We start from the raw sequence: 461373 nt of genomic DNA on the forward strand, positions 1-461373 counted from the left end.
GAAACGCGTGGTGCTAGTTCGTAATAATTCTATTTTCTGTAAAATCAAAAAAGCCTAAATTATAAATAAAGACGGTCAATTCAATTTTTAACCAAAAGCCTACCACTGACCGCGTGAGATTTTTTTCGATTCCATAATCTTCAACTAGGATCGAGAAACGGGATTCGATCGTGCGCCGGAGATCTTTCAAAGCCGGAACATTGTGCTGTTTGGCTCCTTTCATGTTTGAACGGTAAGGTGTCCAGAGCTCATAACCTAGCTCGCCAAAATCTTCTTGTAAGGGCTGTCCCACATAACCGACATCCGCTAAAACAAAGGGACACGGACAGCCTGCGATCAAAGTTGACGCCGCTTGGGTGTCATGTTTAGAGGCCTCGGTGACAGTGTAATTTAAGATATAACCGCTGAGCGAGGTCTCAAAATGAGTCTTAAACCCGTAAAAATACATGTCTTTGGTCGCATTGTAGCCTAGGTCAGCTATGCCGCGGAAAACCTTGGCCCGCTTATTTCTAACTTTTTGGCATAAAGGGTTAGGCAAACTATCAATGATCGCAAACTGTCCTGTTTGCGCATAGTCGCGAGTCAACCCCTGCCGCATGGCCATGACCACTGGGAGAAGACGTTGTGCTCGTCGGTTAAAACGGGAGCGCTCAATGTTCAATTGATGTGGGATGAAGGTCTGTGCCCAGGCAAAGAATTTACGCTGGGAGTGCATCTGTGTAATGACCTGTAAACACAGTAAGGCTAAGATCTGCACATCAGAAACACGAGACTTAGTGGTGTTACGGCGTTGCGAAATATAGCGCGGGCAGTATTTTTGATAAAGCTCAGCACAAAGAACTTTAAGTTGAGCTAAATTGACTTGTAAATTATGTCGTTTTTGTTTAAACTTTAAGTGGTCCAACAAGATCAGGTCTCCTTTGTTTAAGTCACTTAAGAGTCTAACCTTGTTGGGCTTTTTTTGTAAAATTTTGTACTAAATAGTTGAATGTTACGAACTAGCACCACGCGTTTATTTTGAAATATTTTTGTAAAAATGCCACTTTTTGTTTAGAATTTGTCTAAATATACAGGGATTACATTGCTATACATAACATTATTTTCATTAGATAACATTTATTTAACTCTAATTATTAGTCGTTTCTAATGCTGTATCAAACGCCAAATTTATATGTTGTGAAATTCATATCAGAATGGTTTATTTATAATATAATTATGTTTTATCATAGACCACTATAAGCACGACCAAAAAGTAGCAAGCACTTCAACGAGTACTTGCTACTTTTTCACTAATGAACTAAATTTTTCCATAAGATGACGTGGCCGGCTTTTAAGGAAGCTTGGACATCAATGATCCTTTGGTTGGAACTACCTCTAAACTGCAAGGTCAAGTCTTTTTGCGGTTCCAAAAAACGCCCATCAACTAAAATATCGATTTTTGACAACATTTCTAACTTATCGCTCGACTCTTTTTGCAACTCATCCCATGTATACCCAGTCCACGACCAGATGTCTTTACTTGAGCCATACTCTTTTCTTAAACGATCGATCAAAGACAAGCAAACCTGTGTATTTAAGAAAGGTTCTCCGCCTAACAAGGTTAGCCCTTGGCAAAAGCTTTGACCAATATCAGCTACGATCTGATCTTCCAATTTTTTAGAATATGCTTTACCGTAACTAAATTGTTGCGCAACTTTGTTATAGCAACCGGGACAAGAAAACATACACCCGCTGACATATAAACTGCAACGAACTCCTTCCCCGTCAACAAAGTTAAAGGGTTTATAATCTGCAATATACCCTTGGGAAAGGTCTTTTGCTAACCATTCTTGCGGACGAGGGTTTTTGGGAGTGCGACGTCTTTTCCTTTTTTTCTCAGGCCTTTTTTTGGCTTTAGTGGTATCAGTACGCGCCAAACTTGACTTATCAACAAAGTCGGTGTCACCATTGACTGTGATCCGGATCTGCTCTCCCATTTATTTCATCTCACTTGATTTGTTTTTCTTGCGGGATGAGATCTCAACATGTCTGCCATGGACCATCGGCCGTTGCAATGGGTTACCTAAATAGCCACAGGTCCTCTTAACACAGTCACATGTTTTAGGATCATGATTCCCGCAATCTGGGCATTCAAAGCCACGTGCCGTCGCTTTAAATTCACCTTGAAAACCACATTTATAGCAGTGATCGATCGGGGTGTTAGTCCCTAAATAACCGATCTTATCGTAAGCCCAATCCCAAACAGCCTCCAGCGCTTTCGGATTTTGCCTGAGATTTGGATATTCGCAATAATGAATAAAACCACCAGCTGCGAAAGGGGGATAATCTTTTTCAAAATTCAATTTTTCAAAAGGAGTTGGGTGTTTACGAACATCATAATGGAAACTATTAGTATAATATTCCTTAGCAGTAATATCTTTCAACTTACCAAATTTTTCTAGGTCTAATCTGCAAAAACGATCAGTCAAAGACTCACTTGGTGTCGAATAAACGCTATAGTGATAACCTGTTTCTTTTGACCACTTCTTACAATGAGCATCCAAAGCCCGAACGATCGAAACAGTAAAATCATGAGCCTCTTTATTGTTTTCCCAGTCTGGGCCAAAGAACACAGTTCCTACTTCATACAAGCCGATATACCCTAGAGAAACAGTCGCACGCTCATGGTCAAACATGACTGAGACATCATCATCTGGTTTCAAACGTTTACCAAATGCTCCATACTGATACAAGATCGGCGCATTTTCAGGTGTTGCGTCCAAAACACGGTTAACTTTAAAGTCTAAAGCAGTCTTCGCAACGTTCATTCTTTCTTCAAAAATTTGCCAAAACAATTTAAAATCTCCTTGAGATTCCAAGGCGATCCGCGGCAAGTTAACTGTTACAACGCCAAGATTCATCCGTCCGGAATTGACCTCATCACCATTTTCATCCTGCCATCCTTGTAAAAAGGAACGACAACCCATCGGGACTTTAAAGCTACCCGTGATCTCTTTGATCCTGTCATACATCAAAACATCAGGATACATCCTCTTCGTTGCACACTCAATGGCTAACTCTTTCACATCGTAATTAGGATCTCCAGGAGCAAAGTTGACCCCCTTTTTGATCGTGAAAACAAGTTTAGGGAAAATGGCTGTTCTTTTCTCCTTACCTAGTCCGGTGATCCTGATCCTTAGGATCGACTTTTGGATCTCGCGACTGATCCATGAAGTGCCCAGACCAAATCCCAAGGTCGTAAATGGAGTTTGTCCTTGAGATGAAAATAAAGTATTGATCTCATATTCCAGGGCCTGCATTGCATCATAAATATCTTTTTTGGTCCTTTTTTTGGCAAACTGCTTGAGCTTCGAACTGTCCTCAATAAATTCTGCACCTTCAGTCAAATGCTTGTGGTAATTCTTAAAAGCAAATGGCTCTAATAGTTCGTCCACGCGGTCCGCAGAACAACCACCGTATTGGCTCGAAGCAACATTAGCGATGATCTGCGACATTTGGGCAGTAGCCGTCTGAATAGAGTGCGGACTTTCGACCTCAGCATTACCGATTTTAAAACCGTTAGTCAACATTTCTTTAAAGTCGATCAGACAACAATTAGTCATCGGGCTCCATGGGGTATAATCAAGGTCATGATAATGGATATCACCACGGAGATGTGCCTTTGCAATATGTTCGGGCATCAACTTCAAGCCTAAGGTTTTTCCGACAGTACCTGCGGTCAGATCACGCTGTGTATTAAAAACATTACTATCCTTATTGGCATTTTCATGTACTAACTCCGGATCTTGTGAAAGTAATCTTTCTAGTCGCGTACTCGGATCTGTCTGTTCTTTCCAAGTTTGTTCTTCCTTTTGCCGGTAAGCCTGATACTCTTGAGCCTCATTTTGATAGCCAAAATAGTTGAGCACTTCCACCATTTTTTGCGCCAATTCTTGCGCAGTAACGGAGCTACGACCGTTAAATGAACTTAACAAGGAATTTAACAAAGCAGCCATATCTGTTTGCAAAGATAATTTTTCGAGCACATTTTCCAATTTATACAGCTCAAACGTCACTGGATAACCATCACGTTTTACTACTTCTTTTGGTAAATTAACTTTTATTTTTAAATGCTTCTTAACGTCCATCAATACGATTATCCCCCTTCTTGCATCATGTAAGACGATCTCGCACTATTGATTCACAAGATATTGTCTTTCAACAGTCAGTATCATACTATATATAGATATCCAATACAAATTTCACACGATATAATCTTTGGCGCATAAAAAAAGGCATGTCCTTCAAACGGACATGCCCTTCGTTAAAATTTTTTCAAGTCCTCTTATTAAAACGAGATAACTGACCCTTAAATTCTTCGTGATAGTTTGAAACATCATGGAAATGCGAATCGATCTGGTAATCAGCTTTTTCTCCGTGTAAACTAACATCCAACCCAACATTTTCGTCTGCCTGAGAAACTCGCATCTGAACGAATTTCTTTAAGGCCATAATAATTATTGTTACCAAGATAGCAGTAAAGGCGATACTGATCACGGTTCCCAGTAACTGGATCCCAATTAATTTAAATCCACCACCGTAGAAAAAACCATTATCGACAACAACTGAATTGACCTTATGTGTGGCAAAAGCTCCGACCAAGACCGAACCAATGATACCGGAAACACCATGACAGCCAAATGCATCCAACGGATCATCGAATTTTAAACGCGGCTTGACAGAATTTACAAAGAAATAACTGCCGACAGCACACAAAGCGCCGATAAAAAACGCGCCCGTATTAGTTACATAACCCGTACCGGGGGTAATTCCGACCAAGCCACACAAAGCACCGGTACACACACCTACTAGAGTTGGTCTCCCCTTTAAAAAGACTTCTAATAAGAGCCAAGTTAACATTGCTACAGCCGTAGCAACAGTAGTCGTTAAAAATGCATTCAACGCAACATTATCCACCCAAAAAGCCGATCCAGCATTAAAACCATACCATCCGATCCATAAGATCGCAGTACCTAACAAAACCCACGATAAATTATAATGTTCATCATTCTTTTTCAAACGCGGCCCGAGAAATAGTGAAAGTAGTAATGCAGTTACACCAGCATTGATATGAACAACAGTCCCGCCAGCGAAATCCAAAACTCCTAATGATGCCAGTAAACCATTTGGTGTCCAAACCATATGTACCATAGGATAATAAACAAATAAGCTCCAAAAAATAACAAAGATCATCAAGAAGTTAAAGTGCATCCGTCCCACGATAGAGCCAACAAATAAAGCAGGTGTAATGATCGCAAACATCATCTCAAATGCCAGAAAAATTGCATGGGTCAATCCCATTTGTGGATCTTTGACAGCATTGAGGTCGAAGCCGCTCAAAAAGAAATGAGATACGTGCCCGATCACTCCACCGATGTCAGCTCCAAATGAAAGCTCATAACCAACCGCAATAAATAAGACTACAGACAGACCACAAAGTACAAATACTGATAACATGGTATTTACTACGTTATTTTTTGAAACCAATCCCCCATAAAAGAAAGCCAGCCCTGGTGTCATGCTAAAAACCAAGATTGTTGCAAGTATTAAAAAAGTTGTGTTCACTGCGTTCATATGCATCCTCCTCAAATGTATGTTATAAATTCTAACATATTACGAGCGGTATGCAATACTTTAGTCAATTTTTTTGTTGGTACAGTCTTATTTAAGGAGATTTGTGTTACATCTTTTTACATTTGGTATACTTCTATTTCAATTTACATTGGCTCACAGTACACTGGTTGATCAAAGAGAAACACTGTTTACATTTTGTCGCAGAGCGTCGAGCTTAGCTCGTGGAAAATCACACTTATCTTCCAAAAAAATCACCTCAACCTAATTTATGAGGTAATTATATAATTTTCAATACTCCTATAAAATCCGTCCGATTGAACACGGCTTACCAAACACCACTTACCAACTCAAGGTCATTTAATCTTTTGGATAGTTTTTCTGGATAAAAAAAAACGCCTATTTCTAGACGTTTACTACTGATAGATATATATAAATACCGGTGATCGGGGTCGAACCGATACTCCCTCAACGGGAACTGGATTTTGAGTCCAGCGCGTCTGCCAATTCCGCCACACCGGCATAACAACAAAACTAATTATACTATACGTTAGCGCCTAAAGCAACCAAAGGCGGTAACCGGATTTGAACCGGTGATAAAGGTTTTGCAGACCTCTGCCTTACCACTTGGCTATACCGCCATTTTATAGGATCAAACCCTTATTGGGATAGCTGGATTCGAACCAGCGCATGTGGGAGTCAAAGTCCCATGCCTTACCACTTGGCTATACCCCAATAATAAGGGCGGTAGGTGGGGGTCGAACCCACGCGTGCCGGAGCCACAATCCGGTGTGTTAACCACTTCACCACTACCGCCATAAATGGCAGGGATAGCAGGAATCGAACCCGCATCGACGGTTTTGGAGACCGTTGTTCTGCCCTTGAACTATATCCCTATAAAATTGATGGAAGGGAGTGGATTCGAACCACCGAACCCGAAGGAGCGGATTTACAGTCCGCCGCGTTTAGCCAGACTTCGCTACCCTTCCATAATGGCGCGGGACGGAATCGAACCGCCGACACACGGAGCTTCAATCCGTTGCTCTACCGACTGAGCTACCGCGCCATTGACATCAATCATATATTGAATAAGAATGAACCTTATTCTAACGGTCCTAACCGGATTTGAACCGGTGATCTCCTGCGTGACAGGCAGGCGTGATAAACCCCTACACCATAGGACCAAATACTTATTAAATGGAGGATACAGGGCTCGAACCTGTGACCCTCTGCTTGTAAGGCAGACGCTCTCCCAACTGAGCTAATCCTCCAATATGACCCGTACGGGATTTGAACCCATGTTACCGCCGTGAAAGGGCGGTGTCTTTACCACTTGACCAACGGGTCATTTATTTACGGAGAGTAAGGGATTCGAACCCTTGAAGGAGGGCATCCCCCCTTACATGATTTCCAATCATGCTCCTTAAGCCACTCGGACAACTCTCCATCAACAAAACTCCGGCAGGCGGACTCGAACCGTCGACACCCTGATTAACAGTCAGATGCTCTACCAACTGAGCTATGCCGGAATAAAACAAGCGCGGCAGCTACCTACCCTCACAGGGGGCGATCCCCCAACTACTCTCGGCGTGACGAAGCTTAACTGCTGTGTTCGGCATGGGAACAGGTGTAGCCTTCGTGCCCGCACCACCGCACTCGTATTTCTTTCTTTGAGAGATCCGCTCCCTCAAAACTGACTAACATTCATCCTTGCTCGCTGCTTTCACCGAGTCCTGCGCCACTCTGTGGTCAAGTCCTCGACCGATTAGTAATGGTCCGCTCCATGCCTCGCGGCACTTCCACTGCCATCCTATCTACCTGATCATCTCTCAGGGGTCTTACTTCCAGAAAGGAATGGGAAATCTGATCTTGAGGTGAGTTTCGCACTTAGATGCTTTCAGCGTTTATCTCGACCACACTTAGCTACCCAGCGCTGCCTTGGGCAAGACAACTGGTACACCAGCGGTGTGTCCATCCCGGTCCTCTCGTACTAAGGACAGATCCTCGCAAATTTCCTACGCCCGCGACGGATAGGGACCGAACTGTCTCACGACGTTCTGAACCCAGCTCGCGTACCGCTTTAATGGGCGAACAGCCCAACCCTTGGGACCGACTACAGCCCCAGGATGCGATGAGCCGACATCGAGGTGCCAAACCTCCCCGTCGATGTGGACTCTTGGGGGAGATAAGCCTGTTATCCCCAGGGTAGCTTTTATCCGTTGAGCGATGGCCCTTCCATGCGGGACCACCGGATCACTAAGCCCGACTTTCGTCCCTGCTCGACTTGTCAGTCTCACAGTCAAGCTCCCTTCTGCCTTTACACTCTGCGAATGATTTCCAACCATTCTGAGGGAACCTTTGGGCGCCTCCGTTACCTTTTGGGAGGCGACCGCCCCAGTCAAACTGCCTACCAGACACTGTCTCCCGCCGGGATCAACCGGCGCGGGTTAGAGTGTTCATACAACGAGGGTAGTATCCCACCACTGCCTCCCACGAGACTAGCGTCTCGTGTTCTACGGCTCCTACCTATCCTGTACAAGTTGCACCAACACCCAATATCAAGCTACAGTAAAGCTCCATGGGGTCTTTCCGTCCTGTCGCGGGTAACCCGCATCTTCACGGGTATTATAATTTCACCGAGTCTCTCGTTGAGACAGTGCCCAGATCGTTACGCCTTTCGTGCGGGTCGGAACTTACCCGACAAGGAATTTCGCTACCTTAGGACCGTTATAGTTACGGCCGCCGTTTACTGGGGCTTCGATTCTGAGCTTCGCTCACGCTGACTCATCCTCTTAACCTTCCAGCACCGGGCAGGCGTCAGCCCCTATACATCATCTTACGATTTTGCAGAAACCTGTGTTTTTGATAAACAGTCGCCTGGGCCTATTCACTGCGGCTGGTCGTCAGACCAGCACCCCTTCTCCCGAAGTTACGGGGTCATTTTGCCGAGTTCCTTAACGAGAGTTCACTCGCTCACCTGAGGATACTCTCCTCGACTACCTGTGTCGGTTTGCGGTACGGGTGGACCGATCTTTGCTAGGAGCTTTTCTCGGCAGTGTGACCTGACTTCCTTCGCTACTTAAATTTCGCTCCCCATCACAGCTCATCTTCCGCCAGGACAAGCATTTGACTCGTCCTGCAACTCGCTGCTTGGACGTGTACTTCCAGCTGCACGCTCCGTTAGCCTCCTGCGTCCCTCCATCGCTCAAACAGACCGGTCCAGTACAGGAATCTCCACCTGTTGCCCATCGCCTACGCCTTGCGGCCTCGGCTTAGGTCCCGACTGACCCTGGGAGGACGAGCCTTCCCCAGGAAACCTTAGTCTTACGGTGGGTCAGATTCTCACTGACCTTGCGCTACTCATACCGGCATTCTCACTTCTAAGCGCTCCACCGGTCCTCACGGTCCGGCTTCGTCGCCCTTAGAACGCTCTCCTATCACCCGACCTGACGGTCGGATCCACAATTTCGGTAATGTGTTTAGCCCCGTTACATTTTCGGCGCAGGATCACTCGACTAGTGAGCTATTACGCACTCTTTGAATGGTGGCTGCTTCTGAGCCAACATCCTAGTTGTCTGTGCGATCCCACATCCTTTTCCACTTAACACATATTTAGGGACCTTGATTGGTGGTCTGGGCTGTTTCCCTTTCGACTACGGATCTTATCACTCGCAGTCTGACTCCCGGGACAAGATCAGTGGCATTCGGAGTTTATCTGAATTCAGTAACCCCAGACGGGCCCCTAGTCCAAACAGTGCTCTACCTCCACGATCCTTAACTCCCGAGGCTAGCCCTAAAGCTATTTCGGAGAGAACCAGCTATCTCCAAGTTCGTTTGGAATTTCACCGCTACCCACACCTCATCCCAGCATTTTTCAACATACACGGGTTCGGTCCTCCGGTGCGTTTTACCGCACTTTCAACCTGGACATGGGTAGGTCACTTGGTTTCGGGTCTACGTCAACGTACTCAGTCGCCCTGTTCAGACTCGCTTTCGCTGCGGCTCCGGTCTTTCCACCTTAACCTGGCACGTTAACGTAACTCGCCGGTTCATTCTACAAAAGGCACGCCATCACCCCTTAACGGGCTCTGACTAATTGTAGGCACATGGTTTCAGGAACTGTTTCACTCCCCTCCCGGGGTACTTTTCACCTTTCCCTCACGGTACTGGTCCACTATCGGTCACTAGGCAGTATTTAGCCTTGGGAGATGGTCCTCCCGGATTCCGACGGAGTTTCACGTGCTCCGCCGTACTCAGGATCCTGGACTGAGGAAGGACTGTTTCGCTTACGGGGCTGTCACCCTGTTTCGCCGGCTTTCCCAAGCCGTTCAGCTACAGTGCTTCTTGCTAACTCAAATGTCCAGTCCTACAACCCCAAGAAGCAAGCTTCTTGGTTTGGGCTGTCCCCCGTTCGCTCGCCGCTACTGAGGGGATCGATCTTTCTTTCTGTTCCTGCAGGTACTTAGATGTTTCAGTTCCCTGCGTCTGTCCTCGCCTGACCTATGTATTCAGCCAGCGATCAAGACTCGTTACAGTCATCGGGTTGCCCCATTCGGAGATCTCCGGGTCATTGCTTACTTACAGCTTCCCGAAGCATATCGCAGTTAGTCACGTCCTTCATCGACTCCTAGTGCCAAGGCATCCACCATGCGCCCTTCCTAACTTGACCTGACATTTATCGTAGATAAATGGGTCATGAGTTTGCGTTTACTACTTCATTTTTGAATTCTTGTTTGAAACTCTTTCAAACGCGGTGTTCTCGGTTTAATAAAATTATTGATCAAGAAATAAATGTTATTCAGTTTTCAAAGAACGGACCCATGATGGCTGTTGCCATCAATGGAGGTTAGCGGGATCGAACCGCTGACCTCCTGCTTGCAAAGCAGGTGCTCTCCCAGCTGAGCTAAACCCCCGTTTTGAGAGTAGACCTCTCAAAACCAAACAAAGTTTCTGTACAAATCGTGTGAGTTTCCGTAATTTTTCCTTAGAAAGGAGGTGATCCAGCCGCAGGTTCTCCTACGGCTACCTTGTTACGACTTCACCCCAATCATCTGTCCCACCTTAGACGGCTGGCTCCAACTGGTTACCGCACCGGCTTTGGGTGTTACAAACTCTCATGGTGTGACGGGCGGTGTGTACAAGGCCCGGGAACGTATTCACCGCGGCATGCTGATCCGCGATTACTAGCGATTCCGACTTCACGTAGGCGAGTTGCAGCCTACGATCCGAACTGAGAACGACTTTCAGAGATTAGCTGAACCTCGCGGTCTCGCGACTCGTTGTATCGTCCATTGTAGCACGTGTGTAGCCCAGGTCATAAGGGGCATGATGACTTGACGTCATCCCCACCTTCCTCCGGTTTGTCACCGGCAGTCTCGCCAGAGTGCCCAACTGAATGCTGGCAACTGACAATAAGGGTTGCGCTCGTTGCGGGACTTAACCCAACATCTCACGACACGAGCTGACGACAGCCATGCACCACCTGTCATTTTGTCCCCGAAGGGAAATGCTGATCTCTCAGATGGTCAAAAGATGTCAAGACCTGGTAAGGTTCTTCGCGTTGCTTCGAATTAAACCACATGCTCCACCGTTTGTGCGGGCCCCCGTCAATTCCTTTGAGTTTCAATCTTGCGATCGTACTCCCCAGGCGGAATGCTTAGTGCGTTAGCTGCGGCACCGAAGGGCGGAAACCCTCCAACACCTAGCATTCAGCGTTTACAGCGTGGACTACCAGGGTATCTAATCCTGTTCGCTCCCCACGCTTTCGAACCTCAGCGTCAGTTACAGACCAGAGAGCCGCTTTCGCCACTGGTGTTCTTCCATATATCTACGCATTTCACCGCTACACATGGAGTTCCACTCTCCTCTTCTGCACTCAAGTCTCCCAGTTTCCAATGCACTTCTCCGGTTAAGCCGAAGGCTTTCACATCAGACTTAAAAGACCGCCTGCGTTCCCTTTACGCCCAATAAATCCGGACAACGCTTGCCACCTACGTATTACCGCGGCTGCTGGCACGTAGTTAGCCGTGACTTGCTGGTCAGATACCGTCAGCGGGACAACAGTTACTTTATCCCGTGTTCTTCTCTGACAACAGTATTTTACGATCCGAAGACCTTCTTCATACACGCGGCGTTGCTCCATCAGACTTGCGTCCATTGTGGAAGATTCCCTACTGCTGCCTCCCGTAGGAGTTTGGGCCGTGTCTCAGTCCCAATGTGGCCGATCAACCTCTCAGTTCGGCTACGTATCATCACCTTGGTAAGCCGTTACCTTACCAACTAGTTAATACGCCGCGGGCTCATCCAAAAGCGACAGCTAAAAGCCGTCTTTACCCGGCCGACCATGCGGTCAGCCGGTCGATGCGGTATTAGCACCTGTTTCCAAGTGTTATCCCCCACTTTTGGGCAGATTGCCCACGTGTTACTCACCCGTTCGCCACTCGCCCTGCCAACGCTGAATGCAAGCATTCAGTGTCGACAGTTTGCGTTCGACTTGCATGTATTAGGCACGCCGCCAGCGTTCGTCCTGAGCCAGGATCAAACTCTCATTTTAAAGTTTGTGACTCATAAATTTTACTAGCGAATTGACTTCGCAAATGTTGTTTGCACTTATCACTAGGATAAGCGACCTCACACATTTGATTTGTCGAAACTTTGTTCAGTTTTCAAAGATCTACTTGCTAATTCACAACAAAAGATATCTTACCATCGTCTAACAGGATTGTCAAACGATTATTTCAATCTTTATTCTGTAAATAATGTCTAACTCTTTACACAATTACTAAGATATCAATAATACCCTAGAAAAATAAAATACACAACTGCAAAAGTATACTATGTCATTTAGTAGACTGTCAACTATAAATTGTGATAAAAAACAATTTGTTGCACTGCCTTAGCGACAAATACTATCTTAGCAACATTTTTAAACTACGTCAACAACTTTTTTGTTTTTCGGGATTTAAATTTATTGATGTTAACAAAAAGCTTAAAAAATAATATAATGTTTGTGTTTATCTCAAATTATGTCTTTTCTCCGCTATAAAAGTTCTCATTTATCAAAATTAACTTTTCAAGTATGTATCTGAAAAATTAAATAATCGATATTCACTTGATCACGATCCAATGAGCGGATAATTCCGATCCAACTCATACCTTTATTAAACACACCCACAACGAAAGATTCAGCCATTAACAAAAATTCTGCCTTACTCACTTGGCCAATATAAACCAACAATAACATGACGCATCCAGCTTTCAGAAAATACATTTCCAAAGAATAAAAAATAGTTTAGAAATCAAAAAGCGATCTCTAAACTAAATTCTTTATCAAAAGCAAGGTTCGGCTTAACTTTAAGGCAACTATTTATTATCATCATCTTTTAATTCAGGAGCATCAGTATTATATAGGTCTTGAGTGGATTTACCACCATTCTGCTCGATCAAGCTGGTTTTCTTTTCACGCTGGGCCTTTTTCAAAGCCTTAACACCATCGGAGTATTTATATTTGTACTGCGACTTATCTACTTTATTAAAGTCTTGCGGAGTATAGAAACGCAACAGATCTCCCGTGGTTATCTTATCAGACGTGGACAAAATCTTATCCGTATGCTCTTGTTGTTCCTTCAAGATCTGTTTTTGTTGGGCAGTAAGTTTTTTTGTATCCACTTTTCTACCCTGATTATCGTAAACCTTACTACCGATCTTACTTAGATCAGGTGAAACAAAATCCCCATTCCGAAAAGCAACTGTTTGATTTCTATTGGTCGACAACAAGTCATTACCTAACTGAATAGTATCATCATTTTTAATGCCAAGCAGATCCATTAAAGTTGGCATAACATCGATTTCTCCTCCATAAGTGTGGTTGACTTCACCTTTCATATCCTTGGAGTGGATCATAAATGGTACTTTCTCTAACATTGCCAAGTCATACTTTGAAACAGACTTCTTGCCTAAAAGTTTAGCCAAAGCCTTCGGATGATTATTTGAGATCCCATAATGGTCACCATAAGCAACGATAACGGACTTGTCATATAGGCCAGACTTTTTAAGATAACTGATAAATTCACCAAATGCTTGGTCTAAATAACGCGCAGTTTGAACATAGCCATCAACAGTCTTATCACCCGTTTTTGTTTTATCTATGTCTTGGTTTTGCTTATCAAGATCATACGGGTAGTGATTTGTAACAGTGATCAGCTTAGCATAAAACGGCTGCGGCAACTGTTCAAGATATTTAGCAGACTGCTTTAAGAAGATCTTATCTTTCATCCCATAACCATTATTATAGTCATCCTTATCATCAAAATAAGCAGAATCAAAGAAATATTGGTAACCCCATGACTTGTACGTATTGTCACGATTCCAAAAACTACCAACATCTCCGTGCATAGAAGCTGTGGAGTATCCCTTCTGATCTAAAAAGGCTGGCAAAGCTTGGTAAGTATTAGAAGAACCATAAGACGTCATACTAGAACCCGAGGGTAGACCAAACAGAGAATTTTCCAACATCGTTTCAGCGTCAGATGTTTTTCCTTGTCCGACCTGATTAAAGAAGTTATCAAATGACATTGTATGTTGATCTTTATAAAAGCGATTGATGTTTGGAGTTACCTCTTCTCCATCTGACTTATAATTGATCAAAAATTGTTGAAAACTTTCTAAATGTAGGATAAAAACATTCTTCCCCTTCTCTTTACCATAATATGAAACATTAGGCTGAGAACGATTCTTATTGACAAAATCCAAAACTTTATCTACGTCACTACTGCTGGCATTTTTTCTAGTGGAAGTCTGTTGGTGAGTTTGGTAAGCGGAATACCCTGCAAAAAAGTCGATCCCCAGGTACTTGACAATATAGTTATTATCAAACGTTCGTGTCAATAATTGAGAACGATCACTTTCTGCCAGGCTCAAATTGGCACCAAATAAAACAATAGCTAAAACAGAGGTAATAACACCATAACGTCTCTTGGCCTTAGACATATCTGGCTGAATCACTTTAAATGACATCAGAAGTATCAAGAGCACAACATCCAAAAATACTAAGAAATCGGCTGGATGGATGATCTCTAAAATACTAGAACCTAAGTTATTTGAAACTGAACTTGAGGATTTAATAATACCGAATGATAAAAAATCTGAAAACTCACGGTAATATAAGGTATTTGCAAACAACCAGATAGATTGGAGCAAGCTAACAATGATCTCGATCCAGTATGTCTTTTTACCACGAAAATATAAACCAATACCTAACAAAAGCAACCCGAAAGGTATCGGATTCAAAAACAGCAAAAACTGCTGCATTGAATTATTGACACCTAAAGTAAAGTTATTTTGATAGCTAAGGTATGTTTTAAACCAGAATAAAAAAAGGACTAGCCAGAAAAAACCTGCTCTGGAACTTAAAACCTGTCGTGTTTTCTTAAAAAACGAATTCATTTTACAAAATTCCTCCAAATTAAAAACTTGCCTGATAACAAGTATAAGGTCTCAATAAAAAAAGAAAAACTGAAAACACTATATCTTCAGTTTAACTTAATAATCGATGATCAATAATCAAGCAGGTCGTAAATTTCAATTGCTGCAAGATCAATGTTATCGAATTGAAATTTTTGTTTTGTACCGATCTCTTCTAATTCAAAGGCGTTTGCTTTTGGGTCATAAGTAACCACACCACGTTCTTCCCCTTCTTTTTCAAAACGCCTTGAAACTACTTCATCATCAGCACTTTTGATCATTGCATCTAACCGTGAAATGATCGCAACTAGTTGTGAATTTTCCATGACAAACCCCTTTTCTGCTCTCTAAAGCTATTACTAAGCATCAAGCCTCATAATTCATCAATACTTAATATATCTGTTACATACAAAAACGATAATAACATTTTTTCAGGCAAAATAAAATTGAAATCCTTAAATTAAGTTGTTTTACGCATAGTTTTTAACGATACTTAAAAAGTAACAACTAAACATAAAAGCGTCCAAACAAAAAAGGCTTGGAAAAACCAAACCTTCAGAAGTTTACTTTTTTATTTTATGGGGTTTAACAGACATGCCTCCCATACCTAAGAACATCCCCATATAATACGTGATCAACCGCCATAAAATCATCGCTAAAACTACTTTGCCATTTTGGCTTAAAAAGGTTGAGAAAATAACAGAAAAACTAAACTCTGCACCACCTAAACCGCCAGGCAAAGGGAAAAGCGAAATGATCATTACGATCAAGATATGCATTCCTACTACGGTCACTGGATCAATGTTGGTCACTTTTAACGAAAGTAAAATAAAATACGGGATGACATAGTAAAAGAAAAGCTGACCTAAAGTTAACAAACTAACTTTGACCAGAGTTCTTGGATCATCACGGAGACTTAAACTTTCATAGTAAAAATTATCGATTTTTTCCTCGAAGTAGTCTGTGTAACGCAGGTAAGTTTCTGGTTTCGCCCACCACTTAACGGGTTTTAAAAGGAATTGAATCAACTTTTTCGTCAGCGAATGCCAATACATCACCATTAAAAGGCCGGCGATAACGAGAAAATGAATCAAAAAACCGAAAACCACAAAAACTGAAAGTGCATGCAGCTTCGCCGCTAAATAATGAAACTGGAAAACTAAACTGATCAAAAAACAAACAACGATCATCGATTGATAAACCACAAATTTCATCAACATTTTAGATGCAGCCCTACCAGCATCGATCCCTGACTGTAATAATGCAAACAGCTGAGCGGGTTGTCCTCCGCTTTGAAAAGGAGTGATACCGTTAAACAATTGTTCGATCAACGGCACACGAAAAGCATCCCCAAAACGGAAATCGGGATACTGTTTCCGAAGTAAAACATAAACTATCAAACCTTCAAACAAAAGTGAGACCAGCATATTAAGCACTGCCAAAATTAACCATTGCCACTTTAGATCGGTGATCTCATCTTTAATAATATTAAAAGGAACATCCTTCATAGAATAAACAAAGATCCCTACACCAACTAGAATGACAACAACGAGACTCAATTTATTTTTCCAATTCATTAGCAGCCCAACTTTGCTTGTCTTTCATAGTATTCACGCCAAATTTCAGCCAGATGATCTTCATTGTAGTAAGCTGAAGCGCGAACTGCCTTTTCCCTTAAATCATCGAGCGCTTGTCTGTCAGTCTTCAAATTGACGATCTTATCCTTCATTTGCTTTACATCCTCTGCCGGCTCATAGTAGCCAGTCAAAATCGAATGATATAAGTCTAAATCACGCAATAAGACCGGCACTTCACAACTAAAAGCTTCCAAAACGCTCATCGGAAATAGTTCGTTATAAGACGGTAACAAAAATAAGTCGGCCATATTATAATATTCGTTCATTTCGTGCCGAGCTACTATACCAGGAAAATCTAAATTAGCCGGTGGATCATCGACAACTTTCTTTAATTCATTATATCCATCTGTCATCTTACCAAAAGAAAAGCCGCCGACCCAAATGAACTGAACGTTAGGCAAACTTTGCGCTAGTTTGATAAAGTCAACGATACCTTTACGTTCCTGGATCTGACCAACTCCGATCACGGTAAACTTATTAGGATCTACCCTATGTTGTGTACGCAGTTGCTGTTTTTGCTCCACTTTAAGCGGATGAAACTCTTTTTTAGAAACAAAGTTAGGGATATAAGTGATTTTATCTTCGGAGATCCCATAGCCGACTAACTTTGGGATGAAAGAAGGATTGACCACTACTAAAGCATCCATTCTCTTGTAAAAAGAAATCATATAAGAATTAAAGATCCTGAGCATCCACCGCGGCATCTGTAAACTGCCCTTGATCGTTTCCGGCAAAAAGTGGACATAACCGATCTTACGCCCACTCTTACTAGAAAATGTCGATAAATAAAACTGCGGGTCGATCGTATGGTAATGACTAAGATCAGCACTACCGAAACGATTGACTATCAGATTAAGACTTGTCGGATAATGTTTTTCCAACAAGTTGATCAATTCAGAGTACGCACTGCCAACTCCTTGACCATCGACCTTAGCGGCAGACGAATACATTCGTATTGTTAACATCTTTATCGCTCCTACACAAAATTTTAGATGCTTTCTCGCGAACGACTTGCTTGAGTCTCGGCGAAAAATGCAAAACTGTCTTGGTAAAACTGCATGATCTGTTCTCCAAAATGCTCGGCTGAGATGCTGGCAATTTTTTCATCGCGCATTCTTTGGTCATTATATTTAGTTGGTTCATTTAAATATGCAACAACGTCTTGCACAAATTGAACAGGAGTTTCAAAAGTAGTCCCGACATTCAGATCATCTAAAAGATCGTCAGTGTACGGTCCACTCGCAGCGACAACCTTCAATCCCGCAGCGATCGCTTCGATAAAAGTCAACCCCTGTGACTCCGAAATAGAAGTAGAAACGAACAGGTCCGCAATATGATAATAGGCCGGCACCTCATCATGATCGATCTCACCCGTGAAAATTATCTTATCAGTTAAACCCATATGCGAGACTTGTTCACACAGCTGTTCCCTAGCCGGGCCATCACCACAGATCATAAGCTTTACGTCTGGTATGCGTTTTTGGATCTCAGGAAAAGCGTCTATCAAACGATCGATATCTTTTTCGAAAGCCACACGACTTACTGTCAGCATCAATGGCGTTTCAGGTTCGATATGATACTTTTGCCGTAATTTCTTGTTTTTTTGCCCCGCAAACTTTCTAACGTCTACTCCTGTTGGAATAACTGAGATAGGCTCCTTGACACCATAACTTGTCAAAGTATCCAAGACACGTGTACTAGGAGCGACTATCCCTGCCATGTGCTCACAATAAGTTTTACTGAGCTGTTTAACATGTGAAGGTCGCAAAACCTTGCCTTTCATAACATAATGCAAGTAATCCTCATACATTGTATGGTAAGTGTGTACACAAGGGATCTTTAAATTTTTAGCAACGAACTTACCGATCATCCCCATCGAAAACTCCGTCTGTGTATGCACCAAATCTAAGTTAAGCTCCTTGGCGATCTCATACGCTTGAAATAGTCCCCGGACTGCGATCCTGCGATCTGTAAATGAAATGAAAGGAACGCTTGTAAAACGAAAAACGTTTCTTTCAAAAACGTTTTTATCTACCTTAGGGTCCGTTGTTGTAAAAATATACACATTATTCCCTAGACTTTCTAGTTGCTCACGCAATGTTTTGATCGACGTCGCAACACCGCTGACCTGTGGATAATATGTATCTGTAAATATACCTATGTTCACGGTGATCCCCCTTAGTCTGAATAATAGTCATGTATCATTATATTGTTTTCGACCACTATAAGCAACTAAATGCCCATTAACAGAATCATTTTTTAAACAATTCAACTTTAAAATAACAAAGCTGATTATACAGTCTTACAGCAACATGTCAAACCGTCCACCACAAAAAAGCTCGAATAAGCCCACTAAAAGTGCGTTATTCGAGCAACAATTTTATCTAAAACTAGTCAGTGTACTTGTGTACCAAATCGACGACTTCTTCAGTTGTCTCACATTCAGTCACAGCCTGATCAGCTAATGCTTTCATCTTGTTAGTATCAAGTTTCTTCAATAAGCTACGAGTCTTCAAGATCGAAGTAGCACTCATTGAGTATTCATCTAACCCTAAACCTGCAAGCAGCGGAACAGCGACTTGATCGCCGGCCATTTCACCACACATGCCAGTCCATTTGCCTTCCTTATGGGAAGCATCGATGATGTTCTTGATCAAGCGTAACAATGAAGGATTATATGGCTGATACAAGTATGAAACGCGTTCATTTCCCCGATCAGCAGCCATTGAATACTGGATCAGGTCGTTAGTACCAATGCTAAAGAAATCAGCATACTTAGCCAATTTGTCAGCGATCATAGCGGCGGCAGGGATCTCCATCATCATACCGACTTCGATATCATCGGAAACCTTAACACCGTCAGCTACTAACTTAGCCTTTTCTTCTTCAAAAATCGCCTTAGCATCCTTGAATTCTTTGACCGTAGCGATCATTGGGAACATGATCGCCAAACGGCCATAAGCTGAAGCGCGCAACAAAGCACGTAACTGTGTCCGGAAAATATCTTGGCGATCCAAGGAGATCCGGATAGCACGATAACCCAAGAAAGGATTTTGTTCGTCAGGCAATGGCAAATAAGATAATTCCTTATCGCCACCAATATCCATTGTCCGCACAACAACCTGCTTGTTGTTCATACCTTCAACTGCTTGCTTATATGCTTCAAACTGATCATCTTCAGATGGCAATTCAGAAGCATCCATGTACAAAAATTCAGACCTAAACAAGCCAACTGCTTCAGCACCATTGTCGTTAGCGCCAGCAACGTCTTTTGGTGTACCAATATTTGCACCAAGAGTGACCTGCTTGCCATCAGCAGTTACGGACTGTTCGTCTTTTAACTGAGCCCATTGTGCTTTCTGCTGAGCAAAATCTTTAGCTTTCTTGTCATATTCTTTTAATTCATCATCACTTGGGTCAACCAAAGCATCACCATTGATACCATCGATGATCACTGTTTGATCAGCCTTGATATCATCAGTAGCTGTACCTGAACCGACGATCGCAGGGATCTCTAATGTCCGTGACATGATCGCAGAATGCGATGTCCGTCCACCGATATCAGTGATAAATCCCTTAACATATTTACGATCTAACTGGGCAGTATCAGATGGTGTCAGATCATGAGCCACAATGACAACTTCCTCGTTGATCAAAGCTGGACTAGGCAAAGTTACACCAAGCAAATGAGCTAATAAACGCTTAGTAACATCGCGCACATCTCCGGCACGTTCCTGCATATAAGCATTATCAGTCATGCCTTCAAACATTTCGATAAACATGTCTGTGACACTTTTGACTGCAGCTTCTGCATTAACCTTTTCATTCTTGATCTTATCACTGATCTGACCCAACATTTCTGGATCAGAAAGAATGGTCAAATGTGCCTCGAAAACTTCAGCCTCATCAGCACCCAAATTTTCAGCAGCCTTATCTTTAATGACCTCAAGTTCTTTTTTAGAAGCTGCAACAGCATCATTTAAACGGGCAACCTCAGCTTCAGGGTCATCAATTTTTGTTTCGGAAAATGATAAATCGGGTTGCACAAGCATGTAAGCTTTAGCTGCGGCAATACCATCACTGGCTGCTATCCCCTTCAACATTTTCGTCATTATTCAGCAAGTCCTTCCTTTTTCATTGTCTCAGCAACTGCTGTAATAGCGTCTGCTTCATCTGCACCTTCAGCAGAGATAGTTACGTCTGAACCTTGGCCAACACCCAAAGACATAACACCCATGATGGATTTCAAGTTAACTGATTTGTCATTGAATGCCAATGTGATATCAGAATTAAATTTGCTTGCTGCTTGTACCAACAAAGTAGCAGGACGAGCGTGAATACCTGTTTCTGCAATTACGTGAAAGTCTTTCTTTTCCATTTTAAACCATTCTCCTTTGAGTATATAAATTGTTGAGTTTGACCAGTGAAAAGTTAGACAAATTTTTCGAACACGTTTACATTTAAAAATGTCCCCAAAATGCTACTTTATGGTAAAACTCGCTAAAAAAATAATACCATGTATCATGTGATAAAACAAGTTTGTTTTAACGTCTAACGAAAAGCAGAGGCTTTTTAAAATACCAAATTGACAACCTGAAGAGAAAGTGGGTGCCTTAAAAATATCATGGGGCACAATTCTTGATTTTCATAGTTTTCATTCTTTTAAAATCGGTTTGTGCAATATTTATTTTTAAGAGGATCTTTGCTGCGCGATGTCTTTTGTTACTCGTGCTCAGACGCATGATCATAACGGTAGACTGCGCCACCACCCCTTTTTGCTGTCCCAACTACTTTTTTACGGTGTGAATATTCCATTAATGCTTTTTGAAAATCCATAAATTCATCAGTAGCGACCGCAAATTCTTCTATATCTCCCGCACGTAATTGCTCCAAAATTTGATGATAGTCCTTCGTCATATCTCGCTCTTCCTCCTTATAGAACTCGAATGTAATTATAGCATGAAAAACTAATATTTTTCTAAGCGTATAGCTTGAAGTTTTTTCAGAACTTTGTATAATAAAACTATGAAAGGTCAAAGAAGGTCAAAACACTTTTTGGCTTTCGACTAACCTGGATCTTACGAAAGGTCGTGAACAAATTATATGTTATGTCAAAATTGTCATCAAAATCCAGCTACTATCCATTTGACAACTAGTATCAACGGTCGACAAACTTCCATCGATCTTTGCCAAAGTTGTTACAAGAAGTTAAAGGACCAAGCTGGTAATAATGGCCGTTCCAGTTCAATGATGCAAGACCCATTCGGTTTTGGTAATTTGGACGACTTATTCCGGTCAATGTCTAGTGACCAACAAGGACCGCAAAGACAGGGACAAGTTCCGCCAACCCAAGCTGCTGGCGGTAATGGTCGGAATAATGGCGGCAATACGATCCTTGGGCAATATGGTCTTGACCTCACGGAAGAAGCACAAAATGGTCGTATCGACCCAGTGATCGGCAGAGATAAAGAAATCGAGCGCGTGATCGAGATCTTAAACCGGCGGACAAAAAATAACCCTGTTTTGATCGGGGAAGCCGGTGTTGGTAAAACAGCCGTTGTTGAAGGCTTAGCCCAAAAGATCGTCGACAACGATGTACCACAAAAATTACAAAACAAAAAAGTAGTTCGTTTAGATGTTGTTTCACTTGTTCAGGGTACGGGTATCCGTGGCCAATTCGAAGAGCGGATGAAACAATTGATGGAAGAGTTGAAAAAAGAGAAAAATACTATCCTCTTCATCGATGAGATCCACGAAATTGTAGGTGCAGGTAACGCTGAGGGCGGTATGGATGCCGGTAATGTTTTGAAACCAGCTTTAGCCCGCGGCGACCTCCAGTTAGTCGGTGCTACAACATTAAATGAGTACCGTACGATCGAAAAAGACGCCGCCCTAGCTCGTCGTTTACAACCTATCCAAGTTGACGAACCTTCAGTTGAAGAAACGATCAAGATCTTGCAAGGGATCAGCGGTAAATATGAATCTTATCATCACGTTAAGTTTTCTGAAAAAGCCTTAGAAGCCGCAGCTACCTTGTCAGACCGGTATATTCAAGACCGCTTCTTGCCTGATAAAGCGATCGACCTTTTGGATGAGGCCGGCTCAAAGAAGAATTTGACGATCCATACCGTCGACCCGGCAGTCATGGATGATAAAATCAACAAAGCGGAAGAAGAAAAACAAGCTGCTTTGAAAGATGAAGACTATGAAAAAGCCGCCTATTACCGTGATCAAGTCTCTAAGTTCAATAAGATGAAGGACAATTCGTCTTCAGACGAAGCAACTCCTGAGATCACTGAAAAAGACATGGAGAAGATCGTTGAAGAAAAGACTGATATTCCTGTTGGTGAATTGAAGGCTAAGGAACAATCACAATTGAAGAACTTGGCTAATTCACTTGAACAACATGTTATTGGTCAAGATAAAGCCGTTACTAAAGTTGCTCGTGCAATTCGTCGTAATCGTGTCGGCTTCAACAAGTCGGGACGCCCTATTGGTTCGTTCCTATTTGTCGGACCAACCGGTGTCGGTAAAACTGAAACTGCTAAGCAGTTGGCTCGTGAGCTATTTGGAACGGAAGACGCAATGATTCGGTTTGACATGAGTGAATATATGGAGAAATTCTCAGTGTCGAAATTGATCGGTTCACCGCCGGGCTATGTAGGCTATGAAGAAGCTGGTCAGTTAACTGAACAAGTTCGGCGTCACCCATATAGTCTGATCTTGCTAGATGAAGTTGAAAAAGCTCATCCCGATGTTTTGCACACATTCTTGCAGATCCTTGACGATGGTCGGTTGACGGACTCACAAGGTCGGACGGTTTCCTTTAAGGATACTATCATCATCATGACATCTAATGCTGGTAGCGGCGACTCAGTCTCCTCAGTTGGCTTTGGTGCTGAAGCCTCGGGTGAAACTCATTTGATCATGAACAACTTATCTCAGTATTTCAAGCCTGAGTTCCTGAACCGTTTCGACGGCATCGTAGAGTTCAACGCTTTGTCTAAGGAAAATCTTCATCATATCGTTTCCTTGATGTTAGATGAAGTTAACGAAATGTTGGCAGCTAAAGGGATCGAACTACACGTTACTGGGCCTGTTTCTGATAAATTAGTTGACCTTGGTTATGACCCGAAGATGGGTGCACGTCCATTACGTCGTGTTATCCAAGAGCAGCTTGAAGATAAGATCGCTGATTATTATCTTGACAATCCGGGTAATCAAAACTTATCTGCTCGGCTTGAAGACGGCGAGATCAAGATCACTAAAAATGATGGATCTGAACAAAAGTCTAACGAAGATAATAGTTCACAAAAAGACGATCAATAATTAGTATTGACACAACTACCCGTTTTTTGGGTGGTTGTGTTTTTTATTTAACGGTCTATTTGGCTCTCATTCTTCTTTAAAAAACTCTTTATTTTGGGTACTTAAAGTTTTTTCATTGGTAAATTTTAATATATAATATATTCAAAGAGATATACTGGGAGGGTTTTAAAATGATGAATTTAATTGATGTTACAAACAGTTATGCACGTGAGATCGATAAAGAATTAAGGACTTCACCTGCTCATTTTATTAAAGTATATACGCTGGGAAATTCGATCGTCGTTCACAAGAAAAAAGAAGGTTTCGATGAGATCGTGATCTCCAATAAGTTACGTTCCATCACAGACAGTGAACTAGATTTTGTTTTAGACCACCTTTTAGGCCAAGCTAAAGAGGAAGCCACGATCTCAAAGGCAGGTAAAGTTATCGAGATTCAAACTGGATTTAAATAAAACATTGGTCAGAGTGATCAAACTATCATTGCAGCAAGCAAAATACGCTACCTTCAACTTTGGACCATTGGTTCGGACTGTAGTTTGTTTTGCTTTTTTGTTTATCATTTTATGCTTTGCAAAATTCGTATTTAAAAAAAAACACTAACTACGGTATAATAGATAAGTAAGAAATCAATCAAGTGGAAGAGGTGAGGTATATGTCAAGGTTTGGCCCATTTAACGTGATCAAACGAGGGTTGAAAGTGCTCCGCAAAGAATTTTCAACTAAAAAAAATGACGAATCATCTTCCACACCTGACCGTGTACAAGTGAATATTCTGCGTGAAAATACTAGTCCTACCGTTTCATCGCAGCTTAAATTACACTCTGGCAAAGAAAAAAAACAAACAGAGCAATTTTCAGCTGAAAATGCTAAATCACAATTGAGTCAAACAATTGCACGTCCAATACCCGCTACCATTTTGGTCTTATTTCTAGACGAAAAGCAGAATTATCTGGCAAAAGCTCAAGTTTTACATGGCTATCGCGGTCAGGAAGTCGACTTTAAAATCAAACGTTTTTCTGGTTATTATATCAGTCATATCGAGGGTTATACTTCTAATTTTACCGATAAATATGGTGTGATCAAAATTCACTACCAGCGACATCAAGCTGCTGCGGTCTGGTTATTAGCCAAAGATATCGACCAGCAAAACTTGCTGACAAAACCCGAATTCATCCATGGCAAGTTACATGCACCCTATTCTTTAGTGGCACCAAGTTTTGCTAACTATCGTTTATTAGAAGCCCGAGGACCAGTGAACGGTCATTTTTCAAAGCGACAACAATTCGTGATCTATTTGTATCGTCAAAAGTTATGGCAAAACGTCGACGAGAAGATGCGTCTAATACAAACGACTGACTTCGTCAAATGTGTCAGCGAGCCTCAAGGTAAAGAATTAAAAATGACGCTTGCCAAAAATACATTCTGGCAAATTTTCAAAACTGTTCAAACAAGTGATGGTCAATTATGGTACTGCCTCGGAGGAAATACGTGGGTCAAAGCCACCGAAAATACCAAGCTAGTTGATAAGGACAAATATTTAACTGGCAAGACACGAGCAGATCCAGTCTCGAAAAGTTATGCTGTTCCACTACATGTGTCAGCCAAGATCGATTTTATTCCCGGCAAAAGAGTAAATTTATATGATTTACCCTGTGGTAAAAAAACTGCTCAATTAGAAGATGGCCAAACGGTAAAGCTCAACGCACAAAAATTTATCAACGGCATGCAGTGGTATCATGTTACTAATGTTGGTTGGTTGTTAGCTGAGTATTTAAATTTTAAACACTAAAGCAACTTAATAAAAAAGGTGTACTGCAGTCGGTAAAAGTCATAACCGCAAAGGCAAAAGGTTAGAAGTCAGTGGCAGGTTTAACCGCAAAATAATTAGCGAAAACATAAAAAAAGGTGGTGGAACAATCGTGTCTGATTGCTCCACCACCTTTTTTATCGAACTAACAAAACCTCATTTGGCCACCTTATCTTAAAGCAGTGAAAATAACTTAACGTTTGGATATTTATCTGCAAACCAGCGTTCAGCAAATTCATTTTCAAATAAGAATAGTGGCTGTTCATTCCGATCCTTAACTAACATATTTCTGGAACTGGCCATATTTTCATCTAGTTGATCAGGATCTATCCAGCGGGCGATCTTGTGACCTAGTGGTGTCATCACAACTTCCGAATGATATTCATTCGACATCCGAAATTGGAAAACTTCAAATTGAAGTTGGCCCACAGCTCCCAAAATGTAATCACCAGTCGAATAACTCTGATACAGCTGGATCGCACCTTCTTGGACCAACTGCTGGATCCCTTTATGGAAAGACTTTTGTTTCATAACATTTTTGGCAGTGACCCGCATAAATAATTCCGGCGTAAATTGCGGGAGTTTTGGATATTCGATCGCATTTTTTCCCGTATAGATCGTATCACCAATTTGAAAATTACCGGTATCATATAAACCAATAATATCGCCCGCTACAGCATTTTCAACGGTTTCTCGGCTATCGGCCATAAACTGAGTGGAATTGGACAGACGCATTTTTTTAGAAGTCCGCTTTAAGTTAACATCCATTCCACGTTCAAACTCTCCGGAACAGATCCGAACAAAAGCGATCCGATCACGGTGTTGTGAGTTCATGTTAGCTTGGATCTTAAAGACAAAACCGGAAAACTCTTCTGAATCTGGTTGAACCTCCGTCTTTGCAACAGTTTGATGGGCTGCAGGTGCGGGTGCAAACTGTAAATAGGCATCTAAGAAAGTTTTGACCCCAAAATTGGTCAGTGCTGAGCCAAAGAAAACCGGAGTAAGTTCACCACGAGCGATCTTAGTTGCATCAAAATCATTGCCAGCATCTTTTACTAATTCCACATCTTCCAAAACTTGCTGATAAATACTATCCCCAGCTAATTCATTATCGACAGCTAAAGTCCCATCTTCGTTAAGGGGTAAAAAGTCCTGACCTTTAGCTTCTGAATGGTACAACTCAACGCGATTATTATAGATGTCATATAGGCCTCTAAGGTCTTTGCCCATCCCGATCGGCCAGTTCATTGCATATGCATCGATCCCCAAAACATCTTCTAATTCACCGATCAGATCTAAGGGTTCTCTACTGTCACGATCAAGCTTGTTCATAAATGTGAAGATCGGGATACCACGCATCTTACAGATCTGAAAGAGCTTTTTCGTCTGCGGTTCGATACCTTTAGCGGCGTCGATCACCATCACAGCAGAGTCAACAGCCATTAAAGTCCGATATGTATCTTCAGAAAAATCTTCGTGTCCGGGTGTATCCAAAATGTTGATCCGTTTGCCCGCATAATCAAACTGCATCACTGAACTAGTGACAGAGATCCCACGTTTCTTTTCAATTTCCATCCAGTCTGACTTAGCAAAGTTCCCACTCTTTTTAGCCTTAACGGTCCCTGCTGAACGCAAAACTCCCCCAAAAAGCAACAGTTGCTCAGTGATCGTAGTTTTCCCAGCGTCAGGGTGTGAGATGATAGCAAAAGTTCGCCGTTTACCGACTTCACTATTTAATTCTTTTTTTTTCATTTTCCTCACTATTCCTTATTTCTCATATTTACTACTTTCAAAAAAAGGACCGGTTTTAAAATTGCTAACAAACCAGTCCAGTTGTTACTATCAGATTTTTGATCTACTAAATTCCAATTAACGATTCATTTCAAGTTTGGCTTGAGCTTTCTTCTTCGACTTCTCTCGCTCGACTCGATAATCCACGGCAGCGTGAGACAACTCTACTTCCAACTCTAACAAACGATCGTCTTCCATTTTATGAACTACGATGTTTGAACCATCGTCTAAGGTGACTGTATCAACGTCAGACTCTTGCGGGATATAACCAAGTTGAGTAATTACATAACCTGCAATGGTATCAACATCCGGCGCCTGGATATATTGACCAAATTCCTCGTTAAAATCGTCTAACGTCATTTTACCTTGAACAATAAAATCCGCTGGAGTAAGTGAGACCATCATTTGATCTGGCTCATCAGATTCGTCTTCGATCTCACCAACGATCTCTTCGATCAGATCTTCTAAAGTAACGACTCCAACGACTCCCCCGTATTCATCCAACAAGATAGCCATTTGATTTTGTTCGTTCTTCATTTCATAGATCAACTGGTCGATCATAATAGTTTCCGGAACAAAAAAAGGTTCCCGCATCACCTGACGGATCATTGTATGTTCAAAGCCAAACCGCCGTGCTGTTTTTACCAAGTTTTTAATATGGACAACACCAATGATATTATCCTTATCTTCATGATAGACTGGAACACGCGAATAATTCATTTGGAGGATATCGTCAATGCTGCGGTCATTATCATTAGTAATATCGATCATAAACGCATCGATACGTGGGACCATTACCTCACGTGCCATTTTCTCATGCAAGGACAAGATCCCCTCGATCATTTCATACTCATCATTGTCGATCTCACCATTGCTACGTCCCTCTTCGATCAAATCGACAATATTTTGCCAAGACATTCCTTGCCTCGGTGTAGTCAAGGTCGGCTCGTCTTTTCCCAGTAGTTTGTTGAACCAGCTGCTAATAATAACAAGCGGCATAAATAACACAAGGAACCAATGTCCAAAACGATAACCTTTAAAAGCAACTTGAACTGGATCGTGGACAGCAAGTTTCAGCGGCCACTTAACAAACAAAGCCTCACCTAATACGCAAGCCAATATACCAAGCAAGAGCCCGCTTACAAGTACACTTATCAAATCCTCGTCTACTGCCAAAAAAACAGCCGCTACCAGAAATATTAAGCCCAAAAGACAGGTAGTTAAACGGGCAACATGGGCAGTTTGATGTTCGTTTGAGAGACTTTTAACCAAGCCAGCCACTTTTTTTTGTCTTCTAGCGGATAAGGATCCACTAGCCTTCTCAAGCACTTGCGGCGTTGTATTTCTTAAAGATTGCTCATATATAGCAAAGCAAAAACTGAGTCCGATCAATACTAAAGCTAGGACCAACAAACCCCACTGCTGTCCAGGATCAGCATCCATAATTTTCCACCACTCCAATAATAAAGATTACAATGATTAAATTATACTATATTTCGAGCACTTTAAACAAATTATTTTGGAACCTTGACTGTATCTCCGGCGGTCAAGTTCACGTCTCCACCCATATCATTTAAGTCCTGTATCTTAGAAACACTTGTTTGATATTTCTGTGCTAACTCTCCGATAGTTTCACCATCAGAAACATTAACTGTCTGAGTTTCTTCTTTCGATGAAGAACTAGCAGAACTCGAATCTTTTTTGGAACTAGCCTTTTTTTGTGAAGAAGCTTTAGCGGAACTAGCTTTCTTCTCACTAGCCTGTTTCTTGGCCTTAGTCGAAGTCTTAGTATCAGACTCTTTTTTAGCCGCCGCCAGTGAACTAGAATCAGCCTGCTGTCTCTTTTCCATCTTCGATGATTCTGTGGCCTGGTTGCCGTTCAAATTGAATTGCTGACTTTCAGTAAGCCACCAACCTCCACCAAACAACAAGATGACCGCTACAGTCACGATCCAACCAAGCTTACCAGACTTATTTGTTTTAGTAGTATCAGATTCGCTAGTCATTTCAGCAGAATTATCAGGCTTGTGGGTCTGGCCGACTGGATCAGAGCCGCGTTCAACAAAAAACGCCTTGCGCATACGAGGTTCATCTTTACGAGTATAACCCTGCTTAAATTGCTCACCCTTGAACTCGTCGTACAAGCGATCGATGTCAAAGTCGACTTGTTCTTGTTGTTTTTTAGCCAAATAATCGTTTTGTTCTGGCAAACTTAGGCTATAGTAATAGTCAATAAAGTATTGATATTGCTGCATCACATCGCGTGATGGACCAAAATCTTGCTGTTCACCAAATTGTAACCAAATTGTCCGTTCACAAAAAGCTTCGACATTTAAACCACGTGAATCACTAATAAAAAATGAAACTCCCAGATCCTTCAAACGTTGGATCCGTGCCGCCGTTTTCTGGAAGAAATCTTGATCTAATAAGAAAAATACATCATCGATCAAAACCAGTTCTGGTTGAATGTACAAGGCGATCCCCAAACTCAAACGCGCGCGCATCCCAACAGAATATTCTGAAACCGGACGGTACAACCACTGTCCTAATTCACAAAAATTGACGACACCGTTTGTCAGATGATCGCCTTTGAAACTATCGATCTCGGCTTCGCTGATCTTGGTTCGAATATTTTCCAAACCAGTCTGCTCTGTATCCAATCCATGTGTAGCAGAAGCAAGGTTGATCTTACTGGCACACGTGATAAAACCGGTTGTCTGTTGCGTTATACCAGCTATGACCTGTAACAAGGTTGATTTTCCCGAGCCGTTCATCCCAACTAAACCAACAGCCTCACCATCATTAACGTTTAACGAGATCCCACGCAATTGCCAAAAACGATCATTCTCGGCAGTTTGCACCACACCTTTGTTACGTTCTTTTTTATCGATCAACAAAGAACTTTCTTTTGTTATATATTTTAATTCAATTTTAGCCATCTTAATCTCCCTGAAATTTTAAATTCGGATATGTTAAATACTAAAGAAATGGGCAGTAACTGTCAATTGTTGCACGATTAATTAAAGAGAATGAAATAATTGTCCACTATCAATTAATAAAGCCTCAACCATGAACAACTCAAGTTTGTTTCCATGATCGAGGCCATTTAAGGTCCTTAGTTATTTTTACTTTTTCTCACTAACATTAAAAGTTGAAGCAGTTTCTTCAGACTTTCCTTCACGTGTCATCAAACCACCTACTTCTTCTTTAATGTCCGCATCTCGGTACAAAACATTATAGATCGCAGTAGTGATCGGCATATCGATCTGCTTTTGTTGCGAAAGCTCATAAGCTGCCTGGGTAGTGTTGATCCCTTCAATGACCATTCCCATGTCAGCAATGACATCTGGTAATTTTTTACCAGAACCCAATTGGTCTCCGGCACGCCAATTACGCGAATGAACACTGGTACAAGTTACTATCAGGTCTCCTACCCCTGAAAGTCCAATAAAGGTCAAAGGATCTGCGCCAAAGGCCACGCCTAAGCGACTGATCTCAGCTAAGCCACGCGTCATCAATGCAGCTTTAGCATCATCCCCAAACCCTAGGCCGTGTAATGCACCGGCGCCCAAAGCGATAATATTTTTGAAAGCAGCTCCCAATTCAACTCCAAGTAAATCAGGATTAGTATAGATCCGCAAGTACTCATTCATAAACAAAGATTGGACCTTCTTGGCACTTTCTATATCTTCACTAGCTGCGGTGATCAAAGTCAAGTCATGGTGTGCAACCTCTTCAGCATGACTAGGACCGGATAATGCTACGATCCCTTGTCGATAACCGGACGGGATCTCTTCATCAATGATCTCAGAGATCCGTTTATAAGTATTTAATTCCAAGCCCTTGCTTGCATGAACGATCAAAGGAGCATTATTAGTCGAACGTAAGACGTCACAAACTTGAACTGCAACCTCACGGATCGCCTTAGTCGGTACGACAAACAAAACAACGTCCGCATCAGCCAAAGCCTCGTTCATATCTGTTGTTGCATGCAATTTGTCAGGAAGATGATAATCCTTGATGTATTTATTATTTGTATGCTGTGAATTGATCTCTTCAGCTTGGGAAGCTTTATAAGTCCACAATTCAACCTGGTTGCCGTTCTCGATCAAAACATTTGCAAGAACGCTGCCCCAAGACCCTGCGCCTAAAACAGCAACTTTCTTTTTCATGATCAACGTTTCATCCCAATCTTATTTATTTAAAAATAACGAACTACTTACCTGAGTAACAATACCATATTTATCATTTCCAAGCAATAAAGCGCATAACTATGGGAGGTGAGCCCAAAATGAATACTCAGTCCAAATCTAAAACCAGGTCACAAAAATGAGCAGCATATACTATGCTACCAAAAGACATTTTGCTCCATGTAAACTTAATTCGAGCGAAGACGCAAAAAGTTCAACTACGCGCAACATCTCGTTGTTATCGTTGAACTTCTCATTGTTATAAACACCGGTCTTAATTTACTGTCGTTTGGATAACTCCAAATAACGATTGTACCAGATCTCGACGTACTCTTGAGAAAAGGGGCCTTTTTTATGATCGATCCAGTCCACCAAAGTACGCACATTGTGCTTTAAGATTTTGTCTGTCTCTGCTGAATAGTGCCAGCGTGAGCCAAACTCCTGATATTCATCGACATCTAAGAGTCGTTTTTCCCCGTTCGGAAAGACCTTCACATCCAAGTCATAATCAATGTACTTCAATGCCTCCTTGTCCAAAACTGCGGGTGAAGCCAAATTGCAGTAATAGGAGATCCCATTATCACGGATCATGGTTACAATATTAAACCAGTAGTTGGCGTGAAAATAAACTAATGCCGGCTCCCGGGTGAGCCACCTTCGCCCATCGGATTCTGTGACCAAAGTATGGTCGTTACATCCGATCAAAGCATTTTCACTAGTTTTTAAAACCATCGTATCGCGCCATGTGCGGTGTAAACTACCATCGTGTTTATAACTCTTCAAAGTAATGAACTCACCTTCCTTGGGTCCACTGAAATGTCGCATAAACTTCCCTGCTTTCCATAAACACAGGTGTAAATACACCGAATTCAAATTAATTATAGCAAAACAAGCCGAAATGCACAAAGCAATTCCCACCCTTTTGTGCATTTCAGCTTAGAATTTTATCTTTTTTTCAAATTTAGTTTCACAATTGCTTCACTGCGGGCTGTTTGCGGAAACATATCTATCGGTTGAATGTATCTGACATCATACCCTCGAGTAAGTTGAACCAAATCAGCAGCCAGTGTCGATGGATTACAGGAAACATAAACAAACTTCGCCGGACGGTATTTTAAGATCGTAGCTATTAGTCTATCATCCAAACCGGTCCGAGGTGGATCGACCACTAAAGCATTGGCAGTGAGACCTTGACGAGTCCACTTGGCAAAAAGATCCTCGGCTGTTCCAGCTTCATAATGGGTATTAGTTAATCCTGCTTGCTTCGCATTTTGCTGGGCATCTGAAATAGCTTCAGGAGTAACGTCCATACCGTAAACACCACGCGCTTCTTGAGCAAGATAGATCCCGATAGTACCTGCTCCGCAATACGCATCGACTAACAGGTCACTTTTTTTAAGTGCCAAAGCCGACTTGACCTCAGCGTATAACTTCTCCGTTTGAACAGTATTCAGCTGAAAAAAAGCGCTGGCTGAAAGATGATATTCAACATCGCCAATTTTTTCTACTAATTGTTCTTGTCCGTAAAGACGCACCGTTTTATCGCCCCAGACTAGCGAAGTTTTATTTGGGTTAATATTTTGCATGACTGAAACGACAGCCGGCTCTTCAGCAACTAGGTCAGTGATCAAATTATTGATCTGCGTGATCTTTTTTGTCCGACTAACAAAGACCACTTGTAGTTCATGGTTAGCAAAAGACTCATGTACGACCACCGTTTTGATGACACCTGCGTCGTGCTGCTCATCATAGGGTTGGATCTTCCATTTGGCCAGTAATCTACAAATCAAACGAACGGTCTTCATCGACAAGTCAGTTTGAGTAGAAAAAGTCGGCAGGTCAACTAGCTCGTGGCTGTTAGGACGGTATAAACCGGCCAAGACCTTTCCATGATCACCAGCACGAATCTGAAATTGCAGTTTATTGCGATAGTGATACGGCTCTTGCATCCCTATCGTCTGCCTGATCTCGTAGTTACCAAAATCAGCAGGGCGATATTTTTTTAACGACTGCTTGATCACGTCACGCTTAAATTTGAGTTGAGCAGGATATGCCAAATGTTCCAGCTCAATGCCGCCAACATCATAATGATCAACAGGTTTGACGCGGTCTTTACTTTTCTTTTTGACTCGGACCAACTCGCCTTCCAAATATTTCTGCTTTTCAATAGTGACCCGTGTTAAAACATCCTCATGCGGCAACGCACCTGGAACAAAAATGATCTTACGTTTGTAATAGCCGATCCCTTCCCCATTGATCCCCAAACGTTTGATCGTGACCAAAATTACCTTGCCTTGTAAACCATCACGTTTCGTTTGATGCTTATTTTGATCGTTATACGTGTACTTTCGCTTATTTTTCATTACTTTTCCTCTCATACAAGCAGTTAAATTGTTTCCTGTTTGTTTATCGTTTTTGATTATAACATGCTGGTCATGGAAAAAGACCACTTTTACTATTATAATGTTTGTAACAATTAAAAAATTCAGAACTAAGGAGCAGATTATTTTGACAAAAACGATCACTCTGATCAAAACACAAAAACGTAAAGGACGCTACAACATATATTTGGACGGTAAATATGCTTTTCCTGTCGGTGAAGATGTTTTGATCCGTTTCGCGCTAAGCAAAGGCCGCGAGTTGACCACTGAGGATATTGAAAACATTCAGGAAGCTGACAATACGTCAAAAGCTTATCAAAAAGCTTTAAATTACTTGGCACATCAATTGCGCACAAAAAAAGAAGTCCATGATCATCTTCGTCAAAACGGGATCTCAGACAAAGACATCGAACAAACTATATCAAAATTAACAGAAATGGACTTGATAGACGATCTTCAATATGCACGAAGCTATGTTCGCACAATGGCTAAAACTGCCGATAAAGGACCGACCGTCATTATCAACAAGCTTAAACAAAAAGGTGTCCAAGCTACTAACATAGAAGAAGCCTTGACCGAATTTCCAGAAGAACAACAAGTGTTAAACGGTGTGAATGCAGCAAAAAAAAGCGTTCGTCACTTTCATGGTGAATCTTTTCGCACCAAAAATAATAAAATAAGACAACAATTACTGCAAAAGGGGTTTTCAGGTGATGTCGTCAATTTGATCATGGAAGAATTAAATCTACAACCTGATGAACAAGAGGAAGAAGTTGCGCTGCAAGAGCAAGGCGATAAACTTTGGCGTAAAAACCAGCGCTATGAGCAAAAACAACGATCACAAAAAGTACGTCAAGGCCTTTACCGTAAGGGCTTTTCCGGCGATCTGATCACACACTATCTTGATGCAAAAAACATGGAATAAGTAGCTCGTCTGTACTTTAATTTTTTTGTTCCTAGTATATATTGTCATTTTGCGCCGTTGATATGCTGAGGTTATGGTTTATTTTGCAGATTTAAGCCATTTCTTTCAGTTATCAATGGCTCTCTTTGGTGTTTTGCGCCGTTGATTGCCTCGACTTTTAGCTCACTTTAAGGTTTTGAGCCACTTATATGCCGAAGTTATGGCTCACTACGGCGTTTTGAGCCATTTCTTCCACCAATCAATGGCTCTCTTCACCATTTTGAGCCGTTAGTATGGCTGAGTTTTGGCTCACTTGACTGTTTCCAGCCATTAATCTTGCTCACTTTGACGTTTTTTGTCCCTTTGCACAGTTTCTCTCACTGATGTGCCATCGTTGCTCCTGACCTAACACAGTAACAAAATTACACAAGAAAAAATAACTTTCAATTTAAGCTCAAGATTCAAAAATACCTCGTTATTTAGATCTTTACATCTAAACAACGGGGCACCTTGGAATTATTTTATTTTGCAGACTTATCTTTTTTAGAATTCTTTTTTTTGGCCATGCCTACCCGATCGTACAACCGTTTGATCGCAGTCTTTTTGGGTTGGATCTTACCGTAATGATACTTTTCGAGAGTCGAATTTACTAGGGCACCTAATAAAATTACCCAACTTGAGAAATTCAACCAGAATAACAGCACGATAAAAGTACCGATCGTTCCGTAACTTAAGACTGATTTTGCAAAATATTTCAAATAAATTGAAAAACCTTGTGTCAAAAGCATCCAACCAATTGCCGCAAATAAAGCACCTGGCCAAACGTAACGCAAATGAGTTTTGGCATTAGTCAATGTCATATATAGAAATAACATCACCAAAAAGATGATCACAAAGGTTACTAGAAACTTATATTTAGAAAAAGCATCCAACCAACCCAAGGATAAATGGAAAATTGGAGCCAAATATTCAAGAACTATCTGACCAAAACTATTAATAACAAAGGCCGCAATAACGATGATCGAGAACAACAAAATCATCAAGAAAGAAAAGATCCGGCTCGTGATCGCATTATCATAATCTTCGACACCGTATACCTGATTGATTGCCATTTTTAAGGCATTGACCCCACGACTTGCCGACCAGATCGTCAAGATCCCTGTGACCGATGCCAAACCGCCAGAACTATTAGTCAAAAAATCCATAACGATCGGCTTGATGGTGCTATAAATTGCCGACGGAAAAGCCGTTTGAAGATAAGGCAAAATGGTATCTGCCTTTAAACCCAGCATAGGTAACAAGTTAGTCACGAAGATCAACATCGGGAATATCGCTAACAGTGAATAATAGGCGGTCACTATTGCGGTGTTTCCCAGGTTCACTTCTCCAAATTGTTTAATTGCCAAATCTGCAAATTTTTTGACAGGCTGTAATTTTTTTCCGAGATCCATTCAGTTGATTCACATCCTACTTTAGTTTTACTGACCAGTGTCGTTTGCTGAATTATCGGTGGAAGTATTGCTATGAGCTGGGACCTTAAGATGAACACCAGCTGAAATATCACGACTATCTAAGTTATTCAACTCAATTAATTTGTCGACTGTCGTGTTGTACTCATCCGCTACCGTGGACAAATATTGTCCTTCCTTAACTGTAATGTAAACATATTTGTCGGCACCAGGAGTTTTTTTATTAGAACTACCCTTCCTACTTTCAGTGGCAGGTTTTTGCTGGCCAGACTTTTTACCAACCACACTAGTACTTTCACCATATTTTTTCTTGGCGAGCGCACGTTGCTCATTATACTCCCTCTTCTGATAAGAAGCATTGTTTCCAAAAGATGCCTGGACACGGCTTTGTACTAAAGTAGTTCTCCATGCCCAAGATCCTGCGGCAAAAAGTACGATGATTGCTAAAATTGTCCAACTAGTCTTTTTTAAAGCCCTTTTCCGTTCTGAATGAACGTGTTTCTTATGTTTCCGCATGACACTTCTCCCTTATTCATTATTAAAGATGTTCTGAAATGTTCTTATGTAAAATACACAAATATTCCAATTTCTATTTTACACTAAAAATTATCCAAATAGTAGCACCAAGGAACGCAAACACGCCCAGTATAACATACTCATCTTCAAAACCCGAAGCAAACGCCAAAAAAAGAGCCTTGAATTTTTATCAAAACTCTCTTTAAATTTATTTCAATTTTTTGCTTAAGTCTTTAATGTATGAAACTAACTCATCTTTGACTTCAGGATGACGCAAACCAAATTCGATCGAGGTCTTCAAGTAACCAAACTTGTAGCCAACATCGAAACGGTTGCCCTTAAACTCATGGGCAAATACACGTTGGATCTTGTTCAAACGATCAATTGCATCAGTAAGTTGGATCTCATTTCCTGCACCTGGTTTCTGGGTTTCTAGCATTGAAAAGATCTCTGGTGTTAGTAAGTAACGTCCAATAATTGCCAAATCAGACGGTGCTTTGTCAACATCGGGTTTTTCAACGAAGCGTTTGACGTCATACAACCCCGGCTTCGTTTGTGTTGTTGGATCGATCACTCCATATTTATTAACTTCTTGGTATGGGACCTTCATAACAGCTAATGTTGAGGCATGCGTATCATCGTAACGTTCCATCAATTGTTTAGTCAGTGGAACTTTGTCTTCCATGATGTCGTCACCGAGCATTACAACAAAAGGTTCGTCACCGACAAAGTCCTTCGCCATCAATACCGCATCCCCTAAACCACGGGGATGAGATTGTCTAATGAAGTAAAGGTTGATATCCGTAGTCTGTTCGACTAGCTGTAAAAGTTCAGTTTTTCCTTTGTCTTTCAAATTTTGTTCCAATTCAGGCACCGAGTCAAAGTGATCTTCTATTGGACGTTTTCCCTTCCCAGTCACAACTAAAATATCTTCGATCCCAGATTTTTTAGCTTCCTCAACGATATATTGGATCGTTGGTTTATCAATGATCGGCAACATTTCCTTGGCCAATGCTTTAGTCGCTGGCAAAAAACGTGTACCTAGCCCAGCGGCTGGAATAACAGCTTTTCTTACTTTCATTTGATTGCTCCTCTTGAATAGTCGATAAATATCACTAACGATACAACAATAACAGGCTTATTTCGCAAGTAGTATTATTATACCAACTAAATTATTATTAGTAAATGTACGCCTTTACATATAAAAAATTCTATTATAAAGCATATTATACTTATCTAAAATTTTAAAGCAAATATTTCGCATCAAACTCATGATCCTGAGAAGTTAAGATCTTTGGACCATCATTTGTAATTGCAATCGAATGTTCATACTGACAACACAAGCTACCATCTTGAGTACGAGCAGTCCAGCCATTTGGATCATCCATCACTGCTTGCCAACCACCCATGGTGATCATTGGTTCGATAGTGATCGTCATTCCGGGCCGTAAACGCAGCCCTTTACCAGCCTCGCCATAATGAGGCACATTTGGGCTTTCGTGCATCGTCGGTCCAATGCCGTGTCCAATAAATTCGCGAACATCACCATAACCATTTTCATCTTCTGTGTAGTGTTGGATCGCAGCACCAATATCACCGATCCGGTTGCCAACTTGAGCCTGGTCTATCCCTAGATACAAAGCTTTTTTAGTGACATCCATCAAACGGTCGATCTCAGGCGTGGATCTACCGACTACATAGCTCCAGCATGAATCGCTCATAGCTCCGTGGTAATTAACTACAGTATCGACCTTGACCAAGTCACCGTCTTTTAAAGTCAGATCTTTGCGTGGAAAACCGTGACAGATCTCATCATTAACGCTAATGCAAGTTGCATACTTGTATCCTTCAAAACCTATTTGTTCAGGAATTGCATCGTGGTCTTTAATGTACTTCAATGCAAATTCTTCAATATCCCAACTTGACATGCCGGGTTTGATCAGGTCACGGATCCCGATATGCATTCCTGCTAAAATTGCACCGGACTCCGCCATTTCTTTGATCTCACGGTCAGATTTCAAAGTTATCATTTATAAGTTCCCTCCATTGATTTCGAATATTTGAATAATACTTTGTTCCGTTATTCAACGATCACTAAGCATCTCGTGCCCCCTTGTCATGGTCGAAACGCTCAGTTACTTTTCTATTATAGCCTATTTAGGAAATAATGTTTAATTTTCCCAAACTAGGGGATAAATTTCTCACATAATCTGCTATAATAGCTGTGATATAAATATTGAAAGAAGGATCAAGAATGCCAACGGCAAAAGTTGTTTTCGCCACTATTACAGGAAATAATGAAGATATAGCAGATATCGTGTCAGACAATTTGGAAGATCAAGGGTTCGAGATCGAACAGATCGAGATCTCCCAAGCTGAGATCGAAGACTTCGAAGAAGCAGATATTTGCGTGATCTGCCCTTATACTTACGATGAAGGTGCTTTACCTGATGAAGGTTTAGACTTCTATGATGACCTTAAAGAAGAGGCCGATCTTAGCGGTAAGGTTTATGGAGTCGCCGGTTCTGGTGATACTTTTTACGAGGGCTTTTATTGCACTGCAGTCGATGATTTCAGCAACGCTATGAAAGGCGCACATGCGATCCAGGGTGCTCCAGATATCAAGATCAACCTTGCGCCAGACTCCGATGAAGACTTGGCGGCACTTGATGACTTCAGCAAAAAACTCGTAGAAACATATAATGAACAAAAGGTGTAAACGACGCCGTCATTATGTTTCTAGGGTTTCCGTCTCGAAGATCGATAAAAATTTAACAAAAATGCTCGACCTGGTAGTTGTTGTTTTGATAAACTACTTCTTCAGTAAATCCTTGATTTTTAAAAACGGCAATCAATAAGCGGCTTTTTGACCAGAAACACATTTCTAAATTAGAAAAAACAATTAAAAAACTCCAATTCAATATTGCTCAGCCTCTTTTTAGGTTACAATATTAAAGAATGAATTGGAGGTTTTTTTGTTGCATTTTTCAGCCAAACATCATCAAATAAAACACTTATACCGCGATTACACGATCATCTTTTTGCTCGTTTCTATTTGCATGTTCGGTACATACCTATTGACTGGACATTCACTGATCTGGCGACTGGACGGTGCAAACCAACATTTGCCTTTACTGGAAAATTTCAGGCAAGGGTTAGGAAACCTACTTAGCGGCAAAATCACCTCACTGCCCCAATGGTCTTATCAAATGGGCCTCGGAGGAGATAATTTTTCGGTCTATTCATATTATCTGATCGGTGACATTTTTGCTTATTTGACCCTGTTGTTTCCTGCCACTAAGGTCGTAGTGGTGTATCAGTGGTTGATCGTCTTGCGGTTATATTGTGCGGGGCTCTCCTTTGTTTTTTTGGCCTCACATTTTAAATTCACTAAAAGTGTGATCAACACTGGTGCTTTGGTTTACTTATTCAACGCTTTTTTGTTGTATTCTGCTGAGGCACAGCCTTTTTTTACCACTCCTTTTATTATTTTTCCGTTCCTAATTTTAGGGATCGAAAAAATCTTGCAAGAAAAATCACCCTGGATGTTAACAGGGACTTTCATTTGGATGCTGATCAGTAATTATTATTTCGCATTTGTGCTCGGTTTAGGCGCGGTCATCTACTTGCTCTTACGAGTAGTTATCTACTATTTGCATGACTTAAATTACCTGAAGGCTCTAGGTAAATTAGCTTTTGCTACGATCACCAGCCTCTTGGTATCGTCATTTATGCTGTTACCGGAAATTTTTGCAGTCATGAATTCAACTCGTGCAGGTGCAACTTTTGCCAATGGTTTAAAAATCTATCCGCTCTACTATTACTTGGCCTTACCCTCACAGTTCATCAATGGTGATAACCGTGACTTTTATTTCTGGTCGGCACTGGGATTTGCCAGCATCGCTTTTTTCGCGGTCGTTTTTGTTTTGGTCCATTACAAAAAATATCCACTCTTGGCGACTACTTTTATTTTAAGTTTTATAATGTTACTATTCCCGGTTTTTGGTGCGCTCTTTAACGGCGGAATGGGACCATCTAACCGGTGGACACTGTTATTATGTTTGCCGATCGCCCTGGCATCTTGCATACTCGTTCAAAAATCAGTGGCCTTATCTGACCGGTTATTTAAATATTTTTCATATACTCTATTGATTTATGCTGTCGTCATCGGAATTACTTACTATTTTGAAAGTGACGAAAAATTATTCGTACCTTTTGTTTTCTTGTTTATCAGCTTAGCCGCCCTGATGTTCGTACACTCCCAAAAACCGCAACACCCTTACCGTTTCTTAATGCTGGTAGTCCTGACAAATGTCTCGCTGAATTCTATCTACTATGCAGCTCCTTATAATGGCGGGTATTCAAATGAAATGTTACCAATTGATGCATATCATAATTTAAAAGATAACTTCTATTCCGGCTTAGATAAAAACTTATCTCCTATTGACCAAAAGGGCTACAGAACTTCCACTACGAGTGATAATTTTGATCTTGGCGGAGGTTATCATTTGTACAATAGTTTGCCGAAAAACACGACGTCTTTAACATCTTATTATTCTGTCCAAAACAAATACATCGGCCAATTTTCACAAGACATGAAAAACATCCAGTATGATGCCAATGTCCCCTTGCGCCAAATGGACGACCGAACGATATTGAATAATTTTTTGGGCGTCCGTTATATTTTCAACTGGCTCAACCAGGATAACTACAAAAAGATCCCAGCTGGTTACTATCTGGATAAAACTTCGCAGATGATAACTGACCCAAACAATGACAGTGACAAAGACCAGCAAACTCGGCGTTATAGGTCAAACAATGCCTTTCCACTGTTTTACTGGCAAGACCAAGTCTTTACCAAAAAGCAACAACGCAATTATACTGCCAGCCAAAAGGAGCGAGCCTTAGCAAGCGGAGTCAAAGTTAGCGAAAAAGCTGCTAAAGGATTGAAGAAAGCGACGATCAAGAATGAAACTGTAGAAGTTCCTTATCGTTTGATCTCCAGTCGTGGCAACGAGATCAACAGCCACCATCTGGAAAAAATGGACAAAGATGAAACATACCAAATCATCTTGCCACGACCTGAGAATAAGGAAGAGGATGATTACTATCCGGATTCAGAGCTTCATTTGGAATTTACGAACATTGAATATCATCCTTATTCTTTGAAAGAACAGATCAAGATCGAGCAACTACACCAAAGTTCGCAAGGAATGGCTGGCTTACTTTCCCAAAATAACCGGTATAATTATTACAAATATTTGCGTTACCATGTCTTGCAAGGCTCACCAGACACCAGCTTCAAGTTAAACGTAGACTCTTCTTTAGGCACGGAAACGATCGAGCAGCCAAAGCAAGATGCATTGTCGTTTTACAAGAACGTCACTGGTGGGACAATAAATGTTGGTCATTTCAATAATTCTTTGCCGGAATCATTAACTCTGACTCCTTCAAAATTAGGGAATTATAGTTTTGATTTAAAAGTCGTAGCGATCCCACTGGACAAAAATAATAACTATCAAAAACAAGTCGCTCAGATCAAGCGAAATAAGTTGCAAGATGTGAAAATGTCGCAGGACAAAATTTCCGGTCAGATCACGACTCACCGTAGTGGTATCTTAACGTCATCAGTCCCGTATTCAGACGGCTGGCGGGTCAAAGTCGATGGTAAAAAGCGGCAAGTCTTGCGTACTAATACAGCTTTTCTTGGTGTCAAGTTACCTCGCGGACATCACCAGATCACATTTACCTACGAGTTGCCCGGAGCTAAATTGGGTACGAGGCTTTCCTTAGCTGGGAGCTTAATAACACTGATCAGCGGAATTATTTCACTAGTCTACTATCGGCGCCATAATACAAAATAAATAAATTAAAAAGGATGCAGCTTCAGATTTTTGCTGCATCCTTTTGCTATCTATCAGCCAGTTACGGCTCAATTTTTAACAGATTTAGTCTTAGCCATTAAAAGAGGCGATCTTTTGAGGGTCCAGATCCCGCAAAATTTCTACCGCTAGCTGAACGGCATGTTGGTAATCATCGAGTGAAGTCCAATTATAGGCTGTATGCTCATACCGCACAGGAATACCCACTACGATCGTTGGGGCCCCATTCCAATATTCAATAGCAGCTCCATTCACACCGCCGCCTGTCCGAACTGAACGAGTATGTGGGATCTCGTTTTTGAGCGCGATTTGGTCGGCATATTCTTCAAACAACGGGTTAGCGATAAAGGAAGTGTCCATATCACGTAACATTGGCCCTTTCTTCAATCCCGTCTGGATCAACCAATCAGGTTCAAAAGTATCATCACACGGACAACCTTCAAAAACGATCGCTAAGTCGGGAGAGATCTTGTTGGCTGTAACTTTTGCACCCCTAGTCCCTACTTCTTCTTGAGTCGAAAGAGCCGTTGCAACATCAACTGCTAAATCTTGGCCATGTAACTGATCTAAAACATTTACTAAAGCTGCAGAGCCTACTCGATTATCAAAATCTTTTCCGAAAAACAACCTGGTTTGCGGGTAATATTCACAATCCACATCTGGAAAGATAGGACAACCTGTAGCGATCTTAAAATCATTTAACGTTTCTTCACGACTAGTCGAACCAACATCGATCGACATTTCCGCGATCTGTGGCACTTTTTTCTTTTCTTCAGCAGTCATGAAATGCGGCGGCTTACTTGCAACGACACCTTTAATATATTGACCATCTTTATTGCGCACTCTCACTTTAGTTGCCGGTACATTAGTTGGTGCCCAGCCCCCTAAAGTTACAAATTTTATTAAACCATTTGGCCGGATCGCCTGAGTAATAAAACCGACCGAATCCGCGTGTGCATCAAGTTGAACTATTGGCCTGTGTCCTTTATTTTCAAAACGGTCAACATAACTATTGAAAATCCCATCACGGCTAACTTTACCGTATGCGGTCGTTCTTTTTTCAAAATAATGAGCTACTTCTGTTTCAAACCCTGGAGCTCCATTTAAATTAGAAAAATCCTGGATCAGTTTGATCTGCTCTTGTTCTTGCACGAATTGATCTCTCCCTTATATAACACATATTCAGCATCCACCAGCTATTTTTGCAAATAGGCCTTCTTAAAACTATAGTGCCCATTGATCCTATTATAACTGACCCCCTTTAGTTTAGGGTTTACCAAGTCTTCATTATTATTTTGGTAGACTGGCGTTACTCCTTGATCTTTCATCAAGATCTTATTGGCTTTGACCAGGTCTGCCCAGCGTTTTTGTTTATTACCAGCATTTCTGTTCAAAGAATCATCAATTGCCTGATCATATTCTTTGTTTGACCAGCCAGTGTGATTCTGAGCACTGTCGGTAGGGAAGATCTGCAAGAAAGTATAAGGATCCGCAAAATCAGCTGACCAGCCCTGGAAGGACATATCAAAATCACCTTTGTTTACTGAGGAGATCCGACTATTTTGCGGTACTTTACGTAGTGAGATCTGCAGGTGAGGAAGATTTGTTTCTAATTGACTTTGTAAGAAATCCGCCACTTGTTTGGAAGTATCTGTATCAGCTGTGATCAACTTCAACTTAAGCTGTTTTTTATTTAGTTCTTTTAGCCCTTGCTTAAACAACTTTTTTGCTATTTTTGGCTGATGTTCAGCCGTGTTTTTGACTTTTGTTTCTGCATAAAAATCTTTGTTCGTTTTTGAATCAGCAGCTACTTTTCGCGGAACGAAATTCTGAGCTGGTTTAGCTCCATTCTTTAATATCCGTTTAGATATCTGTTTTCTATTGATCGAAAGAGAAATTGCCTGTCTGATCTTTTTATTCTCTAAACCGGATTTGTTTTTCAAATTATACTGTAAATAAGACGTTGCTGCTAACGGACGTTTCACTAGGTCCTTGTGATCGGCTAATTGTTGCGCCTGTTCTCCAATTAAAGTGATTTGGTCCAGCTTCTTTGTTTGGTATAGGTTATACGCCGTCGAAGGTTCCTTGATAACCGAATAGTTGATGCGGGAAAGTTTAACGTGTTTCTTATCCCAATAATGAGGATTCTTTTTTAACTTCCAACGTAAATTAGTCCCTTTCCAACCTGAACTAACAAATGGACCATTATACAAAGTCTTTTTAGATGACGTTCCATATTCTTTACCTTGCTTTTCAACAAATTTCTGGTTCAATGGGTAAAGTGTCTCACGAGCAAGTATCATCTTAAAATATTCCTGCGGTTTTGTAAGCCTAACGCGCAGTTGATACTTGCCAGTGGCCTTAACACCTAGAGAGTTAGGTGACTGCTTGCCTTTTTCAATTGCTTTGGCGTTTTTTATGTTGTCGAAAAGATAAGCATATTCACTGGCAGTTTTAGGATCAACTGCCCGTCGCCAAGAATAAACAAAGTCTTTCGCTGTCACAGTCGCACCGTTACTCCACTTAGTATTTTTTCGTATATTGATCAAATAAGTGCGTTTGTCCTTAGAAATCTTAACTTTCTTAGCCAAAGCCTTTTTTGGCTGACCATTTTTGTCATAAGTATATAGACCTTCACCCACATTATCCAATTGCGTGAAAGCATTAGTTTCGGTAGCACGTGATGGATCCAAAGATGAGATCTCCGTATTAGAATATAAGCTGATTTGTTGAGTGCTCTTAGCTTGAACTTGCTCACTAGTCAGCCACACACCGCCAATAAAAACTGTTGTTGCTAAAAATGCTTTTAGACCTAAATACTGCGTTTTCATTATGAATGCCTCCTTTCTATTTATCCAAAACTCGATAATCAGCTATCTATCATGATTTTTACCATCTTTTAATAATAATTAAAAAAAGATTATAAAAGTTTCATTTAGTCGAGTATATCTGAATGAACATGTTTTATCAATGGTATTTATTCAGATAAATTTTAAATAATACGAATTGCAAAGGAAAATAATATTAAAAACTTATTTTATACAGTCACCTTTTATCATTTTATACAGTAAAAAACACAAAAAAACGTCGGGCTGTTAGTAGTCCAACGTTTGGATAAATCTTTTAATTAAAATCTTGAGGGCGCTGTTCTCGCTTTCCAAAGTGGTATTTGATAGCAGACAAGATCCTATCAGCGGCGTGACCATCGCCATATGGATTGTCAGCCTCTGCCATTTCTTGATAGTTATCTTTGTTATCGAGCAAGTTCAACATTTCTTTTTTGACTTGGTCATGGTCAGTACCGACTAATTTAAGCGTCCCGGCAGCGACCCCTTCTGGCCGTTCGGTCGTATCACGCAAGACCAGTACAGGTTTGCCTAAAGATGGTGCTTCTTCTTGTACACCACCTGAATCTGTCATAATAAAAAAACTACGCGCTGACAAGTTATGAAAATCGATCACATCTTGCGGCTCGATCAAATGAACACGTTTAACACCGTCGAAAACTTCGTGGGCAATTTTCCGTACCATTGGACTCAAGTGAACCGGATAAACAAGCTCAACATCCGGTCGTTCATCTAAAACTTCCTTCATGGCAGTAAAGACCTGGCGCATTGGCTCACCTTGATTTTCCCGTCGATGCATGGTAACTAAGATCATGCGGTTCCCGGCAGTTACTTCATCTAAAGCCGAATGATGGTAGTCATTTTGCACGGTCTCGTTTAAAGCATCGATCGCAGTATTGCCAGTCACAAAGATCTGTTCTTCCGGATGATTTTCTTGCAACAGGTTTTGCTTACTTTGTGTTGTTGGTGCAAAATAGAGATCACTTAAAACATCTGTCATTTGTCGGTTCATTTCTTCAGGATACGGTGAATATTTATCCCAAGTTCGCAGCCCTGCTTCAACGTGGCCCAGAGTTTTTTGGCGGTAAAAAGCGGCCATACTGGCAGCAAAAGTCGTCGTGGTGTCGCCATGAACTAAAATAATGTCCGGATCAGCCTCGATAATGACCCGGTCTAGCTTTTGCAACACATCAGTCGTGATCTCGTTTAATGTCTGGCCTTGATGCATGATATTTAGATCATAATCGGGTTTGATTTGAAAAATCTCCAAGACTTGGTCTAACATCTCACGGTGCTGAGCCGTTACAACTGTCACTGTTTCAAACTCAGTAAAACACTGCTGCATCGCCTTGATCAGTGGTGCCATTTTTATTGCCTCAGGCCGTGTACCAAACACCGTCATGATTTTGAGCTTATCCATTTTCTCCACTCCATTGCCGTATTTTCTCATTCATAATTTATCTTTCAAATGTGTGCTAGATGAAGAGCGCCAAATTTGAACTATTGCCGGTGTTACTTTGACTAACTTGCTTCTGCATTTCCGTTTGCCGGTGTTACTTTGGCCGACTGACTCCCGCATTTTCGCTTGTCGGGGCTACTTGGCAAATCTAACTAGGTATGTACTACTATCGTTATTTTCTTAAAAAAAAAGCATGCCTGCTCCCTGCAGTCATGCCGTTCATTTTTCTATGCGCTTGATCGGAATTGAACCGATGACCTACCGCTTAGGAGGCGGTTGCTCTATCCTGCTGAGCTACAAGCGCATGCAACAACCAGCCTCTATTAGTATAGCGGTTAAAAAGTCATAAAGTCAATAGTATCACTTATTTTTAATAGCCGATCTCCAACTGTTTTAAAACTTTTCTAAAATTACTAGCAAGCAAACGACCAAACAAAACACTATTTACCTTGTTTTTTAGTCCAACTAAGAGGTTTTTAGCTTTTATTTTTTGAGTATAAGTGACTTCGACCTGGTCTTTAGCCAACTTTTTCAAATCATAAGCTTTAGAAGTTATTTCATCTTTTGTTTCTATCTGATAATGATAGCTCACAACAGGTTTTAACTTCGTGATCTTAACTTTGCAAGGTTCACCAGTGTTACTTGTTGAAGGGTACACAAAACCCGTTAAATCTTCGTCACCAGTCATCCAACGACCGGTAGCTTCAAAAATATCGTAGATACGTGAATCTACTAAGCGCTCAAAGATATACTGGGCCGAAACATTTAGTTTAATTGAAGTCTTCATTAAGACCACCTCGTTTGATCAGCATTTGTCTACCTCACTATCATAAGCCATTAATGCTGCGATTGAAAGAAGTTTACACCGTTTGACGTTTGACAATGATAGTTTTCTCAGCAAATAGCTTGTTTTTACTCGATCTACCGTTTTTTTGCTTTAGGCTTTCCTTTATTTTTTCGATCGCGTTTCCGATTTTTTTTATGTTTAACATTTTGTTTCTTTTCTTCCACACGATTCTGTTGGCTATCAGCCTTAGTCTTTTTTTTCTTTTTTTTCGGCTTGCTTTGCTGCTTATTTTCTGCCCGGGCGGCTTCAAGATCTGTAACCAATTGATTTTGGTAAATGTATCCCGTTTGCAGGTCATACCCTTCTTGACCAACAAGCTGTTTGAATTGTCTCAGATCATGTTCATTACCCAAGTTGATCACAGTACCCGCAACACCCATTCGTCCTGTCCGACCGCTACGATGAATGTAGGTCGTTAAATCACGTGGGATATCAAAGTTAACTACAGCTGGCAGCTCAACAATATCTAAACCGCGCGCAGCGACATCTGTAGTTAATAACAGCCTGATTTTTCGTTTGCGGAGATCATTCAAGGCTTGCTTACGTTTTTGGGAACTTTGACTTGAGCTTAGCTCCTCCACAGCGACGTGCTGAAAGGTCAATTTTTCAGCAACATCTTTAACCTGAGTAGTTGAATCAAAAAAGACCAAGCCGGCAAAATCATCCAAATTCGCAAGTTTGCGTAACATCTCAACTCGTTTACGTACGGGGCTTTCAATCAAATAATGGATCACATATCCTTGAGTATTATCGTCTTGCCGCACATCGATCACCTTAGGCTCTATCCCAAACCAGTGGTGTACATCAGACAAATTAGCGGAATCAGTTGCAGAAAAGAATGATAATTGAATGTCAGCATGTGCATGGCTTATGATCTCACGACACAAATCTAAAGAGGTTTCATCAGATAACATCTGGTCAGCTTCATCGATCACGCAAGTAGTCAGCTTATGCATCTTTAACTTACGTTCGTCGATCACATCCGAGATCCTCCCAGGAGTACCAACTACCACTTCTGGATGCTTTTTTAGCTTTTCGTATTGTCGTTTAACATTCGCGCCACCGATCACAGCGATCGACTTCATCCCTAATAGAGAAGCAAAACTCCCCATAACATTATTGACTTGCACAGCTAATTCCTGTGATGGCACAAGCACTAACAATTGAGTGCCGTCTTTGGGCAACAGTGTTTCAAGCAAAGGCATCGCGTAAGCTAACGTCTTACCAGAACCGGTCGGAGCATAGCCGATCACATTTTCACCAGCAGACAATGGTTCATAAACAGCCTCTTGGATCGGGCTTAAAGCTGCAAACTTCTCTTTTTCAAATTCTTCAACAAACTTAGGATTCATTATTTTCCTCTTCTACTTCTTCGGCTATACTATCAGCCTTGAATTTAATATTGGCACTTTGCCGCAACTGGTACAATACTTTATTGACCTGCACAGCATAAGCGAGCCAGTCTTCTTCTAATTGTTTAGCATCATTTGATTTCTTATCGTTTAGTACATCAGCGAATTCGTTAGCTTCAGCAACCATCGGATTATCTTTTTGATCAACAGACAGTGCTTTTTGATGTCCATTTCCATCATCTAAGCTCACTTTGTTCAAATCACCTGAGTGATCCATCCGGATCGTTTCCTTTAAACCATAAATTTCACCTGGCAGATATGAATTGACATTCTTAGCCAAATTAAGTGTCACATCAAATCCAGGGTAGTGTAAGATCGCAACACCTTTACCATCAACACCTGTTGGCAGCATCGTTGCATGGTAATAGACAGAACTTGGCATTCCAAACCACACGATTGCATCATAGACCAAGTAAACTCCTAAATCCTGAACACAGCCGCCGGAAAAGTCAGGTGAAAAAATATTAGGTTCTTTACCTGCTAACACAGCGTCATAACGTGACGAATACTTGGCATAAGTCAAAGTAGCACCCTGGACTACATTCAAGGATTCGACTGCCTGACTAACTGCCTTAAAATTAGGTTCATGAATATGACGTGCAGCTTCGAACAAAAACGTTTCCGGATGCTCACGCAAGAGCTTGATCAACTGCTTCATTTCGTATGGGTTAGAACAAGCAGGTTTTTCCACAACAATATCTTTACCCGCCAAAATTGCTTGTTTACATTGTTCATAATGCAAGCTATTTGGTGAGGCAATATAAACAGTATCAAAGCTCCCTTTTTCAAAGAAATCATCAAGATCATCAAAAAATTCAGAAGTACTAGCGAATTTGTCACCAAACTGATGAGCTTTGTCAAGAGTTCGTGAGTAAACGGAAGTCAACTGCCACTTTTTTGTTTCATGCGCAGCGTTAACAAATTGTTCAGTAATCCAATTAGTGCCTATGATACCAAGATTTAACATGAAATAACCTCCTCTAAAAACAGAGCGCAGCAAGCCGCTTAAGCCTCGAGCATTATCGGAGTCAGGTACTATAGCGCGTTGCTCAGCGTTGTAGTGCCTGACTTGGATAAGCGGAGAAGCTTGGCTTGCGTAGCTCGACCATAAATCACAGGGCAAAGAAACTCGAGAGACAATGAGCATTATCGGACTTAGGCCTTATTGTGCGATTTTGGCACTGAGAGGCCTAAGCTGGATAAGCGGAGTTGTCTGAGTTTCGCAGTTCGACTATAAATCACAGGGCGAAGTGTGGCCGCTTAGAAGGCGAGCACTAGCAGATCTCTGAGCCATATTGTGTTTTTGACAATGTGGTGAAGAAGTTAGCTAAGCGCAACCTTCTGCCACAGGTAGCCGACTAATAAAACAACGAGAAAAACTCAACCCTCTATTTAATCTCAATTCTCGCCTGCTTCTATTCTACCAGAAACCACACCTGACGTATAACAACATAACATTTTTCTGTTAGGGTTTTTAACTGAAGGCGAACTAAAAAAGCCCACCAAAAAGTATTATGGCAGGATCTTCTAGTTGCTTTTCCATTAACTGTTATAAATTTTTTCCAGCGCTTGTAGATCCTCATTTGACAATGAAGTTCGTCCTTGATCAATAGGGAACATAATAGAATTGTGATCATTACGGTGATCTAATCCTAGTGCATGACCGATCTCATGTATGGCTACAGATAGATGTGGCGGGTACTTACTATTAAGCTTAGCCTGACCACTATTCATATCTGAACCTTCTATACCCATTGTCGGATAGATTCGCGGTCCACCAACACCCAACTCTCTGAGACCGGCTTGACTATAATTTTGTTGTTCCTTTTGATAAACACCCAAGGTTAATTCATTATCTTTTCCACTGCCTCTACCAGGGATCAACTTAACGATCCCCGTTTGGTCGTACACGTTGAGTGCACGTTTAAAGGTTCTTTGAAAATTGGCAGGAACATTATCGGCAAAATGATAGTAATATTTGTTAGATAACTTCCGATCTACTACAATATTTTCAATGCCATCTTGGTCAGTTTTTCGGTCTTCTTTTTGAACTGCAGTATCGGAAAAGTTCTTCGTTACCTTCTGTTCAACTATCGACCCAAAATTATGTGTTTGATCAGCCAACTTATCACCCAAATTTGGCGTCAAAAATATGTTGAATGTCAACACTACCACAACAGCTGAGATGACTCGACGAAGCCATTTCATAATAATTCCTCCTAAAAATACAGAGCGGAGACAAGCGAGAAGAAGCTCGATAGACGGAACTTCTTGCTTGTTGTAGCTCGACTATAAACACACAGCAGAGAAACTCGCACAGAAAACGCGCACTAGCAGATCTCTCCGCCATATTGCGTTTTGGCAATGTGGTAAAGAAATTAGCTAGGCGGAACCTTCTGCCACAAGTAACCCGACTAAATCACAGAGCAAAATAAAACAAGAGAAAGTAAGCACTATCATAGTCTAATCATATAACGTGGTTTTGACACTGTGTGACTACACTGGGATAGCCGGAGCTTTCTGCTTCAAGTAGCTCAACTACTAAAACGGTCCACCAGATCTCACAGCTTAACACCATCATTACGATCAACTTTAACGATCGACTGAGCAATCGTTGAATCATCATATTGTTGCTGGATCCAGTTAGACGAAGTCGCTAAAAATAAACTCAAGACTACGAAAATCATTACATACTGTACTGCCACGCCGGCAAAGAGGCCCAAAATAGAATTTCCGGCGTGCAATATAGGCAGCTTGGTCAATTTGTTCAAACTGCGCCAAATTCCTTGAAAAACTCCACTTACAATTAAAAACAAGATAAAAAACACAACAATATTAGTAAAGTACCGTTCAGGTACTGAAAATTGCATGTTTGCATATTTAGTTAATATAGATGTCAGCCAATTTGTAACCGACTGGCCGTAAAACATGGCGAAAACCACACCTAAAACTAAGGAAAGCAAACCACCTAATTGTAAAATAAAACCTCTTTTATAACCTGTGATCGCTCCAAAAATCAATACAATAATGATAATTGCTGATAAAATCATAAACCCATTCCTTTTATCACTTGCGCTATACGAAAACCTTACTTAACAATTCTAGCGCAACATGTTGTCCTTTAGCCACCAATTTACCTTCTTTTATCATCATATTAAAATATTTTAACAATTCTTACTAATTTACCACACTAAAAGCAAAAAATTATCTCACCTTTGGGCAATGAGATAATTCCTTGCAAGTATTTAATTTCCAGGATATCTATTTATCTTTGACTTGGCCATTTGGATCCATCGTGACTTTCATATTATGCACGCTATAGTAACCCAATTTAGAAACTAGACCCTTTTGAACATCTTTTGATAAAACATAATCGATCAACTTTTTAGCAGTCCCTTTTGCTTTACCTTTAGTATACATGTGTTCATATGACCAGATCTTCCATTTATTGGTAGAAACATTGCTGTAATTTGGTTTGACATTATCGATCGAAAGCTCTTGCAGATCTTTATTAACATACGAGAAGGCCAGATAACTCACCGCACCAGGGGTCTGTCCGACGATCTTTTGCACTGTGCCGTTAGAATCTTGTTCCTGTGCATTGACTGCTTTATCACCCTTTTGTAAAACTGCATTTTCAAATGTTGCACGCGTACCAGAACCCTTGGCCCGGTTGATGACGGAGATCTTTTGATCCTTGCCGCCAACCTGTTTCCAGTTCGTTATCTTTCCAGTAAAGATCTGACGTAACTGATCCATGGAAACATTTTTGACACCGGCATCTTTATTTACAACTGGCGCCATTCCAACAACAGCCACTTTATGATCAGTCAATTTGTCGGGATGGATCCCTTCTTGCTGTTCAGCAAAAATATCTGAATTACCTATCTGGACAGCACCTGATTGGACTTGACTCAAGCCTGTACCTGAGCCGCCGCCTTGAACAGTAACATTAGCTCCTGGAACGTTATTTTGGAATTGTGAGGAAGCTTTTTCTATCAAAGGTTGCAAAGCTGTTGATCCGACGACGGTGATTTTTTCTTTACTAGAAGATTGGTCTTTACTCCCAGAATCAGAAGAACTGCACCCGCCAAGTACGATACCCAATAAACTTAAAGTCATTACTGCCAGAGTCGCAAATTTTGTTTTTTTCATCGATAGCCCTTCTTTGCATTTATTATTTTTGACTATCTACAGCATAAACTCTTTCGGTAAAGCCTTAATGTCGTTCGTGTAAAGGATAGGTAAATTTACATTTGAAACATAAATTCGCGTTTAAATTAAAATAATTTTATGTAAAAAGATATTCTTTTGCAATATTTTATTATAAAAACGCTTTATAAATACAAAATCATTTCAAAATTGCGTAATTGTTGCAAATACTTCTATTTCCGTTTAAATCAAGGTTCTTTTCTGTTTTTATCCATTAAATGGTGTTATATTTAGATTATGATAAATATTGTTAAGAATGAGAAAGAGGGAGCAAAAATGGGATCGACGCGCTTCGGAAAACGAAGGCCACATTTGAATAGAGATTTTTTTGCAAAGCTGATCTGGCCAGGCAAACAAAAGAAGCAACCACGTGAAACTGCGGCCCACGTCTTTTCTGGTAACTGGAAGTTCATTGATGAAAATAACTCGCGTGTCCACCACTTACACATTAACCCAGACCTTTCAATTTCATTAGACGGGCGTTCACTTCCGGGTTCAGTCTTGAATTTGAGCGAAAATGAACTAGTTTTTTTAGATACTTATGGCTATCATTTACGAGTCGATGCTATCGACCAACACCCGATCAGCGTTTACGATGAAGCAGATGATCGTGTTTACCAGTTAACTCCTTGTGATTGCAATAACTCATAACTTAACAAATAATAAGTTAACGTTGAACCTTGCTGATATGCAAGGTATTTTTTTGCACAAATATAGTGGCGCAAAGTTTGGATGATCTTTCTCACTTACTTATTAGTCAACTATGTTTAAACTGGGCGTTTCTTTGCTAGATTTTGGTCCAGTGTAACTCCGACTGGACCCTTCTTCGTCAAACCTGAGGCCGGTCAGTCAGCGACCGGATATTTATCTGCCAAACTTTTGTCCGATCCAAACAACAAAAAAAGAGCTGCCACAAAACCAGCCCTTTCATAACAATGGCCTCTTGCACCAACTCAGTTAAATTTCTTATCCAATTATTTTGCAAAAAATTCCTGCACGGCAGTTTCACAGATCGCCTGATCTTCGCTAGTTGCACCACCGCTGACTCCGATCGCACCTTTGATCACTCCGTCGACTACTAAAGGGATCCCACCGGCAAATGAAACTAAACGTCCATCGAGCATCGTTTCCATTTGATACAAAGAAGCACCAGGTTGAATATCTTTACTGATATCTTTAGTTGGTTCCTTCATTGCGATCGCTGACCAAGCCTTTTTAGGAGCTAAAGTCGAGCTGACTAAATTAGCATTCGGCATATGATAGATCATCTGTGGTGTGTTAGTGATATCCATCAAGCAGATCGTTACACCTGTTCCAAGCTCACTGGCTTTTGCGACTGCTGCGTCAATTACTCGTTCCATTTTCTTGATTTCAAAAAGATTTTCATTCATGATAATTTTCCTCCATTGCTTTGTGATATTTTTCTACTACTTGATCCACTATTTTATTGATCCTATCTTCATAGTCCTCATCTCTGGCAACGATATAGAAGAAATCAGAAAGTCTGTTAACATACCGTTCGATTTCTGGCCTGACCTCATTTTCACCCATATAAGTGAGCAATAATCTTTCTGCGCGGCGACAAACTGTCCGACAAACGTGCAGTTGTGCTCCCGCAACACTAGCCCCAGGCAAAATAAAGGAGGTTACTTGTGGTAATTTTTCAGTGTATTTATCGATAACATTTTCCAAATATTTCACATCTTTGTCAGTAATAACTTGACTATGCTGGTAGTATTTTTCCGGTGTCCCCGAGGCCAGTTCACCTTGCAATAAAAACATTAAATGTTCAACACGCTGCAAATATTCAACATTTTGCTCAGAAACACAGAATTTATCTGCCAAACTAACATGCGAATTTAGTTCATCAAAAGTGCCATAGGTTTCAACTTGGACAGAATTTTTCGCAACACGTTGCCCGTCATAGAGGCTAGTCTGTCCTTTGTCTCCGCCTTTCGTGTAGATTTTCAACTTAGCTGCCTCCCATCACAGAACTTGCTTATTATCTTTAAACGGAACTCCTTTGACCAAACGAGCGGCATTATTACCCAGCCGTCGTAGAGCAGCCTGGCCATCTCTCCTATTTGTTATGAATAACGGTTGTTGCTCATCCAAATCCTTGTAATGGACAACCACTTTTTCCTGGTCAAATGCAAGACCTACACTCAAACGAGAAGATCCCGCTGCATCATATGCGCGTTGTATCGTATCATTTTCTGTGATCTCAATTGACTCGCAGGGGATCTGTTCTTCTTCTATCCCATATAAAACTTCTTGCAAATCAATAGGTATATCATCTTTTCTCGTTGTATCAACGCCATACAAGATTGCTGGCTTTTCTGAATCAACTTTCATCTTTTTGTACGCCTTCTTCTGCATGTCTCAAGATCAAGCCCGTCGCCACTGCATTTCTGGGTCCTTCAATTCCCCGGACATTTCCGCGTCCCGCCACGATATTATATTGAGACAAACTATCCGTGACTAGCTGCGGGATCTCAAAATCTAAAGCTGACCCGCCGACGATCACAACAAAAGGAATGTCTCGAATATTGCCGGTCGGGCTGACATAACGGAGCGCACGCAAGGCATTCGTTACAAACACCCTTTTTTTCGCGGATTGGCGAACAGCTTTGATCTTTTCGATATTTAACTTGCTTGGTAACGGTTCGTATCCCGTTGGTTTGATCACGACCACTTTAGCGAAAAGCTCAGATGAAACTGGCTTTTCAAAAAACTGGACTGAACCATCCTCATGTCTGAGCTGAAACAAATTTTCGACCTTAGCCAAAGGATACTTTTTGATATCTTCAGCCAAATACGAATCGTCCAAACCAAGCTCAGAATCAATGATCATAGTCACCATGTCGCCGGCTCCTGCCAGATGAATAGCGACTTCAGAGCCGTTTTGGTCAAGGATCGAAGCATCAGTCGAACCTGCACCCAAGTCTAACAATGCCAACGGCTTATCGCTTCCAGGAGTGGTCAAAGCTCCTCTGATCGCTGATTGAGCTTCCGCACCACCGATCGAAACTGGAACATTTACCTTATCTTGCAAGGACCTTGCGATCAGTTCCATTTGCAAATGGTCGGATTTGACCATCGAGGCGATCCCAACTGCTTCTTCCATTGAAAATTCATTGGCCATCCCGCCGCGGACCTTGATCGGGACGGACGTATCAACTGCCAACAGATCTTGGATATAGATCTCTTCGATCTTTCTGTCCGTCAACTTAGCCATCGTTTGCCGCACATTTTCTAACATGCCGCCCACATTTGTCCCAGACTCACCTTGAATATCCTGAACATCCTTGATCTGACTGACTTTTTTCATGATCGCATCCGCACCGCTACCAACATCGACCTGGACTTTTTGCCCATCGCCTTGGACGGTGATCGCTCCAGCTGGTATCGTTCTCGCCTTTACATCGCCAGTCGGTGTTTTAATGACTACGGCTGACCTGTTACCGATCAATGCACGTGCGATCGGCACAATATTCTTTGTTTGGTCAGCGGATAGTTCAAACAACGTAGCGATCCCATACGGATTCGACAGTTGTGTGACAACTCGTCCCTGTGCCGCCACTTCTACCGCTGCTTGCATGTGCAAAGGGACTTTGTTGATCAAAGCTACCTCATCAACGATTGGGATCTTCTTTTCCAAACGATTGTCCACTAAGACTGCATCATCATTTTGCAGGACAGCTGCCGAGATCTGCACCCCATTTTGACTAGCCTGGTTGAATTTCTTGGCTACATCCGCAAAGTCTGCCTCTTTGGGGACCAAAACAATATATTGTTTATCATGATCTTCTTGTGTTTCTAGCTCGTCTAAAGTGATCGTATAACCAGTTCCAGTCCCAACACCTCCAGGGGTTTCCGGATTATGGCCGATCATTGTTGATTCGGTGATCACCGTTTCCGTGATGGTTTCCATCGCAACGTCGCCAATCACAGGGGTGGCTTCATTGATAGTGATCAAATCGACATCATTCAAACTTGAATCCGTTTTTTCAAGTACATCGGTGATCGATTTTTGGATCCCGCGCAAATTCTGCTTGGTCCCCTTGATCCCCGTCGTTTCTGAGATCCCAGAACCGACAAATGATACTTGATCTTGGTCACCCACATCTGCCAACGCTACTTCTGTCGATGAATTACCAATATCGACACCTAATATTCGTTTCATCAAAAATCATCCCTTATTTTCTTACACCTAATTTTGCCGTGTCTGTTAAATCTTAATTATCGCCCTTGAGCTTCTTGGCTTGTTCGTAGTTTTCCGCCGCTTCTTTGAACCAATTTGCACAGATCGGTGCCTCATATTTATTTTGTAATTCGGCCGCGATGTCAAGCAACTCTTGCTTGGTTGACCGATAAGGACGCAAAGCGTTATACATTTCCAACAATCGATCATCTGGAACAGTTGTCAACTCAGCGGCACGTTGCAGATTATTTTGAATCGCCGGACGCCCAGCATTTTTTGCGATTTCGCCTTGCATCTCAAGAGTTTTTGGCGTGATCCGAAAATCCTGCGGTGTCACTTTGCGGTCCAAAACATTTTTTAGATTGATATCGGCTAACGTTTTGCCAGTCGGCGAGCTAACTTTTTCCGGGTGCTTTTTATACAAAGGATAATCTGTCGCGTCCAGCTCTGTCTTCTTCTCTTCCGGCTCGCTTTGACCTTCTTGAGCTTTTAGCGCCTTAATGACCCGGGCCGTTATTTCTTGAACTTCTTCGTCTGTGATACTCATTTCTTCCACTCCTAAACCGTGAACTTTATCAAATTACGTCTGAACTTTAGTCTAGCTTTAACGAGATCTCTTCAGCTTCTTTGCCAGGTTGCACCCTGCGTGTTTCTTGAATATGCATTAATCCCGACAAAGGTTGATATTGCACCCGAGCCATCATGTCATTCACTGTTGGCACAGGGTCAGGCGACATTTCCTTAGCGTAGCGGGCTGCGTTTCGTCCGATCGCACGGTAGGTCTCTAATGTCAGTACAGGAGCCTGCGGGAATAATTCCAGATTATCCAAAGGTTCCTGGTCTTTTTGATGGATGATCGTCGTCCCCTTAGACTGAATGGCAATGCTGATCCCTGAACCAGAGATCTTATCGGCTTCAGCGGCGCAAAATGAAACATCTGAAGTTCGGTAGATCTTCACCACTCGATACTTCAACCCTTCTTCTTCGATGCCCGCCGTCAATTGCCGTAAAACATCCCAGTGCGATAAGCCTGTCAAAGTTTTCCTAAAAACTTCGGCAAAAGCCGGTGAGACGGCAATAACTACTTCTTTTCTGTCATGTCCTGGTTTGACAGTGCCAACATGTTGGAACCAGTCAAGTTGTTTAAAATTTGGATCGTTTTCTGGCGTGAAAGTTTTCACTTGTGGCGCACTATTAGTCGCTTGCTTTTTATCAGACTCTGACGTTGGCTTCTTTTCAAATAAAATCTCCTGGTCAGTTTCGCTGGTGTTTTTCACCACGCTTTTTACTATCCGATCGACCAAGGACATATCAATTTTTTGACTCATCTTAATGTCCACCCCTGTTTTAATTCATATAGTCTTTCATATTTTGCGGATCGACCGCCCATGAAATATCTTTGATCTTGTCCCACTTTTCTGTGTCTTGCCACAAACGATAACCAGTTCCTGGCCCTTCATAGTCATTGTTATCATTAATAGCGGAAATACAATTCCAATCTTGTCCAAAGATAGCAGAAGTTTGCAAGTAGTCGCCAGTCACTTTCTGTTCGGCTAAATGTAAAACAGAATCGGCAACATCCGACATACCGTCGTTATTCAGAGCTTCGATAATATCGACGACTGTCGTTCCGCGGTCAAGCATATCTTGTGCACCCTTCATGTCTTGGACCATGTCTCGTTTAGGCAGATCATCTGAAGAGCTGGCATAAGTGGCGGCTTCGACCTCTTCATCGGTGATCTCTGGCAAACCTAACCCCTTAAAAACAGCTTGGATCGCACGGGCACCTTTATTACGCGCCTTGATAGCTTTTTCCTCGCTTAGCGGCATGATCCCGCCATTAACTGCCAAGTCACGTTCCATAGCCAAGTAGTCATCGTAATCCAGAGCGTCCATGTTGGAACCTGCAAAGGTATTGTCCTTGTTTTCCTCAGCAGCATAGCCGGAAGAAATGTAATCTGTCCCAGCAATAAACTGTCCTAACATTCTTTCGGTCCGCCGAATATCGGAATGGGAAAATGCTTGATCATTTCCGGATGCACATTCTAGGTCGAGCATCATGCACAACAAGTTTTCACCCATGACTTCTCTGATCCCACCTGGTACAGACCCCGGGATCCCAATGCATGCAACACCACCGTTTTGCAAGCCCTGGACACCGGTAGCCTTGGTCAAAAAGATACATCTTGCTTCAAGATACAGCATCGATTTACCTTCGGTGTTACCCATCAAAGCTTCTGAACCTGCGCCAGATGTAAAACGCATCTTGGCACCCCGTGACGCATAACATGAGGCTAAAAATCCCTTGGACCATGGTGTATCATCGCCGTCGGTAAAGACTTGGTCTGTACCGTAAACGGAGATGGTTTCAGCGTAAGACGTAAAGCCTTTCATCGACAAACTTAATTCTTCAGCCTCTTCAACTGAACACTGTGTCAAAACTCCTGGACGTGCGGTTTGCGAGCCGACCAAGATCGAGATCGCATTTAGCGGCGCATAACGTGCGATCGCCGGCGTTGTTTCTTGTTCCGCGAAACCTCTGGCAGCTGCTTCAGCTGCATCGGCCGCTAATTCGACCGGGTTATCTAAAGTATTAGTGATGTGGCATTGATTCATGGGTGTTCTTCTAGGACGCATTTTTTGAGTAGCCATGATCATCTCGGCAAAATTCATCTCGCTGATCACCGCTTCAGCCTTAGCAGGGGTCAGACCATTAGCGACCTGCACCAATTGTTTGCGCGGAACATTAGGATCACACAACATATTGGCAATTTTGACCGCACTCATTGCCATCGTCTTAGGGGCTTGCTTAGCATCGATCCCATATTCCACGATGTATTTGTCAATCAAATCAAAATCTGCTTCCTGTTTGCCATCTAATTCAGTGATCTTACCATTTTCAACTTTAATACTTGGAGCCGGATCGTTTTTACTATTCATTGCAACGAAGCCTTCATCATCCCATTCTTGAACTAAGCCGTCTAAATGAACGGGCCGTTGCTCCAACTTTTCAAATCTGTTTTGTCTTTTCATCTTCTAGATCCTCTTTTATTACATTTATGTCTATAAGTTGTACGCTAACTATCATCAGAAAAAACAAGAGGACTAAAAACTAAAACAAATCAGTTTTCAGTCCTCTTTGAGTTTAATAGCTAAAATGAGAAGTCCAAATTACCATCATAGGCAGCTTGGAAGATCTTCACGATATCTTCTTTTGTCCCAACACGTGGGTTAGAAGCTGCATTCCCATCTTTCAAAGCATTTTCAGCCATCAACTCGAAGTCCTTCGGGTCAGCACCAATGTCTTTGATCGTTTCTGGGATACCAACATCGTCAGACATCTGCTTCATACCTTTAATTGACAATTCAGCAGCATCACGAGTCGATAAACCACTAGTATTTTCGCCCATGAACTCAGCTAACTCTGCAAACCTTTGTGGGTCAGCGATCAAGTTGTATTTTTCAACGTATGGCAACAACAAGGCACAGCAAACACCATGCGGTGCGTCATACTGACCACCCAATTGATGAGCCATCGCATGCACATAACCTAGATTAGCGTTATTGAAAGCCATACCGGCTAACATCTCAGCTTCTACCATCTTTGTTCTAGCATCCAAGTTGTGACCGTTAGCTACCGCCTCACGCAAAGAAGTTTCGATGAGCTTGATGGCTTCGATACACTGAGAATCAGTGATCGGATTATGGTCGACTGAAACATAAGGTTCGATCGATTGTACGAATGCATCCATCCCCGTAGCAGCTGTTAAACCCTTTGGAACGTCCAACATCAAACTTGGGTCGTTGAATGAAACCAATGGGATGTTACGCCATGAAACGACAACGAACTTCAAGTGCGTTTCTTCGTTGGTGATCACAGCGTGCCGCGTCAATTCAGAACCAGTACCGGCTGTAGTATTAACAGCGATCAATGGCGGTAAGGCATTATCCAAAGTCTCGATCCCAGCTAACTCAGTAATGTCATCACCATTAGTCAAAATGATCCCGGCACCCTTACCTGTATCATGGGCAGAACCACCACCAACTGTAATGATGGAATCAGCATTTTCTTTCTCAAATAAAGCTTTAACTTCTTTAATGTTACGGATCTTCGGATTAGGTTCAACGCCGTTGTAAATTACGTAATCAACACCAGCTTCATCTAAGGAAGCAAGTGTCTGCTTCACGGCACCGCCCTCCAAGTTTTCCAGGAACCTATCAGTGATGATGACTGGTTTTTTCATTCCCAGCATTTTTGCTCTTTCACCGATCTTTGAAATTACACCCGAGCCAAAAAAGTTAACGCTCGGCATTAAGAAATCATAACTACGTTCTGCCATAAATAAAAACCTCCTGTTTATATTTGATTGAGAACTACTGCACAGCGCTTGGTGGTAAACGGAAATGATGAAACATCCTTGACAAAAAAGTGTCCTTTTTATCAAATATTTGTAAATATTTTCACTTTGATTTTAAAAAGAACACCTTAATACTACAGCGCATTTAGTTTTCAAATATGATTCACCGCTATTTTAACGCGAGTTTTTTCACATGTAAAGATTTAGGCTTATCGGTCTATATTTAAATGAGATTTACTTCACATAAATTTGACAAATGAAAATTAAATGGTAATCTAAATAGCGTAATTTTTAAATATGTTAGAGAAAATGAAGGAGAGACTTTGCATGACTTTTAAAAGAAGACATTTTTTAATTTTGATAGTTTTGGTAGCTATTACATTGGTAGCGGGTTGTTCTCAAGCCACTAAAAAGCCCGCACCTACTGATCAGATCCAGGTCACTTATCAATTACAAAATGACGGCGATCAAATCGCTAAAAAGAATGTTCATGTAAAGAAAAACGCCACGGTCTTAACAGGCCTGAAGAAAGCTTGGTCAGTAAAACTTCAAAAAGGAATGGTCACGCAGATCGGTAAGCACAAACAAGACGCTAACAAAGATATCTATTGGACGTATAAGATCAACGGTAAAACTGCCAAAAAAGGTGTCCAGCAGCAAAAAGTCAAAAATAAGGACAAAGTCACATTTAATTTAAGTCAATATAAGGAAGAATAACGATGGGACAAGCGCACGATTCCATTCGGAAAATAACGATGATAGGTCTGTTAGCGGCCATTTGCACCGTTTTGCGGATCGTTAAGGTCCCGATCCCAAATGTCCAACCGGTGACAGATATAATTATGATCGTTACCTTGGTCAATGGTGGTAGCAATGGTTTGGTCTTGGCGACCTTGACCATGTTGGTCTCCAACTTGTATTTAGGTTTTGGTATTTGGACCATTCCGCAAATAGTTGCATACATTGTTTGTGTGCTGACAGTCTTGCTTTTCAAAAAACTTTTCTTTTTACACAGGTTCTGGTGGCTGCAGTTAGCAGTTGCGACTTTTCTAGGTTTGGAATATGGCCTAGTAGTTAGCTTATGTATGGTCGTAGTCGGTCAAGCACCGGCTTTTATCGCATATTACACCAGCGGCTTTTTATTTGACATCTATCATGCAGCCGGGAACTTAATCTTTTATCCTTTGATTTACTGGCCGTTAAAGAAAGTCTTAGAAAATTATGCGAAGGACTGAATTATTGTCCGACATCGATATTCCAAGTTCAAACAGCTGAAATCTATGCAAGTAAGCGGTATACTGAGTGCAAGTAGATATCTCTAATATCTGCATAATTTTCAAGGAGGCTGATATCATGACTGAAGAAATGGATCCACATACAGCACAACGACTTGGAATTCCAAAACCAACGACTATCAAGTTGATCAACGGTGAGATCATCAAGGGTACATTGAAGATGGTCAAGCCAAAACGGATCGTTGTTGATTGCGACGATGGACGCACATTAAAGATTTTCAAGCATTCTATTTTGTACTATGAAGACTAAATATTAACATAATAAATAGCACAAGGAGTGGCGACATTATCCGTGTGCTATTTTTATGCATTACATTTTCAACTTTGGATTCAATCTACTGTTCAATGCTGTTCATGGCCTCGTTCAGCGGCTCTGAATCCGTTTTTGAGCCGTTAATTAACCTGAGTTGTGGCTCACTTTGCTATTTTGAGCCACTCATCACCCTGTTCAACGGCTCTAATACTGCTTTTGAGCCATTACCTGCCTCGAATTGTGGCTCACTTTACAATTTTGAGCCACTCATCATCTTGATCAATGGCTCTAATTTGAACTTCATATATTCTACATAATACAAAAGCTCAATATTACCACCCTTCCTTCCACCTCAAAAAAAGACCCTATCCTTTTATTCAGATAGGATTTAATTCACTCACTAACATCATTTTACAAGCTTATTTCTTTATATAAGCCTCTTTCCAGTCAAATTGCTGTCCAGCTGAATTAACTACAACGTTCTTGACATTTGGTCGGGTTAAAGTAGCCTGATTAGGTTGATACAAAATTGCTAGACCAACATCTTTATTCATGACATCGGCAGCTTGAACCATGTCTTGCCAGCGTTTGGCGGGGTCATTAGAATCCTTGGTTTTGGCCTGTTTAACCAAGTCATCATATTTTTTGTTATTCCACTTGCCAAAGTTATACGGCGAAGATGAAACAAAAGTATCCAACATACTGATCGGATCCGTAAAATCTGCACCCCATGTTCCGATCGCCATATCAAAATCTCCTGAAGCAGAACGCGACAATCTTGTTTTAAACGGAACACTATCAATTTTGACAGAAATGCCTAAATTATCTTCCAGTTGACTTTGGATAAACTCTGCATTCTTTTTAGACTGATCGGTGTCATCACTCAGTAATTGAAGGGACAATTTCTTTTCACCAAGTTCTGCCACCCCTTCTTTTAAGAGCTTTCTGGCATTAGCTTTATCAAATTGGCCAACATGTTTTTTGTCGACGTACTTGGTAAAATCTTTGTTTTTATAAGAAGCTAGGTCCTTAGGAACGATACTATTAGACACTATACTTCCATCGACGATCACCTTTTTGACCAATTTCTCTCGGTCAATACCTTCAGAAATTGCTTGGCGGATCTTCAAATTTTTCAAAGCTTTTTTCTTTTGGTTAAATTCTAAGTATCGCGTGTTGGAACCCGGAAGTACTTTGTAACCAGAGTTATTCTTTAAATTTTTAGCCTGTTCACTATCCAGGGTCAACATATCGAGTTTCTTTGTTTGGTAAAGATTATAGGCTGTTGTATTGGTCTTGTTGATCTTGAAATTTATCTGGCTTAGTTTGACTGCATCTTTATCCCAATAACGCGAATTTTTCTTTAAATTCCAACTTAAGTTAGACCCAGTCCACTTCTTCATCTCAAATGGCCCACTGTAAACCATGTATTTCGACTTAGTACCATATTTTGAACCATACTTTTCAACTGCTTGTTGGTTTTGTGGGAAGAAGATCGGGAAGCTCAATAATAGTTTGAAATATGGGATCTTTTTGTCCAAAGTGATAGTCAGCTGATGGTTACCAGTTGCCTTTATGCCCAAAGTTTTCTTGTCCTTTTTACCTGCGATGATGTCATTTGCATTATGCACACCATCAAATAAGTAAGAATACTGTGCCCCTGTCTTCGGATCGACTGTCCTTCTCCAAGAATAAACGAAGTCTTTCGCTGTGAGTGGTTTGTTATTAGACCACTTCGCGTTCTTCCTCAAAGAAACTACGTATTTTTGCCCACCATCTTCAACTTTCATTGACTTAGCTAAACCCCGCTGCGGCTTAGAATCTTTCCCCAGTCGATAAAGCCCCTCCTGCGAATTACCGATCATGTCAAAACTTACTGAGTCACTGGCTTTAGATGGGTCGATTGTCGCCAGTTCAGCAGTTTCATTCCAATTCAAGACCTGCTTAGCGGCTAAATTATCCTTACCAGCTGCGGCGTCCTTTTTCTGGCAGCCAGCCAAGACAACTACCCCGCATAACAAAGTTAAACCTGATTTGATCACTGTTGTACCTTTCATCATAAACACCCCTTGTTTTAAAATAAGTGTGCTACTTTACCTGCCAACGGTAACCTTCGATCTTTTCACCGTCTTCATTAGTAGTTGTGTATTTGACAGCTTGAAAATTTTTACCAAAAATATCCTGTTTAGGAATGACCGTCTTACCAGTCATCATATCTTGAAATTTCTCTTCTCCATTTTTGCCTAGTCGTTCTCGAATAAATGCCACCCAATCTTCAACTTTAGGGTCAGGGCGTTTAACAAATTTCAAAACGAAATCGTCCAAACTTCCTTGTCCGGCCGATCTAAGTTCTTGGTCCACATTTCCAAGATAAACCATCCCTCTCCCATAAGGTACAGGTTGTGCGCGCCGGTCTTGCCATTGGATCTGCGGGATCTCATCGGCAGGCATATTCCGATAAACATTTTTATAATAGCGTTCTTGCGTCGTTTCGTTGATCTGTTCTACCGTAAACTCCGGCGAAACCAGACCTCCTCTAGCAGGGAGAACTGTGCAATAATATTCCGTACATCCTTCTTCAAACCACGTCCCAGATCCAACTTGAGTGTCATCCATCGCCGGCCACGTGTGCGTTATTTCGTGGATCAAGACTTTGATCCACTCATTTAATTCGATCGGTTTTTGTGTACTATAACCGGAGATAAAGGCATACTTGCAAGCAGAGCCACCTCCGCTGTGTTCAAAAGGATCTCGTCGTAAAAAGACCCGAAAAACACTGTCGTTATCATCAAAGTAACGTTTCATGTAGTCGAAAACTTGGCTTAACTTATTAAAAGCGTAATCAACGTCTGTTTCCAACTCCCCAAACCAATATATCCCGAAAGAATCATTCTCTCGACTATTCATCACGCCGACATTGAAAAGTGAAAAAGCTACTTCATAGGGTGTCAATGTTTTTGTAACGTTCCCCTCACCATATGACCATAAGGCGCGAGCGTTTGCCGGCATTTCAGACATTTGCCACCGCAGATCGACCTCAAATTTTTCTTCGGTGTTGGGCATAATAAAAGCGAAGAGTCCACAGCCGTTCAGTCCAAAAGGTTCATTTCTGAAATCATAGTAAGGACTGCTACGATAACCTGCTGGTAAAATACGTGGGGTCAAGTAATATGACCACTTCAAACTGCCTTGTATCTCTCTATCCAAATAGATCCCCTGGTAGATCATATCAGTACTGCGTGAATCGGCTTGCCTGACTTTAAAAGAAATTTCTCCCAAGTCATCAAAGAGCTGCAAATCATGATAGTCTGCAAATGGTACCGCTCCACCATATGCTTGATCCGGATAATGCAAGGCAGGTTGATCTTTTTTTACAGCTAAGGCCGAGACTTCGATCATTATTGAAAGGCGATCAATTGTATCTTCAGACCAATGTGGTTTCAAGTGAATTTTCATTTCATCCAAATTATCTCTCCTCATCACTACTTCGGTTCGTTTATGCCATCAAATTATAATGTTCTGAACATACCAATTAGTACTTTTAATTTGTCTTTAATAGTATTGCCATATCAACTTTTTGTCAATAAGATTATTGCTGTTTTTGCCCATTATTTGTTTGTAATTGACATTACTCTCATCAAAGCCTAATATTTAGGAGAAGGCAACTGTCTAATTATAGATAGAGGAGTATAGAAATGACAACAGCCGAAAAAATATATCGCTCACTTAAGAAAAACATCATTCAAGGAGAAATCTCTCCGACAACGATCATTACTGAACGAGAACTTGCCAATTTTTTTCAGGTCAGCAAATCACCAGTGAGAGAGGCCCTGCGTCGCTTAGTTGCTGAGAGTTTTTTGGTATCCTATCCCCGCAAAGGCTACGTACAAAATATCCTGACCGAAAAAGACTACCGCCAAATCCAAGAAGTCCGCTTACCTTTGGAAGAATTAGTGATCAAATTAGTAGCGGCTAAGGCAAAGAAAAAAGAGCTCACCAAGCTCCTTCAAAAAAGTACAACAAATGAACAGGATCCATATAAGTCTGCAAATACTAAATTTCACCTTCAGTTAGCTAAACTCAGCGGCAATAAGTATTTGTATGGGAGCTTAGAAAATCTGTTAGCATCAGCCTCAAGAGCTTTTATTTTAAAGGCCAACAAAAGTGACTTGACCGGAACAGGTCAACACAAAGAGATCATTGAACAACTACTTAAAGGTGACCTAAAACAAGCACTAGTAGCGCTCAGAAAAGACATCTTACAAGATCTGTATTAAAGAATATGAGTTCAGGAGGTACTTTATGACTAATTATTTTGACCAGGTTGTTGACCGCACAGGCATTGGTAATATGAAACAAGCAATGACATCGCGGTTATATAACCTCAGCGGTACCGAATTTGACTTTCCGACAGCGCCCATCATTAGCGAAGCAATTACTGAGCTTGCGCAAAATGGACTTTTTGGTTACACGATTCGTGATCAGCAATATGAGCAAACCGTCATAAACTGGTACAAAGAACAGCACGACTTAAAAATCCCAAAGGAATGGTTAGTTGTCACTGCAGGCACGATCCATTCGCTAGCGAGTTGTATTGAACTTTTTGTTCGGCCAAACGAACGCATCATTACTCTAACTCCCGGCTATAACCGTTACAATCAAGCAGCTAGTAGATTGTGTCGCGACGTAGTTTCTGTCCCACTACACGAGGACCCACAAACACGATCATATTCTATCGACCAGGACAAACTAACCCAAGCTTTTAAGTCCCCAGCAAACAAGTTATTTGTCTTGTGTAACCCACATAGCCCGACCGGTCAAGTTTGGACGACATCTGAACTTAAAAAAATTGCTGAACTTTCACGTAAATACGGTGTCTACGTTTTTAGTGATGAAATATATTCTGAAAATATCTATGGGAATACGCAATTTGAAAGCTACCTCAAGGCTGGCCCCGCGCCGGAATATACAATCGTTGCAAACTCGCTGGGAAAATGCTTCAGTTTGACAGGCTTAAATCACGCTAATGTCCTTATCCCGAGTGAAAAATTACGCGAACAATTTATCTCGAGAAGAGACGCCAAACATTTTGGCAGCATCGAACCTTTAGCCTATGCGGCAGTCACTCACGGTTACAGTGCTGCGGGGGCACGGTGGATACATGAAATGAATACTTATGTTGCAAAGAGTATGGAAGCCACATGTTGCCAACTTGAACAAATTTCACCCGACATTATCATTTATGGCGGTCAAGGCGGCTTTTATCTCTGGGTAGATTGGACTCAAGCACTCCCACCGGAAATGACGATTGATCAGGTCTTGGCTCAAGCATCGGTTGCACTAGATCTTGGCGATGAATATGGTGATAGCTATTCTAATTACACCCGGATCAATCTCGCAACACCTCATAGCTATTTGTTAGCTGCTCTCGAAGCTATTCAAAAAGCATTTGCTAAACTCTCGTGAAAGCACATCAATATATAAAAACCGCAACAAACTGTTTTCTGCAAAACATCTTTGTTACGGTTTTTATTTGGACTCGGTTCTGTTTTGAGCCATTACATGTCTCTAGTTGCGGCTCACTTTGCTATTTTGAGCCACTCATCGCCCTGACTAACGGCTCTAATGCACCTTTTGCGCCATTACTTGCCCTAAGTTATGGCTCGCTTTGCAGTTTTGCGCCATTACTTGCCTCGAATTGTGGCTCACTTTACAATTTTGAGCCACTCGTCGACTTGTTTAACGGCTCTGAATACGTCTTTGAGCCGTTACTTCGCTCCGAATCATGGCTCTCACCAAATTCAGCGAACTACATACCACCACAAAAAATGCCAGTCCCCAGCCTGAAATACTCACAGTCTGAAAACTGGTATTTTTTCTTATTTTAACAAAGGAACCACTGACCCGATCAAATTTGCATCATTATAAAAACTTGCAGCAACTAATTCAGGAAGTTTGATCGTCTTTTGCGTTAACGGCACGGCTTGTTGATAAACCAACAACTCTTCGGAAAGCTTGGTGATAAGTAAAGGCTGCTGACTGATACCACCGCCGATCACGATCCGCTCCAGATCAAGCAAGGTTTGCATATTGAAAATGATCGTTGCGACCGCATGGCAAAATGAAGTAAATTCACGTTTGGCAAAAGGCTCTTCTTGAATAATTTGTTGGAAGACAGCTTCGCCATCGCTCTGGTCATCCATTCCAAGATGACGCGCTATTTTATTCAACATCGTTGGCACTGACAAGTAGGCAGCAGTTTGCCGGTCATCATCTTGACTTTCATTCAATACCATAAAACTCGGTTCAGCCGCCACAAAATGTGTGCCTTGAAGCAAGTTTTTTTCTAAGAAAAGCGCCCCACCAACTCCAGTTCCCAAAACAAGCAGTGCTCCGTTAGCGATTCCCTTGAGATTGCCAAATTTTTGCTCAGCTAATGCCGCACAGTTCCCATCGTTTTCAATGACCACAGGCAGCTGATACTGCTGACTCAAAACTGCAACAAAATTGCTTCCTTCAATAAATGGGAAAGTTGCTGACGAAACAACAACTTGCCGGTCGACATCGATCACCCCAGGAAAACTGATCCCAACACCAACGATCTGATGACGCTTCTTTGCAATAACTTTGTTCAAAAATCGCAAGAAACTTGATTCATCAGTTAGTTCATTAGGTTCTTTCCACTTTTCAAGCACTACTCCCTGCTCGTCAATAAGACCATATTTTAAAAAGGTCCCTCCAAAGTCAAGTGCTAGCAAATTCATTTTCTCTTCTCACCTCAGTGCTTATTTTGAGACCGAAACACCTTTGTAATTATGAGCAGGTCCAGCAGAGTTTTCGATCAAACCGTGAATATCCTGGTTGCGCAAGTAGGAGTATGCCTTTTGGAAAAGCGGGATCGTTGCTTGATCATCCATCAGCATTTTTTCTGCTTTGACCATGTTGTCCCAGCGAGTTTGCTGATCGTTACCAGGGTTACTATTGATTTGGTCGATCAACTTATTGTATTGCTTATTATCATAGTCACCGGCGTCTCCTGAATTCCCCATTTGGTAAAGGTTCAAGAAAGTAATTGGGTCAGAGAAGTCAGCGCCCCAGCCTGAGATCGTCACGTCAAAATCACGATTCTCTGAACGGGTGATCCGAATGTTTTTCGGAACGTTATTGACCGAAACTTTCAAACCTGGAAGGTTGTTTTCCCAGGAACTTTGGACAAATTCAGCGGTCTGTTTGTTAGTATCATCATCGTCATTCAATAACTTCAACGATAAACTCTTCTCGCCGATTTCTTTCAAGCCTTTCTTCCAGTAACTTTGGGCTAATTTCTTATCATACGCAACGCCTTCTTTGACATAAGCTTCTTTAGCAAAATCCTCACTTGTTTGAGGATTTTTAGCCAAAGATGTTGTGACAAACCCTTGTGCTGGATCTGAACCGTCAGTCAAAACCTTATCTGTCAAGGACTTACGATTCAAAGAAAGCGACAAGGCCTTACGAATATTACGGTTAGCAAACGCCTTCTTCAAAGTAGCCGACGATGGTGAACTACGGTTAAATTGCAGGTAGATCGACGTGGCCGTTTTAACTTTAACGTAATCTTTGGAACTCTTTTTATTCGCAACTTGGTTACCGATCAACATCGTTTGGTCCAGCTTATTCGTTTGATATAAGTTCAAACCTGTGGACGGTGATTTCACAACTTGAAATTTGATCGAATCCAAATGAACATTCTTCTTGTCCCAGTAGTGCGGGTTCTTAACTAATCTCCAGGTCGAGTTAGTTCCCTTCCAACCACTGATCTTAAATGGTCCATTAACGACCGTGCGTGCTGCGTTAGTCCCGTATTCCTTGCCATATTTTTCGACCACTTTTTGGTTTTGCGGGTAAAAAACAGGCATGGCTAGCAGTAATTTAAAATAGGCGATCGGGTTATCAAGTTTCACTTGGACTTTATATTTACCCAAAGCCTTGATCCCCAAACTTTCTGGTGCTTTTTTCTTATTCATGATGTCATCGGCATTCACGATCCCCGAATAAAGATAGGCATACGTCGAAGCCGTTTTAGGATCAACAGTCCGCCGCCAGCCGTAAACGAAATCTTTAGCGGTCACGGGCGTGCCATTACTCCATTTGCCGTCTTTCCTAAGGGTAAACGTGTATGTTTTACCGTCTTTAGAAACATCGATCTTTTGTGCTAGTTCTTTTTCGATCTTATTATTCTTGCCGATCTGTAAGAATCCCTCACCGGTATTTTCCAGCATCTGCATACTTGTCGTATCTGACGCTAATGACTGGTCCATTGAGGCAATATCACTATTGACAGAAAAGTTAAGTGTTTGTTTATTACTTGTTTTATCAGCTGACTTACTACACGCAGTCAAACTAAGAAACGTACAAACGGTTACTACAGATAACGCCCAAAGCTTCATTTTTTTCATTTTCATCCACCCCGTGGTTTTAACTTATGCGACTACAACAAAATCTGTATCAAATAAAAATTAAGTACTATATTTCCTGGGCTAATCGCTGCATAGTCCAGTAATCAATGTTGATCATTTTTTGCCAGTCAGACACTTTCAACCACTCATTTTCTTTATGAGCGATGCCGCGCTGACCGGGAAACGACGGCCCAAAAGCGACGATATTCGGTAACGACCGTGCATATGTGACACCTGTCGTTGTGACAGGTGTTCCGTCTGTACCAGTTACTTGCTCATAAACTTCTTGCATGACCTTGATCATGGGCAAATTTGTGTCGACCACCAACGGTTCGATCTCATTCAAGACTTCTAATTGAGCCTGCTCTGGTACGTTATTAGCTAGCTTTTTTAATAATTGCTCTCTTGTCAAAGTTATCGGATAACGGATAGTAAATTGAACCAATATGGCTGTGTCCGTCAATTCCAATCCCCACAAACTGAACTGGAGGTCACCAGACTCATCATGATAAGCAACACCAAAATTTTTACCAGTTGTGTCCTCCGAAACATGACTCAACCATTGAAAATATTGGCCTAAAAGACCAGGGTACAGCCTTCCATCCAGCGCGATTTGCCGGATCACGTTCGTACCTAACTCGGGGGCATTACTAGGCGCCTTCTTGCCGTGATATTTTTTTACAGTGCCATCTTGCAAATAAACAGTTGCTTCATCCGGGATATAACTGGAATTAAAATCGCCGGTGATCTTTTGTAAAAACTGACCGCTTTTATCTAATGGCAATTCGATTTGACAACGCATCAGGCCTCGTTCCGCGTAGACAACTGGATATTTGCCATCCGGAGTGAAGCCGGCTAACGGTGCCTTTTCGTGCTCCAAATAAGCCGGAATGTCGTGGCTGCCAGACTCTTCATCGGTGCCAAAAATAACTCGGATACTTCTTTTTAAAGCAATTCCTTGTTCTTTTAACAAGGCTAAAGCAAACAACGCACCCATGATCGGTCCCTTATTATCCAACACACCGCGCCCATACATCAGGTCACTTTGTACCACCAATTGGTATGGTGGAGTTTTCCATTTGTCACCGGCATCCACTACATCCAAATGCCCCAACACTGCGATATGATCGTCTGTTTCACCACTTAATTGTGCCCAGCCGACTTGGTTATCGACTTTGCCTGTTTCCAAACCTAAATCAGCCGCGATCTTTAAAGCTTGATCCAACACGGCTTTTGGTTCCTTGCCAAACGGTGCTTCTGTGGTTGCCACTCCCTTAACACTAGGGACCGCAATAACCTGGCCCAATAACTGTTGATACTGAGGAATATTTTGTGCTATTAATTCCGCGATTGGATCCATTAGTTCACTTCCTACACCACATTTTTACTGCTTGATCCTTGCATAATAATCTTTGATCCACTGCGTTGATGCCTGGGTGATCTTGACTTCACGCTGTAACTGTGGCTCAGCCAAGTAGAGTTTGGGGTTTTCTTTTTCAGTGGCGACCGCAAATTGAAAGTCAACATTAGTTGCACAAGCAAAATTTCCATCTTTATCCAGCGCAATGTATGAAAACTCCCCCACCTGACCATTGCGTGCTTGTAATAGATCGACAAAATTATAGACAGCTTTGTTCAATGCATCCTGCACAGAATACCCCGCTTGCATTAGTTGCAAAGTTTCAAAACAGATCGGCCGTTTCATCATATCTTCACCTAAACCAGTGGCGGCAACACCACCAAGCTCACTATCAGCGTAAAAGCCGTTGCCCGCTTGCGGTGAATCACCAACACGACCAGGATGCTTCATAAATAATCCTGAAGTTGAAGTCCCTACTGCCAAACTCTTTTGTTGATCGACCGCGATCACACAGACTGTGTCATGCCCGTCATAAGGCGTCAACCGCCCAGTCTTAGCAACTTCTTGTTTCCGTTGTTCCCAACGACTCGCTGCTCTTTTGGTCAACATCTTTTTCGGTGTAAAACCTTGTTCTTGAGCATACTTTTCGGCACCAGCAGCAACCAAAAAATTATTAACTCGCTCTTCACTCAAACAACGACTGACCTTGATCGGGTTAGCGATATCTTTTACTCCAGCAACCGCACCAATTTGAAAGTTGTCACCATCCATAAAGGCGCTATCCATTTCAAGCTCCCCGGCTGAATTAGGCAAACCACCATAACCGACTGACTTAAAATACGGATAGTCTTCGATGGCAGAGACAGCCTCTTCGACCGCATCCCCACAATTATCACCATTTTCTAATAGCTCAGCTGCTTTTTTGACCCCCAGTGTTGCCATAGACCAGGTTCCGATCACTCCGTACACTTGCGACACCTCCCCTCTTTATGTCTATTATAATTTATTAAAATAAAATGATAAAGTCAAGATATATTGTTAATAATATAAACGCGCGGGGCTAGTTCGTAATAATTTCATTTTCGTCAAAATCGAAAAAGACGAGATTATAAACAAAAACTGTCAGTTCAATTTTTAACCAAAAGCCGATAACTGACCGTGCTAAATTATGTTCAATACCGTAATTATCTACTAAAACTGCAAAACGGGCTTCGATCGTGCGGCGTAATCTTTTTAAAGCAACACTATTATGCTGCTTAGCACCTTTCATATTAGCACGATAAGGTGTCCAGAGCCGATAGCCTAATTTAGTAAATTCATCTTTGAGACTTTGGCCAACATAGCCGACGTCAGCTAAGATAAACGGACAAGGACAGCCTGCAATTAATGTCGTAGCTGCCTGAGTATCATGCACTGAGGCTTTAGTTACGTCATAGTTTAAAATAAAAATCCACCAGTAGAACTGGTGGTTTTTTGGTATGCCCTAAAAGGGCTTGACCTGGGGCATAGCCTCTGAAAGAGGCCCAGAAAATTCCTGCCAACCGCCAATGCTTTTATGCTACCTTACTTATACTTTTTATTTTTTCTATATTTATTTACCTCGTCTTTAAATGGGTCTAAATATTCTCTTTTCGTCATTTTATCCTCTAGACGATCTTCTGATTCTTGTTCACGTATATACTTTTGAATTGTTTTTTGATTAAGACCAACTGTACTGACATAGTATCCTCTCTTATTACCGTATTTGTAGACTAAATTGGCGTGACGCTCATGAATCAATACCGCACTTCTTCCTTTTAAATATCCCATAAACGATGAAACACTTAATTTTGGTGGGATCCTGACCAACATATGAATATGATCTGGCATTGCATGAGCCTCAATAATTTCGACATCTTTATTTTCACATAACCGTCGCAGTATTTGTCCTATATCTTTCCTAATTTCATTATAAATAACTTTTCTACGATATTTTGGTGTGAATACTAAATGATATTTACAATTCCACCTCGTATGTGCTAAGCTACTATCGTCTTTAGACACTTTAAGATCTCCCTTCGTTCTTTAGTTAGCGGTTGGTAGCCACTAACTATTTTAGCTGAAGGAAGGTCTTTTTTGCTAGAAGCTTCTCGAGTCGCACACGTATAACGTGTGGTTTATTAGCATCGTACTAATGTAACCATTGGTCGTCACGACCAAATGAGCCTTTAGGCCATAAAAATACATTGTTTTTGTGGCGTTATATCCCATGTTGGTTACTTCGGAAAGGATCCTAACCCGCTTATTTCTAACTTTATGGCATAAGGGATCGGGTAAACTATCAATAATTGCGATTTGCCCCGTTTGTGCGTCTGCCCGTGTTAGTCCTTGACGCATCGCCATTACAACGGGTAAAAACTGATGTGCTCGGCGGTTAAACCGCGTGCGGTCTAGTGTGATCTGGTTAGGGATAAACAGTTTAGCCAAGGCAAAGAATTTCCGTTGCGATTGCATGTTGAGCATCATCTGTAGACAAAGTAAAGCTAAGATTTGCACGTCAAAGACACGCGTTTGCTTGACATTACGCCGATTGTAAACAAAAACAGGACAAGATTTATGGTACAGACCTGCTTTAATTGTCCTAAATCAGCTTGTAAATTATGCCGTTTTTGGTTAAACTTTAAGTGGTCCAATATGGATATACTTCTTTTTGTTTGATTACTTAAAAGTCTAACTATATTGGGCTTTTTTTGTAAAATTTTGTCCCAAATTTTCTAATGTTACGAACTAGCACCACACGCTTATTATATAATCTTTTAGTAAGTCCAGTTAACAATACCCACCACCTACAGCGGCTTATAGACAACAACATTTCATACTAAAAGACATGTCTAGTTCTCACTGTTTCGTAATGGCAATCTTTCGATACCTCTAATAACCATTATCCCAACCACGATTTGGATCGGATACATAATCAGCTCCTTAGGAAGTCTAACACTTAATAATGGCAATAGAGGCGCTTGGTATAACAAGTGGATCCAAAGTGTTGTGAATAACACGTTGGTCACTAACAGTTGCACAAATTCATAAACGGCAATACGTTGCCAAGTGATCTCTTGTTTATACAAAAAGGCACCAGCTATCATTCCAGAAAGAAATGCGCTGAAAGTAAATCCGATAAAGAAACTTGAACCGGTATTTAATAAAGTGTTACCGATAAGATCTCCTACGATCATTGCGACCCCGCCGGCCCACGGCCCCAAAAAATAACCTATCAGCATCGTACCCAAAAAACCAAAACCAAACTTGACCAAATTAGCACTACCAATCGATATCTTACCTAAAATAATGCTTAAAGCGATCAAAAATGCAGCTAAGGTAATTACATGTGTTGTTAATTTAGGACTCTTCCAAGTTAGTTTCATTTTGTTCCTTCTTTCAAATTAATTTTTTTTATTAACTTTTTGCTGTCTGTTAAACCAGTCAAAAAACGGCGAACTGTTGAAATAAAATATAAAGAACCAGTTATCACTAATATCTCGTCTTTGTTTTGCACTTTTACAGTGTCAAGAATAGCTTTTTGCCAATCTGTTTGAACCTTAATGTTCGCTTCTTTGAAGTATAATTGTTCTGGTTCAAGCACTGTTCTCTTGCCAGGTCCAGAAAAGGTCGTTAAGATGATACAACTATCGGGAATTTTTTCCAGCTGGTCGATCATCTTTAGATACTGTTTATCCGCCAAAATCGACACAATAAAAGTAATTTTTCTTTGAGGAAAATGCTCCGCAATCGTCTTGCCTAACTCTTTGACAGCCGGTTCATTATGCGCCCCATCCAAGATAACAAGTGGCGAAAAACTAAGAGGCTCAAACCGACCAGGCCAAGTAGTTTTGCTCAGAGCATGAATTATTTTTCTATGATCAAAATTTTTTCCTTGTTGGGCTAAAAAAAGTTGACAAGTTGCCAGCGCCACAGCAGCATTATTGACCTGATAATGACCGATTAAAGATAGTTGAACCAGATCTGCAGCTTGTTCACCAAATGTGTAAACAAAATTTTCATGCCAAGAATGATCATCCGGTAAAGGCGTAGCTTGAAATTCAAATTCCAACCTGTATAGAGGGCTTTCCATCATCCTGGCACTTTTTTTTACAGCTTTCATTGCCTCATCATTTAACTGACCGATAACAACAGGCACGTTTTTTCGCATGATGCCAGCTTTTTGATATGCGATAGCTGTTAAATTATCTCCGAGCAAATTCATATGATCCATACCGATCGAAACTATGACAGAAACCACTGGTTTGATGATATTAGTTGAATCAAGTGAACCGCCAACCCCGACTTCCACCACAGCAACATCAACTTTTTGCTGGGCAAAATACAACCACATCAATGCTGTATCTATTTCAAATTCAGTAGGTCCACCAGTTGGCAATTCTTGATCTAAATGTGCAACAACCGGTTCAACTATTTGTACTAATTTAACTAACTCGTCATCAGGCACAGGCTGCCCATTGACGCTGATTCTTTCATTAAAGCGGGTCAAAAAAGGTGAAGTAAAAGTACCTACCTTGTGATAACCAGCTGCCATTAACATTTGCCGTAAAAATGCAACAGTCGAACCTTTTCCATTGGTTCCAGCTACGTGAATACTTTGCACAGTGTCTTGCGGGTCCCCTAACAGGGCCAAAAATTTTGCCATCCGACTTAGAGTTGGGATTTTTTTGTGCTTTGTTCTGCCATGGATAAAATTTAATGCATCTTCATATGTCTTGATCAACCTTTAATTCCTCTTTTTTTCTTAAAATATGTTCATTAGCCGAACACTAAATTATTAAAATAGTTTTGCAACATTCAAAGCTTAACACCTGTTTTAAAACTCGGTAAAATTCTTAACTGAATACTTTCCCGTCTTTAAAAAGACCATTTTCAGTAACCACGACATCGGCTTGGACGTCGTTTTCTTCTAGCGGGATCTTATCAACTTGCAACTGCGCTAAACACGGCAGATAAGAAAGCAAGTGCTCTCCAGCTGTACTCAAAAACCAATCGTAATAACCGCCGCCATAGCCTAAGCGATCCCCTTTAAGATTACAAGTGACACACGGCAAAATAGTTAAATCAATGGAACTTGTTTCGATCAAAGGACTAGTTGCTGCCGGCTCTAAAATGTGCAGCTTACTCATTGTTAGTTCCTCAAAAGACTTAAAACGGTGAACCTTCATAACTTTACCAGGATAAACTCGCGGAACAACCACCACTTTGCCTTTTTTCACAGCATCGGTGATCAATTTTCTAGTATCAATTTCTCCTTTTTACCAATAAAAGTAAAAATTGTGGAACTCTTTTGGTAATCATAAGAATCAATAATATTTTGAATGATTTTCTCATTGGCAATTTTTTGGTAGCTTGAATTTAACTTCGTTCTCCTCTGTAAGATTTGTTTTCGCAGCTCTTGTTTTTTATTAACTTCCGTTTTATTCATATTCATCCCGCTTTCTTTTCAAAAATTAAAAACGCATCCCTTCAGAGCAAAATAGGATGCGTTTCGCTAGCAATTTCAAAGGGCCAGTTTTTATTTGATTATCTGAGTAACTTTGCGCGGTATTTCTATCAAGAATTGACTGAACTAAAATCCTGTGTTGTTTTTCTATAAAAATACTCTGCTGACTGAACTACTCTTTGAGCCAATAACGAGGTGGTAATGGACCCAACTCCACCAGGGACCGGGTTGATGTATGCTGCCTTGGGAGCAACCTCAGCATATAATACATCACCTGTCACTTTTCCCGCTGAATCATAGTTAGTTCCAACATCAATGACTATTACCCCTGATTTGACCATTTCAGCAGTTAGCAAACCCGTTTTACCAACTGCAGCGATCACCAGATCAGCATTCTTAGTAAATTCGCTATTATCTGGTGTATAGGCATTGCAAACGGCAACTGTTGCATTCCGTGCTAGCATCATGTTGGCTAATGGTCGACCAACTACCAAACTATGCCCAATAATAGTAACCTTTTTCCCTTCTATTGGAATTTCATAATAATCAAGCATCGCTAGCACGGCCCCTGGAGTTAGCGGCACAAAATCATCTTTTTGCGGACCTAAACTCTTACCAAGATTGATTGGATTCATTCCATCAATATCTTTATGCGGATCGATGGCTCTTTGAATTTTTTCAGTATCAAGTTGCTTCGATAATGGCCGCAGTAACAATATACCTTGGACGTCTTTTCGTGCGTTGATTTGTGCAAATTGTTTTTCAAAATCAGTCATTGAGATATTTTCATTATACTCAGCAATCTCCACTTCAATTCCCACCTGCGCCATAATTTTTTGAGCAGCCTTTTGATATCCCAAAGAACCTTTATCATTTCCGACCCTGACGATTGCGAGCTTAGGAAAAATATTTTCTTTTTGTAAAGCCTGCACTTTGTTTTTTGTGTCTGAGCGCATCTTACGAGCTACATCGCGACCACGCATTTTAACAGTCATCAGTTTCATCCCTTTACGCTTGCTTCAACTTCGCCATACAGTTGCTGGGCTATTTGCCTTCCCTGTCTGGCTAGTTTTTCTGCTTGTTGGTTGAATCTTCTCGCTTGTTCCTTGTCTTTCATTAACTTGGTGTTAACATAAACGTTCAAAATCGCCGCATTCAAAGCTCCCATCGAGAGTGCCGCACCGCAACCAATGTCACTTAACAAAGACTTGGAAGAAAATTCTTTCATTTCTTGCATGATCTTTAATTCCAGCACAATTGCCTGTTCAATGTTTAACGGTACTTGAGCAGCTGTAACTAGATCTTTAGCTAATCGTTCTTGCCGTGCCTGTTTTTGTTGGACTGTATCTTTGGGCATTTTTAATGTTTTTGATAGTGACCCAAATTCCGCTGCATCATTATCTACCAATTGAAGTAACTGAGTGCGCACATCTTCCATCTTTTTTAAAGTCTCGCTCAATTCATGTGCCGGATGCTTCTCTTCTTTGATATGACCAACCATGGACCCCAGGCAACTCCCAAGTGCGGCTACCAAAGCACATGCAGCTCCTCCACCGGGAGTCGGTGTTTCAGAGGACAGGCTCGAAATAAATTCACCTATCGTCACAGTTTTCATAAGATCACCTATTTAAAACAAACCAGTAATTTTTCCATCAGCGGTCACATCGATCTTTTCAGCAGCTGGTGCTTTAGGCAACCCTGGCATAGTCATCACTGAGCCAGTCGAAACTACAATAAATCCTGCTCCAGCACTGACCTTAACTTCTTTGACCGGTACTTTAAATCCTTTTGGCGCTCCTAAAGAGTTTTTGTTAGCTGAAAATGAAAACTGTGTTTTAGCAATGCAGATCGGTAATTTTCCATAACCGAGCTGCTCAAGTTTCTTGATACTCTTTTTCGCAGGACCTCTCACTGTAATACCATCCGCACCATAGATTTTAGTCGCAACTTTTTCAATTTTATCTTGGATCGGATCTTCCTTATCATAAATTTCTGTAAATTCTGCTGGCGTATCAGCTAATTTAACAACTTCCTGGGCAAGCTCAGTGGCACCTGCTCCGCCTTGTTCCCAGACATCGGTTTCAATGGCATCGATCCCTAAACGTTGGCATTCTTCTCGCACTAAGTCTAACTCTGCTTGAGTATCAGTCGGAAACTTATTAATAGCCACTACTGTCGGCAAGCCATAGACTTCATGTATATTATAAACATGCCGTAACAAGTTAGGCAGTCCATTTTTTAGCACATCCAAATTTTCTTCATTTAATTCTTTCTTGTTCAAGCCGCCATGCATCTTGAGCGCACGAACGGTAGCCACTAACACAACTGCATCTGGTATTTTACCCAAACGAGGAGCAACAATATCTAAGAATTTTTCAGCTCCAAGATCAGCACCAAAACCAGCCTCAGTAACTGCATAATCTCCTAACTTCAACGCCAGATCTGTACCGATCAGTGAACTGCAACCATGAGCAATATTTGCAAATGGACCACCATGAACAAAAGCCGGATTATGCGCCAAAGTCTGCACGATATTTGGTTTCATGGCATCTTTTAGCACTACTGCCATCGCGCCTTCAGCCTTTAATTGACCAGCAGTGACTGGTTCACCCTTCCTACTATAACCAATAACGATCTTAGACAATTTTTCTTTTAAATCTAGCAAGTCTGTTGCCAAGCAAAGGGTAGCCATTATTTCTGAAGCTGCCGTAATATCAAAACCATCTTCGCGTGGTACACCACTGGCATGATTACCTAATCCACCAACAAAAGACCTTAACTGGCGATCATTCATATCGATCGAACGTTTCCAAGTAATATTTTTAACATCGATATCTAGTTCATTTCCTTGATAAATATGGTCATCGATCAGGGCAGCCAGTAAGTTGTTCGCAATTCCAATCGCGTGCATATCTCCAGTAAAATGAAGATTGATGTCTTCCATTGGGATAACTTGAGAATGTCCACCACCCGCAGCGCCGCCTTTAATTCCGAAAACAGGTCCTAAAGAAGGTTCACGTATCGCAACTATCGACTTTTTGCCAATTAAATTAAGTGCATCGTCCAAGCCAATTCCCACAGTTGTTTTTCCTTCTCCAGCAGGAGTGGGTGTGATAGCAGTAACTAAAATCAACTTGCCTTTTTGCGGCAGATGATTAAACTTATGCGGAGCTATTTTGGCTTTATCTGTGCCGTAGACTTCCAATCGATCTTTGCTTACTCCTATTTTAGCAGCTATATCTTGAATTTTTTCTGGTTGAACACTTTGAGCAATTTCAATATCTGAAGCCATCTATAAAACTTCCTTCCACAAATTATTTTTTTAGATACAAGATAAACAACGTGTAACGAAATTCTATCCTACGTACAATTATAATTGTGAGCGCTTACCATATAATCAGGTAGTACCATTCAGTCAAAAAAATTTTTCTGTTTTTTAGCAAAGTGCACTATATATTGAAACTTTTAAATGACACCTGAAAATGAAATTCAAGAAAAAGCCATTACTTATTGTTTATAATAATAGCCAAAATTTATCTACTATTCTGTTCCGCATCTTCCAAAACAGCTTCCAAAACTGTTCAATTACCATGTGCATCTGCAAGAACTGCAATTTTTTCTGTTCAAATTTATCAAGTGTCTTTTTAAATTAAATATCTGTATGTGTTTGATGTGCAAACCATTGTTTTAAATTATCTAGAACTATCATCCCTAAAACAGTTACAAATACAACAATTAGCAGACTCGACCATTGAACTTGAGGATCAAAATACTAATCAAAGCTAAAATAGGTGTTAAAATAATATTTCCGCTTAAAACTGTTCCAACTAACCGACTTATTTTAGTAGTCCACCAGTAGTGCGAAGTTCTAGTCATCAAAAACATTGTCATGGCTGAATAGATCAAGAAGGCAAACATTAAACTAGAAACTTGCGCTACCCCAATCCCGCCATGTAGGAACCACAAATATTGTCCTAATCCGAAAATAATCAAAATTATAGTAAAAATACTTGCAATTCCCGCCAAACGGGAATATTCCAATGTTCCGGTTCTTTTATAGTAGGTGTCCGATCAGTCCCCAATGTCAGAGCAACCAGATCATTTAAAACAATATTATTTAAACTAATTGGAAAATGGCCACTAATTATAAATCTAAATGTTAGTAACGCCGTCAACTCAGCAATTCGAGTTAATTTCGTGATCGTCCATGCTAACATTCTACGATAGGTTCGGTGTCTACTTTCAACAACATCTAAAATGTCACTCAAACCATTTGAACTTAAAACAACATCAGCTGCTCCTTTAGCAGCGTCAGTTGCAGTGTCTACCGTGATCCCTTGCGTCTGCTTGACGTAATGCAGTAGCGTCGTTAATTCCACCACCAACCATGCCAACGATCTTGCCTTCTTCTTGTAGTTTCTTTACAATTAAAAATTTATCTTGCGGTAAAATTTCTGTAAACCCGCTATACTTATCCAAATTATCAGTAATATTTTGTTTCTGTCCTAAGGGTTTATTCAAGCACACTGTTTGGTCAACATTTTTCGTAACCAATTCAAAAACACAATAGCCTTCAAATCCTCAATATTCTTATTAAGTACTTTTCTATTCTAATCAAAATTAACAATTCAAAATTTCTCACAAATCTTCTAAAAAAGAACCCTACCACAAAGATAGAGTTCTAAGAACCATCAGCACTATTTAATAAAGGTCCAAAAATCTTGGAATGCCAGGACTTTTTTGTATTAGCTAACTTTCAACCTTAAAATTTTAAGGCTATTTTCTCCACAGATTCCAAATTTAAAAATTTCTTCATTTTACTCCAACTTTAGCAGTCCGATTATCTTCTTGATCTTGTGAAACAAAAGGATAATAGCTTACTTTGGCACGAATCTTTTTCTGTTTATGTCCAGGGTATCCCCAAAGGACCTTAAGTTCTTTTCCCATTTTCGCATATTTTCCATCAACAAAGGCTAGTGATACCATTCTTCTATAGTAAGGACTCATAGTACGCATCGTACTTATTCCTATTTCTATATCATCACCTGAAAAAACTTTATCAGCATGATAAACATAACCTCCATGTGGTGCGTTAAAATACGAGTCTACCGGCCGATCATCAATTGGATCATAATTTTCAACATTTCGTCCTTGTAACCAAGACTTGTATACATCAGCGATATCATCTGCATTCCACTCTAATGTAACAACATGCCTCTGCTTTTCCGGATGCTTGTCTAACTCTTGTAAAACTTTTTTTCCTGGAAATTCATGAGTAAATTTAATTAACTTTCCCCATCCTGTATCATACGGTGTAACAAATCTAACACCCAAGTCGTCACCAACGCTACCCAAAAGATCCCTATTATAGTTAAAAATAGCCATCTGTGTTGCTTTTTCTTTAAGAAATTCCGAGAATCCTTGATATACACCATTTTCGCTTTCAAACCACGGCAACGGATAATGATCTACCAAATTCGGCATACCACCTGGCGTATGGCTCATCAAATAAGTCTGCATGCCGATTTTACGCATTCCTTTAGGTTTCCCCACACTCCAAATTGTATCGTAAACTGGTGCACCATCTTCCATACAACTGTGGACCTCATAAGCCAAATTACCCGTCATTCCTAAACGAAGAATTCTCACATTTTTACCAGCAATTTTAAATATTGCATGATGAGCGAATTTCAATTCATCCAATTTTTTATCATGTCCCACTGCTTCTGAAATAATATTGTAAGATTCCGGTCCCGCAATTTGAAAGAAAGTTTCAGTCCCAGAAATATCTTGTCCCTTAATAGAATAATTTTGCCCATATTTTTCAACTAGGAATGAAATACAGGGAACTAAACCATAACATCTAAGTGTATCTTCCTTAATTTTCATGATTACACCATCAGCCATGATATGACCTTTTTCGTTACATAATATTCCGTGACGAATACCACCGACTTTTAACTTATTAAACTTATTTACAAAAAAATTGTTGAAAAATTTAGTTACATCTGGGCCGCTAACATCATACACGGGCCAAGTATCCATCAAACTTGTTCCCAAATAAGCTGTTTTTTCTGCAGCTTGTGCCTCGTCTCGCCAACCCGTGTATTCAAATGGAATGGTTGCAATTCCATTACTCAATTGTAAATAAGCACCATCATAAATACTAGCCTGTAATTCTTTATTACTAGACATATTTATCCCTCCAAAAAAATATTGTTAACCATAGCCATTGACCTTGTTATTATCAAAACAGTGCCGCAAGCTATATGATACAGTAACTTAAAACGCCTTTATTGTAAGCGATTTTTTAAATAGAAAAAATGACCTTTTCTCCAAAAAAAGACCTACTCTTTTTAACAATTTGCATAGTATATTGTAATTTTTTAATGGGCTGAGTCGTCATCTTTTTAAAAAAAGCACAGTATTTAGAAGCGGCAAAAGTAACTGCGGTTTTTCAATGTTGAGGTTCGTGATTGTCTTTATCTTTTTCAAACGATATCTCACTGTATTACGATTAACAAATAACTCCTCTGCAGTTAAACTAATATTATGATGATATTTAAGGTAAATCAATAATGTAGTTACTAATTCTTGCCCATGCTTACTGTCATAATCCTTTAATCGGAGTAATCCGGGCAGTTGCAAAGTATCAAGATTAATGGGGGAATTAGTAAACACTTGTAGTAGATAATTTGTATATACTTCAGAAAAAAATTTGCTTTTTTTATCTTGTTTACCTTCCTGAATCAATATGCTTAAAGAAAATGATGCTTGCTGGTATGCGGTTTCAATTTTCTGAAGCTTGTATTGTTCAAACGATGCACCACACATCAAGTTGTGTCTCTTTAAAAAAAGAGTGAGCTGCTTAATTTTTTCTTCGTTCGATTTTACATTCTTAATAACTGGAACAAGTGCAATAATGTTTTTAGAGTCTACGAACACTACTGAATTATCAAAATTCTCCACGATTTTTTGCCGATAGTAAAACTTTAGTGAAGAATGTTCTTTCGCAACTGCTGGTGGAAAAACAATGACGTAATACGGTATGTCCGGTTTCCAATTATAGCTACTTACTCTATTCAACAATTCAGATGTGTTTTTCAATTTACCATGAATAGCATTATGCCAAAATCCTTGATCATTTAAGGTCACGGATGAACTGTTTCCATTCTTGACGTATTGTGTCAAAAAGTCTTGGACAACTTGCATAAAATAGATTTGTTCAGGACCTACCTCAGCGGTAATGTTTGTTGAGCTTACATGTAAAGCTAAAGAAGAATCCATATAAATGTTGGCATTAAGCATCGTTACTCCTACATCTTCAAGCCTATGAGTATAAACTTTTTCCTTGTCTGCTTTCTTAGCAAATGAATAATCTTTTCCCAAAAGGGTATACTTTTCAATAGGAACGAACTTTTTTTTCAACACATCAGACCAAATATACTGATTTTCTAATAGGATGCCTTTGTCATTATATGCAATCAAAGACCATTGAGCATCTAGCAACGCAGTGGGATTCTTTAAAACTTCAGTACAAATTTTAAAAAAATCTTGTATGTTTCTTTTTTGGACGATTGCATTCAACACATGTTTTTCCCACTCGTTATACTTATCTATTATTTTGCTCAATAAAGACGCAATTTGCAACGAGGAAATACCATCTTTAAATTCAATAAGAGCATATTTCTTACTTCGCAAAGATTTTCCTTGGTAGGGTAAAACTCCAATTTGTCCTGGGAAAAGTTGTTCAAGATTTTTATAATCTTGCATAATCACTAAACTATTTTTACGAGCATTAGGTACAAATGAAATGCCGCTGACTATAAAGTCTGATAGTTCAGTATGGTAAGCTATTTTTGAATGCAGTTTTTTTAGTATGGTATTTACCGGTATTTGCATCTTGATTCTGCCTCCATTCTTTTCATGAGAGTATACAGTAATTTATGGAATATTGAATGAATAACTGATTTTTGACTAATTTCTTGGTCCAAAAAAATTCTTTACATTTTACAATGGACCTGGATTATTCATACTTTTCGGCTAAGTTAGAATTTGATGTTAAAAAAACCACTAGTAGAACTGGTGGTTTTTGGTATGCCCTAAAAGGGCCTGACCTGTGGTATAGCCTCTGAAAGAGGCCCAGAAAAATCCTGCCAACCGACAATGCTTTTATGCTACCCTACTTATACTTTTTATTTTATCTATATTTATTTACCTCGTCTTTAAATGGGTCTAAATATTCTCTTTTTATCATTTTATCCTCTAAACGATCTTCTGACTCTTGTTTGCGTATATACTTTTGGATCGTTTTTTGATTAAGACCAACTGTACTGACATAGTATCCCCTAGGCAAAACGGCTTATTACCGTATTTGTAGACTAAATTGGCGTGACGTTCATGAATCAATACTGCGCTTCTTTCTTTTAAATATCCCATAAACGATGAAACACTTAATTTTGCTGGGGGTCCTGACCAACATACGACTATGATCTGGCATTGCATGAGCCTCAATAATTTCGACCATCTTTATTTTCACATAAACGTCGCAGTATTTGTCCTATATCTTTCCTAATTTCATTATAAATAACTTTTCTACGCTATTTTGGTGTGAATACTAAATGATATTTGCAATTCCACCTCGTATGTGCTACGTTACTATCGTTTTTTGACACTTTAAGATCCCCCCTTCATTCTTTAGTTAGCGGTTGGTAGCCACAGACTATTTTAGCTGAAGGAAGGTCTTTTTTGCTAGAAGCTTCCCAAGTCGCACATGTATAACGTGTGGTTTATTAGCTTCGTACTAATAAAAAAGCTGGCAAACGTCTGACCACAACAAAAGCAACTCTTAGGGAAAAACTATGAATAATTCAGGATTATTATTGTTTCTTTTACTTAACTAATTATAATATTTTTCACAGCCCCGTTCCAACAACTTTACAGCTGCTTTGCCCGCTAGTCGACCTGAATTCCAAGCAAAAGCACAACTAACACCTTCAAGTGTTGGATAGGAAGTATCGTACATTCCCGTTGCATTATTTCCGACCGCAAATGCCCCTGGAATTGGTTTTCTATCCTTTCTCATAACTTCAAGATCATCATTTACAGAGATACCGCCAATTGTTCCCAAGGTAGTCGACTGAGCTTTAATGGCGTAATATGGCCCCTTTCCAAACGGAAATGCCAAGAATTTAGGATCTTTATTAAAATCAAGATCACTGTTTTCATTGATCAATTGATTATAGCGCGCAACTGTTACTTGCAGGTTACCCAGCGAAAGATTAAGTTTATTTGCTAGTTTTTCTATACTATCTGCCTTCCAAGCCAAGTTATTCTTGATCGCATCATCCAAATCATCAGCAATACTTGGAAAAGGACCAACCTCATGCGTTACAGGCTCGTGAGACAAGCTAGTAAATGTTCTTTCAAAAGAATGAGTCCATGCTAGTTTGTTCTCTTGCAAAAATTTGACTTGTTCTTGATTCAACAAGAAATAGTAAAAGCCACCTTGGATATAGGTAATATTTCCCCATAATGCAAAGTCATAACAAATATCTTCGTTAACAAAACGTTTGCCTTCACCATTCACCCATAAGAAAGGCAAATTAGTCAATTTAAAAATCGTATCATTGTGCCATTTAGGATCAGTGGGAGAAACGGCAGACGCAGCGTGATTTTCAAAAACACCCAGACTAGAAGTATCGGCACCCAACTTAGCTAGCATCGAAATGCCATCGCCTGTTGCTTTTCTTTCTCCCATATTATACAAGTTATCCGCACCGATTTGTAGATTTTCTTCAATCAGCTTTTTGTTACCAACATACCCTCCATCAGCTACTATTACAACTTTCGTTTCAATTAAATGACGCTGGCCCGCATGTTCAACCTGAACACCAGTGATCTGATCATCATTTGTTTGTAAAACAACTGCTGCAGCTTCGGTGAGGATTTCTCCGCCATTAGCCGTGAACTGATCCAGCAACCTTTGAAAACCGGCAAACTTATCAACGTATTGATGGTAAACGCGTGGATGTCCTTGATGAACTTCTTGCGTATTATCAACTAATTCTGTTTTTAACCCATTATTGGCCAACCAAGCAATCGTGCTAGCGGATTCTTGCAACACTTTTCTAGTCAAAGTCAAGTTAGAACGATAATGAGTGTAATCAATCAACTCTTTATAGGCATCTTGAAGCTTATAATTTCTATCTGAAATCTCAGAACTCTCCTGCTGAGCTTTACTTTCAACTGCAAACAAGCCTTGAGCCCCGAACATCCCCGCGCCGCCTGGTTTATTGCCCTTTTCTAGTAAAGCAACTTTTTTTCCAGCTTGCGCTAATGTTAAGGCAGATCCAATACCCGAGGCACCTGCACCAATTACGACAACATCTGCTTGACCCAACATTGAATTTAAGCTCCCTTCTTATTCTGAACTAACTTTAATTATCTTTCGAATGCCGTTCGCCGATTTGAAACTGATCTTGATGTTCGAACATATAACGGACAGAAATCGGCTCTGCACCAGTTAACTTTTTAAAATCATCAGTATAAACATCCATCTTTCCTTCACGGATCGCCTGAGCGAATGTCACCATTCCATCTGAAGAAAATGGTGCTTCAGAATCCTTCTTAAATTTACCGCTTGTTGTCCGTGGAACGCCCATTGCGTCAAAGATTTGATAATTTTCTTCATCAGTAATTTGATGATATTTGATTGAATTTCCTGTTACCTCATTCGCAATTGCAACAAACTCGGCTATAGTCATTAAATCTTTTCCATTAATATTTAAGATCTGGTGATGCAAGTCCTCAGCCAATAAGGCATAGGCGACAGCTTTTGCACAATCTTTGCGTGAAATATAAGCCATCTTCCCGTTACCTTGCGAATTAGACAAATCTTGTCCTTGCTTGACAAAAGTAAAGTAGTTCGTGATCATCGCTTCAGCGTACTGTGAATTGCGCAAGAAGATATAGTCTAAGCCACTTTCTTTAATATAATCTTCCGTGTAAGCATGGTCGATTTTTTCAACACTTGGATTACTTGGATCACCAGCGTTTACTAAGGAAGTATAGATAATTTTGGAAACGCCCGCTTTTTTAGCAGCATCAACGACATTTTTGTGTGCATTCTGCCGCTTCTCACCTACGAAAGGCATTGAAATCAATTCTAAAACATCACCACCAACAAACTTGTCAGCCAAACCTTCACTTGAATTAAAATCGGCTTGGCGGGTGACAACTCCTTTTTTAGCAAAGTCAGCTAAAACTTGTCCATTATAACCGCAAAAAATCAGGTCTTTCTTATCAGCAAGATTCAATAGTTCTTTAGCAGCCTGTCCGCCTAAATTTCCATCAACACCCGTTAAAATTAATTTACCCATTGTTTTTTCCTCCATTTCGTTTACACCATACATTTTATGTGACTTTATTAACAATATCAAACAGAAAAAAAGAATAGCTTAGAGTTTTTTCCTATAGCCTAATGGAACGAATCGTTTTTATTACCCGAGATAATAACGATCTATCAAAGTCTTTTCGGTAAGCAAAGACTATTTTAAATTTGTGATTAGTATCTTTAATTGGCAATAATTTTAATTCTGTGTGTGAAGTTGGCAGCGGATAATTGTCTGGGAAAAAGCCTACTAGCTGTTGTGTCCGCAATAAAAAGACTTCTGTTTCTATATCATCAGTCGTCTTTTTGATTTCTGGGACAAAACCGTCTTCTTGTGCATGTTTCAACATAAGATGATAAGATTTTCCAATGGTTTCAGGAGACAGCATCACCAAGGGGTACTGATAAAGTTCACTGGATGAAATACTGTCTTTTTTATACAATGGATGATTCTTCCCCACCAAGGCAGAATATGTTCCCTGATATAAGGGTAAGGTCTGCAATAACTTTTCGTCTTCAAACTCTGAATCAAAACTGATTGCTAAATCATACAAACCATCTTTTAAGCCTGCAGAAACATCTTTTAACTGAACCTTTTCGAGATCAAAAGTCAACTCAGTTTTATTCTTTAATTCTTCCGTCAACTGTATCAAAAAATTAAGGTCAATGATTGATGTATACTCGATCCTGATTTTCTTTTGACCAGTTTTATAATCATTCATTTTTTCTTCAAGTAAAGAATATTGCTGCAAAACTTTTAAAGCTTCCTTATATAGCAATTTGCCAGCAACAGTTGGCTCAATTGGTGTCACATTTCGGTCGATCAACTTGATGTCAAAGTAATTTTCTAAAGAACGGATCTGCTGACTAACACTAGTTTGTGCAATGTGGTTCTTTAAACCAGTCTTAGTAAAACTGCTAGTATTGACTAAATCGACAAAGTACTTCAACTTTTCTAAATTCATCTGTTTGATTCCTTCCACTGTCTCGTAAGAACTTATCTGAACTAATTATATCAAATACGAGGCAGACAAAGCATAATTCTTATTTCTGAGTTTAAGTGACTTTTAAGGTTCATACCAAGGATAATTTGAATAACATACGCTTGTTCGTCTTTTTATGGTATGCTTATTCCAAAATCATTGGAGGAGGATCACGATGAAAAAATAGTCGTATTTCTAAACTTCTTGCTTAAACTGCTTTTGCTAGGAAAACTATGGAAAAGCAAGACCAGAAAAACACCCTCATTGAACAGCTACAGCACTATGATTCTGCCGTTGCGGACCAAGAGAAAGAAAGTTAAGCCATGCAGTGGTAACATGATCGATCCGGAATTAAGAGGGCTCAGTGAATTCTATCGCACTGTGCATTCTCACATTACTCCAGGAAAAATGAAATTCTCTATCAATGTTTTAGCCAATTTGACAGGAATCGGGACTAAGTTGCTAAACTACGATCAGCATTACATTCCCCGCTTTGACGGAACAATGTTACAGAGCTGTGTCTATTATCCAAAATACCGCAGGAAAATGTGCCAGGTATCCTGTGGCTGCACGGTGACGGTTATGCCATGTCAGTCCCCGAACTTGAAGTACCCATGATCAAAAAAATGGTCGACGCTAGCGGAGCCGTAGTTGTAGTGCCGGAATATCGTCTGTCAACCGAGCTTCCCTATCCGGCAGCTTTAAATGATAGATATCTAGCATTAGAATGGCTCGCTTCACATGGACACGAATACGGCATACGAGACGATCAGATCATGGCCAACGGTTCCGATCTGACTGCCGCATTGACATTGTGTGCACGTAATCGTGGTGAAATCAACATTGCTTTTCAGATGCCGCTGTATCCAATGTTAGATGACCATCTGATAGGATCATCAACTGACAACGACGCACCATTTTGGAATACAGAATCAAATAAACTAGGCTGGCAACTATAAACTATATTAAGAGCTCGTTACGGCACAGATGACATTCCGTCATACGCAGTACCAGCTCGGGCAAACTACTTTTCTAACTTGCCGCCGACCGTAACATTGTGGGCAGTGTGGAGCATTTCCGTGATGAAACGATCTCTTACATCAAACGTTTGAAAGAAAGCGACGTTGAAAATTTCTTCAACGAATATCATGGGCTTTCCGTGCTTTTAACCTCTTCGTGCCTAATGCACAGGTATCAAAATGAACTACCGGCTTTTTACTGGAAACCTTCAACTAAGCATTTAAAAACTATTTCGCAAAACAACCAAAATAACTAAAAAAGCAAGCCGTCAGTGCAAAATAATGAGCAACTGACAGCTCGTTTCTTCACCTAAAATTATTTTTACCTGTCTCATCTAATTGCAAAGGGATAAATTCAAGACTATTTATAACTAAAAGGACCTAGTTCTTTATTTCGAATACGCTAGTCCACGTCTAAACCTCTTCCAAAAACTAGTGTCTTCCGTCTGCAACATTAAACCACCATAGATATGACCGACATAAGCTGCCATTAAAATGACCGCAAGGATCAGCAGCAACAACGAAATACTAATTTCAACCCCCGAGGCAGAATGATCAATGATACGCATTGGCATAAAGAAACTTGAGAAGAATGGAACGTACGACAAAACTTTAACTAACAAAGCACTGGCATTATCTTGAAATGGTATGGTCAAAAAGAAAGCCAGCATACTCATATAAACGGTTGGCTGTGCCGCTTTAGAAGCATCTTCGACTTTGGCGACGAGCGCTCCACTAAATGCTGCGAGAATAGTATAAATAATCACGCCGAATAAAAGAAAAGCCAGATTGATATTTAAGAGATCAGCAACAACTTCCTTGATCAATGAACCGCTTGAGGTCAAGAAATCATTAACAACTTTAAGATGTTTAACTCCCAAAAAGATGGCCCAGCCACCCACAAGGTAGACTGCGATCTGTGTGAGAATTACACCAACTACCCCCAAAAGCTTGCCGTAAAAATAATTGGCAGGAGTTGTACTAGAAAAAATGATCTCCATAATTTTTGTACCTTTTTCAGAGGCAATTTCATTAGCGGTAACAGAAGCATAATTGATCAAGATCATATACATCATGAAAACCATGATCCAAAAAGAAATTATTCCAGCGGTTTTTTTAGTTGAATTTTCATTGTCCTTGATCTTTTGCGCAAAGTTTGGTTGCTTTGCGAGGATCTGTGCTTGATTTGGATTTAGTTTTGCTTGCCGATAATTAAGACCTTGCTGCAGCGAATTTAAGAAAGTAAGAGTTTTGTTTTTCAACGAGCTATCCATTGCTTCCGTCCCATGATATGTAGCTATAACCTGCTGGTCTTGAGTCGTTAAATTTAAATAACCCTCGATTTTATTATCCGATAGAGCCTGACGGGCCCCTTTTTTTGTCGTGATTTTCGGTTTAACGTCTGATTTATTTTGCTTAATGTAGCTCGTGCGCAAAGACTTTTCCTTTGAAATAACAGCGATTTGACCTGTTGACTCTGAGTCTGCTACCTTCCCAGAAAAATACCCCACACCTCCAGAGATCCCGATCAGCAAAAAAGGTGACAGAATAAACAATAAGAAACTCCAAGTTTTAACTTGGTTAGCGTATGTTTGGCTAATAACAGTCCATAATTTATTCATTGACTTCACCCGCTTTCATTCGGAATATCTCGTCCAGTGTGGGTGGCTGCTGACTAAATTCTGTGATATATTTTCCACCCGTTAACGTCGCAAAAATTTGTTTACCTGCAGACGGATCGTCCAAGTGAAGCAAGTAGCGCTGAGCCTGATGTAACGGCTTTACGTCAGTAACGTGAGGTAAATGTTGCAGTTTTTCAAATGGCCATTCAGACGTGACGTACAGCTCCGTCCGACCAAATTGTTCCCTGACATCATTGAGGGTCCCATTTAATACCGAACGCCCTTTACGTAACATCACCAGCCGATCACAAACTGCCTCAACGTTCGACATGTCATGACTGGAAAAGATTATGGCAGCACCTTGGTCTTTCAGTTCCAAGATCGCATTTTTAAGCAGATCAGCGTTAACAGGATCTAGCCCACTGAATGGTTCATCCAAAATAACCAGTTTTGGCTGGTGGATCAAGGTACAGATCAACTGCACTTTTTGCTGATTACCCTTAGAAAGACTTTTGACCAGGTCTTTTCTGCCACCTTTGACTTGGAATTTGGTCAGCCAATCATCGATCAATGGCTTGATTTCTCGCCCTCGTTTGCCTTTAAGCTTTGCCAAATATAGAATATGTTGTTCAATCGTCATTTTTTGCAACAAACTGCGTTCCTCTGGTAAATAGCCGATCTCATCTAAAGTGTTTTCCTTAATTGGCTGGTCGTTCCATAGAATTTTACCAGAGTAGTTTAAAAAATTAAGTATACTATGAAAAGCAGTTGTTTTACCGGCACCGTTTTGACCGATCAAACCAGTAATTTGTCCGGGGTAAACATTAAACGAGAGATCTGCGACCGCTTGAGTCTCTCCAAATCTTTTTGACAAATTTTTAATAGTAAGCATACATTCTCCCTTCACTGGATCATTTTAAATTTAAGAATAGCCTATAAAACTCGATGCGTAAACAATAAAGTTTATTTTAACCTTAATATTCCAAGAATATTTTGGAATTGTAGTTTCTTACCATTACTTGTTCGAACGATTAAACTAGCCTAATATTTCTGGCCTTAATATTCTAGGTAGGCTTCTTGTACTGTTCTCTTAATACAGGATCCTGATTCTTCTCAATATTTGAGCATGCTGGTCGACTTCGAGATTCAAGAAATACAGTTCAGCTAAAAAGAATGGCAAAAATTATTCAACAATGAAGTGCCCCATAATTGTTAGACATAGAAACTAACAATTATGGGGTGTTTTGCCTTTAGTTACTTCTCCACGTAAAAAATAAGCAAGCCTGTTAATTTCAGTTATTTTCAACCGTCTTCACCTTAGATTGCCGGTTTAACAGCAAATTCAACGCGATTGCTGTCAGTGCGGCAACCGTGATCGGTGAACCTAGCAGATATTGCAGCAATTGAGGTGCAGCATTCATTACCTTATCGGGTAAAAAGATCAGCGCCATTGTCAACACGATCGGGATCCCGATCACATAACCCCGGTTGCCAGTCATATTTAAGTCACCGATCACATTTAACCCGCTGAGCATGATAATGACTACGATCACTGCAAAAACTCCGCCAATAACTGGCGCCGGTATCGCAGCTAACAAAGCTGATAGCTTGCCAAAGAAGCCTAATAATATAAACCATAGCCCGGCTGAAATGAAAACTCGCTTACTTGCAACACCTGTGATCGAAACTACGCCCGCATTGGTTGAATAACCTGTCATAGGTGTGCTTCCTAATAAAGCTGCCACCAAACAACTCAGGCCTTCACCAATGATCCCCTGATTCCACTGTTTTTGTGTGATCTTTTCTTCCGTGACGGCTGACATGGCAAACCATGTGCCTGTCGTTTCTGTTGTCAAAACAAAGTAGATGATCACAAAAGTCAAGATCGCTGACCAATTAAAGCTGATACCATAATGGAGGACTGTAAATTCAGGAAAGCTAAACCAAGCGGCGTTTTGAATTGACTGCCAGTCCATTCTTCCCATTGCAGTTGCCGCTATTGACCCAACGACTAACGCTAAAACGATCGAACTGATCTTAAAGAAACGACGAAAACGGCGTGGCAAATATGTGCCCAATGCAATGGCGACCACTAAGGCTGTCATGGTTAGAGCGGCTAATTCAATATTTTGAAAAACATCGCCCTCTGCCTCAAAAATATTATCATTTAAAGCTGACGGGATCAGTGAGAGCCCCACACACGTAATAATAGTTCCACCAACGATCGTCGGAACCAAAGTATTAACGACCTTTTCATAAAAGCCGGACAATCCTAACAAGATCAGCAAAACTGCCCCAACAAATGAAGAACCTAGAACAACGGCCATCCCACCATTGGCAGCACCATTTGCAAGATAAACTCCCACTACGGCACCGACTGGAACATAGGATGGTCCCTGTGACATTGGCATCTTCATGCATAAAGCAGTCTGGATGATCGTTCCGATCCCGCAAGCCAGAAAAGCAACTTGTAAAAAGCCGGTCGTTTGGATTGCTGACATCGACAATAATCCAGCCATTATTAACGGCGGCACGTAAACATCCATTGCCAATACATGCTGCAGACCTAATAATCCAGCTGTCATCGTTGGAACTTTGTCGTTGGGCTTTAATAGCAAGCCGCTCTTTTCTTTTGCCATTACTTAACTCCTCCCTTAACGCACTGGCCCTGAGTTAATACCGTGTCGATCTCAGCGGCAGTCGTTTGGTACAATAATTTTTCAAAAACATCTTGTGGTCGTTGTGGTGTAAATGCTGGGTATTTAGTGTGTACGATCTGTAGGTCTGCCCAATAACCTTCTTTGATCTGTCCAGTTTTCAAGTGCAGACTCTCCGCTCCTCCAACAGTCGCTAAGTAAAAAGCATTTTGTGCAGTCAGCGGTGCAGACCTTTTACCCCTGTCCTCAGGCGAGAGGCGATTATCAACACCGTCGTTTAGCATTCGTGCAGACATTAGAGCCTGCCGAATATTTTGGTAAATGCTCGGATCAAAGCCGCCTGAAATATCGGTGCCAAGCCCAGCCTTGACTTCTGTGTTCAAAACTTCTTTCACCGGCAACACTGCATTTCCAAAATAAACGTTAGAGATCGGGCAATGTGCGATCCCTACTCCACGTTGTTTGAATAACTGCAAGTCTTGGTCATTGAGCATCGTACCATGGGCCATGACTGCTCTATCTGTCAACAAGCCAAAACCATCTAAGACTTCGGCGTCTCGTTTACCATGAGTTACCAAAGCATAACCATCTTCCCAGTCACTTTCGCTGCAATGCGACTGAACCGGTAGCTCGTACTCGGCAGCTAAACGTCCTAAACCAGTCAAGACTTCATCACTACAAGAAGGTAAAAAGCGCGGTGTGATCACTGGTGTGACCTTGATCTGACTGTCAGCGCTTAGTTTTTGAGTTGCTTGAATAAAATCTTTCGTAGCTTGCAAGGCTGCAGCAGGTGAAGGGTCACGATAATAATCTGGTGTCTGTTCTGGATCATCCATAACGACCTTGCCGACAAAACCACGTTGCTTATACTTCAAACAAGCTTTGACTAACTCAATGTTTCCTTCATTAGCAACTGAACCAAAGTAAAGCGCGGTAGTAGTCCCGTTAGCAAGCAATGTTTTTACCAAATTAGCGTAAATTTTAGCGGCAAGGTCCGCATCAGCAAACTTCGCTTCCAATGGAAAAGTATATGTATCCAGCCATTCGTTTAAAGGCCGGTCTAAAGCGACACCTGCATTAGGCCATTGTGGAGCATGAATATGCAGGTCGATAAAACCAGGCAAGATATACTGATCATCTGCCAATTCACACAGAATGTCCTGGTTCCTAGCTTCTGCTAGTGTGGAGTCATAACCTTCTTGTCCTGGTGCTATTACGGCCGCTAAATAACCAGCTCCATCAATACACAATAAACTATCTTTCTGATAATCGACCTGATCAACGTCCTTGGCAGTAAAATATGAACCTTTGAGTACTAATTTCGTTGCGATCTCACTCACCCCTATATTAAAACGAACTTTTTAGCAGGTTTTATATTTATAGTTCGTATATTTTATAAAACAAGTATAACAAAATAGAGCATTTTGTCTACCCATCAAATTGTTATATGAAGGTAACTTTCATACAAAATATTATTCATCAATTTGTGCCTGATATCTATAGTTCGTCTATAGAAGACAAGTATATTTGAAACTTCATTTTGCTATTTTCTTGCATTTTTATTGAATTCCGGTAAAATGTCTATCAGTGTATTTTTTTCAATTTGCCATTCTAACGCTTAATTTTACTATACAGTCCATTATTTTGGTAAATTTTTTCATAGCCCAAGGAGGGAAGCGCATGAAAAACGAAGAATTTGGTCACATCGAAGCGATCGAGAAGAAACACCGTCACCAAACGTACTGGGACATGTTTGCCACATGGGTCGGAGCCAACGCCAATAACGGCACATGGTATGTCGGTGGTGTGATTGCCGCGTGTGGTTTTGTTACCGCATCAACCACATTGATCATTGTAGGATTGGCATCTTATGCCTTATTGGCTCTGGCTGGTTATATGGGTTACAAGACAGGTATCCCAGCAATGGGCTTAACTCGTGCTTCTTTTGGATTACGAGGTAGTTTTTTGCCATCGCTCATCAACTTAGTTCAGTTTATCGGTTGGGCCGCCGTCAACACCTTTATTGCCGCAACTTCTATTAGTTACATACTCCACGATCTACTTGGCTGGCCTGTTTATGGCAAACCTGGCGGTGCAAAAGGCTTAGTCCTTGGCATCCTTGTCATGAGCGTCTTGCATCTGCTAAGCACATCAATGGGAGAACGTTCTGTTCAAATTATTGAACGTTTGGGGATCATCCTAGTCTTTGTCTTAGTCATCTGGGAATCGATCATTGTTTTTCAGCAAGTGTCTTTGTCAGATATTATTGCTTGGAGACCACCATCCTCCGCTAAAATGAGTGCTGGTGCTGCAGTTGATGTCTTAGCTGCTTTTAATTTAGCCTGGGTAACTGCCGCTAGTGACTTTACTCGTTTCACAAAGAAAAAGTCTAGTTCGACTTGGGCTCCCTTTCTCGGTGCCAATCTCGGCTTGATCTGGTTTGCCTTGATCGGGATCATCGCCACGATCGCCACCGCTATTACGCTGGGACATTTCGATCCAAACAACTCTGACCCCTCAACGATCGCCAGCAAACTCGGGCTTGGCATATTAGCGATGCTGGTCATCATCATTACCAGCACCACCGCCAATGCAGTTAATTTGATGTCAGCGGGTTCAGCTTTAACGAATATGACCAGGAAATTCAGTCTGCGAGCAAGTTTGATAATCGTGACTATCGTATCGGTCTTCGTCACTTTTATCCCATTATTTTATTCGACTTTCCTCGATGTTTTTACAGCTTTCTTAGACGGCATCGGGATGGTACTTGGACCTGAAATTGCGATCTTTTTAGTCGACTTTTATTTTGTTCAGCATCAAAATTACCTGAGTGATCAATTTACTCGCAAAAATGGTCCTTACTGGTATTCCAATGGGATCAATTGGTGCGCCATTATTTCTTGGGCACTCGCTGTTTGCGGTTATTGGATCATCAAGCAACTACCCGTTCTAGCCGATTCAGTCGGTGCTACTCCTTTGGCAATGTTGCTGGCGGCAGTAATTTATATCTGCCTGTCCAAAGCTAGTAAAACATAACATTTTGCCAGCTAAGTAAGCTGCACAAAAAACCATGTACCCTTCTATCTGAAGGAAGTACATGGTTTATTTTTCTATTGCTTTTGTACATTTGAATTTCGGATCAACGTTGTTTACTACCAGCAGAGATCTCTTCAACTTTTTTCATATCATTCAAAACTTCTTCAGCAACAATATCTTGCTTGATCAGTTTAAAGGTTTCATCATCTCGAGCGGCCCACTGCGCAACTTGTTTGGACTTTTCATTTGTATCTGTCGTAATGTGTAGTTCTGCCAAATTAGTTGGCAAACCAATTCCCCGATAGAATGGCAGCAGTTTTTCAATTTCTGCCTGGTCATCAGTTTGAGCCAACTGAACCAAGATGCCATACGCAACCTTTGAGCCGTGCAATATCTCATGCGTTTCTTCGATATACGAAAGACCATTATGCACCGCATGCGCACCTGCCATCCGGCCATCAGTCACACCGAAACCGCCGACCTCGCTGGCAAGTCCGATGATGCAGTCGACAACATCAGTAAAAGCAGGTGAAACACTTCCATTTTCAAGGTCAGTCAAAGCTGTTTGAGATTGGTCGACTAAGGTATTTTTGATCACTTGCGCAGTTTGATAAGACAAACGCGTAAATACAGGCAGATCATTGATCCGGCCGCGCGTGATCCCTTCCATTTCGTACCACTTTGCTAAAGTATCACCGATCCCAGCAACAAAGAAATCGTGTGGAGTTGTCAGCATGATATTGTAATCAACGATCGTAACTGTGGGAGCTTTTTTGAAATATTCCACATATTTGAAAGTATGACCAACTGGATGATACATTGCCCCTATCGGCGTAAAGGGTGCGCAATTTGAAGCCAAGGTCGGGATACTGATGAAATCGGCATTTAAAGCTTGTGCTGCCACCTTTGATGTATCAAGCGCACGGCCACCGCCAATACCAATTACAACATCAGTCTGTGCTGGTGCCTGTTGAGCAATGGCAAGCCCATCCTCATCACTGGCCGAACCATCATAGCGAAATACAGGGCATGTGAGCTGGCCGGTATAATTTTCCTGAAAAACAGCATATGATTTTTCTCCAGTCACAACTATTGCTTGCTGGTAATCCATTAAAATATCGTCAAGATCACTGACAGCCCCCTGGCGGTTTATGTAACGATTGGCCCCTGGACGAATTTCTTCAACTAATTTCATAGAATATTTATCCCCTATCTGACTTTAAGTCGCAAATTTTACTTAGATAACAACAAAAAACACCCCACAAAGCGCTTAAGCTTCATAGGGCGTTTCCACGGTACCACCTATTTTTTCTATCACCAACTAACATTGATAATAGACTTACATAGAATCTATGCTCTCATTTAATGGTGAGAAACCAGTAAAAACTACTTATTCATTTCTACCGCTCCAAGGTGAGTGGTCCTGACCACCAATGCTTGCTTCCACCAACCGCAAGCTCTCTGAAAATGTCCTGGTCACAACGATCCTTGTCATTGCGTTTTTCATTGTTATCTAATTGTGTTTTAATTTAACGCAAATGCAGGTCGAGGTCAATAGATTTTTGAAATAAATTTACATTGAATTTTTCCCGTGTATTTCTAAAAGTTAGCTGTTTCCCTAACAAAACTGCCAGAATAGAAACATTCCAACAGCTTATTCCTTAATGTTTTATTGTGTCGTATAGCCGCCATCGACCGTAAACTGCGCACCTGTGGCGAATTTAGATTCATCGGAAGCAAGATAAACACAAATATATGCGATATCATTTGGTTCGCCGATATGTCCCATCGGAGTCTTGGTACGATCAGCCATAGCTTCCATCTTGCCAGGCTGAGCCTTGACTAACGGTGTTTCGATATATCCTGGATGCACAGTGTTGACTCTAACGCCATAATCTTTAAGCGCTGAATCGAGTGCAGCAGATTTAGTTAGCAACATTGTGCCACCTTTAGAAGCATTGTACGCTGCCAAGTCTGGGTCACCGATCAATGCTTCGATCGATGCCATATTGATGATCGAAGCTCCACTAGGCAAATTTTTCATCCGACGGATACCTTCACGTGTCCCGTAAAATACCCCGTCCAAATTAACCCCTAAGACTTTGTGCCATTCATCATCAGTGGTTTCTTCAATACTGTGTGTTGCTCCAATACCAGCATTATTGACCACTGTAGTAACGGTACCAAAATTCTCCTTCGCAAAATCAAAAACTTCTGGCCAGGAGCTTGAATCACTAACATCTTGCTTAAAGAACTTAAGCGAGTTGCCCTTATTTAAAGCCGTTACATTTTCTTTCGCACCTTCATCAATATCTGTCACTACTACCTTTGCACCTTCATCGGTAAACTTATCAGCAATTGCCAAACCGATCCCTTTGGCACCGCCTGTAACTATGGCAACTTTACCTTTTAAACGCTCAGACATAGTAATTCCTCCTATATTGTATTTTAATTAACAAGTATAATTTAGCATATTGCTAGTTTTTAGTCAACTAAATAGGTTATTATATCGCAGTTTTGTGATTTATTTATCATAATATAAGGGAGATATTTCATTGTGATCATACTCTTATAACATAGGCTTTTACACGTTTGGAAACAAAAAAGCAAATCACATTTAAGCCCGAAAGTTTTATTTCTTTCATTTGACCGCACATATTTCGCTTTTGCGCCGTTGATTCGCTGGGGTTGTGACTCACTTTAACGTTTTAAGCCACTGATCGCCTTCATCAATGGCTCTGATTCCACTTTTGCGCCGTTACTCGCTTTGACTTACGGCTCACTTTACCGTTTTGAGCCATTGATCGCCTTCATCAACGGCTCTGATTCCGTTTTTGCGCCGTTACTCGTCTTGACTTACGGCTCACTTTACCATTTTGAGCCACCAATTGTCTTCATCAACGGCTCTGTCACATCCAAATCCTATTAATAAAGGCCACCGTTGATCCGAACACTCTAAAAAGTATTGAATCAACGGTGGCTTTTAGCAAATTCTAATTAGTTAATTCCGTTCCAACACCGCAATAGTTTCGACATGTGTTGTTTGAGGAAATTGGTCGAATGGTTCAAGTGGATGTTTGACAGAGTAGCCCTGCTCGCCAAAACGTTCGATGTCACGAACTAAGGTTGCCGGGTTGCAGCTGACATACACCACTTTTTGCGGAGCCGTTTTAGCGGCTGCTTCGATGAAATCGACTGACAAGCCCTTGCGAGGTGGATCGACCACTATCACATCAGGGTTGATACCATCGTTTGCCCACTTTTGCATCATTTCTTCTGCATTACCTACTTCAAAATGTAAGTTATCCAGCTTGTTCAAACGTGCATTTTCCTTGGCATCTTCAATAGCCTGGGGTACGATCTCCACACCATAAACTTCTTTAGCTGCTTTTGCCAAACTCAATGAGATCGTGCCGATCCCACAATAGGCATCGACTATGATTTCATCACCGTGCAAATCGGCTAATTCAACTGCCCGCGCGTAAAGCTTCTCTGTTTGCACAGGGTTGACCTGGTAGAATGATTGGGCGGAAATGTTAAAGGTCAAACCATTCAATTGGTCCTGAATGTAATTTCGTCCACGCATAATTTTAGTAGTTGTGCCCAAAATAACATTTGTCGTATTGGGATTGATATTTTGTAAGACGCTGACTACATCAGGACATTCCTCTTGGATCTTAGCCGAAATTTCCGCAGCACCCTTTAACTTCTTGGTCCGTGTGACCAAAACGACCATCACTTCACCGCTATAATGGCCACGGCGGACCATCACATTACGGATCACTCCAGTATGTTTTTCTTCATCGTAAGCTGGCACGTTGAATTCACGCAAAATATCACGAACAGTCAATATCACTTCATCGATCCGCGGATCTTGGATCTCATAGTCTTCAAGCGGAATAAATCTATGGCTGCCACGGCGGAAAAAGCCAGTCGTCAGTTGTCCCTGATATTCACGCGCTGGGACCTGGGCTTTATTTCGATAGTGGCGTGGTTCATCCATCCCAACAGTGTCGGCTACTTCTATTTCTGACAAATGAGCTTTTTGTAAGAGGTCCATTACTAATTTGCGTTTGTATTTTAATTGCGCCGGATACGCCCAATGTTGTAGGGGTGCGATCCCTGTTTGGACTAATTCTTTTTTTCCGGCAGCGACTCGATCCGGGCTAGTAGTCAAGTACTCGATCGCCTTGGCAAAACCATATTTTTTATCGACTTTTAAGACGTGCAATTTTAGCTGCTCGCCTGGCAACGCGCCTGCAACAAACAACGGGTAGCCATCAACTTTTGCGACCCCCATCCCTTGGTAGGTCAGGTCCGTGATCGTGGTCGTCAATTCGTCATTTTTAGTGACAGGTGTTTTTTTCTTCATTTTATACTCCTCGTATTACAATTTTTCTATTATACTTTGTCGACCTTATTACAGACGAAGGTTTTTAACAAAATTCGCAAACTCTCAGCGACAAATTTACACTTCAGTTTAACATTTATCCGCAGCAAAAAGTTTGACAAGCTCACATGTAAAAAGCGGCCGCAACAAAGACTTGTTACGACCACCTTACTAACTATTTTTCATTAACAGCCTCATCGACAGAGTCTCCCTCATCTGGCAATTGTTCCATCTCATGGACGAAATGATCACGGGCATCTTGTGCTAATGCCTTTTCTGCCGTGATAGCAGAACCTGGGATCTGATCAATGTTAGCACACATTTCGATGTGTTGTTTGTGATCAACAAAAGTCATCGGGGCATCCCCGCCGTACTCGCCATCGACATTGATCATCATACGTGCATCCGGCGATGATGCTTCGATCTTGGCAGTCTTTACGTAAACGATCCGTGAGTCATCCACGTGCTTACCACCATTAAATACTTTGCGGATCAAATGCAAGATCTCGACCAAGTTGCTGGTCTTAACAATGATCAAAGTAAATTTGCCATCATCTAGCGAAGCATCCGGCACGATCTGCTCGAAACCGCCGACTGAATTAGTCAAAGCTACGAAAAACATCGAAGCTTTGCCGTCAAACTCCCCATCGTCATACTTGATTTTCATGTTTACCGGCTTGATCCGTGGCAATAATTCGGCACCCTTAGCTAAATAAGCTAGGTAACCGAACTGTGACTTTAGCTCAGACGGTACGGAGTACGTGATCTCTGATAACAAACCACCGGCGGCAATATTCACGAAATAATTCTCATCGGCCTGACCAATATCCATCTTGACCGTTTCACCATTGGCGATCACCTTAGCCGCCGCTAAAGGATCTTCACGCGGTATTTTCAAAGCACGCGCGTAATCATTAGTCGTTCCAGCAGGAATTATCCCCATCTTAGGACGTTTTTTCAGCGGTGCGATCCCATTCACGACCTCATTGATCGTTCCATCACCACCAGCAGCGATCAACAATTCGAAACCATCTCTTGCAGCTCGTCTTGCTTCATTTTGCGCAGAGTTTTTCTCCGCTGTGGTTGCAAAGGCACTTGTTTCATAACCTGCATTTTCCATGATATTCAAAATACCGATCAGGTCTTTTTTCATCGCTTCTCTGCCGGAAGTGGGATTATAAATTACACGACAACGTTTTTTCATAATTCTCTCGTTTCCTAGGAAGTTGTGCTCCCTTACCTTTCCTTCAAACTAGCCATCAAAAGCTGGTTAACAACTTTAGGGTTGGCCTTACCACGAGTTTGTTTCATGATATTGCCGACCAAGAAACCAACGGCACGATCCTTACCGTTCTTGAAGTCTTCGATCGACTTGGTATTATTATCCAAGACATCATCAATGATCGGCTGCAAGCTAGCAGGGTCAGACAATTGGACCATCCCTTTTTCTTCGACCCATGCTTTAGGATCCGTATCATTGGCAACAATTTGTTTGAAGACTTTCTTAGCGATCTTGCTGGAGATCGTTTCGTCTTGGATCAAGCTGATCATCTGTGCTAAATGTTCTGGTGTCAAAGCCAAGTCAGCTAATTCGACCTTTTTATCATTCATGTAGGCACTAACATCACCCATCAACCAATTAGCGGCCAGCTTTGGATCAGCTCCTGCAGCGACCGTTGCTTCGAAAAAGTCGGACATTTCCATCGTTTGTGTCAAAACGTCAGCATCATATTCAGTCACGCCCCACTCATTGACATAACGTTTGCGCCTATCTTCCGGCATTTCAGGGATCGAATCTTTGACTTCCTTGATCCAATCATCTGAAATGTGGATCGGCGGCAGGTCTGGTTCTGGGAAGTAACGGTAGTCGCTCTTTCCTTCCTTGACACGCATCAAGACTGTTTCACCAGTGTTTACGTCAAAACGACGCGTTTCCTGTTGGATACTACCGCCCGCTCTAATAACATTTTCCTGGCGTTTTTCTTCAAACTTCAACCCTGAACGAACGTGTTCAAATGAATTCAAGTTTTTCATTTCGGTTTTTGTTCCATACCGCTCAGACCCGATCGGACGAACAGAAATGTTAACATCGGCTCGCATGGACCCTTCTTCCATTTTTACGTCAGAAACGCCAGTAAATTGGATGATCTGGCGCAGCTTCTTTAGGTATGCATATGCTTCATCGGCCGAAGCAATGTCAGGCTTTGACACGATCTCGATCAATGGTGTTCCCTGCCGGTTCAAGTCGACATAGGAATAGCCGTCTGGATCATGGGTGTTTTTCCCAGCGTCTTCTTCAACATGCATTTCTTCGATCCCGATCTGCTTGGTTGAACCATCTTCTTGTTCAATTTCCAAAAAACCATCATGGGCGATCGGCGTTTCAGCCTGAGTGATCTGATAAGCTTTTGGATTATCTGGATAAAAGTAATTTTTCCGATCAAAGTGAATATCTTTAGTAATGTGGCAGTTCAAAGCCAGTGCGGCGCGCATGCCGTATTCCAAAGCACCCTTGTTGACTTCTGGCAAAACGCCCGGATAGCCCCAGTCGATCACGTTAGTATTGGTATTCGGTTCTTGTCCATATTTAACTGGTGCCGGAGAAAATGCTTTAGAATTAGTTTTCATTTCAACGTGGACTTCAAGTCCGATTGTTGTAGTAAAGTTCATTAATTTTCCCCTCCGATCGTTGGTACTTCTTTATGAAAATCTGTTGCTTGTTCAAAGGCATAACCAGCACGATATATCGTTTCTTCGCCAAACTGCGGTGCGATCAACTGCATACCGATCGGCAGGCCATTTGAAAAGCCTGCTGGTAATGACATTCCGGGCAAACCAGCCAAGTTAACTGGAATAGTCAAAATGTCATTCATGTACATAGTTACAGGATCATTGATCTCCTCACCGATGCCAAAAGCAGTCGAAGTTGTCGTTGGTGCTAAAATCAAATCATAATTAGCAAACACATTGGCAAAGTCCTGGCAGATCAATGTCCGCACTTGGGCAGCTTTCTTGAAGTATGCATCGTATGTTCCTGCGGAAAGAGAGAATGTCCCCAACATTATCCGCCGTTTGACTTCATCGCCAAAGCCTTCGGAACGTGAACGAACATAGACATCCTCCAAATTCTTAACATCATCTGCGCGGAAACCGTAGCGGATCCCATCGTAACGCTGCAAGTTAGAAGAAGCCTCTGAAGAAGCAATGATATAATAGACTGGCACACCGTATTTGCTGTAAGGTAAGGAAACTTCTTCGACTGTGGCACCCATTTTTTCAAAGGTTTGAGCTGCGTTTTGAACAGCGGCACGAACATCATCATCCACACCTTGATCCATGAATTCTTTAGGCAAACCAATGCGCATTCCCTTAACATCACCATCGAGTTTGGCAGTGAAGTCAGGAACTTTGCGCTCAGATGAAGTAAAGTCGTGTTTGTCATAACCAGAAATGGCACTCAACATCAAGGCATTGTCCTTGACCGACCGTGTCATTGGTCCAACTTGATCCAAACTAGAACCAAAGGCAATGACGCCGTAACGTGAAACACGACCGTAAGTCGGCTTGACACCAACGATGCCGTTAAAGGCGGCCGGCTGGCGGATCGAACCCCCGGTATCAGTTCCCAAGGCAGCCAACAACTGACCAGAAGCCACAGCGGCTGCAGGGCCACCGGAAGAACCACCAGGGACTTTAGTCTGATTCCAAGCATTTTTGGTGATCTTAAAGGCTGAGTTTTCAGTAGATCCACCCATGGCGAATTCATCTAAGTTCAATTTACCCACATCGATCATGCGAGCAGCAGCCAATTTGTCAGCAACCGTTGCATTATAGATCGGTTCAAAGTTGCCCAAGATCTTGCTGGCAGCGGTTGTTTTCAAACCCTTGGTCACGATATTATCTTTGATGCCAACGGGGATCCCGGCTAATTTATCAGCATCCGTGATCCCAGATTCATCGACCTTTTGTGCAGCAGATAAAGCCTGGTCTTCGTTTAAAGTCAAAAAGGCTGCGATCTTAGGATCAATAGCTTTGATCTTTTTGAAAGTTTCAGTCGTTAATTCTTGCGAGCTGAACTCCTTGTTAAGTAAACCTGCATGCAACGATGACAGGTCATTTTTAAAGTAATCCATTGCTTAACCTTCCTCACTTTCATCGATAATTGCGGGAACTTTAACAAAGCCCTTGTCTTTTTGAGGAACATTATGCATCAACTTGTCACGATCAGTCCCTTTAACTGCCTCGTCTTCACGCATAACATTTTTAGCTTCAGCAACAGTAGATGTTACTGGAACACCTTCCGTATCAACTTCGCCGAGTTGCTGAACCATTTTAATGATGTCATCCATCTGGCCAGCAAACATTTGCAACTCATCATCAGTGAATTCGAGTTTAGCTAATTTAGCGACATGCTTCACTTCATCGGCTGTGATTGCCATTTTGTTTCCCTCTTTCTTTTTTTGTTTTCATTTAATTGTCTTATACCATAAGTCTACGAAATATTACAAACTAACACTAAATATTCTAGCATATTTTCAGAAAAGTTTGGCACTATTATAGCCAAAAACTGGACATGCCTTTAAGAGCCTTTAAGACACATCACAGTTTTTATAATTTATAAGTTTGAACAAACGAAAGGCAGTTGTAGTTAAAACTGCGGTTGAGTTTTAACTGCTTTGGCGTTTGCGATTATTACTTTCATATAGTTTTAGCCACATTGGCATTTGCGGTTAAAACCCCGGTTGAGTTTTAACTGCTTTAACGTTTGCGGTTATTGCTCTCATGTAGTTCTAGCCGCTCTGAAGTTTGCAGTTATTACTTCAACACAATTTTAACCGCAAATCTAGTTGCCGGAGCTACTTTATCTAACTTACACCAGCTTTTCAATTTGCTGGAGTTATTTTACACGACCTACGTCAGCTTTTTTCCTACCAGAGTCCAAACTCATCTTCAATCAAATTTATCCGCGCCTCACAGCCATTAATAACTGCTAAAAACGTGGGTATAGAAATCGCCGTTATTATCCTGACGTGATAAGAAGGCTTGGACTGTTCCATCGGCACCCTTGATCGTGATATCGATCGGGATCCCCATTGGTAAGTAAGTCCGCGCTGCTTGTGCCACGTACTGAGTAAAACTGGTGATCTCCGTTTGACTGTAGAACTGAGTCGTAATATTGACTTTCATACCTTGCAAAGTCTTATTTTTATATTGGCCTTGAGCTGTCACACCATCCAAGTTCGGGAAGAAGTTCTTGATCTTGTTTTGGAAGCCTTCAAATGATGTTTCATCATTGTCATTTGGCACCGACTTAGTTGCTGTGGACGGGAAAGTATAACTGGATAAATGGGTATCTTTCCAATTACCGATCTCATTGCCGCTCTTGCTGACAGTTGTTGAGTAAAATGAGCCGCCGACCAAGCTGTCATTTGGCGCCTGTTCAAACATAGCGATCATGATCGGAGTATCGTTTGAAACTCTTTTTTCCTTTCGGAGACGTGACAAAACTTTGGCCGCAGCGATCCGTCCTTGTTTAGTCATTTCTTCCTTCGAAATGCTAGAGGAATAAGTTGCACCATATTGTTCCTTTTGGTAGTAATCTTTACGGTTCATCCCGATACCGATCGTGATGCCTCCTAAACTTAACTTACCATCATCCTCGTTCATATAATCTTGTTCTTCGATCTGCTGGATGTACTTTGGATTCCTAGTTTTTGCGTCTTTTTTGCCGTTATCTTTTGGATTTAATCCTGTAGGATTACTTCCTGATTGCCGGTCCAGCCAGTTCTCAACGGTAGAACGTGAAAGGATCTGACCTTCTTGAAAAACGTATCTTTTAGGCGGAAATTGTGATTTTGATAGTGAAGTTAAACCTGATTCGAAACTCTGCAAATTTAACATGTTATCAGCATCTTGTGTAATGCCGACTCCACGCGCCCGACTAGTCCGGTATTTGCCGTTTTTGATCACGCCTTGGTAATCAGAGTCGTCCGTTTTACCCGTAGTCTGATAACCCTTCTTAGAGGTCGTTTTATTCGTGCGCGCCGTATTCCCCCCCGAATCACCGCCGTTACTATTCGTATTCGAACATGCACTGATCAGCAACACCGACATCAGTAAGCTGATAACAATCGCTGCCCTCTTTTTCATCCTTGCTCCTCCATTTTCTTGATAAACTGTTCCTCATCCATGATCTGCGTACCTAAATCTTGTGCCTTAGTCAATTTGCTGCCGGCATCATGACCCGCGATCAAAAGTGATGTGTTTTTAGACACGCTTCCTGTTACTTTGGCACCATGCTCTTCTAGCCATTTTTTGGCATCCGCACGGGTAATAGTATCTAACGTTCCGGTCAAAACGACCGTTTGTTGATTAAATTCACTTTCTTGAGCTTGTTCTTCGATCTGACCAGCTGTTTTGCCAAGATAATCCATGTTGACCTTTTGTTTCTTCAGTTCTGTAATCAACTCAGCTACTTCATCGGTCGCAAAATATTTGACGATACTTTCAGCGATAACTCCGCCCATCGAATTTATTTCCTCGATATCTTCCGTGGATGCCTGGCTGATCTTATCCAAGCTGCCAAAATGTTGCGCTAAGATCCGCGCCGCTTTAGCACCCACATGACGGATACCTAAACCAAACAACAAGTGTTCCACTGAATTTTTACGACTGGAATCGATCGCCTCTAACAAATTATTCGCTGACTTATCTTTGACCTTATCTAATTTTAATAAGTCATCTTTAGTCAGTTTATACAGGTCGGCCACATCTGTTATCAGGTCCAAATCAAACATTTGCTGGATGATCCGTTTGCCTAAACCACGAATATTCATCGCATTTCTGGATACAAAGTGGATCACACTTTCTTTCAAAAGTGACGGACATTTAGGATTGACGCAACGTAACGCTACTTCGTCATCCAAATGAACTAACTCAGCACCACATTCCGGACAATGCGTTGGCACTTCATAATCACTGGAATCAGCGGGACGTTTGTCAAACACGACCTCGGAGATCTCGGGAATAATATCGCCTGCCTTATGCAACTTCACGGTATCTAAGATCCGGATCCCTTTTTCTGCCAAATAGTCTGGGTTGTGTAATGACGCGCGACTGACCGTAGTACCCGCTAAGCGTACAGGGTCCATGACTGCCGTCGGTGTCACGACACCTGTCCGTCCAACAGTCCACTCGATATCTCGCACCACAGTTTCTTGTTCATCCGGCGGGAACTTGTAGGCGATCGCCCAACGAGGGACCTTGACTGTATTTCCTAATTCCTGTTGGACTGTAAATGGATCAGCCTTCAAAACGATCCCATCAATATCATACTCGAGTTCAGTTCGTCTATTTTGATAATCATCGATGTAGTCGTCGACCTCATCCATATTGGTTGCCAAACGTGAGTCCGTGTTAGTCTTAAAGCCCCATTCACGCATTTTTTTCAAGGCCTGACTTTGGGATTTAACTCCGTATTTTTCTGGTTCCATTAAATAGTAAATAAAGGTACTCAAGTTACGCGCCGCAGTGATTTTAGAATTTAACTGCCGCAACGAGCCAGCTGCCGCATTTCTCGGATTGGCAAAAACTGGGAGGCCTTGCTCTTCACGATACTCATTCAGGTAAACAAATGAACTCTTGGGCATATAACACTCCCCGCGAACTTCGACCGAAACCGGCTCACTCAAGCGCAGCGGGATCGCGTTGATCGTTTTCAGGTTTTGAGTGATATCTTCGCCGACTGTTCCGTTGCCACGAGTCGAGCCTTTGACAAAGACACCATCTTCATACGTCAATGAGATCGCCAGTCCATCGATCTTTAACTCGCAATTAAAGGAGACATTTTCAACAACGTTTGAATGCAAACGGTCGATGAAAGCTCGCAATTCATCTTTCGAAAAAACATCGCCTAAAGAAAGCATCGGCGTCTCATGAGTCACTTTTTCAAAACCGGACAGGATATGCCCACCGACTCGCTGAGTGGGTGAATCCGTAGTAATGACCTCGGGATGCTGTTTTTCTAGATCTTGCAACTGGCGGTATGTCTGATCGTAAACTGAATCTTCGACTGTCGGTTGATCCAAGACATAATACTCCCGGCCCCATTGGTTTAGTTTTTGCCGTAAGTCTTGCGCTTGCTTAGCAATATTTTCCTGATCTGCGGCCATCGTTTTTCCTCCTCCAACTACTATGAAAATTTGGGATCTTGTTGTAAGAGCTGACAAATTTTCGATTCTTTTTTATTTTATTTCTCTAACAACTATTGAGTAAGCTTTAACGTAAAATTTTACCAAACCTTATACGACTAGCGCTTGCTGATCGGTGCAAAAGAAGCCAACAAACGTTTAATACCTTGGGAAGCAAAGGCAATATCAAGTTCTGTATTTTCACCTTCACCATTAACTTTAACAACAGTGCCTTCACCCCAAGCTTTGTGGAAGATCTTATCGCCCACGTTCCAAGCCTTCTTTTCTGCCCCAGTGGTTGTCGGTTTAGTGACGGTCCCTGGTTTCATTTGTGCTTGCTTATATGGATCGATCTGACGGGCAGTTTTCGGTTTGGCAAAACCTGTGCTTTGTACTTCATTTTCTGATTGTAAGAGGTCATCATCGATCTCTTCAACAAAACGAGAAGTTGGGTTGTTTTGCTTACGTCCGTATAACATTCGCGAAAAAGCGTTAGTCAAAAATAATTCTTGCTGTGCGCGAGTGATCCCGACATATGCCAAACGACGTTCTTCTTCCAGTTCATCTTCATCGGTCATTGCACGTGATAACGGGAATATCCCCTCTTCCATCCCGATCAAAAAGACAACTGGAAATTCTAGGCCTTTAGCGGCATGCAACGTCATCATCGTGATCTCATTTTGTTCTTCATCAACGCTGTCTTGATCAGAAACCAACGAAAGTTCGGCTAAGAAATCAACGAATGGATCTTCATGCTCTTCATCTTCTTGCCAAGTTGAATCAAATTGCTGTGTGACCGTCAAAAATTCGTCCAAGTTTTCCAAACGACTTTCATTTTCCAATGACTGTGTCTTCTTTAAAGCCTGACGATAACCGGCACGGTCTAAGATAGTATCAGTCAACTCCGTCACTGTTGCACTCTTTTCCATGTCATGTAAATCACGCATTAGCTTAGCAAAGCTCTCTAACTGTTTAGCTGCTTTGCCTGTAACGTTAGTCATCATCACGTTTTCAGCAGCTTCCAACATGCTCAAACCATTCATGGCGGCAAAGTCGGTGAGTTTGTCAAGACTAGCCTGACCGATCCCGCGCTTAGGTTCATTGACCACTCGGTTGAAACTCATCGAGTCTTGCGGATTAGTAGCCAAACGTAAATAAGCCAAGATATCCAAAATTTCTTTCCGGTCATAAAAACGATGGGCGCCCACGATCTTATAAGGGATATTAGTCTTAACAAAAGTTTCTTCCATCACACGTGACTGAGCATTGGTTCTGTACAACACTGCAAAGTCGCTGTACTTTCTACCTTCCTCACGGATCTTTTGCTGGATATTTTTCACCACGAAATAAGCTTCATCATTGGCATTCATACCACGATAGTAATGTATCTTAGAACCGGAATTATTTTCCGTCCAGAGAGTCTTAACTTTCCGGTTCACGTTATTTTTGATCACTGAATTTGCAGCATCTAAGATCGTTTTAGTGGAACGATAATTTTGCTCCAATTTGACGACCGTCGCATCCGGGTAATCTTTTTCAAAGTTCATGATATTTTCCATGTTAGCTCCACGCCAACCATAAATACTCTGGTCAGCATCACCTACGACACAGACGTTACGAGAGCCGGCTGCCAACATGCCTACCAAACGATACTGGGCTTCATTAGTGTCTTGGTATTCATCAACATGGATATACTGAAATTTACGCTGATAATACTCTAAAGTTTCCCGGTCTTCGGTGAACAATCTGATCGTTTGCATGATCAGATCGTCAAAATCCATGGCAGAATCTTTATGGAGTTCAGCTTGGTATTTCTCATAAGCCTGGGCCGTGACCTCTTCCACTGGGCTTGCAACATTTTTCTGGTAGTCGTCGACAGTTAATAAGTCATTTTTTGCATTTGAAATATTACTCAAAACCATGCGTGGATCGTAGCGTTTGGTATCTACATTTAAATCAGCTAAAATATGTTTCATCAATGTCCGCTGTTCGCTAGGACTAGCGATCGTAAACGAACGGTTAAAACCTATTTTTTCAGCTTCACGCCGTAAGATCCGGACACATAAAGCATGAAAAGTCGACACCCAAATATCTGAGGCACTTTCACCTAATAATTTATCGACACGTTCACGCATTTCACGAGCAGCTTTATTTGTAAAAGTGATCGCTAAAACATGCCATGGTAAAACATTTTTTTCTTGGATCAAATATGCGACCCGATGTGTTAAAACACGTGTCTTACCACTACCTGCTCCGGCCATGATCAAAAGCGGTCCCTCTGTACAGCGAACCGCCTGCGCTTGTTTATCATTCATTTTGTCTAGTAGGTTATTTTGACCCAAATCATTCAATCCTCTCTAATCTTCAGTCTGTATTATTATAGCACAGGACACCCCTTCTTGGGCACAGCCTATGCCTGTGGAAAGGTATCCATTTTAGGAAGATATATGTATGCGGAATAGAGAGGACTCCGTTATTTTATGCAAGCTTTTGACAAACTATTTCCTAGCTTGATCTAATTCTAACTTGATAGAGTTCTTTTCATTAATACTTCCGTAGATCGAGGCATGACCGGACGCTCATCTATCTGACTTTGTGCCAGTCGCTCTCTGACTAGACGTTCATTTGCCAAACTTCAGGCCGGTCGTCTCTTGACCGGACATTCATCTGCTAAACTTCAGGCCGGTCGCTCTCCGACTGGACGCAACTTAGTTTGTCATATATGTCCAGCTTACATATACCTACTTCTCTTGCATACAAAAAGAGACCCTCATGCTCGCGGGCCCCTTTCCTAATTTATTCTTTTTTATCTTCTTCTGATCGTCCTTCATCCCAGATACCGGTCCGATCAAGCTGTTCTTTGGCCTTGTATCCATCCTTACCGGCCGTGTAAACAAAGCCACTCTTGGATTGCGGTAGCATTGAAGTTGGATAACGGAAGAAGGTGTAGAACCAACTTTCCTTTAAGACCCATTGTGTCTTGATGGCATTGAGATCTTTTTCCTGGAAAAAGCCCAGGGCACCTTTTTGTATTATCTTTGGTAAAACTATTGGCATATTTATAGAAGCACGTATCTGCTCCTCTTCCAAGGAAACATTGCTAATATAGCGGTAAATATCTCCAGATTCATGGATCGCAGGCACGATCCGTTTGACGTATATAGCCTGTGTTTGTGTAACAAAGAAACCGATCTCAATCACGCCCACGTAATTCAAGTTGTCCCCGATCAAAGTAGCAATGTTTTTAATTTCATCCCAAATCGGCTTCGCAACCGCAGCTGGCCCCACGACCTGATTCAAATGATGTTCTTCATAGTATGTTTCCAAAGGTGCCAGATATGTTAGTGTCCCATTTTGATCACGAACCAGAAAAACTGAGATCTCATGCTCATAAGGGACCCAGGACTCGAGAACAAAAGTCCCTTGCTCAACTAATTCTGCACATTTGGCAATATCCGATTGTTTGCGCAAGATAAACTGCGGATTACGCATCAAGCCTTTTTGGATCGGTTTTAAGACACAAGGAAAACCGATCGAAGAGATCGCCTGGTAAATATCATCTAAACTGACAATAGTCGCATAGGGTGCAATATTGACATTGATCTGTTCAAAAAATGCTCGTTCCAATAAACGATCTTGCATTAACTCAAGCGCTTCATTGCCCTGAGGAACACTAGTAAATTTTTGGATGTATTTAATTGACTCCGAACTGACCTGCTCAGACTCATAAATCACCAGATCACACCGTTCCGCAAATCTTTGCAGCTGCAACTGATCATTGCCTCGTCCCACTATCGGCAGATCTGCTTCCCTTAAAGTCGGGCTTTCCGCGTTGGAACCATACGCTGCCGTTTTAAAGCCCATTTGCTTGGCCTTACGGACTAAATCGATCCCATTCGGGCTGCTGCCGATCACACCGATCGTATTATTAGGAAATAAGACTTCTTCTGCCACTTTAAATTCACTACTTTCCTTGACTTCGAGTATTACTTTCCAAATAGAATCATAACATAGTTTTTCTTGAATAGTCGTGGTTTACTACTTTTTTAGTAAAAATATATAATCTTTTTAAATTAATCTAAAAAGCCGCTCACTTAAAGAAAGCAGCCAAGCTGATCAACATAAAGTTAAAATCTACTCACCAACGAAATGAACTTTATCGTCTTCAAAAGAAGAGATCCGAGCTAATGATTCTAAACGAATTCCTTGGTCGCGCAAAAGCTGTCCCCCACTTTGGAAAGCTTTTTCGACTACGATCCCGACTCCTTCGACATGAGCATCCGCTTGCTTACAGATCTCGACTAGACCCGAAATCGCCTGTCCATTTGCCAAGAAATCATCAATGATCAAAACATTGTCCGTTTGGAGTAAAAATTTTTGATCGACTGAAATTTTATTAGTGACTTTTTTGGTGTAAGAATATACATCTGCGGTAAATAACGAAGTATTCATAGTAGAGCTTTTAGTCTTACGGGCAAACAAAACCGGAACATGTAATGCTAAACCAGACATGATAGCCGGTGCGATCCCTGAAGATTCAACCGTCAAGATCCGCGTGATATTGTTATCCCGGAACAAATGAGCAAACTCTTGTCCAATGGTATTCATCAATTCTGGGTCGATCTGATGGTTCAAGAAAGAATTGACCTTCAAAACATTACCTGGTAAAACCAGACCATCTTCTCTGATCCGTTTCTCTAATAATTTCACTACAACTTTCCTCCTATAAAATAGCAGGGTCACATATGGTATACAGAAGACAACAATAACAAACTATCAGCTAAAGACTTAAAGTCCGTGACTTATTGTGATAATTGGTTAAGTAAAATCTTTTGCCCTGCGCGCCTGACTGAATTCTGCCTATCTCATGTGACTGCATAACTACGGTCTTTATTACTTCAAGAATAGCACACCAAAAGACAAGCGACAATATCAACAAATAAAAGTCCAACATTTGGCCCATCACTTACAAATCATAACGATCCAAGTGATATTCTTTGATCAGGTCGATCAGCTTTTGCGCATAATCAGGGTCAGTAGCATAACCCTTAGACTGCAAAGCACGCGCTGCTTCTTGATAACTTTTAGCATTGATGACCGCTTGATAATGTCTCGCATCCCAACCAGTACCATCAACGAATAGCTGTGTATGAGCGCTGATCGATTCGTCGTAACTATTATAGGATGCAAAGCGATCCTTGACCGTGATCCATTTGCCATTAACATACTCTTTTGTCGTCAATAACGGACTATTAGGATCTGAGCTCTTGATCCCGAACAAATTATTATATTTGCGTGCTAATTCACTCGTGCCCCAATCCGATTCCAAACTAGCCTGTGCTAAAGTGATGCTGGCAAACACATGATTTTGACGCTGCTGTTTTTGAGCACTTGGAACTAGTTCTTTAATAAACGCCTTTCTACTTTTAGTCTGACTAGTCTGTTCCACTTTAGGCCCCTTATTGTCATAGAGGTCGATCCACTTGATAGTCTGGACCGAGATCAAAGTCACCAAAAGCACAGCTAACAGCAAGTCTGGCCATCTAAAAGTGACCTTTTTTGACTTGCGTTTAGCAGTGGGATGACGCTTTTTAGTTTGCTTCGTCTTTTTATTACTTTGTTTTTTCTTTTGTGCCAATCAGCTTCATCCTTTTCGTACTCGGCTTAGCAATGGTTTAGCGATCAGCGGTGCCGCAACTGCAGCAATTATCGCTTCCGGCAAACCATTTGTCGCTACGACCCCCAACAAATACGGCATTAACGCCTGAGTATCTATTTGATAAAGTGCCTGGGAATGTCCGTTATAAAATACATAGATCTGTGACAGTACTAAAACTGTATTAGTTAAAGAGCCTATTAACCCAGCGATCCCTAACACTAAATACTGCTGTTTCATTTTTTGTGATAACCAGCGGAATGTATAACCCGCTACGACCCCGATCAAGATCCGGGGTAAAACTGAGACCAAAGGATTCACAAAAACTATGGCTGCCAATGGACTAGTTGGCCAAACGAAGGCCCGCACAAATGTGATGCCTCCCCAGATCCCACCAACAACCGCACCGCCGCTTGGTCCTAAAGTCAAAGCAGCTATGACCACCGTCACGTGAATGATCGTTAAATTCAACGGACCGAGGGGAATATAACCCAAAAATGGGACAAAATTTTGTACAATAATAATTGCGGTAAACAATGCATATAAAACTCTACGGTAAGTCTGGTTGTTTTTAACCACTTTTTTTTTCCTCCATGACAAACATTTTGTTCAAGGATCAGATTATTGACTATCATTATAGCATATTTGGCAAATTTACCTGTTTAATGTTTTAAAAATATTCATTTAAAAAAACGGCTGCTAACTTGCAGTCGTCTTCCACTATTTTTAAGTTATAAGCAACGATATTTTCACAGTTCTTCGTGCACGATATCGACCGTTTGACCAAGCACGCGCTTGAAAATTGCAAAGTCACGCGGTTCGATCTCGTCTTCCAATCGTTGCTGTAATGTTTCCCAAAATTCTTCATTAGTTTTAAAACTATCTGAATATTTTTCTGTGGTGGTCAGGTGTGTGACCCGATGATCAGATGGATCGATCCTTTTTTCGATCAAGCCCATATTGATCAACTTTTTGATGTGATAGTTTGTATTTGGAGTCGACTGACTTAATAAGCGCGAAATTTTACCGATCGTCGGTTGTTTCAGCTGATAAATAGCCTCCAAATAATAAACATCGATCGCCCCCAGTTTTGAAGATTCTTCATCCTCATACTGTTGACTTGTTAACTGCAAGATCTGTGTCAGATCTGACATAAGTTTCTGTAGCGAACTCATACTTCAACCCCCATTGTTTAACTTTTCCCCTAGAAATTTATATCTATTAGTTTCAATCATAAAAATACTTGAGATATCCACTTCTAAATATATACATATTATATTGTACGACATTCACGAAGGAACGCAAGAAAGTTATCTTAATTTTTTCAAATTAAATTTTTAACACAGAATGTGAAAGGCGTCAAGTACAGTTTCAATATAAGAATTTCATAATTTTATCTAATACTTGCCAGTAATTTTTCTATGAAACGTAGGCCACGCTCTTAAATAAATAATAAAATAATTTAGCTTTATAATTTTCTGTTAGCGAATTCTTCATTGCCTTTAAAAAACATCCCCTGATCCTACTCTCAATTCTTTTTTCTTTTAAATTTAATTAACTGCCTTTACTAATTCTTATAAGCTTTAGGATATTCAAACCACTTACAACGTGCTATAATTAATAGCACTGAATGGAGATTTCTAGTAGTTCTCAAGTAAGTTAGCTAGCAAATCAAATTATTGGAACTATTGTCTAGTATTCGTTGACTCCATTTTGAGGAGGGATCCTATTGTCGCAAAGCGTTATTAAATTATTCTGGTTCATACTGACCATAGTTGCATTTACTTTAGGAGTGGTCGGTTTAGCTTTACCAGTAATACCACAATTGCCCTTTTTGATCACTGGGTTTTTCGGCCTATCTAAGCTGTCGCCACGTTTCCATCGCTGGGTGACCAACAGCAGGCTCTACCGGATGCTTCTTGGCAGTCTAAGCGAGCATTGTAAGCAAAAAAAAGCAGAGTTTGAAAAACGTGGGATGAAATGGTACGAGTCGCTTTATTTCAAAATGATGGCTGTTATTTTAGTCCAGGATTAATTAAACCTTGAGTCAGTCGTGCAGTCGCACGTTTGGCCCATGATATACATAAAAAAAGTAGACACTCTTTTTAAGGAGTAGCTGCTTTTTTATTTGCAAAATTTCTTTGCGACCTTGCTGCTTACTTACCCTCTTGCATTGCCCTTTTCAAGGCCGCTGCTAAGGGACTTTCTGCTGGCTCATCATCTTGATTGACCTTTTTGATCAAACGTTTTTCTTCATGCTTAGTCATTTTTTTGTTCTTTTGCTTCTTGCCGGTCGGTTTTTCTGTAGTGCCATCGTACTTGCAACGGAAATAAGTCCCATTCTTCCCTTCGACTAACAACATCTTCCTGTGACACTGTGGACAGCGGTGATTGGTAACCTTAGCCTCTGCACGCCGATGATAATCACAATCTGGGTTAGTACAAACTAAGATCTTACCATTACGAGTATTCTTCTCTTTTAATAAAGATCCACACTTCGGACATTTCTTGGATGTTAATGAATGATCGCGATATTTTTGCTGGCTGTTTTTGATCTCAGTTACGAGTTTCTTCGTTTCCTTTTCGATCTCTAAGATAAATGCTTGGCTATTGTACTTACCACGGGCGATCTGTTCCAGTTGTTCTTCCCATTTGGCAGTCAGTTCAGGTGTGACCAAGGCTGGGTTTACAAGCTGGAGCAGCTGCTTGCCTTTTGGAGTGACCTGCAAGATTTTGCCCGAACGCTCCATCAAATCGCTTTTTACCAATTTCTCAATGATCTCAGCCCGCGTAGCCGGAGTTCCCAAGCCATACTTTTCCATCCTCGCCAGTAAACTACCTTCATTTAAAGGAGCTGGCGGTGTCGTTTGTTCTGCCGAGATCTTAAACTTGGGAGCGATCTTTTCGTTCATTTGCCAGTTTCGTTGCTTACCTTCCGGCGTTTTGTCTGCCCGCCAGCCAGCATTGACTAATTTTTCCTGTGTAAAGACAAAATCGTCTTGTCCAAACCGAACGGTAACCTTTTGTTGCTTTGTTTGGTATGGCTGCGCAAATAAACCGGCAAATCGCTTAACGATCATGGTATAGATCCGGTGCTCGTCTTGCGACAATTTATCATAACGGGGTTTTTGTTCTGTTGGGATCAATGCATGATGATCAGTGACCTTTTTGTCGTTAAAAACCTTCTTTAAGACGACTTGACTGCCGTTTGCCAAATATTCTTTCACTTCAGGAACGAGGTTGTTAATGGCCTGCAAGCGTTCCTTCATAGTTGACTTGAGATCGGAACTCAAATATTTGCTGTCAGTCCGCGGGTAAGAAACGATCTTGTGGACCTCATACAGGCTTTGCACTAATGATAAGGTCTTTTTGGCAGAATAACCATAAGCTTGATTGGCCTCACGCTGCAATTCTGTCAGGTCATAAGGCAACGGGGCTTGCTGTGACTTATCCTTCTGGCTGATATCGATAACTTGCCCCGTCCTTTTTTCATGTTCAGTGACAATTTTTTGCGCTGACTGCAGATCCTTAAGCTCAAATTTATCTTTTTGTTGCCGTTGAGCCTTTTGACCATTAACATCAAGGCTGATCGTATAATATTTCTGTGGTTTAAATTGATTGATCTTTTGAGCCTGTTGGTCAACTTGTGCTAAAGTCGGAGTTTGGACGCGACCAGCTGACAAATTATCATCATATTTGACGGTCAAAGCACGAGTCACATTCAACCCAACTAGCCAATCTGCTTTAGCTCGGGCCAAAGCTGAATAATAGAGAGCATCATATTCTTTGGCTGGCTTCAATGAATTAAACCCTTCTTTAACAGCTTTATTTGTCTGCGATGAGACCCATAATCGTTTGACGGGCTTGTTAAAGCGAATATACTGTAAGATCCACCGCGCAACCAACTCTCCTTCACGCCCTGCATCGGTCGCGATCACAGCTTCCTTAATGTCTTTTCGTTTGGCCAGGCTAGAGATTGTTTTCAACTGACCTTGAGTCTTAGGCAGAGGCTTGATACCGATTTTTTTAGGTAACATCGGCAAAGTTTCCATTTGCCACTTACCCCAATTTTTGTTGAGGTCTTCCGGCATCTGTAACCCTAACAAATGGCCTAATGCCCAAGTCACAATGACCTTGTCTCCTTCAAAATAATTTTTATGTTTCTGACTTGCTCCCAAAATCTTGCTCAGATCACGTGCCACACTTGGCTTTTCCGCCAAAATCAATTGTTTCATTCAAATAACTTTCCTTTCAAAAATACGTCCACTTTATTGAGTGTAGCACACTTTTTCGCTCAAAACGACTTCAGTATCTTTGGCCGTAGCATTATTTAAGCTGGTCCGTCATTAGTTAAATAACGTGAAGTAGCTATTCATAGATTGCGGGAATTACTTTGACTAAGTTGCGCCTACTTTCTCATTTGCCAGTCTTACTTCGATAAACTTACGCCTGCATTTAGAGTTACCGGAGTCACTTTACCAAACTTTTGACCGCATTTTTACTTATACTTATTACTTCAACCAATTTTTAACTGCAACACTCACTCCTACTGTCAAAACCCTCATAAAAGAAAAAAAGACATCTCTCAAAAAGAGAGATGCCATAACGTTCAAAAGAATGATTATTTAAGGTTAACTGAAGCGCCAACTTCGTCAAGCTTAGCTTGGATGTCGTCAACTTCTTCTTTAGAAACGCCTTCCTTGATAACTGAAGGGAGGTTGTCAACCAAGCCCTTAGCATCTTTCAAGCCAACACCTGTGATATCCTTAACAGCTTTGATAGTCTTAACCTTAGCTGTACCTTCACTTGTCAATTCAACGTCGAATTCTGTTTGTTCCGCAGCAGCATCGCCACCAGCAGCACCTGCAGCTGCAACTGGAGCAGCAGCTGAAACGCCGAATTCTTCTTCAATAGCTGAAACTAAATCGTTTAATTCAAGAATGCTGGCTTCTTTAAGGTCAGCAATGATTTTTTCTGTATCTAATGCCATTTTATTTTCCTCCAAATTTTTAATCAAATATATTTAAAATACAACCTTAAGCTGCATCTTCGTCTTTGCTGTCAGCAACTGCTTTAACAGCATAAGCAACATTGCGCACTGGTGCTTGCAATACTGAAAGCAACATTGACAATAAGCCGTCGCGGTCTGGCAACTTGGAAAGTGCATTGATATCTTCGACAGAAGAAACCTTTCCTTCGATCATACCACCCTTGATGCTTAATGCTTCATGATCTTCAGCAAATTTTGCGATCACACGTGCAGGGGCAGCAACATCTTCGCTACCAAAAGCAATTGCAGTAGGTCCTGCAAATACTTCCTCTAAGCCTTCAAAACCTGCTTTGTCAGCTGCACGTTTCAAGTACGTGTTTTTAACGACACGCATCTCAACGCCTTCTTCACGTAGTTGTTGACGTAGATCAGTAACTTCTTCAACCGTCAAACCACGATAATCGGCAACTACGATCGATGATGCGTCGTTGAATTTTTCAACAATAGCATCAACAATTTGCGCTTTTTTGGCAATAATTTCCTTACTCACTTGATTCACCTCCCAGTCATTGTGTAGAACTTTTCTAAATAAAAAAGCTCCGTATCCACCAAGACACAGAGAGAGAATAATACATTACTCCTCGGCAGGATATTAAGGCTTGCACCACCTGAGTCTTAGGTAGAATCATAAAAAATTGACCTCTATTAGAGTACCATGTACGCCAATAGAAGTCAACGATCATTCCTAATTTAATTTATTAAATTAAAGAGATGAAACATCAAGTGAAACACTTGGCCCAAATGTCGAAGCCAGTGAAACGTGTTGCACATAAATACCCCTTACAGATGATGGACGAGCCTTTGTGATCACGTCATTGATCGTCTTAAAGTTACCCTTGATAGCATCTTCGCTAAACGAAACTTTACCTAACGGAACATGAACGTTACCGTCTCGGTCAGTTCTATAAGTAACCTTACCAGCTTTGGATTCTGTAACAGCCTTATTTACATCCATTGTTACAGTACCTGTCTTAGGGTTAGGCATCAAGCCTTTAGGTCCAAGGACACGACCCAAACGTCCTACTTGAGCCATCATATCTGGTGTAGCAATAGCTACATCAAAGTCCAACCAACCATCTTGGATACGTCCGACCAAGTCATCGTCACCGACAACATCGGCACCAGCATCCTTAGCTTCTTGTGCTTTAGGTCCCTTAGCAAAAACAACAACTGTTTGGTCTTTACCAGTACCATTAGGAAGCACAACAGCGCCCCGTAATTGTTGGTCTGCTTGTTTTGTATCAACGTTTAATTTGAAAGCTGCTTCGATACCTGCATCGAAGTTAGCAAAGTCGATCTTCTTAACCAAACTAACTGCTTCATTAAGATCGTAGTCTTTGTTTGCTTCGATTTGCTTAGCAGCTTCTAAATATTTTTTGCTTTTCTTAGCCATTAGTAAATTTTTCCTCCTTGCAATTTGTGGTCTATCGGATAAACCTCCCACTTGATACATTCACTTTCGCGAAGTATCCGACTGGAAAGCATGGTAATTAGTCTTCGACTGTGAAGCCCATGCTTCGTGCAGTTCCTTCAATCATGCGCGTAGCAGCGTCAACGTCTGCTGCGTTTAGATCTTGCATTTTTGTTTCGGCAATTTCTCTAACTTGGTCTTTAGTTACGCTAGCGACCTTCTTTGTGTTAGGTTCGCCGGACCCATGATCAACACCCGCAGCCTTTTTAAGCAAAATAGGTGCCGGTGGAGTCTTAGTAACGAAATCGAATGAACGATCTTCATAGACACTGATCTCAACAGGGATGATCATGCCTTCTTGGTCAGCAGTCCGGGCATTAAATTCTTTAGTGAAGCCCATGATATTGATACCTGCTTGACCCAATGCAGGACCAACTGGCGGTGCAGGAGTTGCTTTACCAGCAGGGATCTGCAATTTAACAACGTTTGTTACTTTTTTTGCCACGGTGTATTCCTCCTTATAATCCGTGTGTGGTACGGATGGCCATGAAATTTGGCCTCCCACTAGTACGCTATAAGCATACTTATAAAATATAGCATGACCTCTAGCTCTTTGCAAGCTGTTTTCACAAATTTGCAAAAACTAACCACCACGGGCAAATAACATCCTTAATTTTGCAACTCTTTAAGCTAATTTATCGACCTGCTCAAAATTCAATTCAGTCGCAGTTTCACGGCCAAACATTTCAATGTCGACACGTAATTTCATCTTTTCGTTATCGATCTCAGTGATCTTGCCGACCATCCCAGAAAAGGCACCATCGACGATAGTTACAGAGTCGCCAACTTCAGCGTCAAATTTCTCATGGCGAGCACTCAAGCCTAACTGATGCAAGATCCCATCGATCTCTTCATCAAGCAAAGGAGCAGGCTTACTACCAGCACCGTGTGAACCAACAAAGCCAGTCACACCAGGTGTGTTACGAACAACATACCAAGATTGGTCTGACATGACCATTTCAACTAACACATAGCCGGGGAAAGTCTTGAGCTTCTCAACTTTTTCTTTACCAGTCTTAGTAGTTTCACGTTTTTCTTCTTCTGGCACAACAACTCTAAAGATGTTGTTTTCCATCCCCATGGATTGGGCACGTGATTCCAAGTTAGTCTTTACCTTGTTTTCATAACCCGAATAAGTATGTAAAACATACCATTTCTTTTCCATATTTTCGGCCATTTAATTTCTATTCTCCTTTTCAAACTTCGATCATCATTACACTAATATTTACCCAAAATAAAAAAACCTCGACCACGCGAAGTTTCCTTACAAACGAAATTATACCAAATTACCTAACAAATTGCTAGTCTCTTCGACCGACTAACTAGACAAATAAACTGATCACCAATTGGACCAAATAGTCAACAATTGCGAAGAAAATTGCAAATCCAATTGCCATGAGAACAACAGTGGTCGTATCTTTGCGGTTCTCACGCGCTGTTGGCCAAGTCGTATCTTTCATTGTTTGTTTTACGTCTTTTAAAAATTTCATTAATTAAGCCTCCATAGATCCACGGATCAAACAACTTTATTTTGTTTCCCTGTGCAGCGTATGCTTACCGCAGTACTTACAAAATTTCTTTACTTCAAGGCGAGAAACCCTTGCGGGATTTTCCACCAAAGTGTAATTACGTGAACCACATTCTGAACATGCTAAGGCTATTTTTCTTTTTCCTGCCATCTTCAGTTCTCCTTAAATTATAACATTGTAACTTTATCACGGACATTAAAGCAAGTCAATACAAAGACAGTAATGCTCCCTTAGTGCGAGCTCTGTCTAACCGAGTATATCTAAACGAATCGTCCATTTAAAGTCCTTGATGGCAACAAGGAAGCATTAGGTTCGCAATCCTTAATGAATCTGCTATTAAACTTGATCAACGTCAGACTTTGTAAGTTTACAGTTTGTCACTTGGACAAGTGATCAAGCAGTCGTTTTAATTCCATTAGTTGTTCTTCAGTCCACGGATTGCCACGGACGGAATGTTCGTCTTGATAGAGCCTTGCTCTTTGTTTAACTTCTTTTTGCGCACGTTTGATATCCTGGGCTAATTCCCATGCTGGCTTTCGTAAAGCTCCCTGTGAGAAAATCGTCCACTGCTCGGCCTGATCACTAGTTGCCACTGTCACTTGAGTTAGCGGATTCATTAATTGACCTGCCAAAGACTCGATATAACTATCCGCTGTCTGACCTTCGTCCGTCCAAATCACCTGTAAAGTGTATTGACTGTAACTTTTAGACAGACCCGGCACATACATGGCATCAAACACCACTATGATCTCATAGCCACTTTGCTTATGATAATCAGAAAGGATACGCAACAACTCATCACGAGCTTCTTCTAATTGGTCATTTTTCTTAAGCTTATTTAATTTTGGCCAGTTGCCGATCATATTATATGCATCGACGATCAGAATATTTTTCTTCATTACTTACTTACTTTCCTCTGCTTGTATAAACTTGATAGATCAATAAACTAGCCGCAACACTAGCGTTCAAACTCTGCACATGTCCACTCATTGGGATCGAGACCATACCATCGCAGTTTTTCTTCAATAATGGGGATATCCCTTTTCCTTCATTGCCGATCACCAAAGCAGTTGGTGCCGCTCCATTGAACTGTCGGAAATCTTGTCCTTCCATATCGGTACCAAAGACCCAAACACCACGGTTTTTCAGTTCTTTGACAACATTTGTTAAATTACTAGCCCGCATAACAGGCACATATTCAACAGCTCCTGTTGAAGTTTTAGTGACTGTCGTTGTCAACTGAACGGCCCGCCGTTTGGGAATGATCACCCCATGTACACCAGCGGCGTCAGCTGTCCGAATGATCGAACCCAAGTTATGGGGGTCTTCGATCTCATCTAAGATCAAGAAAAACGGTGGTTCCCCAGCAGCATCAGCTTTCGCAAATAAATCATCGAGTTGCGCGTATTGAAATGGAGCCACTGAAACTGCCACTCCTTGGTGGTTCCCATGATCACTTAACATGTCCAACTTAGCTTTTGGAACCCGCGAAACAACGATCGATTTCTTGCGAGCCAGCGTGACTAACTCGTGGAGGGCATCGGAATTTAACTTTTCTTGGACATAGACTTTATTGACCGGTTGCTTTCCCTTTAGTGCAGACATCGCAGCGTGACGCCCGATCACTAACCCTTGTTCGTCAGACGTTTTATTTTTGTTCATTCTTCATTCTTTCCTTTACTTGACCTGCTTATCGTTATTTACCTCGACTGTCTCAATACACCATTTAGCCAATTCTTTCAAACGATCATCTTGTTCACTTGTATAGAGATAACCAAATAATGATTCAAAACCTGTTGAGATCCGATAGGTCATCACCGCCGTATTTTTGGCAGAAGTATGACTTTTGGCATTGCGTCCTTTTTTGAAAAAAGTCCATTCTTCTTCAGTCAATTTGTCCTCTTGCTCCATTTGTTCGATCAAAAATGCCTGGGCCTTAGCGGAAACATAGTGAGTGGCTGTCTTTTGCAGCCTATTGGGCTTGGTCAACCCCAACTCCAATAAATGTTCCCGGATGAACACTTCCCAAACCGCATCACCAATATAGGCTAGCGCGATCCCATTGATCTGTTGATAATTTGCTCTTGTCATATAACTTTATTCTCTCTTCCACCGGGTCCCTTGTGGAGTATCTTCCAAAATGATCCCCTGTTCTTTTAATTCATCCCTGATCTGATCACTTAAAGCAAAGTCCTTGTCTTTCCGAGCAGCATTGCGCTGTTTGATTTTTGCTTCGATCTCATCATCCAAAAAGCCTGCTTGTTTGACCTCAATGCCAAATACAGCTACGATCTTCTCAAAACCATCAAGTAAATATTGTAAAGTCGTTGCATTCACTTGGGCTTGAGCTGCGTAGATATTGAGTTGTTTGACCAGCTCGTAAACAACGGCGATCCCGTTTTGCGCGTTAAAATCATCATCCATGGCCGTTTCGAATTCGTCTTCATGTAATTGGAATTCTTTTTGTACTGCCAGATCCAGTTCACCTTGTTCGGCATCTTGCAAACGATAAGAAACGTTTGTAACTGCAGTTTGAATGCGGTCAAGGTTAGTTTTTGCTTCTGCCAAATTAGCCGAAGTGTAACGGATCGGACGTCTGTACTGCGTCGTAGCCATAAAGAAACGAACCACTTGCGGATCGACCTCATTTAACAGGTCATGGACAGTGATAAAGTTTCCCAACGATTTACTCATCTTTTCATCTTCTTCACCGATCGTAACAAAACCGTTATGCATCCAGTAGTTCGCAAATTTGTGACCAGTTTTCGCTTCACTTTGCGCGATCTCATTTTCATGATGAGGAAATTCAAGGTCCTGACCACCGCCGTGAATATCAATGGTATCCCCCAGAAATTTGGTAGACATTACTGAGCATTCAATGTGCCAACCGGGTCGTCCTTTACCAAAAGGCGAATCCCAAGCGATCTCACCTGTTTTGGCAGACTTCCAAACAGCAAAATCCAATGGATCTTCCTTTTTGGCTTGATCTTCTGCACTTAATCGTGCGCTGGCGCCTTGCTCCAGGTCGTTGATCGACTGCCCAGATAACAGGCCATACTTATTAAACTTGCGAGCTCGGTAATAAACATCCCCGTCAGACTCATAAGCATATCCTTTGTCGACCAGCACCTGAACGAAATCAATGATATCTTCCATATTATCCATCACGCGCGGATTGAGATCTGCTCGTTTGACATTCAAAGCGTCCGTATCAGCATAGAAAGCTTTGATAAATTTTTCAGTAACTTCCGGCACTGTCAGTCCCATCTCCTGGCTGGCTTTGATGATCTTATCATCAACATCAGTAAAATTAGAAACATACTTGACTTGGTAACCCCGATACTCTAGGTAACGGCGGACCGTATCAAAAGCTATCGCACTGCGCGCATTACCGATGTGAATATAATTATAAACAGTCGGACCACAGACATACATCCTGACCTTGCCCGGCTGCATCGGCACAAATTCCTCTTTTTTCTTAGTTAAAGTGTTATATAGCTGGATCATTTAAAAGCCTCCCTTACGAACTACTGATTTACCTCTCACTTTATATATACTGCAATAATACAATATTTTTGCTTTTTTTCTGAAATTTTATTTGCAAAACCAGGACTAATAAGCGCTTCCCTGTCAGTTTTGGTTATTACTTTGATAAAGTTTCGTTTGTGGTTACTACTTTGGGAGAGTTCTAACCGCAGTTTCGTTTGTGGTTACTATTTTAGTAAAGCTCTAACCGCAAATTCAATTACAGTTACTACTTTGGCAAACTTATAACTGCAATTCCAGTTGCAGCTACTCTTTCAATAGCCTTGTAGCCACAAACTTTCACTTGCGGGACCTACTTCGCCTATGTTGCCCCCACATTCGCACTTGCTGGTCTTACTTTAGCAAACTTGCTCTTGCATTCGCATTTGCTGGACCTACTTTAACAAACTTAGACCCGCAACCGACTAACAACTGCTCAAAGTACTCATTCATTAGCCGAACTTAACAAAAAAGCTCGGTGACAAAACAAATCTAGTTTTGTTGCCGAACTTTTCCCTTATCAGTCTTTAAAACTAAATACCCAATTCCGCAAAAGTCTTATCGATGTGTGACAACACCTTTTCGCGACCGATCAATTCGATCGAGGGAGCAAGGTCTGGTCCGTGCATTTCACGAGTTGTAGCGATCCGGATCGGCATATACAACTTCCGACCACGGATACCCTTTTCCTTTTGGATCTGCATGATCACTGATTGGATCTCGAACGCATCAAAGACTGGCAGGTCCTTGATCTTGGCCTTAAATTCCTGCAAAACTACCGGAGCTGTTTCCTGTGACAGTTCTTTCAAAGCATCCTCACTTAGAGACTCAGGGTCTTCGAAAAATACAGATGAAAGGTCGATCATTTCAGCCGCATAAGACATCTGTTGCTTATACAGGTTTGTCAACTGTCGTGCCCATTCGATCTTTTCTTTCGACGGATTTTCTGGCAAACGGCCTGCCTTGATCAATTGCTTGATCGCTAATGAAGTGATCTGATCGGCATGGCCGGCCTTAACATATTGGTTGTTTACCCATTCCAACTTCTTATTATCAAATGAAGCCGGTGATTTGCTCAAACGTTTGGGATCAAACATCTTGATAAATTGCTTCTTAGTAAAGATCTCGGATTCTCCGACCGGTGACCACCCTAACAAGGTAATGAAGTTAAACATTGCGTTTGGCAAATAGCCCAATGAACGGTACTGTTCAATAAATTGTAAGATCGTCTCATCACGCTTACTCAATTTCTTACCAGTAGCGGTGTTAATGATCAACGACATATGACCAAAAACAGGTGGTTCCCAGCCAAAAGCGTCATAAACGGCCAACTGCTTAGGAGTGTTGGCAACATGATCGTCTCCACGGAGTACATGAGTGATCGCCATCAAATGATCATCAACAACGACCGCAAAGTTGTATGTTGGCATCCCATCGCGTTTAGCAATGACAAAATCGCCACCGATCGTATCGGACTTGAAGCTAACTTTGCCCTTTACAATGTCATCCCATTCATATAAATGATCATGCGCTACACGCAAACGAATAACCGGTCTGATCCCCTTAGCCTTGGCAGCTTCTTGAGCCGACTTGATCTCGTCGTCACTCATACCTTCGTATTCATAAACATAACGCGGTGCCTCACCATTAGCACGTTGCTCATCACGCTGCGCTGCAAGTTCATCCTCCGTCATATATGATTCATAAGCAAGGTCTTTGTCTATCAGTTCTTGGATCAATGGTTGATAAATGTCACGTCTTTCAGACTGACGGTAAGGACCATATTCACCTGGCTTGTCGGGACCCTCATCCCAGTCAATACCTAACCATTCCAAGTTATCCATCTGGCTTTTCTCGCCATCTTTAACGTTTCTTTTTGTGTCAGTATCCTCGATACGCAAAACAAATGTGCCATTGTTATGCCGTGCAAATAAGTAATTGAATAACGCTGTCCGAGCGTTTCCGATATGCAGGTGTCCTGTTGGGCTTGGAGCATAGCGTACCCGAATTTTATCACTAGCCATTAAAAATTACGCCTCTTTCATTGAGATTCCTCTTTTTGACTGTCAAAACAGCCACACCATTAAATTGTACTATGCTTATTACCAAAAATAAATACTCTTTAATAAACTAATTTTAGTTTTTCTCTTTGATGCCGCGTGAGGAATGAACTGGTTTAGCGAAGATCATCCGGCCCGCGTCTGTTTGGATCGCACTTGTGACCTCAACTTCGATCTTTTTATTCATATAATAATGGCCATCTTCAACAACGATCATCGTACCGTCATCCAAGTAAGCAACACCTTGTTGCCGCTCCGTTCCGTTTTTGATGATCATGACTTTCAAATTTTCGCCAGGAATGACACGCGGTTTAAGCGACTTAGCCAAGGCGTTGACATTTAACACCTGAACGTTTTGAAATTCAGCTACCTTGTTTAAATTGTAGTCATTTGTTACCACAACAGCATCGATCATTTTAGCTAACCGCAATAGTTTACTGTCCACTTCTTGAATATCATCAAAATCCCCATCGTACATTTGAACCGGCATGATCTTTTCTTCTTGGAGTTTGTTCAAAATATCTAAGCCACGTCGTCCGCGCACACGTTTGACGCTATCTGCTGAATCAGCAATATATTGCAGCTCATACAAGACAAAGTTGGGGACTACCAAGATGCCTTCCAAAAAACCGGTCTTAGCGAGATCATAGATCCTTCCATCGATCAAGATGTTCGTATCTAACAACTTATACTTCCGAAAGTTATCACCAGCCTTACGTTCTAAGATATCGCTCGAATTTGCATCATCTTCTAAGCCCGTTTTCTTACGCCTAACAAAAATTTTACGAATATCGTTAAAACGTGAACGCCCTAAAATAAAACCAAGGTATGAAAACAAGATCAACAGTATAATGGGTAAGATCGTACTTAAGAAAAATAATTGCGAATTCGAGAATAATAAAGAGATCAAAACTGCGATCAATAACCCAATAATCGTCGAAACAACTTCAGTAACAACCAATTCCGGTTTCTCATTAGTTAAAAACTTTTCAATTTTTTGGACTAGTTTTTCGACCGGGTCGATCAAAATAATGCCTAAAACGACAAAAACTAATAATCCGATAACCATATCTATGAAAATATTGTTGAGCCAGCGATTTTGCACGCCAAACATTGTCCACACCATTGGCATGAATGAATAGCCCGCACCTATCCCTAAAAGTGCGAAAATTAGCTGGATCATTTTTTTTCGCATTCTTACCACTTCACTTTCTCTTTTTTGCTCCTTTTACAGAACATTTGCCTATTCGTAAAATATTTTACCAAAAATAATTTGGTTTTTCGCGCTTTTTCACTTAATCAAAAGCGAAATGTAATGCCTGATTTAATGTTTTAACTCCACGAACCTCAATATTGTCGGGCAAGTGGGCCTCAGATAAATTATTTTGTGGAATAATGATCCTTTTAAAACCAAGCTTTTGTGCTTCCCGAACACGGGTCTCGATATCAGACACACGTCTGATCTCCCCAGTAAGCCCTACTTCACCGATGAAACAGTCAGTAGCGACTGTTTCTTTTTCACGGTAACTTGAAGCAATACTAATAGCTAACGCCAAGTCAATAGCAGGCTCATCTAACTTAACACCGCCTGCCGCCTTGAGATACGCGTCTTGATTTTGCAACATCAGCCCGGCCCGTTTTTCCAAAACCGCCATGATCAGTGAGACCCGATTTTGGCTAAGCCCGGACGTGGTCCTTTTAGCATTACCAAAAGCTGTGGGTGTCACCAAAGCTTGGATCTCGACCATTATCGGCCGCGTCCCTTCCAGCGAAACGACTACGGCTGACCCAGTTGCACCTTGCAAACGTTCTTCCAAGAAGATCTGCGATGGATTACTGACCTCTTGTAAACCGCCCTCACGCATTTCAAATACACCGATCTCATTAGTCGAACCAAAACGGTTTTTAACAGCCCGTAAGATCCGGTATGAGTGATGAAGGTCACCTTCAAAATACAAGACAGTATCCACCATATGCTCCAAGATCTTAGGACCAGCGATCGCGCCTCCTTTAGTCACGTGGCCAACGACAAAGATCGTGATCCCTTGTCCCTTAGCCAACCGCATCAAATCAGCGGTCACTTCACGAATTTGCGATACACTGCCAACTGCGGATGACATCTCTGGTTCTTGCATAGTCTGCACGGAGTCAATAACTACATAATCTGGTTTTAAATTATCGATATTAGCACGGATCGCGCCCATATCTGTTTCCGGATACAGGTAAAAATCATCACTGGAAACCGCCAAACGGTCGGCACGCATTTTGATCTGATTAGCACTTTCTTCTCCAGACACATAAAGAACTTTCCCACCTGTTTGTGCCAGCTGTCCAGAAACCTGCAATAACAGCGTGGATTTCCCGATACCGGGATCACCGCCGATCAACACTAATGAACCTGGTACGATCCCACCACCTAAAACACGGTTCAACTCAGCGATCTGTGTCTGTACACGAGGTGTTTGTTTCAAAGAAACATCTTTTAACAACTGGGGTTTAGTGCTGGTCGCCGTCCCACCGGAAAATGAAGAGGCACCCGCCTTGGGTTCTTTTTGTTCTACCTCTTCGACTAGCGTGTTCCACTGACCACAGTTCGGGCATCTACCCAAATAGCGCGGAGAAGAATAACCGCAATTCTGGCAGACATATTTAATTTTTGTTTTTGCCAATTGGCTGCCTCTTTTCTACATAAAAAGAATAATTTTGTTTATTGTTACTTTGCTTGCTAAACGGACACCTAATAAGGGAGGGAGCAGGCCAGCGTGTTTTTATAGTCAGGTTTCGTGAAACAAAAGCTTCCGCCTATCCAACCTGCCACTATATTGCAAAGTATGCAATATCGCGGACAAGCTCCGATATGCTCACCTTCTGAGCATTTCACTCCACCTTGTTTTTATGATTCCTTGAAACAAAAGCTTCCGCCTATCCAACCTAACCACTATATTGCAAAGTACGCAATATCGCGACCAAGCTCGATATGCTCACCTTCTGAGCGTTTCACTCCAGCTTGTTTTATATGTTTTACAGTCCAGATGAACCGAAACCGCCTGATCTTTTAGCCTGCGGTTTTTCTTCGCCATCGGCTGTCAAATACGGCATAAAAATTCCCTGGCCGATCTTCTCCCCTTGCTTGATCGTCTGGTCGAAAAGTGAAAAATTCAGTAGCTGAAAGAAGATCTCTCCTTCGTTACTGTCGTTATTATAATAATCTGCGTCAATGATCCCTACACCATTTGGTAAGACCAAGCCGCGCTTTAAAGGTGCACTTGAACGATCTGCCAACAGTAAATATTCATTGTCCGCCATATAAGCTTTAATACCAGTTGGAACTAAGTATGGCTTAAGAACTTTTTGTGCCTTTGTTGATTCATCATTATTTATAACTTGGCCTTTTCTAAGAGCGGCCAAAACCTTGATAAAGTTTTTCTTCCAAATGCTTGGCAAAATAAAATCCTTTGCTGCAAAAAAATCATAACCGGCGGCATTTTGAGTTGCTCTTTGCGGTAATTTAACAACCTGTGCAGGATAAGTGCTAACTTTTTCGAATCCTCTTTTCAATTTTGACCCTCTTTTTCGTATAAATTTTCATACATTTTCATGATAACATATTTCAATATCTGAATGACCTATCAGAACCTTTTTTTAATAAACTAAACGGTATGCTATAATGTGAGTGCAAAAAAAATCAAGCTTAGCAATATTTTCCGCCGTTTGCCGGTCAAAAACTTTGTCTAAACTTAAAAAAGAGCACGAGGAGGAGACAGCTCGTTATGAAACAGGATGAATTAAAAAAATTAGTTGGTGAAAAGTCTGTTGAATGGGTCAAAGACGGCATGACCGTTGGTTTAGGGACAGGTTCGACTGTCAAGTTTATGGTTGATGCACTCGGGCGTCGTGTCAAAACGGAAGGTTTGAATATTACCGGAGTTACTACTTCCAAAGCTACCGCTAAACAAGCCGAAGAGTTGGGGATCACTATCAAATCGGTCGATGCCGTCGATCACATCGACTTGACCATCGATGGTGCAGATGAGATCAGCGATGATTTTCAAGGCATCAAAGGTGGCGGCGCAGCACTGTTGTTTGAAAAAATCGTTGCAACTAATTCGAACAAGATCATGTGGATCGTTGACGAAAGCAAAATGGTCAAAAACCTTGGTGCTTTCCCGCTGCCTGTTGAAGTCATTCCATACGGAAGCCAGAAAGTTTTCGAACGTTTCGAGAAAAAGGGATACGAGCCGACTTTCCGCAAGGATCCTGACGGTAACAGCCTACTTTTGACCGATTCAGAGAACTACATCATCGATTTGCACCTCCACGATATTTTAGATCCGGAAAAACTAGCAGACGAATTGATCAAAGAAGTAGGTGTTGTCGAACACGGGTTATTCTTAAACATGGTCAACACAGTGATCGTCGGACGTTCTGACGGACCAGAAGTTTTAGATGCTGACCGTTAAATTTAAATGTTTTTTGGAGCAGGTAGACAGCGCTAGTCCACCTGCTTTTTAGTGTGTCACAGCAAACAAACGCTAGTGCATTATATTTTGCCAAACATGATCAAGCTAATTGTATTTACTATTATTAAAAAAAGACGTAATATATGAGTAGACTGTTAAAGGAGGGTGACTTTTTAATGACCAAAGCTATCACTGCTGATCAATTAAAAAATTATCAACAAGATCTTGATACGCACGAAGGAGCACAAGTTGCTGAACGTGCTGTAACAAAAAATGGTATTTTAGCTACAAGTATCGACTACCGTTCACAAATCAATATGAACCCTGTTTTCTCGATCGACTTGGACACAGGCGATGTAGCCAACCAAAAACAATCTGGTCGTTGCTGGATGTTTGCCGCACTAAACACGATGCGCCATGATATTCGTGATAACTTCAAGGTTGCGGACGACTTCGAATTATCTCAAAGCTACACAAACTTCTGGGATAAGTTAGAAAAGGCAAATTTCTTCTATGAAAATGTCTTAAAAACTGCTGATCTTCCAACTAGTGACCGTAAAGTCAGCTGGTTAATGACAACTCCACAACAAGATGGTGGACAATGGGACATGGTCGTTGCTTTGATCCAGAAATACGGTGTAGTCCCACAAGCCGTAATGCCTGAAACAAAGAGTTCTTCTGCTTCTAACGAATTCAACAGCACATTGAACCTTAAATTGCGTAAAGATGCCGTTGAATTACGTGAATTAGTCGCAAACAATGCTAGTGAAGAAGACATTGCTAGTCGTAAGGACAAGATGCTGAACGAAGTATATCGGATGTGTGCTTATAGTTACGGTGAGCCCACACAAACATTTGACTTCGAATACCGTGACAAAGATAACAACTATCATATTGACCAAAACATTACACCAAAGCAATTCTTTGATAAATATGTTGGCTGGGACCTTGATGATTATGTATCGATCATCAACGGACCAACTGATGACAAGCCTTACAACCACATGTACACAGTTGAAATGCTGGGCAACGTTGTCGATGGTCGTCAGATCCGTCATTTGAACGTTGACATGGACACATTCCGCGATGTCGCTGTTAAACAGTTGAAATCCGGTGAAAGTGTTTGGTTTGGTTGCGATGTTGGCCAATCATCTGACCGTCAACAAGGTATCATGGATACCCAGCTTTACAGCAAAGATGAATTGTTTGATGTTGATCTTTCAATGTCCAAGGCTGAACGTTTGGATTACGGCGAAAGCTTGATGACCCACGCCATGGTATTAACAGGTGTTGATTTGGTAAATGACAAACCAACAAAATGGAAAGTTGAAAACTCATGGGGTGACAAAGTCGGTACAAAAGGTTTCTTCGTAATGAGCGATAGCTGGATGGATGAATATTGCTACCAAGTTGTTGTTAACAAGAAATTCTTACCAGAAGAGCTACAGAAAACTTTGCAAGCAGAACCAAAAGTTCTTGCACCATGGGATCCGATGGGTTCATTAGCTTAATTTAATAAAATACTTCCAAAACACCATATGCTCGCTCGTAAGTAGCACGTGGTGTTTTTGTGTGTAGCTCGAATTTAGCCTTTAAAGCTTGCCAAACGCCGCACTACTTTGTTTTTCCACAACATTGGTAGTTGTAGTTAGCACTTTGGTTGAATTTTAACTGCTTTTTCAGTTTCGGCTATTACTTTGGGTATGTTTTAACTGTACCTCCGATTGTGGCTATTACCTCTGCTATGTTTTAACCGCTTTTCAATTTCACCGGAGCTACATTGCCTGACTTGCTCCCGCATTCTCTTTTGCTGGACCTACACTCGCATTTTCCAAATTGAACGACATATTATTAAAACAATACAAAAAAGCTCCTCAGCTCTTAATGGCCAAGAAGCGACACTACCCAAAAATTATTCAGTGATAATTTGTTTATCCTTTAAATTTAATTTGTCATCGAAAGTATACATGATCGGCTCTCCGTTGGCTACTTCGACGCCATCGATGTCCTTGTCGCTGATCTGCTCAATAAACTTGATCATTGCACGAACTGTACTGCCATGAGCCACAACTAATTGGTTTTTGTGATCCAATAATTTGGGGACGATCGAATCCACCCAATATGGGACGATCCGTGCTGTCGCCATTTCTAAACTTTCAGCTAAAGGCAAAGAGCTTTCTGGTAAATCGGCATACCGCCGGTCGCGGTCAGGAAATTCTAATTTAGGCGGAACTGCATAGTAAGAACGCCGCCACAAAGCCACCTGCTCAACACCAAAAATTTTACGAGTGTCATCCTTGTTCCATCCTCGCAGTGAACCATAATGTCGCTCATTCAAACGCCAAGTTTTATGGATCGGAACATATGACTGGTGTAATTCGTCTAAAACAATATTAGCCGACTTAATTGCTCGAACCAAAACTGAAGTGTGTATGTCGGAAAAATCCAATCGCTGTTTAAGCAATAATTTTCCTGATTCATGGGCCTGTTTGACCCCATATTCAGTCAGCGGAGAATCTGACCAGCCGGTATATTCGTTAACTTTGTTTGCCACGCTTTGACCATGTCGTAAAAGCACTAATTTTGACATTAGAGTTCACCCTCTCTACTCTCTTCGCCATTCATCATAGCAAATTTCAGCTACAAAAAACAGCCCCCCAGCAATTAACGACTCTTTTCTAGTCAATAACTTAGCTCAAGAAAAAGTAAATCTTGCCGCAGTAGTAAGCAAACTCAACTAAAATTTATTCATATCAAAAAAGAGCACCTCTAAGAGGATACTCTTTTCTCATATTTATTATTATGGATGGATATAAGCCATTGCGGCACCGGCTGAAAGTGTTTGAGTGTTTGGACCCATAGGGTTAGAAAAACCTGTTCCACCTTGTGTGATAGTTACAGAGCCACCATTTACACTTTGTACAAGTGCAACGTGTCCGTAGCCCGGTGCAGCAGTCCAACCACCGACGTTTGCCCCACCTGCATAAACAGCAACTGAACCTGCTGACGGTGTATGATCAACGCGGAATCCTGCAGCAGCTGCCGAAGCGGCCCATTGCTGACCATTACCCCAGTGTCCGCCGACCCACGGAGCAGCCATCTTAACGTAGTATGTGCATTGACCTGCAGGATAGCCGTTTGGTCCGCCACCCTTGCCGTGCTTGCTGCTGCTACTTAAATTGACTTGTTCGACTTTAGCTTTTGGTGTGTTGTTATCACTATTACTGCTATGTTTACTAATGCTATTACTACTATTGTTACTATTAGTTTTATTATTCATTTGAACAGTGATATTATCATTTGTGTTGCCGTTTTGACTAACGGCGTCATTTTGCTTATCACGATTCTTTTGAGCAGCATCTGCATTAGCGGCGTTATGTGCTTTATCAGCTTCACGGCCAGCCGTTTCTAGATCCTTAGCCGCCTTAACTTTTTTAGCTGCCTTTGCTGCTGCTTTAGCATTAGCCTGAGCAGTTGCATCTTCTTTGTTCTTCTTAGCAGTTAATTCCGCTTGCTTGGCGTCAAGGTTTGCTTTCATTTTCAAAAGATTCATATTCTCAGTTTTTTGACTCTTAACTGACTTAGTCAAAGCTGCTTGCTCTGTCTCAACTTGAGCCTTATCATTTTTTTGTTGTTCCATTGTTTGATTATTAGCATGAACAACACGAGCTACAGCAACTCCGCGGCCAATAGCATCCGAAAAGCTATCAGAATCAGTGACAAACTTCAACATTGAACCTGAATTGTTCAACTGCGCTGACTGAGCCTGTTTTTTCAACTGCTCGTCGCGCTTGCCGATCTGGATCTTCAAGTCAGAAATTTTTTGAGACTTTTTCATCTGAAGTGCCGTTGCTGCATCGATCTTCTTTTGTGAAGCAGAGATCTTTGCCTTCGTAGTAGTGATCTCAGTATTCACATTAGCTAGATCAGATTTAGTATTAGCTGAAACGCTTGGTGCAAGCACGCTTAAAGTTGTAACTGTTGCTAAAGCAACGGCACATTGACTAAAAAAATTTTTCTTCATGAATATGTTCTCCTATGTAAAAATGTAATTTAATAATTAATTTTTATTCGTTTGATCTCACGATTTCTATATTATCATTATTACAATAGGATAACCATTACATTATATTTACAAAAACTGATATTATGCGCGCAAAACGTCCCCTTATATTACAAAAATATTTCATCAAATAAAAACAACAAAATTTGCTCAAAAATAAACACAACAAATGGCAAGTTTTATGCTAACGATTTTCTTTCTGTCTTTTTCACTATTTATGATTTTTTGTTGTAATAATTCCATCCATTTCACTACTTCAGTAATACACAAAAAAGCCCTTGACCACCCAATCACAGACGATTGATGTCCAAAGGCTATTAACTACAAATTCTGTGTGCAAACCATTAAGATCGGTACCACTATCAATGACAGAAAAGTCGTTTCGGTGACCATCGCTGAAGCGTAATCTGCGTCAGCACCATATAGACGTGCCACAACCGGGGCATTAGTCATTACCGGCATAGCAGACTGTAAAATGAAGACTTGCTTCATCAAAACTGGGAAGTTTGTCGGTGCGACCAAAAGCGCCATCAAAACCGGTGCTAATATAAATCGACCTACTAAGATCAAAAGATTATCCTTCTTCAAAGATAACTGCTTTAAACCAGCATTATAAACACAGATACCGATAAAGATCATGGACAATGGTGTTGTTAAATTTCCAAGGTAACTTAGATCTTTTTCAACGAATAGCGGTAATTTGATCTTCAATAATACCAGCAAAATCCCAACTATAAAGCCTAGCAATGGCGGTGAAAACACCTTTTTAACCGTAGTTTTAAAATCGAAGGTCGCACCACTTGAGCCGTCCCTTTGGATGAAATATGTGCCGATCGTCCAAAAAATCGTAGTATTGGCCATATAATATATCAAAACGAAGGGAATACTCTTATCGCCAAACAGTGCTTGGTTGATCGGTAGCCCTACAAAAACCGTGTTTGAATTAAAAAACATTGACGAAAATAATCCACGGTGAAACGGTGCGATCTTAAAGAAACGTGCAAAGCAAAGCGCGATGACCATCAAGATCAACATTGATAAGACTGGAAACACCAAGTCAGGAACGATCCCTACCAGTTGATGTGCAGTGAATTGGCTGGTAATAGTATCTACCATATAACATGGCAAACCGATCTGTGTAACTAGCTTAGCGATCAATTTGTCGATCGACCCTGGGAACCAGCCTCTAGCAGCTAGGACATAACCTACGATGATCAAAACCAAAATAATAATGACACCAGAAGTACTTTGTAAAAAAACATCCACTATAAATTCTTCTCTCTAGCTTTACATTACATAATTTATCTTACCAACGAGTATACACGTTTTTTATTTTCATGAAAAGCGAAGTAAGAAGTAGTAATATTTTCTATATTTTTCATTTGCCAGACAACTAAACTTTACTTTCTAATAGACAAATGTTTAATTTTCATAAAAAGCTTAACATCTTATTCCCAAAAAAAATGTTGAAGTGTATAATTCACTTATGTTTGAGAACACGCAAAGGAGTCGTACATGGCTAATAAAAATAACAATGAAGAGGAGCATTATGAAGCTCCCCTACGCCGCAAATATAATAATGGCAACTCACACCAGTTCAAAAAAAAGCACAGATGGCGTAAAAGGATCTGTGCTGTCCTTTTAGTCGTCGGATTGGCTGTAATATATGGTGGGACCGCATATGGCTATCATATGTTGCATTCAGCAAAAAACACTCTCAATGACACTTATACCGAATCAAACGTCAAGAAAATGCGTAACGTTTCCAGTGTTATCAAAAATAAAGAACCTTTCTCAATGTTGATACTGGGAACTGACACAGGTGATCTAGGGCGCTCAGATAAAGGACGAACAGATACGATCATTGTTGCGACAGTTAATCCGGAAAAGGAACATGTTACTTTGACCAGTATCCCACGTGATACTGAAGTCAAGATCGCTGGTTCGGACAATTCTTATGATAAGATCAATACTGCTTACACTATCGGCGGTGTTTCGACCGCAATCAAAACTGTCCAAAACACTCTACATGTCCCGATCGACTACTACTTGCTGGTAAATATGGGAGGCTTACGTAAGATAGTTGATGCTTTAGGCGGTGTGACCGTTAACCCAACTTTGACTTTCAAATATAGTGATGCTGATGTTACTAAAGGTAAAAAAGTCAAACTGAATGGTAAACAAGCACTTGCATACTCCCGGATGCGTTATGACGACCCAGAGGGTGATTATGGCCGCCAGAAACGGCAAAAACAAGTTATTACTGCGATCATAGATCAAGCCATTAGTGTTTCATCCATCACACGTTTCCAAGATCTACTGAAATCGATCCAGACAAATATGAAGACTGATCTCAGTTATGAGGATATGATGACGATCGAAAGTAATTATAAGAGTGCTGGGAAGAAAGTTGATTCTTACACCTTACGTGGTGATAATGCAATGCTTGGCGGAGCATCTTATCAAATCGCTTCTTCTTCAGAAAAGAAGAAGGCTTCCAATAAGATCCGCAAACAACTTGATCTGCAACCAAGTTCAGAAAAATTCAGTAACCCTGTTGAAAGTGATGGTACAACGTCAGATCCCTCGGCTGGTTCAAGACAAAGCAGCCAGGGACGATCATATGGTGGTGGACAAAACTACTCCGGTCAACAATCAAACTACGGCGGCGGATACCAAAATAACGGCGGCACTGAAAATTACGGTTATTAAAAGAATAAATGAAAATATCCTGACATTGCTAACCACAGTGTCAGGATATATTTTTGCTATTTTTTATTTAGCTCGCAACCGGAAAAATCCAACAATAAACTGCCGTATGCTAATCCTGCGCCAAAGCCACTCAACAGAGTCAGTCCCAAATTATCCCTGGTGCTCAATTCTTCAGCTAAAACAGACGGGATCCCGACTGAAGAAGTATTACCATGATCCGCCACATTAACAGCAAAACGATCCATTGGCAAACCCAGATAAGCTGCGACCTTTTCGATCAAACGTAAATTAGCTTGATGCAATACGACCAAATCAAGTTTCCTTGCTGGTAAGTTTTGTTCTCTTAAAAAATCAGCGATGTGTTTAGTCACCGTTTCAGTTACAAAATCAAACACAGCGTGTCCGTCCTGATAAAAAGCATCCACTTTAGGGTAATTATCCGCAGAGATCTCGTTTAGTGGCGCGATCCTGCCGCTATGGATGACCTGAGCATTTCCACTAGTACATAACTTCTCCGCAACAAACATCTCCTCTAGCGGCTGGGTGGTCGCACTTAATATCATCCCTGCTGCTCCATCGGCAAAAAAGACCGCCGAAGTACGATCCTTAAAATCTTGCATCTTTGAATTATTTTCTGCACTGATCACCATCACGTGATTATAGGCACCGCTTCGAATAAATTTTTCAGCGGTACTTAGTGAAAATATAAAACCTGCACAAGCTGCCGAAATGTCGTAAGCAAATGCATTTTTCGCACCGAGTTCAGCCTGGACCAAGGCCGCTGTTGATGGTGTCAAAGAATCGGGTGTGATCGTAGAAACGATGATCATATCTATTTGGTCAGCACTAAGGTTGGCGCGCGTTAGCAACCGGGAACCGACTTTGCTCGCCATTTCAGAAGTATTTTCATTGAGTGCAATGTGACGTTTCTCGATACCCGTATGAGCTTTTATCCACTCATCTGAAGTATCCATAAAAGTACTCAATTCATTGTTATCCACAACTCGCGGCGGAAAGTACTCTGCCCAAGCCCTGGCTGTTACATATGTCATAATTTGCACCTCAAATTCATTTGTCAATTATCCCTAGCATAATGATTTCTTCATAGTTCATAACTAAAAATATAAAACTTCGTCAGTAGTAAATAAGACACCTTCCCTTAACCGAAAAAACCGCAGGAAACTTTTCAGTTTCCCACGGCCTAACTATGCGGGTAAATGGATTCGAACCATCACGAGCGCAATGCTCACCAGATCCTTAGTCTGACGCGTCTGCCAATTCCGCCATACCCGCGACAACAGATATAATTATAGCAAAGCTTGATTGATACTGCAATAGTTTTTTGTAGCTACTCTTTTACACAGCCAAGCAGCCTTTAACATTCACGCACATTTATTTCGGAGACGAAGTTTGTTTCACTAACTGTAAATGCCCCTGACAGCGTGAACAAACAAAACGTTGGGTATTGATACGTCGTACTCGTGAGTATGTCTGACCACAAGAAACACACTGGTACAAGTACTTTCGTTCCTTGCGCTTAAATGGTTTTGAACGTGGCGCATACCGAGATCCACCTACTGTTTGGAGCAAACGTTTGAAGTCCGGATCGCGATGATTATAACCAGCGTGGACCAAATGCAGATGGTAGTGGCATAACTCGTGTTTGATAACTCCGACCAAAGTCTGGTAGTCGTGTTCTGTGAACATTTTAGGGTTGATCTCAATATTATGTGTCTGCAACTGATATCTACCCCCGGTCGTTCTTAAACGTTTGTTAAAAAAAGCCCTATGCCGAAACGGTTGCTTAAACAACGTTTCCGAGATTTCTTCCACTAAATTTTGCAAATCATCATCTGTCATTTTTTCATCTCCTTTTTGAAAAAGCAGCTCACTTTCAAAGGCATTTTTAATTCAAACCTAAAAATATTAGCGATAAAATGCTAAAATTTAAAGTAAGGTTTTTTAGAAAGGAGCTTTCCTTTGACTCCACAAGTTATATTAGAAAAATACTACGGCTATACTGAATTTCGACCTGGCCAAAAACAAATCATCGACCAGGTCTTAAACAAACAAAATACACTAGCGATCATGCCGACTGGCGGTGGAAAGTCGCTGTGTTACCAAGTTCCAGCACTGTTATTAGATGGCTTGACCTTGGTGGTCTCGCCTTTGATCTCATTGATGAAAGACCAAGTCGATTCCTTGCAAGATAGCGGGATACAGGCCGGTTTTATCAATAGTGCCCAAAATTGGAACGAAACTCAGCAGATCTTGGCAGCGGCTTCTAATGGCCAGCTAAAACTCTTATACGTAGCGCCAGAACGACTAGAGCAACCTGGCTTCATGAAACGACTTTCGCACTTAAACGTAGCCTTGGCAGCCATCGACGAAGCTCATTGTATCTCTCAGTGGGGCCACGATTTTCGAAAAAGCTACTTATCGTTAAGCTCTATCTTACCTCAGATCGAATCGCAGCCCACGATCATCGCTTTAACTGCCACAGCAACGACCCAAGTTGCACAAGATATTATGACGCGGCTAAATATCCCTGCCGAAAATGAGGTCAAAACCGGATTTGCTCGGCCAAACTTAGCCTTTAAAGTAGTTAAAGGACAAAACAAAAATAACTTCATTTTAAAATACGCCAAGGCTAACAAAAGTTCAGCGGGGATCATCTATGCTGCGACTCGCAAAAAGGCTGAACAGATCAGTGCCATGCTGCAAAAAGCTGGGATCAAAGCCGCAGTCTATCACGCAGGTCTCCCAGAAGAAATCAAACAAAAAAATCAAGAGGACTTTTTGTTTGACCGCTTATCTGTCATAGTCGCAACTAACGCGTTTGGCATGGGGATCGATAAAAGCAACGTTCATTACATCATACACGCGCAAGCCCCCGGCAGTCTGGAAGCTTATTATCAAGAAGCCGGGCGGGCGGGACGTGACGGTTCCGACGCGGAAGCGATCTTGCTTTATGCTGCACAAGATATGCAGATCCAGCGGTTGTTTGCTGAAAATTCGGACGCGGATGAGAAACATAAGGAAGTCATCTACCATAATATCCAGAGCATGGTGAATTACGTCAATACCCAAACTTGTCTCCAAAAATTTATCGTCAACTATTTTGGACAAGACATGAAAGCGTGCGGGACTTGTTCTAACTGTACTGATGAACGACAAGAAACAGATATTACGACTACGACCCAAAAGATCTTGTCTTGTGTGATGCGTATGCACCAGGGCTATGGACGTAAACTAGTAGCACAAGTTTTGGCCGGCTCTAAAGCCAAACGAATACGTGAACTCCATTTAGAAAGCTTGTCGACATATGGCATTATGAAAGATACTAAGGCCAGCGAGATCGAAGATTTGATCGATTATCTGACTGCCAGTGGTTACTTGACACTGCCCGACCCCCAGTATCCTACTCTACATCTCACGCAATTAGGAGCACAGATCTTGCGGGGACAAGGAACAGTTACTCGTAAGGTAGCTATTATCCATCGGAACAGTGCGAACCCTGAAGACTCTGCATTATTTGAACAACTACGTGCTTTACGCTATGGTCTGGCGGAAAAACAAAGGGTACCTCCTTATGTCATCTTTTCTGATCAAACTTTGCACGAAATGTGCAGTCAGTTACCGGCAGACTTTGACAGCATGCTAGCCATCAAAGGTGTGGGCCAACAAAAGATAGCGAAATATGGTGAACAATTCCTAGCGGTGATCGCTAGGAATCGTGACAGCCAAATGGTCGACCCAGCCTGAATAAAAAAAACATTTTCTCAAAACGAGAAGATGCTTTTTTGTATATTTTTAGTTTAGCCGACCTTTTGCATGATCCGCCCAATATGGGCGTTGACGTGGTCCATTGCATCAGATTGACCTTGCTCAGCTTCTTTGAAAGCTGCACCATCGATCATTTGTGACGCATAATCAATACTTGCATGCATTTTCTCACAGCCGGCAACAAAATCACGGTATGCTCTAACTAGCTGCTTATGCGGTCCAATGATCGTCACTGGCACGCCAACTTTTTCCAGTTTGCTCATATTTTGTTTATAAACTTCGATCCCCTGAGTGAAACTTTCCTGGATCTGTGCATATTGGTCAGCACTTAATCCTTGCTGGTCAGTCACGACACCGTTTGCTAGATCAAAATACGGATCTAGATCACCGCCCATATCCTCAGTCGATTGCAAAATATCAGTGATCGTTTGTAAATAATGACCAAGATCAGCTTTTTTCTTCAAAGTTCTTCCTCCTCTAATTCCATTTTCGTTTAGTATACCATGTTATTTAATGACACCAAAAAGGGAAGGAGTGCTCCCTTCCCCTATTGCTTTACTTCCAAAAATCATCGTAAACATTGATCGGTAAGTGACGTTTATGTTGTGTCTTTAAATACCAATCTTCTATTTTTTCTGCAGCACTGTCATCGATATCCTTTCCTTCGAGATAATCATCGATCTGTTGATAAGTTACTCCCAAGGCTACCTCATCCGGCAAAGCTGGCCGATCTTCCTCTAAATCAGCAGTCGGGATTTTTTCATACAAGTGCTTTGGAGCATTTAGATATGTCAGCAAAGCCTTACCTTGCCGTTTATCCAAACGCCAAAGAGGCGTAATATCGGCGCCACCATCACCAAATTTAGTATAAAAGCCCGTAACTGCCTCCGCAGCATGATCTGTACCAACAACAGCACCTGACTTCTCGCCAGCCACTGCATACTGAGCGATCATCCTAGCCCGTGCCTTGATATTTCCTTTGTTGAAGTCACTGACGGTTAGTCCATTCTCCTCAACAGCGGCGACCATAGCATCGGAACTGCCCTTGATATCAACACGGACTGTTTGATCAGCTTGCATGAACTCGATCGCATCCAGGGCATCCTGTTCATCAGCTTGAGAACCGTATGGCAAACGAACTGCGACAAATTGATAATCTTGCTCGCCAGTTTCTTGGCGCAACTCACGGGCTGCTTTTTCACATAAAGCACCGGCCAAAGTTGAGTCCTGCCCGCCTGAGATCCCCAAAACTAATGTCTTTAAAAATGAATGTTTCTTCAAATAACTCTTCAAAAAATTGACTGACCGCAAGATCTCTTCTTCTGGGTCGATCTGCGGAAGTACTCGTAGTTCAGAAATAATTTGTTTTTGCAACGGACGCATGCATATTCCTCCTCGTATTATTAGACGGGCAAAATTCGCTCCTCTTCTGCAAAAATGACATCAAACACGTTTTACTATAGCTCATGTCACATTTTCTACCACACGATTTATTTTACTCTTTTTAAGCTAATTGTACACTAATATCATCATTACTTTAACGATTTTTTGTACTATGTTTCATGTCATTTTATAATAGAAATGCTCTTAGTCTCTAGGGAAAACGAGAAATAACTGTGTAAAATGTAGCATTTTTAATAAGATTCGATCCTGTTCCTTTTTTTAGTTCAAAATTTGATATAATGATAACAACTTCTAAGGAGTAAAGACTAGGTGGAATTAATATGAACCAGAAATTTACAGAGGTCTCCGTGCTCGGAGTTAACTTTATTCACGCAAATGTCCACCAATTTTTAAATCAAGTTTATCAAGACAGTCTTGACCAGCAAAATCGTTTTATTGTCACAGCCAATCCCGAAATAGTCTTGGCGGCTAGAAAAAATCGTAAATTTGCAAAAACCATCGCCAATGCGGATTACACGGTAGCTGACGGGATCGGTATCATTAAAGGTGCCAAAATACTTGGGACTCCTTTACCAGAAAGGATCACTGGTTATGACAGTATGATTGCCTTATTACAATGGGCCGCGAAACATCACAAACGCGTATTTTTATTAGGAGCTAAAGCCGAAGTGATCGCAGCCACAGTGGCTAAAGTTCAAGAGAATTTTCCTGGTATTAAGATCTGTGGTTGGCAAAACGGCTTTTTCACAGACGAAAATGCAGTTGCTGAGCAAATAAAAGCTGCTCACCCGGATTTTGTGTTCGCAGCATTGGGCTTTCCAAAACAGGAATATTTCATTGCTAAGTACCGCTACAACGCAGATGCCATTTGGATGGGCGTAGGAGGCAGTTTCGATGTCCTAGCGGGTTTTGCCCAAAGAGCTCCCCAAAAATGGCAGGACCATCACACAGAATGGCTATATCGTTTGCTAAAAGAACCGACTCGGGTAGGACGTATGCTAGCACTTCCCTTGTACTTGGCTCTTGTATTCAGACAAAAGCTGACTCATAAGACCTAGGATAATTAAAAATTGCATTAAGTACTACTGCAAAATTTGAATAATGAAATACCCTCTGAACGTTAGGCTTTCTTTAATTGATGATCAGAGGGTATTTTTTGACTAATTGTAAGTGTAGGCTTTATGTTTCTCATAGTTTGTCCACTGAGATCTTATTCGGTGATTTTGCAAAAAGGCCAGAGATAGCTTTGGCATACTTCCATCCGGCCTCCTCTGACCAGGAGAACTTCCACTGACTTTTATCCAGTTGGCCCCTGACTGCTGAGAAATTTGATACATTTCTATCCAGTTTGAACCGGACAAGATAGAACTGCGACCTACCTACCCAGCGTCACTCGGATCAAATTCATCTGAAAGTCTGACTTTACTTTGAAACGTAGAGAATTTTCCAATAAAATAAAAAACACTTCCCACCAAATGGAAAGTGTTTGATAATAAACGCTAGATAAATTAACGTTTTGAGAATTGTGGAGCCTTACGAGCTTTCTTCAAACCTGGCTTACGACGTTCCTTCATACGAGGGTCACGAGTCAAGAGACCAGCACGTTTCAAAACACCACGAAATTCTGGGTCGACTTGCAACAAAGCACGAGCAACACCATGACGAGTTGCGCCGGCTTGGCCTGCATAGCCACCACCATCAACGTTTACCAAAACGTCATATTGGTCTGCGGTTTCTGTAACACCAAATGGTTGCTTGATAACTTCGATCAAGTTAGCAAATGGAACATATTCTTCAACTGATTTGCCGTTCATCGTGATCTTACCTGTACCGGGTACTAAACGAACACGAGCAACGGAGTTCTTACGACGGCCTGTGCCACTATATTGTACTTGAGCCAATTTCGAATTCCTCCTAGATTAAAGTGTTGATATCCAAAACTTCTGGATTTTGTGCTGCATGCTTGTGATCTGCACCGCGATATACATGTAACTTCTTAAGCTGTTGACGGCCAAGAGTTCCCTTTGGAAGCATGCCTCCAATAGAAAGGTCAAGCAATTTCTCAGGATCTTTTTCACGATAATCCCCAGCAGTCCGTTCCTTTAAACCACCTGGATGTAATGTATGATGATAATAGATCTTTCTTGAAGCTTTCTTGCCTGTTAAAGCGATCTTGTCAGCGTTGATGACGATAACAAAGTCACCTGTGTCAACGTTTGGTGTATAAGTTGGCTTATTTTTACCGCGTAAGATAGTCGCAACTGCACTTGACAAACGACCCAAAGGGACATCTGTAGCGTCAACGACATACCACTTACGATCTACTTCGCCTGTTTTTGCTAAATATGTTGTACGCACGTTTATTTCCTCCATTTATGATGCTTGTTTGACATACAATAAGTTAACGGGGCCTACTGTGGGGCAAACAATACCATATATTATGGTACGATTTTTTTGCCCACTAGTCAAATAAAATCGAGTAAAAAGACAATTTTTTTCACTATGAGACTACCGAAATTAAGGTTTACTTTAAAGGTTTAAATTCCTTTTTTCAAGTGTCCATTTTTTCAAGTTGCTTGACCTGCTCACCGTAATAGACTTCCTTTAAGTATAAGCCACTAGCCGGAGCGGTTTCTCTCGCCTGCTCACGATCTTTAACATCATATAAACGTAAAAAATCATGAACTGGGCGCCGTTTATTACCGATCTCCAATAATGTTGCAACCATGATCCGGACCTGATTGTACAAAAATCCATTTCCACAAAATTCAAAAACCATTTCATTATTTTTTTGATCCTCACAAACTGTTGCCTCATAGATCGTGCGGACATGGGACCTAGTTTGACTGCCCGAAGCAACAAAGCTGCTAAAATCATGGGTGCCAACGACATCCGGCATAGCCTGTTTGATCCTGCCAACTTCTAATGGATACTTATAGTGGCCTGTATAAAGGCGTTTGAAAGGATCAATGAACCAGGAACGTGAGACGCGATACATATACCTTTTTGCATGCGCCTCATACCGTGCATGGAAAGTCTGCGGCACGACCTTGCAACCGACGATCTCAATATCTAAGGGTAACATGCTATTGAGCCCACGTAACATTGCGTCGGCGGGCAAATCATGTGGAAAGTCAAAGTGAGCGACTTGCCCCAATGCATGCACACCTGAATCGGTCCTGCCAGAACCAAAAATAATAATATACTCGTCAACCTTACTCATTTTATTTACAGCTTGCTCCAAAACAGATTGAACCGTCCGTTGGTTTGGTTGACTTTGAAAACCAGCGAAATTTGTGCCATCATATGCCATTGTTATTTTGTAACGTCTTGTCATTGTTTGTTCCTTTATTAATTAAAATTACATGGTGCCAAGCAATAAAATTTTGCCTAACAAACTTAGAACGCCATAATACGAAGAAGGAGCTATAAATCCTAAGTCTTTGCTAAGGCCCATTTGCTTCATCATATCTTCTTATCCGGGCGCCTTGAAACAGAAAACTCCCCTTATTGCGCTTCATTTTACCTTGTGTTTTTAGTCGGGTCCCGCAAGCCTGGACTTTCCGCCTAACCAGCGCTGCTATCACGGAGCGAAAAAACCACGCCATAATTGCGGGCCTCATTAGTGCTCGAGTCCACCCAACTTGCTTCTCCCTGTGTTTGTCGGGTTCCCCATGGCAAAGCCTTGGTCCACCCTGTCACTTTCTGAGTACCACCAACGCTACCGTCAATAATACAAATAAAATAACGGCGCTGGTGTCTTTTCTTTTCCATTCTTGTTTACGATACTTCGTTCTTCCCTCGCCCCCGTGATAACCACGAGCTTCCATCGCAGTTGCCAGATCTTCGGCGCGGTTGAATGAACTTACGAACAATGGGATCAACAGTGGGATCACTGACTTGATTTGCTTGATCAAATTACCTTCGCTAAAGTTAACACCACGTGCACGTTGTGCGTTCATGATCTTTGTCGTTTCATCCATCAGTGTTGGGACAAAACGCAAAGCAATCGAAAGCATCAAGGCGATCTCGTAAACCGGAACTTTGATTTTCGTCAGTGGCTTTAATAACGATTCGAGACCATCTGAGATCTCGATCGGCGTGGTGGTCAAAGTCAGTAAGGTCGACATGAAAATGATCAAAACAAAACGACAAAAGACAAAAACACCGTTAATTATGCCGCTATCAGTGATCGTAAATGGACCCCACTGCCAGAAAATATGACCACCGGTAGAAAAGAAGATCTGCAAGAGAACTGTAAATAAAATCAGCCAAATTAACGGTCGAACACCTTTGACAAAAAATCCTAGCGAGATATCTGATAGTTTGACGAACAACATGACCATCGCCGCCATCAGTACATAAGTTTGCCAGTTGTTACACAAAAACACGATCACAATAAAGTAAAAACTAAGGAATAGCTTCCCCCTAGGATCCATCTTGTGAATCATAGAATCGCCATTAATATAGCGGCCAAGCAGCATTTTATCCATGACGCTCACCCCCGTCATTGACCATTAACTTTGCCAGTTGTTGGGCAAGTTGTTCTTCAGTTAGCGGTAAAGTCGTAAATGGGATCCCGCCATCTGCCAGTTTAGCGGCAAAGCGTGTCGTTTGCGGTAAACCTAAATGGTGTTCTCTTAGCCAGCTTGGATCACTAAACACTTCTTGAGGTGTGCTATCTTTGACCACTCGGCCTTGTTCCATCACAAGCACATGGTCAGCGTAGTTAGCAACATCATTCATCTGATGAGTCACTAAAATGATCGTTAAATTTTGTTGTTTGTGCAAGTGGTCAAACATGTCCATCATTTCCAAGCGACCTTTGGGATCTAAGCCGGCTGTGGGTTCATCCAAGACCAGGATCTGGGGTTCCATTGCCAAGACACCAGCGATCGCAACACGCCTCATCTGACCACCCGATAACTCAAACGGCGAATTTTGCAGTATTTCTTGCGGCAAACCAACTAAGTTAGCCATTTTTGTGGCGATCCTTTGTGCCTCTTCATCACTTTTACCAAAATTTTTCGGTGCAAAAGCGATATCTTTCAACACAGTTTCTTCAAACAACTGTGCCTCAGGAAATTGAAAAACAAAACCAACGTGTCTTCTTAAATCATTTAATTCCTTGTTTTTCGTTTCAGCTGTGATCTTATTTCCAGCTACTACCAACGAACCAGCAGTCGGTTTGAGCAAACCATTAAGATGTTGCAGCAAAGTAGATTTACCACTCCCAGTATGGCCAATGATCGCAGTATAACTACCATCTGCGATATCAAGCGAAACATCGGTCAAGGCACGGTGAGAAAATGGTGTACCACTTTGATAGACATAATTTAGTTTTTCAATATGGATCGACATACCCACTTCACCATACTTTCTTCATCCATGTACTCTGCTGGCACTTGAATACCACGCTTCCTTAGTGCAAGTTTTAGTCGCTGCGGGTACGGTACATCTAAACCGATGTCGATCAGCTGCTCGCCTTTTTGAAAAAGTTCTCGCGGCAAACTATCATCAATGATCTGCCCATCGTCGATCACAACGACTCTGTCAGCCATTGAAGCTTCATCAATATCATGCGTGATAGAGATGACAGTAAATCCCTCTTCTTGATTCATTTGCCGGATCAACGAAATGATCTGCATCCGACCTTCAGGATCCAACATACTTGTTGACTCGTCAAAAATAACGATTTTTGGACGAATGGCCAATACACCAGCGATCGCCACACGTTGTTTTTGACCACCAGAGAGACGAACTGGTTCATGTTGAGCATAGTCTTGCATATTGACGATCTCCAAGGCATGCTTGACTCTGGCATGCATTTCTTGGCGTTCAACACCCTGGTTTTCGAGACCAAAGGCCACATCACCTTCAACATCTGCGCCAACAAACTGGTTATCTGGGTTTTGAAAGACCATCCCGATCTTCTTTCTGATTTTCCATAAACTTTCGTCAGTTAGTTTCTCCCCGTCTACAAATATCTCACCAGACTCTGGTTCGATCAGACCATCGATCGCTTTAGCCAATGTACTTTTCCCACTACCGTTATGACCAATGATCGCCAACCATTCACCTTTATTGACATGTAGATCGATATGGGAAAGGTCTAATTTTTCATTCTCTTGTGTATAACGAAAACACAGATCTTTAATGTCAATTATTCCGTTCATTTTGCCTTCCCTTTCAACTTTATTTTACGAGTTTAATCATACCATAATGCCAGAGCCGAAAAAATACAAATTGAACGTAATGACTATCCGCAAGTTGACGACTATTATGTAAAAACGACTCACGAAATCATCCGCAAGCCGTTTTGAAAATTCAAAAATTATACCAAACAAAAAATCACTTTTTACGACAAAATTTTCACAGGGGACTGCTACTTAAGGCTAGACTCGGTATGACCCATCATCGTAACGCCTATCTATTGCCATAAAAGTGACACTTGTTAATTTATTTTTAAATGCATGTAAAAATTAATCAACCAATTCCAAAACAACCATTTGGGCTGCATCTCCGCGACGTTGATCCATCTTTAAGATCCGAGTGTAACCACCGTTACGCTCTGCATAGCGTGGAGCTACCTCGTCAAATAATTTTTGCAAAGCAGTTTGGATAACAACTTTATCTTCGTCTTCTTTGACATCAGCAACAACATCCATCATAAATGCAGCAGCGCGACGACGAGCAGCTAGATCACCCTTTTTACCCAAAGTGATCATTTTTTCAACAAACTTACGTGCTTCTTTAGCGCGTGGTTCAGTTGTAACAACTTTACCATTAACGATCACGTCAGTTGTCAGGTTGCGCAACATTGCTTTACGATGAGCACTGTCACGTCCTAATTTACGGTATGCCATGAACAGATTCCCTCCCTTGTTAGTTAGTTGATATTACTAGTCATCATGACGCAATGACAAATCCAAATCGGCCAATTTTGCCTTAACTTCTTCCAATGATTTACGACCCAAATTACGGACCTTCATCATGTCTGCTTCTGACTTATTAGTCAATTCTTGCACGGTATTGATACCGGCACGCTTCAAGCAGTTGTATGAACGAACAGACAAATCGAGTTCTTCGATCGTCATTTCGAGCATTTTTTCTTTGTGAGTTTCTTCTTTTTCGACCATGATCTCGGCATTTTTAGCCTCGTCGGTCAAATCAACAAACAAAGTTAAATGTTCTGTCAAGATCTTAGCTGACAGACTGATCGCTTCACTCGGAGAAATTGATCCATTAGTCCAAACATCAAGCGTCAATTTGTCAAAATCACTCTTTTGACCAACACGTGTTTTTTCTACTTGGTAGTTGACACGTTCGATTGGGGTATAAATCGAGTCGATTGCCAATACACCGATAGGCATATCTTCAGTTTTAGCCTTATTTTCATTAGCTGAAACATAGCCACGACCCTTGTTAGCAGTCATCCGCGCATGGAAAGAAGCCCCATCAGCAACTGTACAAATATACAAGTCTGGGTTGAGTACTTCAACTTCACTGCTTCCTTGAATGTCGCCTGCAGTTACTTCCATTGGGCCGGTAACATCTATTTCCAATGTTTGAACATCTTCGGAATTTAACTTCAATGCAACTTTTTTCAGATTCAAAATAATTGTGGTTACGTCTTCCAAGACACCCTCAACTGATGAGAATTCATGCAAAACACCATCAATTTGAACATCGGTGATAGCAGCACCTGGCAATGAAGAAAGAAGAATACGACGTAAAGAGTTGCCGAGAGTCGTCCCGTAACCGCGTTCTAACGGTTCAACAACAAATTTACCATAGTTTTCGCTTTCTTCAACTTTTTGAATTTTTGGTTTTTCAAATTCGATCATTCTTACCTTTACCCCTTTCAAAACGTAACGTGTAATCTGGAGACAACATCATGAAGATATCCTTCAAAATGAATGCATGTCCAAATTAAACACGACGGCGCTTTGGAGGACGGCATCCATTATGAGGTACTGGAGTAACATCCTTGATAGATGTAACTTCAAGCCCTGTTGTTTGAAGTGCACGAATTGCAGCTTCACGACCAGAACCTGGTCCTTTAACAGTAACACCGACTGTCTTCATGCCATAATCCATTGCACCTTTTGCAGCTGCTTCAGATGCCATCTGAGCTGCGAATGGTGTTGACTTACGTGAGCCTTTGAAGCCCAATGAGCCAGCTGAAGACCAAGCAACAGCATTACCATGGACATCTGTGATCATAACAAGTGTATTATTAAAAGTAGAATGAATATGAGCGACGCCGCTTTCTATATTCTTTTTGGCACGACGCTTACGAGATTTATTGACTGCCATTAATTAGCTGACCTCCTTTTTTAGATTATTTCTTCTTGCCGGCAATTGAAATTGCTGGGCCTTTGCGTGTACGCGCATTGTTCTTCGTGTGTTGTCCACGAACGGGCAAATTACGACGATGACGCATGCCACGGTATGAACCAATTTCTGACAAACGCTTAATGTTCAAAGCAACTTCACGACGAAGGTCACCTTCAACCATATAATTATCAACAACAGCACGGATCTTATCCTCTTGGTCAGAAGCGAGGTCACGAACACGAACGTCTTCAGAAACACCTGCTTCGCTCAAAATCTTTTGAGCTGTTGATTTACCGATTCCGTAAATATAAGTTAAACCGATCACGATCCGCTTGTCACGCGGTAGATCGACACCTGCTATACGAGCCATTACAATTACACCTCCTATTTATTTATTATCCTTGTCTTTGCTTGTGCTTTGGATTTGAGCAAATAACCATAACGCGTCCTTTGCGTTTGATCACTTTGCAATTTTCGCACATTGACTTAACTGATGGTCTTACTTTCATGAATTATACCTCCTGCATAAGATTGAAGTACAATCTATCTGTAACGATAGGTGATGCGACCCTTACTTAAGTCGTATGGAGACATCTCAACCGTCACCTTATCACCCGGCAAAATACGAATATAATGCATCCGGATCTTACCTGATACATGAGCCAAAATCTCATGCCCATTTTCGAGCTCTACTTTGAACATCGCATTCGGCAAGGTTTCCTTGATCGTACCCTCAATTTCAATCACATCATCTTTCGCCACGCTAAAAGTACCTCCTTAAATTGGTTTTAAAACTTTACACTTAAAAACGTGAGAAGCTTTGTTGGAGTCCCACCTTTTTTCCGTCAGGCTTCATTCATTATCCCTAATTTTGGGCGAACTTGACCTATTGAAAAGATAAACCTAAATTATCATAGCACAGCGCCCCTTGACATGCAAGGAAAAATTAACGAGAACGTCAATTACTTTTCAAAGATTGCTTGCACTGGCGTAAATGCTAAAAATTGGGTCGCCAACAAAGCTTCTACTTACTAGACTATTATTTTAAACCGTTCAAAATACTCTCAATATCGGAATAAACATCCGTGATCTCTTGATTACCTTCAACATTATGCAACAGATTTTTTTGTTGATAAAAATCTAACAACGGAGTGTTCATCTTAATATTAACATCCAGACGATTTTTGACAGTTTCAGGCTTGTCATCATCGCGTTGGTAAAAGTCATGGCCGCCACAACGATCGCAAGTTCCTTCAACTTTGGTAGGGTTGAAGATCTTATGGTAAGTTGCTCCACAATTTCGACAGATATACCGTCCTGTCAAACGTTCCATTAAGGAATCTGGATCAACATCGATATTGATCACACCACTCAACGGCCGCCCAAGCTCTTCTCCGATCTCTTCTAAGGCATGTGCTTGTGCCATGTTGCGTGGGTATCCATCAAGCAAATAGCCATTTTTGACATCATCTTCACTCAAACGTTCTTTTACAATGCCATTCGTCACTTCATCCGGAACTAATTCGCCCTTGTCGATATATTTCTTTGCTTCTGTTCCCATCGGAGTTTCATTTTTCATTGCTTCACGAAAAATATCGCCAGTAGAAATGTGCACGACCTTATATTCATCAACGATACGTTCTGCCTGTGTCCCTTTACCAGCACCGGGCAAACCCATCAGCATCAAATTCAATGCCATTATCGACCCCTCCTTGTTTTTCAAAGAATAACTAAAATACAAACTGTTCTTTAAGTACCAGGGAAACTAGATTTAAATAAATAAACAAAGTCTCCCTCACAAAAAATTGGGTGAGTCCAACTAAATGAACACTACCCAATTTTACTATTCACGAATGAAGCCAACATACTCGCGTTTCATCATCATACCTTCTAACTGCTTGATCGTTTCCAGTGCAACACCGACAACGATCAAAAGACTAGTGCCACCTAATCCGATAGACTCATCCAACCCAAAATAGGATGAACCGATCAATGGGATCAATGAGACTAAGCCTAAGAAAAGTGAGCCGACTGTACTCAATCTCATCAAAAGAGCAGAGACATAACGCTCAGTTTCTTTGCCAGGCCAAACAGATGGAATATAACTACCCTGCTTTTGCAAATTCTCAGAAAGTTTTTCCGGGTTGACCTGAACGAAAGCATAGAAGAATGTAAATACAACGATCAATACCGTATACAAGATCATTCCTGGTGTTGATTGCATACTAAAGATACTTGACATCACTTGATACCAGGTATCTTGCGAGTGATTCTGTGCAAATGCCATTAAAATAGTTTGTGGTGTCGCGATAAACGAACTGGCAAAAATAACTGGAATAACACCTGCTACGTTGACCTTCAACGGTAAATATGAATTATTACCAGCTCCAGCCAAACGTCTTGTATACTGGATCGATATTTTATAGTTAGCCTGTTGGACGTAGGTTACAAAAGTAACGATCACTAGCAAAACTACCAAAAGGATAACCACATATAAGACCGGCTGCCAAACTTGGCTCATAGTTACACCCGTGAATTGTTCTTGTACAAGTTGTTGAATACCAACAGGCATTCGAGCAATGATCCCAGCCATAATAATCATCGAGATCCCGTTACCTAAGCCACGGTCTGTGATCATATCACCGAGCCAGGTCGTAAACATGGTACCACCAGTCAGAATAATACCGATACTAATATAGGTTTGTACACTCGGATTTTGCACAAGGCTCAAACTACTCAAGGTGTTAAACCCAGCAGTGATCCCAACTGACTGTATGAACGCCAGCACGATTGCCAAGTATCTCGTAACTTGATTAAGTTTACGCCGACCAACCTCACCTTGCTTACTCCATTCAACAAAACGCGGTACAATGTCCATTTGCAGAAGTTGTACAACGATTTGAGCAGTAATGTAAGGTGAGACCCCCATCGCAAGGATGGAGTAGTTAGTCAATCCGCCACCTGAAAAAGTATTCAAGATACTAATTAACCCTGAAGATGCAACACCGTTTAATGCTTTAGCGTCGATCCCAGGGACGGTAATATAAGTGCCGAGACGAAATACAACCAAGACACCAAGTGTAAAAAAGATTTTTTGGCGGATCTCTTTGACAGCAAAGGCATCTTTCAGTGTCTTCAGCATTTATTAAATCACCTCAGTTTGACCGCCTGCTGCTTCGATCGCAGCTTTTGCAGATGCAGAGAATTTGTTAGCTTTAACAGTTAACTTCTTGCTAAGTTCACCATTGCCCAAGATCTTAACGCCGTTTTTTTCATTCTTAACGACACCAGATTCAACGAGGATAACTGGAGTTACTTCTGCACCATCTTCGAATTTATTGAGAGTTTCAACATTTACGATCGCATAGTTTTTACGATTAATGTTGTTAAAACCGCGTTTTGGCATCCGGCGGAACAAAGGCATTTGTCCACCTTCAAAGCCCATACGCACTTTACTACGAGCCTTTTGACCTTTTTGGCCACGACCCGAAGTCTTACCATTACCAGCTGAAGTTCCACGACCGACACGATTACGTACCTTGCGTGAGCCTTCACTTGCTTGTAATTCATGTAATTTCATTACGTTTGGCACCTCCTTGTCTACTAAATAATAATTATTCAGCTTCTTGTACGTCCACTAAATGGTTGATCTTACGAATTGCCCCACGCATTGCAGCGTTATTAGGAACAATGGCAGAACTGTGAAGTCTGTTAAGGCCTAAACCTTTAACAATATCACGCTGATTTTGGGGACGACCGATAACTGAGCGAATCAAAGTAACTTTAATATTAGCCATTATTTGCGTCCTCCTTATTCAGCAAAGTGGGAAACAGATACACCACGACGTGATGCTGTTTCTTCTGCACTACGCATATTTTCTAAACCGTTAATAGTTGCACGTACGACATTAACAGAAGTGTTTGAGCCAAGCGATTTACTTGTAACATCATCAACACCTGCAAGTTCCATGACGGCACGAACAGCACCGCCGGCAGCAACTCCGGCACCTGCTTCAGCTGGTTTAAGTAAAACTTTGCTACCACTGTGTTGGCCAACAACTTCATGAGGAAGAGTTGTTCCAGCAACTGGAACTTCAATTAAGTTCTTACGAGCAGCATCAACGGCTTTACGAATAGCTTCAGGAACTTCCTGAGCTTTACCAGAACCGAATCCTACGTGACCATTATGGTCGCCGACAATCACTAGAGCGGCAAAACGCAAACGACGTCCACCTTTTACAACTTTAGTAATACGGTTGATCGCTACAACACGATCTTCCAAATCTAATTGAGCTGGGTCAATAAAAGCCATAAACGTTAATTCCTCCTTCTTTTAAAAGTCTAAGCCATTTTCGCGAGCAGCATCAGCCAATGCCAACACACGACCATGGTACAAGTAACCGCCACGATCAAAGACAACTTCTTTGATGTTCTTATCTGCAGCACGTTTTGCTACCAATGCACCAACACCAGAAGCTTGTTCTGTTTTGGTACCTGCAGCAATTTCACTATCTAAAGTAGAGGCACTAGCCAGCGTCACACCCGCTACGTCATCAATAACTTGAGCGTAGATGTTTTTGTTTGAACGATAAACATTTAAGCGTGGGCACTCAGCAGTACCAGAGATCTTGTTACGGACACGAATATGACGCTTTTGACGTGTCTTGTTTTTATCTGGTTTCGAAATCACTATTTTCACCTCTTGAATTTATTTAACAGCTATTATGCTGCTTATTATTTACCAGTCTTACCTTCCTTATGAGCAACAAATTCGTCGACATAACGAATACCCTTGCCCTTGTAAGGTTCTGGTGCACGTGTAGCACGGATCCGGGCTGCAGCATCACCAACAAGTTCCTTGTCGATACCAGAAACAGTAATTTCTGTATTAGAAGGAACTTCAACAGTTATTCCTTCTTCTTCAGCAATTTCAACTGGATTGGAATAACCAACGTTTAAAACCAGTGTTTTGCCTTTCATTTGTGCACGGTAACCAACACCACGAAGTTCAAGATTTTTCTTGAAACCCTCTGTGACACCTTCTACCATGTTGTTAAAGTTAGCACGGGTCGTACCATGCAAAGCTTTAGTTTTGAAATTATCATCAGGACGCTCGAAGGAAACTTCATTACCTTCGACTTTCATTGAGATCAAGTCAGAAAACTCACGAGTTAATTCCCCTTTAGGGCCCTTAACAGTAACAAAGTTGCCATCTTTCTTAATATCAACGCCTTCTGGAATTGTAACAATTTTATAACCAATACGACTCACGAGATGTACACCTCCTTACTTCTATTTAATATTACCAAACGTAAGCGAGAACTTCGCCACCAATGTTCTTTGAACGAGCTGCTTTATCAGTAACAACACCTTCAGATGTCGAGATCAAAGCAATACCTAAGCCGTTTAAAACTTTAGGAACTGCATCGGCTTTAACATAAGAACGTAAGCCAGGCTTCGAGATCCGACGTAAACCGGAGATAACACGTTCGTTGTTTTTATCATATTTTAAGAATACGCGGATGACACCTTGTTTGTCATCATCGATGTATTCAACATCACGGACAAAGCCTTCATTCTTAAGAATTTCAGCCATGCCGTTTTTGATTTTTGAAGCAGGGATCTCAACTGATTCATGCTTTGCCATGTTAGCATTGCGAATGCGAGTTAAAAAATCTGCAATTGGATCGGTCATTGCCATGTTGTTTGCCTCCTTTGACTGTATATTATGGTTTACCAACTAGCCTTTTTCATGCCAGGGATCTGACCTTTATGAGCAAGTTCGCGTAGGCAAACACGGCATAATTTAAATTTGCGATAAACAGAATGTGGACGTCCACAACGTTCGCAACGTGTATATTCACGCGATGAGAACTTAGCAGGACGCTGATTTCTTGCAATTTGTGACTTCTTTGCCAAGTTTGTAACCTCCTTATTTAGCGAATGGCATTCCAAGTTGTGACAACAGTTCCTTGGATTCCTCGTCTGTTTCAGCAGTTGTAACGATAACGATATCCATTCCACGAACCTTGTTGACATTATCAAAATCAATTTCAGGGAAAATCAATTGTTCACGGACACCAAGAGTATAGTTACCACGGCCATCAAAGGCACGCTTACTAACACCATGGAAGTCACGCACACGTGGCAATGATACAGAGATCAACTTGTCTAAAAAGTCGTACATCCGTGTACCACGTAATGTAACTTTAGCGCCAATCGGCATTCCTTCACGTAAACGGAAACCAGCGATCGACTTCTTAGCCTTTGTGACAACTGGCTTTTGACCAGAGATCAAAGTCAATTCCTCAACGGCTTCGTCAAGGCTTTTAGCGTTGCTGACTGCATCACCCACACCCATGTTGACCACGATCTTCTCAATTTTTGGTGCTTGCATGATCGACGAATAATTAAACTTATCGATCATTGATGGAACGATTTCGTTTGTGTATTTTTCTTTTAAACGGTTAACCATGAAAAAGTGTTCCTCCTTCCTTCTTTAGGTTTAGATAATTTCACCAGTTTTTTTCGAAACACGGACTTTTTTGCCATCTTCTACCTTGAAGCCAACACGAGTTGCTTCATTGTTAGAAGGATCGATCAACATGACATTAGAAACATGGATCGGAGCTTCAACCTCAACGATACCGCCACTTGGGTTATCATTGGTTGGCTTTTGGTGTTTCTTAACGACATTGATCCCTTTCACGACCACATGGTCTTTGGCAGGAATAGCTTGAAGGACTTCCCCTTCTTTGCCCTTGTCTTTGCCGGCAATTACTTTAACTTTATCATTTCTCTTAATGAACATTATTACTTGTGCACCTCCTTGTCGGATAGACGGTTGTTTTACAGAACTTCAGGTGCGAGGGAAACGATCTTCATATAGTTTCCTCGACGTAGTTCGCGGGCAACCGGTCCAAAGATACGGGTGCCTTTTGGTGATTTATCATCGCCGATAATAACAGCTGCATTTTCATCAAACTTAATGTATGAACCATCATTGCGATGTGTACCATACTTAGTACGAACGATGACTGCTTTGACAACGTCACCTTTTTTGACAACGCCACCTGGTGTTGCTTGTTTAACAGTAGCAACTACGATGTCACCGACACTTGCAGTTTTAACACGAGAGCCACCTAAAATTTTAATAACTAAAAGCTGACGTGCTCCGGAATTATCAGCAACATGTAAACGACTTTCTTGTTGGATCACAGTTATGTGACCTCCTTTCGTTATTAGATCAGAATACGAATCAGTTTATTAATTGTCTAAAATTTAGTAATTATAGAACAACTGCTTTTTCAACGATTTCTAATAAACGGAAACGTTTTGTAGCTGACAATGGCCGGGTTTCCATGATTCTTACGATGTCGCCCGTTTTTGCTTCATTGTTTTCATCATGAGCCTTGTATTTCTTAGAATACTTAACACGTTTGCCATATACAGGATGAAACTTATATGTTTCAACAACGACAGTGATCGTCTTGTCCATTTTATCAGAAACAACACGGCCACGGTAAACTTTACGGTAGTTACGACCTTCACTCATGCGCGATTAGCCTCCTCTTCGTATTCTTTATTTTGTAGCTTCGCTTTGACGCAGCAAAGTCTTGATGCGAGCAATTGCTTTCCGAACTGTTTGCAAGCGAGCGGTATTTTCAAGCTGACCAGTTGCAGACTGAAAACGCAGATTGAACAATTCCTCTTTATATTGCTTTTCTTTAGCAAGTAATTCGTCAGTGGTCAATTTGTTGAGTTCATCTTTGAATTCTTTAGTTTTCATCAGATTCGCCACCTACTTCCTCACGAGAAACGACTTTAGTTCTAACAGGGAGCTTGTGTGAAGCCAAACGCAATGCTTCTTGCGCAACTTCTTTGGAAACTCCACCTACTTCAAACATGATCTTACCACGTTTTACAGGTGCTACCCAGCCTTCTGGTGCACCTTTCCCGTTACCCATACGAGTACCGATACCTTTTGAAGTATACGATTTATGAGGGAAAATTTTGATCCAAACTTTCCCACCACGCTTCATGTAACGGGTCATAGCGATACGAGCAGCTTCGATCTGACGGTTTGAGATCCAATGTGAATCAAGTGCTTGTAAACCGTATTCGCCGAAAGCAACTGTCTTACCACCTTTAGCTTCCCCGCGCATCTTGCCACGAAATTCGCGACGATGCTTAACACGCTTTGGTACTAACATAGACTATTCCCCTCCTTTACTTTGATCTTTCTTTTCAGGTAGGACTTCACCACGGAAGATCCAAACCTTAACACCGATCTGACCATATTGAGTATTTGCTTCTACCCAAGCATAGTCAATATCAGCACGAAGTGTGTGCAAAGGAACTGTGCCTTGTGCGAAGTGCTCCACACGTGACATATCGGCACCATTCAAACGTCCGGAAACCTGAACTTTGATACCCTTTGCACCTGCACGCATTGTACGTTGCATTGGTTGTTTCATAGCACGACGGAATGCCACACGTCCTTCTAATTGTTGAGCAATGTTTTCGCCAACTAATTTAGCATCCAAATCAGGTTTTTTGACTTCGATGATATTGATGTGTACACGTCTGCCGGTCAAGTTGTTTAATTCCTTACGTAATTTTTCAACTTCAGAACCGCCCTTACCGATAACCATACCTGGTTTTGCAGTATGGATAGAAATGTTAACGCGCTTTGCGGCACGTTCGATCTCAACGGTAGAGACAGATGCGTCGGCTAATTTCTTTTGAATGTATTCACGGATACGGATATCTTCGTGAAGGTATGAAGCAAATTCCTTTTCTGCATACCATTTGGAATCCCAATCACGAATGATACCAACACGTAATCCAGTAGGATTTATTTTGTGACCCACGCTTATCCCTCCTTATTTTACAGATACCACGACAGTAATGTGACTGGTACGCTTGTTGATTGGAGAAGCAGAACCCTTAGCACGAGGACGGAACCGTTTCAAAGTTGGTCCCTCGTTGACAAAAGCTTCGCTTACAAACAAATCTTCAGCTTCCAAGTCAAAATTATTTTCTGCGTTGGCGATTGCGGATTTTAATACTTTTTCAATCAGATAAGCACCTGATCTTGGAGTGAACTTCAAGATACCAAGTGCTTCGGCAACACTCTTCCCACGGATAAGATCGATCACAAGACGCGCCTTACGCGCAGGGATGCGAACTACGCGAGCAGTTGCTTTTGCTGATGTTACTTGTTCAGCCATTTTATTTCCTCCCTTAGATTATCTTGCGCCGGTCTTTTTATCGTCAGTGCCATGACCATGGAATGTCCGTGTTGGTACGAATTCGCCTAACTTATGACCAACCATGTCTTCTTGGATATAAACTGGAACTTGTTTGCGACCATCATGAACTGCGATCGTATATCCAACAAAGCTAGGGTAGATCGTTGAACGACGTGACCAAGTTTTAATAACGGATTTCTTTTCACTATCAGCTTGTGCTGCAACCTTTTTTAGCAGATGTTCATCAGCAAAAGGTCCCTTTTTCAAACTACGACTCAAGAGTTATCCTCCTTTCGGATAGAACCACCGTAATTGTAACGATGATTATTTCTTCTTGCGACCACGTACAATAAATTTATTTGAACGTGCCTTCTTAGAACGTGTCTTCTTACCAGTAGTCTTCTTACCCCATGGAGATAATGGGCTTGGCATCCCAACAGGAGCCTTACCTTCACCACCACCATGCGGGTGATCGTTAGGGTTCATTACAGAACCACGAGACTGTGGACGAACGCCCATCCAACGCTTACGACCAGCTTTACCAAGCTTGATCAATTCATGTTGTGCATTACCAACTGAACCGATCGTTGCACGACAAGTGCCCAAGATCTGACGAACTTCACCAGAAGCCAGACGAACGGTGACATACTTGTCTTCTTTACCAAGCAATTGAGCTGATGTACCAGCAGAACGGACCAGCTGTGCACCCTGGCCAGGTTTTAATTCAATATTATGAATAGTAGTACCAGTTGGCATGTTCATTAACGGTAATGAGTTACCAACTTTGATATCAGCTTCTGCACCAGATTCAACACTTTGGCCAACCTTAAGACCTTTAGGTGCGAGAATATATGATTTAACACCATCAGCGTAAACGATCAAAGCGATGTTAGCTGAACGGTTAGGATCATATTCGATCGTTTTGACAGTTGCGGGAACGTCGTCTTTGATGCGCTTGAAATCTATCAAACGATATTGACGTTTGTGACCGCCGCCACGGTGACGAACAGTTTTATGACCGTAAACGTTACGACCAGCAGTTTTGCTTTGAGAAGAAAGCAAAGACTTTTCAGGAGTCGTGCTTGTAATTTCTTCAAAGTCAGATGTAGTCATATTACGACGACCATTTGAGGTCGGTTTGTATACTCTGATCCCCACTATTTTTCCCTCCTATGTTAATTATTCTTCTTCGAAAATTTGAATTTCTTTTGATTCAGGAGTTAAAGTAACGATTGCCTTACGACGCTTCTTTGTGTAGCCTTCGTAACGACCCATACGTTTCTTTTTACCTTTTAAGTTCATGACATTAACATTGGCAACTTTAACATCAAAGATCTCTTCGATAGCATCTTTGATCTGCAACTTGCTTGCCTTAGTATTAACATCAAATGTGTAGCGCTTGTCATCCATGCCAGCCATTGATGCTTCAGTGACTACCGGACGTAAGATCACATCACGTGCTTCCATTATGCTAGACCCTCCTCTACTTGAGAAAGAGCTCCTTTTGTGATGACAACCTTGTCACTGTCGATAACGTTCAATACATTCAAACCTTTAGCAGGAAGAACTGTAACATTATCAAGGTTACGTGCTGAACGAGCAGCGTTTTTGTTATCATCTTCAAGAACTACTAATACTTTTGAGTTAACATTCAAACTCTTAAGAGATGCTGCAAAGTCCTTAGTCTTTGGTTGTTCAAATTCAAATGAATCAACAACTACTAAGCTTTCATCAATCACTTTTTGTGAAAGAACAGATTTCAAAGCCAAGCGACTAACTTTACGTGGAAGTTTGTAGGCGTATGACCGTGGTGTTGGTCCGAAGATCGTACCACCGCCGACCCAAAGTGGTGAGCGTGTGGAACCAGCACGGGCACGGCCAGTACCTTTTTGACGCCATGGCTTCTTACCACCGCCGCGTACGGCAGTCCTGTTTTTAACAGCATGTGTTCCTTGGCGAAGCGATGCGCGTTGCATCAATACTGCGTCATGAACTACGTTGTTGTTTGGTTCGATACCAAAAATCGTGTTGTTTAATTCAACTTCTCCATTTTTGCTACCATCTTGATTAAATAATGCAACTGTAGGCATGTTTGTATTTCCTCCCTTCCCTTATTTTATTTCACTGTACTTTTTACAGTAACGAATGACTTATTTGCGCCAGGTACGTTACCCTTGATGAAAAGTACACCATTGTCTGTATCAGCTTTAACGATCTTTAAGTTTTGAATCGTTACCTTCTTGCCACCCATACGTCCTGGAAGTACCTTGCCAGGAAATACACGGTTGATAATGGCACCCATTGAACCTGGGCGACGATGATAACGAGAACCGTGTGCCATCGGACCACGAGCTTGATTCCAACGCTTAATGTTACCTTGGAAACCTTTACCCTTTGATGTTCCTGTTACATCCACGCTGTCTCCTTCTGCAAAGACGTCAGCATGAATTTCGTCACCGACTTTGTAATCTCCCAGCTCAACATCGCGGATTTCACGAACGAAGCGCTTAGGAGCAGTATTTGCTTTTGCTGCATGACCTTTAGCAGGTTTGTTAGCCTTGATCGCACGAACGTCATCGTAGCCCAATTGGACTGCTTCGTAGCCGTCGTTTTCAACGGTTTTGACTTGCATTACGACGTTAGCATCAACTTTCACAACTGTGACAGGGATCAAATCATCGTCTTGGGTGAAAATCTGTGTCATACCTACTTTTTTTCCTAAGATTCCTTTTGTGGTCATGAGTACACCTCCAATTAAATTGATTTAAAATAAAAAATGAATTAAAGTTTGATCTCAATGTCAACGCCAGAAGGCAAGTCGAGCTTCATTAATGAATCAACTGTCTTTGGTGTTGGGTTAACGATGTCGATCAAACGTTTATGTGTCCGCATTTCAAATTGTTCACGAGCATCTTTATGCTTATGTGGTGATGAAAGAACTGTGTACAATGTACGTTCTGTAGGCAACGGGATCGGGCCTGAGATCTCAGCACCTGTTCTCTTTGCTGTTTCAACGATCTTGTCCGCAGACTGATCTAAAATACGGTGTTCGTATGCCTTAAGGCGAATACGAATTTTTTGTTTTGCCATTTTGTTCCCTCCTTCGTCCATTTTATAAATAAGACTCGCTCCGTGAAAATTACCGCCGCACCTGTGGCAAAGCATCCGGGTGTGTCGCAACCTTCCACATCAAAGCTCGAAATATCCGTTTGGCGGCATACCAAACGACGCACTCGTTCAAACGGGTACCTAACTATACTATTACAATTAAGCTGAGTTAGCAAGGATTTTCTGAAACTTTTTTAAAAAAACTGTCTTTTTCAAAAACTTTAGCATTATGCAGTCCAAACATCGTTTGCTTAGCTCTTTTCACCGCTTAGAACACCTCTCCCAAAATAACACAAAGGCAATACTTTCGTGCAAAAATTGAGTATAATCGATATGAGCGTCCCATTAGGCGCTCATAATTGAATCTTCAGCTCGATATAGGTAGAATACCTATAAGTAGCTTCATCATAATATCAAATCAAAGGAGTTTTATCTATGCCAAGCAAAAAAGCGTTACTAGTGATCGACTATACGAATGACTTCGTTGCTGAAAAAGGCGCTCTAAATTGCGGTGAGCCGGGTCGTGTTATAGAAGACGATTTATTGCAACATGTTAAAGACTTTGACCAAAATAACGACTACATCATTTTACCGACAGACCTTCATTTCAAAGATGACCCCTTTCATCCTGAAACAGCTATTTTTCCCCCGCATAATATCGTGGGCACACCCGGCCAACAGCTGTACGGCAAATTGGCGGACTGGTACGAGGAACATCAAAACCAAGGCAACGTCTACAAATACAACAAAAACCGTTATTCTAGTTTTCAAAATACTAACCTCGATAACTATTTACGCAGCCGTGATATCAAAGACCTTTATTTATCGGGGGTTTGTACAGACATTTGTGTATTGCACACTGCCATTGCGGCATACAATCTAGACTATCACATCAACATTTATGCAGATAGTGTCGCTAGTTTTGATCAGGCGGGCCACACCTGGGCTCTTGGTCATTTTAAAAATGCATTGGGTGCTAACGTGATCACTGCCAACAACTAACTTCATCAATATGTAAAAAGAACTGCTCGAGTCGGACTCGAACAGTTCTTTTTATTTTACTCAAGCTTAATTAGCGTCTCCACCATTTTTCTTGATGATATCCTCTTGGATCGACTTCGGTACTGGTTCGTAATGGTCAAATGTCATTGTGAAGGTACCACGTCCCTGGGTTGACGAACGCAAGGTCGTAGCATAACCAAACATTTCTGACAATGGAACGAATGAATGAACTAACTCAGCGTTCCCGCGAGCTTCCATACCATCCACACGCCCACGACGAGCAGTAACGTGGCCCATAACATCACCTAAGTTATCTTCAGGGGCAACAATATCGACCTTCATGATCGGCTCGAGGATCACAGCACCACCGCCTTTTGCGGCGTTACGCAAAGCAATCGATGCAGCAACTTTAAAGGCAGCTTCACTAGAATCGACATCATGGTATGAACCATCGTATAACTTAGCCTTAACATCGATCAAAGGATAACCGGCAAGTATGCCATTAGCCATTGATTCCTTTAAGCCTTGTTCTACAGCTGGGATATATTCACGAGGAACAACACCACCAACGATAGCATTTTCAAATGAGAATCCTTCGCCTTCTTCAGCAGGTGTAAATTCGATCCAAACATCACCATATTGACCTTTACCACCAGACTGACGAATAAACTTACCTTGAGCAGAAACTTGCTTGGTAAATGTTTCCCGGTAAGCAACTTGTGGTTCACCAACTTTGGCTTCAACGTGAAATTCACGTTTCATACGATCAACAATGATATCCAGGTGAAGTTCACCCATACCAGAGATCAATGTTTCACCAGTTTCCTGATTTGTTTCAGCCTTAAATGTTGGATCTTCTTCAGCAAGTTTTTGCAAAGCAACATCCATCTTATCCTGGTCGGCTTTTGTATTAGGTTCGATCGAAACCTGGATAACTGGATCTGGGAATTCCATCGATTCAAGGATCAATGGACGATCTGTAGATGTCAATGAGTCACCTGTTGTAGTATTCTTCAAACCGATGGCAGCACCGATATCACCAGAGAATACTTCTGGGATCTCTTTACGGTGGTTAGAATGCATCTGCAATAAACGACCTACACGTTCACGCTTGTCCTTAGTAGCGTTCAAAACATATGAACCGGCTTCAAGGGTGCCAGTATAAACACGGAAGAAAGTCAACCGACCAACGAATGGGTCAGTAGCGATCTTAAATGCTAAACCAGCAAATGGTGCATCGTCATCAGCATGTAACTCTACGTCCTCTTCTGTACTAGGATCAGTAGCTTTGTATGGACGGACATCAAGTGGTGATGGCAAGTAGTCGTTAACACCATCAAGCATCATCTGAACACCCTTGTTCTTGAAGGCAGAACCACAGAATACTGGATAAATATCCAAGTTCAAAGTAGCCTTACGAATAGCTTTCTTGATCTCATCAGCCGGAATATCTTCACCATCAAGATATTTCTCCATAATATCATCGTCAAGATCAGCCAATTGTTCAAGCATTTCATCACGATGTTTTTGAGCTTCTTCTTTATATTCATCAGGAATATCAACTGTATCCCATGCTGAACCAAGTTCGTCTTCATCATACAAGTCAGCTTTCATGTCGATCAAATCGATCACGCCTTGGAAATTATCTTCGGCACCGATAGGCATTTGAACGGCAACGGCATTGGCTTGCAAACGATCATGGATCGTTTGAACTGAGTAGTTAAAATCAGCACCAAGCTTATCCATCTTATTAACAAATACGATACGAGGAACACTATAAGTCGTAGCTTGACGCCAAACATTTTCAGTTTGAGGTTCAACACCAGATTGACCATCCAAGACAACTACCGCGCCATCAAGAACACGCAAAGAACGTTCAACTTCAACTGTAAAGTCAACGTGTCCAGGGGTGTCGATGATATTAATGCGATGATCTTTCCATTCAGCAGTCGTAGCAGCAGAGGTGATAGTGATACCACGTTCTTGTTCTTGGTCCATCCAGTCCATTTGAGATGCACCATCATGAGTTTCACCGATCTTATGAATACGGCCAGTATAATAAAGGATACGTTCGGTCGTAGTCGTTTTACCAGCATCGATATGGGCAACGATCCCGATGTTCCGGGTTTTTTCCAATGGAAATTCACGTTTATTAGCCATTGAGAATTTATCTCCTTCCAAAATCATTAGTTAACTGACCCAGCAAATAGCAGGCCAGAGACACCTGGCGAGTGTCTAACATTATTATACAATCTAAAAAACGGCCATTATAGGATTTCTTGAAATCATATAACAGCCATTTTCAAAAAATTACCAGCGGTAATGTGCAAATGCACGGTTAGCATCTGCCATCCTATGTGTGTCTTCACGTTTCTTAACGGATGCACCGGTATTATTAGCTGCATCCATGATTTCTCTTGCTAAGCGTTCTGACATTGTGTGTTCCCCACGTAAGCGTGAGTAGTTTACAAGCCAACGCAAACCAAGTGTTGATCTTCTTTCAGGACGAACCTCGATCGGGACCTGATAGTTAGACCCACCGACACGGCGAGCTTTAACTTCCAATACGGGCATGATGTTCTTCATTGCTTCTTCGAAAACATCAAGTGGTTCATTCCCTGTTTTAGATTTAATCATATCAAATGCATCATATAAAATTCTTGAAGCTGTCCCGCGTTTACCATCGACCATCAAACGGTTGATCAAACGTGTAACCAATTTAGAATTATAAATTGGATCTGGGAGTACTTCGCGTTTTGCAACGGCACCTTTTCTTGGCATCGTAGATAACCTCCTCAAATTCTAGAAAAATATGTTTATTTGTAACTACTTGACTAAGTAGTCAGCTATTATTTCTTAGCTCTCTTTGCACCGTACTTGGAACGGCTTTGCATCCGGCCTTCGACACCGGCAGTATCCAAAGCACCACGAACAACGTGATAACGAACACCAGGCAGGTCCTTAACACGACCACCACGAACCAAAACAACACTATGTTCCTGTAAGTTGTGACCAATGCCAGGGATGTAAGCTGTAACTTCGATCAAGTTGGACAAACGAACACGCGCATATTTACGCAAAGCTGAGTTAGGCTTCTTAGGTGTCATTGTGCCGACACGAGTTGCAACACCACGTTTTTGTGGAGCAGCATTTTTTGTAGTTACTTTTCTATAACTGTTATACCCATAATTTAAAGCTGGGGAATCAGACATTGAAGAATTAGATTTACGACCTTTACGAATTAACTGGTTAATTGTTGGCATCTAAAACTTCCTCCTTCCTTGTTCTCGATAATTTTAAGTCCACACATCCAGGAGTTTCATTTTTGTCTATAAAAATAAACGTCCTACGACGTAGTGTCATACATGCGCTAACTTGTTCACAGCCAGCACGATCTTGGCAGCCCAAGAGAACTGTTCACATAAAGCACCTTTAATAGGTTACCACCATTTTCTATTACTTGTCAAACAAATTTTGCATTTTTTTGCGTATATTTAATGAGGTGATCAACTTGTTAAATTGCTTACTTTTTATGTACGGTGCTAGCCTGGCATCCTTCGCCGTTTGCACCGCATTTCGTTTTAAAAGTGAACTTTCATTACTCAAACCACGTTCATTTTGCGACCACTGCTTGCATCAGTTAAAGTGGTGGCAACTGCTGCCTGTGTTTGGCTGGCTTTTCCAAAAGGGGCACTGTATCTTTTGCGGCCATAAGATAGCGCCACTCAGTGCTACACTTGAATCAGTTTACGGTCTTTTATTTGTTTGCATGAATCATAGCCTACAAAATTGGCCCTTTTTCCTCTTAGAAAGCTACTTACAGCTGTGGTTATTGATCCTAGCGCTTGAAGATCATTATACCATGAATGTATCTAGCCGTTTACTTTATCTCGGTTCTTTACCTGCTTTGTTACTTGCTTGGCCACAAGTTTATCTAACTATTGCTGATTTTTGGCTGCAATTACTGCTATTTTACTTATTATGCTATACCTTTGAAAAAATGAATAAGTTAGGCCATGCTGACACTATTTGTTTGCTAGTCTTAATGTTACTTTATGGTTTGAAAGATGGCTGTTACTTACTTTTGACATCCACGTCGTTATTTTTATTATTCCATTTTCAGCAAGAGCGCAAAAAGCCACATGCTTTCCTGCCATTTTTAACTGCAAGTTTCTTCCTATTTAAAATGCTGAACGCTTTTTAGCCAAAAAAAGAGTTCTAAACCAAAATGTTTAGAACTCTTTTCTACAACCTGGTCGATAAATGACTGGCCTTTATTGTTTATCCTTTGGCAACTCACTATTTTCTTCGATATTTAACTTTTTAGCAACATCCGAGATCGAATAAACGCTATCCGAAACATTACTTTTTTCTTCAGGTTGAATGCTGCGATATCTAGGCATACCAGTTCCGGCAGGAATGATCTTACCAATGATAACATTTTCTTTCAAACCTACCAGTGGGTCATTCTTACCGCGAATAGCAGCATCCGTCAAGACACGCGTTGTTTCCTGGAAGGAAGCAGCCGACAAGAAACTATTTGTTTCCAGAGCAGCTTTCGTGATACCAAGTAAAACAGGACGTGAAGTAGCTGGAACACCGCCACTGACCAAGGTCTTGACGTTACGATCAGAGAAATCTTTGATATCCATCAAGTTACCTGGCAATAAGTCAGTATCACCTGGATCCATAATACGGACCTTCTGCAACATCTGACGTGTCATAACTTCGATATGCTTATCGGAGATATCAACACCTTGCATACGGTAAACTTTTTGAACTTCTGCCAAGATATAATTCTCAGTAGACAAAACATCACGGACTTTGATCAGTTCTTTAGGGTCGATCGAACCAACAGTCAATGGATCGCCCCGATGGATCTGATCGCCTTCAGACACACGCAATACTGCAGTATATGGCAAACTGTACGTCCTAGTATCTGTTTCACCCTTAACGGTAACTTCTTTTGTCCGGTCAGCAGGATTTTCCTCGATCGAATCGATCGTACCAGTAACTTCGGTGATCACAGCACGTCCTTTAGGATTCCGTGACTCAAATAATTCTTGCACACGAGGAAGTCCTTGAGTAATATCACCGCCGGCAACACCACCGGTATGGAAGGTACGCATCGTCAACTGAGTACCTGGTTCACCAATAGACTGTGCAGCAACTGTACCAACAGCTTCCCCAACTTCAACTGGGTCACCTGTTGCCAAGTTACGGCCATAACATTTACGACAAACACCATGACGGGTGTTACATGTAAATGCTGTTCTGATCGTAACCATCTCTATACCAGCATCAACAACTTTTTGAGCTAGCTCTTCAGTGATAAAGGTATCACTAGGAACAATAGCTTCACCAGTTTGCGGATCATATACGCTCTTCATAGTAAAGCGGCCTAAGATCCGGTCATACAAAGGTTCGATCAACTCGTTACCTTCACGGATAGCCGTAACATCTAAACCACGCTCAGTTCCGCAATCATCTTCACGAACGATAACATCCTGAGCAACATCGACCAAACGACGTGTCAAGTAACCAGAGTTAGCAGTCTTCAAAGCCGTATCAGTCATACCCTTACGAGCACCGTGAGAAGAAATAAACATTTCCAAAACAGAAAGGCCTTCACGGAAGTTTGAAATAACTGGCAATTCCATCGCTTTACCAGAAGGAGAAGCCATCAAACCACGCATCCCGGCTAACTGAGTAAAGTTAGAAATGTTACCACGCGCACCAGAATCACTCATCATTTGAATAGGGTTAGATGGATCCATGTTAGCAACAAGCTTTTCTTGGATAACATCTTTTGCTTTATTCCAAATAGAGATGACACGGTTATAACGTTCGTCATCAGTTATCAAACCACGACGAAACTGTTTAGCAACAGTAGCAACGTCTTTATGCGCCTGCTCAATAATGGCAGGCTTTTCAGCCAAGTCAGTAACATCAGAAACACCAACAGTCAAACCAGATTTGGTAGATTCTGCATAGCCAAGATCCTTCATCCGGTCAAGCAATTCAGAAGTTTCAGTCACCTTGTAGTCCTGGTAGACTTGAGCAATGATATCTGATAAGAAGCCAGACTTGAATGGCTTGACCAATTCAGCATCTTTTAAAAACTCGTGGATATCTTGACCTGGTTCCAAGAAGTATTTGTCCGGTGTCTGGTGGATCAAGTTATCTTCTGTTGGTTCATTTAAATAAATGAAGTCAGCAGGCAAGATCTCATTAAAGAATGCTTTACCAACACTGGTGATTAAGATACGTTCTTTTTGCCAGTCAGTAAATGGTGTGCCATTTTCAGCTAAGGATGATGCTTGTAAACCGATCCGTGTATGCAAATGAATATAATTATTCTGATATGCAGTCCGAACTTCGTTAATATCTTTGAAGATCATGCCTTCACCTTCACGGTCGGAATCTTCGATCGTGATGTAATAGTTACCGATCGTCATATCTTGTGATGGTGAAATGATAGGCTTACCATCTTTTGGCGCTAAGATATGTTGAGCAGCAAGCATTAACAAACGAGCTTCAGCCTGTGCCTCGTCTGACAACGGAACATGGATGGCCATTTGGTCACCATCAAAGTCGGCATTGTAAGCTTCACAAGCTAAGGGATGCAACCGCATTGCCTTGCCATCTACTAAGACCGGCTCAAAAGCTTGGATCCCCAAACGGTGCAGTGTAGGAGCCCGGTTCAGCAAAACTGGGTGTTCTTTGATAACATCTTCCAAAACATCCCAGATGTCTTCATCACGCCGGTCGATCTTACGTTTAGCGTTCTTGATGTTCGAAGCCATCTCACGTTTGACCAATTCTTTCATCATAAACGGCTTGAACAATTCTAAAGCCATTTCATGTGGGATACCCATTTGGTTCAAGCGTAACTTAGGTCCAACATCGATAACGGAACGGCCAGAATAGTCGACACGCTTACCTAACAAGTTCTGACGGAAACGTCCTTGCTTACCTTTCAGCATATGTGAAAGTGACTTTAATGGACGATTACCAGGACCGGCAACTGGACGACCACGGCGACCATTATCGATCAAAGCATCAACCGCTTCTTGCAACATCCGCTTTTCGTTTTGAACGATAATGCCGGGAGCATTTAAGTCCAATAAACGTTTCAAACGGTTGTTACGGTTGATCACACGACGATAAAGATCGTTTAGGTCGGAAGTGGCGAAACGGCCACCTTCCAATTGGACCATTGGGCGAAGATCCGGTGGGATGACAGGGATTGCTTCCATGACCATCCATTCCGGTTCATTTCCAGAGTTCAAGAAAGCTTCCAAGATATCCAAACGACGTACGGCACGAGTCCTTTTTTGACCAGTTGCCTCACGCAGTTCTTCTTTCAAGTCATTACATTCTTTCTCAAGGTCAACATCTTTTAACAGTGTCCGAATTGCTTCGGCACCTATGTCAGCCTTAAAGCCGCCTTGGTATTCTTCGCGTTTTTCGCGATACTCACGTTCGGTCATCAACTGTTTCTTTTCCAGTGGAGTGTCACCAGGCTCAGTAACAACATACGAAGCAAAATAGATGATCTCTTCCAAAGCACGCGGGCTCATGTCCAAGACAAGTCCCATGCGGCTAGGTATCCCTTTAAAGTACCAAATGTGAGTCACAGGGGCAGCAAGCTCGATGTGTCCCATCCGTTCACGCCGTACTTTAGAACGAGTAACTTCGACGCCGCAACGATCACAAACGATCCCCTTATAACGGATCCGTTTATATTTCCCACAAGCACATTCCCAGTCTTTTGTGGGTCCAAAAATACGTTCATCAAACAAACCGTCTTTTTCAGGTTTCAGAGTTCGATAGTTGATAGTTTCAGGTTTTTTAACTTCACCGTACGACCAGCTCCTGATCTTATCGGATGAAGCCAAACCGATCTGCATACTATCGAATTTGTTGACATCGATCAAAGAACCGACCTCCCTTTTTTAATGTTGAATTTATTGTTCTTTAGATCTTTCTTCAGTATCTGACTCATTATCAGCTTGTGTCTCTTCAGCCTTTTTATCGGCTTGTTCTTTGGCATACTTGCTTAGAGCATCTACGTTGACAACTTCATCATCATCGTCGTCCATTTCACGTAGTTCGATCTCTTGCTTATCGTTATCGAGTACTTTCATATCTAAGCCAAGAGCCTGCAGTTCCTTAACAAGTACGCGGAAGGATTCTGGGACACCTGGTTGAGGGATCGGTTCACCTTTGACGATAGCTTCATAAGTCCGCACACGTCCAGTAACGTCATCAGACTTGTAAGTCAGGATCTCTTGGAGCGTATAGGCAGCCCCGTAAGCTTCCAAAGCCCAAACTTCCATTTCACCGAAACGCTGGCCACCAAACTGTGCTTTGCCACCTAATGGTTGTTGGGTAACTAATGAGTACGGTCCAATTGAACGAGCATGGATCTTATCATCGACCATGTGGGCTAATTTCATATAGTACATAACACCAACAGCGATACGGTTATCAAACGGTTCACCAGTCCGCCCATCATAAACGACACTCTTGCCATCATTAGGCAAGCCGGCTTCTTTCAAAGCAGCCCAAATGTCATCGTCAGTTGCACCATCAAAAACAGGTGAAGCAACGTGAATCCCTAACTTCCGAGCAGCCATACCTAAGTGCAAGTCCAAAACCTGCCCAATATTCATCCGTGAAGGCACACCCATTGGTGACAACATAATGTCGATCGGAGTACCATCAGGCATAAACGGCATATCTTCTTCTGGGATAACCACAGAAACGGTACCTTTGTTACCATGACGTCCGGCCATCTTATCACCGACTTGAAGTTTACGCTTCTGAGCGATATAAACACGGACCATTTGGTTAACACCAGGTGAAAGTTCATCACCATTTTGGCGAGTAAAGATCTTAACATCTTGAACGATACCACCGCCACCATGAGGGACATGCAAGGAAGTATCACGGACTTCACGTGCTTTTTCACCAAAGATAGCATGCAATAAACGTTCTTCAGCTGATAATTCAGTCACACCTTTAGGAGTCACTTTACCAACTAAGATATCTCCGTCATGCACTTCAGCACCGATACGAACGATACCGAATTCATCGAGATCTCTCAGTGCATCTTCCCCAACATTAGGGATCTCACGTGTGATCTCTTCGGGTCCAAGTTTGGTATCTCGCGCTTCTGATTCATGTTCTTCAATATGGATCGAAGTATAGACATCATCTTTGACTAAGCGTTCACTAATAGCGACCGCATCTTCAAAGTTGTAACCATCCCAAGTCATGAAGGCGATCAATGGGTTTTGTCCCAATGCTAATTCGCCTTGTTCCATCGAAGGGCCATCAGCTAAAACAGAATCTGTCTTAACTTCTTCTCCGACATGAACGATCGGTGTTTGGTTATAGTTTTTGCCACCATTTGAACGGCGAAACTTCATTAACTTATATTTATCAAGGGAGCCATCTTCTAAACGAACACGGATCTCTTTAGAATCGACATACTCGACCACACCATCATGATCAGCGATCAAAGCATCGCCAGAATCATGGGCAGCTTTGTATTCGATACCTGTGCCGACTAATGGAGCATGTGGTTGCAGCAACGGCACAGCCTGACGCTGCATGTTAGCACCCATTAAAGCACGGTTGGAGTCATCATTTTCCAAGAATGGAATACATGCTGTAGCAACAGCAACAACTTGCTTAGGAGAAACGTCCATGTAATCAACTTTATCGATGCCGATCTCCATGTTTTCTTCTTCTTTACGAGCCATTACGATGTTATTAACGAATGATCCATCGTCATTCAATGGAGTATTAGCCTGAGCAACAACATATGGGTCTTCTTCGTCGGCAGCCAAATAGTCGATCTTTTGGGTAACTTTATGTGTATCCCAAGAAACACGACGGTAAGGAGTTTCGACAAAGCCATACTTATTAACACGGGCATACGATGCTAAACTGTTGATCAGTCCGATGTTAGGTCCTTCAGGAGTTTCGATCGGACACATCCGGCCGTAATGAGTATAGTGAACATCACGAACTTCATAACCGGCACGGTCCCGAGTCAAGCCGCCAGGTCCCAAGGCAGATAAACGACGCTTATGCGTTAATTCGCCCAATGGGTTGGTTTGGTCCATGAACTGTGATAACTGCGAACTGCCGAAGAATTCTTTGATAGAAGCAACAACAGGACGAATATTGATCAACTGTTGTGGTGTAACTGTCGAAATATCCTGGATAGACATTCTTTCACGAACGACACGTTCCATCCGTGACAAACCGATCCGGAATTGATTTTGCAACAATTCACCAACGGAACGGATCCGCCGGTTACCCAAGTGGTCGATATCATCAGTTGAACCAAAGCCTTCTTGTAAATTAAAGAAGTAGTTCATCGATGCAATGATATCAGCTGGTGTAATATGCTTATACTTCAGATCAACATTACCATTACCGATCAAATTAACGACACGTTCTGGATCATTCTTAGAATAAACCTTGATGACCTGTAATTTCATTGGTTCTTGAACTACACCATCATCAGAAGGTTGGAAGGTGACCATCTTGAAGTCGTCACGTTTCAAATAGTCAGCTAACTTATCCATCACACGTTTGTCGATCGTTTCGTCTTTGTTAACGATGATCTCGCCTGTATCAGGATCAGCCAAAGTTTCAGCGACCACTGAGTTCAGTAAACGAGTTCTTAAGTCTAACTTCTTATTGATCTTGTAACGACCAACAGCAGCTAGGTCATAACGCTTTGGATCAAAGAAACGAGCAGTTAACAAACTTCTAGAAGAATCAGCTGTCTTTGGTTCACCAGGACGTAGGCGCTCATAGATATCCTTCAAGGATTCTTCAACACGGGAATCTTCTGGATTTTTATGCACATCTTTTTCTAAGGTGAACATTAAACTATCTGTTTCGCCCATCATGTCCAAGATCTCACTGTCAGATCCATAGCCCAAGGCACGGATCAATTCAGTCATCGGGATCTTACGTGTCCGGTCGATCCGCACATATGAGATATTTTTAGCGTCTGTTTCATACTCCAACCAAGCACCACGGTTAGGAATAACCGTCGTACCATAGTTAGTCCGGCCGTTTTTATCCAGCTCAGAATTAAAGTACACACCCGGGGAACGAACTAACTGTGAAACAATAACACGTTCTGCCCCGTTAATGATAAATGTTCCTTCTTTGGTCATTAATGGAAAATCACCGAAGAACACATCTTGTGACTTGATCACGTCTGTTTCATGGTTGATCAAACGTAATGTAACGTGCAACGGTGCAGAATAATTAGCATCATGTTCACGTGCTTCATCAACGGTATACTTTGGTTCTAAAAGTTGATAATCGACAAATTCCAAAGAAAGTTTGCCCTGAAAATCATCGATAGGCATCAGGTCTTCAAACATCTCGCGTAAACCTTCATCTAAGAACCATTGATAAGAATCTGTTTGGATCTCAACTAGGTTAGGCAGATCGAGAACTTCCTTAATGCGAGAATAACTTCTACGCACGCGGTTTTTGCCGTATTTTACCAAGTGTCCTGCCAAATTGTTCACCTCTCAAAATATTTCTGTGAATTCAGTATCTGACTAAACTGAAAAGACTAATGTTACATTTAGCTTACAAATTCAATTAACGCAAAAAAATTTCGTGATTTTAGGCAAAAAAAAGCAAAAACAGATCGTCTCAAAAAATTCGACTTCACTATTTTTGCTATTTCTCTACCAACCATGGACAATATATCACAGCCGATAGCTAAATTCACAGTTTTGCAATTATTAATTATAACAAGTATTTCAAGCTTGTCAAGTTTGAATGCTCTAAAACAACCGAAACATCTAAACTTATATTCGTACAGCTATCTGGCCTGTGTGACAGCTTTTTTTACCTCAGGTTCTTTGACTTTCAAAGTGATCTTACCCTTCTGAGCACCGATCGTAACTGTTGACCCTGGAGTGATATTACCCTCAAGTAATGACTCACTCAAACGGTCTTCGATCTCACTTTGAACAGCACGCCTGATCGGCCGCGCACCATATTCAGGATCAAAACCTGCCTGAGCGACCACATCGATCGCTGCCGGCGTGATCTTAAGGTTGATGCCTTGTTCTTTGATCCGCGAGATAACTTCACGCGTCATCAACTTAACGATCTCATGCAATTGTTGCTTATCCAAGGAATGGAAAATAACAACTTCATCGATCCGATTCAAAAATTCAGGTCTAAAGGATTGTTTCAGGCGATCCTTGATCTTAGAAGACATTGCTTGATATTCATCGGTAGCTGCCTCGGCACCAAAACCGACTTCCTTTTTATCACGGATATCAGTGGCACCCAAATTAGATGTCATGATAATGATCGTGTTTCTAAAATCAACTTTACGACCCTTAGAATCCGTTAAGAAACCATCGTCTAAAACTTGCAGTAAGATATTGAAGACATCAGGATGGGCCTTTTCAACTTCATCCAACAAAACGACTGAATAAGGTTTATTTCTTACCTTTTCAGAAAGTTGACCGCCCTCATCATAGCCAACATAGCCAGGAGGCGCACCGATCAAACGACTAGTTGAATATTTCTCCATATATTCACTCATGTCGATCCGGACCATGTTATCTTCGTCACCAAACATTGCTTCAGCCAATGCCTTTGCAAGTTCAGTCTTACCAACACCAGTAGGCCCGAGAAACATAAATGAACCGATTGGACGAGTCGGGTCGCCTAGGCCACTCCGAGCACGTCTGATCGCCTTCGAAACGCCTGCGATAGCTTCATTTTGTCCGATAACCCGTTTATGCAAGATCTTTTCCAAATTGACTAAGCGTTCACTTTCACTCTTCGTTAATTGAGTTACTGGAACACCTGTCCATTCAGAAACCACATTAGCAACATCTTCTTCACCAACTTCTTTGGAATAATTACCATCTTGGACTTCCTGTTGGTCTTCTAATTGAGCTAACTTATCTTTCCACTTCAATTCTTGCTTGCGGTATTTAGCAGCATCTTCAAACTCCTCATCTACTAAGGCATTTTCCTTAGCAGCCTTGGCGTCTTTAACTTTATGCGCTGCTTTAGCCACTTTTTGCTGGTCGCCAGAAGAAGCAATATGAACACGTGCAGCTGATTCATCCATCAGGTCGATCGCTTTATCAGGTAAGAAACGGTTGGTAATATATCTATCACTCATTTTAACTGCAGCAACCAACGCCTCATCAGACAGCCTCAGTTGATGGTGCTTTTCATATTTAGGACGCAAGCCCTTTAAAATATCGATCGTTTCTTCAGCAGTAGGCTCCTCAACAATGATCGTTGCGAAACGTCTTTCCAAAGCGGCATCAGTTTCAACATATTTCTGATATTCATCTAAAGTAGTTGCACCGATAACTTGAACTTCACCACGGGCCAAGGCCGGCTTCAAAATATTTGAAGCATCGATCGCACCTTCAGCACCGCCAGCACCAATCAAAGTATGCATTTCATCAATGAATAAAATAACATTACCATCCTGATAAACTTCATCTAGGATCTTTTTGAGCCGGTCTTCAAATTCACCACGGTACTTAGTCCCGGCGACTAATGAACCCATGTCCAGCATCATAACACGTTTGCTAGCAAGTTCTACCGGCACATTGTCATTGATGATCTCCTGGGCAAAGCCTTCTGCGATCGCTGTTTTACCAACACCTGGCTCACCAAGTAAAACGGGATTGTTCTTCGTACGCCGACTTAGGATCTGGACGACTCGAGTGACCTCTTTTTGCCGTCCAACGACTGGGTCGATCTGGCCATTTTCAGCCATTTCATTCAAGTTACGTGCCAAGCCATCCAACGTTGGCGTTCCTTCGACTTTGTCTTTTTTCTTTGCATTTCTGCGAACTTGGGTTTGACTGATCCCCAGTTGTCTAAAGATAGTCTGGCGGATCCGCTTAATATCAATATTTAAGCTATCTAAGATCCGAGACGACAAAATATCATCATCTTCAAGCAAAGCCAATAAAATGTGCTCAGTGCCGATCTTTTCAGAATTCAATAATTCAGCTTGAGCACCAGCACGTGTCAAGATCCCCTTCGCCTTTGGTGAATATGGCAAGTAATTATCCGGTGCTTGCCTTTTCAACGTACCATACCCTGTCAAACGCTCAATTTCTTCTTTAACATCAGTCGGCGTGATCACAAATTGTGCTAAAACTTTATGTGCGATCCCTTGCTCTTCAGAAACAAGAGCCAACAATAAGTGTTCCGTACCAATAGCTTGATGCCTAAAGCCATTAGCATTGACTTGTGCGAGTTCTAAAACTCTCTTAGCACTAGGAGTATATGATTCATTCATTTCAAGTCCCCCTCATATAAATCAGGTCTTTCAAAGTAAAATTCTCTTTCCTTTTAAAAAGAAGACTCTTTTACTTTCTCTTTTTCTCGCTCACAAATAAAAATCAATCAGCACACCTTAAGCGATTTAAAACACTGACCAAGATCCGCGCACGAACAGCGTTTTCCAAACGTTTGTCGGCAAAATCCAAGGTGGTCCGATCCATTGTCGCCAATACCAGGTTTGCTTCTTTTTGTGTTAACAACTTATCCTCATAAAGACTTTGTATGATCTGCAAAGCTTTACCAGAAGTAATACTTTCTCCGATAAGAGCGATCAATTGGTCCAAAACATCAGTGTCATCGATCAAATTGACCTTAGCGATCCTAATGTAGCCGCCACCACCGCGTTTACTTTCAACTAAATACCCGTTTTGGATCGTAAATCTAGTTTTAATAACATAGTTGATTTGAGAAGGAACAACATCGAACTGTTCCGCGATCTCAGAACGCTTGATCTCGATCTTTTGCGAATCGGCTAAAATACCCTTAAGATACCTCTCAATAATATCGGATATATTGCGATTTTGCATTTAAACCACATTCCTTATTATCCAACTTTGACTAATATTGACTATTATTATATATGGAAACATCGTCAAATTGCAAAGATAATGCCATAATTGTTTAAATTATTTTCGGATCCGGCTGGTTAATTAGAATGCTATGGCAACGCAAGTGCAGCAATTACTTTAATCCTAGTAAGTTCGTTATTATGAAACTTGCTTCAAAAAGATGCAACTAAAACGCTCAGCACATAACTAAAAATCTTTCTTTTGAAGGAAGAAATCTATTATAAAACAAAAAAGACAAACGTCAAAGACGTCTGTCTAAAATTATCGGGAAAACAGGATTCGAACCTGCGACCTCCACGTCCCGAACGTGGCGCTCTACCAAACTGAGCTATTTCCCGTTAAATATATAAAAATAACACAAAAGACAACTTCACTGACAAATTCCAAACAGTCATAAAGTTATCCATAATATACTATAGTGATCGGGAAGACAGGATTCGAACCTGCGACCCCCTGGTCCCAAACCAGGTGCTCTACCAAGCTGAGCTACTTCCCGATAAAAAATGCACCCAGTAGGAGTCGAACCTACAACCTTCTGATTCGTAGTCAGACACTCTATCCAATTGCGCTATGGGTGCATAAATTTATTTATAATGTGCTTCACTGGACTTCCAGCGAAGCGGAAGACGGGATTCGAACCCGCGACCCCCACCATGGCAAGGTGATGTTCTACCACTGAACTACTTCCGCATATGCCGACTAGACGATTCGAACGCCCGACCCTCTGATTACAAATCAGATGCTCTACCAACTGAGCTAAGTCGGCATTAAAATGGTGCGGGTGAAGGGATTCGAACCCCCACGTTAAAAAACACTAGAACCTAAATCTAGCGCGTCTGCCAATTCCGCCACACCCGCAAAAAAAGCAATGAGTCGTGACAGGTTCGAACTGTCGACCCTCTGATTAAAAGTCAGATGCTCTACCAACTGAGCTAACGACTCAAGAAAATGGAGGATACAGGGCTCGAACCTGTGACCCTCTGCTTGTAAGGCAGACGCTCTCCCAACTGAGCTAATCCTCCAAAAAACAAGCGCAGCAGCTACCTACCCTCACAGGGGGCGATCCCCCAACTACTCTCGGCGTGACGAAGCTTAACTGCTGTGTTCGGCATGGGAACAGGTGTAGCCTTCGTGCCCGCACCACCGCACTCGTATTTCTTTCTTTGAGAGATCCGCTCCCTCAAAACTGACTAACATTCATCCTTGCTCGCTGCTTTTACCGAGTCCTGCGCCACTCTGTGGTCAAGTCCTCGACCGATTAGTAATGGTCCGCTCCATGCCTCGCGGCACTTCCACTGCCATCCTATCTACCTGATCATCTCTCAGGGGTCTTACTTCCAGAAAGGAATGGGAAATCTGATCTTGAGGTGAGTTTCGCACTTAGATGCTTTCAGCGTTTATCTCGACCACACTTAGCTACCCAGCGCTGCCTTGGGCAAGACAACTGGTACACCAGCGGTGTGTCCATCCCGGTCCTCTCGTACTAAGGACAGATCCTCGCAAATTTCCTACGCCCGCGACGGATAGGGACCGAACTGTCTCACGACGTTCTGAACCCAGCTCGCGTACCGCTTTAATGGGCGAACAGCCCAACCCTTGGGACCGACTACAGCCCCAGGATGCGATGAGCCGACATCGAGGTGCCAAACCTCCCCGTCGATGTGGACTCTTGGGGGAGATAAGCCTGTTATCCCCAGGGTAGCTTTTATCCGTTGAGCGATGGCCCTTCCATGCGGGACCACCGGATCACTAAGCCCGACTTTCGTCCCTGCTCGACTTGTCAGTCTCACAGTCAAGCTCCCTTCTGCCTTTACACTCTGCGAATGATTTCCAACCATTCTGAGGGAACCTTTGGGCGCCTCCGTTACCTTTTGGGAGGCGACCGCCCCAGTCAAACTGCCTACCAGACACTGTCTCCCGCCGGGATCAACCGGCGCGGGTTAGAGTGTTCATACAACGAGGGTAGTATCCCACCACTGCCTCCCACGAGACTAGCGTCCCGTGTTCTACGGCTCCTACCTATCCTGTACAAGTTGCACCAACACCCAATATCAAGCTACAGTAAAGCTCCATGGGGTCTTTCCGTCCTGTCGCGGGTAACCCGCATCTTCACGGGTATTATAATTTCACCGAGTCTCTCGTTGAGACAGTGCCCAGATCGTTACGCCTTTCGTGCGGGTCGGAACTTACCCGACAAGGAATTTCGCTACCTTAGGACCGTTATAGTTACGGCCGCCGTTTACTGGGGCTTCGATTCTGAGCTTCGCTCACGCTGACTCATCCTCTTAACCTTCCAGCACCGGGCAGGCGTCAGCCCCTATACATCATCTTACGATTTTGCAGAAACCTGTGTTTTTGATAAACAGTCGCCTGGGCCTATTCACTGCGGCTGGTCGTCAGACCAGCACCCCTTCTCCCGAAGTTACGGGGTCATTTTGCCGAGTTCCTTAACGAGAGTTCACTCGCTCACCTGAGGATACTCTCCTCGACTACCTGTGTCGGTTTGCGGTACGGGTGGACCGATCCTTGCTAGGAGCTTTTCTCGGCAGTGTGACCTGACTTCCTTCGCTACTTAAATTTCGCTCCCCATCACAGCTCATCTTCCGCCAGGACAAGCATTTGACTCGTCCTGCAACTCGCTGCTTGGACGTGCACTTCCAGCTGCACGCTCCGTTAGCCTCCTGCGTCCCTCCATCGCTCAAACAGACCGGTCCAGTACAGGAATCTCCACCTGTTGCCCATCGCCTACGCCTTGCGGCCTCGGCTTAGGTCCCGACTGACCCTGGGAGGACGAGCCTTCCCCAGGAAACCTTAGTCTTACGGTGGGTCAGATTCTCACTGACCTTGCGCTACTCATACCGGCATTCTCACTTCTAAGCGCTCCACCGGTCCTCACGGTCCGGCTTCGTCGCCCTTAGAACGCTCTCCTATCACCCGACCTGACGGTCGGATCCACAATTTCGGTAATGTGTTTAGCCCCGTTACATTTTCGGCGCAGGATCACTCGACTAGTGAGCTATTACGCACTCTTTGAATGGTGGCTGCTTCTGAGCCAACATCCTAGTTGTCTGTGCGATCCCACATCCTTTTCCACTTAACACATATTTAGGGACCTTGATTGGTGGTCTGGGCTGTTTCCCTTTCGACTACGGATCTTATCACTCGCAGTCTGACTCCCGGGACAAGATCAGTGGCATTCGGAGTTTATCTGAATTCAGTAACCCCAGACGGGCCCCTAGTCCAAACAGTGCTCTACCTCCACGATCCTTAACTCCCGAGGCTAGCCCTAAAGCTATTTCGGAGAGAACCAGCTATCTCCAAGTTCGTTTGGAATTTCACCGCTACCCACACCTCATCCCAGCATTTTTCAACATACACGGGTTCGGTCCTCCGGTGCGTTTTACCGCACTTTCAACCTGGACATGGGTAGGTCACTTGGTTTCGGGTCTACGTCAACGTACTCACGCGCCCTGTTCAGACTCGCTTTCGCTGCGGCTCCGGTCTTTCCACCTTAACCTGGCACGTTAACGTAACTCGCCGGTTCATTCTACAAAAGGCACGCCATTACCCCTTAACGGGCTCTGACTAATTGTAGGCACATGGTTTCAGGAACTGTTTCACTCCCCTCCCGGGGTGCTTTTCACCTTTCCCTCACGGTACTGGTCCACTATCGGTCACTAGGCAGTATTTAGCCTTGGGAGATGGTCCTCCCGGATTCCGACGGAGTTTCACGTGCTCCGCCGTACTCAGGATCCTGGACTGAGGAAGGACTGTTTCGCTTACGGGGCTGTCACCCTGTTTCGCCGGCTTTCCCAAGCCGTTCAGCTACAGTGCTTCTTGCTAACTCAAATGTCCAGTCCTACAACCCCAAGAAGCAAGCTTCTTGGTTTGGGCTGTCCCCCGTTCGCTCGCCGCTACTAAGGGGATCGATCTTTCTTTCTGTTCCTGCAGGTACTTAGATGTTTCAGTTCCCTGCGTCTGTCCTCGCCTGACCTATGTATTCAGCCAGCGATCATGACTCGTTACAGTCATCGGGTTGCCCCATTCGGAGATCTCCGGGTCATTGCTTACTTACAGCTTCCCGAAGCATATCGCAGTTAGTCACGTCCTTCATCGACTCCTAGTGCCAAGGCATCCACCATGCGCCCTTCCTAACTTGACCTGACATTTATCGTAGATAAATGGGTCATGAGTTTGCGTTTACTACTTCATTTTTGAATTCTTGTTTGAAACTCTTTCAAACGCGGTGTTCTCGGTTTAATAAAATTATTGATCAAGAAATAAATGTTATTCAGTTTTCAAAGAACGGATCCATGATGGCTGCTGCCATCAATGGAGGTTAGCGGGATCGAACCGCTGACCTCCTGCTTGCAAAGCAGGTGCTCTCCCAGCTGAGCTAAACCCCCATCGTAAATGGGCCTAAATGGACTCGAACCATCGACCTCACGCTTATCAGGCGTGCGCTCTAAACCAGCTGAGCTATAGGCCCATAAAAATAATCTATGGATTGAGAAGTAAACCTCTCAAAACCAAACAAAGTTTCTGTGCAAATCGTGTGAGTTTCCGTAATTTTTCCTTAGAAAGGAGGTGATCCAGCCGCAGGTTCTCCTACGGCTACCTTGTTACGACTTCACCCCAATCATCTGTCCCACCTTAGACGGCTGGCTCCAACTGGTTACCGCACCGGCTTTGGGTGTTACAAACTCTCATGGTGTGACGGGCGGTGTGTACAAGGCCCGGGAACGTATTCACCGCGGCATGCTGATCCGCGATTACTAGCGATTCCGACTTCACGTAGGCGAGTTGCAGCCTACGATCCGAACTGAGAACGACTTTCAGAGATTAGCTGAACCTCGCGGTCTCGCGACTCGTTGTATCGTCCATTGTAGCACGTGTGTAGCCCAGGTCATAAGGGGCATGATGACTTGACGTCATCCCCACCTTCCTCCGGTTTGTCACCGGCAGTCTCGCCAGAGTGCCCAACTGAATGCTGGCAACTGACAATAAGGGTTGCGCTCGTTGCGGGACTTAACCCAACATCTCACGACACGAGCTGACGACAGCCATGCACCACCTGTCATTTTGTCCCCGAAGGGAAATGCTGATCTCTCAGATGGTCAAAAGATGTCAAGACCTGGTAAGGTTCTTCGCGTTGCTTCGAATTAAACCACATGCTCCACCGCTTGTGCGGGCCCCCGTCAATTCCTTTGAGTTTCAATCTTGCGATCGTACTCCCCAGGCGGAATGCTTAGTGCGTTAGCTGCGGCACCGAAGGGCGGAAACCCTCCAACACCTAGCATTCAGCGTTTACAGCGTGGACTACCAGGGTATCTAATCCTGTTCGCTCCCCACGCTTTCGAACCTCAGCGTCAGTTACAGACCAGAGAGCCGCTTTCGCCACTGGTGTTCTTCCATATATCTACGCATTTCACCGCTACACATGGAGTTCCACTCTCCTCTTCTGCACTCAAGTCTCCCAGTTTCCAATGCACTTCTCCGGTTAAGCCGAAGGCTTTCACATCAGACTTAAAAGACCGCCTGCGTTCCCTTTACGCCCAATAAATCCGGACAACGCTTGCCACCTACGTATTACCGCGGCTGCTGGCACGTAGTTAGCCGTGACTTGCTGGTCAGATACCGTCAGCGGGACAACAGTTACTTTATCCCGTGTTCTTCTCTGACAACAGTATTTTACGATCCGAAGACCTTCTTCATACACGCGGCGTTGCTCCATCAGACTTGCGTCCATTGTGGAAGATTCCCTACTGCTGCCTCCCGTAGGAGTTTGGGCCGTGTCTCAGTCCCAATGTGGCCGATCAACCTCTCAGTTCGGCTACGTATCATCACCTTGGTAAGCCGTTACCTTACCAACTAGTTAATACGCCGCGGGCTCATCCAAAAGCGACAGCTAAAAGCCGTCTTTACCCGGCCGACCATGCGGTCAGCCGGTCGATGCGGTATTAGCACCTGTTTCCAAGTGTTATCCCCCACTTTTGGGCAGATTGCCCACGTGTTACTCACCCGTTCGCCACTCGCCCTGCCAACGCTGAATGCAAGCATTCAGTGTCGACAGTTTGCGTTCGACTTGCATGTATTAGGCACGCCGCCAGCGTTCGTCCTGAGCCAGGATCAAACTCTCATTTTAAAGTTTGTGACTCATAAATTTTACTAGCGAATTGACTTCGCAAATGTTGTTTGCACTTATCACTAGGATAAGCGACCTCACACATTTGATTTGTCGAAACTTTGTTCAGTTTTCAAAGATCTACTTACTTATTACTTGCTGTGTTGCCACAACGACAACTCTATCAGTCTATCATGCTCAAGAAAAATGTCAAGCCAATTTCCAAATGACTCTTCAGAAATTTAACGCCCCACAGAGAAAATCAAAAGCCTAATATCTAATCAATCAGCATATATAAATATACAAGTTAATTCTTAATACGTCAACTGCAGATTTCAGCACAAAGTAAAACTAGATTCCACTCGAACAAGCAATTTACGAACTTACATACACCAAAAAACATAAAAAATAAGGATTTAACTAAAAATCAATCGTTTTCTTGCACGATACGCTTTCAGAAATCATCAAAAAAACTTTCTAAAAAATTATCCGGCTAAACTAAAAATGCGGAGTCGGAACAACATAAATCAACACAATAATATCTAAGTATAAGACAATCAAGAGCTGGCTCCTTTTTTAATTCTAAATCCTGAGCATCACGTTTTAAAGACACATATTACCCAACTATCGATTTCTTAATAGAACACATCTGCGACTCAAAGTATCATTCTTTAAAAAAGATCTACCTCCGACAAAATAGCCTGTCAAAGGTAGAGTCTTTTATGATTTAAATTCACATGTGTACAGTCTTACTTAACATTGGCCAAGAAATAACGCTTTTTGCCCAGTTTAGCGATCACAAACCGCCCACCAAACATTGCGGAAGGGTCGATCACATAAGAAACATCTCTGATCCGTTCACCATTGATCCGGATCGCCCCATTGTTGACATCCTCACGTGCTTGACGTTTAGATTTTTCAATGCCTGTACCAACTAACCAGTCAACTATATTGGTTGGTTCGCTTGTGCATTCAACAGAAGGCATGTTCTTAAAGCCCTGCTCGATATCATCAGCGGTCAATGTCTTGACATCACCGGAAAACAAAGCCTGCGAAATGCGCTCTGCCTGTTCCACAGCAGCTTTACCATGCACAAATTCCGTAACTTCCTCAGCCAATTTTCGCTGTGCCTCACGTTTCTCTGGCTGCGTCTTGACCTTTTCCTCCAGATCATCAATTTCTGCTCGTGACAAAAATGTAAAGTACTTCAAATATTTCACAACATCACGGTCGTCTTGATTCAACCAAAATTGATAAAACTCATATGGCGTAGTCTTCTTAGGATCCAACCAAATAGCACCACCAGCAGTCTTACCAAATTTAGTCCCATCGGCTTTCACCATCAAAGGAATAGTCAATCCATAAGCCTGTGCTTCTTGACCTTCCATTTTATGGATCAGGTCGATACCACTAGTGATATTACCCCATTGATCAGCGCCACCAATTTGTAATTGAACATCATGTTCTTTCCATAAATGATGGAAATCAACGGACTGCAAGATCTGATAAGTAAACTCAGTAAAAGAGATCCCCGCTTCCAAACGAGTTGCCACTACTTCTTTATTAAGCATCGTATTGAGATTAAATAATTTACCGTAGTCACGTAAAAAACTAAGTAGGTCGATCTTAGACAACCAATCATAATTATTGACTACCGTAATATTATCGGCACCAAAAAGCTTTTTCATTTGTGCCGTCAAAGCTTCCTCGTTATGATGAACAGTTTCCATCGACTGCAAGCTCCGTTCTGAAGTACGACCAGATGGATCACCGATCGAACCTGTTCCTCCACCAATAATGATATGTGCTCGATGCCCTGCCATTTGAAATCTTTTCAGCATCATGAAAGGGATCAAATGACCAATGTGCAAACTATCCCCAGTAGGGTCCGTCCCACAATATAAGCCGATCGACTTGTCGTTAACTAAATTATACAAGCCTTCTTCGTCTGTTACTTGATTGATAGCGCCACGCCATTTTAATTCATCAATAATATTTTGCATACTTGCCTTCCTCTCTCCATCTATAACTTCTCGCCAAACCGAAGTTCAAAACACCTTAAACTTACATTTTACAACTAAATCGTTTGAAACAAAAAAGTCCCCGATGCCATTTAGACATCAGGGACGAATTTTCCGCGTTACCACCCAGATTACTGCTTTAGTGCAGTCACCTTAAACATCTGTAACGGGATCAACCGAATTTGCTCCGTAATGTAATTCAAGTTCTTAGGATAGACTGATTTACAGCAACCATCAGCTCTCTAAACTAGTGCCTAAGTCTCTACTGTGTTACTTCAGTGCATTATTAAATAATCCTATGCTATCACGACTCAAAAGTCAATAGGCATTTAACCCTGTGCTTTTTGCTGTTTAGCCTGACAGTCAGGACAAAGTCCATAAACTTCATACTGACTATTATAGATCTGATAGCCAGTCTCATCTGCAGACTTTTGTTCTAATCGTTTGAAAGAATCGTCAAAAACATCCACGATCTTATTACAAGAAACACAGATCACATGATAGTGAGGTTTGTCCAAATAATCGTAACGCATATGCCCACTATTATCCGAAGCAACTTCAGTGATCAATTTATTAGCTTGCAATAATTCAAGTGTATTATAAACGGTAGCTAAACTTACGCTAAAGCCACTTTGGCGCACGTGCTCATATATCATGTCGATCGATGGGTGCTCGTGTGAGGTCATTAAATATGCCAGAATAACCTGACGCTGCGGCGTATTTTTAATGCCGTGCTCTCTCAAATTTTCAGCAACGGTGACTAACATTTCCTGTTTTCTGAGCATAAATCTCGCCTCCTTCTCACTGTTAAAAGATTTCACATTTGTAATTTTTAAAAATCTACTGCCACATTGTTATTGTAGCACCAGTTAAAAAGAAAAGTCTATCAAAATACATACTTCCGCTTATACAACCTTATTCTCAATTAAGAAAAGGTAAAAATCGATCCACAGAGGACAGCCAAGACTGGACCGTAATCAGATATTTGCCCGCTAACAAATGATCAAGTTGACCGATCCATAGCAGGCGAACTTCAATCAGTAACAAACAGATCACCAAGCCAAGAACTAAGTATTCACCCAAACTACCAGTTTTGTAAAAGAGAAGTTGTTGGTTGCCGTGTTTAACTTTCCTTTGTTTAGGCCACAACCAATTGACACCATCTTTCGAGAAACTATCTTCGATCAAATGGCATAGGTAACCAAAAGTTAACCAAAAAGGAGTAAAACTCCCGCTTGTTGTTAAATAATGTGCTGCAAAGATACTCATCAGCCAATAAACGATCACTAAGGCGACTAAAGAGTGTGTCGCCTTTCGGTGGCCAAAAGCCTTATTTGTCAATCCACTAGCGATCTTATTTCTTTTGCCTAAAAATGACCGCGGGTGATCAATATCAGGCAACAAACTCCCAAGACTAAGCATCCCAATATTCAAGACACCGACTTGTCCTCCGCTTGCCATCAGCGGTAAGCCTAAGACGATCGTCGATACTAAATGCGTTTTATACTCCATAACCGATCCCTTTACACTGATAAAATTCCAACTCATATCACTGTTCAAATTCATGCTCATATTTAATAGAAGAACGTCCATTAGTCGACAAAACATGCAGCTGATCAGGTATTTCAGTCCGCAGTTCAGTTACATGGCTGATAATACCTATCAACCGATTTTCACCTTCGATCGCACGTAAAGCATCCAAAGCAACTTGAAGGCTGTCAGTATCTAGCGAGCCAAAGCCTTCATCGACGAAAAGTGCTTCAACACTGACACCACCCGCTTGCGCTGAAACTACCTCGCCTAAAGCTAAGGCTAAACACAAAGCAGCAATAAAACTTTCACCGCCTGATAAGGTGTGCACCGAACGGACCTTGCCGGCATTATCATCATAGATGTTCAGCTCTAAACCGGTGTTGGAGGCATAGCTCCCCCCATTTTCGTCCAAAGCAAAGCTATATCGTCCACCAGTCAATTCGGCAAAACGCTGGTTGGCAACTTCCAAAACACGCTTGAAATAGCTTTGTAAGACGTATCTTTCAATATTAAGTTTCAATTTACCTTTACCTGAAACAACGTCAGCCAGTTGATCCAACTGCTGGTCTCTGGCCAGATCATTTTGATATTGCTGCCAAATCGAAGCAACTTTTTGGTAAGTTTCCTGATTTTGGTGACACAAATGATCGGCAGAGCTGCGTTTTGTATACAATTCACTTTGTTTGGCGAGCAGTTGTTGGATCTTTTCTTCAGTCTCAGATATTTGGGGACGAGCCTGTCCCGCGATACGTTGCCCTAATTGCTTTCGGGCCGTTTGATTGACGGTGAGCTTTTGCTCATAGTCTCGGATCTGCTCACGAATCGAACTAATATCCCCCAAATGGCCACATAAAGCTTTAAGTTGCTCGATCTTCATTTCCTGACTATAAGCGACACAGGCCTGTTCTAACTGTCGCCGTACTTTAGTATGTTTTTCATTTATTTCAACTTGCTGTTCGGCTCTTTCTTTTAACCCAGATTCGACTCCAGCTAGATCAGAACTGAGCTTAGTTCGTTGTTTTTGAACCCGTTCTTTTCCTTGTTGATGGGTAGAGATCTTTTCTTGCCAAGAAGCCAATTGCTGTTTCAGCTCTTCACTAGACGCATACCCCTGTGGCAACTGAGCCTGTTTTTGCTCATATTCTGTCTGCAGCTTTTCCTTGTCGATCTGCACTTGGTTGAATTCATTTTCTACTGTCTTTTCCTTAGTCTCTAGTTGTGGTTGCTGTTCTTGCAGTCTTGCCAATTGTTGCTTCATTTCGTCATTTTTTGCCTGACGTTTGGCTTGGGTCTGCTGCGCCTCACTTAATTTCTGACGTTTCTCTTCTATTGCATGAATTACATTATCTAAACCTGAATCCGCCGCTAATGCAAGCTTTCCAGCTAACTTTGTTTGCTGTTCCTTAATTTCATTAGTCTGCTGTTCTAAATAGTGACTACGTTCAAAAAGAGTACCTTGCTTAGTATTAGCAGACGCCATTTTTTCTTGAGCAGCTTTTTGTGCAACCTGGACCTGGTGCTTGGTGACAGTTTCCGCAACCGCCACGCCAGATGCAGGATGGGGATGTTCCACCGAACCACACAATGGGCAAGGAGTTCCAGGTTTTAAGCGAGCAGCCAAACTAACGATCTGATCAGCCGCATATCGTGAATCCAAATCCTTATATTTATTCTCAGCAAGCCTTGCTTCTTTCTCTAATTTACCGTGCTCTTTTTTTAATCCTGCGACCTCTCTGTTAGTCTTTTCCTTTTTTTCAATAGACCGCTGCAGTTCTTGCAAATGTTGCTCTAAGTTATTGACACGATCTTTTTGTTCTTGCAAATTAAGTGCTTGTTGATGCAAGTCTTCATAGCTTGCCAGACTTTTATTCAACTGCTGTTGTTGTTTTTTGCTTGCCGCCAAGTCTTTTTGAGCAGTCTGCAGCTTTTGTTGTGCTAAGTTGACCTTTGTTATGAGTTTTCTTTGTCCATGCTGGATCTGTTCAACTTCTCGGTATAGATCGACCTTATCTTTCAGACGTTCAGTTTGACTTTGGAATTCAATGATCTGTGCTTCATTTGCCGTCAGCTCAGCCTGTTTTTGCTCATTTTGCGCGACAGCCTGTTTTAATTGAGCTTGTTTTTGTTTTTCACTGTCCTGTTTTGCCTGCAGCTTTTTTAACTGCTCGGCGGAATCACTAAAATCTTTTAAGGACCCCTGTTGCTTGTCTGCCCACTCTAAATCTTCCAACCGTTGTCTGAGTTGCTTGATCTCAGGACCTCTTTCTTGCAGTTGCTTAGCTTCTTGCTGGTACTGCACTAACTTATTTTGGTCCTCTAGCAAACTTTTTTGTGTTTGATACAAGCGATCTAATTTTGTTTTTTCTCGATCATATTTCTCATTCTCGGCTTGGTATTTTTTTATCTCTACTTTTTGATATTTGATCCGTTCTTCCAGCAGCTCTAACCAATCCATGACCGGTTGTTCAGGATCTACATTTTCTGGTTCGTTGAAATTAGCGCTTTTTTGCAAGTCACGAAGACGTTCAAATTGCTGCTTGGCAGCGTTTCTTCTTTCTTTAGTACGCTCCTTAATATTTTCGACAAAACGCTGATAAAATTCAGTGCCAAATAATTCCCGTAAAACAGTTTCCTTATCATTACTATCAGCCGATAAAAAGTTGCGGAATTGTCCTTGCGGTAACAAAACGATTTGAGAAAATTGCTCAGCTGTTAGGTTCAGCAAATCATTGATAAAACGATTTGCTTGGTTTATCTTATCGATCTCACGTTTTTCACCCGCCGGATCTCGGTAGATCAAAGAGACTTTAGCCGCACGCTCAGTTTGTCCGGTGCCGCGTTTGGAAGCGACCGTTTGTTTGGGTGAACGAGTGATCTGGTAGGTCTTTTGCTGTTCTTCGAAGGTAAAACTGACTTCGGTCGAGTCCTGGTCGCTCGCAAAATCAGACCGCATTTCCTCAGCTCCCCGCTCGCCGCCAGAAGTTCGACCGAATAACGCGAAACACATGGCATCAAAAATCGTTGTTTTTCCTGTCCCTGTTTTTCCACTGATCAAAAAGACTGGCGCATCGAAAAAATCACTAAAATCAACGACTTCATCAACATACGGTCCAAAGTTTTGCATGTGAAGTTTAATTGGTTTCATAAGTATCTCCCTTCTGCAATTCGTCAAAGCTCTCCTGCACGATCTGTTTTTGGAGTTGAGTTGGCTTTTCGTCTGTCATTTTTTCAAAAAAACTCTCAAATAATTTCAGTGGATCTAAGTTGACCTGTGTATCATTATTTTCTTCAGCTACTAAACTTTCACGACCATTGACGCGTGCAAGCGAAATTATGCGTGGATAATAATGTCTTAGTTTGTTCATGACATCATCGATCACTGCCCGATCTGTCAAACGGACTGCTACATAATCATCTTTCGGAATATGCCGGTATAGTTTAGGGGCAGTCAACTCAGCAAAGGATTTCTCTAAAACGTGAATATCGTTGAGCGGTTCTAATGGGAACCAAGTTGCTTGGTAAGGATCGGTATCAACGATCCAAACTCCTTTTTGTGTCTGTGCTTCACTGGTCGAGAATTTGACGGGCGAGCCTGCATAGTGAATGAAGGGATGTTTAATAGCATTTTTATCATGCAAATGGCCTAATGCCACATAGTCAAACTTTTCTAATAAATCAACCGGGACTGGGTTTAGTCCACCTACTTCAAGCATTGTTTCTGAATCAGTATGCGAACTGCCCGCAGCAAAAAAATGAGCGACCAAAACTTGCTTTTTGGCTGGGTCAAATTGCTGCTCCATGTTAGCTACGACTTTTTTCATGATCTCGGATAAATTTTTCAGTGACTCATCTTGAAAATAGTTTCGCGCCATTTGAGGTTGAAAATACGGCAACATAAAAAACTGCGTATCCTGTAAAGTGACAGGTTCAAAAGCATCAGCAAATTTTGTTTTAAGATAAAACTTTGTTGCCTGATACCAGTCACTACCAGTTTCCAACCGGATCGCCGAATCATGATTGCCGCTAATTGCCAGTAAAGGATAATTTTCTTGCAAATTCAACTCTTTTAGCATCTCATTTAACACAGCCACAGAATCCTCACTTGCAATGGCCCGGTCATAAAGATCACCAGCAATAACGATCGCATCAACTTTTTGCTCTGCAGCGATCTGTTTAATTTGACTAAAAGCATCTTTTTGCTCGGCCAGTAAGTCAAAACCGTGCAACTTTTTGCCGATATGCCAGTCTGCTGTATGTAAAAAACGCATTTTGTTTCCCCCAGTCCATTTTCAAACGTTAGTTCGCTTTATTCTATCATAAAAAGAGCATCACTGCTCTTAAAATCTGCTTGAAACGCAGACTATCCTTGATTCAAAATCGCTTCAAGTCCACCATTATACCCATTTTCGATCAGATCCCCATATTCATCAGATTGAATATCGATCAAGCGCTCGTCAAAATTGGGAAAGATCTGCTTGGAAATAAAATCTAACAAGTGGTCATGTAACATATCGATCTCATGAGTATCCTCATCTTTTAAAGTAAAGGAACCATTACTGTCGATCCGCCCCTGGGCATTTGACAAAAGATCCATCGCAGCGTACATCCCGGCATCATGTGCAACTTCTTGAATGCAAGCACTCAGAGGCTGAGGCACGTTTAAATAGTCGATAAAGATCTGTTGTTTTTGTTGAAAAAGATCAAATTGTTTGGATAAAAATTCTTTAAAGCGGGGCTGTTGTGATTGATCATGTTCTACTTTTTTCATCTACGGTTCTCCTAGCATTTAAACTTTATTTTTATTATACATTAAGACTCAACTAAAGGGGTGTTTAAGCAAATTTTCGCGGCAAAATATTTACGCTGAAAGCTGACAAAGCGCTATGTTGCGGCAAATATACCTCAAATAGAACATACAAGCCGATTGCTATACAGCCGATCCCGAGCACGAAAAATATGGCCCGCACTGCAACCGCGTCCTTCTCTTTCATTCCCACGGCACTGATCACCATCAACAAGCCAACTAAACAAAGTAACAGAATAATTAATATTATTGATAACCGCATCTTTTACACCCACCATCTTTTTTACCTTAATTATATGCAAATTTTCTCTAAATGAAACTCCTTCAAGCCTAGACTTAATGGAAACTTGAATTATTCATTGTACAACATTCATTTTATTCCAGAGTGAGACGATTTTAAACTAACAAAAGTCACTTGACGTCGCCGTTAAAGATACAGATAGTATCGATCACTAGGACATGAACGTTTGCCAAACGATCACCACAAAATAATTTTGCCTGTCAATATAGTCCAGGAAACATGCAGCTGTTTTTCCATCGTTTGTCAGGCATACTTGTGAAAGCGAGCCGTTGAGTAGCTTGAGTTGTGGCGCAAAATGGCAAAGTGAGCCGCTCATTAGCTCGATTTATGGCGCAAAACGATAAAATGAGCCATTTATCAGCTAGACTTGTGGCGTAAAATGGCAAAATGAGCTATTCATCGCCCTGATCTACGGCTCAAAAGACCAAACTCGTCTATTTCAAACCGGAACTCAGCAACAAGCCACTAAGAAAGATGTATCAATAATGCTCACCGATTCAACTTTGTTTGGTAAGAACATTTTTTTTCCTTATATCCTTGTTCATTTTAAAGACTTGTGGCAAACTTAAATATGGACGAGTAAGACAAAGAGTCGTTGTGTGTTTGTCTTGCTCACTTAATTATTTAAAGGAGACTAGCATGGCCGAACTCGTATATAAGCAGATCATTGCAGATCTGAAGAAAAAAATTTTTGCAAGGGAATTTCCTTCCATGCGTTTGCCAGACGAACGTTCATTGGCCGAATATTACTCAGTTAGCAGAAGCTCCATTAAACGCGCATTGACAAGGATGGCCAGTGACGGCGTGATTTTTAAAAAAAGAGGCTCTGGTACATTTATTAATCCGCTATACTTAAAAAACGAATCCGTCTTTAATTATGAAGAAAGTTCTAACCTAGGTGTTTCTGACAATTTCGAAATGAATGGTAAAAGTCCTCAGATCAAAGTATTGAACTTTGAAGTCATTCGTCCAACTGAAGAGATCCAGCGTGATCTTTTTTTAAAGCCTGATGACTTTGTGTATAAGATCGACCGTTTGCGACTCTTCGATGACCAACCATTTATGATTGAAACTGGTTACATTCCAATCAAGATCTTGCCTAGCCTTTCTCTCAAAAAAATTGAAGGCTCGATTTTTTCGTATGTTGAACAAGCATTTGGGCAGACTGTTTCTAAGTCATTTCTCTCGATTTTTGCCGAGCCGTCTACAAAATATGACCAGGATCTACTTCACTTACTCCCAAACGAACCAGTCGGAGTAATGGAGGGTATCTTCTTTTTAAACAATGGAACACCATTTGAATTTTCGCGGATGCGTCTCCACTACAAATTCATGAAGTACAATACTTTCGTAACTATTTCTGGTTAAAACTATATTTGCCAAAACCGCTGACTTGTTGTCTAAGCTAAGTTAGCGGCTTTTTTGATTCAAAAAAGGCTGGAAACTCTGCCATTTCCAGCCTTTATATTTTTAATATTTATTTGTTATCAGCATCATAAATATACTGACGAGTCATCGGTGTACCAGTACCACTTGTTCCGTTAATGAGCAAGTATTGCATAACGTCGATATTTCCTGCTTCAAATGATGCAGCACAAGCCTGCAAGTAAAGATCCCACATGCGAGCAAATTTTTGGCCATAACGTCCCCTGACAAGATCATAATTAGCGGCAAAGTTATTTTGCCAATGCTCTAAGGTCTTTTGATAATGACGACGTAATGGTTCCAAGTCAGTCAACTGCAGCTCAGAATCCATCACGTGTTGCAAGTTTTCAGCCACGTTAGGAATATAACCACCTGGGAAGATATACTTGATGATAAATGGATCGACTCCTGCACCTTCATGCTGGCCAGTGATCCCATGGATCAAAGCACGACCATTTGGCTTCAATAATCTTTTGACCGTTTGGAAATACTCAGCTAAGTTTTCTTTACCAACATGTTCAAACATCCCAACAGAAGTTACAAAATCATACTGACCATCCAAGTCACGGTAATCGTCCATGTAAACATCGACTTTATCTTCCAAATGGCGTTTTGCGATCTGTTGTTTAGTATAATTGTATTGTTCCTGGCTGAGAGTTACACCAGTGGCATGAACTCCATACTCTTCAGCCGCGATATATAAGACCGTTCCCCAACCGGAACCAATATCTAACAAACTGCCACCATCAGTAATATCCAATTTATTTAGGATATGATGGACTTTGTTTAACTGAGCCTGTTCCAAAGTATCATCCTCATGCTGAAAATAAGCACAAGAGTAAGTCATTGTCTTATCAAGCCACATGGCATAGAAGTCATTACCAATATCATAATGGCTTTGGATATCTTCTTTTGAGTCCGATTTCGAATGAGACATATTAGGAAGGTGCTTTAGAAACGAATTCTTCTTTAAAAAGCTGCCTGATTGCCGGTAAGCCGAAGCCACCAACTTCTGAATAGCGTGATCGCCTTCGATGAGAAGGTCCCCATTCATATATGCTTCACCCAAAACTAGGGTCGGAGCTGAGGTCAGTTCCTTCAAAGGAAATGCCTGCCGGATCTCAACTTTAATCTCCGGTGTTCCCTGACCGTAATCCTCGGTTTTTCCGCCCCAGTATGTGACTGAAACAGGTATATCAAATGCGTTACTCAAAAGTTTCCTATAAATTGTCTTCTCTAACATGTAAAAATTTCCTCCAAGTCGTTTTTCCTCTTACTGACTATGGTTGAGTCTGTCTATTCTTTCATATTTGAGACTTGAACCATAAGGACGCCAGGCAAATGCTTCAGCCGAAGCAAAAACCTATTCGTATCAAACTGATGACTGATCAGAGCGTCTGATTCTAACACGATCATTTTATCATTGATCGCTAATAAACTAAATGAGGTATCGGTGACCCCTTGTTCTACAAAAAAATCCTTGAGTCGGCTAAGGTTTTGCTCGCCCTCACCAGGCTCGATCTCAATATGCAGCCGCAAACGAACGCTACGCATCAACGAATTGATCAGTGAGTCATCGTGGAAATATTTTTGAACCAAGACGATCAAAATAGTCGCGATAATACTGATCAAGTACATTCCGGAACCTACGGACATGCCGATTGCCGCTGTCGCCCAAACTCCCGCCGCAGTAGTCAAGCCGCTGATCTGAGAACGTCGGACTAAGATCGTCCCGGCACCAATAAAACTGATCCCGCTGACTATCTGGGCAGCGATCCGCGAAGGATCCAAGTCGATGTTGGTAGTGGACAAAATATCATAAAAGCCATATTTTGAAACCAACATGATCAAAGCCGACGCGACTGCGACCACCATATGCGTCCGAATACCCGCACTTTTTCTTAATTTTGACCTTTCAAATCCGATCAATGCCCCACACAATGCTGCTACCAACAGTCTAACAGTCCAATCAACACTTTGCGACATAGATCTAAGATCACCCTCTTATCCTAGATTAATTCAACTATCCGCCACTTTACTAAATAAAAGTTAGTCAAAGTTTTTCCTTAGAAAATAAGTTAAGCATAACACTAAAAATAATATCAGGTAACATTTCTCTGAATTAACTAACAAACTAACTATCAACAAGCAGCCTTTTTTATTTACTAACAAAAAAACCTACGTCATAAGATAAAAGATTGCAAAGTCTTATGTCTAATAATTATTAACTAAATTCTAGTATTATACTATCATACTTTTTCTTTTTTGCGACCACTTAGCATTTCCAACAAACGGACCCACTGTTCAATGATCCGTTCACCACCAAATTCTTGGGAACGTTCCAGTGATGTTTTTCCCCAAAGCTCCCGCTGCTTATGGCTTTTCAATAAAGGTGTTAACGCATCTATGACAGAATCTTTATCAAATTCTGCCAAACGTCCATACCGGCTATCTTGAAGATATTCATCAGTCCCCGTATTAAAAGTAGCTACGATCGGCAAGCCAAATGTCATTGCTTCTCCAACGACAAGAGGCAATCCTTCCCACCGTGAAGTCAACAGAAAAATCGAAGAATCACTATAATGTTTCTGAAGTTGCTCGTCGGTCAAAGAACCGCGTAAAATAACTTTATTCTGCAGTCCCTTATCGTCAATCATTTGCTGGACCTGGCCTTCATCTGCCCCGGTACCGGCCACGTGGATCTGCCAGGGGTCAGGTAATAATTCGCCCACATCTACCATCAGATCTAGTCCCTTATGCGCGATATCCATCCGACAAACCATTGAGATAACTTTTCTATCTAGGTCCGCTGGTTGTTCGGATTCCAAAGTCAAAGGATTATACAAACGGACAGTATTTCGGTTAAACATAACAAACTGGTCAGCATCTGATTGCGTCAAAGCAATGATGGTATCAACGGACTTCAAACCCGACTGAAATTCCGGCTGCATATCCTTATAATATTGATCCATATAGGTTTTGAAATTATTATGCATCCAAGCTAACTGGATCACATCTGGACATGCTTTCCTGATAAATGGTGCAAAACTCGTTAAAGTACCAGCTGTCAAAACAACGGCATCAAAACGATCCTCTTTGATAACTTTGATCAAGTCAGTGATCTGCTGGTCAAAATCAGTCCACGGATCATCGCCACGATAACTTTTACCAGTATCAAACGGGTGCTTTGCGACAAACAAAGGTGCTTCTAATTCAAAATATGACTCGATCGTAGACAATGAATAAAATGAAACATCATAGATTTTTGATAAATAATTACCAACAACAATGGTTGCCCGGTGCGCACCATCCATTTTTAAATTTTCTAAACAGAATAAAATTTTCATGTGGCCACCTCCATAGGTTCACTAGAATAAAACCACTGGTACTCATTTCAGTAATACCAATGCTTCTCTTCCCTGACTTTTAAGCGGTTGAGTTTATTTGCCCTAAGCTCAGCCACTAAGCTAACTCCTACAAAAACCCTGATCCACCCTAGAAAAGACGTGGTGTCCCCCAAAAATTTTTTGAAAAAGGAGGCCCGCTTTCGCTTGCCCCCTGCTTCACCGATCTTCCAAATATATCTTTTGCAAATCTTTTCTTTGTTGCTTTGTGACCCCTAATTCAGTTTCCAAATAGTGAGGTAGATCTCCATACTCACGTTGCATCGTTCCCAATGCGCATTCTAAATATTTCTCGGAAACAGAACTCAATGCACGAATATTTCCAGAATAGATCTCATTTTGCTGCTTGACTGGTACTCGATCAGAGTCAGGCTTAAATGACTTTCGTTCCCTTAAAAATTCGTTAGAGAGCAAGTAATCTGCCCGGATCGTTTCTTGATCAACACCTAATGCTGTCAATGCATAAACAGCTCCCATTCCTGTGCGATCTTTTCCAGCTGAACAATGAAAAATAACCGATTCATTTTCGCCATCATTAGCTAGTAATAAATCAAAAAACTCACGGTACGCCTTTTTCGCATTATCAGACAACACAATGTCATTATAGGCATCCAACATTTGCTTAAAGCCAGCATTGCGTTGTGTCAACAAACGATCATCTTGTTGGCGGTCATCTGATTGACTCTTAGTTTCATCGACGGTAAAAACCGGCGCGAAATGATAAGCTGCTTGGGCGGGTACCCGATCCGGCCGTCTTTCTTTTTCACTCGGTGAGCGAAAATCGATATCATAACGTAGGCCGTAGTCATCTAAGTAGGTCAGATCTCGTTTTGATAAATCATTCAGTGCAGCTGAACGAATCAATTTACGTTTTTTCACAAAACGACCATCCGCAGTTTGATAGCCGCCTAACTCTCTAAAATTAAATCCATTTTCGATTTGTAATTTTTCCGGCATCATAGCTTTATTCTCTCCTTCAATACTATAAAACCTTTAAATCAATACCATTCTTAAAATAAAACAAACATCCACAAGTTAATGCATGTTCCTTATTAATTTACCAGACCTCAAAGCAAATAGCTAGTCAAACGCTCTATATAGACACACTATCATCATTTTTAAAAAATCGCTATAATGTTCATATAAAATATGGAGGGGTCTACATGTCAACATTTTACATTGTCCGGCACGGGCAAAGTATTGCTAATTCGCAAAATATTATGCAAGGAGCTGCAGTCAACACCGCATTGACCGTAAAAGGCCAAGTACAAGCTCAACAAGCAGCTGCTAAACTTAACGACCAAAAATTTGAGCGGGTATTTGCCAGTCCATTGCTGCGAGCTGCTCAAACTGCAGCGATCGTTGCTCCGCAAGCGACTATTACATATGATTGGCGTTTACGCGAATTTGATTATGGCTTGTGGGATGGCAAAAAAACTGAGCAATTGTGGCTGGACTATGCCCAATTCTTCGATGAAAATCACAATCTGCTAGATGGATCGCAAAAATATTCTCACGGTGAAACTCACCCGCAAGCAAAACAACGTCTCCAGAGTTTTTTTGATGAAGTCACAGGTAAACTTCCCAATGATTCACAAATACTACTAGTTAGCCATGGCTACACGATCAAACTGATACTGGCGTTAGTTTTAGGTATAGAAGACCTAACTTCCTTAAATGAACCAATGAACGCCGGTCTGACCCAAATTGAATGGTCAACGCAAACTCACACTTTGAAATACTTCAACAGGTAAAAATGAAATAAATGTTGGCGTTCGAATAGGTATTCAGATCTAGCTATTATTTTAGAGCTTCAAAATAAAAAGCGTGCAATTGGGAATTGCGCGCTTTTTATATTTAAGTATTCGAAAAACCCTTAGTTGCTCATACCTTCATCGTAGATCTTCATCTTACCTTGCACGATATCTTCAACTAGATCCCCATATGGTACACCATCATTTTCAGCTTCTTGGGGCAACAAGGAAAGTGGTGTCATTCCTGGCAAATTATTGCCTTCAATGACCCAAACACCACGATCATTAGTAAAGAAATCGATTCGACCGTAATTTTGCAAAGCTAAAGCGTCCATCGTCTCGACGGCTACTCGCTTCATTTCATCATGAACTTCTGGGTCTAGATCTTCTGGCGGAGTAATGAAATCTGTGTAGCCCTCTTGGAACTTATGCTCAAAATCATACCAGCCGTCATGAACTTTGATCTCAACCGCTGGGAAAGCATAGCCGTTAACAACACCCAAGGAAAATTCACGACCGCCAATAAATTCTTCGATGATCGCACTATTATCAAAGCGGAAAACATCAGCCAAACTTTGTTCCAGCTCGGTATCATCATGAACGATGTGAGTTCCGACAGATGAACCTCCTGAAGTTGGTTTAACAACTACAGGATAGTCAAACGGTAATTGATGCCCTTTTGAACCCTGATCACGTTTGATCTCGACAAAAGCAGCAGTCTGAATATTGTTGTATAACATTAATTCCTTGCTATAAACTTTGTTCATACATATACCACTGGCAGTTGAACCACTCCCAGTAAAACGAATATTATTAAGATCCAAGACAGCCTGCACCTTACCATTTTCTCCATCGCCTCCATGCAATGCCAAGAAAACAATATCTGCAGCCTTACAGATCTCTAAAACATTAGGCCCGAATAACTCGGTCGAACCATCTTCACGCAGGGCATTAATGTCGTCATCAGTGAGGATCGCGTCTGAGATATGCAGGTCCTTGCTCGTATTGGCATCCTCAAAAACTGATCCGGCATCTGCGCCTGCTGGTAGATCGTAACCAAGAAATAGGTCGATAAAAGTTGCTTGCTGGCCTTTCTCACGTAAAGCATTTGTGATCCGATAACCACTTGAAATTGAAACATTCCGCTCGGTACTGCGTCCACCCGCTAAAACGGCAATTTTCATAGGTCGAACACCTCCAGATTTATTTAGAATCTTAAGTATACCACAAAAATCTAAGCTAAACCTACATTTTTTTGAATTCGTTTTCAATTAAGGGAAAAATTACCTTTTTTGCAATATTTTTATTGGAGATAAGTTTCTATGACATCAAGCACCTCATGACTAGTTGCAAATCTCGCTGTCTGTAAATTGATCTTAATCGGACTATCCGTTAATTTTATATTTGCCTGGACCAACAAACGTTTGTATGGAGGCAAACTTGCCAGGTATTCAGTTTCGTTAGTTAATTTCACACTAATAAACGTTTGTCCTCCAGCAAGCCCTTCGCTTAGCGACCCCACATTCGACCACTTGATCAAATTCCCTGCCGAACTCCAGCTGGAATAATCATAAAAGCCTTCTTTCGTAACTTTCAGTAAGACTTTTCCCCTAACAAATCGCCGTAATAAAAACAAAAGCAAACACCCGAAAAGCACCATTCCACTGATACCACTCACTAAATAAACGCTATTAGCCCCCTGCTGTCCAAGATACAACAAGCTTACACTTAAAATTAACAAGACCGTGTCCATAAATAACATCTGAGTCTGCTTTCCTTTCGCTTGGTAAACGATATATGGACTTTTTGTCTGCATTATCTTCACCCTCACTTTCGTATCCCAAATAATTATATCAAAAAGTAAATTACAACCGCACTAAAAATTTCGCTGGCTCTGATTTGCCCAATAACAGCAGCAAGGTAGTACAATTGTATGTCAGTTTATGTCGAGTTGCATACGAGTAGAGCCGTTGATCGTACTGAGTTATGGCTTTCTTTGACTTTTTGAACCACTACTTACACGAATCACTGGCCCATCTTCTCTGTTTGAGCCATTACTCGAGCGAATCAGTGGCTCTCTTTAATGTTTTGAGCCACTACTTACACGAATCACTGGCTCATCTTCTCTGTTTGGGCCATTACTTGACCGAATCAGCGGCTCTCTTTACCGTTTTGAGCCGCTACTTACACGAATCACTGGCTCATCTTCTCTGTCTGAGCCATTACTTGACCGAATCAGTGGCTCTCTTCACTGTTTTGAGCCACTACTTACCCGAACTAACGGCTCACCTTATCTTTTAGTATGCCTCCCTACAGCACATTTTTGGGCAAAAAAATAAAAAACATGCCAGTTTGCTACAACCGAACATGTTTGACCTTAATTTTAATGACTTATAAGTTGTTTTCTTTCAAAAATTTGAACAAGCCTGCGTTAAAGGCTTCGGGCTGCTCGGCCATCACGATATGCCCGCTATCTTTAATGACCTGATACTCTCCTTGTGCTGCCAAACCCGCAACCACTGGAGCAAAGTGATGATCGAAGAAAGGCGACTTTTCTCCAGCCAAAATTAAAAACGGGCATGTAAATTCAGCGATCACATCGCGCCAATCCTGAAAAGCATGGTCTTGTAAAAATGGCAAATTCAACGCTGGGTCATACGGATGCTCCTTTTGAGCTTTCTTATTTGCCGCATAAGTCTCATCACTTAATTTGTGATAAGTTGACTTACCAAATGGTTCCTTTAAAATATCGGGAAAATTATCCCAAGTCACTTGCCCTTTGAATCCGTACTCCCAACCTGGCTCAATGATCATCTTAGGACTTTGATCAACGTCGATGATCGCAGCCACATCTTGCGTACCAAACAACGAAGCATAGGCAAAAATAGTTGAGGCCCCCATAGAATTCCCCATTAAGATCGGTTTTTGAATGTCTAAATCTTCTATGATCTCACACAGATCCATCGCGTGTCGTGAGATCCGCAGTCCCTTTTTTGTATGTTCGGCAGCACCTTGATTTCGAGCATCGATATTGATCACACGGTAACCTGCGTCCACAAGTTTTGACACTTGATCGCGCCAAATCACCCGATTACCGCCAATCCCGCTTAAGATCATAACTGCTGGTCCTTGACCAATATCATCATACTCAAGTCTGACATCATCTTTTGTTTTAAATTGCATCAGCTTACCTCCAAATCTTTATTCGACTAATTCAAATACCTCGCACACACATTTAGATTCTGGAGTAAACGTTGCATTGTAGGAGGCATACTCTTCTGTAAAAAAGTCAACGTGTATTCGGTGCCAGTAATCATAGCTCCGATCGCCTTCACCTTCATGATAAGCATGCTCTTCAGAAATGTATTTAAATGGCACAACTTCGACAACTTTAGTCTTTGTTACACATACCGGTTTATCATGACTGTCCAAAATAATGTTGTACTCACCAACTTTTGGCAAAGGATCTTTGTCAAACGCGTACAATTCAAAGCCAGATGTCGTCGCTGTTTTGACTCCCTGTTTGACCAATTCCGCCAAGGCATCAGCATCCGTGCCAAAGCTCCATGCTTCAGGCTCGATCACGTCTGTCAATCCGTGTTTTGTCGCAAAATCATCCCAAAACCGTTTGATCTTAGTTTCCATTAATTGCCAACCCCTTTACATCTTGCAGCTAACATTAAACTTTATTTCGTGGTCTTTATTATACAAAACTTTTCATATTCCCAATTATAGACATCTTGACCAATAAATTTCAAACTTAAGTATTTTTACTCTTTAGCCCCAAAAGCTTCAAGCCAGATCATCATCCAGCCTGAGGCTTCTCAGTAAACGATTCATTTTTCTTTTGCGTGTTCTCTACTGATCTCAATGACCGCTCGGGCCACCAACTCCATCCCTTCGACCGTCACACATTCATATTTGCCATGGAAATTATGGCCGGCATTGAATAAATTAGGCGTTGGAATGCCTTTATCTGTCAAAAAGTTGCCGTCGGTGCCGCCTCTGAAGGGAACAATGTTTGGAGTCAATCCTAACGTATCGTAAGCCTTCAAAGCTAGGTCAATAATATTCGGATTTTTCTTGATCTCATCGCCGATATTTGCATACTGTTCGTTAAGTTCAAGTTTGACTCTGTCTTGAGCATAACGCACATTGATCTGGCTTGTTAGGTCACGCAATAACTGTTTTTTACCTTCAAATGCCTGCTTATCAAAATCACGAATGATCAATTCCAAATGAGCGTGGTCAGGCGTACTTTCCTGCCTGGTCACCATTGTGAACCCTTGACGTCCCTGGCTATTTTCGGGTACTTGATCCTTAGGTAGTCCGGCTAGGAATTCATGTGCCAACGATGAAGCGTTGACCATCAAATGGTAGGCATCCCCTGGATGGACCGGTGTACCTTCGATCTCGATCGTAGCTGCTGCCGCGTTGAAAGTTTCGTATTCAAGATCCCCGGGTTGACCATTATCCAAAGTATAAGCAAATTTGACAGGAAATTCCGTTTCATCAAAACGTTTAGCTCCTTGACCGATCTCTTCATCCGGACCAAAAGCGACGTACAACGGAGCGTGTTTAATATCAGGTTGGATAGTCAGAGCCTTCAGTGCTGCCAGTAAACCAGCCACCCCGGCTTTATCATCTGCACCTAATAAAGTGGTACCATCGGACGTGATCAAACGTTGTCCTGCTAATTCTTTCAACTCAGGAAATTCTGCAACTCGCAAAATGATTTGTTGTTTCTCATTCAACACCACATCTTTGCCATCATAATCCGGATGGACCTGTGGACGGACATTTTCTGCTGGATAATCTGCGGTATCCAAATGAGCGAAAAATCCCAAAGCTGTGACTTGTGTGTCACTGTTCCCTGGCAGATAACCCAAGGCAAAACCAGTTTGCTCATTATACCAAGCTTTCAAGCCTAATTTTTTTAGATCCTCGACCACCCTTTTAGCTAAGTCAACTTGTCCAGGAGTTGACGGGATCGTCTGACTGTTTGCATCAGAACGCGTATTGTAACGGCAATAATCGATAAATTGCTTTTCAAGATAGCTTGTATCTATTTCTACCATGCATGCTGCCTCCTATTTTTCATTACTGATATAGGCTGTTTTCCAATCATAAGGAACGCCGGCCGGGTTAAAGATGATCCCTTTGACATTTTCACGTAAGAGTTGCGACTTAGCAACTTGATATAAGGGGATCGTGCCTTGGTCGTCCATTAAGATCTTTTCGGCTTGAACTAGATTTTGCCAACGTTTTTCAGGTTGGTTACCATATTCGTTTTCTGATCGATCAAGCAATTTGTCGAATTTTTTGTTTTTGAAACCAGACGTATTGTAGCTTGTATCCGATTCAAAAACATCCAAGAAATTGATCGGGTCCGCGAAAACAGATTGCCAAGTTTTAACAGTCATTTGATAATCTTTGTCACTTTGGCGGGAGATCATTTGGACAAATGGCACCTTAGATACCGTGATATTCACGCCAGGCAAACTTTCCAACTTACTTTGCAGAAATTCAGCGGCTTGTTTGCTGCTATCAGTATCCGAAGTCAATAAATCTATCTTTAATGACTTAATATTTTCTTCTTTATATCCTTCTTTTAACAATGCTCTGGCTTTCTTCAGATCAAAGGAAACTGCCTTTTTAACGTATGCTTCGTCCTCGAAGTGTTGCCCTGTTTGGGGGTTGTCGCCCAATTTGACTAGGGACAAACCCTTTCAGCGGCTCAGAACCATCTTGTAAAACTTTATCGGTCAGCTGTTTACGATCGATCGCTAGTGAAAAAGCCTGTCTGATCTTCTTATTTTTAAAGGCTGGGACCTTGTTTTGGTTTAAATCCAGGCGCGTCGTGGCGGTTGGCAAACGTTTGACAAAATCTTTCTTGTTTTTATTAGCCTTGACCTGTTGCCCGTTCAGCAACGTCTCATCGACCTTTTTAGCACTATACATGTTATAACTTGTTGTCGTGCTTTCAGTCACTAACTCTGTGATCTTGTCCAAATGAACATGCTTTTTATCCCAGTATGAGTTATTTTTAGCTAAAGTCCAGGATTTGCCGGTCCCATCCCACTTTGTTAGTTTAAAAGGTCCGTTAGAAACCAAATACTTTGAGCGAGTTCCATACTTGGAACCATATTTCTCAACAACTTTCTGATTTAAAGGATAAAACAACGGCCAGGCCAATAGTTTGTCAAAATAGCTAACCGGTTTAGCCAAATTAACTTGCAAATGATGGTCGTCAATAGCCTTGATGCCCAATGTCGACTTATCCTTCTTGCCGTTATAAATATCTGTCGCATTTTGTACACCATCAAAGTAAAAGGCATCTTGCGAGGCAGTCTTTGGGTCGACTGTCCGCTGCCAGGAATACACAAAATCTTTAGCAGTCACTGGATCGCCGTTCGACCATTTGACACCCTTACGCAAAGTAAAATCGTAAGTTTTGCCATCGTTAGATTTCTTTGTCTTGATTGCCAAAGCAGGTTGCGGCTTGCCCTTTTTATCTAAGCGATACAAGCCCTCTTGAGTATTCATCAGCGTATTGAAGCCTAATGTATCCGTGGCTTTAGACAAATCAGCAGTTGCTAACGTTGAGGCCTCGGTCCAGTGAAGTTCTTGTTTAGCGGCATATTTACCAGAACCGTCCTTTTGTGAATCGTGATTATTGCCGCAAGCAGTTAACAACAGTGCTGTGGTTGCCACAAATGTTGCAAACAATTTTTTATGCATGTGTGTTCCCCCTTATGTTTTTGTGAGAAAAGAGACGGAGCCGAGTTCGTTGCGCAAAAAAGCGCCCCTCCAGAAAATTCTGAAAGGACGCTTTTAGCGCGGTACCACCTTTTTCATAGCCAGTTCACACTGACTACCTTACTAACTTCTGCTCCAACAAAAGTCGCGAGTGGTAACGGTCCCGTCCCGTGTTGCTGCTTGCACAGCCAACAGACTCTGAGCTCATCTTCACTCGTCCGACCGATACGCGCTTTCACCTGATCGCGTTCTCTTTAGATCGGCTGCTCGAGTTACTCTTCTCTTCAACGCCTTTTAATGATAATTTAATTTTATCAGCTTAATCTTTAATGTAAATGCAATTCTTTAATAAATCTTTCTGTGATCTCTTTTGGCCGAGTGATCGCACCACCAACGACTAAAGCCGTAACACCTAAGTCTTGTACCTGCCGCGCTTGTCGCGGTGTACGGATCTTTCCTTCAGCGATCACATCTAAACCGTGCTCTACCAAACTTTTGATGAGTGAAAAATTAGGACCGTCAAGTTCTGGACTTTCTTCAGTATATCCAGCCATAGTCGTTCCCACAAAGTCAACTCCGGCTTTTGCAGCGTTGATTCCTTCTTCAAGGGTAGAAATATCCGCCATCAATAATTGCTCCGGGTATTTACTTTTTATTTGCTGAATAAAATCGGCAACAGTTTGACCATCATAACGCGGTCTTAAAGTACAATCCAAGGCGATCACTTCCGGCTCAACTGCCATTAATTGATCGACTTCCCTCATAGTGGCAGTAATGTATGGTTTTTCCGGCGGATAATCACGTTTGATGATCCCGATCACCGGCAGATCGACCGTGTTTTTGATCTCAGTAATGTCACGCACAGAATTAGCACGGATCCCCACAGCCCCAGCTTCTTTGGCCGCTAACGCAAGTAAGGGCATTACCCCGCCAGCTTTTGTATATAAAGGTTCCCCCGGCAAGGCCTGACATGAAACGATCAGCCCATTTTTAACTTTGGAAATAAAGGTCGCTTTTTTCATTTTGCTCCTCCTCAACGAAAAATCATTATTTATGCACTAATTTTAACATTCAGGTTTCAAAATTGTTAAAGTTTGCGGTTTGGAAAAATTGACCAGCGGGAGTTACTTAAGATTGATAGTATCATCTTTTACCATTGTATAAGAATACTGCTCGCTGCTATTGCCGAAAGTCACCGAACCTTCTACCTGGTCATTTTTCTTTTTACCAATACGAAAGGTCATCTTAGAACCAGAACCGTAAACACTTACTTGATGCCGCTTCTTATCATACGCAACCTTAGAAGCTCGTTTTTTTGACAAATGTGTTTGTCGCGGAACAAATCCATAAGCCTTGTTGCCATCAAAGTATACATTCACCCTTACTTTTTCAGACCCTTCGTTAATTTCCAAGTTCCAGCCCTGGTCATCCAAATACCGCTTGTCCAAATTGCCGGAAAACACCATCGATCCGACGACGATCACGATCACCATTACACCAAGCAACAAAAACGTCTTAGGATCAGTCAACCAACTATTGACCTTTTTTTCAATACTTTTTTTATTTTTAGCCATACTACACTCCATCTTCTAAATTTACCATCTATAATTATAACCCACTTAACTAGTTAAATGGTGAAAAGTTACGTAATCTCAAATTTTTAAAACATGCAGGAGCAATTGCTGGAGTCCCCTCCATAGACTTGATCTGGCAAATTCAAATGTGGGCTCTTATTTGATCGGCCTTGCCTGGCAATTTGAAATGCTGGTGCTTCTTTGATCAACTTGCGCCAACAAGTTCAAATGCGGGGCTTTCTTTGACCGACTTGCTCAGACATATTCAAATATTGAAGTAATATCGGCCATCAAACTGCCCAATGCTTTAACAACTAACTTACGAAACACCATTTAAAAAGGATGCTACCAGCTGACTGCTAGTAACACCCTTCATCATTCGCTCAATAGTCATCTGAACCTTCGCCATCTCGGTTAACATCCGTCTTAATGCCCGCGTCTCTTTGACTTTCAGCCTGTTGTCTGGTGTGATAATAATGCATACTCATCCAAATACCTGCTCCGGAAGCCTCTGTCAAAACCTGGGTCGGTTGGCCATCAACATCAACTGTCGTAATGTAGTAATAAGTGCCATCGCCCGCGCCTTGATACCACCCACGCAGATTAACGATCTCAACAGGTTGACCATTTTGGCTGATCGGACTCTCACTAAAATTGTTTTTTGAAAAAGCAGCCCACTTATTTTGCTTGTTAGGATCAACTTGTTGACTACCAGGATCTTCCAAGGCTGCTTTATCTTCAGCCGTACGGACTGATGTATCATAGGCAAAAGTAGTCTTTGCGCTTTCTCCTGTCAAAGTCCATTTGTTATCTGCAAATGTGACCGTCTTAATGCTATCGCTGTATTTATCCCAGCCATACCAGGTTCCTTGCATCTGACGCGGGAAAGGCGTTTTCTTAAAGCCTGTATCATCGATCCCAGATTCATTTATACCGGTTGTTTCTTGTTGAGAAGATGAGCTCGCCGAACTACTGCTGTTCATTAAGCTACTGTTGCTAGAACTACTACTCGATGAGCTGCTAGAAGAACTGCTACTCGTGGAATTCGCCGAGCTTGTCTTTTTCTTAGCGACCTTTTCCGACTGCGGTGTACTATCCTTTTTTGGGTCTTGAGTTTTTTTTGAACCAAAACTGACCAACAATACGGCAGCTCCCAAAACCTCCACCAACAACATACCTTTTCTTTGCATTTGATGACCCCCTAATTCATCACTCCGACTGCAAAACTATCTAATTCGATCATAGTTGAATGTCCAAGATAAAACAAGCCCCCTGATGATCACAACGATCATTGTTAAGAGTTTAATACTTTCACAAATGTATGCAAAACTCGCACGGTCCTTCTTTTATTCAACAGTCAGCATTTTTCGAACCGCGCGTTTGATATCCGAATTCTGCGCGATCATTGAGATCACTGATGAGCCAGCAACTCCAGTCTGCGCTACAGCAAACACATTTTCCTCAGTGATCCCACCGATCGCTACTATGGGTCTAGTTGCCAGCTCGTTTAATTTTTTTAATCCACTTAAACCGATCACGGGAGAAGCATCATCTTTGGACCCCGTCGTATAAGCCGGGCCGCAACCATAATATGCAATACCTGGAATATCATTCCCAGCCTTAATTTCTGCTTCATTTGAACATGATAATCCGATAAACATCGAATCGCCTACATCCGCTACCACTTGTCTTATTGCTTCGTCTGATTGGCCCACATGGATCCCGTCCGCTTGGACTGCTTTAGCTAAGCCCAGATCATCATCCACGATGAATGGAACATCATAAGCCGCACACATTTGCCGTAATTTTTTAGCCATTGATAATCGCTGTTGTTCTGACAGCTTAGACCCGCTTCCTTTATCGCGAAATTGATAAGCTGTGATCCCCGCTTTAAGTGCTTCTCCAACTGTCGTTTCCAAAGTTTTGCCCACGAGCAGATCTTGTGTGCCACAAATAAAATAAGCTCGTAAAATACTTGCATCAAACCGTTCCATTATTTTGTTCCTCCTCGTAAGCCCAGTGATTTAGCGGCCCATGTCCGTGTCCGACCTGGATCGTATTTTCGATCGCGGCCTGCAAATAATTTTTAGCCAACCGGACCGTCTCTTTGATCGGAGTACCTTTAGCAAGTTCTGCAGTAATACATGAAGACAAAGTATCTCCTGTGCCATGCGTCCGTTCGGTCTGGATCCGAGGCGAGCTTAACCAGAGATCGGTACCGTCTGCAAATAAGAAATAATCTTCCACGTTGTCTCCGGAGGTATGCCCACCCTTGATAATGACATTTTTGGCACCCATCTGCTGAATATCCCGTGCTGCCCCGGAAAGATCAGTTTTATCATGAAGTTCATAACCAACTATCCTTTGAGCCTCCAGCAAATTAGGTGTCACGACTGTCGCCAACGGCAGCAACTCTTTTTTGACCACGGCGATCGCTGCATCTTCCAAAAGGATCGCACCGCCCTTAGCGATCATCACCGGATCAACCGTTAGTGGACCGAAATCGTATTTGCGCAAATCTTCTGCTACATAATGAACATGCGCAGCATCACCCAGCATTCCCGTCTTGCATGCTTTGATATCGAAGTCCGCCGCCAAAGACTTACACTGTGCATCGATCATATCACGTGAGATCATAAGTGATTGCTGAACCCCTAAAGTATTTTGCGCGGTAACAGCCACTACGACCGCGGTGCCAAATACATGGCGTGCCTGCATAGTTTTCAAATCCGCCATGATCCCAGCACCACCGCCTGAATCCGTACCAGCCAAAGTCAGTGCCTGCGGAAAAGAATTCACCTTATTTTCCATCTTGCTCACATCTCTTCATAATTGGCCAACTGTTCGATTTGTTCCCGTGTAGCCAGCTGGAGCTGATCTAGTAATTTGGTAGCAAAGGTCCCCGGTCCAATTTGGATCGCATCTCCAACTGCCAGTTCACCGATGCAAGCAAAACTCAAAGCAGCGACACGAGCAGCCTCATAGTAATCACCATCACTAATAGCCGCAAAAGCTGCTGTAATACTGGAAAGCATATCACCGGAGCCAACATGTGCGGCAAAAAGCGGTGTTCCGTTATGGACCTTAGTCACACGCTTGCCATCGGTGATCACATCTGTTTCACCGCTAAGTAAGATCACACAATTCAACTTTTGCGCAGCTGTCCGCGCGATCTCAACCGTATCCGCAGCACCATCGCCAGCATCGATCCCTTTTGACACCCAATCAATTCCGGCTAATGCAGCGATCTCGCCAGCATTGCCACGGATCACACTTACTTCTATCTCCTGCAGCAATTCATGTGCTACTTGCAGGCGGTAACTAATAGCTCCGACAGCAACAGGATCTAGCACGACAGGTTTACTATCAGCATTAGCTTCTAAGCCCATTTTGCGAATATGTTTGACCTGTTGCTCACTAAAAGCTCCAAGATTCAAAGCAACGGCATTACTGATACCTACCATTTCTTTAGTCTCAACGATCTCCTCGGACATGATCGGCGACGCCCCGATCGCATTGATCCCGTTAGCCACATCTTGAACCGTGACAAAATTTGAAATGTTGAGTACGACGGGATTTTCCTGTCTTAACGTGTCTAATAAAGATAATTTCATCTAGTTTTCCTCCCATATGTTGAGTAGAGAATTTGAAAGGCTTTTGCGACAAAAAAGGACGCCCCTAAAAGACGTCCAGCGAAATAGTCAATTAAACTTATTTACCGATGACACGTCCCTACGTAAGTACTAACTTACAGGTTCAAAGGGTCCAAAATCAATTTGTCTCAGCCATCATGGCTCCCCTCGCATTATTTGTACACTTCCATCATAACAAACTTATCTCTTTGGCGGTAGCGCTTTTAGTAAATAGTTTTGCTCGGGAGAATAAGAGTGATCCAATCTTTGGCAAATGTATAACTGCAAGTTACATTTCGCGACAGAAACGCGTCTCACTTCCAGGACATTTTGAAGTTTTCCTGATCAAACTCTCATTTCACGAACTTGAGGCCAGTCGGGCTTTGATTGGACTCTTCTTTTGCAGACTTGGGGCCGGTCGGGCTTTGACCGGACACTCTTTTGACAAACTTGCGGCCAGTCTCTAGTCGTAGGCGCTGCAAGTACTTCCTATCGATCAAAAAATAAAGGAGAACTACTTTTTTCAGCAGCTCTCCTTTTATTCGAAGACTATTATTTATCTTTCTTAGGTTTCTTACGCAATTTCATCTGCGGATGCGCTGTGGGCTTAGGATTGCCAGTGTTAGAGTTGACATCCTCGCGCGAAAGGACACTGTCAATGATCTGCAGCATCTTTTCTCCTTCGTCATCCAAGGTCCCCTGTTGTTGTTCTTGTAACAAAACAGTATAAGCTTGCTTCATATTCTCCAACTCTTCAGGTGAAATATTTTGCAAAAATTCGTCACCGAGTTCTCCGTTAGTGAGAGAGTCCAGTCCTTCATCACTCATTTCAGTAGGCCCAGCAGCGTATGCAGCAACTAAACCACAATTTGCAAAATATGCTGCTTTGATCAAAGCGGCACTATTTTTTATATAATGTAAGTCGTGTTCCAAAAAGGCAAAATAGTTCACTAAGATCGGCACTACTTGTCCGATCAAATTAACATCGAATTCCATAAATTGTGGAAAATATGTTTCGATAACATGCTCAGCTGTTTCTGCTGTCCAACGTTTTGGTGTTCGTCCATCGCCCATATAAGCAGTACCAGTAAAAGTGACGATCACAAAATTAACATCATGTGGATCAGCTGTCTTTTCAAACGGTACGCCCAGTGGTGATTTTAAAAATTTGGCACATTTATCCTCTGCCTCGGCTAAAAGCCGTTGTAAAGTTTGTTGGCTCGGCTCTTTCAATATTCCTAACTCCCTTCGATCCCTTTGTCCTTACAATAACAAACCTTAAAGACTTTGTGTACACTAAAAAGTCATTCTAACTACCACAATGATCATACCGCCGTAAAAATTGAGACAGTTTTTTTAAGCCGATCTTTAAGGTCCCTTGTTTGGCACAATAACCTAATCTGACATAACCTGGGAGGTCAAATCTTTCCCCTGGTACCAGCAAAACTCCTGTCTTATCTAACAGCTGGCGACAAAATGGTTCCGTTGCCACAGGCAAATCAAGCTGTACACATGAAACCGACACATACTTAGGCAAAACTAAATCTGCACGAGGTTCCTGGGCGATCCAATCCTTGAGGATCTGCAAATTTTCTATGACTATTTGCCGGTTACGCGCAAATATTTGAGCGGTGTGTTGTAAAACATAAACTGCCAAAACGCGTGGTGCTAGTTCGTAATAATTCTATTTTCTGTAAAATCAAAAAAGCCTAAATTATAAATAAAGACGGTCAATTCAATTTTTAACCAAAAGCCTACCACTGACCGCGTGAGATTTTTTTCGATTCCATAATCTTCAACTAGGATCGAGAAACGGGATTCGATCGTGCGCCGGAGATCTTTCAAAGCCGGAACATTGTGCTGTTTGGCTCCTTTCATGTTTGAACGGTAAGGTGTCCAGAGCTCATAACCTAGCTCGCCAAAATCTTCTTGTAAGGGCTGTCCCACATAACCGACATCCGCTAAAACAAAGGGACACGGACAGCCTGCGATCAAAGTTGACGCCGCTTGGGTGTCATGTTTAGAGGCCTCGGTGACAGTGTAATTTAAGATATAACCGCTGAGCGAGGTCTCAAAATGAGTCTTAAACCCGTAAAAATACATGTCTTTGGTCGCATTGTAGCCTAGGTCAGCTATGCCGCGGAAAACCTTGGCCCGCTTATTTCTAACTTTTTGGCATAAAGGGTTAGGCAAACTATCAATGATCGCAAACTGTCCTGTTTGCGCATAGTCGCGAGTCAACCCCTGCCGCATGGCCATGACCACTGGGAGAAGACGTTGTGCTCGTCGGTTAAAACGGGAGCGCTCAATGTTCAATTGATGTGGGATGAAGGTCTGTGCCCAGGCAAAGAATTTACGCTGGGAGTGCATCTGTGTAATGACCTGTAAACACAGTAAGGCTAAGATCTGCACATCAGAAACACGAGACTTAGTGGTGTTACGGCGTTGCGAAATATAGCGCGGGCAGTATTTTTGATAAAGCTCAGCACAAAGAACTTTAAGTTGAGCTAAATTGACTTGTAAATTATGTCGTTTTTGTTTAAACTTTAAGTGGTCCAACAAGATCAGGTCTCCTTTGTTTAAGTCACTTAAGAGTCTAACCTTGTTGGGCTTTTTTTGTAAAATTTTGTACTAAATAGTTGAATGTTACGAACTAGCACCACGCGTTGCCAAAGTATCATTCAGGACACCTGCGCTGATCATAGTATAGTCACGGTATTTGCGAAAAATATCACTGGTAGCTTCGTTTGCTATGATCCAGCCAACACGTAAGCCAGGAAAGGACCAATTTTTGGAAAGCGAATCAACGGCAATCCCTTTGTCATACAAATCAACGATTGAAACATAGTCATCGTCTTTAGCCAAAGGATGGTAAACCTCATCAACTAAGACATATGCCCCGATCTTATCGGCAATTTCAACTACTTTTTGAAAAAAATCGTGTGACAGCAACGTACCCGTTGGATTGTTGGCATTATTAAGGCAGATCATTTTGGTCTGCGGTTCGACCAAATGTTCCAACTCATGCAGATCCAAAGACCAACCGCCATCTGGATCCAAATGCCAATAATCAACTCGAGCGCCCAATGATACAGGAATATCGTAAATCTGTTGGTATGAAGGGTACTCACTGATAATATGATCACCTGGTTCGACCAGGGAATAAAACGCCAAATGATTGGCGCCTGATGCACCGTTAGTTTGCAATACTTGTTGAGGCGAAACATTTTGATAGAGCTTGGCCACTGCATCTTTAAATTGAGGCGAGCCCTCGATCCAACCATAATCCAAGTTCAAATTACTGATTCGTGCCAAAAAATCGCTAAGATCATCGCCACACAGTTCAAATAATTCATTCAGGTTCATTGAGGAGATCGTACTTTGTGAGATATCATACCTGGCCTTTTTCTCCTGTTCATTCAGCCACATCTCAACTCCGAAGTCCCTAATTTTCAAAATGTCCACCTCCTTATTCACCAGTTTGGCGGCAGAACTTCACTGATAACTTATTTCAAGCCATGTCCTATTGATCTAAGATCACTTAAAAATCGCCAAATCTGCCAAGCCGTGACGTAAGCGTAAAGCATCCCATGGCATATGTTCGGCTAGAGTTAATCCAACAATATCTGCTGTCTTTGATACATCACCTAATAGACGGAAAACTTCATCTAATTTCAACGTTCCGATCGCAGCATCGAAGTTGCGTCGGTCAAGCCCCGGCTCTGCGGGTAAGATCGCATGAAAATCACTTGGTTCTAGGACATCGAGGTCAAAATGGATCACGACTTTAGTAAAGCCCTGTTGTTTGATCCAATTTGTCACTGGCGAGCTTTCCTGGTGTAATCTATCAGGAGTAACATAGCTTAGACCCAATTCAGTGACAGCCGCGTCCATCGTCCTCAACTGGTCATGACGCAATCCTGCCAACAAAATATCCTCAGCCTGATAAGGGTTCTTGATCAATTCATTAAATTCTGGGGCTCCATGGCCGATCAAGTTAGACAAAGCCATTTCATGAAGGTGTTGTGAAGTACTTTCAGTAGCAACATCCGGATGTGCATCCAACCAGATCAAGCCCAGTTTAGAAGGATATTTGCCATGCAAATAATCAAAAGGTGCCTCGGACACGCTGCAATCACCACCCAAAGTTAAGACTTTTAGTGGATCCTTAGCTGCCAAAATATCATAAGTAGCTTGAATTTGCTCTTTTAGAGTCTCACCGGCATCGACTTGCCCGTCGCCTTTTACTTCGGAACTGACAGGACTAAAAATCGTTTCTGTTTCAGCGGAATAACTTGGCGGTACGATGTGTGACAAAAGTCGCGCACCGAAACTATAATTTTCGTTCATACCTCCTTGCCATTGCTCGTTGACTAATCTAACAGTTTTTACAGTCATAATATTAACCTCCAAAAACAAACAGAGCGCAATGAGACGTCTAAGTCCGATAAGCTGGATCTCTTGTCTCGTGAAGCTCGACTATGAACATCGCTCTGCCAAACAAAACACAATTTATTTTCCACATAAACTAATATTTGAATTAGTTTATCCAAATTCGTTGTATCGTTTTCACTCCGATTTTCCAAACAAAAACATAAGGTGGTACTTCAATGGAGTCTGACATGGGCTGGATATCCTCACTTATATTTACAATCTTAACAGGTGCTGTGATCGTTGGCCTGTTCAGCGGTCCGGCCACACGTTTCTTGCCTGCTTCCAACAAAAATCGACTAAACAGCCGGTAAGAAAATTTAGTAAAAAGAGTTAGGGACTCTGTGCTACATAAGTGACGAAAAAAACGGACTGCAGAAATTGATTTTTGATTTCTGCAGTCCATTTTTTATCGAGGCTAGTTTTGTACCAGTCCTTTTCTACATTGCTATTTTTACAAACGTTCTAATCTACAAAAACCGCACTTTCTGTCACTTCAACTTTAGGAGCTAAAGTTTGCATTACCGGACAGTGGCGATTGATCAAGCGCAAACAGCTTTTTGCTTTCTTTTGAAATTCTTCGTCTACCTGTAAGTAAAATGTGATCTCGATCTTGTTGATTGGACGGGCTTGATTGTTAACTTCATCTCTTGTATAAACCACTTGTGCTTTTTGCATCTTAAAGGGCACTCGAGAATGCTCAAGGATATCCTGGTAAACATAGCCACCACAACATGCAGTGGCAGCCGCAACCATTTGAACCGGAGAATATCCCTTATCTGCCTTTAAAATCCAATTTTCAGGTTCGTGAGGTAATTCAAAATTTCCCTGATTGGCTGTAAGTTCTAATTGTTTGACATTATCTGTGCTCATTACTATTCCTCCAACTCAATTAATTTCCAGTTATCTGTCTATTATAGCAAAAATCATGTATTTCCTTTTTTAGCGAACCAAAATTAGTCGCAAATTGTTCTTTCCGGTGTCCATTAACTCCTGACGGATGCGGAAATCCCGTTGCAATTTGACATCGATCCAGTTCCCCATGTTCTCGTAGTTTCAGCAAGACTTCTTCGACAGCCTTGCCTAGTGGGATCATTAAAAGTGGATGATCAAATTCACGCACCTCTTCCAAAAAATAAGTTCGCACATAATCCGTTAACAACTGATCTTTTAATATTTTCGGTCCAGATCCCGAATAATTCTTACCTGCTTTGAAAATAGGGAATTTGATCAATGAAGTTGTATGCAACAAGAAATCTTGGTCGGCAAACAGCTCAGCACTCGATGCCAACCCTAAACACTCATGAACACCTAGCTGATCAAGCATCTCGACCAAATTTCTGCGCATCCCACCAGCAAAACGGCTTGCGCGTTTGCACCTAAGCAAGCGCTGTTTCATGTCCAAATTTAGATTATCGCGATAAGTATGAAAGGCTAACTCTGTTTGCGTCCACCCCGGACAAATACCCACGATCATTATCCGTGCCTGACGTTGAACATATAAATTATGCGGTGCGAAGTAGATCTGCAGACGTTCATTTTGATCAAGTAAAAATTGCTTCGTTAATAACTCCTGCCTGGAATAACGTCCCTCTTTTTTGACAGGTAACTTAGCGATCTCATTTAAATAGCCTGTCAGATCAGCTTTTTTCATTCCATTTTTCCTCCTAGAACATACCACTTCACAAATATTGCTTAAAGGTCGATCTCTAAGTAGATCGGTGTATGGTCTTGTCTGGTACCCGAGTCTATCATTTCAGACTTGACTACCTTGTCTTTGATCCGCTCGCTCACTAAATAGTAATCGATCCTCCAGCCTGAATTATTTGTCTTACTGGTCTTAACACGTTGAGCCCACCATGAATAGGCACCTTCAACATTGCCATGCATCACACGGAAAGTGTCAGCAAATCCGTGCGACAAAAGTTGGGTAAAGTCAGCTCGCTCTTCGTCAGTAAAACCCGCAGAATGATGGTTGCGATCCGGATGTGCGAGGTCGATCTCTTGATGAGCGCAGTTAAAATCGCCCGAGGTAATGACCGGCTTTTGTTGATCTAATGCCAGCAAGTACTCGGCATATTTTTGATCCCAGACTTGGCGATCATCCAAACGGTCCAACTTATTCCCTGAATTAGGAGTATAGACCTGAGTGACAAAGCAATTGTCCAATTCAAGCGTGGTGACCCGCCCTTCTTGATCCATCGTTGCCGGTGCACCGATCTCGGGGTACGTGACAGTTGGTTCTAGGGACTTTTTATAAATAAACATCGTGCCTGCATAAGATTTACGTGCAGGTTCCTCCGAACTACGCCAAGCAATGGAATGTTTAGGAAAAAAGTCATTTAAAATTTCCAGATGTTTTTTAGTCGGTCCCTTGGCAGAAAGCTTTGTTTCCTGAATGGCGATCACATCGGCATCATAGTCGGCGATAGTTTGCAAAACATCTCTTGATAAAAGTGCCCGGTTCGAATCACTAGTCAAAGCTGCATTTAAAGAATCAATATTCCACGAAATTAGTTTCACGTTTTTTTCTCCTTTAGCATTCAAATTTATTGTCACTGATTACTATAACACGAAATAATGGCGTAAAATATATTTGAAGAACTATGCACCTTCTTGTCGCTAATAAAATACTACATTACCTTCTGGCTCACGGCCACAAAAAGCCCCCCCCTGCATACTTCAATGCAGAAAGGCCAATAGTTATGAAGTTTAATTTTCGAATTTTTCTTAGTACTCCGTCAAAGTCATTTTTTCAACAAATGGCAAATGATCACTTAACAAAGGCCAGTTGATCTTTTCTTGTTCTTTCGCGCTTGATGGTAGGCAAGAATTATTTACGCGCCATTTCTGTGATGAAGAAGTCAAAATATGATCATAATCCACTGTTGGGTTCATTGCCGGCCAACTTCTATAATCAGTACGCTTAGGATCTCTTTGTTCAGTCCACATGTTGGTTAATTTTTGCATAGTCGGATCTTTAGATGAAGCGTTGAAATCGCCCATCGCAATGATCGTAGCCCCCACAATATTCGGAAATTTATTTTTGACTTTATCTGCCAAATCATCGTTAAGCAGTTCATTTAATTGATCCATTTGCTTGGAGCGGATCTTTCCGTCGACCTGGTAGGCAGTATGGACATTGACAAAATAAACAGGGCGTTTGAAATTAGGAACCTTTACTTTAGCTATTATCATCTGTCTTTGTTCCTCTTTACCCGAATACAATTTGTAGGCGCCAACTTTTTGGATCGGATATTTAGACAAGATCGCAGTTCCATATGTCCCGCCACTTGTCTTAATAGTCGGATGATAATAATAATGTTTCATTCCTGAATACTTTGAAAGCATCTTAGTAACATTGTAATTATGATTTCTCTTCGTTCCCTTATCCACCTCTTGTAACCCAATAAAATCAGCATTCAATGTTTTAACTGCTTTACCAACTTTTTTCGGTTTGATTTGATGATCATGTAATCCGCTCGCTATATTATATGTACCAACAGTTAAACTAGGGTTATCAGACTTAATAACTTCATTCTTATTTTGATATTGATATTCCAAAAAATCTTTCCCACCGTATGTGCCAGCAGCATGTGCACTTTTATTGGAAGTTAAAAAAACGCCGCCACATGTTGCAATTAAAACAAGCGCAGATGCAATTAAGTATTCTTTGATCTTACCCATCGTAAAGTCCTCCTTTGTATTTTACCTAGCTTCAAAACGATCCACCAAATTTGTCTTCAGACAATTATCATTTGCAAAGGCTTGATCCAAGTATAAAGAAATAAAATTTGCTTGTAAAGCGCTTTCCACAAAAGAAAAAAGCTGCCTTTTCTAATATTAGAAATAGACAGCTTGCAGTTAATTCCCACTTATTTAAATCAAACAACTTGTGTTTTATAATTATTCTACTTTACCGTTTTGATATTTGGTAATAAAGTGTTTTTGTCCGTCAGTCGTGCTGCCGCCATGACCATTGATAACATTGTCGATACTGCCATCGCCAGCAAATGTCTTCGTTGCTGCATGGTTAACGATCACGCCCGGTGCATCAGGTACCTCGATCGAATTTTCTTCCTGGATCTTAGCACCGTTAGTCATCGTGAACACGCCATAAACTCCTGAGCCGGTAAATTCATGCCGTTTAACATGATCAGCAACTTTATAGGAAGCATAGCCATTAACCTTTCCGCCATGACTCATCCAGTCAGATTGTTTTTGAACATCGTATGGTGTCTCACTTTGGTAGAAATATGTGCGCCCATTTTCACCGTTCCACAATACTTGCTCTTTTTGGCCGTGCTCTGAAAAGAGTCCGTACATCGTGACATTGCTACCGTTGACGACCAAACCATTTTTCATCTCATTTTTCGTCCAGCCAATGTGTGAGCCGTGATCACCACGCCAGATCCACATATCATCACCGATCACATTATCACTATTAATTTCCACAGCCTTGTTGACTTTCGGGACCTGTGTGGTATTTGGTCCACCGACCCTAACAAAAATGTCAGACAGTAAAGTCTGGTTTGCTCGAGAACTAAAGTGACGGCCGTACTTATCGCCAATTTGAACTAAGTTATCTGACTGGCTGCCTTGGTCAACGATCAATCCTGCTAAGGTGACACCAGCAACGTTGCCGACCTTGATCGCACCGTGTCGATTGTCGCTTTGTAAGGTTGCCATACCAGTACCCAAGATGATCGTATTCGGTCGATCGACCCGCAGTGGTTTGTTCAAATGATAAACACCTGGTGTAAAGAGAACGTTCTTACTGCGCCTGATCGCTGCATTGATACTGTCAGCATTATCACGCTCAGAGCGAGCAATATAGAACCGACTCAACAGATCCATGGAACGGCCCGGTCCCATCGAATGTTCAGTCCATGAAGTTCCTTTGGCCTTTCTTCTTTGCGCGGGCACAAAGACTTGATAGCGATTATTTTGTCCCATGTACAAAAATGGCTTTTCTTTGATCACAGGAGTTGTCGGCACATTTGAAACAGAACCTGTCTTAGACCACTTAGTAGTCGGCGCATTCAAATCTCCCTGCATCGTAAAGTTATAGCTGCCATCACCGTTATACCACTTGTTATTCAGGTTGGTATTACGTACGTAATACTGTTGTTGAGACATCGAACCGATTTTTTGCTTGAAATTTGAATCAGCGATATAACCGCCACTAGCCCAACCTGATTTCCAATCGAGTTGTGTTGTTCTGTCCACTTCCATCCGGCGGATCGGTGTCGCCTGTGAGGTTGCATAATTAAATTGACCTTGCACGCCCGATTGCGGTTTGTTATTTGTCAAGTGAACATTTTCGATCCCAGTCCAAAAGTTTTGAGTTGCGTTATTATTTTCATCTTTCATGTAATTCTCGACCAAAATATTAGGGAGGTCTGTTTGCGTTGGAGTCCGGCCTAAACCATTGATCGTTGTATAATAACCCATTTCGTAAGCGTGATTAGGATCTGCTTGGTCATACTTGCCTGGCATAAAATAAAAGCCATAACGTGAATTATTAAACTGCGAGGTATCAGGACTCTTTTGTTTGCCAAACGCCTCCTTGATGGTGGCATTGATTTTTTGATTATCGTCATTTGGATTAAAGACCTTCATATTATTACCGAAGATCTGTTTGTTAAATGAAGTCTGGACCTCGCTGCTTTTACCTGTTCGTTTATTAACTGCTTTGATCGTATAGCCCGTTTGATAAACATTCCTGCCTGGATGACGATCGATGAACATCCCATGTGTCGTTGTTCCGATCAAACGTTTATCTGAGGAATAGTCACCACTAGAACGATAAACTTGGTAATATTGGCCGGGCCTAAAATTGGCTTTCCATGTCAAAACAACTCGTGGGCCTTTTTGATTCAACTTAACGTTTTGCACACTTGGAGCCTGCGATTTAGTTGCAGTTTCGTTAGCTTGTACATTCTTAACACCTGCTCCTAAAGCGAAAGTAAGACTTAAAGCCATCGCTGCCTTAACGATTTGTACTTTCTTCATGAATTGTTCCACTCCTTTGTTAAATACCGGCGGGATACAAAATTCCATTGCTGCTCGTAACAAAATGAGCAGCATTTCTTATTAACTTCCGTATCTCAAGAAAAATAAGCTCGGAGACTTGTTAAACTTAACTTATTATTCATGCCAACGATATGTTGCCACGTTTTTGGCAGGGATCGTAGCTAGAAATTGTTTGCCATGATACTGTGCTTTGAACTGCTGTTGTTCGAGCGTTTGGTTCACGGCTACCATGACATAGTTACGCCTGAATTGATCATAGAATACGACGTTTGTGATCGAATCTTTTGAACCATATGTTGAACTTACCAGTTTCATTCCCGGACGGATATACCTGCCGAACTGCCCCATCATGTAATATTCTGGAGTGATCCAGTAGTTGCGACTAGCAGGATCTTTGATCAATAACGTTGGATCGACCTTCCAAGGGAATTTAGTTGGACTAGTATTACTATCAAGCATCGTTACCCATGAATTATAACTTTCGGCGCCATTTCTGAAGTACTGTAAGATCCGGTCTGCACCCTTAGTGCCCCACACAGAACGTTCGGTCAAATTGACCGAAAAACCTGGGATCTGATTTTGAAACTTCTGCTTCACAGTATTCATCACTGAAGGCTCGCCGTCATAATCGTGGAAGGCGGTCCCACTGATCGCACGTTTGGCTTCAGGGACTTTGGCAAACATCTCATCCATATATGCCTCACCCTTGCTGAAGTTATGATCAAAAGCCCAGATCTTAGGGCGACTGATGCCCATCCGACGCAAAATGTGGCTTTGTGCTGCATATTGCCGGATCTTAACTGCTACTTTACCGCTTTGTTCAGCGTTAACTAACATACTTGGATAAACGGTTTCATTTTGCGGCTCATTTTGCATAGTTAAACCATAGATCTTGATCCCTTTTTTGGCGTATTCTTCAAGGAAACGAACTTCGTAGCGAGCAAGGTTATCGACCATGTCATCCCGCAATTTCCCACCTTTGATCAGAAGGTCGTTCGGTTTGTAACTGTCGCTGCCAGTATTCTTTGTCGGTGCTTTCATCCACCCCGGAGCACTCCATGAAGAAGCAAACAACTTGACCTGCTTTTTAACACCGGCTTTGCGAGCTTCTTGCATTAACTCCTGAATAACATCGATCGTGCCATTTTGCTCGTCTTTTTTAATGGAGAAACCATTTCCTGTCCTGTTATACCAGTCCGGATGAATGTCTTTTGCTGGTGTCTCGGTGTCATAACCTTCCTGATTTCTGTAACCTGCAGGCTTATGATCGTAATAAGTGTAGAAATCGTCACCGGTAAAATCAGAAGTCCCGATACAGATCCTAAACATCGTCATCCCGGCACCATGGACCGGGTCAACTAAATTACGTAAGATCCGCCGTCTTTCAAATGTACTCATTTTAGACAGGTTAGCGATCGTTGAACCTTCCATCGAAGTGCCCATCCCCAAGAATGTTTGCCTCTTTTTTGAAGGATCGATATAGATCGTTGGAACATCAGTCCTGTCGGTCCTAGTTAAATTAAGCGATGCCTTGGGAGTGATCCTGTTTTTCAATGGGGTATCCTGGTTATACCAAATTTGGCTCTGTGATAATTCAGTCGAAGTCATCGTATTACGTACTCCACGGAAACGGACGATCGGACCACGTGCTTTTTTAGTATTTGTGACAGGAGTATAATCGCCTGTCCTTTGCACACTGACCTTGTCTAAATTAAAACCAGACGTGGTGGCCTGGATCCCGATACTATGGACTCCTTTTGTCACGTTGACTTCAGTAGTAACTTCTTTCCATTGATCAGCCTGATCTCCCCAACCACCGGTATAATTACCGGTCAGTGAGTCGACCTTAGTCCCATCAACAGTAACATTAGCGATATCTTTAGTTGTCCCACTCTTACCAACGGCCCACCTGAGAGTGACTTTATACTTACCGTCTTTGGCAAACTTCATTGGATAACCCACTTCGGACGAATTATAAATACCGCCAACATTTTTACCAGCACTCGCAGCGGACTTATTTTCGATCGTAACGTTCGTCTGGTCGATCGCGCTTTCTGCTTCAAACGTGGTAGCGGTCGTTGGATCAACATGTAACAACTTATCAGGTCTGCCAGGTGAAGCGGCATTAGCGGTCGTACCCATAGCTAGTACGGCCCCGAATGTCAGAGTAGTCAAAAGTCTGACTTTTGTTTTGGTATGCATGAGCATTTTCCTCCTTAAATTGCACAACACACTTTCAGTAAAGATGCTGCACTGAACGAAATGGTTAAAAAGTAACCTCTACCTTGTAAAACCGTTAAACTTCTTTTGCTCAGCTGATCACCACCCACTATTTTCTTTTTCAAACCAAGTTTCATTATGATACTCATGATCCAAAGGCTGACTAAACCACCGATCATTCATAACATTCTTGATTAAGTAATTCTTTTCTTGTTGTGATATAGACCGATCTTTACGGATCTTACGCAGAACAGTTTGGTAGGAATAATGCTTACCTGCCATCCAAGACGATACTTTTTGCTGGTCGGCAGTTAGGTGTAAAGTTTGCCGGGAAAGATTATATGGCTGCCACATAGGTTGCTGGTAAGGTCTGTTCAAGGGCTTACCATGCATGAAATTAGCCAAATAAAGTTGGAAGACACTGGCTAATTGGGTAGCACCAGCTGTCTTGTACGCTCCGTTATATGGATCTTGATAACGATCCAACAATCCTGTAAATACCCCGTGATAAGCTCCTAAAAAGCCCATCTCTTTTCCAACAACTGTGGGATCATCCCCAAAACTCATCCGCATCCCATAAATCGGAGCGTGATAACCATGTAACAACATTTTATTTGCAGAATCTTCAACATTAAAACTGCTATAGAGCGGCCCGCCATATTTTTTAATAAAGTTAAACTGCCGTCTTTTCTTGAGATCAGTATAAATAGAACCATCAGCAAAGCTGTTCGAAAAATGCGGATCCCAACTACCAAATGATGAAAACTCATGTGTACCGGTGAACAGAACGACTGGAACATTATTATAGCGATACGTATTATAGCCGTTCTTGGGTAAGACATAGCCATCACGATAGAGATGAGGAAAACCATCCATGCGGATCTGTGCGTCGCCGATCGCTTTTTCAATACGGTCAGCACTCAGGGCATAGAAGTATTTCTTCACGGCTGGATCTTTAGCCAGTAACCATTTTTCTGCACTTTGCTTGTCGGATTTAACACCGTCTTCAACCACTAAAGGTGCAAAGATCTGTGCAAAGCGTTTTTGACTTGGAGCAACTTTAGATGTCGTCATGCCGCCGGAAAAAACTACAGCATGTTGAAATTGTCCTTTAAAGAGCGGCGAGATCAAGGCTGCCATCACATCACGACCACCTGAAGAAAAGCCAGACAAAGTAATGTTACGGCCATTACCACCAAAGTTACCGATGTTTTGTTGGACCCAAGATAAGGCTTGGTGGATGTCCAGCAAACCATAATTGCCGGAATCGTCTTCTGGATCACCGTCTTTTAGCGCCGGTAAGGGATTATAGCCGAGTGCTCCTAGCCGATGATTGATCGAAACAAAAATCATATTGTGAGCGGCAGCGAAAGATGCACCACTAATATCTGCCGCACTTCCTGTTTGATTATTACCACCGTGAATGTAAACCATGACAGGTAAATTTTTGCTGCGATTTTGTGGACGCCAAATGTCAAGCGTCAAAGCATCATCTTCGCTCCCATTCACGGTACCGCTGTTATTTTGAATAGCTTTGCGTGAAACAGTTGCCTGCTTGACCCCCTGCCAAGAAGCCGGTGCTGTCGGCTTTTTCCACCTTTTATCACCAGAAACTTGTCCGCCATAAGGGACACCCTTCCATTGGTCGGTGTTATTTTTTGTAAGTCCCTGAACATCACCATAATTAGTGTGCGCTATCGGTCCATCGTTTGTGGCAGCGTGGATCTGTACCGGCAGCAAAAAAAGAGTCAAGACAGCCACCAGGCACAAAATAAAACATCTTTTATTTCCTTTAAGTATCAAAACAAACTCACTTCCCCATATTCATAATGAAGAACTTTTAAAAACTACAAGCAGACATAATATTTGTATTTTCCTTCATAAAATTCGTAAGCGCTTACACATTGTAGCTTATACCTACCAATTTCATATGTCAAGACATGTTATAGAGATCATTTTCTGTGCCTTTGTTTAATTTAAGACCGTTATATAAAAATATGATCACTGGATCCTATTGAAATAGGGCCCCGTATTGACTATAATTAAGCTTGTTAATGTGAAATTGCTTACAAAAATTTCTAGCTAAAATATTTTGTGATAATTAGTGAATGGGGTCAGAATTGTGGAAAAATTCAAAGAGTTCTTCAAGAAAAACGAAAGATACCTAGCAATCGGTTTTTTGGCAGTTATCATCGTGATCGTTATCAGTTACGCGCTAAGCATTAAACAAAAACAAACCAAAGAAACTACATATGAGATCTATACCGTAAAAAAAACAGCCCCCTACCAGGGAAAAGGCACAGTCAAAAACAATTCTACTTATGTAGCACGCGTACCTAAAGACGCCCAGTTAACTACCACCTTACAACCAGAACAAGCGGTCAAAAAAGGCCAACAACTAGGTACACTTAATTTCCCAGAAAAACAAACTGAATTAAAACAGGTCCAGGCTAAGATCGCTGATCTGCAAAACCAGATCCAAACACAACAAACTAATGCTACTTCACAAAGCAGCAACGAGTACGAAACGGGATCAAGCTTTACGTCCTCTAGTGTTTCACCTGTCTCCGGTGATCCAACACAATCTGAAAGTGAGGCGACTGATAACGAGGCTGCCCAGCAACAAATACAGGCATTACAAGATACCCTTGCTCAAAGCAAACAAGAAGCTGCCCAAGAAAAACTCTCCTCCTTACAAGCAGAACTAAGTGAACAACAAGCTAAAGCAGACGAGCTTTCGAGTCAAGTAGAGTCACAAGAAACCGCGCCGTTTGACGGGATCTTTCAGTTAAAAGAGTTAAAAAACGGGACACGAGAACTGCGGGTTTATGCCGCTGACAAAGTTTTAGAAGCCAGAGTAGCTCAAGATGACTATTCACAAGTCGAGGCTGGCAAGAAGATCAAACTCAAGAATTCCGTAGTCGACACAACACCAGAAAGCAAGATCTCATTTGTCTCAAAACTGCCACTGAAGCAAGCCGGCACAGACAAACCAGCTTACAAATTTTCAGCACCAGTTGACAAAAGCTTTTTAAAAGGGCAAGTAGTCCACTTTAAGGTCCCCCAACCAGGATCACAAATCCCACTGTCAAGCGTGAAAAATAACCAAGTTTATTTAGTACAAGGCGATAAAACGGCACATACAGTCGAAGTTAAAGGAAGAAAGCTAGGCAAAAGCTTCATTGTCAGTGATGGTTTGAAAAAAGGTGATAAGATCATTGTTCATCCAAACAAACACTTACATGACGACGTTAAGATCCACGAAAAATAAGAATTAACTTACAAGTTGTACACAAATAAACCAGGGCCAGTCTTTAACGGCTGTTCCTGGTTTATTTATATATTCTCAAATCAAATACCATCGCTGTCCGGCTCAGAAAGCGGACGTTTCTTTTTGCCCTTAAACTCATTAGTAGCGTTTTGTGTTGCCGTCAACAGCTGCTGAGCAACTTGGTGAGCGTCGGCCTTTTCTTTAAAATTACCCTGTAGTCCGACTTCCATTAACGCTCCGATGTTTCCGCCTGCGATCACAGCGACATCTGAGTATTTTTTAGTCAACAAGACTGCCTGTTTGTAAGGAGTACCACCCATTAAATCACAGAAAAACACAGTGTGCTGGTCTTGTTTTAACTTACTTTCAAACTTTGTTCCAAGTTGTTCCTCAGTCATTTCATCCGTAAAATCAAGGTATGAAACACCAGTTATCTGGCCGGCTAACATTTTAACTGTAGAGGCAAAACCAGAGGCAAAGTTTCCATGTCCAGTTACTATTATTTGCATTATAAGACTCCTAACCAGGAAAGCACGATTGCTAATACGAAAGTTAAAATGATCAAAACGACCGGATTAGCATTTTTCTTCTTTAATAACCAGTACAATAAGAACGTATATCCTAGCGGTAAGATATTCGGAAAAATATTATCGAAAAAGTCCTTTTGAATGGAGATACTGTGTGATGCCGTAACGGAGATCTTGCTTACAACTTTGATCTGAACATAAGTTGCGATCAAACCACCGATCACAGTACAACCTAAAACACTAGCCGCATGGGAAACAATACTGGAATTTTCTCTGATCTTCGAAATGGCTTTTGTACCAGCCGAATACCCGAGTTGAGCCAGCGGGATACGAGCAAAAAACAGTGCCAAAAATACTAAGAAGAATACGAGCGGCCCTAAAAAGCTGCCCTCTTTAGCAAATGAAGCAGTGACCCCAGCAACGATCGGCAAAATAGTAAACCAAGTGATCGCGTCACCGATCCCAGCCAACGGGCCAAACAAGGCGATCCGCAAACCATCGATCGTTGAACGCTCTTCGCCGTTTTCTTCCAGCGATAACAGTAAGCCCATCAGCACAGGTGCCGCGTAATTATTGGTATTCATGAATTGGAGATTAGCTGTCAAAGCGTTGGCTAAGCCCTCTTCATCGTCACCATATATTTTCTTCAAAGCTGGTGCCATCGCAAGCGTCCACCCATCAGCCTGCATTCGCTCATAGTTCATCACCGTCTGCATCAATGGGATCCTTAAGCCGACATTTGCAATATCCTTCTTATTTAACTTATTTCTTACTTGTTTGTCAGATGCCATCGTCGTCGCCTCCATTCAGCGAATTTTCTTTGAGCTCTTTAAATTGCCGGTCACGTTCTTGATCCTTTTTGGCGCGATAATACTCGATCAAGGCTAAGGCAATACCGATCACAGCAACGGGCATTAAATTACCAAATTTAACAAAGCACGCGATCGTGAAACCAATCAACAGATAAGGCACATAGCGGGCTTTAAGCATGCTTTTTAGCAACAAACCAAACCCAACGGCTGGCAAAATTCCACCAGCGATCTCAAAGCCATGACTGAGCCAATCCGGCATCGAATTAACTAAAGCACGCATTGGACCTTGGGCACCGTAAACGCAGAGAAACGTAAAAATTGCATAAGTCACAGCCACGATCAGTGTCGGTACCATAGCTAACCTGCCAAATTTCTTGATATTTGCTTCTTCGGCATACGTATCAAGCTTTTTGGTCAAAACGGAAAAGGCAGAATAGTAAAAGAGAATAATATACTGCATCAAAATGCTAAACGGGAGCGACAAACCAATGGCCGCAGCGGGACTATGACTAGTAGTATGTGCTAAAACAACAGTCATGATCCCTGCCATGATTGGATTCGGCGGCTGCGTCCCACCAACAGGAGTAAGTCCAGCGAAAGCTAATTCAGTCAGACCACCAGCAATGATCCCAGTAGTCGTGTCGCCCAAAATGATCCCAGTAACGGTACACACGATCATCGGACGAAAAATATAAAGACCTTCTAGCCAAAAATCGATCCCGGCTAGCAACGCGAAAATAGAAATGATAATACCTTGCGAGAGGGTAACTGTCATTTAAAACATCCCCTTAATGTTTTGTTTTTTATCTTCCGGAACGTCTTGAATAAATACCTCAACACCATGGTCCGTCAACGCCGTCAGAGATTTTTTGTCCTCTTCGTCGACATAGACCTTTTTTGTAAGTCGTTCTTTACCCTTAGTAAAGTGCATGTTTCCAACATTAACTTGCTGAAGCGGCACTCCTCCTTCCACTAATTTCAAAGCATCTTGCGGTGTTCGCACAACAATAAATATTTTTTGCCGATCAGCAGCCTTGTGAATGTTGTCGATCGTTTTTTGCACAGTCCAAAATCTGATCCCAACGCCAGAAGACTCCGCGGTAGCCTCCATCAATTCTTGCTGCAACTCATCTTCAGCCGTCTGATCATTAACGACCAATAACAAATTGGCTCCCACCGAACTCGTCCACACAACACCAACTTGTCCGTGCACCAAACGATTGTCGATCCTTGTCAACACAATATGGGGTGTACTCATAAAGATTCCTTCTTTCCTTAATTTAATATAATTATAGTGCAACGAATTACATATACCAAACAGTATCTGAATTTGCCGTATTGTTCTTAAATATTGTAAAAAAACACTGCGAATATTGCAGCCAGTATACCCATGTGCACCGTTAGTCGGGCTGATCAACGGCTCTGAAACACCAATTGAGCCATTAATCGCCCCAAGTTGTGGCTCACTTTGACATTCTGAGCCATTGTTTGCACTGGTTAATGGCTCTAAAACAACTTTTGAGCCATTTTTTGCTCCAAGTTGTGGCTCGCTTCACCATTTTGAGCCATTGTTTGCACTGATCAACGGCTCTGAAACACTATTTGAGCCATTAATCACCTCAAGTTGTGGCTCGCTTCACCATTCTGAGCCATTGTTTGCACTGATCAACGGCTCTGAAACACTATTTGAGCCATTAATCGCCTCGAGTTGTGGCTCGTTTCACCATTCTGAGCCGTCATTTACCTTGACCAATGGTTCTGAAACACTGTTTGAGCCATTAATCGCCCTGAATTACAGCTCTGCTGCCCAAACCGCAATGTTTGTCGCTATAAATCATGACTCAAATCCAATTTCGAAACGTTGTTCAGACTAATTCACACCCATATCATTTTAGCCGCCATTTATGTTTCCAATAACCTTATATTGATACAAATGCCCGAAAAGAATTGAACTACCATGCTAATAACTTTCGTTTCTAACTCTTTCACATATTATATGCTATTGAGCTATGATCCGCAAAAAGCCGACTTGGCCACCTTTAACATTTTATTCAAAAAACGATCAGCTACGTTTTTGGTCCTATAGCAGGATTGTTTTTGTTAGTTGTAACTTTAGATAATATATCAAATATTTTTGTATTATTTGACAAACTCTGAGTTTCTTTACAAAAGTAAAGAACCAAAAAATCGCCTAAACACAACTTTCAAAGTTATGCTTAAACGACCATAAATTAATCATAGTATGCTATTCTTTAAAAATATTGGCAAAGTTAAACGCAGCCACTAAAAGATCCGTATCGTTATAAAACTGACAATTAAAAATACTGGGCATAATTTTTGATACGTCTCCATTTTCAAAATCCTGCCGTAAATATACCAAGCTACGCAAACTCAATTCTTTTCGCATTGGAATTCCGCCACCCAGAATAAAAGCTTCTAATTCTAGCAAAAACTGAATGTTATAAATTGTTTCGGCCATTTACTTGCACACTTTTGCGATTTCATGCTTTGCAAATTCACTTTTTTGCTCTGCCAAAGCATAAAACTCTTCGCCATTGACTTTTCTACCTGTTTTTTCTCATAAGCGTTAACGGCTTTAACAAGTAGTCCTAATCGACAGAGAACTTGACCTGTACTTGTTTTCATTTGACAAATTTTCCACCAAATAAGTGGCTCCCTTTCCATAAATGACGATTTAAAAAATAAAACCATTATATTTTTTTGCCAAATTCAATGACATATCCAAATCGTATAACTACATCCTAGACTGGATATTACGTTCTGGTAAAGTCTCTATTAGTTGACTGTAAAAATCGATGACTTCTTCACTAAAGTTTCCATCTCCAAATGGATCCATCCGACTTCCAAGAAGTTCGAAAGCGATAACAGTTTTGCGCTTATCCTTTCATCAAACCAAAACCTTCTGCGCATTTGTGGTATTTATCAATGGCTACTTTCTAATCTAAGCTATCAGCAGTGGCAGGATAAGTATCTTATACTGATTTTCCTTTACCGCCCTCATTGTACGCTCTCTCAGTTTGCATACTTGAAATCGAATTTCGCACATAAAAAATTCTCAGGCATTTTCCGTTCCATTGATTTAAAGCCTCTCTTCTGCTGCTTAGTCAAACTTAGATCTTTATTTGGTCACATCTAGTGGCAAAAATTCATAACCAATTTTGCTCAATCAGGATATCTCAATGTTATTTATCAAAATCGTCTCCACTTTTTATGACGTCAATATAATGCAAAATCAAATCACAAAACGTCATGTTAGCCCAAGAGAACCACTCACGAGTAAAGTCTGATAGATCATTTATATTGATGCTTTCGTGGACCTGCATCGATGCGTAACTAAGTTCAACTATTTTATCTATCTGACCCTTGATCAATACCTCATTTTGTGAAGTTAGACCTTCAATTGCCAGAGACATCGGCCAAACGAAATTTTCTGGAGTATGGGGACTGCCTACACCAGCCACATATTTACCAGAAAAATAATATGGATTGTTTTCACTCAAACACCATTCCCGCGTGTTTAAATAGAGCTCATCACCATATAAAGCCGTATCTAAAAAAGGTAACGCCATTAAGCTAGGTGTATTAGCGTCATCCATAAATAACTGGTTCCCAAAACCATCGACCTCATATGCATAAACTTGGGTCCCAGTACTTGTTGTAATCACGCCATACTTTTCGATACCAACGCTAATTTCTTTGATCATCGTCACCATTGAGTTCTTCAAATCGCTATAATCTTTTTTGTTTGGCAACATTTCTAAATTTTTCTTTAGCACGGACTTAATAAACATATTGCCTGGAATAAAATAACCATAGGTACAGGCATCATCACTTGGACGAAAACCACTCCACACCATTCCTGTTGGTTTAACTTCGTGGCCGCGCCCAGAATTAGATAGAGTATCTGAAGGTGGGCAATTAGTTCGCTTAAAATAATATTCTGACTGTGGATGATTTTGTTCTGTTTTAAAAACATTCATAATTTTGCGAACTGTATGCCAATATACCTCACTCAAATGCTTTTGATAACCTGAACTGTATAATTGGTACGCCAAATACAATGGCGCACATAATGAATCAATTTCAAATTTTCTTTCCCAAACTTTATCTGAAATTGGAATATTGGACTCGTCAGCGCTAAAATGTTTTCCCGTTGCTCCATCATTAAAAGCATTGGCATAAGGGTCAACGTTTATATTTTCTATTTGTTGTTTCAACACACCCGCTAACAGTTCCCTTACTTCAGGTACCTGGACAGCAACTTTTAGATAAGGTAGGATTTGAAAAGTTGAATCCCTTAGCCACATTGCTGGGATGTCTCCAGTTGAAATGAACACTTGCCCATTTTCTTTGATTTGAACAGTATTTTTTATTGTATCTAAAAATACGTGTCGAAATAATTTAGTTGCTTTTTCATCTGGACCATTTATTTTTTCGCTGACTTTTTTTAAATCCGTAATTAGCTTTTCTTGATTTAGCATAAGGATATCACTCTACTTTTTAAAATATATTCCATAGGTTCTGATCTCACCCGGTTTAAATGGTTGCATCTCAAATTCCCTGTTTCCATCACAAAGCAGGCCTTTATCTTTGCCTTCCAAATCTAGCAAAGAGACCGTTGCATTCTGTTTAAGCAGTATCTTTCCTGGCTTATCTATCGTTTGCTTTCTAGGATTATAAAACCGCACTTCAATGCCCGTTTTATCTCGAGAACTTTGTAAGCTGCTAAAAGCTACTTGTCCTTCAATAATTTCTAACAATGGTAAATGATTCACTTTATTTTCCATTTCATTCACTTGAAAATATTGGATCGGGCTAGTAAAACGATTGATTTTTTGGTTTTGGTAGTATAAACCAGTTTGTGTCATTTGCATATATTCTTGTTGCAAATTTTCTGGGTCAAAGTCCCTATTGGCAATGATCCCACCTTCAAAAACAAATTCTTGCTGCAGCTGTGATTTTGGAGTTGGAACATACCTCGTTTCCAATCCTGAAGCATCTCCTGGACGCCGTAAAAGGTCCGGACGTCCCAAGTAACCAACACCTCGGAGAATAGTGACAGCAAGTTGCTCGTAATCTTCACCGATAACTTGAAAGTCTTTTGAACCTCCAGTTATGAAACTCCAACTACTATTTTGAGAATGTACATTTGCAAAATGTATCATCGGACGCATACTGGTTGGTTCTTCACGGTATCCTATTTCTTGCCAATCCTTCAAATGAACATCTTCAACCGGCCGCTTAGCAACACCAAAAGGAGTATCAGAATATGAATTCTGTGCATGAACATCAGTATTAAGCACTAACCTTAAGCGATGATCTAACACTCGATTATCCACTTTTAATCTGACGCCGACCACTTTTGAATTTGCACATAGCTTTAAAGTCAAACTATAGTTAACTTGACCGTTTACTTTTCTTTTAGCTCTGCTTTGCAAATCATATGGCATCTGCCAACTTCCTTTGATTTCCATGGTACCCACTTGTTTACCTTGATGAAACGCAACTGACTTGCTATCCGAAAAATCAAACATACATACTAGATCATCAAATGCCGGCGAATAATCGTAAGTATCCCCTTCGTCTCCACTTTCTTCAATGGTTATAAAGTTCTTAAATAACTTTCCATCTTCTTTTCGACGAAGATTGGCTCCATTGTCAAATGTCAAAGTATAATATTCGTTATCAATTTGGCTATTGGTTTCGACCTTATTATTTTCATACCGAGAGTTTTCTAAAACATAGAGTTGTTGTCGATCCATAGCATTTAATTCAACGGTAACAGCAATTTTTGTTAAATAATAAACATCATTTTCTCGCTTAGCGATGTCTCTTCGCAAAGGAGAGGCATTTTGCTCACTCTGCTCTATTTGATCGAATTCTAATTCTGTACCAAATGAGTCAGTAAGCTTAAAGTGTTTGGTTCTTGTGGATATTTCTAATTCTTTAACAACATTTGTTTTATATGGCAACGGGTTCCAAATAACCAAAGAATCAGGACGCACATCCGACACGGAGATACTTAATTTACGTAAAAGATAATCAACTAGTGCTTGCCCCTCTTGCAACGCGACTTTTCCACGGTTCAAAATATCATCATTTGTTTTATCACTATTACATGCGCCCGCACTATCATGTGCCTTACCACGAGCAATAGTTTTCCATATATCATCGATCATTCCCTGTTTATCAGGGATCCCATGCTCAACAGCTAAGGCGCAAAGAGGTTCGACCTGATATGTCATCAATCGTTCTAGCTTATCATATAATTGTTTAAGATCTGCTCGAGATGAATAGATCCCACGATGTATTTTAGAAACAGTTGGTTCTATAAATTCGCCACTTTTACTTGGCAGTTCTTGCTTACTCTCTTCTAATTTTGCAAAAAATGCTGGGTAATTACTCTCAATAAATGTGGTATTTTTAGTATTTTGCTGGTTAGCTATCGTAATACGTTGCTTTAAATTATAATCAACAGCTCTTTGATCACCACCAACAGGTAATAGATGAACATCACTACCCTGTCCAGCAGTCGTTTTATCGACCAATCCATCAAAGTCGTCACTTTCGACCAGTTGGACGCCCGCATAATACCCATCTTTAATATTAGCCGTTAAGACCTTTGAACCATCATCGCTTGTCCAGTAAAAATAACGAGCTTTAATATCTTTTGGAATGCCTCTCCAAAAAAGTACATGATCAATGTTCATTCCAGAGTAAATTTTAGGCATATCTTGGCTTTGCCCAAATGAATCAGGCAAATATCCTACCCTCATAGAACCTCCTAAATGTTCAGCTTCTTTGATGCCTAACCGTAAATTTCGGATAATAGATTCACCTGAAGTAACCATTTCATCAATTTGCGTAAACCATGGACCGATAAATAGCCGCCCTTCGGAGACAAATCTTCGTAGTAAGCCTTCTTTTTCTGGAAAAGTAGACAAATAATCATCCACAATGGACATTTGACCATCCAGCACATAATAAGAAATTTTGTTTATAGTGAGCGCGTCGAAAACCTCATCCATATGAAAAGCAAATTGCACCCTTGCTTCTTGCCGGCTAAAATACCATTCAAAGTCCCAATGAGTATGTGCCACTACATATATTTTTTCCAAATTATTCAATAAATCTCTCCTCTTTTTTCTTTCTAAGCTGCCTTCCCTGCGGCGATCTCTTGTCTTTCCTTTTTCTGATTTAAAATTACAAATGGTGCATATAAAACTACATCCAATATTACCAATACCAACGTAAGGATCACAGGACTGATGTGAAAAGCACCCAAGATCCAAGTACTAATAAAAATTGGTTCGTTTCCAGAGTTCAAAACAACCAACGGTACCACCCAACAAATTTTTGTGACCACGTACGCGATAATTGCGTTAGCTAATGGGACTATGATCCATGGAATAAACATAATCGGATTCAACACGATCGGCAAACCAAATATGATTGGCTCATTGATTCCAAACAAGCCCGGAACTAAACCCAGTTTAGCAACTTCACGTTCCTTTTCACCTTTTTTCGTGAAGATCAACATAGCTACTAGTAAGCCAAAAGTTGCACCTGACCCACCGATCATGGCATAAACGTTAGTCATCGTATTAGGAGCAATTGAAATGCCTGCAAAACTTTGTGTTTTCGCAAATTGTGCAATATTTTGTAAAAATAGCGGTAACCAAAAAGCTGAAATAACACCCCACACAATATTGAAACCATGTAAACCAAGGAACCAAAGGACCTGTTCTAATAAGATAACAACAATAATAGCTGGAAGTCCTGTTCCAACAGATAATAACGGCTTGATCAAAACGTCTGAGATCATTTGTAATAGTGAAACATATCCTAGAGCCTGAATTCCAATTCTAACGGCTCCGAAAATCAAGAAAACCTCTGCCATCGGGATCAGAGAAAAGAAAGAATCAAAAACATTTGGCGGCACTGAGCCTGGCATTTTAATAGTAAATTTACTTCTTGAAAACTTAGCAAACATTGCTACGGCTAACATACCAACAATTAAACCGGTAAACATCCCTTCATAACTGAAAAAAGAAGTTGCATACCCTTCAATTACCTTAGCCTTAGGATCAGCAAAATTTACATTGGTCGGTACCATAATAAAATAAGAAGATAAAGCCAACAATGTTGCAATTATTGGGTTAAGTTGATTATTTTTAGGATTCTTTTTCAACTCATGTGCATACGAATACGCTGAAGAAAGTACTACTATCAGGGCAACGATACCAAGAGTAGCTGTCCCAATAAATCCAAATAAGTCACTTATTTGCTGCCAAAGAGTATTTTCCCAATGTTGTGCTTTGATCAGGGCATCTAATTCCATTTTTATCAAGTTAGAAAAAGATCCGATCACAGTAAATGGAATAGTGCGGACAAATGCATTCTTGATAGCTTGAAGGATATTATTACTTTCAACCCATGAAGAAACTTTTAATAATCCGTCTTGCATACCTTTAATACTAAACTTCATAATTAAGACTCCTCATATTATTTATATCGGAAAACGCTTTCCTGTCTACGATTATATATACTCATTTTTATTTGTAAACCTTTTTATAATATTTATATACACAACTAATATATTATGGTAGGATTTGTATATACAGAATTGTAAAATAGGGGTTGACAATTTGAGCCTTTACCGAGAAATATATGCTGAAATAAAACAAGGAATTTTAACCAATCATTATAGAGCTGGGTCTCAACTTCCTCCACAAGAAGAATTAGCAGACCAGTTTAAAGTTTCACGGATAACTTTAAAAAAAGCGTTAAATTTATTACAAAATGAAGGTTTGATATATACACAGCAAGGGGCTGGGACTTTCATACGACCACAAGTAGATTTTGGAAAAAGTGAACTATTGCCCATAGATTATCCAGTTGGTGTCACCTATTCACACAGAGATTCAAGGATCTCAAGCAAAATCTTATATTTCGATGCCCGATTACCCTTACAAAAAGAACAAAAAAACTTAAACATCTCACCAGATAGTCCAGTTTATGAATTTAAAAGAGTCCGAATGATCAACGACAAGATCTATAGCTTCGAACATACCATTATGCCTGTTTACATAGCTGCAATAAATAAGAAGATCCTAAAAAATTCTGTTTATGATTATTTAGGTAAAGTCGCCAAGTTGCAACTCACAGACGCTCGCCGTATAATTTACGCGGAAAGGTCTGATAAAGAAATTGCCGAAGCTCTCGGGATCGAAAAAAATGATCCCGTGTTGGTAATCGAACAAACGGCTTATGATCAAAAAGGTAGAGCCTTTGAATTTTCAAACTCTTACTTCAAAAGTTCTCAAAGTAAATTTGTATTAGACCTTCATGTTAATAATGTCATGGAAAATAAGGGATATGACTAAAACTGCTTCAATAATTTCTCTTCCTATTTATGACTACGAAAGAGTTGACATACTTTATAATAATGCTGGGATCGTCCAACCGCCCCACTCAATGAAGTACGTCGGGTTGAATGGCAAGATATGCTGCAAATCAATAAACTTATATTGCTGCAGTCTTGCCCAATATGTCCAAAAAGCCTAGTGGCAACATCATTACCATTGACTCTGTGGCAGGCACTGTAGTTGGCGCAGATAGAACAGTTTATAGTGGTACTAAATTTGCCGTTCGTGCAATTAAGGATGGCTGGCGTGTTGAACAAGCAGAAAACAACATCAAAACAACGCCCATCTCACCAGGAAGCACCAGCACGGGGGTTGTTTAACCAGATCAACGATGCTGATCAAAAGCAATTTGCATAAAACTTCTACAAAAAACATTGACAGTTTTCATCCTGAACAAGTCGCTTCAGCCGTTGAATTTGCAATTGGCAGCGAATCAAACTTTTCGGTCAGCGAAGTAATCGTTCGTCCAACACATCAATCTCTATAATAAGTGTTGCGTCAGTAAGCATAACTAGCTTGTGACCAACTCTGGTTTCATAAAACAAAAAGCTTGCAGACTAAATTCATCTGGCCTGAGCCGTTCATCGCCTCGAGTTATGGTTTAAAAGCCTAAGCCGAGCCATTCATCAACCTGACTAACGGCTTTGAAGACAAAACTTGGTCGACAAATTCCCCATTTGCGACTAAATAACCAATTTATAACGACCCTCGCCAATAACCCTAATACCGATTTATTAACACAATAAAATAGGTTATCATTAATTGTGAATAATCTAACAAACGTACAAGGAGGTCTTCTTATGTCAATGGTTAATTTTGATTTTACCGGAAAAACAGCTGTTATTACGGGTGCCGCCACCGAGATCGGAGCTGAAACAGCCAAACTTTTTGCCAAAAGTGGTGCTAATGTTGTGCTCGGTGATATCGCTGATGCTGGGCAACAAACTGCGGACGCAATTAATAAGGCTGGTGGAAAAGCAACATTTGTCAAAACTGATGCGTCAGATCCGAAGTCAGTAAAAAATTTGATCGATACGGCGATCAATACCTATGGTGGGCTAGACGTAGCTTTCAATAATGCTGGGATGGCAAGTAGTCCTCATAAAACAGCCGAAATGCCGGAAAAGGATTACGACCAAACGATGGCAGTCGATGCAAAGGGCGTTTATCTAGCCATGAAATTCGAAACCGCCTATATGAAAGATCACGGCGGTGGTGCAATAGTGAATACTTCATCCATTTCCGGCCTAAGTGCCAGTCCTGACAATATGTTGCCATATATTACGGCCAAGCACGCCGTGATCGGTATGACTAAAGCTGCTGCGTTTGATCATGCCAAAGAAGGTATCCGAGTGAACGCTGTTGCGCCTGGTCTGATCGAAACTGAGATGACTGAAAGGTATAAAGATAGTCCGGAAACTTGGGCTGCGATGACTGGCTTAAATCCGATGGACGCTGCCGGTAAGCCAACTGACATTGCTAATTTTGTACTATTCTTATGTTCAGACGCGGCTAGCTTTGCAACGGCGGCAACCTTCTCGATCGATGGCGGACAGGCAGCCTTGTAAAATGGACCTCAACACTAAAAAAGGCCGTACGCTGTTTTGAATAGCGTGCGGTCTTTTTAATACGCTGACCATAAAAATAGACGTGCATCTAGCAGCACGCCTATTTTAATAATTTAATTTTCCGGTACTAACCGCACCGTTGCCTGCTGAGCTTTAGGAGTAACCATCGGTGGCAAATAAGGACTGCCCTCATATTTGGACTGATAGCCGGCATCCACAGCCTGAGTAGTTTTGGCGTCTGTTGGAAATTCAAAACGCACGTCTTTTTCAACGCCGCCCACTGAAATGTGACCGTGTTTTTCTCGTTGAGCTGACTTATACCAGCGAGCATTTACGCCGGCATAACCACGACAATATAGATCTCCATCTGCTTCAGCGATCCAGATCCACGTTGGCTTGTGCATCGAACCGTCTTCATTTGGGATCGAAATATAGAGGTTATCATCTTGGGCTATTGCAGCTAGTTCTTCTTTTGTCCACTCACTCATACGCTTTTCCCTTCCTTTCGTTTATTCCTTATCAGTCTTGTCATAAACTGGAAATGAATTGAACTTACCATAATCCTTGATGTGTTCAGCATTTTTCAACTGGTCCATATCAGCTTGTTCGATCTCAAAATCAACTTGCGTATTACTTTCAATATGGCTAGCTGTTTCAGACTTCGGCAATGGCAAAAGTCCCAATTGCAAGCAATAGCGTAAGCAAAGCTGTGCAACGCTAACGCCGTACTTATCGGCCATCTTTTGCAACCCTTGATTATTTAAGATCTCACCATGCGCAACTGGGGAATAAGCTTCTACTAAAATGTCATTTTGCTGGCAGTAATCGATCAGTGAGAATGGGGTATTAGAAACATGTGCCAAAACTTGATCGACTACTGGCTTGACCGTGCCATTTTGCAAGATGTTATCCAAATCTTCCTTTTCAAAATTAGAAACACCGATCGCTCTGATCTTGCCAGCGTTATAGGCTTCTTCTAAGGCTTTCCAAGCTTCTAAGTTCCCTTCGAAGTAATGATCGCCTTCACGGAAATTGGCCCATGGTTGTGGAGCATGGATGATCATCATGTCAACATAATCAAGTCCTAACTTTTCCAAGGACTCATCGATGGCTTTCACTGCTTCTGGATATGACTTGATCTCAGCGGCCAACTTAGTAGTAATAAAAAGATCCTTCCGGTCGATATCCGATTCGCTCAAAGCCTCGCCGATCCCAGCTTCATTACCATATGCCTGAGCGGTATCAATGTGACGATAGCCTGCTTTAAGGGCTGCTTTCACTGGTTCCTTGACCTTGTCATTATCGATCAGCCATGTACCAAAACCTATTTTGGGGATCTTGACCCCATTTGATAAAGTAAAATCTTCACTTAAAACACTCATATCTTTGTTCTCCTTTCGAAAATTGCTTCTTCTTATCCAATTAATTACCATAATCTGCGAAATGAACTTATGATCACATCACTAATTTGTCAAACTGACAAAACATCCTTTCAACACCCATAATAAAACTTAAAGCAGGGTTTAAGTCAAACAAAACGCAGACCAACTTCTTCACCCACTTTGTTATCGTTAAAATGCATGCTTCTTTACCTAACATCTTTCATAAATTTGGCTGGAGTACCAGCAACTACCGCATTAGCAGGTACATTCTTGGTAACGGTAGCGTCAGCCGCCACGACTGAATTTTCTCCGATCGTCACGCTCGGCAAGATTGTCGCGCCAGCACCGATCCAGGCATTTTTCTTAATATGGATCGGATCTAATTGAACACCATGCCGTAATTTTGGGTCAATAGCGTGTCCGACTGCTAAGATTTTTGCAAACGGCCCGATCAAAACCCCATCTTCGATCTCAACACCACCCAAATCAGCGATCATAACACCCCGATTAATAAAAAAATCTTTCCCTAAGCTAAGCTGCCGGCCGAAGTCAGTATAAAAAGGCAGCAACAAGTTGATCGACGGATCGACATCTTCTCCGATTATCTTGCCAAGCATTTCATTGATCTGATTTTTAGTATGCGGCCCCTGATTTAATTCAGCCACTAAATCACCAGTTTCAGCTTATATTTCATTAATTTTCTCGTAAATAGGATCATCTGCAGCAATATATTGTTCTTCTGATCGCCTTCCTAAAACATTTTTCAAACTCATATCGCTTCACTTCACTTTCTGTTTTTCTTCTAGTATAGTATGCTTATGCTGATATATCTAATACTTATAATAAATGTCCAGTCATTCATGCTACGTATGGTTAAGGAGGTCATTATGGAACTGAGAATCTTACACTATTTTTCAGTAGTCGCAACAGAAAAAAATATTACACATGCAGCAAATATCCTACATGTATCTCAACCAACTCTGTCACGCCAACTAAAAGATCTAGAAAATCAAATTGGAGTCACACTATTTCGCCGAGGTAATAGACAGATTTATTTGACAGAAGAAGGCTTGTACTTACAGCAACAGACTGAAAAAATACTTAGTCTAGTCGATCATACCCATCAAAATTTGCAGACTCAAAAAGAGGTCCAAGGCGAGATCTCGCTCGGAGCCGGTGAATCACCAAGCACCTCAATTATTGCGCAGGTCATTAAAGTAATTCATGCCGAATATCCACAAATCAAGTTTCGCTTATCAAGTGGCGATGGCGATGATATCATGCGTGACATGGATAATGGTATCTTAGATTTTGGACTAGTCATCGACCCGTTCGATAAGCATAAATACAATTTTATTCAGCTGCCAGTTACTGATACTTGGGGCATCTTATGCCATAAAGACATGCCCCTCGCGAAGGAAAAAACGGTCACGCCTCAAACATTATTCAAGCAACCTCTCATAGTGTCACGCCAATCATTAAATAATGGCCTTATTTCCGAGTGGCTTGGCACCTCGCTCAATAACATCGATGTGGTCAGCAGCTATAGCTTACTCTATAATGCTTCCCAGCTAGTTGAAAAAAAGTTGGTTATGCATTGTGCATTAAAGGGATCATCCCGACTGACATAAGAACTGACCTGACTTTTGTACCGCTCGAGCCGGAACTTTCTGTCAATATTAGTGTTATTTGGAATAAAGGACTAACTTTGTCAAAAGCGGCCAATATTTTTTTCAACAAATTGAAACAGCTCGCTAACAAAGACGATTAATTCTTACCTACAGATCATTATCTTTAAACCCAAAAAAGGAGCTTGAGTGAAAACCCAAGCTCCTTTTTAGTTGCTTAACAAAATGTGTAACGCTACATCATTTGCCATTAACATTGTTTTTTATATCGAGGATTCAATGATCTTAGACTTATCATCCAACACTTTGGTATCCAATTGTCCAGTATTGCGTGCAGCGATAATACCAGCAATAATACTATCATTAACGTTGACCAATGTCCTGAGCATGTCAACGATCGGGTCAATAGCAATAATTACACCCATGATCTCGACTGGCAAGTTCAAAGTACCAAGGACCATCAGCGTTGTAAAGGTTGCGCCGCCACCAACACCAGCGACACCAAAGGAAGAAATAGTAACAATGGCGATCAAACTAAGAATGAACTGCGGTGAGAAAACATTGATACCAACTGTTGGTGCGATGATCGTAGCAATCATTGCAGGATAAACACCGGCACAGCCATTCTGTCCGATCGTCAAACCAAAACTGGCGGAAAAATCTGCAACTACCGAACTGATGCCTAATGACTTGGTTTGGATCTGGACATTAAGCGGCAAAGTCCCAGCACTTGTCCGGGAAGTAAACGCGAATAACAATGCTGGCCAAGCCTTCTTATAATAAGTCACTGGGTTGATCTTGTATGCTAACAAGATCAATGTATGAATGATCAATACGACAGCTAGTGCCACATAAGCAGCAACGATAAAAATACCCAAATTCAAAATAGACTTGATACTGCTTGTAGCAGTCGCTCTGGTCATCAGAGCCAAGATTCCGTACGGCGTTAACTTAATGACAAATTTAACGATCTGATGAACGATTGCTTGTAAAGCATCGATCCCCCGCGCAAAAGTACCAGCGGCTTCAGGTCGATTATTACGCACATGTAAGAAGGCGACCCCGACAAACAATGAGAAAATAACTACGGCGATCGTCGAAGTAGCCCGGGTCCCAGCCATATCCGCAAAAATATTAGTTGGCAGAAAGCTTAAAATCTGCTGTGGCAAACTTTGATCTCCCAACTGAGACTGATGCTGCTTGATAACATCCAAGTTGCCCTTAGTTGCTGACCCACTGATGAAATCGGCACCTTGCAAATGAAAAGCAAATACAGTCAAGATCCCGATCAGGCCAGCTACTGCTGTAGTGATCAATAAGGTCGATAAAAAACTCACACTGATTTTTTTCAAATCATTAGTAGTCGAGAGTTTAGTAAACGCACCGATCAATGAAACTAAGATCAGTGGAATAACTAAAGTTTGCAATAAAGCAATATAGCCGTCACCAACGATACTGATCCAATCAACAGCCGTTGTGACGATCTTACTCTTGTCCCCAAATATAAGCTGCAAGGCAAATCCAAAGACGATCCCAATAATTAAAGCAGTAAACACTGTTTTAGAAAAACTTACTTTATGGCGTCGCATAATATATAAGCCCATCAAAAACAGTGCAGTAATGATGACGATAATAAATTCTGACAGCTGGTTCATAATATCCCCCATTCTAATAATGTATCGACTAAATAAGTCCAATGTCATAACGTCTCTCACACTAATAGGGTCAGCTGCCTTTGTCAAAAACTTTGTCTTTTTTTCATTGCAGCTTTTCACTCAACTTAGGGTAGCTTGAGAGAAATAACATAACATGTGTGCCATTTGAAAAGCAGTTTTGCCAACTAAAAAAAGTAGCTAGGCAAGGGGGCTTCAAATTAGTGCAAGCTAATAAAGGATGATAAAAATGAAGAAGAGAAATATTAGGAGTTTAATAGTTGCACCGATCGTACAGCCTGCATGGGTTTTTAGATTGGGTATGGATAAGTTTCCGAAGAGTCATACAGCATCAAAGCGATCAGAAAAGCTTATAGATTTAGCTATACACTCAGTCATTAAAAAAAGGATCCCCCTACTGAAGTGAGATCCCCTTTATGCTTGTTATTGAGATTTAACCGATAACTCTTAATTTTTGTCTATCTTTCAGTTCCATATTGTACAAAGAGCTTCTTGTAGATCTCTATAAAATCGAAAAACATCTGTTCAGAAACATATTCGTTGTCTTGGTGCGGCGTATCATTCCCCGGACCGTACACCACAACTGGAAAACCATTTGCTTGATCAACTAAGAACTGTGAAGCATCAGTACCACCAGAGATACCTTCACTGATCAGATCATATTTCTGATAATCGGAAACACCTGCACCCTCTGCTTCATGTTTGAGCTGCTGAAAATCATCTTCAGAAAGCTGTAGTTGAGAAACATATGGCTTGGCAATTTGATGAATCAAGGACAGCAACTTAGAATCCTTATCTCCCAGGATCGGAATAATATCCATATCTACACTCAATGAAACTTGTCCGTTCGTCTTTGAATTATAATTGTCGATAACCTGTTTAAATGCAGATAGGATCTTTTCATTTTCAAGCTCAGGGATCGTCCGCAGATTCAATTGTGCCTGCGCTTTTCCTGGGATCGCATTAACTTGATTACCACCATGGATGGTATCAATATTAAAAATCGTCTTTCCTAAAACGTCATTACTAACACCGTCAGAAAGTTCCTTGATCTTGGCTTTAATATCATTTAAAACATTCAACAAATGTTCAACTGCATTGTTACCTAAGTAAGGCATTGAACTATGGGCTGATTTACCAGTTGAATCGATAGTTAAGTCTAGTTCACCTTTGCTAGCAAAAACAGTTCTGAAATACCCGGATGGTTCGCCGATCAGCAAGGCATCTACATCTTTGAGATAACCCTTTTGTTGAAGTAATTCTGCCCCTGGCTGTCCTACTTCTTCACCTGCTGTTGCCATAAAGCGGATCGTACCCGAAAAATGAGCGTTACTTTCTTTTAATTCCAAAAGTGCAATGACCAGTGCAGCCAAGCCTGCTTTCATGTCTGTTGCCCCACGCCCATATAACTTATCGCCGTTCTTGGTTAATTCAAATGGATCAGTATCCCAATTATCACGGTCAACATCGACGACATCCATGTGACCAGATACCGCTAATACAGGATTGCCTGAACCGATCTCAGCAACAAGATCAGACCGGTCTTTTGTACCTGGCAAAGCAACTAACCAGCTCTTTATACCAGCCTTATCAAACAAGCCTTTCAAGTAGTTCGCAACTTCCGTTTCATGATCGTTGACAGACTTAAATTTTACCAGATCTTTTAAAATTTTTGTCTTTTCATTATTCTCCACAAAATCGCTTCCTTTAACCACAAATATCCTACACAATTAATGCTAATTTTCAAGCTTATCTTAGTCAAGCTAGGTGGCTTCGCCGGTAACTAGAAAACGATCTACTCTAAAGTTAATGTCCCATTATACAAGTCATAATACATACCATGTTCTTGGATCAATTGGTCATGGTCACCGGCTTCAATTATCCTGCCATCATCGATCACCAAAATTAAATCCGAGTTAAAGATCGTGGAAAGTCGATGGGCGATCGCAAATGATGTCCGCCCCTTCATCAAGTTTTCTAAACCAGTTTGAATTTGTCTTTCAGTTTGCGTATCAATATTTGAAGTTGCTTCATCGAGAATCAAAACAGGCGGGTCAGCAACTGCCGCACGTGCGATCGCTAACAGTTGTTGTTGTCCTTGCGACAAATCAGATCCGCTGCCGGCAATCTTAGTCTGAAAACCATCGGTTAATTTTTCAATAAATGGTGTGGCCAGCGCAAGATCAGCGGCTTGTTTTACTTCATCATCAGTCGCATCTAAACGCCCATAGCGAATATTATCCGCGACCGTCCCAGTGAAAAGATGAGTATCTTGAAGGATCAAACCCAAGGCTTGTCGTAAATCATCCTTCTTGATATTTTGAATATCAATACCATCGTAGGTGATCTGGCCACGTTTGATGTCGTAAAAACGATTTAAAACATTAATGATCGTGGTCTTGCCCGCACCCGTCGGACCAACAAGTGCAATTTTTTGGCCTGCTTTTGCATCAAAAGTAACATTATGCAATACTGTTTCTTCACCGTAGGCAAAATCAACGTTCTCAAAGTGAACATTCCCTTTTAACAATGACAATTTCTGGCCAACATTTGCTTGTGGCTGGCTCCAGGCCCAGCTGCCTGTGAATTCTGTAGTCTCGGTCAATTGACCTCTTTCATCTTGGTGAACATTGACAAGTGAAACTTTCCCATCGTCCGTTTCCTGTTTTTGGTCTAATAAAGTAAATATCCATCTAGTCCCTGCCATTCCTTGAATAATAAAATTCAATTGTTGTGAAGCCCCGGCGATCGGCTGACTAAATGAACGGCTTAGCTGTAAAAAGGCCGCGATAGTCCCTAAGGTCAATGTTGTTTCACCATGGATCGCCAAGGTCCCGCCCACGATCGCAACTAAGACATACAAGAAATTACCAATATTTGCCAGGATCGGAAAAACGGAAGTTGAATAAATATTAGCCGGCGAGGCAGCATTTTGCCATTCATCGTTATAATCATCGAAATTCTTCTGTGACTCTTTTTCATGAGAGAAGACTTTAATGACCTTTAACCCGCTCAACATCTCGTCGACAAAACCATCGATCTTACCAATTGCAGTTTGCTGCTTTTGGTAATACAGCCGACTACGGTAAATCAAAAAGCGAACCAGAAATAAACCCAGTATAAAAATAAACACGGAAATCATAGACAAACGCCAGCTCAAAACGAACATCATCGTCAGAGAAAAGGCAAAACTAAGTACTGAATTGATCAGTTGCGGAAACGCCTGCATTATCATCTGCATTAAGGTATCAATATCGTTAGTATAGGTACTCATCAACACACCGGTGTTTGTATTATCAAAATATTCCTGTGGGAGGCCTTCCATATGTTCAAACATTTGATCTCTCAATCTTTTTTGAATATTTTGACCCGTGGAAGCCATGATCTGCGTATAGATGAGAGAGGCAAAGACTCCTACCAAAAATATTGAGCCCATTACAGCGATCGCCCCTAGCAGCGGTGCGAAGTTAGGCTGCTTTTGCCCGACCAAAGGAGTAACATAACGATCGATCAAAAACTGAATAAAATATGAGCCTAAGACCATTGATAAAGCACTAACTATGATCCCCATAATGGCAGTGGCTAAACGTCCGCCAAAATCTGTAAACATCATCTTCAACAAGCGCTTTAAAGTTGACCAATCGACGGCCTTCTTTTCAGATTTTTTCTTCATTTTACCCCCTCCTCACTGCGCTCTTGAGATGCTGCCATCTGCCGATAATGCTCATTGTTTTTCATCAGCTCTGCATGTGTGCCTGTGCCGGCGATCCGGCCATTTTCCATGACGACGATCAGGTCAGCATCAGAGATCGAAGCCACGCGTTGCGAGATAATAATTTTCGTCGTGTGCGGGATCCGCTCACGCATCGCACGTCGGATCTGCTGGTCAGTATTAGCGTCAACAGCACTGGTCGAATCATCTAAGATCAAAACTTGTGGCGACTTTAAAAGTGAGCGAGAAATGCTTAGCCGTTGCCGCTGCCCGCCTGATACTCCGGCACCATTTTGTCCTAGTTTAGTTTGATATTTATGGGGTAACTTTTGAATGAAATCATCGACTTGAGCTAACTCAGCAGCTCGTTTAACTTCTTCATCTGTAGCATTCTCGTTTCCCCACAACAAATTATCTTTGATCGTACCAGAAAATAAGACACTACTTTGCAAAACGATCGCTACACTGTCACGTAATGCTTTAAGTTGATATTTTTTAACATCTTGACCTGCCAGCGAAACTTTTCCGCTAGTCACATCGTATAAACGTGGGATCAGTTCCACTAAGCTCGACTTACCCGCGCCGGTATTACCGATAATTCCTACTAGTTGGCCGCTTTTAATGTGTAAATTGATCTCCGACAATTGCTGGTGATCCAGATCACCACTATAACTGAAATCAACATTATCAAAATCGATCTGCCCGTTTGACACCTCAGTTAATGGTGCTGGTTTCTCCGTGATCGTCGGCTGTTCTAAAATTGTTTCTGAAAGCCGTTCGGCAGAAGTTTGTGCGATCGTAAGCTGGTTAAAGATCCCCGACAACATCATCAAACTGATCAGGATCTGCATTCCATAGGCTGCCAGACTGACAAGCTCACCTGTCTGCATCGTACCGCCTACGATCATCCGGCCACCGAACCAAAACAATGACAACAAAGTCATATTACTAACAAATTGCATTAAGGGCTGATTAAGTGCCATTAATCTTTGGGCAAAGGAAAAATTATGATAGATATCCTGTGAAACTGTTGTAAATTTCTTGTTTTCGAGCCATTGGCGCACGTATGACTTAACTACTTTAATGCCTCGAATGTTTTCACTCAGTACTTGATTCAGGTCATCATATGCATGAAAAACTTTCCAAAACAACGGATGCGCCTTATGAATGATCAGCCCTAAACCTAAAGCCAAGATCGGTATTGCGGCGACAAAGATCAACGCCATTTGTGCGTTAACTGTAAATGCTAAGATGACTGAAAAAAGCATCATTGAAGGGGCACGGATCGCTCCTCTGATCAGTTCCTGGTAAGCATTTTGCAAGTTGGTGATATCAGTCGTTAACCTAGTTACTAAACTTGCTTCGGAAAAACGATCAATATTAGCAAAAGAAAATCTTTCGATATGAGCATACACATCATGCCGAACATTGTGAGCAAAGCCCACTGCCGCTATACTAGATAGCCGGCTAGCGCCTATCCCACAAGACAACGAGATCGCCGCAATGACCAGCAAGACCACTCCAACACGGTAGATAACTCCGAGATTGCCTGGAGTGATCCCATCATCAATGATCTGCGCCATTAAAAACGGCAGCATCGTTTCACAGATCGTTTCGATCACGACCATTAAAGATGAAATTATCGATGGTGCCTTAAATTCTCTGATAGATCTAGCTAATACTCGCAGCATTGCCTCACCTTCCCACTTTTTAATCGAGCTACTCATGCTTTACTTAGTACTTTTCTCTGTTCTTATAGTGGAGTTCCGAAACTCAGATAAGTCTGATAATGCTCGTTTCTTGGGCGTCCGCTCTGTGTTGCTAATCGAGCTACCGCAAGCCAAGCCTTTCCGCTTATCCAAGTTAGGCACTACACCGCTGAAAAGCGCGGTATAGTGCCTAACTCCGATAATGCTCGAGGCTTAACCGGCTTGCTCAGCTCTGTTTTGATAAATCGTTTCCACCTTCCATCATATTATATTTCCGTCGTAAAACTCCACCAATATACTCAATATTTGAATGTCTTTTACTGATATCAATTACAGGCCTCAACCAAACTGTTAGACTGACAATTATTATGGACAAACAGCTGTTAAAAAAGTCGTTATCTGCTGGAGTAAGCTTCACTAGATAACGACTTCTACATTTATTCTACTTAATTAAAGTACGTGCTATGCCGGCACCTAAAAACCATTACTGCGCTGCGTACTTGTTCAGTAGTTGATAGAAATACCAACTGCCATCCTGATAGCCTTTCAAACGAATATGTTCATTCGGAGCATGTGGCCCATTTCCACCATAGCCGATCCCGATCTCGACTAATGGAACTCCGAGTTCCTCAACAAACTGTGCGGCTGGCCCACTGCCTGCTGAGTTCGGGATCACCGTCGTCTTGTCTTTGCCATAAACTTCTTGTGCGGTTTCCACATTCATTTTAACAAATGGATCTTCCAAGGAAGTTCTAAATGGTTGCTCGCCAATGACAAAGGTCATTTTGACATCGTCAAAACCTTGCTCATCCAAGTATTTTCTGATCAATTCAAAAATCGTACGCGGATCTTGATCAGGAACTAAACGGCAATCAAATTTGGCCAAAGCATAGCGTGGGATCACCGTCTTGACACCTTCCCCTTCATAGCCGGAACTTAATCCATTGATCGTCATAGTTGGTGTATTGATCATGGCATAGGCTGGGTCATCCGTCACAAATGGTCTTTTCAATCCAAACTGGTCCTTGATCGCCTGGCCGTTAAATTCCATTTCGTCAACGGCTTTTTGTGCTGCTTTTTCAAGCGGCATCACATCATCATAGAAACCAGGAACTTGAACTTGACCATTAGCATCCTTCAATGTATTCAGTGCTTGAACCAAGCGCCAAGCTGCATTATCGGCGTAACTGGCTGTCGAAGAATGAAGGTCCTTTTCGGCGGTTTCGACTTCCATATCAAAAGAAACTACACCTTTCAAACCTGCGGTGATCTGGAAACGTTCATCGTCGTCCTTGCCGCCGCCTTCCCAGATACAAGCATCAGCTGCCAGCTGTTCTTTGTGAGCATGGACATAATCTTGCACTGTCGGACTTCCGACTTCTTCTTGGCCTTCAATGATGAACTTCATCTTCACCGGAAGACCGCCATTTTCTTGATAGTACTGCACGAGTGCCAGTCGTGAGATCAGTTCGCCTTTATCATCTGCCACCCCACGTGCGTACAGTTTTCCTTCTCTTTCAGTCGGTTCAAACGGCTCTGAGTCCCATTCATCCAACGGATCAGGCGGCTGTACATCATAGTGATTATAAAAAAGGACTGTTTTGTCAGCATGCCCAGAAAATTCAGCATAAACGACTGGATTGCCACCCAATTCATGCCAAATTTCAACCTTCTTGGCACCTATCTCTTTAAATTTATCTTCAAGCCAGGCAACCGTCTTGTCAATGCCTTTGTTTTGAGCTGAAATACTTGGGATCCGCAGATAGTCATAATATTCTTCCAGATGTTCCAGCATAAATTGTTTGAATTGTTCTTCTTGAGCCATAATATTCCTCCTAGTAAGTGCAAAATTTTCTTGATACTGTTTTTGAGCTAAAAATCAGTTTAGCAACTTTGAACTTGTCATTTTCACCTCTTTTTTCAAACTATCTTATTTCCAATAGGCATATTTATATTGTGCGTTATTGACCAACGAGTATTGCAGACCGCCAACTTCTTTGCTGACCAGTTTGCCTTCTGCTGGCTGATAAAGCGGCACAACACCTTTGACTTCCATCAAACGTTTGTCGGCAGCAGCGAGGGTGTCATACCTAGCTTGCCCATCTGTCTGCCGTCCTTTTTCTAACAACTGATCATATTTTTGATCATTCCAGTTGGAGAAATTGATCGTGTTATCCTTAGCACTCAAGTTAAGGAAATCCGCAGAATCCAACCAATCAGTCGTCCACCCCAGCAAACTCACTTGGAAATTAGTGTCAAACTCACGGTCGATATGTTGGGCATGTGGCAGCGAGGTGACTTTGATCTTCAAACCCTTGAAGTTCTTTTCTCCCACAGATTGAATGTAATCCGCAATGTGCTTGTCCTCATCCGTATCATCGATCATTAGGTCAAGCGTGACCGACTTTTTACCTTGCTCTTTCAGGTAAGCATTCCAATATTGCTTAGCCTTTTTAACGTCCGTCGGCAAAAGATTGCCCACATCGGCGGCCATATCCTTACCGTTTTTAGGGTTTTTCTGGTCTCCACGAGCTACCATATTCAAAGCCGGTTGCGAACCATCCTGCAAAACGTTTTTCACGATCGTTTTTCGATTGATCACGTATGAGAGAGCCTGACGCAAGTTCTCAGAGTTAGTGGCCTTATCCTTAGTATTGAAGTAAAGGTAGTTCATTCTGCCAAGAAGACGCTTTTGCATCTGTGGATCGTTCTTATTTCCCTTAACGTACTGTCCAGTCAAAGTCGCTTCTTGCAATTTCTTAGTCTTAAACATATTGACGGCTGTATTTTGTTCTTTGGTGACTTTAGACTTGATATCCTTGATCCTGACCTTTTTAGCGTCCCAGTATTTAGGATTCTTGACGTAATGCCAAGTGGTACTTGTCCCGTTCCATCCTTTTAACTTATATGGTCCATTTGACATCGTCTTCGCTGAACTTGTACCGTACTGCTTACCGTATTTTTCAACAGTCTGTCTTTGCAACGGATAATAAGCGATTGCGGCCAGGTAGTTGAACCACGGTGTCTTTCTAGCGAAATCGATTTGCAAGGTCCGCTTGTCCAAAGCCTTAGCCCCAATTTGGCTGGTAGGTACTTTTCCACTTTGAGCCTCCGTAAAATTCTGAACATTTTCATAAGCGGAAGTATTCTGTGCGTTAGTCTTTGGATCTGCTATCCTGCGAAATGCATAAACAAAATCTTGCGCGACGACCTGCTTACCGTCCGCCCACTTAGCATTTTTCTTAAGCTTCAGTGTATAGCGCTTACCATCGTTAGTTGGTTTAACGACCTTTTCAGCAACACCCGGAACGACTTTTTCATTCTTCTTATCAAATGTGTAAAGTCCCTCCATCGTTTGACGGATCATCGCACTACTATTAGTATCCGTTGATTTATTTGGATCAGCAGTCATCGGCTCACTTGGAAGCATGACATTTAAAGTTTTATCTTGGCTCGAAGATTTCGCGTTACTGCTATTACCGCATCCTGCTAATAATAAAGAAACACCACCCATTAAAATTATTCCGATCCCGTAACCTTTACTTCTCATACTTCCATCTCCTTCGTTAAAGTGCGCTGCTAGCAACTCTTTAAGTATTTAAAACTAAACTCATCAGTCAATAAAACACCAAAAAAGGCGCCCTTTCAGAAATTTTATCTTTCTGAAAGGGCGCCTACTGCGCGGTACCACCTTTTATTGTTGAAGCCTCACAAACAAGGCAAGTCAGACGACCGACCTAGTTTGCGCATTTTAACGATTGCCATCGTGTTAGCCTACTTTTAATTCAACTAACAACTCAAAAGGGAGTTTCCCACAAACATTTACCGCTCTCTTCCAGCAATTCAAGCTCTCTGTAGGTCAAATGCTCAGGTACTTGCTTTTTCAACGTTTTATTTTCTAATCAGCTAATTAATTGTTTTTAATCTTAACACGCTGTTTTAATTTGTCAACTCAAATTTTAAAAAAGTTGATCGGAATGTTTCCGACACTCCACTAGTGCCCGCGCTCATTTAAAACTATTTCTAGCCGTTGGCACAGTTCGTTAAACTACTTAGCCAACAGTTCCTGATAATCTCCATCTGTGCGGCTACGAGCAATAGAAACTGAACCGTTTTTATTATGAAATGCGTAATCAGTGATATTTTTCTTCGTGTGAACTAAAGCACTGTTGGTTTTGACTTCACGTTTCTTGCCATCTGAATCTATCACTGTAATACGTTTGGTAGAGATCGAACGATACTGCATTGGCGTACTAGCAATTTCCTTACCGTGTGCATCATATTCAACTTCGCGACCTGTTCCGCTTTGATCATCCAATTCATACTCAGACCTAGCCGCAGAGGATGGTTTGTGACTTGCCATAATGCTGCCATCAAAAGTTGTCTTGTTCAAAACCTCGGTGCTGACAGAATATTGTCGTGAAGAAGGATCATCTTCATCATCTGCTCCTGGATCTTCTACCTCTTCTTCCTCGTCTTTTTCCTCATCAGTATCTTTTTTATCAGCATTAGCTGACTTGTGTTTTTTATCATGCAAAGCCAAAGCAACATTTCGCTTAGGGCCCATTAGATCCAACAAGACAGACTTCTGTTTTTCACTACCACCAACGACTCCTTTTGCCTTAAAGACATAAGTACCCGGAAAATAAGGCCCGACCTGATACGACTTTTTCTGCTTTTTGGAGGTAAAGACTTTCTTGTTACCCTGGTAAAGCCTCGTCCCCGCGTGATTAGTTTTCAACGTGGCATAGGCAGCAGTGACCTTAATTTTGTACTGAGGGAAAACTAAAAAATAGTGACCATCTTGCTGCAATTCAAAATGGTGATAACTCTCAGCATTATTGAGGCTGGATTTTAAATTAGCCAATTCTTCTTTATGCGTTCTAAAATATTTCTGGGTCGGTTTTAAATTAGCTGCTGATACCTTTAAACTGGGATCATCCGTGGTAACGTGGTTTTTAAAGTCGCTACTTGCAGGGATGGTCTTAACGATCCGGTCGACTTGCTTTTCGACGCTATAATAACTTCTACCCCACAGATAACCGCCTAATAACAGAACTACGATAATTATTCCACTGACCCACCAAAGTTTTGGTTTTTTACCACCAGATCGCCGGTTCTTGGCTTGGTTTGGAGTTTTTTGTCGCTTAGTGCTTTGTTTATTTTCGTGACCATTTTCAGTCTCTGGATCGGTCGCTTGACCATTATTTACGCCTGTCCGTCTCGAGTTCGAATTCGCCTGTTGCTGGAATTTTTGTTCCTGCAAATACTCCTCAACGTTATAGCCGCAATTCCCACAAAATTGCGCGTTTTCTTTAAGTAGCTGTCCACAATTTGGACAAAACAATTTCTCCATGATAGTTCCCCCTGCTCTATCTTGTCTCGCTTACTAAAACAACTTGCAACTATCATAATAACAGAAAAGATTTGGTTTAGGTTAACAAGCTTTCAAATTAGCATGATATAGGCTATTTAATTTGGCTTTATCCATACTACTAAGAGCAGCTCAAAAAAGTAAAGGTTTGTGCTATGGTAACAAACGAACTTATTACGATTTTTATTGAATTCAAAAAAGGCACTACCATACAACCTTGTCAGTCTGCTTGATAGTACCTAAATTCACAAAATTATGAATTATTCAGTTTTTAAATTCTCTTTAAAGAAGTTTTCAAATTTATCAAATGGAATTAAATTTGTTTTGTCATATAAATCTGTATGAGTTGCATTGGGCACGACCACTAATTCTTTTGGATCTTTTAATTCGTCATAAGATTTTTCAGCCATGTAACGAGAATGAGCTTTCTCACCAGTTACGATCAGTGATGGACGAGGGGATATCTCAGCAATTTTCTGTTGCAATGAAAAGTTATAGTATCCCCACGGACTAGTAGCTGCCCAGGCACCATTTGAGTTAATTGACCTAGGATGGAATGCACGCTCTTTATAATAATGGAAAAAGTCTGTTGTCACCGGATCAGAATCTTCATCCAAAACGTCTGGCAAGACACTTGACGAGTGTATCGGTCGATCATTTTCATCAAAAGATAATTCGTGCGGACCACCTTCATGAGAGTTAGTTTCAGCATCATGCCAACGTTGAATGGCTAAATAATCCCGTTCAATATCCTGCTGCTTTTTAGTCTTAGAATTGTTAAGTCCTTGCCACATTGATTCTCCCATATCATACATAACGCTTGTGGCAACAGCTTTGATCCGCTTATCAATAGAAGCCGCAGTCAAAACATGACTTCCTAATCCACAGATCCCAATAGCACCTATTCTTTCACGATCCACATAATCTTGCATACCAATGAAATCCACAGCAGCTGAGAAATCCTCTACGAAAATATCTGGTGAAGCCATATTACGAACATTCCCAGAACTTTCTCCCGTAGTAGATTGATCAAAAGCTAGAGTCACAAACCCACTTTTCGCCAATGTCTGTGCATATAGGCCACTTGACTGTTCCTTAACTGCACCAAATGGGCCAGATATTACAACCCCTGCATATTTTTTCCCTCGTTCAAAATTGAATGGTAGATAAAGATGGCCCGCTAAAGTAAAACCGTATCTGTTTTGAAATTTAACATCTTGCACATCTATTTGTGGGTCTACAGTAAATACACGCGTGTCATTTTCAATTCTATTCATAAAATAACTACCTTCCTTTAATTAAACTGGCTGTTTGATAGGCCGGATAATAATTTCGTTAACATCCATATTGTCAGGTGAAGCAATTGCGTAGGCAACGGCACTAGCTACATTTTCAGCAGAAATTCCTATTTCCTTTTCATTTTTCAACTCACTTTGTTGTGTAGCAGTGTCTGTAGATGATTTATATAACTCAGTTGCAACAGCACCAGGGGATACGATCGAAGTTCGGATCCCGTCGTTGTGATGTTCTTGACGCAATCCTTCCATAATTGCTCGAACAGCAAATTTTGAACCATTGTAAACAGCCAAACTTGGAACTACAACATGCCCTGCTACTGAATCAGTGGCAATAATATGGCCATTTTGTTGCTTTTTCATAGTTGGTAAAACAGCAGCAATGCCATTGAGTACTCCCATGATATTAACATCTAAAACACGCTGCCACTCATCCCGAGCGCCTTTAATTAAGGGATTGATCGGCATGACACCAGCATTATTGTAAAAAACGTCAACCTTGCCAAAATGATCAAGAGCAGTTTTTACTAATGCACTAACTTCATCAAAATTTGTAACATCAACTTTTTGTGCAACAATTTCCTCATCAGGATATTTGTCTTTTAAAGCATTCAACTTGTCTAAACGACGCGCACCAATGACTAATTTTGCGTGTTGCTTTGCAAGAGTTTCAGCAGTTGCGGCACCAATTCCACTTGAAGCACCTGTAATAATTATGACTTTATTTTTGATCGACATAAGCTTTTCCCCTTTCAAATGCATATGATATAATCAGCTTAATACCTAAAGTCGGCTTTAGGTCAAGCAAAAGCAAGAAAGGAAATTTAATATGACGAAGACTTATTCAATTGGTGAAGTGGCTAAACAGTTTAATTTAACAGTTTCTACTATACGTTATTACGACAAAGAAAATTTGATCCCAAATTTAAAAAAAGGCACAACAGGAATGCGAGTATTTACACAAGAAAATGTAGATACGATCAACATTATTGAATGTTTAAAAAAGTCAAACATGTCTATCAAAGATATCAAAATATTTATTCAATGGTGTAAAACTGGTGATACCACCTTACAACAGCGTCTAGAAATGTTTCAAAACCTGCGTCAGTCCGTTCAAGCAAAAATGAACGAATTAGAGAAAACATTGGACACTATTGAATATAAATGTAATTACTATACCCAAGCAGTGGCCGATGGGACAGAATCATATGTAAAGGCAAAACAGTACTCTTAAAATTTTTAGACTATCGAAAAAATTCCTAAACATAGAAAATGGTTTTACAATCTGTGTATTTTCTATAAAAATATTTTTATGCACTTCATGTTCACATTTCAAAATTACTCATTGCTAGTTCTTGCTTTGTAACCTAGCTTTTTTGCAACTTTCTTCTTTACCTAAAGTGAACTTCATGGTTTACAATAAATTCATGCAGTGACAAATAAAGAAAAGTAGGTGAAGATCTGTGACTATAGAAATTGCTTATTATTCATGGTCTGGAAAAACTAAGCGTGTTGCACAGCTTTTGCAGCAAGCCATTAACGGACGACTTTATCAAATCAAGGCCATACCGGGAACTTTTTCAACTGATATGGATCGAACATCAAAAATTGCTGATCAGCAACGTCAGACAAATGATCTACCACAGCTGGATAAAAGAATTCCTGATTTAAGCGATGTAGATATTTTGCTGGTGGGCGGTCCAGTTTGGTCAGGACAATTAGCAACACCTTTATTGTCTTTTGCGCATTCGGTTAATTCATTCCCTAATGTGGCTCCTTTCTATACTAGTGTTGGCAAAGATGGGAATTATGAGATGTTTTTTCAAGAACAATATGGACATGATCTTATACCAGGATTACGCTTAACATCTGAAACTCTTGATCATGAACAAGAGCTGAATACAAAAATTCAGCAATGGAGCGAAGTAATAAATGATAAATATAAGACAATAAACCAGCATAAATGAGACAGTTGCAGTTTTAAATATAATCGTCCGACAAGGAGGCAGTCCGTGAAACGCGTGTTAGATGGAAATTTGATATATGAGATCCTCTCTGCTGTTAGTGAAATACCGGAAGGCAGTGTTGCCACGTATGGACAAATAGCCCGCCTGATCGGCAGGGAGAAAAATGCACGTTTAGTCGGCAGAGTTTTAAGCATGGCCGAATTTTATGGCAAATTTCCGTGTCACCGTGTAGTTGATCACTCGGGCAGATTGGCGCCGGGTTGGGATGGACAAGCTGATCTGCTCCGGAATGAAGGCGTCAGTTTGAAAGATAATGGTCATGTTGACCTGAAAAAATATCAGTGGGATTACTGATGGACAGAACCGCCATTAAAACGACCGCATACTAAAACATCTCAGTGTTCGAATTAATAACGGACACTGAGATGTTTTTGTTTTGTAAATATTTAATACAAGTCCAAGCACTCTCAAAAAACTACTTCACTCAAAGAAAATACCATCTTAAGCGAACCTGTCTAAACTCAAACAGTCGTCCCTTTTTTCAAATAAACGTCAAACTTATACTCATCTTTTGTCTGTCCACCGTTCATCTTTTTTTCCAAAATATTGACTGCCTCATCCGCCATTTTCTCGACTGGTTGAACTATAGTTGATAATTGCGGCACTAACTTTTGCACCATATCTGTCCCATCATAACCCACAATTTTAAGGTTCGTCGGAATTTTGTAGCCTAATTTTTTAGCAATGTTCATAATCAAAACCGCATCATAATCATTCGCAGCAAAAATCCCATCAACTTCCGGATGCTCTTTAAAGATCCTACGAAAAACCTCCTCTTTTTCCGCAACAGAAATATTAAAGTCAACTGTGTAAGTTACAGGTTTTAATGCATGTTGTTTCATAACATTTTCATAGGCCACGCGGCGCATCTGATCTGGTGTTTCCGACTCCAAGGGACCATCCGTGTGCACGATATTTTTCGCACCATTATCTAATAAGGCTTCTGTGGCCAAAAGTCCTCCCTGGTAGTTGTCAGATTCAATGATCGGCACAGTCTCACTGACTTTCCTTTCCACCGCAACTACTGGCAGCTTAATATTGTCATATTCAGTAATGCCTCTGTTGTGTGTTCCCACAATCAATCCATCCACCTGATGCCCTAGAAGTTGTTTTAAGTATTGTTCTTCCTTAAGAGGATCATTCATCGCATTACCGATCAACACTTTAAATCCGTCTGCGAAAAGCCTAGTTTCAAGATAATGTGTCAATTCACCAAAAAAAGGATTTGAGACAGTTGGTATCATGATGCCCACCAAGCCGGTCTTATTATTATAAAGTTGGCGCGCGATCGTATTAGGATGATAATTTAGTTTTTCGATCGCACTTTCTACTTTCGCGATCGTTTCTTGACTAAGATAGCCCCTCCGATTTAACACCCGCGAGACCGTAGTTTTAGAAACTCCCGCAACACGAGCCACATCCTCTAATTTTACTGCCATAACATCCACCCTAGAAATTCGTATTAGTATTAACTATCATACCATGAACTTTGATCCAGCAACCACAAAAAGCTTGGAAAGGCTATCCTCCCAAGCTTTTTCTATACTAATGTTTAAGCCTATAGCGGCTGACCTGCAACCCCTTGATCGTCTTTTTTTAGCACGAAGAAAGCGTAGATACCAGCGACTAAAACTATTCCTGAAATAACAAGGAAAGTTTGATTATAGCCGATCTTATCATGCAATGCGCCTAAAGGTGTTGAAAATACAATTTGTCCGATTTGTGCGGCAATCTGAAAACCAACCATATAAATCGTAGATGAAACACGTGTGTCAAAATGCAGGGTAAAGTAACGAAACATTGCTAATGTAAAGAAGGCTGTTTCAGGCGCATGCAATAACTTAACGAGTGAAACACCTAAGGGATTCGTGACCAACCCACAACCACCGATCCTAATGATCATGATAAAGACTCCTAAAAACAAAGTCTTTCTTACACCAAGCTTTTTCATTACTATTGGTGCGCAACCCATCATGACTGACTCTAAGAAAACTTCAATTGAATTCAAAATACCATAAGCGTGATTACCGGCCGCAGCCGTATCAAAAAAATGAGTGAAAAACGCAGGAAACATCTGTTGATCAAAAACGGTGTAAAATGTCCAACTTAAAACGATAAATCCAATTATTTTCCATAAATCGCCGATTTTAAAAACTTTAAAGATTTCCTTCATCGAAGGTGAAGTTTGTTCTTTGCCAGTTTCCGTTTGGTTTTCATATTTGGCGATAACTTCTTCATTTTGGGGTTTGGCAAATAGGAAAATCAATAACAACACAACACCAATACCAGAGGCTACCCAAAAAAGTAGGAAAGGATCAATAGTGAATAAGAATCCTGCCAGCAAAGCAGAAACAGCATATCCAAATGAGCCCCAAGCACGCGCTTGCCCGTATTCAAAATTATAGCGACGACTCATCCGCTCGATGAAAGCTTCAAAAGTTGGTGAAGCTGATAGAAAGGCTGCAGACAAATAAACTGAGCCCAAAACAACACCAACAAAGAAATGACTTTTCAGTAAAGGTGCATAAACAAACTGGAAAAAGGGGCCTAGTAATATTTCCAGTATCGCGCAAAAGACAAGCAGTGTTTTCTTGATCCCTAGTCTATCCTGAATCGTGCCATATGCCAACATCAAAACCATAGTTACTGCTGAATTAAAAGAATAGATCGTTCCAACTTGTGACCCGCTAAAATGAAGGTCACTGGTCAACCATATTTGGAAAAAGGACCACCAGATACCCCAAGCTGTGAAAAACAGCAGGATCGTAACAGAATTTTGCAAATAAAATGGATTTTTAAAAGTACTTTCTTTATCTTTTGACATAGCCAAACATCCTTCCTGTTACTTTATTTCATAGAGTACGCCTTAACCGCCACTTCTAATTCCTGGTCCGCAGATAAAGTGATGCTTGGTGTCTCCTCGACATAATAACGTTCAGAGAAAACAAGTTCACCGTCATTGATGAAGATCTCGATCGAACTGGTATCAATGAACACCCTAATTTGCAATTCATCGGCTTTTGAAATACTGCCGTAACGGTATGGATCTTCACCAGTGCGTTTTAAAACAAAATGATTATTTTGCTTGTCAAAAGTTAAAGCCAGAACTTCTTTTGCGGCAACTTTCAAACTCAATTTAAACTCATTACCAGCCCATTTAGCTAAATCTGCGTTTAAATTTAATTCGGTATGCTGCGGATCATTGACATCGACCGTACTTTCCAGCACAGACAAAGTCTGATCAAAGGAAGTTTCTTGGCGCAACTGTTCGACTTCTTTAACAGGATTCATATACAAATGATCATTTCGCAATTTTAATTCGCGTGGTAAAGTCAACGCACCAGACCAACCGTCAGCTTGCTCAGGCATGTCCGATTCCCACATAGCCATCCAACCAAAAACGACTCTTCTATCATCCGGTGTCAGCATTGTTTGAGTTGCGTAAAAATTATGACCATGGTCTAATTCAGTAAAATTATTACGGGTGAACCTATTTTTTTCATAGTCCAATTTTCCGACAAAATAGCCGGTATTATGCAGGTTCAAGTATTTTTCGCCTTGTGGCTTGATCCCCTGAGGAGAACACAATAAAATATCTTTACCACTTAATGTGAAAAGATCAGGACATTCCCACATGTATCCTTCGCTGTCGACATCATGTGCTTCTGCGATCGACCCTAAATAGTCCCAGTTCAAAAGGTCTTTAGAACGATAAGTAAGTACCCGACCTACTCCTTGTTCATTTTGGCTACCAATAATAACGTAGTATTCATCCCCATGCTTCCACATTTTAGGATCACGAAAATGTTGTGTATTTCCTTTTGGAGGCGTAGGTATCACAGGATTATTTTCATATTTGGTAAAGTTTATTCCATCGTCACTATACGCAATGTTTTGATTTTGCCAAAAATGATCCGGATCATTGTCATCATAGTAATTATTGCCGGTATATAGTAAATAAAGTCGATCATCCTTCACGATCGCGCTGCCAGAAAAACACCCGTCTTTGTCTTCCGGATCTCCCGGTATCAAAGCAGCAGGTAGGTCTTCCCAAGTTACGAGGTCCTTACTACGCGCATGCCCCCAGTGCATCGGTCCCCAATATGCACCATAAGGATAATATTGATAAAAAATATGATAGTAGTCCTTAAAAAAGACAAATCCATTTGGATCATTCATCCAACCTGAGGGTGTAGAAACATGATAATTTAAACGATATCGATCATTTGTTATCTTAACGACTTTTTCTGGATCAACTTTCTTCATAATGATCTATCCTTCCATAATTTGACAATGTTAACATTTTTAATAAGCGCTTACAAAAGATAGTATAAAACCGCTGTCAACATATGTCAACCGGTTGTCATATAAAATTGATCCATTATAAAAGCCCAGCAAAATAGCCAGGCTCGTGCATAATCAATAATTATTATTCGTTTCTATTACTTTCACAGCAAATTCTATTTTCTAAATTATTACTTGACCTTCTTTGGTCTAACAAGGAAAGAAAGAATTAAAGAAAAGATCGCCAGCATTAACGACCACCCAAAAATACCATGTATCCGATTATATGCAATGATCAGTGTCAGTCTCCACAAGTCATGATGAAGTAATGCATTAACAAAAATACCAAATGTCAGTATCCAGAGACAAATCGAGAAAATTTTCAAAAAATTTCTCATTATAACAACCACCTTATTTTGGACTAAACAAGAACCCCCTATTCCAATAGTTGATACTTCTTCTGACGAAAATTTCTTTTATTACCCCTTCAAATGTTTCTTAAAGAAGGCAACTTCATCATCATTTGCCTGAGTAGCAATGTCATCTTTTTGATCGATCAAAAAGACATGACCACGTGGATGATCTTGGTCACCATATTCTTGATAAATATGCTCTATACCCTTACCAGCTAGAAAGCCATCGAGTTTAATGGCTGTATCTTGCAAAAAGTCTTGCGTTGCTGTAGAAATATAGGTCGGCAAATAATCTTCATTTATATATTTTTCAACATCCAGCATGTCACGCTTATCTTCCACCGCATCCGGGCCAAAATAACCTTGTGCTAACAAATTATTATCAATCTTTCCTGGATCTAGCAAAAATGCTTCAGCACTATTTAAAGCTGCTGCTCGAAAAGTCAGTTCAGGAAGTTGATAACCAAATTTCCTGCGATAAACTGAATTTTGCAAAATGGCAACGTACTGTTCTGCCATTTGCCCCCCTGCGCTATCTCCAACTAAAAAGACATTGTTAGTGTCTAAATTGTACTCAGCGGCGTGTTCAGCTACCCAATGAACATAACAGTCAACATCATCTAAGGCCTCTGGAAAGCTAACATCCGGTGCTAAACGATAATTCGCATTAACGAAAGCAAAACCGCGCTTAGCCAGCCCTAAACCATAAAACTGATAAGTTTCTTTTGTCCCGTATACCCAGCCGCCACCATGGATATTAATAATGGTTGGTATCTGACCATCCACATTTTTCGGGAGATAAAGGTCTAACAAATTCCATTTAGGGTCCGGTCCATAGAAAATATCATTGATTCTCTGTACTTCTGGAATACTTTGCGGTAGACCTTCATCTCGTTTGTCATCATTTCTTTTCCACTCTGCTAGTATTTGTTGAATTTCTTGTGCCACTTTTTATCTATCATTTTAAGATCTCCCTTTATAATGTACAGTTACATTATATCTAAAAGGTCGTGGGTTTTCTAAAGAGAAGTTCTTTTGAAGACAATACAGAAATCAACACTGAATTTATTTCACCAAAACCCGCATGAACTTTTTCTCGAAGAAAATTTCACGCAGACAAAAAAGCCTCTAAAGTCCTTGATATAAAAGGACTTTAGAGGCTTTTTCCTATTCCCACTCAATTGTAGATGGTGGCTTGGAAGTAATGTCATACACTACACGGTTAACTTGAGCAACTTCGTTCACGATTCGCACGGAAATTTCTTGCAAAACATCCCATGGGATCTGAGCAAAGTCGGCGGTCATACCATCGATCGAGTTAACGGCACGGATCCCGATCGTATAGTCGTATGTCCGGCCATCACCCATCACCCCAACGGATCTAAAGCCTGGCAAGACGGTAAAGTACTGCCAGATTTCTTTATCCAAATCATGTTGAGCGATAACTTCACGCAAAATTGCGTCACTGTCGCGTACGATCTCTAACTTGTCTTCAGTGATCTCACCGATAACACGGATCCCTAGGCCAGGACCTGGGAACGGCTGACGCCAGACAAGTTCTCGTGGCATGTCCATTTTCTCGCCTAATTCACGAACTTCATCTTTAAACAAGGTGTTCAATGGTTCGATCAACTGAAAGACCATGTCTTCTGGCAAACCACCAACGTTATGGTGTGATTTGATCGTTTGAGCAGTATCAGTTCCTGACTCGATCACATCAGTATAAAGTGTGCCTTGTGCCAACCACTTAACACCCTTTAATTTGATAGCTTCATCGTTAAAGACTTGGATAAATTCATTACCAATGATCTTTCGTTTCTTTTCTGGGTCAGACACACCCGCAAGCTTATTCAAGAAACGTTGCTGAGCATCAACTTTGATGATGTTTAAGCCAAATTTGCCGGCTAAACTGTCCATCACAAGCTGCGCCTCGTTTTTACGTAATAAGCCATGATCAACAAAGATACATGTCAGCTGATCACCGATCGCCTTATGTAATAAGACACCGACAACTGACGAATCGACCCCGCCTGACAAGCCCAGCAATACTTTATCATCGCCGACTTTTTCACGGATCTTTTCGATCTGCATATCAATAAAGTCGTCCATCGTCCAATTGGAACGAGCTTCACAGACATCAAATGCAAAATGACGCAAAATGTCATTGCCGTATTCTGTGTTGCGCACTTCCGGATGGAACTGGAGACCATAGAATTTCTTGGCATTATTTGCCATCGCAGAGATCGGGCAATTAGCACTCGTTGCTGTCGAGACAAAGCCTTCCGGAACTTCCGTGACCAAGTCGCCGTGACTCATCCACACAGCCTGTTCCTCAGGTAAGTTTTTAAAAGTCGGTGCCTGTTCATCTGTCACCTGGATCAAAGCCTTGCCATATTCTTTATTAGACGCACTTTCGACCTTACCACCCAATTCATTTGCCATGATCTGCATTCCATAACAGATCCCTAACACTGGGATACCAAGATCAAATATCTCAGGATCGACATCAAAAGCACCATCATCATAGACACTGTTGGGACCGCCGGAAAGAATGATCCCCTGTGGTGCCATTTCCTTGATTTCAGCCGCTGTCAGTTTATGTGACAACAGCTCAGAATAAACGCCGAATTCACGGATACGCCGTGTGATCAGCTGATTATACTGACTCCCGAAATCAAGCACGATGATCTTGTCGAAGTCCTGCATATCAACTTTAGCCAAGATATTCACCTCATCTTAAATTTTGCACTCTTTACTCAGTTAATTGTACCGGCTGAGCCCCTAGCGGTCAATGTTTTCAGAAGAAAAACCGGACAAAAACGCTATCTTAGACGAACTTTCGTAAATATAGTTCGTCAACCAGGTGGTTTTCGCCCTTATTCAAAATTAAATCTGCGCGATTTCTGGTTGGCAAAATATAAGAGTGTAAATTTTTATGATTAACATCTTGCCAAACGTTCTCCGCCATTTTAAACGCAGCCTGTCGGTCACCGATTGCATACCCATGGTAATAGTCATTAGGTTCATCTTTGGCCCGATCCAAAATCAAGTCAAAACGTTCCATATACCACTTTTTGATCAATTTCTCATCAGCGTCAACATAGATCGAGAAGTCAAAAAAGTCGCTGACAAAAATCTTCTGGTTACTAGGTAACTGTAAAACGTTGATCCCTTCTAAGATCAAAATATCCGGCTGATCGATCAGATCATATTCTCCTTCTACACGGTCATAAACCTGGTGAGAATACACTGGAGCCTTGGCGGGAACACCATTTTTGACATCATTGATAAAGTTGATCAAAGCCTCCATGTCGTAACTTTCTGGAAAACCTTTGCGTTGCATCAGATGTTTCTTTTTCAGCTCTTCAGAGGGATACAAAAAACCGTCGGTCGTGATCTGTTGGATCTTCTTATCTGGAAAAATATCGATCAAGAGATCTCGTAATAAACGGGCAACCGTACTTTTCCCAACGGCAACTGACCCGGCGATCCCCAAAATAAAAGGTGTCGGTTTGTGCTTGATCCCTAAGAAGTCAGCTAGTTGATCTTGACCGTAATCACGTGCTTCCATCCGCATCCCCAACAAATGAACAAGCGGCATATAAATTTCTTCTACATCTTTTAACGAGATCACATCATTTAATGACTTGATCCGCATCAGTTCCCGGTCAGATAAGGGAACATAGTGATCCCGGTAAAACTCACGCCATTCGTTACGTGGGATCTGATAATAATTAAGTCGATTTTTCATTAGTGATAAACGCCTTCCACATTTGATTTTAAGCATTCGCTATGCATTATAGCATACTCGACGCGGATTGTATCGCTTGTTTACCGAAAATTAAAACGCTTACTAAAAGTCAACATTTGGTAACAGCGTGCTCACTTATGCTATAGTGAACTTAAAAAGTTCCAAGGGATGAAAAATTTATGCAAAGGATCATTTTATTTGGTGACAGTATTACTGCTGGGGCAACTCATGGCTACCCCACGTCAGTCTTTACCGACAAATTACAACAATCATTAGCACCGTCTCAAGCAGATATCATAAACCGCGGCGTGTTAGGAGATAATACTCAGGGTGGCCTCGCGCGTTTGCAGGCAGACGTGCTGGGCCATGATCCAGACCTAGCTGTGATCTTTTTCGGGACAAATGACGTCCAAGTTCCGAAAATGACTCTACGTCAATATCAAAACAACCTAGAGATCATGATAAATAAAATCGGTGCTTCAAAGTGCATTTTGGTCACACCGGGGATCACGGGCCCCACACGACAAGAACATCGCCCCGTCGAAAAACTGCAACAATTTGCGTTCGCAACTATCGAAACCGCCAAGTACATGCACGTACCTTACATTGACTGGTTCGCGGGAGCCGTCAAACATTCTTCGACTGAGTTATTGCAAGATGATGATCTTCACTACGCACCGCGCGCTTATGACTTGTTGTTAAAACAACTCACACCGGTTATCGAACAAAAACTATCATTAGAATAGCCACAAATATCAAACTGCAGTGTAACGTTGATCATTTTCGTTAGACTGCAGTTTGATTTTGCGTAAATTCTTCTTATGACCGGACGTTTATTTGATGTACTTTGGGCCGGTCGACCGCTGACCGGACGCTCTTTTCTCATAGTTCGGGCCGGTTGCTGCTTGACCGGACGTTCATTTGCTATACTTCAGGCCGGTCGATTCTCCAGTCAGGGTTTTTTAATTCAAATATGTAAAAGGACCAAATCAGAACTTCTGACTCGGCCCCTTTTAGTATCAATTACAAACGATCGATCAAATTATAACGTTCTGCTGGTATATCAGCCATCAGCGGAGTTAATTTGCCTGCTGAAAAGATGTTCAAACGATGCATAGCACGAGAACAGATCGTGTAAACTAACTGCCGTTCATCTTCCCGGTGATAGTTCTCTTCGTTGGCATTCCAGACAATGATCGCGTCAAACTCCAACCCTTTAGCAAGGTAAGATGGGACAACGATCGTACCTGGGACCAAGCGTTGGTTCTCGGTTTTGATCGCAGTCACTGCTTGGCCTAATTCTTTCAGGTTGGCAGTCAGCTCCTCGGTCTCTTGCAAATTCTTCGTAATAATTGCAGTGGTCATCTTATCTTCTTTGTTTCGGTCTAGTTGCTCAGCAACATCTTGCACCATACGCTGCTGGTCCAAATCGACTGTGACTGTTGGCAAATCACCAGTCCTATCAAACGCCTCAACTTCTTCACCATTTTTTAAAATATCCTTACTGAAATCTGTGATCTGCTGAGTTGAACGATAAGACTTTGTTAATTGAACCACCTGAGTTTTTTCAGGATCAAACATGGTACTCAATTCATCGAGAAGTGAATGACTACTTTCTTGGGTGAAGATCGACTGGTTCAAATCACCCAACATCGTGAATTTAGCCCTTGGAAATTCTTCTTTCAGCAAGGCCAATTGGTAAGCAGAATAATCTTGGATCTCATCAATAAAGACCTGACGCATCTCCAAGTCGCCCCGCTTACCAATGATCTGATCAAACAAATAAAGGTAAGCCGTCACGTCTGTCAATGAAATGTTGCCTTCTTTCATTTCTGCAACCGTCTTATCAACTGTTTTTTGCCAGTCATCTTTGGTCAAACCAAACTCTCTCAAGTCTAACAGGTCAGGCAAATGACGCAGAAAATGGGTATATTGCCCATTAATGTTGATGAAACGATTGCGTGTAATAGCCCGCTTGATCGTTTGAAATTCGCGTGTTACGTATTCACGCGTTAAAAAGGTCATTTCTTTATCGCCATTGGCAAAATTACGCGGATGGTCACCGTATAATTCATTCAACTCATCTTGTCCTAGGTCCTGGACAGCTTTTTGTACCCGTTCTGTCCGCGCTTCACGGTTGACCTTGCTGCTTAGCTTCTTCAGTAAAGATTCACGCGTTGCTGATAAACGATTGCGCAGATTATAGTTACTGTTAAAGCTGTAATATACGTCTTTAATCTGCTCTTTACTAAAGAAAGGCTTGCCACGAAACATAATATTCTTAAAGTGCATCCCATTATTATTCAAGAAGTCAGCATAGGCCTTAGTAGCCTTAAAGAAGCTCAAACTATCCTTCAGATCCTTGACAGCTCGGTCTCTATCATCGTTACTTTCTTCAAAGCGCTCCTGCAAAGTCTCAACGTGCAGTTTTGGCACTCGCCTTTTAGCGTATTGATAGAAAGTCATTTGGACCATGTTTTGTTCGCCTAGCTCTGGTAAAACTTCATTAATATAGTCATTAAAGAGCTGGTTAGGTGAAAACAAGATCACCTGACTCGAACTTAAATTGCCCCGATAACGGTATAAGAGGAAAGCTACACGTTGAAGGACTGCCGACGTTTTCCCGGAACCAGCAGCCCCTTGAACGAACAAGAGGTCTGACTTAGTATCGCGAATGATCTTATTTTGTTCTTTTTGAATGGTCGATACAATGCTTTTCATCTTGGTGTCAGACGACTCATCCAAAACCTCCAGCAACATCTGATCTCCGACCGTTTCATCTGTATCAAAAACTGTCACGATCGTGCCATCTTCGACCATAAACTGCCGCTTCAACGTTAGTTCAACATTCTGCTCACCATCAGGAGTGTCATAAGAGACCTGGCCTAAGCCGCCTTCATAATAGATACTTGAGATCGGTGCACGCCAATCATAAATCAAAAAATGATCCGGCGAGTCCGTAAAAGAACTCAGCCCGATATAAACACTCTCCGGCTTACTTTCGCCATTTTCCTGAAAATCGATCCGTGCAAAATACGGCGTCCTTTCCAAGCGCTTCAGCACATCTAATTGCTGGGTGGCTCGACGCCAATTATTTTCTCTTTCTTGAAGCATGGTTTGTTGCTGGCGGACCGTCAAAGCAGTTTCCATCATGCCTGAATATGTCCCCGTTTTGATCCGCACATTATTTTTAAAATCATTCATGATCGCTTGCTGATCCTTGCCAGCACTATCAATATTTGCCTGGCTTTTCTTTTCAGCCTGCTTGATTTTTCCAACGACCTTATCCATTCGTTGTTGCTCTTTTTGTTTAATAGTCAAACTCATGCCCAACGCCCCCGTTTGGTTTAAAATCTAATTAAATATTTTATCATCATTTGGCATTTGCTACAATTAAAGTCCATTATATTGGGCTGAAAGTTAAATTACTTGTACAATGAAATTAATGCCTGTAGACTATTATCTTAAACATTATTCAAATATAAGGAGTTGAAATTATGGACCTGTCCCTTGTTATCGTGGCTTTCGCGGCCTTTATCACACCCATGCTCTTAGCAAGGTTTAAAATATCCCTCTTACCTAGCTCGATCGCCGAAATTCTCGTCGGAATTGTTTTAGGGAAAAGCTTTTTCAATGTTATCCACTTTAATGAAGTTTTAACAACTATGTCAACTTTAGGTGTGATATTACTGCTATTTTTAAGTGGGATGGAAATCGACTTTTCTCTGTTCAAAAGAACCGACAGATCCACGGCTTTAGCTGCCAAAAAAGCCGATAACGCGGTTGAACATTCTCCTGTGTTTGCGGCATCAACGGCTTATCTTTTAACTATCGTGGCTGCCGTTATTTTAGCCGCTATTTTAAAAATCACGGGGCTTTTTGGAGATATGTACCTAGATGCGATCTTATTGTCCACGGTTGCTTTAGGGATCGTGATCAGCGTCTTGAAAGAAAACGAGCTGTTAAACAAACGGTTTGGTCAAACGATCCTATTATTTGCCGTGCTTGGTGAAGTGATCCCTCTCCTTGCACTCACGATCTATTCTTCGTTGAAGAGTGGGCGTGGCGGGACGTTATGGTTGATCTCACTAGTCTTTTTAGCCGCTGCTTTTCTCTTATTTCGTTTTCGAAATTTCTTTACGCATTTTCAAAAATACACGAAGTCAACGACCCAACTAGATATGCGTTTTGCGTTCTTGGTGATCATTGTTTTGGTCGTCTTGGCAGAAACAGTGGGTGCAGAAAACATTCTAGGCGCATTCTTGGCTGGGATCGTCATTAAGCTCTTAGAACCGGAAGAAACGACGCAACAAAAATTAGATGCGTTAGGATACGGCTTTTTGATCCCGTTCTATTTTATTTTGACTGGGGCCAAACTAGACTTGCCGGGGCTGTTAAGTTCTAAAACGACCTTGATCTTGATCCCTTTACTGTTGATGGCATTTATCCTTACCAAACTCCCTGCTTACTTCGGGTTCAAAACACTCTTCAGTAAATCTAATGCTTTCGCAGCCACAGAAGTCTCTGAAACGACCATTACGTTGATCTTAGCGGCAACTACTATCGCACAAAATATTGGGGCGATGACGACCACGCAAGGCGGAGCCTTTATTATTGCCGGGATACTGACCTGTCTAGTGGGACCTTTGTTTTTCAAACGTTTGTACCATCCCGAACACGAACCTGCAGCCAAAACAGATGTCCATTTGATCGGAGCTAGTTTGACAGCAGTCAATGCAGCTCAAGGACTCCCAACAGAATGGTATTCTATCAAAATGTACACCGACAACCACGGGCGTTACGAAGCGTATAAGGGCGTGACAGACATTACCTTCTTAGAAACGATGGACCCACAAAAATTGATCGCTGCGGGTATTTTTGACACTGACGTGCTGGTCTTGGCCCACCGTTTGGCAAAAGACAACTACGACTTAGCACTTGCCGCCAAAAAATATGGCGTGCCACGAGTGCTGTTACGTTTAGATACCCAAGAACCCGAAGAGGCACAAAACATGAAGGTCGAACTGGAAAAGAAAAACATTGAGTTCTTCAGTACGTTCACGACCGGTGTAGGGGTATTACGTTCGGCGATCCAATCGCCTGAGATATTACGTTTGTTGACGTCGAATGACGCCGAATTGTTCGAGGTCAAATTGACAAACTCGCTTTACGAAGGAACTGAGTTATCGGAATTGCCTGAGATCGAAAATATCGTAGTCAGCCGCATTGTTCGCGACCATGAATTTATTTCGCCAAGGGGAGGAACACAACTCCAAATAGGCGATGACCTGTTACTTTCGGGAAGCAGAGATGTGGTGGCTCGTTTGAGACAGATCTTAAATAATCAAAACTCGGTGGAACAATAAAATGCAATTTTTAATAATTAACAAAGATACTGACAGCTATCTGTTGTATACTAAATATAACAACACTGTAGAAGGAGGAATTCTATAATGTCTTTTTCAGTATATTTAGTGCGTCATGGAGAAACCTATTTAAATCTCTATAATAGAATGCAGGGATGGTGTGATTCACCTTTGACTGATAAAGGGATCGCAGATGCACATTTAGCCGGAAAGCGTTTGGCAAATAAACACTTTGACTACGCCTTCCATAGCGATACAATGCGTACGAAAAGAACGTGTGAATACTTGTTAGGGGAAAATAAAGCCTCGGCAGCGGATCTAAGGCCCAAGGAACTGCGGAACTTCAGGGAACAAAGCTTCGGCTATTTTGAAGGCTCAGATGCCAGCCAGGCTTGGACGATGATCGGGGCAAAGCACAACAGCCATTCTTTCAAGGATGTCGTAAACAACTATTCTTTAGTAGAAACGCGCGATTTCATGAAGGAAGCTGATCCATTTGACGATGCCGAAGATGACGCCGAATTTTGGAGCAGGATCAAGATCGGTTTTGATTATTTGCGCAACAAGATCCCTGATGGCAAAAATGTCTTGGTAGTCAGTCACGCAATGACGATCAGAAGCATCGCTAATTTATTTGACGAGAAAACACCCTTATTCCTAGATCCAGCTAACGGATCGGTCACCAAACTGACCGTAGATGGGCACAATTTCACGGTTGATTATTACAATCAAACAGGTGAAGATTTCGATTATTAAAAATTTGAAAGTAAGGAGTAGAAATTATGTCATTTAACATTTACTTAGTCAGACACGGACAAACGATCTTAAATCGCTATAACAGGATGCAAGGATGGTGCGACTCCCCACTGACACCAAAGGGAATGCAAGACGGCCACATGGCAGGACATCACTTGAGCCACATCAATTTTGCCAAGGCCTTTCATAGCGATACGACCCGTGCTGAGAAAACTTGTCACTTCTTATTACAAGAAAATGTTGCGTCGCCGGAACTGCCGGAGCCAGCTGAGTTATCTGCTTTTCGCGAACAGAGCTATGGTTATTACGAAGGCAGTGATTCTGACCAAGCTTGGTTAATGATCGGCGCCTCCCACGGCTGTCGTTCATTCCAAGAAATGGCCACAAAATACTCGATGGATGATACGAAGAACTTTACAAAACAAGCCGATCCCTTCCATAATGCAGAAGATGCTAAGGAGTATTGGAATCGTGTCGATGGTGGCTTCGACTATATCAAGAGTATCGCTCACGCCGATGATAACATCCTGGTCGTTAGTCACGGTACTACGATCAGAAGTATCGCCGCTCGTTTTGACGGACACGTTGATCAAACGGTTGGCCCCAAGAACGGCTCAATTACAAAATTAATCGTCGATGGCGATAACATTAAAGTAGATTATTTTAATCAAGTCGTCGATGAGTTTGATTATTAGTTAATTTTGGTAGTGAATATAACAAGTCGGCACCAGTGAGTTTTGATCAACTCACTGGTGCCTTTGTTTATCTTGCCTTATATTGTGGTTTGCGGGAGTTGCTTTGCTCTGGTCTGTGTTAAGTTCTTATTTTTGTGGTTATACCTCGCACTCTCTTCTAACCGCTTTTAAGTTTGCAGTTATAACTTCCAACCACTTCTAACTGCTTTTGATTTAACGGTTACAACTTCTCCTGACTTCTAACTGCTTTGGCATTTGCAGTTACAACTTCCACTTTCTTCTAACCGCTATTACATTTGCAGTTACAACTTCCACCGACTTCTATCCGCTTTCCAACTTGATCCATCATTTATCTCCTTTTTGCCAATAAATTCTTTTTTGTAAGCTTTTAAAGTGCTTTTCATCATTACCAAAGCAATATTCAAATCTAATTCCTTTATTTACATAACAGGATTTTCTTGATTTAAAGTCCATCAGTTCAAAGTACTTATACATGATAAATTTCAAATAACTTTTTTTATACCCCTCCCCAAAAAACTCCACCAAATCCCCGATCATCAAATTTCTTTGAAAAAATATTACACCGTAATCGCAAATGGTACGAACATAAGCAGTTTCTTTCGCTTCGGAAAAGCCGCAGCCCTTGCATTGCAAATAGTAACGATGTTGTTGCCACTTAAAGCTTCCACAGTTTGGACAAACGATCCCCGGTCGCAACTTTCTGTCACTCTCCGAGGAAAAATCAACGTCGGGACGATAAGGAGGTGCAATAAAAGGTTGTAAATACTTTTGCCAAGGAATTTGCACATTGAGCACGGCCGCGGTACATAGTTTTTGCAACCAATCACAAAATTCCCACAAATATTTGACAACGATCCCGGTTTCTCCTTGGATATCGATCTGCGCACCGGGGTCCGTAAAAACTAATACTTTCGTGATCTTTATTTTCAAATGTTGTTCTGCAAAGAGACGTGCCAGTATATCATGTGCGCGTTCGATTTGGTTGAAGATGCTATAGGTCAATGGTTTTTGATTATAATACCAAGTCCGGTCGCGAAAAACGTAGTGGCCATGATAATTTTTCATATCAATCAAATACAATCTATTACCGATCTGCATCAACTTATCGACCTGGATGCGCTTATTATCAAACACAATATTTACGTCATCCATTACGAAAAAACGGCCTTGAATGATCTGCGTAGTTAAGCTGTCAACATTCACCTCGCCTGCATACCCCTTTTGGTAGGAGAGCAACTGTTGTTGTTCTTGATGAGTTAGTTCCGTTCTTTCTTGCAAAGTTTCCAAATATTGAAAATCGACTGATTTTTGCCGCATTTTAATCCTCCTCGTCTTTACTAATAAATACGCAAACTAACTCAATTTCTTTTTTGAACGACATAAAAAAAGAGCAACTATTTCTGTTACGAAAATAGCTACTCTTTGAATCTGAATTAAACATTAGACGTTGTTTGTTTATCTTTTTTATAACTTTCTGCACGTTCTTGGTAAAATTGCATCTCTTTTTCAGAACAACGAACAAAGTGACCCGGTGTGATCTCACGTAATTTACGTGGTTGGCCTTCCTTGTCCTGCTCGATCGAAGCGTCATAAGGAACACGTTTACGAGTTCTTTCAAACTCCGGATCTGGTTCAGGCACCGCTGAGATCAAACTCTTCGTGTAATCGTGCAATGGTGTCAAATAAACATCATCAGCAGGTCCAACTTCCAACAAACGTCCAAAATGCAAAACTCCGATACGATCTGAGATGTATTTGACCATCGACAGATCATGGGCAATAAATAAGTAAGTCAAGCCTTTTTCTTCCTGCAGATCTTTCATCAGGTTAACTACTTGGGCCTGGATCGACACGTCCAAAGCTGAGATCGGTTCGTCAGCGATGATAAACGATGGTTCAACAGCCAAAGCACGCGCGATCCCGATCCGCTGACGCTGTCCACCTGAAAATTCATGAGGATAACGACTAGCATGGTCACGGTTCAAACCTACAGTTTCGAGCAGATCTTCAACTTTTTTGCGGCGATCGGCCTTGTCTTTTGCCAAATGGTGGATATCGATCCCCTCAGCAATAATATCTTCGACTGTCATCCGCGGATTTAATGAAGCCTGCGGATCCTGGAAAATCATTTGCATGTTACGAGTAAAGTCCAATTTTTCTTTCTTACTCTTAAACGAACTAACATCTTTACCATTAAAAATTATCTGTCCATCAGTCGGATTATACAAATGAATAATGCTTCGACCCGCCGTGGTCTTACCTGATCCTGATTCACCAACAAGTCCAAACACTTCTCCTTCATAAATATCAAAAGAAATGTCATTGACCGCCTTGACCATCTCAGGTTTGCCCACGCCGAAGTATTGCTTTAAATGCTTTACTTCGAGAACTTTTTTGTTATTATCTGGCATGTGGTTTCTTCCTTCCTTGGTCTATTAATTTGCACTGGCTTGCATTTTCTTGAAGATCTCTTGGCGCCGAACGATCTCTTCAGGTGGTGTGATCTTCGGTGCATCCGGATGAAGCAACCAGGTCGACGCATAATGCGTCTCAGAGACCTTAAAGAATGGCGGCTTCTCTTCGGAGTCGATCTTCATTGCATACGGATTTCTCGCTGCAAATGGATCTCCCTTTGGTGGATCCAATAAATCAGGGGGTGTTCCTGGGATAGCCCGCAGGTCAGTACTTGTCAATGTCGGCATCGAATTAAGCAGTCCCCATGTATATGGATGCTGAGGGTTGTAGAAGATCTCATCTACTGAGCCATATTCAACGATCTGTCCAGCATACATAACGGCCACGCGATCTGCCATCCCTGCAACAACACCCAAGTCATGGGTGATGAAAATAATTGAAGTTTCGATCTTTTGCTGCAATTCTTTCATCAAGTCCAAAATTTGTGCTTGAATAGTAACATCCAGCGCTGTTGTTGGTTCGTCAGCTATCAAGATCTCTGGGTAACAAACCAAGGCGATCGCGATGACGATCCGCTGGCGTTGTCCACCTGAAAATTGGTGTGGATATTCATTGATCCGTTCTTCAACGTTGTCGATCCCAACCAATTTCAAAATTTCCAGTGCCTGTGCAAGAGCTTTTTTCTTTTCTACATTTTTGTGTTTCATTAGTGGTTCAGCGATCTGACGTCCGATCTTCATGGTAGGGTCAAGTGAAGTCATTGGATCCTGGAAGATCATGGCAATATCTTTACCACGAACACCCTGCATCTGCTTCTCTGACTTCTTCAAAATATCTTCACCATGGAACATGATCGAACCGCCAACCACTTTAGCGTTATTGGCCAAAAGTCCCATTAAACTTTTAGTTGTAACTGATTTACCTGAGCCAGATTCCCCCACGATCGCGAGTGTTTCACCCTTATCTAAGTGAAAACTAACATCACGAATGGCTTTAACATCGCCTGCGTAGGTATGAAAATTGATCTCTAGGTTATTGACATCTAAGATTCTTTCACCCATAAATACGACCTACCTTCTTGTTCTAGGATCAAATGCATCACGTAAACCATCACCCAAAAGGTTGAAAGCAATCATTAAGATAACCAAAACGATTGCTGGGTACCACATCTGATATGGTAAGAACTGGAAGTTCTTTTGCCCATCGTTTAACAACACACCAAGTGAAGTTTGTGGTGCCGAGATCCCGATACCAATGAAACTCAAGAAAGCTTCGAAGAAGATGGCACTTGGGATCGTGTACATTGTCTGAATAATAATGATACTTGAAACGTTTGGTACCAAATGTTTCCACGCAATTTTCGATGTCGACTCACCAAGCGTTCGTGCGGCTAAGACATACTCTTCAGTCTTAAGCGACAGCGTCTCCGCTCGGATCATCCTGGCCATCGTGGTCCATTCTGAAATAGCCAGGGCCAAGATGATCGAAGTCATTCCTGGCTTGAAAACGATCAGCATCAAAACAACGATAATTAAGTTAGGGATGGACGAAATGATCTCGATGATACGCTGCATCACATTATCAGTTCGTCCTCCCTTCCAACCCGATACGATACCATAGGTGACCCCGATCAGTAAGTCAAATAGAGTCGCAACGATCGCAACGGTCAGTGAAATTTTTGTTCCGTAAGTGATACGTTGTGCTAAAGAATGTCCTAAATAATCAGTTCCCAAAACAAAATGAACATCATCTTTGACGCCGTTTTGCTTGTAAACGTCTGTCCATTCACCGCTGACTTTCATTTTACCGTTTAAGCCGTTGATATTGATGCCAGGGATCTTAGCCGGCAGGTTGGCATATTCTGGGTTGGATTTCACCAGCTCGGAATGGTTGATAAATGGCGTCGAACCAAATGACACTATCATCATTACCAAAACGATAAACAAAGAAATCAATGCGCCCTTATTCTTTTTCAAACGACGCCATGCATCTTGTGAGAACGTCAATGAAGGAGCAGCAATTTTTTCACTGTCAAGCTCTTGCTCATGATCTTGAGCCAATGGTTCGAAGCTATCTGGTTGTAAATTATATTTCTCTTCTGCCATTTATTAGTCCTCATTTCCAGTAAGTCTGATCCGTGGATCGATAATTCCGTAAATAATATCTGTGATTAAGATGATCAAAACTAAGCCGAAGCAAAACAACATAGTAACACCCATAATTGTTGGGTAGTCGTTGGTCTGGATCGATTTAACATATTGCTCACCAATTCCAGGGATCGAGAAAATATTTTCGATAACCATTGAACCAGTCATCAAAGCAACGGTATATGGTCCGATCAGTGTAACCAATGGGATCAAACTATTTCTTAAAGCATGGTGGTAAATGATCCCAAATTTGTTCAAACCTTTAGCGCGCGCCAATTCGATATAATCGGAGTTCAAAACGTCGACCATCCCGGTACGAATGAAACGCGCCGTTTCCGCTAGCGGGCCAACACCTAAAGCGATCGTAGGCAAGACTGTGTACGAAAAACCACCCCAATCGGCGATCGGGAACCAGCCAAGTTTCAACGAAATATAGTACTGTAACAAAACAGCCAAAACAAAGTTAGGTACTGATTTACCTACAATAGATAGGACTGTTGCCGAGGTATCGACCCATGTATTTCGATAGATAGCAGCTACGGAACCAACGATGATCCCTAAAAGAACACCGAAGACCATAGCCTGGACACCCAATTGGGCGGAAGCACCGATCCGACTTGAGATCAAGTAAGAAACGGGCTGATTACTAAACTGGAAGGAAGTTCCCAGATCTCCGTGGATCATCCCGAAAATATAGATCACGTACTGTAACCAAATAGGTTTATCCAAACCATACTGCTGGTTCATGATCTTGATCTGCTGTGGTGTCATTTTTTCCTGGTTAGAATATGGCGTCCCTGGCATTAACTTCATTAAGAAGAATGTTATGGTAGCTACCAAGAACAGTGTCAAGGCCATATATAAAACCCTTTTTAGCAGGTATTTCTTCATAATTTACCCTCACATTCTAGGTTCATATTATGTACAACAACCAAGTCAGCCTGACCCGACTTAGTTGATGCAACATCATGCAATTAGCATTTTTTAATTTTAACTTTTAGATTCTTATTTTGCAATTCTTATCTCTCATAAAATTCGGCTTTTGCCAAAAGCCTCTAGTATAAACCAAAAGGAACTGACAACATAGAGCGTGTCAATTCCCCCTGGCTGCACTCGGCTTTTTTAATTAACAAGACCGGTTTATTCCTTGATATAAGCGTTCTTAAAGTTATAGTTGGCACCAGATGAATTGTAGATAACGCCCTTAACTTTATCTTTGACCATCCATGCAGTCGATTGTTGATAAAGTGGAGCAATACCTTGTTCTTGTGTCAAGATCTTTTCAGCTTTGATCAAATCATCCCAACGTTTGTCAGTATTGCCGGCATCCGTTGTCTTAGAAGCTTGGATCAACTTGTCGTATTCAGCATTCTTCCATTCACCATCGTTTTGAGAGTTGTTAGACGTGAATAAGTCTAAGAAACTGATCGGATCAGCAAAGTCTGCGCCCCATGCTGAGATAACTAAATCAAAGTCACCTTGCTCAGAACGTGTCAAACGTGTCTTGAACGGTACGTTTTGAACATGCACATTAACACTCTTACCAAGAGTGGATTCGATCTGACTTTGAACGAACTCTGTAGAGTCCTTAGCTTTATCCGAATCATCACTCAAAAGATTGATATCCATCTTGGATTCGCCGATCTCTTTCATACCTTCTTGCCATAATTCTTAGCTTGAGCCTTATTGTATGTTACACCATCCTTAACGTAAGCTTGATCAGCAAAATCTTTGCCGTCATTCTTAGCTAAGCCCTTAGAAACAAGACCCTTAGAAACTGATGAACCGTCACCTAAGACTTTATTAGTAAGCTGTTTCCGGTTGATAGCCATTGACAGTGCTTGACGGATCTTCTTGTTTTGGAAACGTTTCTGAGTTTGATTATACTGGAAGTAGAATGTACTTGCAGCTTCACGTACTGTGTATTCCTTATCATTCTTCAACTGTTTTGCTTGTTCAGAACTCAAAGGAGTAGCGTCCAACTTGTTTGTCTTGTACAAGTTGTAAGAAGTTGAGTTACTCTTGTTGACCTTGAAGTTGATAGCATCAAGCTTGACGTTCTTCTTATCCCAATAATTTTTGTTCTTAGCTGCTGTCCAGCTCAAGTTAGAACCTGTCCACTTCGTTAACTTAAATGGTCCGTTATAAACCATATATTTCGAAGCTGTACCATACTTACTGCCGGCATCCTTAACGACCTTCTCATTTTGTGGGAAGAATACTGGGAAGCCCATCAACAACTTAAAGTATGGGATCTTCTTGTCAAGTGTGACCGTCAACTTATAATCGCCGTCAGCCTTGATCCCCAATTCACTGGTCTTCTTTTTGCCATCCATGATGTCGTTAGCGTTCTTAACGCCATCAAAGAGGTAAGCATACTGTGAACTGGTCTTAGGATCAACGGTTCTACGCCAGGAATAAACGAAATCCTTAGCAGTCAATTTATCGCCGTTAGACCATTTTGACTTACGTAAGTCAAATGTATATGTTTTGCCGTCGTTTGAAACAGTAGTCTTTTTAGCCAACCCTGGTTCGATCTTGGAATCTTTACCCAAACGATAAAGACCTTCCATCGTATTATTCAACTGGTTAAAACTAACAACGTCAGTTGCTTTAGACATATCCATTGTTGGTAGTTCAGCAGTTTCATCCCAATTCAAAACTTGTTTTGAATCATTAGATGAAGACTTAGAACCACAAGCGGCTAAAGTCAATGCGGAAACAGCCATGACAGCACCCGCTGTAGCAAATTTTTTAAGCTTCATTCTAGTAACAACTCCTTTTTATATGTATTGACAGATACCGCACATATCTCTCTCAACGTTGTATAAATTTTATATGAAATTGATATTAAAATCAAGAGTACACTCTAATTTTTTTAATATTTATTTTTGATGTTTCGCATAAGCGTCCGTTTTACGCGGTATAAGGGCCTTATTTTTTCTCATTTTTCGAAAATGTGAACAATTGTGAACGTTTTAATATTGCATGTGCGCAGTCGAATATCTCTTAGTTTCTTATTTTCCTTTCATGCGCTAGGCAAACTTTCTTAGAGTTTGCTAGTGATTATCCGCCAAAACTGCCGCACCTTTATTTTCTTTTGCAGCCAAAGAAAACAAAGTAAATGTTATAATGGCTATGAAGTACGAATGGAGGAAAATATATGGATCGTGCAATTCTTGCAGGAATCGATAATGGACATGAGAATTTTGAATATACAATGAGTGAGTTAGCAGCCTTGACCGAAGCCGCAACTATTAGTCCACAAGTAACTATTACCCAAAAATTAGATAAACCGGTCGCTGCCAGCTATTTCGGCAGTGGCAAATTAAATGAGATCAAAAACGCCGCCCAAGCAGCAGAAGCTATCGATCTGATCGTCAACGATGAATTGACGCCTACGCAACTAAGAAATATCGAAGATGAAACAGGGTTGACTGTCATCGATCGAACGGCACTTATCTTGGAGATCTTTGCCCGCCGTGCACATACCCGTGAGGCAAAACTGCAAGTACAGATCGCTTCATTGCAATATCGCCTGCCTCGCTTGCGGACTTCCAGCTTAAATCGGTTTGACCAACAAACTGCCGGGAGTGGTGGTAGCTTTACCAGTCGTGGTGCTGGTGAAACACAAATGGAATTAAATCGGCGGACTATTCAAAATCAGATCACTCATTTGCGGCATCAACTTAAAGAGGTCGAACAAGAAGAACGAACTAAACGTAAAGCACGCGATCGTTCCGGCTTAAAAACAGTCGCACTGGTCGGATACACGAACGCCGGCAAATCCACGACTATGAACGGCCTCCTGCGTTTGACGAAGCAAGACTCAGAAAAACAAGTCATTGAAAAAAACATGCTCTTTGCAACTTTGGACACATCCGTCCGTAAAATCCAGTTTGAAGACAATAAAGAGCTCTTACTCAGCGATACGGTCGGTTTTGTTTCATCCCTACCCCACCAACTAGTCGAAGCTTTCAAAACCACCTTGGCAGAAGCAGCTCAAGCAGACCTTTTAGTACAAGTGATCGATGTTTCTGATCCACACGCCAAGGAAATGGTCAAAACAACTGAGAAAACTTTGCAGGAGATCGGAGTTTCAGGGATACCAATGATCTATGCGTTTAACAAGGCTGACATGGACCCACAGTTACGCTATCCAGAAATAGCAGGAGATCAGATCACATACAGTGCACAAGATGATGAGTCTTTACAACTACTGATCAAAATGGTGAAAGAAAAGTTATTTGCCGATTTTATCACTAAAACTTACCTGATACCATTTGATCAAGGTAAATACTTGGAACAATTAAACAATAATTCCAGCGTTTTAAAAACAGATTATACGACAGAAGGAACCGTCATTACGGCAGAAGTCTCGCCCACAACTGCTAGCATTTTGCAGAAATTTGAAAAAGCTTAGACAAAGAAGAAGTAGCGCAGAAAAATGAAGTACCTCATAATTGTTAGTTTCTATTTCTAACAATTATGAGGTACTTCAACACGTTACTTCTTTTTTATTCTCTTTAACGAACTCTTCGGTCCATGAAATACGCAGATAAGTGGTTATCACTACCTTCTTGAAAACCTAGGTAATGGAAAAACTTACGTGCGTCATTATTAGGTTTTGCTGCAACCATGATCTGACCGACCGCTCCAAAATAATTTAACAGGTGCAGCATTAAAGTTTTACCGATCCGTTTTCCCTGAAATTCGGGGCAAACCAAGAGATCCTGAACGTAAACGACCGTCGAAAAATCACTTAAAGCACGGACCATCCCAACTAGCCTCTCCCCTTCATAAGCTGCGATCACAAAAGACTTCTTTAATCCTTTTTTTAAGTTATCTATATTTTCAACGTCCTTTTGCCATCCGACTGAGTCATAGAGCACGGTGATCTCTTTTTTAGTTAGTCTGGGATTTACAATCAAATCCATGATTTCACCTCTCTCGAATATGTATTCATAACAAAGATTAAAATAATATGATAATTTTATGTTATTTATTATAAGAAAATCAGCTGTGCTTTTCAAGCTAAATTTAAATTTATCCTTATTTTAGGCGTTTAGCCCAAGAAAAATGCGCAATTTTCTTTGGGCTAAAAATGAGATTTTTCAGCAGATCACACAAAAATCCTCATAAACGAATATCAGTAAGATGCATTACAAATTTGAAACTATCAGTCGTTATCATCTGCCTCACTTTTAATGCTTAACACTCTCAGCTTGATCTTCAGCTGTTTTTAGCAGTTCATCATTTTAAAGCTATAATTTTAGCTAAGAAAAAAACTGCCCTATCCTAGTTAGAATAAGCAGCTTTATTTTAGTATTCCTAAATTTTTAGTTATGATCAACTTCTAGGGGTCTAGCCAAAGCGTTTTTCCATTCTCCTTGCGACTATGGATAAAGCGTAACAGACTATGAAGTACATGACAGCGATGATCAAGTACATCGGCAGCATATACCTGGTATCCTGCCCATAAATTATCTGGGCACGATAAAGCAATTCTGGCAGCACGATGATCGTTGCCAACGATGTATCTTTGACCAATGAAATGAACTGCGAAACCAATGGCGGGATCATCTTTAGCAAAGCTTGCGGTAAAATGATATGCCGCATAGCCTGCCAGTATGACATCCCAGTCGAACGCGCACCTTCCATTTGTCCAGGATCGACCGCAATGATCCCACTACGAACGATCTCAGCCAACATCGCTGACTCAAAGACAACCAAAGCTGTGATCGCAGCAGACATCGGTGACATCCGCAGACCCGTCCTCGGCAAAGCAAAGTAGGTGAAAAAGATGATCAGCAGCAACGGTAAGTTACGCAGGATATCGATCACAAAACCTACAAACGCCGAAACATACTTGAAACCAACATAGCGAATGATACCAAGGATCAATCCGATCACGAAACTCAAAACGATCGAGATAAACGAAACTTCAAGCGTAATGCCCAAACCTGCTAGTAAAAACTTAATGTTGATCCACGAATAAGCTTGACTTAAAATAGACATCTTTTCTCACCCCCTAGGCTAATTTCTTTTCGAGATGACGCATGTAATAACTTAATGGCAAAGTCAAGATCAAATAAAAGACCCCTACGACTAAGTAAGTATTAAACGTGTCAAAAGTTGCTGATGCCAAAGCATCTCCCCGATACATCAAATCAAATCCAGCCACGAAAGCCAAAACTGAAGAGTTTTTGATCAGGTTGATAAACTGATTTCCCAAAGGTGGGATCACTAAACGGAAAGCTTGAGGCAACACGATATAACGCATTGCTTGCCAATATGTCATCCCATTAGAACGAGCACCTTCCATTTGTCCAGGGTCAACAGACTGGATCCCAGCCCGGACCGTCTCGGCGATAAAAGAAGAAGTGTACAAGGTCAAGCCTACTGTCCCGGCTGCAAAGCCAGACATTGGAGCGACATATTGTGGGATAACCACATAAAAGAACATAGTTATGACCAGTAAAGGAATATTCCGAAAAATTTCAATATATGCATGGGCTATCCCGCGGGCAAGTTTGCTCGGTACTGTTTCTATGATCGCAAAACCTGCTCCAATGATCAGTGAGAAGAACAAGGCGATCACACTAGCCAGCAAAGTATTGCCAAACCCAGTTAATAGGGTCGACCAGTTATTAATTAAAACTTGGATCATGGTTCTTCCACCTCCTTAACATCAAAGCCAGGAATACCGCCAAACCATTTTGCTACCAAACGTTTGTATGTTCCGTTTGCCCGGAGCTCATTTAAGGCCTTATTCAAATGATCGCGCATTTCATCTTGACCCTTATCTACAGCTAAGCCGTAAGGTTCATTGGTAAAGGTGCCGCTAACAACTTCATAGTCTGGATTTTCTTTAGCGATACCATACAAAATACCATTATCAGTCGTCATTGCGGTCCCTTGCCCCGACTTGAGAGCAGTGAATGCCTGGGCGTAATCATCTAATTCTAAGACCCTGGCTTTCGGAGCATACTTATGCACATTATCGACCGCAGTCGTTCCCTTAACGGCCATGACTTTAGTTCCCGTCTTATTAAGATCGCGGATCGTTTTGATCGAGCTGCCTCTTTTGACTAACAAAGATTGGCCGGCACCGAAATAAGGTTGCGTAAAGTTGATGATCTTCTTACGTTCATCAGTGATCGTCATCGCAGCTGCAACAGCATCGATGTTACCATTCTTGAGCAACGGTACCTTCGTCTTGGCAGTCGTTTGTACAAACTCTGCTTGAGCATCTTTACCATACATTTGCTTGGTCAATGCTTTAGCCAGATCAACGTCAAAACCGTCAATATTACCAGTTTTCACGTTCATTAAACCAAACAGACGCGTATCAGCTTTAACGCCCCAAACGATCTTTTTAGTTTCCTTCGTACTTTCGTAAACATTATCTGGTTTTTTTTCAGCACAGCCAGCAAGCACGGTCACCAAGAAAACTGGTACCAGTAAAGTAAGTACCCTTTTGAACCATTTTGACATGCTTGCTCCCCCCTATTTGTGCACGATGATCTTGCTTAAGAATTGACGTGCACGTTCTTCAGTTGGATGATTGTAAAATTCTTCTGTCGGATCATCTTCAACTATCACTCCATCATCGATAAAAACCACACGGTCGGCTACTTCGCGAGCAAATCCCATTTCATGAGTCACTACGACCATCGTCATATCCGTCGTCTGTACGATCTTCTTGATAACATTCAAAACATCATCGATCATTTCCGGGTCCAAAGCACTAGTTGGTTCATCAAACAACATTACTTTGGGGCGCATTGCCAATGACCGAGCGATAGCCACCCGTTGTTTTTGCCCACCAGATAACTGGCGTGGTTTGGAATCAACTTTGGAGGTCAAACCAACTAAGTCAAGATAATTCATCGCGATCTCTTTATTTTCTTTTTCGTCACGCTTAAGGACCAAACGCGGTGCCAACATGACGTTTTCTAAAACTGTTTTGTTGTCATACAGGTTAAAATGCTGGAAAACCATTCCAACATCACGGCGGAGTGTATTTAGATCCGCTTTTTTACTTGAAAGATCCATCCCATTAACGAGCAATTGGCCAGATGAAAAACCTTCTAGTCCATTGACCGTCCTGATCAAAGTACTTTTTCCAGAACCAGATGGACCGATCACAACAACGACCTCACCTTGATTGACCTTCAAATCGATATCTTTTAAAGCATGAAAGTCGCCATAAAATTTATTCACTTTATTAAATTCGATCATTGCCATATCTATCGCCTGCTTTCGTTTCAATTTTTACAAAGTCTGAACTTTGTGTCTAGTAACACTAATAATTTTATAGAAAAAAAACAAGAAAAGCAAGAAAATACTCAGGGGGCTTACTAATTTTCATATATTGTTAGCGCTTACAACTACTGTTGTTAAAGGATTTACAAAATTTGAATATATACAATCTTCATACATTCACGAACATTAGCTCTTTTTTGAAGGAAAATTGACATCATGTCAAATGTCTTCACTATAAGTTATTAGCCCTTAAACGATAAAAAATCCCTTGTTATCAGTTAATTTTTGATAAACAAAGGGAATTAATTTATCTAAATTTCTAAAATGAAACCTAACATCACTGTGTCAAATAAGCAACTAAAAATAATATATCATTGTTGTCTTGTTCGACGGCTCAGATAGTGCTTCTTATCTTTTTGTTCTCCACTACCTTTTGATTCTTGCTCATCTTTCTTTGCGGCTTGCTCTTTTTTGTGAAGTCCAAATTTTCTAGCAGGTTTCTCTTCGCTCTCCCCTTCTTCAAGCTCATCTTGTTTGCCAAGGTCTAATTCAGGCACCGGAGCACCTTTCTTTTTATAGGCAAACTTAACATCTATTTCATAAGGTTGTTCAAACTCTTCTGCCCCTTGACGAGTCGCTTTTTAGCAGGACCACCAGTTAAGACTACAGTTGCAAGATAAACGTCAAACTTCTTAACGGCCTCACTTGCCGTTAATAGCCCAATGGTATCGATCGTTGCCAGATCAGTTGAGCGCATCTGATTGATACCCCCACGGATCACCAATTTCTGCTGTTCTTCAACCATTCCAAAATACGGTAAAGCAACTGGTTCGACCAATTTATGAACTTCCTTGCCGCTGTTTTGGGAAAGCTTAGCGATCTGTTTATCAGTCATTCCAGAATAATTAGCATAAACAAAGCCAATATCTTGTAATGCCTGAGCCATTTCTTGGATATTATTTTTTTGCGTATCAGAAATATCCAAAGTAGCTGGAAGAAAATCTTCGTTTTCGCCAAAGATCCCATTTGTTTGGACAAAACCAAGTCCAACATGTGCCAGAGCTTTTTCTTCTTCGCTTAGAGGATCCTTAGATTCGATATGCAAAGCCTTTTCGATCCTTGGTGATACATCATATTTTGCTTGCCTATCAGTAAAATAATACATGATATTTAAGTAACAAAAGTACGCGATCCCTAAAAAGGCAAGAATAAACAAGGTCCCTCTTCCGGGAAAACCATTTCTAAAGAAACGATACGATACGTACAACAGGTAAAAGTTACCTCCTGTTGCTAAAATCGTATAGACTCGACTCTTGATCGTAGCACTTAGATTAACATAGCCAAGCGAGGCGGCAATCGTCTGAAATAAAGCAAACATAAATTTAACCTCCCTCCCTATTCACTATCTTCTTGCGTATTGGGCGTTTGTTGTGCGCCAGTATTATTGTCAGAATTACCATTATTACTATCGTTGCCTGTATTATTACCAGTATTTCCATCTTGGGTACTACTGTCATTCGCAGAAGATCCATTTTGACTTTGATCACTATCATCGCTACTGTCATTACCATTTTGACTTGTAGCAGACGATGAGCTGGCATTAGAAGTTGAAGACGAACTTTCTGCAGAACTATTTGCCGAAGAAGAATTTTCGCCCTGGCTTGAAGAACTATTAGACTCACCAGATTCATCTGAAGTCAGCGAGCTGCTGCTGGACAACGAAGACGAACTAGAAACCACTGAACTTCTCGGTTTACCTTCTGAAGAATGAGTAGCCGTATTAACAACAACATTGGTTGCACCAAGAGCAAGGACCGCCGAAAAAATAGCAAACGGTGTAATAAACGGTGCAGTTCTCTTAGACACTTCTCTTCCTCCTTTAAAAACAGAGCGGAGAAACTCGGGAGACAATGAGCATTATCGGACTTAGACCTTATAGTGCGGTCTTGGCACTGTGAAGTCTAAGTTGGATAAGCGGAGTTGTCTGAGTTTCGCAGCTCGACTATAAAAACAGAGCGCAGTGAAGCGGGAGAAAGTGAGCACTATCGTAGTCTAGTCATATAGCGCGGTTTTTGCGCTGTAAGACTAGACTGGGATAGGCGGAACCTTTCTGCTTCATGTAGCTCGACTAAAAACAGAGCGGAGCAAGCCGGTTAAGCCTCGAGCATTATCGGAGCCAGGAACTATAACGCGTTTTTCAGCGGTGTAGGCCCTGACTTGGATAAGCGGAAAGGCTTGGCTTGCGGAGCTCGACTATAAAAAATAGCCTACGAACCCCCCAACTTGTCCGTTAACTGTTAAAACATTTAAATATTAATTTAAACCAACCATATAATATAAAAAACTGCCAGCTAAAAACCTGACACACACTTATTATAGAATAATTTTTCTACTAGGGAGCAAAAGAGACTGTTTCCTTAGATAAATTTAAAACTGTTAACGATTTATACAGAAATACTATCATGTGAAGCTCAAGAAACACCTTGCGCTAGACATTTGTCACAAATACCATAGATCTCAAAACGATGCCCTTCGATCTTGCAGCCGGGCAATTGTTCTTGAAAATAATCCAGAGGGCATTCTTCGAGTTCAAAGACAGCACCACAATTGCGGCAAATAAAATGGTGATGATGCATATTGCTAAAGTCGCACTGATACTTAACTATCGTGCCGCCAGCCTGGCTTTTAGTTTCAATAATTCCGATCTGTTCAAATTCACGGAGATTACGGTAGACTGTGTTATAACTCATCGTAGGATAAATTTCACGCATATGTTTATCAACTTGGGTAACTTCCAAATATTCGTGCTGATTATCACTCAAGTACTCTATCAGACTGCGTCGTTGTTTGGTCAATTTATAATTATTCTTTTTTAAGATCCGAACTGCATCAGCGATCAAATCATTCACATCCTTTAAAAAGTAATCATTACTACTATGGTATAGTAGCACGAATATTCAACCACGTTAACTAACAGGTCCCATCGTTAAATAACACAGAGTGGCTGAAAAATAAAGATTGTTTCAATTTCGCAGATCAGGGGCAGCAACCTTCCAACCAACCTTAATTAACCAAGCATCCAGGTAATGCTTAGTTTGTTCCCAGTCATCATTCAGTATAAGTTCGGCATGTTCGTGTAATTCTTGGGGTAACTTAAGATCACGTCGTGCTTCTGAACTTTCCAGGCGCTTTTTGATCAACTCTTCTCTGTCGCCACGCTGTGCAAGACGACGGGCTTGCCTTTTTTGGTCAGAAGTTTCTAAGTAAAGGACCAATGTTTCTGCTGGCATTTTTTGCAAGTATGAGATCGCACCTTTGGTATCCAAGACGATCACCGTCCAGTCATTAAGTTGCCAGGCTTTTTGTAACCCCTCAACCGAGGAACCATATTTTTTATCATCATATTTAACATGTTCTAGGAAGTGATTGTCAAAAAATGAACTATCTGTCTCAAAATAATAATCCACACCATCCTCCTCGCCAGGCCGTTTTTGTCGAGTTGTGTGAGTCAAGATCTTTTCCATGCCATACTTTTCAGTCAGATAATTACGGACCGTCGTTTTGCCGGTCCCTGGCGCTCCGGTGATCACTACCACATGTTTCATGTCAAATTCCCCCCTATGCTTTTCTATATTCTATCATTCTCGATATCTTATGTGTACCAAATGACCTATACGCGGTCTAAACTTCTGACATCTGATGTCATTTAAATATTTGGCAAAATCAAATTGTTTCGTTTCAAAAAATTATTTTCTAATTTTTCTTTAACAATGCATGCCTTTATGATATAACCGTATGTATATTAAATTTAGATTTGGCAACTTCCTAGATTAATAGAACTCTCATTTTAAATTGGAAGTTGTGAAATTTTATTTGGAGGCATACTTATGAGTTTAAGAGAACGTGTGACCCGCAAAGAGGATCTCTCCCGCTACTTGGACCAAGATAAAAGGTTCGAAAAAACTATGGGCTCATCTGATTTGATCGCTATGGGCGTGGGAGCAGTGATCGGCACGGGGATCTTCATCCTTCCAGGCACCGTGGCAGCTGTGCACAGTGGCCCTGCCATCGTCTTGTCATTTGTGATCGCGGCTATTGTTTGTTCAACTGCAGCCATGTGCTACGCTGAATTTTCTTCTGCCTTACCCATTGCCGGCAGTGCTTATTCCTTTGGCAACGTTATTTTCGGGGAAGGTCTCGGTTGGTTTCTTGGTTGGTCCCTGATCCTAGAATATATGTTGGCAGTCGCTGCGGTATCGTCTGGATTTGCTTCATATTTTAATTCTTTTATTGCAGGTTTCGGTTTACATATCCCCCAAGCTTTGAATGGACCATTTGATCCAGCTCACGGTACATATTTCAATATCGTGGCTTTTGCCATTATCTGGGTGATCTTTTTGCTGCTTTCACGAGGTGTTTCAACTTCAATGAAAGTGAATAATTTGATGGTCATTATCAAAATCGCGATCATTATCCTATTCTTATTAGTAGGTGCTTTCTTTATCAAACCTGCTAATTGGAGCCCCTTCGCTCCATTTGGCGTAAAGGGCGTGTTTTCAGGTGCTTCCTTGGTATTTTTTGCCTACCTGGGATTTGATTGTGTCTCTGCAGCTGCCGCCGAGGTAAAACAACCAGAAAAAAATATGCCTCGCGGGATCATTGGTACTTTGGTGATTTGCACAATTTTATACATCCTCGTCTCCATCGTCCTGACCGGTATGGTCAAATATACCAAACTAGATGTCGGCAATCCAGTCGCTTTTGCCTTGCAACTTGTCCACCAAAATTGGGTCGCTGGCGTGATTTCCGTCGGAGCTATGCTAGGTATGTTTACAATGATGATCTCGATGATCTACAGTCCTTCTCGCTTGATCTATTCGATCGGGCGTGATGGCCTCTTCCCTAAATTTTTGGGCCAGGTCAGTGAGAAAACTCATATGCCCACCCACAGTATGCTCGCAGTAACGATCATTATCAGCGTGACAGGAAGTATGCTGTCGCTTGACCAGCTGACTAACTTGGTCAATATTGGGACTTTGATGGCATTTACCTTCGTTTCAGCTGGGATCATTCCCTTGCGCAAACGAAAAGATATCCCAAACAAAAACGGCTTCAAAGTTCCTTTCTATCCTGTTTTACCGATCATCTCAGTACTTTTATGTATTGTGATGTTGACCCAGCTTTCTAGTGAAACATGGATCATGTTTGCTGTTTGGGTAGTGATCGGCGCCATTATCTATTTCAGTTATGGACTTAAACATAGTAAACTAGCCCAAGACAAATGATATAAATTATAAACAGCAAAAAGATGTCGTTTTTTCCTAATTGGGAGAAGATGACATTTTTTCGTGTGATCCTAAACAAACTACTCCTAGTATCTTACTAGTCCACTTTATTATGTTTAATGACCAAAAAACAACTCTCCGCCGTATCGGACGAAGAGTTGTTAGTTCTTATGAAGAATGTGCTGTTTTTAACGCAGCCGCTTTACTCGCCAACCATCCGTGCATCTTAGCATAAGCAAGTGCAAAAACGCCGATTACAGCAACACCTTTGATCAAGTTAAATGGAACTACACCATACAATACCATCTTGCTGATCGGCAAAGATAACTTCATTCCTAAAGAAGCAACATAAGCCGGCATAATAACTGTTACATTAGCGAATGCTAGGATGACTGTCAGTGTCAAGGTCCCTCCAAGACCGGCCAATAAATAATCTTTAACGTGCGGATCATCCTTGCCCTTTAAAATCAAATAAACTGGTAAGCAGATAGCCAAAGTTGACACAAACTCCGTTGAAACATCGATCAAGTTTGGTAAAGAAACCCCCGATACAATGAAAAATAGTAATGACCGGATCAAATTGATCCCAATACCGCCACCGATCCCTAAAGCAAAAAAGCCCAAAAGGACCGGCACATCAGCAAATTCAATCTTCAAATATGGTACCAGCGGAATGACTGGGAATGCGATAAATCTTAGAATATAAGAAATACCTGCCAGACCTGCCGCGATGACCCACTTTTTAATTGAACTATGCTCCATGATGAAACCCCTCCTAAATTAATAGAGGTTTATCTTCAACGTAATTTATCAACATAAAAAAGCTCTGCTACCTTTTTCCAGGGTAACAGAGTGTCCTTTTGCTTTCCAAATCACTCTATCTTCTTCCATCCAGACTCTAACTGTCGGTCTTGGGATCACGCCAAGTCAACCTCATCACTAGGATAAGGGTCGCGGACTATTACCGCCGGTCGGGAATTACACCCTGCCCTGAAGATAAACCATATTCTTTTACCACGCCTATAATACCATCAGAAAATTAGGATTGCAAACGTTTCATTCAAAAAGATTTATTTATTCCGCTTTATCTTGCATAAAAGTAAAGACACCCACATTTGCCTAAGCCTGCGCAAACCACTGACTTGCGTTATAATTGCTGTTAACGATAACTATTTTGAAAAGAAGGAGAATGTATGAAATTCAATCAATACTCACGCATACCAACATCCTATCGGACCCAGGTCTCAGAGCTTCAAGGGATCGGATTTTTGGACCAATTAGTCACTCCACAAACCAGTTTAAATGACCTCTGGTTGTCATTTATTTATAAATCTTTCCCTCAAGCTCAAAGTAAGAGCAGTTTGAAGGAAATGGTCAGCAACCTTTTAGCAACACCCACCCAAGATGTTCTGGCATACATAAGCCAAAAGACTGTTGATGCTGCATCATTTTACACAGTCGGTTTACAGTTGCTTGGCTTTACTTGCGGTGACGATTTCAAAATCGAATCTCCTTTGCAAACAATGCAGGAATTCGGTTTAGCTTATCACGCAAAGATCAGCAATATCGAAGAACTGGTCGGTGCTTGGTACGACTTATTAAATACTCGTGGCAAAAACGGTCAGATCTTACTAGATGACTTAGCAACTCGTGGTTACTTCCTACCATTATATGATCTGCCAGTTGGACAAAAACCTTTACTTTTCAACGGCAAATCACAGCCCGTTTTTTCCACTGACGATTTGATCAGAGAAGTAGTCTACATTGAATCAAGTCTTGATACCGATCATGACGGTCAACTTGACCTGCTTAAAGCTGAGATCTTACGTCCGTTTGATACTAACGATGGCCTAAAAGTTCCGGCCGTCTACACCGCAAGCCCCTATAATCAGGGAACAAACGACGAAGCTGGCGACAAGATGATGCACAATGTCGATCGCACATTGGCTCGCAAAGAACCTAATGACCTCAAATATGAAGACATTAAATACCAGCAACCTGCTGAAAAATTATTACCAGAGCGTGAGGTCATGGGAACGACACAACAAGCTGAAGAAACATTTGGCCGCGAATCTTCCTATACCTTAAATGATTATTTAGCTGCACGCGGATTCGCTATCGTCTACGCAGCAGGGATCGGCACACGCGGTTCACAAGGCGTGAGGACCTGCGGCAGTCCCGAAGAAACGGCATCGACGATCGCGATCATTGAATGGTTGGCTGGCAATCGCCGGGCCTTCACTAACAAGACAGACAATATAGAGATCAAAGCTTGGTGGTGTAATGGTTCAGTCGCTATGACAGGACGTTCTTATTTAGGTACTCTTGCTACTGCCGCTGCAACGACTGGCGTGGAAGGCCTAAAAACGATCATCTCTGAAGCAGCTATTTCCAATTGGTATGATTATTATCGTGACAATGGTTTAGTTATCGCACCGGGAGGTTTTCCGGGTGAGGACGCCGATGTCTTAGCCGAAGAGTGTTTTAGTCGTCAACTCGATGGTGCTGACTATCTGAAGGTCAAACCTTTTTTTGATCAGCAATTGGCAAAGATCACAAGCGACCAAGACAGAACGACTGGAGATTACAATAGCTTTTGGGATGCACGCAATTATTTGAAAGATATTAAAAATGTCAAATGTGATGTGCTGATGGTCCACGGTGTCAACGACTGGAACGTTAAGCCACGCAACGTCTACAATTTGTACAACGCCCTGGCCAAATTACCAGTCACTAAAAAATTGATCCTCCATCAAGGTCAACACATTTACATTAATGCTTTCCGTTCGTTAGACTACAGCGAAATGGTCAATTTATGGTTAACAAATAAGTTGTATGACGTTGATAATAAGGCCGACGAGATCTTACCCGCTGTTTTGGTACAAGACAATGTCCAACCAGAAACATGGTCAGCATACCAAGATTGGGATGAGAACGATGTAGATCAACATGACTTGTACTTTAGCCCGGATAAACTAACAAGTGTTGCAGGAACTACGACTGGTAAAGTTTCATTTTCTGATCATTTGGAGGCAGACCAGTTTGCCAGATACCGTGCCGATTTTGACGGTTGGAGGAATGACATTTTAGCTGATAATCCCCATGACTTAAGCAACAACCGTTTGCAATTCAAGTCCCAGCCACTAGATGAAGACAAGTTATTACGCGGGACAGCTCACCTGAAGTTAAGGGTCGCAAGTGACCATGATCATGGGATGCTTTCAGTGATGCTCGTCGACTATGGACGCAGCAAACGTCTGGCAGTTTCACCCAGGATCTTAGCCCGTAAAAACATCGGCGAAGGTTACCATTGGCGCGAAGACGACCTAAACGAGTTTCAACTTACCAAGGAAACCTCATTTAAGATGATCTCCAAGGGCCACATCAACCTGCAAAATAGGACCGCAAGTTACAAGACGGACGATTTAAAAGCTGGTCAATTTTACGATGTCGAATTTGACTTACAGCCAACCTTTTACCATCTGCCTAAGGGCCACCAGTTAGGCTTAGTCCTCTATTCGACCGATATGGAAATGACCGTTCGCGGCAATGAAAATATCAATTATTCACTGAATTTACCTGAATGTCGCTTGTCTTTCAAAATAAGTGCATATTAATAAAAAAACGTTCCACACTTCTAACTTGTGTGGGACGTTTTTGTTATTTTCTGGACCAGCTAGAAAGAGATCGTATGACTCTGTTTAGTGCGGAGTGGAGAGATTTTGGACGATTTCCATCTGCTTTACTTGCAACAGGTGAAAACTTTGCTTGACTTCACTCGAGTTCTATCCACTCGCATCTCCGAATGAAAAATTCGTTCAGTTACTCACTTATTTCAAATAAGAGACAGGTTTTTTGACCTCGATTTTTGTTCCTTGATACTGCTTTTTAATATACTTCTGAATAGCTGGCTCGTGATAGAGTTTGATGAGCTTTTTATATGAACCTTTGTTTTGATTGCCAGTAGCTGTAGCTAAAATATTGATGTTTTGACGTGTGCTTTGATTGATTTTTTCATGGTACAAAGAATCATGCAAAACATTCAATTTTCCTTCTAAGGCAACCGTGTTTGAGATCAATGCTGCATCCACACTGTTCAAAACTCGTGGTCCAGTCGTATCGTCGATCTGCTTGAATTTTAGGTTCCGTGGGTTTTCAGTAATGTCACTAGTATTTCCTAAGGAGCCAAAATCCTTCTTCAACTTGACCAAACCCGCATCCTCTAACAATAACAAGCCACGCGCTGTATTGGCCGGGTTATTAGCAATCGCGATCGTTGCTCCTGCTGGGATCTGCTTTACAGAATCGTACTTATCAGAATAAATGCCAAGCGGCTCTAAGTATGTCGTGCCCAAGACTGCCAGCTTATGTTGCGGATTTTCCTTATTATAGGCTTGCATGTATGAATATGACTGAAATGCATTGACATTAACATTATTTTCGGAAGTTGCATTATTTAACTGCACTCCATCGGTGATCTGCTTAACTTTGATCTTCAACTTTAATTTCTTCGCCTCAGGACTCGCCGCGATATGTTGCCAAACATCATAGTCGCTACCCTGTGAACCAACTGTGATTTGGTCAGGGGCATTTTTGACACTATAAGTATTATAAGTGTGTAGACTGACCGCAACTAAAACGATCACCACTAGACTAGAAAACAAGACCAGCCAGTTTTTAATTTTCACTTCCGCTCACCTCTCTCGGACTTTTTTTAACATTTGTCAAACTTGCTGGCTTAAACACGTGCTACCTTTTTTGCGAGTTGATCGCCAATGATCTGAGTCGCAAATACCAACACCAAAATTACCAACAAGACAGCAAAAGTCACATCATTTTCAAATCGTGCGTAGCCGATGCTGATCGCAATGTCGCCCAAACCGCCAGAGCCGATCGCCCCAGCCATGGTAGTTAGTCCTAATAAACTGATGATCGTAACGACTGACGCACGGATAATATCCGGCAAACACTCGCGCAAATAAATACGGAAAATAATTTCTGTCGGACTCGAACCCATCGCCTGAGCCGCTTCGATCACAGACGGCTCAATACTTAATAAGGCATTTTGGATCTGACGGGCGTAAAACGGGAAGATCCCCACGATCAGCGGTATCAAGGCTGCAGTTGTCCCAACAGTTGTACCCACAATGTACTTAGTGACAGGAGCGATCACCGCCAACAAAATAATGAAGGGTACCGAGCGTAAGAGGTTTACGACCTTATCTAAGAAACTATAAAATGGTGGATCAGCATCGATCCCGCCTGGCTGAGTTATGACTAAAAAGATCCCTGTCCCGATCCCCAGCACCGCAGCGATCGAGGCCGACCAAAATGTCATATAGATCGTTTCCCAGGTAGCTTGCACGAACTGTGGCCATATTTGTACTACATTTGGAAACCATTCAGCTAGCATTTTTTTGGCTCCTTTCTTCGGCGGCGATATCTGTGACTGTAACACCAACATCTTCTAAATAAGTGATCCCCGGTCCTACTCTGCCGTTTTCTTCCGAAAGGATCACCAGCATATAACCGAGTGAAAGTTGGGCAACCTTTTGTACGTTGGCAAATAAAATATTGGCTTTGATCCCAAACTTGTCAGTCAATTCAGAGATCACGGATTCATCTGTAGCTTGACTTGAAAATTTCAAATACAAAAGGCGTTCGTTACTAGACAAATTTTCCAACAAGTCATCATCTACTATCTGTTGCCGCATCTGTGTAACATTGGCTGCTGACTCGATAAAGGTTTGTGTCAGTGGCCGTTGCGGTTGGGCAAAAACTTTCCCAACAGACCCACGTTCGATGATCCGTCCGTCTTCCATGACTGCCATTTCCTGACAGATCGACTTGATGACCTGCATCTCATGTGTGATCAAAACCACTGTCAAACCTAACTCGTGATTTAATTTTTGCAAAAGCTTTAAGATCGACTCGGTCGTTTGCGGATCTAAGGCACTCGTTGCTTCATCGCTGATCAAAATGTCGGGATCATTTGCCAATGCCCGCGCGATCGCAACTCGCTGCTTTTGTCCACCGGAAAGATCTTCTGGATATGAAGCGGCATAATCTGCCAGCCCAACCAGATCTAATAACCTTTTAGCCTTAGCTTTTCGCTTCGCACGAGTGATCTTTTCACTGAGTAAGGGGTACTCCACGTTGTTTAACACTGTCCGGGAACGCAAAAGGTTAAATTGCTGGAAGATCATTCCGATTTTTTTGCGAACTTTGCGTAAACCCTTATCATTTAAATCTTGCAAGTTTTGGCCAGACACACTAACCGTTCCACTTGTCGGCCGCTGCAATAAGTTGATGACGCGGACCAAGGTACTTTTTCCAGCACCCGAATAACCCACGATACCATAAATACTTCCTCGTTTAACCTGCAAAGAAACGTCATCGACCGCGCTAAGAGTATCACCCTTTTTATCAAAGGTCACGCTGATATTTTGCAGGTCGATCGCAATTGATGCTGTACTCATCTGATCACTCTCCCCCTTCATTCACTAGTGAAATTTCATACCACCATCGACCTGCAAAGACTGGCCCGTCACATAAGCAGCAGCTGGCGATGCAAACCAAGCGATCACTTCAGCCACATCTGCAGGGACGCCCTCTCTGCCCAATCCGATCTCTGTCAAACAGTTGGCTTGTTGTTCTTCGACAGATAAACCTTTGATTTTAGAAGTCTTTGCATCGATCGCATCCCGCAACGGTGTCCGCACGATCCCCGGATTATAAGCATTGACGGTGATCTGGTCAGACGCTAGTTCTTTGGCAGCCGATTGCGTCAAACCCCTGATCCCAAATTTGGAAGCTGAATATGCACTTTGCAGGGCGGACGCTTCGACACCGGCTAATGACGCAGCATTAATGATCCGACCGCCATGACCTTGTTCTTTAAACCGAGTAGCTGCAGCCTGGATCCCCCAAAACGTTCCTTCAAATTAACATCTAATAGATGGGAAACCTGTTCTGGATCAGAATCAACGAGCGGATCAATGAAAGCTTCACCAGCGTTATTTACATAAACGGCTAATTCCCCTAAATCAGCGACAGCCTGGTCGACTAAATCGAAAACTGCCTGGCGGTCCGCCACGTCGACAATGTACGCTTGTGCCTGATAACCTTGGTCGCGTATCTTCTGTGCAACTACAGGCGCTGTCTCCTGGTTGATATCCGCAACTGCAATCGCAAATCCATCTTGAGCTAAACGATAAGCTGCTGCTTCACCGATACCTTGCCCTGCCCCTGTAATAATTGCTGTTTTACTCATATTTGATTACCCCTTTTTCTCTTAAATAAAAAATTCCTTACTCCTGTCACTAAACAACAGAAGCAAGGAATTTGCGTTACCATCCTGATTTGTTTGCAGATCACTCATGCAAACCTCAATAACCACAAAATAAATCATCTGCGGTTTGTCCTTTAACGGGGACAAAGCGGGTCACGCTCACCATTTGTTAGCTCACGTTACCTGATCATCGGCCATTTTTCATGTTCAAAATAGTGACGACTTTCAGCAACCATCGTCTCTCTGTTAACCGTTTCAAACACTACTTTCCGAATCAACTCATTTAAATTTTTTGTTAAATAAAAAACGCCCTCAGGAAAAAATCATTTCCTAAGGGCGAACATCCGCGGTACCACCTTAATTTCCGACACTAGTCGGCTCATCGACCAGGACATCACTGCCTGATCTCGACTTGATATTGGAAGTCGTCCACTAGTGGCTTACAAATGCTCGCTCACTTTAGCTCCAAGACCGTCTTCAAACCTCTCCGCCATCTGCTCTCACCGTCCGCAAACTCTCTTGGCACTTCAAGGCTCTACTCATCTCTTCATTGCTTTCTAATAGTTTTCTAAATTACGTTGTAATTTAAGCTCATTTACTTTACTTGTCAAGCTTTATTTACTATCTTCTATCTAAATTTTGAAAATATTGGTCAAGCCTTTACTTCACGAACAACCGGGCAACGGGCCATGAATTTGTAGGAGCTACTTTGTGGAAGTTGGTACATCTTTTGTGTTTGTCGGGGTTACTTTGCCCGACTTGCACCGGCTTCTGCGTTTGCCGGGGTTACTAGGCTCGACTTGCGCCAGCACCCCCCTTTTGCTTAGACTCACCCCCCACCTCTCCAGAAAAAAAGTTATGATCTCCACAAATTCAGTCAGTTAAATGTTAAAATAGTCTTATAGCATTATGTTAGTTACTGGCGAAAAATACGGTTTTCTACATAAAATTTTAAGAAACTAGGTGAAAGCAATGCGTGAAGGAAACACGATCATTACTTTAGACAACGGTTATCACTTGTGGACACGAACAGATAACGTTGGTGGTGACATTCAATTATTATGTTTGCATGGTGGACCCGGCGGAAACCATGAATACTATGAGAATTTTGCCGCAAAATTAAAAGACTTGAACGTTCAAGTTACGATGTACGACCAGTTAGGTTCTTGGTATTCTGACCAGCCTGATTTTTCCAAACGGGAAAACGTCGACAAATTTATGCACATGGAATATTTTGTGGATGAAGTTGAAGAAGTCCGACAAAAACTTGGGCTAGACGACTTCTACTTGATCGGTCAATCGTGGGGCGGAGCTTTAGTTCAAGAATACGCTTTGAAATATCCTGATCATTTGAAAGGGATCATCATTTCTTCAATGACTGACAACATCGACGAATATATGGATAACATTACAAAGATCCGTGAGTCCGAATTTAGCGAGGAAGAATTGAGTTTCCTGAAAGAATGCGAAGCTAAAAACGACTTCAACGAGCGCTACGAAGAATTGATCGAGAAGTTAAACAAGGACTATATCGACCGCAAACAACCCGCAGCGATCAGTCATTTGACAGACACCATGGGGGTTCAGGTATACAACTACTTCCAAGGGGATAATGAATTTGTCGTGACCGGCAAACTTGCAGGCTGGGATCGCAGCCAAGATATCCATAATATTCAGCTGCCGACCTTGATCACATACGGAGAACACGAATCCATGCCGCTTGCAACTGGCAAACGGATGGCGGAAACTATCCCGCATGCACGTTTCGTCACTACCCCTAACGGTGGCCACCATCATATGGTCGACAACGCGCCCGTTTACTTTGCCCATTTAATGCAATTCCTCAAGGATGTTGAATCCAATAATTTTAACGATTAATGTAAAAACTCACTGTTGCTGGTCTTGGCCAGTGATAGTGAGTTTTTTGAGTGATGGCATTACCAGCTCTGCTTTCCAACATGACTTCTGACCTCCAACCGTTTTCCGCCGTTTGCAAGCCGACTTGCGGTACAGACTGATAAATGTGCCAACTTTTGCGCACTCACTAATATATACGCAAAAAGTTGTCATTTCTGTTTTTTATTTTTCGTATGTTAAGATATGATTGTTTAGAAATTGGAACGAAAGGACGACTTACAAAATGGCAATCAAACTAGTCGCGATCGACATCGACAACACTTTGTTGACGTCGGCGCCCGAACGAAAATTAACTACGGAAAATATTCAGTCGATCCAGCAGGCATTACAGTTAGGCGTCAAGATCGTCTTGTGTTCGGCAAGACCATTAGCCGGGGTCAAACGTTATTTGCAACAAGCCGGGATCACTGGCGATGACCAGTATGTAATCATCGATAACGGTGCTTTAGTACAAACCGTCACCGGCAATACAAAAGCAACTCACACTCTTGCCACAGAGACCGTCACTAAGCTGGCACACATTTGTCAGGAAAATCGATGGCATTATAACGCCATCGATTCTACATCTACCATGTGCACGACAGATAAGCGGCTTGGATTTTACACAGTTCAGCTGGCGGCGAAATATCAGGCTCCGCTACAAGTCTTTGATAGCAAAGATGAATATGCAGGGCGCACGTTTGGCAAATTTGGTATCACTGAAGATCCTGAACTCTTGGATAAAATTGAGCAGGAAATTCAGACACAGTTTGGCAGCGACTATTATGTGGTTCGTTCACGTCCTTTTTTGCTGGAAATTCTAAATAAAAACGCTAATAAAGGGCGGGCGCTGACTGACCTCGCACAAGAGTTAGGCCTCAAACAACAAGAAACAATGGCGATCGGCGATGAGATCAATGACCTGCCGATGTTCAAAGCTGCCGGGCTTGGCGTTTCGATGGGCAACGGTGTCCCTGCCGCTCAAAAAGCCGCCGACTATATCACCGACGACAACGACCACAGTGGTGTTGGCAAAGCCATCCACAAATTTATCCTAGATATGTGATTTAAAAAATGACTACTTGATGTTTATTCAGGTAGTCATTTTGTGTTTGTGGCTAGTTATGTTGCGGTTATAACTCCCAGTAACTTTTAGCCGCATTCCCGTTTGCGGTTATCACTTTCGCCGAGTTCTAACCGCTTTTCCGTTTGCGGTGACAACTTCCTCCGACTTATAGCCGCTTTTCCGTTTGCGGTGACAACTTCTAACATCCGCTAACTACTTTAGGATTTGCAGCCATAACTTCCGCTAACTTCTAGCCGGATCCTAATTTCCTGCTGCTGCCTTCTAAAACCTTTAACAACAAACAAACTTTTCGCAAACACCCAGAAAGATCATTTGATAGCTCCTTCTGTCACTGAATTCATGATTTGTTTTTGCAGCAAGAGGAATAAAATAACAATCGGTACCATCGATAATACCAGTCCTGCCAAAGCCAACTCCCATTCACTGTTAGTTTCTCCAAAGAACATGTACATCTTAAGCGGGATAGTGTACATCCCATTCTTGTTCACGACCAACGATGGCAGCAAGTAGTCGTTCCACAATTTCATCGCATTCAAAATAATCACCGTACCAGTCATAGGATTGACGGCAGGTAAGATCACATCAACAAAAACGCGAAAGACTGGTGCACCATCGAGGGTTGCTGCTTCGTCCATCGACTTCGGTACGCCTTGAAACGCACCATAATACAAAATTATTGATAATGAAACTGACAAACCTGTATTCATCAAGATCAGTGCTGTTCTGTTCAAAAAATTCAGCGCCCCAAACATCGAAACTAAGGGGACCATGATCGACTGAAAAGGTATCAACATCGTCGCCGCACACAGATAATACACAACTGAACTCATTTTGACTTGGTGCCTAGTCAGTGCATAAGCAGCTGCGGCCGAAATCACTGTAATTACTAGTACACTGCCCACCGTTATCAGCACCGAATTTATGAAACTGTGCGTAAAATCTAGAGCCTGATATGCTGTTTTGAAGTTAGCCACGGTAAAATCATGCGTAAACCACAGTGGATTGCTAAAGATCCCTCTCCTTGTCTTTAACGAATTGACTACCACAATCACAAACGGATAGATCCAAATCAAACCTACTATCGCAGCCAAAACACCATATATAAGACTTTGTGTCTTTTTATTTTTCACTGCCTTTTTCATTGCCGCTCCCCCTTTCGGCTAATATACAGCTGTACGAAGGAAACTACCGCAACGACAATGAACAAAATGATCCCTGCCGCCTGCGCATATCCTTGTTGGAAATTAACAAATGCGGTGTTGTAAATGTACATCGAGATCATTTCAGTCGACCGGTATGGTCCTCCATTTGTCAGCGCCAAATTTTGTTCGTACATTTTAAACGAATTAGCTAAAGTTAAAAATAAACTGATCGTAAAAGCCGGCGCGAGCTGTGGGAGTTTGACACTGAAAAAGGTTTGCAGCTCACTAGCTCCATCTAATGTCGACGCCTCGATCGAATTTTTAGGGATGGCATTTAAAAATGAAATATACACCAACATGATGTAGCCGCTCATTTGCCATGAAAATAAGATCACCATACCCCAAAAGCCTGTTGTTTCATCACTTAACCAGCCATTGAGCCAACCTTGATCTAAGTTGAGCGCCAAAGCTTTAAATGCGTTTGTAAAAATAAACTGCCAGATAAATCCTAACAGAACTCCGCCTATCAAATTAGGCACGAAGAAAATCGTCTTTAAAGTGTTGTTGAACCAATTGTTCTTATGTGTCACTATCAAAGCAAAGATCAAACCGATCAGATTGATCAAGATCACTGAAACAACTGAAAATTTGACAGTTAGCCAAAAACTCTGCAGAAAATTGTAGTCGTGGAATAACAATTCATAATTCTTTAGCCCGATAAACTGACGACTGATCCCATTGGAATTAGTAAAGGAATCAAAGACCCCATACACAAAGGGAACAATAATGATCCCGATAATAAATAGCAAGGCTGGAATGATAAAACCGTAGTATTGATGTCTTTTTAACATAAGATCACTCTCCTCACAAAACAGAGCAAAAACAAGCGGGAAGAAGTGAGCACTATCGGGCTCTGACATTATATCGCGGTTCCCAGCGATGTGGTGTCAGAGCTAGATAGGCGGAGCTTCTTGCTTGTTGGAGCTCGACTAAAAAACAGAGCGCAACAAGCCGGTTAAACCTCGAGCATCATCGGAGTCAGACACTATAGCGCGCTTTTCAGCGATGTAGTGTCTGACTTGGATGAGCGGAGAGGCTTGGCTTGTGTAGTTCGACTAAACACTGAGCGAAACGAGACGTCCAAGAGAAAAGCATTGCCGGACTTAGACCTTATAGTGCAGTCTTAGCACTGTGAAGTCTAAGTTGGATAAGCGAAATTTTCTGCTTCATGCAGCTCGACTATAAACACAGAGCAAAAAACCAGGCTTGTGTAGCTCACCCAAATTCAGCAACCACTTCAGCGACCACTTTGAACTGTTTTCAACTGATCATATTGGCTAGAAATAACCTTCTTCAAATTCTCCCATGATGTTTTGCCGACCAAGTATCTTTGTACCATTGGACCGATGATCTCGTTGGCAAAACCATTTGGGTATTGCTTATGGATCGGAGTCAGAGCATTCTTGGAAGTACCCACCTGGTAGATCTCCTTTGATACATCATCTGGCAAACGAGAAGTATCAAAGTTCTTAGTTGCCGGTACAAAACGCATTTCATTGATGATCACATCTTGTGCTTCCTTAGAATTGTACATCCAATTGATAAAATCTTTAGCTGCCTTTTCATGACTCGGATGATCCTTGGTAATTCCTAAATACCAAGAAGATCCGGTCAGTAATTCATCAGTACCGTCATCTTTAACATAATACGGCAACATTCCCATTTTTTGCTGGACCCAGCCTTTTTGTAATCCATCTAAAGTCGGGATGACCCAATTTCCTTGGGGGATCATAGCCACTTTGCCGTTAAACAGCAGGTCTTGGATCGATTCATCGTATTTAACAGAAAGGATCGGAGCGACACTATATTGTTTAACTAGTTGCAAGTATTGTTTCATACGAGCTTCTTTTGTCCACGGAAATTTTTTGCTATCAAAAGCTTTGACCTGATCATTCTTGTAATATCCGGACGTGAATTGTGCCGACATCGAAGTGATCGAGTTCGTATCCGCTCCATTAAAACCAAAGACCCCTTGTAAACCTAATTTCTCTTTTTGTGCGTCAATTTTCTGGACGGCGGCGACAAATTCTGCGTAATTATGGATGTTATTTGGATCGACGCCCGCCTTTCGAAAGACTTCCTTGTTAATGACCCAACCGTAGGCCTCCAAGTCAACGGGTATCCCTACCAAACGGCGTTTCTCGGTCATCCCCCCTGATATTAAACGAGGTAAAGTGTTCTTAGTGGCAGACATATTCTTTAAGGTCAACAAGTGTTCTTTATAACGGTCGATCTCCGGCAAACCACCAAGCATGATAATATCTGGTGCCTCTCCCGAAGAAAACTTAGATTGTAAAGCAGCAGCGCCGCCTCCTTGTCCAGACGTTGTTAATTGGATAGAAACGTTAGGATGCTTCTTCATATACATTTTGATCAGCTTTTGATACTGGGAAGTGATCTCAGGTTTTTGATTAAAAAAGTTAATGGTTACTTTTTTATCTTGTTGTGAGTCCGATGATTCAGATTTGCAGGCAGATAACAAAAATGGTGTTACAATAACTAGTAGTAATGCTAGTAAGCGCTTTAATTTTGGCATGGGTAGGCCTCCTTAGCTGTATCTTTACAATTAGCTCGTAAAAAGACAAATGTCATTGCAGTTACCCGACAAAGTTTCGTTTATTCTAATAGACAACTATCAGTTTGCTAAAGACTCATAATTCGAAAGGTGGACGTCAATGATGGCTAAAATCGAGATCAAACACTTATACAAACAGTATGAAAATCGGACGAACTATACGTTAAAAGACATTAATTTAAGTATCTCGGATCAGGAGTTCGTGGCTGTAGTTGGCCCTTCGGGTTGTGGTAAATCGACCTTGCTGCGCTGCTTTGCCGGTTTAGAAGAAATCACTAAGGGACAAGTCATGGTCGATGAACGGCGTTTTGATACGATCGACCCCAGAAAAAGAAACGTGGCGATGGTCTTCCAGGATTATGCTTTATACCCACATATGACTGTTTTCAAAAACATGGCCTATAACTTGAAGATCTCCAAGCAAAGCAAGGCCGCTATTAAAGAGAAAGTAGAGCAAGCAGCTGACAAGCTTCAGCTGACAGACTATCTTGATCAAAAACCGGCACAACTATCAGGGGGACAACGCCAACGGGTCGCCTTAGGACGGGCAATGGTGCGTGACCCAGAAATCTTTTTGATGGATGAACCTCTATCAAACCTTGACGCTAAGCTTCGTGTCAAGACGCGGCAAGACATTATTGATCTGCACCGTCAATTAGGGACCGTTACCTTATATGTCACCCATGATCAGGCCGAAGCGATGGCACTGGCAGATAAAATCATCGTAATGCGCGATGGGATCATCATGCAAACTGGGTCACCAGCCGAGCTTTATGATAACCCCCACCATATTTTCGTCGCACGTTTTATTGGCTCACCCAGCATGAATATCTTCCGCGGTTTTCTTAACCACAATGCACAATTTAAGCTAGGCGAAACAAGCTACGACCTTTCAGATTTGATTGCAGAGAATTTGCTCCCTGCGGATAATCAAGAAATATTTATCGGTTTCCGGCCAGAAAAAACTTTCCCTTCGTCTCTTCTGGACACAGATCATGAGCAAACGAGCAAAAAGTTCACTTTTAAAGCTCAGCTTAATTACGCTGAATATATGGGGGCCTATACTTTATTATATTTAGAAGCGCACGACCGCAGTATCGTTTCACAGATCAACTACAAAATCGCAGGTGACCCGCATGACCGTCAAGTAAGGTTACAGGTCGCCCCAGAAGATCTCTATTTCTTCGATGCTGAGACTGGCAAACGCATGTACTCTGACAAGTCGGAAAATAATTAAAAAGTTTAACAAGGTCTTTTAAAAGAAAACGCATACAATAGTTCATAAACAAAATAGGCTGAGGTTGAGGAAACGATTTTCCTGACCTCAGCCTATTGAGCAATACTTATAATAATTTCGCTATATCTGACTGTAGAATAATATAATCAATAATTTTAGGCAAATAATTAACCTTAAAAGGCCTGATTTAATACGAATATCACTGGGTCAAATGATCATTGATCAGATTCAATAGCGCATCATAACTATGGTCAAATTGCAACGGGTCCATGCGTTTAATGCCTTCCAATTCCTGGACGTTTTTGAGTACATTTTCAGGACTAGTGTCATTGATCTGTTTGACATAATTTAGGTCTGCAAACCAGTTGTTATAAGAGGTGCTGGCTTTGCCGTAGTTATTGTCAAAAACAAGGACCGGTGTTTGTGTAATGACCGCAAAGATCATCCCATGTAAACGATCAGTCACAACGACTTTAGCAGCACGGATCTCGTCTAATTTGTGCGTGAATAATTGCCAGCGTTCATTTAACTTTAAGGTCGTTTTGCTTGGATCATCTTCTTGACCATCCTCTGCTTTATGAGGAACGACCGTGTCGGTTTGGTGGACAGCACGGCCGGAATTTTCCAATACGTTGGTGATTTTATCTAACAAGTCATCCCCCGTTACTTTTTCATCATCATGGCGCATGATCATTAAAACCCCATCACGGGCGCCGTTTCCTGGTAACGGATCTAGTGAAAGTACCATATCGCCGGTAAATATCACGTCATTGTCGAAATATCTTTGGAAGCGGCGAAAAGTCTGGGTCTCGCGGGCACATAAAGTTAAATTAGGATTTTTACTATATGCCTCCTGACTTAAGCCAAGTTCTCTTTGTCCTTGACGACTAGTCTCATCGAAGTTGACTGATTGAGGAAATGAGATCGTCAAATTACCCACAAAAGTTGCAAAAACTTTCCGCCGGGCACGTTCATGCTTTAAATAATAACTTCCAATATTTCCGCCACCAATAAAGCCGATCATATCGCTTTTACGTAACTGCTTTTTTAGTTCAGCTATTGCTTGATCTGTTTGCGGCTCAGTGATCTCAATGTAAAGTAATTGAGGGAAGTTCCGTCGAAAGAAAAGTTTCTGTGCGAAACCTATCATCTGGTCCCCTAAATTATTATAAGTAGGGATCCCGAACATAAAAAAACGTTGCTGATCTTGCGGCAATCGTTGTAAAAGCTCAGTTAAATCAAGTTTCCCTTGTGTGTAATCCAAATTCCATTGACTCAACTTTTTATCCATATCAACTGACATAAAATTCACTCCTTTGGCGACAAAATCTTTTCTTTTCATGAAAGTTTATTGGCTAAATTAATAATAAAAAGAAACACTTACACTCTGACAAAAAGCAGTTGAAAGTGTTCTTTATCACAATCTAATTATAACCTATCCATTTAAATTAATTCCACTGATACGGGCCTGCTAACAAGTTTGTTTCACTATTTTAAATCTTTCTTGAATACCTCAAAAAACTTGTTTTTAATTTTTCTAGTTCCCCAAGGCAACATACTTTTCCTTTAATTAGGTGCATTTTCTCATATCATTTATAAATTTTATAAAGAACTAACTTTTAAAGAGCATTTACTTGATTTCACACACATTAATCATATAATGAAGATGTAACAGGATCACCAATATTTAAGGAGGAGTTAATATTTATGAATCAAAAATATGATTATCCTAAAACACGTGCACAACTGAACCAATTGGTCGCTGACTTGGAACAGATCCAAACCAACGTTCATCAAACTCATTGGTATATGCGAGGAAAACAATTTTTCAATTTGCATCCACAAATGGATGAATACAACGAAACTTTCGCTGATGAATTGGACCAAGTTGCTGAACGTTTGATCGCCTTAAACGGTTCACCATTTGCTACAACACATGAATTTATCGAAAACACTGGCTTACCTGACGAGAAGATCGACTATGATCAATATACATTGCCAGAGTTAATGCAGCGTTTAGTTGATCAATTCAGATATGTCAGAGATCAGTTCCAAAAAGCAATCGAAGTTACTGATGAAGAAAATGATCAGCCTACACAAGACATGATCAACGGTTTTAAGACAGAGATCGATAAAAATATTTGGATGTTAAACGCCTACCTTGACCAAGGGCCATTTGCCGGTGACTAATTAAATAAAATCAACTTTGATACTAAAATGAGATGCAGAAATCAGTTTTTAGATTTCTACATCTCATTTCTTATTTAAGGATATCTATAAGCGAATTTGAACCCAAACATCACGCAACTTTGGGCCAATCACTAGTTTTTCGGACCCACATCGGCTTGATTTAAGGCCGATTGCAGTCTTTTCGGACCCACATCACCTTAACTTTGGGCCGATTAGTTACTTTTTGGACCAACATCCGCCAAACTTTGGTCCATTTACAAAAGCGCAGGAGTCGAAGTAAGCGATCTAGTTCATCGATTCTTCTTTATCCAAACTTTCGATCTGTTTCATTTCGTCCTCTGACAAGGTAAAATCAAAAACATCAATGTTTTCAATGATCCGCTTTTCATGAGTCGATTTAGGGATCACTATCTCACCTTTTTGCAAATGCCAGCGAATAATGACTTGGGCAATTGACTTACTATGAGCTGAAGCGATCTTTTGCAAAAGGGGATCTTGAAGTGCACCGTTTTTGGCACGTCCAAGTGGACTCCAGGCTTCATACGCAATATCCAAATCTTTTAACAAGGAATGCAATTTCGGACGTTGATAGTACGGATGTGTTTCGACCTGATCCACTACTGGTTTGATTTTAGCTTGAGCTAACAATTGGTCCAGATCTTTCTTTTCAAAATTAGAAACACCGATCGCACGAACCAAACCTTGTGAATACAAATCTTCCATCGCACGCCATTTTTCCAAATAGCCTTCCGTTGGCCAGTGGATCAAATAAAGATCCAAATGATCCATATTCAGCTTTTTCAAACTTTCAGCGAATGCTTGCTTTGTTTCATCATAGGTTGTAACAGTATTCCAAACTTTTGACGTTACGAACAGGTCATCGCGTGCGACTCCAGATTCAGCTAAAGCTTGACCTAAAGCTCTCTCATTTTGATACAAAGTTGCGGTATCAAAATGACGATAGCCCGCTTTGATCGCAGCATGCACAGCTTGGTTTAATACTTTGTCGTCTTCAATTTGAAACACACCTAGTCCTAATTGGGGAATTTTTACCCCATTATTTAACTTGATATCTTCCATCTCTTCTGCCTCCTCCTATTGCGTCATTTTAAAAACAAAACACTAACCTTCGTCAAGTAAAACAGCTCAAGTTCTACAGGAAAAATTTTGTCCATTATGTCCCGCCAGTGATCTTAGAGCCACAAAGTCCTAACAGATCTAAACTATGTTAATTCGTAATATGTATTGCTATAATGATCGTAAAAGTAAATTTTAAAAAATAGGAGCAATAACAAATGAAAGTCAGTCGTTTAGACCATATTGTTTTACCTGTCAAAGATGTAGACCAAGCATTTCGCTTTTATCATGAAGTGTTTGATATGCAGGAATTACCTGAACAAAGTTACGGTGGTACCAAAACACTGCGTTGCGGTCACCAGCTGATCCGCTTGCGCCAGGTCGATAAGCCTGCAAAATTACAGGCAGCTGTCCCAACAATTGGCAGCACAGATCTCTGTATCGTCGTCAAAGATAATGTTGAGGATACTTTGAACCATCTCAAAAGCTACTTCGTCGACATTGTTGAGGGGCCGGTGAAAAAAATTGGCTCTGAAGGTAAGATGACTTCGATCTATATTCATGATGCTGATCGAAATTTGATAGAAGTAGCAAGTTACGCAAAGTAAGCCGCGTGAAAGGTAAACATTAGACAGCTTGGACACTATAATGCACTTTTGGCATTGTAGTGTCCAAATTCTTTAAGCATAAACTTTTCCAGACAAGTACAAAACAATGTGTGTCCCTTTTTAGTCAACCACTTTATAGGAATCCATTTGTCCCAACCCCGTGCTGCAAACGAAAAGAAGTAATATTAACTTTAATAAACATCGCACTTTCAGCTTCTCCGGTCAAAGGTAATCTTTTGCTTGCAGGCGGCAACTCATTAAAGAGACTGCGCGTCCCGATATAATCGCGCGCCATGAAAAGCGCATTATCGTAGTCTTCTCCGAATGTATAACCTTGAAAGTCTGGTAAGTAGACTATATAATTCGTTAAATGATCACCGGTCGGCTTGATTTTTATTGGATATTCGACAAATTGATCTTGCATAAATTTTACTTCCTTTCTAAATATCAAAACAGAGCGAAGTGTGGCGCCTAGAAGGTGAGCACTAGCAGGCTTTCACACCATATTGCGTTCTGGACAATGTGGTGTGAAAGTTGGCTAGGCGCAACCTTCTGCCACACGGAGCTCGACTAATAAAACAACAAAAGCAAGCGGGAAGAAGCGCGTACTATCGAGCTCTGGTATTAGATCGCGGTTCCCAGCGATGTGATGTCAGAGTTGGATAGGCGGAACTTCTTACTTGCTGGAGCTCAACTAAAAAACAACCATCCAAAACGATACAGTCCACAGACAGTCATTATATCGAAAAATTTACGTTAAATCATATACTGCACAATATGAATTTTATAAATCTTTGTGCTATATTTCTATTGAATTTAAAGGATAGGAGTGAACGTATTGGAGGACTCATTGATCAATGTTTTTCACGGGCAAGATCTCGACCAAACTTTCGAAACTGCCTGCTCACAAACTCTAGCGGATTATAGAATGGAAGATTGTAAAATCAACTATCTCAACAATGAATACGTTATTGTAGTCAAAACTGAAAAAATTTCAGAACACTAATTTTATACATAAATTTTTCTCATTGTTTGTTTCTAGTTTTAGTGCATATTAAAAGAGCCTGCCTTGCAGCAGACTCTTTTATTTTTTTCTCATAAAAATTCTTTCAATTACTATAAGGAACATGTGCCATCTGCGGAACGTTGGACCACGCTACAGGATAACCTGCACCATGCGTACAAAAAACTGAATCTGGGGTGTTTGCCAGGTCACTAACTGGATCATAGGTTTTTTCCTCAATGACGGAAGTAGTATTGTGGCACGAACGATAGCCGGCAAAAACGCATTCTAATTGGCCTTTACCATGAGTATAGGCACGCACTTCTTCTGAATACTCTCGCATTTGTGCAACTGGTGCTTCTCCTGTCAATGTCACCATTTCCGCAGGCCCCTTGCGTTGTTCAGGAAGTTCAAAATTACCGTTCATTCTTTCAATGTCAGTCATTGCACGACCAACTTGGTCAGAGACAACTTGTAAATTGAATTGATACCATGGCTCCAACAACTCGCATTTGCCACGCTCGCGCAGCTCCATCAAACCTTGACGAACGGCCCGCCACGTTGCTTCTCGAAAGTCTCCACCAACAGTATGGACGTTGCTAGCCCTGCCACTAATCAAAGTGACCTTGATATCTGTCAATGGCATGCCTATTAAAACACCCAAATGTTGTTTAGCACGTAAGTTTGTCAAAACTTGATGTTGCCAATTACTGGACAAAACTTCCAATGAACAGTCACTGGCAAAAGTTACTCCGCTTCCACGGGAAGTCGGCTCTAATAATAAATGGACCTCCGCGTAATGGCGTAATGGTTCGAAGTGTCCCACTCCTTCTACTGGTGCTGTGACCGTTTCTTGATATAAAATACTACCTTGGTCAAACCTTAATTCCAAGCCAAACCGATCAACTAGCATTTTGGTTAAAACCTCAAGCTGGATCTTACCCATTAACTGGACTTGAATCTCTTGTAACTGTTCTGACCAAGTCACGTGCAACTGTGGGTCTTCGTCTTCTAACTCACGTAAGGCTTGAAAACAAACCTGGACATCTTCTCCTTTTGTATCAACTGCATAATTAAGAACTGGAGTTAATTGCGGAGTTTCAGCGTCTTCTTTTATACCCAGCCCCTGCCCCGGATATGTTTCTTTCAAACCAGGAACTGCACAGACTTGTCCAGAATTTACTTCTTGAGTCACTTCATATTTAACACCGTTGTAGACCCGTAATTGGTTGGCTTTTTGGTCACCTAATATCAGATCTTTTGGATAAAGCGTCCCACTCGTCAGTCGTAGCCAGGTTAAACGCTCCTTTTTTTCCGTATGGGAAATTTTAAAAACACGAGCACCAAACGGCCCGCTGTCCTGTGACTTTTCTTGCGTCCAGTATTCTAAACTCGCTAACAACTTGTCTGTTCCCGTCATTTTTAACGCTGATCCAAAGTAGCATGGGAAAACTTGCCGTTTATTTATTGCAACGCGGATCGTAGCCGGCGCTATTTTCCCAGAATCTAAAAACTGCCCTAATATTTCATCATTACTTAAGGCAACAGACTCATAAAATTCATCTGTCAAAGTTCCAGCCTCAGTCTGTTTCGGATCCGCCGCTGTAAAATCTAAACAAGCTGGAGATAATTCAGCCTGCAACAATTCAAGTATATCCTGACGCTCTTTTTGAGTAGCATCCATTTTATTTACAAAAATAAAAACTGGAACATGATAGCGTTCCAAAAGATGCCATAAAGTCAGCGTATATCCTTGGATCCCGGAATTTGCAGAGATGACCAGTACAGCATAATCCAAAACGCTTAGCACCTGCTCCGTTTGGGCAGCAAAATCAACATGTCCTGGAGTATCTAACAAGGTAATTGCAAGGTCATTGACTGTCAAACGTGCTTGATGAGAGAAAATTGTGATCCCTCGTTGTTTTTCAAGATCTTCGGGGTCCAAAAAGGTATTTTTATCATCCACCCGTCCCAAATCGCGTATCTCACCCGTTTGATACAATAAGGCTTCTGAAAGTGTTGTCTTCCCAGCATCCACGTGAGCCACGATACCTGTTACAATGTGCTTCATTTTTTCGTCTCCTTAGGACCAATTTATACTGAGTACCGAAAGTGTCAAACCATAAAACTCCACTAGTTATTATAATAAATAAGATCCTAAACGTCATTATTAATTTTCTAAACTGAAAATCAGTCATGTCAGTTGTCGCCCTATGAACACATTATGCACGGCACTGACCGCTCATTTATATTCTTTATGGTCTTCGTACCCTACTACTTCAAAACATTATAGCAATAATTTGATTGATTATCAGCATATAAACAGTGCCATAACTATGTTAACTTGTTTTTTGCTTGACTATTATTTATAGATAACAAAACATTTGACTTATAATTATACCGTGCTATTATGTGGTTGTTAACAAGAGCTAACGTTAACTAAACCATTTAAAGGGGATGAGATTCGCCGCAATAGTCAATTTGGGTCAAATATTAATCATTGAAAACGGAAACTGATTTTCGAAGATTTTCGAATTGGAGGTTATACCAGATGAACAATGAAACTATTAATTCCCGTAACAAAAAGAAACACAACACATCAAATAATAAATTGAAAATTATAAGTGCGTCTGCAGTCCTAGCAGGAGCTTTATTTGCAGCGCCAAGCTTAGTATCCGCTGACAGCTGGCAAGCTAATACTCCAAGACAGATCGCCGACAACATTACTAATACTTCTACACCCTATAAGGTCAAGTCCGGCGACAGTTTATGGGGGATCTCTGAGGCGCTGAAAACAAAGGGCTTGTCAGTAACGCCTGATGCTTTGGCTTTACAGAATCATATTGCTGATCCTAACTGGATCTATACTGGCAATAGCTTGACCTTTACTGGGCAAACAAACGACAGCTCACAGCCAACCAACAGCAACCCTGCTCCTTCTAGTTCACAACAGATCGACAAAAGCACTTTGGAAACTAAATTACAAGAAGCGAATAAGTATATCTATACGCAAGGAGTTTATACTGAAAGCTCCTTAGATAACTTACGGCAGGCTGCTATGAGAGGTAATGGCGTGATCAAATCCGATGCTGCTACCCAACAAGATGTGACTAATGCAGTGAATAACATTGATCAGGCAATTAATGGGTTGGTAAAAGTATCGTCACAACAAGTTAACAAACGACCCTTACAGGCCAAACTTCAAGAAGCAAATAAGTATATCTATACGCAAGGAGTTTATACCGAAAGCTCCTTAGATAACTTACGGCAGGCTGCTATGAGAGGTAATGGCGTGATCAAATCCGACGCGGCCACTCAGCAAGATGTGACTAACGCAGTGAATAACATCGACCAAGCAATTAACGGGTTGGTAAAACAATAGAAAACAATTTTTAAATAAGTTTCAATACAAATAGAGCGCCATAACGGATCTTCTAATTCCATTATGACGCTCTGTTTAGTTTTTAGGCCGCTTTGCACATTTTGTGATCCTTTGTTTAAAAAAGAGAAATTATTAGCAAAAATAATATGCTCCAAAATAAACAGCCGCAACCTACTCTGAAAAAGAAATTTAAAATACCATATGTCAAAAAGTACGAACAGCAACAGGAAAAAGAATGTCAATATCCTTGCCACCTCTTTGTTTAGAGAATGATCTTATCCTTACCGACTTAAATCAATTTTCTTATTGATCAACCATGCAACTACAGCCCCGATCAAAACTACTACAAATTCACCGATGCCGACTGTCAAGTAGGTCAGCCAAAACGGGGCTTCGCTGATCAAATTCAATTCTAACGCTACAGCCCAAGACATCAAGGTACAGATAACTACTGTAGCACCCAACTTCATGGGTATCGAAGAAAGATGTTGCCCAATATACCAGCTCAACCACGTCATAACTAGAGTCTGTAAGGTCCCAAAAACCATATCGACTGGACCCATCGATGACCATAAATTAGCGATCAAACAGCCCAAGGTCACACCCCAGATATAACGTTTGTTGAAAATTGCCATATTGTTGAGCATTTCCGACAAACGGAATTGGATCGGTCCATAGCTTAGCGGAATAAAAGCCACTGTTAAAACTACATATAGAGCTGCTATCAACGCCGTTTTAGTGAGCCCAGCTACCTTATTATTTGCATTTGTCATTATTAAAAAAATCCTCCTAGTTTTTTTAGGTGGGATGGTTACGAACCACCGTAGATCCAACTTGCGGTATTCGATCAACACCGCAAACTTAAGTATAAGAAAAAGCCAATCGTTTATCAACCTGAAAAGCATGTTATAATTTTATTATTAGATATTTTAACAACCCGACGAATCAGTCGTTAAGGGATCGTGGGTCGGCTAACTATTTAAAGTAATAATTGTTTGGCAAGGCACACGAAATTTTTACACGAATGGATATTACTAATGAAAATCGCTATTTTGACTGACAGTGCTGCGATGATCAGCAGTAAAGTCAGAGCACAAACAAATATTAAGGTTCTAGAAATACCGATCTTACTTGATGGGCAAACTCTTGATCCAAATGAACTGTCTGAAGTTACTGAACTAGGAGCAATGAGAGGATCCACTCCGAGTACAGTAACTGAAGAACAGATCCCACTGACGAAGATCTCGGCCTTGATCTCAGGGTTTCAACAAGCCGGCTATACTGATATTCTTTGTATACATATCGCCGGTTCGATCAGTGGACTGGGCTCCAATCTTACTACCTTTGCTAAAACCTGCGAACTGCCACTCAAGGTCCATCTCTTCGATTCACACAGCCTAGGATATGCCGAGGGTGTTTTGGTTTCCCGTGCGCTTGAGCTGATCAACCAAGGGCTAAGAATTTCAGAAGTCCTAGCTAAATTAACAAGGCTTCGTCAAAAGCAGCACACTGTAGTAGTCATGGAAAATTTGAAAAATTTACGCAAGATCGGCTCAATTTCTAATAGTTCACACCACCTCACTAACAACATGCTGCACTATAAGACTATGCTTCATTTTTCCGATTCTGGCGAACTTGAAGTTTTAATGGATAGCTCACGTACTAAAAAAATTGCTGCAACCATGATTGAAAAAATACAACGATCTTCAACTGAACCTAAGGTTTCGATCATGGCTGATAACACGATGACTTTGGATAAATATGCTTCTTTTCTCAAAGAAATGCTGCCGCAACTCAAACTCATCACTAACTTGTGCACCCCGGCAATTTTTTCGTTCACTGGGCCCCAAGCTTTGATCATTACCTGGAAAAATAAATAAGCGGATCGGGCAAAACTTTTTTATTTTTGAAAGTTTTGCTTGGTCCTCTTTTTTTTATATTATCTTTGTAATCGTTCGTCATCTTTTGGACCTCCGTTGTCCAGATGTAGGGCTGTTTAATCGCTTTTTGGCCCTAAATCAGCTCGATATTGGGCCACTTTTCTCTTTTTCGGCCCCACAATCACCAAACTTGGGGCCAATTATCCTTTTTTTTGGACCCAAGTTATCCAGATGTGGGGCCATTTATACTTCTTTTGGACCCACATCAGCCTAACTTTGGGCCGTTAAAGCTCTTATTGGACCCACATTCACCAAATTCAGGGGCAATCTCCAAAACAGCACTACTAAAATCCAGCTTTTATCATAAAAATAGACTGCAGTAACCGAAAAGTGGTCACTACAGTCTATTTCTACTCATTTAAGCTAGCACCTTAGCCTTTAACTAAGCCCACTATTCTGTCATCAATTATCTAAGTCAAATTGGCTCGTAAGTTTCTGCAGTTGACTGGATGTTTCCTCCAAAGTTGAAACATGTTGCGTAAATTCATCCATCGTAGCTTGGACCTCTTCAGAATTTGCGGAAACCTCTTCAGTTCCTGCTGCATTTTCCTGTGTTGAAGCTGAAATGCTTTCGAGCTTCTCTAAGATCATCTTTTGCGTTTCACTGATCTCCTCTGTTCCTTCATAGATCTTGTGGATATTTGCTCCCATAGCTTCATTATGTTGATAAACATTCATTGTGGATTTAATGGCTTCAGTAATCAAGCCGGTCTGTTTTTCTCCACTTTCCAGTGAAGCAGTTGTTTTATTTACCATATCGGTAGACTGCTTTCTGATCTGCTCGATGATCGCCTCGATTTCTTTGGTCGAATCGTTACTTTGCTCCGCTAGCTTACGGATCTCTGACGCTACAACAGAAAAGCCTCTACCTGCCTCGCCCGCACTGGCTGCTTCTATCGACGCGTTCAAAGCAAGCAAGTTGGTCTGCCGTGCGATATCGTTGATAACGCTGATGATCTTCGTAATGTTTTGCACATCGTTGTCCATCTTTTTGACGCTACTCATCAACGCTTCCATTTCGTTGATCTCACCGGACCAGTTTCCGTTCACCTTATCCATGATGTTCAAGTTATTTTGCCCTATTTCTGAAGCCTCACCAGATGATTTGGCCAGTTCTTGCATATTTGTATTAACATTGGCGATGTTTGTGGAGATCTTTTGGACTTCATCGACGCTTTCCGTCGTTTCTTTAGCCTGTGAACTCGTCACTTCAGCGATCTCAGTAATCGTCTGAGCTATCTCTTCAGAAGCCGTAGTTGTTTGCTTTGAAAGATCGAGTAATGAAGCAGCTCGCTCGGTTACTTTTTTTGCCTCTTCTTGAGTTTGACCAATCAAGACTGTGACAGAGGCTATCATGTTATTATAGCTAGCAGCTACCCGATTATATTCATGACCATTTGGATCCGCGAGTGTCATCTTTTGGGCCTGACGTTCTAATAATGATCTAGAATATTCAACTTTGTCACCTTTAGCCGGAATAAAACGGAGCTTTCCTTGTGCAGCGTCCATAAAGAATTTTTCAAATATCAAGAACGTCTTTTTGATCAAACTAGCGCCGTAATAAGAAACCAATACTGCCAATATGACCATTACTAACATTGTGATCGCCAACGTGATCATCATATGATGCGTTCCAGCACTTAGATCATTGTCGTTCATTTGGGCAATTGTCCAGTTATCGGTCGTGCCATTCCCTTTATCAAACGTGACTTTATCGATCTGTGAACCACCAGGAACTTTGACCATGCCACTTTTTCTTGTCGAAGCAGCAACAGCCTTATAAATAGGATTTTTGTTGATCATTTTTCCTGCTTTAAAAGTGTTGTTGCCCTTACCAGTATTTTTCTTGATCAAAACTCTGCCAGCCTTAGTCAAAACGGCGGCCTGACCACTATTTCCGATCTCCATCGATTCAACGGATCTTTGAACCGATGAGTATGAAACAGTTACAGCCAAAACGTGCGTTTTACCCTGTTTATCAGAAAATTTTTGCGAAACACTTGCGCTATATGAATTATTTGCTGGATCTTTATAAGGAGTTGACCAATAAGCATGTCCAATTGGAGCTTTTTGATACCAGTCCTGGTCCAAAATATCCATATCTTTAGGCATGGCGAAGTTTGAATAAGCATATGTACCATCTGTATTAACATACATTAAATTAGTGATCGTACCCTTGGTGGTGCCGTTTGCGATCTTCAAAGTTCTAGTGACATTCTTCAAATCAACATTCGATGTTAATTCAGGCCTCTTTTTTAAACTAGCAAGCTGTTCGTTAACCTCTTGAGTCATATCATCTTGTTGACGTTGCAAAACATTCACAGCCGTCTCTTTTAAGCGATCATTTTTCGTGAGCAGTTGTTGGCGCGAATCACCATAGGATACCAATTCCATTATAATTGCTGGTACCAGTGCTAATAATAAAAGCACTATTAAGATACTTCTCCCGATACTCTTTTTAGCAATTTTTTTCTTCATTGCCATCATTTTCCCCATCTTTCTCTAAACATTTATTCTATTTTATAAAATTACTGAGCTAAACAACCCCTAAATAATATGTTTGCCAGCAATATTTATTTCGTGTCCTGAATATTAACAAATTAACGAGCATGTTACGCTCTTTTACCCCTTTAGCCCCACTAAAGCAAAATACAACACTAACGTATATAATCTAATATAGAAGTCTGCATGATCTTGGTCCCCATAGCCAAGGTCGAACGATAAGCAACCATCTGATTTTGATATTCCATATATTTTTCTGCAACATCGACATCTTGCTTATTAGACAATGTTTCCGCTAAAGTATTTTTTTCTGCTTTATTCCGAGCTGAAGCCGAATCCAAACGGTTTTCGATCGCACCCACTTTAGACCTATAGTCAGTAAAATTAGCGGTAAACTTGTCAATGCTCGCTAAGTATTGCTCCGATAATTTTTGCTCTGGGTCCCCTGCTTTGAGTGTGTTGATCAATCCGCTAAAAAATTCCGTCAGCTCAGCTGTTTTTCCTTCGTCCATTCCTGACGAACCATCGGCGTGCATCAAACGTGAGCCATCAGTAGCCAAGTCCAAACTGACCCCTGTGGAGACCTCCCGTTGCAAGTTGGCTGAATTTCCTGTGTATTCTAAACTAACAGCTTCTCCTTCGCTATCTTTGATCACAGCAAATGGTGGTTCCTGAGTTTTTGTTCCCCCAAAAACATACCGGCCATCATAATTAGTATTCAATGCATCTACGATCCCTGCTATCGACTGTGAGATCTCTTTGCGATTCGCACTATAAGTTTCAGGTGTTGCTGCCCCACTATTCGCAGCAGCTTCGATCAAATTTCTGATATTAAGCATTAAGGTCGAAACACTATCTAACGCTGAGTCCTGTGTTTGCGACCATTGAGTAGCATCTGAGATCGTCTGCCCATATGTTTTGTTTTGTGAGATCGCCACTTTCAAATCTAAGATCTTAGCAACCAGTAAAGGATCATCGGAAGCTTTATTAACTTCTTTCAAACTAGACAGCTGATTCATCGTCTTTTGAACTTTATTAGTACTGACTTGCAAATTTCTCAAAAAATCGGAATATTCCATTTTACTGGAAACTCTCATTTACTAGACCTCCGTTCTATTGATCAAAGTATCCAACATTTCCGAAACGACTGTTAGTATTTTGGCATTGGCTTGAAAACCTTGCTGAAATCTGATCACATCTGACATTTCTTCATTTAAATTGACCCCTGAAACTGCTTGGTCCTTATATTCCAATTGATTTAAAGCCGCTAACTGGGCCGCTTGCATATTGTCTGCTTTTTGTTTGGAGATCCCATTTTTGGTAACGATGCTATTATAGGCGCCCGGTATCGTCAAACCTTCACTAGGATCGTTAAAAATCATATCATCTTTATCATAACTAGCTAAAAGAGCAGCAGTGTTGATAGGATAGTTGAACTTACTCTTCATCGCTCTGACCATTGCCAAAGCTCTAGCATTATCACCTGCAGCAGGCTCTTCACCACTACCAACTCTCATTTTCCCTGGTTCTGTTACCAAATCATCATTGACCTTAATACTTAATGCTGGGTCGTTGGGGTCAGTGATCTCAAAAAAACCGCTATCAGGTGTTTGGCCGTCAGTATAGACTATATTTTCGATCTCAACGATCCCCTTGGCGAAATCATTCAATTCCCTCCGATGATCTTCGACTTCGACTAATGATTCTTGCAACCCGCCAATTGAACCAGAAGACACGGCTAATTTAGTATAATTACCAGATCCATCTGCAGCAGCAAAAATTATATCACCTACTGAAAATTCTCCGGCGATCGTTTGCTTAGACTGCGTTTCATCACCATTAGGCAAGATCTGCGTCTGTCCATCAGAGCCACTAACAACAACATCTAATTTGATTTGAACGCCCTCTTTATTATCAACGACGACTTGTTTCCCAATACTGACCGAAGCGCGACCATACTGGTCAAATGAAACTGATAAATCACTTTCACTAGACATTTCTTTTAACAAACTATCACGTTGATCCAATAGGTCATTTGGTTGTTCATCATTTGAATGACTGTCGTATAGCTGTTGGTTCAAATTAGCGAGTTGTTCTGCCTTTTCGTTAAAGTCCAACGCATTTTTTGCCAGTGAAGATCGTGTATCTGAAGAGATCTGTGCAACTTCGCGTGCTGTTTGTTTAATATAGGAAGCCAAAGCAACTCCCATCTGCACACTGTTTGTTTTAGCTGTATCCAATTCCGGGTTATCAGCTAGTTTCTGTAAACTGTCAGCAAAATTGTTTAACTGAGCAATGAGTCCATCATCTGAGGGCTCATGTAATGCATTTTCCAATAAACCTAAGATGTCTGACTTCTGAACATTAAAATTGTAATCTGAATTAGAATCACGAACCTGTGAACGTATGAAGTCATCAACGATCCGTGAGATCCCTGCTGCTTGAACACCGCTGCCGATCAACCCAACACCAGCCTTCGAAAAAGGGATCTTGGTAGACAGATCAACGCGCTGCCGTGAATATCCGTCGGTATTGGTGTTGGCAATATTATGACTGCTAGTTTGCAAAGCGATTTGATTAGCATCTAAACCACTCCGAGCTGTGTTCAAGGTTCCAAATAAACCTGACATGAATGACCTTCTTTCTATACAAGGTGGAGCAAATTGGTAACTCCCGAGCATTATCGGAGAATTGGACTTTGATGTGCTCTTAGCATCGAAGTCTGCTTCTTGCATAAGCGCAAGGAGTTGATTTGCGGAACTAAACTCAAAAAGACTGATCTACAACTGCTGCGGGAATTTCATTTTGCTGCAGCTGCCTTTGAACATCATGCTGTTTACTATAGGTGTTTTCCTGACTTGTTAGACTATGCTGGATCGTGTCCATCATCTTCTTCTGATAAGCCAAAGCCTGCTGAGTCAACAGTAAATTAGTTTCTTGAAGTTCCCGGATCTCTTGGATCAACGACTTTGTTTGCTGACCGATCTGACCCGTATAATTGTCAAAGATCGGCAAAAAATCTTCTTTTTGTGGGACCAGTCCATTAAGTGATACCCCATCGTCAAACACCAAAAACTTTTGTTCACGTTTCAATATTTTGATAAACAACCTCAACTTAGTCTGAAATACTTTTTCATTCATCATTTTTTCCTTCTTGCTTAGCTTCCCTGTACATTTGATCCGCTATTTTTTTTGGCGAGACTTTGTAAGTGCCATCTGCTAATTGCTGTTTGATCTTGTCAACTTTAACTGTATCCACAGCAGCATCTTCATTACGATTTTTAGCGTTATTTACTATCTTTTGGGCTGCGTTTGAAAGCTTAACGTTGGGCTTTTGTGGTTCTGTTTGTTTTGGGGCTTTCGAAGCTTGTTGCTGGTAATAGTTTTTGACCATTTGAGAATTGATTGAGGAAATTTCTCGATTAATTTTCATGTAATTACCTCCATTTACCTTTTGCCTCTACACTTATAATTATCGGTCGAAATAAAAAAAGTTAAACCTACAGTTTAACTTTTTTGTTTATTTTATTTTACTGATCCTCTGCTTTTGAGAAACGATCTTATTGATCCGTACCCCGAAATTCTCGTTGATCACAACAACTTCACCAGTAGCGATCAACTTGCCATTCAACGTGATCTCTAAAGGCTCATCAGTCAACTTGTCCAACTCAATGACTGATCCTGTATTAAAGTTCAAGATATCGCGGACCGTTTTCTTTGTCCTTCCTAAAACTACGCTAAGGTTCAATGGAATGTCTAAGATCAAGTCAAGGTTATCACCACTGATCTCTTGATGACCAGACAATTCTTCAAATTCTGGCTTAGAAATTTCCACGTTAGTAGCCTGTACATTTTCTTTCGGCTGTTTGACACCTACTTTTTGAAAGGTCTCAACTCGTCCATTGTTAGACTTTTCTTTTACTTCGTTGCTCGTTTCTTGTTTTGTTGTCAGTTCATCACGCCTAACGACCGTCGCTTTATCAGACATCATGGCTTTGACTATATCTTTGACCATTTCCAAAGAAAAAATCTGCATGATCTCACTTTCGATCAAGCCTTCTACGTCCAGCTTAAACGAAATACAGTAGATCTCTTCTGTCCTCTCCAAAGAATCCTCATGGACATCACCGGATTTTTCCCACAAATGTACTACTGGTGGCAAAATGTCTACTTTACGGTTGACCATCGTTGCCATCGATGTAGAAGCTGAACCGATCATTTGATTCATAGCTTCACCAACAGCACTTAATTCGACTTCAGTAAATTCTTTGGCAGCTGTTTTTCCGTCTCCGCCCATCATCAGATCTGCGATCACCGTCGCATCACTAACTTCTAACAGCATCAAATTCGTACCCGCTAATCCTTCACGAAACTCCACGGTCGTAGCCACTTTTGGGGCATGGATCTGATCCAATAGCTCGCCAAAATTAATTCTTTTGACACGCGGCGTTGTGATGGCTACACGGTGAGTTAAGATCGAAGACAAAGTTGTCGCTGCCTGTGACATAGAAATATTGCCAACTTCGCCGATCAGGTCCTTGACCCCTTGCAAATCTAAGCCTTCCAATAATTCCTCATCCATTGATGAAGTGGTCTTGTCTGCCTCTCCATCATTCATTAAAGCATCTATTTGTGCTTGTGTTAAGCTATCTGTCATTTCTCTTCCCCCTCGACCTTACCCAATAATTCAATGGCCATCTGCCCATTCTTTTGCCCCATCTGCCCATTCTTTTGCCCTGGTTTGACCCAGTAAAACGGTCGTTCTTCAATGTAAGTATCTAGTGGACTTGAGATCTTAGAATCCAGTTTGATCACATCGCCAGGCTCCAATTTCAAAAAATCGGCCAAGTCCATTTGAGTATTGCCTAGAAGTACTTCCAGAGGTAGATCGATCGTGTTTAATCCGTGCTTTAACTCGTTTTGGTCCGCTTCGCTGAGTTGCTGGCTGGAGTCGAACCAGTTATGTAAACTCAATTTATCCAAGATACTTTCAAATGATACATACGGAATGCATAGGTTGATAAACGTTGAAACCCCAAAAAGCTGGACTGTAAAAGTAGCTAATACAACGGGCTCATTTGGCGATAAGGATTGCAGCAATTGCGGATTTGTTTCTAGAGATTCGATATTTACATCAAGTGTTAAAACTTCTTTCCAAACGGAATGTAGAATTTGAGAAAATTCACTCATGATCCCTTCTAATAACGTTAATTCTATCTCTGTAAAGCCATTCTTATCCAGAGGCGGTTGATTTTTACGATTACTATCTAAATCAGCACCACCACATAACAATTCAACTAAGGTCATACACAGTTGTGGATTTATCTCGATCATCTGTGACCCTTTAAGAGGAGTTGCTTTGAACATTCCGATCAAAGTCACACGTGGGATCGAATGAATGAATTCATCGTAACTGATTTGTTCGATCGATGCTAATTGCATATCCAAGTTAGTCCGCAAGATATTTGAAAGGACGTTGCTGCTCATTTTAGCAAAGTCCTCAAAAATCATGTGTAAGGTATTAATATATTCTTTGGACAGACGCGTCGGCCTACTAAAATCATATGGCTTCGCTTGCGGCTCATCGTTTTGTTGTTTTGTGATCACTTCTTCGTTCAATTCTCCCGAATCGTAAGCATTTAAAAGTGAATCGATTTCCTGCTGTGATAACACCTGATCCACAAAGACACTTCCTCTCGCCTCTTAATTCATCCCGCAACTAAAATATTTGCCCGTTGACATCGATCACATCTGCGACTACCTGTCCATCTAAATCAACGACTCCAGTAAAATCAGAGTTTGTCTGGTTTTCATCTAGTTGAATGTCTTCTTGTTTGACATCCACAACTTCGACTACTTCATCGATCAACAACCCCCGCCGTTCGTCATTTCTTTTCATTATCATAATATTTCGGTTCATCTGTGATACCTGTAGCCCTACTAATTGTGCCAAACTGATCACTGTCAATACTGTGCCGCGCAAGTTTATCAAGCCCTTGACCCAAGCTGGCGCCAAAGGAACTTTAGTGATCCGAACCGTATCAACAACTTCTTCCACCATTCTTGCAGCGACCAAATAATGTTTTGATCCATTTTGAATAAAATCATCTGCATAAAAAACACTTCCTTTCTTAATTAGCTCCATTTGGTAGAATTTTAATTAAGACAACGCTTTGTCTAAGGCTTTAATAACTCGGTCCGTATCAAAAGGCTTGACGATAAAATCAACAGCCCCAGCCCTGATCGCGTCCATGACCATCCCTTGCTGGCCCATTGCACTGCACATTACAACTTTGGCATTGTTGTCAAATTCCTTGATCATTTTTACGGCTTGGATCCCATCAACGTCTGGCATAGTGATATCCATGGTGACTAAGTCTGGTTTCTCAGACTGATACAAATCAAAGGCCTCCTGCCCATTTTGCGCCTCACCAGCAACATCATAACCATTCTTTTTTAAAATATCTTTTAATTTCATTCTCATAAAAACAGCGTCATCAACGATCAAAACTTTATTTGCCACGTGGCATTCTCCTCTCAAACTCCAAGCGATTTTATCATTTTATCAATTACACCTAATTCTGGAATAAAGTATAGTGAAGCTTCCAAGGAATTGGAATCATAAGTAAACTCATTTCTGATCACCATGATCTCATCGCCAAACTGTTCAAATTCCATATATGCACTACTGATCACAGCACCGAACATGTCAAACGACGTTACTGGAGCTTCCAGCTTTACTTTCTTCTCCAACAAACTACCGATCGCCGTTAAAAATGAACTAGCAACAATGTTCGTTAGCTCACTAACAGCTGAAACCTTGATTTTTTCCGCTAATATTTGGTGTTGCTCCATCATCAAACTTGCTATTTTTTGGGCAGCAAAGTCAGTGATAACAAACAGCAGCGCACCCCTCAGCTCACCACGAATACTGCTTAAGACAGCGTATACTTCTTGGTCATCAGCCATAACTTGTTGGTAAAGTTCATCATAGCCTAAAATATTAACTTCTGGTACACGCATCCTGATCACATTACCAACCAATTGCGAGATAGTTGTGGCTGCTTTGCCTCCACCAATATTCATGAGCTCTTTTAACGCGTCTAATTGTATATTTGAATATGTCATCTTATCGCACCTGCGTATCTTTACAGATCGTATTGATATCTAAGATCAAAGCGATCGAGCCATTCCCAAGGATCGTCGCCCCTTGAAACCTTTTGCTTTTTTGCAACATTGAATCTATTTTCTTGATCACGATCTCTTGTTGACTGATCAACTCGTCAACCATGATACCAAAATGTTTATTATCACATTTGATCAAGATCATATACTTCTTTGTTTGTGGGCTTCCCGAAATATTTAAGACGTCTGCTGTCCGGATCACGGGTGTCAACCCCGTTGGCAGTGGATAAACTTCTCGGTCGGCAGTTTGTAAAATGTTATCTTCGCTGATCATTTCAACTCTTTCAACAACATCTAATGGAATAGCAAAAGTTTCTTCGCCGATCTTGATCATCAATGCCTGAATGATCGATAGCGTCAACGGTAATTTAATAACCGTTTTTGTACCCACATCGACCTTACTATCGACTTCTAATGAGCCGCCCAATTCGTTGATCTTAGCTTGGACAGCATCCAAGCCGACGCCACGTCCTGAAATATTAGTGATCTTGTCGGCGGTCGAAAAGCCTGGACTAAACACCAACATCTGCAACTCTTTATCACTCATACCAGTCGTATCGAGCCCTCGTTTTTCGGCAGTAGCTTTAATTACTTGCGGATCGAGACCTTTGCCATCATCACTCAAAGTGATCATGACCTTATTCCCCTCTTGGTACGCCAACAGCTTTATTTTCCCTTCTTCAGGTTTACCAAGTTTTTTTCTCGTATCAGCATCTTCGATCCCATGGTCAGCCGAATTTCTCACTAAATGAATCAAAGGCTCGCTCAATTCAGTCACTACCGTCTTATCTAACTCTGTTTCTTCACCTTCGATCTCAAGTCGCATTTTTTTGTCCAATTGATTCGACAAATCTCGAACCATGCGGGGAAAGCGGCTAAAGACCACACTGACCTGTTGCATTCGAATTTTTAAAACTAAGTCTTGTAATTCAGAAGTCAAACGTGAGACCTGCTCTAACGATTCATGGACTTCTTCTAAATTTTTCCGTCCATTAGCATCTTCTAACTGGTTGCGATATACCACTAATTCAGACACAACATTCAAAAAGGTATCTAACCGTGAAAGGTCTACTCGGATCGATTGATTTTTAATGTTTTTAGAATGTGTATTCGTTTTTTTAGTTGCCGCTTGAGCTTTCTTAGTTTCACTAGAAGAAGAGTTTTTTCCAGCAGTTTTATTTTTCCCATCAAGTAACGACTGCTCGTGCTTTTGAACACCATTGCTTGTCATTGTTTGACTTTTCTCATCAAATTCTTCTGTTAAAACCTCAGTGATCTCACTACTTGACTCGATCACCTTTTTAATTTCACCTTCACTGCTGTTCGTTACAAGCACCAATTTGAAATCCGTATCAAAGTTTCCTTCTTCCAATTGATCGGGAGCTGGTTCAGTGTGGATAATATCACCTTCACTATCCAACTTATCGACCACTAAAAATGCTCGCGGTCCTTTAAGCACCGAATCTGCATCGATCCGTACTGCCGCACTGATCACATTTAAGTGTTGTGCTTTTGCCTGCTCGATCACTGACAGGTCAGCCTCTTCTAAAGCTGCAAATTTTAACTGCAGTTTAGAGTTTTCATTTGCTTTGTTCGCTGTATCACTTTTTTCAATGGAGCTTTCACTTTCATTGGCAACCTCATTTTCAACTTTATCTAATTCCTTCCATAGATCTGTGATTTGAGTTTCACTTTGTTCTTCTTCATCCCGCAAACCGTCTAAAAGCTCAGTCAATTTATCTAAGCAGCGAAAAATTAATGAGATATGGTCGCTTGTTACTTTCAATTTCGCTGATTTAAATAAATCAAAAATGTCCTCCATTTTATGTGTCAACTTGCTCATAACATTAAACCCCATCGTTGCCGACATTCCCTTTAAAGTGTGGGCAGCTCTGAAGATCTCATTGATCAAGTCAATATTATCTGGTTCTTTTTCAAGCTCTAAAATATTATCGTTTAACTGTGTCAGGTTATCTTCACTTTCCTCAAAGAAAATATCACGATAGACACTATTATCGTCAGCCATAAAATGATCCCCTCATTCAAATTATTTTGGTTTAAGCACCAGTATTAGTCATATTGACAAAAGTATTGGAGCTTCTGGACACATTTCTACACCCTGTTGTTTAGTCCGGTTCCGTGAACCAAAAGTCTGCGCTTATCCAACTTTGCCAACAAGTCGAAAAACAGAAGCTTACTATTAGGACAGCTCCGCAATGCAGGAGATTCCGCTTATCTGACTTAGAACTCACAGCGCCGAGACCACGCTATAAGTTCCAAGCCCGATAATGCTCATCTCCTAAACGCGTTGCTCCGCTCACTCACTACACTTTCTGTACATAAACGCCGCTATCTTCCTCAATCCTATCCTTTCTGCTCCGCTTATCGTTTCTGTTGCTCCCGTAAATAGTATGCCACCCGGCACCAACGCTTCGCTGAACTTTTGATAGACACGGTCGCGGGCTTCCGGCTTAAAATAGATCGTAACATTGCGGCAAATGATCGCATTGAAATCAGAACCATAGTGGTCAGCTAACAAATCGTGTTTCTTGAAAGTGAGCCGCTTTTTGATAGCCGTTCCGACCGAATATTGATCTGGTCCTATAGGTTTAAAATAACGTCTAATATCAACAGCCGTCACGTTTTTCAATTCATTGGTCGAATAGTGGCCCAACCGAGCCTTCCGCAAAATATCATCATCAATATCTGTGGCCAACACATCACCTACCAACTGCCTTTTTTCTAATATCATTGCCAAAGTGTACGGCTCAGCCCCCGTCGAACAGGCCGCGCTCCATAACCTTAATTTCCCAAATTTAGGAGCTACTTCTTCTAACAAGCATTTTTCAAACTCACCAAATATTTCTTGGTTGCGATAAAACTCAGTCACATTGATCGTCAAATGTGCAAAAAACTCTTGCCGTTTGACCGGGTTTTTCTCCAAAAGACTTTCATATTCAGACAACGTTCGGATCCTGTTTTTATCCATGATATTTCTGATCCGTCGCTGCATCTGCCTTTCTTTATAATCATCTAAATGGAGTCTATATTTACGCTCCACCCACTTATTAAAATTAGCAAAGTTTTCTTCCACCATTAGAATCTCACCCAACGATCTTCTTTAATTTTTTTCCGATCTCATGCAAATTCGCTACCTCATCAACAACTTGAGCCTTGATGGCTGAATGCGGCATTCCAAAAACGGTACAGGATTCCTGATCTTCGACAATTACATAGCCGCCACTAGCGGCGATCATTTGTGCTCCTGCTGTTCCGTCGTGACCCATCCCAGTCAAAATAAAAGCAGTCAATTTTGCTCCGTATTACGTAGCAGCCGTCTCAAATAAATGGTCGATCGTAGGCCTTGTCCCATGCATCTTTGGACGTTGATCTAATTTTATCCGCTGTCCTCGGATCGTCATGTGGTAGTCACCAGGGCAAAGATAGACTTGGTTTTCGATCACCATATTATCCCTAGCTTCTACAACCGACGCACCACACTCTTCATTCAAGCGTTTTGAAAATGAGCTGGTGAACCCTGCCGCCATATGCTGAACTATGAAAATGGGGATGTTTGTATACCTCACACCTTTAACGATCTCAAGCAAAGCTTTCGGCCCTCCTGTTGAAGCACCGATCACAACTGCGGCGGGTCCTAAAAGAGGTCTTCGGATCTTTTTAGCCGAAACTTCCGCGCTACAATTTTTATGCTCTGATACCACTTGTTTTTTACTGACCTTACTGCAGATATTTTTGATCTTGAGATTTAATTCCTTGACCCACTCATCTTTGATTTCCATTAAATTAACAGGTTTTTCAATAAAATCAGCAGCCCCGTATTCAAGCGCTTTAATAGTCACTGCTCGATCACTTGACCCACTCAATACTACAACTGGGATAGAGTATCTTCTCTTGATCTGTTTCAAAGCACTCAAGCCATCCATCACAGGCATTTCAATATCCATTAAAATCAAGTCAAAGTCTTTTTGTTCGTGTAAGATCTCTAAACATTTTTGCCCATTTCTTGCGATATGCACTGCTGATATCTTGGGCATGTTTTTCAAAATATCTGTAATTACTTGGCGTATAAATGCCGAATCATCGACCACCAAAACACTAGTCATAAAGTAGAAGGGTCCTTTCATATCTTCAATTTTTCATTGTTTAAACGCTTTGAAGTTCCAATTTTAAAAACTTTTAGTTTAGGTATCAAATTCATCTACACCTTGACTGCTTTCACTCGTTAAATATATTTGCTTTCTTGTCTCACAGCCCTGATCAAGGTCGAAAAATTATTCAAGTCAACGATCATCGTTCTTCCGCTACTTCCCCCAATGTCTTGTCCCACTACCGGTATCTTTAGATCCTTCAGTTGTTTTAAAACAGCATCAACGTTTCTTTGACCGATGTTAGCCGTAGCCAAATTGTTCTTAAAACCAAACATATTTGCTCCGCCCGAGATCTTAGCCTGAAAATTAGCATCTGGTGCTTTTCTTTTAAGTTCTTTGACCATCAATGGCAGGGCAGTATTGGCATATTTGGCTAAATTCAGATCTTCAGTGTTTCCTTTTTCAAATGGCTTACTGTCAGGCAACATAATGTGACTCAATCCGCCAACTTTTGACACTGGATCATAAACTATCGTACCGATGCAAGAGCCTAGTCCTACGGTCATTATCTTGTATGGAGCGGTTGAGATCTTGTAATCAGAAATGCCCACTCTGGTTTCATTAGTGTTGTGTGGTATCATCCGCATTCTCTTCTTCTTTAGAATTTCCAGTAACGGAATCTACAAACGATGCGATCTCCTCTTCTTGAGAACGATCAAACAGATAATCGAGGTCCAGCTCGATCACTATTTCATCACCCATCTTTAAAAATTGATTAATATACGCACGCTTGAGTGAAAAAAGAGCCAGATCTTTTTCATGATCTGTTTCACTCAAAGACATAATACCAACAATTTGTTCCACAAAAATACCCATCGTTTGTTTTTGCCGACGAGCTAATACCACCTTTGAATCCTGTGTGAGTGGCGACAACTCACCGTAAAGCCTCTTACCCAGATCGACGATCGGCAGCATTTGTTCTTGATATTCATATACACCCAACACATAGTCAGGCACTTCAGGCAATGCTATAAAATTTTCAGTTTCTATAACTCGTTTAACTATTTCTACCGGTAAAGCAAAAATTTGCTTACAACTTTTAAAAACAACATATTGTTCCAACTTTGTGCCCCCCTTAACTTCTGCTACACTTAAAGCACTGATTTCCTAAATTTGGTAAAACGACATCCTGCTTTGTTATATCGGTTAAAAATCAACTTTTTAAACCTTTTACCAGACATAGATGTCCTTAGGGTCAGAAAACTTAGAATAACCACCATGTGGATCGTCACGGATCAACTGTCCGTTTTTTAATTCCAAAGTTCGATGTCGTAACGAATTGACCATTGTGCTGTCATGCGTTGCTACAATGATCGTCGCTCCTTGTTGATTAAGGCGGAAAAAGATCTGCATGACCTCTTTAGCCGATTTAACGTCTAAGTTGGCCGTTGGCTCATCAGCTATAACGATAGGCGGATGATTTAACAATGCACGAGCAATGGCTACTTTCTTTTGTTGACCTATCGAAAGCTCTCGTGGCAAGCGACCTGTGAATTGCATCATCTCAACGCGAGACAAAACTTCTTCCATTCGTTCTCCCCACTTTTTTGCGGGAATATTTAAGGCTGACATACAAGTTTCCAAATTCTCTTTGATCGTCAAACGTGGTAAAAAAATGTCTCTTTGAGAAACGATCCCCAGCTGGCGGCGTAATTTATAGACTTGACCATCCTTCAAATACTCGACCGCGATATTACCAATTCGGACCGTGCCAGAATCAATAGTACGTTGGGCACTCAAGACATCGAGTAAAGTTGTCTTACCTGCACCGCTTGGCCCAACAAGGTAGACAAACTCTCCCTGTTCAATAAGGCAAGAGATATTATTGTTTGCCCAAACTTCACCATATTTTTTGTTTACATCTTTAAGTTCGATCACTTTTTTCTCCTAAATCACTCGGTAAAACGATTGATCGTTTCCATCATCTCATCCGTAGATGTAGCCGCCTTGGCATTCATTTGATAAGACCGTTGTGCCGTCATCATCTCTGTCATCTGACTGGCCAGGTCGACATTTGAACTTTCAAGAGTCCCTTGGAGTACGCTATTTTCTGGCCCAGCAAGTCTGAAACCACCATTTGTTCGATATAAGTTATCACCAACTGAAACCAACGAATGCGCATTATTAGGTACAAACAGGCGTAAGGAGCCCAATACTCTATTACCAGATCTGATCATCCCAGCGCGGTCGATTTTCAAATCCCCTGTGGGCCAGTTTTGTTCAGGGACCTGCGCGTTAACTGCCACCCGATAGCCGTTACTAGCAATCAGACCACCAGTTGCATCACGGTGAAAGTTTCCAGCTTTGGTCAAATATGTATTACCGTTAGGTCCAATGATCCCAAAGAATGCATTTCCATTAATAGCCAAGTCAAGTGAACGTCTCGTCTTTTCAAACTGTCCCACTTGGTCGTCGATTCGTGCTCCATTAGCGTTTAACCCCGTATTTGAAACAACTTTCGCGTTGGAAGTTCCAAGGGCGCCATCGTTATTAGTCAAGTTATTATTCATTAGTTCATTGAAAGAACTAACGATCCCCTTATAACCTACTGTCCCTACGTTCGCAATATTATGTGAAATATTATCCAGTTCGTTTTGCATCCCATTCAAACCAGTCCTATTAATAGACAAAATAGAATTTAAGTTCATTTCGCATACTCCTTACTTTTTAATTTATCGACATTAGATCCTTCCCAATTGATCGACCGCTTTTTCTAGTGTCGAATTAGTAGCGGATAATACTTTTTGCTGTGCTTGAAATTGCCGACCGGTTTCCATCAGGGCAACCATTTCATCTGCGGAAGAAACATTAGAATTTTCAAGCATTCCTGCTTGAACTGGCAAATCGACCTGTCGTGCACCTTGGCCCATATAAAGAGTACCACCAACATTTTGCAGCTGTGTATTTTCTGGAAAAGTCACTATCATCGAGTCTCGCTGCCCCTGATCAGCAGCAACTGGACTGCCATTACGACCAAGAACTTGAAACCCTTCTGCTGTTACTAATTGACCCGCATTATTAACAGAGAAATGGCCATCACGAGTATAGGCCAGTTGTCCATTTCCCATCCTGACTGTAAAAAAGCCGTTGCCTTGGATAGCAAGATCCGTTGGCAAATCAGTTGGGTCAAGTGAACCCTTTTGCATATCAAGTTCGCTGCCTTGTATTTGATTTCCCCAACTATAACCACCGATCTCATGGCGTGTCTCATTTTTAGGTCCTGCCTGATTATTATGTAACTGTGCCTCAGCCATAGTTGATTCAAATAAGTTTTTTTGCAGGTAGCCTGGTGTCTTAATGTTGGCAATATTACTGCTGATGTTTTCTTGCTGGGCCTGCAATACATTAAAACTGTGTCTTAAAGTATCGATTCCTCTAATCATCATTTTCCTCCATAAATCCTTTTAACTTTGCTATTACACGCCCATGGATCTGTGAAACGCGTGCGATCGAGACCTCTAAAACCAAACTAATTTCCTTCAAGGTCATTTCTTGCTCATAATACAAACTTAAAATTAACTGTTCACGTTCAGAAAGCTTGCCTATTGCGACTGTTAATTCATGTTTCATTTCTGTTTCTAATAAGTGAGTCTGCGCGTCTCCCACTTTTTTGTCGTGGAAAACTTCTTGTTTAGTCAGAGTTGCTTCTCAAGAAAACAAAACATCTTCTAAGGAAATACTGGCCATAAAATGTAAACTTTCATACACATCGTTCAGCTTTTTTTGCGTGATCTGAAGCTTCTGACACAATTCCTTATCGGTCGCTTCTCGTTTCAGTTCCTGTTCTAACTCTTGTTTGCCACGATAATAACGAGTCAGATCGTCAAACTTATAGCGCGACAAACGCCCATGACTGCGGATCTCATCGATAATTGTCCCGCGGATACGAACATAGGCATAGCTTTCAAATGGTACTTTCTTGTGCGGATCAAATTTTTTCAGGGCGTCTATCAACCCGATCACTCCAGTGTTGAATAGATCCTCATAGTCGTATTCGGCGCTTTTAACAGTGATCCGAGCAACTACTTTTTCAACCAAGGGCAAATATTTCATAACTTGATCTTCCATATTCATCTCATACAAGAGAAAGCTCCTTTCAATATAAAGTAAGGTGAAGTAGGAGCAGGGGGACTAACAACCCTTTACGATTGCAACTAGTTGAAAAGATTGGATGCAGGCACATCTTTCTCATACTTGCTCTGGCTAATTCAATTGCTGGACCAACTTGGCTCGCCCTGCTCCGGCAAATCCAAATGCCAGTCCTTCTTCCACATACTTACCCCGGCTAATTCAAATACCGGACCAGCTTGACTTGACTTAACCCGAGTGCCTCACCCACAGAATTATTTTCGACACCCCACTTTAAAACTGTAGCTGTCCAACTGCTTCGATCCCTACTTCATTTGGGATCTCATTTAAAGATAAGACAGCCATATCTGGAAAGTTAAATGACAACAATTTTCTAAACGCCATTCTGGTCTGAGGATTAGTCAACAGTACAAATGAAACATCGTCGACTAACAATTTTTGATTTAACTCATTCACCGCGTCTAGCAACTTATTCACTGTGTCCGGCTGTAAAACTGGGTAAGAACCAGTTGCGGTTTTCTTAATACTTTGCGCAACCATCTCCTCAATTTTTGGATGGATCGTTACCGCATAGATCTTATTATTTTCGTCAATATACTTGTTGGCGATCGTTCGTCTCAAAGACTGGCGGACATATTCTGTCAGCGTTTCAGTATCTTTGGTAACAGTACCATAATCAGCTAAGGTTTCTAAAATGCTCGCAAGATCGTTGATCGGAACTTTTTCTTCCAATAAATTCTGCAAGACTTTTTCAACTTCGCCTAACCGTAGAATGTCCGGTATCAATTCATCGACCACAACGTTGCTTTGCTGTTTGATACCTTCCAATAACTGCTTGACTTCTTGTCTTCCCAACAGTTCAGGGGCATGTGAATAGATCACTTCTTTCAAATGAGTCGCAATGACCGTTAATGGCTCAATAACTGTGAATCCTTGCAAGTCGGCTGATTCTTTATCGCTTTCTTCGATCCACTTTGCATCCAAGTGAAAAGCTGGTTCTACTGCCTGAATTCCATCAAAAGGTATTTCGCCGCCTGTCGGACTGAAGACCATGTACTTATCTGGATAAATATTTCCCGTTCCGACTTCATTTCCTTTGATCTTGATCGAATAATTATTAGCATCTAAGTACAAGTTATCCCTGATCCTCACGGGACTGACCAAGATCCCTAATTCATGAGCAGTTTGTTTGCGCAAAGCAATGATCCTGCTCATCAAACTATTATCGATCGAGCTATCGACCAGCGGGATAAGTGAATAACCGATCTCGATCGCCAGCGTTTCGACTTGAAAATCAGCCACGTCTTCATCTTCTTGAACGTCTTTTTTCTTCTGTAGCTCCAAAGTTCGTTTTCTTTGTTGTTCATCTTTAATTTTTCTAGCATCCTGTTGTTTGATCAGAAAACTTATCCCAAATAAAACCAGACCCATCATCATAAACGGGATAAATGGAAAGCCGGGCACAATGGACAAGACTAGTAAGATCCCTGGCACGATCCGAAATATTTGTGGGTTACGGAGTGCATCTTCTACGATATCCTTACCAAACGTACTATTATTGTCAGAACGAGTAACGATGATACCTGAAGCGATCGAGATCAATAATGAAGGGATCGAGCTGACTAAGCCATCACCGATCGATAGTTTGCCAAACTGCGATAAAGCCTCCATTGCGCTTAGGTCACCATTCATGGAAAAGATGATTGTTCCACCGATCAAATTGACCAATACAATTACAATGCCCGCGATCGCATCGCCTTTGACGAATTTGCTAGCCCCATCCATCGAGCCGTAGAAGTCCGCTTCTCGTTGAAGGTCTTCGCGGCGCTTTCTAGCCTGTTTCTCGTCGATCAAACCAGAATTTAAATCTGAATCGATCGCCATCTGTTTGCCTGGCATCGCATCCAAGGTAAAGCGGGCTGATACTTCTGAAACACGCCCAGAACCGTTAGTCACAACAACTAGCTGAACTATCATGATGATCACAAATAAGATGATCCCCACAATATAATTTTTCCCGGCAACAACGTCGGCGAAAGCGGTAATTACATGTCCGCCATCGCCTTGTGTTAAGATCGCGCGAGTCGAAGACATATTCAAACCAAGTTTGAACATCGTAGTGAGTAAAAGTAGTGTCGGAAAAGTAGTGAATTCTAAGACAGAGTGAGTAAACATTGTGATCAACAAAATATTCATAGCAATCGCTATATTGACCGTGATCAACAAGTCTAAGACCGGTAACGGAAGCGGGATAATAATCAAACCAATGATACTGACAACTAAAAGTGAAACTAGCAGATCAGCTGGTTTGAGCGCATTTTTAGGCGCTGCGTTTTGCTTGTTTTTCATTGTTCACTCTCTCCTATCAGCTTTTACTGCCTTATATTTTGTACTTAGCTTCTTTATCCAATTGGTAAACTAAAGCTATTAAATCAGCCACCGGTTCAAAAAATTCTTCTGGAATAAAGTCACCAGCTTCGATCTCAGGGTAGATTGCTCGTGCCAGCGGTTTGTTCTCAATGATTGGAACATCATTTTTTCTTGCTTTTTCTTTCATTTTTAAAGCGATCTCATCTGCCCCCTTAGCAAGCAACTGCGGGACTGGCGTGTCGATCTTGTCATACTTAATTGCTAATGCCAAATGAGTTGGATTGATCAAAACGACCGTCGCTTCTTTGACCTGTGCGATCGAGTTACGCACCATTGCCTGGTATTTTGCTTTCCGTTGAGCTTTGACCTTGGGATCGCCTTCCATTTGTTTCATTTCTTCTTTAATTTCTTGTTTGGACATTTTCAATTTCTTCGTCCTACTAAAGTTTTGATAAGCAAGATCCACTGCGCCTAACACCAGCAAAACCAGGGCGATCTGCATCCCTAATTCTTTACAAAAATTCAAGATAAAAAATAAGATCTTCGCAGGCCCGACCGTGCTTGCATTTAAAATGTCACGTAAAGAAGCTATGTATTTGCGATAACATAGATACGCTATCAGCAAAAATTTGGCCACAGTTTTTCCCATATTTACTAAAGCGTCCAAACCGACCATTCGCTTAAACCCGCTTACAGAGTTCAACCGTTTGAAGTCTGGCTTCAATGGCTTAGATGTAAACAAAAAACCAATTTGAACAAAGTTCCCTAAAAAACTGATCAAATAACCCGCTATCAAAAAAGGAGCTGCAACAAATAAGACCATGAAGACTGCCTGGAAACCAACTTTTGGCAAATCAGAATACAAAGCTTGATAGTTATCTAATTGCTCGATAAATGCCGTCAAATATGGGAAAAATTTTCCTAACCCAAGCTCCCACCCGGGAATGAAAATAAACGAAAAAATCAGTAATGCCAAAGCGGCCGTTAAGTCGGGGCTCCTAGCGACATTGCCTTTTTTGCGCGCATCTTTCTTCCGCTTAGAAGTCGGTTTTTCAGTTTTACCATCTTTATCCATGGCTAATTTATCTCCTATAAAAACAAATTACATTTTGCCCAGTGAACGTAAAAATTCGAGCAAATATTTATACGACTGTGGGATCGTCTTCCCTAGTAATTCCATCACGTTAGGCAACATGATCAAAAAGATGATCATCCCGACAGTAGATTTCAATGACAGACTCAACATCAACACATTCATTTGCGGAACAGAACGTGACAAGATCCCCAAAACAATATCGATCACCATCACAGCGATGATCAAAGGGACGGCCACATTAAAAGCAAGTGTGATAGTTTTACCAGTTAAAAGCACAACTCCTTTGACACCGGCATTGGTAAGAGTTGCGGTCCCTAATGGTACGAGCGAAAAAGAAGCCATCACTGCTCGAAAGAGTTCTATGTGAAAATTTAAGATGAAAAAACAGCTAGTGCCAGCCAGTAATAAATCCGTCCAAACTGTGAACTTGGAACTTCCATTGTCCTGTCATAAGCTTGTCCCATCGAAAAGCCATTCTGAAAATCGATCAACGACCCTGCCATGATAACTGCTTGAAAAACCAGTTGACTGACATAACCCATGGCCAGTCCCAACAAAGTTTCTTTTAAAGCTGCTAAAGAGAAGATAATAATACCTGAATTATTCATACTTTTCGTTGCAGTTAAAACTTTGTGCAAAGTTACTTTAGTGTGTAAAAAAAGCAGCTTTTTGTTAGTTTTGTTGTCGGACTGTTTAAAAAAGGACAGACTTCACCCTTTCCCTAAGAAAAACATTTTTTATTTTGTGAGTTCACAGCGGATATATTTTTAGATTTTGAATCTTGAACAGTGTCTGCCAAAATAATTTATCGAACACATTGGTCTGAGATAAATGGACCCAGACTTGACGCGCATGGTGCGTGACCTTAGCTGCCACATGGAGTAATTTAAAACGGATCGTCCCGACCTGAGCGTGTTTAAGCTTTGTTGGTAAAACTAAGTTCTTCATGGCTTGCAGTATATTATAAGCGACCCCAGCTACCAGCATCCGGAACTCATTGGCCTCAAAACTAGAACTGTCCGTTTTATCAAAGTGAAAGCCACGTTTAACTTCTTTGATCAAGTCTTCCATGGAACCGCGTTGGTGATAGAGGGCAAAGACTTGTGGACCGCTTAATTCTTCCAAGTTGGTCACGATAAACTCATGGTCAAACAGAAAGTTGCCCGCCGGCCGCGTTGATTTAATAATCACACGATAAGGTCGTGACCAACTTTGAGGACAATAGTCTCGCAGGACATGCCATTGGACTTCAGCTTCGGTGAAGTCCTGGTCACCCACTTGGATCAGGTGCTCAGCCCGACTTTGGAGCTGGTAGTTCGCTTTTAAACGAATCACGAACTTAGCCTGCTTTTTATCACACGCATGGTAGATCCCTGGAGCTGCGAAACCAGAATCTCCCCGCACTAAGACATCCAGGGAAGATCCGTCATAGGCCCGTAAGCTCCGTAATAAAAATTTAGTCGCACCTTGGGAAGTATAGCGATTGCCGGGGCGTAATTGAGCATTCAACAAGCAGCCCGATAAAGCATCAAAGGCTAGTAAAGGATGATAACCGTTGGTCTGGTAGTGACCGTTATAAGCACTCTTTTCTTGGTCACCAAACGTATCGGCATGTGTCGAATCTAGATCAAGGATCAGCTGATGTTGATTTAGCTGCCCAAGAACAAAGTGAGCTACCGAGCCGAGCAATGATTTGACTGAAAAGAGCCCAGACGCTGAAATGTGATTGATAAAGCGTGAAAGTGTCGGCTGGGAAGCGACCGCTTGAGACAAGACCAGCTTAAAATCAACGGCGTGTGACAAGGTATTAGCCGACTGATCTTGGCAGTATCCTGCCAGCAATTGCAACAGCAACTGCTTAAATAAATTGTTCAAGGGAAAGGTACAATATTTACGGTCATCTTTAAAATGCAAGTTATCTTCTAAGAGCTGGTCAAAGTGAATTTGGTGCAGAAATTCAGCAATTAATAAAGTTCCGGCATCGTTCGCTAACTCACCACCGTCATTAGAAATGTTGATCTGGTCATTGAATAAAAGTTTTTCATGATGTAAAGTTGACATAAGGAGCACTCCTGTTCTTTGTGGTTTTCAACGACTTAACAATAGCGCAGGATGTGCTCTTTTTGTACACCCAACAGGTGAAAAACGAAAAAGATGCGAACTAGCATGACAACAACAAAAAGTAGTCCTTAAGGGAAAAGTATGAATAATTCAGGTAATACTCATTTCTTTAATTTGACCAACCAAGGGAACAGCGGCAACTGCCAAGCTTCCACCCACGACCAACTTAGCGGTATTTGGAAAACTTTTTTGAGAAAAGATCGGCGCTGTGACCATAAAAGAAAAGATCCGGCAAATTACCAAACAAACTAACTGTATCTCTGCCACTTAAGTCACATCCCCGAGATCAAACGAAAAATATATTCAGTGAATTCTTTGAGCGTTGTGATCATAAAATTTCCGGCTAGGATCAAAGTCACAAAAATTGCAACTAATTTTGGTACAAAGCTTAGCGTTTGCTCTTGGATCTGTGTTGTAGCTTGAAAGATGCTAATGACCAAACCAACAACCATCGCAACTATCACGATCGGACCTGAGACTACTAAGATCCTGATCACAGCTTCTCGCATGACCGTCAAGACTAACGCAACAGACATTAAGCTCCTCCTAACTAAAACTATGGACTAACGATTCAACCAACAAATACCAACCATCGACCATCACGAACAATAACAACTTAAACGGCAACGAGATCATCACCGGTGACAACATGATCATCCCCATTGCCATTAGGACGCTCGAAACAACCATATCTATGATCAAAAAAGGAATAAAAATCAGAAAGCCAATACTAAATGCCGTCCGTAACTCACTAATGATAAAAGCCGGGGTCAGTGTAGTTATGGGCAATGACTTAACATTTTGATAATGATGTTTGTCTTTTGAAACGTCCAAAAACAATTTGACATCTTTTTTACGTGTTTCTTTTCCCATAAATTCTTTGATCCTGACCTCTGACCGGTTAAATGCTTGTTTTTGTGTGATCTCTTGGCGGTTATAAGGTTGGATTGCCTCTTTATATATGTCCTTATAGACGGGTTTCATCGTAAACAAGGTTAAAAACAAGGCCAAGCCAAGTAGAACTTGATTTGGTGGATTCTGTTGCGTGCCTAATGCACTTCTAGTAAACGAAAGTACCATGATGATCCGCGTAAAAGATGTCATCATTACTAGTAATAACGGCACTACAGATAAAATCGTCATCATCACAAATACGTTGACGATTTGAGTAGAATTACCGCTCTGGCCACTATCGACCAGGCTAGTAATGCCACGAGTAACATCATTAAGGTCAGCCGCATGAATAGAAATTGGTCGAAGCCACCAAGTAGTCATCGCCAAACCGCTCAATAATATATTTAATTTTTTCCTAGTCATTGCTTCTTCCTCTTATCCTGCAAATTCATAGCCTTTTCCTTTAATAGTGTTGCAAAATCTTGCTGTTCATTTTTTCGAGTGCCGGAACTTTTAAATAACTCTTCAATTTCTCCTTTAGACAATTCGGAGATCACTGAACTACCCTGCTCGGCTAAATTCATCAAATAATAGTGATCAACGACTTGCACGATACCCAGAGCCGAAGTTTTCGAAACTGCGATCTTTTTAATGACACGAAATTGCAGGTCCTGCGGAGCCACAAACTTCTGCAAGTATTTTAAAAACAAATTGATCAAAACGATCACGACGATCAAACCCACTACCATTTTGACCAAAGACAACGTTAACTCCATTTAAATACTCCTTGTTTGCTTAAATTATTGGATCACAAAATCTGTCACATATACTTCTTGAACTATTGAACTACCATGAGCCTTGTTAACAGCTTCCTTAACTTGCTTCTTGATCACATCGATGCTTTGCCCATTTTTTAACAGATCTGCAGCTTTTTGCGGCTTTAAAACACGGATCATACTATCACGCACTACAGGTATTTCTTTTTTTTAGGTTTCTGCTTGCTGGTCATCGGCCACTAGCAAAGAAACTTTCAACCGTATATATTGCAGGTCAGCTGGATCATCAGTAGCCAAATTAACTATGAATTTTTTGACATTTACCAAACGCTGCTTTTTAGAAATAGCCGTTCCCTTTTCAGCTTCTTCAGCTTTAGGCTTTGTCTCTGAACCAGTAAAATATTTGCCAGAAACTATGGTGCCCGCCGCACTTGCACCAAACGCCAATAGTACAACTATAACTATCAGCAAGCCCCATTTGACCTTACTTGTTTTATTGCCATCTGTTTGTATTTCGTCATTTTTCTTCATTTTTTTCATCACTATCCCCTTCAAAGAGATCTTCACCAACAATGATCTTATGGCGATATTTTATGATCTCTTCTTTGATCTCAAACGCTGTTTCTTTAACCACTAATGTTTTCCCGTCAACAAGTGTGATCACTGTATCTGGGGTCTCATCAATGCGATAGATCAAATCCGGGTTCAAATAAAATTCTTCTCCTTTAAACGAAGTCAATAAAATCATGACTCTGTCTCCTTTTATTTGTATTGTATGATGCAAGGTTTCTAATACTCGCTCTCACGTGCAAACCACGCTGTCTATTGCCAGTCAGCTCAGGACAGCCCCGCATGGCAATAAGTTCCGCTTATCATAACTTAGCACTCATAGCGCACACACCACGCTATAAGTGCTAAGCCCGATAATGCTTATCTCCTAACCGCGTTGCTTCGCTCACTATCTTTTTAGATTGATCAATTCTTGTAACATTTCATCCGACGTCGTGATACTCCTTGAATTTGCCTGATATGCTCTACTCGTCACTATCATATCCGAGAATTCTTGAGCCAAATCGACGTTTGAATCCTCCAGTGTTCCTGCTAGCAAAGTGTTGGTCCCGTCTGATCCCGGTACTACGGTATTTGCATTACCAGAGTCTTGAGAAACTTCGTAAGTACTGTTACCAATTTTGCTTAGACCAGCAGGGTTACTGAAAGTAGCAATAGAAACCGTGCCGATCACTTCATCTTCTCCACCATAACGCGCGGTAACTTTACCACTTGGTCCGATCGAAACATGACCATCAACTAATTTCTGTCCATTTTGACCAGTAGCAGGGATCTTAATAGGCGTTAGTGCGCCCCCCTCTTGACCAGGTGCAAACCCCATCACGCGCAACCCATCTGCATTAGTTAAGTTTCCCGCAGCATCGATTTTCAACGCTCCATTGCGTGAATAAACCTGACCATTATTCCCATCACGCTGAAAAACTAAAAATCCACTACCATTAATATATAGATCTAAAGCACGGCCAGTCGTATTCTGAATGCCTTGTCCCATATCTGTATCGATCGCACCGACCTGCACTCCCAAGCCAACTTGTTTTCCATCAATACCTCCAACGGCCCCTCGAGGTGCTGATGCATTTGCGGTAGTTTGACTTAAAATGTCCGAAAAATTAGCACGGCTTGACTTAAATCCGATCGTGTTGGCATTTGCAATGTTGTTTGAAATAACATCTAACCTTGTCTGTTGACTCTTCATACCTGAAACACCTGAATACAATGAACGTAACATTTAAATTCCTCCTAATATTTTTACGCGATTCAAAATTGATCAGCAACTCTTTTAATTTGGTTCACTCTACCTTGTTTTTAGGACAGCTCGCATGATAATGAGCTTCGAACTATTCCCCGTCATCTCGAGTAGACCGCAATACAACGTGAAATCTGTTAATGCCCCTTTCCTGAACGTGTTGCTCCGCTCACTCCTTTGACAGCTCCCATTTCATACTCAGTCCCATCAATAATCAACTTGGCAATTCCACCCGTAAAGTTGACCTTATCGACTCTGCCTTGCTTTTCATTGCCTTGCTCGTCGACAACTGTGACGTTCTTTCCCATCAAATCGAAGGCTTGTTGCTGTTGGCCTAAAAGTAAAGAATTATTCATCATGGACGACATATTATTTAACTCTTGCAGTGTTGCAAATTGTGCCATTTGTGAAATGTAGTCCGTACCACTACTACTAGGATCACCTTCACCCGGCATAGAAGGATTAGACATTGATGCCGCTAAGATCTTCAAAAAATCGTCCATTGAAAGTCCCAAAGAATTTTTAGTCGCATCGTTTTGAGAAATGCTTTTTGTGGCATTACCTGTATTACCAAGAGTGTTTGCTTGCACTCCACTTAAATTATCCATGAAATATCATTACCCCCCATCAAATCACAAAGTTTAACAAATCAACCCGGACTCAAACACCAACTAGTATTCAATAAATCAAAAACTCAAATCTACATATCCTTAGCTTTAAAACCACATCCTGCTTCGACTCACTCACACCAACATACTGATCGTTCCGGGTCCGCTTCTATCTTCAACCGGCAGATGGTCATCTGGAACTACTTGCGCTCTTAATTTGCGAGCACGTGCAAATTTTCGCTGTTGTGCATGTTCACCTTGCATAAATTCGTCAGCATCTTGTTGTTCGTCAAACAACTCAGCGTTCTCAACAGTCTGTCTACCCACTTCCGATTGTTTGACCGTTTTAACAGGAACCTCAAACTGCAAATGCTCCATGATCTGATCTAGTTTATGCGTTATCTTTTGCAGCATGTCACACACAGTGCTATCTTGCACTTCAAATTTCAAATTGACTGACCGTTGATCAGTTTTTACCAAAACTCTCATTTCTCCCAGATTAGCTGGTTTTAAATTAAAAACTACCTTTGTAGTAGCTCCTTTACTAAATACAAAGCTTTTTTCGACCACAGGAAAAAGCGACTTTTGTAGACTTCTAACGACCTGTTCAAGCGGCTTAGCCACCGTTGCGCCCTTTTGCCCATCACTTATCTGAACTGACGGTTCGGCTTTTGATCCAACCGGGCCAAATTCTTTGTCCACTACTATTGCGCTAAGGTCCAATCGTTCGACTTGCTGTTCTTGAACTACTGCCGCTGTTTTCTCACCCATCACAACTTTTGAACTGACCGTAAAATTTCTTTCTGATCGGTCAATTTGAGCTGCAAAATGTTGACTTTGTATCCGATCTCCTCTTGGAGCTTGTAGCTCCTTGTCCACTTCTCCTAACTCAATCGATCCGCTGACCACCGCTACCATCTTTTCATTGAATTGAGTATTTTTTTGCCCTTCAGTTTGCCTGATTACTTGAACGATCTTTGTTTCATCAGGTGATCTAGCTCGCAAAAATTCTGTAAGCTGTTTCTTTAAGATCTCTTGCTGATCCCGTGATAGCTTAGCCACATCAACAGAAACAACTGGCTTAGTGTCTTTGGACTGGTCTACCTTTTCTAAAATTCCTTCAATTTCCAAAACGTCTTTTTGAGCAGCGTTTGTCGCAATTACCTCTGGATCAAAGTACTGTGAGCTGTTTTTTGTTGAAACAACTTTTCTCACTGCCTGCTCGCCTACGATCGTTTCAGCCTGGTCAGTGTCCGATCCTCCAATCTGAGATCTGCTTTCTTCTTGACTTGGCACATCGCTGCTGACAAATTGTTTTAGTGCGTCTATTAAATCTGGCGTGATACTGATGTTTTGTGAAACAAATACATCGTTCAAAGAAATTTGCCCGTCCATTAACTTCTGAAACAAGTTCGGATCTATCTCTAAAACTTGAACTGGTTCTTTTTCGCTGTTTGACTGTTCATTTTTGCTATGTATTTTGTGCGGCTTTTTTTGCAACTCGTGATCAGAAGCAGCCCTTTTTTGCTCCAAGTCTTCCTTATTTCTGGTTGGGTATTCCTTTTCTTCATTTTGTGTTACAAGAGCTTGAAATCTTTCTTCTTGCTTGGTGGTCGGTTTAGTTTCAACAAGCTGTGGTTCAGTCGTTTGCTTATTTGCGACAACTTTTTGCATGTCAATCGTCCTTCGCTTTCAAAGTCACGCTATTTCTAGCTTTTGCTGTGGTCGGTGAAAATCATCTAACTGGTTTTGTTCTTCGCGTTTTAATTTTTGCTGATATTGCTCCAATTGTTTGTCTTTCAGTCGCTCTAATATTTTTCGCTGCTTTTGTGCTTCGATCAATTCGCTGCGTGCTTGTTCTTTTTGCTCCTGCAAATCAAACATTTGCTCCTGACAGCTAACAATATTCTCGTTCAAAGCTCGTACATACCTCCATGTCACTTGCATACGTCCGACTGAAAATTGTGAGCTTTCAAGTAAGTTATCCTTTTCTTGCAATACTTGCTTGAGCTCCGTATTTTTTTTAGTTTCAAGTTGGTTTATTTCAGCAAATCGTGCTTTGACTTCATCCTCAGTTTGCCAACGATATTCCAATACCTTTTGCAGTGAAAAATTAAACTCTTCCATTTCCGACTACCTACCCTTTCGACGTGGCTCTCCCATCGCTCAAAATACTATTTGAATCAAAAAGCTGTTGCAATCTTTCTTCTGTTTCCTCATAACTTGCAAATTCATCTACCGCTTGTTGCAAAAAATCAGCGACCGGTTTATGCAATTGCACGGCATGATCGATCACAGGATCGCTGCCATTTTTATATGCACCAATGTCTATCAAATCTTTAGCATCCGCGTATGTTTTCAAATTTTCTCGCAGTTCACTGGCATGCATATTATGCTCTGGAACTACCAACGACTTCATCAACCGACTAACACTAGGCTGAATGTCGATCGCTGGATAATGATTTTGCGCTGCAATATCCCGGGACAAAATAATGTGGCCGTCTAAGATCCCACGGACCGCATCGGCAATCGGCTCGTTCATATCGTCGCCTTCTACCAAAACCGTATAAAAAGCCGTGATCGAACCTTTGTCAGACATCCCGCTTCTTTCCAACAACTTCGGTAACTCAGCGAAAACTGAGGGAGTATAACCTCTTGTAGTCGGCGGTTCCCCAGTCGACAAGCCAATTTCACGTTGTGCCATAGCGAAACGTGTGACCGAATCCATCATCAATACCACTTTTTCCCCTTGGTCACGGAAGTACTCAGCGATCGCAGTCGCAGTATAGGCACCCTTAAGGCGGACCAAAGGCGGCATATCAGACGTGGCACAAACGACGATCGATTTGGCATACCCTTCTCCTAAATCTTTTTCAATAAACTCCCGCACTTCACGGCCACGTTCACCGATCAAACCGATCACGATCACATCAGCTTGGCAGTATTTGGCGATCATTCCCAGTAGTGTACTTTTACCAACGCCACTGCCGGCAAAGATCCCTACCCGTTGTCCTTCGCCAACCGTCAATAATCCATCAATTGCTCGAATACCGGTCGGCAAAACTGATTTAATGTTTTGTCGCTTAAACGGATCTGGTGAGGCCTGCATTGCCGGATAGGCAGTCATCTTGGACTGTTCAAGCTTTGCCCCGTTCAATGGTCGCCCCAAACCATCAAATGTATGCCCAAGCATCTCAGGTCCGGTATTAACTTCAAGCTTTTTTCCAGTCGCTGCGACCAAACAACCGGGAGCAATCCCTTCTAGTTCGTCTAAAGGCATCAGTAAGACGGTTTGCTCCACAAAGCCCACGACCTCTGCCATCGTCTTTTTATTTGTACCTTTAACGTAAATCTCACAAAGTTCACCTACAAAGGCTTTCAGACCAGTAACTTTTATTACTAAACCCACGACTTCGCTCACCTTGCCGTACAGCGAATGAAAGGAATGTTTTTTTGCTTGAGTCAAATACTTCTCAAAAGGAATTGCTATCTTTGCCATTTATGTACCTCACAATTGTTTCAGAAAATCTTTTAATTCCTTTTTAATATCAATATCAACAACCGCTTCATTTGATTCCACTCGTATCTGTAAAGCATCCAAACTATCATCATCAAAGATAATATAGCGAATGTCTGGGATTTCGCTTTTGATTTGCTTTAACTTAGTCGACAAAGCATCATGATAGGATGAATTTGCCCAAATAAGTAAAACTTCATCTGCCTTTTCCAATTCAAATAGTAACGGGCTTAAAATCGAAATGATTTTTTTCGGTGCTATTTCCAATTGAGTCTGCAAGATACTTTCAGTCATTTTTTCCACAAAAGAAATAATTTCTGTCTTTTTATCTGCTATATAGTCACTTGACTCTTTTAGACTTTTTTCAACATTAGCTTTAGCTTGGTCGACCAAAGTCGCCATCTCTTTTTTTCCTGCTGTCAAAGCCTGCTGGTAACCATCCTTTTTGCCTTGAGCGTGTCCAGCATCATATGCCTCTTGTTTTATTCTCTGTGCCTCTTCTTGAGCATCCACCAACATTTGAGCTTTAAGTTGTTTTAATTTCTGTTGATAAACCACTGTCTTATGAGCCAACTGTTGATCAAAGGCAGTCAGCTGAGGATCTGGATCAGTCTGCTTATTAGTTTGAGAAACTAAATTGGCTGTTTTAATACTGATTTTTTTACCATGTTCCGGCATCTCTTGTTGTTTCAATATATTTCTAGACAACACTATCTTGCCCTCCTCGACCAATGTAGATCTCGCCTCGTTCATCTAGCCTGCGAATAACTCCCACTACCTTTTGTTGCGCTTCTTCAACAGCTGACAATCTAGTTGGCCCCATAAATTCTAGGTCTTCCTTGATATTTTCAACGGCACGTGTTGACATATTGCCGAAGATAAATTCTTTGATACTGTCTTCACTGCCTTTCAAGGCCAGTTCTAATACGTCGTTTGGCACATCGCGCAATACTTTTTGTACGTCCAAACCTTGCAAAGTCGTAATATCTTCGAAAGTAAACAAGTTAGCCTGTACTTCACTAGCCAATTCTGGTTGTCTAGTTTCCAAGCCAGCCAAAATAGTTTTTTCTGTACTGCGGCCTGTTGAATTCAAAATATCTACCAAAGCACCAACGCCACCGATGTTCTCCCGTTCACCATCAACCACATTAGAGAATTTATTCTCCATAACTTTTTCGATCCGCTGAATAGTCTCGGGTGATGTCGTCGAGATGGTTGCAACTCGTTCGGCGACATCGGCTTGCATTTCATCTGGGAACTGGGCCAAGATACTCGCTGCTTTTTCAGCTTGCATATAGCATAAGATCAAGGCAGTAGTCTGTGGGTGTTCTTCCACTAATAAATTTACCAGTTGCTGTTCGTCAGCCCGCCTGGCAATGTTAAACGGCTGCTCACGTAACTGGATCGTATTCAAAACGTCAAGCACTTCTTTCGCTCTTTGCTGTCCCAACGAATTAACCAGCAGATCCTTGGCATAATCAATACCGCCATCCAAGACATATTCTCTTGCTGTAGCAGTATCAACAAATTCGTCGACCACTGCGTTTTTCTCTTCTTGTGTCACGTAATCTGTATTGGCTATTTCGTAACTGACTTTTTGGATCATATTATCAGGCAAAAGTTTCATTACCTGGGAGGATGCTTCCGACCCTAAAGAGATCATCAAGATCGCAGCTTTTTTAACTCCACTCATTTGAGCCATCACTTTTTCTCCTCCCTAACGATCTTTCATCCAGGCCTTTAGTAATTCGGCCGTGACTGCCGGATTAGTCTGTGCATAATCTTGAGCTTGCTGATCCTTAGTCTTTCTTTCTTTAACTTCTGGTCTCTCCTCAAGCGGCATCACTTCTTCATCTTTGGTACGTAAAGGTTCACTTTCTGCTCCGGAAGGCGGTCCCGGATGTGAAACATCAACGTCATAGTCATCATCGTAATAATCGTCATCTTCATTTGCCCGCTTCTTTCGAAGTATTAAAAATGCGGCAGTTCCTGCGATAATAATGACTCCGATCGGAAGTGCTATATACCACCATGGCACATCATTTTTCTCTGTTTTAGGCCGATGAACTGTTGGCTTTGCGGTTTCAATAGCCAGAGCTTGAACTGTAACTTTGTCGCCACGATCTTTGTCGTAACCGATAGCTGAGCGCACGATACTTTTAATTTGTGCTTGCTGGTCACCACTAACATCTCCTTTAATGGCGACCGAAGTCGTTAACCTTTTTACAGCACCTGGTGCACTGACTTGTTTAGTCACATCTGTATCTAATTCATTGTTGATCGTCCGACTATAAGAAGCTCCATTGTCGTTATCATCACCAGTCACATTAGAAACATTGTCATCAGTTTGCCCGGTCTGAGCTTGTTGGACTTGCTCTTGGTCTCCATTTGCCTGAACATTTTCACTACGCAAATTTGGGTTGCTGTATTTAGTAGTTTTTCGTTCCAGCGCGTCGAAGTTGAGATCAGCATTAACAGCGACACTGATTTTATTTTCCCCGGCTAAAGGACCTAAGACCCGAGTGATCTTTTTTTCAAGCTGCTTTTCAAATTGCTTTTGGATCTGCATATACTTGCTGTTAGCGCCCGTCAGGTCATCATCGTCGTCATTACCATCAGCCAAAACATTGCCATTACTGTCAACGACCTTAACGTTTTGCGCTGTTAGACCTTTGACCGCTCCAGTAGTCAGCTCAACGATCCCTTTAACAGCTGAATTGGAGATCGTATTACCATTCAAAGTCAACGCTACCGATGCCTTGGCTTTCTTTCCCTTAGCATCATAGCTAAACACATCATCATCAGGCATTGTCAACATGACTTTGGCCTTTTTAATAGCGTTGAGAGAGTCGATCGAGCGCTCTAGTTCACCAGTCGTTGCCCGTTGATACATGATCTTACGGTCTTCATCAGTCGTCATCATGCTGGTATCATCAAATAACTCATAACCTTGTGAACTATCCGGCAGCTTATTATCGACCGCCATGTCGATCCGATACTGGTCGACCTTGGTTTTATCAACCAAAACTGTTTTACCATCATCTTTTAACTTGTATTGAATGTCTTGGTCTTCCAAATCTTTAGTTACTGTCCCGGCGTCAGCATCACTCAAATTTGAAAACAAAACAGCATACTCTACTCTGGTATTGAGATAATACACAATACCACCAGCAACAAGTACGCTGAGCAAACCAGTAATGATCGCAATTTTAACCAATCGACTCAAATTAGACCATTGGTCTCTTAAATTACTCCAAAGATCCTTCACTTTATCCACTTCTGTGCCCCCGCTACACGACTAAAACTGCATGTTTTTCAGATCGTTATAAGCCTCCAAGGCTTTATTACGAACTTGAACTGCAGTCTGCAAAGTTAACTGGCTTTCAGTCATGTTGATCATAACTTGTCCTAGATCGTCCTGCTTTCCACTGATCATATCGGTAGTCGAGTGATCCATGACTTTCATGCTTGAATTTAGCCCGGATAAAGCTTGATTTAAATGATCGCTGAATGATTTACCCGTCGGTTTGACTGACTGAGCGAGACCATCTAGTCCTGTAACTTTACGTAGTTGAGCCGAATAATTATCAAAGTTGTTGATACCATTGACCTGTGCCATTTTGTCTCTCCTAGTTTTCTGTTATTTCTAACGCTTTATTCAAAATTTGTTTGTTGACCTGACTCGATGCGACATTTGCCTCGTATGATCTTTGAGATTGGATCAGATCGATCATTTCATCAGCTAAATTAACATTTGGTAAATGGACATAACCATTTTGATCTGCATTTGGATCATTAGGTTTGTAACTTAACTTTTCAGTCTGGTCCTGAGTGATAGTGGTCACTTTGACGCCCGAACTTCGCTTTTTGTTGCCGTAGACGTTGTCGGCGGGACCTGGCTTTACCTGACGTAAATTCTCGGCAAACTGCACTGATTTTTTGCGATATGGTCCGCCTTGTGGAGTTCTTGTCGTATTAACGTTAGCGATATTGTTTGAAGTTATGTCGAGTTTCAAACGTTCTAACGCTAAGCCGCTGGCATTGATCTGTAAACCATTAAAAATGCTCATCGTTTTATCCCCTTACAAAAATATTTCTTGATCAACTACTTTAGTGATTTAAAACATAGCTCAACATTTGGTAGCGTCCCTTGAGCTGTGAGGTCAAAGCACTATAATTTAAGCCATTTTGGGCCTGATTCAACATTTCAACATCCAAATCAACGTTGTTGCCGTTTTCCTTTATGGAAGTACCACTACGTGAATTTTCGCGTGGCAAAATATCACCACCGGCCTGCATATGCATTTTAGCAGTAGTCTTGAGATGGGTTTCTTGCCCCAGAGCATTATTCAACTTACTTTCAAATTCGATCCGCTTAGCTTTGAAACCTGGGGTGTTAACATTAGCAATGTTATTAGCATTTAATTGCGCCCTAGCGGAAGCAACGTTCAAAGCTTCTTTCAGCAATCCATATGTATTTTCCAAGCTTAATTACACTTCTCTCTTTTATTTCTACAGTAATATTTTTAAGTTTGTTATATCTTCATTTTCATACCATAAAGTATTCTTGTTTAATTATATTGCCCAACTTTTCTTAATCTCACCTTTATTAGTACTATAATTTTAGCCGTTAACGTTCTCACAATCAAGCATTTTTTTAACCTATTTTCAATTATTTTATTAATTTAATTTTTAGCTAAAAAAGAAAAACTATTATCAATTGATATACTATTTGCTTGATTTAAAGCAAAGTGTCACCCTTTAATGTCCAGTTTATATATAAAATATCAATATTACAGGGAGAATTCATCACCATAAACATACTTAAAAAGATTGTTTAATGCGTTATTTATTATCTATCTTTTTCATGAATTTTATTATTATATTTAAAATAATTTCTTTTGAAAATGAGGTGTTTTTTTGAAATATTTCTGATTCGCACTCCTTTTTCACAAACATGGCATTACTCTTCAGGAAAATCACTTATCTAAGTTTCAATAACCAACTAGTTATTTTCTTTTTTGATCACCAATTCTACTCGCCTATTTTTTGAACGTCCTTCCGGTGTTTTATTTGTTGCCTGCGGCTTATTTTCACCAAAAGCTGCTAAAGAAACTTTAGCTTCCTGGACCGCTTTTTGCTCTACAAAAAAATGCATTACCGAAACTGCTCGAGCCACACTTAACTCCCAGTTGCTGGGATAATCTTTTGACTTTTGAGGAATATCATCCGTATACCCTGAGATCGAAACCTCATTTTCATTAAGTTGCTGAATTTTTGGAGCCAATTCTTTCAATGCTATCAGCGAACTTTTTGTCAGTTCTGCACTGCCGCTGGCAAACAAAATATTAGTATCTAAATTTAGATGTAAACCATCAGACTTCAACACGGCTCTAGTATTTTTACCGAGGTCCATCTGTACGGCAGTCTCATTTAAACTCTTGGCGATGTCTGTTAACTGCTGTTCTTGGTTTTGTTGTAAAACGCTCCCCTTTACATAGTTCTCCTTTTTTAAGGCTGCCTTTTTACTCTGAGGGTCTGAAACTCTACTGCTCTCCTCTTTACTTATTACTGCCGGTGAATCAAGCTCGACAGCATTGGAGCCTGCAACGTTTTTATGACTCCGTTGTTCTGGTGCTAAAGCCATGATCGAGCCAAATTCTGAACTGATCTGGTGAAATTTGCGATCATCGACTTTGGCAGCTGCAAACATTACGATAAATAAAGCAAGCAGCAATGTTAACATGTCTGAATAGGGAAGCATCCAGGCTTCACTATTACTAGCAGATCTTTTCCTTTTTTTACGCACACCTGTCCCGCTTTCTTAAAAATTTTATTTATTTTTCTTCAATTCCCGCCCTTCGACCTTCACTCAGCATACTTTCCAAGTTCTTTTCCATGGTTTTAGCCGCCACTCCTTCCTCAATAGACAGTGTTCCCGCCATGATCAATTCCAGATCCTGGACTTCTTGTTCAGATTTACGCTGTAATCGTTTAGCGAAAGGCATAAATACTAAATAACCCATAAAAATACCAAACAAGGTTGCAACGAAGGCAGACGAGATCGACTCTCCCAACACATTAACGTTGTCTAAATGACCCAATGCACCGATCAAACCAATTACAGCTCCCATAACGCCAAGAGTTGGTGAAGTGCTCCCCGCTGTTTGCATCATCGCAGTTCCTTTCAAATGGCGTTCTTCAACTGAGGAGATCTCATTTTCCATGATCCTTTGGATCTCTTCTTTATCGATCCCGTCCACGACCATTTCCATTCCTCGTTTTAAAAAGGCGTCTTCTTTTGGATCTAAATTATTAACAGGTGTTTCTAATGCCAGTAGCCCTTCACGCCGAGCAACATTTGACAATTCTACTAGCTTAGCGATCGTGGCCTGATAGTCATATTTTTTTGTTTGAAATAATACTTTGAAAATACCTGGCAAACGTTTGATGTCGACCAGCGGATATGTATTGATCAGCGCTACAATAATACCTCCAAAAATAATCATCATCGCCTCAGGGCTAAATAGCATGGCCAAACTAGCTCCTTTCAAGATCATTGCAGACATGACGATTATAAATGCAGCAAAAATACCGATCAGTAAAAACAGGTCCATTTCTTTTCTCCTCCTCTTCGATATACCATTTTTACTATCGGACAAAAACAAAAAAAATTAAGCGTGTGGGGTAAAATAATTTGATAAACTTTTGCAAAATAAAAAAAGACCACAGAATTAAAAAATTCCTGTAGTCATCTTTACTGCTGTCTTATAATCCGAGCTACTTAGGCCAGGCCTTTTTACTGCTTTAACTTGAACTTCACAGTACAAAACGTCCACTAAAAGTCCAAGTTCGATGATGTTCGTCTTCTGAGCCTCACGCTTTACTCGGTGTTTCTTATGAAACTCAAACAACTCCGCTTATCCAACTTAGGCATCACAGTGCCAAGAACGCATTATGATGCCTAAGTCCGATAAGGCTCATTGTCTCCCGAGTTTCTCTGCTCTCTTATTTTTTACCGATCTTTTCCCAAGTCTCCAACAACTCTTCTAACAACTCAACAACTGCTGGTAACTTTGTCTGGTCCTTGCTGATGTTGGCAGCGACTAACTCAGACACCATAAAGTCATATAGTTGGTCTAAATTAGCCGCAATTTCTCCGCCAACCGAATGATCCAACGAAAATTTAAGTTCATCCACCATATCTTGTGCTCTAAGTAATTCATGATTAGCTTTTGCCATGTTATTTTGTTCCAATGCGATCTCAGCTAATTTGATGGCTTTGATCGCGCCCGACAGCAACATGCTGATCAGTTTGTTGGGGGACGCAGTCAGAACTTGATTTTTCAGATAAAAATTTTGCTGCTTTTTTGCTTGTTTGACATTCATTATTCAACCTCCACGGTTACTAGAACTTGCCTTTTGTTCGCTTCGTCAATATACAAATTCTACCATTGCCCCATCGGTTATTTTCTGCTTATATGTTCCAACCTTTGCAGCCTTTTGCCGATCCAGACGTTTTAATTGCGCTAATATTTTTTGCTTTTCTGCAGCTGCTAATTTTAAAAGTTCCCAATAAGAAGCAATAATTTGTTGCAGCTCCGCTTTTTGCTGACTTCCTAAATCTAGATCATGTCCGGTCCCTTGTAATTGACTCAACAACTGTCCGTTTGCTTGTAACAAAGTCGGTAAAGAAGCAGTTCTTTGATCCCAACATTTTGTATTTTCTTTTAATTCCAACAATATTTGTTCAATTTTTTGTTCTCGCAACCTAACTGCTCCTTTTTAATGACTATTGTTGTTGCTGGTTGTTGCCAAGCTGACTTTGCAGGTACTGCATCTGTGATTCGGCTTGCATCATGACCGAATCTAACTGGGTAAATTGAGCAATATATTGTTCCCGTTTTGCAGCCAACCGTTGCGTAAAGTCATCGATCCGTGAGTTCAGATCTTTGACCAGCTTATCTATACTATCAGTTTTGTCAGAAATGACCCCTTTTTTAGAAACACCATCGCTGATAAATTCATTGACTAGACTATTTAAATCAACTGTATATCCTTGACTAGTATTTCCATCAAACTCATCTTCCCCTTGGACATAGAAAAAATCATGCACTTTTTCCGGAGAGTCGGATAACCGAGCTTTAAGCTTTTCTTCATCCAGACTTAAAGTCCCGTCTTTGTCGACCGAAAAGCCGATATCATATGGACTGAAGAATGCACTGTTGGCTTTATTTGAGCGTGTGATCATATTTCTCAACGATGACTGTAGCCGCTGTAAGGTCGAATCACCGACCAGTTTGCCCTGCACATTAACCGTAGAACTACTTTCAACCGCTGGGTCACCCACATCTAAGTCACTTTTTACCAAGCCCATCAAATTATTGTATTGCTTGACAAAATCATTCGCAGCCGCCAGTGTCTTTGAGTCGTCATTTTTTAAAGATAAGATAACTGGTTCATCAGGACTGATCTCTCTTTTCAAAGTTAACGTAGCACCATCGATCGCATCGGAAATAACATTGCTATCGTTTTCCATTTCAATGCCATCCAGACTATACTTAGCAACTTGCCCCATTTTTGCTGCCACATTCAAACCTAACGCTGACAATATTTCAGTATTCTTGGTTTGTTCAAGTGTTGTTTTTTTGGCGCCGGACTCGTTATTAGTCAAAACCAAGCGTTTATTGATAACCGTTGCCGAAGCTCCAGTGTTTTTAGTTTCTCTGTTGATCTTATCGGCAATATCCAGCAACGAATCTTTCTCCGTAATATCAATATCCACAAATTCTGGGCTATCAGTCGTTTTTGCTCCCTGATAAGCGAAAGTCAGTTTACCGTTTAGGTTTAAGTCCGTTGTATTTGTTTGGGCAGCGCTGACTTCGTTACTCGTCAACTTAGTCTGTTTAGCTAACTGGCTGACTACTAGTTCAAATTCACCGCCATTTTTTGCATCAGAGTTCCCTGTGATCACTGCTAAGTCTTCGTTGGAACTAGTAGCGACTTTAGAATAATAACTATCATTGTTCTGCAAAGCTTTAAGTTTAGTTTGAAAATTACTCAAAGCTGACGCAACTTCGCTCCATGCGGCTTTTTCTTGATTATATTTAGAATCTTTATTTTGCAAAAGAGTCTTTCCACCAGACTCAGCCTCGATCAACTGATCGACCACATCTGTAGTGATCCCAGAATATTAGCCTAAAAAGCTAAGTCCCGCATTCGGCGCAGATGTAGCACTTGTAATATCAGCCACTTACCTCACTATCCTTTCTTATCGACCGCGATCCCCATTTGATCCCAAATCTTTCCTAAAACATCGAGCATTTTATGAGAAGGGATCTCCTTTAAAACTTTGCCGCTTTGCATATCCACCATCTCAACATATTGGCGTCCAGTCCGCTGATGGATCTCAAATTTCAGCTTAAAATCGCGGCCCAGTATTTTATTATTTAACGTTTTAACTGCCTGTTGCAATTCTTCCGGGTCGACAACTACATTATCGGATGGATCTTCCGTTTCTTTAATATCTTCACCGTCATTTAGGTGAAAAAGTTTGCCCAAATAATTTTCCTGATCTTTACGGATAAATGATTCATCCATTGACGAAGTATCCATTTCATAACTATCGGTGGCAACTTTCTGTATTCTATTGACGACCGGTGTTGGGTCTACCGGTGGAATATTATTGATCTGCATCTCACTCACTCCTCCATTTGCCTATTGCATAACTTCACTCCAATATTTTTTTTGCTTATTAAAATAGCCGGCCGCCGCGTAAACGACGATCGGCCTGTGCCATTAAATTCTTATTAACCTTGCAGTAATGACAAAACACTGTTTGGCATTGCATTAGCTTGAGCCAACATGGATGTTGCTGCTTGAGAAAGGATATTGGACTTCGTAAAGTTCATCATTTCTTCTGCCATATCGACATCTTCGATCCGTGAATTAGCCTCAGACAAATTTTCTGTCGTGGTGCCTAAGTTATTGATCGTATGGTTCAAGCCATTTTGGACCGCACCCAGATCAGCACGTTGACCGGATACTGTATCAATAGCCGCCTTGATATTGGCAATTGATTCTCCAGCTTTTGTTGCATCACTGAGATCAACGCCTTTACCAGGAGTTGCAGCGACAGGATTATCAGGATCACTGTTGTCAGCAGGGGTACCTGCACTCCATGTGCCGCTAACACCAAGTGACTCCGCATCCATTTTGCCAATAGTAATTTCAGCTGTTTGGCCTTGGCTGGCACCGACTTGGAACGTAAACTTGTTATCAGCAGTATTTAGCAATTTCTTGGTGTTAAATTCTGTGTTATTAGAAATGTCGTCAATATTTTTTTGTAAAGCTGCGACTTCTTTAGTGATCTTAGTGCGATCTTCATCAGTCAACGTATCGTTTGCGGCTTGAACTGCCAAATCATTCATTCGGCTCAAAATACTGTGTGTTTCACTCAAAGCACCTTCGGCAGTTTGGATCAAGGAGATCCCGTCTTGAGCATTGCGTTTAGCCTGCTTCAATCCGCCGATCTGTGCCTTCATTTTTTCTGAAATTGCCAAGCCGGCTGCGTCGTCGCCAGCCTTATTGATCCGTTTACCAGATGAAAGTTTGGCAAGTGAATCACTTTTAGAGCTATTAGCAGCGGTCAAACGTGAGTACGTATTCAATGCTGCGACATTAGTGTTGATCCTCATTTTAAAATTCCCCCTAAATATAATTGTTAGTCGTTTACACTTATAAGTATCGGTGCATTTCTCAGATGTTTAAGGCTTAATTTAGAAATTATTTTTCTTTTCCGACTAAAAAGCCGGTATAAGAATATCAGTCCTCATACCGGCCATACGTATAGACATAATCATTTATAAGAGCAAATCGGATACATTCAAATATCATTAACCTTGCAGCAAGGACAAGACACTGTTTGGCATTGCGTTTGCCTGAGCCAACATGGATGTTGCTGCTTGAGAAAGGATATTGGACTTCGTAAAGTTCATCATTTCTTCTGCCATATCGACATCTTCGATCCGTGAATTAGCCTCAGACAGATTTTCCGTCGTAGTACCCAAATTATTGATCGTATGGTTCAAGCCATTTTGGACCGCACCCAGATCAGCGCGTTGTCCTGAAACCACGTCGATCGCATCGGTGATCTGCTTGATCGAAGCAGCTGCATCATCCGCATTACCCAATTTAACATTTGCTGCATCAACTGCTAATGAAGCCGAATCCATCTTGCCGATAGTAATTTCGGCAGTTTGGCCCTGGCTGGCGCCAACTTGGAAAGTAAACTTGTTGTCAGCTTTATCCAATAATTTCTTGGTGTTAAATTCTGTGTTGCTAGAAATATCGTCGATATTCTTTTGTAAAGCCGTAACTTCTTTGGTGATCTTAGTCCGGTCTTCATCAGTCAACGTATCATTAGACGCTTGTACCGCCAAGTCGTTCATCCGGCTCAAAATACTGTGCGTTTCACTCAAAGCACCCTCAGCAGTTTGAATCAGGGAGATCCCGTCTTGCGCATTACGCTTTGCCTGTTTCAAACCACCGATCTGTGCCTTCATCTTTTCTGAAATTGCCAAACCGGCTGCATCATCACCAGCCTTGTTGATCCGTTTGCCAGATGAAAGTTTGGCTAGCGAATCACTTTTAGAGCTATTGGCAGCTGTCAAACGTGAGTACGTATTCAATGCTGCGACATTAGTGTTGATCCTCATTGTTTATTCCTCCAATATAGTTTGTATTTGTTGCTTACAAACTTATATATCGGAGTAGTTTCAAATTATTTAAGCACTAATTAGAAACTTTTTGAATTAAAGACACGCGCATAATATACATCGCTACTTTAACCGGTTGCTTACCTTAAAAAGCAGAGATCATTTCTTGATCTCTGCTTCCGATGCGGCGCGTTTTCTAGTGATCAATACCAATTGTTCTTGACCCAGTGCTGCTTTGCATTGACCCAACTGCCATATCTTTGTTGCACGTATTGTGCTGCAACCTTTTCTTGGTTAGCAGGGGAAAAATCACCATGCAAGTAGTTTTGGTCCAACTGATATTTACCAATATAACGTCCATTTCGTGCGTTGTAGTTATTGCTCGATTCATGCTGGATGATATAATCACGTGCACTTTTTTCTGCACCATCCAAAGGCGGCTCTATGCTGCCCCTCGAGTCTGTAGAAGCAGTCTCGTCAACTGCAGCAATGGGGGCTGTAACATTACTATTCTCCCTTGAAATTGGTTGATCAACTATCCCCATTTGACTTTTTCCAGGAATAGTTAAATTTTGCCCGGCTAAAATAAAGTCAGGATCCTGTAACTGATTAGCCTGAACGACGGCTCGTGTGGTTGTATGATACTTTTCTGCCAATTCAGAAACAGTATCGCCTTTTTTGACCTTGACCGTTTGTTGTGCTGTTTCCAAAGCATTAGAAAATTCAGTTGCTTGTTGCAAACTAACAGGCTGGGTTGCACCTTTTACAACGTTGTTATTATGTACTTGCAGGTCGTTATTAACTAAATTCATTTGAAAAATCCGTTTCTTTGTTTAATTATTATTATATTTTATAATTATATAGTTTTTCTGGAATTTTTAAAGTATTTTTTTTGGGGTAATGTTTTTTGCTCAGGTGCCGTTTGGCCAACTCAAGGGCTGAACGAAAAAAATAGGCCACCTATCAATTTAATTGATACATAACCTACTCTGACCTATATACACTTATAAGATCCACTTTGCTTGCAAAGCTAATAATATTCATCATTTTTCTAACCTAATTATCTTTTCAATTAAATTTAAACCGAACCCTAATCCACTAATGTTCTTGAAACACTCACAAAAGCAGTAAATTGACCTTCTTTTGCAAAGGGTAAAACATCACTCGGTTCTGGAAGCTCATCATCTAATAAATGATCCTTCAAAAATTCCTGTGCTTGTTCAAAAGAATCAGAAAAACTTTCAGTCTCGATATATTCATCAAAATCTGGAAAATATACTACGTAAGGATCATCTTTGTCTGTTGGTTTTGTTATTTTTACTGGGAATGTTATCGTCCCACCATCCATTTAACCATCTCCTAAAAAAGTTTGTATACTATAGTTTACATAATATTGTGAGATTTGTACAATAAAACGACTTGAAAACTTTAGTAAAGTTTTCTCTAGCACTCGTTGTATTTCAAATTTTTGGCTATAACCGTTATACTGTAGTTATAGTAAATATTTTCAGACGGACTAGTTCCGTTAGAGAGGGGTATCATTTATGTACGTAGCAGATGACGACAGATACAATAAATTACCACACCGACGAGTTGGGAACACGGGGCTTCGTTTGCCATTGATCTCATTAGGCCTTTGGCACAACTTTAGCAGTGCTGACCCGTTGTACGATCGCAAACGTGTGATCCTAAAAGCATTTGACCAAGGGATCTTTAGTTTTGACTGCGCTGACCATTACGGTTCTCCTGAGATCGGTACATCCGAATCACTTCTTGGCGACGTATTAGCCAATGAATTAAAACCATATCGGGACGAATTAGTCATTACTTCAAAGGTTGGCTACCGCACAGTTCCCGGACCATATGGCCATTTCTTATCCAGAAAGACCATCTTACAATCGATCGACCGCACTTTGGAACGTCTACAGTCAGACTATGTCGATGTCTACTACGCTCACCGTTTCGATCCAAATACTGATTTATGGGAAACCGCTCAGGCTTTGGATGATGTTGTCCGTGCTGGTAAAGCCTTATATATCGGGATCTCTAACTTCGACACGGAACAGGCTAAAACAGTTGCTAAAATGTTTGATGACTTAGGCACACCATACACTGTCAACCAAGTTTCATACAACATGCTCAACCGTCGCCCAGAACGCACCGGTTTGGTAGACGAAATGAAGCGTCAAAATCATGGGATAGTTGCTTATGGACCGCTAGCTGAAGGTTTGCTTAGCGACAGATACTTGGATGGTGTCCCCGCAGATTTTGCCATTCATCCAACCAGCAAGTATGTTATGCAAGCAGGCGCCGAAAAAGTGACTGAGGATCTAAACAAATTAAATGACATCGCCAAAAATCGTGATCAAACATTGTCACAAATGGCTTTGGCATGGTTGTTAAGAGATCCGGTAGTTTCTTCCGTTATTATCGGTACTACCAATATCGATCATTTGCAAGACAACTTAGAAGCTGCCAAAAACATCAGGTTCGATCAAGAAGAACTCGATACAATCGATAAAATCACCAAATAATTATTAAATAAGGCCTGGAAACTTTCGTTAGTCAGTGTTCCAGGTCTTTTTGTGTATTTTAAAGTATTTACTTTTAGCAAGGTCGGCTTAAGTATAAAAGTAAGCCGTTCATTGGAGTAAGTTATGGCTCAAAACATGAATCTGAGCCATTCATTGTCTTGAATTGTGGCTCTGAATGCCCAAATGAGCCGTGCATTGTCTTGAGTTGTGGCTCTAAATACCAATGTGAGCCGTGCATTGACCTGACTTCTAGCTTTAAACAGCTAAATGAGCCACTCATCGGCTCGATCTGTGGCTCAAAAATGAATCTGAGCCATTCATTGTCTTGAATTGTGGCTCTAAATGCCCAAATGAGCCATTCATCAGCCTGGCCTCTGGCTCTAAACTACCAAAGTGAGCCATTTGTCGTCACAAATTGCGGCTCTAAATGAAACCGCGACGTTACCCGTTTCGATTTACGACTCACATCGACCAATTTAAATCAAAAAACAGTTCAGAAAGTGAACTGTTTCGATATACATCCTACCAAAACAAATTGCTCAGACTTTGGTCCGAACCGCATACGTATCCGTAAAAATACGCATCATCACGTTTAAAGGGAGCCGGGAAGCAATTTCATATTCTGGAAAGTAGCCGGTTGCCGCTTTATGGCCTAAGAATAATAGATCCGAGTAAGGAACGATCGTTGAATTCTTATTAGTTGTAAAAGTTATTTTGGAAACGTCGCCTTTTTCTAAATTTTTGGCTGCATAGACCAATTCCGGCGTTTCCCCGTTGAGCGTAATGAAAATCACGACACAATCCTTTCTTATCTTTTTGGAAAGGATCTTAATAATGTTTGGGTCGGTAAACATCTCAGTATACTTGCCGCTTAACTGGAGCTTGGTCTGCATTTCTCTGGCAATACTTTCTGACAAACCTCTGGCAAAAATATAAACCATCTTGGCCTGCCGAGTGGCTGTAACACTATCTTCTATCGTACTAGTTTTCAAATTATTCAAAGTATTATTCAACTCAATTTCGTTCTTTAAGATCACGTCTTTGATCGTTGAATCGACAGAATTCAAGATCTTAAACTTTGCATTGTAATTGCCTTTATTTCTCAGATTCTCACGGTATGCCGTATATCCAGTATAGCCCATCTTTTTCATAGTTCTAACTATCGTTGCCGTTGAAACGTTAGCGAACTGACTTAATTGGACGATCGACATATCAACGATTTTTTCTTGGTTACTTTCCACAACTTCCCAAAGATGTGATTCAGCACTACTTAATTCCTTACTCACAATCATCCCTCCTTTCGACCAGCTTATTTTGAAAAGGTTTTCCATAAAAAACACACAAATGTCCATCGTTCTGAAAATTTTTTCGTCTTCCATCACCTATAATACATTTTTAGAATACCAATTAAAACTAGAGGTGTAAACATGATTTATACATTGACCTTAAATCCTGCAATAGATCTATTTATAGACACAAAAGAAATGAAAGAAAATCATGTCAATCGAACAGAAAAATATGATATTCAAGCAAATGGCAAGGGCATCAATGTTTCGTTTATTTTAAAAAGGTTGGGCATTAATAACACAGCTACAGGTGTTGGCGGCGGCTTTACTCTCGACTATATCCAACAAGAACTCACTAACAACGACATCGACAATTTCTTTGTCAAAACAAGTGGGGTCACTCGGATCAACGTCTTCACTCATGTGGAATCAAAAAATTGTGAATACAAACTGGTCAACCCAGGTCCAAGTGTTGATTCAAGCGACCAAACAAGGCTGCTGGAATATTTTGACAAATTAGAAAAGGGCGACATCGTCTCTCTTTCTGGCAGTTTTTCTTCCGGTATCGATCCAAGTATTCTAACAAAACTCGCACGTTTGATAGAGAAGAACGATGCGAATTTTATCGTTGATACCAGTTATTCAGAAGTCCTCGATGTCTTAAAATATCACCCCCTACTTATCAAACCTAACCAAGAAGAGATCAAAAAATGGTTTGGCATAGACGAAGATCTGTCACTCAAAGACACTATTAAATTAGCAATGAACCTAGTTGACGATGGTGCCCAAAACGTACTTCTTTCTCTTGGTGAAAATGGCGCCGCCTTTATTACAAAAGAAGCAGTTTATTACGGTAATGCGCCAAAGATCGATGCGCTTAACACTGCTGGAGCTGGGGACACCATGTTAGGTACTTTTATCGGGGGCATGGTAAATAATATGGACCCAAAAGACAATTTGAAAAAAAGTATTGCTGCCGGAAGCGACACTACTAGAAGTATGTGGATCACAAATTTTAAAAACGTTCCAGAACTTGAACAACAGATCCAAGTAGAAAAATTAACCAACATATAAAAAAGGAGTTGAGTCTAGATGACCAAATATGACATTGTTGCCGCCACGGGCTGTGCAACTGGGATCGCCCACACATTTATGGCAGAGGAGGCCCTAGAACAAGCAGCCGAAAAGAAAAATTTAACAATCAAAGTAGAAACTCACGGACAAACCGGAACTGAGCATACCCTAACTTCTGCAGAGATCGCCGATGCTAAAGCAGTCGTCGTTGCTTCTGACATTAATGTCGACACTGACCGATTTGCAGGTAAGAAATTGGTCAACGTTAAGGTTGCCAAAGCTATCAGTGACTCTGACAAATTGATCGAATTAGCTTTATCAGATGATGCACCTGTTCATCACGTAAGAAATTCAAGCGCTAACGTAGAGACATCAAGTTCTGACGTTGAAGAAAAGAATTCTATTGGAAATATTATTTACACTTCTTTAATGAATGGTGTTTCACATATGTTGCCGCTTGTTGTTGCGGGTGGTGTTTTAACGGCGATCTCATTTCTCTGGGGGATCAATTCCGCAGATCCGAAAAGTGAGCAGTTTAATCAATTCGCTTACATGTTAAATACAGTTGGTGGAACTACCATGAACCTAATGACACCGGTCCTTGCAGCCTACATTGGTGAGGCGCTCGCGAAAAGGTCCGGGCTGGTTGTCGGTTTTGCAGTTGGGATGCTCGCCTTCAACGGTGGGTCAGGTTTCTTGGGAGGTATTGTCGGTGGTTATATTGCAGCATTAGTGATCTTAGGTCTGCAAAGGATCTTAAAACCACTTCCTGACAAACAATTTAGAGGACTAAAATCAATTTTCCTCTACCCTGTTTTGGGCGTTCTGATCTCTGGCTTACTCATGCTGTTGATCAATGTCCCAATGAAGATATTGAATACTGGCATGATGGATTTTCTGAAGGGTATGGAAAACACTTCTCCCCTACTTCTAGGAATCATTATCGGTTGCTTGTCCGCAGCTGACTTCGGTGGCCCATTGAACAAAGCGGCATACTTGACCGGTACAGCACTCTTAGCTCAAGGAAACTACTTCTTCATGGCTGGCGTTTCTGCCGCATGTATTGCTCCGCCGTTAGCAACTGGTTTTTCTGTTTTATTTAACAAAAAAGCATATACAACAGAAGAACGCAGTGCAGGATATGTTAACTTCCTTTTAGGTTCCACCCATATTACCGAGGGTGCGATCCCATTCGCAGCAGCCAACCCATTCCTTAATATCCCTTGTTTTATGGTAGGATCTTCGGTCGCGGCAGTCTTGACCTATATGTCTAAAATCCAGGTTCCTGCCCCGCATGGCGGATTCCTTGTTTTGCCCTTGCTCAGTAACAATCAACGTATCCTTTGGGTAGTTTATATTTTGATCGGGGCAATTATTTCCGGAGCTTTGTTGGCGCTCGTTGCCGAACGTTCATACCAGAAAAAAATTAAAACACAGGCTGAAGGAAAAACTGCAGCTCCTGAAGAAGTCAATACTTCTGGGAAGCCAGCTTCCGACGTCGAAGAGAGTAAAAATTCGCCTGCAGAGATCCTGAAGATTGAAAACATTGCTTTTGATATTCCAGCCAAAACACGTGATGAAGCACTGGAAGCATTGAGCAATTTTGCACAAGAAAAAGGCTTGACTACTGATGCTCACGCTGTTTATGCCAAATATTTGCAAAGAGAGCAAGAAGGCTCGACCGGTATGGAAAAAGGGATAGCTATCCCTCACGCACAAGATAGCAGTATCAAAGAATCTGCCATGATAATATTGCGGTTAAAAAATAAAGTTGACTGGAAAACTTTCGACGATCAACCGGTCGATACGATTATTTCATTTTTAATTCCGGCCCAAGATCAAAATAGTCATCTTGAATATTTGTCGAACACTGCCAAACTTTTGACCCATGAAGACTTTATTTCAGAACTGACAAGTTCTACCAAACCCGAAGAAGTTTATGCCCTTTTTAGTAAGTACGATCAAAAATAAACTAGTTAATTATTCAAAGGAGAACACTATAATATGTCCAATAAAATCGAAGCTTTAAAACGTATGTCCAATAAAGATGGTGTGATCGCTGCTTTGGCGATCGACCAACGCGGTTCTTTGAAGAAAATGTTAGCTGCAGCTGCTAACAAGCCGGCCAACGAGGAAGATATCGTGGAATTTAAGAAGGCTATTTCTTCTGAATTAACCAAATATGCGTCTGCGATCTTGCTCGATCCAGAATACGGCTTGCCAGCCGCTAAAGAACGCGATGCCAGCTGTGGTTTGTTGACAGCCTATGAAAAAACAGGTTACGACACAACGGCTCCTGGCCGCATGCCCGACTTATTGGCTGACTGGTCGGTCAAGCGTTTGAAAGAAGCCGGTGCTGACTCGATCAAGTTCATGTTGTACTATGACGTTGATGAAGGCGACGAGATCAACGGTAAAAAACAAGCATTCGTTGAGCGGATCGGTGACGAATGTGTGGCTGAGGATATGCCATTCTTCTTGGAATTGATGTCTTATGATGCAAATATCGATGATACTAAGAGTCCAGCCTATGCTAAGGTAAAACCGCACAAGGTCAACGCGATGGTCGAAGAGTTTGCTAAAGACCATTACAATGTTGACGTCTTGAAGGTCGAAGTTCCCGTTAACATGGATTACGTTGCCGGCTACAACGGCGACAATGAAGCGATCTACACCAAGGACCAAGCTTTGAACTTCTTCAAGGAACAAGACCAGAATACTGCTGGTGTACCATTTATCTTCTTGAGTGCCGGCGTTTCCGCAGAACTCTTCCAGGAAACTTTGAAGTTTGCTCACGAAGCAGATTCGTCCTTCAACGGTGTTCTCTGTGGCCGTGCTACCTGGCGCCATTCGATCGAACCATTTGCTAAAGACGGAGAAGAAGCTGGTCGCAAGTGGATGCAAACGACTGGCCGCAAGAATATTGAAGACCTCAATGAAGTTCTTGCAGTTACAGCTTCATCATGGCTAAATAAGGTAAATTAAGCATCACTCACTTTTATAACAAATAAAAACCCAAAGCTGCATTGTTGTCACGTGACTAATGCAGCTTTGGGTTTTTTGTGTTTTGAGAGGTGGCATATAAAATTAACAGTCTTCGGCTAGACTTAAGACTAATTTTTAACGGTTTGAGCCGTTCATTGACCGATGTGCGGCTCTCATTACCCGTTTGAGCCGCTCATTGACCTGAATTGCGGCCCGCTTGCCGGTTTGAGCCATTCATTGGCCTGATGTACGGCTCTCCTGCTCGGTTTGAGCCGTTCATTGACCCGATGTGCGGCTCTCATTACCCGTTTGAGCCGCTCATTGACCTGATGTACGGCTTTCTTCGCCGATTTGAGCCACTCATTGGCCTGATGTGCGGCTTACTTTCAACTTTTGAGCCCTTGATTGGCTTAATCAACGGCTTTCTTCACCGGTTCGAGCCACTGATCACTTCGATTTCCGGCTCAAAGCGCAAACAAAAACCCAAGCGACTACCTTACAACATAAAATAAGGCTTGGGTTTTTAAAATTCAAAGTTAACTCCGCTTAAAAGTCAGATGTACGCCATCGTCATTTAATTTCTTGGCGTTGCTGAACATGAACGCATCATTAACATAAGAACCTAAAGTATCAAACGCAGATTTTTCCTCCGAACTGCCGTTAACGTGCGGTGCTAGTACCAATGAGATCTCATCAACTAAATGAGCCTTTAAGAATGCCCCATCAATGACGGCACCGCCGCAAACAGCTAACGTTTCAATGTGAAAATTAGCTTTTAGTTTGGTCAACACTTCAGACAAATCAAAATCCTTTGTCCCACTCACGATATACGGAATGTTCATGGAACGTAAAAAGGCTAGATATTGCAAACTTGCCTGCTTAGTAACCACTTCGATCGCGTGCATTTTATGGCCATTGTATTCAAAATAATCTTGTGTCCAGCCACACTTTCCCTTTCTGTCAAAAGAAACTGACCAGGTATCTGATTCAATAGCCGGCAGCCAATCTTCATAATTGATACCCGTCGTATCGTATTCAGACAGATTAGGATGTCCAGGTGCGGCATACATTTGAATCGTTTCACGGCCATTGGCGTCGGCATTACTGAGGTTAAACAATTCATCTGAGTAGTACTCGCTGGAAATACTACTACCATGCGGTCCGTCTATTTTGCCATCAATAGAAACATACATGTGTACGACAACTTTACTTCGCTCCATTTTTATTCCTCCATTTTGCAAAAAATATGTGCTTTAAGCTACTGCCTAATTTTGAAAAACGCTAAGCACATTTGCTATCAACAAATTAAACATACTACTTAAAGTTAGCTTTAAGTCAACATATATATGCTAGACCACTATAGGCAACAAAAACTGGCACAAAAAGCCGGAAGCCTGTCCAACTTTTTGCGCCAGTTTATTAATATGGGTAGACCTACTCAGTTTCTTTTAAACCAAGAAGTTCCTCAGTTTTATCCCAAAGTTCTTTTTGTAATTCTAAATCATTGACCTGTGGATTAACTTTGTCAGTCAGATCTTTCTTATCATAATACTCGCCAGATCTCCAATCAGCGCCTGGTTTACCTTCAATGAACCACCGCAAATTATTACCGCCATGCTGCGGACTTTGTAATGCTATTCTGTTCATAAAGCTGTGGTAAACTGCGTGCATACCACTCTTTTTGTCGTTAGCAAAATTTGTCCGGATATTGCCTGGATGAAAGGCGACCGCTGACAAACCTTGTTCATGGTAACGACGGTCTAATTCTTTGGCGAATAAAACATCCTCTAACTTGGCATCGCCATAGGCCTTACTAGCTTTGTAGTCATTTTGATTATTTAAATCGTCCAAGTCAAGTTTTCCGAACACACGTTGAGCAATACTTGAAGTGTTGATCACTGCGCCCTTGCTAGCTAATAATTTAGGTAACAACAAATTCGTTAACAAAAAAGGTCCCAAGTAATTCACTTGGAAAGTTTTCTCAAATCCATCTTCAGTCAAATCAGTTGGTCCAAAAATACCACCGGCATTATTAGCTAAAACATCAAGCGGTTCATCGCCCAGTTCATTTAGCAAATTTTTGGCCAACTCACGGACTTGGTCTAGTGAAGCAAAATCTGCAACAAAGTACGGCGCATCAACGTCCTTAGCAACTTTCTTAGTCTTTTCTACATTTCTTCCGACCAAGAAAAGGCCGTATCCTTTACCTGCTAAGCCACGTGCTGCGGCTGCTCCGATACCATCGGAAGCGCCTGTGATAATTACATTTTTTTCGACCATATAATTCATCTTCTCCTTTTGCAAATTTAGCAATATTCACCTATTTTATAGTTTGGCGAAATACGCGGTAAGAAAACAAGTTTCACTATATCCGTAATTTCCATACAAACTTATTTTGATACTATACCAAGAGTGTGACAGGATAATTTCTTAAATTCAAGTAATTGCTATATTGATATCACGCAGTCAAACTTCTCGTCTCCCAAACACCTCCCATGGAAGGAATAACAAGCAAGTTTTATCATTTAAAAATTTAATTAAGATTCATCAGCCTCTGCTTAAAACACCATAACATTATTTCAAAAACAGATTTATTCGAACAATATTTATTCTTGTAGATAAATAAAGATCTTTTGGAAACAATATCAATAAAGCGTATTGATGTTTATAAGCTTTACGTAATATGAATAAAGATTCTATGGGACGTTTGGACAATAAAGTAGCAATCATCACAGGAGCTGCCAGCGGAATGGACTGGCTGGTGCACGGATCTTTGCTAGAGAAAGTACCAGCGTTGTTTTTATTGATGTAGCAGGAGAAAAGCTGACAAGAGCTGCTGAAGATATTAGAAAAGACGGGGGTGTCTCTTTGGACGTTACAGACCCCGCTGTGTGGGATAGCGTAGTTAAGAAAACTGCCGAAATATAGGGAAAAATCCACCTTTTAGTTAACAATACCGGTATCCATGTTTCCAAAGGGAGCCTCAAGACTGACATAGAAACTTGGAACAAGTTATGGCTATCGATGGTAATTCAGTGTGGCTGGGGAGTCCTTACATACAAAAGAATGGCAAAGATTCGATCATAATTACTTCCTCGATTGGAGCACTGGTAGGAGGTTTCAGTACAGCTTATAGTGCTACTAAAGGCGCAGTACATTCGCTTACTAAATTTGCCGCTCATAAATTTGGTAGAGACCCGATCCGTGTCAATTCAGTTCGCCCAGGTTCAACTCTCACTGGAATGGCCGAAGAACCTGGGTTTAAGTCTAAAGAAGAAATGGGCCAAGCTTATGAAGACAAAGCAGCCCTACCTCCATAAGTCGCAGAGGTAGAGGATATTGGTTATGCTTTTTTTACCTTGCCTGTGACGAATCCAACTTTTGACTGGCGAAGAACTCTTTGTTGGCAGTAGTTGGACAACTAATCCGCAAGCCTCGCAAAGCTAACTTAGATTTGAATATAACAAAAACAACTAATAGGTTTTACAAACTAGCTGCTTTTTGCTATATTACTAGTAGGTTAAGCAAACTAGTTAAGGAAGATAATAGTTATGCAACAAAACATATCGAGTCAAATGTTAAAGGGGATCTTACAGGGAGTAATGTTGATGATCCTGGCAAAAGAGTCTGAGTATGGATATGGGATAAGCAAGAAGATGAATAAATACGGTTTAAATAATATCCCTAAAGGTACTATTTACCCACTGCTGACCACTATGGAAAAACATGGTCTAATAGATAAAAAAGTGCAAGCTTCTTCAGAGGGACCAAACCGTAAATATTACTACATTACTCAAAAAAGGGGAAGAAACAAAAACAGAATTCGTGCAAGAATGGGAAATCTTGCAACATTCAGTTAATTTACTGATCGAGGAGGAACAACATGGAAAATGAACATGCATTTATTCGCGAAAATAACCACTTAAGAAAACAGCTGACCACTGAAAACGAAAAATTTTATACTAGGTTTTTGCTGTACATCCGGTGTCGTAGTTTGATCCAAGATCAGAATTCTATCGAAGAAAAACTGTTGGAGATCCTACAGGATATTTTGGATGCACAAGCGGACAACATTTCAGCCGAAAAATATTTTGGTAAAGACCCTAAAGCCGTGGCTCGTGACCTACTCAAACAGTTTCCAATAAACCTTTTTAAATTTGGAAAAGGGATCCTCTTAGTTTTAGGTGTTTATCTAGTTGTTACTTTTTCGACCAGTCTCATCGGCCCCCAAAGTTCAGTCGACTTAGGCAATTTTTTACTAAGTGGGACTTATTTAGTTGTCGCAATTTTCATGTTGTTTCGTTATTTAGCGGATATAACTTATAAGCTAAATTCCAGTCGGCATTACCTAACTTTATGGTTAGTCGGAGTCGTTTTTGCAACCCCGATATTTATCATATCTTTCTTTGTGAAAACCTCCTTCCAAATCACTATTGGTCGGTGGACTGGAATCGCTTTGATTTTATTAGCATTGATCATAGGCAGTATTCTTTTCTATAAAACAAAGGATAAAACCATCTGGTGGCCCCTTGCGATCCTATATTTAAGCATCTGCCTGATAGGGATAGCGACACGTCTCCCAGGGCCAGTTAGTACTTTTTTAAATGATACTGATAGCGGACAATACTTGCTGGTTGCTATTATCTTGATCGGCCTCATTATCTTATGGGTAAGCAGTTTTGTTATAGCTAAGAAAAATAATTGACCACAAGATTCCTCTAGATCATTAGGGGATCTTTTACTTTCAGCCATTTTTTATCTTTATCTCCCCTTCGACTAATTTCATCTTAAAAGTATTCGTTCTATAATTCTTTTCAAATGACTTCTTAAAGTAAATAATGCATATTATAAGCTTGATTTTGTCAGCAGTTACGATAAAATGAAAGCGTATACAAAAAACGTTCGCAGATCAGCTTATAATAAACAGAGTTTTAGCTAAATTTTTCCGATTAATTATTATAACTGATCCTGCAGAAAGGAGAATAAATCCAGCAATCAAAAAATCATCCAAACTGCGTCGACTTTTCACTTTGGCAATTTCTTAAAGGAGAGTGATATTTCATGAGAAACCTGAATCGTTTTGGAGCACTGCTAGTATCGATCGGAACCGGATTACTGATCAGTACAGGGTTGGATTTCAATAATGAAAAAACGACAATTCACGCTGACCAAAACTTATTTTCAACATCCTTCGAAGCTAACGAGAACCAAAAGTTTCCTGAAAATGAACTTAACTCTAAACTGGGTTCAAGCAACCTCAGTAACACTTTTGCGCCCGAAATTAATGGCGACTTAACGAACCAGATAGACCAAAAATCTATCAAAGGCAGCAAAAATTTTAATGACTCTGAAACTAAGAAAAATCTTTTTGATTCTGATCTAAACACGAAGTTTTTATCTAATGAAGATAAAGGCAAAGATATTTGGGTCAGTTTTTCTTTAAAAAAAGCACAAAAGCTCGGGATCTATGCACTTAGCTCTGCTAATGATGAACCTAGCCGCGACCCCAAAAATTGGCAACTATACGGCAGCACAGACGGTAAAAAATGGCAGTCGATCGATAAACAGACTGACCAAAAGTTTAGCGGCCGTAAACAATGGAAGAAATACCAAGTCCAGCCTAAGAAGCCCTACAAGTATTACAAGTTCAAAGTCGATGAAAACAATGGCGCAGACATGTCTCAATTTTCTGAGCTAAAAATTGGTACTGGTAAAAAAGGAGACGACCCAAATTCCAGTCCAATGATGTCATCGAACCTCAGTACCGGCCCCAAAGATGCGATCAATCAACAAAAAAACGTTGGTTGGACTGGTAAAAAGGCGCTTGAATTTAAAGGAAGAGTTGCTAAGACTGGACACGCCTACTCACATAATAATGTGGTCAACGACTTAAACATACAAGTTAAACGAGATACCAAACTCCAATATAAAATTTTTCCTTCTGATGGACAACATGACTATGACAATAAATACGACTATGAGTATACCCCAATGTATGCTGCTATCAACTTGGAATTTACTGACGGAACCTACCTTAGTCAACTAAAACCAGCGAGCACGGATAATTTTGAAGTGACTCCTCAAGGGCAAGGACGCTCGCGTTCTCTGTATTATAACCAATGGAATCAGATCACCACTAACATCGGAAAAGTTGCCGCAGGTAAAACTATCAAACGTGTGATGATCAGTTATGACGACCAGAACGCCAAAGCCGGTAAAACATTTGATAATTTCATAGATGATGTCAAACTTTCAAATGGAAGTACTGGAACAACTAATGCAAAAAACAAAACCGACTATGTCAACACATTGCGCGGTACAAATGCCACTGGCGATTTTTCGCGCGGTTTAAATATTCCAGCAACCACTGTGCCAAACGGCTTTAACTTTTGGACACCTGCCACCAACTACAATGACAATCTGGTCTATGAATATCAAAATAACGACAACAGAAAATTTCAGTATATGACCGTTAGTCACGAGCCATCGATCTGGGTCGGTGACCGTGGGACCTGGCAATTTATGGTCAATACTTCTATAGACAGTTCGAAGGTCAAAAGTGGGAAGGACATTGATCATACCAAGTATGCCTCTAATTATAGTCACGCAAACGAAACAGCTAAACCTCAGCTTTACTCGATCGACTTCCCCGATAAATCAAACGCTGCTGGTGCTAAGATGAGTTTGACGCCTAGTATGCATAGTGCTATCACGCGTTTCCAATTTGACAACAAAGCCAAAAATAAAAACGTTGTTTTCGATTCTTCACGTGCAGACGGTAGTTTGAAATTTGATGACAAAAACAATTCATTTTCAGCCATCACTAAAGATGGAAATAACGGCATGCATCAAATGTATGTCTACGGACAATTTGACAAGCCTTACAAGGTAAATAAAGTCAAAAATTCGAAACAAGGGATCGTTTCTTTCAAAGATAACGATGTTTCGATGAAAGTAGCCACATCATTTGTCAGTGCTAAGCAGGCACAAAAGAACTATCAGCTTGAATTAGCTAGCCAAAACTTTAATAGTTTACAACAAAAATCAACATCTGAATGGGAAAAGATCATGAATAAAGTACAGGTTAAAGGCGCCTCGCATAATCAACTGGTAACACTTTATTCAAATATGTATCGTTTGTATATGTATCCTAATCTCTATAGCGAAAATCAAGGAACAAACGCCCATCCAGACTGGGTCCACAGTGACCCGTATAGTGGTTCCATGGAAAAACCGGTTAAAAAAAGTGGAAGGATCTACTCTAACAATGGATTCTGGGACACTTACCGAACTGCATGGCCTGCTTATTCGATCTTATCACCAGACAAGGAAACAGATTATCTCAATGGCTTGGTTCAACACTGCCGTAACCAAGGCTGGGTCCCACGTTGGATCGCACCGGGTGGAACTAACAGCATGGTCGGTACCAGTTCTGACATTATTTTCGCTGACGCAATGATGAAAAACATTCCGTTTGCACACAAAGACGCCTACGAATCGGCCATTAAAAACGCTTCTGTTCAATCTCAAAACTTAACCAATGGTGGTCGTAAGGCACTGAATCAATCTAATTTTATCGGTTATGTTCCTTTAGAAAAGGATGATTATGGTCTATCGTGGTCAATGGAAGGTTACATCAATGACTGGGGCTTATATCAAATGTCCAAAAAACAGCACAAATTTGCTGAAGCCGAGTATTATAAAAACCGTGCTTTGACTTATGCTAAAATGTTCGATGGCAGTGGGAAAAAGGCTACTGATCGTTGGTTCAAAGGCAAAAAGCAAGACAGCTCTTGGACTACGAATAAACAAAGTTTCGATCCGACATCTTGGAGCCAGGATTACACTGAAACGGACGCTTATAACATGGCAGTTTCAGTACCACAAGATGGTAACGGACTTGCCAACTTATACGGTGGACCTTCTGGGTTAACACAAAAACTCGACCAGATCATAAATACCCCTGGTGATTTTTCAACTGACGGCGATGTGATCCATGAAATGCGCGAACAAAGAGAAGTCAAGCTGGGGCAATATGGGCACAGCAACCAACCTGCCCATGACATTTTGTATATGTATGCTTTCTCAAGTCAGCCATGGAAAACACAGAAATATACGCGAGATGTTTTGAAGCGTCTTTATATAGGCTCTGACTTTGGACAAGGTTATGTCGGTGATGAGGACAATGGTGAACAATCGGCTTGGTATATTCTTTCATCACTCGGGATCTACCCACAAAATCTTGGTTCTAACCAATTTGTTTTAGGCTCGCCGCTCTTCAAAGAAGCTAAGGTTCAATTGCCACAGGGGCGTTCATTGACCGTCAAAGCACCAAATAACAGTGACAAAAACGTTTATGTTGACAGCGTTTATCTAAATGGACGCAAGGTTGACAAGATGTACCTTGATTACAAACAAATAATGCGTGGTGGCGTCTTAAAGTTTAATATGTCTTCACGTCCAAACACTCATCGCGGAACACAACAATGGCAAAAGCCTTCATCCTTGACTCAAAGCAACAAGAAACCGCAAGTCAAAACTGATGCATTTGATAAAGGACAGGTCACTGGCGACAAGAAATTGGTAGACAATGATAGTAATACTGTCACAACAGTTAAAAATAATAGTACCCTTGATGTCAAACTTGACCGGGCTCGTAAGATAAATATGCTGACCTTGTCCAACGACACAAAAGATACCAAATTCAAGAAGATCAAGGTCTACGGTTCTCGTGATGGCAAACATTGGCGTTCAATTGAGCAAATTAGAAAAGTCGACTTCACATACGCCAAGTCAACTAAACCGTACCTTATCAAAAAACCATCTACTCCGTATAAGCACTATCGTTTGAAATTTGAAGGCGGAAATGGGCAATTAGGCGAAGTAGAATTGTTAGGACAAATGGACTAGCACTGACTTGATCCTAGTAAACGTGAACTAAGAAATAGCCGGAGAATTCCAAGTTAGAAATTCTCAGGCTATTTTCTTGTACTATGAATCTACAGCAAATGTATCACGTAGGACTATCGCAAAAATAGAAAAAGGTAAAGACAATATCAGCGTGGACACTATTTTTAAAGTGGCATCAACGCTGGGGAAGAAAATGTCTGTCAGGTTTGATTAACAATATTCTTGACTAGGCTTTTGACGCAAAAAGATTTATTTTTTAATTGGAGCTAGACCTTTTTGACCTAAAAACGTTGCTATATCAAAGTTCAATTGTGCGATTTTCTGAATAAAAGTTAAATTTTATGACAGAAACACATTATCAGGTAAAGTTTTTCACAGTTTTGGCTTATCCGATAATTCATTGTTCAAATAAAAATAACTTGAAATCTGGGTCGTTTTCTTGCTACGCACAAAAATAAACTGCAAGCATTAAAAATAGCGCCGACGAGTAAATCTCATCAACGCTATTACATATTTATCAACTAATACCTATTTTTCTGGTTTCCCAGGTTTCTTAGCAGCCGCGATCAACCCATCATTGACCACTTTCGCATATAAACGGTCTCCTGCAGCTCGGCCGGCAAAGTGTACGCCATCGGTCCCATTGAAAACTTCGGGATGTTGCGCTGCAACTTTGCCCCAATCAGCGATCGTGATCCACTCGTATTTGTCAGGCAAAGTACGTTCGAAATTCCCTAGTTTAGTCGAGTTCCATGAAGCAGTAGCCGTTTTGTCATAAGGAGTCATGAAGACCAGTTTATGCCCCGGTTTCACGTCTTCAATAATTTTTTTGGCTTGTTCTTCATAGTCACCCAAAGAATTAGTTCCTACACAGATCACGACAAATTCCCTTAACGTGTTGTTTTTTTGCTGTTCCATCAGCACAGAATGGGCTTGGTCTAACTTGCGATCACCTTCAGCATCGACTTCAGAATCAGCCACATGAGGTTCCAAGTACCGGCGTGTTCCTAAGGTCACACTATCACCGATGATCGAAACACCAACTGGGATATTATGTTTTGCGGCGCTGCTTTTCTTATTGTATTTGCGATAGTCATTTGTGTTAGTTTTTTGTTTGGAGCTAGGCCTCTTTTCTTGCTTAGGCGGGCCTACTTGAGCAAGCACCGTATCCCTGGCAGCCTTGACACCATCAGCGTCCTGGTAGATGCCGCCGATCCATAAGTTTCTTTCTAATTTGGACATCCGCGGCGCATTACGTGCAGTAAAACCAGTGACCACCAGCAAGCCCGCAATTAAAGCTGTCAGTGGAACGGTGATCGATTTGCCGGAAACACGGTAACCAAATAAATGCCCCTTTCTCCCAGCAACCATCGGCTCGACTAAGTAATACGAGAATGCCGCAAACAAAAAACTCAAAACAGTTGTCCATACCGCCGCCCAACCGTTCGATATTCTATGTGAGAAAATAACGTACAAAGGCCAATGATATAAGTAAACACTGTATGAACAGTCGGCCAAGAAGCCAAAGATCCACGGCTCCTTAATATTAGGTGTTTTTTCATGTAAGATCCGCGCTCCAAAAATCATAACAGCCGCCAGTAAAATAGCTAAAACCATACCGTACGGGTAAGTAAAAGGTGCACTAAAATCTAACTTGAAAGTGATCAGCAACAGACCAATAAAAGCTGCTGCCATCAACAAAATAGCCCGAGGAGCGGTCCACTTTTCTTTGACCTGCTTTTCAAATGTGCGTGGCAGCGTTGCGATCCCAGTCATAGTGCTTAAAACTGCTCCAATAAAGAATGGAAAGCAATGTGTCAAGCTAGAAAAGTAGACGGGAGAAAAATCTTTCAATCCTTCGCCGCCGATTTTCATACCAGCAATACTAGAGACTGCGAAAACAGCTGAGATCAAAAAAATAACGATCCGAAAGCTTCTGAGTTGCCGGCGACGTCCACCAGGGATCAGATGAATTGCTTTAGAGAAAAGATAAACTAACAAGCCCCAGATGATGTAAAAATGCATTTCGACCGCTAGTGACCATGTATGCACGAATAAATGAGGAATGAAGTTATTTTCATAGCTTCCGCCTGTAGCGATCTCAAAATAATTAGTCACGAAACCAAAGGCAGCCGTAATTTGTTTTCCTACTCCCGTAATAAATTCAGATCCGACTATATAAGTAAAAGGTAACACTATCAAAACTGACAGGATCAAAGGTGGAACGATGCGGTAAAATCTTCTTTGATAAAAACTGCCGAGTTTAAAGGCCCCACTCGAAGCAAATTCATCGATCATCAAAGATGTGATCAAAAAGCCTGAAAATGCAAAGAACACGTCGACCCCGACAAAACCACCCGGATAAGTATTCTGGAAAAAATGGTAACCAAGAACCAAAAATAGGCCGGTGATCCGCACGAGGCTAAACCATTTAATTTTTAACCTTTTCGGCTTCCTTGAAATTTCCATTAGTAAACTCTCCTTGATAGACTTTCTTTTTGTCTGTGGTCAACTTTCCTTGACCTGCTACTTGTCCCTTAGAAAAATTTCCTTTAAACATCCAACCGTCATTAGAAACAAAGGTCCCCCGCCCATCAAAACGACCATCCTTAAAGTGTCCATGATAACGATCACCATTTTTTAATTTCAGTTTACCTTGTCCGCTAAACTTATTTTTAAATACCTGACCATCATAGATGATCCGATCCTTGTCAAGCGTGTAATGCTCCTCTTTTCGTTGTTCTGGGCGTAAAGCTACCCACGCAAAAAATATCAAGATGATAACCGTCAATATTTCGGCAGATACCCTAATTCGCTGATCTTGCATGATTATCCTCCTCCTTGTATTTCTTGTATAAGCATTGTATCCCATGTATAGTTTCATCATACCAAAATAGCAAATGTTTGCATAACAAAAAACCGTTTTTTCAGGCTTCAACATTTTCATCTTGAACAAATGTGAGTGAAAAGCGGTTTTTACTTTTAGTCTTCTTTGAAAGCAAACTTGTTATGATACTTCGTGCGGTTCTTCTAACATATTGTTTAATTTTAACTTCTTTAGTTCTTTAACTTCACGCAAACCAGCGTGGATCAAAACAAGGATCGCGATCCAACCGCTGATGATCAGTAGCACTAATTTGAGATCAGCCAGCGGAGTCTGCATATCCCATAAAGCATGTAACAGCACAGACAACAAGAAAAAGTTGATAAAGTGACGGTCAGTAAAGTGTGCCTTACTCAATTTGCTATCTTTTTTTACCATTACCAGGGCAGCACCAATGATCGCACTCCAAATAGTATGACTCCCGAGCGAACCAAATGAACGGACTAACAACACTGCGATCCCGTAATTTTGCGCATATCCAGCATTTTCAAAGACCGCAAATCCAGCCCCGATCGCTGCTCCGATCAACATCCCATTAAAAATATGTGAGATCTGCCCTTTATGTACGAAATAAGCAATGATCACTAACTTTCCGGTTTCTTCAACCGTACCGATCAAAATCGAACCTAGAAGCGAAAAGTTCCCGCTTCCAGTGATCGAATAAATAAAGACCGTCATCAATAACGAGAAAGCTCCGCCAATGAAGAAAATCTACATGACTCGGTAAATACTAATGTCTTTAAAAACATTGACTTCAAAAAAGAAGATCAACAATGAAAAAGGTACGGCTAAAGCCCCCATAAATAACAAGCCTGGATAAGCATTACTATTTTGAAAGATCATCAAAACCGCCAGCAAGATCAATAATAAAGATGTCAAATACAAAAACACCCGTGAAAAAAGCCATGGTCTAACGTCTTTATCGGCCACTTCATTCAAAGTAGGTGTCGTCTCCTTGGTACCCGCAATAAAGATCTTGTCAGTCTCATCTTGCGTATGTTTTTTAAAGAACTGATTAAAGATCGCTTTAAAATTGATCTCGACACTCTTGTCTTCCCCGGTCCAACTGTTCATTTCCTTGGTCGCATTATCCAAAAAACTACCGGCCCGTGATTCCTTAGGCTGTTCTTCTTTCTCAATCAACGAATGTCCGCATTCCAAACAAAATTTATTAGTCGCTGCGTTTTTCGTACCGCAATTTGTACAATATGTATATTTTTTAGTATCCTCTGCCATATCAATTCCCCCATTTGTCAACAAAACTCATAAATAAGTAATATTATAACTTATCTTTTACATTAAATAAACATTATGAATCCCAGTCAAAAAAGCCATGCCCTTTTCTGACATGACTTCCATCGTTCTATCTACTTATTTTCGTCAACTTTTTGCGCCAAATACCGACTTAAAGCCGCCTGAGGTTTGTAGCCAGTAATTTTTTCTTTGGGTACACCGTCTTTAAATAAGATCATTGTTGGAATACTCATCACATTAAAGTGTTGTGCCAACTCCTGCTGGTCTTCAACATCTAATGAACCAAATTTGACCTCGCCATCAAAATCTTCTTCTAATTCTTCCAAGATCGGTTCCAGCATATGGCATGGACCACACCAGTCTGCCCAAAAATCAACTAAAGTCAGTCCATTAGCTGTCTGCTCAGCCAAATTATCGGCTGTTATTTCTACTGCCATTTAATTACCTACTCTTCATTAAAAATAAATCTGTCGATCACTTCAGCGACCGGGTCATGGTTGTTATCGGCATGGGTAATATAGTCGGCCGCAGCTCGGGCAAATTCACGTCCGTTTGCCACACTGACTCCTAAGCCTGCTGCTTCTATCATCGGCAAGTCATTGCTGTTATCCCCAATAGCGATCACTTCGCTTGGCTTAATACCCAACTTCTTCGCTAAAGCCAGCGTTCCTTGTCCTTTATCCGCAGTCGGATCATTGAATTCAATATAACGGTCTGAAGAAAAAGTGATATTCAATGCAAACTTCACGTGTTCACTAACGTAATCTTGCATCGACAGCCGTTTAGCTTCTTCCTTGATATTAAAGATGATTTTAGCGATCGGTGTGTCCTGTAAGAACTTAATACTATTTTCACGCATCAAGTGCCAGCCGGTGACCCGTCCATTCAAGTAATCAATTTCGTTTTCATTAATATTCCACACATACATTTGATCAACGGTATAAATGTGAATGCAAACATTCTCGTTCATTCCGATTTGAAAAAGTTGTTCAACTATCTCGTATGGCAAAGCATTAACTTGCAAAACTTGGTTTTCTTTGTTCTCCACGATCGCAGCGCCATTATAAGAGATCACATACTGATCTGACTTCTGACTTAATCCCAGAGTGATCAGATTATCCTGAATACTCGTAAAACTACGCCCTGTGTTAGGCACAAAATATACCCCAGCGGCTGTAGCACGTTTGATTGCTTCAACTGTTTTCGGTGTGATCTTTTTATTGTCATCTAGTAAAGTTTCGTCCATATCACTCGTAATTAGTTTATACATTGAACATCCAACTTTCTTTAATTGATCAGTGGATCATTTTGCGGTGTATAGGCCTAAAATGTGCCTACAATTATAAATCTATCGTACTTTCCCTGACATTTCAAGTTTACAACCATGAGATTTTTGACCGTTGATACTGTAATACGACTAATCTAAAAAAGCATCCTCGCCTATGGCCAAGATGCTTTTTCCTACTTTGCAGCGTTATTATTCCTGATCCGATTCACGATGATCGCACCTAAAATAGAAAGTAACACGATCGCACCAAAGATGACAGCCGGGATCTCAATGTCGATTGCTGGGATCGTCAAGAAAAGCTTCACAGCGATCAACGCGATCAACCCATAAGCAACAACTTCAAGTTCAGGAACGAGCTCCAACAAACGCATGATGATCTCTGCCACCCCACGCATTGCCAAGATCCCCACCAAACCGCCGATCAAAACGATCACGGGATTTGGAGAAATTGCTAAGGAAGCCAAGATCGAGTCGATCGAAAAGACAATGTCCATCGCTTCGATCGAGACCACGACCGACCAGAATAAAGATAGCACTGGTTTTCTTTTTTTCTTCTTCGAGGAGTGCTTATTTTGTGGATGAGCACGTCCCCAGAAATGCTTCACAGACAAGTACATCAAATAAGCAGCACCAACAACTTTGATCTCCCAAAAATTGATCAAATAACTTCCTAGTCCGATCAATAAGAACCTGAAAAGATAGGCTCCCCAGATCCCGTAAAACAAGGATTTCTCCTGTTGTTTTTTTGTCGGTAATTTTTGTGTTTGTGCAGCTAGCACGATGGCATTGTCTACCGACAACAAACATTCGATCAAGACCAAAGACAAGATTATCATCCAATCTTGTCCAGAAGTGATGACAGTTTGCCAGTTGTGTAAATCAAAAAAAGGACCGTATAAATTTTTAATCAGTGACAAGCAAGATTTCCTCTCTCTCGTTTATTTACAAAATATAATTTTACCATAAACTCTACTGTATAAATATATTTAATTATCCAAGGGTAAGGTCACCTGATTCGAATCTTCCTCTTCATCATCTTTTGGCGGATATTTGGCACGCAAATATCCCTTGATCATGCCATAAACTGCGTTACGGTCACCTTTACTCAATGTTTTGCCGTTAAAACGCAAACGAGAAGTTGACGCGAAAATATCCTCGATTTCAAAATCATCATAGTCCCGTCCGATCAAAAAATCTAACGACACGTTAAAATAGTCGGCCAACTTAACGACCTCAACATAAGAAGGAGTATTGACTCCCCGCTCCCAACTACCGATCTGCGGGCCTGTATTATGGCGGTCTTCTGCTTTACTCATCATTTTGTTTAACTCTTTAGCCAAGCCAGGCAAAGACAACCCTCTGCCCTGCCTCAAAGCCCTTAGTCTAACTGGAAACATTTGCTCACCCACCTTAATTCACTGTTCAGTCTTTAAAAAAATAAGAATTTCTTTCTTTTAGCGATCGGTGCGTAATCATGTGCAGCCACATAATCACCATTGATCAGATCCTCAGCATTCTGTTCAAACTCACGTGCTTTTGCTTCGCCAAAATCATGTGCGATTTGATCTAAAGCCTCTCCCAAAACGAACCCTCTGCCCTTTAACGCATGGGCGTCAGAAGAAACGACTTGTACCAAATTATTCTCAACTAGTTGATGCGAGACCTTAGCAACATGTTCTCCAAAATCACCGACATAACTCGTAGCGGTCACTTGGGCCAACGCACCATTTTGAATAAAGCCATACAAAAGGTTTAGGTCATTTTGGATCCCTTTATTGCGCTCCGGATGGACGATCACCGGTGTTGTACCGTGCTTTTTTAAATCAAAGATCAAGCGGTCAGCATAGTGAGGGACTTCTCCGTGGGGAAACTCCAACAACATGTATTTTTTGGTTTCATCGATCCCTAACAAATCATCATAATGATCGAGCAAGTCACCATTAATATGTACTTCTTGGCTTGGAAATACTGTTAACGGGATCTTACGTCTATCTAATTCTGTCTGAAACATATCTGCGGCCAAGATCACATCAGCAGCATGATTTACATAATCGTTATCTAAATGATGCGGCGTAGCTAAAATATGTGTGACCCCATCACGCACAGCTTCATTTGCCAGCTGTATAGAACTTTGCAAGTCGGGCGAGCCATCATCTATACCTGGCAAAATATGGCAATGTAAGTCTACCATTTTTTCAAATTTCACTTTTAAATCTCCCCTTCTACACCTATTGGTTATGCGTGTTATACAGCTTCTCACCTTTAGTATACACTATTTGTTCGTGAATTTTCGCTTAATTTGCGTATATATTATTGGAAGGAGATGTTCCTATGAGAACAAAAACTATCGAATTGCAATATTTAGAAACTTTAGCAAAAAGAACTACTTTAACTAGTACCGAAATAAACAGATCGAACGCTCTAACGCTCGGGTTTGAAGGAGAATTGTTATTAGACCAAGCGCTCATCAAGACTGGCTTGCAATCCAATACGATCTTGAGTGACATTACTCTTAATTACAAAAATAACGTAACACAGATCGACCAAATATTTAGCATCGGAAAAACCTTGTACATTAATGACGCCAAAAACTACCAAGGCAGCTATTCTTTCCAAGAAAAGACTTGGATACGCAACGGAAAAACCATCCCGCATAACATTTTTGGCCAAATCGACCGTGCCCGAGATATTTTAACTTGCATCCTAGAGGACAACAAACTCATTCATCCCATCGACACGACGATTGTGTTTACTAGCCCGTTTGTCAACCTGGACATTAAAGATCCCGTTGACCACACTGTCAAAAAAGTCGGTGCGTTTAGTGACCACGTCTCATGGTTAGTCCATCAAAACACGGATCCAAATGATATCCGCTGGCAAAACATTATTCGTCAGTATCAAATCCCGTCTTATCAGCCGGATACTGACTTTTCCGCGCAAACTAATAGAAAATCGCAGCAAGGTATTCGTTGTTTAAGATGTGATAGCTTTAATTGGCTACCAGAACGATACTGCTTAATTTGCAAAAACTGCGGTGCCAAAGAAGTTAAGGAAGAGGCATATGTCCGCACGATCTGTGATTATGGTGTCTTATTTTTCAAACATGATCTACGACTCCACGACCTATACAATTTTTTTGGAGACGATTATAGCAAGCGTTATATTCGAGAAATGTTAAGTAAACACTTTACTTCCAAATTCTCGACTGAAAATCTCCGCACATACGTTAACAAAGGCCAAAATTTCAGATACTGGTTCACTGACCAAGCCACATTTTTCGAAAAACTGCAAGAAAGAAAAAATTGGCACTAATTTTTAGCTGGTCGGATATTTAATTTGGATCTTGGCTGCTGATTTGTATTCTGACTGCTGATCCAAGCCGCTGATCGATCTGATGTACGGCTTACTTAACTCTTTTGAGCCATTGATCGGTACGATATTCGGTCCGCTTGACCCGTTTGAGCCACTAATCATCCCGATGTATGGCTCTCTTGCTCCCTTTGAGCCATTAATTATTCTGATGTACGGCTCATTTTATCCGTTTGAGCCACTAGTCATCTCGATGTATGGCTCTCTTGCTCCCTTTGAGCCACTAATCGTCACGTTGTACGGCTCTCTTCGCCCATTTGAGCCATTGATCGTTCCGTTGTACGGCCCACTCGGACTTTTTGAGCCACTCATCATCCCGATGTACGGCTCTCTTGCTCCCTTTGAGACATTGATCGTCCTGATGTACGACTCATGTACTCAATTTAAGCCGCTCATCGCCTGAATCAACGGCTCACAATCGCGAATCTGAACACGATTTGTCCAACGTCACAACCTAAAAAGGCCGTCTCGCAACAAAACTCGAGATGGCCTTTTAGTATATCTTTATTTGGCACCCAGCAATTCCTCCTTTGCATGGACCATTGCTGTGATTAAATCACAATAGGGTGTTGGGACGTTGTATTTGTATCCTTTACGCGAAATGGCACCATTGATGTAATCAATTTCTGTCTTGCGCTTATTTTGAATCAAATCTTGATACATTGAAGGGTAATGGTCTGCAACGGAAGGATCGTAGCACGATTCAACATGTTCGATGATCTCGTCAACATCCAAGTCGATTTTTTCGACCTTGGCGACCGCGGCAAACTCGTTCACGATCGTCACCACGATTTGATGAGCTTGACTGGTTGCGCCAAACTGACCCATATTGCATTCCAGTAAAGTTGTCAGACAATTCATCGTGCCGTTAACACAAGCTTTCCGATAAATTGAATATAAAATATTATCAGAATAGCTAGCGTTCAAGCCGGCTTCTGACAAAAAGTCGGCGAGTTGCTTGGCGTCTTCTGTTTTACCAGTGCCAACATTTTCTAACTCAACTGAACCTGAGCCAAATAACTTAGCTTTACCAGGTCCTTCCAGTCTAGCCGTCCACATCGTGTTACCTAAGAAAATATTATCCTTATTGACATACTTTTCTAAGGTCTCGACGTGTCCTAAGCCATTCAATAGGCACAACACCTTTGTATATTCACCAAACGTTCCTTGAATATCATGTAACATTTGTGCTAGCTGCATTGATTTGGTAAATACGATCACCAAATCAAATTTTTCATCGGAGCCGACTTCCGACTGTAACATGACCGGCAATTTAACAGTAACATCTTCACCGTTATAGTTGGCTTGCAAACCATGTTCTTGTATAGCATTCAAATGATCTTTCCAATCATCGATCAATGTGACATCGTTACCGCCTCGAGCCAACATCAGACCAAAGCGGCTTCCCATTGCTCCTGCACCCGCAATAGCAACCTTCACTTTTAAAGCCTCCCATCACTTATTTTTGCACCGTCTATTATAGTTTTAAAAAAGCCAGTCCGCAAATTGACTGACCTTTTTATCATTATAACTAATTTATATCTTTGATCATTCCATCGGCATCTTTAAGTCAAAACCTTTTGGGTCGATCAAACCAGTCTCCCAGAATTTTTCATTCGTATGACTAAAGCCGAGATCTCGGCATCTCTGTTGGCCTTGTTCCTTGGCTTCCTTTCTCTTCTTTCGATATACTTTTTTAAACTGATCACCTGAGAATATATTTGATCGCCCAAAAAGTCAAAAAGCTGAAGTTGCTGCTTTGCTGATCGCAAAATCGTTTCGTCCCCATCGACTTCAAATCTCCGCCAAATTGCCAGCTTAACGACTTTTAAATCGACCCTGAATTGATAAACTTTACCCGTCGCCGGTTAACTTATCCTTTCTAACCATTCGTTTTTTGCAAACGCAAAACTAGTAGCATCATCACCATTTGTAAAATAAAAATTGCGATAAAAGCACCTTGGTAACCTGTGGCGGTAATCAAATATCCTCCTAATACTGGTCCAAGTGCGATCCCTAGTGTATTCGCCAAACTCCCGAGCGACTGCACAAAACCGCGATGCTGCCTATCCGAATATTGGCTCAACAGCAGAGGGATCGTTGGTGTCACTAAGATCTCACCCGTCGTCAAAACAACTATCCCAACAATAAAACGCCAATACTGGCTCGCGTCGATGACGATCAAAAATGAGCTACCATACAAAAACAAACCAAACATTAAACGAAATCGTTCGATCCACGGCTTGTGTGGAAATAATTTATTTAACAGTGGTTGAAAAATAATGACCTGTCCCGTTGCGATCGTGAACAGCAGACTATATTTCTGGACTGCGATCCCCTGAGAGGTCATCAATACCGAAATATTACTTTCCCACTGCTCATAACTGATGCAAGTTAAAAACATAAAGGAACATAAAATCGCTATACTTGCACGTTTCATTTTAGGCGATAGTACTTGCTTTGCAGGATCTTCATTTCCTACATCCAAATGTGACTGTCCTTTTTGCAAAGAAAAGTAACGCACAAAAATAAAAAGCCCAACTATAAACAAAGCTGCCGTAGCCAAAAAGACTAGGTGGACGCTGATCGAATACAAATAGCCAGCTAACAATGTCGCAACTCCCATCCCAATGTTAGCAGTCCAATAGTTATTATTAAAGATATCATGATCTTCTTCTTGGATAACCGCCATATAACCACTAAAAGCAGCTCGCCACAGGCCTTGTCCAGCTCCGTAAAAAGTAAGGAACACGATCAGTACTGGCCATTTAGGAAAGAGCGCCAACAAAATCAGAAACAAAATTGCCGCGCTGCCCCCGATATAAACCAAAAACTCTGGTTGCCAGACGTCAAATAACCGTCCACCGATCAAATACCCAACTGCGATCATACCCGAGTACAGCAGAAGGACATAGCCGGCAACCACCAAACTTTTATGTAGATCATTGTGAATGTATAGTGTCATAATAGGTGTGATCAAACCGCTCCCCATGGATAAGAGCGTGTTGATCATCAAAAAAATCTTGTTTTTGATCTGCAACTAAAGGCCCCCCAATTTAGATACTCTATTCTAACACTCCGAAGGGTTTAATTTAAAAAAGCCGGATCATTGACCCAACTCTTCATGTTTAACTTTAAATAATTGACCTAACAATACTACGTTATTCCTTAATTTTTCAGAACTCAGCTCTAACTTGCCAAATGAATTTTGATTTTGCTGAAAGCCTTCCAAGGCCGAATCGATCTGCTCACCGGTTTGGTTAGAAGTCTGATCGATACCTTCGACCTCACGCAAAACATTTTGCAAAGTCTCATTGATATTAGTCGAAGACTGGTCCACATCTTTAGATAATTTTCGCATTTCTTTAGCAACGACTGAAAAACCATTACTGTTTTCACTGGCACGGACCGCCTGCAAAGCTGTGTTGACTGACAAAATGTTGGTATGATATGCGATCTCATGTACTGTTTTAGTGATCTGACTGATTTGATCAGTGTCGCTTTTCAAGGCAGCAGTATTTGCCAAATTACCGGCGGAACTTGCTTTCATCGAAGCCATTACTTTTTTAGTCTCATTCATCTGCTTCATTTGCGAATCATACATTTGCTTAATCGAGTCCGAAACTTGTGTAATATCCGCTAACGCTTCGATAATGGCCGAGGTACTTTCTGTTTTGTCAAAACAAACCTTGCAGATCCCTGTCAAAGTATGCTTGGCATCGCGCAAAGGAAAATAATTTGCTTCCAAATATATCTTTTTGCCGCCCCTACCTTTTCTCAAAACTTGAGCTTGAAAAGTTTGCCCAGCTAATAAACGCTCCCAGAAATCGCTATAGCTTGAACTATTAACAAAGTTGGTAAAACAGAGATCCTTATGTTGCATGGTCAATAATTCTTCTTTTGAATAGCCCATTGTCTGCGAAAATAGGTCCGACGCATAAGTAATATTTTTCCTTGTATCAAATGTCACAACGGCAAGATTTTCGGTTATGGAACGTAAAAACTCTGAATTCATTTCCACATTGTTCTCTTCTTTCTATTTACTTTACTAAAATACACGACAGTTATTTTTCCCATAAATATTATCGGCCATTTATTTGAAATTTAAAGCTGGCAAACACAAAAAAGCCTGGCAAAGCAAACGTTAGCCGCTTCGTCAGGCAAAATACCAAATTTTTACTTTTCGATCTGTGCTTCAGATGGTAACTTCCGTTGTAGGAAACTTATCAAATCGTTCAGTGACATTTCAAAAACTAACGCATGTTGACGCTGAGTTTTCTTTTCAATAAAAGTTGCGACGACAACATTTCTTTCCTGAGCAACATCTAAAGGCTGTAAGTTGACCTTTATTATCTTTTGAAAATCCAATAGCCTTGTTAGCAAGTTAGGCAACAAGACCCCTTGTTTTGTGAGACCGTTACGCCCAGCGATAAATGTCAGAATAACTAAAGCGGACATCATCATTAAAAAGAGCACGGAATGACCAAATGTCTGCATCAAGGGCGACAAAAATCCCAACAAGATCAAACCACCCAAAACAGGAGAAAAGTTATATTTAGCTTTTTGTTCTAGCTGGGATTGAAAATATACACGTCGAACTAACGAGAACACCAGCAAGACAGCCAAAACTATTATTAGCAGCAAGTTATTTACCCTCCTTTTTTGGTTTTTCATAATTTTTCTTTCGTGTATATTATACCGCACTTAAGCATAAATTCCATATCAACCAACTTACACTTGTCTCACCGTAAACTCATAGTTAAATAACCGACCGCTAATATAATAATTCTTTAGCAAGCGTGAATTTTACGTTAAAATGAAAGCGCATCAATTATTGATCCTTAGTTTGGAGGAGTTATTTTGACACACAAAAAAAGAAAAATATCGTCGCTTTTGTTGATAGCGCTTACGGCGATTTTGCTGGTAGCGTGTGGCAGTCAAAAACCGAAATCATATAATGCCAGTAAAGAACTTGGTCCACAATTAAACTACACTGTCACGGGAATCGATGCTTCTTCTGGTGAGATGGGTAAAGCCAAGAAAATGCTAACTGCTTATGGGCTCAAACAGAAAAACTGGCAGCTAATGCCGAGTTCGACAGCGGCGATGGTCAGTACCCTAGGCAAGTCCATTAAGAATAAGGAACCTATTGTGGTAACGGCCTTTCAACCACACTGGATGTTCGCTAAATATGACATGAAGTGGTTAAAAGATCCCAAAAACGTTTTTGGCAAAGTCCAGCATTTCAGTACAGTGGCAAGAAAAGACCTGCAACAAGATAACCCAGGTGCGTACAAATTATTACAAAATTTCCACTGGACGATCAAAGATTCTTACTCGACCATGTTAAAGATCAATGGCGGCATGAATTCCGACAAGGCAGCTAAACAATATATCAAAGCACATCCTAAAAAAGTCAAAGAGATATTGCAAGGTGTCCCACAAGGCCACAGAGAATCGATCAAGCTCGTCTATACACCCTATGATTATGAACGTGCTGTCACTTACGTAGTTAAAAATTTGCTCGTGCAAAAGGGTTACAAGGCAACAACTCAACAACTAGACGTTTCGATCATGTGGCAAGCATTAGCTTCTGGCAAGGTCGATGCTACAATGGTCGCACAACTTCCCGTCAGTCATGCTGCATACGCTAAGAAGTACCGTGGTCAAGTCGACGAGGTCCGCGTCAACCTGCCAAACGCCCGGATCGGACTAGCTGTACCGACTTATATGAAAGACATTAATTCAATTGAAGATTTGAAGAAACAATAATTTTGCTTGTCTTTACTGCTTCCTACAGTTCATAATAGATATAGTTGTTAATGCAGAACACTTCTTACTATACTAATTAATATTTTTCGGCGTTTTTTGAAAGCGCTTATATTAGTTAGTGCTGTGAGACAAAATACGAGGAGGAAACGCTCATGGAAACATATCCATTATTAAAGAACAAAGTTGCTCTTGTTACTGGTGCTGCAATGGGGATGGGTGAGGCCACGGCCAAACTCTTCGCTGAAGCACAGGCCAAAGTTGCGGTTGTCGACTTCAACGATGAAAAAGGCCAAAAGGTGACCAAAGAAATTCAAGAAAGCGGTGGAGAGGCCTACTTTGTTCATGCTGACATCTCTAACTCGGATGATGTCAGGAACATGATCCAAGAGATCATCGAAAAGTATCATCAACTTGATGTAGCAGTCAATAACGCTGCACTCACACCGGATAATGCATTAGCTTCCGCATTTGACGAAGATTACTGGGATAAATTGATGAGCATCGACTTAAAAGGGACCGCCCTTTGCATGAAATATGAACTGCAACAACTCATCAAGCAAGATAAAGGCGGTTCTATAATCAATATCTCTTCAGTATCTGGTTTCAGACCCCAGCCTTACAACTTGGCATACGTTTCCGCTAAACATGGAGTCCGGGGAATGACAAAGGTAGCTGCTTTAGAAAATGGCCAATACAACATCCGCGTAAATAGCGTTGCTCCGGGTGCCGTCGATACCCCGATGTTAAGGGGCGCACTGAAAGAACAAAACGTGACTTTGCAAGAGGAAGCCGACGCACTAAGTGAACTGAAACGCTTGGCCGATCCAATCGAAATTGCACAAGCCAGCTTGTTCCTGGCTAGTGACATGGCTTCATATATTACTGGAACTACCATTAACGTTGATGCAGGCTATACAAACATGTAAAACTCGAGAATAAAACTATGAGACGCAGTTTAATTCCTGTGTCTCATTTTTGTTCCAGCAATTTTAACTGGTTTGAGCCACTGATTGCCTTGATGTACGGCCCACTTCGTCTGTTTGAGCCACTCATCGGCCTGAGATACGGCTCATTTCCTTACTTTGAGCCACTAGTTACCCTGATGTACGGCTCATCTTGTCCGTTTGAGCCACTCATCACCCTAAGATATGGCTCACTTCACCATTTTGAGCCACTTATAACCCTGATCTACGGCCCACTTTGTCTGTTTCAGCCACTCATCACCCTAAGGTACGGCTCACTTCACCATTTTGAGCCACTCATCACTCTGAGGTACGGCCCACTTTGTCTGTTTCAGCCACTCATCACCCTAAGGTACGGCTCACTTCACCATTTTGAGCCACTCATCACTCTGAGGTACGGCCCACTTTGTCTGTTTCAGCCACTCATCGGCCTGAGATACGGCTCACTTCATCACTTTGAGCCACTCATCACTCTGAGGTACGGCTCACTTCGTCTGTTTGAGCCACTCACCGTCCTGAGATGCGGCTCATTTCATCTGTTTGAGCCATTCATTGCCTCACTCAATCAATGGCTCAAAACAAATACTGTGTAAGTGCCACCAGACTCAATTTTGACAAACTGACATATTGCCCAGTCCACAAAAAAATTTTTCGATGTCAACTATCGTTATAAAAATTCCAGACAAACATTTGCCTTATATTGACCCATTTTTACTATGCATAGTATACTGAACAATAGTCCGGCAAATCTTGCCATATACTTGTAAAATTTGTAATTAACTTGTAATTTTACGGAAATTTGGCGTACAATGGGATTATTATAAACAAAAGCTAACGTTTATATAGCTCTAGGGGGGATTTTTTTGTGTGGAATTATTGCTTTTAGTGATCCGCAAGTGGAACACAAAGAAAAAACAATTAACTCTATGATGAAGTTGATCCAGCATCGTGGGCCAAATATCGATGGCTGTGGTCACTTTACTGATGACAAAGTCGCAATGGGATTCGTACGGCTCAGTGTGATCGATCTAAAAAGCGGAGCCCAACCTTTATATAATGAGGACAATTCAATTTTGGTCACTTTCAATGGTGAAATTTACAACTATCAGTCCTTGAGAGAGGAATTGATCCAGGCTGGCCACGATTTTAAAACAGCTACAGACACCGAGGTCCTTTTGCATGGTTATGAAGAATGGGGAATGGACGGGACCTTAAAACGGATTCGCGGGATGTTTGCCTATTTCATTTATGATACTAATAAACAAACTATGTATGGTGCACGTGATTTCTTTGGTATCAAACCCTTGTACTATTACTTACAAGGTGAGACATTTATTGTCGGTTCAGAGATCAAGGCTTTCATGCGTCATCCAAATTTCAAAAAAGAACTAAATAAAAAAGCTGTTAAGCCTTACTTAATGAATCAGTACAATGACTTAACGGAAACCTTATTCAAAAATGTCTACCGTTTCCCGGCCGGTCACTGGTTCGAATACTCTAATGGTCAGTTAACAACTCATGAATATTGGGATGCCCAATACAATACCGATGATAAACGCAGCGAAAAAGAAGTCATTGATGAAATTGACAAAACTGTCACTGACTCTGTTAAGGCTCACAACATCGCTGACGTTAAAGTCGGCAGCTTCTTATCTGAAGGTGTAGATTCGTCTTACGTTACTTCAGTTTTGAAACCGCAAGAAGTTTTCAGCGTAAACTTTGCAAATGGACCGTTTGACGAAGCTAGTGTGGCTAAAGAGTTAGCTGATGAAAATGAGTTGAACTTTAACGTTGAAACAGTCAATGCCAAGGAAGCCTTCTATGACTTTCCGGAAATGCAATACCACCTAGATGAACCGGATGCTAATCCATCGGTCATTCCTCTTTGGTACCTTTGCCGATTAGCCCGTCGTAAAGTCACTGTCGCTCTTTCAGGTGAAGGTGCCGATGAGCTATTCGCCGGCTATGTCAATTATGGACTGCATTCAAATAACAGCACCATTAAGTCACTGGCATCTCGCCTTCACAATTTGCCTGAAAAGAAACGACAGCATGTGGCTCATTTGCTCAAAAAAATGCCTAGCTTCCCTGGCAAGACTCAACTGTACACCTGGGCAGCCGAACCTGCAGATTACTACACAGGTGAGTCGGTGATCTATGATCCTAGTCAGCCTTCGATCTTCACTTCAGATCAGGCAAACCGCGTCCTTCAAGGGAATTATCAAAATGGATTAACTATCAACAGCATTTACCATGACGATTTCGAAAAAGTTGCCGACGCTGATAAAATCAAACAGATGCAATACATTGACTTACACCACTTTATGTTCAGTGACATCTTGCAAAAAGCGGATAAGATCTCAATGGCTCATTCACTAGAACTGCGTGTGCCATTTCTCGACCGCAAAGTTGCGGAAGTTGCCAACAATATTCCAAGCGACATGTTGCTGAATAAGGAAGGTTCTAAGCAAGCTTTCCGCAAAGCCGCCCTAAGACACTTGCCGGAAGATTTCGCTCAACGCCCAAAACTCGGTTTTCCAGTGCCGATCAAAGACTGGTTAGAGGAAGAAGAGTATTGTGATCAAGTGCGTGATTTGTTTGAGCAAAGCTGGGTCAACGAGATTTTTAACCAACGACAGATCCTGCGTCTATTGCAAGACAACTACGAAGGTAAGATCAATGGCCGACGTCAAATCTGGACTATCTATACTTTCTTGGTCTGGTACAAGCTGTTTTTTATTGACTTTGAAGATACTGTTGAAAAATATGGTCATGTCCAGCCTGAAGTTCAAGCACTGATGGACAGCGGGAAATTAGTGTAATTATAGTGGCTCAACGCTTACTACCAAAAAATTAAACTTTTTCTAGAGTGATCAATTTCACTCTATTTTTTTGGACAAATTATCATTCTACTGTTTTAATCACAAAAAAGGCCACCCTTTCACAAAAGAAATGAAATGAGCGACCTATAATTATAAATTTAACTAACGAAAAATTCTACTTATTTTAAACGTACTGCATAGCTTGGGCCCCAGTACTTAAGGCTGGAAGTAGCAACACCGTCATGTGGGTTTTCAGCAGAAATGAAGTTACCATTACCAGTAGAAATACCAACATGATTTCCACCATTAGTAATGATCAAGTCGCCTGGTCTTGCTTGACTTGAGGAAATACGTGTACCTGCGTTAGCTTGTGCTTGACTTGTACGTGGCAAAGACTTGCCATATTTAGCATAAACATAGCGTGTGAATCCTGAGCAGTCAAAACCTGATGGATCATTTCCACCATAGACATAGCGGGAACCACTGAATGAATTAGCATAACCTACTACAGAACTATAATTAGCAGAACCTGCATTATTGTTATTGCCTTGTGAATTACTTGGCTGGCTGTTTGTATAACCTTGGCTGCCGGAATTTGAGTTCCTGTTAGTTGTACGAGCAGTGGTAGTGTTACCCTGTGCAGCATAGCTATTGTTAGTAGACTGTTGTGGTTGTGCCTGCGACTGTACTTGTGCAGATTGCTGTGGCTGAGCCTGTTGTTGGCTCTGTTGAACCTGCGCGTTATTAGCAGCAGGTGCCTGTTGTGATTGTGACTGTGCCTGGCTTTGGGCAGCTGCTGGTTGTTGTACTTGAGTAGTAGCACCCTGAGCTGCTGAGCCATTGATCACTAATTTTTGACCGATCTGCAAAGCAGAACCAGTTAATGAGTTTGCTTGACGAAGAGCTGCAACCGAAACACCATGGCTTTGAGCGATCGTGTAAAGCGAATCACCAGATTTTACAGTATATGTAGCGTTTGACTTAGGTGTACTTGGTACACTCTGCTTAACGGGAGTTTTTACAGAAGCACCCTTACTAGGAAGCTGAACGTTTTGTCCAACTGTGATCAAATGAGAATCTGTACTAATATGATTCAGTTGTTCAATCGATTTAATTGAAACACCAAATTTCTGGGACAAGCCCCAAACTGTATCGTTTGAAGTAACTTTATGTGTGGTATTTGCACTAACACTAGTTGAAGCAACGAATAAACTAGCTGCACCAACAGCGCCAAGTAGAACTTTTTTTGCTGAATTATTCAAATGTTTTCGCTCCTTGTGTTGTTTACTTTTTCACATCACCTATTGTAACGCAATTACTTAAAAAGTCTAGAATTTTTTTGTTACATTTTTTTATCTTTTGTGTCTTTTTTTGTAAGAAAAGAAATATAAGTCTTATATGTAAGAAAAGTCCTGCCAAAGACCGGTTACTACCAGCTTCCAACAGGACTGTTTCAATTTGTGTGTGTTTTGTTCAATTGTCACATTCCAAGCTAATTTTTGCTCTAAAATACTACTAGTATTTTTTGCATTTTGAATCTAACGAGAAATTTCACTCTTAATATATAATGCACAAGTTTTTCATAGACAAAATCCTAATTGCTAAGATTCTCAAAATCATGAATCATCTTATAAATTTTAGTATTGTTATCGGCTTTCTGTGTATGACGAAGTACTTTACCAACATAAATCCTCAATTTTATTATTTTGCGCTTAACAATTGGGCTTCTTGTTTTCATTCCACGTAACTTGCCTTTTATTGTATTAGCGATGTAATTAACATCCGTATTTGTATACTCAACGCTCTTAGCTGATTCAGGCTCCATGTAATGAATCAAACGTTCCATCTCTTCATATCTAGGTTTATCTTTCCTATCGACCCATTCCTGCGAACCCCACATGTTATTAGCAAATAAAGGTAGTCTGGAATACAAAGTCTTGCTCAAAACATATTCTGGTGCATAACCATTCGCATCATCCCAAATTGGGAAAAATTGTCCTTTACTCTTTTGCATTTGAGTTGCCGACAGATTTTCATGCGGATCAAATCCTTTAGAATATGAATTACTTTGCCATTTTTCATATAAAAACTTAGGAAGTGGACGATCTATCTTATCATTATCAGGCCATAAATCATGGTAAAGGTCAGAAGCAGAACCGGCTACTTCGTATCCATTATCTACAGCGTTGCTAGCTGTGATCGAATCATAAATCGTACCTGCCCACACATCAACCACTAACCTTGGATCTAACTTAACTGTAGAATTAAGATCAAGTATATTGTCGTTCCACACAAAGACTTGTTTTCCTTGATTTAAATATGGTTTAGCTATTTCATTGATAAACAATTTAAACGCATCATATTTAGTCGCATGAGGGTTCTTAGTCTGCCTTTGCGCCCATTTTGCAAGCTTATTGTCGGGGTCCGCAAAACCCGACGTTTGGAAATATTCGTCTCCGCCAATATGAACTGTTTTCGAATCAAAAAGTTTAAAAGCTTCCTGATATACATTTGCCATGTATTTGCGAACCTCAGGATTAGAAATATCTAAGGCATTTGATTTTGAAGATAACAACCAACTCTTATCAAAATAAACGCCGTCTTGTTCAGAGTGGCCTGGGAAGTCTATTTCCGGTATAACTTCAATATTGTATTTTCGAGCATAATTAACTAAGCTACGAATATCATTTTTGGACCATGCTCTTCCGTCTGTATCAGAGAACTGTGGTGCAACATCTGATTGGTATCGTATTCCTTCATTATCTTTAAGTCTTAATTGCAGTTTATTAAGTTTCAATTCAGCCATTTGATCAACTGCTTCTTTGAGCCAGTCGATCGAATAGTAACGACGGCCTGAATCGACTTGCAGTCCTCGATATTCTTGATCGGAATAGTCCTTAATTTTACCAGTGGGTAGAGCATTTCTTTGCCGAAAAGCTTGTAATGCTGTCATTATACCGTTTTGAATACCTTCATTCGTCTTAGAACGAATTATTAATGTTTGCGGTGTAATATCGAACTGATACGCATTTTGCTTTTCAATAGCATTCAAATCTTTTCTAAAATCGACCTCTGAGTTAGAAATGACGATCCCTTTTCTGGCGAGTCTTAAGTTAGTAGAGACTATATAATTCCTAATTATCCCCGCTTTTTTGAGCTTCTCTCCTAAAAGCTTTCCTTGAGAATACATATTACGAGGTACAAAAATTCTTTGTAAATTTTTATCGAGATGAAACTTAGAATTTCCTCGTCCCTCAAATTGCTTGACCGCAGGGATTATCGTGGGAAACGCGGTCACTTTATCAGGATCATACTCAATTGTTTTTTGCTTATCAGCAACCTGCTGTCCTATTTTATTAACTTTAACATTATCCAGATAAAACAAACCTGACCCTTTTTCATTTCCCGTCCATTCAGTTAAAGCAAAAGCGTCTATTTCCTTCGTTCTAGGACCAGTAGTAATTTCAAAAGAAGCTGCCTGCCATTGGCTTGTTTTCTTATCAAAGGTTTTATAGTTTGAATTGATTTGCCCTGGCTTCCAATCTTTTTTTCCTTCAGTATCAAGAACACCCAAGCGAAATTTAACTCCCGTTTGATTAAAATAATTCATTGAAATTTTATACTTAGTATTTGGTTGCACATTACGGATCACCAAATTTGCCGACCCTTTTCCTTCGTTATACAACCATCTTGGATAATCCTTGCTATCTTTCCCTGGAGAGTTTTTACCGATCTGTAAAGCATAGTTTCCATTATAGACCTTGCCCTGCCTTTTATTTATTCTTTGTCCTTTAAAAGTCTGTATATCATTCTTTTCAATATTTCGTTCAAAATTGCCGTTACGTAAGATCGGCTCTGTTTGTTAGTTATTATTTGCAGCCAAAATCTGGTTTGGGACTAACCACATAAAGAAGACAAAAGAAACTATGGCTAATACAATAGAGAAACTTAGCGAAAAGTCCTTTGCTTTATACATACAGCTCACTCCATATTCGTTATTGCGTCTTCAGCGTTTATTGTTCATTTTTCTTTAATTGTTGATCGACTCCAATTTTGACAAAGGGCATATAAATAATCGTTGATAAAATCAAATTAACTGCAGCCAAAATACCACCAGCAAAACTTTGTGTAGCTAAAAAACCGCCAATGATCGGTGGTGTGACCCATGGAGGCATGACCGTAGCCGGCGGCACAATGCCTAACTTAGTAGCAAAATAGGCGACGGTAACCAAAACAATTGGGGTAATGATAAATGGGATAAACATAATAGGATTCAGGACGATCGGTAAACCAAACAGCATCGGCTCATTGATATTAAAGATCCCAGGTGCAAGACTCAAGTTATTCACAACTTTATAAGCCTTATTTCTACGCCCTACCAAAATAATTGCGATGATCAAGCCTAACGTTGCACCAGTTCCACCCAAGTTAACAAAACTATCGATAAACGGCTTGTTAACAATATATGGTGCATCCCTTCCAGCAGAAATCGCGTTAACATTAGCTTCGATTGCTGGAGCATTGATCGTCTGCATAAATGGATCGATCATATTGGCTCCGTGCAATCCAAAAAACCATAAAAACGGTGTAATAAAGGCTATCAGTAGCGCGGATCCATAAGTACTTGCCATCCCCATAAACGGCTGTTGAACTGCCTTATAAAATGAACCAATTATATCTTTCACACCAAATCCAGCAAAAATAGCCGTTATCAAGCCAAAAATACATATTACTATCATTGCAGGCAACAATGCGGCAAACGACTTAGCAACTGCCGGCGGCACACCTTCAGGCATTTTGATCACCAGCTTAGGATTACCTACTAAACGAATAAACAACTCAGTAGAAATAATAGCTACGATTATTGCGACAAAAAGACCATCGGTCGACATGCCTGTGGCTCCACCAACCGTAAAAAAAGCTGCCGTTGAGACAACACCAGACGCAACAGGTTCTTTACCATAACTCTTAGTTAAATTATATGCGACTAAAAAAGCCACCATTACGGATAAAACGGCAAAAGTCCCATTCCACACAGAAGTCCCGAATCCTTTCCAAGACCCACCTGAAAAAATTGAATTCATAAAGTGTTGGAAAGCTGGTATCGGCAAATTATTGATCATAGTTGCCAAACCACCAAGTATCATTAAGGGCATCGTGACCATGAAAGCATCACGAATAGCTAACAAATGCCTTTGTGTCCCTATTTTAGAGGCAACAGGCACAAACTTTTTCTCCATGAAATTAACAAAAGTATTCATTTTCAACCTCCTCATAAAATTACTTATTGATTTATATTACTTTGAAATCAATTAATAATCCTATATAAATATTGTAGAAATATTAAAATAAATTTGAAACGTTTCAACAGGTATATTATACAACATAATGGAAGCCTTTTCAATATAACCGGAGATAAAAGAAAATAAATGGCTATCCACTTATCACGTACCATGACCTGCAACCAATAGATCATGTTTATTAAAATCCAGCACTTCTAAATCTAAAGACATAATAAAATGCAGAAGCTGGGAAAACTATCCTCTGCATCGTTGCTTTCATTTTAATTTACATATTTCTAAATGGCGTGTTTTTTAATTAACTCTACATCTTGCGTATCAAAATGTCGACAAAAGTCAAGCACAGTAAAAATGAGTAAAATCTTTGTTAGGGCAATCAACAAACCAGGATAAATTAAGCCAACACTTGCATGAAGAGTGACTATCCTAGTAAAATCACTGGACAAAAATTAAACCATTAATTTCCACTGATCAGAGTTGTGCTCGTTTACGTGAAGTAGAGTACCGTGGTATCACCACAGGAGCAATGATTTATGACACTAAGGGAATTATCGACGTCTTTAGAAAAATTGACGCCGATACTTTAATGGGGGCCGTGGATATCAAGGATATTAACACGGATAAAACTTACTACTTTATATTGTATCGCGATAAAGCTTAGTTAAGTTAGCGAAACTAAAACTAAATTTGGAGGTGCTTATATGAACTGCAAAAGAGCTTCTTATTCTATACTAGGCATCCTTTTATTTGGGTTCTTATCAATTCGATATAAAAAGGTCTCAAATTTTGAAAAAGCTTTAAACAACGAAGTATAGTAAATAAAATGCGCAAAGTAAGCGCGGCGCTGGTCCGGACAAGGTAAAGAAGACGGCTATGTCGGAATTGATGAATTCCTACAGCATAAGGGAATAGGTACAAAATTGTAGAAAAGTGAGTCTACACTTTCAACAATTATACTTTGTACTCATTCGTAGTTAATTTATGCTTTTATCTCGGTCGTATGGACAAAAAAGTCCGGCCGCAGCCACAAGTAACCCACAAGGTTGGGCACCAAATCCAACCTTGGGGGTTTTTCTACATTCAAATTTAATTTTAGTTTTCGTACAAAAACAGTTATCGCGTATTTTGCAGAAATTTCAAAAATAGAGTGACTATACCAAAAAGCGAGCTATAATTCTCAACTTTTTTCACTAAGTTATTCCTTCTTTGCCTTTTGTTGCTCGGCATACATATGCATATCGAGTTTTTTGATAAATGGGAAATATACAATTACTGACAAAACAATAATAATAAATTGCCACAATGCAGTTTGCCATCCACCAACCAAAAAGCCGGAGATGATAGGCGGCGTTGTCCATGGAACCATTACGCCTGAAAATAAAGGCAAGACCCCGATCTGCATTAACCAGTAACTGCTAGCCCCAACAAACATTGGGAAAAGAACGAATGGAACTATCAAGTAGAGATTAAGGACGATCGGTGTGCCAAAGATCACCGGTTCATTGATATTAAAGACATTTGGAAAAATGGCTAATTTTCCTAACTCTTTCAGACCACTTGACTTAGAAAAGATGCCATATAAATAACCATGCCAACAACGATCCCTGCCCCGCTCATACATAGATAATTGTCCAAAAATTGCTGAGTGAAAATATGACCACCATTAGCGACTGTTAATTTCTTGCCAGCATCTAAAAGAGATTGATTTGAAGACATGTTAGATTGTAATATCGGCTGCAATATTGCACCACAGATAGCGCCACCATGGACGCCACACCACCATAAGAGTGACATGATCATTGACATCAGAAGTACTCCACCGAATGAGTCAGTTACTCCTTGCAAAGGCGTCTGGATTGCAGAATAAATAATTTCTGAAAAGCTGGTATTTGCTGAAAATTTGAAAATCGCATAAACGATCCCCGCTACTATCAAAACTGCACCGGTTGGTATTAAAGAAACAAAGGAATTAGAGACTGCAGGCGGAACTCCCGCTGGCATCTTTATCCGCCAATTCTTCTTAATACAAAATGTATAGATCCACCCCGCTGCCAGACCGACTAAAATAGCAGTGATCATCCCTTGACCAGCCGTCCAATCCTTGGAAATAACATTGGTGATGATCTCACCTTTTTCGGTCTTAACCTGAAATGGCATTAATAAGATAAATGCACCTAGCGCTGCTAAACTCCCGGCAAATGCGGTATCTATCTTTTCATTTTTCAAATAGGTGTAGGTGATCCCCGTTACCGCAAAAAAGGACATGAGCGCAAATGATCCAGAATAAATTTGGTTAAAAACATCCCCTAGACCGCTCTTAGTTATTGCATTTGCAACAGCTGGAATTGGAATATTAGACAGTAACAAAAATAAAGAACCAACGATCAAAAAAGGTATGACAAACATCATTCCGTCTTTTAAAGCTTGGATCGCTTTAGTGTTAGTAAACTTCACCACTTGAGGAACAATTTTTTCATTTAATATATTTTTCATTACTTTCACCTTACTTTATCTGTTAAGCAAGCACCATTAGTTGAAATTACATTTTTATACCAATCAAATGAAGCCTTTTTATGCCGGCCAGCTCTGCCCTGTTTGACCTCATCTTGGTCAACATAAATAAAACCATAACGTTTCTCAATTTCTCCAGTAGAAGCACTAATAATATCGATGGCAGCCCAAGGTGTGTAACCCAAAACATCCACCCCATCTAAATCTACAGCTTTTAACATTTCTACAACATGTTTTTCCAAATATTCGATTCGATAATTATCATTAACTTTTCCATTTTGGAGCTTATCGTAAGCTCCAAAACCATTTTCGACAATGAACATCGGTAATCCGTATCGCTCATGTACAACATTTAAAATATATCGTAACCCGATTGGATCTATCGCCCAGCCCCAATCACTTTTCGGTACATTAGGATTCGGAACTTCTTCAAAATCATTCTCCTTGTCAAATTTAGCAGTAGTGGATTTATAATAACTGAAGCCAATATAATCAACTGTTCCATCTTTAATAACTGCCAAATCTTCATCCGTAATATCTAATTGAAAGTCCTTGCGTTGCCACAATTTCTTAGTGTATTCAGGATATTTGCCTCTAACTTGAACATCACTAAAGAAAAAACGGCGGTCCATAGCTTTAACACTTGCCATCGCGTCCTTCGGATCACAAGAATAAGGGTAGATCGGCCCAAAATGCAGCATACAACCAACCTGCATTTCTTGATCGATCTTCTTAGCCTCTTGAACAGCTAATGCACTGGCAACGAATTGGTAATGGCTTATTTGATACATCGTTTCTTCTGCATTTTCGCCATTTTTATATAAAACCCCTGCTCCAGTCCAGGCGTTGAAAGGATTATCAATATCGATCAAATTGTTGATCTCATTAAATGTCATCCAGTATTTGACTTTACCTGTATAGCGTTTGAAACAAACTGTTGCATAACGCATAAAAAATGTGATCATTTTACGGTTACGCCATCCTCCGTATTCATGCGCTAAATGATATGGCATTTCGAAATGAGACAGAGTAACAACTGGTTGGATCCCATATTTAAGGCATTCATCAAAAACTGCATCATAAAATTCTAATCCTTTTTCATTAGGTTCTTTTTCGTCGCCTCTTGGAAAGATCCTCGACCAGGCGATACTTAAACGAAAACACTTAAATCCCATCTCAGCAAATAACTTAATATCTTCTTGATAATGATGGTAAAAATCTATCCCTAAATGATTAGGATATTCTCGTCCCTCTATTACACCTTCAGTAATATCGCGGGGGTGATCAACACTTCCTTTTGTCATGACATCTGTCACACTAGCACCTTTACCGTCAACGTTCCAAGCTCCTTCATATTGGTTGGCAGCAACCGCGCCACCCCATAAGAAATCTTTTTTCAACATTCACTTACCATCCTTTTCACTATCTACTTTATTAGATACCCTTCGCACCATATGATAATTTGATTTCAGCTTTAAGGACACGAAGACATCAAACAGGTATTGTAAAGACGAAATATATACTATATTACTCAAGTCCAAAGTACCTTCCGTGGTCATGATCACTACACTTTCATCACAGATCTGACATATTGGACGTTGTGCATTATCGCAAATAACCACAGTTCGATAATTTTTGTTTTTCAGTTTGTCTGCGATATCATACATGTGTTCGTTATTACCAGTATGGGTCAAAATAAATGCCAAAATCGGGTGTCTCTTGTCCTTTCCCATTTCAGTATGCATTGGATTCACAGAATTATAAGCATTAGACTCACAACCAACTTCCTCGAACTCCAAACAAAAAGACCGTGCTAGTTCATAATTAAGTCCTTCACCATAAATCTCGATCCTAGGGGCTTTTTCTATCAATCCCACAATGTTCAAGACCTTTTCTTTATTCAGCAATCCACTCGTATACTCGATCGCTCTTTTATGCACCAATTCAACGCGCTTAAAAACGTCACCTACTTGAACATTCGCATCAATTGATTGCACATTCAAATCATCACTTAACCCAATAATGCTCGGGAATTCTGAAGCAAATCTATATTTGAAATCAGAGTACCCCTTTAATCCTGTCTTTTTGCATAACCTAACTATCGTAGCAGCACTAGAAAAACTCTCACGTGCTAATTCCTTGATATTCATACCTAAAATATCACGTGGATGTTTAACAATATAATCTAAAACAACTTTTTCTTGCACTGTTAATCCTTCTCTAGCCTTCATTTCATCTAAAATCATTATTGCTTTTCCTTTCCAGTCGACTTGGAAAAATAAACCAATTACTGCGTATTATATTGGGGCATTTGCAGTAACTCAACTCTTCGCCCATAATATGGTAAGCGTTTTCAGAATTATAAAATATATCTCTTTCTTTTGAAAATTATTTTCAGAGTTCTTTTTCCATCGACATAAACATAAGTTTCTGCAGAATCTATTTTAACCGCCAAGTCTTTTTCCAAAAAAGTCTTCCTTTCGTTAACATTACAATAATTATTACCTTCAGTGTCAGCTTTGCTACGTTCCGTCCATTACGAAACAACTTATAGTAAAATTACGTGCACTTACGAACAAGTTCGTTGCAGAAAAATATGGAATAATTTTGGTAGCTCCTATATCGTTAGGCTATGGGAGATTATACTACAGCACAAGAATATTGCCTGATTTACAGTTCAAGTGCAACATGAATTGTAAATCAGGCAATATTTTTCTCAGGTAAAATAATCTATTTAACTTTTATGAATCGCTTTTAGTGATATCTGCACCAAAATATTTAACCGACAATTTTTTTAAGATCCCGTCTTTTCTTAATTCACTAACCGCTTTGTTGAAAGCAGCTCTCGTTTTATCACTATCCTTATTGAACATCGCAGAAATTTTGACCGGCTTTTCTTCTTTCGACAAATCTTTAAATTTCAAACCCTGCGTCGAATTATCTTTCTTATAAGCATACCAAGCCTCTGCCGAGTTAATAGTCCCTGCAGCACGGCCAGACCTCAACAGCGAAAGCGTCGTTGAAAAGTCGCCGGATGAAATTAACTGTGCTTTGTATTTCTTTGCCAGCTGCTCATTATTCGTACCCGTACCTTCCACAAACTTTTGTCCCGCGATCTCTTTCAAACTGGAAAGTGAACTATTTTTAGGGGTTATCAAGCCATAGCGCGAATAAATATAGGGTTCAGAAAATTTATAAACTTTGCGGCGTGCTGGGGTTTGCGAAATATTATTCGTAACAACATCATATTTTTTAGAACCTAAACCAGCGATCAAAGAATCCCATTTAGTTGGCACAAACTGCGCTTGAACACCCATCTTCTTTGCGATCGCCTTACCAAATTCGACTTCGAAGCCGGTTAGTTTGCCATCCTTACGGTAAGAGTAAGGTGAGTAAGTTCCTTCCAGACCGATCGTTAGTTTGCCTTGTGTTTTCAATTCCGATTTAAATGAATCCTCAGTTGAGTCCTTTTTGCTGCCACACGCTGTCAACGAGAAAGTTAGTGCGATAGCAGCAAACGCCAAAACTATCTTACGAAATTTTTTCATGTTTCGTCTTCCCTTCAAAGTCACTCAATTTTTCTAGTGCTTGTTGAAAATCCTGGCGTAGATCTGAAAGATCCTCGATTCCAACTGACAGACGTACAAGTCCCAGAGTGATCCCGCTTTTTGCTTGTTCATCAGGATCTAACTCAGCGTGTGACATAGTACATGGATATGAAATGATCGTTTCAACAGCCCCTAGTGAAACCGAAAAAATCGGCAATTCTAAATTGTTGACCAACGTGCGAACATTATCTTCATTTTGAACGTCAAAAGATAAAACGGCCCCGCCGGATTTAGCCTGTTTCTGTTGGATCTCATAATTTTGGTCACTTTCCAAGCCAGGATAATGTACTTTCCTGATCGCTGGTTGTTTCTCTAACCATCGTGCTAATTCCAAAGCATTATCAGCTTCAGTTTGTAACCTGACCTTCAATGTTTTAATGCCGCGTAAGAGCAGCCAACAATCGCTGACCCCTAAAGTCGCGCCCATCGCATTTTGAATGAAATAGATCGCATTGCCTAACTCTTGGTCTTTCGTAACGATCAAGCCGGCTAAAATATCTGAGTGGCCGGAAAGGAATTTCGTTGCGCTGTGAATCACTAGATCTGCGCCTAGGTCGAGTGGCTTTTGAAAGATCGGAGTCATAAATGTATTATCCGCAAACAACAAGGCACCATGAGCATGAGCAGATTTAGCTACTGCTTGAATATCCGTGACCTTTAGAGTTGGATTGGAAGGCGTCTCAATATACACAACTTTCGTATTTTTCTGATAGGCTGCCTTTAGCTCATGCGGATCATCTAGATCTACAAAGGTATGAGTAATGCCATAGTTAGGCAAAAGCTCTGTGATCAAACGAAATGTCCCTCCGTATACATCTTTCGTCACAATTACATGATCTCCTTGATGTAAGGATAAAAAAGCAGCTGAAATTGCAGCCATTCCCGTTGAAAAAGCGAAACCGCGGCTGCCATGTTCTAGATGAGCAATATTTTCCTCTAAAATATCGCGCGTCGGATTACCGCTTCTGGCATAGTCATACTTTCCTAAGTTTATAGGGTCTTTTTGTGCAAATGTTGACGATAAATGCAAAGGCGGATTCACCGCACCCGTCTTCGGATCAGGTCTCACAGTCCCTTTGATCACTTTTGTTTGATCATGATAATTATGTTGAACCATGTACTCACTCCATTTCCTATTTTCTGTCTGCTGCTGCTTTCTGGAATGCCTGCTGCAGGTCTTCGATCAAAGCGCTACTATTTTCGATCCCCACAGATAAACGCAATAAATCGTTAGTAATGTGTTTCTTTTTTCGCTGCTTTTCTGACAAATCAGCATGCGTTTGAATCGCGGGTACAGTTATCAAACTTTCTACCCCGCCCAAGCTTTCAGCAAAAGAAATAACGTTTAGAGCTCTCAAAAACAATCAACATCTTTTTCGTCGCGGATATAAAAACTGATCATACCGCCACGTCCAGGATATAATACTTTTTTGACCATAGGCTCTTCTTCTAGTGCTGCGACTAGTGTCCGTGCATTCTTCTCGTGCTTTTCTATGCGAATCGTAAGTGTTTTTAAGCTGCGTAATAACAACCAACAAGAAAATGGGTCCAAAACAGCGCCGGTTGTATTTAAATTACGCTCGTAGATCCGCACGTTTTTATCATCTTTACACACAACGACGCCGCCCAAAATATCATTATGACCGCCAAGATACTTAGTCGCACTGTGAACTACAATATCTGCCCCTTCTTCTAAAGGCCGCTGAATGATGGGAGTATAAAAGGTATTATCCACGATCACTTCGGTCTGATACTGATGTGCAATAGCGGCAGTTTGACTAATATCGATCTCTTTCATCGTTGGATTAGATGGTGTTTCCAGCCAAACCGCTTTAACTTGCGGGTCATTGACTTTCTTCGCCAAATCCTTCTGATCCTGCCCATCCCACAATATAAAATCAATTTGATAGTTCGTGTGCAGATCAGCAAAATAGCGAAACGAACCGCCATATAGATCATCTGAGAGCACAATTTTGTCATGTGATTTAAATTTTGAAAAGACAAGTTGAATGGCAGCCATACCCGAACTTAACGCAAATGCCTGCTTTCCTTTCTCCAAAGTGCTCAGTGTTTGTTGCAAAACGTTTCTTGTCGGGTTAGTTTCGCGTGAATAATCATAGCCGGTAGATTCACCCAAGCCTGCATGGCGATATGCTGTCGAAAAGTAGATTGGTGTTGATACTGCACCAGTTTTTCGCTCATCTGTTCGATTGCCTGCTTGAACTAAAAACGTTTCAAGATCCTCGCTAACTGTCATCAAATGCACTCCTTTTAAGTTAAAGCCGCTAAATTATGTCCTGACTAACTCATTAAAAAACATATCGCTGTCATCAAATTTTGTCCAAAGCCTGCTTGAGATCTGCAATCAAGTCGTCTGCATTTTCAACTCCAACTGAAATTCTGATTAAATCTGGTGTCGTTCCTGTTTCTAATAGTTCCTTTTCACTCAGCTGTGCATGTGTCGTTGACGCCGGATGAATTATCAGCGATTTAGCATCTGCTACATTAGCCAACAAGGAAAATAATTTTAAATGTTTGATCAGTTCCTTCCCCGCTTCTTCTCCGCCTTTCAGGCCTAACGTGAAAATCGAGCCAACTCCATGCGGGAAGTACTTTTCAGCTAATTTATGATATTTATTGTCCGCTAGACCGGGGTAATTGATCCAAGCCACTTTTTCATGCTGGTTCAAAAAATGCACGATTTTTTCTGTATTTTGAACATGACGCTCGACTCGTAGTGATAATGACTCTAACCCTTGCAGAAACAAGAACGAATTAAAGGGTGATATGGCTGCTCCTAGGTCACGCAGTGATTCTGCACGAACTTTAGTAGTAAAAGCTGCTGGTATTAAATCTGCAAACACTAAACCATCATATTGAGCATTTGGTTCAGTAAACTCCGGATAACGACCACTTTTCTTATAATCAAATTTTCCATTTTCAACGATCACACCGCCCATCGTTGTCCCATGCCCACCAATAAATTTAGTAGCCGAATGTATCACGATATCTGCCCCAAAATCTAACGGTCGGATCAAATATGGTGTTCCAAAAGTATTATCCACCACCAACAATAAGCCATTATCGTGGGCGACCTTAGCAACTGCTTTTATATCGATCAAATTGATCCCCGGATTACCAATGCTTTCAATATAGAGCGCCTTAGTATGTTCGTTGATCGCTGCGACAAAATTTTGCGGATCATCGGGGTCAACAAAGTGCGTTGTGATCCCTAATTTAGGCAAAGTGACATTGAATAGATCATACGTCCCGCCATACAAGGTGCTAGCAGAAACGATCTCATCTCCTTGGCTGGCAATATTCATGATCGTTGCCGTGATCGCAGCTGCACCAGTCGAAAGTGTGACACCGGCAGTGCCGTTTTCTAAAGCCGCCACTCTTTTATCGACCACATCCGTTGTTGGATTAGTCAGTCTCGTATAGATATTTCCAGGTTCAGTTAAATTGAACCGACCTGCAGCCTCTTTTGCGTCTTTAAAAACATATGATGTCGTTTGATAGATCGGTACTGCCCGTGCACCTGTTTCATCAACCTTTTGCCCAGCATGGACTTGTAGTGTCTCAAAATGAAGTTTGTTATTTTGCTCTTGTTCTGTCATAAACTATTCACTGCTTTCCTTTTTGCGACTTGGGTCAACCAGTTACTGTAAAATTGCAAACTGCAATCTCTCCAAGAATAATCAACTTTTTTGTTCGAATTAGTCTGATAATAATTTTGCGGCTTGTCGACTGTGAAACCTCGGCTTAAATCACGCTGGTATTCTTGACCTAACGTTTCTCTGGAATATTCAGGATGCCCAGTGACAAATACTCCGCCGCATTTGTCTTCTAAGATCAACGGGCCAACCGTTGCGGCCGCTGCGACGACTGTCAATTTTTCTTGGTTTTGATAGTTAGAAAATACCAGATCGGTCTGCCGTGATTGCGGCATTCGTAAGATTCCCCCAGCGCTTACACGAAAACCGCGCGTCAAAGCAGATTTCTGATCTACTTCATCTGCCGGATATATTCCACTTAACTTAGTCAGTCGCTGCTTCTTGTCAACACCATACAAGATATGCAAAGCAGCTTGTGCCGCCCAGCATTCATACAAAGCAGGTATCTTTTGTTGTTCTAGTCGACTGATACACTGTTGCAATTCGGCCCAGTAATCAACCTTTTCAAAAGGCATTTGTTCTACTGGTGCTCCTGTAACGATCCAACCATCTAACCTTGCCTGTTCAGTCAAAGCCAAATAATTATCTTTGATCGCTTGAGCCTGCTTATTTTTAAAATGGTGTGTTGTCGGATAATAAAAATAAACTGCAATATTTTCTGTAAATTCATCGAAAATACGTAAAAATTGCTCTTCTGTTTCCTGCTTATTCGGCATCAAATTAATGAGCCCGATCCGTAGGCTGTCAGTAGGTGCAATGCTGGCTTTCCTCGCTAAGCCGTTTTGTACAAATACCGCCATTTTAAGCTCCCCTTTCGCATCCATTTTTGGTTCACGATTATTTTTTCAAGAGAAATAAAAAAACTTTCGTCCACAACAGTCTCTAACTGTGCAGGGCGAAAGTTTCGTGGTGCCACCTGAGTTTTCCCTACTATCTCACGATAATAAGCTCAATAAGTCTACATGCTCTAGTAAACTTAGCATTTTTAACGAGTGCCATTTCGGAACGTACCAGCCGCTAGACCAGTAGCCAGACTCCAAGCTCATCTTCACTGCTTTTTCAGAACGCCATTCTCACCAAACAAGCTTCTCTGTATACTAACAAAAACAGTTACTCTTCTCTTCAAAGTCTAATTCATCTTTAATTTTTCGCTATATTATCATTAGTTCAACTTCTTGTCAAATGTTAGTTGTAATTTCCCATGCTTGGATTTCAAACTTTTTATTTTCACGTCAAACGTTTGAGCTTTCTTGCTATATAGGCAAAAAATCCACAAAAAGTTACTTTTTATCTAAAGTGTTTAGTTTGACAAACAAGTACGTGCCACTTATAATCCTAACAAATAATATTAAAAGATAATGAAAAGATGAGTAATAAAAATTATCTTACTCCCAGAGAGCTTGCCACGCTGAAAGCAAGTGTAAGATATTTTATGAAGATGGTCTTGAAATCTTCGCTAGCCAAGTCTTAACAATTAAGATCAGGCATGCGTGTCTAATACACATTACAGTATTCGAGTTTAATAACAACTTATTGTACTCGTTAAGTTATCTGGTGTGAGCTGGGTAAAAATAAAGGTGGTAACACGTCTAAAAACGTCCTTGGAATGAATATTTCCGAGGACGTTTTTTAGTATGAGAGGAGGATGGACAAGTGAACTTCTTAGCACAATATGTACTGGTGATCAGTCAAAAAGATGACACTGTAATTATCAGCCCCGTGTACACTTATTCGACCAACAAAAATATCTACTTTGATCTGATCTCAGAATATCAAGCTGGCAGAACAGTTTATTTGCCGTGGGAAAAGTGCTCGATCAAAGCCGCTCAGATCCAAACGATCATATTTCTACCCTGTAATGAACGTTTGAATACACAAACAGTAAAAGAACGTTTGAAAAACAAAACCATTACTGAACTAGCCTCGTATGGCGAGTTATTCGGAAAAACAGATGAATACAGGTTAGCAGAAATGGAACATGAACTATGGAAAAAGTAGAACTTGAAAACAAGAAATATTAAAAAAGAAAGCGAGGCAGTTACTATGAAAACTATTAAATTAGGGATCATTGGATTAGGAACAGTGGGTTCTGGAGTAGTCCGGATCATTCAAAAAAATCAGCAGAAGATCCGCGAAACAAGCGGCTGTTGTTTACAAATCAAAACTATTGTCGTGGCAGATCGGACCAAAAAAAGAAAAGTCGACCTGCAGGGAATTAAAATAACTGACCAGATCAACGATTTACTTTATGATAATGAAATACAGATCGTCATTGAAGCCATGGGCACGATCCAACCAGCACAAACATACATCGAAGCCTTGCTTAAAAGCGGCAAAAATGTGATCACCGCTAATAAAGATCTGCTTGCAACCAATGGTTCTTATTTGATCGAATGTGCTCAGCAAAATCACGTCAACCTTTCGTATGAAGCCAGTGTAGCAGGCGGCATTCCTATTTTGCGGACAATTTCAAATTCATTTACTGCAGATCAAATAATCGAAGTTTCTGGGATCGTAAATGGTACAAGCAACTATATTCTGACCCAAATGGCCGAAAATCATTCGACATATCAGGAAGCTTTGCAAAAGGCACAAGCTTTAGGACTGGCGGAACATGATCCGACAAATGACGTTAGCGGCAAGGACTCAGCTTACAAAATGACTATTTTAGCTGAATTCGCTTTTGGCACCACAGTGCCTTTAGAAAAAATCGCAATCTCTGGGATCGAACAGGTAACTAAAAACGATATTTTGCAAGCCCAAAAATACGGGTATGTCATTAAACTAGTCGGGCAAGCAAAAATACTAAAAGATAACCTATCCGTATCCGTACAACCAATGTTCGTCAAAAAAGGCCATCCTTTAGCCAACATCAAAGACGAAAATAACGCTGTCCTAGTCACGGGTTCAGCTGTGGGTGAAATACTATTTTACGGTGCTGGAGCTGGTGAATTACCTACCGCCAACAGTATTTTAAGTGACGTGATCGCTACTATCAAAGACATTCAACTAAATATTATCGGCAGCAAGTTTAATAATTTCAGCCGTACAACAAACATCATCGATGCAAGTCAAGAGGAATACAAGTATTTTCTATCCTTCAACTCTGATGGAAACATTCTGCCCTCCACTAAAATTAAGCAAAATTTGCATAAAGGCGGTATTAAATTAGCTGCTGCAGTAGCCGTTGACAACTCAGCAGCCGGGGCAAACTATCAAACTCAACTGCTTTCAAACCGTCAATTTAATTTTCTAAAGCAAAAGGGCCGACATTCTGACAAACTCCACCTAGATTTAATTTACCCAATACTTGACTGATAAACATGATGATCGTCCCAGTGATCATCTCCTAAAAAGTTTCATTAAAATTCTGCCTTGCTATGGAACGCGTTCCACAATATAAAATAAAACAAGATTCAATGATAACGGCAAAGGAAGTAACGATAATGATCAAACGCACGTGTGGCGCTAATAAGAAATTTTCTAACAACTCAAGAAAGTAAAGACCAAATAATTCTCGAACCATTAACCAAATTTATCAACAAAACAAAAAAACGATGCATTTATATATGAATAGGACTTTCTTCCCCGAAATATGTGCAGTAATAATTGACCCAACATAACCACCCAAAATAGCCGCAAAGAATATGAAAACAAGTACTAAATAGTCTATCCGTAGAGAATCAAAATTAACTAAGCTAGTTGCTAATTTCATTAATTGAGAAAAGAAAATACAAACTATTGAATAGAGAGCCGCTTTCTTGGGTTTAAAATTAAATATAAAAATTAACACGGCAACATTGATCGGTCCACCGCCTATTCCCAAAAAAGTTGATATTGTCCCTAAAAGAAAACCAGTAATAAGAAAAAGTGGTTCGAAATTTGTTTATTAATTTTCCAGCCACTGGACATAGAGAATACCAGTGACAAAACTAAAACTATGATCAATATGATTATTTGCACCAAATTGGTTTTTAAATCGCCTAAATGAAGCTGAATTCTTTTGAAGTCACAAAAATAGTTCATTCGTTAAAAATGGAGCAAGTTACATCATGAAAATTAATTATTCACTTTAAAAATACTCATATAAACGGTTCCTTTCCCTCGTAATTTGCTATAATAGCTATATGGCAGTATAAATACTTACGGAAAGCGGGTAGATTAAATGGCTGATAATAATTCAAATAGCCGTAGACAACAGCATACCAAAAACAAAAAACAACACCATGTTTGGAAATGGGTGCTTGGTATTGTATTACTCTTTTTAATTGTCAGCGGCGTACTAATAACCAAATTTTATTTTGATGCGAAAAACTCGGTAGACAGTACATACAACCCTGTTAAGCACAACACTGGTCGTGATGAAGCCGTGGATCTTTCTAAATCAAAACCATTTTCTGTTCTATTGCTTGGAACTGATACAGGCGATTTAGGAAGAACTGAAAAAAATGGCCGTTCTGATACTATCATGGTAGCAACTATTACTCCTAAAAAGACGACATTACTAAGTGTTCCGCGTGATACATTAGTCAATATTGCCGGACACTCTGGCAATAGTAAGATCAATGAAGCTTATGCCTACGGTGGAATAACCGGTTCTTTGAACACCTTACAAAGCTACCTGGATATCCCAATAGACCATTACGTTGAAGTAAACATGAAAGGCCTCCAACAACTATCAAAGGCTATCGGCCCAGTTGAAGTTAATAATGATCTAGACTTTACTCAATCTGGGAAACACTTCGCCAAAGGAAAAGTCTCGATCGACAGTACTAATGTTTTAGCCTTTAGCCGTATGCGTCATGAAGACCCACGGGGAGATTACGGTCGTCAGTTGCGGCAACGTGAAGTAGTGTCAGCTATGGTCAAAAAAATCGCTTCTGTCGGAAGCATTACAAAGTACAAATCCATATTGCAAGCAATTTCTACTAATATGAAAACTGACATTTCCTTTAACCAAATGAAGCAGATCTATGGTAACTACAAGGGCGCAACGAATATCAAACAAACCCAGCTTAAAGGACAAGGCCAAATGATCAATGGCGGGTCTTACGAAGTTGTTCCAGATAGCGCATTAAAAGAGGCACAGCAAAACTTGAAGCAGCAATTGGACATAGAAGATTAATTACTTCATATTTATCTAAAACAAAAAAACTGAGATCAGAAGTTTATGAGGTACAAGCTTCTGATCTCAGTTTTTTATTTGCTCTTTTTATTCCTGATGTATCTTTGTCAGTTTAGCAAAATTACTTATTGTTTAATTCAACGCTAAACAATTGCTCTCCTTGATCGATCTCTTTAGAATCAGTCATTTTCAAATCGCTCAATTGGTCGCCTTGAGTCAATAACGTAACCACCGTATCTTTGTAACCAGCACGTCTGATCTCATCGCGGTCAAAACTCAAGAGCGGCTGGCCTTTTTTGATCCTTTGACCAGTTTCAACGCGCGAGGTAAAGCCCTGACCGCGCATTCTTGCGGTTCCTAAACCAACGTGGACCAATAATTCTAAACCGTCATCTGAACGTAAGCCTAAGACATGCTTTGTTGTAAAGACAAAGACAACTTCCCCTGAAAATGGTGCATAAAGTTCACCGATCGAAGGTTCAATTCCGACACCTCTACTTTGGAGCTCTTTATTATCATTTTCATCAACAATGTCCGCTAATGATACCATAGTCCCGCTTGTAGGCGCGCTAACTGTGAGCTTTTTCGCAGCCGAATTTTCTACAGTTGCAGTAGCTGTTGTAGTACCCTTTGCACTATCGATCCCAGATGTGGCCAGTTTTTGCTGCAATTGTTCAACGATCTCTGCATGTTTCTTTTCAGAAAGTGTAATTTTCCAAAGGTAAACAACCAAAGCAAGTACATGCAAGATCAAGCCGAGCCAAAATGCGAAAAATTTGAAGACAGCGACACCATGGGGAGTAATGGAAGCTGCTGTAGCTGCACCAGTCATACCGGCAGCCACTGTTACCCAACCAACAAGACCGTTAGAAATAGCACTGGATAATTTATCAAGCATTGGACGCATTGACAAAATCACCGTTTCATTACGCGTTCCGTTCTTCAATTGCCCATATTCAACCGAGTCCTCTAGTGTTAAAAGGACTGCCATGAAAATGAACCCCTGTGGAGCGTAATAAAGTATCATAGCTGTTACAACGGCTATTAAATTATCAGTAGAGAAGATCAACAATAAATAAGCAGCGATCATGGCAATCATGCTAACAGAATAAATTGTTTTACGAGTGACCCATTTATTTAAGACCGGGTACAAAGGTGAAGTAAAGAATCCTGCAATGATAGGTATGACCCCGGTGATCCAGAATAAGTCTGGACGATCCAAAACATACTTAAACATGTAAAACATTAGGCCTGCGGTTGCTGCATTGCCAAAACCATAAACTAAATATGGAATGGCAGTCCATAACATTTGATCATTGTGAAGTAAGGCAGAAAACATTTCCTTAAAGTTGGTCTTTTTCTTGGTAACTTCACGTAAAGAACTTTGTTTTTCTTGAGTACCAAAGCCTACAGTGAATGAACAAATGAGTGAAACTGCAGCGATCAAAATTGCGAAAACTGTCCAGCCGGGTTGTCCCTGATTATGGTGACCAGTGGAAATAAAAGTAAAATAGGTTACAACCGGTACCACGATCATAGTAACTAAATTACCACCGAAGTTAGTAAAATTCCCGGCAGCAGTATAAAGTGACCTTTTACTACTATCTTCAGTCAACGCTGGGATCATTCCCCAATAAGAAATATCCCTAAACGAATAAAAGACATCGAACAAAATAAAAGCTGGAATGAATAAAATGATAAACCAAGTAGAATTGACTTTTGACAAACCAAAAAAGCCGGTAAAAAGGACTATCAATAATAGAGAAGAAATCAGACCAGCACCAACTAGCCATGGTTTAAATTTCCCCCATTTTGTGTTGGTATTATCAACAATGCTCCCAATAATTGGATCAAGAAAAATTTCAGCTATCCGGATCACAAAAATCAAGGTAGAGATCATCGATATTAATTTACCGGCTTCTGCTTTTGGAACACCGGTAAACATCGCAGTCGTTACATAGACCATCAGATATGTTCCAAACGTCATATAGACGCCTGAACCACCAATATTTCCGACCCCAAAATTAAAAACTGACCAAAAAGTTCCTTTCTTACTTTCTTTTGTTTCAACATTTTCGTTCAAATTAAAGCGCCCCCATAATTATCTGGTTCGAAGTACTTCGAACTATGATAGAACAATTGTTACGTACCAATACAGATCACTACTTGTTTAGGATCTCGAAAGAAAATTCAATATCCTTAGTAGCCGAAATATGGTACTCGGGATCAATATCGCTACCCCAACTATCTATCCCACCAACTCCACGCACAGCACCAAAAATCGTCAGCACACTGCGGCGTGGCAAAGGTAATTCTTCTTGATGTGTTGCATTTTCTAGTTCTTCAGGTGTATAAGGTAAGCAACTAAATGCAAACGGCTTGCCTGTACTTTGAATGGTCAAGGAAAATGGCTCACGACCCTGATCAGCATTATTTTTGACGGAGTCGCGCGTAACTTTGAATCGGGACGTCTCCATATGCATGCCGCAATCTTGTGGAACCAAATATTGAGTTACCGGTAGACCTTGAATGTGATAAGTACCTTTTTGTCCCCCTGCCATCCTGTCAGGATAAGTTTCACCTGAAAGCCCATCGTATTCAAAACCAGTAGCTAACGTAGGCATTACGATGCGCAATCCAAAGGCTGGTAATTCAGGTAGGTCATCATTGCCAAAATAGTGCACATCTACCCTAATTTTCCCTGCTGCACTTACTGTATACTTCACAGTAACGTCTGTTTGTGGTGAAGTTACTGTTTTATATTTAAATTTAATGGCAACTTCTTCCGCATACTCATTATTAGAATAGCGATTGTTTTCTGGAGCGGAAGGGAACGTGATCGTTTGGCCATCAACACTAATTTCTATTCCTTCAACGTCAATGAATTGGTCGGCTCCCAACCATTGGATCGATCCTTTAGAAAAATTGTTCCCCTGGTCATTACTCGTGGTAGCTCGCCAAAAGGCAGGAGTCGGTTCCCGATAGAGCCATTCTTTGTCGTTAAAGACTAATGACTCCAAGCCGCCCCGGCCATAATTAAAAATATAGTGAAAGTTTTCTCCATCTAAACCTAAGCTGCCATCACCATAAATCACTTTTAAACGATTATTTTTTCTTGCCATAGTAATATTTGACCTCCTGTAATGCCGGTTTCGGTGTCCGATCTGCAAATAATAATCCATCTCCAGAAAAATCATAATCAGAGACCCGATCGTCAAAGTCACCGCCATATCTCAAAACTTCTTGTCCAGTTACTTCATCTTTCCTGTAAAGAGCTTGGTCGATAAAGTCCCAGATAAATCCGCCTTGGTACATTTCATATTTATCGAGCAGATCCATATAATCTTTAAAACCACCAACAGAGTTGCCCATACTGTGCATATATTCGCACAAGATAAATGGTTTTTTCGGATCGTTTTCTAAATAGTCGGTGATCGTTTCTGGAGAAGAATACATCTGACTTTCAACGTCAGATATTTGGTCTTCATATTTGCGGTTGTGAACGACACCTTCATAGTGCACTACGCGGGAATCATCGACGCTTTTATAGTATTGCTGCATTGCCAAAATATCATCACCGGCATAAGATTCATTCCCCAGTGACCAAAAGAGGATACTAGTGTGGTTTTTAAACAGTTCGTAATTGTTTTGTGCCCGATCCAAAACAGCATCTTTCCATTCTGGTATTGACCCCGGTACATTGTACGAAGGTTCAATGCCGTCATTTTTTTGCCAAGAACCATGAGATTCTAGATTATTTTCGGCCATCATATAAATCCCATTCTGATCGCATAATTCATACCATCTAACTTGATCAGGATAATGGCACGTTCTGACAGCATTGATATTGTTATCTAGCATTGTTTTAATGTCACTTTGCATATCGTTTTCAGAGACCACGCGACCACTATGTGCATCCCATTCATGGCGGTTAACACCGTTGATGATCAGCCGCTTGCCATTGAGTAAGATCACTTTATTTTTGATCTCGATTTGGCGGAAACCAAATTGATAATTAGTAGTTTCCAGGATATGATCTTCTCCCTGAATGACATTCAATTCTAAGTTATAAAGATAAGGATCAGTGTTGTCATAGAGGTGGACATCTTTGATCTCAATGTCTTTGAAACCTGAGCTTTGTTGTGCCTCTAGCATTGCACGATAAACTTCATAACCGCTTTGGTCAGTTATTTTAGCCTGGATCTTGGCAGGAACTTCAGCTTGGTCGATCTTTAAATCTACTGATACTTTTCCATCTCTAAAATTATTAGTTAAAGTCGGTTTGATCGACAAATCTTCAATATGGACTGCGGGTTGAGCTAATAAAGTTACCTCCCGGAAAATACCAAAGAAACGGAAAAAGTCTTGGTCTTCAATAAAGGCTGCGGTACTGCGTTTAAAGACTTCGACCGCTAATTTATTGTCTCCATTTTGAAGATAAGGAGTCAGGTCAAATTCTGAAGGGGTGAAGCTGTCTTCAGCGTAACCAAGAAAATGGCCATTTAACCACACATACATCGCCTGCTCTACTCCAGCAAAATGTACTCTAACTTTCTTACCCTTTAAACTCGCACCAAGTCTAAAATGCTTAATATATGAACCCACGCAGTTATCTTTTGCGTCGCTAAAAAGACCTGCCTCGAGTTCTTTTGCTCCTAAAGCATAAGGTGGGCGGCGATACTCTTTTCCCTCCCAAGGGTAAAGAGTATTTATATAGTGGAGTTTGTCATAATTGGCAATCTCGATATGTTGTGGGACCCTGATCGTATCAAATTCATCTTCATTATGATCGACCTCGTAAAAATCTTTCGGTCGTTCTTGTGGATCAGCCGAAAAGTGAAACTTCCAATTACCATTTAATGATTGGGCAAAACTACTTTTTTTATTAATAGCTTCTTGTGGGTTAGCGTATGTTTTATGGTCGCTGTGGGCCGCTATTTGACCAACACGAAAAACTTGCGGGTCATCCAGCCATTTAATTTCTGGTGTCAAAATAATATTCCTTCTTTCCTATTGCATTATATTTCTAGTATAATTAAAGCGCTAACAAAATAATATGAGCATTTGTGACAGAAATACAATAATATCGTTTATACTAAAAATGAACAAACCCTAACGATGTGGGAATAATACAATTGTAGATAGAAGGATTTTTTATGCGTATCGTAACTCGTTTTAACCCAGAATTACCTTTATCAACCGAAACTATTGGGTATAATTGGCCACAGCCTGAGATAGATAGACCAGACGGGTACCCTTATTATCATTGGATCCAGACAGAAAAAGGAGCAGGCCTCATAGAAGTGGGATATGAGACTTTTAAACTTCCGGCAGGAGCAGGTTTTTTATTGCCGCCAGGTATGGCCCACCGGTATTATCCCGTAAATGACAACTGGGAGACTGCTTTTCTGACCTTTGGTGGATCCATGGCAGATGAAATCGTCCACTACATTTTGTCGAATAATTATGTTTATCTGAAAAATGCGCCTGAGCTAGTACGTTATTTTGTACAAGAAAACTTTCTCTCATTTTTGGCGGATGATTATATCTCAACTCTAGAGCAGTCGGCTTTGACCTATCATTTTTTATTGTTATTGGATAATAAAAGTGGAAAAGTTAGTGATGATCTCTCAAATGCTGAAGTGATCGCCCCAATGATCGATTACATTAAAACTAACTACGCGACAAAAATTACTAACAGGGATTTGGAAAAAATAACTAACTTTTCAACTTCATATATCAATAAAGTGTTTAAGAAACATTTTGGATTAACACCACAGCAGTATTTAACGGATTTTCGCTTGCGTAAGGCGAAGGAATTATTGGTTTCTTCCCCTGCTTTACAGATCCAAGAAATTGCCATGCAGACCGGCTTTAGTGATGTTTCGTATTTTATTAAAACATTTCGGTACGCCAATAAAGTCACACCTAGTAAATTCAGGAATCGAAAAGGTTAATGGGCAAGCAGCGCCCTCTCTGGGCCACGCACACGATCTAGACTTTTTGCTTTCGGTCAAAATAGCGTTATTGTGAACCGGCACCATGCATCGTAAATATGTTGATATAAAATGCAGGAAGCCAATGATATTTGACTTCCTGCATTCATGATCAGTTACTTATTGTTTTTTGCTTCCTCTAAAATTCCAACACTCCCAGAAACGCCTAACCTATCAGCACCAGCTGCGATCAAGTCTTGGGCGTCTTTCAAAGAGTGGATACCTCCGGCTGCTTTTATTTTGATCTTATCACCGCCAACAGATCTCATAAGTTTAACATCCTCGACTTTAGCGCCTGAGGTTGAGAAACCAGTGGAAGTTTTGACGAAATCAGCTTGAGCATCGATGGTCAAAAGAACGGCATTTTTCTTCTCATCATTTGTTAGCAAAGCATTTTCTATGATGACTTTTAAAACTTTGCCTTTTTGATGAACAGCCTTAGCAACATCACTGATGTCTTTCAAAACTGCATCTTTGTGGTTTTGCTTGAGTTCGCCAATATTAATGACCATATCTATTTCATCCGCTCCATTAGCGATAGCATCCTGGGCTTCGAAAACTTTAGCTGCGGTACTCATTGCTCCTAAGGGAAAACCTACTACACAAACAGTCTTTATATCTGTCCCTTGCAGTTCTTCATGAACTAAGTCAGCCCAATAACTATTTACACAGACCGAGGCGGTTTGGTAGGTTTTAGCTTCCTGAACCGCTTTTAAGATATCCTCTTTTGTTGCATCTGCTTGAAGCATTGTATGATCCATATACTTTGCTAGTTCTTGCCATTTTAAAGCCATTATAATTCCTCTTTCTCTTTAAATTATTTATCCAGTGTTCCTTTTAAAACGTCTTTGACCTCATCTGAAGTTAAGTAAGATTTTTGTGTCCCGCGCTTTTTTATCGTCAAAGAAGCATAAATGTTTGCGTGTTTTAAAGCAGCGGTAATACTTTCACCAGAAGCATAGTAATGCGCAAAAGAACCTATAAATGCATCCCCAGCACCTGTAGTATCAACCACGGCTACTTTGTTCCCCGGGATGATCTTTGCTTCGTGCTCATTAACAAACAATACACCTTTTTCTCCCATAGTTACAATAACATTATCGACACCAGCATCAACAACTTTCTTGGCTGCAATTTTTATTGCATCAATGCTGTCAGTCGGCAATCCACTGATCTTTGCCAATTCAGTTTCGTTGGGAGTATAAAACTGTACTTTACTATTATTTTTTAAAGTCACATCATCGCTAGCAGGAGCAGGGTTTAGCAGAACAGGAACATGATTTTTATTATCCATTTTAATGACTTCATTATTAGTTTCTAACGGGATCTCTTGTTGTAGAACGATCAGTTTAGAATCAGCGATAACTTGTTCGTATTCTCTGCTCTTTTCCGGTGTTAGTTCGTTATTTGCACCCTTAACGATGATTATACTATTTTCCCCATCTTCTTTAACAAAAATCGGAGCTACTCCACTGATCTTACTACCTACGCTAACACAATCTGTATCTATACCATTTTTTTGATAATTTTCGATCTGTTGTTTTCCAAAATCATCGTTTCCCACAACAGTGATGAGCTTGACAGAAGAACCCAACTTAGATGCAGCTACGGCTTGGTTCGAACCTTTTCCGCCATAACCTAATGAAAAATCAGGAGCTTCAACCGTTTCGCCATCCAGTGGCATTCTTTTTATAAAAACTTGCATGTCTATCATATTTGATCCTACGACGGTGATGTCTGACATATTATCTTCCCTCCTCGTATTATTTTTTATAATCAAGATTCCATTTTCAACCTATTGTCCATTTTGCCTTCTTCTTTGATATAAACAGCTCAATTATATCATAACTAGTTTGCTGGTCCGCGACTTGGCAAAATCTGTAGTTATAGTCTTTGATCCTCAGCAGTTACCTTATCAGGCTCAACACCCTCCGTACTATCTGCTTTAAACAAAATCTTAACGGTGGCAAAGATTATCTTTAAGTCTTCGAAAACACTGGGATTAGAGATATACATCAAGTCCATCTCTAATTTATTGTATGGCGTAGTATTATATTGACCATAAACTTGGGCGTAACCGGTTAAGCCCGCCTTAGCCTGTAATCTTAAATGAAACTCAGGTAGTTCTCTTTCATATTGCTCGGCAATTTCCGGACGTTCCGGTCTTGGTCCTACTACACTCATATCCCCTTTTATAATGTTAAGTAGTTGCGGAATCTCATCAAAGCGTACTTTACGAATAAATTTGCCAACAGGTGTCACACGTTTATCACCATCACCTGTACTTAACCTAGCGACCCCATCTTCTTCAGCATCAACCCGCATGGAACGAAATTTAAGGATATTGAAACTGCAACCATTTTTCGTTAAGCGTACCTGCCTATAAAAAACCGGCCCATGATCCGTAATTTTAATGGCAAGTGCCACTAACAAGAAAATTGGCGAAAGTAAAATCAACAATGTTCCTGCAGAGATAATATCGAATGCCCTTTTTACGAAGACAAATTCGGGAGTTGGCCTGTATCTACTCAGCTGAAGGACTGGTAAATGCAATATATGCATTCTCTGTGCCCCACTCATGATCACATCACCAATGTCAGGAAGAATATAAAGATTTATGTTATGAGCTATACAATACTTAACAAGCTGATCTTTCTGGGGACTTTGAATATTTACCAAAAAGACAACCTCATATTTACTTAACTCTGATAAATCATTTGCTAAGCAGTCACCAACTTGAACAATTTTTTGAACATTAAACTTATTCTCTAAACCATATTTATCCAGCAGCTGTTTCAAATTAACTTTCCTAGAATAAACAGCAATAGTTTGTCGTGCAGGATAACGTCTAAAGTACCATTTATGTGAGGCCGTGCTCCATAAATACGAGCAAATTGCCTGAACAAGTATACAAATGATCATCGGCCAAATGACTGGAAAATGTCTCGTCAAAATTCCTATTACCACAAACATCACAACGTCTGTAAAAAGACAAGAGAGGATCTGACTATACACTTTCTCTGAAACAGATGACAAAGAGACAACAAAAGCATCATATGTACGACCATAAAAGAAATACATGATCATAAAAAGGCCAAACATTACCCAATTACCCACATTATAAAAAGGATCCACAATTTTATCTGCATAAAACCATTGCCAGGTAAGAGCAAAAACACACGTCATGATCAGCAAATTTGTAACCTTAACGACTCTCAATGCTAAATCGTGTTGAAAATAAGCCTTGTTGCTGACCACATCATTAGTATGATCTTCATGCACTTCAAACATCCCCCCAAAAATTTCTCTTAGTTAATCTTCAGCATCGACATATCGGTACAAACCTTCTTCAATATTATATTTTGGTTGAAAGCCTAATGCTTTTAATTTAGAAATATCCGCGTAAGAGTCCTTAATATCACCAGTACGTGTAGGATGATACTCAACCAGCAATTTTTTGCCCATTACTTCTTCGAATGCTTGTATATCTTGATTTAACGTAGTTTGGTTCCCAGTCGCAACATTATAAACATCACAGAATACATTTTCATCGTGTAATAACAACAAAACAGCCCTAACCACATCTTTTACATAAATAAAATCGCGAGTTTGGCTGCCATCTCCAAAAACTGTAAATTGGAGATCATTTTTCAAACGATGGTAGATGATAGACAGCACTCCAGAATATGGCGAAGACGGATTTTGTCTAGGACCATAGACGTTGAAAAAACGAGTCGCTACCGTAGGAATTCCATACAGTTTGCCGTAACTAAGCGTATACCTCTCACTAGTATACTTATCGATAGCATATGGAGTTAATGGGTCAATTAGGGAATTTTCTTTTTTAGGCAATTCTTGCTCATTTCCGTACACAGCTGCAGATGAAGCAAATAACAATTTTTTTAGCGGTAAACTGTATTTTTTGATCGTTTCCAAAATATTTAAATTCGCCTCGCAATTGATTTGGTGCGATTCAAAGGGACGGTTAATAGAGTCTGTAACACTAGCTATTGCTCCTAGCAGAATTATGTAGTCAAATTTTTCTTTTTTTAACAGTTCCTGCATAAATTGGAAGTCAGTGATCGATTTATTATAAAATCTGACTCTTTCTTTTAAATAAGTAGAAATATTATCTAACTTTCCCATCGATAGATCATCAACTATAACGATCTGTTGATGCGAAGCGTCTAACTGCTCTACTATATTTGATCCAATAAAACCTGCTCCCCCTGTAACTAAGTACTTATCCATTGGTACATCCCCCTCACGTAAACCAACTCTATATATTCACAATTAAATTTTTCTTCATATCGTTTTAAAACTACTGTCAATGAATCTACTTTGACAAACTTATTTACTATATCTGCCTTTTATAACTTCAAATATTGGATTGGCTTTCATCACAACAGTAATCCCCATATAAATCACCACCGCAATCAGTGCCTGAAGTATATTCGTAATGATAGATGCATTCATCTCTCTAGTCAGATATCTAGTAAGTAAACACATCACTATCCCCGCTAAGAAGTAGATACTGATTTGTTTCAGATTGAATTTAAACTCAGTTTTTCTGATAAAAGCAAATGTTCTGACAAATGTCACAAAGAATTCCGCCAGCAAGACTGAAATAATAACTCCCCAAAAACCGAGAAATGGCAATAAGATCATATTGCCGATAATATTTATGACCGCCCCAATAATAACGGAAACATTATACTGTCCGACTCTACCGATAGGCATTAAATATTGTCTTGCTATGGAAATCCCTAATGGCTTAATTACCAGCAAAATCGTTAAGAATGGTATGACTTGCTCAATAAATAAAAATTTATTTCCAAAAAACCACGGTACCAATTTATCGTAGACAGTCAACATTCCAAACATAAGTGGAATAGAAAAGAACAGTTGGATATGGATCGTGGCATCCATCACTTCAACGATCCTATTAGTCTTATCTTTAGCAAACAAGCTGCTCATATGAGGTAACAAAACCACGTCCAGAGTCGTAATAATAGTCACGAAAACATCATTGAGCTGCATCGAATTAGTATAGTAACCAACTGCCGTACTTCCGACCAACAGCCCCAAGAGTGTTTTGTTCAGGTTCGTATACAGCAAAATCGCAACTTGTGGGATAAAGTAAGTTACTGATCCCTTAAAATGTCTCAGACTCTTCATGACAGAAACAGGCTTAAATGTAATGTATTTTTTTATAAAAGGCCACACAGCAAGCTGTGACATTAACATACTAACTGTTTGGATCAACGTATACAACAAAGTATCATTTTTATCTTTAATGAAAATGATGATCAATACAAAGGTCAGGACCTGGACAACAAGGTTGCTAAGGCTGGTCTTCTTAAAATCTTCAATTCCCATGAAGAACCAGGAAATATCAAAAAAAACAGCAATAATAGTTAGTGACTGGGCAAAATAATAAATTTTGTGATCAAAGAAAAACATGACCAGTAAAAAGTAAATTACTAGAAAGGAAATACTGCATAGTGCCTTAAAAGTAAATATTTCACAAAAAGTTTGCGAAAAATCCTTCTTTTTCGTCCAGGCCAGTGCAATTTCGCGGTTTCCGTATAACGTTATCCCCAATCCGGCTAATAGTACAAAATACTGAGCAACTGAAAAAGTGTAGTTATATAAGCCGACTCCTCCTGGTCCCAGTGCATTAGAAATTATCGGTACCGTGATGATCGGGATAATTATCCTCGTTATTTGAAAAATTGTTTGATAAAAGAAATTCTTGATAATGTTTTTCATATTAATTTTCCTGAATATCTCTCGTGCGGACCTTATCTTTATCCATCGACAATTTTTGTTCCGTTAAGAATTGCTCATCTAACTGTCCTTTAACACAAACCATCTGCGATACAACTTAACAAAAGCAACTGGTAAAGACGCAGAAGCTATGGACTTTAAAACTCTAAGGTACCCCTTTAGTCCTGCTTTCAATTTTTTGTTGTAATACAACCGAGCCTGGATCTCCCCTTTACGTTTAGACAGTTTCCTTTTGTCATAATCGGAAGGGGCAACATGATACTGGTATAAATCTTCATCGATTACAAAAATCCGGTATTCTCTAAGGACCAATTCACACCATAAAGCAAGATCTTCAGCGCGTTGATAGTTAGGATACCCACCCACAGCCTGAATATCTTCTTTTTTCATAATTACCGAGGCATGTACAGGTGAATCACCGCTAACAATATTTATTTTGGTTTTTTCACCGGCTGAGCCTACGCTGCCCATAATCTTCTCTCCAGAAAACTCAATTGCCTTACTACCAACAACTGAATACTGTGGATGGTTTTCGATAAAACTTACCAACTTAGAGATCCGTTCAGGCATTGAATAATCATCCGTATCCATACGAACCAAATATTTCCCTCTGGCACTTTCAATTGCCCGGTTTAACGAATAAACCAAACCCATATTTTTTTCATTCTTTAAAACAATGATCCGTTGATCGTGAAAGGTTCGAACAAACTGAGAAACACCAGTTTCCCCGCGGTCATCGATAATAACAAACTCAAAGTCTTGATAACTCTGTTGTAAAATACTACTGATAGCTCTTTTAAGATAATTTGGAGGAGTGTTATACTCCGCCATGATAACTGATACTTTAGGTGTTTTCACTTTAATACCTCCCTTATATTTCACTAAATTATTCCAGTAGCTCACGATAGATTTGAATCATCTTATGGTCCACGATCTCATTACTAAACCCTTGGATCTTTTTACGATTATATTCTTGCATACTTGTCGTTTTAGCAGCAGCAAATGGCAGCTGATCTAACAGTTGCACCAAACTAGCGAGGTCGTTGGGATCAAAAAGACACCCACCCTTGCCTTCCTTTACCAAATCAACGTTTCCCCTAATTTCAGATGCAAACACAGGCTTTCCAGCCGCCATCGCCTCCATGACCGCAACCGACAGTCCCTCACGAAACGAAGGAAAAACAAAAACATCCGTCTTAGACAAAATTTCAGCAACATCCGTCCGATATCCAAGTAAATATACATTCTTTTCCAAATGATTAATTCGAATAAACTCTTGATATTCTTCTTGTCTATCACCTATTCCACAAATCAAGTAGACTAATTTTTCTTTATTTTTACAAGCAGCGATAGCTTTTAATACTAAGAGATGATTTTTATTTTCATTCAGTTCCCCGACTGACGTAAGGACAGTCCTATTATCAAGTAAGGGATCTAAATCGCACTTAACAGCAACTGGTTTTTCTTTATTAACATCTACCCCTACACCGGGGATCAAATACACCTTGCGATAATGCATTTTTTTGGCTCGTTGATAATCTTCCTGATTAATAGTGATCAAAGCTGTTGTCCAGTGCGCCAAAAAACGTTCAATTGGATAGTAGATCAACCAGTCTTTCAGATTAGACCCAGAAAAGAATTGAAAACCATGAACTGTATACAGCACGGGAACACTATTTTTTCTTGCCACCACTCGAATAAGCGCACTAGCGAGTGGCGAATTAGTATGGATCATATTATACTTTTCTTTTTTAACCAGTTTATTCAACTTTCTAATAATCAAGAAGTTCGTCCTAAGTTTACCTCTGCCCCTAGGAAACGGTAAATGATAAAAGGTGACATCATTTTCTTTCAAAAAAGAGATAAATTTTTGTCTTTTTTCAACACTGATCGGATCTTCTTGCCCGAAATTTGCCGCAACATGAACTTCGTACCCCAAGTCTCGCAAGAGCATAATGTTTCGCCTGTTGAAATTTGCAATCATCGAAGCCATCGATCCCACTAGTAAAATTCTTTTTGCCATCCATCTACACCATTCTTTAAAACTATTTTGATTTAATAGCGTTCAATAATTCACAACAAATTAAAAATTACTCTATTTCCTCATCCAATTCATTTTTCCCTAGTAATATTTTCTCGACTTTTTCCTACGCGAGTCACATAAAAGGCCAAAGCACCTAACAATATCCACAAGAGACGAGCATTATTTAACGAAAGCGACAAAGAACCAATAATAAATGGGATCATCATGTTCCGACATATTACACTTTCAGGGCTTTTTACTCTTTTGTCTATTAAGGTAGTTAGTATCAAGTAAAACAGGTAACAGAAAAACACGAGTGCCAAAACACTGCCCCACTCGGCAAACAATTGTAAGTATGTATTATGTGCGATCACTTCCGTGTTAAACAATGAATCAGCCAATGAGCTATATGTCCCCAACCCTGTTCCTAGGAAGGGAGACATTTTGATCAACTTAAAAGCAGCACCCCAAGCCAAACCTCTAGTAGAACCAGCTGTTTGAAAGGAACCATTAAAATCTGTAAACAAAACTTGGACACGCTGAAATTCAGGAATAATTTGCGACAAACGATCAAGAAATAACCGAAAGTTCTCTAATACTGCCACAAAACACACTGTAAATACTGCTGTTAGGATAAAGAGTCCTATTATTTGTTTCAAATTATGCTTTCTAAAAAACAATTCATTCAGTATTTTTAAAAATGCCAACGATAATAAAACGATCATCCCTGTCTTTGAGCCGCTCAGCAAAATAGAAAATGATAATAAAACAACGCTCAACCAACGGACTGAAAACCTCATTTTTTTATTTGAAACAAAATAAACGATTGCAGCAGCCTGGATCACACAAAAATAATTTGGATCATTCATTAAACCGCGGTATCTTGTATCTGCATAAAATAATACATGTCGCAAGGGTAGAGAAGGCAACAATGTATATCCGACAGAAATTATCGCCATTACTAGGCTTCCGATAGAAAACCACTTCAAAACGGGGCCAAGATCATTAGCACGCGCTAAATTAAAACCAACAATACAGTACAAGAAAAGAGCAATTAACTTAACATACTCGGTCAGGACCGCACCACCAGTTGACGGGACAAGAGAAAACCTGGCAGGTATCCAAAATATTGCTGTAAAGACCGAAACAAACGACAAAACCATAAAAAACAGCCCAAATTTTACTGGAACATAAAAACTATTTTTTAAAATTAGTATGATCACTACCAGTAACAAAAAGAAATCTGAAAACGACAAATTAACGTTAAAAATGACATTGGCTTGGTTTAACAATAAAGACATACAAATCACGAAAAAAGTAAAAATCCGTAAGTCACTTCCTTGAGTTGCTGAATCAACTTTCAGCAAACTATTTTCTTTAGCCATCAGTTCCCCCCCTTCCAATAACCAAGTACAAAATCATTAGCACGATAAATTAAATACTAAGGGCCAACTCAATCATTATAATAATAACCCTCATTGGCACTTTGCTCGTTTCCGTTGTAAATTACTCCTAATAAACGAGCATTAACCATCTTCAATAATTCAGTTGCATTTCGTAATGAATCTTTCCTAGTATAGTTTTCTCTCACGATCAACAGTGTTCCGTCTACCTTAGAAGCGATCACTTGGGCGTCAGTTACTGTCACAACAGGTGGCATATCGAAAATAACTATGTCATATCCCGAACTCGTTTCTTGAATAACTTGATTCATCTTTTCAGATCCTAAAAGTTCAGCTGGATCAGGGGCCTTGGGACCACTAGTTAAAATATCCAAATTATCTTCACCAATTGTTTGTACCATAGCAGAAACTGGCGCACCGCTACTTAACACGGTACTCAGTCCCTTATCATTATTTAACTGGAAAGTCTTATAAACTGTTGGCTTTCTTAAATCTGCATCGACCAGCAATGTTTTTTTGCCAGACTTAGCAAACACTACAGCTAAATTAGCGGCCGTCATGGACTTTCCTTCACTAGGTCCTGAAGAAGTGATCACAATGCTCTTAATTACGTGATCGACTGAAGATGCAAATTGGATATTTGTCCGAATTGTCCGGAAACGCTCGGCAATCGTTGAGCTTGGGTCAACCAAGGTGATCAAACTTACTGGGCCACTCGGTTTATTTTTTTGTTTTGTAGTTTTCAAAATAATTCACCTCTTCTTAAACTCGCGGATGCCGCTTGTGTCCCGAATAACGCTCAGTTCTTCCGAGATTTCCCGCTACCTGTCGCGTAGTTGAATCCAATTCTTTTTGAGAAATAACAGGGATCGTTCCCAAAACAGTGATCCCTAAATTGTCAGTAATATAACGATCAGACTTAACCGTTCTATCAAATATCTCTCTCACAAAAGCTATGATTATTCCAACGACAAGCCCTAGCAATAGTCCAATGAGTAGATTCAACTTTTTATTAGGGGAAACAGGATCTACGTTTTCAGTAGCGCCTGAAACTATCGTTATTTTATCAACACTCGGCAAAACTTTTTTTACCGTACCTTGAAAAACTCTTGCGGAAGTATTCGCAATGTTTTTAGCTATGGTGGGTGAGTCCCCAGTTGCAACGATAGAAAACATTTGTGAGTTTTCGGATTGTTCAACTTTCAAGCTGTCCTTAACATCTTTTCTTTTCATGCGAATGTCATACTTGGAAGCCAAGCGTCCTTGAACAGTTCTAGCAAAGGAATCCCCTTCTGTAATAATATCCTTATATGTATCTAACATTTGTAGGTTGTAATTAACATCATTAACATTTTGGTCCGAATCATTTGTGCTGGGTAATGATACGATCATCTGCGCTCTAGAACTGTATTTCGGTGTTAAAATTAAAAAAGTTACGATAAAAGAAAGTACAAGCCCAGCTCCCATAGAAATTAAAAGCGTAAAGAACCGTTTCTTTAAAACATTAAAAATATCTTTGATACTAAATACCTCTTCCATAACACTATCACCCTCCCCTAAATTTTGAGTTATCTGTTTTTACACATAAAACTTTATACTATTAACCAACCAATACTGCTTTTTAATTACTCCGGCTATATTATTATATATATTTATCATATGTAAATAATGTTTATACCAACCTTTTTTATTGTACCTTCAAACACCCCCAAATTCCAGTACAAATGGCAAACCTAAGAGACACAAAAACGCGCCTTACATAGGTCAGCAAACCGCGTTTTCAAAAAGATCACCAAATTGATCAATCATGACATATTATTTTTTCCAACAATCTTTCCAATTATAATTTAACGAATCAATAAGGACATAAGCAATGATTTGACAACTTAATATTCACCATTTGAAATCGAATTAAGATTATTTACTAAACATTATTGTACTAATGAAATCAACTACCCGGTCAGTCGAGTTCCCATCTTGAAAGTTATACATCTTTTTTGTAAACAAATGCCGCTTTTTACACTCTTCTCGTGAATCATTATTCTTATAGCTTTTACGAGTTCTTTTTCATTCTTAACTACTTGCCCCGGAAATTCATCATTGTAATCAATAGTTAAACCTGGTTTGTGTGAATATTTTTTTATATCAGGTACATAAGCAATTGTTGGCTTATCAAATGCCATCCAGTCAATTGTGATCGCAGAATAATCTGTTACAAGTATATCTGTCACGCAGAAAATTGGTGAGATAGACTCGTCTTTTATGAAGAGTGCATTAGGATTACCTTCATATTTAGATTGTTTGATCAACGGGTGAGCCTTAAAGATAATTATGTATTTGTCACCCAGTTCCTGATGAATAGCATCTAAATCAATTTTTGCTTCTTTGAATTCTGTACTTATTCTACCTCGAAACGTCGGAGCATATGTAATTACGGTTTTCCCAGCAAGAGAGGGATATTTCTTCAATAGTTCTTGCTTTGTCTTCGTAATATAGTCCTTATCAAAATTTTTGTCGTTATCTGGAATTCCCGTTATTTTTACACGATTCTTTGGAAGATTAAAAGCTTCAGTATAAATTGATTTAAAAAAATCTGAATTTGCAATAGCATAGTCGTAATTTTTTATGACATAATCTCTCTCCACATCATTTCCAAATTGTTTTAAAGCTCCAGTGGCATGCCAGATTTGAAGTACTTTAACATCGCTTTTGTGAGGAAATCTTGAAACAACAAAATTATTGTAATCTATAATAATTAAATGTGAACTCTGAATCAAAAACAGCTGACGGATACAGGCAAGACCATATCTCAAATTTCCCCAAAAACTTGGTTCAAATTTAAATAAGACAGTTTTTATCTCATACTGTGAATCTTTTTCCAGTCTATCATATAATAATTTAAAATCTTTAGATAAATTAGCATGCTGTAAAGAAATGAAAGTCACACGATTACGGTGAACTTTAAACAGTAAAGAAAAGGGATAAAATAAGCCTAAAATTATGGTTAAAATGATCGACTTAAATTTCATCAAATACCCTCCCTAAAATTTTTCGACTAGCATTTCCATCATTGCAAATATTAAACCTTCTATTAAAAGCTGCTAACCTTTGATAGTCAAACTGGTTATGCTTAATTTTTTTCAATAATCCTTCTTCATTCATGTCAATACTGTTCGGTAGATCTTCCGGCACATTCAAATAAAATCCACGCAATTTGTTTTTATATTCTTCAAAATCGTACATATAAAAATAAATTGGGCGCTTGAGTACAGCATAATCAAAAAAAACACTCGAATAATCTGTTACCAAAACATCACTCATCAAATATGCATCGTTAATGTCAGCATTTGCATCCATAAGGAGTACAAAGTCTGATAAATCCTCTGGAACCTTATACTGGCTAGCAATTAAGTAATGGGGCTTAAATATCACAACATATTCATCAGATAGATATGATCGCCATTTATAAAAATCAACTTGAAGTCGAAAAGTATAACCACTAAGTCCAAAAGAATTGTCCCGCCAAGTGGGGGCATACAAAATTACCTTTTTGTTAGACGGTATTCCATACATATTTTTTAAAGATAAAGTGGTACTTTCCTCAGGTTTTACTAAACAATCGACCCTTGGATAGCCTAATTCAAGTATTCGTTCTTTAGTGAAATCAAAGGCTGTTGAGAAAGCCTGAGTTGAAAAAGAATTAGGAGACACCAAATAATCCCAGTGATCCCTGTCATTATCATAACTTTTGATCATCTGGGCATAGCTTTGGTGACTACGATAATATGTGGATCCGCTGTCTTGAATATCATGTCCCAATCGTTTTAAAGGCGTTCCATGCCAAGTCTGTACATATATTTGAGATGCTTTCTTATGATAGTATGGGGCCATTTTAGAATTAAAAAACCAATATTTAGCTTTAGATAGCCAATAATAGTACTGTATTGAGTTAAATTTAACTGTTTTAGCTCCATCGATTGTGCAGGGGGTTTTTAAAGCCCAAACAAAGTGATAATCAGAAAATTTTTCGTCGTTTCGCATGTACTCAAATAAATAACGCGGATTGTCTGAATAAGCCTTTCCACCAAAAGAAGAAAATAAAACAACATTAGGATCAACTTTAACAAACAAAGCAAAAACTCGTACGAGCAAAAAGAGAATATTTCTCACTATATACAATTTAATATAACCTAAAAACTTCATACTTCCCCCTAAATGCAATCAACCTTTTAGCTTTGAAAATAACTTCTTGTACAGTGGAACAAATCTATACCCATTTTCCCAGTTATTAATTGCTTCATTGATCCTTTTAGCATTATTTCTATCCCGGTAAGAAAAATACTTGCGTTGTAAGCGTGACAAATCAAACGTTTCTTCTCGTTTCATAAATAACACAATTTTATTCAGTAAAGACTGAGGATCTTTAATAATTATACTCTTCAAATCTGAGTCAAAATCTAAATAGCTTCCCTGAACCTCTAAGTATTCTCTTTGATCAAATTGGAATAATAAGGTAGGGGACCCATAATATAAAGCATCCCACATAATACTGCTGTAATCCGTAATTACGAGGCTACTTGTTTTGAGTTCTACATCAATTGGCACGTCACTTTGATAGATAACTTTAATGTTATAATCATCAGATATGAAATATCTTTCATAACGAACAAATTTAGGATGCATCATAAAATGAAGTGTATAGCCCTTTTCGTGTAAAAGACATTTGATTTTAGCTGAATGTAAAAAGTCACGGTATGACTGATAAAATTCACTCTGAAGAAATTGTTCGTCTGTCAAAAACTCTAATTGAACACGCCAAGTCGGCATTACAAATATTTTCTTTTCTTTTGGTAACTCGTTAAAATTATCCCAACGTGCTAAACCTGTAATTGCAACGTCTTTATCTTGATAACCCAAAAAATGCAAAACAATTTGTTTTTCAATCTCGGAACTTGTAATAAATAAATCCGCATGATTTAAACGATTATCAGAAAAAAATGTATGATCTACCTGTTTTAATCCTAAAACTCCATGTTGTAAAAAAACAAATGGTTTTCGATTTAAACAATACCTAGCAATACTTTGATTATGTCTCCAGGCATATGCATGACCTTTTGATTCAGAAGCAATAAAATATTTAGACAACAGTATCAAGAGAATATGCTTAACACTCATAAAGTAAACGATGTTTTTCCGATACGGCCATGCTCTATCCATATCTGGAGAATCTTTTTTTATTACATAAAACAACTTATTATGCTTATAGTTTTCTTGTACATATTTAAAATAATAAAATGAATTATCTCTAGCATATTCAGAAAATTTTTCATAAGTTAATTTTGAGTCTTTATAACGCCAATAAACAAATGGCACTAACAGACAAACGAGAAACTCTTTTAGCTGATATACTAAACTATCATATAAATCAGACTCCCTAACTTGAACAGACAAGCATTCCCCGGAGGAGAAATACTCTGTAATCAAATATTCTTTTTCCCCAAATATTGTCGTTTGTCGTTTTAAATTAAACAAATTTACTAATAAACGCTGTTTCCTAGATTTACTAACAATTCTATCTACAAAAGTATTTTTTTCGACATCTTCATATTTAAGATAAAAATCATAATATAATTCCAAAGGAGAGAAATCAAAAACACAAATCTTAAACGTCAAGACTTCATTTTCTTCACTGCTAGGTGCTATTTGGGTTGAATATGCATCATTTTTCCTAGCTTTGATGAATAAAACAGGATCAAGCCAGTCATTTTTATATTTGATTTTTAATTCAATAATCTTACTTTGATTTTTTATACTAAAAACCCTTGGCTTGGAATTCACCATTTTCGTACTCTCCATAATAAAATTTCTTTCTCTTGAATAATATTGTTGAAATTCTGTTAATAAGTATCCTTTAGAAGAAAAACCTAATTAGTTGCGAAAGAGTAACATTTATTCTGAAATTCTGATCAAGAACATTGTACAACTCTTCATATTTTTTAATGTTTCTTACTTTTCGTAAATCTTTAAAAAGCTTATTTAGATCAGAACTGTCACTACCTATAATCTCGGAAACCTGTTTTACTGTATCCTTCTTCATACTGATCAAGGCACTATCACCTTCCACCGTATCCGTACTTACTATTTGTTTGTCATCATATTCATAATAATTGCCGGATATATCAAAGAAAAGTGAAGAAATATCCTGTGCTTTTTTTTCAGCCTGATTTTTAGAAATAAGCTTATTAGTACTATTTATTAGATGAACAATAAACATTGGATTTCCAACATTCTTCAATTTTTTTAAAACCTTTTCATTATCAGATGGCATAATAATCCCCCTATTTTCGTTGTAGTATGTCTGCTCCTGTCACACATTTCGGATGATAAGGCAGTAACTTGCCGTCAGCAACTAGCTTTTCAAATTTACTTATAAAATCTTCTATTTTGTCAGCACCGTATATTCCTTCAAAATTCCAATAAGCATAATTCCACCATTTAATTTCCTGAAGTTTATTAATAACTTGTTCTGAAAATCTGTATCTCTTTACTATTGCCGGCGCTCCTGCGACTAACGCATACGGGGGTACATCCTTTGTAACAATCGCTCCTTCCGCTATTATCGCCCCATTGCCAATTTTTATACCTCGCTTGATAATAACATTATTGCCGATCCAAACATCGTTTCCTATGATAATCGGTAATTTTTTTTGCTTAAAGTACGTTGGTATAAAGCCTTTATCATATTCTTTGTCAATGGACATTGGTGCAATCCCTTTTTCAGACGGATTAGATAATGTCACTGGTGAAGTTGTAAAACGATTCTGGGGATGCCTTCCTCCTCCCATCGCTTTTACTCCAGGAGCAATACTGCAATATCTCCCCACACACGAGTTAATAGGCAGATCTATGTCTTTAACATAACTACACATACCAATGGAAAAAAGCTTTCCATGAGTTTTTACTAATTGACTAAATTGCTCAATTTCGACATCATCATTAAATTTATAAGTTTTTGGTAACTTATCATACTTTAAATTCTGCTGAAAATATATATGGTTATTTTTAAAGAGATCTATATGTTCAGAAGTCACTTCTACTTCCTTTTCTCTAGAAAAAGGACGAACCCGAATTGCTAAATTGCCACCTTTTGTTTGATAATAAGTATATTTATCCAGTGAATTGTGAGTGCTATATATATTCCTATCTTCTATATTTAACACTGGAATTTCAACTTGCTTGTGTTCACGGTTTTCGTAGAAAAATCCATAATTACCATAATCCAATGCTGGAATATCTAACATACTAAGAGTAACAATTCCATCCTTTTCTTTAACTCTCACTTGTTTAATTTCATTAGCATAAAAGTTACTTATTAAAATTTTACCATTAAGGTTAGTTAATCCAAAAAAATAAAAAGTATCATTTTCTATTTTAAAAAAACCTTTTTTCTCCACTGTAAAAAACCGCCTATTCATTTACTTATTTTACGAATAAAATAATACGTTCTCTCACAAATGTCATTTTTTTGTCTGCCGAACAACTCATCTACTTTTTGTCCAATTTCATGATCTAAAACAAAATCGTTCCTTAATACAGACTTTACATCCCCCACAACATTATCAGCCTTTACAAAAGAATGTCCAATTGGTATTGTCTTTAAATCAATAAATGAACCAACCTTTTTTTCATACTCCTCTCTGTCGAATTGATAAAAAATAACTGGCTTACGTTGAACAGCGAAATCCCATGCCACAGAAGAATAATCAGTTATTAAAAGGTCAGCTGTTCGTAGTAATGCACCTAAATCATTATTTTCAATTGACAGAACTTCCACCAAAGGAGACAACGACGTAATTGTCTTTGTAAATTTCTGCATTAATGGGTGAACAAAAACTTGAAGTTTCAAATCATTTTCTTGCAAAATTCGCACCATTTCTTCGTTTGTAATCAGATTTAAAATTCCTTGATAATAATCACTATTCATAAATTCTTCGTCAGTTGCTTTAACAAGCCACTGTCTATTGGTTGGAACATACAATATCGTATTGCTCTTTTTTAATTTGAAGTCAAATTTATCCCATCTCGCAAAACCTAACACAGGTATTCTGAAGTAATCATAGCCCAAGTTTTTATGAATAATCATCTTCTCATCTTGGTTAGTAGCCACGAAGTAATCAATAACATTCGAATCAGCCCTAAAATTTTTAAACTTAGAAATGTTTTTCATCGCTGTCACACCATGCTGTAAAAAGACCACCTGCTTTTTGAGCATAACCTTATTCATAAATGGTGATATTTTGGCACGATCCCCGTCATATAAATGAATTGGATTTTCAGAACCAATTACTGCTTTACTACTTAACAAATGCTTAAAATAATTATAAGTACCAGGATATAATAAATGGTCTTTATAGCTTTCTAGTTTTGAAATGTGAGGACTATCTTTATTTATTACATAATAGGAATTATTATTTGGAATATTTTGTTGGATCCATTCAAAAAGAGCAAAACCATTATCTTCCGCATAATTAGCTTCTTTTTCAAAAATAATGTATTTATCTTGCATCTCCTTTACTTTTCCTGATTTGTATTTTTTAGTGGCTAAATTCTCCATTGATATGGATCTCTTTGAATCTATTGGCTTATAATTATCAAAAAAGAAAGTGAAATCTTTTGGTCCTCCTAATTTAGGAAGCACGACGCGTGTTACACCGTTTATTTTTTGAGAAAACACAAATCTAGATTCAAGTAATTTATTCGCATATTCCTTTGAAGGCTCGACAACTTTGACATGAAATATTTTTCCCATTGATCTGACCACCAATACCATCACGTAATGTCCTAGCCGATCTTTGCCTACTAAATCCATTAACGAGATTGACACTGTTACACTACTTTCCATAATGTTATCAATTTTTAAGTTAAGCTTCTCATTCTGATTTATCGTTTTATACAAATATACATTCTCAACACTCAAATATTTATCAAAAGGTTTTATTTTATCTCGAGTATAGGATACTTTGGTTTGTAAATAATTTCCTTTTTTAGTAATTGCATCAATTTTTGGTTTTATAGGTAGATTTCTAGCAAATTCGTCTGTAGGTAAGATTGCCCGATTAAGCATACAAATTTTACCATTTTTATCAAAATACAACCGTGCCGCTATGTTATTCTTAGGCCTATTTGGAACAATTTCGGCATCATAGTATCTTTGCCACTCAGGTTTTCCTTTCATTTCTTTTGCCGCAACAGCAAACTGCTTAAGTTCATCATTGTCTCGAAAATCGAACACCAAGTCATAATCAGCTCTAACGTCACCAAAATAACCAAAAACCTGGTCTAACTTTATCGTAATTTTACGTTTATTGGATTGAACAAATGGAAGCGAAATTTCACTTTTTATTTTCTTATGCACTAAGCTAATGTGCTTTATATTTACATCTTCATTAAAAATAAGACTATATTCTTGTTCATTTTGAAAAATAGTTTCAATTAATTTTCTAGTTCTAATGTTCTTACTTACGTACTTGCTGTCGGGATACTTATACAACTCATCACGAGAGACAGTTCTATTTTCTAGTGAAGTACAGTTTGACACTAACGCAATAGAGTTAGTTAATAGGACATGTTGGTACCACTCAATTGAATCAGCATCCTGATTTCTTAAGTTTCCATATAAAACCTTATCAGAGCCATCATCAGATATAGACAGAAGACCATCCTTTGAAAAGTAAACCACCTTATTAGATAAATTAATTTTCTTACCCAAAGACTGTGACGTGTAGAAAGTAAAATTAATATCAAAAAACACACCTTGAACAATATAATTGCCGCTTTTTATCTGTAAAATTTCATCTATATCAATTTGTAGCAATTTACCTTCTTGGACAAACCTCAACTCATAAGTTTCTCCCGAATTTTGATCCTTCGCAATAACCTTTTCAAACAAGACTTCATCAGAAAGTAAGGACAGCATTACCTTATTTTTCTCTAAGGTATAATTTATCACACCTATATCTTTACTATCGAAATTAATAGCTAAAGCCTTACTAATTAGAGAAAGCCCTTTGTTGTTAACGATCCAATAGCTTGACTGGTTACCGACATCTTCGCAATCTAAAAAATAAGAGTCTGTACGTTCATTGTTATTTATATCAAGGCATAATCTATATACACCAGAAGTTTTAATAGAATCTAATGCTATATGTATAGAAGCCTCATTTTCATCGATATAATATGACAACTCTACTCGTTTATTGTTTTGATATAGTAAAATATCCGTAACTTGATATATCCAAGAATCACCTACATAGATAGACATCATTTTATCATCTACATGAACTTTTTTTACTTTTTTGGTATTCAATCGATTTAAATAGCGAGTTAAATCTGAGTCAGAAATTGAAATTGTCGCCATAATTCCCTGATTATCAAAAAACAAAAACTTATCATCATAAATTTTAAAATATCTAAAGCTTTCCCTAGCCTTCAAAATGCGTGTATATCTGAGTACATCATCATTCAGAGTTAAAATATGAGCACTTTGACTACTTTTTTCAAGAACTTGTTTCAAATCACTCAGTAAAATTAAAAGCTTGTTTGAGGAGATAACACGATATTTAATATCATATTTTCCTAAATTTAAATTACTTTTTTCTTTTAAATCTCTCCCTAAGGTTAAGAAAATTTTCCCATCTTGAATATAAAATTCTGTTATACTTGCCATTTATATCCCCCTTTTACAAATAATCCGAAATTCGATCGCGGATTTTCATATGCCAGTTTGCAGCTACCACTAATAAAAATAGTGTTATAAGCCAAAAACTTATATTAAACATTCCCTTATCCCATATCCAAGCACGCCCAAAAGCAATGTCTCTAAAACCTTCGATCAAATAATAAAAAGGATTTATCAACTGAGCTTGAATTAGTACTTGTGGTATCACTTTAAAATGGCCTAAATCAAAAATTACTCCTGAACCATACATCAAAAACCTAAAGATGTAATTCAGAAAGAATTTAAAGTCCGGAAAAACAACTTCAATTGATGAACATAATAAGGAAACAGACAGAGAAAAAATTATCAGCATTGGTATGTAGTATAGAAATTGCAACCAATAAATCGAAGGATAATATCCTGCAAACATTGCTAGAAATAGGCCTCCACCGACCATGATAAATAGTTCTGTAAAGAATCCGATCATCGATGAAGTCGGCATTATGCTAACCGGGAATCTCATTTTCGCTGTTAATTTAAACTGCTTGGTAACACTTTTGGCCCCAGTGGTGATCACATGCTGCATAAAAGTATATACCCCCATACCAATAAACATCCATGGCAAAGGCGGTAACCCATCTGGAGCGGTACGATGCATCAGGATCCCGAATATAATATAATTAATTGCTAATTGGACTAACGGATCTAATATCTCCCATAACCTACCGAAACGGTTTTGCATTGAAGTACTCTTTGTACTGTATCTGGATAAGTTTGCCGCTATCCGAATATATTTAAATTGTTCTTTTATGTAAACTATTGCGTCTTTCATTCTTTAATTGTCTACTCCATTTGTTTATTAAACTTCCCAATCAATACTAATGCTTCATTATTACTTACTACTTAGGCAATTTTATTGTTTGACCTGGATTAACTACGCTGAAGTCAACGTCTGGATTTTCCGCTTGAATTGCTGCAACAGAAACTCCAAAATGATCTGCAATACTACCTATTGAATCAACAGTCTTAACAGTGTAAGTCGATTTATTCTTTTTTTATCCGTCTTGGTAGTAGAGGAGCCTTTATTTCTATCTTTTTTTGTATTAGCCGACTTGCTTTTTTGCTTCATCTTCATTGTCTTCGTAGGCAATTTTATCTTTTGCCCTGGATTCACAATGTTAAAATCAACACCCGGATTTTCAGCTTGAATTGCCGCCACGGAAACTCCATTATTGTCAGCTATACTGCCGATAGAATCGCCATCTTTAACTGTATAAGCAGTTTTTACACTTGGCTTGGCTTTGATGGAAGAAGATTTCGTCGTCACGCTTTTAGTCCTTAGTTTTTGTTCACCGGGGGACTTGTTAACTGGTGTTCCGCTGTTATTCGTCTCCTTTTGATCTACAGCAGCACGTTCTTTTTTGAATGATGTTTTTTCTTGAAACATCTTCTCAGTCAAGAATACCTTGGGATGCTCTATGGACTCGACCACACTAGCACTGCTTAATGAAACCAAACCAAGCCACATAAATGCTAATAGACTAAACCACACCACTATTTTTGACGGAATTGAAAGTCTGTGATTATCCTTGTTTTTCTTTAATCCTTCTGAAACTTCGATCCGTTTTTTCCGTGACATTGTTTGGTCTTTTTTAAAGACTTCCGTTTCCAATTTCTTAACAGAGTAATCTAGTTGAGCCTGTCTGTTTTTGTCTTTGTATTTCTTCTGTTCCTTTTTAGACAGTTTCTTAAACTCTTTAGAAAACTTATTGTATTCTGGAATGATGTCTTCAGGTGTCCCATAGGCCTTCACTTCACCATAATTTAACCAGATAACACGGTCACACCATTCCTTGATCGTTTTCATATCGTGAGAAACAAGAAGGATCGTTTTCCCTTCATCCCGAAATTCGAACATTTTACTTCTAGATTTATCGACAAAGGTCTTATCACCTACGGAAAGAGCCTCATCGACGATCATAATATCTGGATTTTGATGAACCATGATTGAAAAACCAAGTTTAGCTTTCATACCCGATGAGTATGTCTTCACTGGTTGGTCAATAAAGGGACCTAGTTCAGAAAAGTTAATGATCTCATCCATCTTTTCATCGATCTCTTTATTGGTCATACCCATCATTAAAGCTTTAAGACGAATATTTTCCCGACCGGACAAGTTCTTTTGCATACCAGCGTTAGCAGCAATAATGGAAACATCTCCATTGATCTCTACTTTCCCAGTCGTTTGTGAGATCTGCCCACTGATTATGTTTGATAATGTTGATTTTCCGGCGCCATTTAGACCAATTACGCCAACACACTCGCCATCTCTAATCTCAAAGCTAACATTTCTGAGTGCCCAAAAATCTTGTGAATTTTGTCCATTTACCCCAAAAAGAGATTTAGCTTTGTTTTTTGTGTCTTTGGTTGTTAACAACTCAAATTTCTTGGTTAAATATTCAGCTTTTATTTTTACTTTTTTTGAACTCATATAGTTTCCCTATTTTTCTAAACTCTATATTTTACATACATTAAAACAAATTTTATGTATCATATTTTTAGTAAGTTACAGACCTATATATAAATATACTACAATTGTACCAATTTTCAAATTCAATTATCCATCAAGTGAAGCGACATATATTCAAACTACATAAACATAATACCACAGATTGAGATTAAATATGAATTTCACATAAAAATAGTTTGGAAACTTTTGCTTCCAAACTACTTTATAGGCTTGCTATTGATAAGACATTAAAATTACTTCTAAACAAATTTTCCCCAATAACTCACTCGTTTACTAGCCACCGATCCTCCCGTCGCTAAATACCCATGCTCTCCATTTCCTCGTGGTTGCCTGATCCACACATAACCACCACAATGGGCAAACGCGTCGTATTTTACACTCGAACCCACTGGCAGCAATGCTATTTTAGTAGCTGAAGTCTTGGCACCCCAGCGTAAAACTATTGACCTATCGCTGATAAAAGTTCCTTTTTCCGGATACCATGTTACTCCTAATTCGTCGACCCAATTGTTCTTATCCTTTGCTTTGTTTTTACCCTTAACTTTTAAACCTCCAGTAAACTTCCCCGAATAATCGACTGAAATGTCTGTTTTAACCCCAGCAATAATTTGTTTACTTGAATACTGCCAAGCCGCACACGGAATACCAGCGTCTTTTGTTCCAAAACTAGCGACCCAAAAAGTTTGGACTTTTAAGCTACTTCTCAACAAACGCGTCTTCATCCAAGAAGTATTGGAATATATACTGACATTCTTAAAGCCTAATTTTTTCAACTCAGCAGAAAATGCATTGACCTGAGTAGTTAATGTACCCGGAATTTTAGCTAGGTTATCAGCTTCAACATCGATCGCCAGCATAGAAGCAGCAGTTAGCCCTCTCTTCTTAGCCTCTTTGGCAAAAAACTGCGCTTCTTCTTGTGCATCTTTAACTGAGATCGAACGTAGAAAATGATAGCCGCTAACGACCATCCCAACTGCTTGCGCGTTTTTTATCTGATTAGTCGCCTTTGGATTAACATAATTAGTACCTCTTGCACTTCCTTCAGTAATTTTAACAACTACTCCTTTAATACCTTGTGCCTTTGCTGCTTTGAAATACGCTAATGTATCCGGCTGGTAACTTGCAACATCGATAAATTTTACTAACATACTTTTCTTCCTTTCTTCTAAAAAAAGACCCCAATGCTTTGGGAAAATTTCAGCATTAGGGTCTGTAATATTATTTTTCTTCAAACAAAACATGCTCTTGCTCATCGATATAAACCGCCGAAACTACTTTAGCATATAACAACTGCGCATTCTTATCTACAAAGATCTTAGAATCAATGATCTGTTGCATAATGTCCTTGACTGTTGCAGCATCTAAGTCCGACTTAACATCTGTCATCTTTAGGTGTCTTAAACCACCATTGATATTTGAACGAAATATTAGATCAATATTTTTCATAATTCATTAACTTCCTTTCTAACCTATTATCCTTCAGAAACATCTTCATCGATCACACTTGAAACTATCACAGCCGTTTCGATGTGTGGTTCGCCAGTTAATTGTGCTACTATCCCAGCAAAGGCAAATATTTTTTCTGCACTTGCATCTTGAGCCAAGTTATTAAAACTCCGATCGCGAAAATCTCCATCATCCGTACCTGTCTTGACTTTAATACTCGTCTTTTTCCATTCCTTACTCATTGGTAAAACCTCCCTGATTTTTTAGCACTGATCACTCTTATCGGCTAGAACTTATCTGTCCTACGACAATAATTGACATCAGTGCTGTTGTTTTGGTAAGTCGCGCGTCCTACATCCTTACTAACGAAACAAAGATGTGATATGTAATAATCATTTCTGAAATAGTTTTAAAAATCCCGTGCCCAGAAGATCCAGGCACGGGACTTTAGTTATTCATTACTTATCTTCAAACAAAACGTTATCCTGTTCTGTCACATATGTGGCAGAAATTGGTTTGGTATACATTTGTTCACCTTTTTTGTCAACAAACAGCTCTGAATCAGCGATTTGTTGCATCGCGGCCTTGACCGTTTCTGCGTCAAGGTCTGTGTTGACATAATTTAATTTCAAATGATGCACCGCTCCGCCGATCGCGGAACGAAATGCTAGGTCTAAACTCTTCATACTATCCATCCTTTCAGTTATTACTCACATTTGCCAAGTCTATTAGGCCATCGCTGTTGTGACATTGACAGTCAATTTGTCAGTCGCTTCGCCAGTCAATTGTGCTACCAACTCACCGAAGTTATACAACTGTTCATCTGTTGCTTCTTCTGCGATGTTATTAAAACTACGCTTGCGTTCTGTCCCGTCTTCTTTAGTCGACTGAACGACTACATTTGTCTTTTCCCACATCTGATCCATGATACTTCCTCCTCATATTTCGCTAAAGTTTGGATCACTTCATTGCTCGATCCAAGCGATAGCTGAATTTTGTCGTAAGTCACGCGTCTTACACCTTTACTAACGAAAAAATAAGGTCACTTGTAAAAGAGATACTCAATTTAATTCAAACAGCTTCTGACTCTTTTTTCTTAAGCGGTTCTTCCAATAATTGACTGTTTGTCGGCTAACGCCCTCTTGTCGCGCAATTTCTGCCACACTGTATCCATAAAAAAGGTGTCTGATCAGAAATTTACGTTCATTTTCGTTACAGATCATGATTATTTCACGCACTAGCTCCCAATATTCATAATCTTCTACCATAGTAGGAGCATCTATTCCAAAATTTTGTTCCAAGAAAAGTTCTTTTTCCTCATCTTGATTTACCACTTCGACCATTTTACTTTCCTGTTTCCATTCTTTGCGTAAAAGGTCCAACAATCCCCATCTGATTTTCCGGTAAGCATAACCCATCAACTGCGGCTCATTTATTACGGCATTTTTGCGACGATAGTCGATATATGCCTGAATAAAAAGCAGCTCGCCTTCAATTACCAGATCCTCAAAATAAGCAGTCGTTGGCGAAATGTGCAACTGTTTTAGGGCACCATATATTACTTTCATACGATTATTTTCGATCAGATAATTTAACGCTTCATCATTCATAGAGACACTTCCTCGTTTAAATTATCCAAGGCCTTGAATAAACTAACTATAATAGGGAACGTTTTTAGTGTGAATGTGTTAAAATGCAGCGCTTTCATGTTAATTATGAACAAATTTTTGATAGTCAAATAGTATTTTTCATTTATTATATTGATTTATGTATTTTAACTATAGTATAATATTTTATGTTATCGTTTTCACATTATGTATTGTCACTTTTACAGGATAATTTTTAAATAAGTTTTTATATTGGAGGCAAAAACATGCAACGGTCAAATGTACTTTTAGATGAAGCAGGGATCAGAAAACTTTACAGTGAAGCATTCCAGGATGATCAAGCGTTCATCACTGGAGCTACCACAATGGTGATCGATACTCGTTCACTTAAACTTCCTAATTGCCAAGCGATACTGCTTGATAAAAAAAGAGGGACTATTTTCACCAAACGCTCTACTAATACCCTAGTCAAGAAATTTATCAGCTGGCAAAACTTCAATTTCGCTTTATCTAAGTTTGTTGTAGATGAACTTTATCATGACCATTCACACCGCCATATAGTTCCTTTCGTTTCAGGTAACCAGATACTTTTACCAACTAGTGGTTATGTTTATAGCCCTACTAGTTGGATAGTACAGTCTAACTTGATTGACTATTGTTCTTTAGGCCACAACAAGATCGGCCTGCAATTCAGCAAACATCACGGACCCGAATATACGATCAGCGAAAATCTGAATCAATTTAATACCGTTTACCGAAATGCGTTGATCATTGCTGAAGTTCAGATCCAACTAGTCGAACAGCTTACTACAGATTTTCCACCCAAATTTATTAAAGATACGCACTCTAAGATCCGAGAATTTTTCTCAGATCCGCTGCCACAAAACTTCTCATTTTCCCAAGTTACTGAATCTCTGATCGATCAAATCATTAAGGAAGTTTTGTCATATAACTCTTCTTTGATCGACGAAAAACCCGACGAAGCATTTATATTACAAGTACAAAAGGCTGTTAAAGATAAACAGAAACGTCTGAGGTGAAGGTGAGTCCAACATAGGTATTACATGGCTAAAATTTAGTAGTCGAGCTACAACAAGTCTATCCAGCTCCTTCCCGCTTGTTTCTGGTCTGGGTTATTAGTCAAATTTCGCAAGCCAAGCCTTTCCGCTTATCCAAACTAGGCACTACACCGCTTAAAAACGCACTATAGTGCCTAGCTCCGATAATTCTCAAGGCTTAACCGGCTTGCTGCACTCTGTTTTTTTAGTCGGGTTCCGCAAACCTGGACTTTCCGCTTAACCAGGCCACTCGGTTTGCTGCACCTTGTTTTTTAGTCGAGTTCCATGAAACAGAAAGCTCCGCCTATCCCAGGCTAGTCACACAGCGCCAAAACTGCGCTATATGACTAGCCTACGATAGTGCTCACTTTCTCCCGCTTCATTGCACTCTCTTGATTGTTTCCGATAATCAAAATTTGTCCTAACATGTTATAATGCATATAAGTACTTTTAGGGGGTCAACACAATGGCATTTTTTGGATTCAAAGATTTTGACCGCTTATCAGAAGTTGACATGGCTATCTACCGTTTCTTTACGGAAAATGTCGAAAAGGTACCATATATGCGTGTTCGAGACATTGCCAATGAAGCCCATGTTTCCAATTCTTCTGTGATGCGTTTCATTCATAAACTTGGCTACGACAGCTTTCCGGAATTCAAAGTGTACTTTCGCTCTGAACAACAACGTCTGCAAACAAAAGACCACAAGATCAGTTTCATTAACGAAGAGAACTTTCCATCAGACATTTATGAAAAAATCGAGTTAGTCGCTGATCGAATGCAACGATCTGACCAAATCATTTACGTTGGGGTCGGTTCTTCTGGATCTTTGGCTGAATATGCTGCCAGACAAACTGCGGCCGTTGGTTTTAATTCTTTTTGTGTGAAAGATCCTTTCTATCCTTTGATAACCCAACTGAAAAACACCAGCAATAACTTATTGCTCACCTTTTCGGTTTCTGGGAAAACGATCGAACTGATCGAAATGCTGAACAATTTTGTGAATGATGAAGATGTTACTCTCGTAGCTGTTACTGCCGACTCAAGTAGCCAGTTAGCTTTAATGTCGCGTTACGTTCTTTGTTATTCGACTGACCAACATCGTTTGGAAAAGTACTATGATTTAACCACCCAAGTCCCAGCGATGTACCTGATCGAGCAATTGATCTCGACTGCACGTCGTTTGGCAGTTGAACAAAATTATGAAACTATCTAACGATTTTTTCACTCGATCGGTACAGGGTGTTTCAATCATGGAACATTGAGCTAGTAGGCGGAACACTGACCAAAAGACAGGAAAACCATTGCTTCTATGAAACCGTTTTTATATGCTAAAGATGGTTTAGAAATCATATATTTTCATTATTATAGGAGTGATATTTCATGTCTAAAATGGATTCATACAATTCCTTCATGGAAAAGTATATTGTTCCAGCAGCGGCCAAGTTAAATGAACAGCGCCATATTGCTGCGATCAGAGATTCTTTCATGTTCACTTTTCCGATCACGATGTCGGCTTCGTTAGTGATCTTGATCAACAGTTTGCTCTTCAGTAAAGATGGTTTTTTAGCTCAGATCCTGTTTTTGAACAAGATCTTTCCTAATCTAGAAAGCATGCAGGGATGGCTAAACTCTGTCACAAACGGTACGATGGATATTCTGTCCATCTTCATCGCCTACATGGTAGCCTCTGAGTTAGCACGTCATTTCGATGCAGACCAAATGTTAACAGGGATGACCTCGATCGCTGTCTTTATGATCTTATATACACCACCGATCATTAAAGATGGGATCAACTACCTGCCTAAAACTTTTTTAGGCGCACAAGGCCTATTCGTTGCCATGTTTATCGGTATTGTTGTGGGTGAATTCTTACCTAAGCTTTTTAGTATCAAGAGAATGCAGATCAAGATGCCTGATATGGTGCCGCCTGCAGTTTCTCGTTCGTTTAATGGTTTGATCCCGATCGTAATTGTTATTATGCTAGCTGCTATCCTGAACCACTTATTATCCTTAGTAGCTTCTAATGGGATCAATCAGATCATCTACGATACGATCCAGACACCACTGAGAAACATAGGCGTTAATATCTGGAGCGTCACCTTATTGGCTATCGTACAAAATCTACTCTGGCTAGTCGGGATCCATGGTCCAAATACTTTGAACGCCCTGCGGTCCGTGATCTTTACTGAAGCCGATCTTAGTAACCAACAGTTTGTAAATAATCATGGCAGTATCTGGGACATTCCTTACCCTGCTACTTGGGGCAACATGGGTGGTAGTGGAATGACTCTCGGGTTGATCATTGCGATCTTCTGGGTCTCAAAACGTAAAGACTATCGTGCAGTCGCTAAATTAGCCGTTGTTCCAGGGCTCTTCAATATCAACGAACCACTGATGTTTGGGTTACCGATCGTTTTGAACCCGATCCTAGCGATCCCATTTGTTTTAACTCCAGTTATCAACATCTGGGTCGGATATTTAGTCACAAACATCTTAAAATGGATACCAACACCAGCCCTAGGAATGACATGGACCACCCCAGGACCGTTGATGCCATTCTTAGGAACAGGCGGCAACTGGCTAGCACTGATCATCGGCTTTGTTTGCTTAATAGTTTCCGTCTTCACATACCTACCCTTCGTAATAGCATCAAATAGAGTGGCAGAGAGAGAAGGACAAGTAGAATAACAGAGCGAAGTGAGACGGGAGAAAATGAGCATTATTGGGCTTCCATGCCATATTGCGTTTTTTGCAATGTGGTGTGGAAGCTGGATAAGCGGAGTTTTCTGTCTCACGTAGTTCGACTATGAGAACAGAGAGTGGAGTGAAGCGGGAGAAAGTGAGCACTATCGTAGTCTAGTCATATAGTGCGGGTTTAGCGCTGTGTGGCTAGACTGGGATAGGCAGAACTTTCTGCTTCACGGAACTCGATTATGAGAACAGAGCTCAAACAAGCGGGAAGAAGCGAGTACTATCGAGTTCTGGCATTATATTGCGGTCTTAAGCAATATGATGTCGGAACTGGATAGACGGAACTTCTTGCTTGTTGAAGCTCGACTATGATAACAGAGCACAACGAGACGCCTAAGAGACGAGCATTATCGAGTTTGGGCCTTACAGCGCGCTTTTGGCACTGTGAGGTTCAAGCTGGATAAGCGGAATCTCTTGTCTCGTGTAGCTCGACTATGAGAACAACACCCCACAGTTCTTACCTAAAATTACAACGGTATATCTTATACCCATTATTTCTATCTATAACAATAATCAGGAGGAAAATTACATGGCAGAAGATAAAAGAGGATTCCCGGCAGATTTTCTGTGGGGAGGTGCAGTGGCAGCGCACCAATTAGAAGGCGGCTATCAGGAAGGCGGCAAGGGCTTAAGTATTGCTGATCTTTTTACACTAGGCGATAAAGACCATCCGCGGAAAATCACGAATAAAATTGAAACTGATCAGTACTACCCTAACCATAAGGCAATCGATTTTTACCATCGCTACCCTGAAGATATCAAGTTATTTGCTGAAATGGGTTTTAAATGTTTCAGGACATCCATTGCCTGGACACGGATCTTTCCGAATGGTGATGAAGACGAACCTAATGAGGCAGGATTGAAGTTTTACGATGATCTTTTTGATGAATGCTTAAAATACGATATTCAACCAGTTGTGACACTCTCCCACTTTGAGATCCCCTTACATCTTGTCAAAAAATACGGTGGCTGGCGTGATCGCAGATTGATCAAGTTTTTTGTTCATTTTGCCGATGTTTGCTTCAAACGTTACCATAACAAAGTTAAATATTGGATGACGTTCAATGAGATCAATAACCAAACTGACTTCGAAGCCGCGGGCCACTTATATACTGATTCCGGGATCATTCCAGAAGAAGGAGAAGATCGCGAAAAGCTAATGTATCAAGCAGCACATTACGAACTAGTAGCTTCTGCCCAAGCGGTAAAATTAGGCCATCAAATAAATCATAACATGCAGGTCGGCAGTATGATCGCAATGTGCCCGATTTACCCACTAACTTCAAAACCTGAGGATATTTTGTTTACCCAACGTGCAATGCAAACACGCTACTGGTTCTCCGATGTCCACGCTAACGGCTTTTATCCGCAGTGGTTGCTGAACTTCTTTGAAAAAAAGAATTTTAAGCTCGACATTACCGCAGCTGATTTAGAAAAGTTGAAAGAAGGCACTGTTGACTACATCGGCTTTAGCTATTACATGTCATTTACGACAAAATACACAGATCACGAGGACTATAATGAAGCGCATGATCTCGTACCTAATCCTTACGTCAAAGCCAGCGAATGGGGCTGGCAGATCGATCCAACTGGCCTGCGTTATGCTTTGAACTGGTTCACGGACCGTTATCACCTGCCATTATTTATCGTTGAAAATGGCCTGGGGGCAGTCGATCAGTTGACAGAAGACCATAAGATCCATGATGATTACCGGATCAAATACATGCATGATCACATCTTGCAAATGAAAAAGGCTGTCTTAGACGACGGCGTTGAATTAATGGGGTACACGCCATGGGGCTGCATTGACTTAGTTTCCGCAGGGACCGGCGAAATGTCTAAACGTTATGGTTTTATCTACGTTGATGAAGACGACCATGGCAACGGTTCACTTGATCGTTATCGGAAAGACTCTTTCTACTGGTTCAAAAATGTGATCGCATCTAATGGTGCTGAATTATAATTAAACTCAATGAACCGGGCATTTAATTTGTCCGGTTTTGTCTGTTTTTCAGAAATACCATGGATCATTTTAAAAATGGGAGATGAACTAACTGTGGAAAATTACGTGGGGATCGACGTTGGCGGAACTTCGATCAAATTTGGACTGATCAACAAGGATGGCGAGATTATTCAAAAATCAAACATTAAGACGGTTGACGAAAAAGAACAACTTTTGTCTGACATCGCAAAGATCGTTCAAGAATACCAAGAAAATGACCATACCATTGCTGGAGTCGGCGTTTCAATGCCAGGTGTGGTCGAGGCAGATGGCATTTTAACAACCGCCGGTGCCGTCAAATCAATGTATGGTGTTAATTTGAAAAAAGAACTAGAACAACGAACCGGTATCAAAACAACTATTGAAAATGATGCAAACGCCGCTGCCATCGCCGAACAATGGTTAGGAGCAGCTCAGGGTTTGCACAATTATCTAGACATCGTTTTAGGAACTGGTGTAGGTGGCGCCCTAGTGATCAATGACCAAGTCTACCTTGGAGCTCATGCTCGTTCCGGCGAGTTTGGCTGGATGTTGCTTGACGACCAGCACGATGAATTAGAAGACGGCAGTATGAATTTCCAAAGTGCAACAGTGATAGGCTTACTGCGTGTCTATAATATTAAAGCTCAAGATAAATTAACGGACGCTCGGAAGGTGTTTGACCGCGCAGACCAAGGCGAAAAAATTGCCCAGCAGGTCCTACACAATTACTTCCACAAATTAGCTCAAAGTATTTTGAACCTAGTCGTTTCTTTCGATCCAGCCAAAGTCATCATCGGTGGTGGGATAAGTGTAAATCCAACATTTCAAGCTGGTTTAAATAATGCCTACACCGAATTGCAAAGTGAACACAGCAGTGTCCGTGATTTGGAACTGCCCGAGATCGTTCCTGCTAAACTTGGCAACGATGCTGGAATGATCGGTGCAGTTTACCGCCGAATACAAGAAAATAAATAAAAAGAAAACTATGCTTTGACTCATATCTGAAAAATGAAGCCAGAACATAGTTTTTTATTCTGCTATTTTTTCAATGGTTTCCACCACTGTTTATGATCTAAGTACCAAGCGATCGTTTCGTCTAGTCCAGATTCAAAACTAGTTTTCGGCTGCCACCCTAACTCAGCATTTATCTTGCTATCGTCCAAAGCATACCGCTGATCATGCCCCGCTCGGTCAGCAACATATTCGATTTGAGCTTTACTAGCGCCAAGTTTATCACTGATCAAATGAACGATATGATTATTTGTAAGTTCATTATGGCCACCAATGTTATAGGTTGCGCCCTTTTTTCCCTGATGTATAACTAAATCCAGTGCACGACAATTATCCGTGACATACAACCAATCGCGGATATTTTCTCCCGTGCCATAAATTGGCAACTTTTTGCCCTGCACTGCATTGGTGATCATTAACGGGATCAGTTTTTCAGGATATTGGAACGGCCCATAATTGTTGGAGCTGCGAGTAATGTTAACATCTAAACCATAAGTCTTATAATAAGCATTAACAAACATCTCGGCAGATGCTTTGCTGGCCGAATACGGTGAACTTGGAACAAGCAGTGAACGTTCTGTGAAATAACCGCTTGGACCTAAGGAACCATAAACTTCGTCAGTCGAGACTTGTATAAATTTTTTTGCATTAGTTTTCCTAGCAGCTTTCAACAAAGTCAAAGTT

The 461373-nt window shown here is 40.8% G+C and carries 403 protein-coding genes, 25 tRNA genes, 6 rRNA genes, 15 pseudogenes, 3 riboswitches and 4 other annotated features (1 of these 456 only partly in view); of the genes and pseudogenes, 71 read left to right on the forward strand and 378 right to left on the reverse strand.

All coding sequences use genetic code 11. From position 1 onward, the window contains the following. Positions 1–13 precede the first annotated feature (13 nt). The 28 genes from AC3XNE_RS00005 to AC3XNE_RS00140 all read right to left on the reverse strand — a co-directional run bounded on the left by AC3XNE_RS00005 (position 14) and on the right by AC3XNE_RS00140 (position 21626). Positions 14–907, reverse strand: coding sequence for an IS982 family transposase (locus AC3XNE_RS00005; protein ID WP_489831357.1), 894 nt, complete (start codon positions 905–907; stop codon positions 14–16). 382 nt (positions 908–1289) lie between these two features. Continuing rightward, the gene (gene nrdG, locus AC3XNE_RS00010; RefSeq protein ID WP_489832219.1) at positions 1290–1976 is read right to left on the reverse strand and encodes an anaerobic ribonucleoside-triphosphate reductase activating protein; all 687 of its coding nucleotides are present in this window, start codon (positions 1974–1976) and stop codon (positions 1290–1292) included. Then, entirely contained in the window at positions 1977–4127 is a 2151-nt protein-coding gene (gene nrdD, locus AC3XNE_RS00015) for an anaerobic ribonucleoside-triphosphate reductase (protein ID WP_489832220.1), read from the reverse strand. A gap of 187 nt (positions 4128–4314) precedes the next feature. After that, positions 4315–5613, reverse strand: coding sequence for an ammonium transporter (locus AC3XNE_RS00020; RefSeq protein ID WP_489832221.1), 1299 nt, complete (start codon positions 5611–5613; stop codon positions 4315–4317). A gap of 434 nt (positions 5614–6047) precedes the next feature. Beyond that, positions 6048–6132 (reverse strand) — tRNA-Leu (locus AC3XNE_RS00025). 48 nt (positions 6133–6180) lie between these two features. Beyond that, positions 6181–6251: transfer RNA gene (locus AC3XNE_RS00030), tRNA-Cys, on the reverse strand. 22 nt (positions 6252–6273) lie between these two features. Continuing rightward, positions 6274–6345 (reverse strand) — tRNA-Gln (locus tag AC3XNE_RS00035). Between the two features lie 8 nt (positions 6346–6353). Continuing rightward, positions 6354–6426: transfer RNA gene (locus AC3XNE_RS00040), tRNA-His, on the reverse strand. A 6-nt stretch (positions 6427–6432) separates the two neighbouring features. Beyond that, a tRNA-Trp gene (locus tag AC3XNE_RS00045) sits at positions 6433–6506 on the reverse strand. A gap of 10 nt (positions 6507–6516) precedes the next feature. Further along, positions 6517–6599, reverse strand: a tRNA-Tyr gene (locus AC3XNE_RS00050). A gap of 4 nt (positions 6600–6603) precedes the next feature. Continuing rightward, positions 6604–6676: transfer RNA gene (locus tag AC3XNE_RS00055), tRNA-Phe, on the reverse strand. A 44-nt stretch (positions 6677–6720) separates the two neighbouring features. Further along, positions 6721–6794 (reverse strand) — tRNA-Asp (locus AC3XNE_RS00060). A gap of 14 nt (positions 6795–6808) precedes the next feature. Further along, positions 6809–6881, reverse strand: a tRNA-Val gene (locus tag AC3XNE_RS00065). A 4-nt stretch (positions 6882–6885) separates the two neighbouring features. Continuing rightward, positions 6886–6957 (reverse strand) — tRNA-Glu (locus AC3XNE_RS00070). A gap of 9 nt (positions 6958–6966) precedes the next feature. Continuing rightward, a tRNA-Ser gene (locus tag AC3XNE_RS00075) sits at positions 6967–7056 on the reverse strand. Between the two features lie 10 nt (positions 7057–7066). Then, positions 7067–7139: transfer RNA gene (locus AC3XNE_RS00080), tRNA-Asn, on the reverse strand. 9 nt (positions 7140–7148) lie between these two features. Continuing rightward, positions 7149–7265, reverse strand: a 5S ribosomal RNA gene (rrf, locus tag AC3XNE_RS00085). A 90-nt stretch (positions 7266–7355) separates the two neighbouring features. After that, a 23S ribosomal RNA gene (locus AC3XNE_RS00090) occupies positions 7356–10279 on the reverse strand. Between the two features lie 171 nt (positions 10280–10450). Beyond that, positions 10451–10523 (reverse strand) — tRNA-Ala (locus tag AC3XNE_RS00095). 75 nt (positions 10524–10598) lie between these two features. After that, a 16S ribosomal RNA gene (locus AC3XNE_RS00100) occupies positions 10599–12163 on the reverse strand. The 16S, 23S and 5S rRNA genes sit together here with 13 tRNA genes alongside, the layout of an rRNA operon. A gap of 809 nt (positions 12164–12972) precedes the next feature. After that, positions 12973–15054, reverse strand: a complete 2082-nt coding sequence (locus tag AC3XNE_RS00105; RefSeq protein WP_489832222.1) for an LTA synthase family protein — start codon at positions 15052–15054, stop codon at positions 12973–12975. Between the two features lie 110 nt (positions 15055–15164). Continuing rightward, positions 15165–15398: a YkuJ family protein gene (locus tag AC3XNE_RS00110; RefSeq protein WP_489832223.1), complete on the reverse strand. Its 234-nt coding sequence runs from the start codon at positions 15396–15398 to the stop codon at positions 15165–15167. A 237-nt stretch (positions 15399–15635) separates the two neighbouring features. Then, complete coding sequence (locus AC3XNE_RS00115; RefSeq protein ID WP_489832224.1) at positions 15636–16649, reverse strand: lysylphosphatidylglycerol synthase transmembrane domain-containing protein; 1014 nt, start codon at positions 16647–16649, stop codon at positions 15636–15638. Then, positions 16649–17674 carry a glycosyltransferase family 4 protein gene (locus AC3XNE_RS00120; RefSeq protein ID WP_489832225.1) on the reverse strand — a complete coding sequence of 342 codons (1026 nt, stop codon included), beginning with the start codon at positions 17672–17674 and terminating at the stop codon, positions 16649–16651. The genes AC3XNE_RS00115 and AC3XNE_RS00120 overlap by 1 nt, the downstream gene beginning before the upstream one ends. A gap of 23 nt (positions 17675–17697) precedes the next feature. Next, positions 17698–18876 (reverse strand): glycosyltransferase family 4 protein, encoded by a 1179-nt coding sequence (locus tag AC3XNE_RS00125; RefSeq protein WP_489832226.1) that lies wholly within the window; start codon positions 18874–18876, stop codon positions 17698–17700. A gap of 223 nt (positions 18877–19099) precedes the next feature. Continuing rightward, positions 19100–20821 (reverse strand): phosphoenolpyruvate--protein phosphotransferase, encoded by a 1722-nt coding sequence (gene ptsP, locus AC3XNE_RS00130; protein WP_489832227.1) that lies wholly within the window; start codon positions 20819–20821, stop codon positions 19100–19102. Continuing rightward, positions 20821–21087: a phosphocarrier protein HPr gene (locus tag AC3XNE_RS00135; RefSeq protein ID WP_489832228.1), complete on the reverse strand. Its 267-nt coding sequence runs from the start codon at positions 21085–21087 to the stop codon at positions 20821–20823. The genes ptsP and AC3XNE_RS00135 overlap by 1 nt, the downstream gene beginning before the upstream one ends. 344 nt (positions 21088–21431) lie before the next feature. After that, the gene (locus tag AC3XNE_RS00140) at positions 21432–21626 is read right to left on the reverse strand and encodes a hypothetical protein (RefSeq protein ID WP_489832229.1); all 195 of its coding nucleotides are present in this window, start codon (positions 21624–21626) and stop codon (positions 21432–21434) included. Positions 21627–21812: 186 nt separating this feature from the next. Here AC3XNE_RS00140 and AC3XNE_RS00145 point away from each other — a divergent pair, with 186 nt between their 5' ends. The 3 genes from AC3XNE_RS00145 to AC3XNE_RS00155 all read left to right on the forward strand — a co-directional run bounded on the left by AC3XNE_RS00145 (position 21813) and on the right by AC3XNE_RS00155 (position 25827). Further along, complete coding sequence (locus tag AC3XNE_RS00145) at positions 21813–24038, forward strand: ATP-dependent Clp protease ATP-binding subunit (protein ID WP_489832230.1); 2226 nt, start codon at positions 21813–21815, stop codon at positions 24036–24038. Between the two features lie 170 nt (positions 24039–24208). Continuing rightward, positions 24209–24490, forward strand: coding sequence for a DUF1827 family protein (locus AC3XNE_RS00150; protein WP_489832231.1), 282 nt, complete (start codon positions 24209–24211; stop codon positions 24488–24490). Positions 24491–24690: 200 nt separating this feature from the next. After that, positions 24691–25827 carry a MucBP domain-containing protein gene (locus tag AC3XNE_RS00155; RefSeq protein WP_489832232.1) on the forward strand — a complete coding sequence of 379 codons (1137 nt, stop codon included), beginning with the start codon at positions 24691–24693 and terminating at the stop codon, positions 25825–25827. 192 nt (positions 25828–26019) lie between these two features. Here AC3XNE_RS00155 and AC3XNE_RS00160 read toward each other — a convergent pair whose 3' ends face one another. From AC3XNE_RS00160 to rlmD (AC3XNE_RS00185), 6 genes are all read right to left on the reverse strand, one after another. Further along, positions 26020–27597 (reverse strand): peptide chain release factor 3, encoded by a 1578-nt coding sequence (locus tag AC3XNE_RS00160; protein ID WP_489832233.1) that lies wholly within the window; start codon positions 27595–27597, stop codon positions 26020–26022. Positions 27598–27714: 117 nt separating this feature from the next. Then, positions 27715–29079 carry a hemolysin family protein gene (locus AC3XNE_RS00165; RefSeq protein WP_489832234.1) on the reverse strand — a complete coding sequence of 455 codons (1365 nt, stop codon included), beginning with the start codon at positions 29077–29079 and terminating at the stop codon, positions 27715–27717. Positions 29080–29150: 71 nt separating this feature from the next. Continuing rightward, on the reverse strand, positions 29151–30575 hold the full coding sequence (locus AC3XNE_RS00170) for an ATP-binding cassette domain-containing protein (RefSeq protein WP_489832235.1): 1425 nt from the start codon (positions 30573–30575) through the stop codon (positions 29151–29153). A 186-nt stretch (positions 30576–30761) separates the two neighbouring features. Then, positions 30762–31808 (reverse strand): NAD(P)H-dependent glycerol-3-phosphate dehydrogenase, encoded by a 1047-nt coding sequence (locus AC3XNE_RS00175; RefSeq protein ID WP_489832236.1) that lies wholly within the window; start codon positions 31806–31808, stop codon positions 30762–30764. Positions 31809–32105: 297 nt separating this feature from the next. Further along, positions 32106–32651 carry a DUF402 domain-containing protein gene (locus tag AC3XNE_RS00180; RefSeq protein WP_010497028.1) on the reverse strand — a complete coding sequence of 182 codons (546 nt, stop codon included), beginning with the start codon at positions 32649–32651 and terminating at the stop codon, positions 32106–32108. Between the two features lie 119 nt (positions 32652–32770). Further along, entirely contained in the window at positions 32771–34189 is a 1419-nt protein-coding gene (gene rlmD, locus AC3XNE_RS00185; RefSeq protein ID WP_489832237.1) for a 23S rRNA (uracil(1939)-C(5))-methyltransferase RlmD, read from the reverse strand. A 145-nt stretch (positions 34190–34334) separates the two neighbouring features. Here rlmD (AC3XNE_RS00185) and recX point away from each other — a divergent pair, with 145 nt between their 5' ends. Continuing rightward, positions 34335–35132 carry a recombination regulator RecX gene (gene recX, locus AC3XNE_RS00190; RefSeq protein ID WP_489832238.1) on the forward strand — a complete coding sequence of 266 codons (798 nt, stop codon included), beginning with the start codon at positions 34335–34337 and terminating at the stop codon, positions 35130–35132. A gap of 500 nt (positions 35133–35632) precedes the next feature. Here recX and AC3XNE_RS00195 read toward each other — a convergent pair whose 3' ends face one another. The 4 genes from AC3XNE_RS00195 to map all read right to left on the reverse strand — a co-directional run bounded on the left by AC3XNE_RS00195 (position 35633) and on the right by map (position 39126). Beyond that, a complete protein-coding gene (locus AC3XNE_RS00195; protein ID WP_489832239.1) occupies positions 35633–36562 on the reverse strand; it encodes a YihY/virulence factor BrkB family protein in 930 nt (309 codons plus the stop codon). Between the two features lie 27 nt (positions 36563–36589). Beyond that, positions 36590–37096, reverse strand: a complete 507-nt coding sequence (locus tag AC3XNE_RS00200; protein WP_489832240.1) for a LysM peptidoglycan-binding domain-containing protein — start codon at positions 37094–37096, stop codon at positions 36590–36592. A gap of 208 nt (positions 37097–37304) precedes the next feature. Continuing rightward, positions 37305–38177: a UTP--glucose-1-phosphate uridylyltransferase GalU gene (galU, locus tag AC3XNE_RS00205; protein ID WP_489832241.1), complete on the reverse strand. Its 873-nt coding sequence runs from the start codon at positions 38175–38177 to the stop codon at positions 37305–37307. A gap of 163 nt (positions 38178–38340) precedes the next feature. After that, entirely contained in the window at positions 38341–39126 is a 786-nt protein-coding gene (gene map, locus AC3XNE_RS00210; protein WP_489832242.1) for a type I methionyl aminopeptidase, read from the reverse strand. A 224-nt stretch (positions 39127–39350) separates the two neighbouring features. Between map and AC3XNE_RS00215 the strand changes: the two genes are divergently transcribed. Together AC3XNE_RS00215 and AC3XNE_RS00220 are read left to right on the forward strand one after the other, a co-directional pair. Continuing rightward, positions 39351–39815: a flavodoxin gene (locus AC3XNE_RS00215; RefSeq protein WP_489832243.1), complete on the forward strand. Its 465-nt coding sequence runs from the start codon at positions 39351–39353 to the stop codon at positions 39813–39815. 259 nt (positions 39816–40074) lie between these two features. Further along, complete coding sequence (locus AC3XNE_RS00220; protein WP_489832244.1) at positions 40075–42960, forward strand: YfhO family protein; 2886 nt, start codon at positions 40075–40077, stop codon at positions 42958–42960. A 90-nt stretch (positions 42961–43050) separates the two neighbouring features. On the opposite strand, the gene AC3XNE_RS00225 is transcribed toward AC3XNE_RS00220, so the two are convergent. The 10 genes from AC3XNE_RS00225 to AC3XNE_RS00270 form a co-directional block, all read right to left on the reverse strand. Then, entirely contained in the window at positions 43051–44130 is a 1080-nt protein-coding gene (locus AC3XNE_RS00225; RefSeq protein WP_489832245.1) for a M42 family metallopeptidase, read from the reverse strand. 44 nt (positions 44131–44174) lie between these two features. After that, on the reverse strand, positions 44175–45809 hold the full coding sequence (locus AC3XNE_RS00230; RefSeq protein ID WP_489832246.1) for a peptide ABC transporter substrate-binding protein: 1635 nt from the start codon (positions 45807–45809) through the stop codon (positions 44175–44177). Positions 45810–46101: 292 nt separating this feature from the next. Next, positions 46102–47244 carry a non-hydrolyzing UDP-N-acetylglucosamine 2-epimerase gene (gene wecB, locus AC3XNE_RS00235; RefSeq protein WP_489832247.1) on the reverse strand — a complete coding sequence of 381 codons (1143 nt, stop codon included), beginning with the start codon at positions 47242–47244 and terminating at the stop codon, positions 46102–46104. 269 nt (positions 47245–47513) lie between these two features. After that, positions 47514–47587: transfer RNA gene (locus AC3XNE_RS00240), tRNA-Arg, on the reverse strand. Positions 47588–47653: 66 nt separating this feature from the next. Beyond that, complete coding sequence (locus AC3XNE_RS00245; protein WP_489832248.1) at positions 47654–48070, reverse strand: DUF3284 domain-containing protein; 417 nt, start codon at positions 48068–48070, stop codon at positions 47654–47656. Positions 48071–48204: 134 nt separating this feature from the next. After that, positions 48205–49482 carry a DEAD/DEAH box helicase gene (locus AC3XNE_RS00250; protein ID WP_489832249.1) on the reverse strand — a complete coding sequence of 426 codons (1278 nt, stop codon included), beginning with the start codon at positions 49480–49482 and terminating at the stop codon, positions 48205–48207. Next, a complete protein-coding gene (locus AC3XNE_RS00255) occupies positions 49472–50509 on the reverse strand; it encodes a Gfo/Idh/MocA family protein (protein ID WP_489832250.1) in 1038 nt (345 codons plus the stop codon). The genes AC3XNE_RS00250 and AC3XNE_RS00255 overlap by 11 nt, the downstream gene beginning before the upstream one ends. A 575-nt stretch (positions 50510–51084) precedes the next feature. After that, complete coding sequence (locus AC3XNE_RS00260) at positions 51085–51750, reverse strand: matrixin family metalloprotease (protein ID WP_489832251.1); 666 nt, start codon at positions 51748–51750, stop codon at positions 51085–51087. A gap of 353 nt (positions 51751–52103) precedes the next feature. Next, complete coding sequence (locus AC3XNE_RS00265; RefSeq protein ID WP_489832252.1) at positions 52104–52592, reverse strand: CvpA family protein; 489 nt, start codon at positions 52590–52592, stop codon at positions 52104–52106. Between the two features lie 211 nt (positions 52593–52803). Next, positions 52804–53697, reverse strand: a complete 894-nt coding sequence (locus AC3XNE_RS00270; protein ID WP_489832253.1) for a phosphate ABC transporter substrate-binding protein PstS family protein — start codon at positions 53695–53697, stop codon at positions 52804–52806. A gap of 333 nt (positions 53698–54030) precedes the next feature. Here AC3XNE_RS00270 and AC3XNE_RS00275 point away from each other — a divergent pair, with 333 nt between their 5' ends. Continuing rightward, positions 54031–54405, forward strand: a complete 375-nt coding sequence (locus tag AC3XNE_RS00275; protein ID WP_489832254.1) for a DUF4828 domain-containing protein — start codon at positions 54031–54033, stop codon at positions 54403–54405. 323 nt (positions 54406–54728) lie between these two features. Here the strand turns inward: AC3XNE_RS00275 and AC3XNE_RS00280 are convergent, their stop codons facing one another. The 8 genes from AC3XNE_RS00280 to AC3XNE_RS00315 all read right to left on the reverse strand — a co-directional run bounded on the left by AC3XNE_RS00280 (position 54729) and on the right by AC3XNE_RS00315 (position 62298). After that, positions 54729–55145 carry a GlcG/HbpS family heme-binding protein gene (locus AC3XNE_RS00280; RefSeq protein ID WP_489832255.1) on the reverse strand — a complete coding sequence of 139 codons (417 nt, stop codon included), beginning with the start codon at positions 55143–55145 and terminating at the stop codon, positions 54729–54731. Beyond that, on the reverse strand, positions 55138–55725 hold the full coding sequence (locus AC3XNE_RS00285; RefSeq protein ID WP_489832256.1) for a cob(I)yrinic acid a,c-diamide adenosyltransferase: 588 nt from the start codon (positions 55723–55725) through the stop codon (positions 55138–55140). Before AC3XNE_RS00285 ends, AC3XNE_RS00280 begins: the two co-directional genes overlap by 8 nt. Before the next feature lie 15 nt (positions 55726–55740). Continuing rightward, positions 55741–56109 carry a glycerol dehydratase reactivase beta/small subunit family protein gene (locus AC3XNE_RS00290; protein WP_489832257.1) on the reverse strand — a complete coding sequence of 123 codons (369 nt, stop codon included), beginning with the start codon at positions 56107–56109 and terminating at the stop codon, positions 55741–55743. Next, on the reverse strand, positions 56099–57940 hold the full coding sequence (locus tag AC3XNE_RS00295; protein ID WP_489832258.1) for a diol dehydratase reactivase subunit alpha: 1842 nt from the start codon (positions 57938–57940) through the stop codon (positions 56099–56101). The genes AC3XNE_RS00290 and AC3XNE_RS00295 overlap by 11 nt, the downstream gene beginning before the upstream one ends. A 52-nt stretch (positions 57941–57992) precedes the next feature. Further along, positions 57993–58505 carry a diol dehydratase small subunit gene (locus AC3XNE_RS00300; protein ID WP_489832259.1) on the reverse strand — a complete coding sequence of 171 codons (513 nt, stop codon included), beginning with the start codon at positions 58503–58505 and terminating at the stop codon, positions 57993–57995. 46 nt (positions 58506–58551) lie between these two features. Beyond that, on the reverse strand, positions 58552–59286 hold the full coding sequence (locus AC3XNE_RS00305; protein ID WP_489832260.1) for a propanediol/glycerol family dehydratase medium subunit: 735 nt from the start codon (positions 59284–59286) through the stop codon (positions 58552–58554). 19 nt (positions 59287–59305) lie between these two features. Then, positions 59306–60991, reverse strand: coding sequence for a propanediol/glycerol family dehydratase large subunit (locus AC3XNE_RS00310; protein ID WP_489832261.1), 1686 nt, complete (start codon positions 60989–60991; stop codon positions 59306–59308). A gap of 119 nt (positions 60992–61110) precedes the next feature. Further along, complete coding sequence (locus AC3XNE_RS00315) at positions 61111–62298, reverse strand: iron-containing alcohol dehydrogenase (RefSeq protein ID WP_489832262.1); 1188 nt, start codon at positions 62296–62298, stop codon at positions 61111–61113. Between the two features lie 345 nt (positions 62299–62643). On the opposite strand from AC3XNE_RS00315, the gene AC3XNE_RS00320 reads away from it, so the two are divergent. From AC3XNE_RS00320 to AC3XNE_RS00330, 3 genes are all read left to right on the forward strand, one after another. Further along, the gene (locus AC3XNE_RS00320; RefSeq protein ID WP_489832263.1) at positions 62644–63033 is read left to right on the forward strand and encodes a DUF4430 domain-containing protein; all 390 of its coding nucleotides are present in this window, start codon (positions 62644–62646) and stop codon (positions 63031–63033) included. A 2-nt stretch (positions 63034–63035) separates the two neighbouring features. Next, entirely contained in the window at positions 63036–63551 is a 516-nt protein-coding gene (locus AC3XNE_RS00325) for an ECF transporter S component (RefSeq protein ID WP_489832264.1), read from the forward strand. A gap of 118 nt (positions 63552–63669) precedes the next feature. Then, positions 63670–63861, forward strand: a complete 192-nt coding sequence (locus AC3XNE_RS00330) for an LSm family protein (protein WP_489832265.1) — start codon at positions 63670–63672, stop codon at positions 63859–63861. Positions 63862–64283: 422 nt separating this feature from the next. Here AC3XNE_RS00330 and AC3XNE_RS00335 read toward each other — a convergent pair whose 3' ends face one another. Beyond that, on the reverse strand, positions 64284–65921 hold the full coding sequence (locus tag AC3XNE_RS00335; RefSeq protein ID WP_489833349.1) for a peptide ABC transporter substrate-binding protein: 1638 nt from the start codon (positions 65919–65921) through the stop codon (positions 64284–64286). Between the two features lie 31 nt (positions 65922–65952). Continuing rightward, the gene (locus tag AC3XNE_RS00340; protein WP_489833351.1) at positions 65953–67320 is read right to left on the reverse strand and encodes a M61 family metallopeptidase; all 1368 of its coding nucleotides are present in this window, start codon (positions 67318–67320) and stop codon (positions 65953–65955) included. 239 nt (positions 67321–67559) lie between these two features. On the opposite strand from AC3XNE_RS00340, the gene AC3XNE_RS00345 reads away from it, so the two are divergent. Beyond that, the gene (locus tag AC3XNE_RS00345; protein ID WP_489832266.1) at positions 67560–68141 is read left to right on the forward strand and encodes a GntR family transcriptional regulator; all 582 of its coding nucleotides are present in this window, start codon (positions 67560–67562) and stop codon (positions 68139–68141) included. Positions 68142–68166: 25 nt separating this feature from the next. Then, positions 68167–69330, forward strand: a complete 1164-nt coding sequence (locus AC3XNE_RS00350; RefSeq protein WP_489832267.1) for an aminotransferase class I/II-fold pyridoxal phosphate-dependent enzyme — start codon at positions 68167–68169, stop codon at positions 69328–69330. 413 nt (positions 69331–69743) lie between these two features. On the opposite strand, the gene AC3XNE_RS00355 is transcribed toward AC3XNE_RS00350, so the two are convergent. From AC3XNE_RS00355 to AC3XNE_RS00460, 22 genes and pseudogenes are all read right to left on the reverse strand, one after another. Next, positions 69744–70628, reverse strand: a complete 885-nt coding sequence (locus tag AC3XNE_RS00355) for an ROK family protein (RefSeq protein ID WP_489832268.1) — start codon at positions 70626–70628, stop codon at positions 69744–69746. Between the two features lie 21 nt (positions 70629–70649). Beyond that, positions 70650–72302, reverse strand: a complete 1653-nt coding sequence (locus AC3XNE_RS00360) for a peptide ABC transporter substrate-binding protein (protein ID WP_489832269.1) — start codon at positions 72300–72302, stop codon at positions 70650–70652. 67 nt (positions 72303–72369) lie between these two features. Continuing rightward, positions 72370–73662, reverse strand: coding sequence for a Sapep family Mn(2+)-dependent dipeptidase (locus AC3XNE_RS00365; RefSeq protein WP_489832270.1), 1293 nt, complete (start codon positions 73660–73662; stop codon positions 72370–72372). A gap of 24 nt (positions 73663–73686) precedes the next feature. Beyond that, positions 73687–74631, reverse strand: coding sequence for a glycosylasparaginase (locus tag AC3XNE_RS00370; RefSeq protein WP_489832271.1), 945 nt, complete (start codon positions 74629–74631; stop codon positions 73687–73689). Between the two features lie 91 nt (positions 74632–74722). Continuing rightward, positions 74723–75109 (reverse strand): annotated as a pseudogene (locus tag AC3XNE_RS00375) (transposase); the annotation flags it as partial. Positions 75110–75225: 116 nt separating this feature from the next. Next, complete coding sequence (tnpA, locus tag AC3XNE_RS00380; protein WP_489832272.1) at positions 75226–75705, reverse strand: IS200/IS605 family transposase; 480 nt, start codon at positions 75703–75705, stop codon at positions 75226–75228. A gap of 75 nt (positions 75706–75780) precedes the next feature. Continuing rightward, entirely contained in the window at positions 75781–76155 is a 375-nt protein-coding gene (locus tag AC3XNE_RS00385) for a transposase (RefSeq protein ID WP_489832273.1), read from the reverse strand. A 377-nt stretch (positions 76156–76532) separates the two neighbouring features. Beyond that, complete coding sequence (locus tag AC3XNE_RS00390; RefSeq protein WP_489832274.1) at positions 76533–77066, reverse strand: folate family ECF transporter S component; 534 nt, start codon at positions 77064–77066, stop codon at positions 76533–76535. Further along, entirely contained in the window at positions 77063–78424 is a 1362-nt protein-coding gene (locus tag AC3XNE_RS00395) for a bifunctional folylpolyglutamate synthase/dihydrofolate synthase (RefSeq protein WP_489832275.1), read from the reverse strand. The genes AC3XNE_RS00390 and AC3XNE_RS00395 overlap by 4 nt, the downstream gene beginning before the upstream one ends. A 112-nt stretch (positions 78425–78536) precedes the next feature. Beyond that, positions 78537–78920: a 5-formyltetrahydrofolate cyclo-ligase gene (locus tag AC3XNE_RS00400; protein WP_489832276.1), complete on the reverse strand. Its 384-nt coding sequence runs from the start codon at positions 78918–78920 to the stop codon at positions 78537–78539. Positions 78921–78931: 11 nt separating this feature from the next. After that, complete coding sequence (locus AC3XNE_RS00405; protein WP_489832277.1) at positions 78932–79129, reverse strand: hypothetical protein; 198 nt, start codon at positions 79127–79129, stop codon at positions 78932–78934. A gap of 128 nt (positions 79130–79257) precedes the next feature. Beyond that, positions 79258–80142 carry a bifunctional 5,10-methylenetetrahydrofolate dehydrogenase/5,10-methenyltetrahydrofolate cyclohydrolase gene (locus tag AC3XNE_RS00410; protein ID WP_489832278.1) on the reverse strand — a complete coding sequence of 295 codons (885 nt, stop codon included), beginning with the start codon at positions 80140–80142 and terminating at the stop codon, positions 79258–79260. Positions 80143–80147: 5 nt separating this feature from the next. Then, complete coding sequence (locus AC3XNE_RS00415; protein ID WP_489832279.1) at positions 80148–80762, reverse strand: cyclodeaminase/cyclohydrolase family protein; 615 nt, start codon at positions 80760–80762, stop codon at positions 80148–80150. 12 nt (positions 80763–80774) lie between these two features. Next, on the reverse strand, positions 80775–82439 hold the full coding sequence (locus tag AC3XNE_RS00420) for a formate--tetrahydrofolate ligase (RefSeq protein ID WP_489832280.1): 1665 nt from the start codon (positions 82437–82439) through the stop codon (positions 80775–80777). 443 nt (positions 82440–82882) lie between these two features. Next, positions 82883–83173, reverse strand: a complete 291-nt coding sequence (locus AC3XNE_RS00425) for a hypothetical protein (protein WP_489832281.1) — start codon at positions 83171–83173, stop codon at positions 82883–82885. Next, positions 83143–83541 carry a hypothetical protein gene (locus AC3XNE_RS00430; protein WP_489832282.1) on the reverse strand — a complete coding sequence of 133 codons (399 nt, stop codon included), beginning with the start codon at positions 83539–83541 and terminating at the stop codon, positions 83143–83145. Before AC3XNE_RS00430 ends, AC3XNE_RS00425 begins: the two co-directional genes overlap by 31 nt. Positions 83542–83959: 418 nt before the next feature. Then, entirely contained in the window at positions 83960–85342 is a 1383-nt protein-coding gene (locus AC3XNE_RS00435) for an aminomethyl transferase family protein (protein ID WP_489832283.1), read from the reverse strand. Positions 85343–85549: 207 nt separating this feature from the next. Then, positions 85550–87049: a PucR family transcriptional regulator gene (locus AC3XNE_RS00440; RefSeq protein WP_489832284.1), complete on the reverse strand. Its 1500-nt coding sequence runs from the start codon at positions 87047–87049 to the stop codon at positions 85550–85552. Positions 87050–87347: 298 nt separating this feature from the next. Continuing rightward, positions 87348–87822: pseudogene (tnpA, locus tag AC3XNE_RS00445) on the reverse strand (IS200/IS605 family transposase). 224 nt (positions 87823–88046) lie between these two features. Next, positions 88047–89552 carry an FAD-dependent oxidoreductase gene (locus AC3XNE_RS00450; RefSeq protein ID WP_489832285.1) on the reverse strand — a complete coding sequence of 502 codons (1506 nt, stop codon included), beginning with the start codon at positions 89550–89552 and terminating at the stop codon, positions 88047–88049. 34 nt (positions 89553–89586) lie between these two features. Beyond that, the gene (locus AC3XNE_RS00455; protein WP_489832286.1) at positions 89587–90528 is read right to left on the reverse strand and encodes an NAD(P)H-binding protein; all 942 of its coding nucleotides are present in this window, start codon (positions 90526–90528) and stop codon (positions 89587–89589) included. A 91-nt stretch (positions 90529–90619) separates the two neighbouring features. Continuing rightward, positions 90620–91504 carry a LysR family transcriptional regulator gene (locus AC3XNE_RS00460; RefSeq protein ID WP_489832287.1) on the reverse strand — a complete coding sequence of 295 codons (885 nt, stop codon included), beginning with the start codon at positions 91502–91504 and terminating at the stop codon, positions 90620–90622. Between the two features lie 566 nt (positions 91505–92070). Between AC3XNE_RS00460 and AC3XNE_RS00465 the strand changes: the two genes are divergently transcribed. Then, entirely contained in the window at positions 92071–92481 is a 411-nt protein-coding gene (locus tag AC3XNE_RS00465) for an alpha/beta hydrolase (RefSeq protein ID WP_489832288.1), read from the forward strand. Positions 92482–92930: 449 nt separating this feature from the next. On the opposite strand, the gene AC3XNE_RS00470 is transcribed toward AC3XNE_RS00465, so the two are convergent. The 4 genes from AC3XNE_RS00470 to AC3XNE_RS00485 form a co-directional block, all read right to left on the reverse strand. Then, positions 92931–94163, reverse strand: coding sequence for an ABC transporter permease (locus tag AC3XNE_RS00470; protein ID WP_489832289.1), 1233 nt, complete (start codon positions 94161–94163; stop codon positions 92931–92933). Next, entirely contained in the window at positions 94156–95055 is a 900-nt protein-coding gene (locus AC3XNE_RS00475) for an ABC transporter ATP-binding protein (RefSeq protein WP_489832290.1), read from the reverse strand. The genes AC3XNE_RS00470 and AC3XNE_RS00475 overlap by 8 nt, the downstream gene beginning before the upstream one ends. A gap of 400 nt (positions 95056–95455) precedes the next feature. Beyond that, a complete protein-coding gene (locus tag AC3XNE_RS00480; protein ID WP_489832292.1) occupies positions 95456–96802 on the reverse strand; it encodes a uracil-xanthine permease family protein in 1347 nt (448 codons plus the stop codon). Further along, on the reverse strand, positions 96802–98160 hold the full coding sequence (locus AC3XNE_RS00485; RefSeq protein ID WP_489832294.1) for an amidohydrolase family protein: 1359 nt from the start codon (positions 98158–98160) through the stop codon (positions 96802–96804). Before AC3XNE_RS00485 ends, AC3XNE_RS00480 begins: the two co-directional genes overlap by 1 nt. 340 nt (positions 98161–98500) lie before the next feature. On the opposite strand from AC3XNE_RS00485, the gene AC3XNE_RS00490 reads away from it, so the two are divergent. Further along, a complete protein-coding gene (locus AC3XNE_RS00490) occupies positions 98501–99856 on the forward strand; it encodes a cytosine permease (RefSeq protein WP_489832295.1) in 1356 nt (451 codons plus the stop codon). Positions 99857–99959: 103 nt separating this feature from the next. Here the strand turns inward: AC3XNE_RS00490 and AC3XNE_RS00495 are convergent, their stop codons facing one another. The 15 genes from AC3XNE_RS00495 to AC3XNE_RS00565 form a co-directional block, all read right to left on the reverse strand. After that, a complete protein-coding gene (locus AC3XNE_RS00495) occupies positions 99960–101051 on the reverse strand; it encodes an iron-containing alcohol dehydrogenase family protein (protein WP_489832296.1) in 1092 nt (363 codons plus the stop codon). Between the two features lie 82 nt (positions 101052–101133). After that, positions 101134–101360, reverse strand: a binding site (T-box leader). Between the two features lie 165 nt (positions 101361–101525). After that, the gene (locus AC3XNE_RS00500) at positions 101526–102281 is read right to left on the reverse strand and encodes an NADP-dependent (R)-specific alcohol dehydrogenase (protein ID WP_489832297.1); all 756 of its coding nucleotides are present in this window, start codon (positions 102279–102281) and stop codon (positions 101526–101528) included. Positions 102282–102857: 576 nt separating this feature from the next. Continuing rightward, entirely contained in the window at positions 102858–104228 is a 1371-nt protein-coding gene (gene rlmD / locus AC3XNE_RS00505; protein ID WP_489832299.1) for a 23S rRNA (uracil(1939)-C(5))-methyltransferase RlmD, read from the reverse strand. Between the two features lie 193 nt (positions 104229–104421). Next, entirely contained in the window at positions 104422–105450 is a 1029-nt protein-coding gene (locus AC3XNE_RS00510; RefSeq protein ID WP_489832300.1) for a diacylglycerol kinase, read from the reverse strand. A 32-nt stretch (positions 105451–105482) separates the two neighbouring features. Next, positions 105483–106916, reverse strand: a complete 1434-nt coding sequence (gene gatB / locus AC3XNE_RS00515) for an Asp-tRNA(Asn)/Glu-tRNA(Gln) amidotransferase subunit GatB (RefSeq protein ID WP_489832301.1) — start codon at positions 106914–106916, stop codon at positions 105483–105485. Further along, positions 106916–108379 carry an Asp-tRNA(Asn)/Glu-tRNA(Gln) amidotransferase subunit GatA gene (gene gatA, locus AC3XNE_RS00520; RefSeq protein WP_489832302.1) on the reverse strand — a complete coding sequence of 488 codons (1464 nt, stop codon included), beginning with the start codon at positions 108377–108379 and terminating at the stop codon, positions 106916–106918. The genes gatB and gatA overlap by 1 nt, the downstream gene beginning before the upstream one ends. Positions 108380–108382: 3 nt before the next feature. Continuing rightward, a complete protein-coding gene (gene gatC / locus AC3XNE_RS00525; protein ID WP_489832303.1) occupies positions 108383–108685 on the reverse strand; it encodes an Asp-tRNA(Asn)/Glu-tRNA(Gln) amidotransferase subunit GatC in 303 nt (100 codons plus the stop codon). Between the two features lie 541 nt (positions 108686–109226). Next, positions 109227–110396 carry a CamS family sex pheromone protein gene (locus tag AC3XNE_RS00530; RefSeq protein WP_489832304.1) on the reverse strand — a complete coding sequence of 390 codons (1170 nt, stop codon included), beginning with the start codon at positions 110394–110396 and terminating at the stop codon, positions 109227–109229. Continuing rightward, the gene (ligA, locus tag AC3XNE_RS00535) at positions 110393–112417 is read right to left on the reverse strand and encodes an NAD-dependent DNA ligase LigA (RefSeq protein WP_489832305.1); all 2025 of its coding nucleotides are present in this window, start codon (positions 112415–112417) and stop codon (positions 110393–110395) included. Before ligA ends, AC3XNE_RS00530 begins: the two co-directional genes overlap by 4 nt. Before the next feature lie 137 nt (positions 112418–112554). After that, entirely contained in the window at positions 112555–114777 is a 2223-nt protein-coding gene (gene pcrA, locus AC3XNE_RS00540; RefSeq protein ID WP_489832306.1) for a DNA helicase PcrA, read from the reverse strand. Between the two features lie 454 nt (positions 114778–115231). Then, positions 115232–116389: an ATP-grasp domain-containing protein gene (locus AC3XNE_RS00545; RefSeq protein WP_489832307.1), complete on the reverse strand. Its 1158-nt coding sequence runs from the start codon at positions 116387–116389 to the stop codon at positions 115232–115234. 180 nt (positions 116390–116569) lie between these two features. Beyond that, on the reverse strand, positions 116570–117145 hold the full coding sequence (locus AC3XNE_RS00550; RefSeq protein WP_489832308.1) for a xanthine phosphoribosyltransferase: 576 nt from the start codon (positions 117143–117145) through the stop codon (positions 116570–116572). 256 nt (positions 117146–117401) lie between these two features. Then, positions 117402–118073 carry a glycoside hydrolase family 73 protein gene (locus AC3XNE_RS00555; RefSeq protein WP_489832309.1) on the reverse strand — a complete coding sequence of 224 codons (672 nt, stop codon included), beginning with the start codon at positions 118071–118073 and terminating at the stop codon, positions 117402–117404. Positions 118074–118079: 6 nt separating this feature from the next. After that, the gene (locus AC3XNE_RS00560) at positions 118080–118670 is read right to left on the reverse strand and encodes an ECF transporter S component (protein ID WP_489832310.1); all 591 of its coding nucleotides are present in this window, start codon (positions 118668–118670) and stop codon (positions 118080–118082) included. A 170-nt stretch (positions 118671–118840) separates the two neighbouring features. Continuing rightward, the gene (locus AC3XNE_RS00565) at positions 118841–119266 is read right to left on the reverse strand and encodes a MarR family winged helix-turn-helix transcriptional regulator (protein ID WP_489832312.1); all 426 of its coding nucleotides are present in this window, start codon (positions 119264–119266) and stop codon (positions 118841–118843) included. A gap of 554 nt (positions 119267–119820) precedes the next feature. Between AC3XNE_RS00565 and AC3XNE_RS00570 the strand changes: the two genes are divergently transcribed. Then, positions 119821–120126, forward strand: a complete 306-nt coding sequence (locus AC3XNE_RS00570) for a DUF454 family protein (RefSeq protein ID WP_489832313.1) — start codon at positions 119821–119823, stop codon at positions 120124–120126. Positions 120127–120247: 121 nt separating this feature from the next. On the opposite strand, the gene AC3XNE_RS00575 is transcribed toward AC3XNE_RS00570, so the two are convergent. The 16 genes from AC3XNE_RS00575 to AC3XNE_RS00650 form a co-directional block, all read right to left on the reverse strand. Further along, a complete protein-coding gene (locus AC3XNE_RS00575; RefSeq protein ID WP_489832315.1) occupies positions 120248–122326 on the reverse strand; it encodes a DNA topoisomerase 3 in 2079 nt (692 codons plus the stop codon). Positions 122327–122712: 386 nt separating this feature from the next. After that, positions 122713–123081 carry a 50S ribosomal protein L7/L12 gene (gene rplL / locus AC3XNE_RS00580; RefSeq protein ID WP_489832316.1) on the reverse strand — a complete coding sequence of 123 codons (369 nt, stop codon included), beginning with the start codon at positions 123079–123081 and terminating at the stop codon, positions 122713–122715. A 46-nt stretch (positions 123082–123127) separates the two neighbouring features. Then, positions 123128–123631 carry a 50S ribosomal protein L10 gene (gene rplJ, locus AC3XNE_RS00585; protein ID WP_489832317.1) on the reverse strand — a complete coding sequence of 168 codons (504 nt, stop codon included), beginning with the start codon at positions 123629–123631 and terminating at the stop codon, positions 123128–123130. 31 nt (positions 123632–123662) lie between these two features. After that, positions 123663–123779 (reverse strand) — a sequence feature (ribosomal protein L10 leader region). Between the two features lie 65 nt (positions 123780–123844). After that, the gene (gene rplA / locus AC3XNE_RS00590) at positions 123845–124534 is read right to left on the reverse strand and encodes a 50S ribosomal protein L1 (RefSeq protein WP_489832318.1); all 690 of its coding nucleotides are present in this window, start codon (positions 124532–124534) and stop codon (positions 123845–123847) included. Positions 124535–124631: 97 nt separating this feature from the next. After that, positions 124632–125057, reverse strand: a complete 426-nt coding sequence (gene rplK, locus AC3XNE_RS00595) for a 50S ribosomal protein L11 (RefSeq protein WP_489832319.1) — start codon at positions 125055–125057, stop codon at positions 124632–124634. 180 nt (positions 125058–125237) lie between these two features. After that, positions 125238–125789, reverse strand: coding sequence for a transcription termination/antitermination protein NusG (gene nusG / locus AC3XNE_RS00600; RefSeq protein WP_489832320.1), 552 nt, complete (start codon positions 125787–125789; stop codon positions 125238–125240). 145 nt (positions 125790–125934) lie between these two features. Further along, complete coding sequence (secE, locus tag AC3XNE_RS00605; protein ID WP_489832321.1) at positions 125935–126102, reverse strand: preprotein translocase subunit SecE; 168 nt, start codon at positions 126100–126102, stop codon at positions 125935–125937. 36 nt (positions 126103–126138) lie between these two features. Then, complete coding sequence (rpmG, locus tag AC3XNE_RS00610) at positions 126139–126291, reverse strand: 50S ribosomal protein L33 (RefSeq protein WP_081607034.1); 153 nt, start codon at positions 126289–126291, stop codon at positions 126139–126141. A 227-nt stretch (positions 126292–126518) separates the two neighbouring features. Further along, entirely contained in the window at positions 126519–127040 is a 522-nt protein-coding gene (locus tag AC3XNE_RS00615; RefSeq protein WP_489832322.1) for an NYN domain-containing protein, read from the reverse strand. A 7-nt stretch (positions 127041–127047) separates the two neighbouring features. Then, positions 127048–127803, reverse strand: coding sequence for a 23S rRNA (guanosine(2251)-2'-O)-methyltransferase RlmB (gene rlmB / locus AC3XNE_RS00620; protein WP_489832323.1), 756 nt, complete (start codon positions 127801–127803; stop codon positions 127048–127050). Between the two features lie 15 nt (positions 127804–127818). Continuing rightward, positions 127819–128232, reverse strand: a complete 414-nt coding sequence (locus AC3XNE_RS00625) for a Mini-ribonuclease 3 (RefSeq protein ID WP_489832324.1) — start codon at positions 128230–128232, stop codon at positions 127819–127821. A 6-nt stretch (positions 128233–128238) separates the two neighbouring features. After that, positions 128239–129648, reverse strand: coding sequence for a cysteine--tRNA ligase (cysS, locus tag AC3XNE_RS00630; RefSeq protein WP_489832325.1), 1410 nt, complete (start codon positions 129646–129648; stop codon positions 128239–128241). Positions 129649–130199: 551 nt separating this feature from the next. Further along, on the reverse strand, positions 130200–131690 hold the full coding sequence (gene gltX / locus AC3XNE_RS00635) for a glutamate--tRNA ligase (RefSeq protein WP_489832326.1): 1491 nt from the start codon (positions 131688–131690) through the stop codon (positions 130200–130202). A 112-nt stretch (positions 131691–131802) separates the two neighbouring features. Next, complete coding sequence (locus AC3XNE_RS00640; protein ID WP_489832328.1) at positions 131803–132921, reverse strand: PIN/TRAM domain-containing protein; 1119 nt, start codon at positions 132919–132921, stop codon at positions 131803–131805. 100 nt (positions 132922–133021) lie between these two features. Further along, entirely contained in the window at positions 133022–134395 is a 1374-nt protein-coding gene (gene radA / locus AC3XNE_RS00645; protein WP_489832329.1) for a DNA repair protein RadA, read from the reverse strand. A gap of 352 nt (positions 134396–134747) precedes the next feature. Next, positions 134748–135284, reverse strand: a complete 537-nt coding sequence (locus AC3XNE_RS00650) for a dCTP deaminase/dUTPase family protein (RefSeq protein ID WP_489832330.1) — start codon at positions 135282–135284, stop codon at positions 134748–134750. A 212-nt stretch (positions 135285–135496) separates the two neighbouring features. Between AC3XNE_RS00650 and rpiA the strand changes: the two genes are divergently transcribed. Together rpiA and AC3XNE_RS00660 are read left to right on the forward strand one after the other, a co-directional pair. Continuing rightward, entirely contained in the window at positions 135497–136186 is a 690-nt protein-coding gene (rpiA, locus tag AC3XNE_RS00655; RefSeq protein ID WP_489832331.1) for a ribose-5-phosphate isomerase RpiA, read from the forward strand. 176 nt (positions 136187–136362) lie between these two features. Continuing rightward, positions 136363–137697, forward strand: coding sequence for a C1 family peptidase (locus AC3XNE_RS00660; protein ID WP_489832332.1), 1335 nt, complete (start codon positions 136363–136365; stop codon positions 137695–137697). Positions 137698–138098: 401 nt separating this feature from the next. Here the strand turns inward: AC3XNE_RS00660 and AC3XNE_RS00665 are convergent, their stop codons facing one another. The 3 genes from AC3XNE_RS00665 to AC3XNE_RS00675 form a co-directional block, all read right to left on the reverse strand. Next, positions 138099–138776, reverse strand: coding sequence for a 2,3-bisphosphoglycerate-dependent phosphoglycerate mutase (locus AC3XNE_RS00665; protein ID WP_489832333.1), 678 nt, complete (start codon positions 138774–138776; stop codon positions 138099–138101). 210 nt (positions 138777–138986) lie between these two features. Beyond that, positions 138987–140210 carry a CHAP domain-containing protein gene (locus AC3XNE_RS00670; RefSeq protein WP_489832334.1) on the reverse strand — a complete coding sequence of 408 codons (1224 nt, stop codon included), beginning with the start codon at positions 140208–140210 and terminating at the stop codon, positions 138987–138989. A gap of 360 nt (positions 140211–140570) precedes the next feature. After that, positions 140571–141515, reverse strand: a complete 945-nt coding sequence (locus AC3XNE_RS00675) for an AEC family transporter (protein ID WP_489832335.1) — start codon at positions 141513–141515, stop codon at positions 140571–140573. A gap of 249 nt (positions 141516–141764) precedes the next feature. Here AC3XNE_RS00675 and AC3XNE_RS00680 point away from each other — a divergent pair, with 249 nt between their 5' ends. Then, positions 141765–142961, forward strand: coding sequence for an LCP family glycopolymer transferase (locus tag AC3XNE_RS00680; RefSeq protein ID WP_489832336.1), 1197 nt, complete (start codon positions 141765–141767; stop codon positions 142959–142961). 56 nt (positions 142962–143017) lie between these two features. Here the strand turns inward: AC3XNE_RS00680 and AC3XNE_RS00685 are convergent, their stop codons facing one another. The 3 genes from AC3XNE_RS00685 to AC3XNE_RS00695 form a co-directional block, all read right to left on the reverse strand. Beyond that, the gene (locus AC3XNE_RS00685; protein ID WP_489832337.1) at positions 143018–144013 is read right to left on the reverse strand and encodes a beta-ketoacyl-ACP synthase III; all 996 of its coding nucleotides are present in this window, start codon (positions 144011–144013) and stop codon (positions 143018–143020) included. 156 nt (positions 144014–144169) lie between these two features. After that, a tRNA-Leu gene (locus tag AC3XNE_RS00690) sits at positions 144170–144254 on the reverse strand. A gap of 99 nt (positions 144255–144353) precedes the next feature. Beyond that, positions 144354–144821 (reverse strand): SprT family protein, encoded by a 468-nt coding sequence (locus AC3XNE_RS00695; protein WP_489832338.1) that lies wholly within the window; start codon positions 144819–144821, stop codon positions 144354–144356. A 120-nt stretch (positions 144822–144941) separates the two neighbouring features. Here AC3XNE_RS00695 and recQ point away from each other — a divergent pair, with 120 nt between their 5' ends. After that, positions 144942–146726 (forward strand): DNA helicase RecQ, encoded by a 1785-nt coding sequence (gene recQ / locus AC3XNE_RS00700; protein WP_489832339.1) that lies wholly within the window; start codon positions 144942–144944, stop codon positions 146724–146726. Positions 146727–146779: 53 nt separating this feature from the next. Here recQ and AC3XNE_RS00705 read toward each other — a convergent pair whose 3' ends face one another. Together AC3XNE_RS00705 and nadE are read right to left on the reverse strand one after the other, a co-directional pair. Next, positions 146780–147211, reverse strand: coding sequence for a hypothetical protein (locus AC3XNE_RS00705; RefSeq protein WP_489832340.1), 432 nt, complete (start codon positions 147209–147211; stop codon positions 146780–146782). Positions 147212–147302: 91 nt separating this feature from the next. Next, on the reverse strand, positions 147303–148130 hold the full coding sequence (gene nadE / locus AC3XNE_RS00710; protein ID WP_489832342.1) for an NAD(+) synthase: 828 nt from the start codon (positions 148128–148130) through the stop codon (positions 147303–147305). 341 nt (positions 148131–148471) lie between these two features. On the opposite strand from nadE, the gene AC3XNE_RS00715 reads away from it, so the two are divergent. Next, positions 148472–149209 (forward strand): WecB/TagA/CpsF family glycosyltransferase, encoded by a 738-nt coding sequence (locus AC3XNE_RS00715; RefSeq protein WP_489832343.1) that lies wholly within the window; start codon positions 148472–148474, stop codon positions 149207–149209. 450 nt (positions 149210–149659) lie between these two features. Here the strand turns inward: AC3XNE_RS00715 and rpsI are convergent, their stop codons facing one another. The 35 genes from rpsI to rpsJ all read right to left on the reverse strand — a co-directional run bounded on the left by rpsI (position 149660) and on the right by rpsJ (position 168835). Beyond that, positions 149660–150052 carry a 30S ribosomal protein S9 gene (gene rpsI / locus AC3XNE_RS00720; RefSeq protein ID WP_489832344.1) on the reverse strand — a complete coding sequence of 131 codons (393 nt, stop codon included), beginning with the start codon at positions 150050–150052 and terminating at the stop codon, positions 149660–149662. 13 nt (positions 150053–150065) lie between these two features. Then, a complete protein-coding gene (gene rplM / locus AC3XNE_RS00725; protein WP_489832345.1) occupies positions 150066–150509 on the reverse strand; it encodes a 50S ribosomal protein L13 in 444 nt (147 codons plus the stop codon). A 193-nt stretch (positions 150510–150702) separates the two neighbouring features. Next, positions 150703–151488: a tRNA pseudouridine(38-40) synthase TruA gene (truA, locus tag AC3XNE_RS00730; protein ID WP_489832346.1), complete on the reverse strand. Its 786-nt coding sequence runs from the start codon at positions 151486–151488 to the stop codon at positions 150703–150705. 361 nt (positions 151489–151849) lie between these two features. Next, positions 151850–152644: an energy-coupling factor transporter transmembrane component T family protein gene (locus AC3XNE_RS00735; protein WP_489832347.1), complete on the reverse strand. Its 795-nt coding sequence runs from the start codon at positions 152642–152644 to the stop codon at positions 151850–151852. Further along, complete coding sequence (locus AC3XNE_RS00740) at positions 152637–153512, reverse strand: energy-coupling factor ABC transporter ATP-binding protein (RefSeq protein ID WP_489832348.1); 876 nt, start codon at positions 153510–153512, stop codon at positions 152637–152639. The genes AC3XNE_RS00735 and AC3XNE_RS00740 overlap by 8 nt, the downstream gene beginning before the upstream one ends. Beyond that, positions 153488–154327, reverse strand: coding sequence for an energy-coupling factor ABC transporter ATP-binding protein (locus AC3XNE_RS00745; protein WP_489832349.1), 840 nt, complete (start codon positions 154325–154327; stop codon positions 153488–153490). The genes AC3XNE_RS00740 and AC3XNE_RS00745 overlap by 25 nt, the downstream gene beginning before the upstream one ends. 306 nt (positions 154328–154633) lie before the next feature. Continuing rightward, the gene (rplQ, locus tag AC3XNE_RS00750) at positions 154634–155017 is read right to left on the reverse strand and encodes a 50S ribosomal protein L17 (protein WP_010496739.1); all 384 of its coding nucleotides are present in this window, start codon (positions 155015–155017) and stop codon (positions 154634–154636) included. Positions 155018–155053: 36 nt separating this feature from the next. Next, a complete protein-coding gene (locus AC3XNE_RS00755) occupies positions 155054–155998 on the reverse strand; it encodes a DNA-directed RNA polymerase subunit alpha (RefSeq protein ID WP_489832350.1) in 945 nt (314 codons plus the stop codon). 85 nt (positions 155999–156083) lie between these two features. Next, positions 156084–156470 carry a 30S ribosomal protein S11 gene (gene rpsK / locus AC3XNE_RS00760; RefSeq protein WP_489832351.1) on the reverse strand — a complete coding sequence of 129 codons (387 nt, stop codon included), beginning with the start codon at positions 156468–156470 and terminating at the stop codon, positions 156084–156086. 25 nt (positions 156471–156495) lie between these two features. Continuing rightward, a complete protein-coding gene (gene rpsM, locus AC3XNE_RS00765) occupies positions 156496–156861 on the reverse strand; it encodes a 30S ribosomal protein S13 (protein ID WP_489832352.1) in 366 nt (121 codons plus the stop codon). 25 nt (positions 156862–156886) lie between these two features. Beyond that, positions 156887–157000: a 50S ribosomal protein L36 gene (gene rpmJ, locus AC3XNE_RS00770; protein WP_489832353.1), complete on the reverse strand. Its 114-nt coding sequence runs from the start codon at positions 156998–157000 to the stop codon at positions 156887–156889. A gap of 34 nt (positions 157001–157034) precedes the next feature. Next, the gene (infA, locus tag AC3XNE_RS00775) at positions 157035–157253 is read right to left on the reverse strand and encodes a translation initiation factor IF-1 (RefSeq protein ID WP_010496733.1); all 219 of its coding nucleotides are present in this window, start codon (positions 157251–157253) and stop codon (positions 157035–157037) included. A gap of 277 nt (positions 157254–157530) precedes the next feature. Continuing rightward, entirely contained in the window at positions 157531–158190 is a 660-nt protein-coding gene (locus AC3XNE_RS00780) for an adenylate kinase (protein WP_489832354.1), read from the reverse strand. Between the two features lie 144 nt (positions 158191–158334). Continuing rightward, the gene (secY, locus tag AC3XNE_RS00785; protein WP_489832355.1) at positions 158335–159633 is read right to left on the reverse strand and encodes a preprotein translocase subunit SecY; all 1299 of its coding nucleotides are present in this window, start codon (positions 159631–159633) and stop codon (positions 158335–158337) included. A 3-nt stretch (positions 159634–159636) separates the two neighbouring features. Beyond that, complete coding sequence (rplO, locus tag AC3XNE_RS00790; protein WP_489832356.1) at positions 159637–160071, reverse strand: 50S ribosomal protein L15; 435 nt, start codon at positions 160069–160071, stop codon at positions 159637–159639. Positions 160072–160105: 34 nt separating this feature from the next. Beyond that, positions 160106–160288, reverse strand: coding sequence for a 50S ribosomal protein L30 (rpmD, locus tag AC3XNE_RS00795; protein WP_489832357.1), 183 nt, complete (start codon positions 160286–160288; stop codon positions 160106–160108). Positions 160289–160302: 14 nt separating this feature from the next. Continuing rightward, the gene (gene rpsE, locus AC3XNE_RS00800; RefSeq protein WP_489832358.1) at positions 160303–160803 is read right to left on the reverse strand and encodes a 30S ribosomal protein S5; all 501 of its coding nucleotides are present in this window, start codon (positions 160801–160803) and stop codon (positions 160303–160305) included. A 21-nt stretch (positions 160804–160824) separates the two neighbouring features. Beyond that, complete coding sequence (gene rplR / locus AC3XNE_RS00805; RefSeq protein WP_489832360.1) at positions 160825–161181, reverse strand: 50S ribosomal protein L18; 357 nt, start codon at positions 161179–161181, stop codon at positions 160825–160827. A 44-nt stretch (positions 161182–161225) separates the two neighbouring features. Beyond that, positions 161226–161762 carry a 50S ribosomal protein L6 gene (rplF, locus tag AC3XNE_RS00810; RefSeq protein ID WP_489832361.1) on the reverse strand — a complete coding sequence of 179 codons (537 nt, stop codon included), beginning with the start codon at positions 161760–161762 and terminating at the stop codon, positions 161226–161228. Between the two features lie 31 nt (positions 161763–161793). Then, positions 161794–162192 (reverse strand): 30S ribosomal protein S8, encoded by a 399-nt coding sequence (gene rpsH / locus AC3XNE_RS00815; protein WP_489832362.1) that lies wholly within the window; start codon positions 162190–162192, stop codon positions 161794–161796. Positions 162193–162224: 32 nt separating this feature from the next. Further along, the gene (locus tag AC3XNE_RS00820; RefSeq protein ID WP_489832363.1) at positions 162225–162410 is read right to left on the reverse strand and encodes a type Z 30S ribosomal protein S14; all 186 of its coding nucleotides are present in this window, start codon (positions 162408–162410) and stop codon (positions 162225–162227) included. Positions 162411–162423: 13 nt separating this feature from the next. Then, entirely contained in the window at positions 162424–162966 is a 543-nt protein-coding gene (gene rplE, locus AC3XNE_RS00825; RefSeq protein WP_489832364.1) for a 50S ribosomal protein L5, read from the reverse strand. Between the two features lie 30 nt (positions 162967–162996). Then, positions 162997–163302 carry a 50S ribosomal protein L24 gene (gene rplX / locus AC3XNE_RS00830; protein ID WP_489832365.1) on the reverse strand — a complete coding sequence of 102 codons (306 nt, stop codon included), beginning with the start codon at positions 163300–163302 and terminating at the stop codon, positions 162997–162999. A 38-nt stretch (positions 163303–163340) separates the two neighbouring features. Beyond that, positions 163341–163709: a 50S ribosomal protein L14 gene (gene rplN / locus AC3XNE_RS00835; RefSeq protein ID WP_489832366.1), complete on the reverse strand. Its 369-nt coding sequence runs from the start codon at positions 163707–163709 to the stop codon at positions 163341–163343. A gap of 70 nt (positions 163710–163779) precedes the next feature. Beyond that, entirely contained in the window at positions 163780–164046 is a 267-nt protein-coding gene (gene rpsQ, locus AC3XNE_RS00840) for a 30S ribosomal protein S17 (protein ID WP_270334009.1), read from the reverse strand. Between the two features lie 27 nt (positions 164047–164073). Next, positions 164074–164280, reverse strand: a complete 207-nt coding sequence (gene rpmC / locus AC3XNE_RS00845; RefSeq protein ID WP_489832367.1) for a 50S ribosomal protein L29 — start codon at positions 164278–164280, stop codon at positions 164074–164076. Continuing rightward, entirely contained in the window at positions 164270–164704 is a 435-nt protein-coding gene (gene rplP / locus AC3XNE_RS00850; RefSeq protein WP_489832368.1) for a 50S ribosomal protein L16, read from the reverse strand. Before rplP ends, rpmC begins: the two co-directional genes overlap by 11 nt. 3 nt (positions 164705–164707) lie before the next feature. Then, entirely contained in the window at positions 164708–165364 is a 657-nt protein-coding gene (gene rpsC, locus AC3XNE_RS00855; protein WP_489832369.1) for a 30S ribosomal protein S3, read from the reverse strand. 12 nt (positions 165365–165376) lie between these two features. Next, positions 165377–165724, reverse strand: a complete 348-nt coding sequence (rplV, locus tag AC3XNE_RS00860; RefSeq protein ID WP_489832370.1) for a 50S ribosomal protein L22 — start codon at positions 165722–165724, stop codon at positions 165377–165379. Between the two features lie 18 nt (positions 165725–165742). Beyond that, the gene (rpsS, locus tag AC3XNE_RS00865) at positions 165743–166024 is read right to left on the reverse strand and encodes a 30S ribosomal protein S19 (RefSeq protein WP_489832371.1); all 282 of its coding nucleotides are present in this window, start codon (positions 166022–166024) and stop codon (positions 165743–165745) included. Between the two features lie 45 nt (positions 166025–166069). Then, positions 166070–166903, reverse strand: coding sequence for a 50S ribosomal protein L2 (rplB, locus tag AC3XNE_RS00870; protein WP_489832372.1), 834 nt, complete (start codon positions 166901–166903; stop codon positions 166070–166072). A gap of 21 nt (positions 166904–166924) precedes the next feature. After that, a complete protein-coding gene (gene rplW / locus AC3XNE_RS00875) occupies positions 166925–167212 on the reverse strand; it encodes a 50S ribosomal protein L23 (protein WP_489832373.1) in 288 nt (95 codons plus the stop codon). Next, on the reverse strand, positions 167212–167835 hold the full coding sequence (rplD, locus tag AC3XNE_RS00880) for a 50S ribosomal protein L4 (protein WP_489832374.1): 624 nt from the start codon (positions 167833–167835) through the stop codon (positions 167212–167214). Before rplD ends, rplW begins: the two co-directional genes overlap by 1 nt. 26 nt (positions 167836–167861) lie before the next feature. Beyond that, entirely contained in the window at positions 167862–168485 is a 624-nt protein-coding gene (gene rplC / locus AC3XNE_RS00885) for a 50S ribosomal protein L3 (protein WP_489832375.1), read from the reverse strand. Between the two features lie 41 nt (positions 168486–168526). Beyond that, positions 168527–168835 (reverse strand): 30S ribosomal protein S10, encoded by a 309-nt coding sequence (gene rpsJ, locus AC3XNE_RS00890; protein ID WP_010496695.1) that lies wholly within the window; start codon positions 168833–168835, stop codon positions 168527–168529. Between the two features lie 453 nt (positions 168836–169288). Between rpsJ and AC3XNE_RS00895 the strand changes: the two genes are divergently transcribed. Continuing rightward, on the forward strand, positions 169289–169855 hold the full coding sequence (locus AC3XNE_RS00895) for a cysteine hydrolase family protein (RefSeq protein ID WP_489832376.1): 567 nt from the start codon (positions 169289–169291) through the stop codon (positions 169853–169855). Positions 169856–169921: 66 nt separating this feature from the next. Here AC3XNE_RS00895 and fusA read toward each other — a convergent pair whose 3' ends face one another. The 3 genes from fusA to rpsL all read right to left on the reverse strand — a co-directional run bounded on the left by fusA (position 169922) and on the right by rpsL (position 173118). Next, positions 169922–172015: an elongation factor G gene (fusA, locus tag AC3XNE_RS00900; RefSeq protein ID WP_489832377.1), complete on the reverse strand. Its 2094-nt coding sequence runs from the start codon at positions 172013–172015 to the stop codon at positions 169922–169924. A gap of 150 nt (positions 172016–172165) precedes the next feature. Beyond that, a complete protein-coding gene (gene rpsG, locus AC3XNE_RS00905) occupies positions 172166–172636 on the reverse strand; it encodes a 30S ribosomal protein S7 (RefSeq protein WP_489832378.1) in 471 nt (156 codons plus the stop codon). A 68-nt stretch (positions 172637–172704) separates the two neighbouring features. Beyond that, on the reverse strand, positions 172705–173118 hold the full coding sequence (gene rpsL / locus AC3XNE_RS00910) for a 30S ribosomal protein S12 (protein WP_489832380.1): 414 nt from the start codon (positions 173116–173118) through the stop codon (positions 172705–172707). Positions 173119–173366: 248 nt separating this feature from the next. On the opposite strand from rpsL, the gene AC3XNE_RS00915 reads away from it, so the two are divergent. After that, positions 173367–174059 carry a prepilin peptidase gene (locus tag AC3XNE_RS00915; RefSeq protein ID WP_489832382.1) on the forward strand — a complete coding sequence of 231 codons (693 nt, stop codon included), beginning with the start codon at positions 173367–173369 and terminating at the stop codon, positions 174057–174059. Between the two features lie 70 nt (positions 174060–174129). Here AC3XNE_RS00915 and rpoC read toward each other — a convergent pair whose 3' ends face one another. The 24 genes from rpoC to AC3XNE_RS01035 form a co-directional block, all read right to left on the reverse strand. After that, positions 174130–177795 carry a DNA-directed RNA polymerase subunit beta' gene (rpoC, locus tag AC3XNE_RS00920; protein WP_489832383.1) on the reverse strand — a complete coding sequence of 1222 codons (3666 nt, stop codon included), beginning with the start codon at positions 177793–177795 and terminating at the stop codon, positions 174130–174132. Positions 177796–177825: 30 nt separating this feature from the next. Continuing rightward, on the reverse strand, positions 177826–181428 hold the full coding sequence (rpoB, locus tag AC3XNE_RS00925; protein WP_489832385.1) for a DNA-directed RNA polymerase subunit beta: 3603 nt from the start codon (positions 181426–181428) through the stop codon (positions 177826–177828). Positions 181429–181730: 302 nt separating this feature from the next. Next, positions 181731–184202, reverse strand: a complete 2472-nt coding sequence (locus AC3XNE_RS00930; RefSeq protein WP_489832387.1) for an ATP-dependent Clp protease ATP-binding subunit — start codon at positions 184200–184202, stop codon at positions 181731–181733. Positions 184203–184305: 103 nt separating this feature from the next. Next, a complete protein-coding gene (locus tag AC3XNE_RS00935) occupies positions 184306–184773 on the reverse strand; it encodes a CtsR family transcriptional regulator (RefSeq protein ID WP_489832389.1) in 468 nt (155 codons plus the stop codon). Positions 184774–185079: 306 nt separating this feature from the next. After that, positions 185080–185153 (reverse strand) — tRNA-Pro (locus AC3XNE_RS00940). Between the two features lie 84 nt (positions 185154–185237). Further along, positions 185238–185311: transfer RNA gene (locus AC3XNE_RS00945), tRNA-Pro, on the reverse strand. A gap of 8 nt (positions 185312–185319) precedes the next feature. Next, positions 185320–185393: transfer RNA gene (locus AC3XNE_RS00950), tRNA-Arg, on the reverse strand. Between the two features lie 40 nt (positions 185394–185433). After that, positions 185434–185505: transfer RNA gene (locus tag AC3XNE_RS00955), tRNA-Gly, on the reverse strand. 3 nt (positions 185506–185508) lie between these two features. Next, a tRNA-Thr gene (locus AC3XNE_RS00960) sits at positions 185509–185581 on the reverse strand. Between the two features lie 7 nt (positions 185582–185588). Then, positions 185589–185673: transfer RNA gene (locus tag AC3XNE_RS00965), tRNA-Leu, on the reverse strand. 11 nt (positions 185674–185684) lie between these two features. After that, positions 185685–185757 (reverse strand) — tRNA-Lys (locus tag AC3XNE_RS00970). A 7-nt stretch (positions 185758–185764) separates the two neighbouring features. Then, positions 185765–185837, reverse strand: a tRNA-Val gene (locus AC3XNE_RS00975). Between the two features lie 9 nt (positions 185838–185846). Beyond that, a 5S ribosomal RNA gene (gene rrf, locus AC3XNE_RS00980) occupies positions 185847–185963 on the reverse strand. A gap of 90 nt (positions 185964–186053) precedes the next feature. Then, positions 186054–188977: ribosomal RNA gene (locus AC3XNE_RS00985) — 23S ribosomal RNA — on the reverse strand. A gap of 171 nt (positions 188978–189148) precedes the next feature. After that, positions 189149–189221: transfer RNA gene (locus AC3XNE_RS00990), tRNA-Ala, on the reverse strand. 8 nt (positions 189222–189229) lie between these two features. Further along, a tRNA-Ile gene (locus tag AC3XNE_RS00995) sits at positions 189230–189304 on the reverse strand. A 91-nt stretch (positions 189305–189395) separates the two neighbouring features. Continuing rightward, positions 189396–190960: ribosomal RNA gene (locus tag AC3XNE_RS01000) — 16S ribosomal RNA — on the reverse strand. 728 nt (positions 190961–191688) lie between these two features. Next, entirely contained in the window at positions 191689–192942 is a 1254-nt protein-coding gene (gene tyrS / locus AC3XNE_RS01005; RefSeq protein ID WP_489832390.1) for a tyrosine--tRNA ligase, read from the reverse strand. A gap of 116 nt (positions 192943–193058) precedes the next feature. Next, positions 193059–193248: a binding site (T-box leader), on the reverse strand. Between the two features lie 41 nt (positions 193249–193289). Continuing rightward, on the reverse strand, positions 193290–193745 hold the full coding sequence (locus AC3XNE_RS01010) for a Fur family transcriptional regulator (RefSeq protein ID WP_489832392.1): 456 nt from the start codon (positions 193743–193745) through the stop codon (positions 193290–193292). A gap of 136 nt (positions 193746–193881) precedes the next feature. Then, on the reverse strand, positions 193882–194472 hold the full coding sequence (locus tag AC3XNE_RS01015) for a metal-dependent hydrolase (RefSeq protein ID WP_489832393.1): 591 nt from the start codon (positions 194470–194472) through the stop codon (positions 193882–193884). A 37-nt stretch (positions 194473–194509) separates the two neighbouring features. Beyond that, positions 194510–197638, reverse strand: coding sequence for an AAA family ATPase (locus AC3XNE_RS01020; protein ID WP_489832394.1), 3129 nt, complete (start codon positions 197636–197638; stop codon positions 194510–194512). Further along, positions 197625–198761, reverse strand: coding sequence for an exonuclease SbcCD subunit D (locus AC3XNE_RS01025; protein WP_489832396.1), 1137 nt, complete (start codon positions 198759–198761; stop codon positions 197625–197627). The genes AC3XNE_RS01020 and AC3XNE_RS01025 overlap by 14 nt, the downstream gene beginning before the upstream one ends. Positions 198762–198853: 92 nt before the next feature. Continuing rightward, positions 198854–199261 (reverse strand): hypothetical protein, encoded by a 408-nt coding sequence (locus AC3XNE_RS01030; RefSeq protein WP_489832397.1) that lies wholly within the window; start codon positions 199259–199261, stop codon positions 198854–198856. A gap of 64 nt (positions 199262–199325) precedes the next feature. Then, the gene (locus AC3XNE_RS01035) at positions 199326–199559 is read right to left on the reverse strand and encodes a hypothetical protein (RefSeq protein ID WP_489832398.1); all 234 of its coding nucleotides are present in this window, start codon (positions 199557–199559) and stop codon (positions 199326–199328) included. A gap of 678 nt (positions 199560–200237) precedes the next feature. On the opposite strand from AC3XNE_RS01035, the gene AC3XNE_RS01040 reads away from it, so the two are divergent. After that, a complete protein-coding gene (locus tag AC3XNE_RS01040) occupies positions 200238–200966 on the forward strand; it encodes a GntR family transcriptional regulator (protein WP_489832399.1) in 729 nt (242 codons plus the stop codon). 109 nt (positions 200967–201075) lie between these two features. Here the strand turns inward: AC3XNE_RS01040 and AC3XNE_RS01045 are convergent, their stop codons facing one another. The 4 genes from AC3XNE_RS01045 to AC3XNE_RS01060 form a co-directional block, all read right to left on the reverse strand. Further along, positions 201076–202266, reverse strand: a complete 1191-nt coding sequence (locus tag AC3XNE_RS01045; RefSeq protein ID WP_489832401.1) for a class I SAM-dependent methyltransferase — start codon at positions 202264–202266, stop codon at positions 201076–201078. A gap of 53 nt (positions 202267–202319) precedes the next feature. After that, positions 202320–203009, reverse strand: a complete 690-nt coding sequence (locus tag AC3XNE_RS01050; RefSeq protein WP_489832402.1) for an MgtC/SapB family protein — start codon at positions 203007–203009, stop codon at positions 202320–202322. 263 nt (positions 203010–203272) lie between these two features. Further along, the gene (locus AC3XNE_RS01055; RefSeq protein ID WP_489832403.1) at positions 203273–204370 is read right to left on the reverse strand and encodes a glycosyltransferase; all 1098 of its coding nucleotides are present in this window, start codon (positions 204368–204370) and stop codon (positions 203273–203275) included. Positions 204371–204586: 216 nt separating this feature from the next. After that, on the reverse strand, positions 204587–205387 hold the full coding sequence (locus AC3XNE_RS01060; protein WP_489832404.1) for a tyrosine-protein phosphatase: 801 nt from the start codon (positions 205385–205387) through the stop codon (positions 204587–204589). Between the two features lie 203 nt (positions 205388–205590). Between AC3XNE_RS01060 and AC3XNE_RS01065 the strand changes: the two genes are divergently transcribed. Then, positions 205591–206181: a histidine phosphatase family protein gene (locus tag AC3XNE_RS01065; RefSeq protein ID WP_489832405.1), complete on the forward strand. Its 591-nt coding sequence runs from the start codon at positions 205591–205593 to the stop codon at positions 206179–206181. A gap of 122 nt (positions 206182–206303) precedes the next feature. Here AC3XNE_RS01065 and AC3XNE_RS01070 read toward each other — a convergent pair whose 3' ends face one another. From AC3XNE_RS01070 to AC3XNE_RS01185, 24 genes and pseudogenes are all read right to left on the reverse strand, one after another. Continuing rightward, complete coding sequence (locus AC3XNE_RS01070) at positions 206304–207365, reverse strand: D-alanine--D-alanine ligase family protein (RefSeq protein ID WP_489832406.1); 1062 nt, start codon at positions 207363–207365, stop codon at positions 206304–206306. Positions 207366–207484: 119 nt separating this feature from the next. Continuing rightward, the gene (locus AC3XNE_RS01075) at positions 207485–207997 is read right to left on the reverse strand and encodes an STM3941 family protein (protein WP_489832407.1); all 513 of its coding nucleotides are present in this window, start codon (positions 207995–207997) and stop codon (positions 207485–207487) included. 575 nt (positions 207998–208572) lie between these two features. Further along, entirely contained in the window at positions 208573–209364 is a 792-nt protein-coding gene (locus AC3XNE_RS01080) for an alpha/beta fold hydrolase (protein WP_489832408.1), read from the reverse strand. A gap of 18 nt (positions 209365–209382) precedes the next feature. Then, on the reverse strand, positions 209383–209826 hold the full coding sequence (locus tag AC3XNE_RS01085) for an ASCH domain-containing protein (protein WP_489832409.1): 444 nt from the start codon (positions 209824–209826) through the stop codon (positions 209383–209385). 191 nt (positions 209827–210017) lie between these two features. After that, positions 210018–211259: a peptidase T gene (gene pepT / locus AC3XNE_RS01090; protein ID WP_489832410.1), complete on the reverse strand. Its 1242-nt coding sequence runs from the start codon at positions 211257–211259 to the stop codon at positions 210018–210020. A 12-nt stretch (positions 211260–211271) separates the two neighbouring features. Beyond that, positions 211272–212922: pseudogene (locus AC3XNE_RS01095) on the reverse strand (peptide ABC transporter substrate-binding protein). Between the two features lie 344 nt (positions 212923–213266). Further along, positions 213267–213962, reverse strand: a complete 696-nt coding sequence (locus AC3XNE_RS01100; RefSeq protein WP_489832411.1) for an N-acetylmannosamine-6-phosphate 2-epimerase — start codon at positions 213960–213962, stop codon at positions 213267–213269. Positions 213963–214064: 102 nt separating this feature from the next. Continuing rightward, positions 214065–214514 carry a hypothetical protein gene (locus AC3XNE_RS01105; RefSeq protein ID WP_489832412.1) on the reverse strand — a complete coding sequence of 150 codons (450 nt, stop codon included), beginning with the start codon at positions 214512–214514 and terminating at the stop codon, positions 214065–214067. A gap of 383 nt (positions 214515–214897) precedes the next feature. Next, positions 214898–215704, reverse strand: a complete 807-nt coding sequence (locus AC3XNE_RS01110; protein ID WP_489832413.1) for a hypothetical protein — start codon at positions 215702–215704, stop codon at positions 214898–214900. 156 nt (positions 215705–215860) lie between these two features. Continuing rightward, complete coding sequence (gene thiE, locus AC3XNE_RS01115; RefSeq protein ID WP_489832414.1) at positions 215861–216508, reverse strand: thiamine phosphate synthase; 648 nt, start codon at positions 216506–216508, stop codon at positions 215861–215863. Further along, positions 216495–217325 (reverse strand): bifunctional hydroxymethylpyrimidine kinase/phosphomethylpyrimidine kinase, encoded by an 831-nt coding sequence (gene thiD, locus AC3XNE_RS01120; RefSeq protein ID WP_489832415.1) that lies wholly within the window; start codon positions 217323–217325, stop codon positions 216495–216497. The genes thiE and thiD overlap by 14 nt, the downstream gene beginning before the upstream one ends. Positions 217326–217330: 5 nt before the next feature. After that, positions 217331–218128 carry a hydroxyethylthiazole kinase gene (thiM, locus tag AC3XNE_RS01125; protein WP_489832417.1) on the reverse strand — a complete coding sequence of 266 codons (798 nt, stop codon included), beginning with the start codon at positions 218126–218128 and terminating at the stop codon, positions 217331–217333. Positions 218129–218226: 98 nt separating this feature from the next. Next, positions 218227–218325: riboswitch (TPP riboswitch) on the reverse strand. A 373-nt stretch (positions 218326–218698) separates the two neighbouring features. Then, positions 218699–219379 (reverse strand): hypothetical protein, encoded by a 681-nt coding sequence (locus AC3XNE_RS01130; protein ID WP_489832418.1) that lies wholly within the window; start codon positions 219377–219379, stop codon positions 218699–218701. A 76-nt stretch (positions 219380–219455) separates the two neighbouring features. Then, positions 219456–219803, reverse strand: coding sequence for an aminotransferase class I/II-fold pyridoxal phosphate-dependent enzyme (locus tag AC3XNE_RS01135; protein WP_489832419.1), 348 nt, complete (start codon positions 219801–219803; stop codon positions 219456–219458). A gap of 11 nt (positions 219804–219814) precedes the next feature. Next, positions 219815–220708: an IS982 family transposase gene (locus AC3XNE_RS01140; RefSeq protein ID WP_489831357.1), complete on the reverse strand. Its 894-nt coding sequence runs from the start codon at positions 220706–220708 to the stop codon at positions 219815–219817. A 105-nt stretch (positions 220709–220813) separates the two neighbouring features. Further along, positions 220814–221602: pseudogene (locus AC3XNE_RS01145) on the reverse strand (aminotransferase class I/II-fold pyridoxal phosphate-dependent enzyme); the annotation flags it as partial. Between the two features lie 81 nt (positions 221603–221683). Further along, entirely contained in the window at positions 221684–222544 is an 861-nt protein-coding gene (locus tag AC3XNE_RS01150) for an arginase family protein (RefSeq protein WP_489832420.1), read from the reverse strand. 498 nt (positions 222545–223042) lie between these two features. Continuing rightward, positions 223043–223450: an OsmC family protein gene (locus AC3XNE_RS01155; protein ID WP_489832422.1), complete on the reverse strand. Its 408-nt coding sequence runs from the start codon at positions 223448–223450 to the stop codon at positions 223043–223045. Between the two features lie 19 nt (positions 223451–223469). Then, positions 223470–224231 (reverse strand): hypothetical protein, encoded by a 762-nt coding sequence (locus tag AC3XNE_RS01160; RefSeq protein WP_489832423.1) that lies wholly within the window; start codon positions 224229–224231, stop codon positions 223470–223472. Positions 224232–224272: 41 nt separating this feature from the next. Next, positions 224273–225100: an exodeoxyribonuclease III gene (locus AC3XNE_RS01165; protein WP_489832424.1), complete on the reverse strand. Its 828-nt coding sequence runs from the start codon at positions 225098–225100 to the stop codon at positions 224273–224275. Positions 225101–225307: 207 nt separating this feature from the next. Then, positions 225308–226264, reverse strand: a complete 957-nt coding sequence (locus tag AC3XNE_RS01170) for an endonuclease/exonuclease/phosphatase family protein (protein WP_489832425.1) — start codon at positions 226262–226264, stop codon at positions 225308–225310. Positions 226265–226483: 219 nt separating this feature from the next. Further along, positions 226484–228592: a hypothetical protein gene (locus tag AC3XNE_RS01175; RefSeq protein ID WP_489832426.1), complete on the reverse strand. Its 2109-nt coding sequence runs from the start codon at positions 228590–228592 to the stop codon at positions 226484–226486. A 135-nt stretch (positions 228593–228727) separates the two neighbouring features. Beyond that, positions 228728–230815, reverse strand: coding sequence for a carbohydrate-binding protein (locus AC3XNE_RS01180; RefSeq protein ID WP_489832427.1), 2088 nt, complete (start codon positions 230813–230815; stop codon positions 228728–228730). A gap of 117 nt (positions 230816–230932) precedes the next feature. Further along, complete coding sequence (locus tag AC3XNE_RS01185) at positions 230933–232585, reverse strand: carboxylesterase family protein (RefSeq protein WP_489832428.1); 1653 nt, start codon at positions 232583–232585, stop codon at positions 230933–230935. Positions 232586–232955: 370 nt separating this feature from the next. Between AC3XNE_RS01185 and AC3XNE_RS01190 the strand changes: the two genes are divergently transcribed. Continuing rightward, positions 232956–234104 carry an efflux RND transporter periplasmic adaptor subunit gene (locus AC3XNE_RS01190; RefSeq protein ID WP_489832429.1) on the forward strand — a complete coding sequence of 383 codons (1149 nt, stop codon included), beginning with the start codon at positions 232956–232958 and terminating at the stop codon, positions 234102–234104. An 80-nt stretch (positions 234105–234184) separates the two neighbouring features. Here AC3XNE_RS01190 and AC3XNE_RS01195 read toward each other — a convergent pair whose 3' ends face one another. The 4 genes from AC3XNE_RS01195 to agaB are packed head-to-tail and all read right to left on the reverse strand — an operon-like array spanning position 234185 to position 236701. Next, on the reverse strand, positions 234185–234613 hold the full coding sequence (locus AC3XNE_RS01195; protein ID WP_489832430.1) for a PTS sugar transporter subunit IIA: 429 nt from the start codon (positions 234611–234613) through the stop codon (positions 234185–234187). Further along, positions 234613–235422 carry a PTS galactosamine transporter subunit IID gene (gene agaD, locus AC3XNE_RS01200; RefSeq protein ID WP_489832431.1) on the reverse strand — a complete coding sequence of 270 codons (810 nt, stop codon included), beginning with the start codon at positions 235420–235422 and terminating at the stop codon, positions 234613–234615. The genes AC3XNE_RS01195 and agaD overlap by 1 nt, the downstream gene beginning before the upstream one ends. Next, positions 235412–236218 (reverse strand): PTS galactosamine transporter subunit IIC, encoded by an 807-nt coding sequence (gene agaC, locus AC3XNE_RS01205; RefSeq protein WP_489832432.1) that lies wholly within the window; start codon positions 236216–236218, stop codon positions 235412–235414. The genes agaD and agaC overlap by 11 nt, the downstream gene beginning before the upstream one ends. Continuing rightward, entirely contained in the window at positions 236219–236701 is a 483-nt protein-coding gene (gene agaB / locus AC3XNE_RS01210) for a PTS galactosamine transporter subunit IIB (RefSeq protein WP_489832433.1), read from the reverse strand. Positions 236702–236927: 226 nt separating this feature from the next. Between agaB and AC3XNE_RS01215 the strand changes: the two genes are divergently transcribed. After that, positions 236928–237317, forward strand: a complete 390-nt coding sequence (locus AC3XNE_RS01215; RefSeq protein WP_489832435.1) for a hypothetical protein — start codon at positions 236928–236930, stop codon at positions 237315–237317. A 371-nt stretch (positions 237318–237688) separates the two neighbouring features. On the opposite strand, the gene AC3XNE_RS01220 is transcribed toward AC3XNE_RS01215, so the two are convergent. The 4 genes from AC3XNE_RS01220 to AC3XNE_RS01235 all read right to left on the reverse strand — a co-directional run bounded on the left by AC3XNE_RS01220 (position 237689) and on the right by AC3XNE_RS01235 (position 243952). Further along, positions 237689–237922 carry a hypothetical protein gene (locus AC3XNE_RS01220; RefSeq protein ID WP_489832437.1) on the reverse strand — a complete coding sequence of 78 codons (234 nt, stop codon included), beginning with the start codon at positions 237920–237922 and terminating at the stop codon, positions 237689–237691. Positions 237923–238646: 724 nt separating this feature from the next. Then, complete coding sequence (locus AC3XNE_RS01225; protein WP_489832438.1) at positions 238647–239945, reverse strand: glycoside hydrolase family 125 protein; 1299 nt, start codon at positions 239943–239945, stop codon at positions 238647–238649. Positions 239946–239957: 12 nt separating this feature from the next. Next, complete coding sequence (locus AC3XNE_RS01230; protein ID WP_489833352.1) at positions 239958–242582, reverse strand: glycoside hydrolase family 38 N-terminal domain-containing protein; 2625 nt, start codon at positions 242580–242582, stop codon at positions 239958–239960. Between the two features lie 32 nt (positions 242583–242614). Beyond that, positions 242615–243952, reverse strand: a complete 1338-nt coding sequence (locus AC3XNE_RS01235) for a PTS sugar transporter subunit IIC (RefSeq protein ID WP_489832439.1) — start codon at positions 243950–243952, stop codon at positions 242615–242617. Between the two features lie 160 nt (positions 243953–244112). Here AC3XNE_RS01235 and AC3XNE_RS01240 point away from each other — a divergent pair, with 160 nt between their 5' ends. The 3 genes from AC3XNE_RS01240 (at position 244113) to AC3XNE_RS01250 (ending at position 246460) form a co-directional block, all read left to right on the forward strand. Beyond that, on the forward strand, positions 244113–244850 hold the full coding sequence (locus tag AC3XNE_RS01240; RefSeq protein ID WP_489832440.1) for a GntR family transcriptional regulator: 738 nt from the start codon (positions 244113–244115) through the stop codon (positions 244848–244850). Between the two features lie 164 nt (positions 244851–245014). Beyond that, positions 245015–245212 carry an SDR family NAD(P)-dependent oxidoreductase gene (locus AC3XNE_RS01245; RefSeq protein WP_489832441.1) on the forward strand — a complete coding sequence of 66 codons (198 nt, stop codon included), beginning with the start codon at positions 245015–245017 and terminating at the stop codon, positions 245210–245212. 480 nt (positions 245213–245692) lie between these two features. Continuing rightward, positions 245693–246460, forward strand: coding sequence for an SDR family NAD(P)-dependent oxidoreductase (locus AC3XNE_RS01250; RefSeq protein WP_489832442.1), 768 nt, complete (start codon positions 245693–245695; stop codon positions 246458–246460). A 113-nt stretch (positions 246461–246573) separates the two neighbouring features. Here AC3XNE_RS01250 and AC3XNE_RS01255 read toward each other — a convergent pair whose 3' ends face one another. The 3 genes from AC3XNE_RS01255 to AC3XNE_RS01265 form a co-directional block, all read right to left on the reverse strand. Beyond that, the gene (locus AC3XNE_RS01255) at positions 246574–246948 is read right to left on the reverse strand and encodes a DUF2255 family protein (protein WP_489832443.1); all 375 of its coding nucleotides are present in this window, start codon (positions 246946–246948) and stop codon (positions 246574–246576) included. 21 nt (positions 246949–246969) lie between these two features. After that, positions 246970–247842 (reverse strand): aldo/keto reductase, encoded by an 873-nt coding sequence (locus AC3XNE_RS01260; RefSeq protein ID WP_489832444.1) that lies wholly within the window; start codon positions 247840–247842, stop codon positions 246970–246972. A 206-nt stretch (positions 247843–248048) separates the two neighbouring features. Further along, a complete protein-coding gene (locus AC3XNE_RS01265; protein WP_489832445.1) occupies positions 248049–248507 on the reverse strand; it encodes a DapH/DapD/GlmU-related protein in 459 nt (152 codons plus the stop codon). A 222-nt stretch (positions 248508–248729) separates the two neighbouring features. Between AC3XNE_RS01265 and AC3XNE_RS01270 the strand changes: the two genes are divergently transcribed. Then, positions 248730–249473, forward strand: a complete 744-nt coding sequence (locus AC3XNE_RS01270; protein ID WP_489832446.1) for a LysR family transcriptional regulator — start codon at positions 248730–248732, stop codon at positions 249471–249473. Between the two features lie 260 nt (positions 249474–249733). Here the strand turns inward: AC3XNE_RS01270 and AC3XNE_RS01275 are convergent, their stop codons facing one another. From AC3XNE_RS01275 to AC3XNE_RS01315, 9 genes are all read right to left on the reverse strand, one after another. Further along, positions 249734–251125: a cation:dicarboxylate symporter family transporter gene (locus AC3XNE_RS01275; protein WP_489832447.1), complete on the reverse strand. Its 1392-nt coding sequence runs from the start codon at positions 251123–251125 to the stop codon at positions 249734–249736. Between the two features lie 476 nt (positions 251126–251601). Further along, positions 251602–252837 (reverse strand): ArgE/DapE family deacylase, encoded by a 1236-nt coding sequence (locus AC3XNE_RS01280; RefSeq protein ID WP_489832448.1) that lies wholly within the window; start codon positions 252835–252837, stop codon positions 251602–251604. A 101-nt stretch (positions 252838–252938) separates the two neighbouring features. Beyond that, positions 252939–254816, reverse strand: a complete 1878-nt coding sequence (locus AC3XNE_RS01285) for an ABC transporter ATP-binding protein (protein ID WP_489832449.1) — start codon at positions 254814–254816, stop codon at positions 252939–252941. Next, positions 254813–256546, reverse strand: coding sequence for an ABC transporter ATP-binding protein (locus tag AC3XNE_RS01290; protein WP_489832450.1), 1734 nt, complete (start codon positions 256544–256546; stop codon positions 254813–254815). The genes AC3XNE_RS01285 and AC3XNE_RS01290 overlap by 4 nt, the downstream gene beginning before the upstream one ends. Positions 256547–257048: 502 nt before the next feature. Beyond that, positions 257049–258389, reverse strand: a complete 1341-nt coding sequence (locus tag AC3XNE_RS01295; RefSeq protein WP_489832451.1) for a M20/M25/M40 family metallo-hydrolase — start codon at positions 258387–258389, stop codon at positions 257049–257051. 105 nt (positions 258390–258494) lie between these two features. Beyond that, a complete protein-coding gene (locus AC3XNE_RS01300) occupies positions 258495–260114 on the reverse strand; it encodes a peptide ABC transporter substrate-binding protein (protein WP_489832452.1) in 1620 nt (539 codons plus the stop codon). A gap of 113 nt (positions 260115–260227) precedes the next feature. Then, positions 260228–260460: a binding site (T-box leader), on the reverse strand. 152 nt (positions 260461–260612) lie between these two features. After that, complete coding sequence (locus AC3XNE_RS01305) at positions 260613–261920, reverse strand: zinc-ribbon domain-containing protein (protein ID WP_489832453.1); 1308 nt, start codon at positions 261918–261920, stop codon at positions 260613–260615. 278 nt (positions 261921–262198) lie between these two features. Next, a complete protein-coding gene (locus AC3XNE_RS01310) occupies positions 262199–263215 on the reverse strand; it encodes an alpha/beta hydrolase (RefSeq protein ID WP_489832454.1) in 1017 nt (338 codons plus the stop codon). Between the two features lie 21 nt (positions 263216–263236). Beyond that, positions 263237–263971, reverse strand: a complete 735-nt coding sequence (locus AC3XNE_RS01315) for an SDR family oxidoreductase (protein WP_489832455.1) — start codon at positions 263969–263971, stop codon at positions 263237–263239. A 91-nt stretch (positions 263972–264062) separates the two neighbouring features. On the opposite strand from AC3XNE_RS01315, the gene AC3XNE_RS01320 reads away from it, so the two are divergent. The 3 genes from AC3XNE_RS01320 to AC3XNE_RS01330 all read left to right on the forward strand — a co-directional run bounded on the left by AC3XNE_RS01320 (position 264063) and on the right by AC3XNE_RS01330 (position 265554). Further along, complete coding sequence (locus AC3XNE_RS01320; protein WP_489832456.1) at positions 264063–264467, forward strand: MerR family transcriptional regulator; 405 nt, start codon at positions 264063–264065, stop codon at positions 264465–264467. Positions 264468–264696: 229 nt separating this feature from the next. Beyond that, positions 264697–265200 carry a flavodoxin family protein gene (locus AC3XNE_RS01325; protein WP_489832457.1) on the forward strand — a complete coding sequence of 168 codons (504 nt, stop codon included), beginning with the start codon at positions 264697–264699 and terminating at the stop codon, positions 265198–265200. 45 nt (positions 265201–265245) lie between these two features. Next, on the forward strand, positions 265246–265554 hold the full coding sequence (locus AC3XNE_RS01330; protein ID WP_489832458.1) for an MGMT family protein: 309 nt from the start codon (positions 265246–265248) through the stop codon (positions 265552–265554). Positions 265555–265721: 167 nt separating this feature from the next. Here the strand turns inward: AC3XNE_RS01330 and AC3XNE_RS01335 are convergent, their stop codons facing one another. The 7 genes from AC3XNE_RS01335 to coaA form a co-directional block, all read right to left on the reverse strand. Beyond that, complete coding sequence (locus tag AC3XNE_RS01335) at positions 265722–266699, reverse strand: LacI family DNA-binding transcriptional regulator (RefSeq protein WP_489832459.1); 978 nt, start codon at positions 266697–266699, stop codon at positions 265722–265724. Positions 266700–266818: 119 nt separating this feature from the next. Continuing rightward, the gene (locus AC3XNE_RS01340; protein WP_489832460.1) at positions 266819–268084 is read right to left on the reverse strand and encodes an MFS transporter; all 1266 of its coding nucleotides are present in this window, start codon (positions 268082–268084) and stop codon (positions 266819–266821) included. 23 nt (positions 268085–268107) lie between these two features. After that, on the reverse strand, positions 268108–269526 hold the full coding sequence (locus AC3XNE_RS01345; protein WP_489832461.1) for a glycoside hydrolase family 32 protein: 1419 nt from the start codon (positions 269524–269526) through the stop codon (positions 268108–268110). 209 nt (positions 269527–269735) lie between these two features. After that, entirely contained in the window at positions 269736–269942 is a 207-nt protein-coding gene (locus AC3XNE_RS01350; protein ID WP_489832462.1) for a hypothetical protein, read from the reverse strand. Between the two features lie 81 nt (positions 269943–270023). Further along, on the reverse strand, positions 270024–270905 hold the full coding sequence (locus AC3XNE_RS01355; RefSeq protein ID WP_489832463.1) for an alpha/beta hydrolase: 882 nt from the start codon (positions 270903–270905) through the stop codon (positions 270024–270026). 219 nt (positions 270906–271124) lie between these two features. Beyond that, the gene (gene guaA, locus AC3XNE_RS01360; RefSeq protein WP_489832465.1) at positions 271125–272678 is read right to left on the reverse strand and encodes a glutamine-hydrolyzing GMP synthase; all 1554 of its coding nucleotides are present in this window, start codon (positions 272676–272678) and stop codon (positions 271125–271127) included. Between the two features lie 106 nt (positions 272679–272784). After that, a complete protein-coding gene (coaA, locus tag AC3XNE_RS01365; RefSeq protein ID WP_489832466.1) occupies positions 272785–273708 on the reverse strand; it encodes a type I pantothenate kinase in 924 nt (307 codons plus the stop codon). Between the two features lie 179 nt (positions 273709–273887). Between coaA and AC3XNE_RS01370 the strand changes: the two genes are divergently transcribed. Next, positions 273888–274454 (forward strand): GDSL-type esterase/lipase family protein, encoded by a 567-nt coding sequence (locus tag AC3XNE_RS01370; RefSeq protein ID WP_489832467.1) that lies wholly within the window; start codon positions 273888–273890, stop codon positions 274452–274454. A gap of 277 nt (positions 274455–274731) precedes the next feature. Here AC3XNE_RS01370 and helD read toward each other — a convergent pair whose 3' ends face one another. Continuing rightward, positions 274732–277035 (reverse strand): RNA polymerase recycling motor HelD, encoded by a 2304-nt coding sequence (gene helD, locus AC3XNE_RS01375; RefSeq protein WP_489832468.1) that lies wholly within the window; start codon positions 277033–277035, stop codon positions 274732–274734. 170 nt (positions 277036–277205) lie between these two features. Between helD and AC3XNE_RS01380 the strand changes: the two genes are divergently transcribed. From AC3XNE_RS01380 to AC3XNE_RS01390, 3 genes are all read left to right on the forward strand, one after another. Then, positions 277206–279074, forward strand: a complete 1869-nt coding sequence (locus tag AC3XNE_RS01380) for a cation:proton antiporter domain-containing protein (RefSeq protein WP_489832469.1) — start codon at positions 277206–277208, stop codon at positions 279072–279074. Between the two features lie 87 nt (positions 279075–279161). Continuing rightward, the gene (locus AC3XNE_RS01385) at positions 279162–279830 is read left to right on the forward strand and encodes a histidine phosphatase family protein (protein WP_489832470.1); all 669 of its coding nucleotides are present in this window, start codon (positions 279162–279164) and stop codon (positions 279828–279830) included. A 26-nt stretch (positions 279831–279856) separates the two neighbouring features. Further along, on the forward strand, positions 279857–280525 hold the full coding sequence (locus AC3XNE_RS01390; RefSeq protein WP_489832471.1) for a histidine phosphatase family protein: 669 nt from the start codon (positions 279857–279859) through the stop codon (positions 280523–280525). 345 nt (positions 280526–280870) lie between these two features. Here the strand turns inward: AC3XNE_RS01390 and AC3XNE_RS01395 are convergent, their stop codons facing one another. From AC3XNE_RS01395 to AC3XNE_RS01420, 6 genes and pseudogenes are all read right to left on the reverse strand, one after another. After that, a complete protein-coding gene (locus AC3XNE_RS01395; RefSeq protein ID WP_489832472.1) occupies positions 280871–281863 on the reverse strand; it encodes a nuclease-related domain-containing protein in 993 nt (330 codons plus the stop codon). Between the two features lie 116 nt (positions 281864–281979). Continuing rightward, positions 281980–282957 carry an ABC transporter ATP-binding protein gene (locus tag AC3XNE_RS01400; protein WP_489832473.1) on the reverse strand — a complete coding sequence of 326 codons (978 nt, stop codon included), beginning with the start codon at positions 282955–282957 and terminating at the stop codon, positions 281980–281982. 24 nt (positions 282958–282981) lie between these two features. Continuing rightward, positions 282982–284022 carry an ABC transporter ATP-binding protein gene (locus tag AC3XNE_RS01405; RefSeq protein ID WP_489832474.1) on the reverse strand — a complete coding sequence of 347 codons (1041 nt, stop codon included), beginning with the start codon at positions 284020–284022 and terminating at the stop codon, positions 282982–282984. A 9-nt stretch (positions 284023–284031) separates the two neighbouring features. Continuing rightward, a complete protein-coding gene (locus AC3XNE_RS01410; protein WP_489832475.1) occupies positions 284032–285066 on the reverse strand; it encodes an ABC transporter permease in 1035 nt (344 codons plus the stop codon). 3 nt (positions 285067–285069) lie between these two features. Next, positions 285070–285999: an oligopeptide ABC transporter permease gene (gene opp3b, locus AC3XNE_RS01415; RefSeq protein WP_489832476.1), complete on the reverse strand. Its 930-nt coding sequence runs from the start codon at positions 285997–285999 to the stop codon at positions 285070–285072. Positions 286000–286248: 249 nt separating this feature from the next. Next, a pseudogene (locus AC3XNE_RS01420) lies at positions 286249–287873 on the reverse strand (peptide ABC transporter substrate-binding protein). 398 nt (positions 287874–288271) lie between these two features. Here AC3XNE_RS01420 and hflX point away from each other — a divergent pair. Beyond that, positions 288272–289531 (forward strand): GTPase HflX, encoded by a 1260-nt coding sequence (gene hflX / locus AC3XNE_RS01425; protein WP_489832477.1) that lies wholly within the window; start codon positions 288272–288274, stop codon positions 289529–289531. A gap of 103 nt (positions 289532–289634) precedes the next feature. Here hflX and AC3XNE_RS01430 read toward each other — a convergent pair whose 3' ends face one another. The 10 genes from AC3XNE_RS01430 to AC3XNE_RS01475 all read right to left on the reverse strand — a co-directional run bounded on the left by AC3XNE_RS01430 (position 289635) and on the right by AC3XNE_RS01475 (position 296981). After that, positions 289635–290045 carry a GNAT family N-acetyltransferase gene (locus AC3XNE_RS01430; RefSeq protein WP_489832478.1) on the reverse strand — a complete coding sequence of 137 codons (411 nt, stop codon included), beginning with the start codon at positions 290043–290045 and terminating at the stop codon, positions 289635–289637. A gap of 427 nt (positions 290046–290472) precedes the next feature. Next, positions 290473–291126, reverse strand: a complete 654-nt coding sequence (locus AC3XNE_RS01435) for an amino acid ABC transporter permease (RefSeq protein ID WP_489832479.1) — start codon at positions 291124–291126, stop codon at positions 290473–290475. Positions 291127–291139: 13 nt separating this feature from the next. Beyond that, the gene (locus AC3XNE_RS01440) at positions 291140–291778 is read right to left on the reverse strand and encodes an amino acid ABC transporter permease (RefSeq protein WP_489832481.1); all 639 of its coding nucleotides are present in this window, start codon (positions 291776–291778) and stop codon (positions 291140–291142) included. Beyond that, a complete protein-coding gene (locus tag AC3XNE_RS01445; RefSeq protein WP_489832482.1) occupies positions 291775–292605 on the reverse strand; it encodes a transporter substrate-binding domain-containing protein in 831 nt (276 codons plus the stop codon). The genes AC3XNE_RS01440 and AC3XNE_RS01445 overlap by 4 nt, the downstream gene beginning before the upstream one ends. Before the next feature lie 12 nt (positions 292606–292617). Further along, the gene (locus AC3XNE_RS01450; RefSeq protein WP_489832483.1) at positions 292618–293358 is read right to left on the reverse strand and encodes an amino acid ABC transporter ATP-binding protein; all 741 of its coding nucleotides are present in this window, start codon (positions 293356–293358) and stop codon (positions 292618–292620) included. Between the two features lie 389 nt (positions 293359–293747). Continuing rightward, complete coding sequence (locus AC3XNE_RS01455) at positions 293748–293933, reverse strand: hypothetical protein (RefSeq protein ID WP_489832484.1); 186 nt, start codon at positions 293931–293933, stop codon at positions 293748–293750. A gap of 35 nt (positions 293934–293968) precedes the next feature. Next, complete coding sequence (locus AC3XNE_RS01460) at positions 293969–294754, reverse strand: DUF6681 family protein (protein WP_489832485.1); 786 nt, start codon at positions 294752–294754, stop codon at positions 293969–293971. Positions 294755–294771: 17 nt separating this feature from the next. Next, entirely contained in the window at positions 294772–295242 is a 471-nt protein-coding gene (locus tag AC3XNE_RS01465; protein ID WP_489832486.1) for a hypothetical protein, read from the reverse strand. A 605-nt stretch (positions 295243–295847) separates the two neighbouring features. Beyond that, on the reverse strand, positions 295848–296276 hold the full coding sequence (locus AC3XNE_RS01470) for a Fur family transcriptional regulator (protein ID WP_489833353.1): 429 nt from the start codon (positions 296274–296276) through the stop codon (positions 295848–295850). A 123-nt stretch (positions 296277–296399) separates the two neighbouring features. Continuing rightward, positions 296400–296981: a guanylate kinase gene (locus AC3XNE_RS01475; RefSeq protein ID WP_489832487.1), complete on the reverse strand. Its 582-nt coding sequence runs from the start codon at positions 296979–296981 to the stop codon at positions 296400–296402. 282 nt (positions 296982–297263) lie between these two features. Between AC3XNE_RS01475 and AC3XNE_RS01480 the strand changes: the two genes are divergently transcribed. Continuing rightward, positions 297264–298661 carry an APC family permease gene (locus AC3XNE_RS01480; protein WP_489832488.1) on the forward strand — a complete coding sequence of 466 codons (1398 nt, stop codon included), beginning with the start codon at positions 297264–297266 and terminating at the stop codon, positions 298659–298661. Between the two features lie 168 nt (positions 298662–298829). Here AC3XNE_RS01480 and AC3XNE_RS01485 read toward each other — a convergent pair whose 3' ends face one another. Continuing rightward, positions 298830–299423, reverse strand: coding sequence for an ECF transporter S component (locus AC3XNE_RS01485; RefSeq protein WP_489832489.1), 594 nt, complete (start codon positions 299421–299423; stop codon positions 298830–298832). 113 nt (positions 299424–299536) lie between these two features. Next, positions 299537–299663, reverse strand: a riboswitch (FMN riboswitch). 191 nt (positions 299664–299854) lie between these two features. Between AC3XNE_RS01485 and AC3XNE_RS01490 the strand changes: the two genes are divergently transcribed. After that, the gene (locus AC3XNE_RS01490; RefSeq protein ID WP_489832490.1) at positions 299855–302278 is read left to right on the forward strand and encodes a Xaa-Pro dipeptidyl-peptidase; all 2424 of its coding nucleotides are present in this window, start codon (positions 299855–299857) and stop codon (positions 302276–302278) included. 213 nt (positions 302279–302491) lie between these two features. Here AC3XNE_RS01490 and AC3XNE_RS01495 read toward each other — a convergent pair whose 3' ends face one another. The 4 genes and pseudogenes from AC3XNE_RS01495 to AC3XNE_RS01510 form a co-directional block, all read right to left on the reverse strand. Next, positions 302492–303349, reverse strand: coding sequence for a MetQ/NlpA family ABC transporter substrate-binding protein (locus tag AC3XNE_RS01495; RefSeq protein WP_489832491.1), 858 nt, complete (start codon positions 303347–303349; stop codon positions 302492–302494). A 50-nt stretch (positions 303350–303399) separates the two neighbouring features. Beyond that, positions 303400–304074, reverse strand: a complete 675-nt coding sequence (locus tag AC3XNE_RS01500) for a methionine ABC transporter permease (RefSeq protein ID WP_489832493.1) — start codon at positions 304072–304074, stop codon at positions 303400–303402. Then, positions 304064–305140 (reverse strand): methionine ABC transporter ATP-binding protein, encoded by a 1077-nt coding sequence (locus AC3XNE_RS01505; RefSeq protein WP_489832495.1) that lies wholly within the window; start codon positions 305138–305140, stop codon positions 304064–304066. The genes AC3XNE_RS01500 and AC3XNE_RS01505 overlap by 11 nt, the downstream gene beginning before the upstream one ends. A gap of 24 nt (positions 305141–305164) precedes the next feature. Continuing rightward, a pseudogene (locus tag AC3XNE_RS01510) lies at positions 305165–305934 on the reverse strand (acetoin reductase). A 990-nt stretch (positions 305935–306924) separates the two neighbouring features. Between AC3XNE_RS01510 and AC3XNE_RS01515 the strand changes: the two are divergent. Together AC3XNE_RS01515 and AC3XNE_RS01520 are read left to right on the forward strand one after the other, a co-directional pair. Further along, positions 306925–307830, forward strand: coding sequence for a proline iminopeptidase-family hydrolase (locus tag AC3XNE_RS01515; protein ID WP_489832497.1), 906 nt, complete (start codon positions 306925–306927; stop codon positions 307828–307830). A gap of 262 nt (positions 307831–308092) precedes the next feature. Beyond that, positions 308093–308914 (forward strand): Cof-type HAD-IIB family hydrolase, encoded by an 822-nt coding sequence (locus tag AC3XNE_RS01520; protein WP_489832499.1) that lies wholly within the window; start codon positions 308093–308095, stop codon positions 308912–308914. A gap of 329 nt (positions 308915–309243) precedes the next feature. Here the strand turns inward: AC3XNE_RS01520 and AC3XNE_RS01525 are convergent, their stop codons facing one another. The 3 genes from AC3XNE_RS01525 to AC3XNE_RS01535 all read right to left on the reverse strand — a co-directional run bounded on the left by AC3XNE_RS01525 (position 309244) and on the right by AC3XNE_RS01535 (position 312673). Next, positions 309244–310065, reverse strand: a complete 822-nt coding sequence (locus AC3XNE_RS01525) for a carbohydrate ABC transporter permease (protein WP_489833354.1) — start codon at positions 310063–310065, stop codon at positions 309244–309246. Between the two features lie 8 nt (positions 310066–310073). Further along, the gene (locus AC3XNE_RS01530; protein ID WP_489832501.1) at positions 310074–310928 is read right to left on the reverse strand and encodes a carbohydrate ABC transporter permease; all 855 of its coding nucleotides are present in this window, start codon (positions 310926–310928) and stop codon (positions 310074–310076) included. Positions 310929–311374: 446 nt separating this feature from the next. Then, positions 311375–312673 (reverse strand): ABC transporter substrate-binding protein, encoded by a 1299-nt coding sequence (locus AC3XNE_RS01535; RefSeq protein WP_489832502.1) that lies wholly within the window; start codon positions 312671–312673, stop codon positions 311375–311377. Positions 312674–312812: 139 nt separating this feature from the next. Here AC3XNE_RS01535 and AC3XNE_RS01540 point away from each other — a divergent pair, with 139 nt between their 5' ends. Continuing rightward, positions 312813–313949, forward strand: a complete 1137-nt coding sequence (locus AC3XNE_RS01540) for an ABC transporter ATP-binding protein (protein WP_489832504.1) — start codon at positions 312813–312815, stop codon at positions 313947–313949. A 199-nt stretch (positions 313950–314148) separates the two neighbouring features. On the opposite strand, the gene AC3XNE_RS01545 is transcribed toward AC3XNE_RS01540, so the two are convergent. Further along, complete coding sequence (locus AC3XNE_RS01545) at positions 314149–315252, reverse strand: polysaccharide pyruvyl transferase family protein (RefSeq protein ID WP_489832505.1); 1104 nt, start codon at positions 315250–315252, stop codon at positions 314149–314151. Positions 315253–315656: 404 nt separating this feature from the next. Here AC3XNE_RS01545 and AC3XNE_RS01550 point away from each other — a divergent pair, with 404 nt between their 5' ends. Next, positions 315657–316139: a Dps family protein gene (locus AC3XNE_RS01550; protein ID WP_489832506.1), complete on the forward strand. Its 483-nt coding sequence runs from the start codon at positions 315657–315659 to the stop codon at positions 316137–316139. A 285-nt stretch (positions 316140–316424) separates the two neighbouring features. Here the strand turns inward: AC3XNE_RS01550 and AC3XNE_RS01555 are convergent, their stop codons facing one another. Further along, a complete protein-coding gene (locus tag AC3XNE_RS01555) occupies positions 316425–317219 on the reverse strand; it encodes an aldo/keto reductase (RefSeq protein ID WP_489832507.1) in 795 nt (264 codons plus the stop codon). Between the two features lie 215 nt (positions 317220–317434). Here AC3XNE_RS01555 and AC3XNE_RS01560 point away from each other — a divergent pair, with 215 nt between their 5' ends. Next, on the forward strand, positions 317435–317824 hold the full coding sequence (locus AC3XNE_RS01560) for a VOC family protein (protein ID WP_489832508.1): 390 nt from the start codon (positions 317435–317437) through the stop codon (positions 317822–317824). Between the two features lie 133 nt (positions 317825–317957). On the opposite strand, the gene AC3XNE_RS01565 is transcribed toward AC3XNE_RS01560, so the two are convergent. Then, the gene (locus AC3XNE_RS01565) at positions 317958–318248 is read right to left on the reverse strand and encodes a type II toxin-antitoxin system HicB family antitoxin (RefSeq protein WP_489832509.1); all 291 of its coding nucleotides are present in this window, start codon (positions 318246–318248) and stop codon (positions 317958–317960) included. Positions 318249–318662: 414 nt separating this feature from the next. On the opposite strand from AC3XNE_RS01565, the gene AC3XNE_RS01570 reads away from it, so the two are divergent. Continuing rightward, positions 318663–318830: a hypothetical protein gene (locus AC3XNE_RS01570; RefSeq protein ID WP_489832510.1), complete on the forward strand. Its 168-nt coding sequence runs from the start codon at positions 318663–318665 to the stop codon at positions 318828–318830. Between the two features lie 103 nt (positions 318831–318933). Here the strand turns inward: AC3XNE_RS01570 and AC3XNE_RS01575 are convergent, their stop codons facing one another. Continuing rightward, positions 318934–320898: a GTP-binding protein gene (locus tag AC3XNE_RS01575; protein WP_489832512.1), complete on the reverse strand. Its 1965-nt coding sequence runs from the start codon at positions 320896–320898 to the stop codon at positions 318934–318936. Between the two features lie 480 nt (positions 320899–321378). Between AC3XNE_RS01575 and AC3XNE_RS01580 the strand changes: the two genes are divergently transcribed. After that, on the forward strand, positions 321379–322209 hold the full coding sequence (locus tag AC3XNE_RS01580; protein WP_489832513.1) for a LysM peptidoglycan-binding domain-containing protein: 831 nt from the start codon (positions 321379–321381) through the stop codon (positions 322207–322209). Between the two features lie 281 nt (positions 322210–322490). On the opposite strand, the gene AC3XNE_RS01585 is transcribed toward AC3XNE_RS01580, so the two are convergent. Then, on the reverse strand, positions 322491–322982 hold the full coding sequence (locus tag AC3XNE_RS01585) for a QueT transporter family protein (RefSeq protein WP_489832514.1): 492 nt from the start codon (positions 322980–322982) through the stop codon (positions 322491–322493). Between the two features lie 10 nt (positions 322983–322992). Next, a riboswitch (PreQ1 riboswitch) is annotated at positions 322993–323037 on the reverse strand. Between the two features lie 209 nt (positions 323038–323246). Between AC3XNE_RS01585 and AC3XNE_RS01590 the strand changes: the two genes are divergently transcribed. After that, the gene (locus AC3XNE_RS01590) at positions 323247–324089 is read left to right on the forward strand and encodes a DegV family protein (protein WP_489832515.1); all 843 of its coding nucleotides are present in this window, start codon (positions 323247–323249) and stop codon (positions 324087–324089) included. A gap of 462 nt (positions 324090–324551) precedes the next feature. Here the strand turns inward: AC3XNE_RS01590 and AC3XNE_RS01595 are convergent, their stop codons facing one another. The 51 genes and pseudogenes from AC3XNE_RS01595 to AC3XNE_RS01845 all read right to left on the reverse strand — a co-directional run bounded on the left by AC3XNE_RS01595 (position 324552) and on the right by AC3XNE_RS01845 (position 368357). Beyond that, a complete protein-coding gene (locus tag AC3XNE_RS01595) occupies positions 324552–326627 on the reverse strand; it encodes a methyl-accepting chemotaxis protein (RefSeq protein ID WP_489832516.1) in 2076 nt (691 codons plus the stop codon). A gap of 179 nt (positions 326628–326806) precedes the next feature. Next, the gene (gene flgL, locus AC3XNE_RS01600; RefSeq protein WP_489832517.1) at positions 326807–327748 is read right to left on the reverse strand and encodes a flagellar hook-associated protein FlgL; all 942 of its coding nucleotides are present in this window, start codon (positions 327746–327748) and stop codon (positions 326807–326809) included. 3 nt (positions 327749–327751) lie between these two features. Continuing rightward, positions 327752–329281, reverse strand: a complete 1530-nt coding sequence (gene flgK / locus AC3XNE_RS01605; RefSeq protein WP_489832518.1) for a flagellar hook-associated protein FlgK — start codon at positions 329279–329281, stop codon at positions 327752–327754. A 136-nt stretch (positions 329282–329417) separates the two neighbouring features. Continuing rightward, the gene (locus tag AC3XNE_RS01610) at positions 329418–329792 is read right to left on the reverse strand and encodes a flagellar motor switch protein (protein ID WP_489832519.1); all 375 of its coding nucleotides are present in this window, start codon (positions 329790–329792) and stop codon (positions 329418–329420) included. Continuing rightward, a complete protein-coding gene (flgM, locus tag AC3XNE_RS01615; RefSeq protein WP_489832520.1) occupies positions 329785–330084 on the reverse strand; it encodes a flagellar biosynthesis anti-sigma factor FlgM in 300 nt (99 codons plus the stop codon). The genes AC3XNE_RS01610 and flgM overlap by 8 nt, the downstream gene beginning before the upstream one ends. A gap of 87 nt (positions 330085–330171) precedes the next feature. Further along, positions 330172–331308: a flagellar motor switch phosphatase FliY gene (fliY, locus tag AC3XNE_RS01620; protein ID WP_489832521.1), complete on the reverse strand. Its 1137-nt coding sequence runs from the start codon at positions 331306–331308 to the stop codon at positions 330172–330174. Then, complete coding sequence (gene fliM / locus AC3XNE_RS01625; RefSeq protein ID WP_489832522.1) at positions 331305–332333, reverse strand: flagellar motor switch protein FliM; 1029 nt, start codon at positions 332331–332333, stop codon at positions 331305–331307. Before fliM ends, fliY begins: the two co-directional genes overlap by 4 nt. A gap of 37 nt (positions 332334–332370) precedes the next feature. Next, positions 332371–332765 (reverse strand): annotated as a pseudogene (locus AC3XNE_RS01630) (chemotaxis protein CheW). A 46-nt stretch (positions 332766–332811) separates the two neighbouring features. Further along, complete coding sequence (locus tag AC3XNE_RS01635; RefSeq protein ID WP_489832523.1) at positions 332812–333174, reverse strand: response regulator; 363 nt, start codon at positions 333172–333174, stop codon at positions 332812–332814. 14 nt (positions 333175–333188) lie between these two features. Continuing rightward, the gene (locus tag AC3XNE_RS01640) at positions 333189–333779 is read right to left on the reverse strand and encodes a chemotaxis protein CheC (RefSeq protein ID WP_489832524.1); all 591 of its coding nucleotides are present in this window, start codon (positions 333777–333779) and stop codon (positions 333189–333191) included. 1 nt (position 333780) lies between these two features. Beyond that, the gene (locus AC3XNE_RS01645; RefSeq protein ID WP_489832525.1) at positions 333781–335862 is read right to left on the reverse strand and encodes a chemotaxis protein CheA; all 2082 of its coding nucleotides are present in this window, start codon (positions 335860–335862) and stop codon (positions 333781–333783) included. Between the two features lie 291 nt (positions 335863–336153). Beyond that, complete coding sequence (locus AC3XNE_RS01650; RefSeq protein WP_489832526.1) at positions 336154–336933, reverse strand: CheR family methyltransferase; 780 nt, start codon at positions 336931–336933, stop codon at positions 336154–336156. A gap of 7 nt (positions 336934–336940) precedes the next feature. Continuing rightward, positions 336941–337981, reverse strand: a pseudogene (cheB, locus tag AC3XNE_RS01655) (chemotaxis-specific protein-glutamate methyltransferase CheB). A gap of 98 nt (positions 337982–338079) precedes the next feature. Then, positions 338080–338592: a chemotaxis protein CheD gene (locus AC3XNE_RS01660; RefSeq protein WP_489832527.1), complete on the reverse strand. Its 513-nt coding sequence runs from the start codon at positions 338590–338592 to the stop codon at positions 338080–338082. Further along, positions 338567–339067, reverse strand: coding sequence for a chemotaxis protein CheW (locus AC3XNE_RS01665; RefSeq protein WP_489832528.1), 501 nt, complete (start codon positions 339065–339067; stop codon positions 338567–338569). Before AC3XNE_RS01665 ends, AC3XNE_RS01660 begins: the two co-directional genes overlap by 26 nt. 108 nt (positions 339068–339175) lie before the next feature. Next, entirely contained in the window at positions 339176–339883 is a 708-nt protein-coding gene (locus AC3XNE_RS01670) for a cell division ATP-binding protein FtsE (protein WP_489832529.1), read from the reverse strand. Positions 339884–339897: 14 nt separating this feature from the next. Then, a complete protein-coding gene (locus tag AC3XNE_RS01675; protein WP_489832530.1) occupies positions 339898–340653 on the reverse strand; it encodes a flagellar hook-basal body protein in 756 nt (251 codons plus the stop codon). Positions 340654–340686: 33 nt separating this feature from the next. Beyond that, positions 340687–341391 (reverse strand): flagellar hook-basal body protein, encoded by a 705-nt coding sequence (locus AC3XNE_RS01680; RefSeq protein ID WP_489832531.1) that lies wholly within the window; start codon positions 341389–341391, stop codon positions 340687–340689. Continuing rightward, a pseudogene (locus AC3XNE_RS01685) lies at positions 341381–342088 on the reverse strand (sigma-70 family RNA polymerase sigma factor). The gene AC3XNE_RS01680 and the pseudogene AC3XNE_RS01685 overlap by 11 nt, the downstream one beginning before the upstream one ends. Before the next feature lie 279 nt (positions 342089–342367). Continuing rightward, positions 342368–344443 (reverse strand): flagellar biosynthesis protein FlhA, encoded by a 2076-nt coding sequence (gene flhA / locus AC3XNE_RS01690; protein WP_489832532.1) that lies wholly within the window; start codon positions 344441–344443, stop codon positions 342368–342370. A 31-nt stretch (positions 344444–344474) separates the two neighbouring features. Continuing rightward, entirely contained in the window at positions 344475–345539 is a 1065-nt protein-coding gene (locus AC3XNE_RS01695; RefSeq protein ID WP_489832533.1) for an EscU/YscU/HrcU family type III secretion system export apparatus switch protein, read from the reverse strand. A gap of 27 nt (positions 345540–345566) precedes the next feature. After that, positions 345567–346168, reverse strand: a pseudogene (locus AC3XNE_RS01700) (flagellar biosynthetic protein FliR). A 142-nt stretch (positions 346169–346310) separates the two neighbouring features. Beyond that, a complete protein-coding gene (locus tag AC3XNE_RS01705; protein WP_079578404.1) occupies positions 346311–347621 on the reverse strand; it encodes an IS1380 family transposase in 1311 nt (436 codons plus the stop codon). Positions 347622–347771: 150 nt separating this feature from the next. Continuing rightward, entirely contained in the window at positions 347772–347948 is a 177-nt protein-coding gene (locus AC3XNE_RS01710; RefSeq protein ID WP_489832534.1) for a flagellar biosynthetic protein FliR, read from the reverse strand. A 5-nt stretch (positions 347949–347953) separates the two neighbouring features. Continuing rightward, the gene (gene fliQ, locus AC3XNE_RS01715; protein ID WP_489832535.1) at positions 347954–348217 is read right to left on the reverse strand and encodes a flagellar biosynthesis protein FliQ; all 264 of its coding nucleotides are present in this window, start codon (positions 348215–348217) and stop codon (positions 347954–347956) included. Between the two features lie 10 nt (positions 348218–348227). Further along, positions 348228–348998: a flagellar type III secretion system pore protein FliP gene (gene fliP, locus AC3XNE_RS01720; RefSeq protein ID WP_489832536.1), complete on the reverse strand. Its 771-nt coding sequence runs from the start codon at positions 348996–348998 to the stop codon at positions 348228–348230. Next, positions 348995–349351, reverse strand: a complete 357-nt coding sequence (locus AC3XNE_RS01725; RefSeq protein WP_489832537.1) for a flagellar biosynthetic protein FliO — start codon at positions 349349–349351, stop codon at positions 348995–348997. The genes fliP and AC3XNE_RS01725 overlap by 4 nt, the downstream gene beginning before the upstream one ends. Positions 349352–349375: 24 nt before the next feature. Further along, positions 349376–349543: a flagellar basal body-associated FliL family protein gene (locus AC3XNE_RS01730; protein ID WP_489832538.1), complete on the reverse strand. Its 168-nt coding sequence runs from the start codon at positions 349541–349543 to the stop codon at positions 349376–349378. Positions 349544–349561: 18 nt separating this feature from the next. Further along, the gene (locus AC3XNE_RS01735; protein WP_489832539.1) at positions 349562–349891 is read right to left on the reverse strand and encodes a flagellar basal body-associated FliL family protein; all 330 of its coding nucleotides are present in this window, start codon (positions 349889–349891) and stop codon (positions 349562–349564) included. Beyond that, positions 349869–350099 carry a flagellar FlbD family protein gene (locus tag AC3XNE_RS01740; RefSeq protein ID WP_489832540.1) on the reverse strand — a complete coding sequence of 77 codons (231 nt, stop codon included), beginning with the start codon at positions 350097–350099 and terminating at the stop codon, positions 349869–349871. The genes AC3XNE_RS01735 and AC3XNE_RS01740 overlap by 23 nt, the downstream gene beginning before the upstream one ends. A 210-nt stretch (positions 350100–350309) precedes the next feature. Next, positions 350310–351149, reverse strand: a complete 840-nt coding sequence (locus AC3XNE_RS01745; RefSeq protein ID WP_489832541.1) for a flagellar hook-basal body complex protein — start codon at positions 351147–351149, stop codon at positions 350310–350312. Positions 351150–351304: 155 nt separating this feature from the next. Beyond that, complete coding sequence (locus AC3XNE_RS01750) at positions 351305–351775, reverse strand: flagellar hook capping FlgD N-terminal domain-containing protein (protein WP_489832542.1); 471 nt, start codon at positions 351773–351775, stop codon at positions 351305–351307. A 135-nt stretch (positions 351776–351910) separates the two neighbouring features. Beyond that, positions 351911–353449 (reverse strand): hypothetical protein, encoded by a 1539-nt coding sequence (locus tag AC3XNE_RS01755; protein ID WP_489832543.1) that lies wholly within the window; start codon positions 353447–353449, stop codon positions 351911–351913. A 24-nt stretch (positions 353450–353473) separates the two neighbouring features. Continuing rightward, positions 353474–353902, reverse strand: a complete 429-nt coding sequence (gene fliJ, locus AC3XNE_RS01760; protein WP_489832544.1) for a flagellar export protein FliJ — start codon at positions 353900–353902, stop codon at positions 353474–353476. 10 nt (positions 353903–353912) lie between these two features. Next, positions 353913–355274 (reverse strand): flagellar protein export ATPase FliI, encoded by a 1362-nt coding sequence (gene fliI, locus AC3XNE_RS01765; protein ID WP_489832545.1) that lies wholly within the window; start codon positions 355272–355274, stop codon positions 353913–353915. 9 nt (positions 355275–355283) lie between these two features. Continuing rightward, the gene (locus AC3XNE_RS01770; protein WP_489832546.1) at positions 355284–356003 is read right to left on the reverse strand and encodes a FliH/SctL family protein; all 720 of its coding nucleotides are present in this window, start codon (positions 356001–356003) and stop codon (positions 355284–355286) included. After that, positions 355993–356994: a flagellar motor switch protein FliG gene (gene fliG, locus AC3XNE_RS01775; protein WP_489832547.1), complete on the reverse strand. Its 1002-nt coding sequence runs from the start codon at positions 356992–356994 to the stop codon at positions 355993–355995. Before fliG ends, AC3XNE_RS01770 begins: the two co-directional genes overlap by 11 nt. A gap of 15 nt (positions 356995–357009) precedes the next feature. After that, positions 357010–358569: a flagellar basal-body MS-ring/collar protein FliF gene (gene fliF, locus AC3XNE_RS01780; RefSeq protein ID WP_489832548.1), complete on the reverse strand. Its 1560-nt coding sequence runs from the start codon at positions 358567–358569 to the stop codon at positions 357010–357012. Positions 358570–358590: 21 nt separating this feature from the next. After that, on the reverse strand, positions 358591–358911 hold the full coding sequence (fliE, locus tag AC3XNE_RS01785) for a flagellar hook-basal body complex protein FliE (protein ID WP_489832549.1): 321 nt from the start codon (positions 358909–358911) through the stop codon (positions 358591–358593). 10 nt (positions 358912–358921) lie between these two features. Next, positions 358922–359362, reverse strand: coding sequence for a flagellar basal body rod protein FlgC (gene flgC / locus AC3XNE_RS01790; protein ID WP_489832550.1), 441 nt, complete (start codon positions 359360–359362; stop codon positions 358922–358924). Positions 359363–359402: 40 nt separating this feature from the next. Further along, positions 359403–359777 (reverse strand): flagellar basal body rod protein FlgB, encoded by a 375-nt coding sequence (flgB, locus tag AC3XNE_RS01795; protein ID WP_489832551.1) that lies wholly within the window; start codon positions 359775–359777, stop codon positions 359403–359405. Between the two features lie 520 nt (positions 359778–360297). Then, positions 360298–361101 (reverse strand): OmpA family protein, encoded by an 804-nt coding sequence (locus tag AC3XNE_RS01800; protein ID WP_489832552.1) that lies wholly within the window; start codon positions 361099–361101, stop codon positions 360298–360300. Between the two features lie 28 nt (positions 361102–361129). Beyond that, positions 361130–361909, reverse strand: a complete 780-nt coding sequence (locus tag AC3XNE_RS01805) for a MotA/TolQ/ExbB proton channel family protein (protein ID WP_489832553.1) — start codon at positions 361907–361909, stop codon at positions 361130–361132. Positions 361910–362300: 391 nt separating this feature from the next. Next, positions 362301–362681: a flagellar export chaperone FliS gene (gene fliS / locus AC3XNE_RS01810; protein ID WP_489832554.1), complete on the reverse strand. Its 381-nt coding sequence runs from the start codon at positions 362679–362681 to the stop codon at positions 362301–362303. Positions 362682–362726: 45 nt separating this feature from the next. Continuing rightward, positions 362727–363062 carry a hypothetical protein gene (locus AC3XNE_RS01815; protein WP_489832555.1) on the reverse strand — a complete coding sequence of 112 codons (336 nt, stop codon included), beginning with the start codon at positions 363060–363062 and terminating at the stop codon, positions 362727–362729. Between the two features lie 22 nt (positions 363063–363084). Continuing rightward, entirely contained in the window at positions 363085–364464 is a 1380-nt protein-coding gene (gene fliD / locus AC3XNE_RS01820) for a flagellar filament capping protein FliD (protein ID WP_489832556.1), read from the reverse strand. An 89-nt stretch (positions 364465–364553) separates the two neighbouring features. Then, on the reverse strand, positions 364554–364988 hold the full coding sequence (locus tag AC3XNE_RS01825; protein WP_489832557.1) for a flagellar protein FlaG: 435 nt from the start codon (positions 364986–364988) through the stop codon (positions 364554–364556). A 113-nt stretch (positions 364989–365101) separates the two neighbouring features. Continuing rightward, the gene (locus AC3XNE_RS01830; RefSeq protein WP_489832558.1) at positions 365102–365989 is read right to left on the reverse strand and encodes a flagellin N-terminal helical domain-containing protein; all 888 of its coding nucleotides are present in this window, start codon (positions 365987–365989) and stop codon (positions 365102–365104) included. Positions 365990–366187: 198 nt separating this feature from the next. Then, a complete protein-coding gene (locus AC3XNE_RS01835; protein WP_489832559.1) occupies positions 366188–367009 on the reverse strand; it encodes a flagellin N-terminal helical domain-containing protein in 822 nt (273 codons plus the stop codon). 203 nt (positions 367010–367212) lie between these two features. Next, positions 367213–367821, reverse strand: coding sequence for an aggregation-promoting factor (gene apf, locus AC3XNE_RS01840; protein WP_489832560.1), 609 nt, complete (start codon positions 367819–367821; stop codon positions 367213–367215). Between the two features lie 278 nt (positions 367822–368099). Beyond that, positions 368100–368357 carry a type II toxin-antitoxin system HicB family antitoxin gene (locus AC3XNE_RS01845; protein ID WP_489832561.1) on the reverse strand — a complete coding sequence of 86 codons (258 nt, stop codon included), beginning with the start codon at positions 368355–368357 and terminating at the stop codon, positions 368100–368102. A gap of 196 nt (positions 368358–368553) precedes the next feature. Between AC3XNE_RS01845 and AC3XNE_RS01850 the strand changes: the two genes are divergently transcribed. Beyond that, entirely contained in the window at positions 368554–369543 is a 990-nt protein-coding gene (locus AC3XNE_RS01850) for an aldo/keto reductase (protein WP_489832562.1), read from the forward strand. 539 nt (positions 369544–370082) lie between these two features. Here the strand turns inward: AC3XNE_RS01850 and AC3XNE_RS01855 are convergent. Further along, positions 370083–370835, reverse strand: coding sequence for a MurR/RpiR family transcriptional regulator (locus AC3XNE_RS01855; protein ID WP_489832563.1), 753 nt, complete (start codon positions 370833–370835; stop codon positions 370083–370085). A 135-nt stretch (positions 370836–370970) separates the two neighbouring features. On the opposite strand from AC3XNE_RS01855, the gene pfkB reads away from it, so the two are divergent. Genes pfkB through lacD form a run of 3 tightly spaced genes read left to right on the forward strand, consistent with a single transcriptional unit; the run spans position 370971 to position 374888 of the window. Next, the gene (gene pfkB / locus AC3XNE_RS01860; RefSeq protein WP_489832564.1) at positions 370971–371903 is read left to right on the forward strand and encodes a 1-phosphofructokinase; all 933 of its coding nucleotides are present in this window, start codon (positions 370971–370973) and stop codon (positions 371901–371903) included. A gap of 18 nt (positions 371904–371921) precedes the next feature. After that, a complete protein-coding gene (locus AC3XNE_RS01865; RefSeq protein ID WP_489832565.1) occupies positions 371922–373874 on the forward strand; it encodes a fructose-specific PTS transporter subunit EIIC in 1953 nt (650 codons plus the stop codon). 33 nt (positions 373875–373907) lie between these two features. Continuing rightward, positions 373908–374888 (forward strand): tagatose-bisphosphate aldolase, encoded by a 981-nt coding sequence (gene lacD, locus AC3XNE_RS01870; RefSeq protein ID WP_489832566.1) that lies wholly within the window; start codon positions 373908–373910, stop codon positions 374886–374888. A 536-nt stretch (positions 374889–375424) separates the two neighbouring features. On the opposite strand, the gene AC3XNE_RS01875 is transcribed toward lacD, so the two are convergent. Next, positions 375425–376108, reverse strand: a complete 684-nt coding sequence (locus tag AC3XNE_RS01875) for a dihydrofolate reductase family protein (RefSeq protein WP_489832567.1) — start codon at positions 376106–376108, stop codon at positions 375425–375427. A gap of 214 nt (positions 376109–376322) precedes the next feature. After that, entirely contained in the window at positions 376323–377168 is an 846-nt protein-coding gene (locus AC3XNE_RS01880) for an SDR family NAD(P)-dependent oxidoreductase (protein ID WP_489832568.1), read from the reverse strand. A gap of 722 nt (positions 377169–377890) precedes the next feature. Here AC3XNE_RS01880 and AC3XNE_RS01885 point away from each other — a divergent pair. The 5 genes and pseudogenes from AC3XNE_RS01885 (at position 377891) to AC3XNE_RS01905 (ending at position 384012) form a co-directional block, all read left to right on the forward strand. Further along, entirely contained in the window at positions 377891–378208 is a 318-nt protein-coding gene (locus tag AC3XNE_RS01885; protein WP_489832569.1) for an SDR family oxidoreductase, read from the forward strand. Between the two features lie 231 nt (positions 378209–378439). After that, positions 378440–378782 (forward strand): annotated as a pseudogene (locus AC3XNE_RS01890) (PadR family transcriptional regulator). Next, positions 378772–379593, forward strand: a complete 822-nt coding sequence (locus AC3XNE_RS01895; protein ID WP_489832570.1) for a DUF1129 domain-containing protein — start codon at positions 378772–378774, stop codon at positions 379591–379593. The pseudogene AC3XNE_RS01890 and the gene AC3XNE_RS01895 overlap by 11 nt, the downstream one beginning before the upstream one ends. Positions 379594–379949: 356 nt before the next feature. Then, positions 379950–383798, forward strand: coding sequence for a GH92 family glycosyl hydrolase (locus AC3XNE_RS01900; protein ID WP_489832571.1), 3849 nt, complete (start codon positions 379950–379952; stop codon positions 383796–383798). Positions 383799–383874: 76 nt separating this feature from the next. Further along, positions 383875–384012 (forward strand): helix-turn-helix transcriptional regulator, encoded by a 138-nt coding sequence (locus tag AC3XNE_RS01905; protein WP_489832572.1) that lies wholly within the window; start codon positions 383875–383877, stop codon positions 384010–384012. A 314-nt stretch (positions 384013–384326) separates the two neighbouring features. On the opposite strand, the gene AC3XNE_RS01910 is transcribed toward AC3XNE_RS01905, so the two are convergent. The 9 genes from AC3XNE_RS01910 to AC3XNE_RS01950 form a co-directional block, all read right to left on the reverse strand. Further along, entirely contained in the window at positions 384327–386267 is a 1941-nt protein-coding gene (locus AC3XNE_RS01910) for an acyltransferase family protein (protein ID WP_489832573.1), read from the reverse strand. Beyond that, positions 386230–386625: a hypothetical protein gene (locus AC3XNE_RS01915; RefSeq protein WP_489832574.1), complete on the reverse strand. Its 396-nt coding sequence runs from the start codon at positions 386623–386625 to the stop codon at positions 386230–386232. The genes AC3XNE_RS01910 and AC3XNE_RS01915 overlap by 38 nt, the downstream gene beginning before the upstream one ends. Positions 386626–386805: 180 nt before the next feature. Then, complete coding sequence (locus AC3XNE_RS01920; protein WP_489832575.1) at positions 386806–387360, reverse strand: PrsW family glutamic-type intramembrane protease; 555 nt, start codon at positions 387358–387360, stop codon at positions 386806–386808. A gap of 33 nt (positions 387361–387393) precedes the next feature. Next, positions 387394–387918, reverse strand: a complete 525-nt coding sequence (locus AC3XNE_RS01925; RefSeq protein ID WP_489832576.1) for a zinc-ribbon domain-containing protein — start codon at positions 387916–387918, stop codon at positions 387394–387396. 131 nt (positions 387919–388049) lie between these two features. Beyond that, positions 388050–388373: a thioredoxin gene (gene trxA, locus AC3XNE_RS01930; protein WP_489832577.1), complete on the reverse strand. Its 324-nt coding sequence runs from the start codon at positions 388371–388373 to the stop codon at positions 388050–388052. A gap of 8 nt (positions 388374–388381) precedes the next feature. Then, positions 388382–389206, reverse strand: a complete 825-nt coding sequence (locus AC3XNE_RS01935) for a Cof-type HAD-IIB family hydrolase (RefSeq protein ID WP_489832578.1) — start codon at positions 389204–389206, stop codon at positions 388382–388384. A 191-nt stretch (positions 389207–389397) separates the two neighbouring features. After that, a complete protein-coding gene (locus AC3XNE_RS01940) occupies positions 389398–390141 on the reverse strand; it encodes a TerC family protein (RefSeq protein WP_489832579.1) in 744 nt (247 codons plus the stop codon). A 69-nt stretch (positions 390142–390210) separates the two neighbouring features. Further along, positions 390211–390621, reverse strand: a complete 411-nt coding sequence (locus tag AC3XNE_RS01945; RefSeq protein WP_489832580.1) for a helix-turn-helix domain-containing protein — start codon at positions 390619–390621, stop codon at positions 390211–390213. A 32-nt stretch (positions 390622–390653) separates the two neighbouring features. Further along, positions 390654–391430, reverse strand: a complete 777-nt coding sequence (locus AC3XNE_RS01950; protein ID WP_489832581.1) for a tyrosine-protein phosphatase — start codon at positions 391428–391430, stop codon at positions 390654–390656. A gap of 125 nt (positions 391431–391555) precedes the next feature. Here AC3XNE_RS01950 and AC3XNE_RS01955 point away from each other — a divergent pair, with 125 nt between their 5' ends. Then, positions 391556–392536, forward strand: coding sequence for a nuclease-related domain-containing protein (locus tag AC3XNE_RS01955; RefSeq protein WP_489832582.1), 981 nt, complete (start codon positions 391556–391558; stop codon positions 392534–392536). Positions 392537–392539: 3 nt separating this feature from the next. Here the strand turns inward: AC3XNE_RS01955 and AC3XNE_RS01960 are convergent, their stop codons facing one another. The 5 genes from AC3XNE_RS01960 to AC3XNE_RS01980 form a co-directional block, all read right to left on the reverse strand. After that, entirely contained in the window at positions 392540–392698 is a 159-nt protein-coding gene (locus AC3XNE_RS01960; RefSeq protein ID WP_489832583.1) for a hypothetical protein, read from the reverse strand. Between the two features lie 399 nt (positions 392699–393097). After that, entirely contained in the window at positions 393098–394033 is a 936-nt protein-coding gene (locus tag AC3XNE_RS01965) for a 2-dehydropantoate 2-reductase (RefSeq protein WP_489832584.1), read from the reverse strand. Between the two features lie 442 nt (positions 394034–394475). Next, on the reverse strand, positions 394476–395633 hold the full coding sequence (locus AC3XNE_RS01970; RefSeq protein ID WP_489832585.1) for an MFS transporter: 1158 nt from the start codon (positions 395631–395633) through the stop codon (positions 394476–394478). Positions 395634–395699: 66 nt separating this feature from the next. Further along, positions 395700–396608, reverse strand: a complete 909-nt coding sequence (locus AC3XNE_RS01975) for a methyl-accepting chemotaxis protein (RefSeq protein ID WP_489832586.1) — start codon at positions 396606–396608, stop codon at positions 395700–395702. A 161-nt stretch (positions 396609–396769) separates the two neighbouring features. Further along, entirely contained in the window at positions 396770–397237 is a 468-nt protein-coding gene (locus tag AC3XNE_RS01980; protein WP_489832587.1) for a hypothetical protein, read from the reverse strand. A gap of 216 nt (positions 397238–397453) precedes the next feature. Between AC3XNE_RS01980 and AC3XNE_RS01985 the strand changes: the two genes are divergently transcribed. The 3 genes from AC3XNE_RS01985 (at position 397454) to asnB (ending at position 402149) form a co-directional block, all read left to right on the forward strand. Beyond that, complete coding sequence (locus AC3XNE_RS01985) at positions 397454–398365, forward strand: glycine betaine ABC transporter substrate-binding protein (protein ID WP_489832588.1); 912 nt, start codon at positions 397454–397456, stop codon at positions 398363–398365. Between the two features lie 152 nt (positions 398366–398517). Then, the gene (locus tag AC3XNE_RS01990; protein WP_489832589.1) at positions 398518–399291 is read left to right on the forward strand and encodes an SDR family NAD(P)-dependent oxidoreductase; all 774 of its coding nucleotides are present in this window, start codon (positions 398518–398520) and stop codon (positions 399289–399291) included. An 899-nt stretch (positions 399292–400190) separates the two neighbouring features. Then, entirely contained in the window at positions 400191–402149 is a 1959-nt protein-coding gene (asnB, locus tag AC3XNE_RS01995; protein ID WP_489832590.1) for an asparagine synthase (glutamine-hydrolyzing), read from the forward strand. A 179-nt stretch (positions 402150–402328) separates the two neighbouring features. Here asnB and AC3XNE_RS02000 read toward each other — a convergent pair whose 3' ends face one another. The 3 genes from AC3XNE_RS02000 to AC3XNE_RS02010 all read right to left on the reverse strand — a co-directional run bounded on the left by AC3XNE_RS02000 (position 402329) and on the right by AC3XNE_RS02010 (position 407410). Next, the gene (locus AC3XNE_RS02000; RefSeq protein WP_489832591.1) at positions 402329–403411 is read right to left on the reverse strand and encodes a C40 family peptidase; all 1083 of its coding nucleotides are present in this window, start codon (positions 403409–403411) and stop codon (positions 402329–402331) included. A 332-nt stretch (positions 403412–403743) separates the two neighbouring features. Beyond that, positions 403744–405834, reverse strand: coding sequence for a family 20 glycosylhydrolase (locus tag AC3XNE_RS02005; RefSeq protein ID WP_489832592.1), 2091 nt, complete (start codon positions 405832–405834; stop codon positions 403744–403746). 328 nt (positions 405835–406162) lie between these two features. Continuing rightward, positions 406163–407410 (reverse strand): PTS sugar transporter subunit IIC, encoded by a 1248-nt coding sequence (locus AC3XNE_RS02010; protein WP_489832593.1) that lies wholly within the window; start codon positions 407408–407410, stop codon positions 406163–406165. A 499-nt stretch (positions 407411–407909) separates the two neighbouring features. Between AC3XNE_RS02010 and AC3XNE_RS02015 the strand changes: the two genes are divergently transcribed. Beyond that, positions 407910–408110 carry a DUF4334 domain-containing protein gene (locus AC3XNE_RS02015; RefSeq protein WP_489833355.1) on the forward strand — a complete coding sequence of 67 codons (201 nt, stop codon included), beginning with the start codon at positions 407910–407912 and terminating at the stop codon, positions 408108–408110. Between the two features lie 534 nt (positions 408111–408644). Here the strand turns inward: AC3XNE_RS02015 and AC3XNE_RS02020 are convergent. The 8 genes and pseudogenes from AC3XNE_RS02020 to AC3XNE_RS02055 all read right to left on the reverse strand — a co-directional run bounded on the left by AC3XNE_RS02020 (position 408645) and on the right by AC3XNE_RS02055 (position 418045). Continuing rightward, a pseudogene (locus AC3XNE_RS02020) lies at positions 408645–409942 on the reverse strand (PTS sugar transporter subunit IIC). A 5-nt stretch (positions 409943–409947) separates the two neighbouring features. Continuing rightward, entirely contained in the window at positions 409948–411363 is a 1416-nt protein-coding gene (locus AC3XNE_RS02025) for a 6-phospho-beta-glucosidase (RefSeq protein WP_489832594.1), read from the reverse strand. Further along, positions 411364–412206, reverse strand: a complete 843-nt coding sequence (locus AC3XNE_RS02030; RefSeq protein WP_489832595.1) for a MurR/RpiR family transcriptional regulator — start codon at positions 412204–412206, stop codon at positions 411364–411366. A gap of 495 nt (positions 412207–412701) precedes the next feature. Continuing rightward, positions 412702–413508, reverse strand: a complete 807-nt coding sequence (locus AC3XNE_RS02035) for a transporter substrate-binding domain-containing protein (RefSeq protein ID WP_489832596.1) — start codon at positions 413506–413508, stop codon at positions 412702–412704. Beyond that, positions 413492–414685, reverse strand: a complete 1194-nt coding sequence (locus tag AC3XNE_RS02040) for a trans-sulfuration enzyme family protein (protein ID WP_489832597.1) — start codon at positions 414683–414685, stop codon at positions 413492–413494. Before AC3XNE_RS02040 ends, AC3XNE_RS02035 begins: the two co-directional genes overlap by 17 nt. 16 nt (positions 414686–414701) lie before the next feature. After that, a pseudogene (locus AC3XNE_RS02045) lies at positions 414702–415825 on the reverse strand (aminotransferase class I/II-fold pyridoxal phosphate-dependent enzyme). Positions 415826–415898: 73 nt separating this feature from the next. Next, positions 415899–417188, reverse strand: coding sequence for an O-acetylhomoserine aminocarboxypropyltransferase/cysteine synthase family protein (locus AC3XNE_RS02050; RefSeq protein ID WP_489832598.1), 1290 nt, complete (start codon positions 417186–417188; stop codon positions 415899–415901). Continuing rightward, the gene (locus AC3XNE_RS02055; protein ID WP_489832599.1) at positions 417185–418045 is read right to left on the reverse strand and encodes a homoserine O-acetyltransferase/O-succinyltransferase family protein; all 861 of its coding nucleotides are present in this window, start codon (positions 418043–418045) and stop codon (positions 417185–417187) included. Before AC3XNE_RS02055 ends, AC3XNE_RS02050 begins: the two co-directional genes overlap by 4 nt. Positions 418046–418898: 853 nt before the next feature. Between AC3XNE_RS02055 and AC3XNE_RS02060 the strand changes: the two genes are divergently transcribed. Together AC3XNE_RS02060 and AC3XNE_RS02065 are read left to right on the forward strand one after the other, a co-directional pair. After that, positions 418899–419243, forward strand: coding sequence for a hypothetical protein (locus AC3XNE_RS02060; RefSeq protein WP_489832600.1), 345 nt, complete (start codon positions 418899–418901; stop codon positions 419241–419243). 45 nt (positions 419244–419288) lie between these two features. Further along, positions 419289–420563 (forward strand): homoserine dehydrogenase, encoded by a 1275-nt coding sequence (locus tag AC3XNE_RS02065; protein ID WP_489832601.1) that lies wholly within the window; start codon positions 419289–419291, stop codon positions 420561–420563. Positions 420564–420783: 220 nt separating this feature from the next. Here AC3XNE_RS02065 and AC3XNE_RS02070 read toward each other — a convergent pair whose 3' ends face one another. Beyond that, entirely contained in the window at positions 420784–421107 is a 324-nt protein-coding gene (locus tag AC3XNE_RS02070) for a TSUP family transporter (RefSeq protein ID WP_489833356.1), read from the reverse strand. A 303-nt stretch (positions 421108–421410) separates the two neighbouring features. On the opposite strand from AC3XNE_RS02070, the gene AC3XNE_RS02075 reads away from it, so the two are divergent. Next, complete coding sequence (locus tag AC3XNE_RS02075; protein ID WP_489832602.1) at positions 421411–422370, forward strand: LCP family glycopolymer transferase; 960 nt, start codon at positions 421411–421413, stop codon at positions 422368–422370. A 121-nt stretch (positions 422371–422491) separates the two neighbouring features. On the opposite strand, the gene AC3XNE_RS02080 is transcribed toward AC3XNE_RS02075, so the two are convergent. From AC3XNE_RS02080 to AC3XNE_RS02090, 3 genes are all read right to left on the reverse strand, one after another. Then, complete coding sequence (locus AC3XNE_RS02080) at positions 422492–424453, reverse strand: sugar MFS transporter (RefSeq protein ID WP_489832603.1); 1962 nt, start codon at positions 424451–424453, stop codon at positions 422492–422494. A 79-nt stretch (positions 424454–424532) separates the two neighbouring features. Then, positions 424533–425492 (reverse strand): beta-galactosidase small subunit, encoded by a 960-nt coding sequence (locus AC3XNE_RS02085; protein ID WP_489832604.1) that lies wholly within the window; start codon positions 425490–425492, stop codon positions 424533–424535. Then, a complete protein-coding gene (locus AC3XNE_RS02090; protein WP_489832605.1) occupies positions 425476–427362 on the reverse strand; it encodes a glycoside hydrolase family 2 TIM barrel-domain containing protein in 1887 nt (628 codons plus the stop codon). The genes AC3XNE_RS02085 and AC3XNE_RS02090 overlap by 17 nt, the downstream gene beginning before the upstream one ends. A 164-nt stretch (positions 427363–427526) precedes the next feature. Between AC3XNE_RS02090 and AC3XNE_RS02095 the strand changes: the two genes are divergently transcribed. Next, positions 427527–428327, forward strand: a complete 801-nt coding sequence (locus AC3XNE_RS02095) for a helix-turn-helix domain-containing protein (RefSeq protein ID WP_489832606.1) — start codon at positions 427527–427529, stop codon at positions 428325–428327. Positions 428328–428482: 155 nt separating this feature from the next. On the opposite strand, the gene deoC is transcribed toward AC3XNE_RS02095, so the two are convergent. The 24 genes and pseudogenes from deoC to AC3XNE_RS02215 all read right to left on the reverse strand — a co-directional run bounded on the left by deoC (position 428483) and on the right by AC3XNE_RS02215 (position 453885). Further along, on the reverse strand, positions 428483–429160 hold the full coding sequence (gene deoC / locus AC3XNE_RS02100) for a deoxyribose-phosphate aldolase (RefSeq protein WP_489832607.1): 678 nt from the start codon (positions 429158–429160) through the stop codon (positions 428483–428485). Between the two features lie 23 nt (positions 429161–429183). Then, positions 429184–430110 (reverse strand): ribokinase, encoded by a 927-nt coding sequence (rbsK, locus tag AC3XNE_RS02105; RefSeq protein ID WP_489832608.1) that lies wholly within the window; start codon positions 430108–430110, stop codon positions 429184–429186. Positions 430111–430250: 140 nt separating this feature from the next. Further along, positions 430251–431648 (reverse strand): sugar transferase, encoded by a 1398-nt coding sequence (locus AC3XNE_RS02110; protein ID WP_489832609.1) that lies wholly within the window; start codon positions 431646–431648, stop codon positions 430251–430253. Positions 431649–431678: 30 nt separating this feature from the next. Continuing rightward, a complete protein-coding gene (locus AC3XNE_RS02115; protein ID WP_489832610.1) occupies positions 431679–432617 on the reverse strand; it encodes a GDP-mannose 4,6-dehydratase in 939 nt (312 codons plus the stop codon). 99 nt (positions 432618–432716) lie between these two features. Beyond that, on the reverse strand, positions 432717–434138 hold the full coding sequence (locus tag AC3XNE_RS02120) for an oligosaccharide flippase family protein (protein ID WP_489832611.1): 1422 nt from the start codon (positions 434136–434138) through the stop codon (positions 432717–432719). 78 nt (positions 434139–434216) lie between these two features. Further along, complete coding sequence (locus tag AC3XNE_RS02125; RefSeq protein WP_489832612.1) at positions 434217–435014, reverse strand: glycosyltransferase family 2 protein; 798 nt, start codon at positions 435012–435014, stop codon at positions 434217–434219. A 28-nt stretch (positions 435015–435042) separates the two neighbouring features. Continuing rightward, the gene (locus AC3XNE_RS02130) at positions 435043–436179 is read right to left on the reverse strand and encodes a glycosyltransferase family 4 protein (protein ID WP_489832613.1); all 1137 of its coding nucleotides are present in this window, start codon (positions 436177–436179) and stop codon (positions 435043–435045) included. Between the two features lie 89 nt (positions 436180–436268). Further along, positions 436269–437564 (reverse strand): O-antigen ligase family protein, encoded by a 1296-nt coding sequence (locus AC3XNE_RS02135; RefSeq protein ID WP_489832614.1) that lies wholly within the window; start codon positions 437562–437564, stop codon positions 436269–436271. 68 nt (positions 437565–437632) lie between these two features. Then, positions 437633–438331 carry a CpsD/CapB family tyrosine-protein kinase gene (locus AC3XNE_RS02140; RefSeq protein WP_489833357.1) on the reverse strand — a complete coding sequence of 233 codons (699 nt, stop codon included), beginning with the start codon at positions 438329–438331 and terminating at the stop codon, positions 437633–437635. A 13-nt stretch (positions 438332–438344) separates the two neighbouring features. Continuing rightward, entirely contained in the window at positions 438345–439121 is a 777-nt protein-coding gene (locus AC3XNE_RS02145) for a YveK family protein (RefSeq protein ID WP_489832615.1), read from the reverse strand. A gap of 378 nt (positions 439122–439499) precedes the next feature. Further along, positions 439500–440611, reverse strand: a pseudogene (locus tag AC3XNE_RS02150) (CDP-glycerol glycerophosphotransferase family protein). After that, a complete protein-coding gene (locus AC3XNE_RS02155; RefSeq protein ID WP_489832616.1) occupies positions 440601–441785 on the reverse strand; it encodes a CDP-glycerol glycerophosphotransferase family protein in 1185 nt (394 codons plus the stop codon). The pseudogene AC3XNE_RS02150 and the gene AC3XNE_RS02155 overlap by 11 nt, the downstream one beginning before the upstream one ends. Before the next feature lie 18 nt (positions 441786–441803). Then, a complete protein-coding gene (locus AC3XNE_RS02160) occupies positions 441804–443423 on the reverse strand; it encodes a CDP-glycerol glycerophosphotransferase family protein (protein ID WP_489832617.1) in 1620 nt (539 codons plus the stop codon). Between the two features lie 70 nt (positions 443424–443493). Next, positions 443494–443910 (reverse strand): hypothetical protein, encoded by a 417-nt coding sequence (locus tag AC3XNE_RS02165; RefSeq protein ID WP_489832618.1) that lies wholly within the window; start codon positions 443908–443910, stop codon positions 443494–443496. A gap of 10 nt (positions 443911–443920) precedes the next feature. Then, positions 443921–445036, reverse strand: coding sequence for a CatB-related O-acetyltransferase (locus tag AC3XNE_RS02170; protein ID WP_489832619.1), 1116 nt, complete (start codon positions 445034–445036; stop codon positions 443921–443923). A gap of 17 nt (positions 445037–445053) precedes the next feature. Continuing rightward, a complete protein-coding gene (locus tag AC3XNE_RS02175; protein ID WP_489832620.1) occupies positions 445054–448308 on the reverse strand; it encodes a CDP-glycerol glycerophosphotransferase family protein in 3255 nt (1084 codons plus the stop codon). Between the two features lie 13 nt (positions 448309–448321). Next, on the reverse strand, positions 448322–449131 hold the full coding sequence (locus AC3XNE_RS02180; protein WP_489832621.1) for an ABC transporter permease: 810 nt from the start codon (positions 449129–449131) through the stop codon (positions 448322–448324). Between the two features lie 312 nt (positions 449132–449443). After that, positions 449444–450790 (reverse strand): annotated as a pseudogene (locus AC3XNE_RS02185) (ATP-binding cassette domain-containing protein); the annotation flags it as partial. 278 nt (positions 450791–451068) lie between these two features. Then, a complete protein-coding gene (locus tag AC3XNE_RS02190) occupies positions 451069–451977 on the reverse strand; it encodes a GH25 family lysozyme (RefSeq protein ID WP_489832622.1) in 909 nt (302 codons plus the stop codon). A 70-nt stretch (positions 451978–452047) separates the two neighbouring features. Then, positions 452048–452275: a DUF2922 domain-containing protein gene (locus AC3XNE_RS02195; RefSeq protein ID WP_489832623.1), complete on the reverse strand. Its 228-nt coding sequence runs from the start codon at positions 452273–452275 to the stop codon at positions 452048–452050. Between the two features lie 26 nt (positions 452276–452301). Next, positions 452302–452517, reverse strand: a complete 216-nt coding sequence (locus AC3XNE_RS02200; RefSeq protein WP_489832624.1) for a DUF1659 domain-containing protein — start codon at positions 452515–452517, stop codon at positions 452302–452304. 216 nt (positions 452518–452733) lie between these two features. Continuing rightward, on the reverse strand, positions 452734–452961 hold the full coding sequence (locus AC3XNE_RS02205; protein ID WP_489832625.1) for a DUF2922 domain-containing protein: 228 nt from the start codon (positions 452959–452961) through the stop codon (positions 452734–452736). 42 nt (positions 452962–453003) lie between these two features. Next, positions 453004–453201, reverse strand: a complete 198-nt coding sequence (locus AC3XNE_RS02210) for a DUF1659 domain-containing protein (protein WP_489832626.1) — start codon at positions 453199–453201, stop codon at positions 453004–453006. Between the two features lie 135 nt (positions 453202–453336). Next, positions 453337–453885: a sigma-70 family RNA polymerase sigma factor gene (locus AC3XNE_RS02215; RefSeq protein ID WP_489832627.1), complete on the reverse strand. Its 549-nt coding sequence runs from the start codon at positions 453883–453885 to the stop codon at positions 453337–453339. 263 nt (positions 453886–454148) lie between these two features. On the opposite strand from AC3XNE_RS02215, the gene AC3XNE_RS02220 reads away from it, so the two are divergent. From AC3XNE_RS02220 to AC3XNE_RS02240, 5 genes are all read left to right on the forward strand, one after another. Beyond that, complete coding sequence (locus tag AC3XNE_RS02220) at positions 454149–454922, forward strand: hypothetical protein (protein WP_489832628.1); 774 nt, start codon at positions 454149–454151, stop codon at positions 454920–454922. A gap of 484 nt (positions 454923–455406) precedes the next feature. Then, positions 455407–456156, forward strand: a complete 750-nt coding sequence (locus AC3XNE_RS02225; protein ID WP_489832629.1) for a MurR/RpiR family transcriptional regulator — start codon at positions 455407–455409, stop codon at positions 456154–456156. 176 nt (positions 456157–456332) lie between these two features. Then, the gene (locus AC3XNE_RS02230) at positions 456333–457631 is read left to right on the forward strand and encodes a PTS sugar transporter subunit IIC (protein WP_489833358.1); all 1299 of its coding nucleotides are present in this window, start codon (positions 456333–456335) and stop codon (positions 457629–457631) included. Between the two features lie 592 nt (positions 457632–458223). Further along, positions 458224–459657, forward strand: coding sequence for a 6-phospho-beta-glucosidase (locus AC3XNE_RS02235; protein WP_489832630.1), 1434 nt, complete (start codon positions 458224–458226; stop codon positions 459655–459657). 93 nt (positions 459658–459750) lie between these two features. After that, the gene (locus AC3XNE_RS02240) at positions 459751–460653 is read left to right on the forward strand and encodes an ROK family protein (RefSeq protein ID WP_489832631.1); all 903 of its coding nucleotides are present in this window, start codon (positions 459751–459753) and stop codon (positions 460651–460653) included. A 62-nt stretch (positions 460654–460715) separates the two neighbouring features. On the opposite strand, the gene rfbB is transcribed toward AC3XNE_RS02240, so the two are convergent. Beyond that, positions 460716–461373: the 3' portion of a dTDP-glucose 4,6-dehydratase gene (gene rfbB, locus AC3XNE_RS02245; protein ID WP_489832632.1), read on the reverse strand. Its footprint extends 314 nt past the window's final position; only the last 658 of its 972 coding nucleotides appear in the window; its start codon lies off the right edge, out of view — the gene reads right to left on this strand; its stop codon occupies positions 460716–460718.

Source organism: Ligilactobacillus sp. JN-6 (Y).1 (assembly GCF_058111525.1).

Bases quoted from the DNA above. Each gene is read 5' to 3' on its own strand.
- nusG (WP_489832320.1), bottom strand. From the start codon at position 125,789: ATGGCCGAAAATATGGAAAAGAAATGGTATGTTTTACATACTTATTCG.
- AC3XNE_RS01155 (WP_489832422.1), bottom strand. From the start codon at position 223,450: ATGAGCACAGATAATGTCAAACAATTAGAACTTACAGCCAATCAGGGA.
- AC3XNE_RS01065 (WP_489832405.1), top strand. From the start codon at position 205,591: ATGTCAACATTTTACATTGTCCGGCACGGGCAAAGTATTGCTAATTCG.
- tyrS (WP_489832390.1), bottom strand. From the start codon at position 192,942: ATGCAAAATATTATTGATGAATTAAAATGGCGTGGCGCTATCAATCAA.
- AC3XNE_RS01010 (WP_489832392.1), bottom strand. From the start codon at position 193,745: ATGCTCAGAAAACAGGAAATGTTAGTCACCGTTGCTGAAAATTTGAGA.
- AC3XNE_RS00340 (WP_489833351.1), bottom strand. From the start codon at position 67,320: ATGAAAATTCACTTGAAACCACATTGGTCTGAAGATACAATTGATCGC.
- AC3XNE_RS01475 (WP_489832487.1), bottom strand. From the start codon at position 296,981: ATGAAACATGTGGTAGTGATCACCGGAGCGCCAGGGACCGGCAAAACG.
- AC3XNE_RS00245 (WP_489832248.1), bottom strand. From the start codon at position 48,070: ATGAAGACTTCAATTAAACTAAATGTTTCGGCCCAGTATATCTTTGAG.
- AC3XNE_RS00530 (WP_489832304.1), bottom strand. From the start codon at position 110,396: ATGAAAAAGAGGGCAGCGATTGTTATCAGCTTACTGATGTCGGTGTTG.
- AC3XNE_RS01895 (WP_489832570.1), top strand. From the start codon at position 378,772: ATGGAAAATGAACATGCATTTATTCGCGAAAATAACCACTTAAGAAAA.
- AC3XNE_RS01195 (WP_489832430.1), bottom strand. From the start codon at position 234,613: ATGCAAATAATAGTAACTGGACATGGAAACTTTGCCTCTGGTTTTGCC.
- fusA (WP_489832377.1), bottom strand. From the start codon at position 172,015: ATGGCTAATAAACGTGAATTTCCATTGGAAAAAACCCGGAACATCGGG.
- AC3XNE_RS00490 (WP_489832295.1), top strand. From the start codon at position 98,501: ATGAAAAACGAAGAATTTGGTCACATCGAAGCGATCGAGAAGAAACAC.
- AC3XNE_RS01100 (WP_489832411.1), bottom strand. From the start codon at position 213,962: ATGAAAAAAGCGACCTTTATTTCCAAAGTTAAAAATGGGCTGATCGTT.
- AC3XNE_RS00495 (WP_489832296.1), bottom strand. From the start codon at position 101,051: ATGAAATTAGTTGAAGAAATTCGTCCAGGGGCCAATCGTTACATAAAC.
- AC3XNE_RS00330 (WP_489832265.1), top strand. From the start codon at position 63,670: ATGACTGAAGAAATGGATCCACATACAGCACAACGACTTGGAATTCCA.
- rpsL (WP_489832380.1), bottom strand. From the start codon at position 173,118: ATGCCAACAATTAACCAGTTAATTCGTAAAGGTCGTAAATCTAATTCT.
- rpsH (WP_489832362.1), bottom strand. From the start codon at position 162,192: ATGGCAATGACCGATCCAATTGCAGATTTTTTAACTCGCATTCGCAAT.
- rpsK (WP_489832351.1), bottom strand. From the start codon at position 156,470: ATGGCAGTCAATAAATCTCGTAAGCGTCGTGCCAAAAAGAATATAGAA.
- nrdG (WP_489832219.1), bottom strand. From the start codon at position 1,976: ATGGGAGAGCAGATCCGGATCACAGTCAATGGTGACACCGACTTTGTT.
- AC3XNE_RS02085 (WP_489832604.1), bottom strand. From the start codon at position 425,492: ATGGCAAGAAAAAATAATCGTTTAAAAGTGATTTATGGTGATGGCAGC.
- rplD (WP_489832374.1), bottom strand. From the start codon at position 167,835: ATGCCTACAGTTGCATTATTTAATCAAGATGGTAGCAAAAATGGAGAA.
- AC3XNE_RS00470 (WP_489832289.1), bottom strand. From the start codon at position 94,163: ATGAATAAATTATGGACTGTTATTAGCCAAACATACGCTAACCAAGTT.
- AC3XNE_RS00335 (WP_489833349.1), bottom strand. From the start codon at position 65,921: ATGAAAGGTACAACAGTGATCAAATCAGGTTTAACTTTGTTATGCGGG.
- rpsQ (WP_270334009.1), bottom strand. From the start codon at position 164,046: ATGAGTGAAGGTCGTAACTACCGTAAAGTTTACCGTGGCCGTGTTGTT.
- AC3XNE_RS00250 (WP_489832249.1), bottom strand. From the start codon at position 49,482: ATGAATCCTAAGTTTGTTGAAGAATTTGAAAAAGAGAAGTTTGCAGCT.
- wecB (WP_489832247.1), bottom strand. From the start codon at position 47,244: ATGGATAAGCTCAAAATCATGACGGTGTTTGGTACACGGCCTGAGGCA.
- AC3XNE_RS01925 (WP_489832576.1), bottom strand. From the start codon at position 387,918: ATGGCAGAGGATACTAAAAAATATACATATTGTACAAATTGCGGTACG.
- AC3XNE_RS00255 (WP_489832250.1), bottom strand. From the start codon at position 50,509: ATGTTAAATCTTGGTATCATAGGCACTAATTGGATTACTGAACAATTT.
- AC3XNE_RS01865 (WP_489832565.1), top strand. From the start codon at position 371,922: ATGACCAAATATGACATTGTTGCCGCCACGGGCTGTGCAACTGGGATC.
- rlmD (WP_489832237.1), bottom strand. From the start codon at position 34,189: ATGAAAAATAAGCGAAAGTACACGTATAACGATCAAAATAAGCATCAA.
- rplW (WP_489832373.1), bottom strand. From the start codon at position 167,212: ATGGAAGCACGTGATGTGATCTTACGTCCGGTAGTCACTGAAGCATCA.
- AC3XNE_RS01590 (WP_489832515.1), top strand. From the start codon at position 323,247: ATGAAAATCGCTATTTTGACTGACAGTGCTGCGATGATCAGCAGTAAA.
- agaC (WP_489832432.1), bottom strand. From the start codon at position 236,218: ATGACAGTTACCCTCTCGCAAGGTATTATCATTTCTATTTTCGCGTTG.
- AC3XNE_RS01300 (WP_489832452.1), bottom strand. From the start codon at position 260,114: ATGAGAAGTAAAGGTTACGGGATCGGAATAATTTTAATGGGTGGTGTT.
- AC3XNE_RS01460 (WP_489832485.1), bottom strand. From the start codon at position 294,754: ATGTTTGCTTTATTTCAGACGATTGCCGCCTCGCTTGGCTATGTTAAT.
- AC3XNE_RS00895 (WP_489832376.1), top strand. From the start codon at position 169,289: ATGCCAAGCAAAAAAGCGTTACTAGTGATCGACTATACGAATGACTTC.
- rplE (WP_489832364.1), bottom strand. From the start codon at position 162,966: ATGGTTAACCGTTTAAAAGAAAAATACACAAACGAAATCGTTCCATCA.
- fliI (WP_489832545.1), bottom strand. From the start codon at position 355,274: ATGGCAAAGATAGCAATTCCTTTTGAGAAGTATTTGACTCAAGCAAAA.
- AC3XNE_RS00360 (WP_489832269.1), bottom strand. From the start codon at position 72,302: ATGAAAAAAATGAAGCTTTGGGCGTTATCTGTAGTAACCGTTTGTACG.
- AC3XNE_RS01260 (WP_489832444.1), bottom strand. From the start codon at position 247,842: ATGAGTGTTTTAAGTGAAGATTTTACTTTATCAAATGGGGTCAAGATC.
- lacD (WP_489832566.1), top strand. From the start codon at position 373,908: ATGTCCAATAAAATCGAAGCTTTAAAACGTATGTCCAATAAAGATGGT.
- AC3XNE_RS02195 (WP_489832623.1), bottom strand. From the start codon at position 452,275: ATGAAAAATATTGATCTAATATTTCGTTCAAATATCAATGGTGGTTTA.
- galU (WP_489832241.1), bottom strand. From the start codon at position 38,177: ATGAAAGTAAGAAAAGCTGTTATTCCAGCCGCTGGGCTAGGTACACGT.
- AC3XNE_RS01585 (WP_489832514.1), bottom strand. From the start codon at position 322,982: ATGACAAATGCAAATAATAAGGTAGCTGGGCTCACTAAAACGGCGTTG.
- AC3XNE_RS00320 (WP_489832263.1), top strand. From the start codon at position 62,644: ATGACTTTTAAAAGAAGACATTTTTTAATTTTGATAGTTTTGGTAGCT.
- AC3XNE_RS00365 (WP_489832270.1), bottom strand. From the start codon at position 73,662: ATGGATCCAATCGCGGAATTAATAGCACAAAATATTCCTCAGTATCAA.
- AC3XNE_RS02120 (WP_489832611.1), bottom strand. From the start codon at position 434,138: ATGAAAAACATTATCAAGAATTTCTTTTATCAAACAATTTTTCAAATA.
- AC3XNE_RS01335 (WP_489832459.1), bottom strand. From the start codon at position 266,699: ATGGCAGTAAAATTAGAGGATGTGGCTCGTGTTGCGGGAGTTTCTAAA.
- AC3XNE_RS00260 (WP_489832251.1), bottom strand. From the start codon at position 51,750: ATGAAATGGCTTCGTCGAGTCATCTCAGCTGTTGTGGTAGTGTTGACA.
- rplP (WP_489832368.1), bottom strand. From the start codon at position 164,704: ATGTTAGTACCAAAGCGTGTTAAGCATCGTCGCGAATTTCGTGGCAAG.
- AC3XNE_RS00275 (WP_489832254.1), top strand. From the start codon at position 54,031: ATGGGATCGACGCGCTTCGGAAAACGAAGGCCACATTTGAATAGAGAT.
- AC3XNE_RS02095 (WP_489832606.1), top strand. From the start codon at position 427,527: ATGCGTATCGTAACTCGTTTTAACCCAGAATTACCTTTATCAACCGAA.
- fliJ (WP_489832544.1), bottom strand. From the start codon at position 353,902: ATGGAAGAGTTTAATTTTTCACTGCAAAAGGTATTGGAATATCGTTGG.
- AC3XNE_RS01175 (WP_489832426.1), bottom strand. From the start codon at position 228,592: ATGAAGAAAGTACAAATCGTTAAGGCAGCGATGGCTTTAAGTCTTACT.
- AC3XNE_RS01535 (WP_489832502.1), bottom strand. From the start codon at position 312,673: ATGCCAAAATTAAAGCGCTTACTAGCATTACTACTAGTTATTGTAACA.
- AC3XNE_RS01430 (WP_489832478.1), bottom strand. From the start codon at position 290,045: ATGGATTTGATTGTAAATCCCAGACTAACTAAAAAAGAGATCACCGTG.
- AC3XNE_RS00115 (WP_489832224.1), bottom strand. From the start codon at position 16,649: ATGAATTGGAAAAATAAATTGAGTCTCGTTGTTGTCATTCTAGTTGGT.
- AC3XNE_RS01445 (WP_489832482.1), bottom strand. From the start codon at position 292,605: ATGTCAAAATGGTTCAAAAGGGTACTTACTTTACTGGTACCAGTTTTC.
- AC3XNE_RS00755 (WP_489832350.1), bottom strand. From the start codon at position 155,998: ATGATCGAATTTGAAAAACCAAAAATTCAAAAAGTTGAAGAAAGCGAA.
- AC3XNE_RS01530 (WP_489832501.1), bottom strand. From the start codon at position 310,928: ATGTTAAAAAGACATCAATACTACGGTTTTATCATTCCAGCCTTGCTA.
- AC3XNE_RS01490 (WP_489832490.1), top strand. From the start codon at position 299,855: ATGAAATTCAATCAATACTCACGCATACCAACATCCTATCGGACCCAG.
- rplO (WP_489832356.1), bottom strand. From the start codon at position 160,071: ATGAAATTACATGAATTACAAGCAAGTGAAGGCTCACGCAAGGTACGT.
- AC3XNE_RS01505 (WP_489832495.1), bottom strand. From the start codon at position 305,140: ATGAGTACAGCATCAATTGCGATCGACCTGCAAAATATCAGCGTGACC.
- AC3XNE_RS00930 (WP_489832387.1), bottom strand. From the start codon at position 184,202: ATGAATGAATCATATACTCCTAGTGCTAAGAGAGTTTTAGAACTCGCA.
- rplC (WP_489832375.1), bottom strand. From the start codon at position 168,485: ATGACCACAAAAGGAATCTTAGGAAAAAAAGTAGGTATGACACAGATT.
- AC3XNE_RS00455 (WP_489832286.1), bottom strand. From the start codon at position 90,528: ATGGGTAAATTAATTTTAACGGGTGTTGATGGAAATTTAGGCGGACAG.
- AC3XNE_RS01320 (WP_489832456.1), top strand. From the start codon at position 264,063: ATGACGAAGACTTATTCAATTGGTGAAGTGGCTAAACAGTTTAATTTA.
- AC3XNE_RS01540 (WP_489832504.1), top strand. From the start codon at position 312,813: ATGATGGCTAAAATCGAGATCAAACACTTATACAAACAGTATGAAAAT.
- rpmD (WP_489832357.1), bottom strand. From the start codon at position 160,288: ATGGCTAATATTAAAGTTACTTTGATTCGCTCAGTTATCGGTCGTCCC.
- AC3XNE_RS02145 (WP_489832615.1), bottom strand. From the start codon at position 439,121: ATGGAAGAGGTATTTAGTATCAAAGATATTTTTAATGTTTTAAAGAAA.
- AC3XNE_RS00200 (WP_489832240.1), bottom strand. From the start codon at position 37,096: ATGCGGAAACATAAGAAACACGTTCATTCAGAACGGAAAAGGGCTTTA.
- AC3XNE_RS01450 (WP_489832483.1), bottom strand. From the start codon at position 293,358: ATGGCAATGATCGAATTTAATAAAGTGAATAAATTTTATGGCGACTTT.
- AC3XNE_RS00105 (WP_489832222.1), bottom strand. From the start codon at position 15,054: ATGAATTCGTTTTTTAAGAAAACACGACAGGTTTTAAGTTCCAGAGCA.
- AC3XNE_RS01170 (WP_489832425.1), bottom strand. From the start codon at position 226,264: ATGGGTAAGATCAAAGAATACTTAATTGCATCTGCGCTTGTTTTAATT.
- AC3XNE_RS01040 (WP_489832399.1), top strand. From the start codon at position 200,238: ATGGCCGAACTCGTATATAAGCAGATCATTGCAGATCTGAAGAAAAAA.
- AC3XNE_RS02230 (WP_489833358.1), top strand. From the start codon at position 456,333: ATGGATTCATACAATTCCTTCATGGAAAAGTATATTGTTCCAGCAGCG.
- AC3XNE_RS02190 (WP_489832622.1), bottom strand. From the start codon at position 451,977: ATGTTAGTAAAATTTATCGATGTTGCAAGTTACCAGCCGGATACATTA.
- AC3XNE_RS01275 (WP_489832447.1), bottom strand. From the start codon at position 251,125: ATGAACCAGCTGTCAGAATTTATTATCGTCATCATTACTGCACTGTTT.
- rpsJ (WP_010496695.1), bottom strand. From the start codon at position 168,835: ATGGCAAAACAAAAAATTCGTATTCGCCTTAAGGCATACGAACACCGT.
- AC3XNE_RS02135 (WP_489832614.1), bottom strand. From the start codon at position 437,564: ATGGCTAAAGAAAATAGTTTGCTGAAAGTTGATTCAGCAACTCAAGGA.
- AC3XNE_RS01975 (WP_489832586.1), bottom strand. From the start codon at position 396,608: ATGAATTCAGAGTTTTTACGTTCCATAACCGAAAATCTTGCCGTTGTG.
- AC3XNE_RS01370 (WP_489832467.1), top strand. From the start codon at position 273,888: ATGCAAAGGATCATTTTATTTGGTGACAGTATTACTGCTGGGGCAACT.
- AC3XNE_RS01055 (WP_489832403.1), bottom strand. From the start codon at position 204,370: ATGAAAATTTTATTCTGTTTAGAAAATTTAAAAATGGATGGTGCGCAC.
- AC3XNE_RS00310 (WP_489832261.1), bottom strand. From the start codon at position 60,991: ATGAAAAGACAAAACAGATTTGAAAAGTTGGAGCAACGGCCCGTTCAT.
- AC3XNE_RS01910 (WP_489832573.1), bottom strand. From the start codon at position 386,267: ATGGAAATTTCAAGGAAGCCGAAAAGGTTAAAAATTAAATGGTTTAGC.
- AC3XNE_RS01705 (WP_079578404.1), bottom strand. From the start codon at position 347,621: ATGTCAACTTTACATCATGAAAAACTTTTATTCAATGACCAGATCAAC.
- AC3XNE_RS01245 (WP_489832441.1), top strand. From the start codon at position 245,015: ATGTCCAAAAAGCCTAGTGGCAACATCATTACCATTGACTCTGTGGCA.
- flgK (WP_489832518.1), bottom strand. From the start codon at position 329,281: ATGTCAGGTTTATTTGGAACCTTGAACACAGCTCGGAGTGGTTTAGAT.
- AC3XNE_RS01550 (WP_489832506.1), top strand. From the start codon at position 315,657: ATGAATCAAAAATATGATTATCCTAAAACACGTGCACAACTGAACCAA.
- AC3XNE_RS01255 (WP_489832443.1), bottom strand. From the start codon at position 246,948: ATGAGTGAGTGGACAAAAGAAGAACTAGCTGCAATAGCCCAAGATGAT.
- AC3XNE_RS01050 (WP_489832402.1), bottom strand. From the start codon at position 203,009: ATGTCGCAAAGTGTTGATTGGACTGTTAGACTGTTGGTAGCAGCATTG.
- AC3XNE_RS01805 (WP_489832553.1), bottom strand. From the start codon at position 361,909: ATGGACCTGTTTTTACTGATCGGTATTTTTGCTGCATTTATAATCGTC.
- AC3XNE_RS00625 (WP_489832324.1), bottom strand. From the start codon at position 128,232: ATGACAAGAGCAAATTATCAACAGATCAATGGGATCGCGCTAGCCTAT.
- AC3XNE_RS01285 (WP_489832449.1), bottom strand. From the start codon at position 254,816: ATGAAGAAAAAATCTGAAAAGAAGGCCGTCGATTGGTCAACTTTAAAG.
- AC3XNE_RS01085 (WP_489832409.1), bottom strand. From the start codon at position 209,826: ATGGAAACTAAGATCAAACGGTTTTGGGATGATTTTGCGACAAAACAC.
- trxA (WP_489832577.1), bottom strand. From the start codon at position 388,373: ATGGCAGTAGAAATAACAGCCGATAATTTGGCTGAGCAGACAGCTAAT.
- AC3XNE_RS01935 (WP_489832578.1), bottom strand. From the start codon at position 389,206: ATGTATAAACTAATTACGAGTGATATGGACGAAACTTTACTAGATGAC.
- rpmC (WP_489832367.1), bottom strand. From the start codon at position 164,280: ATGAAAACTAAAGAATTCAAAGATGAACTCAACAAATTGACCACTGAC.
- AC3XNE_RS00715 (WP_489832343.1), top strand. From the start codon at position 148,472: ATGAACCAGAAATTTACAGAGGTCTCCGTGCTCGGAGTTAACTTTATT.
- AC3XNE_RS00280 (WP_489832255.1), bottom strand. From the start codon at position 55,145: ATGAATGAAAATCTTTTTGAAATCAAGAAAATGGAACGAGTAATTGAC.
- AC3XNE_RS01520 (WP_489832499.1), top strand. From the start codon at position 308,093: ATGGCAATCAAACTAGTCGCGATCGACATCGACAACACTTTGTTGACG.
- AC3XNE_RS01060 (WP_489832404.1), bottom strand. From the start codon at position 205,387: ATGATGCCGGAAAAATTACAAATCGAAAATGGATTTAATTTTAGAGAG.
- AC3XNE_RS01075 (WP_489832407.1), bottom strand. From the start codon at position 207,997: ATGCAGACAAAAAGTCCATATATCGTTTACCAAGCGAAAGGAAAGCAG.
- rplQ (WP_010496739.1), bottom strand. From the start codon at position 155,017: ATGGCATACCGTAAATTAGGACGTGACAGTGCTCATCGTAAAGCAATG.
- rlmB (WP_489832323.1), bottom strand. From the start codon at position 127,803: ATGAACAAAAATAAAACGTCTGACGAACAAGGGTTAGTGATCGGGCGT.
- AC3XNE_RS01735 (WP_489832539.1), bottom strand. From the start codon at position 349,891: ATGAAAAAAATGAAGAAAAATGACGAAATACAAACAGATGGCAATAAA.
- agaB (WP_489832433.1), bottom strand. From the start codon at position 236,701: ATGAGTACACCCCATATTGTGTTGACAAGGATCGACAATCGTTTGGTG.
- AC3XNE_RS01575 (WP_489832512.1), bottom strand. From the start codon at position 320,898: ATGAAGCACATTGTAACAGGTATCGTGGCTCACGTGGATGCTGGGAAG.
- AC3XNE_RS01755 (WP_489832543.1), bottom strand. From the start codon at position 353,449: ATGCAAAAAGTTGTCGCAAATAAGCAAACGACTGAACCACAGCTTGTT.
- AC3XNE_RS00345 (WP_489832266.1), top strand. From the start codon at position 67,560: ATGACAACAGCCGAAAAAATATATCGCTCACTTAAGAAAAACATCATT.
- pfkB (WP_489832564.1), top strand. From the start codon at position 370,971: ATGATTTATACATTGACCTTAAATCCTGCAATAGATCTATTTATAGAC.
- AC3XNE_RS02175 (WP_489832620.1), bottom strand. From the start codon at position 448,308: ATGGCAAGTATAACAGAATTTTATATTCAAGATGGGAAAATTTTCTTA.
- fliQ (WP_489832535.1), bottom strand. From the start codon at position 348,217: ATGTCTGTTGCGTTAGTCTTGACGGTCATGCGAGAAGCTGTGATCAGG.
- AC3XNE_RS01955 (WP_489832582.1), top strand. From the start codon at position 391,556: ATGAGAACAAAAACTATCGAATTGCAATATTTAGAAACTTTAGCAAAA.
- AC3XNE_RS00480 (WP_489832292.1), bottom strand. From the start codon at position 96,802: ATGGCAAAAGAAAAGAGCGGCTTGCTATTAAAGCCCAACGACAAAGTT.
- nrdD (WP_489832220.1), bottom strand. From the start codon at position 4,127: ATGGACGTTAAGAAGCATTTAAAAATAAAAGTTAATTTACCAAAAGAA.
- AC3XNE_RS01435 (WP_489832479.1), bottom strand. From the start codon at position 291,126: ATGTCTATTTTAAGTCAAGCTTATTCGTGGATCAACATTAAGTTTTTA.
- AC3XNE_RS01340 (WP_489832460.1), bottom strand. From the start codon at position 268,084: ATGTCAAAAGATAAAGAAAGTACTTTTAAAAATCCATTTTATTTGCAA.
- rpsM (WP_489832352.1), bottom strand. From the start codon at position 156,861: ATGGCTCGTATAGCAGGTGTCGATCTACCGCGTGACAAGCGGATCGTG.
- AC3XNE_RS01500 (WP_489832493.1), bottom strand. From the start codon at position 304,074: ATGCTAGCTGAATGGTTTCCAAATGTAGTACAAATATGGCCACAGTTC.
- AC3XNE_RS02130 (WP_489832613.1), bottom strand. From the start codon at position 436,179: ATGGCAAAAAGAATTTTACTAGTGGGATCGATGGCTTCGATGATTGCA.
- secE (WP_489832321.1), bottom strand. From the start codon at position 126,102: ATGAAATTTTTAAAAGACGTAAAACAAACAATGAAAGATACGACTTGG.
- AC3XNE_RS02025 (WP_489832594.1), bottom strand. From the start codon at position 411,363: ATGTTGAAAAAAGATTTCTTATGGGGTGGCGCGGTTGCTGCCAACCAA.
- AC3XNE_RS02055 (WP_489832599.1), bottom strand. From the start codon at position 418,045: ATGGCGGTATTTGTACAAAACGGCTTAGCGAGGAAAGCCAGCATTGCA.
- AC3XNE_RS00020 (WP_489832221.1), bottom strand. From the start codon at position 5,613: ATGAACGCAGTGAACACAACTTTTTTAATACTTGCAACAATCTTGGTT.
- AC3XNE_RS01565 (WP_489832509.1), bottom strand. From the start codon at position 318,248: ATGCAAGATCAATTTGTCGAATATCCAATAAAAATCAAGCCGACCGGT.
- AC3XNE_RS00420 (WP_489832280.1), bottom strand. From the start codon at position 82,439: ATGGCTTCAGATATTGAAATTGCTCAAAGTGTTCAACCAGAAAAAATT.
- AC3XNE_RS01880 (WP_489832568.1), bottom strand. From the start codon at position 377,168: ATGGTCGAAAAAAATGTAATTATCACAGGCGCTTCCGATGGTATCGGA.
- AC3XNE_RS00120 (WP_489832225.1), bottom strand. From the start codon at position 17,674: ATGTTAACAATACGAATGTATTCGTCTGCCGCTAAGGTCGATGGTCAA.
- AC3XNE_RS02235 (WP_489832630.1), top strand. From the start codon at position 458,224: ATGGCAGAAGATAAAAGAGGATTCCCGGCAGATTTTCTGTGGGGAGGT.
- hflX (WP_489832477.1), top strand. From the start codon at position 288,272: ATGGATCGTGCAATTCTTGCAGGAATCGATAATGGACATGAGAATTTT.
- AC3XNE_RS00385 (WP_489832273.1), bottom strand. From the start codon at position 76,155: ATGCAATCGCAACGGAAATTCTTTGCCTTGGCTAAACTGTTTATCCCT.
- AC3XNE_RS00165 (WP_489832234.1), bottom strand. From the start codon at position 29,079: ATGGATGCTGATCCTGGACAGCAGTGGGGTTTGTTGGTCCTAGCTTTA.
- AC3XNE_RS00575 (WP_489832315.1), bottom strand. From the start codon at position 122,326: ATGAAACAATTGATTTTGGCGGAAAAGCCAAGTGTGGCACGTGATCTG.
- AC3XNE_RS00140 (WP_489832229.1), bottom strand. From the start codon at position 21,626: ATGACGAAGGACTATCATCAAATTTTGGAGCAATTACGTGCGGGAGAT.
- AC3XNE_RS01080 (WP_489832408.1), bottom strand. From the start codon at position 209,364: ATGCAATTTAAAACAAAAGATGATGTCAGACTTGAGTATGATGATATT.
- AC3XNE_RS02075 (WP_489832602.1), top strand. From the start codon at position 421,411: ATGGCTGATAATAATTCAAATAGCCGTAGACAACAGCATACCAAAAAC.
- rpmG (WP_081607034.1), bottom strand. From the start codon at position 126,291: ATGGCAGGAAAAAGAAAAATAGCCTTAGCATGTTCAGAATGTGGTTCA.
- AC3XNE_RS01400 (WP_489832473.1), bottom strand. From the start codon at position 282,957: ATGCCAGATAATAACAAAAAAGTTCTCGAAGTAAAGCATTTAAAGCAA.
- AC3XNE_RS02035 (WP_489832596.1), bottom strand. From the start codon at position 413,508: ATGAAAAAATTTCGTAAGATAGTTTTGGCGTTTGCTGCTATCGCACTA.
- AC3XNE_RS01380 (WP_489832469.1), top strand. From the start codon at position 277,206: ATGGACCTGTCCCTTGTTATCGTGGCTTTCGCGGCCTTTATCACACCC.
- AC3XNE_RS00680 (WP_489832336.1), top strand. From the start codon at position 141,765: ATGGCTAATAAAAATAACAATGAAGAGGAGCATTATGAAGCTCCCCTA.
- AC3XNE_RS02160 (WP_489832617.1), bottom strand. From the start codon at position 443,423: ATGGTGAATTCCAAGCCAAGGGTTTTTAGTATAAAAAATCAAAGTAAG.
- AC3XNE_RS02030 (WP_489832595.1), bottom strand. From the start codon at position 412,206: ATGATTTTAGATGAAATGAAGGCTAGAGAAGGATTAACAGTGCAAGAA.
- AC3XNE_RS02180 (WP_489832621.1), bottom strand. From the start codon at position 449,131: ATGAAAGACGCAATAGTTTACATAAAAGAACAATTTAAATATATTCGG.
- AC3XNE_RS01160 (WP_489832423.1), bottom strand. From the start codon at position 224,231: ATGAAAAAAGCTGATCTGACAGGCTATTTAAATGAGATCGCTAAGTTA.
- rpiA (WP_489832331.1), top strand. From the start codon at position 135,497: ATGAAACAGGATGAATTAAAAAAATTAGTTGGTGAAAAGTCTGTTGAA.
- rplV (WP_489832370.1), bottom strand. From the start codon at position 165,724: ATGGCTGAACAAGTAACATCAGCAAAAGCAACTGCTCGCGTAGTTCGC.
- gltX (WP_489832326.1), bottom strand. From the start codon at position 131,690: ATGGCTAGTGATAAAATTCGGGTACGCTATGCTCCAAGCCCAACAGGA.
- AC3XNE_RS00450 (WP_489832285.1), bottom strand. From the start codon at position 89,552: ATGTTGGGTCAAGCAGATGTTGTCGTAATTGGTGCAGGTGCCTCGGGT.
- helD (WP_489832468.1), bottom strand. From the start codon at position 277,035: ATGAGTTTGACTATTAAACAAAAAGAGCAACAACGAATGGATAAGGTC.
- cysS (WP_489832325.1), bottom strand. From the start codon at position 129,648: ATGATCCAGCTATATAACACTTTAACTAAGAAAAAAGAGGAATTTGTG.
- AC3XNE_RS00685 (WP_489832337.1), bottom strand. From the start codon at position 144,013: ATGACATATGTAACAGCCAGGGCTTGGGCAGAGTACTTTCCGCCGCGA.
- AC3XNE_RS00390 (WP_489832274.1), bottom strand. From the start codon at position 77,066: ATGAAACTAACTTGGAAGAGTCCTAAATTAACAACACATGTAATTACC.
- AC3XNE_RS00300 (WP_489832259.1), bottom strand. From the start codon at position 58,505: ATGAGTATCACAGACGAAGAAGTTCAAGAAATAACGGCCCGGGTCATT.
- AC3XNE_RS00735 (WP_489832347.1), bottom strand. From the start codon at position 152,644: ATGGATAAAATGCTGCTTGGCCGCTATATTAATGGCGATTCTATGATT.
- fliS (WP_489832554.1), bottom strand. From the start codon at position 362,681: ATGAATGTCAAACAAGCAAAAAAGCAGCAAAATTTTTATCTGAAAAAT.
- ptsP (WP_489832227.1), bottom strand. From the start codon at position 20,821: ATGACGAAAATGTTGAAGGGGATAGCAGCCAGTGATGGTATTGCCGCA.
- AC3XNE_RS00405 (WP_489832277.1), bottom strand. From the start codon at position 79,129: ATGAATAAAACGGAAGTTAATAAAAAACAAGAGCTGCGAAAACAAATC.
- AC3XNE_RS02215 (WP_489832627.1), bottom strand. From the start codon at position 453,885: ATGAATGATGAAGCGTTAAATTATCTGATCGAAAATAATCGTATGAAA.
- rpmJ (WP_489832353.1), bottom strand. From the start codon at position 157,000: ATGAAAGTAAGACCATCAGTTAAGTCAATGTGCGAAAATTGCAAAGTG.
- AC3XNE_RS00740 (WP_489832348.1), bottom strand. From the start codon at position 153,512: ATGTCGATCCATATTGAAAAACTAAATTATGTCTATCAAAGTGGTACA.
- AC3XNE_RS01025 (WP_489832396.1), bottom strand. From the start codon at position 198,761: ATGCGTTTTTTACATACAGCAGACTGGCATATCGGCAAAAAGTTGCAC.
- AC3XNE_RS00435 (WP_489832283.1), bottom strand. From the start codon at position 85,342: ATGTCTAGTAATAAAGAATTACAGGCTAGTATTTATGATGGTGCTTAT.
- AC3XNE_RS01640 (WP_489832524.1), bottom strand. From the start codon at position 333,779: ATGACATATTCAAATATACAATTAGACGCGTTAAAAGAGCTCATGAAT.
- AC3XNE_RS01740 (WP_489832540.1), bottom strand. From the start codon at position 350,099: ATGATTTTATTGACTTCGTTTAAAGGAGAAGAATTTTATTTGAACCCG.
- AC3XNE_RS02115 (WP_489832610.1), bottom strand. From the start codon at position 432,617: ATGGATAAGTACTTAGTTACAGGGGGAGCAGGTTTTATTGGATCAAAT.
- AC3XNE_RS01675 (WP_489832530.1), bottom strand. From the start codon at position 340,653: ATGAACTTAAATTCTATTTTGTCTATTAATAGGACTGGTTTGAATGGG.
- AC3XNE_RS00265 (WP_489832252.1), bottom strand. From the start codon at position 52,592: ATGATTTTATCAGCAATTATCATTATTGTATTGATTTTTGGAGCGATC.
- coaA (WP_489832466.1), bottom strand. From the start codon at position 273,708: ATGAAAAATCGACTTAATTATTATCAGATCCCACGTAACGAATGGCGT.
- AC3XNE_RS00510 (WP_489832300.1), bottom strand. From the start codon at position 105,450: ATGAAAAAACGTTGTCGTGTAATTTATAATCCCACTTCCGGCAGAGAA.
- AC3XNE_RS01350 (WP_489832462.1), bottom strand. From the start codon at position 269,942: ATGAGAAATTTTTTGAAAATTTTCTCGATTTGTCTCTGGATACTGACA.
- AC3XNE_RS00615 (WP_489832322.1), bottom strand. From the start codon at position 127,040: ATGAAGAAAAATATTCTGATCGTCGATGCATATAATATGATCGGCAAC.
- AC3XNE_RS01650 (WP_489832526.1), bottom strand. From the start codon at position 336,933: ATGGTGGAAGAAAACTTTGCTAATTTTAATAAGTGGGTGGAGCGTAAA.
- AC3XNE_RS02050 (WP_489832598.1), bottom strand. From the start codon at position 417,188: ATGACAGAACAAGAGCAAAATAACAAACTTCATTTTGAGACACTACAA.
- AC3XNE_RS01250 (WP_489832442.1), top strand. From the start codon at position 245,693: ATGTCAATGGTTAATTTTGATTTTACCGGAAAAACAGCTGTTATTACG.
- AC3XNE_RS01595 (WP_489832516.1), bottom strand. From the start codon at position 326,627: ATGAAGAAAAAAATTGCTAAAAAGAGTATCGGGAGAAGTATCTTAATA.
- AC3XNE_RS00460 (WP_489832287.1), bottom strand. From the start codon at position 91,504: ATGAATTTAGAAAAGTTGAAGTACTTTGTCGATTTAGTCAATACTAGC.
- truA (WP_489832346.1), bottom strand. From the start codon at position 151,488: ATGACAAGACGTTACAAAATAACAATGGCATATGATGGCACAAATTTC.
- AC3XNE_RS00410 (WP_489832278.1), bottom strand. From the start codon at position 80,142: ATGACTGTTAAAATGCGTGGTCGCGATGTAGCTCGTAAGATGCGCTCA.
- AC3XNE_RS00135 (WP_489832228.1), bottom strand. From the start codon at position 21,087: ATGGAAAAGAAAGACTTTCACGTAATTGCAGAAACAGGTATTCACGCT.
- AC3XNE_RS01960 (WP_489832583.1), bottom strand. From the start codon at position 392,698: ATGATTAGTGGCTCAAACGGGTCAAGCGGACCGAATATCGTACCGATC.
- AC3XNE_RS02225 (WP_489832629.1), top strand. From the start codon at position 455,407: ATGGCATTTTTTGGATTCAAAGATTTTGACCGCTTATCAGAAGTTGAC.
- AC3XNE_RS00215 (WP_489832243.1), top strand. From the start codon at position 39,351: ATGCCAACGGCAAAAGTTGTTTTCGCCACTATTACAGGAAATAATGAA.
- AC3XNE_RS01660 (WP_489832527.1), bottom strand. From the start codon at position 338,592: ATGCGGATGATACCACACAACACTAATGAAACCAGAGTGGGCATTTCT.
- AC3XNE_RS01015 (WP_489832393.1), bottom strand. From the start codon at position 194,472: ATGGAGTATAAAACGCATTTAGTATCGACGATCGTCTTAGGCTTACCG.
- flgL (WP_489832517.1), bottom strand. From the start codon at position 327,748: ATGAGAGTTTCCAGTAAAATGGAATATTCCGATTTTTTGAGAAATTTG.
- AC3XNE_RS01385 (WP_489832470.1), top strand. From the start codon at position 279,162: ATGTCTTTTTCAGTATATTTAGTGCGTCATGGAGAAACCTATTTAAAT.
- AC3XNE_RS01695 (WP_489832533.1), bottom strand. From the start codon at position 345,539: ATGGATAAAGATGGTAAAACTGAAAAACCGACTTCTAAGCGGAAGAAA.
- AC3XNE_RS02040 (WP_489832597.1), bottom strand. From the start codon at position 414,685: ATGGTTCAACATAATTATCATGATCAAACAAAAGTGATCAAAGGGACT.
- apf (WP_489832560.1), bottom strand. From the start codon at position 367,821: ATGAATTTAGTTAATAACGACCTGCAAGTACATAATAACAACGTTGTA.
- AC3XNE_RS01485 (WP_489832489.1), bottom strand. From the start codon at position 299,423: ATGGAGCATAGTTCAATTAAAAAGTGGGTCATCGCGGCAGGTCTGGCA.
- AC3XNE_RS00195 (WP_489832239.1), bottom strand. From the start codon at position 36,562: ATGGATCTCGGAAAAAAATTACAGCCTGTCAAAAAATTTGCAGATTTG.
- AC3XNE_RS01440 (WP_489832481.1), bottom strand. From the start codon at position 291,778: ATGATCCAAGTTTTAATTAATAACTGGTCGACCCTATTAACTGGGTTT.
- gatB (WP_489832301.1), bottom strand. From the start codon at position 106,916: ATGAACTTTACTACAACAATCGGACTTGAAGTCCACGTTGAAATGAAA.
- AC3XNE_RS01480 (WP_489832488.1), top strand. From the start codon at position 297,264: ATGAGTTTAAGAGAACGTGTGACCCGCAAAGAGGATCTCTCCCGCTAC.
- opp3b (WP_489832476.1), bottom strand. From the start codon at position 285,999: ATGAAGAAATACCTGCTAAAAAGGGTTTTATATATGGCCTTGACACTG.
- AC3XNE_RS00350 (WP_489832267.1), top strand. From the start codon at position 68,167: ATGACTAATTATTTTGACCAGGTTGTTGACCGCACAGGCATTGGTAAT.
- AC3XNE_RS01920 (WP_489832575.1), bottom strand. From the start codon at position 387,360: ATGACGGTCTTTATTTATTCGATCACTGGAAGCGGGAACTTTTCGCTT.
- nadE (WP_489832342.1), bottom strand. From the start codon at position 148,130: ATGCGTCCGTTGCAAAAACAAATTATTTCTGAACTACGAGTACTTCCG.
- AC3XNE_RS00180 (WP_010497028.1), bottom strand. From the start codon at position 32,651: ATGCGACATTTCAGTGGACCCAAGGAAGGTGAGTTCATTACTTTGAAG.
- AC3XNE_RS00270 (WP_489832253.1), bottom strand. From the start codon at position 53,697: ATGAAAAAAACAAAATTTGCGACTCTGGCAGTAATGACTTTAAGTTTA.
- thiE (WP_489832414.1), bottom strand. From the start codon at position 216,508: ATGGAACGGTTTGATGCAAGTATTTTACGAGCTTATTTTATTTGTGGC.
- AC3XNE_RS01345 (WP_489832461.1), bottom strand. From the start codon at position 269,526: ATGAAGAAAGTTGATCCAGAAAAAGTCGTTAAGATAACAAATGATCGA.
- AC3XNE_RS01855 (WP_489832563.1), bottom strand. From the start codon at position 370,835: ATGATTGTGAGTAAGGAATTAAGTAGTGCTGAATCACATCTTTGGGAA.
- AC3XNE_RS01580 (WP_489832513.1), top strand. From the start codon at position 321,379: ATGAACAATGAAACTATTAATTCCCGTAACAAAAAGAAACACAACACA.
- flgM (WP_489832520.1), bottom strand. From the start codon at position 330,084: ATGAAAATTAATCGAGAAATTTCCTCAATCAATTCTCAAATGGTCAAA.
- thiD (WP_489832415.1), bottom strand. From the start codon at position 217,325: ATGGAAAATAAGGTGAATTCTTTTCCGCAGGCACTGACTTTGGCTGGT.
- AC3XNE_RS01845 (WP_489832561.1), bottom strand. From the start codon at position 368,357: ATGGATGGTGGGACGATAACATTCCCAGTAAAAATAACAAAACCAACA.
- AC3XNE_RS01900 (WP_489832571.1), top strand. From the start codon at position 379,950: ATGAGAAACCTGAATCGTTTTGGAGCACTGCTAGTATCGATCGGAACC.
- AC3XNE_RS01110 (WP_489832413.1), bottom strand. From the start codon at position 215,704: ATGCAAAGAAAAGGTATGTTGTTGGTGGAGGTTTTGGGAGCTGCCGTA.
- AC3XNE_RS01220 (WP_489832437.1), bottom strand. From the start codon at position 237,922: ATGGCCGAAACAATTTATAACATTCAGTTTTTGCTAGAATTAGAAGCT.
- AC3XNE_RS00640 (WP_489832328.1), bottom strand. From the start codon at position 132,921: ATGCGAAAAAAAATGATCCAGCTAATTTTCGCACTTTTAGGGATAGGT.
- AC3XNE_RS02065 (WP_489832601.1), top strand. From the start codon at position 419,289: ATGAAAACTATTAAATTAGGGATCATTGGATTAGGAACAGTGGGTTCT.
- AC3XNE_RS01410 (WP_489832475.1), bottom strand. From the start codon at position 285,066: ATGGCAGAAGAGAAATATAATTTACAACCAGATAGCTTCGAACCATTG.
- AC3XNE_RS00415 (WP_489832279.1), bottom strand. From the start codon at position 80,762: ATGAAAACTGTGACGATAGGTGAATTTATTTCGAGCCTGTCCTCTGAA.
- AC3XNE_RS01850 (WP_489832562.1), top strand. From the start codon at position 368,554: ATGTACGTAGCAGATGACGACAGATACAATAAATTACCACACCGACGA.
- AC3XNE_RS01035 (WP_489832398.1), bottom strand. From the start codon at position 199,559: ATGCGGTTATCAATAATATTAATTATTCTGTTACTTTGTTTAGTTGGC.
- AC3XNE_RS01915 (WP_489832574.1), bottom strand. From the start codon at position 386,625: ATGCAAGATCAGCGAATTAGGGTATCTGCCGAAATATTGACGGTTATC.
- AC3XNE_RS01745 (WP_489832541.1), bottom strand. From the start codon at position 351,149: ATGTTACGTTCATTGTATTCAGGTGTTTCAGGTATGAAGAGTCAACAG.
- AC3XNE_RS00935 (WP_489832389.1), bottom strand. From the start codon at position 184,773: ATGCAAAATCGCAATATATCCGATATTATTGAGAGGTATCTTAAGGGT.
- fliY (WP_489832521.1), bottom strand. From the start codon at position 331,308: ATGACAGATAGCTTAACACAAGCACAAATAGATGCTTTAATGAATGAT.
- thiM (WP_489832417.1), bottom strand. From the start codon at position 218,128: ATGAAATTATCTTTATTAGACACGTTAAGACAGGAAAATCCCGTCGTA.
- AC3XNE_RS01725 (WP_489832537.1), bottom strand. From the start codon at position 349,351: ATGGAGTTAACGTTGTCTTTGGTCAAAATGGTAGTGGGTTTGATCGTC.
- AC3XNE_RS00695 (WP_489832338.1), bottom strand. From the start codon at position 144,821: ATGACAGATGATGATTTGCAAAATTTAGTGGAAGAAATCTCGGAAACG.
- agaD (WP_489832431.1), bottom strand. From the start codon at position 235,422: ATGGCATCTGACAAACAAGTAAGAAATAAGTTAAATAAGAAGGATATT.
- rbsK (WP_489832608.1), bottom strand. From the start codon at position 430,110: ATGTCAGACATCACCGTCGTAGGATCAAATATGATAGACATGCAAGTT.
- AC3XNE_RS01030 (WP_489832397.1), bottom strand. From the start codon at position 199,261: ATGAAAAAAGTAGAACATGATCAATCACAACAGCCCCGCTTTAAAGAA.
- fliP (WP_489832536.1), bottom strand. From the start codon at position 348,998: ATGACTAGGAAAAAATTAAATATATTATTGAGCGGTTTGGCGATGACT.
- AC3XNE_RS01750 (WP_489832542.1), bottom strand. From the start codon at position 351,775: ATGGATAATTTAAGTGGAGTGCAAGCAAACACTCTTGGTAATACAGGT.
- gatA (WP_489832302.1), bottom strand. From the start codon at position 108,379: ATGGATTACTTTAAAAATGACCTGTCATCGTTGCATGCAGGTTTACTT.
- AC3XNE_RS00315 (WP_489832262.1), bottom strand. From the start codon at position 62,298: ATGGCAGAACGTAGTTATGATTTCTTAATGCCGAGCGTTAACTTTTTT.
- rlmD (WP_489832299.1), bottom strand. From the start codon at position 104,228: ATGAAGAAAAAAACACCTGTCACTAAAAATGACGAATTGACGACCACG.
- AC3XNE_RS02155 (WP_489832616.1), bottom strand. From the start codon at position 441,785: ATGAAGTTTTTAGGTTATATTAAATTGTATATAGTGAGAAATATTCTC.
- secY (WP_489832355.1), bottom strand. From the start codon at position 159,633: ATGCTGAAGACACTGAAAGATGCCTTTGCTGTCAAAGAGATCCGCCAA.
- AC3XNE_RS01835 (WP_489832559.1), bottom strand. From the start codon at position 367,009: ATGAGGATCAACACTAATGTCGCAGCATTGAATACGTACTCACGTTTG.
- AC3XNE_RS01825 (WP_489832557.1), bottom strand. From the start codon at position 364,988: ATGCAGATCAATAATATTCCACCGGTAGACCCAACACCGGTCGTCAAT.
- AC3XNE_RS01105 (WP_489832412.1), bottom strand. From the start codon at position 214,514: ATGGCTAAAAATAAAAAAAGTATTGAAAAAAAGGTCAATAGTTGGTTG.
- AC3XNE_RS00500 (WP_489832297.1), bottom strand. From the start codon at position 102,281: ATGTCTGAGCGTTTAAAAGGTAAAGTTGCCATAGTTACAGGCGGTGCC.
- pepT (WP_489832410.1), bottom strand. From the start codon at position 211,259: ATGGTAGAAATAGATACAAGCTATCTTGAAAAGCAATTTATCGATTAT.
- AC3XNE_RS01990 (WP_489832589.1), top strand. From the start codon at position 398,518: ATGGAAACATATCCATTATTAAAGAACAAAGTTGCTCTTGTTACTGGT.
- AC3XNE_RS00440 (WP_489832284.1), bottom strand. From the start codon at position 87,049: ATGCAAATACCGGTAAATACCATACTAAAAAAACTGCATTCAAAAATA.
- AC3XNE_RS01645 (WP_489832525.1), bottom strand. From the start codon at position 335,862: ATGGCTGACGATAATAGTGTCTATCGTGATATTTTCTTTGAGGAAAGT.
- AC3XNE_RS01020 (WP_489832394.1), bottom strand. From the start codon at position 197,638: ATGAAACCAATTAAACTTCACATGCAAAACTTTGGACCGTATGTTGAT.
- gatC (WP_489832303.1), bottom strand. From the start codon at position 108,685: ATGGCAATCACAGCCGATGAAGTGAAGCATGTCGCTAAATTAGCTAAA.
- rpsE (WP_489832358.1), bottom strand. From the start codon at position 160,803: ATGGCTTTTATTGACCCAGCTCAATTAGATTTGGAAGATCGTGTTGTA.
- AC3XNE_RS01225 (WP_489832438.1), bottom strand. From the start codon at position 239,945: ATGCTAAATCAAGAAAAGCTAATTACGGATTTAAAAAAAGTCAGCGAA.
- AC3XNE_RS00325 (WP_489832264.1), top strand. From the start codon at position 63,036: ATGGGACAAGCGCACGATTCCATTCGGAAAATAACGATGATAGGTCTG.
- AC3XNE_RS00745 (WP_489832349.1), bottom strand. From the start codon at position 154,327: ATGAACGGAATAATTGACATTAAAGATCTGTGTTTTCGTTATACACAA.
- AC3XNE_RS00175 (WP_489832236.1), bottom strand. From the start codon at position 31,808: ATGAAAAAGAAAGTTGCTGTTTTAGGCGCAGGGTCTTGGGGCAGCGTT.
- AC3XNE_RS01295 (WP_489832451.1), bottom strand. From the start codon at position 258,389: ATGGCTCAAGAAGAACAATTCAAACAATTTATGCTGGAACATCTGGAA.
- AC3XNE_RS01945 (WP_489832580.1), bottom strand. From the start codon at position 390,621: ATGTTTCCAGTTAGACTAAGGGCTTTGAGGCAGGGCAGAGGGTTGTCT.
- AC3XNE_RS01560 (WP_489832508.1), top strand. From the start codon at position 317,435: ATGAAAGTCAGTCGTTTAGACCATATTGTTTTACCTGTCAAAGATGTA.
- fliG (WP_489832547.1), bottom strand. From the start codon at position 356,994: ATGGCTCAAATGAGTGGAGTTAAAAAAGCTGCGATCTTGATGATCTCT.
- AC3XNE_RS00475 (WP_489832290.1), bottom strand. From the start codon at position 95,055: ATGCTTACTATTAAAAATTTGTCAAAAAGATTTGGAGAGACTCAAGCG.
- AC3XNE_RS01235 (WP_489832439.1), bottom strand. From the start codon at position 243,952: ATGAAGTTTAGTATTAAAGGTATGCAAGACGGATTATTAAAAGTTTCT.
- deoC (WP_489832607.1), bottom strand. From the start codon at position 429,160: ATGGCTTTAAAATGGCAAGAACTAGCAAAGTATATGGATCATACAATG.
- AC3XNE_RS01875 (WP_489832567.1), bottom strand. From the start codon at position 376,108: ATGGAGCGAAGTAAAGTTGTCGTACACATGTATGTTTCTATTGATGGC.
- AC3XNE_RS01555 (WP_489832507.1), bottom strand. From the start codon at position 317,219: ATGGAAGATATCAAGTTAAATAATGGGGTAAAAATTCCCCAATTAGGA.
- AC3XNE_RS01315 (WP_489832455.1), bottom strand. From the start codon at position 263,971: ATGTCGATCAAAAATAAAGTCATAATTATTACAGGTGCTTCAAGTGGA.
- AC3XNE_RS01395 (WP_489832472.1), bottom strand. From the start codon at position 281,863: ATGCGGCAAAAATCAGTCGATTTTCAATATTTGGAAACTTTGCAAGAA.
- AC3XNE_RS00660 (WP_489832332.1), top strand. From the start codon at position 136,363: ATGACCAAAGCTATCACTGCTGATCAATTAAAAAATTATCAACAAGAT.
- AC3XNE_RS02165 (WP_489832618.1), bottom strand. From the start codon at position 443,910: ATGCCATCTGATAATGAAAAGGTTTTAAAAAAATTGAAGAATGTTGGA.
- flgC (WP_489832550.1), bottom strand. From the start codon at position 359,362: ATGAGCATTTTTAATGGTTTACAGATCAATGCCAGCGGCTTAGCGTTA.
- AC3XNE_RS01070 (WP_489832406.1), bottom strand. From the start codon at position 207,365: ATGAAAATTGCCGTTTTAGCGGGTGGACGCAGTACCGAGCGGAATGTT.
- AC3XNE_RS00170 (WP_489832235.1), bottom strand. From the start codon at position 30,575: ATGGCTAAAATTGAATTAAAATATATAACAAAAGAAAGTTCTTTGTTG.
- AC3XNE_RS01405 (WP_489832474.1), bottom strand. From the start codon at position 284,022: ATGGGTGAAAGAATCTTAGATGTCAATAACCTAGAGATCAATTTTCAT.
- AC3XNE_RS01515 (WP_489832497.1), top strand. From the start codon at position 306,925: ATGCGTGAAGGAAACACGATCATTACTTTAGACAACGGTTATCACTTG.
- AC3XNE_RS02210 (WP_489832626.1), bottom strand. From the start codon at position 453,201: ATGGATCAGATGTGGGAAAAGACAAATGTAGTCGTTCAGTCGACTAAA.
- AC3XNE_RS01310 (WP_489832454.1), bottom strand. From the start codon at position 263,215: ATGAATAGAATTGAAAATGACACGCGTGTATTTACTGTAGACCCACAA.
- map (WP_489832242.1), bottom strand. From the start codon at position 39,126: ATGATAACTTTGAAATCTGACCGTGAGATCAAAGAAATGGCGGAGTCC.
- rplX (WP_489832365.1), bottom strand. From the start codon at position 163,302: ATGTTCATTAAGAGAAATGATAAAGTTAAAGTAATTGCCGGCAAAGAC.
- AC3XNE_RS00290 (WP_489832257.1), bottom strand. From the start codon at position 56,109: ATGAAAGTTGATTCAGAAAAGCCAGCAATCTTGTATGGCGTTGATACA.
- fliE (WP_489832549.1), bottom strand. From the start codon at position 358,911: ATGGCACAGGTCAATGGTATCAACAACTTTGATAATTATTCGGCTCAA.
- AC3XNE_RS00160 (WP_489832233.1), bottom strand. From the start codon at position 27,597: ATGAAAAAAAAAGAATTAAATAGTGAAGTCGGTAAACGGCGAACTTTT.
- AC3XNE_RS01270 (WP_489832446.1), top strand. From the start codon at position 248,730: ATGGAACTGAGAATCTTACACTATTTTTCAGTAGTCGCAACAGAAAAA.
- flhA (WP_489832532.1), bottom strand. From the start codon at position 344,443: ATGAAAAACAAGCAAAACGCAGCGCCTAAAAATGCGCTCAAACCAGCT.
- AC3XNE_RS01390 (WP_489832471.1), top strand. From the start codon at position 279,857: ATGTCATTTAACATTTACTTAGTCAGACACGGACAAACGATCTTAAAT.
- AC3XNE_RS00355 (WP_489832268.1), bottom strand. From the start codon at position 70,628: ATGAATTTGCTAGCACTTGACTTTGGAGGGACCTTTTTAAAATATGGT.
- AC3XNE_RS02010 (WP_489832593.1), bottom strand. From the start codon at position 407,410: ATGAATACTTTTGTTAATTTCATGGAGAAAAAGTTTGTGCCTGTTGCC.
- AC3XNE_RS00780 (WP_489832354.1), bottom strand. From the start codon at position 158,190: ATGGCATTGAATTTGATGCTGATGGGTTTGCCCGGTGCTGGTAAAGGG.
- AC3XNE_RS01305 (WP_489832453.1), bottom strand. From the start codon at position 261,920: ATGGAGAAATTGTTTTGTCCAAATTGTGGACAGCTACTTAAAGAAAAC.
- rplA (WP_489832318.1), bottom strand. From the start codon at position 124,534: ATGGCTAAGAAAAGCAAAAAATATTTAGAAGCTGCTAAGCAAATCGAA.
- AC3XNE_RS01290 (WP_489832450.1), bottom strand. From the start codon at position 256,546: ATGCTGCGAGTATTAGCTAGATCTATCAGAGAATTTAAGGCACCATCG.
- ligA (WP_489832305.1), bottom strand. From the start codon at position 112,417: ATGGCCGCAGATCAGGAAAATATTGCTAAGCAAGCGCAAGACTTACGG.
- AC3XNE_RS01610 (WP_489832519.1), bottom strand. From the start codon at position 329,792: ATGAATGAAAAAGTATTTCAGACTAAGTTGAGGTTGTTTATCAAAATA.
- AC3XNE_RS00670 (WP_489832334.1), bottom strand. From the start codon at position 140,210: ATGAAGAAAAATTTTTTTAGTCAATGTGCCGTTGCTTTAGCAACAGTT.
- AC3XNE_RS00145 (WP_489832230.1), top strand. From the start codon at position 21,813: ATGTTATGTCAAAATTGTCATCAAAATCCAGCTACTATCCATTTGACA.
- AC3XNE_RS01150 (WP_489832420.1), bottom strand. From the start codon at position 222,544: ATGACTGTAAAAACTGTTAGATTAGTCAACGAGCAATGGCAAGGAGGT.
- AC3XNE_RS01680 (WP_489832531.1), bottom strand. From the start codon at position 341,391: ATGATGATTAGAGGAATCGATACTTTAAGACACAGTTTTAATGTATTG.
- AC3XNE_RS00295 (WP_489832258.1), bottom strand. From the start codon at position 57,940: ATGAAACGAATATTAGGTGTCGATATTGGTAATTCATCGACAGAAGTA.
- rpsG (WP_489832378.1), bottom strand. From the start codon at position 172,636: ATGCCAAGAAAAGGTGCCGTTGCAAAACGCGAAGTACTCCCAGATCCA.
- AC3XNE_RS01045 (WP_489832401.1), bottom strand. From the start codon at position 202,266: ATGTTAGAGAAGACAATTTATAGGAAACTTTTGAGTAACGCATTTGAT.
- AC3XNE_RS00155 (WP_489832232.1), top strand. From the start codon at position 24,691: ATGTCAAGGTTTGGCCCATTTAACGTGATCAAACGAGGGTTGAAAGTG.
- AC3XNE_RS00150 (WP_489832231.1), top strand. From the start codon at position 24,209: ATGATGAATTTAATTGATGTTACAAACAGTTATGCACGTGAGATCGAT.
- AC3XNE_RS01180 (WP_489832427.1), bottom strand. From the start codon at position 230,815: ATGCATACCAAAACAAAAGTCAGACTTTTGACTACTCTGACATTCGGG.
- AC3XNE_RS01545 (WP_489832505.1), bottom strand. From the start codon at position 315,252: ATGTCAGTTGATATGGATAAAAAGTTGAGTCAATGGAATTTGGATTAC.
- AC3XNE_RS00305 (WP_489832260.1), bottom strand. From the start codon at position 59,286: ATGAGTCAAAAAATTGATATGTCCTTGGTCGATCGGATAGTAAAAAGC.
- AC3XNE_RS00565 (WP_489832312.1), bottom strand. From the start codon at position 119,266: ATGAGTTCGCTACAGAAACTTATGTCAGATCTGACACAGATCTTGCAG.
- AC3XNE_RS00230 (WP_489832246.1), bottom strand. From the start codon at position 45,809: ATGAAAACGCAGTATTTAGGTCTAAAAGCATTTTTAGCAACAACAGTT.
- AC3XNE_RS02205 (WP_489832625.1), bottom strand. From the start codon at position 452,961: ATGAAGAGTTTAGACCTAGCATTTCGTTCCGCGATCGGCGGAGCGGTG.
- AC3XNE_RS02200 (WP_489832624.1), bottom strand. From the start codon at position 452,517: ATGAGTAAGGAATGGAAAAAGACGAGTATTAAAGTCAAGACAGGTACG.
- AC3XNE_RS01830 (WP_489832558.1), bottom strand. From the start codon at position 365,989: ATGAGGATCAACACTAATGTCGCAGCATTGAATACGTACTCACGTTTG.
- AC3XNE_RS00110 (WP_489832223.1), bottom strand. From the start codon at position 15,398: ATGGAAAATTCACAACTAGTTGCGATCATTTCACGGTTAGATGCAATG.
- AC3XNE_RS00665 (WP_489832333.1), bottom strand. From the start codon at position 138,776: ATGTCAAAATTAGTGCTTTTACGACATGGTCAAAGCGTGGCAAACAAA.
- AC3XNE_RS02220 (WP_489832628.1), top strand. From the start codon at position 454,149: ATGCAACGGTCAAATGTACTTTTAGATGAAGCAGGGATCAGAAAACTT.
- rplL (WP_489832316.1), bottom strand. From the start codon at position 123,081: ATGGCATTAGATACAGAAAAAATCATTGCTGACCTTAAAGAAGCCAGC.